The 331,993-nt window shown below is 68.5% G+C and carries 271 protein-coding genes and 1 pseudogene; 144 read left to right on the top strand and 128 right to left on the bottom strand.

The window, feature by feature from the left end; all coding sequences use genetic code 11:
• Positions 1–2,630 (bottom strand): TonB-dependent receptor (locus OXU32_11740; protein ID MDE0074623.1); only part of this gene is annotated, 2,630 nt, incomplete at its 3' end.
• Between the two features lie 64 nt (positions 2,631–2,694).
• Positions 2,695–5,733, bottom strand: a complete 3,039-nt coding sequence (locus tag OXU32_11735) for a hypothetical protein (GenBank protein MDE0074622.1) — start codon at positions 5,731–5,733, stop codon at positions 2,695–2,697.
• Positions 5,734–6,121: 388 nt separating this feature from the next.
• Here OXU32_11735 and OXU32_11730 point away from each other — a divergent pair, with 388 nt between their 5' ends.
• The 9 genes from OXU32_11730 to OXU32_11690 all read left to right on the top strand — a co-directional run bounded on the left by OXU32_11730 (position 6,122) and on the right by OXU32_11690 (position 19,667).
• A complete protein-coding gene (locus OXU32_11730) occupies positions 6,122–9,091 on the top strand; it encodes a glycosyl hydrolase (GenBank protein ID MDE0074621.1) in 2,970 nt (989 codons plus the stop codon).
• A gap of 27 nt (positions 9,092–9,118) precedes the next feature.
• The gene (locus OXU32_11725; protein ID MDE0074620.1) at positions 9,119–9,619 is read left to right on the top strand and encodes a hypothetical protein; all 501 of its coding nucleotides are present in this window, start codon (positions 9,119–9,121) and stop codon (positions 9,617–9,619) included.
• Positions 9,620–9,779: 160 nt separating this feature from the next.
• The gene (locus OXU32_11720; protein ID MDE0074619.1) at positions 9,780–10,613 is read left to right on the top strand and encodes a 3'-5' exonuclease; all 834 of its coding nucleotides are present in this window, start codon (positions 9,780–9,782) and stop codon (positions 10,611–10,613) included.
• Between the two features lie 128 nt (positions 10,614–10,741).
• Positions 10,742–13,714, top strand: a complete 2,973-nt coding sequence (locus OXU32_11715; GenBank protein MDE0074618.1) for a hypothetical protein — start codon at positions 10,742–10,744, stop codon at positions 13,712–13,714.
• Between the two features lie 44 nt (positions 13,715–13,758).
• On the top strand, positions 13,759–14,154 hold the full coding sequence (locus OXU32_11710) for a hypothetical protein (protein ID MDE0074617.1): 396 nt from the start codon (positions 13,759–13,761) through the stop codon (positions 14,152–14,154).
• A 19-nt stretch (positions 14,155–14,173) separates the two neighbouring features.
• Entirely contained in the window at positions 14,174–16,126 is a 1,953-nt protein-coding gene (locus tag OXU32_11705; GenBank protein ID MDE0074616.1) for an acyl-CoA dehydrogenase family protein, read from the top strand.
• Positions 16,127–16,138: 12 nt separating this feature from the next.
• Complete coding sequence (locus OXU32_11700) at positions 16,139–17,068, top strand: COX15/CtaA family protein (GenBank protein ID MDE0074615.1); 930 nt, start codon at positions 16,139–16,141, stop codon at positions 17,066–17,068.
• Positions 17,040–17,498 (top strand): DUF420 domain-containing protein, encoded by a 459-nt coding sequence (locus tag OXU32_11695; protein MDE0074614.1) that lies wholly within the window; start codon positions 17,040–17,042, stop codon positions 17,496–17,498. The genes OXU32_11700 and OXU32_11695 overlap by 29 nt, the downstream gene beginning before the upstream one ends.
• A gap of 12 nt (positions 17,499–17,510) precedes the next feature.
• Positions 17,511–19,667, top strand: coding sequence for an amino acid permease (locus OXU32_11690; GenBank protein ID MDE0074613.1), 2,157 nt, complete (start codon positions 17,511–17,513; stop codon positions 19,665–19,667).
• Between the two features lie 49 nt (positions 19,668–19,716).
• Here the strand turns inward: OXU32_11690 and OXU32_11685 are convergent, their stop codons facing one another.
• Complete coding sequence (locus tag OXU32_11685; protein ID MDE0074612.1) at positions 19,717–20,541, bottom strand: HAMP domain-containing sensor histidine kinase; 825 nt, start codon at positions 20,539–20,541, stop codon at positions 19,717–19,719.
• A gap of 219 nt (positions 20,542–20,760) precedes the next feature.
• Between OXU32_11685 and OXU32_11680 the strand changes: the two genes are divergently transcribed.
• From OXU32_11680 to OXU32_11655, 6 genes are all read left to right on the top strand, one after another.
• On the top strand, positions 20,761–21,228 hold the full coding sequence (locus OXU32_11680) for a CoA-binding protein (protein MDE0074611.1): 468 nt from the start codon (positions 20,761–20,763) through the stop codon (positions 21,226–21,228).
• 67 nt (positions 21,229–21,295) lie between these two features.
• Positions 21,296–22,411 carry a thiamine pyrophosphate-dependent dehydrogenase E1 component subunit alpha gene (locus tag OXU32_11675; GenBank protein ID MDE0074610.1) on the top strand — a complete coding sequence of 372 codons (1,116 nt, stop codon included), beginning with the start codon at positions 21,296–21,298 and terminating at the stop codon, positions 22,409–22,411.
• Between the two features lie 235 nt (positions 22,412–22,646).
• A complete protein-coding gene (locus OXU32_11670; protein ID MDE0074609.1) occupies positions 22,647–23,273 on the top strand; it encodes a sigma-70 family RNA polymerase sigma factor in 627 nt (208 codons plus the stop codon).
• 50 nt (positions 23,274–23,323) lie between these two features.
• The gene (locus OXU32_11665) at positions 23,324–23,956 is read left to right on the top strand and encodes a hypothetical protein (GenBank protein MDE0074608.1); all 633 of its coding nucleotides are present in this window, start codon (positions 23,324–23,326) and stop codon (positions 23,954–23,956) included.
• A gap of 82 nt (positions 23,957–24,038) precedes the next feature.
• The gene (locus tag OXU32_11660; GenBank protein MDE0074607.1) at positions 24,039–24,317 is read left to right on the top strand and encodes a hypothetical protein; all 279 of its coding nucleotides are present in this window, start codon (positions 24,039–24,041) and stop codon (positions 24,315–24,317) included.
• Positions 24,314–25,693: a dipeptidase gene (locus tag OXU32_11655; GenBank protein ID MDE0074606.1), complete on the top strand. Its 1,380-nt coding sequence runs from the start codon at positions 24,314–24,316 to the stop codon at positions 25,691–25,693. Before OXU32_11660 ends, OXU32_11655 begins: the two co-directional genes overlap by 4 nt.
• Positions 25,694–25,768: 75 nt before the next feature.
• On the opposite strand, the gene trpE is transcribed toward OXU32_11655, so the two are convergent.
• Positions 25,769–27,277: an anthranilate synthase component I gene (gene trpE, locus OXU32_11650; protein ID MDE0074605.1), complete on the bottom strand. Its 1,509-nt coding sequence runs from the start codon at positions 27,275–27,277 to the stop codon at positions 25,769–25,771.
• Here trpE and OXU32_11645 point away from each other — a divergent pair.
• The gene (locus tag OXU32_11645) at positions 27,276–29,345 is read left to right on the top strand and encodes a hydantoinase/oxoprolinase family protein (GenBank protein MDE0074604.1); all 2,070 of its coding nucleotides are present in this window, start codon (positions 27,276–27,278) and stop codon (positions 29,343–29,345) included. The two genes, trpE and OXU32_11645, sit on opposite strands and share 2 nt — an antisense overlap.
• Before the next feature lie 103 nt (positions 29,346–29,448).
• Here OXU32_11645 and OXU32_11640 read toward each other — a convergent pair whose 3' ends face one another.
• The 8 genes from OXU32_11640 to pckA all read right to left on the bottom strand — a co-directional run bounded on the left by OXU32_11640 (position 29,449) and on the right by pckA (position 37,147).
• Positions 29,449–30,192, bottom strand: a complete 744-nt coding sequence (locus OXU32_11640; protein MDE0074603.1) for a hypothetical protein — start codon at positions 30,190–30,192, stop codon at positions 29,449–29,451.
• Positions 30,189–30,896, bottom strand: coding sequence for a hypothetical protein (locus OXU32_11635; GenBank protein MDE0074602.1), 708 nt, complete (start codon positions 30,894–30,896; stop codon positions 30,189–30,191). The genes OXU32_11640 and OXU32_11635 overlap by 4 nt, the downstream gene beginning before the upstream one ends.
• A 5-nt stretch (positions 30,897–30,901) precedes the next feature.
• Positions 30,902–31,453, bottom strand: coding sequence for a flavin reductase family protein (locus tag OXU32_11630; protein MDE0074601.1), 552 nt, complete (start codon positions 31,451–31,453; stop codon positions 30,902–30,904).
• Entirely contained in the window at positions 31,450–32,349 is a 900-nt protein-coding gene (rsgA, locus tag OXU32_11625; protein MDE0074600.1) for a ribosome small subunit-dependent GTPase A, read from the bottom strand. The genes OXU32_11630 and rsgA overlap by 4 nt, the downstream gene beginning before the upstream one ends.
• Positions 32,350–32,446: 97 nt before the next feature.
• Positions 32,447–33,394, bottom strand: a complete 948-nt coding sequence (locus OXU32_11620; GenBank protein ID MDE0074599.1) for an RNA polymerase sigma factor RpoD/SigA — start codon at positions 33,392–33,394, stop codon at positions 32,447–32,449.
• Between the two features lie 237 nt (positions 33,395–33,631).
• Positions 33,632–34,918, bottom strand: coding sequence for an HD domain-containing protein (locus tag OXU32_11615; GenBank protein ID MDE0074598.1), 1,287 nt, complete (start codon positions 34,916–34,918; stop codon positions 33,632–33,634).
• A gap of 71 nt (positions 34,919–34,989) precedes the next feature.
• Positions 34,990–35,454, bottom strand: coding sequence for an EVE domain-containing protein (locus tag OXU32_11610; protein MDE0074597.1), 465 nt, complete (start codon positions 35,452–35,454; stop codon positions 34,990–34,992).
• Positions 35,455–35,530: 76 nt separating this feature from the next.
• Positions 35,531–37,147 (bottom strand): phosphoenolpyruvate carboxykinase (ATP), encoded by a 1,617-nt coding sequence (pckA, locus tag OXU32_11605; protein MDE0074596.1) that lies wholly within the window; start codon positions 37,145–37,147, stop codon positions 35,531–35,533.
• A gap of 276 nt (positions 37,148–37,423) precedes the next feature.
• Between pckA and OXU32_11600 the strand changes: the two genes are divergently transcribed.
• The 4 genes from OXU32_11600 to OXU32_11585 all read left to right on the top strand — a co-directional run bounded on the left by OXU32_11600 (position 37,424) and on the right by OXU32_11585 (position 44,431).
• Positions 37,424–39,280, top strand: coding sequence for a BamA/TamA family outer membrane protein (locus OXU32_11600; protein MDE0074595.1), 1,857 nt, complete (start codon positions 37,424–37,426; stop codon positions 39,278–39,280).
• Between the two features lie 8 nt (positions 39,281–39,288).
• Complete coding sequence (locus tag OXU32_11595; protein MDE0074594.1) at positions 39,289–39,534, top strand: hypothetical protein; 246 nt, start codon at positions 39,289–39,291, stop codon at positions 39,532–39,534.
• 42 nt (positions 39,535–39,576) lie between these two features.
• Positions 39,577–39,873 (top strand): peroxidase, encoded by a 297-nt coding sequence (locus OXU32_11590; GenBank protein ID MDE0074593.1) that lies wholly within the window; start codon positions 39,577–39,579, stop codon positions 39,871–39,873.
• Positions 39,874–40,093: 220 nt separating this feature from the next.
• Complete coding sequence (locus OXU32_11585; protein MDE0074592.1) at positions 40,094–44,431, top strand: Ig-like domain-containing protein; 4,338 nt, start codon at positions 40,094–40,096, stop codon at positions 44,429–44,431.
• 152 nt (positions 44,432–44,583) lie between these two features.
• On the opposite strand, the gene OXU32_11580 is transcribed toward OXU32_11585, so the two are convergent.
• The 5 genes from OXU32_11580 to OXU32_11560 are packed head-to-tail and all read right to left on the bottom strand — an operon-like array spanning position 44,584 to position 51,383.
• Positions 44,584–46,119, bottom strand: coding sequence for an amidase (locus OXU32_11580; protein ID MDE0074591.1), 1,536 nt, complete (start codon positions 46,117–46,119; stop codon positions 44,584–44,586).
• The gene (locus OXU32_11575; GenBank protein MDE0074590.1) at positions 46,116–46,322 is read right to left on the bottom strand and encodes a hypothetical protein; all 207 of its coding nucleotides are present in this window, start codon (positions 46,320–46,322) and stop codon (positions 46,116–46,118) included. The genes OXU32_11580 and OXU32_11575 overlap by 4 nt, the downstream gene beginning before the upstream one ends.
• 21 nt (positions 46,323–46,343) lie before the next feature.
• Positions 46,344–48,596, bottom strand: coding sequence for a DUF5916 domain-containing protein (locus tag OXU32_11570; GenBank protein ID MDE0074589.1), 2,253 nt, complete (start codon positions 48,594–48,596; stop codon positions 46,344–46,346).
• Positions 48,593–50,197: a D-aminoacylase gene (locus tag OXU32_11565; GenBank protein ID MDE0074588.1), complete on the bottom strand. Its 1,605-nt coding sequence runs from the start codon at positions 50,195–50,197 to the stop codon at positions 48,593–48,595. The genes OXU32_11570 and OXU32_11565 overlap by 4 nt, the downstream gene beginning before the upstream one ends.
• The gene (locus tag OXU32_11560) at positions 50,190–51,383 is read right to left on the bottom strand and encodes a hypothetical protein (GenBank protein ID MDE0074587.1); all 1,194 of its coding nucleotides are present in this window, start codon (positions 51,381–51,383) and stop codon (positions 50,190–50,192) included. Before OXU32_11560 ends, OXU32_11565 begins: the two co-directional genes overlap by 8 nt.
• A 164-nt stretch (positions 51,384–51,547) precedes the next feature.
• Here OXU32_11560 and OXU32_11555 point away from each other — a divergent pair, with 164 nt between their 5' ends.
• From OXU32_11555 to OXU32_11540, 4 genes are all read left to right on the top strand, one after another.
• Entirely contained in the window at positions 51,548–52,303 is a 756-nt protein-coding gene (locus OXU32_11555) for a hypothetical protein (GenBank protein MDE0074586.1), read from the top strand.
• A gap of 47 nt (positions 52,304–52,350) precedes the next feature.
• Positions 52,351–53,601, top strand: a complete 1,251-nt coding sequence (locus OXU32_11550) for a hypothetical protein (GenBank protein MDE0074585.1) — start codon at positions 52,351–52,353, stop codon at positions 53,599–53,601.
• 92 nt (positions 53,602–53,693) lie between these two features.
• Positions 53,694–54,368 carry a carbohydrate binding family 9 domain-containing protein gene (locus OXU32_11545; GenBank protein ID MDE0074584.1) on the top strand — a complete coding sequence of 225 codons (675 nt, stop codon included), beginning with the start codon at positions 53,694–53,696 and terminating at the stop codon, positions 54,366–54,368.
• Between the two features lie 27 nt (positions 54,369–54,395).
• On the top strand, positions 54,396–56,009 hold the full coding sequence (locus OXU32_11540; GenBank protein ID MDE0074583.1) for a DUF5916 domain-containing protein: 1,614 nt from the start codon (positions 54,396–54,398) through the stop codon (positions 56,007–56,009).
• Between the two features lie 1,046 nt (positions 56,010–57,055).
• On the opposite strand, the gene OXU32_11535 is transcribed toward OXU32_11540, so the two are convergent.
• From OXU32_11535 to OXU32_11515, 5 genes are all read right to left on the bottom strand, one after another.
• On the bottom strand, positions 57,056–57,457 hold the full coding sequence (locus tag OXU32_11535; GenBank protein MDE0074582.1) for a MotA/TolQ/ExbB proton channel family protein: 402 nt from the start codon (positions 57,455–57,457) through the stop codon (positions 57,056–57,058).
• A complete protein-coding gene (locus OXU32_11530; GenBank protein MDE0074581.1) occupies positions 57,454–58,221 on the bottom strand; it encodes a hypothetical protein in 768 nt (255 codons plus the stop codon). The genes OXU32_11535 and OXU32_11530 overlap by 4 nt, the downstream gene beginning before the upstream one ends.
• 134 nt (positions 58,222–58,355) lie before the next feature.
• Positions 58,356–58,727 (bottom strand): PadR family transcriptional regulator, encoded by a 372-nt coding sequence (locus OXU32_11525; protein MDE0074580.1) that lies wholly within the window; start codon positions 58,725–58,727, stop codon positions 58,356–58,358.
• Positions 58,724–59,788: a 6-bladed beta-propeller gene (locus OXU32_11520; protein MDE0074579.1), complete on the bottom strand. Its 1,065-nt coding sequence runs from the start codon at positions 59,786–59,788 to the stop codon at positions 58,724–58,726. Before OXU32_11520 ends, OXU32_11525 begins: the two co-directional genes overlap by 4 nt.
• A 284-nt stretch (positions 59,789–60,072) precedes the next feature.
• The gene (locus OXU32_11515) at positions 60,073–60,750 is read right to left on the bottom strand and encodes a hypothetical protein (protein ID MDE0074578.1); all 678 of its coding nucleotides are present in this window, start codon (positions 60,748–60,750) and stop codon (positions 60,073–60,075) included.
• 184 nt (positions 60,751–60,934) lie between these two features.
• Between OXU32_11515 and OXU32_11510 the strand changes: the two genes are divergently transcribed.
• The 5 genes from OXU32_11510 (at position 60,935) to OXU32_11490 (ending at position 69,684) form a co-directional block, all read left to right on the top strand.
• Positions 60,935–61,651 (top strand): hypothetical protein, encoded by a 717-nt coding sequence (locus OXU32_11510; protein MDE0074577.1) that lies wholly within the window; start codon positions 60,935–60,937, stop codon positions 61,649–61,651.
• 15 nt (positions 61,652–61,666) lie between these two features.
• A complete protein-coding gene (locus tag OXU32_11505) occupies positions 61,667–63,265 on the top strand; it encodes a DNA polymerase Y family protein (protein MDE0074576.1) in 1,599 nt (532 codons plus the stop codon).
• 44 nt (positions 63,266–63,309) lie between these two features.
• Entirely contained in the window at positions 63,310–66,543 is a 3,234-nt protein-coding gene (locus OXU32_11500) for an error-prone DNA polymerase (GenBank protein MDE0074575.1), read from the top strand.
• A 223-nt stretch (positions 66,544–66,766) separates the two neighbouring features.
• Positions 66,767–67,627 carry an RNA polymerase sigma factor RpoD/SigA gene (locus OXU32_11495; protein MDE0074574.1) on the top strand — a complete coding sequence of 287 codons (861 nt, stop codon included), beginning with the start codon at positions 66,767–66,769 and terminating at the stop codon, positions 67,625–67,627.
• Positions 67,628–67,656: 29 nt separating this feature from the next.
• Positions 67,657–69,684 (top strand): hypothetical protein, encoded by a 2,028-nt coding sequence (locus tag OXU32_11490; GenBank protein ID MDE0074573.1) that lies wholly within the window; start codon positions 67,657–67,659, stop codon positions 69,682–69,684.
• A 71-nt stretch (positions 69,685–69,755) separates the two neighbouring features.
• Here the strand turns inward: OXU32_11490 and ssb are convergent, their stop codons facing one another.
• From ssb to gcvH, 9 genes are all read right to left on the bottom strand, one after another.
• Positions 69,756–70,097 carry a single-stranded DNA-binding protein gene (gene ssb, locus OXU32_11485; GenBank protein ID MDE0074572.1) on the bottom strand — a complete coding sequence of 114 codons (342 nt, stop codon included), beginning with the start codon at positions 70,095–70,097 and terminating at the stop codon, positions 69,756–69,758.
• Positions 70,098–70,216: 119 nt separating this feature from the next.
• The gene (gene polA, locus OXU32_11480) at positions 70,217–72,982 is read right to left on the bottom strand and encodes a DNA polymerase I (protein MDE0074571.1); all 2,766 of its coding nucleotides are present in this window, start codon (positions 72,980–72,982) and stop codon (positions 70,217–70,219) included.
• Between the two features lie 16 nt (positions 72,983–72,998).
• Complete coding sequence (locus OXU32_11475) at positions 72,999–75,320, bottom strand: transglycosylase SLT domain-containing protein (GenBank protein MDE0074570.1); 2,322 nt, start codon at positions 75,318–75,320, stop codon at positions 72,999–73,001.
• A 77-nt stretch (positions 75,321–75,397) separates the two neighbouring features.
• On the bottom strand, positions 75,398–76,102 hold the full coding sequence (locus OXU32_11470) for a MotA/TolQ/ExbB proton channel family protein (protein MDE0074569.1): 705 nt from the start codon (positions 76,100–76,102) through the stop codon (positions 75,398–75,400).
• A gap of 289 nt (positions 76,103–76,391) precedes the next feature.
• Positions 76,392–77,645, bottom strand: a complete 1,254-nt coding sequence (locus OXU32_11465; protein ID MDE0074568.1) for a DUF4325 domain-containing protein — start codon at positions 77,643–77,645, stop codon at positions 76,392–76,394.
• 136 nt (positions 77,646–77,781) lie between these two features.
• Complete coding sequence (locus tag OXU32_11460; protein ID MDE0074567.1) at positions 77,782–78,561, bottom strand: lipoate--protein ligase family protein; 780 nt, start codon at positions 78,559–78,561, stop codon at positions 77,782–77,784.
• Positions 78,562–78,646: 85 nt separating this feature from the next.
• Positions 78,647–79,333 carry a metal-dependent hydrolase gene (locus OXU32_11455; GenBank protein MDE0074566.1) on the bottom strand — a complete coding sequence of 229 codons (687 nt, stop codon included), beginning with the start codon at positions 79,331–79,333 and terminating at the stop codon, positions 78,647–78,649.
• A 2-nt stretch (positions 79,334–79,335) separates the two neighbouring features.
• Entirely contained in the window at positions 79,336–82,209 is a 2,874-nt protein-coding gene (gene gcvP / locus OXU32_11450; GenBank protein MDE0074565.1) for an aminomethyl-transferring glycine dehydrogenase, read from the bottom strand.
• 37 nt (positions 82,210–82,246) lie between these two features.
• Positions 82,247–82,636, bottom strand: a complete 390-nt coding sequence (gene gcvH / locus OXU32_11445; GenBank protein ID MDE0074564.1) for a glycine cleavage system protein GcvH — start codon at positions 82,634–82,636, stop codon at positions 82,247–82,249.
• Between the two features lie 269 nt (positions 82,637–82,905).
• Between gcvH and OXU32_11440 the strand changes: the two genes are divergently transcribed.
• The 5 genes from OXU32_11440 to hisN all read left to right on the top strand — a co-directional run bounded on the left by OXU32_11440 (position 82,906) and on the right by hisN (position 86,982).
• A complete protein-coding gene (locus tag OXU32_11440) occupies positions 82,906–84,087 on the top strand; it encodes an acyl-CoA dehydrogenase (GenBank protein MDE0074563.1) in 1,182 nt (393 codons plus the stop codon).
• 66 nt (positions 84,088–84,153) lie between these two features.
• Positions 84,154–84,387: a twin-arginine translocase TatA/TatE family subunit gene (locus tag OXU32_11435; GenBank protein MDE0074562.1), complete on the top strand. Its 234-nt coding sequence runs from the start codon at positions 84,154–84,156 to the stop codon at positions 84,385–84,387.
• 48 nt (positions 84,388–84,435) lie between these two features.
• On the top strand, positions 84,436–85,293 hold the full coding sequence (locus OXU32_11430) for a TrmJ/YjtD family RNA methyltransferase (protein ID MDE0074561.1): 858 nt from the start codon (positions 84,436–84,438) through the stop codon (positions 85,291–85,293).
• Positions 85,294–85,505: 212 nt separating this feature from the next.
• Positions 85,506–86,225 (top strand): GGDEF domain-containing protein, encoded by a 720-nt coding sequence (locus OXU32_11425; protein MDE0074560.1) that lies wholly within the window; start codon positions 85,506–85,508, stop codon positions 86,223–86,225.
• Entirely contained in the window at positions 86,188–86,982 is a 795-nt protein-coding gene (hisN, locus tag OXU32_11420) for a histidinol-phosphatase (GenBank protein MDE0074559.1), read from the top strand. Before OXU32_11425 ends, hisN begins: the two co-directional genes overlap by 38 nt.
• A 38-nt stretch (positions 86,983–87,020) precedes the next feature.
• On the opposite strand, the gene OXU32_11415 is transcribed toward hisN, so the two are convergent.
• The 7 genes from OXU32_11415 to OXU32_11385 all read right to left on the bottom strand — a co-directional run bounded on the left by OXU32_11415 (position 87,021) and on the right by OXU32_11385 (position 95,832).
• A complete protein-coding gene (locus tag OXU32_11415) occupies positions 87,021–88,142 on the bottom strand; it encodes a 6-bladed beta-propeller (protein MDE0074558.1) in 1,122 nt (373 codons plus the stop codon).
• A gap of 139 nt (positions 88,143–88,281) precedes the next feature.
• Positions 88,282–89,580: a hypothetical protein gene (locus tag OXU32_11410; protein ID MDE0074557.1), complete on the bottom strand. Its 1,299-nt coding sequence runs from the start codon at positions 89,578–89,580 to the stop codon at positions 88,282–88,284.
• A 4-nt stretch (positions 89,581–89,584) separates the two neighbouring features.
• Positions 89,585–90,220 (bottom strand): cytochrome c, encoded by a 636-nt coding sequence (locus OXU32_11405; protein ID MDE0074556.1) that lies wholly within the window; start codon positions 90,218–90,220, stop codon positions 89,585–89,587.
• Complete coding sequence (locus OXU32_11400; protein MDE0074555.1) at positions 90,213–90,737, bottom strand: DUF3341 domain-containing protein; 525 nt, start codon at positions 90,735–90,737, stop codon at positions 90,213–90,215. Before OXU32_11400 ends, OXU32_11405 begins: the two co-directional genes overlap by 8 nt.
• Entirely contained in the window at positions 90,734–92,110 is a 1,377-nt protein-coding gene (gene nrfD / locus OXU32_11395) for a polysulfide reductase NrfD (GenBank protein ID MDE0074554.1), read from the bottom strand. Before nrfD ends, OXU32_11400 begins: the two co-directional genes overlap by 4 nt.
• A gap of 52 nt (positions 92,111–92,162) precedes the next feature.
• The gene (locus OXU32_11390) at positions 92,163–95,171 is read right to left on the bottom strand and encodes a 4Fe-4S dicluster domain-containing protein (protein MDE0074553.1); all 3,009 of its coding nucleotides are present in this window, start codon (positions 95,169–95,171) and stop codon (positions 92,163–92,165) included.
• A gap of 88 nt (positions 95,172–95,259) precedes the next feature.
• The gene (locus OXU32_11385; GenBank protein ID MDE0074552.1) at positions 95,260–95,832 is read right to left on the bottom strand and encodes a cytochrome c3 family protein; all 573 of its coding nucleotides are present in this window, start codon (positions 95,830–95,832) and stop codon (positions 95,260–95,262) included.
• A 365-nt stretch (positions 95,833–96,197) separates the two neighbouring features.
• Here OXU32_11385 and OXU32_11380 point away from each other — a divergent pair, with 365 nt between their 5' ends.
• From OXU32_11380 to OXU32_11370, 3 genes are all read left to right on the top strand, one after another.
• Positions 96,198–96,491, top strand: a complete 294-nt coding sequence (locus OXU32_11380; GenBank protein MDE0074551.1) for a hypothetical protein — start codon at positions 96,198–96,200, stop codon at positions 96,489–96,491.
• Between the two features lie 134 nt (positions 96,492–96,625).
• On the top strand, positions 96,626–98,803 hold the full coding sequence (locus OXU32_11375; GenBank protein ID MDE0074550.1) for a GWxTD domain-containing protein: 2,178 nt from the start codon (positions 96,626–96,628) through the stop codon (positions 98,801–98,803).
• A gap of 240 nt (positions 98,804–99,043) precedes the next feature.
• On the top strand, positions 99,044–99,232 hold the full coding sequence (locus OXU32_11370) for an AbrB/MazE/SpoVT family DNA-binding domain-containing protein (protein MDE0074549.1): 189 nt from the start codon (positions 99,044–99,046) through the stop codon (positions 99,230–99,232).
• Here OXU32_11370 and OXU32_11365 read toward each other — a convergent pair.
• Genes OXU32_11365 through OXU32_11355 form a run of 3 tightly spaced genes read right to left on the bottom strand, consistent with a single transcriptional unit; the run spans position 99,229 to position 102,091 of the window.
• The gene (locus OXU32_11365) at positions 99,229–100,716 is read right to left on the bottom strand and encodes a hypothetical protein (GenBank protein MDE0074548.1); all 1,488 of its coding nucleotides are present in this window, start codon (positions 100,714–100,716) and stop codon (positions 99,229–99,231) included. The genes OXU32_11370 and OXU32_11365 overlap by 4 nt on opposite strands.
• Positions 100,713–101,819, bottom strand: coding sequence for a long-chain fatty acid--CoA ligase (locus tag OXU32_11360; protein MDE0074547.1), 1,107 nt, complete (start codon positions 101,817–101,819; stop codon positions 100,713–100,715). Before OXU32_11360 ends, OXU32_11365 begins: the two co-directional genes overlap by 4 nt.
• Complete coding sequence (locus OXU32_11355) at positions 101,816–102,091, bottom strand: hypothetical protein (GenBank protein ID MDE0074546.1); 276 nt, start codon at positions 102,089–102,091, stop codon at positions 101,816–101,818. The genes OXU32_11360 and OXU32_11355 overlap by 4 nt, the downstream gene beginning before the upstream one ends.
• Positions 102,092–102,250: 159 nt before the next feature.
• Between OXU32_11355 and OXU32_11350 the strand changes: the two genes are divergently transcribed.
• On the top strand, positions 102,251–103,288 hold the full coding sequence (locus OXU32_11350) for a YpdA family putative bacillithiol disulfide reductase (protein ID MDE0074545.1): 1,038 nt from the start codon (positions 102,251–102,253) through the stop codon (positions 103,286–103,288).
• 76 nt (positions 103,289–103,364) lie between these two features.
• On the opposite strand, the gene OXU32_11345 is transcribed toward OXU32_11350, so the two are convergent.
• The gene (locus OXU32_11345; protein ID MDE0074544.1) at positions 103,365–104,501 is read right to left on the bottom strand and encodes a hypothetical protein; all 1,137 of its coding nucleotides are present in this window, start codon (positions 104,499–104,501) and stop codon (positions 103,365–103,367) included.
• Positions 104,498–107,041, bottom strand: coding sequence for an endopeptidase La (lon, locus tag OXU32_11340; GenBank protein MDE0074543.1), 2,544 nt, complete (start codon positions 107,039–107,041; stop codon positions 104,498–104,500). The genes OXU32_11345 and lon overlap by 4 nt, the downstream gene beginning before the upstream one ends.
• Positions 107,042–107,404: 363 nt before the next feature.
• Between lon and OXU32_11335 the strand changes: the two genes are divergently transcribed.
• The gene (locus OXU32_11335) at positions 107,405–108,979 is read left to right on the top strand and encodes a gamma-glutamyltransferase family protein (GenBank protein MDE0074542.1); all 1,575 of its coding nucleotides are present in this window, start codon (positions 107,405–107,407) and stop codon (positions 108,977–108,979) included.
• The gene (locus OXU32_11330; protein MDE0074541.1) at positions 108,979–109,779 is read left to right on the top strand and encodes an NUDIX hydrolase; all 801 of its coding nucleotides are present in this window, start codon (positions 108,979–108,981) and stop codon (positions 109,777–109,779) included. Before OXU32_11335 ends, OXU32_11330 begins: the two co-directional genes overlap by 1 nt.
• On the opposite strand, the gene OXU32_11325 is transcribed toward OXU32_11330, so the two are convergent.
• Both OXU32_11325 and OXU32_11320 read right to left on the bottom strand, forming a co-directional pair.
• Positions 109,776–110,975 (bottom strand): hypothetical protein, encoded by a 1,200-nt coding sequence (locus OXU32_11325; protein ID MDE0074540.1) that lies wholly within the window; start codon positions 110,973–110,975, stop codon positions 109,776–109,778. The two genes, OXU32_11330 and OXU32_11325, sit on opposite strands and share 4 nt — an antisense overlap.
• A gap of 2 nt (positions 110,976–110,977) precedes the next feature.
• Complete coding sequence (locus tag OXU32_11320) at positions 110,978–112,639, bottom strand: electron-transfer flavoprotein:ubiquinone oxidoreductase (GenBank protein MDE0074539.1); 1,662 nt, start codon at positions 112,637–112,639, stop codon at positions 110,978–110,980.
• A gap of 223 nt (positions 112,640–112,862) precedes the next feature.
• Here OXU32_11320 and OXU32_11315 point away from each other — a divergent pair, with 223 nt between their 5' ends.
• A complete protein-coding gene (locus OXU32_11315) occupies positions 112,863–114,332 on the top strand; it encodes a magnesium chelatase (GenBank protein ID MDE0074538.1) in 1,470 nt (489 codons plus the stop codon).
• 19 nt (positions 114,333–114,351) lie between these two features.
• Entirely contained in the window at positions 114,352–114,948 is a 597-nt protein-coding gene (locus tag OXU32_11310) for a DinB family protein (GenBank protein ID MDE0074537.1), read from the top strand.
• Positions 114,949–114,998: 50 nt separating this feature from the next.
• Here the strand turns inward: OXU32_11310 and mutY are convergent, their stop codons facing one another.
• The gene (gene mutY, locus OXU32_11305; GenBank protein ID MDE0074536.1) at positions 114,999–116,018 is read right to left on the bottom strand and encodes an A/G-specific adenine glycosylase; all 1,020 of its coding nucleotides are present in this window, start codon (positions 116,016–116,018) and stop codon (positions 114,999–115,001) included.
• A gap of 89 nt (positions 116,019–116,107) precedes the next feature.
• On the opposite strand from mutY, the gene OXU32_11300 reads away from it, so the two are divergent.
• A complete protein-coding gene (locus OXU32_11300) occupies positions 116,108–117,394 on the top strand; it encodes a VWA domain-containing protein (protein MDE0074535.1) in 1,287 nt (428 codons plus the stop codon).
• Between the two features lie 61 nt (positions 117,395–117,455).
• Here the strand turns inward: OXU32_11300 and OXU32_11295 are convergent, their stop codons facing one another.
• From OXU32_11295 to hemA, 4 genes are read right to left on the bottom strand one after another with little or no spacing between them, the layout of a single operon-like run.
• Positions 117,456–117,842 (bottom strand): hypothetical protein, encoded by a 387-nt coding sequence (locus tag OXU32_11295; GenBank protein ID MDE0074534.1) that lies wholly within the window; start codon positions 117,840–117,842, stop codon positions 117,456–117,458.
• Positions 117,839–118,504 (bottom strand): HmuY family protein, encoded by a 666-nt coding sequence (locus tag OXU32_11290; protein ID MDE0074533.1) that lies wholly within the window; start codon positions 118,502–118,504, stop codon positions 117,839–117,841. The genes OXU32_11295 and OXU32_11290 overlap by 4 nt, the downstream gene beginning before the upstream one ends.
• 20 nt (positions 118,505–118,524) lie before the next feature.
• Positions 118,525–119,508 carry a porphobilinogen synthase gene (gene hemB, locus OXU32_11285; protein MDE0074532.1) on the bottom strand — a complete coding sequence of 328 codons (984 nt, stop codon included), beginning with the start codon at positions 119,506–119,508 and terminating at the stop codon, positions 118,525–118,527.
• Between the two features lie 46 nt (positions 119,509–119,554).
• Complete coding sequence (gene hemA / locus OXU32_11280; protein MDE0074531.1) at positions 119,555–120,874, bottom strand: glutamyl-tRNA reductase; 1,320 nt, start codon at positions 120,872–120,874, stop codon at positions 119,555–119,557.
• A gap of 200 nt (positions 120,875–121,074) precedes the next feature.
• On the opposite strand from hemA, the gene OXU32_11275 reads away from it, so the two are divergent.
• The 16 genes from OXU32_11275 (at position 121,075) to OXU32_11200 (ending at position 137,834) form a co-directional block, all read left to right on the top strand.
• A complete protein-coding gene (locus tag OXU32_11275; GenBank protein MDE0074530.1) occupies positions 121,075–121,320 on the top strand; it encodes a ferredoxin in 246 nt (81 codons plus the stop codon).
• Positions 121,321–121,342: 22 nt separating this feature from the next.
• A complete protein-coding gene (locus OXU32_11270) occupies positions 121,343–122,251 on the top strand; it encodes a P-loop NTPase (protein MDE0074529.1) in 909 nt (302 codons plus the stop codon).
• A complete protein-coding gene (locus OXU32_11265; protein ID MDE0074528.1) occupies positions 122,248–122,700 on the top strand; it encodes a PCP reductase family protein in 453 nt (150 codons plus the stop codon). Before OXU32_11270 ends, OXU32_11265 begins: the two co-directional genes overlap by 4 nt.
• A complete protein-coding gene (locus OXU32_11260) occupies positions 122,697–123,143 on the top strand; it encodes a hypothetical protein (protein ID MDE0074527.1) in 447 nt (148 codons plus the stop codon). The genes OXU32_11265 and OXU32_11260 overlap by 4 nt, the downstream gene beginning before the upstream one ends.
• A gap of 349 nt (positions 123,144–123,492) precedes the next feature.
• On the top strand, positions 123,493–125,613 hold the full coding sequence (locus OXU32_11255) for a universal stress protein (GenBank protein MDE0074526.1): 2,121 nt from the start codon (positions 123,493–123,495) through the stop codon (positions 125,611–125,613).
• Positions 125,613–127,061 (top strand): radical SAM protein, encoded by a 1,449-nt coding sequence (locus OXU32_11250; protein ID MDE0074525.1) that lies wholly within the window; start codon positions 125,613–125,615, stop codon positions 127,059–127,061. Before OXU32_11255 ends, OXU32_11250 begins: the two co-directional genes overlap by 1 nt.
• Positions 127,062–127,095: 34 nt before the next feature.
• Positions 127,096–128,886 carry a cytochrome ubiquinol oxidase subunit I gene (locus OXU32_11245; GenBank protein ID MDE0074524.1) on the top strand — a complete coding sequence of 597 codons (1,791 nt, stop codon included), beginning with the start codon at positions 127,096–127,098 and terminating at the stop codon, positions 128,884–128,886.
• Between the two features lie 9 nt (positions 128,887–128,895).
• Entirely contained in the window at positions 128,896–129,696 is an 801-nt protein-coding gene (locus OXU32_11240) for a cytochrome c (protein ID MDE0074523.1), read from the top strand.
• A 27-nt stretch (positions 129,697–129,723) separates the two neighbouring features.
• Complete coding sequence (locus tag OXU32_11235) at positions 129,724–130,527, top strand: cytochrome c (protein ID MDE0074522.1); 804 nt, start codon at positions 129,724–129,726, stop codon at positions 130,525–130,527.
• Positions 130,528–130,559: 32 nt separating this feature from the next.
• Positions 130,560–132,131 (top strand): c-type cytochrome, encoded by a 1,572-nt coding sequence (locus OXU32_11230; GenBank protein ID MDE0074521.1) that lies wholly within the window; start codon positions 130,560–130,562, stop codon positions 132,129–132,131.
• 34 nt (positions 132,132–132,165) lie between these two features.
• On the top strand, positions 132,166–133,044 hold the full coding sequence (locus OXU32_11225) for a hypothetical protein (GenBank protein ID MDE0074520.1): 879 nt from the start codon (positions 132,166–132,168) through the stop codon (positions 133,042–133,044).
• A 114-nt stretch (positions 133,045–133,158) separates the two neighbouring features.
• Positions 133,159–133,860, top strand: coding sequence for a cytochrome c oxidase subunit II (gene coxB / locus OXU32_11220; protein MDE0074519.1), 702 nt, complete (start codon positions 133,159–133,161; stop codon positions 133,858–133,860).
• Entirely contained in the window at positions 133,861–135,621 is a 1,761-nt protein-coding gene (locus tag OXU32_11215) for a cbb3-type cytochrome c oxidase subunit I (GenBank protein MDE0074518.1), read from the top strand.
• A 77-nt stretch (positions 135,622–135,698) separates the two neighbouring features.
• Positions 135,699–136,334, top strand: a complete 636-nt coding sequence (locus OXU32_11210) for a heme-copper oxidase subunit III (GenBank protein MDE0074517.1) — start codon at positions 135,699–135,701, stop codon at positions 136,332–136,334.
• A 43-nt stretch (positions 136,335–136,377) separates the two neighbouring features.
• Positions 136,378–136,644 (top strand): cytochrome C oxidase subunit IV family protein, encoded by a 267-nt coding sequence (locus OXU32_11205; GenBank protein ID MDE0074516.1) that lies wholly within the window; start codon positions 136,378–136,380, stop codon positions 136,642–136,644.
• A 233-nt stretch (positions 136,645–136,877) separates the two neighbouring features.
• Positions 136,878–137,834, top strand: a complete 957-nt coding sequence (locus OXU32_11200; protein MDE0074515.1) for a hypothetical protein — start codon at positions 136,878–136,880, stop codon at positions 137,832–137,834.
• A gap of 7 nt (positions 137,835–137,841) precedes the next feature.
• Here OXU32_11200 and OXU32_11195 read toward each other — a convergent pair whose 3' ends face one another.
• From OXU32_11195 to OXU32_11185, 3 genes are all read right to left on the bottom strand, one after another.
• Positions 137,842–139,596 (bottom strand): amidohydrolase family protein, encoded by a 1,755-nt coding sequence (locus tag OXU32_11195; protein ID MDE0074514.1) that lies wholly within the window; start codon positions 139,594–139,596, stop codon positions 137,842–137,844.
• Between the two features lie 142 nt (positions 139,597–139,738).
• Positions 139,739–139,942: a hypothetical protein gene (locus tag OXU32_11190; protein MDE0074513.1), complete on the bottom strand. Its 204-nt coding sequence runs from the start codon at positions 139,940–139,942 to the stop codon at positions 139,739–139,741.
• A 7-nt stretch (positions 139,943–139,949) separates the two neighbouring features.
• A complete protein-coding gene (locus OXU32_11185) occupies positions 139,950–140,204 on the bottom strand; it encodes a hypothetical protein (protein MDE0074512.1) in 255 nt (84 codons plus the stop codon).
• Here OXU32_11185 and OXU32_11180 point away from each other — a divergent pair.
• Entirely contained in the window at positions 140,203–140,928 is a 726-nt protein-coding gene (locus OXU32_11180) for a DUF192 domain-containing protein (GenBank protein ID MDE0074511.1), read from the top strand. The two genes, OXU32_11185 and OXU32_11180, sit on opposite strands and share 2 nt — an antisense overlap.
• Before the next feature lie 21 nt (positions 140,929–140,949).
• Here the strand turns inward: OXU32_11180 and OXU32_11175 are convergent, their stop codons facing one another.
• A complete protein-coding gene (locus OXU32_11175; GenBank protein ID MDE0074510.1) occupies positions 140,950–142,227 on the bottom strand; it encodes a serine hydrolase in 1,278 nt (425 codons plus the stop codon).
• On the opposite strand from OXU32_11175, the gene OXU32_11170 reads away from it, so the two are divergent.
• From OXU32_11170 to OXU32_11160, 3 genes are read left to right on the top strand one after another with little or no spacing between them, the layout of a single operon-like run.
• Positions 142,175–142,828, top strand: coding sequence for a hypothetical protein (locus OXU32_11170; GenBank protein MDE0074509.1), 654 nt, complete (start codon positions 142,175–142,177; stop codon positions 142,826–142,828). The two genes, OXU32_11175 and OXU32_11170, sit on opposite strands and share 53 nt — an antisense overlap.
• Before the next feature lie 13 nt (positions 142,829–142,841).
• Positions 142,842–143,408 carry a hypothetical protein gene (locus tag OXU32_11165; GenBank protein ID MDE0074508.1) on the top strand — a complete coding sequence of 189 codons (567 nt, stop codon included), beginning with the start codon at positions 142,842–142,844 and terminating at the stop codon, positions 143,406–143,408.
• A gap of 6 nt (positions 143,409–143,414) precedes the next feature.
• On the top strand, positions 143,415–143,885 hold the full coding sequence (locus OXU32_11160; GenBank protein MDE0074507.1) for a hypothetical protein: 471 nt from the start codon (positions 143,415–143,417) through the stop codon (positions 143,883–143,885).
• Positions 143,886–143,909: 24 nt separating this feature from the next.
• Here the strand turns inward: OXU32_11160 and OXU32_11155 are convergent, their stop codons facing one another.
• The 7 genes from OXU32_11155 to OXU32_11125 all read right to left on the bottom strand — a co-directional run bounded on the left by OXU32_11155 (position 143,910) and on the right by OXU32_11125 (position 150,355).
• The gene (locus OXU32_11155; GenBank protein MDE0074506.1) at positions 143,910–144,386 is read right to left on the bottom strand and encodes a DUF6152 family protein; all 477 of its coding nucleotides are present in this window, start codon (positions 144,384–144,386) and stop codon (positions 143,910–143,912) included.
• Position 144,387: 1 nt separating this feature from the next.
• Complete coding sequence (locus tag OXU32_11150; GenBank protein MDE0074505.1) at positions 144,388–145,485, bottom strand: hypothetical protein; 1,098 nt, start codon at positions 145,483–145,485, stop codon at positions 144,388–144,390.
• Positions 145,451–146,293, bottom strand: coding sequence for a hypothetical protein (locus tag OXU32_11145; GenBank protein ID MDE0074504.1), 843 nt, complete (start codon positions 146,291–146,293; stop codon positions 145,451–145,453). The genes OXU32_11150 and OXU32_11145 overlap by 35 nt, the downstream gene beginning before the upstream one ends.
• Positions 146,294–146,327: 34 nt before the next feature.
• Entirely contained in the window at positions 146,328–148,190 is a 1,863-nt protein-coding gene (locus tag OXU32_11140; protein ID MDE0074503.1) for a PQQ-binding-like beta-propeller repeat protein, read from the bottom strand.
• A gap of 1 nt (position 148,191) precedes the next feature.
• Entirely contained in the window at positions 148,192–149,334 is a 1,143-nt protein-coding gene (locus tag OXU32_11135) for a DUF418 domain-containing protein (protein ID MDE0074502.1), read from the bottom strand.
• Between the two features lie 68 nt (positions 149,335–149,402).
• Positions 149,403–149,822, bottom strand: coding sequence for a DoxX family membrane protein (locus OXU32_11130; protein MDE0074501.1), 420 nt, complete (start codon positions 149,820–149,822; stop codon positions 149,403–149,405).
• Positions 149,823–149,863: 41 nt separating this feature from the next.
• Complete coding sequence (locus tag OXU32_11125) at positions 149,864–150,355, bottom strand: DinB family protein (protein MDE0074500.1); 492 nt, start codon at positions 150,353–150,355, stop codon at positions 149,864–149,866.
• A gap of 191 nt (positions 150,356–150,546) precedes the next feature.
• On the opposite strand from OXU32_11125, the gene apaG reads away from it, so the two are divergent.
• Entirely contained in the window at positions 150,547–150,921 is a 375-nt protein-coding gene (gene apaG, locus OXU32_11120; protein MDE0074499.1) for a Co2+/Mg2+ efflux protein ApaG, read from the top strand.
• Here the strand turns inward: apaG and OXU32_11115 are convergent.
• The gene (locus tag OXU32_11115) at positions 150,918–152,081 is read right to left on the bottom strand and encodes an aminotransferase class V-fold PLP-dependent enzyme (GenBank protein MDE0074498.1); all 1,164 of its coding nucleotides are present in this window, start codon (positions 152,079–152,081) and stop codon (positions 150,918–150,920) included. The genes apaG and OXU32_11115 overlap by 4 nt on opposite strands.
• Before the next feature lie 167 nt (positions 152,082–152,248).
• Between OXU32_11115 and OXU32_11110 the strand changes: the two genes are divergently transcribed.
• The 3 genes from OXU32_11110 (at position 152,249) to OXU32_11100 (ending at position 156,344) form a co-directional block, all read left to right on the top strand.
• Entirely contained in the window at positions 152,249–153,922 is a 1,674-nt protein-coding gene (locus OXU32_11110) for a D-aminoacylase (protein ID MDE0074497.1), read from the top strand.
• A 41-nt stretch (positions 153,923–153,963) separates the two neighbouring features.
• Complete coding sequence (locus OXU32_11105) at positions 153,964–155,100, top strand: ATP-binding protein (GenBank protein ID MDE0074496.1); 1,137 nt, start codon at positions 153,964–153,966, stop codon at positions 155,098–155,100.
• A 98-nt stretch (positions 155,101–155,198) separates the two neighbouring features.
• Entirely contained in the window at positions 155,199–156,344 is a 1,146-nt protein-coding gene (locus tag OXU32_11100) for an AAA family ATPase (protein MDE0074495.1), read from the top strand.
• 7 nt (positions 156,345–156,351) lie between these two features.
• Here the strand turns inward: OXU32_11100 and OXU32_11095 are convergent, their stop codons facing one another.
• From OXU32_11095 to OXU32_11080, 4 genes are all read right to left on the bottom strand, one after another.
• Positions 156,352–158,040: an amidohydrolase gene (locus tag OXU32_11095; GenBank protein MDE0074494.1), complete on the bottom strand. Its 1,689-nt coding sequence runs from the start codon at positions 158,038–158,040 to the stop codon at positions 156,352–156,354.
• Complete coding sequence (locus OXU32_11090; GenBank protein ID MDE0074493.1) at positions 158,022–158,966, bottom strand: TAXI family TRAP transporter solute-binding subunit; 945 nt, start codon at positions 158,964–158,966, stop codon at positions 158,022–158,024. Before OXU32_11090 ends, OXU32_11095 begins: the two co-directional genes overlap by 19 nt.
• A gap of 156 nt (positions 158,967–159,122) precedes the next feature.
• Positions 159,123–161,003 carry a TRAP transporter fused permease subunit gene (locus OXU32_11085; protein MDE0074492.1) on the bottom strand — a complete coding sequence of 627 codons (1,881 nt, stop codon included), beginning with the start codon at positions 161,001–161,003 and terminating at the stop codon, positions 159,123–159,125.
• 103 nt (positions 161,004–161,106) lie between these two features.
• Positions 161,107–161,790 (bottom strand): YIP1 family protein, encoded by a 684-nt coding sequence (locus OXU32_11080; protein MDE0074491.1) that lies wholly within the window; start codon positions 161,788–161,790, stop codon positions 161,107–161,109.
• 123 nt (positions 161,791–161,913) lie between these two features.
• Here OXU32_11080 and OXU32_11075 point away from each other — a divergent pair, with 123 nt between their 5' ends.
• Positions 161,914–162,468 carry a hypothetical protein gene (locus OXU32_11075; GenBank protein MDE0074490.1) on the top strand — a complete coding sequence of 185 codons (555 nt, stop codon included), beginning with the start codon at positions 161,914–161,916 and terminating at the stop codon, positions 162,466–162,468.
• A gap of 110 nt (positions 162,469–162,578) precedes the next feature.
• Positions 162,579–164,387: an ATPase, T2SS/T4P/T4SS family gene (locus OXU32_11070; GenBank protein ID MDE0074489.1), complete on the top strand. Its 1,809-nt coding sequence runs from the start codon at positions 162,579–162,581 to the stop codon at positions 164,385–164,387.
• On the opposite strand, the gene menC is transcribed toward OXU32_11070, so the two are convergent.
• The 5 genes from menC to OXU32_11045 all read right to left on the bottom strand — a co-directional run bounded on the left by menC (position 164,347) and on the right by OXU32_11045 (position 169,068).
• The gene (gene menC, locus OXU32_11065) at positions 164,347–165,462 is read right to left on the bottom strand and encodes an o-succinylbenzoate synthase (GenBank protein ID MDE0074488.1); all 1,116 of its coding nucleotides are present in this window, start codon (positions 165,460–165,462) and stop codon (positions 164,347–164,349) included. The genes OXU32_11070 and menC overlap by 41 nt on opposite strands.
• Positions 165,459–166,694 carry an FAD-dependent oxidoreductase gene (locus OXU32_11060; GenBank protein MDE0074487.1) on the bottom strand — a complete coding sequence of 412 codons (1,236 nt, stop codon included), beginning with the start codon at positions 166,692–166,694 and terminating at the stop codon, positions 165,459–165,461. Before OXU32_11060 ends, menC begins: the two co-directional genes overlap by 4 nt.
• Positions 166,691–167,530, bottom strand: a complete 840-nt coding sequence (locus OXU32_11055) for a hypothetical protein (GenBank protein MDE0074486.1) — start codon at positions 167,528–167,530, stop codon at positions 166,691–166,693. The genes OXU32_11060 and OXU32_11055 overlap by 4 nt, the downstream gene beginning before the upstream one ends.
• 4 nt (positions 167,531–167,534) lie before the next feature.
• Positions 167,535–168,854, bottom strand: coding sequence for a heterodisulfide reductase-related iron-sulfur binding cluster (locus OXU32_11050; protein MDE0074485.1), 1,320 nt, complete (start codon positions 168,852–168,854; stop codon positions 167,535–167,537).
• Positions 168,855–168,918: 64 nt separating this feature from the next.
• Positions 168,919–169,068: a hypothetical protein gene (locus OXU32_11045; GenBank protein MDE0074484.1), complete on the bottom strand. Its 150-nt coding sequence runs from the start codon at positions 169,066–169,068 to the stop codon at positions 168,919–168,921.
• 83 nt (positions 169,069–169,151) lie between these two features.
• Here OXU32_11045 and OXU32_11040 point away from each other — a divergent pair, with 83 nt between their 5' ends.
• From OXU32_11040 to OXU32_11010, 7 genes are read left to right on the top strand one after another with little or no spacing between them, the layout of a single operon-like run.
• Positions 169,152–170,876, top strand: a complete 1,725-nt coding sequence (locus OXU32_11040) for an amidohydrolase (protein ID MDE0074483.1) — start codon at positions 169,152–169,154, stop codon at positions 170,874–170,876.
• Positions 170,876–171,877 carry a MoxR family ATPase gene (locus OXU32_11035; GenBank protein MDE0074482.1) on the top strand — a complete coding sequence of 334 codons (1,002 nt, stop codon included), beginning with the start codon at positions 170,876–170,878 and terminating at the stop codon, positions 171,875–171,877. Before OXU32_11040 ends, OXU32_11035 begins: the two co-directional genes overlap by 1 nt.
• 25 nt (positions 171,878–171,902) lie before the next feature.
• On the top strand, positions 171,903–172,844 hold the full coding sequence (locus OXU32_11030; protein MDE0074481.1) for a DUF58 domain-containing protein: 942 nt from the start codon (positions 171,903–171,905) through the stop codon (positions 172,842–172,844).
• Positions 172,845–172,869: 25 nt separating this feature from the next.
• The gene (locus tag OXU32_11025; GenBank protein MDE0074480.1) at positions 172,870–173,913 is read left to right on the top strand and encodes a hypothetical protein; all 1,044 of its coding nucleotides are present in this window, start codon (positions 172,870–172,872) and stop codon (positions 173,911–173,913) included.
• A complete protein-coding gene (locus tag OXU32_11020; GenBank protein ID MDE0074479.1) occupies positions 173,910–174,887 on the top strand; it encodes a VWA domain-containing protein in 978 nt (325 codons plus the stop codon). Before OXU32_11025 ends, OXU32_11020 begins: the two co-directional genes overlap by 4 nt.
• Positions 174,888–174,894: 7 nt before the next feature.
• Positions 174,895–175,974, top strand: a complete 1,080-nt coding sequence (locus tag OXU32_11015; protein ID MDE0074478.1) for a VWA domain-containing protein — start codon at positions 174,895–174,897, stop codon at positions 175,972–175,974.
• Positions 175,971–176,822: a hypothetical protein gene (locus tag OXU32_11010; GenBank protein ID MDE0074477.1), complete on the top strand. Its 852-nt coding sequence runs from the start codon at positions 175,971–175,973 to the stop codon at positions 176,820–176,822. The genes OXU32_11015 and OXU32_11010 overlap by 4 nt, the downstream gene beginning before the upstream one ends.
• 3 nt (positions 176,823–176,825) lie before the next feature.
• On the opposite strand, the gene OXU32_11005 is transcribed toward OXU32_11010, so the two are convergent.
• A complete protein-coding gene (locus tag OXU32_11005) occupies positions 176,826–178,457 on the bottom strand; it encodes an amidase (GenBank protein ID MDE0074476.1) in 1,632 nt (543 codons plus the stop codon).
• Positions 178,458–178,704: 247 nt separating this feature from the next.
• Between OXU32_11005 and OXU32_11000 the strand changes: the two genes are divergently transcribed.
• Both OXU32_11000 and OXU32_10995 read left to right on the top strand, forming a co-directional pair.
• Positions 178,705–178,977: a FeoA family protein gene (locus tag OXU32_11000; protein MDE0074475.1), complete on the top strand. Its 273-nt coding sequence runs from the start codon at positions 178,705–178,707 to the stop codon at positions 178,975–178,977.
• Positions 178,978–178,990: 13 nt separating this feature from the next.
• Positions 178,991–181,042, top strand: coding sequence for a ferrous iron transporter B (locus OXU32_10995; protein MDE0074474.1), 2,052 nt, complete (start codon positions 178,991–178,993; stop codon positions 181,040–181,042).
• Positions 181,043–181,070: 28 nt separating this feature from the next.
• On the opposite strand, the gene OXU32_10990 is transcribed toward OXU32_10995, so the two are convergent.
• Complete coding sequence (locus tag OXU32_10990; protein MDE0074473.1) at positions 181,071–181,712, bottom strand: DUF2182 domain-containing protein; 642 nt, start codon at positions 181,710–181,712, stop codon at positions 181,071–181,073.
• Positions 181,713–181,869: 157 nt separating this feature from the next.
• Between OXU32_10990 and OXU32_10985 the strand changes: the two genes are divergently transcribed.
• Both OXU32_10985 and OXU32_10980 read left to right on the top strand, forming a co-directional pair.
• Positions 181,870–182,124, top strand: a complete 255-nt coding sequence (locus OXU32_10985; protein MDE0074472.1) for a type II toxin-antitoxin system HicA family toxin — start codon at positions 181,870–181,872, stop codon at positions 182,122–182,124.
• Positions 182,121–182,456, top strand: coding sequence for a type II toxin-antitoxin system HicB family antitoxin (locus OXU32_10980; GenBank protein ID MDE0074471.1), 336 nt, complete (start codon positions 182,121–182,123; stop codon positions 182,454–182,456). Before OXU32_10985 ends, OXU32_10980 begins: the two co-directional genes overlap by 4 nt.
• 20 nt (positions 182,457–182,476) lie before the next feature.
• Here the strand turns inward: OXU32_10980 and OXU32_10975 are convergent, their stop codons facing one another.
• The 4 genes from OXU32_10975 to OXU32_10960 form a co-directional block, all read right to left on the bottom strand.
• The gene (locus tag OXU32_10975; GenBank protein MDE0074470.1) at positions 182,477–183,520 is read right to left on the bottom strand and encodes an alpha/beta hydrolase; all 1,044 of its coding nucleotides are present in this window, start codon (positions 183,518–183,520) and stop codon (positions 182,477–182,479) included.
• On the bottom strand, positions 183,520–184,191 hold the full coding sequence (locus OXU32_10970) for a DUF1326 domain-containing protein (protein ID MDE0074469.1): 672 nt from the start codon (positions 184,189–184,191) through the stop codon (positions 183,520–183,522). Before OXU32_10970 ends, OXU32_10975 begins: the two co-directional genes overlap by 1 nt.
• Before the next feature lie 91 nt (positions 184,192–184,282).
• Positions 184,283–185,371: a N(4)-(beta-N-acetylglucosaminyl)-L-asparaginase gene (locus OXU32_10965; GenBank protein ID MDE0074468.1), complete on the bottom strand. Its 1,089-nt coding sequence runs from the start codon at positions 185,369–185,371 to the stop codon at positions 184,283–184,285.
• Between the two features lie 185 nt (positions 185,372–185,556).
• On the bottom strand, positions 185,557–187,005 hold the full coding sequence (locus OXU32_10960; protein ID MDE0074467.1) for an amidase family protein: 1,449 nt from the start codon (positions 187,003–187,005) through the stop codon (positions 185,557–185,559).
• A 152-nt stretch (positions 187,006–187,157) separates the two neighbouring features.
• On the opposite strand from OXU32_10960, the gene OXU32_10955 reads away from it, so the two are divergent.
• The 3 genes from OXU32_10955 to OXU32_10945 all read left to right on the top strand — a co-directional run bounded on the left by OXU32_10955 (position 187,158) and on the right by OXU32_10945 (position 191,792).
• On the top strand, positions 187,158–188,135 hold the full coding sequence (locus OXU32_10955; GenBank protein ID MDE0074466.1) for a polysaccharide deacetylase: 978 nt from the start codon (positions 187,158–187,160) through the stop codon (positions 188,133–188,135).
• Positions 188,136–188,191: 56 nt separating this feature from the next.
• On the top strand, positions 188,192–189,574 hold the full coding sequence (locus tag OXU32_10950) for a hypothetical protein (protein ID MDE0074465.1): 1,383 nt from the start codon (positions 188,192–188,194) through the stop codon (positions 189,572–189,574).
• 163 nt (positions 189,575–189,737) lie between these two features.
• The gene (locus tag OXU32_10945; protein ID MDE0074464.1) at positions 189,738–191,792 is read left to right on the top strand and encodes an Ig-like domain-containing protein; all 2,055 of its coding nucleotides are present in this window, start codon (positions 189,738–189,740) and stop codon (positions 191,790–191,792) included.
• A gap of 171 nt (positions 191,793–191,963) precedes the next feature.
• Here the strand turns inward: OXU32_10945 and OXU32_10940 are convergent, their stop codons facing one another.
• On the bottom strand, positions 191,964–192,719 hold the full coding sequence (locus OXU32_10940; GenBank protein MDE0074463.1) for an NAD-dependent deacylase: 756 nt from the start codon (positions 192,717–192,719) through the stop codon (positions 191,964–191,966).
• The gene (locus OXU32_10935; GenBank protein ID MDE0074462.1) at positions 192,716–193,138 is read right to left on the bottom strand and encodes a VTT domain-containing protein; all 423 of its coding nucleotides are present in this window, start codon (positions 193,136–193,138) and stop codon (positions 192,716–192,718) included. Before OXU32_10935 ends, OXU32_10940 begins: the two co-directional genes overlap by 4 nt.
• Positions 193,139–193,289: 151 nt before the next feature.
• Between OXU32_10935 and OXU32_10930 the strand changes: the two genes are divergently transcribed.
• A complete protein-coding gene (locus OXU32_10930; GenBank protein MDE0074461.1) occupies positions 193,290–193,703 on the top strand; it encodes a cytochrome c in 414 nt (137 codons plus the stop codon).
• A gap of 183 nt (positions 193,704–193,886) precedes the next feature.
• A complete protein-coding gene (locus tag OXU32_10925; protein MDE0074460.1) occupies positions 193,887–197,090 on the top strand; it encodes a TonB-dependent receptor in 3,204 nt (1,067 codons plus the stop codon).
• 121 nt (positions 197,091–197,211) lie between these two features.
• On the opposite strand, the gene OXU32_10920 is transcribed toward OXU32_10925, so the two are convergent.
• From OXU32_10920 to OXU32_10900, 5 genes are all read right to left on the bottom strand, one after another.
• Complete coding sequence (locus OXU32_10920) at positions 197,212–200,319, bottom strand: hypothetical protein (protein MDE0074459.1); 3,108 nt, start codon at positions 200,317–200,319, stop codon at positions 197,212–197,214.
• 131 nt (positions 200,320–200,450) lie between these two features.
• Complete coding sequence (locus tag OXU32_10915) at positions 200,451–202,538, bottom strand: PQQ-binding-like beta-propeller repeat protein (protein ID MDE0074458.1); 2,088 nt, start codon at positions 202,536–202,538, stop codon at positions 200,451–200,453.
• A 195-nt stretch (positions 202,539–202,733) separates the two neighbouring features.
• Positions 202,734–203,615, bottom strand: coding sequence for a DUF4159 domain-containing protein (locus OXU32_10910; protein MDE0074457.1), 882 nt, complete (start codon positions 203,613–203,615; stop codon positions 202,734–202,736).
• 16 nt (positions 203,616–203,631) lie between these two features.
• A complete protein-coding gene (locus tag OXU32_10905; protein ID MDE0074456.1) occupies positions 203,632–205,269 on the bottom strand; it encodes a tetratricopeptide repeat protein in 1,638 nt (545 codons plus the stop codon).
• A gap of 110 nt (positions 205,270–205,379) precedes the next feature.
• Positions 205,380–205,904 (bottom strand): hypothetical protein, encoded by a 525-nt coding sequence (locus OXU32_10900; protein ID MDE0074455.1) that lies wholly within the window; start codon positions 205,902–205,904, stop codon positions 205,380–205,382.
• A 123-nt stretch (positions 205,905–206,027) separates the two neighbouring features.
• Here OXU32_10900 and OXU32_10895 point away from each other — a divergent pair, with 123 nt between their 5' ends.
• Both OXU32_10895 and OXU32_10890 read left to right on the top strand, forming a co-directional pair.
• Positions 206,028–206,510: an isoprenylcysteine carboxylmethyltransferase family protein gene (locus tag OXU32_10895; GenBank protein ID MDE0074454.1), complete on the top strand. Its 483-nt coding sequence runs from the start codon at positions 206,028–206,030 to the stop codon at positions 206,508–206,510.
• Between the two features lie 221 nt (positions 206,511–206,731).
• Positions 206,732–207,202, top strand: coding sequence for a hypothetical protein (locus OXU32_10890; protein ID MDE0074453.1), 471 nt, complete (start codon positions 206,732–206,734; stop codon positions 207,200–207,202).
• 410 nt (positions 207,203–207,612) lie between these two features.
• Here the strand turns inward: OXU32_10890 and OXU32_10885 are convergent, their stop codons facing one another.
• Both OXU32_10885 and OXU32_10880 read right to left on the bottom strand, forming a co-directional pair.
• The gene (locus OXU32_10885) at positions 207,613–207,939 is read right to left on the bottom strand and encodes a hypothetical protein (GenBank protein MDE0074452.1); all 327 of its coding nucleotides are present in this window, start codon (positions 207,937–207,939) and stop codon (positions 207,613–207,615) included.
• Positions 207,936–208,253: a hypothetical protein gene (locus tag OXU32_10880; protein ID MDE0074451.1), complete on the bottom strand. Its 318-nt coding sequence runs from the start codon at positions 208,251–208,253 to the stop codon at positions 207,936–207,938. Before OXU32_10880 ends, OXU32_10885 begins: the two co-directional genes overlap by 4 nt.
• Positions 208,254–208,905: 652 nt before the next feature.
• Between OXU32_10880 and OXU32_10875 the strand changes: the two genes are divergently transcribed.
• Positions 208,906–209,238 (top strand): ankyrin repeat domain-containing protein, encoded by a 333-nt coding sequence (locus OXU32_10875; protein MDE0074450.1) that lies wholly within the window; start codon positions 208,906–208,908, stop codon positions 209,236–209,238.
• Positions 209,239–209,758: 520 nt separating this feature from the next.
• Positions 209,759–210,913 (top strand): LuxR C-terminal-related transcriptional regulator, encoded by a 1,155-nt coding sequence (locus OXU32_10870; GenBank protein MDE0074449.1) that lies wholly within the window; start codon positions 209,759–209,761, stop codon positions 210,911–210,913.
• Between the two features lie 3 nt (positions 210,914–210,916).
• Here OXU32_10870 and OXU32_10865 read toward each other — a convergent pair whose 3' ends face one another.
• From OXU32_10865 to OXU32_10845, 5 genes are all read right to left on the bottom strand, one after another.
• Complete coding sequence (locus tag OXU32_10865) at positions 210,917–211,936, bottom strand: ankyrin repeat domain-containing protein (GenBank protein ID MDE0074448.1); 1,020 nt, start codon at positions 211,934–211,936, stop codon at positions 210,917–210,919.
• A 219-nt stretch (positions 211,937–212,155) separates the two neighbouring features.
• Positions 212,156–212,428, bottom strand: a complete 273-nt coding sequence (locus OXU32_10860; GenBank protein ID MDE0074447.1) for a type II toxin-antitoxin system YafQ family toxin — start codon at positions 212,426–212,428, stop codon at positions 212,156–212,158.
• Position 212,429: 1 nt separating this feature from the next.
• Positions 212,430–212,687, bottom strand: a complete 258-nt coding sequence (locus tag OXU32_10855; protein MDE0074446.1) for a type II toxin-antitoxin system RelB/DinJ family antitoxin — start codon at positions 212,685–212,687, stop codon at positions 212,430–212,432.
• Positions 212,688–212,757: 70 nt separating this feature from the next.
• Positions 212,758–214,026 (bottom strand): hypothetical protein, encoded by a 1,269-nt coding sequence (locus OXU32_10850; protein MDE0074445.1) that lies wholly within the window; start codon positions 214,024–214,026, stop codon positions 212,758–212,760.
• Positions 214,027–214,047: 21 nt separating this feature from the next.
• Positions 214,048–215,097, bottom strand: a complete 1,050-nt coding sequence (locus OXU32_10845) for a DUF1028 domain-containing protein (GenBank protein MDE0074444.1) — start codon at positions 215,095–215,097, stop codon at positions 214,048–214,050.
• A 263-nt stretch (positions 215,098–215,360) separates the two neighbouring features.
• On the opposite strand from OXU32_10845, the gene OXU32_10840 reads away from it, so the two are divergent.
• From OXU32_10840 to OXU32_10785, 12 genes are all read left to right on the top strand, one after another.
• Positions 215,361–215,834 carry a (2Fe-2S)-binding protein gene (locus tag OXU32_10840; protein MDE0074443.1) on the top strand — a complete coding sequence of 158 codons (474 nt, stop codon included), beginning with the start codon at positions 215,361–215,363 and terminating at the stop codon, positions 215,832–215,834.
• Positions 215,831–218,206 (top strand): xanthine dehydrogenase family protein molybdopterin-binding subunit, encoded by a 2,376-nt coding sequence (locus tag OXU32_10835; GenBank protein ID MDE0074442.1) that lies wholly within the window; start codon positions 215,831–215,833, stop codon positions 218,204–218,206. The genes OXU32_10840 and OXU32_10835 overlap by 4 nt, the downstream gene beginning before the upstream one ends.
• 12 nt (positions 218,207–218,218) lie before the next feature.
• Positions 218,219–219,013 carry a xanthine dehydrogenase family protein subunit M gene (locus tag OXU32_10830; GenBank protein MDE0074441.1) on the top strand — a complete coding sequence of 265 codons (795 nt, stop codon included), beginning with the start codon at positions 218,219–218,221 and terminating at the stop codon, positions 219,011–219,013.
• 57 nt (positions 219,014–219,070) lie between these two features.
• Positions 219,071–220,057, top strand: coding sequence for a MoxR family ATPase (locus tag OXU32_10825; GenBank protein ID MDE0074440.1), 987 nt, complete (start codon positions 219,071–219,073; stop codon positions 220,055–220,057).
• Complete coding sequence (locus OXU32_10820) at positions 220,054–220,491, top strand: hypothetical protein (protein ID MDE0074439.1); 438 nt, start codon at positions 220,054–220,056, stop codon at positions 220,489–220,491. Before OXU32_10825 ends, OXU32_10820 begins: the two co-directional genes overlap by 4 nt.
• Positions 220,492–220,605: 114 nt before the next feature.
• Positions 220,606–221,502: a hypothetical protein gene (locus tag OXU32_10815; GenBank protein ID MDE0074438.1), complete on the top strand. Its 897-nt coding sequence runs from the start codon at positions 220,606–220,608 to the stop codon at positions 221,500–221,502.
• Positions 221,503–221,647: 145 nt separating this feature from the next.
• Positions 221,648–223,135, top strand: a complete 1,488-nt coding sequence (locus tag OXU32_10810; GenBank protein MDE0074437.1) for a VCBS repeat-containing protein — start codon at positions 221,648–221,650, stop codon at positions 223,133–223,135.
• Positions 223,136–223,145: 10 nt separating this feature from the next.
• A complete protein-coding gene (locus OXU32_10805) occupies positions 223,146–224,342 on the top strand; it encodes a VWA domain-containing protein (protein MDE0074436.1) in 1,197 nt (398 codons plus the stop codon).
• Positions 224,343–224,384: 42 nt separating this feature from the next.
• The gene (locus tag OXU32_10800; protein ID MDE0074435.1) at positions 224,385–227,279 is read left to right on the top strand and encodes a TonB-dependent receptor; all 2,895 of its coding nucleotides are present in this window, start codon (positions 224,385–224,387) and stop codon (positions 227,277–227,279) included.
• Positions 227,276–228,487, top strand: a complete 1,212-nt coding sequence (locus OXU32_10795; protein ID MDE0074434.1) for a hypothetical protein — start codon at positions 227,276–227,278, stop codon at positions 228,485–228,487. The genes OXU32_10800 and OXU32_10795 overlap by 4 nt, the downstream gene beginning before the upstream one ends.
• Positions 228,484–229,689 (top strand): hypothetical protein, encoded by a 1,206-nt coding sequence (locus tag OXU32_10790; protein MDE0074433.1) that lies wholly within the window; start codon positions 228,484–228,486, stop codon positions 229,687–229,689. Before OXU32_10795 ends, OXU32_10790 begins: the two co-directional genes overlap by 4 nt.
• Before the next feature lie 58 nt (positions 229,690–229,747).
• On the top strand, positions 229,748–230,983 hold the full coding sequence (locus OXU32_10785) for a hypothetical protein (GenBank protein ID MDE0074432.1): 1,236 nt from the start codon (positions 229,748–229,750) through the stop codon (positions 230,981–230,983).
• Here the strand turns inward: OXU32_10785 and OXU32_10780 are convergent, their stop codons facing one another.
• From OXU32_10780 to OXU32_10765, 4 genes are all read right to left on the bottom strand, one after another.
• On the bottom strand, positions 230,984–231,370 hold the full coding sequence (locus OXU32_10780; GenBank protein MDE0074431.1) for a type II toxin-antitoxin system VapC family toxin: 387 nt from the start codon (positions 231,368–231,370) through the stop codon (positions 230,984–230,986).
• Complete coding sequence (locus tag OXU32_10775; GenBank protein ID MDE0074430.1) at positions 231,367–231,612, bottom strand: type II toxin-antitoxin system prevent-host-death family antitoxin; 246 nt, start codon at positions 231,610–231,612, stop codon at positions 231,367–231,369. Before OXU32_10775 ends, OXU32_10780 begins: the two co-directional genes overlap by 4 nt.
• A gap of 117 nt (positions 231,613–231,729) precedes the next feature.
• Positions 231,730–232,449: an XdhC family protein gene (locus OXU32_10770; GenBank protein MDE0074429.1), complete on the bottom strand. Its 720-nt coding sequence runs from the start codon at positions 232,447–232,449 to the stop codon at positions 231,730–231,732.
• Between the two features lie 3 nt (positions 232,450–232,452).
• Entirely contained in the window at positions 232,453–232,794 is a 342-nt protein-coding gene (locus OXU32_10765; protein MDE0074428.1) for an XdhC family protein, read from the bottom strand.
• A gap of 106 nt (positions 232,795–232,900) precedes the next feature.
• On the opposite strand from OXU32_10765, the gene OXU32_10760 reads away from it, so the two are divergent.
• The 14 genes from OXU32_10760 (at position 232,901) to OXU32_10695 (ending at position 247,083) form a co-directional block, all read left to right on the top strand.
• A complete protein-coding gene (locus OXU32_10760) occupies positions 232,901–233,902 on the top strand; it encodes an AAA family ATPase (GenBank protein ID MDE0074427.1) in 1,002 nt (333 codons plus the stop codon).
• 4 nt (positions 233,903–233,906) lie between these two features.
• Positions 233,907–234,782 (top strand): DUF58 domain-containing protein, encoded by an 876-nt coding sequence (locus OXU32_10755; protein MDE0074426.1) that lies wholly within the window; start codon positions 233,907–233,909, stop codon positions 234,780–234,782.
• A 38-nt stretch (positions 234,783–234,820) separates the two neighbouring features.
• A complete protein-coding gene (locus tag OXU32_10750) occupies positions 234,821–235,852 on the top strand; it encodes a BatD family protein (protein MDE0074425.1) in 1,032 nt (343 codons plus the stop codon).
• Positions 235,849–236,841, top strand: a complete 993-nt coding sequence (locus OXU32_10745; GenBank protein MDE0074424.1) for a VWA domain-containing protein — start codon at positions 235,849–235,851, stop codon at positions 236,839–236,841. Before OXU32_10750 ends, OXU32_10745 begins: the two co-directional genes overlap by 4 nt.
• Positions 236,842–236,847: 6 nt before the next feature.
• Positions 236,848–237,894: a VWA domain-containing protein gene (locus OXU32_10740; protein ID MDE0074423.1), complete on the top strand. Its 1,047-nt coding sequence runs from the start codon at positions 236,848–236,850 to the stop codon at positions 237,892–237,894.
• Positions 237,891–238,607: a tetratricopeptide repeat protein gene (locus OXU32_10735; GenBank protein ID MDE0074422.1), complete on the top strand. Its 717-nt coding sequence runs from the start codon at positions 237,891–237,893 to the stop codon at positions 238,605–238,607. The genes OXU32_10740 and OXU32_10735 overlap by 4 nt, the downstream gene beginning before the upstream one ends.
• Before the next feature lie 35 nt (positions 238,608–238,642).
• Entirely contained in the window at positions 238,643–240,490 is a 1,848-nt protein-coding gene (locus OXU32_10730) for a BatD family protein (protein MDE0074421.1), read from the top strand.
• 8 nt (positions 240,491–240,498) lie between these two features.
• The gene (locus OXU32_10725) at positions 240,499–241,245 is read left to right on the top strand and encodes a tetratricopeptide repeat protein (protein ID MDE0074420.1); all 747 of its coding nucleotides are present in this window, start codon (positions 240,499–240,501) and stop codon (positions 241,243–241,245) included.
• The gene (locus OXU32_10720; GenBank protein MDE0074419.1) at positions 241,242–242,234 is read left to right on the top strand and encodes a carboxypeptidase regulatory-like domain-containing protein; all 993 of its coding nucleotides are present in this window, start codon (positions 241,242–241,244) and stop codon (positions 242,232–242,234) included. The genes OXU32_10725 and OXU32_10720 overlap by 4 nt, the downstream gene beginning before the upstream one ends.
• 17 nt (positions 242,235–242,251) lie before the next feature.
• Positions 242,252–243,106 carry a carboxypeptidase-like regulatory domain-containing protein gene (locus tag OXU32_10715; GenBank protein MDE0074418.1) on the top strand — a complete coding sequence of 285 codons (855 nt, stop codon included), beginning with the start codon at positions 242,252–242,254 and terminating at the stop codon, positions 243,104–243,106.
• Positions 243,107–243,266: 160 nt separating this feature from the next.
• Positions 243,267–243,608 carry a hypothetical protein gene (locus tag OXU32_10710; GenBank protein MDE0074417.1) on the top strand — a complete coding sequence of 114 codons (342 nt, stop codon included), beginning with the start codon at positions 243,267–243,269 and terminating at the stop codon, positions 243,606–243,608.
• Between the two features lie 31 nt (positions 243,609–243,639).
• On the top strand, positions 243,640–244,626 hold the full coding sequence (locus OXU32_10705; GenBank protein MDE0074416.1) for a quinone oxidoreductase: 987 nt from the start codon (positions 243,640–243,642) through the stop codon (positions 244,624–244,626).
• Between the two features lie 32 nt (positions 244,627–244,658).
• Entirely contained in the window at positions 244,659–245,474 is an 816-nt protein-coding gene (locus OXU32_10700) for a creatininase family protein (protein ID MDE0074415.1), read from the top strand.
• A gap of 1 nt (position 245,475) precedes the next feature.
• Complete coding sequence (locus OXU32_10695) at positions 245,476–247,083, top strand: aldehyde dehydrogenase family protein (GenBank protein MDE0074414.1); 1,608 nt, start codon at positions 245,476–245,478, stop codon at positions 247,081–247,083.
• Positions 247,084–247,092: 9 nt separating this feature from the next.
• Here OXU32_10695 and OXU32_10690 read toward each other — a convergent pair whose 3' ends face one another.
• The 3 genes from OXU32_10690 to OXU32_10680 form a co-directional block, all read right to left on the bottom strand.
• On the bottom strand, positions 247,093–247,926 hold the full coding sequence (locus OXU32_10690) for a carbon-nitrogen hydrolase family protein (protein MDE0074413.1): 834 nt from the start codon (positions 247,924–247,926) through the stop codon (positions 247,093–247,095).
• 130 nt (positions 247,927–248,056) lie between these two features.
• Positions 248,057–249,145, bottom strand: a complete 1,089-nt coding sequence (locus OXU32_10685; GenBank protein ID MDE0074412.1) for a hypothetical protein — start codon at positions 249,143–249,145, stop codon at positions 248,057–248,059.
• Positions 249,142–252,183: a glycosyl hydrolase gene (locus OXU32_10680; protein ID MDE0074411.1), complete on the bottom strand. Its 3,042-nt coding sequence runs from the start codon at positions 252,181–252,183 to the stop codon at positions 249,142–249,144. Before OXU32_10680 ends, OXU32_10685 begins: the two co-directional genes overlap by 4 nt.
• A gap of 309 nt (positions 252,184–252,492) precedes the next feature.
• On the opposite strand from OXU32_10680, the gene OXU32_10675 reads away from it, so the two are divergent.
• From OXU32_10675 to OXU32_10665, 3 genes are read left to right on the top strand one after another with little or no spacing between them, the layout of a single operon-like run.
• Positions 252,493–252,969, top strand: a complete 477-nt coding sequence (locus OXU32_10675; protein MDE0074410.1) for a (2Fe-2S)-binding protein — start codon at positions 252,493–252,495, stop codon at positions 252,967–252,969.
• Positions 252,966–255,437 (top strand): molybdopterin-dependent oxidoreductase, encoded by a 2,472-nt coding sequence (locus tag OXU32_10670; GenBank protein MDE0074409.1) that lies wholly within the window; start codon positions 252,966–252,968, stop codon positions 255,435–255,437. Before OXU32_10675 ends, OXU32_10670 begins: the two co-directional genes overlap by 4 nt.
• A gap of 21 nt (positions 255,438–255,458) precedes the next feature.
• A complete protein-coding gene (locus OXU32_10665; protein ID MDE0074408.1) occupies positions 255,459–256,295 on the top strand; it encodes a hypothetical protein in 837 nt (278 codons plus the stop codon).
• A 63-nt stretch (positions 256,296–256,358) separates the two neighbouring features.
• Here the strand turns inward: OXU32_10665 and OXU32_10660 are convergent, their stop codons facing one another.
• The gene (locus OXU32_10660; protein MDE0074407.1) at positions 256,359–256,856 is read right to left on the bottom strand and encodes a macro domain-containing protein; all 498 of its coding nucleotides are present in this window, start codon (positions 256,854–256,856) and stop codon (positions 256,359–256,361) included.
• A gap of 54 nt (positions 256,857–256,910) precedes the next feature.
• Positions 256,911–257,543 carry a PEP-CTERM sorting domain-containing protein gene (locus OXU32_10655; protein ID MDE0074406.1) on the bottom strand — a complete coding sequence of 211 codons (633 nt, stop codon included), beginning with the start codon at positions 257,541–257,543 and terminating at the stop codon, positions 256,911–256,913.
• Between the two features lie 255 nt (positions 257,544–257,798).
• On the opposite strand from OXU32_10655, the gene OXU32_10650 reads away from it, so the two are divergent.
• The 5 genes from OXU32_10650 to OXU32_10630 all read left to right on the top strand — a co-directional run bounded on the left by OXU32_10650 (position 257,799) and on the right by OXU32_10630 (position 264,115).
• Positions 257,799–258,098 carry a HigA family addiction module antitoxin gene (locus OXU32_10650; protein ID MDE0074405.1) on the top strand — a complete coding sequence of 100 codons (300 nt, stop codon included), beginning with the start codon at positions 257,799–257,801 and terminating at the stop codon, positions 258,096–258,098.
• Between the two features lie 32 nt (positions 258,099–258,130).
• Positions 258,131–258,538 carry a DUF3224 domain-containing protein gene (locus OXU32_10645; protein MDE0074404.1) on the top strand — a complete coding sequence of 136 codons (408 nt, stop codon included), beginning with the start codon at positions 258,131–258,133 and terminating at the stop codon, positions 258,536–258,538.
• Positions 258,539–258,622: 84 nt separating this feature from the next.
• Complete coding sequence (locus OXU32_10640) at positions 258,623–261,832, top strand: glycosyl hydrolase (protein MDE0074403.1); 3,210 nt, start codon at positions 258,623–258,625, stop codon at positions 261,830–261,832.
• 490 nt (positions 261,833–262,322) lie between these two features.
• Complete coding sequence (locus OXU32_10635; protein ID MDE0074402.1) at positions 262,323–263,063, top strand: HIT family protein; 741 nt, start codon at positions 262,323–262,325, stop codon at positions 263,061–263,063.
• On the top strand, positions 263,060–264,115 hold the full coding sequence (locus OXU32_10630; GenBank protein MDE0074401.1) for an HNH endonuclease: 1,056 nt from the start codon (positions 263,060–263,062) through the stop codon (positions 264,113–264,115). The genes OXU32_10635 and OXU32_10630 overlap by 4 nt, the downstream gene beginning before the upstream one ends.
• A 149-nt stretch (positions 264,116–264,264) precedes the next feature.
• On the opposite strand, the gene OXU32_10625 is transcribed toward OXU32_10630, so the two are convergent.
• On the bottom strand, positions 264,265–265,857 hold the full coding sequence (locus OXU32_10625) for a BCCT family transporter (GenBank protein ID MDE0074400.1): 1,593 nt from the start codon (positions 265,855–265,857) through the stop codon (positions 264,265–264,267).
• Between the two features lie 144 nt (positions 265,858–266,001).
• On the opposite strand from OXU32_10625, the gene OXU32_10620 reads away from it, so the two are divergent.
• Positions 266,002–267,636: a M14 family metallopeptidase gene (locus tag OXU32_10620; protein ID MDE0074399.1), complete on the top strand. Its 1,635-nt coding sequence runs from the start codon at positions 266,002–266,004 to the stop codon at positions 267,634–267,636.
• 10 nt (positions 267,637–267,646) lie between these two features.
• Here OXU32_10620 and OXU32_10615 read toward each other — a convergent pair whose 3' ends face one another.
• The 4 genes from OXU32_10615 to OXU32_10600 all read right to left on the bottom strand — a co-directional run bounded on the left by OXU32_10615 (position 267,647) and on the right by OXU32_10600 (position 269,708).
• Positions 267,647–268,285 carry a thymidine kinase gene (locus OXU32_10615; protein MDE0074398.1) on the bottom strand — a complete coding sequence of 213 codons (639 nt, stop codon included), beginning with the start codon at positions 268,283–268,285 and terminating at the stop codon, positions 267,647–267,649.
• Positions 268,286–268,301: 16 nt separating this feature from the next.
• Positions 268,302–268,664: a type II toxin-antitoxin system VapC family toxin gene (locus tag OXU32_10610; GenBank protein MDE0074397.1), complete on the bottom strand. Its 363-nt coding sequence runs from the start codon at positions 268,662–268,664 to the stop codon at positions 268,302–268,304.
• Positions 268,658–268,915, bottom strand: a complete 258-nt coding sequence (locus OXU32_10605) for a type II toxin-antitoxin system prevent-host-death family antitoxin (GenBank protein ID MDE0074396.1) — start codon at positions 268,913–268,915, stop codon at positions 268,658–268,660. The genes OXU32_10610 and OXU32_10605 overlap by 7 nt, the downstream gene beginning before the upstream one ends.
• Before the next feature lie 61 nt (positions 268,916–268,976).
• Positions 268,977–269,708: a hypothetical protein gene (locus OXU32_10600; GenBank protein ID MDE0074395.1), complete on the bottom strand. Its 732-nt coding sequence runs from the start codon at positions 269,706–269,708 to the stop codon at positions 268,977–268,979.
• 71 nt (positions 269,709–269,779) lie between these two features.
• Here OXU32_10600 and OXU32_10595 point away from each other — a divergent pair, with 71 nt between their 5' ends.
• From OXU32_10595 to OXU32_10540, 12 genes and pseudogenes are all read left to right on the top strand, one after another.
• Positions 269,780–271,372 (top strand): Hsp70 family protein, encoded by a 1,593-nt coding sequence (locus OXU32_10595; GenBank protein MDE0074394.1) that lies wholly within the window; start codon positions 269,780–269,782, stop codon positions 271,370–271,372.
• A pseudogene (locus OXU32_10590) lies at positions 271,369–271,968 on the top strand (DUF3137 domain-containing protein). Before OXU32_10595 ends, OXU32_10590 begins: the two are co-directional and overlap by 4 nt.
• Positions 271,960–272,706: a HEAT repeat domain-containing protein gene (locus OXU32_10585; GenBank protein ID MDE0074393.1), complete on the top strand. Its 747-nt coding sequence runs from the start codon at positions 271,960–271,962 to the stop codon at positions 272,704–272,706. Before OXU32_10590 ends, OXU32_10585 begins: the two are co-directional and overlap by 9 nt.
• Positions 272,707–272,821: 115 nt before the next feature.
• The gene (locus OXU32_10580; protein MDE0074392.1) at positions 272,822–275,785 is read left to right on the top strand and encodes an amidohydrolase family protein; all 2,964 of its coding nucleotides are present in this window, start codon (positions 272,822–272,824) and stop codon (positions 275,783–275,785) included.
• Positions 275,785–277,155, top strand: coding sequence for an amidohydrolase family protein (locus OXU32_10575; GenBank protein ID MDE0074391.1), 1,371 nt, complete (start codon positions 275,785–275,787; stop codon positions 277,153–277,155). Before OXU32_10580 ends, OXU32_10575 begins: the two co-directional genes overlap by 1 nt.
• A gap of 49 nt (positions 277,156–277,204) precedes the next feature.
• Entirely contained in the window at positions 277,205–277,819 is a 615-nt protein-coding gene (locus OXU32_10570) for a hypothetical protein (GenBank protein MDE0074390.1), read from the top strand.
• On the top strand, positions 277,813–278,217 hold the full coding sequence (locus OXU32_10565; GenBank protein ID MDE0074389.1) for a hypothetical protein: 405 nt from the start codon (positions 277,813–277,815) through the stop codon (positions 278,215–278,217). Before OXU32_10570 ends, OXU32_10565 begins: the two co-directional genes overlap by 7 nt.
• A 199-nt stretch (positions 278,218–278,416) precedes the next feature.
• Complete coding sequence (locus tag OXU32_10560) at positions 278,417–279,760, top strand: TolC family protein (protein MDE0074388.1); 1,344 nt, start codon at positions 278,417–278,419, stop codon at positions 279,758–279,760.
• On the top strand, positions 279,757–281,193 hold the full coding sequence (locus OXU32_10555) for an efflux RND transporter periplasmic adaptor subunit (GenBank protein ID MDE0074387.1): 1,437 nt from the start codon (positions 279,757–279,759) through the stop codon (positions 281,191–281,193). The genes OXU32_10560 and OXU32_10555 overlap by 4 nt, the downstream gene beginning before the upstream one ends.
• A gap of 12 nt (positions 281,194–281,205) precedes the next feature.
• The gene (locus OXU32_10550) at positions 281,206–284,316 is read left to right on the top strand and encodes a CusA/CzcA family heavy metal efflux RND transporter (protein ID MDE0074386.1); all 3,111 of its coding nucleotides are present in this window, start codon (positions 281,206–281,208) and stop codon (positions 284,314–284,316) included.
• 63 nt (positions 284,317–284,379) lie between these two features.
• Entirely contained in the window at positions 284,380–285,648 is a 1,269-nt protein-coding gene (locus tag OXU32_10545; protein ID MDE0074385.1) for a mechanosensitive ion channel, read from the top strand.
• Positions 285,645–288,836 carry a hypothetical protein gene (locus tag OXU32_10540; GenBank protein ID MDE0074384.1) on the top strand — a complete coding sequence of 1,064 codons (3,192 nt, stop codon included), beginning with the start codon at positions 285,645–285,647 and terminating at the stop codon, positions 288,834–288,836. The genes OXU32_10545 and OXU32_10540 overlap by 4 nt, the downstream gene beginning before the upstream one ends.
• A gap of 51 nt (positions 288,837–288,887) precedes the next feature.
• Here OXU32_10540 and OXU32_10535 read toward each other — a convergent pair whose 3' ends face one another.
• The 6 genes from OXU32_10535 to OXU32_10510 form a co-directional block, all read right to left on the bottom strand.
• Complete coding sequence (locus OXU32_10535; protein MDE0074383.1) at positions 288,888–290,405, bottom strand: DUF222 domain-containing protein; 1,518 nt, start codon at positions 290,403–290,405, stop codon at positions 288,888–288,890.
• A 169-nt stretch (positions 290,406–290,574) separates the two neighbouring features.
• Positions 290,575–293,700, bottom strand: coding sequence for an efflux RND transporter permease subunit (locus tag OXU32_10530; GenBank protein ID MDE0074382.1), 3,126 nt, complete (start codon positions 293,698–293,700; stop codon positions 290,575–290,577).
• A 13-nt stretch (positions 293,701–293,713) separates the two neighbouring features.
• Positions 293,714–295,315, bottom strand: coding sequence for an efflux RND transporter periplasmic adaptor subunit (locus OXU32_10525; GenBank protein ID MDE0074381.1), 1,602 nt, complete (start codon positions 295,313–295,315; stop codon positions 293,714–293,716).
• Positions 295,312–296,562 (bottom strand): TolC family protein, encoded by a 1,251-nt coding sequence (locus tag OXU32_10520; protein ID MDE0074380.1) that lies wholly within the window; start codon positions 296,560–296,562, stop codon positions 295,312–295,314. Before OXU32_10520 ends, OXU32_10525 begins: the two co-directional genes overlap by 4 nt.
• Positions 296,563–296,651: 89 nt before the next feature.
• Positions 296,652–297,572 carry a fructosamine kinase family protein gene (locus OXU32_10515; GenBank protein MDE0074379.1) on the bottom strand — a complete coding sequence of 307 codons (921 nt, stop codon included), beginning with the start codon at positions 297,570–297,572 and terminating at the stop codon, positions 296,652–296,654.
• 34 nt (positions 297,573–297,606) lie between these two features.
• Complete coding sequence (locus OXU32_10510; protein MDE0074378.1) at positions 297,607–298,470, bottom strand: MerR family transcriptional regulator; 864 nt, start codon at positions 298,468–298,470, stop codon at positions 297,607–297,609.
• 149 nt (positions 298,471–298,619) lie between these two features.
• On the opposite strand from OXU32_10510, the gene OXU32_10505 reads away from it, so the two are divergent.
• The 4 genes from OXU32_10505 to OXU32_10490 all read left to right on the top strand — a co-directional run bounded on the left by OXU32_10505 (position 298,620) and on the right by OXU32_10490 (position 305,340).
• Positions 298,620–299,696, top strand: coding sequence for a hypothetical protein (locus OXU32_10505; protein MDE0074377.1), 1,077 nt, complete (start codon positions 298,620–298,622; stop codon positions 299,694–299,696).
• 131 nt (positions 299,697–299,827) lie between these two features.
• Positions 299,828–303,214: an amidohydrolase family protein gene (locus OXU32_10500; GenBank protein ID MDE0074376.1), complete on the top strand. Its 3,387-nt coding sequence runs from the start codon at positions 299,828–299,830 to the stop codon at positions 303,212–303,214.
• A complete protein-coding gene (locus tag OXU32_10495; GenBank protein MDE0074375.1) occupies positions 303,211–303,960 on the top strand; it encodes an alpha/beta hydrolase-fold protein in 750 nt (249 codons plus the stop codon). Before OXU32_10500 ends, OXU32_10495 begins: the two co-directional genes overlap by 4 nt.
• Before the next feature lie 3 nt (positions 303,961–303,963).
• A complete protein-coding gene (locus OXU32_10490; GenBank protein MDE0074374.1) occupies positions 303,964–305,340 on the top strand; it encodes a YfcC family protein in 1,377 nt (458 codons plus the stop codon).
• 57 nt (positions 305,341–305,397) lie between these two features.
• Here the strand turns inward: OXU32_10490 and mazF are convergent, their stop codons facing one another.
• From mazF to OXU32_10450, 8 genes are all read right to left on the bottom strand, one after another.
• The gene (gene mazF, locus OXU32_10485) at positions 305,398–305,745 is read right to left on the bottom strand and encodes an endoribonuclease MazF (protein ID MDE0074373.1); all 348 of its coding nucleotides are present in this window, start codon (positions 305,743–305,745) and stop codon (positions 305,398–305,400) included.
• A complete protein-coding gene (locus tag OXU32_10480; GenBank protein ID MDE0074372.1) occupies positions 305,739–305,978 on the bottom strand; it encodes an AbrB/MazE/SpoVT family DNA-binding domain-containing protein in 240 nt (79 codons plus the stop codon). The genes mazF and OXU32_10480 overlap by 7 nt, the downstream gene beginning before the upstream one ends.
• Before the next feature lie 107 nt (positions 305,979–306,085).
• Complete coding sequence (locus OXU32_10475; protein MDE0074371.1) at positions 306,086–307,069, bottom strand: acyl-CoA dehydrogenase; 984 nt, start codon at positions 307,067–307,069, stop codon at positions 306,086–306,088.
• Positions 307,066–307,986: a CoA ester lyase gene (locus OXU32_10470; GenBank protein MDE0074370.1), complete on the bottom strand. Its 921-nt coding sequence runs from the start codon at positions 307,984–307,986 to the stop codon at positions 307,066–307,068. Before OXU32_10470 ends, OXU32_10475 begins: the two co-directional genes overlap by 4 nt.
• A 12-nt stretch (positions 307,987–307,998) precedes the next feature.
• Positions 307,999–309,147 carry an acyl-CoA/acyl-ACP dehydrogenase gene (locus OXU32_10465; GenBank protein ID MDE0074369.1) on the bottom strand — a complete coding sequence of 383 codons (1,149 nt, stop codon included), beginning with the start codon at positions 309,145–309,147 and terminating at the stop codon, positions 307,999–308,001.
• 11 nt (positions 309,148–309,158) lie between these two features.
• Positions 309,159–310,556, bottom strand: a complete 1,398-nt coding sequence (locus OXU32_10460; GenBank protein ID MDE0074368.1) for an amidohydrolase family protein — start codon at positions 310,554–310,556, stop codon at positions 309,159–309,161.
• A 175-nt stretch (positions 310,557–310,731) separates the two neighbouring features.
• Positions 310,732–311,553, bottom strand: coding sequence for a hypothetical protein (locus OXU32_10455; GenBank protein MDE0074367.1), 822 nt, complete (start codon positions 311,551–311,553; stop codon positions 310,732–310,734).
• A gap of 98 nt (positions 311,554–311,651) precedes the next feature.
• Positions 311,652–312,743, bottom strand: a complete 1,092-nt coding sequence (locus tag OXU32_10450) for a hypothetical protein (protein MDE0074366.1) — start codon at positions 312,741–312,743, stop codon at positions 311,652–311,654.
• A gap of 41 nt (positions 312,744–312,784) precedes the next feature.
• On the opposite strand from OXU32_10450, the gene OXU32_10445 reads away from it, so the two are divergent.
• Positions 312,785–314,656, top strand: a complete 1,872-nt coding sequence (locus tag OXU32_10445; GenBank protein ID MDE0074365.1) for an SLC13 family permease — start codon at positions 312,785–312,787, stop codon at positions 314,654–314,656.
• A gap of 12 nt (positions 314,657–314,668) precedes the next feature.
• Here OXU32_10445 and OXU32_10440 read toward each other — a convergent pair whose 3' ends face one another.
• Entirely contained in the window at positions 314,669–316,030 is a 1,362-nt protein-coding gene (locus tag OXU32_10440) for an alginate export family protein (protein MDE0074364.1), read from the bottom strand.
• Positions 316,031–316,158: 128 nt separating this feature from the next.
• Between OXU32_10440 and OXU32_10435 the strand changes: the two genes are divergently transcribed.
• On the top strand, positions 316,159–318,504 hold the full coding sequence (locus OXU32_10435) for an SLC13 family permease (GenBank protein MDE0074363.1): 2,346 nt from the start codon (positions 316,159–316,161) through the stop codon (positions 318,502–318,504).
• Positions 318,505–318,571: 67 nt separating this feature from the next.
• Here the strand turns inward: OXU32_10435 and OXU32_10430 are convergent, their stop codons facing one another.
• Positions 318,572–320,875 (bottom strand): amino acid permease, encoded by a 2,304-nt coding sequence (locus OXU32_10430; protein ID MDE0074362.1) that lies wholly within the window; start codon positions 320,873–320,875, stop codon positions 318,572–318,574.
• A 259-nt stretch (positions 320,876–321,134) separates the two neighbouring features.
• Here OXU32_10430 and OXU32_10425 point away from each other — a divergent pair, with 259 nt between their 5' ends.
• Positions 321,135–321,815 carry a hypothetical protein gene (locus tag OXU32_10425; protein MDE0074361.1) on the top strand — a complete coding sequence of 227 codons (681 nt, stop codon included), beginning with the start codon at positions 321,135–321,137 and terminating at the stop codon, positions 321,813–321,815.
• A gap of 32 nt (positions 321,816–321,847) precedes the next feature.
• Here OXU32_10425 and OXU32_10420 read toward each other — a convergent pair whose 3' ends face one another.
• From OXU32_10420 to OXU32_10390, 7 genes are read right to left on the bottom strand one after another with little or no spacing between them, the layout of a single operon-like run.
• Positions 321,848–323,128, bottom strand: coding sequence for an AMP-binding protein (locus tag OXU32_10420; GenBank protein ID MDE0074360.1), 1,281 nt, complete (start codon positions 323,126–323,128; stop codon positions 321,848–321,850).
• Between the two features lie 43 nt (positions 323,129–323,171).
• Positions 323,172–324,029, bottom strand: coding sequence for an ABC transporter ATP-binding protein (locus OXU32_10415; GenBank protein ID MDE0074359.1), 858 nt, complete (start codon positions 324,027–324,029; stop codon positions 323,172–323,174).
• A gap of 10 nt (positions 324,030–324,039) precedes the next feature.
• On the bottom strand, positions 324,040–325,290 hold the full coding sequence (locus OXU32_10410) for an ABC transporter substrate-binding protein (protein MDE0074358.1): 1,251 nt from the start codon (positions 325,288–325,290) through the stop codon (positions 324,040–324,042).
• 12 nt (positions 325,291–325,302) lie between these two features.
• Positions 325,303–326,370, bottom strand: a complete 1,068-nt coding sequence (locus OXU32_10405; GenBank protein ID MDE0074357.1) for a branched-chain amino acid ABC transporter permease — start codon at positions 326,368–326,370, stop codon at positions 325,303–325,305.
• Positions 326,371–326,386: 16 nt separating this feature from the next.
• Positions 326,387–327,259 (bottom strand): branched-chain amino acid ABC transporter permease, encoded by an 873-nt coding sequence (locus OXU32_10400; protein ID MDE0074356.1) that lies wholly within the window; start codon positions 327,257–327,259, stop codon positions 326,387–326,389.
• A 4-nt stretch (positions 327,260–327,263) separates the two neighbouring features.
• Entirely contained in the window at positions 327,264–329,174 is a 1,911-nt protein-coding gene (locus tag OXU32_10395) for an AMP-binding protein (protein MDE0074355.1), read from the bottom strand.
• Between the two features lie 2 nt (positions 329,175–329,176).
• Positions 329,177–330,016, bottom strand: a complete 840-nt coding sequence (locus OXU32_10390) for an ABC transporter ATP-binding protein (protein ID MDE0074354.1) — start codon at positions 330,014–330,016, stop codon at positions 329,177–329,179.
• Between the two features lie 173 nt (positions 330,017–330,189).
• On the opposite strand from OXU32_10390, the gene OXU32_10385 reads away from it, so the two are divergent.
• Positions 330,190–331,842 (top strand): DUF262 domain-containing protein, encoded by a 1,653-nt coding sequence (locus OXU32_10385; GenBank protein ID MDE0074353.1) that lies wholly within the window; start codon positions 330,190–330,192, stop codon positions 331,840–331,842.
• Positions 331,843–331,993: the final 151 nt, after the last annotated feature.

Here is a 331,993-nt window from a genome sequence, read left to right as displayed (position 1 = left end):
GAAACGCAGATCGTGCAGCCCTGTAAGTAGTTAGCCGATTTCCTGCCGGGATTTGACCCTCCGGCGATGCGCCTGAACATGACCTGCCCACCCTTGAACTCGCCTCGGGCGGAGATCTGGAGGTTGTTTCCGATCCGGACCGCGCTGGAGACGGTCCAGTTGAGTTCCGGGAACACCGGCCCGATGAAGACTCTGCGGCCGAAGCGCGGATCCGGATCCTCGGCGTATACGGGCTCGGCGATCTCGTCCGGGTTGGTCACCTGGAAGTCGAAGTAGGATGCCAGCGGGTAGCCCTCGCGGGCCCAGATCCGGCCCCCGATCTGAACCGCGTCGTCATCGCCCAGATCGATGACCTCGGACTTGTTCGTGGCGAGGCCCAGACCCAGCTGCCACGAGAGATTGCGGGTGCGCACGGGCTCGGTATCGAGCCCCACTTCGATCCCCTTGTTGTCGATCGTGCCGATGTTCAGGAGCTGTGACCCCTGGAAACCCAGGGTCGGATCCAGCGCAACGGGCACCAGGGCGTCCAGAGTCCGCTGGTAGTAGTAGCTGAAGTCCAGGCCCACGCGTCCGTCCCACGCGCTCATCTCGAAGCCGGCCTCGATCTCGCGGGTGCGCTCCGGTCCCAGGGCGGCATTCCCCAGGTTCTGCGGGCTCACGCCGGGCTGGCCGGTCTTGGTCTGGATCGGCGACCACACCCTCTCGGCGTCGAAGAAGCCGGGCGCCTTGCCGGACTCTCCGAAGGCCACCCGGAGCTTCGTCACCTCAAGCGCCGCGGGCCAGAAGGCTTCATCGGAGATGACATAGGAGCCCGAGAGCTTGGGATATGTCTGGAGGCCGAAGTCGCTGCCGAATGCACTGTTGCCGTCCACGCGCAGACCCCCGGTCAGATAAACCCTGTCCGCAAAGCCGAGCACTTCCTGGACGAAGAAGCCCGCGTTGACCTCCCGGAGCCGGTTTTCGACCACCTGCCGAACCGCTCCGGAGGTGAGGGTGGGCTCCTGCGGACCGGCAAACGTCGTCGAGAGGCCGTGCGTATGCCTGACGAGGTTGTCGAAGACCGCGAATCCGGCCGACGTGTTCGTCGCAATCCCGCCCACATCGGCGCGGTACGTGGTACGGAAGTCGATGGTCTTCGTCTCGGTTCGGAAGCCGGCGAGCCCCCGCTCGCCCCTCGGGACGAACCAGGAGCCGAATGGCGTGTCCGCGATGTGCTCCTGTTCGACGTAGTCGAAGCCCAGGGCCGCTCTCATCTCCAGGGCCGTCGTCGGCTGATAGCCGAAGTCGATGCCGGAAATCCAGTGAGTCTGGTGGTCGTCGAAGTCGAGTTCGAGGACCAGTTCGTCCTGGTCCTCGGTGTAGTCCCTGCTGCCCCGCAGGACGTTCAGCATGAAGCCCTCCGCCTCGCCCCCGTTGGCGATCCAGTCGACCCGCCGCCGGCTGAGGTGGTTGTTGAAGCCGATGGTGATGGCGGAGCTGGGGGCGAAGGAAGTGTTCGCCCGCACCGTCCACTCCCTGGACTGCTGGTCAGAGGGGAAAACGCCCTCGTCACCGAGCCAGCGGCCCGACAGGAAATAGGTCAGCTCGTCGCGCCGCCCCCGGGCCGACAGGTTGTACTCCTGGAAGTAGCCGTAGTCCAGCCACTGGTCGAGGAAGATGCCCTCGGACTCGGGGCCGTAGGTGTTGAACCATGCCTCCGAGGGCCGTCCATGCGGCCCCCATTGGGCCGGCAGGTGGGAGACGCCCTGCGTGATCTTCGCATCCCAGACCGTAACGCCCTGCTGGAGACCCGTCCCGGACTTGGTGAAGATCTGGATGACGCCTCCCGCAGCCTCCGTGCCGTAGAGCGTGGTCGCAGCGGCCCCCTTGATCACCTCGACCCGGGCGACGTCCTCCGGGTTGATGTCGTTCAGGGGCGAGCTTCTCTGACCGGGGGTGCTCGCGGTCGTGAGGCCTGGCAGGGGTCCCGACTTCGGGGGTATGTAGTGCCCGCTGTAGACGCGGATGCCGTCCACGTAGATGAGGGGTTCGTTCTCCTGGGTTATGGAGTTCACCCCGCGGATGCGGATGGTGGCCCCGGAGCCGGCATCTCCTCCGGTATAGAGGATGTCCAGGCCGGTGGCACTGGCCGCCAGGACGTCGTCCATCGTCTTGATGGCGCGCCCCCGGACATCCTCGGCGTTGATGGCCGAGATGCTGTTGCCGACCTCCCGGCGGCCGACGGCACCGGCCGTCCCGGTCACGACGATCTCGTCGAGATCGATGGCCCGCGGCGTCAGGGCGAAATCGGCCACCGCGGCCTGGTCGACCTGGACGGTGACCTCCTGGGTCTCGGTCGGGTAGCCGAGCAACATCACCTGAACCTGGTGGGTGCCGGCGGGCACTCCGAGGATCAGGTAGCGGCCCTCGCCACCGGCAAGGCTTCCGATCTGGGTGCCCACCAGGAAGACCTGGGCCCCGACCAGGCCCCGTCCGGTGGTGGCATCGGTCACCTGCCCCGTCACGGTCCCGGTTTGAGCGGCGCCGTGCGCGGGCACCGCCAGAAGGACCAGTACCGCGGCGCACACCTTGAGCAACGTTCTCAAGGCCTGCGCAGAGAATACTCTGCGATAAACGTCTGTCCAACTCATGAGTCCCTCCTTTCGTGGGTCCTTCCGGGCGCCATGAACCGGTCACGGCCCCGTCACGGGCCGGCTAACCTGCAGCTCCGGTCCGCGCCTCCTCCTCTGACAACTCTTCCACCGCGTCGGCCAGCGAGCTCTCAAATGCCGCGTAGCGCTGCCGGTGGGTTGGGGTGGGTGGGTAGAGGCTTCCCGGCCTCACGCCGTTTCCATTGAATTCAGCCGCGAGCCCGTAGATGTCGCGGAGCAGCGTCTCGAGACGGTCGCGCCCGCTTCCGTCGGCCAGCTCGTCGAGCGCTTCGGCGCGTCCGAGCGCGTCGAAGGCGCGCCCCTGCAGCGCCAGGAGCTCCACGAGGAAGCGCTCCCGTTCCTCATGATCTCCTTGCGCGATCATGGGCATGAGCGGATCGGGTCTCACGACGACATCGCCGGTAATCGGGGCGTCTCCGGCCTCGAGCGTCACGCGGTAGGTGCCGGGTGCGACGAAGGGTCCCCTCGGGGTCACCGGGTGGGGAAGCACGCCCGGCGGTCCGGGCAGCGGCGGATCTCCCACTTCGACCAGCCCGAGAGCGGCATCGTACGGCGGCGGTTCGTGACGCAGATCCCAGACGACCCGGTGAATGCCGGGGGATGCGGGCCCCTCCAGCGTGCGCACCGTCTCACCCTGGCCGTTCGCGACCGTGACGCGCACGGCAGGCGCGGTGTCGCCCAGGTAGTAGCTGATGACCGCGCCGAAGGGCGGGTTTTCGCCCACGAACTCGTGGTTGCCGCGGTACATGTCGTCCTTGCGGAACTGGAATATCGTCGCTGGCTGGATGGTGAAGAGGTGTGCGTCGGCGTCCGCGACGGCGGCCGACCACTGCACGAGCGGGGTCAGGTCGTCCAGAATCCAGATGCCGCGCCCGTGGGTGGCCACGACCAGGTCGTCGTCCCGGGGGTGGATTACCAGGTCGTCGTAGAGCGTGGTGGGAAGATTCGAGCCGAAACTCACCCAGTTCGCGCCCGCATCGCCGGAGGCGAACAGGGCATGCTCCGTGCCCAGGAACAGCAGATTCGGGTTGCCCGGATGCTCGCGGATGACGTTGACCGACCCCGAGGGCAGCCCTTCCATGAGGGGCTCCCAGGTCCCGCCGAAATCCCCGGTGCGGAAGACGTAGGGAGCGAAATCGCCTTCGCGGTGCGCGTCGAACGTGGCATAGGCGACGCCGGCCCCCGTGACCGATGCGACGACCCGGCTGACGTAGGTTCCGTCCGGGACGCCTTCCACGTTCCGCCCCACCTCGGTCCACGTCGCGCCACCGTCCCGCGAGACCTGAAGGTTGCCGTCGTCGGTACCGGCCCAGAGCACGTCCCGGTCGAGCGGAGACTCGGCGATCGCGACGATCTCCCCGAACGAACCGGTGCCGTCGTTCCTCGCGAGCGTGATGTCCTCCCCGCGGACATCCATGATGCGCAACGTATCACGGTCGACCTGCCGGCTGAGATCCTCCGTGCGTTCCCAGGAAATGCCCCTGTCCCGGGAGACGAAGAGGCGGTTGCCTCCGAGGTAGATGACATCGGGGTCGTGCCGGGAGAGCAGGGTCGGCGTCACCCAGTCGAACCGATACTCCTCCTCGCCCGCGGGTGGGTGCGGCTTGAGGGCCAGGATGTCGCCCGTCTCGGCATCCACGCGGGTGAGCCTGCCGCCGTTCGCGTTGGAGTAGATGAAGCGGTGGTTCGTGGGATCGGGCTGGTGGTACATCCCGTCTCCGAACTCGATCTGCGCCCAGTCGTCACGCAGGATCCCGGACCAGTGGCGCGTGGCGCTGGGGACCATCCAGGAGTGGTTGTCCTGGAGGCCTCCGTAGATGTAATACGGGTCGCGCATGTCGACGCCGACGGCGTAGTACTGGGCGATCGGCAGGTTGTCGATCTTCATGTACAGTTCGCCTCGGTCCCAGCTCTCGAAGAGGCCGCCGTCGGTGCCCACGTACAGGTGTCGGGTATCGGTGGGATCGATCCACAGCGCGTGCTGATCAGGCTTGACGCCCACGTCGTAGGTGGGCGGCCTCCCGATCTGGGTCCAGGTATGGCCGCCGTCCTCGCTCCGCCACGAGTACCTGGCCAGGGTATAGACGCGCTGGTCGTTTTCGGGGTCGATGAAGATCTTGCTGTAGTACATGGGCCGCTCGTTGCGGCTGTGCACCCGCGTCCAGGTCTCGCCGCCGTCCTCGCTGCGATAGACGCCCTGGCCGGCGCTGTCCGCCTGGATAATGGCGTTCAGGACCCGGGGGTTGGAGCGGGAGATGGCCAGGCCGATGCGCCCTTTGTCGCCTGCAGGCAGACCGTTGGTGAGCAGGCGCCAGGTGCGGCCGCCGTCGGTGGTCTTGTGGATTTCGCTCCCCGGTCCGCCGCCGTTGAAGCCCCAGACGCGGCGTTGCCGTTGGTAGGCGGCGGCGAACAGCGTGTTCGGGTTCGCAGGATCCATGACGAGGTCCACGACACCGGTCACCGTATCGATGAACAACACCTGCTCCCACGTCCGCCCGCCATCCGTGGTCTTGAAGACACCGCGCTCGGCACTCGCCGCCCAGAGGTTGCCGAGGGCCGCGACATAGGCGATGTCCGGATTCTCCGGGTGGACCTCGATCTCCCCGATATGTCGCGTGTTCTCGAGCCCGAGGTGCGACCAGGTGCTCCCGGCATCGGTCGAGCGGTAGACGCCGTTCCCCCACGAGGAACTCTGGCGGTTGTTCTGCTCGCCGGTCCCCGCCCAGACGACGTCCGGATTCGAAGGGGCGATGGCAACGTCGCCGAACGTGCTGACCGGCTGGTCGTCGAAGACCGGGGTCCAGGTCGTCCCCTTGTTCACCGTCTTCCACAGCCCGCCGGACGCGCTGGCTACGTACAGGGTCGAGGGATCGCCGGGCACCCCTTCGATGTCGTGGATGCGGCCACCCGTGACGGCAGGGCCGATGGAGCGGAAGCGCAGGCCTTCCAGGAGTTCGGGCGTAAGCGTGGCGGGTGCCACGGTGCCGGGCACCGCGGCGTCAGGCTCTCCCCCGCAGGCCAGTCCGGCGAGCAAAAGGATGATCGAAGATACGACTACGGGACGGACCACGGTGAGGCGCATCTTCAACCTCCAAACTGCGATGCACCGCAAAGCGGATACCGGGACACGCGGTCGATCCCGGCAGCCGGGCTACCAGGGAGGGCGGGGAGGGGATGTCCAACAGGGCACTACAGCGAGGGAGATGAAGACCAAGCCGGGGTGTCGCCCGCCTTCCGACACCCGGGTTGGCATCTCCCCTTCCATCCGTTCCTGCATCGAGACGACCAATATTCAAGCTAGGTGTCGAACCTCGACGGCGCGAATCCACGACCTGTGTCGGCGGCGCCGGCCTCCTTCCTTGCGCCTCCGGAGCATCCGTGGGAATCTTGGATGTGGGGGAGCTTCCGCCGTTGTGAAGATCAGCCGGGCGGTCCTGCCCTCCCCCTCCCGCTGGACAAGGAGTGCCCCGATGTCGACCTGCCGAATCTCCCCTTCCTGGTACGCAGTTTCCTTTCTCGGTTTCGTGCTGCTGGCCCTTGCGCCATCGGTCTTGGCGCGGCCCCTTCTCGGCCAGTCTCCGGCCCCCGTCAGCACGGCGGACCTGCAGGCCTTCCAGCCCCGTGCCATCGGGCCCACGGCCGCGGGCGGCCGCATACACGTGGTGCAGGCCCTGCCGGACAATCCATCCACGATCTTCGCGGCCACGGCGTCGGGTGGTCTCTGGAAGACCACGAACCGCGGCCACACCTGGACGAACGTCTTCGAGGCCATGCCCGTGAGCACCTTCGGCGACGTGGCCATTGCTCCGTCGGATCCCCGGATCGTGTACGCCGGAACGGGAGAGCAGAACAACCGGCAGAGCACGTCCTGGGGCAACGGGGTCTACCGCTCCGACGACGGGGGCGACAGCTGGCGGCACCTGGGACTGGAGGAAACCCGCCACATCGGACGGGTCACGGTGCACCCCGATGACCCGGACGTCGCCTGGGTGGCCGCGCAGGGCAACCTCTGGAGCGGGTCCGACGAGCGCGGTGTCTACAAGACAACCGACGGCGGCAACAGCTGGCGCAAGGTGCTCGCCGGAGCGAACCAGTGGACGGGCGCGACGGACCTGGCTCTCGACCCGTCGAACGCCGACGTCGTCTACGCCGCCATGTACCAGCGCCTGCGCCGGGCCTGGGGCTTCAACGGCGGAGGGCCCGGAAGCGGGATCTTCAGGAGCTCCGACGGAGGCGAGAGCTGGACCGAGATCACCGAAGGGATCCCGGCGGGCGACAAGGGGCGGATCGGCCTGGCGGTAACCGCGAGCGATCCATCAGTGGTGATGGCAACCATCCAGCACGGTACGGACGAAGGGACCGGGACGTACCGCTCGGAGGACGGCGGGGACAGCTGGAGCAAGGTGAACGACCTGAATCCCCGGCCCATGTACTACTCGAAGATCTTTATCGACCCCAACGAAGCGGACCGGGTCTACATCCTGGGCGGCAGTGCCTTCAAGAGCGAGGACGCCGGCCGGAGCTTCGAGCTGATCGCGGAGACGTTCACCTACGACGTGGGCGTCCACGGGGACCACCACGCGCTCTGGATCGATCCGAGCGACCCGGATCACCTGTACCTGGCGGGGGACGGCGGCTTCTACGAGACCTACGATCGCGGGCAGACTTTTCGGGCATCCTACAACCTGCCGATCGCCCAGTTCTACGACATCGGCGTGGACATGCAGGATCCCTACCAGGTCTACGGGGGATCGCAGGACAACCACTCGTGGATGGGTCCTTCCCGCACCCGTCACTGGATCGGGATCATCGACGACGACTGGAGACAGATCGGCTTCAGCGACGGGATGTACTGGCAGCCGGATCCCACCAGCCCCCGTTACGCCTATGGCAACTCCCAGAACGGCGCCTATACCCGGGTCGATACCGAAACCGGCGACATCCTCGACATTCGTCCCCGCCCGCCCGAGGGTGAGCAATACCGCTTCGATTGGGTCTCGCCGAGCCTGGTGTCGCAGCACGATCCGCAGCGCGTGTACGTAGCCGGGAACCGCCTCTTCATCTCCCCGAACCGGGGCGAGAGCTGGCAGCGGACCGAGGACCTGACCCGAGCCATCGACCCTGACGCCCTGGAACTCATGGGCGTGCGCGGGACGGACATAGGGATTTCGAGGAACGATGGGGTGTCGAACTACGGTTCGATCGTCACCATCGCCGAGTCCCCCCTGGACCCCGACATCCTCTGGGTGGGCACCGACGACGGCAACGTCCAGGTCTCCCGCGACGGCGGCGATACCTGGACGGAGGTGGGCCGCAACGTTGAGGGCGTCCCGGACGGCACCTATGTGAGCCGGGTGGTGGGTTCGGCCGCCGCGCCCGGCACAGCCTACGCCACCTTCGACGCGCACCGAGACGGGGACTTCGAGGCCTACGTGGCCCGGACCACGGACTTCGGCCGCACCTGGCAGTCGCTGGCCGCCGGTCTGCCGTCGGGCTCCGTGAACGTATTGGCGGAGCACTCCGACAACCCGGATGTGCTTTTCGTCGGCACCGAGCACGCCGTTTTCGCCAGCGCCGACGCGGGCGCCAACTGGGCGAAGGTGCCCAATCTCCCGACGACCCTCTACGACGACCTGCTGATCCACCCCCGGGAGAAGGACCTGGTGCTCGGGACCCACGGACTGAGCGTCCTGATCCTGGACGACACGCGATACCTGGCGGAATGGACCGCGGACATAGTCTCCGCACCGCTCCACCTCTTCTCCATCCGGGACGGGACCGTTTTCAGCTACCGGAAGGATACCTCGTACAGGGGCAACGCGGAGTTCCACGGGAGGAACCCTGACGACGGGGTTGCCGTCACCTACCGGATCGGATCCGGTAGCGGCGGAGACGCCACACTGACCGTCAGGGGCCCCGGTGGCGGAGTGGTCCGGGAGATGCGGGTCCCCGGAGAAGCGGGCGTACACAGGGTAAACTGGGATCTTCGCCACGGCGTGCCGTCCGACCCGATGGAGACTTGGGAACGCCAGGGCTCCCCCGAGCTTCCGCGGACCATCGAGCGGCGAGGGCCGTTCGTCTCCGCGGGCACCTACGCGGTCACCATCGCGGCCGGGGGCGAGGAGCGGACCCGTGAAGTCAGCGTCGAGCTGGATCCGATGATGGCCGACCTGATCACCCCGACCCAGCAGCGGGGTCGGGAGACCTTCCTGTTGGGCCTGCTCTCGACCCTAAACCGCATCGAGCAGGCTCGGGAGGGGGCTTCGGGCCAAGCGAACCAGGAACTGGCCGGTCTTCAGCAGCAGGCGCAGAGCCTCTACGTCGCGCTGAACGGGGAGGCCGTTCGACCCGGCTCCCTCTATCCGCCCACCGAGGGACACCGGGCCCTGAAACGGCGGCTCGAGGGACGGCTCGACGAGATCCTGCCGCCGGGTCAGTAGCCGAAGAGCATCTCGAGGAAGGACCTGATGAGGGCACTGATGACCGCAGGAAGGACGGCGGTTTTCCTGCTGGCCGGCTGCATCGCCTGGGCGATGGCGGGCTGTTACTCGTATCGCGCCGTGGAGGGAGTACAGGGCATTGCTCCCGGATCCCGGGCGCGGGCCCTGCTCACCCGCTCGGGTCAGGAGAGCTTCGAGATGCGGACGGGCCGGCAGAGTCCGAACCCCGAAGGTGAGGTCGTGGGGTCGGACTCCGACAGCCTGTACGTGGTGGTGGGTTCCGCGGTGCTGGCCCGCGCGGGCCAGGCCTTCGGAACGGGTATCGACACGGTGGGCATCCCGTTGGGCCACATCGCCGAACTGCAGCAGAAGGAGCTGAATTCGCGCATGACCGCGGTCCTCGCAGCGGCTGGAGGAATCGCGATAGGCGCCATCGTCGTCTGGCGCTTCAGAGTCGCGGGCGGGTCGACTCCCACGCGTACCGTAGCGCCCCCCGGAGATGCGTTCGTGCCCCGCCCGGTGCCGTGAATCGGGATCAGCCGACAATCTTCCGGACGAGCCGATCCGCCGCCAATCTGGCATTGCGGCTTTGCCGCTGCCAGACTCAACGCTCCCGGAATCGCACCCGGGCGGGGCGGCCGCCGGATGTGCGCGCCCGCGCCGCCGAAGCCCCCTTGACCCATCGCCCATGGATCCTGCGCTCCCCATCAGCCTGGCCCGTCCCGTCGCCTTCCTCGACCTCGAAACCACCGGTCTGAACCGCAGCGAAGACCGCATCGTCGAGCTGGCGCTGCTCATCCTGTATCCGGATGGCCGGGTCGTGGACAGGGTTCGCCGCTTCAACCCGGAAATCCCCATCCCCGCCGAAGCCTCCGCGGTCCACGGCATCAGCGACGCCGACGTTGCCGGTGAAGAGCCCTTCCACCGCCGGGCGCGCAGCCTGGCCGGCCTGCTCGAGGAGTGCGACCTGGCCGGGTTCAACATCCGCGGCTTCGACCTGCACATCCTGCTCGAGGAGTTCCGGCGCGCGGACATTCCCTTCGACGTGAAGGGCCGCCGGCTCATCGACGCCCAACTGATCTTTCACCGGGAGGAACCGCGCGACCTGGCCGCCGCCGCCCGCTTCTACCTCGAGGAGGATCACGGTGAGGATGCGCACACGGCCCGGGGCGATGTCCTCATGACCGCCCGCGTCCTCGCCGCGCAGCTCGCCCGCTACCCGAATCTTCCCGACGACATCGACGGGCTCCATGCCTACTGCGACGAGTTCAGGCCTTTTCTGACGGAGTTTCAGAAGTGGTTCTCGGGCGGCGACCTCGAGAGCTACGTCTTCGCCCGCGGCAAGCATCGGGGGACGCGCCTCTCGGAAGTGGCGGCGAACGCGCCCGACTACCTGGACTGGATGCTGACGGCCAGCGACATGCCGGACGACGTGCTCGAAGCGGTGAGCCAGGCCCTCGAGCGCTTCAGCGGGCGTGCACCGTCCGGGGGCGGCGCGGAACCTCCCGAGTGGGGATTCTGACGGTCGTCGGCTTGCACCGAACCGGCGCGGATACGATTCTTTTTCGGGCCGTAATCAGTGCCGGAAAAGGCGTCTCCCGTCTCATCCCTCGCCGTCCGGCCGGGTCTCTTCGTGTCAGGAGAATCAGCATGTTCGTCCATTTGCGGAGAGTCGGCGCAGGCGCTCTCGGAAGCCTGCTGCTGGCGTTCTCGCTCCCGTTTGCGGTTGCCGCGCAATCCGCGCCCATCTCCGAAGCCCAGCTGGAGGCCTTCCGTCCCCGGTCCATAGGCCCCGCAGTTACGGGTGGGCGGGTCCACGACGTGGAGGCGCTCGCGGACGATCCGTCCGTGCTCTGGGTCGCGACCGCCTCGGGCGGCCTCTGGCGCAGCCTCAACCGCGGGCACACCTGGGTGAACGTCTTCGAGGACATGGAGGTCAACACCTTCGGCGACGTGGCTCTCGCACCCTCCGATCCACGGGTCGTGTACGCGGGCACAGGGGAGCAGAACAACCGGCAGAGCACCTCGTGGGGCAACGGCATCTACCGCAGCGACGACGGCGGGGAGAGCTGGGAGCACCTGGGACTGGAGGCCACCCGGCACATCGCCGAGGTGCAGGTCCATCCGCGCAACCCCGACGTCGTCTACGTGGCGGCCAGCGGAGATCTCTGGAACGCAAGCGAGGAGCGGGGCGTCTTCCGCAGCTTCGACGGCGGCCGCAACTGGCGCAAGGTCCTGTACGTGGATGAGGACACCGGGGCCATCGACCTCGTCCTCAACCATGAAAACCCCGACGTCGTCTACGCGGCGATGTACCAGCGGCGCCGCACCGCCTGGGGCTTCAACGGGGGCGGTCCCGGCAGCGGCATCTACCGTTCGACGGACGGTGGCGACACCTGGGAGGAGCTGACCGAAGGCGTTCCCGCGGGAGACAAGGGGCGCATCGGCCTGGCCATCTCCCGTTCCAATCCCATGGTGCTCAACGCGCTGATCGAGCACACCGAAGACACCGGGACGTACCGCTCGACGGACGGCGGCGACACCTGGGAGAAGATGAGCGACCTGAACGGCCGCCCGATGTACTACTCCCACATCTACATCGACCCCAACGACGAAAACGTGGTGTACACCCTGGCGACGTCCTCCTACCGCAGCCGCGACGGGGGACGCACTTGGGAGGACATCTCGGCGCGCCCCACCTACGACGTGGGCGTACACGCCGACAAGCACACCATGTGGATCAACCCGGCCGATCCCGAGCACTTCTACCTGGCCGGCGACGCCGGGCTGCACGAGACCTACGACGGCGGCGTCAACTACCGCCGCATCAACAACATCCCCATCGCGCAGTTCTACGCCATCGGGGTGGACATGCGCGATCCGTACTGGGTGCACGGGGGGCTCCAGGACAACCACTCCTTCGCGGGGCCGTCGCGCACCCGGCGCTGGGCCGGCATCCTCAACGACGACTGGCGCCAGACCGGCTTCGGCGACGGCATGTACCAGCAGGCGGATCCGCGCGATCCCCGCTACGTCTACGTGAACTCCAACGGCGGCGGCTACGTGCGCGTGGACACCGAGACCGGAGACCAGCTCGACATCCGTCCCCAGCCTCCCGAGGGAGAGGACCGCTATCGCTTCGACTGGGTGTCGCCCTCGCTCGTGTCCCGGCACACCGAGGGCCTGGTCTACACGGCCGGCAACCGGCTCTTCATCAGCCGCGACCACGGCAACAGCTGGACGCGCACCGAGGACCTGACCCGCCAGATCGACCGGGACGCCCTGGAGATCATGGGCGTGCGCGGCACCGACATCGGCCTGTCGCGCAACGACGGCACGAGCGGCTTCAGCGAGATCACCATCATCACGGAGTCGCCCCTGGACGGCGACGTCCTCTGGGTGGGCACGGACGACGGCAACGTGCAGCTGTCGCGCGACGGGGGGTCCACCTGGACCGAGCTTTCCGGAAACATCGACGGGGTGGCGGACGGCACCTACGTGAGCCGCATCCTTCCCTCGGTGCGGGGAGAGGATGTCGCCTACGTCGCCTTCGACGCCCACCGCAGCGGCGATTTCGCCCCCTACGTGTTCCGCACCGAGGATGCGGGGGCCACCTGGCTCGACCTGAGCGTCGGGCTCGAGGCGGGCGGTTCGGTCAATTCGCTCGCCGAGCATCCCGACAACCCCGAGCTGGTCTTCGCGGGCAGCGAGCACGGGCTGTTCGCCTCCACCGACGCGGGCGCCACCTGGGCGAGGATGCCCGCGCCCACCACCGCCTACGACGACCTCGTCATCCATCCGCGCGACAGGGACCTGGTGATGGGTACCCACGGGCGGGGCATCCTGATTCTGGACGACCTCGGGGCGCTCGCCGCGTGGAACGACCGGGTGGCCTCGGCTGCCGCGCACCTCTTCCCGATCCGGTCAGCGGCCATCTTCCAGTACTGGAAGGACACTTCGTACCGGGCCCAGGAGCCCTATGCGGGTGAGAATCCCGTGGACGGGGCCATCATCACCTACAGCCTCGGCGAGGGAAGCGGCCCGGCGCGCATCGTCATCGAGGACGAGCGCGGGAACTTCGTGCGCGAGCTCTCGGTACCCGGTTCTTCGGGTGTGCACAGGATCAACTGGGATCTCCGGCATCCGCTTCCCGGCAGCTCGACGCAGTGGCGGGCCCACAATGTGGAGGGACTGGCGCGCACCATCGAGGACCGCGGCCATTTCGTGTCCCCCGGCACCTTCCGGGTGATGCTCGAGGCTCGCGGCGCGACCTCGGAACAAAGCCTGGTGGTCACGGGTGATCCGGAGTTGCCGGTCACCCTGGCCCAGTACCGGGAGCGCGAGCAGTTCCTGTCGGAGGTGCTGGCGCTGAGGCAGGAGGTGGAGCGGGTGCGGGACGAGCTGAGCGGCAGGGGCGGGGGCGGCGCCGGAGGCGACCGGATCGAGGCCCTCAACCAGGGCGGGGCGGCGCTGGCCGGCATCTACCAGTCGATGAACGGCGGGGGCGTCCGCCAAGGTTCGCTCTATCCGCCCACGGCGACCCACCGCGAGCAGAAGGAGCGCGTCGAGGCCCTCCTCGCAAGCGCCCGCGAGGAGCTGGAGGACGCAGGCGGCCTCCGCTGATGGCGAATCCCCGTTTCCAATAACCGACAAGGAGTCCTGCCCCCATGTTCATGGCCCATTCGGGAGTTCGCTACCTGGTCCTGCTGTTTGGCGTGGCGTGCATACTCTACGCCCTCGTGGGAATGGCGACCGGCCGGCGCTACGATCGCCCCATGCGCGTGCTGGCATCCATGTTCGCGGGATCGCTGCACCTGCAGATCCTGCTCGGGGTGGCAGTCATCCTCACCATACCGGGCAGTTTCAGCACGGCGCTCATGGGGCACATCCTGCCCATGGCGATCGCGGCCGCCGTGGCGCAGCTGCCGGTTTCGGTGATGCGGCGCCGTCCCGAGGAGGCGCGCACCTATGCACCGCACGCCGTATCCGCCGCGATCGCGCTGGCGCTGATCTGGGCGGGCGTCGCCGCGATCGGCCGCTCGCTGCTCGAGACCACGGGCTAGCCGTTCAACGGAGCCGCGAATGACGCCACACCCGGCCCGGGGCCACGCCAGCGAGCGCGAAGCACGCGAGGTCGCGGAGAGCGCGCGCGAAAAGCGCTGGAAGCAGCGGAGCTTCGTCAGGTCGCTGTTCTCGGGCCGCTTCCGTGTGGACTGGGTCCATCCCCATCCGCTGCCCGACCCCGGTGAGCAGTTTCGGGGGAATCATTTCCTCAGAGAGCTCGAGGAGTTTGCGCGCCACCATATCGACGGCGACGCCGTCGACCGCGACGCCTGGGTTCCCGAGGAGGTGCTGGACGGACTGCGCGCCCTGGGCGCCTTCGGCATCAAGATCCCGCGCGAATACGGCGGCCTCGGACTCTCGCAGATCACCTACAACCGCGCGCTCGAGATCGTGGCAAGCCGCTGCATCTCCACCGCCGCGTTCCTCTCCGCGCACCAGTCCATCGGCGTGCCCCAGCCTCTCTCCTACTTCGGCACCGAGGCGCAGAAGCGGGCCTACCTCCCCAGGCTGGCCGCGGGAGCGCTCTCCGCCTTCGCGCTCACCGAACCGGAAGCCGGCTCCGATCCCGCCAACATGTCGACCACCGCCACGCCCACGGCGGACGGCGGCGCGTACATCCTGAACGGCGAGAAGCTCTGGTGTACGAACGGACCGCGGGCGGAGCTCCTGGTGGTCATGGCGTGCACACCGGCGCGCGCGGGCGTCAAGGGCAAGCGGCCCATCTCCGCCTTCATCGTGGACAAGGCCTGGCCCGGGGTGGAGGTGGTGCACACCAGCCGCTTCATGGGGCTCAAGGGGCTTTCCAACGGAGTCCTGCGCTTCACCAACGTGCGGGTGCCGCGCGAGAACCTGCTCTGGGGAGAGGGGCTCGGCCTCAAGCTCGCGCTCATCACGCTGAACACGGGCAGGCTGTCGCTTCCGGCCCTGTGCGCCGCGGCCGGCAAGTCCGCCCTGCACATGTGCCGCCGCTGGTGCGGCGACCGGGTTCAGTGGGGCGCCCCGGTGGGCAGGCACGACGCCGTCGCGCAGATGCTGGGCCGGATGGCCGCGAACGCCTTCGCCATGGAAGCGGTCATGGAGCTGTCGTCGGTGATGGCCGACGCCGGGACCTTCGACATCCGCATCGAAGCCGCCATGGCCAAGCTCTGGAACAGCGAAACCGCCTGGGCGCTGGCCGACGACGCGGTCCAGATGCGCAGCGGCCGCGGGTACGAGACCGCCGATTCCCTGCGTGCCCGGGGCGAGGAAATGCCTGCTCCCGTGGAGCGCCTGCTCCGCGACGTGCGCATCAATCGCATCTTCGAGGGTTCGAGCGAGATCATGCGCCTGTTCATCGCGCGCGAGGCGGTGGATCAGCACCTCAAGCTGGCCGGGGCCCTGGTGGATCCGCGGGCGCCGCTGGGCGAGCGGATGGCCGCGCTGGTGCGCGCCGGGCTGCACTATGCCTGGTGGTACCCCACGCGCTGGGTGGGCTGGAGCCGCTGGCCCAGATTCTCGGAATTCGGGCGCCTGGCGGGGCACATGCGATTCATCGAGCGCAGTTCGCGCAAGCTCGCGCGTTCCCTGTTCCACTGCATGCTCCGGTTCGGGGCGGGGCTCGAGAAGCGCCAGGCCGTGCTGGGCCGCATCGTCGACATCGGATCCGAGCTCTTCGCGATGACCGCCGTCAGCGTTCGCGTCGACATGCTGGCCGCCAAGAACCCCGGCGACTCCTCTCCGGAGGATCTTGCGGACCTGTTCTGCAGGCAGTCGCGGCGGCGCATCAAGGCCCACTTCGCCGCCCTCTTCTCCAACGACGATGTCGCGGCGTACGACGTGGCCGCCAGGGCCATGGAGGGAACCTACGGGTGGCTGGAGGAGGGCGTGGTCACGATGGCCGACCTGGAGGCGATGGAAGAGGCCGAGGCCAGCGCCTCCTCCGGTCCCACGGCGGCGAAACGGGCCTGGGAAGCCGCGGTGGCGGCGCGTTAGCGCAGGGTGCCCGTGAGCGCGCGCCTTCACCACATCGCCCTGGCCGCCGTCCTGGGATGGACCCTTGGGCTTCTCCTCCTGGGGAGCATCGTGCACGCGACCGGGTCGAGCCTCGCCTGCCCGGACTGGCCGACCTGCTTCGGCACCATGATGCCGGAGATGACCGGCGGCGTCTTCTGGGAGCACCTGCACCGGCTGGTGGCGGGCGGGCTGGTTCTGCTGTTCGCGGCGGCCGCCTGGCTGACCTGGCGCCGACAGCCGGAGCGCCGGTGGCTGCACCGGGCCGGGCTGGCCGGGATCGTGCTGCTGATCGTCCAGTCGGTGCTCGGCGGCCTCACCGTGCTGATGCGCCTGCCGGACGCCATCTCGTCCTCCCACCTGGCGCTCGCGTTCCTCTTCCTGGGCCTGGCCACCGTCATGACGGTCGTGACGGCACGGGGATGGGGCGGAGGAGCGCGCCTGGCGGGTGCGGCGCGGGCGACGCTGGGGAGGATGGCGGGAGGGGTGGCCGCACTGGTGCTGGCGCAGTCGGTGCTGGGCGCGGTGGTGCGCCACACCGACGCGGGCATGGCCTGTCCGGACGTGCCGCTCTGTATGGGCCAGGTGGTGCCTCCCCTCGAGCACCCGCTGGTGATTCTGCACTTCGGCCACCGCCTGCTGGGCATTCTGGTGGCGCTTGCGACCCTCGCGCTGGCCGTCTTCGTGCTGCGCCGGAGGGCCGCCGCCCCGCTCCCGGCCCTCGCCGCGGGAGCGCTGGTCACGGTGCTTGCCCAGGTCACCGTGGGCTTCCTCTCGGTGAGCAGCGGGCTCGCGGTTGCGCCCGTTTCGCTGCACACGCTGCTGGCCGCGCTGCTCCTCTCGCTGACCGTGGGGCTCGCAACCTACGGGCATGAACCCGAGCTGCGGCTTGCCGATGGCGCCGCTGCATTCCATGGACGCTGAGGCGCTCGGCAACTTTCTGGCACCGGTCAACGCCTCGCTGAACCTGCTCAGCACCAGCTTCCTGGTGGCCGGATTCGCCTTCATCCGGGCGCGCAACATCCCCCGCCATCGCCTGTGCATGATCTCGGCGGCGAGCGCGTCGGGCCTCTTCCTGGTCTTCTACGTCATCCGCTTCTCGCTCACCGGCACCCACACGTTCGCCGGAGAGGGAACCGCCCGGGTGGTCTACCTGGCCATCCTGTTCTCGCACATGGTGCTCGCGGTGGTGGTGGCGCCCCTCATCATCCGCCTGCTGTTCCTCGCGGGCCGAGAGCGCTTCACCGAGCACGCCCGCCTGGCGCGCTGGACCTTTCCGATCTGGCTGTACGTGTCGGTGACCGGGCTGGTCGTGTACGCCATGCTCTACCACGTGTACGGGTACGTGGAGTAGAGAGACCATCTGATGGCGAAACTCAAGCGGGAACTCGGGCTCTTCGACGTCTACGCCATCGCGACCGGCGCCACCCTGAGTTCGGGATTCTTCCTGCTGCCGGGTCTTGCGGCCGCGCAGGCCGGGGGGTCGATCCCCCTCGCCTACCTGCTGGCGGGCCTGCTTCTCCTGCCGGGCATCCTCAGCATGGCCGAGCTGTCGACCGCCATGCCCCGCGCCGGCGGCATCTACTACTTCCTGGACCGCAGCATGGGCCAGCGGGTCGGGGCGATCGGCGGATTCGGCACCTGGACCACGCTCACCCTCAAGTCCGCTTTCGCGCTGGTGGGACTCGGCGCCTACCTGCAGGTCTACTATCCCGACGCGCCCGCCGGCCCCATCGCCCTCGCCTTCGCGGCGGGATTCGGCGCGGTCAACCTCTTCGGCGCGAAGAAGACCAGCTCCATCCAGCTGGTCCTGACCGTGCTGCTGCTGGCCATGCTGGGATGGCTGATCGGGACCGGCGTCACCGCCGTCGACCCCGGCGTCTTCGAAGGCGCGTTCGAGCTGGGCGCCTCTCCCTTCTTCGCCACCGTCGGGCTGGTGATCGTGTCGTACATGGGGCTCACCCACGTCGCCTCGGTCTCCGAGGAGGTCAGGAACCCGGACCGCAACCTGGCGCTGGGCATGCTGCTGGCCTTCGTGACGGTGCTGCTCGTCTACGTCCTCGGCACCTGGGCGATGGTCGGGGCGATCGGGGTCGAGGCGCTCTCCGCCGATGGCGGCAACCTGGCGCCCGCGGCAGCGATGGCCAGGGCGGTGTCCGGGAGCACGGGAGAAGCCGTCATGACCGTGGCCGCCATCCTCGCCTTCACATCGGTGGGCAACGCCGGAGTGCTGTCCGCGAGCCGCTACCCGCTGGCCATGAGCCGCGACCACGTCCTGCCGGCCGCGCTCCGCCGCATCAGCCGGTGGGGCACGCCCTGGGTCGCCGTCCTCGCCACCGTGGGGCTGATCGTCCTCTGGCTCCTGCTCTTCGACCCGTCCAGCATCGCGAAGCTGGCGAGCGCCTTCCAGCTCATCATGTTCGCCCTCGCCTGCCTTGCCGTGATCGTCATGCGCGAGAGCGGGCTCGCCCCCTACGACCCCGGCTTCCGCGCGCCCCTGTACCCCTGGGTCCAGATCATCGGCATCGTCATCCCTTTTCCGCTGATCGTCGAGATGGGCTGGCTCGCCACCCTCCTGAGCGTCGCCTTCGTCGCCTTCGGGCTCCTCTGGTACAGCCTCTACACCCGCGATCACGTGCGCCGGGAGGGCGCCATCTACCACGTCTTCGAGCGGCTGGGCCAGCAGCGCAACCAGGGGCTGGAAGGGGAGCTGCTCCAGATCCTCAAGGAGAAGGGGGTGCGCGACGCGGATCCCTTCGAGGAACTCATGGCGTCTTCGGCGGTGCTGGACTACCAGGACGCCGTCCGCTTCTCCGAATTGGTGGACCGTGCATCACAGGTGCTGTCGGAACAGCTTGATGTGGATGCCGACAGGCTCGCTCAGGGCTTCTTTGAGGACAGCGGCAGCGGCCTGACGCCGGTATCCCAGGGCGTCGTCCTGGAACATCTGCGCCTCGACTCGATTCCGGGTCACCGCATGGTCCTCGCCCGCGTCCATGGGGGGATCGAAATCGATGTCGGCGAACCCGACGTCCCGCCGGCGGACGACGAGCTCATCCAGGCGGCGTTCTTCCTGGCGAGCCCGGAGCCCGATTCCGGCCGCCATCTGCGCATCCTGGCCCAGATCGCGGGCCGCGTGGACGACGAGAGCTTCCTAACCGAGTGGCTCGAGGCGGAAGACAACCTGGAGCTGCGCGAGGTCATGCTGCGGGACGAACGCATGCTCGTGGTCGAGGTGCTGCGTGAAGGGGCGAGCAGCTCGCTGGCGGGAATGACCATCCACGACATGGGGCTGCCCGAGAGCACCCTGGCGGCCATGATCCGGCGGCGCGGACAGCTCGTCGTCCCGCATGACGACACAGTCATCGAGCAGGGCGACCGCCTGACCATCCTCGGTTCCCCCCGCGACATCATCGACCTGCGGCACCGCTACGACGTGCACGCCACAACCGTCCCGCGCTGGTGGCGGGGCAGGCGCCGGACCGTCGAAGCCGGTGAGGTTCGCCCCCGCAACTCCCGATGAGCGGACCGGGCGCCTGACCGCGCGGGTTTCCGTGCCTGAAGGGGGACGTTCAGCCCTCCCCCGGCGGCAACTCCACCACCACCTCCCCGCCTCCCCCGCGATTGCGCACCTCCAGGGTCCCGCCGTGGGCCTGGACGACGTAGCGGGCGTGGGTCAGCCCCAGTCCCAGTGCCCCCGGGACCGTGCTGAAGAAGGGTTCCGCCGCGCGCCCCAGCGCCTCGTCCGAGAAACCCTCGCCCGCATCGCGCACCACAATCCGCGCCGAGCCGGCGGCGTTCCGAAGCGAGATCCCGATCGGTTTTCCGTCCCCGTGACGCCCGGCGTTCGCCAGAATCATGTAGACGGCATCCTGCAGCGCAGCGAGGTCCGCGCGGCACGGCACCGGCTCCCCGGGCAGATCCAGCTTCACCTCCACCTTGAAGGCCTTCTGGAACTCACGGGCGACACCTTGCACCGCCTCGGCCAGGTCGATGGAAGCGCGTGCCAGCTCCGGCGTTTCCGCGTAGAACTCGATGTCCTCGATGGCGTCGAGGGCCTGTTGAATGCGGGGACGAACGCCGCGGCCGCGGGCGTGCAGGGCCTGTACGAGCGGCTTGACGACGGCTGTCTGGAGGAACTGCGCGAGGCGCGCGAGCACCTCCGGCGATGCGCCCCGAACCGGCATCCACCCGCTCGAGAGGCGCTGGCGGACCGCTCTGACCCCGGCAGGCAGCGACGAGTCGTCTCCCTCGATCTTCCCGGAGCGCGCCTCCGCGCCGAGGCGCTCGAGCGCGCGCCGGTACCGCGCGGCTGTCCGCTGGCCCGACACGCGCCAGACCACGGGCAGGGCCGCGACCGCGACGAAAAACAGGATGTATCCAAGCGCACCAGGCATACCCAGATGGCCTCCTTCCGAAACCACGCACGCCGAAGATGATCGGAATGCAGACGCCCGGGATGATGGCGATGCGGCGAACTGCGAGCAACCGTTGCCCGGCCCGGCGCGCCATTGCTCCCCCGGTCCCCATCCAGTATCCTGACGCCCTGCCCGCCGCCGGTGCGCGCCCGCCGGCCGATGCCGAACGGGCGCGCGATCCACCCCCATGCCCCATCCATGACCAACCTGACCGCGCTCGATGTCCTGCTCCAGGAGTCCTCGGATCCGGACAATCCGGATGCCGCGGAGCTGCTGGACATCATGCGCTCCGTGAGGACGATCGCGGTCGTGGGCATTTCCCGGGATCCCGCCAAGGCGGCGCGGCGGGTGCCGTCGTACCTGGCGACCAAGGGGTACGACATCCTGCCCGTCAACCCGTTCGCGGCGCGCATCCTGGGAAGGCCCGCACGGAAGTCGCTCGCGGAGGTCGCGGAGCCCCTGGACATGGTCGTGGTCTTCCGGCCCTCCGAGGAGGCGGGAACCCACCTGGCGGAGGCTGCCGCCCGCCCGGAGCGCCCGGTCGTCTGGCTGCAACAGAACATCCGTGCCGACGAGGCAGCGGCCGAAGCGCGCGCCCGGGGGATCCGGGTCGTGCAGGACATGTGCACGTATCGGGTTCATCGCGCAGCCACGGCAGATCGATGATCGGACGTCCCGCAGTCGCATCAGTGCGCCCGAGCCGGGCCGCCGCTCCGGTCGGGGCCGGCGTCCCATGAAGCGCTACCCCGCCTTCGACCCGCCCGAGTACCAGGACTGGAAAGCCGACGCGGAGCTGGTGCGCGCGTTCGAGCAGACGCTGGCCGAACCCTCGCGCGCCGCGCTCGTCGCCGAGCTCTCCGAGGACGACCTGCTCGCCTTCTACCGCGACCTGTTGACGACGCGCCTTCACGACATCGGACTCAAGCGGTGGGTGCGCCAGGGCGTCATCTCCAAGGCGTGGCTCGCCACCGGCGAGGAGGCGGTCACGGTCGGCAGCGTGCGCGCGCTCGACCCCACCCGCGACATCGTCAGCCCGATGATCCGCAACGCCGGGGCCTGCCACATGATGGGGATGCCGGTGGCCGACATCTTCCGCGGCTACCTCGCGACCGAGGACGGGCCCAACGGGGGGCGCGATCTCCACATCGGCGCGCTGGCCAAGGGCGTCATCCAGCCCATCAGCCACATGGGCACCAACGTGCCCGTGATGGCGGGCGTGGCGCTGGCCTTCCGCAACCTGGGTCAGAAGCGCGTCGCGCTCACCTGGATCGGCGACGGCGCCACCAAGACCGGCGAGTGCCACGAAGGGCTGAACCTCGCCGCCGTCCAGCGTCTTCCGGCCATCTTCATCATCCAGAACAACCAGGTGGCGCTCGGCACTCCGCTCGAGCAGCACGGCGCCGGAGACCTGGAGGCCTGGCCCGCGATGTACGGGGTTCGGGGCTGGAACTGCGACGGCAACAACATCCTGGACGTCTATGCGGTGACGCGCATGGCCGCGGACGCCTGCCGGGCCGGCGATGGTCCCGCCATCATCGTCGCTTCCACCTTCCGCATGGGCGGACACGCCACCCACGACGAGCGCGAGGCCCGCGAGACCTTCCCTCCGGAACTGTTCGAGCGGTGGGGACGCAGGGATCCGGTGGGCCTCTTCGAAGCGTATCTCGAGGCCCGGGGCGTCGATCCCGACGAGCTGCGGGCGATCGAGGAACTGGTCGCCGACGAGGTCGCGGCGGGCGCGGAGGAGGCGCTCGCCTCCCGCGACCGGCAGCCCGCGCCCGAAAAGGCTCTCTACGAAGGCATCTCCGAGGGCGGCACGCTGCTGTCGCTGGAGCGGCGTCCCGTCTGACTGTCCACGGGGACCGCGAAGGACCGTGGCCCGCGGGCACGATTCTCGTCCCGTTGAGCGATTGCTTCAGGTGCCGTGTCATACTTGAGCAACGCGTGCTGAGCGGGCATATTCCGAGGCAGGGAACCCGCGCTCCCGCAGGCCGGCGCATCGGTCTGACGTGCATTGCTTCCGCACGGCTCACGGGGATGGCGGGGGGTACGGGGTGTATGGTGGAGGTGTGAAGGAGAAGCCGATGGCGGAGTCGAAACTGCGCGAACCGGACCTGCTCTCCAGACTCCCGCTCGACTGCATGAGCGACGAGGAGCTGGTGGTGTCGCACCTGAACGACCGCCGCGGGGCCTTCACCAGGCTCTTCAACCGGTACCGCGAGCGCCTCGTCCATTTCATCGTCCGCAAGACGGGCGACGCCGACCGCGCGCAGGACCTCACCCAGGAGGCCTTCATCCGGGTGGCCCGGCACCTCGAGCGCTTCGATACCAGCAAGAAGTTCTCCACCTGGATCTACACCATCGCGAGCAATCTCTCCAAGAACGAGCTGCGCAACCGGTCCCGCAGCCCCGTGGTGCTCTTTCAGGTGCTGCGCAGCCGCTGGGAAGACGATCCCCGGCCCCTCCAGTTCGAGGATTCCTCCATGTCCCCGGACGGGCTCTACCGCAAGCGCTTCCTGAAGAGGCTTGTCGAGGACACGGTGGCCCAGTTGCCCGAGCATCACCGGATGGTGTTCCGCCTGCGCGAGCTCGACGGCAAGAGCTACGACGAGATCGCGGAGATCACCGGCGTGAACCTGGGCACCGTGAAGAGCCGCCTGCACCGGGCCCGCAACTCCTTCGCCCAGCGCATCGAACCCTACCTGAACTGAGCGGCGCCAGCCGGGCCCGAGGGCCATCCCGGGAAGGACATCCACGTCACATGTTCGCGAAGCTCCGAGCTGCGTTCCGGGAAGCCGTCGAAAACTTCAAGACCGAACTCAATCGCGACCAGATCCCCGAGGCGGTGGATGGCCTGCTCGCGGGCATGTACCGCGAAGCCACCGACGCCAAGGCGTACGTCTCCAAGCTGGAGAAGGACCTCGCCGCGGCCCGGGTCCGCGCGCAGCGCGAGTCGGAGCAGGCCGACGTCTGCCGCCGCCGCCAGCAGCAGGCCGAGCGCATCGGCGATGAGGAAACGGTGCGCGTGGCGGAGGAATTCGCCCGGAAGCACGAGGAGCGAGCGCAGGTGCTCGAGGACAAGGCGGAGGCGATTCTGCGCGAACTCACCGTCTGCCGCAGCGACGTGGACGAGATGCTGGAGCAGATCAAGGTCGCGCGTCAGAAGAGCGAAGCCCTCGGCGCCACCGCGGGGCGGACGGAGGCGCGCGAGACCCTGGGCAGGGCCGACGACCTCTTCCGCGACTTCGACCGCATGGGAGACAAGGTCTCGGGCACCGAGTCCGAGGCCGAAGCCGCCGCCGCCTTCGACCGGGAATTCGAATCCGGGCCCACGAGGGAGGAGAACCTGGAGGATCGCCTCGCGGAGCTGAAGCGCCGGATGGGCAACAGGTAGGTCCCGGGGTGGCTTCCCGCTCCGCGCGCGGGTAGATTTTCGCCGCTCGACGAACTCCCTCAACGAGGTTCGGGATAACGCCATGGAAAACTGGATCGGCGTCGGCGTGTGGATCGTCATCGGCGCCTTCATCGGGCTGATGATGAAGGTGGTGGTGAAGCGGCCCGAGGAAAGCGCGGGCCACACCTGGCTGCTGGCGGTCTTCGGAGCCTTCGGCGCGGTCATCGGCGGCATGCTGGGCGTGGGCATCCTCGAATTCGACGATCCCGTGGCGCTCAGCGCGGGAGGGATGATCGGCGCGGTCGTGCTCGCCGCGGTCATGTCCTGGACCTACCGCTGGGGCATCCGGGGGTGGATGTGACGCCTGCGGAGCAGTTCACCGCCGCCAACCTGGACCGGTTTCTGGCGGAGCTCTTCGACTTCCTGCGCATCCCCTCCATCAGCGCCAAGTCGGAACACAACGGAGACACGCGGCACGCTGCCGGCTGGCTGCGCGACCGCATGCGGGACATCGGCCTTGAGGCCGAGATTCTGGAGACGCCGCGCCACCCGGTGGTGCTCGGCGAGTGGCGCGGGGCGGGGGAGGACGCGCCCACCGTGCTGGTGTACGGCCACTACGATGTCCAGCCGGCGGAGCCCCTTGAACTGTGGACGGCTCCGGCCTTCGAGCCCGACGTGCGCGACGGGCGCATCTACGCGCGCGGCTCCGCCGACGACAAGGGGCAGCTCTTCCTGCACGTGAAAGCCGCGGAGTCGCTGCTGGCCGCGGACGGCCGGCTGCCGGTCAACCTGATCGTGCTGGCCGAGGGGGAGGAGGAGATCGGCTCGCCCAACCTCATCCCGTTCGTGGAGGCGCACGCCGAGCGGCTGGCGTGCGACGTGGTGGTGATCTCCGATTCCGCGATGTTCGCGCCCGGCCTGCCCTCGGTGCTCTTCTCGCTTCGCGGCCTGGCCTACTTCGAGATCACCGTGCACGGACCCACCAGCGATCTGCACTCGGGCAGCTACGGGGGCGGGGTGGTCAACCCGGCGATGGCGCTCGCCCGCATCCTGGGAACGCTACACGACGACAGCGGGCGCATCGCGATCCCCGGGTTCTACGACGACGTCGTGGACTGGGGCGACGAGACCCGCGCCGAGATTCGCGCGCTGCCGTTCGACGACGAGGAGTTTCGCGAGGGCGTGGGCGTTGCCGCGCTGTCGGGCGAGGCGGGGTACTCGACCCTGGAGCGCCTCTGGATCCGGCCCACCTGCGAGGTGAACGGCCTCCTCTCCGGCTACACCGGCGAGGGCGCCAAGACGGTGCTGCCGGCGCATTCGATGGCCAAGGTCAGCTTCCGGCTGGTTCCCGATCAGGATCCGGCGCGGGTGGCGGAGCTCCTGCGGGCCCACATCGCGCGCGTGGTGCCCCCGGAAGTCCGGGTCGAGATCGAGGAGCTGCACGGCGGGATGCCCTGGCGCGGACAGGTGTCCGGTGGATTGATCGACGCCGCCAGCCGGGCGCTGGCGCGCTCGTTCGGCCGGCGGCCGGTGCTCACCGGGGAGGGGGGCTCGATCCCCATCGTGGGCGAGTTCGAGCGCATCCTGGAGGCGCCGGTGCTCCTTCTCGGGTTCGCGCTCCCGGGGGCCAACATGCACGCCCCGGACGAGTGGTTCCCGCTGGAGAACTTCGACAAGGGCATCGTCGCCCTCGCCGCGCTGCTGGAGGAGCTGGGGAGCGGCGCCTTCGCAGCCTGAGCGCGCCAGGTGCGCGCCCTGATGCGGCCGGGCTCCTACGCGATGGGGGCGTGCCGGACAGGTGCGGGAAGCGGCTCAGTCGTCCGAATCCGCCCCCGATATCATCGTTCCCGCCCTGAGCAGCGCCCGCGCCTTGTTGAGGGTCTCCTCGTACTCGGCGGCGGGATCGGAGTCCGCCACCACCCCGGCCCCCGCCTGTACGTAGGCCTTCCCCCGCGCCGCCAGCAGCGTGCGGATGGCGATGGCGGTGTCCATCGTCCTGCCCCCGTAGGCGAGATAGCCGACGGCGCCGCCGTAGGGACCCCGGCGCACGGGCTCCAGCTCGTCGATGATCTCCATGGCGCGTACCTTGGGCGCTCCCGAGAGCGTTCCCGCGGGAAAGCCGGCCAGGAGCGCATCCAGCGCCGTGAGCCCTTCCCGGAGGTCTCCCTCCACCCTGCTGACGATGTGCATCACGTGCGAGTAGCGCTCGACCGCCATCAGCTCCGAGACCCGCACGGTGCCGGAGCGCGCCACCCGGCCCACGTCGTTGCGTCCCAGGTCGACGAGCATGCGGTGCTCAGCCAGCTCCTTCTCGTCCGCCGCCAGTTCGGCGGCCAGGCGGGCGTCCTCCTCGGGGGTGGCGCCGCGCGGGCGCGTCCCGGCGATGGGGCGCACGGTCACGACGCCGTCCTCCACCCGCACCAGCAGCTCCGGGGAGCTGCCCACCAGGGTCACGCCGTCCAGCTCGACGAAATACAGGTAGGGCGAGGGGTTGAGGGTGCGGAGCACCCGGTAGAGCTCGAAGGGCGACCCCGCGAGCGACATCTCGAGCCGCTGGCTGAGCACCACCTGGAAGGCGTCGCCGGCGAAGATGTAGTCGCGGATCGTCTGAACGGCGCCCTCGAACTCCTCCCGGCTCATGCTGCTCTCGAACCGGGGGTCGGAGGCGGGTTCGGGGAGCAGTTCCATGGGAGGAGGCGCGGGGGCCGTGCGCAGGGAGTGGATGATGGCGGCGACCTTCCGGAGCCCGCGCTCGTAGCGGGCGCGCAGCTCCTCCTCCCCGATCCCGGGCGCGACCGGCACCGCGGCGATGACGTTCGCCCGCCCCAGCAGGTTGTCGATGGCGAGCACGACGTCGGTGAACATGAACACCGCGTCCGGGATGTCGAGGCCGTCCGGAGGCGCGTTCGGCAGCCGCTCCAGCTGGCGCACCACGTCGTATCCCAGATAGCCGACGGCGCCTCCCCAGAAGCGGGGGAGTTCCGGGACGTCGGCGGGCTGGTACGCCGCAAGCCTCCGGGAAAGGTCCGCGAGGGGGTCGTCGGTATCAATCGGCTGCCATCCGCCGCTGCGCGTCCACCAGGTAGCCCTGCCGCCGTGGAGGCGCCAGGCCGCCGCCGGATCCGTCCCCAGGAAGCTGTAGCGCGCCCAGCGCTCGCCTCCCACCACCGACTCCAGCAGAAAACCCCAGGGCGGCCGCGCCAGCCGCGCGTAGGCGGTGACCGCCGTATCCACATCGAAGAGCAGCTCCGCCCACACCGGCACCAGACGGCTGGACCGGGCGAGGTCGCGGAAGCGCTCGAAGGAGAGGCCAGGATTCATGCGACCGAAGCTGATGCGCCCGCCCATGCCTAGCAACACCCTGGAGGGACCATCGGTGTCGGTTGGCGAGATCTCCGGCCACGAGGGGGCGCCGGACGGGCTGTCCGGCCTCCCGGTGCTGGCGGTGGACACGGGCGGGACCTTCACCGACTTCGTGCTCTACCGCGGCGGGCAGGTTTCCACCCTGAAGGTGCCCTCCACCCCGGCGGACCCCTCGGAGGCGGTGCTGGAGGGGGTGCGGCGGCTGATGGACGAGGACGGACCCTTCCTGATGGTGCACGGCTCGACCGTCGGGACCAACGCCCTGCTCGAGCGAAAGGGCGCGCGCGTCGTGTTGGTGACCAACCGGGGCTTCGAGGACGTGATCGAGATCGGGCGCCAGAACCGCCCGCAGCTCTACGCCCTGGCCGGACACCGGCCGCCGCCGCTGGTGGCGCGCGCCGACCGGGTGGGCATCCGCGGGCGGCTGGGGCCCCAAGGGGAGGAGATCGAGGCGCTCGATCCGGGGGAGGTGGAGGCGCTCACGGCGCGTGATGCGAAGGCGTGGGCGGTGGCGCTGCTGCACGCCTACGCCGATCCCGCGCACGAGGCCGCGGTGGCGGATCGACTGCGGGCGGCGGGCCACCTGGTGTCGGTGTCCTCGGAGATCCTGCCCGAGTACCGCGAGTACGAACGCACCTCGACCACGGTCGTGAACGCCTACATCGCGCCGGTCGTGTCGGGCTACCTCGGGCGGCTGGAGGAGGAGGCGGGCGCGCGCGCGATCCGCATCATGGGGTCGAACGGGGGGGCGCTGCCGGTCGCGCGGGCGCGCGAGGAGCCGGTCCACACCGTCCTGTCGGGGCCGGCGGGCGGGGTGGTGGGGGCGCTCGCCTGGGCGCGGCGAGCGGGTTTCCGAGACATCGTCACCTTCGACATGGGGGGCACCTCCACCGACGTGTCGCTCTGTCCGGGGCGGCCGCTGCGGACCCGGGAATTCACGATCGGGGGGCAGCCGGCCGCCATCCCCGTGATCGACATCCACACGGTGGGGGCCGGCGGCGGCTCCCTCGCCCGGGTGGACCCCGGCGGCGCCCTTCGGGTGGGTCCCCAGAGCGCGGGCGCGGCGCCGGGGCCGATCTGCTACGGCCGCGGGGGCGAGGGGCTGACCGTCACCGACGCCCACGTGTGGCTGGGCCGCCTGCCCGCCGACGGCTTCCTCGGCGGGAGCGCGACCCTCGACCGGGGCGCCGTCGAGAAGCCCCTGGCGGAGCTGGCCGGCCGTCTGGGATCCACCATGGAGGACGCGGCGGCCGGCATCCTGGCCGTGGTCAACAGCTCGATGGAGCGGGCGCTGCGCGTCATCTCGGTGGAGCGCGGCCACGACCCGGCCGCCTTCGTGGTGGTCGCGTTCGGGGGGGCGGGGGGCCTCCACGTGGCGGAGCTGAGCGAGCGCCTGGGCGCCGCCGGCGCGATGATCCCGCCCGACCCGGGACTTCTGTCCGCCTACGGCATGCTGGCCGCGCCGGTCACCAAGGAGGTCTCGCGCACGGTGCTCGTCGCCCACGATGACGCCGCCTGCGACGCCCAGCTCGGCGAGGTGTTCGCCGAGCTGGAGGAGACCGCGACCACCCGCATGGCCGAAGAAGGCCATGGCCGCGCGTCGCTGGCCGTGGAGCGCTGGGTGGACGCCCGCTACCTGGGCCAGAGCTACGAGCTCCCGGTAGTCGCGGATGGCTGGGTGGAGCGATTCCACCAGGCCCACGCGCAGCGGTACGGCTACCGCCAGGACGACGCCCGGGTGGAGGCGGTGACGCTGCGGGTCGTGGCGCGGGCCCCCGGCCTGTCCCTGGACCCGCCCGCGCTCGAATCCGCCGCCGAGGCGAGCCCGCCCGCCCGCACCGCCCGGGTGCACGCCGGCGGCCGCGTCCGGGACGCTGCCTGCTGGTGGCGGCGCGACCTGCGCGCCGGACACGCGCTAGCGGGTCCGGGCCTCGTCCTCGAGTACAGCTCGACCACCTGGATTCCGTCCGGGTGGCGCGCGGAGGTCGACGAAACGGGGAGTCTGCTGCTGCGACGAATGGATTAGTCCAACTAATCGGACTTAGTCCGGACTCCGAAACTCACCGACTCCCCGGAACTCACTGGCCTCCGGAACCCACCGACTCCTGGAGCTCACTGACCCCCGGAACTCATTGCGGCTCCAACGTCGCGCTCACCCCGCCCATCATCCGTGCCACGCCCTCGGCCGACACTTCCGTGATCTCGACGCGCTCGGTCAGCTCGACCGTGTATTCGCCGGCGGTGGCCACGGAGAGAGTGCCCTCGGCGCGCAGGACGGCCTGCTGTCCGCCCGCGGCATCGCGCACATCCTCGTAGTCTCCTTCCAGAGCGAGCCGGAGGGTGTCCGCAGGCAGGACCCGGCTGTCGATCCACACCATGCGGTCCGTGAAGTTCGCCGTGCCGCGCCACGCCATGTCCTCGCCCCGGCTGTAGTTGGTGACCACGATCGCCCTGAAGTTGATTCCCTGCTGCAGGGCGATCTCCAGGAGTCCGTTGGCGGTTTCCTGCGTGCTCTGCATGTCGCCCGGGAGCTCGCCCGGCGGGAGAAACTGGTAGCCCGTGACCAGCGCGCGCAGGGCGACATCCACCAGGGGGTTCGGGGTATCCGACCCGTCGCCCGGCTCCAGCACCAGCGAACGGGTCAGTTCCCGGACATCGTCCCCGGGGATGGTCCACGTGGAATCGATGGCGGCGCCCTCGAACACCATGCTGTCCGCGCTGATTGCCCGCACCTCCAGCGTGCGCACGTTCAGGCGTCCGCCGCCGCCCTGGGGAGCGCATGCCGCCATGGCGACCGTCGCAAGAAGGGCATAGGCCGCCGGGCGCGTGTTGCCGGTCCATCTTCCGTGTCTGTTGTCCCTGGTCTCTGTCATGACTCCGCGTTTCCCGCTGGTTCGAGTGGTGAAGGTCGGTCCTCGAATAGGGCCGCGCCCGCCGCATCTTCTTCCCCGGCCGCCGCGTCAGGATCCACTCCGTCTCTCTCCCGGTAGGCCCGGTCCGCCGCGCGCGTCACGGCGGAACCGACCAGCAGGGCCGCGCCCGACACCGCGGCCATGCAAAGCAGCACCAGTACCGGGGGCGCAAGGCGGGGAACGAGAAGGAGTCCGTAGATCAGGAATCCGGTCGCGGCGCCCAGCAGCGCGGGCCCTCCCCCGGCCACGGTTCCCCCCTCCGCATCGCGGCTGCCCGCCCGGCACACCAGCCCGAGCACCGATCCCGCCATGTACAGCGGAAGCGCCGCCAGCAGGGCGAGCGCGGCCGCCTGTCCGCCCGGCACGTCCGACAGGCCGCCGAGGTAGCCCCACAGCGAGGTGAGGATGCCGGCGAGCCCCAGCGACACCAGCGTGAGGTGCAGGTGTCGTCGCAGGTGCCGGGAGATCTCATCGGCAGGCACGCGGGTGGCGAAGAGCAGCCCCGCCCCGGCCGCGGCGGCCTCGGTGGTGAGGACGACGGTGGTCGCCCGCAGCAGTCCGGCTCCCTCGTAGAGGATCAGCCCGGCGGCCATCTCGGCCATGACGCCCATCACGCCGCCGATCAGAAACGCCGCCAGATGCGTCCGGCGGACCGTCGTGCCCATGCCCATCATCGCCCGTACTCGCTTCGGAAGAACACCAGCGGATCGCCTTCTCCGGCCCCGCACCCCAGCACTTCACCCACCACGATGGAGTGGTCGCCCGCGGGATGCACGGCCCGGACCCGGCAGTCCAGCCAAGCGAGCGCGTCCGGCAGCACCGGGCTCCCCGACGAGCTGTCGCGAAACTCGACTCCGGCGAACCGCTCGCGGTGCGTTCCGCGCGCGAAGCGATGCGCCATCTCCTCTTGGTGGCTCGCCAGCACGCTGACCGCGAACGCTCCCGAGGCGATGACGGGGTCGTGCGAGTTGCCGCGCCGGTCGAGACACACGAGGACCAGGGGCGGGTTCAGTGAAACCGAACTGACTGCGTTGACCGTCAGCCCGTGCACGGAACCGTCGAGCCGGCAGGTGACCAGCGCCACGCCGGTCACCAGGCGGCTCATCACGTCCCGAAACCGGTTCTCGTCTACCATCGCGTCCACCCCGCAGGCGGTCGCCGCCGTCCGCGGCGCCACTCGTCCGGCTGCCCATGCCAACGCTCCCCGCTCCGGCGCATTCAATCGGCCTCCTCAAGGAGTGCCTGGTAGTGCGCGTAGCGGCTCTGTGCGATCTCGCCCGAACGGACGCTCTCGTGAACGGCGCAGTCGGGCTCGTGCACATGGCTGCATCCGCGGAATCGGCAGCCGTCCCCGAGCGCCCCGATCTCCGGGAAACATCGGTCAAGTCGTGTCGCCGGAACACCCCACAGGCCGACGTCCCCGAACCCCGGGGTGTCCGCGACCAGGGTGCCGTCCGAGAGCCGCAGCAGGCGGCTGGTCACCGTGGTGTGCCGGCCGGTACCGGTCTTGCGGCTGAGTTCGCCGATGCGCAGGCCCAGCGTGGGGTCGAGCCGGTTCAGGAGGCTGGACTTGCCCGTCCCCGAGGGACCCACCAGAGCGCAGATGCCGCGCACGGCAACCGAGCGCAGCCGATCGAGACCGAGGTCCGATTCGGCGCTGGTGAGGACGACTTCGTAGCCGATCCGGCGATAGAGGTCGCGCACCGGCTCCGAGGCGGCGCGAGCTCCCGGCAGATCCTGCTTGTTGATCACCAGCGTGCAGGAAAGCGCGTTGGCCTCGCATACGGCGAGGATGCGGTCCAGGTAGCCCAGGCTGATATCCGGGTCGCGGGCGGACATCACCACGACGACCCGCTCGAGGTTGGCGGCCATCACCTTCGCGGTCCGCCCGTACGACCCCCGGCGCAGGAAGGCGGTCGTGCGCGGGAGCACCTCCTCGACGGTGGCGTCGCCGCCGTCCAGGGCCACCCTGACGCGATCGCCGATGACCACGCGGCCCCCCTTCCAGGGCTTGGCCTTGAGGCGTCCGCGGAGATGGGAGTCGACCGAGGTGCCGTCGTCGAGCTCGACGCGATAGACGCCGCCCACCGCCTCGTGAACCTGTCCGATGGGGGTCACCGGCGCGCCATGCGCTGAACCCGGACGGGTGGGGCGGAGGACCGGGACCCCCGGCGGTGGGGGGGGATGGGTGCGAGGCAGCGCCTCACCCCGGACGTCACGCGGCGAAGGATTCCAGCGCGGATCCCTTCTCGCCGTCCCGCAGGCGGCGCAGCGCCCGATCGCGCAACTGGCGGATGCGCTCGCGCGTGACCCCCAGCATGTTGCCGATCTCCTCCAGCGTGTGCTCCCGCTCGCCCTGCAGCCCGAAATAGAGGCGCAGCACCTTGGCGTCGCGGGCCTCGAGCGTGGTGAGCGCCACGTTGACCGACTCGGCCAGCAACCGGGCTTCCACCCCCAGTTCGGGCTCGGTGGCCTCTTCCGTCAGAAACCGCTCCACGAGCTGCGAATCCTCGCTGTCGCCGATGGGCGCATCGAGACGGATTTCGGCCGCGTTCAGAGTCTGGAGCGACTCGATGAGTTCGGGCGTGAGCCGGGTGGCCTTGGAAAGCTCCTCGGGGGAGGGCTCGCGGCCGCGCTCCTGCCGCAGACGCTCCTTCTCGCGGAAGATGCGCGCGAGGTCGGAGGCGCGATTCAGGGGAACGCGCACCGAGCGGCCCTGGTTGGCCAGGGAGGCCAGGATGGCCTGACGAATCCACCACACCGCGTAGCTGATGAACTTGACGCCCTGCTCGGGATCGAACTTCCGGGCCGCCGTCACCAGGCCGACGTTGCCCTCCTGGATCAGGTCCGTAAGCGATACCCCCCGATTCTGGTACTTCTTGGCCACGCTGATGACGAACCGCAGGTTGGCGCGCGCCAGTTCCTGCACCGCCTCCTCGTCGCCGAGCTGAGCCCGGGCTCCCAGTTCCTTCTCCTGGTCCGGGGTGATCAGCTCGTGCCGGCTGACGTCGCGCAGGTACTGGTCGAGCGCACTCTGCTCCTCTACTCCGGTGTCGAAACCGACGAGCAGGCTGGTCGAGCGCTTCTTGGGCCGACGAACCGCCTTCTTTCGACGAACCACTTTCTTTCGACGAACCACCTTCTTTCGCAGCGTGGCGGGCATTCTGAAAAGATCTCCTTATCGGCTCCGGCGGCCGTTGGCGCGCTGGAATCGCGTTTTGTATCGGCCCCGCATACCCGCGCGCGAGGCGTAGGATCCGCAGCCCTGAATGATAATAAGATTCCCGGAATTGTCCAGAACTCCGAATTGACGTGCCACGCATCCTAAACCCCACCGTCAACCGGGTTCCTTACGCCTGGAAGGCCGGGGCGGTTACATGAGCCCCACCGGTTGGTCTGCTCACGCTTCGGTTATCAGACCGATGACCTCGTCGGGCGCGAGAGACCTCTTCTCGAAGGTGAAGACGCGCAGCACCCGGGAGGTGCGGTAGAGCTCGCGGGCCACCCTGGGAAGGTCGATGACGCCGGGGATGCCGGCCTTGCCGAGCCGCTCGGCGCGCCCGCTGCGCCGGCGCACCAAGAGGTCGAGCTGGAACATGGCGGGCTTGCAGGGGAAGTCGATCACGACCTCGCCGGGCTCCAGGGAGAGCCCCTCCGCGAGCTGGTCCTCGAGTCGGCGGCGTTCGGGGCCCGGGGCCTCGATCCAGGGCGGCAGGCTCCGGTCGCCCAGGTCGGCCGCGGTGAGCTCGGCGGCGCGCTTGGGGAGACGCCGCCCCCTCAGGGCCGGGAGCCAGCGGCGGCGGATGCGGTCGGCGACGGGTCCGCCGCGGGTCTCTGCGCGGCGGCCGATCAGGTGCAGGAGTTCGTCGTCCGTCGGGCCGGCCAGCTCGCGCCCCTCGACCAGCCCCGCGGCCACCGCGTCGTTGACGATGCGCGCGCAGAGCACCGTGCCCGCGCGCACCGCGTGGTGCCAGTACACGTTGCGGAACATCTGGTACTTGGCGAACAGCAGGGATTCCAGCGCGCTGACCGCCTTCTCGCCCACCCCCACCTCGTACGCGCCGCTCTCCGGATCCTGGAGAATGACCAGTCCCTGCAGGAGGCGCTCGACGTCGACCTCGCCGTAGGGAACCCCGCAGGAGCGTGCGTCGCGCTTGAGGTAGTCCAGCTTGTCCATGTCGAGGCTGCCGTGCACCAGGCCTCTCAGCGGAGCGGTGCTCTCTCCGCGGATGAGTGCGCCGATCTCGGCGCCGGCCCCGGGTCCCAGGCCGGCCAGCGCCTCCCGCACATCGGGCGACTCCAGAAACTGCCCCGCTACCGCCTCGTGGTCGCCCGGATGATCGTCACCGCGCAGGTCGTCGAGCGCGTGCGAGAAGGGGTAGTGACCGATGTCGTGCAGGAGTCCCGCGTACGGCACCAGCCCGGCGCCTCTCCACACGCGGTCGGGGAGGGATTCCCGCTTCCTCAGGCTCCGCAGGGCGGTGCTCACCAGGTGGTACACGCCGAGCGCGTGGGCGAAGCGGGTGTGCGTGGCGCCCGGGTAGACCAAGTGGGCGAGACCGAGCTGGCGAATATAGCGCAGCCGCTGGAAGGCGGGGGCGTCCGTGATGCGGGTGGCGGTCGCGTCCAGCCGGATGGAACCCCAGATCGGGTCGCGAATCAGGGTGGGCGCGTTCCGGGGAGACATGCGGGGAGTTTACCGTCGCGCGCGCGGGCGGAGCAATGGCGCAATGGGACGCCGGGGCCGGCGGATGGCGGTCAGCCTCCGCCGCGGCCCATCGCCCGGATGATCTCGAACTCCTCCTCGCGCACCGGCTGGACCGAAAGGCGCGAGTTCTTCACCAGCACCATCTCGCTCAGGGCCGACACCTGGCGGATGTCCTTCAGCGACACGACCTCGGGGAACTTCTCCACGAACTCCACGTCGACCATGTACCAGCGGGGTTTGGCCGGGTCAGACTTGGGGTCGTAGTAATGCTCATTGGGGTCGAAGGCGAAGTGATCCGGATAGGCTTCCTTGCACACGCGCGCCAGCCCCGCGACGCCCGGCGGCTTGGCCATGCTGTGGTAGAAGAGCACCTCGTCGCCCACGCTCATCGCCTGCATGTTGTTGCGGGCCCCGTAGTTGCGGACGCCTTCCCACCAGGTGTAGCCGTCCCGCTCCAGGTCGTCGATGGAGTAGACGCCCGGTTCGGTCTTCATCAGCCAGTGTTTCTTCGCCATTTCGGCTCCCTGTCCCGACGGAGGGCCGGGCCGGTTTCTCGGATTCGGGCGCGAACTCGGCCCGCGGTGCTCGACGTTACTTCGGTCCCGCCACCCGCACCTCTTCCGGAGCGGCGTCGGCGAAGCGCGAGAAGTTCTCCCGGAACATGGACGCCAGACGGCCGGCGGCGCGGTCGTAGGCCTCCGGGTCGGCCCAGGTGGAGCGCGGGGTCAGAACCCGCGCGGGCACGCCCTCGACCTCTCGCGGCACCGCGAGTCCGAAGACCGGATCGGTGCGCGTCGGCACCCCGTCCAGCGACCCGTCGAGCGCCGCGCGGATCATCGCGCGCGTGTGCGGAAGATCCATGCGCCTGCCGGTGCCGAACCCGCCGCCCGTCCAGCCGGTGTTCACTAGCCACACCCGCGAGCCGTGGCGGCGCAGCTTCTCGCCCAGGATGCGGGCGTAGACGCTCGGGTGCATCGGCAGGAAGGGCGCGCCGAAGCAGGCGCTGAAGGTCGCGCGCGGGTCGGTCACGCCCCGCTCCGTCCCCGCCACCTTCGCCGTGTACCCCGACAGGAAGTGGTACATCGCCTGCTCGGGAGTCAGGCGCGCGATCGGCGGAAGCACGCCGAAAGCGTCGGCCGTGAGGAAGAAGATGTTGTTCGGGTGGCCGCCCCGGCCATCCGGCACCGCCCCGGGGATGTAGTGGATGGGATAGGAGGCGCGCGTGTTCTCGGTGAGGGTGTCGTCGTCGAGGTCCAGCTCGCGCGTGTCCTGGTCGAAGATCACGTTCTCGAGGATGGTCCCGAACATGCGCGTGGTGCGGTAGATCTCGGGCTCGTTCTCCGGGGAGAGCCGGATCACCTTCGCGTAGCATCCGCCCTCGAAGTTGAAGATGCCGTCGTCGCTCCAGCCGTGCTCGTCGTCGCCGATCAGGCGGCGCGCATGGTCCGCGGAAAGCGTGGTCTTGCCGGTTCCGGAGAGCCCGAAGAAGAGCGCGGTGTCGCCGTCCTCGCCGATGTTGGCCGAGCAGTGCATGGGAAGCGCGCCCTTCCCGGGCAGGAAGAAGTTCATCGACGAGAAAATGGACTTCTTGATCTCGCCCGCGTAGCGCGTGCCGGCCACGAGCACGGTCCGCTCGGCCAGATTCACGACCACCGCGGTGCCGCTGCGGGTGCCGTGGCGCGCCGGATCGGCCTGGAGCAGGGGCGCGTGCAGCACGACGAAGTCGGGACGGATGGCGGCCAGTTCGGCGGCGGACGGCCGCAGGAACATGTTGTACACGAAGAGCGTGTGCCAGGCGCTCGGGCTGACCACGCGAACCGAGATGCGATGCGCCGGATCGGCTCCGCAGTGGGCATCGCGCACGAAGAGTTCGCGCGGGTCCAGGTATTCGATGATGTCGGCCCTGAGCGCCCGGTAGTGCGCTTCGCTCATGGGGCGGTTGATCGATCCCCAGTCGATCTGGTCGGCCGTGGAGGGCTCCTCGACGGTGAAGCGGTCGTCGGGGGAGCGGCCCGTGTGCGGGACGGTGACCGCGGCGAAGGGACCCATGTTCACGAGATGCCCTTCGCCCCTGGCGAGGGCGGCCTCGTAGAGCTGCGCGGGCGAGAGGTTCCAGTGGATGTTCCCCGCGGGGGTGAGACCGTGGGCGTCGAGTTCGACGGCGGTGCGCGAGGGGGCTGGAGACATGTCGAGGGCTGGCAGGGTCATGAGATCCGGGGAACTCCGGGCTGGATGAAAGAGTCAGCGGCCCAAAACACGAGCCTCCGCGGGCCTCTCGAATCACGACGGCGCGCGGAGGAGTCAACGGTTCCAATCTTATTCGCGAGAACGGGCGAGGGTCAACGGGGGTGCCGCCGGCCGGGAACATCGCGCTCGCGCGGGCGTTAGCACTTGAGGCTGGTGTTCGGACGGATGAGCTTTCGGGTCCGTCTCCGACTGGTCCCGGATCAAACTTCCCTCCGAGCGCATTCTCTGCACGGTCCCTTGCCTGATCTCTCTGTTGCCAGCCTCCGCTGCCTGGCGTCCGCGGGTGTCCTTCTAACGGGAGTTCTCGGGGCGGCAAGTCCGGCGCGCGCCCAGCTGCCCGGTGAAGATGTCGCCTGCGAGGCGGGACCGGTCTCGCGCATCATCATCGAAAGCCGGCCCATCTTCGACCCTGGGCCTCCGTCGCAGCCGCGCATCCTGCGCTGGACGCGCGGGCTCGCGAACTTCATGCACGTCGACACGCGGGAAGGGTTCATCGCCGGCGAGCTGCTGTTCGGCGAAGGGGACTGCCCGGACCCGTTTCTCTTCGAGGAGTCCGAGAGGATCCTGCGCGAACTCGGCTTCATCGCTACCGCGGACATCGTCGCCGAGCCCCAGCCCGACGGCACCCGCCACGTGCGGGTGACGACGCGCGACGAGTGGACCACCAAGATCCAGATCGACGTGACCGTCGACGACGGGTTGCAGTTCGAGGGCGCGAGCGTGGTGGAGGAGAACTTCCTGGGCTCGGGCAACCTGATCGGCGCCTTCTATCAGGAGCGCAAGGAGCGGCGCGACTTAGGGCTTACCCTGCACTCCACGCGCCTCGCCGGCACGCGGCTGGACGGGCGCCTCAACGTGGGCCGCACGCGCTCGGGCGGCTTCACGGACGCGATGCTGGTGTACCCCTTCGTTGGAGAAGTGGGGCGATTCGCGGGACGTCTGCGCTTCCATCGTCGTGAGTCGCTCTTTCCGTACGTGCTCGACCCCTCGCTGGACTACAGCTATGCCCTCCTGCCGGTGTTCGGGGAGCGCATCGAAGCCACCCAGGCGTATCGGTTCGGAGAGCCGGGCGATCTGACGCTGCTCGGTTTCGGCGTCACGCACGAGACCTTGCGCTTCGACGAGTATCCCGACTCCGTGTCGCTCGTCCGGGGCCTGGACTTCGGCAACCTGCTCGACGACGAACCGGGCATCGGCTCGCGTCTGGCGGGCCAGACCCGAGGGCACGATCTCACCCGCTTCAACCTGCTACTCGCCAGGCGAAAGGTGCGTTTCGAGACCCGGACCGGACTGGACGCGGTGAGCGGGGAGCAGAGCGTTCCGCAGGGCTTCGACCTGTCCCTGACGCTGGGGCCGCGACTGCCGCTGGGACGGGGGCTGTCGACGGAGGAGGCGTCGTCGCCCGCGTCGCAGGCCGATCTCGCGAGCGACTTCATGGGCCGCGTCTCTTTCTTCGGGGGTGTAGGATCGGCATCGGCGCTGCTGCTGGTGAATGCCGAGACGGAAGCCCGCCGCGTGAGGTTCGAGGACGAGGCGGAGGGACGCTGGAGGGACATCCTCTCGGAGGCCGACCTGCTTGCCTACTGGCAGCCCGGCGTGGGCTTCGCCCGGACGCTGGTCGCGCGGGTCTCCGCCGCCGGCGGCTGGAACACCATCTCCCCGTTCCAGCTCACCCTCGGAGGCCGGGAGGTGGTGCGGGGATACAAGGAAGAGGACTTTCCCGCGGGCCGGCGGGTGGTGGCTTCGCTGGAGAACCGCGTCGATCTGGGTTGGCCCGCCCCCTCGTCCATGGACCTGGGGCTCACCTTCTTCGCGGATACCGGCCGGGCCTGGGCGGGCGATGTGCCGTTCGGCATGGACACCGGCTGGAAGTCCTCGGTCGGCGCCGGGCTGCGCCTGGGATTTCCAGCGGGGAGCGTCCGGGCGACGCGCATCGATCTGGCCTGGCCGGTTGGCGCGGACTCGGGGCGCGGGCCCATGTTCCGCGCGAGCACCGGCGACTTCATCGGCCTGGTGCGCGGATTCGCCGATACGCAGATGGTGCGAAGCCGGCGCTCGGGCGTGAATCCCAACTTCGAAGGGGTTTCGAGGTAGTCCTGTCCATGTCCAACATCAGAGAGATATCCGAATCCGAGGCTACCGGCCTCCTGCGCAAGCTCTACGGCGAAGCGCGGGACCGGGCGGGCCGGATCTGGAACATCGTGCGGGTGATGAGCCTGAACCCCAGGGTCATGCAGACCACCATGCAGTTCTACCGCACGCTCATGTTCGGGTCTTCGCCCCTGAACCGATGGCGCCGCGAGATGCTCGCGGTGATCACCTCGAAGGTGAACGGCTGCTTCTACTGAGAGCAGGCGCACGCGCATGATCTCCGGGAAGAGATCGAGGAGTTGTTCGAGAGCGATGAAGAGCGGGACGCCTTCGTGCACGCGATCGTGCGCGACTGGCGCGAGGCGGGGTTGTCCGAGGCGGACGAGGCGCTGTGCGACTATGCCGAGAAGCTGACGTTGCGGCAGGCGGAAGTGGGAGCGGGCGATCTGGAGGTGTTGCGCGGCCATGGCTTCGACGACCGGGCGATCCACGATGCCACCCAGGTGATCGGGTACTTCAACTACATCACCCGGGTGGCGGACGGGCTGGGGGTGGAGCCGGAGACGTTCGTGCGGCCGTGGGGGCGACGCAGCTGAAGCAGCGGCACCGAGCCGTCGCGGAGGCGGCCGGCTAAACCCTCGTGCTCGCTCGCTCTGGTCGCTCCGCTCTCTCCGCGGGGCGGTCCTCACAGTGTGACATTTTCGATGTCCATTGACACCTGTATTTTCATCTGGCTTCCCTGGCTCGACTGCCGCATCCTGAAGACGCACACCGCAGACAAGCTGGAATACGAAACCAGGGACGCTTGCCTTGTCCATGTCAGAGACCGCTTGCCACCTTGCCAAGCGCCGGGGTCAGAGCAAGCCGGACTCCGCCCTCACGTCACGCAGCCTCCTCTCTTCCCTGGCGGCGTTGCTGCTCGCCTGCGGGGACGACGGACCGACGGCAACGCCCGTTCCGGCCTCAGTCGAGATCACACCCTCGCCGGTGACCCTGGCTGCGCTGGGCGAGACAGTTCAGCTGACGGCTACCGTGCTCGACCAGAGCGAGCAGCCCATGCATGGCCTTGCCCTTGTGTGGTCGACTGTCGCCGAGTCGGTGGTGACGGTGAGTGCTGCCGGCCTGGTGACGGCGATCAGCAACGGATACGCGACGGTCAAGGCGACCGTCCAGGATGGTGGTCCCTCGGGAAACGCAGCGGTCACCGTCGCCCAGCAGGCGCAGGACATCCAGTTGTCCCGCATCGAAGGGGCGTTCCGGGCGCTGGGGGACACCCTGCGGTTGTCTGCCACTGCCAGGGATTCCAACGGGAACCCGATCCCCGCCGTCCACCCTATCTGGTCTTCGTCCGACACCTCCGTGGTGACCGTGGATGGCAGTGGACTGGTGACAGCCGCCGGGAATGGACGTGCCAGCGTGCGGGCGACGTCCGGTGCGGGCCACGCCAGCGCTGGGTTTGCCGTGGAGCAGGAAGTCGTGGCTGTGCAGGTCACGCCGGCTGCCGATACGCTGCGGGCGCTCGGGGATACACTTCAACTGTCGGCGGAACTGGTGGACGCGAACGGCCATCCCGTCGTGGACTCCATGGGAGACTTAACGTGGTCCTCCGACGACCCGAACGTAGCGACGGTGGACGAGACCGGGCTCGTTACGGCGATCTCCTCGGGATCGGTGGAGGTAAGGGCGGAACTCGCAGGTGGCACCCTTGCGGGGGCCGCCAGGATGGTGGTCATCGCTGTAGACGACCGAGCCGTTCTGGCTGCGCTCTACCATGCGGCCGGCGGGCCGAACTGGAACACAAGCCGGAACTGGCTCACCGATGCGCCGCTGGGATCCTGGCATGGTGTTACCACCAACGCGCAGGGACAAGTCACGCGATTGCGCCTGCAGTACAACAATCTGAGAGGCTCGATCCCGGTCGAATTGGGATATCTCCCCAAGCTGACAATACTGGAACTCCAGTGGAACGAACTGGCGGGATCCATTCCCCCCGAACTCGGTCGGCTCACGAACCTCACGCATGTGGACGTGAACACGAACCGTCTCGAGGGTTCCATTCCAACTGAGCTTGCCAACCTTACAAGCCTGACCTACCTGCGGTTGTCCTCGAACTACCTGGAGGGCTCGATTCCGCCGGAATTGGGAAACCTGACGAACCTCACGGGTCTGTTCCTTCACCGCAACGGCAACCTGACCGGCTCGATTCCGGGCGAACTCGGAGCCCTGGTTAACCTCTCGAATCTTTGGCTTGGCGGGAACAAGCTGACCGGTCACATCCCCTCCGAACTGGGGCGCCTCTCCCAACTGGATACACTGTACCTCAGTGAGAACCAGCTTACCGGTGAGATACCTCCCGAACTTGGCGGTCTCGATGATCTGAAGTTGCTTCTTCTCAGCGAGAATCAATTGACGGGTCCAATTCCACCTGAACTTGGCAAGCTCACCGGTCTCACTCGACTGATCCTGTTCAACAACGAACTGACCGGCTCAATCCCTGCCGAACTTGGCGACCTCGAGAGTCTCTTGGAACTCAACTTCTTCGGGAACCAACTGACCGGTTCCATCCCTGCCGAACTCGGCAAGCTGGCAACCCTCGAAAAGCTGGTGCTCAACCTTAACAGCCTCACCGGCCCCATTCCCTCGGAGCTTGCACGCCTGGGCCGTCTGAGACGGCTGCTCCTGGGAAGAAACGAACTGACGGGTCCAATTCCCCCTGAACTCGGAAACATGGCCAACCTCGATCGGCTGTTCCTCAACGGCAACCAGCTGACCGGTTCCATCCCGCCGAAACTGGGAAATCTCGTCCGGCTATCAACACTGAGCCTGGGTCACAACAGCCTGTCGGGATCGGTCCCTGCCGAGCTCGGCAACCTGCGAAACCTCACGTCCTTGTATCTGCAAGCGAACGAACTCGTGGGACCGCTGCCCCGCGAACTTGCCAATCTCTCACAGCTCAGGACCTTTCGATGGTATGACACGGCGCTTTGCGCTCCGACCTATCCGGCTTTCCAGACCTGGCTCGGCAATATCCCCTACTATCATCATGGGCCGGACTGCTTCACGGATCCACGTGACGCGCTGATCGCGCTCTACAACGCGACCGGTGGCGAGGACTGGACCAACAACACCAACTGGGCAACAGACCTGCCCGTATCCAACTGGTACGGGACGACCGTGGACGGCGAAGGCCGCCTCACCGCGCTCGAGCTTGGCAATAATGGACTATCAGGGTCCCTGCCCGCCGAGGTGGCGGAGTTGGTAGATCTGCAACGGCTTGAACTTCAGGCCAACCAGTTGACCGGGAGCATTCCCGCCGACCTCGGTCACTTGGCCTCGCTGCGGTCGCTCGATGTTTCCCGCAACAGGTTCCGGAATTCGATACCAGCGGGAATCGGTGACCTCACCGAGTTGCGGCGGCTCGACCTTCGCCAGAATCAGTTCGTCGGCAGGGTGCCGGACGAGTTAGGCCGGTTGATCCATCTGCAAGAGCTCTCTCTCGGCAATAACCAGAAGACGGGCTCGCTCCCGATGTCGCTCGTGGCTCTGAATGGGCTCGCCGACTTCCAGTGGGATGACAGTGGTCTGTGTGCGCCGGAAGGAGAGAGATTCCAGGCATGGCTACGGTCGATCACACACCATGTGGGAGGAGAGAATTGCTCGTCGCCCCTGCTGGTTACGTTGGCCGCCACACATCTGACCCAAGCCGCTCAGAATCTCGACGGCGATGTGCCCCTGATCGCTGGCCGTCCCGCCTTGCTCCGGGTCTTCGTCACTGCGCACCGCGAGAGCGGGCTCCGGCCTGATGCCCGTGCGACTTTCTTCGCCAACGGACAAGAAGTGCATCGGGTTGAGATGAGCATGGTATCGGGGCTGGGGATTCCCGAAGCTGCGGACCCCGGCAATCTGGATCGATCCTACCACGCGACTGTACCCGCAGCCGTGCTGGCACCGGAAGTGGAGATGGTGGTTGAAATCGATCCGGACAGCAGCCTGTCACGGGCAGCCGGGAGCCGGATGCGCCTACCGGAACAGGGACGAATGGGACTCGACGTGAGGCGGGTGCCTCGTATGAAGCTGACGGTGGTGCCCATCGTCGTGAGAGATAAGCCAGACAACACCGCTAGAGCCTGGGCTTCGTCGTTGGGACGCAACCACGACGCGATTCGGCTCCTGACCAATGTTCTTCCGGTCACCGAAGTGGATGTCGCGGTACGCGAGACCTATGTCACGGATGTCGACCCGACCTCGCTCAGAGCCTGGACCGATTTGTTGCAGGACATCACGCTGTTGAGGCTCACGGACGAGGCGGACGGGTACTACTACGGGGCTGTAACTCGTCCCGGGGGCGCTGGCATCACCGGGCTCGCCTACGTTTCGAGCCCTGCCGCCGTCGGTGTGCCGGAGGCCGATCCCATGGTGCACGAATTGGGTCACAGCATGAGCCTGCGTCACGCTCCGTGCGGTCTGTTGTTCGACCCCGACCCCAACTATCCGTATCCCAGTGGCGAGATCGGTGTGTGGGGATACGATTTCCGGTCGAACCGCTTGGTGCCTCCCAACACTGCCGACCTGATGGGCTACTGCGACCCGGCCTGGATCAGTGACTATCATTTTGCGAAGGCGCTTGACCACCGACTGTCGGCGGAAGAGGAGACCACATCAAGTGCAGCGAACGACGGCAGCACGGTTCTCCTGCTTTGGGGCAGTGTAAGTTCGGAGGGCGAACTGCGTCTCGATCCGGCGTTTGTGCTTGACGCGGCGGCGAGACTGCCAACCAGCCGCGGCCCCTATCGACTTGAGGGTATCGCCGCCAATGGTGCCCCCGAATTCGCACTGGACTTTGCACTCGATAAAACGGGCGAGGGCGGAGGGGGGTTCGTCTTCACAATTCCGTTCGAAGATGAATGGCTGGCGTCGCTCGAACGCATCGTGCTGTCCGGGCCGGAGGGGAGGACGGAATTGACGGCAGCCGGCAACCGCGCCATGGCACTCGTGCTGGACCGAGAAACCGGTCAGCTGCGTTCGGTGCTTCGGGGAGAAGACGCAAGTGCCGCCGCAGCTTCCGCATCCATTCAGGCCGTGGGTCCGCGCCGCGTCGAACGCGGCACCCGGACGCTGGTAAGCTATGGCTTGCCAGGGAGGATGCCAGATTGAAGGTGTGGCACGGCCCCATTTCGGCCTAGTGCGACAGGCTGGCAACTGACCCGCAGGGAACCAACCTGACATAATGGCAGACCGATGGCCCTGAAGGGGCGCGAGGCCGCCGCGGGAGATCCGGCGCCGCCTGCCTGCCCGCACGGACCTTCCTACAACGCCGGCCGCGCCCTGTGGTGCCCGGTCGCCTGCTGAAACGCGTCCGCGACGATGAGGGCAATCTCATCTCGCCCGGGAGCGGCCGCCACCTGCATCGACAGCGGCATTCCCTCCACCTCGGAGAAGCCGGTGGGGATGGCGACGGCCGGGGCCCCCGACAGGTTCCACATATTGGTCTTGCTCCCGGTCGACTCCCGGGGACGCGGGGGATCCTCACCCTCGACCAGTCCGGCGATGTCGTCCGCCGGGTGAATGAGCACGTCGCATTCATCGAAGACGGTGAGGAACCGGTCGCGCCAGTGCCGGCGCACCCGCTGAGCCTGTACGTAGGCGTGCCCCGGCATCAGCACGCCCGAAGCGACCCGCGAACGGTAGGCCTCGGACATGTTGTCGGGCTGGGTCAGCAGGTTGTGCCGCTGATACGCTCCCACCTCCGCGCTTCGGATGATCAGGTAGAACGAACTCAGGCTGGTGAGTCCGGGGAAGAGCACGTTGGTGCGCACGGTTCGGACCGTGGCCCCCAATGATCTCATGACCTCAACCGCCTCCCCGAAGGCACCCAGTTGCTCGTCGTTGGGCACGCCCATGAGGAAGTCGTCTTCGGCGGGGACGCCCACCACCACCCGCTCGAGAGGGTTGGGCCGGGGCTCCCAATAGAGCGCCTCGGCGGTCCGGTAGCGGGCCACCTTGCGGGTGTGCGGGTCCAGCGGGTCTTCGCCACCCACCGCGTCCAGCACCAGCGCCGCGTCCCGGGCGCTGTGCACCATCGGGCCGGGGTGGTCCATGGACCACGCGAGAGGGAGGACCCCGTGCAGGCTGATGGCTCCATAGGTGGGCTTGAGCCCTGTGATGCCGCAGTTGGCGGCCGGACCGCGGATTGAACCGCCGGTGCAGGTGCCCATTCCCACCATGAACTGGGACGCCGCGACACCCGTCGCGGAGCCCGTGCTGGATCCGCCGGCAACTCGATCGAAGTCCCAGGGGTTTTTCGCGGGCCATTGGTTCGCAGTGGCCAGTTCGGCGGTGCCCACCTTGCCCACGATGACGGCTCCCGCCGCCTTGAGCCTTGCCACGGAGGTCGCGTCGAAGGAGGGGGTGAAGCCCCTGTAGAGACCGGAGTTCCCTTCGGTGACCTTGCCCTCCGTCAGGTAGATGTCCTTCAGCCCCACGGTGATTCCGTGCAGAGGTCCGAGGTAGCGCCCCGCGGCGATCTCGTCCTCGGCGGCTGCCGCCTGTGCCATGATCTCGTCGGCCGCGTACTGGTTCACGAAGGTCTCGATCCGCGGCTCGGTTGCCGCGATGCGTTCGAGGGTCACCTCGGCCAACTCGACGGGAGATACGATTCGCCGGCGGATCAGATCGGCCGCCTGCCACACCTCCAGGTCGTAGAGCGGGACGTCCTGCGGTTCGACCGGCGGGATGGTCCAGCGCGGCTGCCGCGACATGGGCACCCACGGCGCGGCGGCGGCCGCGGCCGCGCCCTTCACGAAGCTTCGGCGCGTGAGTGCCGTCCCACCGCCAGCGCTCATGGCAGCCACTCCGGCACGTGCTTCGTGACCGGAGGAGGCGTCTCCTGCTGCGGCATCCCAGCTAGGATCGCCTCGCACTCGGCGAGCCCGTTCAGCACGTCGGCAAAGACGGTGGTGGGCAGTTGGTTCTCGGCGAGCCCGACGACTTCGGCGAGTCGGCGTGCGTGTTCGAGCGCGGTTTCGTTCGTGTACGGAGTCTGCATGGGTCCTCCCTGGTGACGGCTTCAGAAGGCCATCAGATACGTCAGCTTCACCACGCCCGTGCGACGCTGCCAGCGGGGCGCGCGTGGGTCGAGCAGGTCGCCCGTCAGGTAGCCGGTGTCGATGACCACGAAGAGGTCGCTGCCGGGGGTGTGGATCCAGTCGATGCGGATGTTGGCCTGCAGTTCGCGGGAGTGATTGTCCCACTGCACCAGCGCGTTGGCGAAGAGCTTGCGGCTCACCGCGCCCTGGATGTTTGCGCTCACCAGGTGGGTCGAGAAATCCCCGTCGTCGACCGGTAGCGAGACGCCGTTCCACGCATACCTCCCGCCGATGGTCAGGTGCGGGCCGGTGATCCACGTGGCGCCGCCCCCGATCTCGGTGCGCGTGCCGGACCAGAAGTCGCCGATCGATCCCGCCAGCGCCCCGGAGAAGGTGCGGCTGTCGTTGGTGCGCATGTGCATGGTCAGACGGCGGAAACTGTAGTCGCCCGCAGCCAGAACCCGTCGGCTGATGCGCGCCGGCAACTCCAGCCTCTCGAAGCGCTCGCTGAAGGAGATGTTGGCGACTTCGCCGGTCTGGAAGTTGAGCCCCGCGCTGGCGCGGAGTTGATGCGTCTGCTTGGCGCCGTCGCGGCCCTGGATGCGGTGCCCGCTCACCTCCAGCGTCAGCTGGCGCGCCCAGGCACTGGACTCGAAGCGGGGGGTGACCCCGGCGCGGCCCTGCCACCGGTCCTGGTCGGTGCGGGGCACGAAGCCCAGCGCCGGCTGGAAGCCATCGTCGATGATCAGCCGGGAAACACCCGCCACGTACAGGTCGTTCTGGAGGACCAGTTCGGCGGAGGCGGCGGTTGCGCTGCCCGCCTCCCGGGGATCCGGTGATCCTGCCGACACCGCGCCTCCGGTTGATCCGGAGGCTCTCGTCACGGATGGAGCAAAGTCCGGATTCCAGACCCGCGCCGCCCACACGTTGAAGGCGCTGCTGCTCCAGAAGCGACTGGAGAAGTCGAGCCCGGCCGACCGGTCCCAGCCGTTCTCGTGGTCCAGGCTGCTGATGATCCCGCCCAGCGTCGTGCGCGGCCGCAGATCCGTCCGCAGCCGCACCACCGAGTTCCACGCAGCCGGCAGATTGAGCGCATCATCCGAGTATCCGCGCGTGCGCAGCGCCAGCGCGCCGATGGACAACGGTCCCGCCTGGCCCGTAAGCCTCCCCCCTCCCGCGATGTCGCCCCGGAGCCCGACCCGCCGGCTGAAGAAGACCTCGGTCTGCCGCGGCGTCCCGAACTGGAAGAGTCCGGCCCGCTCCAGGAAGAACTCGCGCTTCTCGGGATAGAAAAGGTCGAAGCGGGTGAGGTTGATCTGGACGTTGTCCGACTCCACCTGCGCGAAATCGGTGTTCCAGGTGAGGTCGAAGGTGAGGTTCGAGGTCAGCGCGTACTTGACGTCGACGCCCACGTCGGTCTGCCCCTCGAAGCTCGCATCCCCCGCCATGCGCTGCGTCCCGGCGGTCGCGAACGGCTTCACCTCGGCGTAGCGCCCGCGCCTGAGGCCGCTGAGCCCGTCGAGGGTGGCGTAGCGCGACACCTGCGAGATGCCCGAGCGGTACTCCTGGCCGATGTGCGGCCAGAACACGCTCTCGTTCTTGCGACGGATGGAGCGCATGAAGGCGATGCCCATGGTGGGCTCGTCCACGTCCGGGAAACGGATGGTGGTGAAGGGGATCTCGAGTTCGAGCACCCAGCCGTCCTCGGTCACGCGCGTCTCGCTGGTGAAGACCCCGTCCCAGTTCCAGTCGTCCAGGGTCATGCTCTCGTCGGAGATGAGGGCGTCGTCCTGCGTCCCCAGCGCGCCGACCTCGAAGATGTAGGCGTTGCGGCGGTCGTGATACGTGTCCAGCGCGACGATGACGCGGTCGTCCTTGTCGATGCGGCCGCCCCGGTGGAGGATGCTGCGCCGGATGAGCGAGGGCTCGGAGTCGTGGAAGACGAAGCCGAAGTAGAGGGCGTTGGCGTCGTAGCCGATGCGCACCTCGGTGGGCTCGCTGCCGGGTGCGCCGTCGACCGGGTCACGCTGGCGGAAGTCGGTAACCGGCTCGATGGTGGCCCAGAACGGTTCGTCGAGCACCCCGTCGATGGTGGGTGGACGGGGCACGGGGGTCGCGGTCGCGCGCATCTCCGGCACCGGGGTCTGGCCGGCGGCGGGTACGGAGGCCGGCAGGGCGGCCAGCACCGGGAGGCAAACGGCCCGGGAGAGGCCCCCGAGCCTGCGCCAATTCATCGTGCGGAACCCTCGCGCGGCTCATGCACCGGCCCGCGGATCCAGTGTCCCGGCTTCGCGCCCGTGATCTCTCCGTCCAGGACGACCGGCACGCCGTTCACGAGCAGATCGTCGATGCCCTCGCTGTACTGGTGGGGGTCGGTGTAGGTGGCCCGGTCTGTCACCGTTGCCGGGTCGAACACGGCGATGTCCGCGCGCATTCCCTCGGCGATCACGCCCATGTCGTTCCGGTTCAGCCACTGCGCCGGCATCGACGTCATCTTCTTCACCGCTTCCTCGAGCGAAATCACGGCCAGCTCGCGCACGTAGCGCGCCAGCACCCGCGGAAAGGCCCCGTAGCTGCGTGGATGCGGATAGCCGACCCCGAACTCCACGGCGTCTCCATCCGTCTCGATCATCGCCAGGGGATGCTGCAGGATGCGGATGACGTCGCCTTCGTCCATCGCGTGATAGATGGCGCTGAACCCGCCCCCAAGCTGCAGGTCGATGGCCAGGTCGATGCCGGTCTCGAGGTCGTTGGGGAGGCCCCGGTCCGCCGCGTAGTCGGCCAGCGTCCGTCCGTTGTAGCTCTCGTCCGCGGGCAGTACCCGGAACTGGATGCGGGAGATATCGTTCCCCACGCGGTCGGTTGTGAAGATGGCGCGCATCTCCTCTTCCATGCGCGCGCGAGTCCCGGAATCGGCCACGCGCTCGGCGAAGGCGTCGGGCCCTCCCGCGAGCGCCCACTGCGGGAAGAGGATGACGGACCCGGTGCTCGAGGCCGCATACGGATAGAGATCGTGGGTGACCGTGAGCCCGGCGGCGTTGGCCGAGTCGATCATCGCCAGGCTGTGCTCGCTCCACCCCCACTGCGCCGCACCGGCCGCCTTGTGGTGGTTGATCTGCGCCGGGATGTCCGCCTCGTCGGCGATTCGAATGACCTCCGCGACCGATTCCAGCAGCCCGCTGGCCTCGTTGCGCATGTGGCTCACGTAGATGCCGCCGTGCCGGGAGGCCACCTTTGCGAGCTCGATCACCTCCTCGGTCTCGGCGAAGTTGGCCGGCACGTAGAGAAGCCCGGTCGAGAGCCCGAGTGCGCCCTGCCGCATGCTCTGGTCGACGAGCGCCTTCATCTGCTCGAGTTCGTCCGCGGTCGGGGCCCGGTTCTCGAGCCCGAGCACCTGCTTGCGGGTCCAGGTGTGCCCGGCGAAGAAGCCCACGTTGGGCGCCATCTCCAGGTTCGATGCGAACTCGTCCAGCGGCCACGGCTGATCGCCCGAGTGCAGGGAGGCCATGATGGTCGTGATTCCCTGGCGCACGAAGTTCTCCACCAGGGGATACTCGGCGATGGTCTGCTGGATGTGCGCGTGGTTGTCGATGAAGCCCGGCGTCACGGTCCGGCCCGAGGCGTCGATGACCAGGTCCGCGGCCCCGGGATCGAGGGGCTCGCTCGAGACCGCGGCGATGAGCCCGTCGCGCACCCCCACGTCGGCCGCAAACCCCGGGCTCCCGGTCCCGTCGACGACGATACCCCCGGTGATGAGGACGTCGAAGTTCGCGCCCGCGTCCGGAGCGCACGCCGCGACGAAAAGCGCGGCCAGCGCGAGGAAGTGCCTATTCACCCCCGCTCCGCGGCCACAGAGCCCCCTGGTGCTCCGCGGTCACCGGCCCGGTACCCATGAAGACGAACTTCTGCAGCCGCTTCCCCTCGTAGGTCTCGGTGGTGTAGAGGTTGCCCTGCGAGTCGGTGGCGACGCTGTGCACGCCGTAGAACTGTCCGGGCTGGCGGCCGCCGCCGCCGAAGCTGGTGAGCACGTCGAGGCTCTCCCGGTCCAGCACGTGGACCACCTTGTTCATCCCGTCGGCCACGTACAGGAACCGCTGCCCGGGATCGCGCGAGAAGGTGATGTCCCACACCGATCCCCCACCGAGAGTTGCGTTGGCGATGAAGGCTTCGCGCACGAAGGTGCCGTCGCTCTGGAAGACCTGGATGCGGTTGCCGGCGCGGTCGCAGACGTAGACCAGCCCGTCCGCTGAGGGGTCGGCGCAGTGCACCGGCGTGCGGAACTGCTGCTGTGGCGGGCCGTCGGGCGTATGCGAGGGTACCAGCTCGTCGCTGGGCTCGTTGCCGTAGGCGCCCCAGTAGCGCTTGAACTCGCCGGTGTTGGAGTCGAGGACCACCACCCGGCGGTTGCCGTAGCCGTCGGCGACGAAGGCCTCGTCGGTCATCCCGTCGAAGGAAATCTTCGCCACCTTCGAGAAGTGCTCCGTGGAGTTGCTGTTGGGCTGAGCCTCAGCCACCCCCACCTGCATCAGGAACTCGCCGTCGCGGGAGAACTTGAGCAACTGGGCGTCGAACTCGCCGTTGCCTCCGATCCAGATGTTGTCGTGGTGGTCCACGCTGAGGCCGTGGTTCGAGGTGGGCCAGTCGTAGCCCTCGCCGGGGCCGCCCCAGGAGTTGACCAGGTTTCCTTCGGGATCGAACTCGAGCACGTTGGGCGCGGGCACGCAGCATTCACTGGTGGGCGGGTCCAGGGTGGCTCCGATCTCGTTGACCTCGCTGAAGGTGGTCTGGCGGTGGATGATGAAGACGTGGTCGCGCGAATCGACCCCCACGCCGATGGTCGAGCCCAGGATCCAGTGGTTGGGCAGCGGCTTGGGCCAGAGCGGATCCACCTCGAAGATGGGCGCCTCGCCCGACATGTCGGGTGCCTGGCTGGCCGACTCGATGGTACAGGCGGAGAGTGCCACGGTGCCAGCGGCGACGACGCAGATGAGCGCGTAGGAAAGGGTGTGTGGGTGGTTCATGGCGTGACTCCTTCGGTACGATGCTTGCAGCGTGGTCCCCCATCCAGCGGCGGACCATGATGAGCCTGAGCGGCGAACGCGTGACCGGGAATCGTGTAGGAGAACGTTCCGGAGGCGCAAGTGGCAGCGCTCGGGCCCGGCTTCCAACTTACCGGGAGACCTCCATGAATCGACAGACCGCGTCGCCGTTTCTTGCAGTAGTCCTTGCGGCCGGAACGTTCCTGCCCGCGACACTGCATGCGCAGGAAGGAAGAGGTTTCCTCTTCAGCCGTCCCGGCGCCACCTTCAACTTCCGCACCGGATACGACATCCCCCGCGCGAACAGCGACATCTTCAGCTACACGAGCGAATTGCTCACGCTGGAGAAGAGCAGCTTTGCGGCTCCGGTCATCTCGGTGGACATCGGCGTGCGGCTCACCGAGAGGCTCGAGCTGGTGGGGGGCGTGGGATACGCGAAGAGCGTGACCCCCTCCGAGTTCCGCGACTGGGAAGACAACAGGGGCCAGCCGATCGAACAGGTCACCACCCACTCCAGGCTCCCCTTCACCGTGAGCGCCCGCTACTACCTGCGTGATCGCGGCCGCAGCCTGAGCCGCTTCGCCTGGGTGCCGTCGCAGTTGGTGCCCTACGTGGGAGCGGGGGCGGGCGGCAACGTGTACAAGTTCGAGCAGGACGGCGACTTCGTCGACATCGAGACGCTCGACGTCTTCAACGACCTGCTGGTGTCGGACGGCACCGCCCCCTTCGTGCATGTCTTCAGCGGCATCGAATACGCGCTGGGCCCGCGATTCGTGCTGACGGCGGAAGGGCGTTATTCTTGGTCCAGCAGCCCCATGGATCGTTCGTTCGAGGGGTTTGAGAACATCGATCTGTCCGGCTTCCAGATTCTCGCGGGAGTTGGATTCCGCATGAGCGGGTGACCGCGGTGCCCTCGGGTGGAAGCAAGGTGTCAGTGGAGGGAAGGAAGATGAAAGCACATGAGGAAGCTCTGACGGCTGTCGCCCGGCGATGTTCGGTCGCTGCGTTGCTGTTTGTGGTCGCCGCCGTCCCCGTTGAGGGACAGACCGAGGTTGGCAGCTGGCTGGCCTTTACAGGCTGCTGGACGCCCCTCGAGCAGGATCCCGAGGAGAGGCCGACCCTGTGTGTGGTGCCCGGGGAAGACCGCTTCTCGGCCGAGTTCGTGACCGTGCGCGACGGCGAGGTGGTGTCGCGCGAGGTGGCGCGCGCCGATGCACGGCCCGTGGATGCCTCGCAGGAGGGCTGCGAGGGAACCACCACCTGGCGCTTCTCGCAGGACGGCCACCGTGTGTATCACCGCTCCGAGCACGTCTGCGACGGCACGGTGACCCGGAAGGGCTCGGGCATGATGGTCATGTTGAACCCCACCGAGTGGATGGACGTCAGCGCGGTGGAGGTCGAAGGCGAGGTGACGCCCTGGGTGCAGCGCTATCGCATGGCGGGCATCATGGCGACGCAGGAGGCCGGATACGCCGGCCTCGGGGACGACCAGGAGATGGCGATCAGGGCCGCGCGCATGTACTCCACCACGTCGCCGACCATCGCCGCGATCATCGAGGCCGGCCAGACGCTGCACGCCGAGACGGTGCAGGCCTGGCTGGTCGAGAGCGAGCCCGACCTGAACGTGAACGCGGAACACCTCATCCGGATCGCGGATGCAGGCGTGGATCCGGACGTGATCGATGTGGTGGTCGCGGTCGCGAATCCCCAACGCTTCCGGCTCCGCGAGGAGGACAACAGAGGCCGGCCGATCGCCCAGCAGGATCGTGACCGCCGCAGGGTGCGCACGGATCCCTGGTACTATTCCCCGTTCGGCTTCGGCTACTACGACGGGTATGGGCTTTACGGGTACGGGTATTCCCCGTACCGGTATGGTTACTACCCGTACTCCTACGGGCGTGGCTACGGGATGGGGTACGGGTACGGCGGCTACTACGGGATCGGCTACCGGCCGGTAGTGGTTCAGGTGAGCGAGCGCCCGGCCGAGCAGCGCGGCAGGCTGGTTAGGGGCCTCGGGTACGTTCGCGGCGGCGACCGCGGCAGGTCCACCGTGGTGGGAAGCGACGGCGGAGGCTTCTGGTCCTCCGGCGGGTCCCGCAGCGGCGGTTCGTCGGTCGGCGCCTCCTCCGGCGGCTACCGGGGCGGGTCCGGCAGCTCGACCGGACGCACCGCGCGCCCGCGGGGAGGAAGCGGCAGCTAGCGTACCCGGGAAACGGTTCGGGCTGGCGCCGGGAGAGCGCCGGGAGATACGTTTCTCCCGGCGCTTTTCCTTTCATCCCGACAGGATTCCTCGTGCGAGCAACCACTGTGTTTCTGGTAGCGATCCGCCGAATGGCCCGGGGTCATTCCCGCATTCGGCGAACGGGCTACGGCGTGCAAGCCGTGGCGACCGCGGCCCTTGTAGCCATCGCGGCGGCCGCGCCCCTCAGCGCGCAGAACGGCCAGAACGGGCACAGTGTTGCCGCCTCCCGCGTGGACGTGGCGCCGGTCCTGGACGGCGTCCTCGACGAGCCCGTCTGGAGGGCGGCCGAAGCCATCGACGCGTTCGTGCAGCAGGAACCCGACGAGGGGGCGCCGGCGTCGGAGCGCACGGAGGCGCGGATCCTCTACGACGGGGAGAACCTCTACATCGGGGTGCGGGCCTTCGACTCGGAGCCGGACGGCGTCATCGCCACCGAGATGCGCCGCGATTCCGACCGAATTCTGGAGGAGGACAACTTCCAGATCATCCTCGACACCTTCAAGGACTTCCGCTCCGCCTACATGTTCGTCACCACGCCGCTGGGGGCGAAGCTGGAGCAGCAGGTCTTCGAGGAGGGAGAGGGAGGAAGCCGGCGCGGCTTCGGGGTGGCGACCAACATCAACAAGGACTGGGACGGGGTCTGGCACGTGAGCGCGCGCCGAACCGACGACGGCTGGGCCGCGGAGATCGCGATTCCGATGGTCACCCTGCGCTTCCCCGACTAGGAGCGCCAGGAGTGGGGCGTCAACTTCATGCGCAACATCCGCCGCAAGAACGAGCAGGCGTTCTGGGCCGGCATCCCGAAGCCCTACACACTCACGCGCGTGAGCCTGGCCGGCAGCCTCACCGGCCTGGAGTCGCTAAACCGGGGCATGGACCTGCGCGTCAAGCCGTTCGTCTCCGGGGGCGCGGCGCGCGTATCCGATGCCGGCATCGTGGAGAACGACGGGCAGCGCGACGTGGGGTTCGACATCAAGTACGGGGTGTCGGCCGGACTGAACCTGGATCTCACGTACAACACCGATTTCGCCCAGGCGGAGGTCGACGACGAGCAGGTCAACCTGACCCGCTTCGCCCTATTTTATCCCGAGAAACGCGAGTTTTTCCTGGAGAACGCCGGACAGTTCAACGTCGGCACGAACAGCGCCTTCCAGCGCGTGGCCGACCTGTTCTTCAGCCGGCGCATCGGCCTGTCCAAGACGGGCGATCCCATTCCCATCCTGGGTGGCGCGCGGCTGACCGGGAAGGTGGGTCGCAACAACATCGCCATCATGGACATCCAGACCGACGGCCTGCCCGGCGACGTTGGGCAGGGCATCGGGGGCCGCGACGGCGAGAACTTCTTCGTGGCCCGCTACAGCCGCGACATCATGGCGCGCTCCAAGGTGGGCGCGCTGGTCATCAACAAGCACGTGGGCGACGGCCACTACATCAACCGCACCTTCGCCGCGGACATGACGCTGGCCCCGCACCCGGCCTTCCTGGTCAACAGCTTCATCGCCAAGACCTCGACGACCGGGGTCACCGACGGCCAGCTCGCCGGCTACATCCGCCTCGGCTGGCTGGACGAGGACTGGAACGTCTACGGCGAATACGCGGATTTCCAGGACAACTTCAACCCGGAGGTCGGCTTCCTGCCGCGCAACGGGATCCGCATCAGCAAGATCCACCTGGAGCGCAATCCCCGGCCGGGCCGCTTCGGGGTGCGCGTCTTCGACCCGATGGTCAACATCACGTACACCACCGACCAGAACAATCGGCTGGTGACGCGCCGCATCCACCACATGCTGGGAACGAGGCTCCAGAACGGGGCCTACATCAACATCTGGTACAACGCCAACCTGGAGGTGCTCGACCAGCCCTTCCGGGTGCGGCCGGACGTCGTCGTGGAACCGGGCACGCACCGGTTCGGCGACTGGCGCTTCTCGTTCACCAGCGACCCGTCGCGCCGGCTCTACGGGACCGTCTACTACTCTCCGCAGACCTTCTTCGACGGCGACCGCACCGACTACAGCGCGAGCGCGGGCTTCAGGCTGACCAGCCAGCTGGCCGCCGAGGGGGGGTTCACCCGCAACGACGTGAGACTGCCGGGGGGCGATTTCAGCGCCGACATCGCCTCGTTCCGCGTCGACTACGCGCTCTCGCCGACGATGACGCTGCGCACCGTGACGCAGTACAACTCGCTCACCGACCTGTGGAGCACCGCGGCCCGCTTCAACTACATCTACCGGCCGGGGAGCGACATCTACATCGTCTACGACGAACTGCGCCGGAACGACTACGACGAGTTCGGCCGGTACAACGAGTTCGCGTCCTTCCGCGAGCGGCAGCTGATCGTCAAGGTGACCTACCTGTTTTCGCGGTAGGGCGTTCTTCTCACGACGACCTGTCGTCCGCGGGGAGGAGAGGTCCGGGTTGGTTCAGCCCGCCGGTATGGATCGAGCCACGCGAAAACCCCTGCTGTCGCTATCCCGATTGGTCCATGGCCCAGGCCAGTAGTAGCTACGGTGCGCTGCCCTTACGGTCCAAGGGTAGTAATCAAACGAGCCACCCCTGACGACGGGTCGTTCGCACACGTTGCCTCTCCACCAGGGAGAGTCCTCCTCACGCGCCGATCCATCACCCGGATTGCCTGCGTGCGTATCGTTCCAGCAGTCTGCCACCCATTCGGCGACGTTCCCAAGCATGTCATGCAATCCGAACGGATTCGCAGGGAACGTCCCTACCGGCACCGTGGAAAGTTCGTCCCATTCGCTGCCACAGCCCATGCACACAGCCCTTCCCGAATCCAACTCCTCTCCCCACCACCGTGCCGTGGGTGTTCCGCCGCGGGCCGCATACTCCCATTCCGCTTCGCTGGGGAGCCGATACGCTTCCCCGGTGACTACTCGAAGCCACTCGACGTATTCTGCGGCGTCCGGGCGCCCCAAATGGATCACAGGACGGTCTCCCCGGCCCCAGCCGCCGTCGGGGGGCTCGTACACACACCCTCCGGCCTCCACGCACTGGTCCCACTCCGCGAACGTCACTTCGTACTTGCCGATTGCAAACGCCTGCGAAATCGTCACCCCGGTTGCTGGTGTTTCTGCCGCAGCCATCCAGTCAGGTTGGGTCGGCGCCAATTCGAACCCTTCGTCCTCGTTGCGGCCCATCACGAAGGAGCCCGGCGGAAGCTCCACCATCAGCGGACACGCGGGGCAGTCGCGGAACTCCCGGAGTCTGGAGGAAGGGGGATGCCCGGGGTGGTCACCGGCCGCGACCGCCTCAGCGGCTTCCCGCGACGTTGGTGTGTCAGCGCTCTCAGGTCCGCACGCGGCGACAATCGCCGCCAGCAACCACCCCGGTATCCGCAGCATCAGCGAGTTTACGTGCAGCAGCACTCGTCGATCTGAGTGAACTCCCAAAACGGACGTCATGCGGGATCGCCGGTGTGTTCCGCGATGAGGAAGCGCCAGCGCAGCTGCAGCCCGAACCAAAGAAGGGAAGCAATGGCCAGAACCAGGGTGCCGAACGCCGAACTGAGGAGCGCGACCTTTATGCCGCCCCAGACCAAAGTGCCTGAGAATCCCTCAATGGTCTCGATAGCCTGAGCGGCGGTGATAATGCCGACCAGCGTGCCCAGCACGCCGCTGATGGCGGCAAATCCTCCCCAGAACAGGATGGAATCGATCCAGGTCTTGGCGTGCCGATCCGGCATGGCGCTTGGCCGTACAAGCTGGAGCGACCACTGCGCCAGTGCGACGATGGCCAGCAGCGAGAAGGTGATGGGCCAGCGGATGATGCCGAGGGCTTCGAAGGCTTCCATCGCGGTCATGTTGGCTCTCCGGGGGATGGAGAATGGTGTGGGTGCGTAGCGTGGAGCGACTGCGGTGCCCCAAGGCGAGTTTCCGGTAAAGAGTTGCCTAACAGCTTGGCGTGTGCACCGAAGACGAGTGCGAGCCAGTGTGCCGGGATAAACCAAGCCAGCCCTCCCGCGAGGGCTAGCAGCAGCGAAACCGAGAGCAGGACCGAGCTCGCGCCCAACCAATCCAGAAGGAGCAACCGGGCCAGCTCGGGCTCGATTTCCAGAACCCCGGCGAGCCGAAAGAAGTCGGCGAGAGTGCCGAAAACGCCGGTGGCGAGCGTCAGGCCGGACAGGAACAGGATGATACGGAAGCTCGCTGCCGGATCCTGGTGGTCGTGCTTGACCCACAGCCTGAACAACTGAGCGAAGATGGCCGCGAACAGGAGTGCGCCCAGCCCGAGAACCGGCCACAGAAAGAGCGACGCATGACGGAGCCAGTCGGCTCGCAGGAGCAGGAAAGTCTCCACGAGAAGCACGACTACGGTGGCCAGGACCAGCGCCGAGCGCTCGATGGTTCGCAGGCGGCCAGGGCTGAAGTAGCGGGTGAGCCGGCGGTAGTGAGAGGCGTGCAGCCGGTCGAGTTCACGGAGGGTCGCCCCGTCGGGCACGAGCGCGACCAGTGCACGGGCATGAGCCTTCTCCGAGGGCATGCCCCGGGCTTCGAATTCGCCCGAGAGCGCTTCGAGGTCGAACTCGAGTTCGCGCAGGATCCTCAGGCGATCCGAAATGGGCACTGTCAGATCCCGGTCCAGCCTGCGCAGCGTTGGCAGGAATGCTCGCAGGCGGACAGGCCTCTCATCGGCGCCTGGCTTCGCGTACGCCAATTCCCGTGGCGACGACGACAACTCTCGCGGCGAAGCTTCGGCACTCACGCCGAGGCCTCCCGCGCACGGCGAAGCATCCGCGTGAGTCCAGACAAGATCTCCTGAACCCGGTCCGTTTCTCCGCTGAGGTGCCTGCGACCGATGTCGGTGAGCGAGTATACCTTCCTCCTCCGGCCAGTCCCGCTCGACCAACGGCCCAGGATGAGCCCATTCGCCTCCATCCGGTGCAGGATCGGGTACAGGGTACCGTGTCGGAACCGGAAGATCCCATTGCTGTGCGCTTCCACATCCAAGGCGATCTGGTAGCCGTGCCTTGGGCCCTCCCGCAGAGCAGCGAAGACCAACAGCTCGTGGATTTCCCGGGCAAAGCCCTGCGCGTCGAATTCCTGGTCGCCGGGAGGAGCTTGCTCGTTCATGACTGGCTTTGCCTCCTTTGGGAATCCACGTCGACCAAGCGGTATAGCGAAATGATCGTCTCTCCGGTGTCCTCCAACCGAAGACCCGCGAAGACCGAGTCGGACGGAAACGCAACCGGAACCGCGGGTGCCTCGAAAGAGCCCGTGTACTCTCCCGAGGAGTCGAAGATGTCGATGAAGCGAGGCGTCATTCCGTCGGTGGTGCGGGTCACCCAGAGCTGGCCTCCGGGAGCTGCGACCGTTGCCAGAACGGGCGAAACTCGTTCCTCGTATCCGACCGCGTTCACGATATCCTCCGCCTCCAGCCCGAAGCGCCGCATGAAACTTCCGTAGGGACCGGCACCGAACTCCGCACCCCTCACGGCCATCTGCGTCGTAACCTCGATCGGATCCACAGACCGCCGGATGCTCGCCACCACCGAACCACCGGCATGCTTGTCGATACGGTAGCCTGGCCCGTTCAGGAAGAGGATGGAGTCTCCCCTGTGCGTCCAGATAACCGATGGAGCCAGCACTTTGGGTCCCGGAAAGGATCCGCCGCCGAACTCCATGACCGCCAGTTCCATCGGGACTTCGTGCAGCGTCGTCGTGGTCTGTCCTCTCCCAACAACGAGTCGCTGCTCGGTGACCGTCCCGGAAGTGGAACTCGTCACCGTGGCGAGCCAATCGCTTCCCATCGCGAATCCCGGGCCCCAATAGGTCAGTTCCGGGCGCTGCTCGTTCAGAAGTTCTCCCTCGTTCGACCAGCTGCTCAGCATCTGCCGGCCGGCATCCCAGACAGTCAGAACTCCGCGCGGGTCCATGTGGACCGCAGATGGGTTCTGAAACTCTCCGGGTCCGTCCCCCTCGCGTCCGTAGCTGTCCGCGTAGGCTCCCGAAGCGTCGAATGCCACGACTCTCTGCCCTGTCCAGTCCGCCACGTAGATCCGGCTTGTCATCGGATCCGCGGCCACACCCCACGGAACCGCCGTGAGTGCGCTGTCCGGGGGGATGAGATCGACTGTTTGCATGGCTCGGATGCCAAGCATTTCATCGGGGCCGTCGTTGTCGATGATGGTCACGCCTGCAGAATCGCGCGCAGGCGCGGCTTGGGTGTCACGGCGTGCCGGGTCGCACGAACTGGTTGTCAGCATCAGCAAGGCGACGACCCATTGAATGCCGGTTCGAGACGGATGGTGACGCATGGCGTCGCCTGGCTGCTTGGAACGCGTTCGCTTGTGCATTATCTCGGGGCCTCCTCCCTGGCAGGGCAAGCTATCGACGACTGTAATATCGCATCACGATATTTCGATCTTCGATATATTGCAAGCGGAGGCCTCCCCTTGACGGGGTTGGCTTTCGCGGCTCAGGAGGTCACGGCGGTCAGTTCGATGTCACGGTTGACGCTGAGGCCGCATACGGAGCCAGTGATGGTCGCGGTCGGGATGGCGCCGCTGAGGGCGCTGTCGACCATCGAGATCTCGGAGGTGATGGTGTTGTCGAGATCGCAGCTGCCCGACCTGGTGCCGCTCGTCCAGCTGAACGAGCCGGAAGACGTGATGCTGATGGAAAAGCTGAAGTCTTCCAGCACAAGGATGACCGAGCCCGTCTGAGCCAGACCCGGATTGCTGTCCAGGACGAAGGTGGTGCCGCCGCCGGTGAACGTGCAGCCGCTGGGGGTCAGGGTGCCCGACAGCTCCACCTCCAGGGAACCCCGGGCCTCGTCGATGGAGATCGTCGCACTTCCCGAGAACGCGGCTTCACCGCCTTCGGCGCAGGGAGTGGAGGCGTCCAGGGGAAGTGGCGCTCCAGGTGGAACGACCGTGAGCATGGCCGGATCCGCCTGGAGGAGTATTCCCCCGTACGCCAGGAGGCTTCCACCGTACAGCCCCTGCACGAGGGCGTTGGCTTCGTCCTGGGTCATCTGGTCCCCGTCCGGCTCCGTAGAGCTTTCGCAGGCTGTGAGCGCGAAGGTGGTCGGGACGAGCAGCAGAACGAGGAGGAGTTTGAGGGATATCGGCTGACGATTTTTCCTTGAGGACATTGTCCGAAGCTCCTGAGAATGGGATTGGCGGCGTTCCCCCTGCGGTAGTGCGATACGCGAAGAAGAGAACCCTGCCGCACGTCATTCTACCCTTTCCGGGATGGGATGGTTCGGACGCGCGGAGAAGGGATCGCCGTTTGACACTTACGGGTTTTGTTCGGTATCTTGTCGGCCCATGTCTCATGTGCCGAAGACGAAGCGGCGGGCGCTGGAGGCGCTGCGCCGGGAGATCCGCCGGATCGAGATTCCGGGCGAAGCGGGGGTGGCCCTGTCGCTGGGCATCCCGGAAATCGATGGCGTCCTGCCCGGAGGCGGACTGCGCGCGGGGTGCGTTCACGAGATCGGCGGGGACCAGGCCGCGACCGGCTTCTGCGCCGTCCTCCTGGCCCGTGCCGACAGGGCACCGGGGCCGCTCATGTGGCTGGCGCGCGGGGATGACCTCTATCTGCCGGGGCTGGTCCGGTACGGGATCGAGCCGGGACGGCTGCTGGTCGCTTCGGGGCTGCGGCGGCGGGCCGACATGCTGTGGGCCATGGAGGAGGCGCTGCGCTGCCGGGCCCTGAGAGGGGTCGTGGCGGAGGTGGACACTCTCGACCGGGCAGCCTCCCGGCGCCTGATGCTGGCGGCCGAAGGCTCGGGGGTGCCCGGGCTGGTGCTGTGGCCCAGGGCGAAAAGGGAGCGGAGGGGACGGGTGAGGGTTCCCACGGCCGACAGCCGGTGGCGGGTCACCACCGTTCCGGGTGCCGGGATGGCCCGGTGGCGCGTGGAGGTGCTGCACTGTCGGGGAGGGAGACCGTGGTGCTGGGTGGTGGGGTGGGACGACGATGGGTGGCGCGTCCTGCCATTTGCGGCTCCGGTGCCTTCCGCGGCCGCCCGTGATCTTTCGCGCCGCGCCGGCTGACCCGACCCCAGGCCAATGGGCGTTTTTTCCACCCCCCGCCGCATTGTCGCCGCCTGGTTCCCCTGGTGGCCGGCGGAGAGGCTGGCCTGGCGCTGTCCCGAGGCACGCACCCGACCCTTCGCGACCATCGGCGAGCAGCGGGGGCGGCTGGTGATCGAGGCGGTCAACCCGCGCGCGGCGGAGGCGGGGCTGGCGCCGGGCATGCCCCTGGCCGACGGGCGGGCCATCGTGCCCGATGTGATCGCCCACCCGGCCGATCCGGCCGCCGACGCCCATGCGCTGAAGCGGCTGGCCCGGTGGGCGGACGGCTTCACCCCCCGGGTCATGCCGGCCGGCGCGGACGGGCTCTTCCTCGATGTCGGGGGGTGCACGCATCTCCATGGCGGCGAAGTGGCGCTGATGACGGCACTGGGGGCGGGGCTGGGGGGGCTGGGGCTCACCTCTCGGCTGGCGCTCGCCGGCACGCCCGGGGCGGCCTGGGCGCTGGCCCGCCACGGCGAGGAGTCCGGGGCCATCGTGTCCCGGTCCACGGGTCCGGACGAGGTGAAGGAGGCGCTGGCCGGGCTCCCCGTCGCCGCACTGCGGCTCGAAGCCGATGTCGTGGAAGCGCTGGCCTCCTTCGGCCTGGACAGGATCGGAGCCCTCTACCCCTTCGACCCCGGGGCGCTGGCGAAGAGGTTCGGCCCCGCCCCGCGCCGCCGCCTGGAACAGGCCCTCGGCTTCGTCGAAGAGCCGGTCATCTCTCTTCCGCCTCCGCCTCCGCGCGAGGCACGCCGTGCCTTTGCGGAGCCGATCTCGACAGTGGACGCCATCCACGCGGCGGTGGAAGCCCTGCTGGAGGAGCTGTGCCGGAACCTGAGCCGGGCAGGCGAGGGCGTGCGGCGCATGCGGCTCGTCTGCCACCGGGGAGATGGAGCGCGTTCCGTTCTGGTGGCGGGTACCAGCCGGCCTCTGCGCCGCTCAAGGCTCCTGATGAACCTGTTCGCGGGGAAGCTGGAGCGGATCAACCCGGGTTTCGGCATCGAGGAGATGGTGTTGTCCGCCGAGGTGGTCGAGGTCGTCGAGGAGGAGCAGGAGGACTGGTTCGCGCAGGCCGAAGCGGCAGCGGCGGGACGTGGCGGATGGACCGGAGGAAAGAACGGAGCGGGCGGTCGCGAGGAGCTGGCCGCCCTCCTCGACCGGCTGGGGAACCGCTTCGGGTTCGGAAGCGTCGCCTGTCCGGTCCCGCGCCAGAGCTGGCTGCCCGAGCGCGCGGTCGAACTCCGCGAACCCCTGGCCGCACCCCGGAGGCAAGGCCCGGACTGGCCGGGGGGGCGCTGCCGGCCGCTCCGGCTGCTGTCTCCCCCGGAACGGGTGGAGGCCGTAGCCCGCGAATCCGGCGGAGTGGAGCCCGTGGGTGCGCCGGCCTTCTTCCGCTGGCGCGGACGGAGGCACAGGCTGTGCGCGGCCGAGGGGCCCGAGCGGCTGGAGTGCGAATGGTGGCTGGAGGACGCCCCTTCCCGCGACTACTACCTGGCCGAAGACGAGGAAGGGCGGCGCTACTGGCTCTTCTGCGAGCGGTCCCGCGACCCCGCCGCCCTGCCCCGCTGGTTCCTGCACGGGTTCTTCGCGTGAGCGCGGGCGGGCGCGACCCCGCGCCGCGCCTCCCCGGCGGTCGAGTGGAGGGAGGTTCGACGACCTGGAAGGGCGGCTACGTGGAACTGCAGGTCACCAGCAACTTCTCGTTCCTGCGCGGCGCCTCCCAGCCCGAGGAGCTGGTGGAGCGGGCGCATGCGCTGGGATACCGCGCCCTGGCGCTCACCGACCGCAACACCCTGGCGGGGGTCGTGCGCGCCCACCACGCCGCCCGCGAGATGGAACTGCGCTTCATCCCCGGAGCCCGCCTCGACCTCGAGGACGGGCCGTCCCTGCTCTGCCTGCCCGTCTCCAGGAAGGGCTACGGCCGTCTGGCCCGCCTGATCACCCGAGGGCGCAGGCGCGCCCCCAAGGGGGAGTGTCGGCTCGTGCGCGAGGATGTCGTGGAAGCGGCCGGGGAGCAGATCTTCGTTGCCCTGCCGCCGGAAGTTCCCGGTCCCGGGTTCGCCGACCGGCTGGCGTGGTACCGGGAGCGGCTGGACGCACCTCTCTTCCTGGCCGCCACCTGCAGCCATCGGGGCAACGACATCCGCCGCCTGACCGCTCTCGCATCCCTCTCAGAGACGGAGCGCGTGCCCTTGGTCGCGACCGGCGACGTGCACCAGCACATCCCCGAGCGGCGCCGGCTCCACGACCTGCTCACCTGCATCCGCGAGCGCTGCACCATCGACAGCGCCGGCTGGCGCCTCGCGGCCAACGCGGAACGCCATCTCAAGTCCCCCGCGCAGATGGCCGCCCTCTTCCGCGGTCATCCCCGTGCCCTGGCCAATGCGGTGGAGATCGCCGAACGCTGCCGCTTCTCTCTCGGAGAGCTGCGCTACGAATACCCCGAGGAGGTGGTCGGCGAAGGCCGCACGCCCCAGCGGGAACTGGAGATTCTGACCTGGGAGGGCGCGGCCCGGCGCTATCCCGGGGGCATCCCCTCCAGGGTGCGGGCGACCCTCGAACACGAACTGGCGCTCATCGACGAACTGGAGTTCGCCCCGTACTTCCTCACCGTCGCCGACATCGTCCGGACCGCCCGCGGCCTGGGCATCCTGTGCCAGGGGCGCGGCTCGGCCGCCAACTCGGCGGTGTGCTACTGCCTGGAGATCACCTCGGTCGATCCGGACCGCATCGACCTGTTGTTCGAGCGCTTCATCTCCGCCGAGCGCGGCGAGGTGCCCGACATCGACGTGGATTTCGAGCACGAGCGCCGCGAGGAGGTCATCCAGTACATTTATCGCAAGTACGGCCGGGAGCGGGCCGGGCTGGCCGCGACGGTGGTGACCTACCGCGTGCGCAGCGCGTTGCGCGACACCGGCAGGGCCATGGGGCTGAGCAAGGACACGGTCGACCGGCTGCTCTCCATGGCTTCGGTGTGGTCGAAGCCGGTGGACGAGGAGCGCGCCCGCGAGGAAGGGTTCGATCCGACGGACCGGCGCCTGCGCCTGACCCTTCAGTTGGCCCGGGAACTGTACGGCTTCCCCCGCCATCTGTCCCAGCACACGGGCGGGTTCGTCATTTCCCGCGGGCCGCTGTGCGAGATCGTTCCCATCGAGAACGCCGCCATGGACGACCGCACGGTGATCGAGTGGAACAAGGACGATCTCGAGGCGCTGGGGCTCATCAAGGTGGACGTGCTGGGCCTCGGCATGCTCTCCTGCATCCGGCGCTCCTTCGAATTGCTGGAAGCGCACTACGGCGTCCGCCACACCCTGGGGGACGTGCCCTCGGAGGATCCGGAGGTGTACGGGATGATCCAGCGGGCGGACACGATCGGCGTGTTCCAGATCGAGAGCCGGGCGCAGATGGCGATGCTCCCCCGGCTGAAGCCGGCCACCTTCTACGACCTGGTCATCGAAGTGGCGATCGTGCGGCCGGGGCCCATCCAGGGGGACATGGTCCACCCCTACCTGCGCCGGCGGAGGGGCGTCGAGCCGGTGGAGTATCCCTCCATGGAGTTGCGTGAGGTGCTGGGGAAGACTTTGGGCGTGCCCCTTTTCCAGGAGCAGGCGATGAAGATCGCCATCGTCGGGGCCGGATTCAGCCCGGCCGAAGCCGACCAGCTGCGCCGGGCCATGGCCAGCTTTCGCAACTACGGCACCATCCATCGCTTCCGCGACAAGTTCGTGGATGGGATGGTGGAGAGGGGGTATGACCGGGAGTTCGCCGAGCGCTGCTTCAGGCAGATCGAGGGGTTCGGCGACTACGGCTTTCCGGAGAGCCATGCGGCCAGCTTCGCGCTCCTGGTCTACATCTCCTCGTGGCTGAAGCACCATTACCCGGAGGTCTTCGCCTGCGCCCTCCTCAACAGCCAGCCCATGGGCTTCTACGCGCCCGCACAGATCGTGGGCGATGCGCGCAGGCACGGGGTGGAGGTGCGCCCCGTGGATGTCAACCACTCGGAGTGGGACTGCACTCTGGAGCCGGTGCGTTCGCCACCGGGCTCGCATCCGGCGGGGCGGAATGGATCGCGCCCACGGCCGCGCATGGCGTTGCGGCTGGGACTGCGCCAGATCCGCGGTCTGAGGGAAGAGGATGCCACCCGCATCGTGACGGCCCGGGAGGAGGGGTATCGTTCCCCGGCCGACCTGCGGCGGCGGGCAGGGACCCGTCCGGCCGTCCTGACGCGCCTGGCCAGGGCCGATGCCTTCACCTCCACCGGGCTGGACTGCCGCCAGGCCGCCTGGGCGATCGCCTCCCTGGACCAGGCGGAGCCGCTGCCGCTCTTCGATCCGCCCGGCGAGGCGGAGCTGCCCCGCCCGGAACCGGCCCTGCCCGCCATGACCGCCGGCGAGCAGGTGGTGGCCGACTACCGCACCACCGGGCTGTCCCTCAAACAGCACCCCACCGCCCTGCTGAGGGAGCGCCTGGCCGACCGGGGGGTGCGCCCGGCCAGCCACCTGGAAGAACTCCCCGCCGGGACGCGCGTCACCGTCGCCGGCATCGTGCTGGTCCGCCAGCGGCCGGGCACGGCGGGCAGGATCGTGTTCGTGACCCTGGAGGACGAGACCGGATCCTCCAACCTGGTGGTGTTTCCCTCGGTCCAGGAACGTTGCCGCCGCGCCCTGCTCACCGCGCGCCTGATGGTCTGCCGCGGCCGGCTCCAGAAGGAACAAGGAGTGATCCATGTGATCGCCGACCACATCGATTCCCTCAACGACTGGCTGGACGGCCTGGCCGGAAGGCCGCCGCAACGCTCGTCGGCTGGCCCGGTTGCGCCGGGAGCGATTACAGGGGGTGCGTTCGTGGGCAGGGGGCGGTTCTTCCACTGACGACCCGCAGGTGAATCCGTGCGAGCCCCGGGATCCGGAAGGCGCTCCATCATCTCGTATCCGGACTCCGGGCAGCCCGGAGATACAACAAAACCGGGGTCTGACCTGTCAGAAGAATCAGTGGTAGACCGGTCGGCATCGGCAGTGTTAGATTTCCCGACTTGCTGTTCCTGGGCCCGGCCTTCGCCGTTTTGTATACCCACCCCCGGTAGGCGCGCACTGGATGTTCTCATCCTCCCGTGGTCTGGATTCCTTCGATCAATACCTTCAGGACGTAGAGAAGTACCCGCTCATCCGGGATCCCGAAGAAGAGCGCGAGCTGGCGCGGCGCGCCCGGACCGGGGACATGGAGGCGGCCGAGCGGCTGGTGACCGCGAACCTCCGCTTCGTCATTTCCTACGTCAAGAAGTACCAGGGCCGTGGCCTCGGCCTCGCCGAACTGGTGTGCATCGGCAACGAGGGCCTGCTGAAGGCGGTCAAGAAGTTCGATCCCGACAAGGGGGTCAAGTTCATCAGCTACGCGGTCTGGTGGATCCGGCAGACCGTCCTGCAGGCGCTGGCCGAACAGACCCGTTCGGTGCGCATCCCGCTCAACCAGAACTCCAACCTCGCCAAGCTGGCGCGCACCGACACCGCGCTGACCCAGGAGCTGGGCCGCTCTCCCACCGATCAGGAGATCGCCAAGGAGATGCAGGAGCCCGTCGAAACCATCCGCGCGCTGCGCCGGGTGGCCGCGACCGAACTCAGCCTGGACGCCCCCATCGACCGTCGCGACCGGGACAGCTCGAGCTTCGGCGAACGCTTCGCCGGCGTGGAAGCCGCGGACATCGAACTGGATGTGGAGGCGCTGGCGCGCCGGGCCTTCATGGAGGACATGTTCGAGAGGTACCTGACGGAACGCGAACGAAAGATCCTCTACCTCTATTACGGCCTGGACGACGGCGAGGAGCGCACGCTCGAGGAGATCGGCGTGCTGCTGGGGGTCACGCGCGAACGGATTCGCCAGATTCGCAACCGCGCCTTCGAAAAGTTGCGCGACAGCCCGCACGGGGATTCGCTGTCCGGTTTCTGGAGCGCGAACTGACCCGGTTTTCGGTTCAGGACATTCCTCACTTGCTGGCGGTCGCCCTCGCCACCGGCGTTTCCCTCGCCCTCGCCACCGGCGCGTCTCCCGCCTCGGCACAACAGGCTTCCTCCTGGGACGATCTCCGGGTGCTGGAGTTCGTTGAGCGCGGGACCGCGACCCGACAGGCCGCCGTCATGGACGGCCTGCGCGCGTATACGGCCGACGCACGCGGCTACGTCTACTTCTTCCTCGACCGTCAGGCCGGCGAGGAACGCAACCTGGTCAAGACCGACCAGCTCGCGGTACGGGTGTACTGGAAGGCGCCCGGCCTGACCCGGCAGCACATTCTCGGTCGCCGCGACGACCGGCGGATGCCCACCAACATCCGCTACCACCTCGACCACCTGGTCATCATCCAGGAGAACTTCGGCGACGTGATCCGGATCGGGGACGGGGACGAGGTGTCGTCCGTTATCCATCCCCTCGCTCCGGGCGCGGCCGCCCGCTACGAGTACCTGCTGGCCGACTCGATCACGGTCGCCTTCGCGGACGGCCTCGACCCCGTCCGGGTGTACGAGGTGCAGGTGCGGCCGCGCGATCCGGACCAGCCCGGCTTCGTGGGCACCCTCTTTCTCGATCGGGAGACGGCGGCGGTCGTGCGCATGAACTTCACGTTCACGCCCGCGTCCTACGTCGACCCGCAGCTCGACTACATCCGTGTATCGCTGGAAAGCTCCCTCTGGGATCGCCGGTACTGGCTCCCCTACCGGCAGAGCCTCGAGATCCGGCGAAAACTCCCGTTCCTCGATCTTCCCGTGGGCAGCGTCATTCGGGGCCGCTGGGAAATCGACGGCTACGACTTCGAGGACGATCTCCCCGACCTGTTCTTCCTGGGGCCGCAGATCGTGCGCAACCCGGACCCGATGCTGGCCTTCCCCTTCGAGCGCGATCTCTACGCCCAGGTCGACGAGGAGGGGCTCGCCCCCACCCCCGAACTGATCGACATCGAGGCCGAGGCGACCCGGCTGGTGCGCGGCCGATACCTGAGCGGGCTCCGCCGCCTGCGTCTCGCGATGCCGCCCCTCTCCGAAACGGTACGCTACAACCGCGCCGAAGGCTGGGTTACCCAGGGCGGCTTCAATCTCCGCGCGACCAACCGCCTGCATATCGGGACGCTCCTGGGCTACGCCCACGCCGCGGGCCGTCCCCTGGGTCGCGTGAGCGCCGTGTTCGAGGCCCCGGACCGCGAGCGGCCGAGCACCGTCGGCCTGGATCTCTTTCTGCGCGAGCCGCGCGACATCGGACCGGTGCCCGGGTCGAGCCGGATCATGAACACCCTCTCCTCGCTGCTCCACCAGACCGACTGGACGGACCCCTACTTCGCGACGGGCGCCCGCGCCCGCGCAGGCCGCTCGTTCGGCCCGGTTTCGACGCGCGCCGAGGTGCGCTACGAACGCCATCACGGCGCGCGCGTCGTCGCCGGCGGAGAGCCGGGCGGCTGGCGTCCGGTGCGCACCATCGACGAAGGCGACCTGACCGCCGTTCGGCTGTCCGCGTCGCTCGGTTCTCCCGACCGCCTGTTCGGGGAAGCGGGCGCCACCTTGGCGAACTTCGACGGCGCCCCCTACCAGGAAGCGTCCCTGCGTCTCGCGGCCGGCCGCCGGTGGCTCGAACACGGCGTGGAACTCCGCTCGTCCCTGGACGCCGCTGTCGTCTCCGAGGGCGCGCCGCCGCAGTCGCTCTACCTCCTGGGAGGCCGCGAGACCCTTCCCGGATACGGCTACCGCTCCCTGGCCGGCGATGCCTTCTGGCTGCTCCGGGTTGAAGGCTCCCGCCAACTCTTCGGCCCATGGGTGCGGCTCCGCGGCCTGGGCGCGGCCGGTCGCACCCGGCTCGCCTCCGCGGAGGTTCCGGCGTCGTGGGACGCCCGCCCCCCCCGGATCACCCGCTTCTCCGCCGGGCTGGGGGTCGCCCTCGGCTGGGATCTCGTCCTGGTCGACGTGGTGCGCGGCCTCAACGGCGGCTCATGGGAGGTCGTTCTCGACCTCAACCGGCGCTTCCGCGACCTCTTCTAGGATTCCGAGGACGCATCCGCGCAAGCACCCGAGCGGGGTAGCCCGGGGCTCACAGCGTGCCTTGAGGACTGCTAGTCCTCGCTCCGCTGCGTGAGCAGCACCAGCTCCCGCGCGGTCACATCGGCCGTGGGAATGGTGATGCCGTCCCGCTCATAGGAGTCGTACTCGAGCCGGCCCTCCACATACACCCGGTCTCCCTTCCGCACGAAGTCCTCGACGAACTGGGCGGTTCTGTTCCACACGGTGATCCGGTGCCAGTCCGTCCGCTCCTCCACGTCGTTCGGACCGCGGCGGATCCGCTGGTTGGTGGCGAGCGAAAAGTGCGCCACCTTCTTGCGTCCCTGGGTCTCGTGGACGTCCGGATCCCGCCCGACATTCCCGATCAGGATTACCTTGTTGACCGACCGGCTCATCGGCGTCTCTCCTTCTCTTGCGCGTGAAACTGGATTCCTCCCGGCGACTCTCACGTTCGCGGGGAAACCCGGGCGAAGGAATGACAGGATGAGCCGATCGAAGCCCCGGTCAGGCAGGGTCAGCCCTTGCACTGGAACCAGCTTTCGCCGGTGCCGGTATCTACCACCAGCGGCACCTCGAGCGCGCTCGCGTTTTCCATGTGCGACACCACCATGTCGCGCACCGCCTCCAGCTCCGCGGCGGGTGCCTCGAGCACCAGCTCGTCGTGCACCTGAAGGAGCATCATCGCCGCCGAGCCGGCTTCGTCCAGGGCCTGCTGAACCTCGATCATCGCCTTCTTGATGACATCCGCGGCCGTACCCTGGATGGGTGTGTTGCGCGCGATCCGCTCCCCGTGCGCACGGATGTTCCAGTTGCGCGAGGCCAGCTCGGGCACGTAGCGGCGCCGCCCCGCGAGCGTCTCGACGTAGCCCCGTTCCTTCGCCAGCGAGACCTGCTCGTCAAGGAAGGTGCTCACGCCGCTGAAACGCTCGAAGTACTGGTCGATGAAGCGCTTCGCCTCGCCTTGCGGAATGCCCAGCTGGCGTCCCAGGGAGAAGGCTCCCTGTCCGTACAGGGTGGCGAAGTTGATCGTTTTCGCCTGGTCGCGCATTCGCGCGCTCACCTCGTCCACGGGCACGTCGAAGATCACGGCGGCGGTCTGGCGGTGGATGTCGCTGGCTTCGCGGAACGCGGTCACGAACGCGGGATCGCCCGAGAAGTGCGCCAGGATGCGCAACTCGATCTGGGAGTAGTCCGCGGTCAGCAGAACGTGTCCCGGGGCGGCCACGAAGCCCTTGCGGATCTCCCGTCCGATCCGGGTGCGAATGGGGATGTTCTGGAGGTTGGGGTTGCTGGAAGACAGCCGGCCGGTCGCCGCCACCGTCTGGTTGAAGTGCGTATGAATGCGCCCGGTGCGCGGATGGACGAGCCCCGGGAGGGCATCGATGTAGGTGCTGCGCAGCTTCTCCATGCGGCGATACTTCATCAGCAGCCGCGGGACCGGGTGGCCGAGCGCCTCGAGCTCCTCCAGCACCGAGGCGGCTGTCGACGGCCCCGTCTTGGTCTTGCGGATGACCGGGAGCCCCAGATCCTCGAAGAGCACGGTTCGCAGCTGGGGCGTCGAATTGAGATTGAATTCGGATCCGGCTTCCCGGAAGATCTCCTCCTGCACCAGCCCCAGCTCATGCTCAAGCTGCCGGCTCATCTCGCTGAAGAAGAACGGATCGATGCGGACTCCGTTTCGCTCCATGCGCGCCAGCACCGGCACCAAGCGCATCTCCACATTCCGAAACAGGCCGTCCAGGGCGTGTCCCTCGAGTCTGGGCCGGAAATGTTCGCGCAGGCGTCCTGCGCAGTCGGCGCGCTCGCAGGCGTAGCGGAGCACTTTCTCGGGCGCGACCCGGGTCAGGGGAACCTCCTTCTTCCCCGTGCCGACCAGTTCCTTGAGCCGGGCGGTCTCGAGGCCGAGGCGGTTCGCCGCCAGCGTTTCCAGTTCGTGGCCCCGGAGCTCGGGCTCGAGAAGATAGGACGCCACCATGGTGTCGAACGAAGCCCCGCCGAGTGCGATGCCGGCCTCCGCCAGCGCGACCATCCCGTGTTTCAGGTCGTGACCGGTCTTGCGCACTCCGGGATCCTCGAGCAGATCGCGGAGCGGGGCCATGCCAATCGAGTCGAGCGCCGGAAGATTGCTCGCCGACGCCGCGGACTCCGCCAGCGCCCCCATCTCGAGATCGAGGGCAGGCTCGTGGGCCAGAGGGAGGTAGCGAGCCTTCCCCGGCAGGCTCGAGAGGGCGATCCCCGCGATGGATCCGCGCCGCGGATCGGGGGACGCGGTGAGCACGGCGACCGCCACGTCGCCCTGCGCCCGCGCTTCCCTGACCACTTCGTCGACTCCCACCTCGTCGAGCACCATCCGGTAGTCGACGTCCTCGTCCCTGGACGACACATCATCTGCCGGCGCGCCGGCAAAGCGCTCCAGGAGGGTGTGAAACTCGAGTTCCAGCAGCAGCTCGCGCATCCGCTCGCGGTCCGGAGCACGCACGGCCAGGCCGTCGAGGTCGAGGTTCACGTCCACGTCGGTGAGCATCGTCACAAGCTGCCTGGACAGCCGGATCTGGTCTGCGTTGTCGAGCAGGGACTCGCGCGGGCGCTTGGCCCGCACTTCCTCCGCGTGCGCGAGAATCTGATCCAGGTCTCCATACTGGTCGATGAGCTTGACCGCCGTCTTGGGCCCGATGCCCGGCGCTCCGGGCACGTTGTCCGAGGTGTCTCCGATCAGTGCCAGGTAGTCGATGATGCGATCGGGAGGGACCCCGAAGCGCTTGCTCGCGTTCGACTCGTCGACCCACTCCGCCGAGGTGCCGGCGCGTCCCCCGCGCGCGGGCCGGAACAGCCTCAGGCCCGGGCGCAGTAGCTGGTAGAAGTCCTTGTCCCCCGAAACGATGACGGCCTCGATATCCTCCTTGAGCGCGAGGGTGCGCTGCGCCAGGGATGCGATCACGTCGTCCGCCTCGAATCCCTCGACTTCGACCACGGGATGATGGAGGGCATCCAGCAGCGACCGGATGCGGCCCAGGCTCTCGCGCAGGTCCTCGGGCATCTTTTCGCGCGTTGCCTTGTACTCGGGATAGAGTTCCTTGCGCTGACTCGAACCGGCGTCGAAGACCACAGCGAGATAATCGGGCGCGAACTCTTCCCGGATCCGGATCAGGTAGTTGAGGAAGCCCCACTCCGCGGACGTGTTCTCGCCCCTGGAGTTGGTGAGGGGCCGGTTGGCGAAGGCGAAGAACGACTGGTAGATGAGCGCGTAGGCGTCGATCAGGAAGAGGGTGGGCGGGTTCATGCCCCGATGTCGCGGTTCATGAGTCGTCGCCGTAGAGCCAGCGATAGACCCTCAGGTTGCGCTCGACGCTCTTCACGTAGTTGCGCGTCTCAAAGAAGGGAATCCGCTCGGTGAAGCGCTGGAGGTCCGAGGCCTCGGGCAGGCGGCGCCAGCGGTTGGCGCGGGAAGGACCTGCGTTATAGGCCGACAGCACCAGGGGCAGCTGGCCGTCGTAGCGGGCGAGCATCTGTGCGAGATAGCGTGAGCCAAGGTGGAGGTTCACGTCGGCCACCCTCAGCGCCGCGGCCGAGAAGGGGCGCGGTCCCTCCCGGAGCGCCAGTTCGCGTCCGGTCGCGGGCATTACCTGCATGAGCCCGACCGCTCCCGCGCTGGAGACGATTTCGGCGTCGAAGGCGGATTCCTGGCGCATCAGGGCGGCCATCAGGAACGGGTCCAGTTCGCGCTTGGCCGCCTCGTCGAAGATGATGTCCCGGTAGGGCAGCGGATAGGCCGCGTGCACGAGGCGCGGCGAACGGGGGTATCCGGAGCTCTGGGCCCGTCCCGCGACGCGAATGCCCTCGATGTGCATGCCCTCCGCGATCAGCCCCTCGGCCAGCCGCAGCAGCGCTCCCGGGGAGCCTTCGGCCCGTTCGACCAATCGTGCCGCGGCGTCCGCGGCGGCCGGGTTCATCCCCGCGCGCTTGAGCAGCCCGGCTTCGCGCAGGGGCTCGTACATCCAGAAGACCCCGGACTCGTCGAAGGGGGGATCGGGGTCCAGTTCGGGCTCGTAGTCCTGGCCGAGCAGTTCCGCTCCCAGGAAGGCGTAGTAGGAAAGGGGATCACCGCGGGTAACGAGCGCCACATGCGCGGCCGCGCGCTCGTGATCGCCCAGCTGGAGGCGGGCCCAGGCCGCCCAGTATGCGGCCTCCTGCCAGCGCCGCCCCTCGGGAAAGTCGGCGAGGTAGTTTTCGAAGACCGCCGCGGCGTGCTGGTGGTCACCGGCGCCGATGTGGAGTTGGCCGAGGCGCATTCGCGCCAGACCTGCGCGATCCATGGTGGGCGCCATCGACGCGGTTTGGCCGTATCCCTCCATCGCCCGGGAGAGCCGGCCCGCGTCGTGGTCGCCGTCGGCGCGGAAGAAGATGAAGTCGACCGCCCGGCGGCTTCCCGGGAAGCGCTCCACCAACTGCTCCTGCGCCGTCTCCGCCGCGCCCCCCGCACCGAGCCGCCGCTGCACCCGGGCCAGGTTGTCGAGGGCGGGCGCGCCCACCTCGGGGTCCTCGCTGCCGGCGAGGCTGCTGAACTCGTCCCTGGCTTCCGAGAGCCGTCCCGCGCTCGCCATGAGACGCGCTCGCGCCAGGCGAAGGGTGAGCGGGGGAGAGGTGGACGCTTCCTCCACGTACCGGTCGTAGACATCCAGCGCGAGTCCCGTTTCGCCTCCGCGCTGAAGGACGCGTCCCAGAGCCGGGAGGTCGTCGGTGGAGGCTGTGCCCGACTCGGCCACGGCGGTGGCGGCAAGGGTGGCGGCGCTGCCCCGGTCGACGGCGTCGAGCACGGCCCGGAAGGCGGCGAGCGCGCCTTCCGGGTCGCCGCGCGCCAGCCGCAGTTCGCCCAGTATCGCCCATCCCCGCGCCCGGCGTCCGTCGTCCGAAATCGACGCGACGATGCGGTCGAGGAAGGTCTCGGCGGCGGTGCTGTCGGCGACGGTCAGATAGGCGTCGGAGCGTAGCAGCCAGGTTCGTTCCCGGATCTCGTCGTCGGTGATGCCCGCGCTCGCCAGACGCACGCCGGCAGTGTCGCCCAGCGGAGCGAGAATCTCCGCGACCTCCAACCGCATGCGGCTATCGAAGAAGTCCGTGCGGCCCGTAGCGATGGCGTTCAGCGTCCCGAGCGCGTCTCCCGAACGGTTCAGGCGGGCGCGAATCCGGACCAGGCGCAAGACGGCTTCCTCGTCGCGGCTTCCGCCGGCGAGCCAGGCTCCCAGGGCCTGCTCTGCGGCTGCCCAGTCTTCCTCGGCTTCGGCCGCCAGGCCGAGGAGGAGCCATCCTTCCCCCGCATTCACCTCGTCCAGCCACTCGGCGTCTGCCAGCAGCTCGCTCACCTGTGTCCAGTTCCGCCAGCCGGCCTCAGCCCGGGCCAGCTCCAGGATGGCGGCTGGTTCGGGGGAATCGGTTGCTGCGAGCGCTTCCCGCAGCCGGATCGCGGTGTGCCAGGGCCGTTCGACGGGGACACGGCTCTCCGTTCCCGTGGCCTGGGGAGTCGGCCCCGGGTGAGACAGGGAAGACGCCGGGGACGGCACGGCGATGATCAGGGACACCGCCGTGAGGAGGGCAGGGGCTTGTGCGGAGAGCGTCTTCATCGTCAGACCCATGGTCCAAAAATGACGAAAGGCCACCCCACGGGGTGACCTTTCGACTGCGGAATTGCGGCTTCCGGCTATATGGACGCCCTCCCGGTTTCCATCGCGTGGAGCGCGTCGATCATCTTCTGGGCCGACTCTTCCATGTCGATTACCAGGGAGTCGATGCGCGACACGAAGAAGTTGTGGGCGATGCTCACGGGGATCGCGATCGTGAGGCCCGCGGCGGTCGTCAGGAGCGCCACCTTGATCCCGCCCGCAACCAGCGTCGCCTCGACCTCACCGGCCAGCTCGATGGACTGGAACGCGATGATCATCCCGATCACCGTGCCCAGGAAGCCCAGCAGCGGAGCGATGTTGGTGAGGGTCGCCAGCACGACAAGGCCACGCTCCAGGCGGCTCAACTCGATGAGCCCCTGGTTCTCGATGGCCTTCATGACCCGGTCGGTGCCTTCCTCGTGCCGCTCGAGGCCGGCGTACAGGATGTTGGCTGCGGGCGAGTTTGACTCGCGGGTGACCTCGATCGCCTCCTGCAGTTGCGCGTCGGCCAGCAGCGTGTCGACGTCGGAGAGGATCTTCTTGGTGCGGCGGCTCTTGGCCATCAGGTCGAAGAACTTCCAGATAATCACCAAGATGCCTACGAAGAGGCAGATTCCGAGTGGCCACCGCATGAACGACATTTGGATCCAGACGAATTCGATCTGCTCGCCGAGGGTCTGATCGGGAGCTTCCATCCCGGGGATCTGCAGGAGCGCAACGTAGAGGTTGTTGAGTGCGACCAAGGGAGTGCCCTCCATTGAGCTGGTTTCAGGCAAACGAAATGACTGCCCACAGCGGACAGCCCACCGAGTCTACCGAAGCTTATCCTAGCACCGGAGCAGGTAAGGTGAACGTCCCTCCGGGGTGTGTCAAGGGTTGGTTGGCGCTCGTCTCAAGCAGCAGGCGGGATCGTAACTTTGGAAACGCCTGACACATCCGGGGCGGCAGCTGAGCCGGTGCCATCGATGGCGATGGCGTCCATCGCGATCCTGTCTCCGGGAGGCCGGAAAGACTGGCTCGCCGAGATCGGGATCAGTGCCCGGCGCCCTCCTGCCCGGCCCGTTGCAGGATTGCGCGGTCCAGCACGGCCCGCACCTCCGGCGACATCCGTCGCAAACGGATGGCGCTCATGAAGCGGAGTGCCCCGAGCCGAACGAACAGCTTGCCGAGAAACTCGTCCGCGAAGCTGCTTGAGACAACTGATATCTCGCCGAAATCGACGTTCACGGGATGGCTCGGATACATCGCCATCAGATTCTCGAGCTTGGTCCGGGCCAGCTTGCCGGATGATCTGGATCCGACGGAACCGGCTTCCTTCCGTACCACGAAGCGCAGAACGTCTTCGGTCACGGCTTCGTACCGGTTCTCGACGTAGTCGCCCGCCGGATCGGCTCCGGTATCCTGAATGTCGAGCGCACGCCACAACGCTTCAGGATCAGAGTAGTCCAGGCTGACCACGACCAGCGTTCCGGTGACGGGGGAGGTTTGCTCGCGCGCTTCGAGGTCGCGCTGGACGCTTGCGTATCCGGAATGAATCACGAAGTCACCTGAGCCCACTGTGGATGCCCGGTGCGTTCCGAAGAGGCCATTGCCTTGCCCGACCTCTTTGTCGCGGGTGATCCCGCGTCGGACTGCGAGCTCCAGGGCGACGGGGTCCGAAAGCTCGGGTCGCGTAGTCCTCATGGTGGTTGGGATTCCCTGGCCGGCGTCGGCCACCGCGAATTCCAACCGTTGCCTGTTGGAATAGTGGCTCAGTTGCACCAACCCGCCCTGCTCCGAATCGGCGTGTTGCAGCACGTTGTCGGTTATCTCGTTTACCGCCCACTCGAAGACCGCGAGATTGGAACGCGCGAGCTTGGCGGGAGAAGAGAGGACCGCGTCGAGAATGCGGTCCACGATTTCGCGCTGCCCGTCCGGCGACCTGAAGCGGCTGGCGGGCAGAACCGAGGCGGGGTGCCAGGCCGACTCGGCGAACCGTTGGGGTGCCATCAGGTGAGCCCAGTTCGCGTTCGCGAAGAGGCGCCGCAGGCTCGCGTCAGCAGGGCGAACCAGGGACACGGCCACGTCGGACTCGTCGTGGAGCCGGATGCATGCCGCGAGCACCGCCAGCATTGGGCCCGGAAAGGCCGAGGTTGTCGCGGCGAAGTCGAGCGTCACCTCGGTAAAGCCCCTTTGGGTGGCATGATGGATGGCCGCCAGCACGCGCCGGAAGGAGTCAAGGAGCAGGTCTCCGGAGACCCGAACGTGACCCCCTTCCCGGCTGACGTGCAGGTTGCTCGGATTCATGGCGCCGGCGCGAAAAGGGGGGGTATGACCTGTCCCGGAGAGACCATCCGGTTGCGAAATCTGATGGTTCCGGGGCGGCGGTCAACCGATCCTGAGTGTGATTGCCGGCCAGCCCCACTACGAGCCGGCCCCACTCCTACCGCCGCAGCGTCCACTCGCGCGACCGGTAGTGCCGCTCAAGCGAGCCCATCCGCCGCATCGCCGGTTGCGGCAGCTCTCCCTCCGCCATCCCGGTGCCGAGTTCGGCTGCGAGCCCTTCCGCAACCGCCGTCGCGACCTCCTCCCACGAGGGCGCGCGGCCCAGCTGTTCGCGCAAGGTGGTGGACGCGGGCGGCGTGCCCGCGACGGCCGGCTGCCGGCACAGTTCGCCTACCACGTCCTGGGTGCCGTCGATCAGCACGGACCCGTGCTGCAGGAGGGCGCGGCCGATGCGGGCCTGGGCGCTGCCGGTGAGCTTCCGCCCCCCCGCCAACACCTCCCCGCCGGCGGTCGCGTCGAAGCATGCACCCGCCCGCGGCGGGCCGGCTGCCGCGCCCGCGGCCAACCGGGCGTCCGCCCCGAGGGAGCGGAGCCCGGCGGCCAGTCCGGCGTGCACTACCGCATAGGCCGCGCGCAACCGCCCCGCCGCGGCGACCGGGGCGACCACCGCGTAGGTCAGCTCGGCGTCGTGGAGCACGCCCCGGCCGCCTGTGGGACGGCGCACCACGTCGATGCCCAGCCTCTCCACGCGCGCGAAGTCATAGATGTTCGCGGCCGGCTCGTTGCGGCCCAGCGAAAGGGTGGGTCGGACCCAGCGGTAGAGGCGCAGCCACCCCGCGTCCGGCCCGACGGTCTCGGCGAGGGCGTGGTCCACGGCCATGTTGGCCGCGCCGTCACGGGGCGGGTCGAACACCACCGTCCACCGGAGGCGAGCCATGCGGCGGACCGTCTCGCGCCACCCGGCCGCGCCTGTCCCCTCTCGGGCGGCGGGAGAAAGCGCCCCCGCAGGATGCACGACCGTGCTACAGCTCCAGCACGTCCCCGCTGGCCATCACCTCCACCTGCGCGGCATCCCCCACCAGCGCCCGGAACGCCTCCGGATCCTGCACGATGGGCGGAAAGGTGTTGTAGTGGATCGGCACCACCACCGAAGGCCGGATGAAGTCGACCGCGATGGCCGCGTCCTCCGGGCCCATGGTGAAGTTGTCGCCGATCGGCAGCAGGGCCACGTCCACCTGGCCGCGCAGCAGCTTCATGTCCGTCAGCAGCGCGGTGTCGCCCGCGTGATAGACGCGGGTGCCGTCGGCGTCGATGAGCAGCCCGCCCGGGACCGTCGTGTACGCCCCCGTGTTGTCGCCGTGCACCTGTCCGCCGTGCAGCGCCGGCGTCATCTTCACGCGCCCGAAGGGGAAGTTGAATCCGCCGCCGATGTGCATGGGATGCGCGTTCTCGACTCCCTGGGTCTGGGCGAACGCCACGATCTCGAAGGTCGACACCAGCGTGGCTCCGGTGGCGTTCGCCAGCGGGATGGCATCCGCGAAGTGATCGAAATGCCCGTGCGAGCAAAGCACGTAGTCGACATCCCCCAGATCCGCGAGCGACAGGTCGTTGGCGGGGCTCTCCTCGTACCAGGGATCGATGGAGATACGTGTGCCGTCGCTCAGTTGAAGCAGGAACGTCGCGTGTCCGTGATACGTCAGCGCGGCCATGGTCAAACCTCCGAGTAGCTTTCCACCGGGGGACAGACGCAGACCAGATTGCGGTCCCCGAATGCGTTGTTGACCCGGCCCACGGAGGGCCAGAATTTCGCCTCTCTCGTCCAGGGAGCCGGAAACGCGGCCTGTTCCCGGCTGTAGGCGTGGTTCCAATCGCTGCTCACCACCACCGCCGCCGTGTGCGGGGCGTTCTTGAGCGCGTTGTCCTTGCGGTCGGCAAGCCCCAGCTCGATCTGCTGGATCTCCGCCCGGATCGAGACCAGCGCGTCGCAGAAGCGGTCCAGCTCTTCCCGGGACTCGCTCTCGGTGGGCTCGACCATGATCGTGCCCAGCACCGGGAAGGACATGGTCGGCGCGTGGAAGCCGTAGTCCATGAGGCGCTTGGCCACGTCCTCGTCGGTGACCCCGGTGGCCCGTTTGAGCGGTCGCAGGTCGAGGATGAACTCGTGCGCCACCCGGCCGCGCGCGCCCTTGTAGAGCACGGGGAAGTGCTGCTCCAGCCGGTTCGCCATGTAGTTGGCGTTCAGGATGGCCACCTCGGTCGCCTTCTTCGTCCCCTCGCGTCCCAGGAGCGCAATGTAGGCCCACGAGATGAGCAGGATGCTCGCGCTGCCCCACGGGGCCGCGGAGATGGAGCCGATCGCCTTCTCGCCCCCCGTCCCTATCAGCGGATGGCCGGGGAGGAAGGGCGCCAGGTGTTCGGCCGCGCAGATGGGGCCCATGCCGGGACCGCCTCCGCCGTGCGGGATGGCGAAGGTCTTGTGCAGGTTGATGTGGCACACGTCGGCGCCGTAGTCGCCGGGTCGCGCCAGCCCCACCTGGGCATTCAGGTTGGCGCCGTCCAGGTAGACCTGTCCCCCGCGCTCGTGCACGATGCCGCAGGCTTCGCGGATGCGCTCCTCGAAGACTCCGTGGGTGGACGGATAGGTGACCATGAGCGCGCTCAGCCGGTCGGCGTGCTGGTCGGCCCTGACGCGCAGGTCACCCGTGTCGATGTTGCCGTCCGCGTCGCACTTGACCACCACCACCTTCATGCCCGCCATGACCGCGCTGGCCGGGTTGGTGCCGTGCGCGGAGGAGGGGATGAGGCACACGTCCCGCCCGGTGTCGCCGCGGTCGTGGTGGTATGCGCGGATCACCAGCAGGCCGGCGTACTCGCCCTGGGCTCCCGAGTTGGGCTGCAGCGAAGTGGCGGCGAATCCCGTGATCTCGGCCAGCCACCGCTCCATGTCCGTGATGATGTGCCGGTACCCCTCAGCCTGCTCCGGCGGCGCGAAGGGATGTATAGCGCCAAACTCCGGCCACGACACCGCCGTCATCTGCGCCGTGGCGTTCAGCTTCATGGTGCACGAGCCGAGCGGAATCATGCTGGTGGTCAGCGACAGGTCGCGGCTCTCGAGGCGGCGGATGTAGCGCAGCATCTCCGTCTCGGAGTGGTAGCTGTTGAAGACGGGATGATCGAGCATCGTGGTCTGCCTCGCGAGCTTCGGAGGCAGTGGAGGCGCCTCCGTCTCCCGGGCGAGAGCGGCGGCGTCGAACCCGGGCCCGTCCTCGCCCGCGAAGGCCGCGAAGAGATCGTCCAGATCCTGCGGCCCCACGGTTTCGTCCAGTGCCACGCCGACGTGACCGGCGCTCTCGCGCAGGTTGATCCCGCGCTCCCGCGCCCGCTCCACGATCCCGCGCGCGCTCATGCCCGCGGGTTCGATGGTCAGGGTGTCGAAGAAGACCTCGTTGACCACCCGATGGCCCAGCCTGCGCACGCCCTCCGCCAGCACGCCCGTGAGGTTGCGCACCCGGGTGGCGATGCGCCGCAGTCCCTCCGGGCCGTGGTAGACCGCGTACATGCCCGCCATGACGGCCAGCAGCACCTGGGCGGTGCAGATGTTGGAGGTGGCGCGCTCGCGGCGGATGTGCTGCTCCCGGGTCTGCAGCGCCATGCGCAGGGCGGGGTTGCCGTGGGCGTCGATGGAGACGCCGATGATCCGGCCCGGCATCTGGCGGCGCATGTTGTCGCGCGCGGCGATGAAGGCGGCATGCGGTCCGCCGTAGCCGAGGGGGACGCCGAAGCGCTGGCTGTTGCCCACCGCGATGTCGGCGCCCATCTCCCAGGGAGAGGTGAGCAGGGTGAGCGCGAGCAGGTCGGTGGCCATGACCACCAGTCCCCCGGCCGCGTGTACGGCGTCCGAGAGCGCCCGGTAGTTGCGCACGCTCCCGTCGGTGCCCGGGTATTGGACCAGCGTGCCGAACACGTTGTCGTCGAGCGCCCAGTCGCGCGGGTGCTCGACCACCACCTCGATGCCGAGCGGCTCCGCCCGGGCGCGCACCACCTCGATGGTCTGCGGGTGGCAGTCGGAGGCGACCAGGAAGCGGTTGCGGCCGCGGTCGCGCGTGGACGCCAGGCAGAGCGTCATGGCCTCGGCGGCCGCGGTGGCCTCGTCCAGCAGCGACGCGTTGGCGACCGCGCAGCCCGTGAGATCCCCCACCATGGTCTGGAAGTTCAGCAGCGCCTGCAGCCGGCCCTGCGCGATTTCCGCCTGGTACGGGGTGTACTGCGTGTACCAGCCGGGGTTCTCCAGGATGTTGCGGAGAATCACGGGCGGGGTGATGGTGCCCGCGTAGCCCATCCCCAGGTAGGAGCGGAAGACCTGGTTGCGCGAGGCGATCTCCCGCAGCCGACCGATCAGCTCGTGTTCGGAGATCCCCTCGGGAAGATCCAGTTCGCACCCCAGGCGGATCGATTCGGGCACGGTGTCCGCGACGAGCCCGTCGAGGGAATCGTAGCCCAGCTCCTCGAGCATTGCGCGCACATCCCGGGGCCCGGGACCGAGATGTCGTCGGGGAAATCTGTTCTCGTGCGCGATGTCGGGCATTACTCGGGGGATCCGCCAGGCGCGGATGCGTTGCTCCTCACCCGTCGATGTGGGACTCGTAGTCCTCGGGGCTCATCAGGCCCTCGAGCGCGTCGTCGTCCTCCGCGCGCAGCTTGATCATCCAGCCGTCCCCGTAGGGATCGCCGTTGACCAGGGCCGGATCGAGGTCGATGGCCTCGTTGATCTCAACGACCTCGCCCGCGATCGGGCAGTAGAGGTCGCTGACCGCCTTCACCGCCTCGATGACGCCGAACACCTCCATGCGGTCGAAGTGCGTGCCGACCCTGGGCAGTTCCACGTACACGATGTCGCCCAGCTCCCCCTGCGCGTAGTCGGTGATACCGACGACGTACACGCTCTCCGCGTCGGTTTCCCCCACATACTCGTGCTCCTCGGTGTAGTAGAGATGCTCGGGGATGTCGGACATGGCTGCTCCGGGCACGGGAGGGATCGAGGGCGGATTTCGGTTCGGGACTATAGAAAGTGCGTTCCTTGCGCGTCAACCCCGATACCCGCGTCCCGGCGGAGAAGCCGGATCGAGCCTCGGGCTCAGGGTTCCGCGCGGGAACGCCGGGCGCCTCCGGGGGGTTGTACGGCGCGCCGCGCGCGCGATGTTCGCGGCGCCGCCCGGGGATCGGGACGCGGTCCATGGGTCGGTCCATTCTTCGGCTTCCAGCGCAGGAGACGGAGTCTCTCATGCAGGCAGGCTTCCCGGACGGAATGCGCAGCCCGCTGACATCCCTAGGCGAGGAGGAGCGTTTCTTTCAGCAGGCTGTGCGGGACTTCGCGCGGAGCGAGATCGCACCCAGGGTATCCGCCATGGATGCGAAGGAGGCCATGGATCCGACGCTGATCCGCAAGCTGTTCGAGCTTGGCCTCATGGGCGTGGAGATTCCCGAACGCTTCGGGGGAGCGGGCAGCTCGTTCTTCGCGGCGGTGCTCGTCGTGGAGGAGCTCTCCGCCGTGGACCCAGCAGTGGCCGTGCTGGTGGACGTGCAGAACACCCTCGTCATCAACGCGCTCCTCCGCTACGGAACCGTGGAGCAGCAGGCCCGCCATCTGCCGCGCCTGGCCTCCGACACGGTCGGCGCCTATGCGCTCTCGGAGGCGGGGAGCGGGTCCGATGCCTTCGCCCTTCGATGCACCGCCATGCGCGCGGGCGGCGACTGGATTCTGAACGGCCAGAAGCTCTGGATCACCAACGGCGCCGAAGCCGGGCTCTACATCGTCTTCGCCAACGTCGATCCGGATTCGGGCTACCGCGGCATCACCGCGTTTCTGGTGGACAGGAACACCCCGGGTCTGTCCGTCGGCAGGAGGGAGCAGAAGCTGGGCATTCGGGCGTCGTCGACGACCGAGGTGGTGCTGGACGGTTGCCGGGTTCCCGGCGGGAATCTGCTGGGCGAGGTCGGCCTCGGGTACAGGATCGCGATCGCCACCCTCAACGAGGGGCGCATCGGCATCGGAGCCCAGATGGTGGGTCTGGCGCAGGGCGCCCTCGACCACACGCTCCGCTACACCCGGCAGCGGGAGCAGTTCGGCCGCTCCGTCTCCGAGTTTCAGGGGGTTCAGTTTCAACTCGCGCAGATGGCCACCGACGTGGAAGCGGCGCGCCTGCTGGTGTACAATGCGGCCCGCCTGCGCGACGGCGGTTTCCCCTACATCCGCCAGGCGGCGATGGCCAAGCTGTTCGCATCGCAGGCGGCCCAGAGGGTGGCGTCGGAGTGCGTGGATCTGCACGGTGGGTACGGCTTCACCAGCGACTACCCGGTGGCGAAGTTCTATCGCGACGCCAAGATCGGAACCATTTACGAAGGGACGACCAACATGCAGCTTCAGACCATCGCGAAGCTGCTGCTGCGAGAGGCGGGGGTCTGACAGCGGGCGGATTCTTCAAGGGGCTGCTACCTTCCACCAGTCGAACCACGACATCGAGGCGAGAACATGTTCGGTCCAGACCTGGTCTTTGTGGCGCTGCCCCTGATCCTGGGATTCAACGAGATTCTTCTGTTGCTGGGCCTGCTGGTCCTCTTCTTCGGAGGCCGCAAGATTCCCGAGTTCGCCCGCGGCGTGGGCACGGGCATCAAGAACTTCAAGCGCGGCCTGAAGGAGGGCCAGGCGGATGAGCTGCCTCAGCTTCCCGAGGCGCCCGAGGAAGAAGTAGCTCCCGAGTCCTGACAGCCCGCGGACTCCCGCGGATTCATCCACGTAACGCTGACCCGCCCCATGCAGGGAGATGTGCCGGCGGAGGCCTCTCCGCTCTCCAACGTGGTGGTCGTGCTGCACGAGCCGCAGAACCTGGTCAACATCGCGGGCACGGTGCGGGCGATGATGAACATGGGGCTCGACCGGCTGCGCCTGGTTCGTCCCGCCGAGTTCGACGCCTGGCGCATCACCGGGATCGCCCACCGCAGCGACCACCTGGTCGAGCGCGCCGAGATCCACGACACCCTGGCCGACGCGCTGGCCGACACCACCTTCGTGCTCGGCACCACGGCGCGCGCCCGCACCGCCCACCGCAACTACGGGCGGCCGCGCGACCTGGCGGCCCAGGTGGTCGAGCGGGCCTCCCGGGGCACCGTGGCGGTGCTCTTCGGGCGCGAGGACCGCGGGCTCTCCAACCAGGCGCTCGACCTGTGCAACCGGGTTGCCATCGTCCCCACCCTCCCCGAGTACAAGAGCCTCAACCTGGCCCAGGCCGTGCTGATCCTGGCCTACGAGATCTTCCTGGCGGCGCACGACGCGGCGGAGCTGCCCCGGGGGCGGCGCGCGACCGATCCCGCCAACAGCGCCGAACTGGAGGAGACCTACGCGGTCCTCGAGCGCGGCCTCGACCGCATCGCCTTCTTCACGCGGCGCGCACCCGAGGGGGTGATGCGCACGCTGCGCACGATCATCGCGCGCGCCGAGCCGGACACCCAGGAAGCGGGGATCCTGCGGGCCGTCGGGTATGAGATCAGGCGCTACGCCGAGCGCGCGGAAGGGTTGGCGGCCGGGCGCGACGGGGCCGAATCCGCCGCCGAGGCCGAGTCCACTGGAGCGGCCGAGGCGCCCACCGCGGAACCGTCGGAGCAGACCGGCTGACGCGCCCTTCCCGCGAGCCGGGACCGCATCGGTCCCGATCTTCCATTCCTGCCCGGGAGGTGCGGCGCTAGCCTCACTGGGTCGCCCGTCCGCCCACACCCGGTGCGGGATCACGCCCCCGGGACATCGCCCGGAGTCCGACGCATGAAGACGGACGCTTGACGAAGAGGCCAGCCCGGGTTCGCCGCCGGCCCCGGGGAACGAGCGGTGGCATGCGCTGCCTTCTCGACGCAGGCTACGTGCGCGAGTTGGAGTTGAGGCTGCGCCGGATCCAACGGAGTGCAGCCGCGAATCGACGTCTGGCTCTAACCGACCGGCTGACCGGGCTTCCCAATCGCCGCCATCTGGAACTCCATCTGGATCGCGTCCTGGTCCCCGGTGCCCTGCGTCCCCTCTCTCTGGTTCTCTTCGACGTGGACGACTTCAAGCGCTTCAACGACCGGCATGGCTACCTGGAGGGCGACCGGGTGCTCACCGCCGTGGCCACCGTGCTTTCGAAGGCCTCGGCGAACGGCTCGAGGCAATCGGAATCGCGCGAGTCCATGTGTGGTTCGCCATTTGCGGCGCGGCTGGGCGGCGACGAGTTCGTCGTAATCTTCGGGCACATGAGCGCCGGCCGGGTTCGCTCGGCCGCTGACCGCCTGGCCCGGGCGGTCGCGCGGCATCCGTTGCTCTCGCCACATGGCGTCACGGTGAGCTTCGGTCTCGCCGCCCTGTATCACTGGCAGGACGCCCTGGCGGTCGCGGACCGGGATCTCCGCCGCCGTCGCGCGGCCACCCGACCGCTCCCCGCGGACCGGGGCTTTCGGTACCTTTGGGCGCAAGTGCTCGGCGTGCACGGGCTTCCCCGCCCGCCGCGGAGCGCCGACTCCCCGCCGCGCCCCGCTCTCCGCCATGAACGCTGCCCATCCAACCCCGATCGAACTCGCTGACCTGGCGCGCACGGCCGAAGAGCTCGCGCGCGCCGCCGGGAAGGTCGCCCTGGGGTATTTCGGCGCCCGGATCGAGGTTGAAACCAAGGCGGACGACACCCCGGTGACCATCGCGGACCGGGAAGCCGAGAGCCTGCTGCGCGCGGAGATCCGGCGACGCTACCCGGATCACGGCATCGTCGGCGAAGAGCATGGCGAAGTGCTTCCCGGAGCTGCCGTGCGCTGGATCCTGGACCCGATCGACGGGACCAAGTCGTTCGTCCATGGAGTGCCGCTGTGGGGCGTGCTGATCGGCGTCGAGGTGGAGGGCGAGCCCGTGGCAGGGGTTGTCCACCTGCCTGCGCTCGGGGAGACGGTCACGGCCGCCAAGGGCCTTGGGTGCCGCTGGAACGGCGAGCCGTGCTCGGTTTCAAGCGAGAATCGGCTGGACCGGAGCCTGGTGCTCACCACAGACGAGAGCGTCTTTCACGGCCATGCCGGCGAAGCCGGCTGGAGAGCCCTCGCCGCCGCCGCCCGCATCACGCGCAGCTGGGGCGACTGCTACGGCCACGTCCTGGTGGCCACCGGCCGCGCTCAGGTCATGGTCGATCCGGTGCTCGCCGCCTGGGACGCCGCACCCCTGCTGACGATCCTCACCGAAGCGGGCGGGTGTTTCACGGACGTTTCGGGCGAGCCCACGATCCACGGTGGTTCGGGGGTCTCCAGCAATCCCGCGCTCCACCCGCAGGTGCTACACATCCTGGCTGGGGACCCGTAGGGCACCAGGCCGGCGCCTACTGCCGCTTCAACCGCCCTTCAGAAGCTCCCTTCGCTCCTGCGTGCCCGCTGGAGTGACAGGATCGTCTCTCCGAACTCCTCCACCCGAATCGCCACGAAGGTGGAATCGGACACGAACGCAACCGGCATCCCGGGCGCGTCGAACGTGCCCTCGTAGCTTCCGGAAGCGTCGAAGGCGTCGACGGCGTGGGGAGTGAACCCGTCAAGCGTGCGGGTGACCCAAAGTCGTCCTCCTGGGGCAGCGGTCACGCTCAGGACGGGCGAGATCCGTTCCTCGTATCCGATTGCGGCTACGATGTCCTCCGCCTCCAGGCCATTCCGGCGCATCAGGTCGCCATACGCCCCAGGACCTTCCTCGATGTTCGTGACGGCCATCTCCCGTGTCACCTCAATGGGATTCAGGGGCCGCCTGATACTCAGCTCCAGCGAGCCGCCGACGCTCATGTCGAGACGATAGTACGGCCCGTTGAGGAAGAAGATGGAGTCTCCCCGGTTCGACCAGACGTGCATGGGAGCGAACAGCTCTTCGGCCGGAAAGGACCCGCCGCGCATCTCCATCATGGCCATGTCCGCCGTTGTTTCGTGCAACGTCGTGGTGTTGCCTTCCGTGTGGAGGACCAATTGGCGCCTGGTCGCCATTCCCGCCCCCGTGGCCGTCACGGTCGCGAGCCAGTCGGTTCCCACCGCGAACTCCGGACCCCGGAAGTCCAGATCCGGACGCAGCTCCTCCAGGAGCTCCCCTCCGCTCGACCAGCGACTGAGGAGGCGACGACCGTTGTCCCACACAACGAGCGGTCCCGAGGGATCCATGGACACTGCCCAGGGATTGCGAAACTCCCCGGGCCCCTCCCCCGACCGTCCCAGGGTGCCCGCATACATTCCTGAGGCGTCGAACACGACGACCCGGTCATTCGGTCGATCCGCGACGTAGATCCGCCCGGTCGCCTCATCGGTCGTGACACCCCAGGGCACCACCGTGAGCGCGCTGTCGGGAGGTATGAGATCGGCTATCGGCGTGACTTGGACATCCAGCGGTCGGTCGGGCTCCGGATTCTCGATGATGGTCACGCCGGCGGAGTCGTAGACGACCGATGTGCCGACGTCACGCTCCCCGGTTGCGCACGACGCTGCGGCCACCACCGCCAACGCAACCGCAATCTTCGCTCCTGCGGCAGAGCTGGAGCTTTCCTGCGGCCTTGAGCAGAAGGGTGCCCCAACGGCCACCGGAACCAAACGAAATGCACTTCATCGCCTCGAAACGCCTCCGGAGGCGGACCGGCTAACGGACGCCCGCTTCCTCCCGGGTTACCTCCAGATCCACCATCTCCAGCTGCTCCGGCGGCTGCCATACCTGTACAACCGGAAACGTGCTCAGGAACCAGCGCACGCTCCAAAGCACCGGCCCCAGGAAGACCAGCGTCACCAGTCCCTCCCAGAGCCCGATGGTCGGCCCTTCGAGCCGCAGGGAAGGCGCGATCAGCAGGTGGTGCTCCAGCCAGAGCCCCGCCAGGATGACGCAGACGAAGCTGGCGAGGATCACCGGGTTCATCTTGGGCCGGCGCCCGATGAGTCCCGCGAAGGGGATCACGAAGCACATCAGCACCAGCGCGAGCGCGAACGGTCCCCAGGTCTCGTTGGTCCGGTGTATGACCCACGCCTGTTCCCACGGCAGCTTTCCGTACCAGATGACGATGTACTGGGCGAAGAAGATGTAGGTCCAGAACACGCAGAAGGCGAAGGTCAGCTTGCCCAGGTCGTGCATCTGCTGGAGGCCCATCAGCCGATTCAGATCCGCGTGGCGGCGCTTCAGCAGCACGACGATGAGGGCGGTGGAGGCGATCCCCCCCCAGAAGCCGCCCATGAAGTACCAGGCTCCGAAGATGGTGGAGAACCAGTGGGGCTCGAGCGACATGGCAAAGTCGTAGACCACCATGCTCATCACGGCGGCGTAGACCAGGATGAAGGCGGGGGCCACCCGGCCCATGCGGCGGGCGCTCGCGGTTTCCTCGGCTTCCTGCCCCATCCAGTCCGACGTAAGGCTCGCACGCCAGCGTTCCCGGCCCGCATCACCGCCGCGCTCGACCAGCCCCATGTCCGGACGCACGGCCTGATACGCCAGGTAGAGGCTCAGCCCGATCAGCAGCAGCAGCCCGGCCACGTTGCGCGCGACCAGGAACGGGATGTTCAGGTACGCGGCCTTCGCCTGCACGATGGGATCCGACTCCATCGCTTCGATCCACGGGAAGTACGATTCCCGGAGACCCAGCATGGGCAGGAAAAGGATGAACGCGATCGGCAGGTAGGCGGCGAAGGCGAGGCTCACGCGGCGCACCGACCAGTTCCACTTGGCCTTCACGATGGTGGTCACCGCGCACAGGAGCATCGCGCCCTCGGCGACGGCGAAGAAGAAGAGCCAATTGGCCGAGTAGGCCTGCTCGGCGCGCGCGGGATCGGCGGCGCGGAGCACGAAGAGCGAGATCACGCCGACCAGGAAGAGGGCCCCGCAGAACATCGAGAAGCCCCGGGAGCGCTCCAGATGGCGAACCGGGATGTCGGCCGGGACGTGGATGTGGGCCATGCCGCTACTCCCCCGGGGGCGGGTTGCCCGCCTGCGCCTGCAGCTGGCGAATGTGATTGACGATGTGCCAGCGGTCGTAGTGCGGAATCTGGTGTCCGTAGGCGGGCATCAGTCCCCGCCCGACGCGAATGACGCCGTACATGTACCCATCGGGACGGATCGCGGTGGCCGCGCTCGACAGGTTGAACAGGGGAACCATGGGATGCAGCGGGGCGATGGCGGCGTTCGCGCCCACCCCGTCCACGCTGTGGCACGGAGCGCAGAAGCGGTTGTAGAGCCTCTCGCCGCGCGCGAGCGATTCAGCCGTGGCCTCCACCGGGTTCGCCATCTCCATCACCACCGGAGCCTGCGTAAGGACTTCCGTCGCCGTGAAGAACGGCGGCATCTCGGCCGCCGGATCCGGCTGCCCCAGTGATACCTGGCCCGGACCGGCGGAGAAGTTGCCGGCCGAGAAGGGAACCGAGCCCTCCGGCGGCAGCAGCGTGTTCTCGTAGGGGTCGAACGAGCGCTGGTCGCGCATGCTGCGCCCGAAGATCTGCACCATGAGGTCGTCGAAGGGCGAGCACGCGCTCACGAGCCCGGCCAGCAGGGCGGCCGCGACGAAGCGGACGGGGGTGCGCGAGCGAGGTCGGTCAGCCATGGGACGGGGCGGGTTCTTCGGTGAGTTCGGCCGGGCCGCTGCCAGTGAGGATCCGGCGGGCTTCCTCGATGCGGTCGGCGGGCGCGCTCACGTGGATTCCGAAGCGTCCGCCGCTGAACCCGGGATCGTAGACCACGGGCGGGCGCAGCCGGGGGAGCTTCGCGTTGATGAAGACGCCGATGACCGTGGCGAGCGCACCGAACAGCACCGCCAGCTCGAATGCGATGATGAAGTACGCCGGGATCGACACGATGGGCTTGCCGCCCGTTACCAGCGGCCAGTCCATCGACGTCCAGGTGGTGAACGCGAACCCGGTCGCGGCGCCGGTCAGCCCTCCCACCAGCGCGAACACGCGCACCGGACTCTGGTCGTACCCCAGCGCTTCCTCCAGATGATGCTCGGGAAGCGGGGAATAGGCGATGATCTTGCTGAATCCCGACTTGCGCAGCGCCTTGACGGCGTCCACCGCCCCGTCGAGGTAGTCGAACGAAGCCAGAAGACCGGCTTGCGCGCTCATCGGGCGGCCTCCTTGCGGGCGCGGGAACGGAGCGGGGCCGGGAGCACTTCCTTCAGTTCCGCGATGGCCACCGGCGGCAACAGCCGGGTGAAGAGCAGGAACCAGAAGCAGAACCACCCGAAGCTGCCCAGCACGATGCCCATTTCGGTGATCGAGGGGCGGTACATTCCCCAGGCGAACGGCTCGTACTCGTGCGACAGCGAAGTCACGATGATCACGAAGCGCTCGAACCACATGCCGATGTTGACGAAGATCGAGATCACGAACAAGGCCGCGATGGAGCGCCGCACCCTTTTGAACCACAGCAGAATGGGCACCATGCCGTTACAGACCAGCATGGTCCACGTCGCCCACCAGTAGGGGCCGAACAAACGGTTCCAGAACACGCCGCGCTCGGGAGGCTCGCCGGAGTACCAGGCCATGAAGAACTCGGTCAGGTAGGCGTACAGCACGATCAGCGAGGTCAGCAGGCACAGCTTGGCCAGCGCGTCGAAGTGCTTGTTGGTGAGGTAGGCCTCCAGCCCGAAAAACTTCCTCATCGGCACGGCCAGGGTAATCACCATGGCGACGCCCGAGAAGATGGCGCCCGCGACGAAGTAGGGCGCGAAGATGGTGGCGTGCCAGCCGGGCACGATGCCCATGGCGAAGTCCCACGACACCACCGAGTGCACCGACAGCACCAGCGGGGTGGCCAGCGCGGCGAGGAAGATGTAGGCCTTGCCGAAGTGGTGCCACTCGCTGTCGGTTCCGCGCCATCCCAGCGACACGACGCTGTAGAACTTCTTGCGCAGCCCGCGGGCCTGGTCGCGCGCCGCGGCCAGATCCGGGATGGTCCCCAGGTAGAAGAAGACGGCGGACACGGTGAAGTAGGTCGTGACCGCGAAGACGTCCCACACCAGGGGCGACTTGAAGTTGGGCCAGAGGAAGCGCGAGTTGGGATAGGGGATGAGCCAGTACGCGTGCCATACGCGGCCTACGTGAATCAGCGGGAACAGGCCGGCGGTCATGACCGCGAACACCGTCATCGCCTCGGCGAGCCGGTAGACGGACTGCCGCCAGGGCGCGCGGAAGAGGAAGAGGATGGCGGAGATGAGGGTGCCCGAGTGGGCGATGCCGACCCAGAAGACGAACGTGGTGATGTAGGCGCCCCACCCGATCGGCGAGTTCAGCCCCGAGAGGCCGATCCCGTTGATGATCTGGTTCGCCCACGAGCCCGCGAACACGGCCAGCCCCAGCGAAGCCAGCCCGAACAGGATCCACCAGCCGCGCCCGGGACGCCCCAGAATCTTGAGGACGTCTTCGTTGACCTGCTGGTAGGACCCGACATCCGGGTGGGCTACCGCGCCGCGGGGTGCTTCCGTCGCTGTCGCCATCCTTCTCCTGGACGCGTGTTCGCCGGCCAGCGGGCCGGAGGGCGCCCTGCTTCTAGTGTCCCGCCGCCGCCGGTTCGTGGAATGTCACCTTCCGCTGGTAGGTGACCGCCGGCTGCGTGTTGATCAGGTCGTCGAGCACCCGGTACGAGCGCTCGCTCGCGGTGACCTGGGCCACGCGCGAGTTGGGATCCCGGATGTTGCCGAAAACGATGGCCTCGGCCGGACAGCTCTGCTGGCACGCCGTCACGACTTCCCCGTCGGGGACGGCGCGTCCCTCCAGCACCGCCCGGTTCTCCACGTCGCGGATCCGCTGGACGCAGAAGGTGCATTTCTCCATGACCCCCTCGCCCCGCACGGTGACGTCCGGGTTGTACTGCCAGTTCAGGGGCTCGGGCACGTCCGAATACTCGTACCAGTTGAAGACGCGGACCTTGTAGGGGCAGTTGTTGGCGCAGTAGCGGGTACCGACGCAGCGGTTGTAGACCTGCGCGTTCAGTCCGTCGGGCGTGTGGTAGGCCGCGAACACCGGGCACACCGGCTCACAGGGAGCGTTGCCGCAGTGCTGGCAGAGCATGGGCGTGAAGCGCACGTCCACCGGGCCCGCGTGCGACGCGTCAACCGTCTCGAAGTAGTTCTCGATGCGCATCCACTGGATGTCGCGGCCCATGAGAAGCTCCTGCTCACCGACCACGGGGACGTTGTTCTCGGCCTGGCAGGCAGTGACGCAGGCGCTGCATCCGGTGCACTTGTCCAGGTCGATGGCCATCGCCCAGCGCGGGGTGGTCTCCGGGTCGTATTCGCCGTGACGGGCTCCCGGGAGCGGGAAATCGCCGGGCTCCCCATCCGCGGGAACGGGGACGAATCCCCCGACTTCCTGCAGCTCGTAGAGCGCGTGCTCGTCGTGCTCCTCCTCGGCTTGGCCGACGTCGGCGAGCGCGACCGCGGGCGCGATGTTGCGGTCTTCCTGGGTATGTCCCGAACCGTGGATGCTCGCGAGCTTGCGCCACTCCCCGGTCGCTTCGACCGCAACCCGGGTGGCGAGATGGACCATCCCCCCGGAGGGCTCCTCGGACTCGGCCGGGAGCAGTGCCATCGGGTTCACGCCGTTGCCATCGGCGAAGCGCCCGTAGCCAGTGTGTCCGCCGCCCATGGCGATCGCGGCGACGTCCTCGCGCACCCCCGCGTAGGGCCATACTGGCAGTTCCACCTGGCCGTGCGGCGAACTCACGCGCACGACATCGCCTTCGCGGAGCTCGTGTCGCTCGGCCGTGGCGGGGTGCAGCTCCAGCCACGAATGCCAGGTGATCTTGCTCACCGGGTCGGGGAGCTCCTGCATCCACGAGCGGTTGGCCTGGCGTCCGTCCCCGAAGCGGGACGACGGGTACACGACCAGCGCCAGTCCGTCGTCGTCGCCGTCCAGGGAGGGCACGTCGAACCCGACCGCGGGATCCGGTGCGAGCAGCTCAGCGGCGGCCTCTTCCCCGTCGGTCTCCGACAAGACCACGCCCCTGCGCAGGGCCTCGCGCCAGAAGCCGTCGAAGTCGTCGTCTCCCGCGAGCCCCATCTCCTGCCAGCGGGCGCGCACATACTCCTGGAAGTCGCCGGCGCCCAGGTCCTGGCCGAGGGCGGTCGCCGCCGAGAGCAGCACGTCTCCGGTGGCGCGGGCATCGAACAGCGGAACCGGCCTCATGACCGGTTGCCGCAGCGCGTGCACGCCCGGGCGGGGGTGCGAGTCTCCCCACGACTCGAGCGGATGGGTGTCGGGCAGCACCAGATCGGCGAGGTGTGCCGTCTCGTCGAGTGCCGACGCGAAGGACACCTTGAACGGCACGGCCCCGAACGCCTCCGCGAAGCCTGCGGCGGGCGGCAGCGAATAGGCCGGGTTGGCGCTGTGAACCAGCGCGACCGCGACCTGCCCCGCCCGCATCGAGCTCATGGCCGACTCGAGCGACGCGTACGACGGGGACGCGGCCGCCTGGTCCGGACTGGCCAGGTGCACGGAGCGGCCGATGTTGCCCGCGACGTGGTTGAGCACCAGCACCGCCAGGTTGGCGCCGGTGGCGCCCCGGTGCTGTCCGCTCACGCCGGGACCCAGCGCCAGCCCGGGCCCTTCGGCCACGAAGCGCCGAGCGAGATCGGCGATCTCCTCGGTCGAGAGCCCCGCGGCATTCGCCGCCGCGTCCAGGTCGAAACCGGCCAGCAGATCCGCGTACGGGCCCGCGTCGGCCCCGTCGCCCGCGATCACCGCGGCCATGGCGAGCGCGACGGAAGCCTCCGATCCCGCACGGATGGGGAACCACTCATCGGCGTTCTGGCCCGTGAGCGAGAGCCGGGGCGCCACGAAGACGAAGCGTCCCTTGGAGCCCATCGGGTCGATGGCGCTGGTGCGGGCGAAGCCCCGCCCGTAAGCCGTCGGCGACAGCCAGGTCTCGAGAAAATCGGCGCCGAAGGAAAGCAGGAAGCGGGCCGCTTCGAAGTCGTAGGCGGGAACCACATCGCGTCCGAAGGCGATGCGCGCAGCCGCGCGCAGCGGGGCTTCCGACAGCGCCTCGTACTCCACGCGCGTACCGCCGGTCACCTCCGCGAAGCGATCGAAGAGGTGGCCGAGCGCTCCTCCGTCGCTCCCGGTGACGAGCAGCGCGTTCCCGCCCGCCGCGCCCAGCCGCTCGACGAGCTGCGCCTCGGCGTCCTCCCAACTGACGGGCGCGAAGCCGTCCCCGTCGCGCACCATCGGGCCCGTGAGACGATCGGGGTTGTAAAGGCCCTGCAGGGCCGAATGCCCGCGCGCGCACAACGCGCCTCCCGACACGGGATGCTCGGGGTTGCCCTCGATCTTCACCGCGCGCCCCTCGCGCGTGCGCACCCAGATGCCGCACCCGGCGGGGCATTCTCCACACACGGATGCGTACCAGGTCGCGACCCCCGGCGTGATCTCCTCGGGTGGGACCACGTACGGGATGAGCTTCTCCACGTTCTCGGTGGAGCAGCCGAACATGGTGGCCCCGGCCCCCGATGCGCCCACCACCCGCAGGAAGTCCCGGCGCTGGATGCCGCCGCTCATGTGTTCTCGCTTCTCACTTGTTTCCCGCTTGTGGTCATGGGCTTCGCGTTCTCGCTTCCGGCCGTGGCTGCTCATGACTCGCGCTCGCTCAGTAGTGACATACCGCGCAGTCGCGGGAGACGTCCCGCTCCACATGGCACTGCACGCACCATCCCATGGAGAGCGGCTGGTTCACCGCCTCGATGACCGCCATCTCCTGCACCGGGCCGTGGCACTCCTGGCACTGGACCAGGGGTTCGCCGGACTCGTCGGGCGCGACGTGCCGCATGTGCGGGAAGCGCACGTGGTCGGAGACCTTGTAGATGCGCACCCACGGAATCGCTTCCTGGCGCTGGGCATAGTCGCGCACCTTGGCCACTTCCTCCGGATTGTTGCGGCCCTGGACCACCAGGTGGCAGCCCTGGCAGGTGGCAACCGGGGGGATGCCCGCGTCGACCGAACGCTCGGCGGAGAAGTGGCAATACTGACAGTCGATGCCGAACTCGCCGGCGTGAATGTCGTGCGGGAAGGCGATGGGCTGCGCCCGCGGATCCGGTTCCACAGCCGCCGTCTCGGCGGCGGCATCGGGGCTCTCCTGGGGGGTGTCGCCCTCCTGAACGAAGGCGAGGGCGCCGAGCGTCGCGACGACTCCGGCCAGAGCGGCAGTCCGCTGTCCCTTCATGAAGCGCGCGGTTCCTTGGCGTGTGGAGGTTCGAGGGAATGGCTCGCGCCGTTCGCATCCGGCGGCGACGGAGACACGCGGCCCATGTGGTTCGGGCCGCAAGTTAGGGGCACCGGTGGCGAGCGTCAACGGAACCGGGTCGAGTGGATCGGTTGGAACCCGGAGACCGCCGTTCGCGAAAGAACAGTCACGGAACGGATGCACGAGCCCCGCCCGAGGAGGCTGCTGCAGGATGACCGCTTCACCATGGCGGAACACGCGACGGAGCACGCGACGAGACACGCGCGGGAGAGCGCCCGCAGTGACTGACTCGCCGGGGTCGGGGCGCTGGATTTCCGGGTCCACGGATGATAATGTAAGCCACCATGATCGACCCTGCGGTACCCTCCGACCTGAGGCCCATGCCGGGCCAGCACCTCGCCACCATCACGTACCAGAATCGAATCTGGGACGTCTATCTCGAGTTCGAAACCAAGCGCTCCGCGAGCGGGGAGCCGTGCCGGGCGAAGCTCGTCTATTCGCCGGCCGATGGCGAATCCGGGGACGCCGCGCAGACCGCGGCCATTTTTGTCGAGGAATCGTACGAGCTCGCGGTGGAGAAGGCCCAGAGCTTCAGGCGCCATCAACTGGAAGCGCTGCTCCGGTCCATTCTTCCCTGACAGCCTTGAGCCGGTCGCTTCGGGGGCCCCGCGGTATCCTGGCGTGGCTGGCGTGGGTTCTGGCAGTGCCCGTACCCGCCTCTGCTTCCGCGAGTCCCGTCCCGCCCGCGGCACCTGCGCCTCAGGAGCCGTCCGTGCAGGCCGCTCCGGTACCGCGCGCCGTGGCCCGGGCCACGAGCCTGCTCGAAGCAGGCGACACGACCGCCGCGCTCGGGCTGCTGCGCACCGCTCGCGAGGAAGACGACCGGGATCCCCACATCGCCTTCGCCCTGGGCACGTTGCTGGCGCGCACCGCGCCCCTGGGAGAGACCGACTTCAGGCAGCGGATGGAGGCGGAAGCGCTGCTTGAGGAGGCGTACGAGGGACTGCACGAGGACGCAGGCGTGCTGCTGGAGATGGCGCTGCTCAAGCGGCGCCAGTTCATGCGCGTGGACTCGCGCAGGATTCTGGAGCGCACGGTCGCGTCCGAAGGCAGCCGCGCCGTGGAACCGGAGGTCCTGGCCCAGTCGCACTTTGTACTGGCGCGCATCCTCACCGAGGAGATGGAGGACTTCGAGCATATGGTCTTCCTGCCCGCCGGATGGCGGCGGGACGGGTCGCTGGGGACGGACGAGTACGCGGGATCGACACGCTGTCCCGCCGGGGTCCAGGCCTTCTGCCTCAACTACACGGAACCAGGCACCTTCAACGGTCAGCTGGCCCGCGCGGGGCGGGCCAGCGACCGGGACGTGGACTACCCGCCGCGCATCGAAGCCCACTATCGAGCTGCTCTGTCGTACGTGCCGGACCACCCGCAGGCCGCCCGCGGACTGCTCGCGCTGCTCCATCGCCAGGGCCGTTTCGAGGACATGGCGACCGAGGCACGGCGCCTCGCCGAGGTGAACCCCGACGACCCCTACGCGCACATCTTCCTCGGGCTGGCGTTCTACGAGTCGCTGGACTGGACCGCCGCCCGCAATGCCTTCGACACCGGCCTCGCCCTCATGCCTCCGGCCGAGCGAGCCCCCTACGACAACGTTTCCTACCTCCTGAACGAAGAGGACGCGGCCGAGTATCAGCGGCTCGAGCCGGGCAACGCACGGGAATACGAGCGCATCCTGTGGGCCAAGTCCGATCCGCTCTTCCTGATTCCGGAAAACGAGCGGGCGATGGAGCACATCGCGCGCGTCACCCACGCGGAGTTGGCCTTCGGAGATCCCGAGCGGCGTCTGCCGGGCTGGAGCAGCGACCGGGGCCAGGTTCTCATACGCTACGGCCTCCCCGCGAACATCTGGATGCTGCGGCAGGACGGCGGCGGCACCGGGCTCGGAGGCGCGGCTCAGCGAGCCGGTGCCAGCGCCACCGGGCGGTGGATCTTCTGGAACTACCGGCTGGAGGTGCCCAGCTTCGTGTTCCACCGGGAGCTGGGGTACAGCCGGGTCGGCTTCGACTTCGACGCGAACACGGGACAGTACCTGCGCCAGGTCAGCGAGACCGAGGCCACCACCACCTTCGAGAGCCGTGCCGTCAACCGCTGGACGGAGATCCCCGCGCAGATCGCCCGCTTCCGGGGTGCCGCTCCCGGGCAGGTGGAGGTGCTGGCCTTCCTGCGCGCCGATCCGGACTCCTTCAATCTGTTCGAGGGCGACTCCGTCCGCGTCGGCATGTTCCTGTTCAACCGGAGCTACGAGGACTCGGCCAGCGTGGCGCACGCGGTAAAGGCCGAAGACACCGGCAACGTTCTGTTCACGTTCGAGTTGCCGCGCGGAACCTTCGAATACTCGCTCGAGGGGCTGGCGGCGGAATCCCGCGTGGCCGCGCGCAACCGGGGGACGATCACCGCCATTCCGGTACGGCGCGTGGGGCTGTCCACGTCCGACCTGGTCCTGGCCGGGGGCGTGATTCCGCGTGTCGAGCAGCCCGGAGGATGGCGCGACTTCGCCATCGGCGCCTCGCGCGACCTGGTCTTCGACGCGGACGACGACATCCATGTCTACATGGAAATCTACGGGCTGACCACCGACTTCATGGGCTCGTCGGAGTACACCGTGGAGGTGACGCTGCAGGATGCTGAGCGGCGCAGCGTGGGCGCGCGCCTCCTGCGCTCGCTGGGCAACCTGATAGGCGGCGCGGAAGGCGACCTGGCCGTCCGCTTCGTGCGCAACGTCGAGCCCGTCGACGGAGTCGTGCCCGAGTACTTCTCCGTCTCGGCCGATGAAGCCGGGGAGGGGGCGCACCGCCTCATCATTGCCATCACCGACCGGACCACCGGCGCCTCCGTGAGCGTCGAGCGCGAGCTTGCCATCCGCAGGCCGGACGACGACCCGCGATAAGGCCCCCCTTCAGGGTTGCCGCACTCATCGCCCGGCTTCAGGCAGGGGGGCCGGCGGGATACAGAATCCGGGGAATGCCGGCTGAAGCCCTGTGCAAAGGTCTTGCGTTCTTTCTAAGTTGGAGGATGGGCTTGCGCCAACGTTCCGGCCCGGGACGGCCGCCCTTCGGGCCCTGCTCCGTCAGGCCACACCAGGGAAACCATTTCCGGTTTTAATTCGATTCCAACTACAGGGAAAGCCATGGCCATCTATCGCTCGCTGTACTACGACGACGTCGTCGTGGGAGTCGGGGGCAGGATCACCATCCCCCAGAAAATGCGCGACGACCTCGGCATCGTGGAGGGCGACATGCTGAGGGCGAGGGTGGAGGCTTCCAACGGATCGCGTCAGATGGTTGTCTGGCGCTCGGAGGACCAGCCGGAAGGCTAGCCCGAGGCGCGGGGCTCCTGCTCCACTTCCCAGTCGACCCAGCGGACGAGTGCCCGCAGGGGATCGCCGCCGTCGTGGTGCCACCAGGCGGGCGGCCATGCCATCCGCCGTAGCGAGGCCACCCGGGTAACGCCCGCGGCGCCGAGCTGTTCGACCAGCGAGGCGGCGCGCGCTCCGGCCCCGCACAGCCCGGCGGTCTGCAGAAACGGGCGCAGTCCCGCGAGCAGCCCCGCGACCCGCTCCAGTTCGGGGACGGGCTTCACCCAGGCGAAACGGCCCAGGCAGGACGGCGAGAAGGCCGGGTCGGGGTCGTAGGCCACTGTCCACTCCGCGCCCGCCGGGCGGAAGACGCGCGTACCCGCGCCGGCCGCCTGCTTCAGCTCCCAGGTGCCGCGCAACTGCTGCACCCTTGACGCGACCTCCGGAGGAGTGGGGCCGGCGGGGAGATCCTGCTCGAGCGCGGCCATGGCGGCGGCCAGGCGGGCGGCCCACTCGGCGGGGGTGAGCGCGCCCCCCTCCTCCACCCAGAAGAGATGGGGGGAAACGCAACCCCGCTGGTCGAATGCGGCTACGGCGCGCGCGGCGTCCATGGCGGTTCGGTCCGCCCGCCCCGTGGCGAGCGCCTCCCGGCCGACCAGGGCGACCCCGACCCGGTGGGAGTACGCCACCAGGGGAGTGGTGGCGGGGAGGCGGGCGCGCACGGCTGCCACAGTGTCGGCGCCGCCGTACACCACCACCAGGCCGGCACGGGGGAGCACCTCGGCTTCCATCGTGTCGGCGCCTCCCGGCCAATAGAGCACGGCCAGGCTGGCCGCCAGCCCCGGGTCGCAGTCGGCCAGGGCGCGGGCGTAGAGCACCGGCAGCACGGCGTCGTGGAGGCCGGGCTTGAGAAGCACCGGCGAGCGCGCCAGGAGTGCCCGCGCCATCCCTCCGACCGACACGCCGGCCACGTTGCCCGCGCCCACCTGAACGATCAAGCCGTGGCCGAACGCCCGCACCCGCGACCCGCCGGGCCCCGGCCGGAAGCCGTCCAGCACCGCCGGGTCGGGGAACTGCGCGCGCACCAGTTGCGCCAGGCGGTCGGCGGTCCAGTCGCGCGCCATCCCGTCCAGGACCTCCCGGGCCATGGCGGTGGAAAGCCCGGCGGCGGCGGGCAGCAGGTCGAGCGCCGCTTGGCGGATCGGGTCGGCGGGATCCAGAAAGCGCGCCCCGGCGCGGCCCAGCGACGCCACCAGCGAGTCGGTGCGGCGCTCGTGCAGGCGGGCGCCCGCTTCGACCAGGTGGTCGCACAGGCGGCTTGCGAACGCGGGGTCGGGGGTGGGGAAGCGGAGCCGCAGGTCGTCGCTGACGGGGGCGGTGGAGAAGGCGGGAGACGCCGCGCCCGGGGGCTCCGCTCCGCGCGTGTGCGGCGGGAGTTCCGCTGCCGCCGGGGATACCCGCCCCGGCACCCCGGGAGGCAACCACCAGGCCGGGAGCGTCCTCATCGTGTCGGGCCGCGGCGGGCGGTCATCAGCTCGTCCATCGCCAGGGAGCAGCCGCGCGGCTCCGCGCCGGGGTTTCGTCCCAGCACGCGGAAGCCGTGTCCCTCCGCCTCCGGGGGCTCTACGCCCAGGTCCTCGGTAAGCACGCAGCACACGGAGCCCAGGTTGGCGAGGTCGAAGTGGCACAACAGCCCTTCGCGGCCGGGAGGAAGCGGCTCAAGCTTCGCCGGATCGAGCACGCGCGTGCGCACCCACGGCGGGGGACGGTGCAGACGCGCTCCCCCCCCGAGCACGGGCTCGTAGAACTGGGAGAGCAACTCCGTCATGCCGTACTCGTTCACGATCCGGTGCGGCGGGATGCCGAATCGTCCGTGGATGGCCGCGTAGAGCTCCTCCCTCGGAACGGTGCGGCTGCGTCCCTTGAACCCTCCCGTCTCCATCACCCGCGAGCCGTCCGGCAGCCGAAAGCGGGTGCCCTCCGCCGCCAGGGAGTCCAGCAGGTGGACGAACGCGAAGGCGGTTCCAACCACCAGTACCGGATCTCCAGCGTCCTCCGCGTCGCGAAGCGCCGACCGCAGCCCCTGCTCGTCCAGTCTCCCGTCCCTGTCCACGAAATACCGGGTCTCGGCCGCCAGTTCGGCTTCCACGACGCCGATCATGTGGCTGAGCGAAGAATCCGGAACCTCCAGCGGAGACTGGATGAGCGAGATCATGGGCAGGCGCGCGCCATCGGGAAGCAGGTGCGCCTCGAAGTTGGGGAGCAGCGAAGCGTGGTAGAGCGACAGGTCGGGGACGCGGTGTTCCCCGCGCTCCGCTGCGCTGCCCGTGGTGCCGCTGGTCCGAAATACTGCCTGTGCGGGCCCCCGGCAGACGAGGTCTGGCTCCCGGAAGGCGCGCGCGGGCACCGGCGAAAGATCGCGCCACGAAGACCATGAGCTCCGCTGAACTCCGCGCGCCGCGCAGAAGCGCGCGAACACCGGGTTGCGTTCCCACTGGTGCTCCGAGATCCGGCGCGCGAGATCGTCGAAGTCCGCGTCGGACAGGGGCGTGCCGACCCCTGCTCCCATGACGCCGATCAGATCGTCACGGAGCCGGGTGCCGTTCATCCATCCCGCGCGGAGGCGCGTCGAACCCGCCCCGGCGGCTCCAGGCCTCCCGCCACGAGGATCTTGTGTTGCAGCCGGCGGGACTCCTCGTCCACGAATTCCACCACCTGGTCGAGCCGCCCCCGGGCTTCCTCGTAGGCGTGCCCCGGGAAGTCATCGCCCTCGGCTCTGGCGAGCGCCCCTTCCAGCGCATCGATTTCCCGATGCGCCTTCTCCAGCGCCCGCCGCAGTCGATTCGCGGCCCTGCGGGCCTCCGCTTCGGCCTGTGCCATCTTCGACGCTCCCTGAGAGGATGTGGAAGGTGCTCCAACGGTACGCTCCAGCCGCAGCGGCGTTCCCGCGCACAACCCGACCCCCGCTTCTGGAGTTATATCTTCAGAGCCTGGATGTTTCCCGGGTCGGCGCCGTGAAAACCGACGATGTGTGAGAAGATGTCCGAACTCGAAACGCTCTCCGCCGGAGGCAGGATGGCCACTGAAGGCAAGCCCGTCGACCTGGCGATCGTGGGCGCAGGACCCTGCGGCCTGGCAACGGCGAGTGCGGCCAGGGTCGGAGGGGTATCGGCCACCGCCTTCGACCGCGGGTTCATCACCGACTCCCTCATCCACTATCCGCCCTACATGACCTTCTTCTCCACGGCGGAGAAGCTGGAGATCGAGGATGTGCCCTTCATTCTGGCTTCCGGCAAGCCGACGCGCCGGGATGCCCTCGTCTACTACCGGCGCGTCGTGCGGCATTTCGCGCTGGATGTGCGCCAGCACGAGGAGGTGACGGCGATCGAGGGCCAGAGGGGGGACTTCGTGTTGCGCACGCGCCGCCGTGACGGCACCCGCGCCGGACACCGCGCACGCGCCGTGGTGATCGCCACCGGCGGCTTCCACGAGCCCAACTACCTGGACGTTCCCGGAGAGGACCTGCCCAAGGTGCACCACTACTACAGGGAGCCCGATCCCTACTACGACCAGGACGTTCTCGTGGTGGGCGGGCGCAACTCGGCGGTGGAGGCCGCGCTGGAGCTGTTCCGGGCCCATGCGCGGGTCACTCTGGTCCACATCTTCGACGGCATCGACGATGGCGTGAAGCCGTGGGTGGTTCCCGACATCACCAACCGGATCAAGTTCGGGGAGATCGCCACCCATTTCACGACGCGGGTCACGGAGATCGGGCAACGCAGCGTCGTCCTGGAGCATCTGGAGACGGGCGAGATCACCGAACTCGCCAACGACTGGGTCTTCGCCATGACCGGATGGCGGGCTTCGCCGCTGCTTCTGGAAAGCGTGGGCGTCAGAATCGATGAGCAGACCGGCATTCCCAGCCACGACCGCGCCACCATGGAGACCAACACCCCCGGCATCTACATCGCGGGCGTGCTGGCCGCGGGCCACGACGCCAACAAGATCTTCATCGAGAACGGGCGCTTCCACGGCGGCCTGATCGTGGACCACTTCAAGGCCTCCCGGGACGGCTGACCGCAATACGCGGAAGGGGCTCGCCGGATGTGGTCGGGCGCCTTCGGGCCGGCGCGATCGCCGGCCGCGCCGCGCCTCAGCTCAGGTCGCCCCGCTGAAGCTCCCAGCCATCGTCCCCGAGTGCCCGCACGGCCACAGCTACCCCGTCCAGGCTCCCCAGCCGAAGCTCGGCGGGCGGGACCACTTCCCGGCGCACGAAACCCAGCGCGATGGTCTGCCCGAAGGCGGGCGACAGGGCCGCGCTGGTGACGTGCCCGACCGGTTTGGCCTTCGTGCCCGAGTACAAGGGGGTCGCCGGCGCGGGGGTGGGCGCATCGCCGAGCAGGAGGCCGCGCAGATGCCGGTTGACGTGGCCGCGGTCGCGGATGCGCACGATCACTTCCTGTCCCGTATAGCAACCCTTGCCGTGGTCAATGGCGCGCGCGTCGATCCCGGCTTCCGTGGGGATGGTGCGGTCGTCCATGTCGAGGCCGAATTCGGGCCGGCCCGCCTCGATGCGCAGCGTTTCGAAGACGCCCATGCCCGTCGGCGCCGCGCCCAGGCGAACCAGCTCGGCTCCCAGCCGTGCGAGCGCGGCCCGGTCGCCCAGAATGTCGAAGGCGGGCAGCCGCACCTCGGCGAGGCGCGCGACCAGGACGCCGTCCGGCGGCGGGCCGGTGAGGAGGCAGCCGTCTGCGTCCAGCGCCGCGAGTTCGCCGGAGGCGATGTCGAGGGCGGCTCCCACCATGCCGGCCGCGTCCGGGCCGGCGACGGTGAGGGTGCCGGTTGCGTCGGTGACGTCGTCGACGAAGGCGAACCGGGGCGGCAGGAACTTGCGCAGGTGGGCCACCAGGGGTGCGTGTCCGGCGGCCGGAACATGCAGCCAGAGCCCGTGGCGGTCCTCGCGGGTGCCCCTCCAGGCGACCACCAGGTCGGTGACCATGCGTCCTTTGGGGATGAGCACGGCGCTGTAGGCCGTGCGCCCCGCGAGCAGCCCGGAGGCGGCCGGCGTGGGGGGTGGCGGGACGCTGTTGGTGAGCACGCCGGCCAGCATGCGCACCGGCGCCCGGCCCGAGACCGCCAGCCGGCTGCGGTGCGAACGATCGAGGACGGCCGCCGAGCCCACGGCGGCCTGGTACTCCAGGTCGGGCCGGCCGAAGTGACGCGCCGTCTGCCGCCCGTGGTGCCGCCCCATCACGGCGCCGGGCGCAACCTCGAGGGTCGGCTCGGTCAGTGCGTCGCGACCTCGGGCGCGGAGGACGAGCCGTCGGGGGCGAGCAGCGCCATCGGGTCGGCGGCCTCGACCGGGTCTTCCCCGGCGCCCTGCCCGCCCGCGAACGCCACCCGCGTGACGTCGTCGAGACCGTCGACCAGGTGCAGCACCAGGTCGGCGCGCACCTCGTCGGAAAGGTCTTCCAGATCGGCGTGGTTTTCGGCGGGGAGCACGATCTCGCTGATGCCGGCGCGCACCGCGCCCAGGATCTTCTCCTTCAGGCCGCCGATGGGGAGCACCCTGCCCGTCAGCGTCAGCTCGCCGGTCATGGCCACGTCGCGTCTCACCGGCCGCCCTGAAAGCGCCGAGATGAGCGCGGTCGCCATCGTGATCCCCGCGGAAGGGCCGTCCTTCGGCACCGCGCCCGCGGGCACGTGGATGTGCACTTCCTTGTCCAGCACATCCTCGACGGACATCCCCAGACTCTGGTGATGGCTGCGGGCATAGGTCAGCGCCGCACGCCCCGATTCCTTCATCACGTCGCCCAGCTGCCCGGTGAGCACCAGCTTGCCGTCCCCCGGCATGACGCTCGCCTCGACGAACATGATGTCCCCGCCGGTGGGCGTGTAGAACATGCCGGTGGCCACACCCACCCGGTCCTCCTCGGCCATCACCTCGGGGTGCACCCGCGGGCGGCCCAGCAACTCGCGCACGACGGCCTGGTCCACGACGACCTGTTCGCATCCGCCGCCGGCGATCCTGCGCGCGACCTTGCGCGCCAGCTTTCCGATCTCGCGCTCCAGCTGGCGGACGCCTGCCTCGCGCGTGTGTTCGCTGATCACGTTCAGGATCGCCTCGTCGCCCAGCTCCATCTCCTCCTCCCGCAGCCCGTTTTCCTCCAGCTGCCTGGGCAGCAGGTAGCGCTTGGCGATCTCCAGCTTTTCCTGCTCGGTGTATCCGCTGAAGTCGACCCGCTCCATGCGGTCGAGCAACGGGGGCGGAATGCGGTCCCAGTAGTTCGCGGTGGCGACGAACAGCACCTCCGACAGGTCGAAGGGGATGCCCAGGTAGTGGTCGGTGAAGGTCCAGTTCTGGGCCCGGTCCAGCACTTCGAGCAAAGCCGCGCTGGGATCCCCCTGGAACGAGACGCCCAGCTTGTCGACTTCGTCGAGCAGGAACACGGGATTCTTCGATTTCACCTGGCGCATTCCCTGAATGATGCGTCCCGGCATGGCGCCCACGTAGGTCCGCCGATGCCCCCGGATATCCGCTTCGTCGCGCGCGCCGCCCAGCGAGATGCGCACATACTTGCGGCCGATCGCCCGGCCGATGGACTGCGCGATGCTCGTCTTGCCGACACCTGGCGGGCCCACGAAGAGCAGAATGGGTCCCTGGCCGCTCGAGGGCGGTGATGCAGTGGCCGGCTCGTCCTCCGCCGGAGATCCATTCCGGGCGGCCCCGGCCTGGGCCTGCTGCCGGGCTTCCTCCTCTTCCGCGTCCTCGCCTTCCTCTTCTACGGCGTCCGGCGCCCGCTCCGCCTGAAGCTTGCGCACGGCGAGGAATTCGAGGATGCGGTCCTTGACGTCCTCCAGCCCGTAGTGGTCTTCGGTGAGCACGTCCGCAGCCGTCTCCAGGTCGATCTTGTCCTCGGTGCGATCGTCCCAGGGCAGTTCCGTGATCCACTCGAGGTAGGTGCGGATGACCTGGTATTCGGCCGACTGGGGGTTGGTCCGTCCCAGGCGCTTGAGCTCCCGCTGAACTTCGGCGCGGGCGTCCTCGTTGAGCCGCAACGCCTCGATCCGCTCGCGCAGATCGTCGAGTTCGGCCTTCTCGTCCTCGTCGCCCAGCTCGCGCCGGATCTGCTTCATCTGTTCGCGAAGGAGCATCTCCCGCTGGCGCTCCCCCAGCTCCTCCTGCACCCGGGCCTGGATCTCCTCCTGCGCGCTGAGCCGCACCAGTTCGCGCTCCACCGCCACGAGCGCCTGGCGCATGCGGTCCTCGTCGTCGAGCACTTCCAGGAGCCGCTGCTTCTCGGCGGTCTGCAGGTCGAGGTAGAACGCGACCAGGTCCGCGAACGCGCCCGGTTCGTCCACCCCCTGGATGAGCTGGTTCAACGACTCGGCAGGGACGCCGCGCCGGGTGCCCAGCCCGGCGGCCCGGTCGCGCAGTTCCCGGTCCAGGGCCTGGAAGGCGGGATCCTGCTCGCTGCGAGGCGGGATTCTCTCGAGGTCCAGAACCATGGCCGCGAGCATGGCCTTGCCGCGCTTCTCGTAGGAGAGGACCTGCGCCCGCCTGTCCCCCTGCACCAGGAGCTGGATTCCGGCCCGTACGCGGTGGGTCTGAATGACGCGCACCACCGTGCCGACCTCGTACAGCCCCTCGGGGGTCGGCTTGTCCACGTTCTCCCGCTGGGCCACCGCGAGGAGCTTGCGATCTCCTTCGAGGGCAGCCTGGACGGCCTCAATGGTACCGGGTCGACCGGCCGAGATGGGCACCGCCACCCCCGGGTACACCACCGTGTCCCGCAACGGAAGCACGGGTAGCCTGTATCGTTCGCCCACGGATCCGACTCCTTGTCGTTAGCTCTGGCGAGACGGGTTGGTCTGCCCCGCGAAGCCGGCCCTGCCTCGGGCCGCGCCGCGGTTGACCTGTCAGAAAGGCAGATACCCCGGCTTCCAGGCGGTTCGCTCGCCTTCCATGTCAGACGAAATGCATGGTGTCGGGCCCACATGCACGAATCGGGCCTGACATAATGGCCGACCCCGCGTGCCGGGACTGCCATTCTGGCAGACCGGGTTTCGCACGCAGGGAGGCTGGCAGGCTCCGCTCGCTCCCTCTAGCTTGGCGCGGCACGCGCGTTTGCGCCAGCCGAACCGAGCCCCGGGAGTGACGATGCGTCCACGCTCAAACCGGAATGGGAGGCCGTGACCGGACGATCCACCGTCTACGCGCCGCGGAGCGCCGCCGCCACCAGCCAGCCGCTCGCCAGCTGGGCCGCGCTCTCGGCTATGGAGCGGGGCGGGAACGCGGTCGACGCGGCCGTCGCCGCCGCGGCCATGCTGAACGTGGTCGAGCCGCACATGACCGGGATGGGCGGCGACATGTTCGCGCTGCTGTGGTCGGCGGAGGAGGGCCGGCTGGTGGGGCTCGACTCGAGCGGACGGTCGGGGTCGGGCATGTCGCGCGAGGCGCTCGCGGCTGCGGGGTTGGAGGAAGTGCCCGCGAGCGGGCCCGGATCGGTGACGGTGCCGGGTGCGGTCGCGGGGTGGGCGGCCCTGCTGGACCGGTTCGGGGCGATGACCTTCGCGGAAGTGCTCGCGCCGGCCATCCGGGTGGCGGAGGAGGGCTTTCCGGTCACTCCCATCATCGCGGGCCAGTGGGCCGCCGCGGCCGACAAGCTGCGCGCCGATCCAGGGGCCGCCGCCACCTGCCTGGTCGGGGGTAGGCGCGCCCCGCGCGCGGGTGAGTGGTTCCGGTCGCCGGAGCTGGCCGCCTGCCTCCGCGTGGTCGTGGGCGGGGGGACGGAGGCGTTCTACACCGGTGAACTGGGCGCCCTGTTGGTCGACGGGCTGGAGGAGCTGGGCGGCTTCCTGACCCGCGAGGACCTCGCCGGCCACGAGGCGCGCTGGGTGACGCCGCTTTCCACCGATTTCGCAGACCACACGTTGTGGGAGCTTCCACCGGCCGGGCAGGGGATCGCCGCGCTCGAGATGCTCCGCATCCTCGAGGGGTTCGATCTCCGCATCATGGGTCACAACAGCCCGGCGTATCTGCATCATCTGATCGAGGCCAAGAAGCTGGCCTTCGCCGACCTCGCGGGCCATGTGGGCGACCCGGACCACATGAGGATCCCGGCTCGGGCATTGCTCGCCGACGACCATGTGAACTCCCGCCGGGCGCTCCTGAACCGGCGCGAGGCCGCCGACCGGGTGGTCCCTGGAGCCGCGGTCCCGGAGAGCGAGACCATCTACCTATGCACGGCGGACGAGCACGGCAACATGGTGTCGTTCATCAACAGCCTCTACGAGGGCTTCGGCTCCGGCGTGGTGATTCCGGGGACCGGATTTGCCCTTCAGAACCGGGGCGCCTGCTTCACCTTCGAGGAAGGGCATCCCAACGAGGTCGCGCCCCGCAAGAAGCCGCTGCACACCATCATCCCGGCATTCGTCACGCGGGACGAAGAACCGTGGCTGGCGTTCGGTGTCATGGGCGGCTCCATGCAACCCCAGGGACACGTCCAGGTGCTGCTCAACCTCCTGGTCTTCGGCATGGATCTGCAGGCCGCCATCGAGGCCCCCCGGTTTCGCCACACGGCCGGACGGGATGTGGCGGTCGAGGGGATGGGCCGCACAACGGAGGTCGCGCTTGCCCTCATGGGGCATCACGTAATCGATCCGTCGCTCACGTCCTTCGGCGGAGGACAGGCGGTGATGCGTCTGGAGCGGGGTTGGGCGGCAGGGTCGGACCCGCGCAAGGACGGGATGGCGGTCGGGCGCTGATGGGCCGGTTTGAACGCCTTCCGCCCTCCGGCGTGACGCCTCGTCCCGCCGCGACCGTCGTGCTGCTGCGCGAGCGCGCCCCGGGCTTCCAGCTCCTGCTGATGCGGCGCAACCGCTCCGCAGGATTCGTGCCGGGCGCCTACGTCTTTCCCGGGGGGCGGGTGGATGCGCAGGACGCCGATCGCGCGCTCGTCTCCCGCCTGGAGCGGCTCACGCCGGAGGCCGCGGCGGTCCGGCTCGCGCTGCCGGACGGGGATCCGCCCGCCATCGCGTATTACCTGGCCGCCGCGCGCGAGGCCTTCGAGGAGGCGGCGGTGCTGGTCGCCCGGCCCGGGGAACGCTTTCTACCCGGCACGGCGGTCGGCGGCGCGCGCCTGGTCCGCCTGCGCGAGCACCTGCTGGCCGGCACTCTGGGATTCGCCGAGGTACTGGACGACCTGGGGGTGGACATCGACGGATCCGCCCTCCAGTACATCGCCCACTGGATCACCCCCGAGGCCGAGACGCGCCGCTACGACACCCGCTTTTTCGCGGCGTTGGCGCCCGCGGGGTCGCGCTCGGCCCCCGACCCGCGCGAGATGACCGATTCGCTCTGGCTTTCCCCCGGCCAGGCCCTCGACCGGCACGGCGCAGGGCGGCTTCCGATGATCTTCCCGACGATCCGCACGCTGGAGCAACTGAGCGCCTTCTCGACGGCGAACGCAGTGCTGGCGCACTACCAGACGCGCGACATCCCCGTCGTCATGCCCTCCCTGGTCCGGACCGAGGCCGGAGTGATGGTGAGTATCCTGGACGACTAGAGAGCTTCCAGGCGATGTACGCTGACGTACTCGACGCCCAGCTCATCCCGGTATACCCCCGCCACGAGACCGTCGCGAATGGAGGTGACGACCATGCCGCCCGGCGTCGCAACCACGCCCAGCCAGGTGCCCGCTGGGCTGAATACGTCCCATGATGGCGGCTCGCGCGACAGCAGATCGGCCGTGAATCGCTGTGCCCACAGGTTGGCGTCCCCGTCGGCCAGCAGCAGGTCGAACGCCGGCTCGTACGCCGGGACCTCCATCTCGTCACGCCATTGCCGCCACACCGCGGCGGTACCCTGCCCCAGTTCGACCAGGCTTTCGATCACCTGTCCGACATCCGATTCCGTCACCGGCACGCGGTCGCGTGCGATCCGGTAGCGGGTCACCAGCGAGCCGTCAGGATCGTGGATCGATACATCCGGTACGGATCCGCTGGCCACGGCGACCCGATTGCCCACGATTGCCCGCAGCGGCCTTGGACTGAACGGCACCGGCAGCATCGATTGGCCGGTCCACAACCATCGTTGGCCGAGAACCGTCGGCAGCTGAACTTCCTCCTCCAGCACCGGATCGTAGCGCCCCAACCGGACGCTGTCGGTCCATGCGGTGCCGGGCTCAGTCACCCGCCTCACGGCCGGAAGTGCGACCAGCCAGTAACCGTCTTCGAAGAGGCCGAAAGCCACCACCGGCGATCCGTCCGAACTGGACCGGCGTTCGGTGCCGAGCCGGTCGCCGTTCTGTCCGATGGTTGACACGCGAGAGAGCGCCCGGTCCCAGATCAGGAACGCACCGTCGTCACGCCGCCCCAGGTAGCGCGGGAAGCGGAATTCTCCCGGCCCCTCTCCCCGTCCTCCGGTGCTCCACAGGTGGCGGCCCGCCGCGTCGTAGCGACGCACCTCGGCGGTCCCGCCGTCCACGACGATGACCTCACCGCCGGCGAGCAGCGCGACATCGAGGATCCGGAAGAAGCTGGAGGAGGGGTCGTCCCCGGCGTCTCCCAGCCGGAATACGGGTTCCGGGTCCACGCGCCACTCCGTCCCGGGCGGCCATGCCGCGGCCCGGCTCTCCACGATCCGGACCCCGGCGCTGTCGACCTCGATGACGGCGTCCGGTTCCCGTTCCGCGCATGCCGTCGCGGCACCGAGCGCGAACACCGGCAAGAGCGCGAGGTGGGATGGCACAAGCCTGTCCATGACTACATCCTTCGGTATGCCGGCCCGCTGCCCCCTTCCCTCGGTGTCCAGCGCGGCCCCAGCACGTCGGTTGCCTTGCAGTCTACGCAGTTGGGAGCATTCACGACCAGTTCGCCGTCTTCACCCTCCTCGTACACCCCGGCCGGGCACATGCGGGCGTAAAACGCGGCTCCCTCCGGGGGGACGTCGTCGCCCGCAAGCACATGGCTCGGGATGTCGTCGCGGGTCTGGTTCCCCGACTTGTACACCGCGTCGACCTTGGAGAAGGTGAGTTCTCCATCGGGCTTGAAGGCCGGGGCCGAGCCCCTGCGACGCTCCTCATCGACGTCTTCCGTTACCGGGATGCGGGCCCCGGGGAAGGCGCCGCCCGTCACCGTCATGATCCCCGCCCGGATCCCGCCCGCCCAAGAGCCCTTCTTGAAGGCCAGGCGAAGGTTCCGGGTGCGGCGCAGGTCCTTCATCACGTACGAGTCGTCCAGGGCGCGGCTGAATCCCGCCAGGCCGTCGCCCTCGCCCTTGAGCTGGGCGAAGATGGCGCGGGCCGCATGAATGCCCGACTGCATCGCGTAGTGGATGCCCTTGAGAGAGGGAACGTCCACAAGACCTGCCGCGTCGCCGCAGACCAGCAACCCCTCCCCGTGGCGGCGCTGCGGAACCGAGTAGTAGCCCCCTTCGGGGATGGTCTTCGCGCCCCATTCCAGCATCTCGCCGCCCTCGAGGGTGGAGCGAAAAAGCGAATGCAGCTTCATCCGCTGGAGCAGCTCGTGGACATCGAGGGAGGCATCGCGGTAATCCAGCCCCACGACCAGTCCGAGCGCGACCAGGTCGTCGGCGAGCGGATACATGAAGCTGCCCCCGAAGGCATCGCGCGGGAGCGGCCATCCCAGGGTGTGCACGACGCGGTCCAGGGGCCGGCGGGTGCGCCAGAGCTCCTTCACCCCGAGGGCGTAGATCTGGGGGTTGGGCGAACCGATGCCCTCCCGCTCAAGCCAGGCCTGGGTGAGCGGGCCGCGGGTGCCTTCGGCGAGCACGGTGATCCGGGCCGCGATATCCATGGGCGGCTGGTATCCCGCGCCCGGCGCGCCCTTCCGGTCGAGGCCGGCTGGCGTCGTGCGCACACCCGCGACGCGCGTTCCCTCAACCAGGAGCGAATCGACGGGAAAGCCCGGAAAGACGTTCACGCCCAGTTCCTCCGCGCGCTCGCCCAGCCACCGCACCATCTCGCAGATCGAGCCCACGAAGTTGCCGTGATTCCTCATCGTGGGCGGTGTCGGCAGTCGGAACGCCCGTGCGCCCGTCAGCAGGTACACCGCTTCACGGGACACCGGGCGCGCGAAGGGGAAGTCGCCGTCGGTGAGTTCGGGGAAGAGTTCCCGGAAGGCGCGCGGGTTGACCACGGCGCCGGACAGGCAGTGCTCGCCCAACTCCCCGGCCTTCTCGAGCACGCCGATCTGGAGTTCGCCCAGATCGCCCCCAGCCTCGCCGTCCGCCTGCGCCAGCTTTGCGAGCTGTATCGCGCCGGCGAGCCCGGCCGGGCCTCCGCCCACGAACACCACGTCGAGGGGGAGCGCTTCGGCGTCCGGAGGTTCCTCCACGATGAAGCGATCGACGGGGAGCGCAGGCTGCCAGGCAGCCGGTCGAACGGACGCCGGAGGTTGTGGCATAAGGACTCCTGAGCGGGCTGCCGGTCTCCGCGCGGGCGGTGGGCGCCGCCGATCGAGCCGGCGCCCGGCCCGCAGGATCCGGGCCCGGAGAGCGGGGTAGTCTGTCGAGGCCGAAGCGCCGCCCGACCCCGGGCAGCCGGCCTCCCGAAGTGCTACATCCTAGCCAATCCCGCGCCGGTCGTCACGGCGTCGATCCGACCCCCCGCTACCCCACACGACAGACATGACCCATCGCCGACCCGCCACGGTTCGGGAGTTGCGCGAATCGGGCTATCGCCCCCGCAGCGTGAAGGACGAGATGAGGGCCAACCTGGTCCGCAAGCTCCGCGACAGGGAGGAGTTGTTCCCGGGCATCCTGGGCTTCGACGACAGCGTGGTTCCCCAGATCGTGAACGGGATTCTCGCGCGGCACGACTTCATCCTGCTCGGCCTCCGGGGCCAGGCCAAGAGCCGGATCCTGCGTCAGCTGGTGGAGTTTCTGGACGAGGAGATCCCGATTCTCGCGGGCAGCGAGATCAACGACGAGCCGTTCCACCCGGTGTCGCGCTACGGCCGGCTGCTCATCGAGGAGCACGGGGAGGATGCGCCGGTGGCGTGGGTGCCGCGCGAGAGCCGGTATGTCGAGAAGCTCGCCACCCCGGACGTGAGCATCGCGGACATGATCGGGGACGTGGACCCCATCAAGGCCGCCCGCGGGGGACACATCCTGGCCGACGAGCTGACGGTCCACTACGGGCTTCTGCCCCGGGCCAACCGCGGCATCTTCGCCATCAACGAGCTTCCGGATCTGGCCGGAAAGATCCAGGTGGGGCTCTTCAACATCCTCCAGGAGGGGGATGTGCAGATCAAGGGATACCCCATCCGCCTTCAGCTCGACATCATGCTGGCCTTCACCGCCAACCCGGAGGACTACACCGCGCGGGGCAAGATCATCACGCCGCTGAAGGACCGCATCGGGACCGAAGTGCGCACCCACTACCCGGAAACGCTCGGTGTCGGACGCGCGATCACGGCACAGGAGTCGTGGGTCGAGCGGGGGGATCTTCCGGTGGAGATTCCCGACTTCATCGGCGAGATCGTGGAGTCGATCGCGTTTCTGGCCCGGGTCGACAAGCGCGTGGACCAGCGCTCGGGCGTGAGCCAGCGCATGCCCATCTCGGTGCTGGAGATCGCCGTGGCCAGCGCGGAACGCCGCGCGCTCCGCCTGAAGGAGAAGACCGTCGTGCCGCGCGTGAGCGACATCTACGCAGCCCGGCCCGCGATCACCGGCAAGATGGAGCTGGAATACGAGGGCGAGCTGCACGGACCCGACCGCATCGCCCGCGAGCTGATCGCACGGGCGGCGGGGCAGGTCTTCGAGACGTATGCCGGCGGCGCCGACGTGGAACCGATCGTCGAGTACTTCGAAGAGGGGGGCGCGCTGCAGGTCTCCAACGACGCCGGGGCGAAGGCGTGCGTCAAGGGATTCGAGAACGTGCCCGGCCTGCTGGAGCTGCTCTCGCATGTCGGGCTGGCGACAAAGGGTGCCGGCGACGGCCACACGGCATCCGCCTGCGAACTCGTGCTGGAGGCGCTGGTCGACGGCAAGCGCATCAGCCGCACCGATGGGGGAGGGTACGGGCGCGCGCGCCACGACACTCCCGCGCCGGGGCAGGGATTCAAGGAATCGGGGCCGTTCCCGGCCCAGAGCTGAGTCGAACAGGAGGAGAACCATGCGTCGTTTCACTCGTGCTTCAGTCTACGCGAAGGCCCCGGTCACGAGTCGTCGAGGGCGGTTGCTTCTCGCCCGCGGCGTGCTGACGCTCGCCGCGGCGGCGGTGTTGGCGATGCCCGTGCACGCACAAGGGATTTCCGGATTCGGCGGAGAGTTGCGGGGCCAGTTCGAGGCGTCGGCAGAGAAGCTCGTGGCGCTGGCCGAGGCGATGCCGGCAGAGTCGTACTCGTGGCAGCCCATGGAGGGGGTGTACACCGTGGCCGCCGCGTACATGCACGTCGCCCGCTACAACTACATGTATCCGGACATGTACCTCGGGGTCGACGCACCTGCGGGCGTGGATTACGCCTCGCTGGAAGAGCGGGTGACCACCAAGGGCGAGGCGGTGCGCATTCTTGCCGCGTCGATGGATCATGTGCGCGGCATCATGGACGCGATGTCCGAGGCGGACCTGGCGAAGCCCACCGAGCTGTACGGCCGCGAAGTGGAGAACTGGGCGGTGTTGCTGCAGCTGCTGACCCACATGAACGAGCACCTGGGGCAGGCGATCGCCTATGCCCGCATGAACCGGGTCGTGCCGCCCTGGTCGCGGTGACCGCCGCCACCCCGGTGTAGCCGTCGCCGGCGTCCGGGGCGCCGTGCTCGTCAGAAGCCTGCCGCCCGGGCGATGCGCTGCTGGGCGACCGGCAGGGCCAGGTCGGCCAACTCTGCAGGTGTGACCCAGCGGCCCGCCGCCTCCCCCCACTCCGCGGCCACCTCGACCCGCCGCGGCCGGTACACCGCCGTGAAGTGCGAGAACCGGTGGGTGACCGCGGGCAGTTCCACGGCCGCCCCGGCCGCGGGCTCCGCGACCTTCATCGGTCGTCCACCCCGGTCAGCGCCATCGTCCACCTCCACCGCCGGGAACTCCCACATCCCCCCCAGCAGCCCCTCGCGCGGGCGCCGCACCACCAGCGTCCTGCCCTGCGGCGAGACCGCGACCTGCACGTCCCAGGTGCGGGTGGACACCGGGCGCCGCCTTCGCCTCAGCGGCCGCTCCGCCGCCGTGCCGGCTGCGCGCGCCCGGCAGTCCGCCGCCAGCGGACACGCTCCGCACTTCGGCGACCGGGGCGTGCACACGGTGGCCCCCAGCTCCATCATCGCCTCGTTGAAGTCGCCCGGACGTGTTCTGTCCAACAGTCCGGCCGCGAGATCGCGCGCCCGCGCGAGCGAGGGATCGGGGAGGTCGAACAGCCGCGCCACCACCCGGCGCACGTTGCCGTCCACGGCTGGCACCGCCTCCCCGAAGGCAATGCTGGCCACCGCGGCCGCGGTGTACGGTCCGATCCCCGGCAGGGCCCGCAGGCCCGCGGCCGACGAGGGCAGTACACCGCCATGCCCATCCCGCACCTTCCGCGCGCACCGGTGGGCGTTGCGCGCCCGGGCGTAGTATCCGAGCCCCCGCCACAGCCGCAGCACCTCTTCCAGGTCGGCGTCGGCGAGCGCGCCTACATCCGGGAACCGCTCCATCCAGCGCCGGTAGAAGGGGGCCACGAAGGCGGCTCGCGTCTGCTGCAGCATGACCTCCGAGATCCACACCGCGTAGGGGTCGCCGACCCCCCGCCACGGCAGGTTCCGCTTGTGCGCGTCGAACCACGCGAGCAGTCTTTCGTGGATGGCTTCCATTCTCCTGTGGATGGCCGGCCGCGCCGGCGGCCGTTCAGGTTGATGGACCGGCGGGTGCGAGCGGACGCTCACTCCGGGAGGGCAGGGCAGTGCGCTTCACGACCTACACAAAGTATCGGCCGGGCCTGCTCGACGCCCTGAACCTCGAGGCCCTGCTCGAGCACCTCACCGACTTCCTGATGGACGGGGGCTTCGCCGGCGGCCCGCACTTTCATCCCTACTGGGGATGGTCCGGGACCGAGGACACGAGCTCCTACGACGCCCTGCAGAGGGCGATCCTGGACGCCCTCATCGAGAGCGGGCAGTTCACCCCGGAGATGCTCGAGGAACTCCGCGGCGAGGGGGAGGGCGACGAGGAGGTCCAGCGCCGCATCGCCCAGCTCATCGACGAAATCGTGCAGAAGCTGGTGGAGGAAGGCTACCTGACCCTCGAGGGCGGCAAGGCCATGCCGCCTGCGCAGGAAATGACCGGCCAGGGGCACATCGACGAAGCTAGGGACGCGGCCCGCAGCGTGAACTTCGGCCTCACGCGCAAGGGGATGGATTTTCTGGGATATCGCGCTCTGCGCAATCTGCTTTCGGCCAGCGGGACGTCCAGCTTCGGATCCCACGAAACCCCGCAGCTTGCCACCGGCGTCGAGGCCGACGCGGCGAGCCGCCCCTACGAGTACGGCGACGTGCTGAACCTGGACATTCCCGCCACCCTCCGGAGCGCGATCGAGCGTGAGGGGCTGTCGATTCCCATCGAGCTCGACTACCAGGACCTCATGGTGCGCCAGACCGAGTACCGGTCCTCGTGCGCCACGGTGCTCATGCTCGACGTGTCGCACTCGATGATCCTGTACGGCGAGGACCGCTTCGGGCCCGCCAAGCGGGTGGCGCTGGCGCTGACCCACCTCATCCGCACCCAGTTTCCGGGCGACGTGCTCAGGGTGGTGACCTTCGGCGACCGCGCGACGGAAATCCCGCTTTCGCAGCTCGCGCGTGCGCAGGTGGGACCGTTCCACACCAATACCGCGGAAGGTCTCCTGATCGCGCGCCGCCTGCTCAAGGCGCAGAAGAAGGACATGATGCAGATCATCATGATCACCGACGGCAAGCCCTCCGCGGTGACTCTTCCCAACGGCCGCATCTACAAGAACTCGGGCGCGCCCGACGGCCTCATTCTGCGGCGGACGTTCCGCGAGGTGGCTGCATGCCGGAATGCGGGCATCCACATCAACACCTTCATGCTGGCCCGCGACCCCTACCTGGTGCGCTTCGTGCGCGAGGTGACCGAGATCTCGCGCGGAAAGGCCTACTTCACGAGTTCGCTCACCCTGGGGCAGTACATCATGATGGACTTCCTCAGGCGCAAGCAGCGGCGGATCGCCTGAGAAGGAGCTGGAAGCCCGGCGTTCGAATGTCGAACTAACTGGACTTAGTCCGATTAGGTTATCACGAGCCCCGGCTGCGTCCCAGCCCGGCCGCCGGCCTCGGCACCAATGCGGCGAGCACTTCGGCCAGTTCCTGCGTCCCGGCGGCGGCGATCTCGCGATCCCGGCCCCCCTGCGCAAGTGCCGCGCCCGCGCAGGCCTCCAGGCCTTCGACCGTCGTCCAGTCCACGCCCAGGGCTCCGGCGAGGGTGGTGAGCAGCTCGTCGGCATAGTTCAGCCGCGTCGCGCGGCGGCCGGCGTTCAGGTCCTCCCACGAAGACTGGCGCCTGCTCCGGGTCGGGTCGCGGGCCTTCTCGCGCTCGTAGATCCCGCGCGCCAGTCGTTCGCGCAGTGCGCGGCGCAGCTCCCGCCTCCGGTCCCCTGCTTCCGTCGGTGCGGTGGGTGTCATCGTTCGCCGCTGGCGCGGGATGGGTCCCCGGTGTCCGGCTCACGATTCACGGCTTCGCCGGCCTCCGCAGGCGTCGCCACCGAGCGGCCGCCCGCCCCCTGGTAGACGTAGCGGAAGGTCAGGCATCCGGGCTGGGCGCCCGGGCAGTAGTATCCCAAAAGCTGCAGCTTGGCATAGCGGCCGTCGGCCGTCCGGACCGCGTAGACGGCGGGGTGCGGCGTCAGGAGGTGGCTTGTCCAGCCGTAGGCATACCAGCGCTCGATGGCGGCGTTGACCGAATCGCGCCGCACCCGGGTCTCCACGTAAGGTGCGTCGGGCAGCTCCGAAACCGCGTCGAGGTCGGTCTCCTCCAGGCGGATGATCCCGCCTTCCCCGGAAAAGCCGGGGCCGCCGTTGGCGATGATGTGGAAGCGCCTAAAAGCCAGATCCCACTCACCAGGCCCCGGGTTCACCACCACCGAGCCGCGCGAGAAGTCGAAGAATTGCCACGCGCCGGTGGAAGTGGCATCCACGGTGTAGTCGATGGGACCTACGAGCGTCTCACCGGCCTCGGAGGGGTCCGGGGGTGTCGGGACGTGAGCCTCGACCACGGGCCTGCCGAAGGACATGGTCACCAGCACAACGGCCAGGACCACGATGATGCCGACCAGCACGGCCGGCACCCGGTTCTCCGGGCGGATCCTCAGGTGTCTTCGCGCAGCCAGCGTGCGGCCTCCACGGCGTAGTAGGTGACGATGATGTCCGCGCCCGCCCGCTTGATCGCGCCCAGGCTCTCCAGCGCCACCGCCCTCTCGTCGATCCAGCCGCGTTCGCCCGCGGCGCGCATCATGCTGAACTCGCCGGACACCTGGTACGCGGCGGTGGGCGCGCGGAAGGTGTCCCTGACCCGCCGGATCACGTCGAGGCAGGGGCCCGCTGGCTTGACCATTACGATGTCCGCGCCCTCCTCCAGGTCGGCCTGCACCTCGCGCAGCGCCTCGTCGCTGTTGGCGGGGTCCATCTGGTGGGTGCGGCGGTCGCCGTGCGAAGGCGCCGAGTGGGCCGCGTCGCGGAAGGGGCCGTAGAAGGCCGAGGCGTACTTGGCCGCGTACGACACGATGGGGGTCGAGCCGTGGCCCGCCTCGTCCAGGGCCGCGCGGATCGCGCCCACGCGCCCGTCCAGCATGTCGCTCGGGGCCACCGCGTCCGCTCCCGCGCGGGCGTGAGAGACAGCGGCCCGGGCGAGCAGGGGCAGGGTGGCTTCCTCGTCCGGAGAGCCGTCCGCCGCAAGGATGGCGCAGTGGCCGTGGTCGGTGTACTGGCAGAGGCACACGTCGGTCCAAACCAGCAGGTCGGGATAGCGCGCCTTGAGTTCACGCACCGTCCGCGGCACCAGGCCGCCCTCCGCGTAGGCTTCGGAGCCCAGCGCGTCCTTGTGGTCGGGCACGCCGAAGAGGAGAACGGCGCCCACCCCCGCGTCCACGGCCGTTCCGGCTTCCTCCACGAGCAGCCCAGGGGAGAAGCGGTGTATGCCGGGCATGCTGGGCACGGGCTGGCGCCGTCCTTCGCCCGGCACCACGAAGAGCGGATACACGAGATCTTCCACCCGGAGCGCGCTCTCGCGCACCAGGCGGCGCCAGGCAGGCGACTGCCGGAGGCGGCGGAGGCGGTGCTGCGGATAGGCCATGCGTCGCGATGCCGCCGTTCTGCGGGTGGGCCGTCCGCCGCGGCGTTCAGCCGGCGCCGTTGGGCGCGTGTTCGCCGTTGGACTCCACAGGCTCGTCCGGCGTGAGCTGGAAGATCTCCTTGACCGCCGCCAGACTGGAAACCCCCTCGGAAGTCTCCAGGTCGAGCTCGCGCAGGTGGCAGGTGGGCTGGTGCAGAAGCCGGGCCACCAGCGAGCGGGTGTAGCGCTCCAGGCGGTCGCGGCTCGACTCGTCGAAACCGGGCAGGTGCCGGCGCACTTCCTCGTCCGCGATCCTGTAGAAGCTCTCGCGCAGCGACCGGAGCACCGGAACCACCTGCAGCGTGTCGAACCAGTCGACGAAGTTCTGGAGTTCCTCCTCGACAATGCGCTCGACGTGGGGAATCTGCTTGCTGCGGCGGATCAGGTTCTCCTGCACGATGTCGCCCAGGCTGTCCAGGTCGCGCAGGAAGACGTTGGGAATGCGGCCAGCGCTGGATTCGACATCCCTGGGGTTGGCGATGTCGATGATCACCAGCGGCCTTCGACCGCGCTCGCGCATGATGGCGCAGAGCGTTGCGGCGGTGATGACCGGATTCGGGGCCGAGGTCGCGGTCACCACGACGCTGGCCCGCTTCAGCGCGGCGTGGAGTTCGTCGAAGGGCCGCGCGGTCGCGCCGAACTCGTCCGCGACCGCCTGCGCGCGTGCGGCGGAACGATTCACGATGGTCAGGCTGCGGGGTCGTTTCGCGGCGAAGTTGCGCGCGGCCTGGGCGCCGGTGCGTCCCGCGCCCACCACCAGCACCGCCTGCTCGGACAGGTCGGGGAGAATGTTGGTTGCCAGCCGCACCGCGGCGAACGCCACCGACGCCGATCCCTTGCCGATATCCGTTTCCGCGCGCGCCCGCTTCCCCGTGCGCACGGCGGACTGGAACAGCCGGGTCAGATACGGCCCGCAGGTTCCCTCCTCCTCAGCCAGGGCGTAGGCCTGCCGCACCTGTCCCAGCACCTGCGGCTCGCCGATCATGAGCGAATCGAGTCCGGCGGCCACGCGGAAGAGGTGATGAACTCCCTCGCGCCCGCTGAGGGAGAACGTGTGACGCGAGGTGGATACGGCGTCGTTGTCCTTTACGTCGCGCAGCCTGTGACGCATCAGTTCGATGGCCCGAGCCGGCTCGCGCGTCCAGGCGAAGATCTCGGTGCGCGTGCAGGTGGACAGGACCACGCTCTCGCGAACCACGCGGTCGCCGTCCGCGCCGTCGACGAGCGTTCCGAGCAACTCGCGCGTTTCTTCGCCGGAAAGCGCCAACTGGTCCCGGGCCGCGGCCGGGGCGACCCTGTGGTTGGTCCCGAATACCAGGAGTTCCACTGTCTCCCTGGGGTTGAAGCGTCGTGCCGGGCCGATACGTCCCGGGCGGGTTCCGAGCCTGCCGTGGCAACGGGCGGGCAGAAGATGATAATAGTTATCGATACGGCACGCCTTCAACCTTGCCCGGTTTCGCGGCCCTGGAGATGTTCAGCCGTCCCGGCCGACACCGGCGAGGACTCTACTTCAGCGACGGGATCCCGGTGAGCGACATTGACGAGCGACGGACAGGAGACCTTCTGATCCGGATCGACCGGGATCTCTGCGTGGGCTTCGGCGACTGCATCGAGGCCGCCGAAGCCGCCTTCGAGTTGGATGACGAGGGGATTGCGACGTTCAGGGCGGGGATCGACGAAGTGGACCGCGAGACTCTGTTGGCCGCCTGCGACGAGTGCCCGGTTGACGCGATTTCCGTACTCGATGCCGACGGAACCCAGCTCGTGCCCTGATCGGCTGCGCAGTCCCGGTACCATGAGAAAGATCCGCACCTACCACGAGGTGGAATCGCAGACGGGCGACCTGCTCGTGGATCAGATCAGGGGCCAGCGGCGGCGGCTCGACAGCCGGCTGGCCGGGATTCGCAATCTGGTCGCCGTCGGCAGCGGCAAGGGAGGGGTGGGCAAGAGCCTGGTGACCGCGAACCTGGCTGCCGCCCTGGCCGCGGAAGGCTGCACGGTCGGCGCGCTGGACGCGGACCTGAACGGCCCGTCGCTGGCCCGCATGCTGGGTGCGTCCGGGAAGCGGCTGGTGGATGGGGCGGAGGGTGTGGTTCCGGCGCCGGCCGCAGGGGGTGTCCGGGTGATGTCGATGGAGCTGCTGCAGAGCGAGGCCGACGCTCCGCTGCGCTGGCGGGCGCCCTCCGGTGACGGCTTCCTGTGGCAGAGTTCCATCGAAACCGGTGCCGTGCGCGAGTTTCTGTCCGACGTGGCGTGGGGTGACCTCGACTTCCTGCTGATGGATCTGCCTCCGGGTACCGACAAGATGGAGCGCGTCTTCCAGCTCCTGCCGGGACTCGAGACGCTGCTTCTGGTGACGACTCCGTCCGAGATGTCCCGCCGGGTGGTGGCCCGGGCGGCGCGTCTGGCGCGCGAGCAGGGAATCCCGACGGTAGGCCTGGTGGCGAACATGACCGAATACGTCTGCCCGTGCTGCGGTTACTCGGATCCGCTCTTTCCCGGAGACGGCGTCGCCCGCCTGGCCGCAGCCACCGGTCTGGAGATCTGGGGCCGGATCCCCTTCGATCCCCGTCTGGGCGAAGCGTCCGACCGCGGGGTTCCCGCCGTGGTCGCCAGCGAAGATTCGCCGAGCGCGCGCGCCTTCCGGGCGCTGGCGCGGAGGATCGCCGAACCCCGAGAGGCGGGGGAGGAGCAAGCCCGATGAAGTTCCTCTGCATCCAGTGCGATCACATCATGGCCTTCGCGGAGCGCCAACTGCCCGGAGACGGCACCCTGGCGGCGGTGTTCGAATGTTCCGCTTGCGGCCGCGAGATCGCCATGCTCACCAACCCCATGGAAACGCAGCTGGTGAGCAGCATGGGCATCGAGATCGGGGGCCGGACGGTGCCCGAACAGCCGATGGAGCTGGTGCGCGGCAACCTGGACGGAGGACGCGACGACGCCTTCGTGGAGGAGGAGCGCCCCGCTCCCGCCCGTCCCGGCCGGGTCGAGTGGACCCCGGCGGCGGTGGATCGGCTCGGCCGGGTGCCGTCCTTCGTGCGCGGCATGGTGAAGCGCATCTACACCGACTACGCCCGCGAACGGGGCATCGAGCGCATGACCCCGGAGGTCATGGACACGGCGCGTTCGGACCTGGGGCTGGAGGGAATGTGACCGATTCGAGCCAGGACCTTGCTCAGGGGCGAGCGGCCGGGCAGGAGCAGAGCCAGGGCCCCGATGCGCGAAGCGGGGATGCGCGGACCCGCAAGTTCCGGCAGGCCGCCTTCTGGTACCTGCACGTCGGGCTGCTCTACGAGGGCGCCGTGGTGGCCATGTGGCGCAACGGGCTGGTCAACCCGATCCGGGGCCCCATCGTGCTATGGCTGCTGCTCGGCGCCGCGATCGTGGCGCTCGTCTTCTGGGGGCTCTGGTTTCGGCGCAGCGTGTGGCTGGCCCGGGGGATCTGGGCGCTGCACGCCCTGCGGCTCCCGAGCATGATCGAGGGAGCGTTCATGCCCGGACCCGACGCCGCGCTTCCCGAAGCGTTCTACCTCACCGCCATCGTCGTCATCGTCATCAACCTGTGGATGCTGGCCCGCGCCGGATGGGATCTCTGACGCGGCAGCGGGGCGATTCCCCGGAGTGGATTCTTCCGCTTCATGCGCCGTTGCCGGACCCCTCCGCAGTGTTTGACATCGACAAGCGATTTCCGGTATAATTTGCCCGGCTCCGCGGGGGCCGACACATGAGATCAGATGAGCGGGCCCGGGTGCCCGCTTATGTTATGTACGCCGACCTTTCGGCGACCGCCTTCGGGGACTTGGCCCTGCCTGACTTGCCCAACCAAGTGGACCGCTTCCAGCCCGCAGGGCCCCCTCGGATGGGCCTCCCTGTACCCGCCGCTCCGGCGTCGCATGGCTGAACCACAAGCGCCTCGTCCCTCGATAACCTTGAATCGAGGCAGCCATGTACCGTGAGATCTTCGTGCCGGTGGACAACTCACCCTGGTCGGACTGGGCGGTGGATCGCGCCATCGAACTCGCAAACCGTTCCGAGGGCCGCATCACCGGAAACCACGTTTACGCCGCACGCCTGCACGACATCCGCTTCCGCCAGCTGGAGACCGGCCTCCCCGCCCAGTTTCAGACCGAGGCCGAGATCAAGCGCCAGCGCAAGATCCACGACAAGCTGATCGAGAAGGGGCTGCAGCTCATCTCCGACTCCTTCCTTGACCAGGTGGACAAGCGGTGCCAGAAAGCCGGCGTTCCTCTCACGCGGCAGCTTCTGGAGGGCATCAACTACGAGGAGCTGGTGAGCGAGGTGAATTCGGGGGAGGGCCACCTGCCGAGCCTCATCGGCTTCGACCCCAACATCGCCTCGAGCTACGACGGGGGCGACAAGGTGCGCAGCGACGTGCGCCTGGGCGATGACGGCCGCATCGTCGCGGAGGACGAGGATCACGACGAGAAGCTGGCGGGATCGAGTGGCCGCGCCTACGACCTGATGGTGATCGGGGCGCACGGGATCGGCTATCAGCCCTACTCGCAGCTCGGCGGCGTGGTGGCGCGCGTGCTGCAGAAAGTGGAAAAGGATGCCTTCGTGGTGCGGAACGAACGGCCGCTCGCCGGGGGCAGCTTCATGGTGTGCGTGGACGGCTCCGCGTACAGCTACAAGGCCATGCGCCTCGCCCTGGAGATGGCGTCGGAGTACGGCGCGAAGCTCTACGTGGGCTCATCCTTCGATGTCGAATACCATCACGCGGTCTTCGGCAACATCAAGGACGTGCTCTCGGTGCAGGCCTCGAAGATCTTCAAGTTCGAGGAGCAGGAGGAGCTTCACAACAACATCATCGACAAGGGCCTGCTCAAGCTCGCCCAGGCGAACGTGAAGCGGGCGCGCATCATGGCGGAGGAGTACCCGGAGGTCGAAGTCGAGACCCAGGTGCTCATCGGCAAGCCCTTCCAGGTCATCCTGCAGTGGGCCGAGGAAGTCGATCCCAGCGTGCTGATCCTCGCGCGCCACGGGGCGCACCGCATCGAGGGCACGGACCTGGGGTCCCAGGCGCACAACCTGCTCAGGCAGTCGAACGCGAACATCCTTCTCATCGGCACCACCGACGTTCGTCCCGAGGAGATTCCCTGGATCGAGGAAGATGGCGAGATGGGGCTCGAGTGGGCTCCGGAGGCGGAGGTCCGCATCCTGCGCGTCCCGCCCTTCGCGCTCGGCATCGCCCGCAAGGCGGTGGAGGAGTACGTGCTGGAGAACTGGCGCCCGGGCGAAGACCCGTCCCGGCCCTCCGCCAACGGATCCAGTGCCGCCGATGGAGCAGGGGCGAACGGTGCCCCGGGCGCGCGGGCCAACGGATCCAACGGGGCCGAACCCCCGGTCCTGGAGCCCGGGCGCGACACCGGCGCCACCCTGCCCATGGTGACCAGCAAGTGGCTGGACGAGGCGATCGCAAAGCTGCTGCCCACCCACATGCAGCTCATCATGGGGATCGGCACGGCCGAGGAGCTCGCCCTGGCCGAAGTGAAGGCGGCGGAGGCCATGAAGCGCACGGTGGTGGAGGGCAGCGACGCCGATTCGGTGTCCGCCAACCCGACCATCGAGGTGACGTGCCCCTACACCGGGCACGTGCATGAGCGAACGCGCACCGCCGCCGACCCGGTGGTATGGACCGAGGAGGCCTTCGACCGGCTGGGCGCGGTGCCTCTCATCGCCCGCCCCCTGGCCCGCAACACGGTGGAGCGCTTCGCCCGCGACCACGACTTCTGGCGCATCACCACGCGGGTCATGGACGAGAACAAGCAGGCCATGATGGAGGCCGACACCTTCGACACCGACACCATGCTGGTCATGTTCCGGGAGCTGCAGACGAAGCAGCTCAAGGCCGCCGCCGAGGGCGTCGACGGCCTGACCCCGGAGATGCGCAAGTTCATCGACGAGGCAAAGGCGTCCGGGGTGACTCGTTGCCCGATCCGGGACGTGGCCGAGCAGGCGGACGACTGCCCCGTCGACTTCAAGACCGTAAGCCCCGCCGACGCGAAGGCGGCCGTCGAGCAGTTCATGCGGCGAGAAGGAGCTTGATGGCCGGTCCGCCCACCGCCGTTCTGCCCACCCTGGGCCGGGACGGCTTCTCCGAACCCTCCACCACTCCCTCCCTGCGCTGGGTCGCGGAAGGCGTATCGGCGGATTCGGGGGCGGCGCCGGGTCTCCCGCACATCGTCGCGTGGAATCTCACCCGGCGCTGCAACCTGGAGTGCGCGCACTGCTACATCTCCGCGGGGGCGTGGCACCTGGCCGAAACGGAGCTGTCCACCGCGGAATGTCATCGGGTGCTCGACCAGGTTCTGGAGGTCAACCCGAATCCGGTGCTCATTCTCTCGGGTGGGGAGCCCCTCCTGCGCGACGACCTGGAAGAGATCGCCGCCCGGGCGAGCGCCGGCGGGGCCACCGTGGTGGTGGGCACCAACGGCACCCGCCTCACCGACCACCGCATCGAGTCGCTCATGGAGGCGGGGGTGAAGGGGGTCGCGGTCAGCGTGGACTCGCTGGTCGACACCTACCACGACCGCTTCCGCCACGGGTCGGGGGCGCTCTCCGACACCCTGGCCGCGGTGGACCGGCTGGCCGCCCACCGCCTGGACTTCATCGTCCAGACCAGCGTGACCCGGGGCAACCGGGCGGAGGTGGCCGGGATCGCCGCCTGGGCGGAGAGCCGGGGCGCGGTCTCGTTCAACCTGTACTTCCTGGTTCCGACCGGGCGCGGGGAGCGCATGCAGGGCCTCTCTCCGGAAGAGAACGAGGCGGTGCTGGCCGAGCTGGTGGAACTCGAGCGCAAGTACCGGGGCCGCATGATGGTGCGCTCCAAGTGCCAGCCGCAGATCATGCGCCACGTGATCGAGGGCGGAGAGGAGTCGCCGCTGCTCAACTACGGCACCCGCTGCCCGTGCGGCGTCCACTACTGCCGCATCACCCCCGAAGGGAAGGTCACCCCCTGTCCCTACACGCCGGTGGTCGCGGGCGACCTCACCACCACCCCCTTCCGCCAGGTGTGGGAGTCGTCTCCCGTCTTCGCCCGGCTGCGGGGCGGCGAACTGGGCGGGCGGTGCGGGCGCTGCGAGTACCGTTCGGTGTGCGGGGGCTGCCGGGCGCGCGCCCACGCCCTGACCGGCGACCTGCTCGGCCCCGACGATTCCTGCGCCTACGAACCGGCCGGCGACCGGGCGGTGATCGAGCCGCGGCGAGCGGTCGTGTACGGCGACGACACCTCCCCGGGGCTTCCCTGGACCGAAGAGGCGCGCGCGCGCCTGTCCGTGGTGCCCAGTTTCGTGCGCGGCGTGGTGTCCGAGCGCGTCGAGTCGTTCGCGCGCAAGCGCGGGTACACGAGTGTGACCGCCGACGTGATGGCGGAGGTGCGCCGCGGCATGCCGGTTGATTTCTCCAGGCGACTGCCTTTCTTCCTACGCAACCAGATGTCCGCGGCCGCATCGCGTGACGGGACTCCGGAGGAAGACGATGTTCCCCGGAGTTGACAAGACCTCGGAGAGAAACGTGCCGAAACCTGGTATGACGTGGCGCTCCGGCGCCGGACCCATCCTTCTGCTGGGTGCGCTCGCCCTCCTGGTGATGGCGGAGCCCGCGTTCGCCCAGGTGCCCGCCGGGCGCGACTACGGCGACTTCCCGGTCATCGGCGGGCGGGCGGCCGTGTGGATCGCGGCCCAGGTGCACCTGCTCTTCGCCGCGTTCGTGCTGGGCGTGCCCATGTTCGCGGTGGTCACCGAGGCCATCGGCATGTTCGGCGGCGACGAGCGCTACGACAAGCTGTCCAAGGAGTTCACCCGGCTTCTGCTGGTCGCGTACTCGGCCACCGCCATCTGGGGCGGCATCCTGCTCTTCCTGCTGGTCACCATCTACCCGACCCTGTTCAGCTATCTCGCGCAGATCTTCAACCTGTCGATGTGGATCTACGTGGGGCTCTTCTTCTTCGAGTCCTTCACGCTGTACCTGTACTACTACGGCTGGGACCGCTGGAAGCAGGGGCGCGCGAAGTGGTTCCACTGGGGGCTGGGCATCGCCCTGAACGTGTGGGGCACGATCGTCATGTTCATCGCCAACGGCTGGCTGACCTACATGATGAGCCCGCCGGCCGACGTCACCGTCGACACGGCTCCGCAGATGGTCCAGTTGTGGGCGGCGCTCACCAACGCGACCTGGATGCCGATCAACATCCACCGGCTGATCGCCAACGTCGTGTTCGGCGGGGCGGTGGTCGGCGCCTACGCGGCGTACCGCTTCCTGGCCGCAAAGAGCGACGAGGAGCGGGCGCACTACGACTGGATGGGCTACGTGGGCAACATGATCGCAATCGGCGCGCTCATCGTTCTGCCCTTCGCGGGCTACTGGCTGGGCCGCGAGATCTACGAGTTCAACCAGCAGATGGGCATCACCATGATGGGCGGCTTCATGAGCTGGCTGTGGATCATCCAGGCCTTCCTGATCGGGATTCTGTTCCTCGCCGGCAACTATTACCTGTGGGTGGGGATGGGCCGAATACCCGGGGCGGAGCGCTTCATGCCCTACACGAAGTACATGCTCGCCGTGCTCATCGTGGGCGTGATCGTATGGGCGACGCCCAACACCATGATCGCCAGCCGCGAGGAGTTCGCGGCGATGGGCGGCACGCACCACCCCTTCCTGAGCGTCCTCGGGCTGATGAGCGGCAAGAACACAGCGGTCAACTTCATGATCCTGACCACCTTCCTGTCGTTCCTGCTCTACCGGCGCGCCAACAAGGAACCGGTGGTGCCGTGGGCGCGCACGGGAACGATCGTGCAAGGCGCCATTTTCGTGGTGGCCTCGGCGATCGTGCTGTTCTACGGGATCTACGGCTACATGGTGCCGACCCTCGTGCGCATCGGCTTCTCGGTCTACCAGGTGCTCACGGTGCTCGCGTGCATCATCGGCGTGATCACCATCGACCTGCTGATGCTGCGGGGCGCCACCTCGAGAGGCGAGATCCAGTGGGGCCGCATGCCGCAGCGCTCGCAGTACGCCCTCTTCATCCTGGCGGTGACCTTCACCTGGCTGATGGGCCTCATGGGCTTCGCGCGCAGCGGCATCCGCCAGCACTGGCACGTCTTCGAGGTCATTCGCGACACCAGCCCCTGGGCGGCCACTCCGGCGCTGGGCTATTCGTCGGTGGTCATCTCGGCCTGCGTGCTCATCTTCTTCGGGCTGGTGGCCTTCATCTTCTGGCTGGGCTCGCTGGCCGAGAAACCCGTGATATCGTCGGCGGGCCGGACCTCGGCCGCGGGCGGGATCCAGAGCGACCTTCAGCCGGCACCCAGCGAGGGATAGGGGAGGCAGATGCTAAAGACCAACCTGAGTATCCTGGCCGTTGTGATAGGCTGCCTGGGCGTGTTCACCTGGGTCGCCAACGCCATCCCGCAGCTCCAGTCGGATGTGCCCGAGGACCTGGTGTTGTCGGACGACGTCACCCCCGAGGAGCTGATCGCGGCGGGCGAGGAGCTGTACAATGGCGGCGGTGGTTGCACGGCCTGCCACGGCTTGGGCGAGCGCGCCCCTAACCTGCTCACCGATCATGCGGGGACCGGGCTCATCGGCGAGCGCTGCGCGAACCGCGTGCCGGGCGAGGACTGCAAGCAGTACCTGCATACGTCCATGGTGGACCCCAACGCCTACCTGGTGGAAGGGTTCGCGCCGATCATGCTGGACGCGAGCCGCACCCTCTCGTCCGTGCAGATCTGGGCGCTGGTGGCCTACCTGCAGTCCCTGGGAGGGGAGGTCACGGTTACGGGGGCGGATTTCGCGGACGACGGTGGCGCGGTATCCGCCGGCGGCCTGGCGGCGGCTGCGCCTGCCGCTCCCGTGCTGGGTCCGACCGGGCCTCTCGACCCGGAAGAGCTTCTGACCCGGTACACCTGCGCCACCTGCCACGCGATCAGCGGGCCCTCGCCGCTGGGGCCGTCCTACGAGGGCATGGGATCTCGCCTGACCGCCGATGAAATCCGGACCTCCATCCTCGATCCCACCGCGTCGGCGGCCGAGGGATTCGAGCAGATGCTCGGGATAATGCCCCCGATGTTCGGGAACATCCCGGCGGCCGAACTCGAGGCGATCGTGCAGTTCATCGCATCGCAGAGATAGGAGACGCGCCTTGAGGGAGAAGAATCGATGAACACCAAGCCCTGGAAGCATCCGCTGGGCCAGGCGGCGATCGTCGTGGTGCTGGCGTACGTTCTCTTCGAATGGGGCATCTGGCTCCTGCCGCCCCTCTTCGGCGTCGCCAGCGCGCCGGTGCCCGCCACCGTGGTCCTGCAGTACATGGGGACCGTGGTTGTGGGCGTGCTGATCTGGGTCAGCGACTCCGAGGAGCGCTGGAAGCAGTTCAAGGCCCCCATCCACCGGGTCATGGTCGATCCGCGCCAGAAGGTCCTGCGCACGGCGCTCATGGTCACCATTCCCCTTCTGGTCGCCTTCATGACCTTCGACCGGGTGCGGCCCACGGTCTCGGCGCCGGCGGCGCTGCGTTCGGTGCACCCGGCGCCCCCCGGACAGATCGATTTCCGCGGCGAGACCATGGTCCTGAACGGGCTCGAGAACCCGCTCCGGCACGAGGGCGACCTGGAGGAGCACTACGAGGAGGGCAAGAGGATCTACGTCCAGAACTGCATGCCCTGCCACGGCGACGCGCTCGACGGGCAGGGGCACTTCGCGAGCGCCTTCAACCCCGCGCCCCTCAGCTTCCAGGACCCGGGCACCATCGTACAGCTCACCGAGAGCTTCGTCTTCTGGCGCATCGCCAAGGGCGGGCCCGGACTGCCGCGCGAGGCCACGCCCTGGGACTCGGCGATGCCCGCCTGGGAGGACCTGCTTACCGCCGAAGAGATCTGGCAGGTGACCATCTACCTCTACGAACAGACCGGCTGGGAGCCGCGCACCTGGGAGGAAGAGGGCGCCGAAGGGGAGGAGCACTGATGCGGGCGCGAGCGAGCAGTCGACGGGCTGCGATGGTACCCGGTTTCGTATTCGCCGCGGTGATGACGTGCGCCGTTTCGGCCCCTCTCGCCGCCCAGGAAGAGAACGCGCTCGGGCGCGACGTCTACGACCGCTGGTGCGCCTCCTGCCACGGCTACGAAGGCCTCGGCGACGGCTACGCGGCGACCTACATGCTGCCGCGCCCGCGCGACTTCACCCAGGCGCTCTACCAGATCCGCACCACCGCGAGCGGGCAGCTTCCCACCGACGACGACATCATGCGCGTCATCAACGAGGGCATGCCGGGCACGACCATGCCCGGATGGGAGGAAGAGCTCAGTCTCGAAGAGCGACTCGCGCTCGTCGACTACCTCAAGAGCTTCTCCCGGTTCTTCGCCACCGGCGAGGCCCCCGAGCCCCTGACCTTCAGCAGCCCGACCCGGGCCACCGAGGAAGCGCTCGCCGACGGGCGGGAGGTCTACGAGCTCATCGAATGCAACCGCTGCCACGGCATCGACGGGAGGGGCGACGGCACCTCCTCGCCGACGCTCGTCGACGACGCGGGGATGCCCACCTACTCGGCGGACCTGACCGAGAACTGGTACTTCAACGGCGGCGGCAGGGTGGAGGACATCTACCAGCGGCTGCGCACCGGTCTGGACGGGACGCCGATGCCGTCGTTCACCGACCTGATCGACGCCGGGGTCATCACCGACGAACAGCTGTGGAACCTCGCGCACTACGTGCGCAGCTTCGCTCCCGAAGACCCGCCGGGCATCACCGAGGTGATCCGGGCCGGCCTGGTGGAGGACGCGCCCCTTCCGGACGGCGTCGACGACCCGCTGTGGGAGTCGGCGGAGGCGTTCTACATCCCGATGGGTGGGCAGATCATCGAGAGCCCGCGCTGGTTCGTGCCGCAGGTGGCGGGGCTGTGGGTGCGCGCCCTGCACGATGGCGGCGAACTCGCGGTGCACGTCTCCTGGAGCGACCACTCCGAGAGTCCCGACACCGCGTGGGCCGCCTTCCAGGCCCAGGTCCTGTCGGCGGTGGGACCCGACGAGGGCGACATGGAACCAGGTCCCAGACCCGACGGCCTGTACCTTCAGTTCCCCATGGAAATCCCGGAGGGGATGGACAAGCCCTATTTCCTCATGGGAGATCCGCTGGACCCCGTGTACCTGTGGCATTGGGAAAGCACGGCCGGCGCAGCGCAGGAGGCCGACGCCCGCGGGCTGGGCACCATGGCCGCCCAGGGCGACGCCAGCCAGTCGCTCGTGTCGGAGGCGGCGTTTTCGGCGGGCCGCTGGGCTGTTATGTTCCGCCGCGCTCTTGAGAACGAGGATCCGGGCGATCTGCAGTTCCGCGTCGGTGAGCCGGTACCCGTCGGCTTCGCCGCCTGGGACGGCGACAACGGAGAATCGAGATCCCGGGGCTCGATCAGCTCATGGCACTACATTTTCCTGCAGGAACCGACGCCGGCCACCGTGGTGGTTGCGCCGCTGATTGCGACGCTGCTCACCGCCGGACTGGGCGTGCTGGTTGTGGCCCGGGCCCAGAGGCGCGAGCGGGAAGGCGCCGAGGGCCCGGATGAAGGCGACGCGTAGACATCGAAGTTCAAATAGCACCACGGAGGAAGGAATGAGAGACCTGTTCGGATGCGGCCGGGCCATGGTGATGGCGACGGCTGCGGTGTTCGCGATCGCGTGTGGCGGTGGCGGTGGCGGCGAGGCGGGCGGCGGCATGGAGGAAGCGGCCGCTGGCGAAGAGATGGCCTCCCCCGTCGACATGGCCACCGCGGGCGGCATCAACGCGATGGTGATGTTCGAGGGCATGGCGCCCGAAATGGATGCGATCGACATGGCGTCCGAGCCGAATTGCGCGGCCCGGTACACCGACACACCGACGGCCGAGGAGGTCGTGGTGGGTGACGGCGGCGGTCTGGCCAACGTCTTCGTCCATGTCAGGGAAGGCCTCGACGCCGGCATGAGCTTCCCCACCCCGGGCGGCGCGGTGGTCATGGACCAGGTCGGCTGCCGCTACGTGCCCCGCGTCGTGGGCGTGCAGGCGGGCCAGGACCTGACCTTCCGCAACTCGGACGGGCTGCCCCACAACATCAACGCCTCGCCCAGCGAGAACCGCGGCTTCAACATCAGTCAGCCGGTGAACATGGACACCAACCGCAGCTTCCCGCTGGCGGAGGTGATGGTTCCGGTGCGCTGCGACGTGCACGGCTGGATGAGCGCGTATGTGGGCGTGCTGGACCACCCCTTCCACGGGGTCACGGCCATGGACGGGAGCGCCGATCTGGGCATGCTCCCGCCCGGCGATTACGTGGTGGAGGCCTGGCACGAGCGCTACGGCACGCAGACCGCCAGCGTCACCGTCACCACCGGCGAGACCGCGATGGTGAGCTTCTCCTTCTCGGAAGCCATGGCGGCCAACGCCGTGGTGCCGCTGGGCGAGCCGATCGATCCGCACGGCCACGGAGCCCACGCTCTCGCTCCCGAGACACATTAGACACGAGCCGCCGAGGACGGGCCGGCGCCTCCCCGCAGGGGCGCCGGTCCGGCACGCGGCCGGGCACCCGGCCCGGCCGGCATCACCCCCGGCAGCGAGCAGGAGAACACCAACATGAGCTGGATGCTCCCCGAAAGTTTTTCCACCTTTGGGCCTGACGTCGACTTCCTGTACTACGCGATCCTCGTGGTGACGGGCATCGTCTTCGTGATCACCGAGGCGCTCCTGGTCTATTTCGTCATCCGCTACCGGCGGCGCGACGGGCAGAAGGCCACCTACATCCACGGGTCGACGAAGGCGGAGATCATCTGGACCACCGTCCCCTTCATCGCCGTGCTGGGCCTGGCCTTCATCAGCATTCCTTCGTGGAACATGATGAAGAACCCGGACAGCGTGCCCGCCGACGCCCTCGACTACATCATCAACGCGAAGCAGTTCGAGTGGGAGATCACCTACGCGGGCACGGACGGGGTCACCGGCACCGCCGACGACATCTCGACGATCAACATCATGCATGTCCCGGTGAACCAGGCGGTCAACATCACCCTCCGGTCCGAGGACGTGCTGCATTCGTTCTTCCTGCCCGAGATGCGGGTGAAGCAGGACGCCGTGCCCGGGATGGACATCACCGTCTGGTTCGAGGCGACCGCCGCGGGCGCGTACCCCATCGGTTGCGCCGAACTCTGCGGTAATCTGCATACGACCATGGGCGGGACCCTCAACGTATACGAGGCGGCCGAGTTCGAAGCCTGGGTCGCCTCCCAGAGCGCGGACGCCGACGACGCCGACGACGCCGACGATCAGGAGGACCAGTAGATGGACGCGCACGCGCACGCCCACGAGATGCCGTGGATTCGGCGTTACATCTTCTCGACCGACCACAAGATCATCGCCATCCAGTTCCTCCTGATGAGCCTGTTCTTCCTGGTCGTGGGAGGATTGCTGGCAGCGATGATCCGGTGGCAGCTGGGTTTCCCGAGCGAGCCCATGCCCGGTGGCATGCTCCTGCCCGACGAGATGATGGCCCCCACGCCCGCCGGCGCCATCATGCTGCCCGAGTTCTACAACTCGCTGGTCACCATGCACGGCACCATCATGATCTTCTTCGCGATCATGCCGCTGCTGGTGGGGGTCTTCGGCAACCTGCTGATCCCGCTCCAGATCGGCGCCGACGACATGGCCTTCCCGCGCCTCAACATGGCGTCGTTCTGGATGGCCTTCCCGGCCGGGCTGCTGATGCTGGTGAGCTTCGCGGTGGAAGGGGGGGCGGCCGGCGCCGGATGGACGTCGTATGCCCCGCTCAGCGCGAGCGGTGAGTACACCGGCGTTTACCTGGGGCAGCAGCTATGGCTGATCAGCCTCACCATCCTGGGCTTCGCGTCGCTCGCGGGCGCCGTCAACTACATCACGACCATCATCAACATGCGCGCGCCCGGGATGACGTGGTTCCGGATGCCGCTGGCCACCTGGGCGCTCTTCATCACCGCGATCCTGATCCTGCTGGCGATTCCGATCCTGGCGGGCGCGCTGATCATGCTGCTCTTCGACCAGACCATCGGAACCGGGTTCTTCCTGCCGGCCAGCGACGGCGAGCCGCTGCTCTGGCAGCACCTGTTCTGGTTCTTCGGGCACCCGGAGGTCTACATCCTCATCCTGCCCGCGATGGGCATTACCTCCGACGTGCTGGCCAACGGCGCGCGCAAGCCCGTCTTCGGCTACCACGCCATGGTGCTGGCGATCGTCTCCATCGCCTTCCTGTCATGGATCGTGTGGGGTCACCACATGTTCCAGAGCGGGATGAACCCGATGCTCGGCACCACCTTCATGATCACGACCATGGTCATCGCGGTGCCGTCGGCCATCAAGGTGTTCAACTGGCTGGGGACCATCTACAAGGGGAACATCCACCTGCACACCCCCATGCTGCACGCCCTGGGCTTCGTGTCGATGTTCATCATCGGCGGGCTCTCCGGCGTGTTCATGGCTTCGACCCCGGTCGACGTCTACATCCACGACACCTACTTCATCGTGGCGCACATCCACTACGTGCTCTTCGGCGGCAGCCTGTTCGCGATCTTCGCCGGCATCACCTTCTGGTATCCGAAGATGTTCGGCCGGCTCATGAGCGAGAAGTGGGGCAAGATCCACTTCTGGCTGACGCTGATCCTCTACAACCTGGTGTTCTGGCCCATGCACTCGATCGGGATCCAGGGGCACATGCGGCGCATCTACGACCCCACCCAGTACGAGTTCCTGCAGCCCCTGCAGCCCATCAACCAGTTCATCACGGTGTGCGTCTTCGCGCTGGTGGCGGTTCAGGCGATCTACGCCCTCAACTTCATCATCAGCATCTGGAAGGGGAAAAAGGCCGGCAACAACCCCTGGCACGCCAACTCGCTGGAGTGGACGGTGCCCTCGCCGCCGCCGCACGGGAACTTCGAGCTGGTGCCCATCGTCTACCGGGGGCCCTACGAGTACTCGGCGCCCGATGTGGACGAGGACTACTGGCTGCAGGACGCGCCTCCGCCCCGCGAGACCGCCGCGCCCGCGCTCGAACCCCAGCCGGTAGCGGACTAGACCCGATGTCCGTCTTCGTTTCGCCGGCGTAACCGCATTCCCTCCAGTGATCTGGAACTTCAGGAGATAGCTGACGCATGAGCCAACCAGCCGCATCGACAGCCGACCGGCATCCCATGCCCGGGATGATGGTCTACAACGTAAAGCTGGGAATGTGGATCTTCCTGCTGTCGGAAGTGATGTTCTTCACGGCCCTGATCGGGTCCTACATCATCCTGCGATTCGCCCACCCGGATCATTTCGCCGAGCCCGGGGCGGTGCTGAACGTGCCGCTGACGGCCTTCAACACGTTCGTTCTGATTTGCTCGAGCGTGTCGATGGTCAAGGCCTACGCCGCGATCACGCAGGGCGACCAGAAGGGGCTCAGGTTCTGGCTCCTGGTGACGATCCTGCTCGGCACCTTCTTCGTCGGCGTCCAGGTGTACGAGTACATCATCCTGGCCCGGGAGGGATTCGTTCCCATGGTGGAGCTGTACGGAGTGGCCCACGAGATCGAGGGAGCCGCCCTGTACGGAGCCACGTTCTACACGATGACCGGATTCCACGGCACGCACGTCACCATCGGGATCCTGTGCATGTGGTTCGTGCTGTACCGGGCGTGGCAGGGCAAATACTCTGCGGACAACTACGGAGCGGTGGAGATCATGGGTCTCTACTGGCACTTCGTAGACCTGGTGTGGATCATTCTGTTCACGATCGTATACCTCATCTGATCATCGGGCGGCGTCGGCCGCCTGGAACCAAGGAGACATCGGGATGGCAGGCAACGGCGAAGAGCCCAGATACTTCCTGATCTGGTTCATACTGTTCGTTCTGACGATGGCCGAGGTGGGGTACGCGTTCCTCGCCCTTCCGCAGTGGCTGCTGGCCACGGGGCTGATCCTCATGGCGCTCTGGAAGGCCCTGCTGGTGGCGATCTACTACATGCACCTGAAGTGGGAGCCCAAACGGCTGTGGATCCTGGCCGCGAGCCCGCTGCCGCTGGCGGTGATTCTGGTGATCGCCGTGCTGACGGAGTTCTGATCGGCTGACGGAGAAGGCGCGGGCGGCCGAGCGAGTCGCGCCGCCTGTCTCGCGACGTTCCGACAAGCCCTGACCGTGCCCGATGCGGCGCGGTCAGGGCTTTCTCGTGGATGGAGGGCTCTGGCTACTCTTGCGGCAACCGGCAAGGCGGGCCCAACGTCACGGATAGCCATGGGCTATGTCGAGCGTTCGGGGACGCCGGTTCCCTCCGGCCCAACTGAAGGAGGCGGTCCATGTTCGTGAAGCGGTTCTTCTATCCCGGGGCCCTGTCGGGCATGCTCGGCGCCGTTGCGATGGCGCTGTGGTTTCTGGCCATCGACGCGTCACAGGGCCAGCCCTTCCGCACCCCGGCGTTCCTGGAAGCCGCCCTTCTGGGTCGTGACACGGTCGCCGTGACTCCGGGCAGTATCCTGCTGTACTCCGTGATTCACCTGGCGCTCTTCGCGCTGGCCGGAGTGGCGGTAGCGTGGCTGCTGGGCAGGATCAGGGCGGTGCCCGGCGTCCTCGCGGGGCTGATCGTCGGATTCATCCTGTACGAGTTGGTGTTCTTTGCGAGCGTGGCGGTTACCGGGGTGGATATCGTCGAGAGCCTGGGCTGGCTGGAGTATCTGACCGGCAATCTGATCGCGGGGGTTACGCTGGTCGGCTACCTGCACATGATGGGGGCGGCGCCGGAGGTCAGCTGGTGGTCGATCATGCGCCGCCAGCACATCCTGACCGAGGGCATCGTCGCGGGCCTGATCGGCGCGGCCGTGGTGGCGGTCTGGTTCCTGATCTTCGACACGGTTTCGGGCCAGCCCTTCTTCACGCCCAGCGCGCTGGGGTCGGCCCTGTTCCTCGGGGTCACCGACCTCGACGCCGTCTCGATCCACATGGGGGCGGTGGTGGGTTATTCCGCCGTGCACCTCGGCGCGTTCGCGGTGATGGGGGTGGTCGCGTCGGCCGTCCTTACGCAGGCGGAGGAAGTGCCGCCGCTCCTGCTCGGGGCCGTGCTCCTGTTCGTCGCCTTCGAGGCCGCCTTCATGGGCTTCATCGCGCTCGGGGCAGAGTTCCTCCTCGGGCCCCTGGCCTGGACGTCGATCGCGTTCGCGAACGTGCTGGCGGCGGGCGGGATGGGGTACTACCTGTGGCGCAAGCACCCGAAGCTGCGCGCCGCCTTCGCCGCGAACCCGATGGACAGGACGGCCTGAGGGGGGCTTACCGCCCGCGCACCTCGTGCCGCCGCAGTACCCGCCCGGGGAGGGCCCCGGTCAGCTCGCCTCCGTCGACCACCGCCTCGCCGTTCACGAAGACGTACTCGATGCCCTCGTTTCCGCCACCCGGATCGAGGATCGTGGCGTGGTCCTGCACCCCCGGATAGTCGAAGGCGACCAGGTCGGCCTTCTGTCCCGGACGGATGTACCCGCGGTCGGGGAGTCCGATGATCTGCGCGGGCAGGCCGGTCGAGGAGCGCACGAAGAACGGCAGCGTGATGGTGCCCTTGTCGCGGACGTAGGTGGCGATCTTGTGCGGATACGTCCCGTAGTAGCGGGGATGTTGCCCGGGTGCCGGGTTGGGGACGATGCCCCCGTCCGTGCCGGTCGCCGTGAAGTCCTGGCGCATGTACCGCTCGACGTCCTCCGGGCTTCCCGCCAGGGGACGGAAGCGGACGCCTGAGCGAAGCGTTGGCTCGCTGTCGAGCGCGAACCGGATGAGCTGCTCCACCGGCGTCCGCCCGTTGGCCTTGGCCACCTCCGCGAGGGTGCGCCCGACGAGTGACTCGTCCTGGGGCGAGATGACGATAACGTGCCGGTCGGCCCCGCCCTGGAGGTCGAGCATGTACTCGATGTCCGCGACCATCTCGCGGTGCAGTTGGGGGTCATCCAGATAGCGGCGAAGGTTGTCCTTGTAGTTCGCGAAGAGCTCGCTGTGGATGACCCGCCACTTCGGGTCGTCCAGCCCGCCGGCGCGGCTCTCGCCCAGCGGCGCATAGTACCACGCCGGAATCACCTCCGCTGAACCACCGCCGAAGGTCTCGTAGGGGTACTGGTCGAGGTAGACCTGGACGCCCTCGGCGCGGGCACGATTGATCGCGGCCACGTCGGTCGCCGACTGGCCCCAGGTGGTCGGACCTTTCGCCTTGATGTGGGTGCCCACCACGCGGATGCCGGTTTCGCGCCCGATGCGAATGGTCTCGCCCATGCCGTCGGTGGCCGTGAGCCTCCAGCCCCGCGGCCAGGTCGGAGGCGGCGTGTACTCGCCCACGATGCTCGGAGTGAGCCACAGCGGAAGCGGGGACTGGCTGCGCTGGTGGGAGTAGTAGAAGCCGTCGTAGTCGGCGACGACGTGCGCCAGGGCGATGATCTCCTCGGTCGTGGAGAAGCGCCCGGGCCGGTACTCGGGTCCGGCGCCCAGCCCCCAGGCTCCGGCCTCCATCCCCTGGCGGACCTCGGCGACCATCACCGCGATCTCCTCCGGAGTCGCGTGGCGCTCGTAGTCGTCGCCCATCGCGACGGTGCGAACCGTGGCGTGGCCGACCATCGGAACCACGTTCAGCGCCGTGCCTCCGTTCTCGTACCCCGCGATCTCGGCTTCCAGGGGCCAAACGGGATTTCGTCCGTCCGGCCCGAACACGACGGTCGTGATCCCCTGGGCAACGAGGTTCGATGCCCTGCGGATCTCGATGCCGCCGGTGAACAGGCTGCGGTCCGCATGCGAGTGCATGTCGATGAAGCCGGGCGTGACGTGGAGCCCGGTGGCGTCGATCTCGCGGGCCGCGCTCGCACCGGCCAGATCCCCCACCGCGACGATCTCGCCTCCGGAGACGCCCACATCCGCGACGAACGCGGGATTGCCGGTGCCGTCCAGCACATGTCCTCCTCGAATCAGGAGGTCGAAGGACTGAGCCCGGGCGGTGAGGGGATGGACGGCGATGGCGAACAGGATGGCGAGCGGAATAGTGAAGCCGCGCATGGGTTGTTCCTCCCCTGAATTCCATGAGTTGCCGGACAGCAGCGGCCTGACCGGCTTCCCTGAAGAGTACGACGGCCGCCGGACCTCCGCGAGACGGCTGCGTTGGGCGTGAGGCTCCGGTCAGGAGAGCTGGATGACGGCGTTACCGTCCCTTGCCCGCGAGAAAGTCAGCCAGCCGCGACAGGTAATAGGCGAGAAGGATGCCCAGCGTCAGGAAGACGATCCCGAGCAGGAGATCGCCGAGGGAGGACGAGCGGGAGTACTGGACGAACTCGTAGCCCGAGAAGGCCAGGCAGAAGATGATGCCCGAATAGATGAGAAAGCGGTGGAAACCGATCAGGGACATGGGGTGGTCAGAGGTTGTCGACGGCGATGGCCTCGTCGATGAGCATGATGGGGATGCCGTCCCGTATCGGGTACAGGACGGTCCCGTCCTCGCGGACCAGCCCCGCCGTGACAGGATCGGTCAGGAGGTCGCCGCGCCGGTTGCGGACCGCGCCCCCTGCGACGGCTCGGTTGAGCGCCCTCAGCAGATCGTCGCCGGCCATGCGCAGTGGGGTGCGCGTTTCGGGGCAGACGAGAATGTCGAGGAGTTCCGGGTCGAGCATGCGCTTCCTGAGTTCCGTCGCGTTTTCGGGAGATCGGGACCCTTCCCCGGAGACGCCCGTAAGTTATCATGGCAGGCGAATCGATGGAAACGCCCGCCCACCGTCGCTCGCCCGGGAGGGCGAGACGCCCGCGCGCTCCGGATACGACGATCCTCCCATCTTCAGCAGGCAATCGATGCTTTTTTCCGTTCATGCTCCAGTTCGCGAAGGGCGCAGGAGCCGGCCGGCGCGTCCCGGCCACCTGCTTCTCCTCTCCCTCTTCCTGGCGCTGCCGCTCCTGGGCTGTCGCTCGAACGGGTCCGAGGGCGATGCGCAGTCCGGGCCCGAGGCGTCCGAGGCGGTCATGCCGGCAGGGCCCGGCCGCGACCTTGCCTGGGTGATCTTCGGCGCGGACACGGTGGTGGCCGAGGTCGCACGCACGCCGGATGAGCGCAGCCAGGGGCTAAAGGACCGCGACTTTCTCGCCCCCGGCGCCGGAATGATCTTCGTGTTCAGCACCGAAGAGGTTCGATCCTTCTGGATGCAGGACACCTTCATCCCGCTCGACATCGCCTATCTGGATGCGAATGCCCGCATCATCGACATCCAGCAGATGGAGCCCGAGACCACCCGTCTGCACACGTCCTCCGGGCCGGCCATGTTTGCGCTGGAGGTGCCCCAGGGCTGGTTTGCGGAGATGGAGATCGCAGTCGGGGCCCAGGCGGAGATTGTGTTCGGGACCTAGCGGGGCCCCCGTTCGCCTTCGTCATTTCCGCGCGATGATGGCCTCGTACACGAGCGGTCTCAGAAGGCGATCCAGGGGGGCTGCGCCGTAGGGCTGAAGCTGCGTCCACGCCATCGCGACGATCTCCTCGCGGGGGTCCACCCAGAAGTACGTGTTGGCGATGCCCGACCACCAGTAGCTTCCCGCGTTTGCTCCGACCGAGACGGCGAAGCCCAGGCCGAACCCCTGGTCGTCCAGTCCGGGCAGGATGGGAATCATCTCGTCAGGCAGGTGGTTGTCGGTCACGAGGCGGACCGTCTCGGGCTGCAGGAGCCTCACGCCGTCGAGTTCACCCCCGCCCAACAGCATTCGGCAGAAGCGGAGGTAATCGCCGGCCGTCGAAACCAGGCCGCCGCCGCCGGAGAGCCAGGTCGGGGGACGGGTGAAGGGGCCTTCGCCGGGAGTCCCCGCCGGGCTGAGGCCGTCGCCGCTGCGGAGGTACATCGCGGCGAAGCGATCGACCTTGCCGGCCGGCACGCGAAACCCTGTGTCGTTCATGCCCAGCGGCTCGAAGATGCGCTCGCGGAAGAAGTCGCTCAGCGACAGGCCCGATGCCACCTCCACGACGCGGCCGAGCACGTCCGTGGACACGCTGTAGTTCCAGCGCGCGCCGGGATCGTCGATCAGGGGCAGCGACGCGATGGTGGCGGTCCTCGCTGCCAGGTCGCCGCCCGCGCCTTCGGGGAGCGCGTTCAGCTCGCGGTTGTACATCGAGTCGACGGGGCTGTCGCCGAAGAATCCGTAGGTGAGCCCCGACGTGTGCAGGAGCAGGTCGCGGATGAGGATGGGCCGGCTGGGCGGCCGGGCTCCTCCGTTCTCGTAGACCCGGACGCCGGCGAAGCCCGGGAGGACGCTCCCGAGTTCGTCGTCCAGCGCCAGAAGCCCGTCCTCGACGAGGATCATCGCCGCGACGCTGGTGACGGGCTTGGTCATGGAGTAGATGCGGAAGATGTCGTCGGGCTCGAGGGGGTCCTGGTCGCGGATGCGCCAACCCTGTGCGTTCCAGTGCACGATCTCGCCCCTGCGGGACACCAGGGTCATGATTCCCGCCGTTCCGTCGCCGTCGATTAACCGCTGCATGGTTGGTGCGATGCGGGCTAGGACCTCGCTGGACATGCCGACTTCTTCGGGCTCGGCTGTGGTCCACTGTTGGCCGGATCCGGCCGAAGGGGCCAAGACGGTCCCGGCCAGCGCGAGGAGGAGAGCGATGGAGAGGGGACGCGGCGCGGCGCGCGGCGCATCGTTCGGCGTGAGCTTCATGCGGGTTTCCGGTTCGGCGTGGGTAAGGGTCGCGGGCGGGCGGGATGCCATGCGGGACAACATGGACGTGTCGATCCCCTTTCGCGACCGTGCCGCCCGGGCAAGTTTGCGGGCCATGAAGACGCCCGGCCCCATCTACGCCCTGACGCTGCTCGCCCTGCCCGGTTGTACCGACGCGCCCGAGCCACCTCCGTTCGCCGCGGTGGCCGATTCGCGCGAGCTCATGCTGTCGGTCATCGAGCCGGCGGCGGAGGTGTACTGGGATGCCGTGGGCGTGATCATGGACGAGCAGGGCACGCGCCACATCGAGCCCGTCGGCGCCGCGGAGTGGGAGGCTGTGGAAAACGCGGCCTTCGTGCTGGCGGAGTCCGGCAACCTTCTGTTGCTCGAGGATCGCGCCCAGGGCCGGGACGACTGGAAGACGATGTCCCGCGCGATGATCGAGATCGGAAGGCGCGCGGTGGAAGCGGCCCGGGCCCGGGATCCCGACGCCGTCTTCGAGGCGGGCGGCGAGGTGTACCTGGTCTGCACCGGATGCCATGCCGTCTACGCCGCCGAGACCCTGCGCCCGTCCTACAACGCGGACCCGGAAGTCCCGTGATCCGGCGCGCCCCGTGATCGAACGCTTCCTGGGCTGGCTCGGCGAGACGTCCTGGAGCGTGGCTCTGCTCGAGTCGCTGTACGTGTGGCCCCTGGTGGAATCGACGCACGTCCTCACGCTCGGCCTCTTCGTAGGCACCACGGTGATGATGGACCTGCGCCTCACCGGCATCGCCTTCCGCAACGTGCCCGTTACGGCGTTCACCGGCCGGCTGCTTCCGTGGACGCGGATCGGCTTCGCCATCATGACGATGACGGGCCTCCTCCTCTTCTACTCGCAGCCGCTCCGCTACTACCACAACATCTTCTTCCGAGCGAAGGTCGTCGTGCTGATGCTGGCCGGCGCCAACGCGGCGATCTTCCACACCGGCGTGCACCGTAGCGCGGGCGACTGGGATGAGGACGAAACGCCCCCGCGTTCAGCGCGCATCGCCGGCGCGGTGTCGCTCACGGCTTGGGCGGTCGTCGTGATCGCGGGTCGCCTGATCGCCTACAACTGGTTCGACTGCGATCTCCAGCCGCAGCCTGGGTGGGTGAACCGGCTGGCGGGGTGTGGCGTGGGCGGCGCCGGGGCGGAGTAGACGACCGTGCTCGAACCGTTCTTCCGCTGGTGCGAGTCGACCGCGCTCGGCCGGGCGGTCGCCGAATCGGTGTGGGCCTTCCCGATCCTCGAGGCGGTGCACCTCATCGGGCTCTGCGTGCTCGGGGGCGCCCTGCTGGTCGTGGACCTCCGGCTGCTCGGCCTGGGCCTCACCTCCCAGCCGGTGGCCCGCCTCGCGCGCAACGCGCGTCCGTGGCTGGTCGGCAGCTTGGTGCTCATGGCCGCCACCGGCGTGCCGCTCTTCCTCTCCGAGGCGATCAGGGCCTACTACAACACTTCGTTCTGGGTGAAGATGTGCACGTTGCCGGTGGCGCTGACCTTCACCTTCGTGGTGCGGGAGCGGGTGGCGCGTCGGGAGGCGGACGCCCCGGGCGCGACCGGCCGCATCGTCGGCGCGGTCTCGCTGGCCCTGTGGTTCACCGTGGCGGCGGCGGGGAGGTGGATCGGGTTTTCGTAGATGGGGATCCAGCGCGGATCGGCGCTAACACCGTCCCCGTTCCCGCCGAGCCCTGATCAGGTCCTCATCGTACGGCGCGCCCGTCCCCGACGAACCCAGGAAGATCTTGCTGCCGTCGGTGAAGGTCACGTCGCGTCCGTTGGCGCGCCTGAGGGAGTGGTCCTTGGCCTGGTAGCCGTCCACGATGATCTCGGTGCCGGGCTGCAGGCAGTCCCTGCGCAGCCCCCGTCTGAGCAGCACGTTGGGGGTTCCTCCCTCCACCGCCCAGACTTCGGAGGCTCCGTCCTCGTTCTCGATCTCCAGGTGAATCCAGGTGTGCGGGTTCACCCATTCCAGCCTCACGATCCGCCCCTGCAGCCTGATCGGCGCGTTGCGGTCGAATTCGGCGCCGAAGGCATGGTGGGCCACCAGCGGTGCCGCGACCACCGCCGCCAGCGTGACGACCACCGCTCCCAGTGCGACGACCACTGCCCCGAGCAGCGCTCCATTCATCCCGCGCATCTCACTGCCTCCGTTCCTGCGCCCGCGCGCCGCGAAGCACGTTCTCGAGCGAGTAGTTGCCCTCGTGGCAGGCGTATTCGTAGACGAGCCCGTCGAGCCGCGTGAACGGCACTTCGCCGCTCCAGGTCCGGGAGAACATGCGCGGATCCTCGACGGTGAATTCGTAGTTGATCGTGTTCTCGTCCGCCAGCGTGAAGCGCTCGACCACCCTCATCTCCGCGGAGGGCGGGATGCCCTGCAGGGTCTGGTTGGGGTGGAGGTTCGTGGTCTCCACGACAAGAGTGTCTCCCTCCCAACGGCCCCAGGAGTCGCCCATCCACGGGCGGATATGCGCGGGCAGCCGGCGCGGCTCCCCGAGCCGTATGACGCGGACATCGTGGACCATCTCGGTCATGATCATCACGTGGTCCGGCGTCTGCACGATCGTGTAGTTGTTGTTGTAGAAGTAGTTCGGGAGCATCGGCGGCCCGGCGTTCGAGCCGAACGACATGATGCAGCGCTCGCCGAGCGGCCGATTCTCCGGGTTGTCGTAGGCGCCGAACCGTTGAGCCAGCCGCCGGCGCTCCGTGACGCGCTCGCGGCCCTCTTCGCTCAGCTCGGGGACTCGTCCGTCGGGCGGATCGACGATGAGGGAAGTCCTTGGTTCGCCGTTGAAGATCGCGACGCGCTCGCCGGCGTCGATATAGAAGGCGTTGTATCCGCCGGTACCTCCCGTCGCGGCGTCGAAGCGGGCGTTGCCCGTGAAGACGCCGCCGACGGGCGGGGCTTCCCGGTTGGGGTCGCTGTCGGCGTAGCCTTCCGCCCGCGACTCGACGACGCGCCCTTCGATCCGCGCCACTTCCTCCCACGTGAAGACCGGATCCTGTCCCTCGGGGCGCTGGATCGGCGTGACCGTGGCGTTGGTCCAGTTGCCCTGCAGGTCGGGGTGTCCGGCGGGCGTGCGCGGCATCGTCCAGTTCGTCGATGGGCGCTCCGGCTGCTGGGCGCGCAGGGAAGAGGCGAACAGAGACGGACCGAATGACAGGGCCAGCGTCGCGGCCAGCACCGTCAGGCCGGGTCTCGTTCTAGCGCGGGAGCGGGTTCCTGCGCAGATGTCCATATATCAGCTCCTCTACGAACTCGACGCACTTGAACTGTCCCAGGCGCGCGTTCGGGTCGATGTTGCGATACAGCGGCATGCGAATGGTCCAGAGGCGGGAGAACGTTTCCGGGTCCTCGAGGTCCGCCTCGTACAGGATGTGGTCCGGGCCGGTCATCGTGTAGCGTTCGGTGACCCTGAGGCCGGGTCCATGGTGGTTCCCCGCCCGATCAAGCCATGTGCGGCCGTTGAAGCCGGTCACCTCGACCACGAAGGTGTCGCCCTCCCAGCGGCCGTGGGACTGGCCCATCCACGAATCCACCTGCGGCGGTCCCGGGTCGTCAAGATAGATGTCGCGCATTGCGCCCGCGTACTCGTAGGCGATAAAAAACCTGCTCTCGCTCTGGAAGATGCGGAAGGGGAAGGGCATGTAGGTGGCGCGCGGCACGCCCGGCAGGTAGCACCTGATCTCGGGATCGCGCTCGAGCCATCGCTCCCGATTCTCGTTGCGCAGCGCCAGCGCCTCGGGCAGGTAGGGGATCTCGCCTCCTTCGACGACGCCGTAGCCGGAGGGGACGGATCCGACGGCGCCCAGGGCGAGGACCTCGTTCGCCGGGACCGGGACCACCGGGCCGGGCTGCATGGCGAGTGCCGGACGGGCCGCGTGCGGCTCGATGTCCCAGTGGGCGTTCCCGAGGGCCTGCCACAGGCCGTTCATGTCGGGCGTGCCGGACGCCGTCCGGGGGATGCCGTCGCTCCCGGCGCAGGCCGATATCAGCAAGACCATGGCCGCCGGCAACGGCAGGGCCAACCTTCCGCATGCAGTCATTCCCGTCTCCCGGTCGCGGGCGTGGCGGGGCCGGTCACCGGACTGCGAACGCCAGCAGCAGGTTGCCCGGCATCTGGCCGAACGGAGCGTAGCCGCTGTTGGTGAACAGCATGCCGCCCGCGATCACCGGACCCGGGCCGTCGATGGCCCCGCCTCTGCCTTGCACGCCGTTGGAGGTCTCCGTGACTTCGGTCGTGTCGAAGTCCCACAGGACCCGTCCGTCCTCCGCCGCGTAGGCCCGCATGTGTCCGTCCAATCCCCCCGAGAAGACCACGCCCGGAATCGCCGCGGGCGCCGCGGAGAAGGCGCGGAGGCACCTTCGCTTGCCTTCGCACGCGTCCTCCGGGGCCGGAACGCTCCAGACGACCTCGCCGGTGATGAGGTCCAGGGCGTACATCCCCGGCGCCGGGGCCAGTTCGGGATTCAGGTCCGCGACTACCAGGTCCCGGTCCGCGTTGGGCGCGTAGGCGTATCGGCCGTCGGTCGCCATGCCCCAGTGGATTCCTCCGAGCACGCTTCCCTTGCCTACCCTCGTCGACCAGAGCACCGCCCCCTCGTCATCCGGATCGAGTGCCCAGACCACCCCGGACTTCTGGCCGGCCACGAGGATCTCCCTGCCGTCGGTCCGCTTGACGAGCATCGGCGACATGCCGAAATCGAAGTCCGGCCCCGGGGGATCGGGACAGTTCTGGCGGGCCGTGGCCGATGTGCAGGCCATGGTGAAGGCGTCGTCCGGGGTCGCCTGGAACGACCACGCCAGCTCTCCGGTGTCGATGTCGATCGCGATGATCGCGTCGCTGCTTGCCGTGGTGGGCCGGGTATAGTTTTCCCCGGTCCCCGCGTAGACGAGTCCGCGTGCCGTATCGATGGTGGGGCTGGACCAGACCGGCGCGCCCGAAGGAGCCCACAGCGGCGTGCCGATGTCATTTGCTCCCGCTTCCTCCGGGTAGTCGGGAATGACGCGATGATACCACAGGACATCGCCCGTCATCGCGTCGAGAGCGGCCACCGCTCCGGAGGCGGTGCAGCACTCGTAGCTGGGGTCGCCCGCGACGGCGACTTCCAGTGAGGAGACGGGGACGAAGAGCCGGCCGTCGTGAAGGGCGGGGCTCCCCGTGGTGTTCGAGGTGGAATGCCAGCCGACCTTGTACCTCCACACGACGGTTCCGGTGGCCACGTCGAGTGCGTAGGCGTTGGTGCGATAGTCGACGAACCAGGCGGTCTCCCGGCCCCCGGGGCCCTCCCCCGCCAGCACCGCTCCGCGCACGGCGGCGTCCGCCTCGAAGCTCCAGCGCACGCACCCGCTGGCCGCGTCGAGCGCCAGCACCTCGCCGAACGGCCCGCCCACGAGGACGGCGTCCCCGATGACGGTGGGCCTGGTGCGCACTTCTCCCGCGTCCGGGAAGGCGAAGGCCCAGCGCAGCTCCAGATCGGGCACGTCATCGGCGCTCAGGCCGGCCAGTTCAGCGGGCTGGAATCCCGTCGCCTCCAGGTTCCCGCCCCATCCCATCGAGACGATCGCGTCCAGGCCCAGCTCCTGCCAACCGTGGTCGGCGCACAAGGCCGACTCTGGCAGGAGGTCGCTCGCGTAGGCGCGTCCGGTCAGGTACTCGGCCAGCCCGATGCGTTGCTCCCGTGTCAGGTCGGCGCCCTCCACCCGCATCACGCCGTCCTCGAGCGAGGCGACGATCGCGCGCGGCGAAAGCCCCCTGAGGAGCATCGTACCGGGTGTGCGGCTCTCGCCCGCGGCGGTGTGGCAGCCGGCGCAGGCCTCCTCGAACAGTTCCGCCTCGGCCTCGAGACCCGGACGGCCCGCATCCTGGGCGCAGGCGGAGATCAAGGCAGCCCAGGCGACCAGGCCGGTCGCGCCGAATCTCGTGAATCCAGGCTGCATCATGCTACCGCCCCGAAATCCTCCCGTAGGTCAGCGTACGCCAGCCCCACTCGAGCGGGCCATAGCGGTAGCGCCGCAGCACCGGCGGTGACCACCATAGCTCGAGGGCCCACACCCCGAACACGACTAGCAGCATCTGCCAGCGCTCGACGCTCCCGAACAGCCCGAACCCGTGCCCGTAGAAGATAGTCGTGCACAGGACGGTCTGCGCGAGGTAGTTGGTGAACGCCATGCGCCCGGCGGCGGCCAGGCGAGCCTGCAGAGCGGGAAACCAACGGCGGCGGATCGCCAGCATCACGAGACCGACGTAACCCAGGGCCATCGCCAGGCTTCCCCAGTAGTTGAACTGGAAGCCGAGGAAGAAGGAGCGCTCCCAGCTCCATCCGCCGGCGAAGTTCCACCAGATTCCCGCCGCGACCACGGGCGTCCCGACTCCGAATCCCAGCAACGCCAGGCGGGTGTAGAAGCTGTCGCGGCGAGTGGCGTCGAGGATTCGCCAGCGGTAGAGCGCCATGCCCAGGAGCATGACGCCCGCGGCTTTCCACAGCGTGAGGAAAGGGAGGACGGTGGTTTGCATCATCAGGGTATCGGGTACCCGTTGTCCCTGCTGCGCCAGCCAGTCGCCACGGTACGCGCGCAGGGTGGCCTCGATTTCGGCGGCGGCCGGCGCCCAGGCGGCGGCGATGTCCGCCGTCTCCGCTTCGGGAAGCGCAGGCGCGAGCAGGCCGACGCTGACGGACAGGAAGCTCGCCACCGACATGACCGCCAGGCCCGTGACCAGCAGGGTCGCGGGTGCGCGGTTCCGCAGCAGGAATACCAGGCAGCCACACACCGCGTAGGTCACCAGGAAATCTCCCGCCCAGAGCAGGTATCCGTGCGCGAGGCCGATGAGCAGCAGCCAGAACATGCGCCGGTAGTGCAGCCCGGCGGAACGGCCGCCGCGGGCTTCCGCGCGCTCGGCGAACAGACAGACACCGGCACCGAACAGGAGCGAGAACAGCGTCATGAACTTCTCGTCGACGAGAAGGTGACTCGCCGCCCAGGCGAACAGGTTGGCGCCCGTGAGGTCGCCGTAGGCCGTGGGGTTTGTGTACGCCGCCGACGGCATCGCGAACGACTGGATGTTCATCACCAGAATGCCGAGCACGGCAAAGCCGCGCAGGACATCCAGGCTGATGATGCGGTCGCTGGCTGCGACCGGATCGAAACGCTCGGTCAGCTCCCGGCCCCGCCCATGCGATGATCGAGCGTCATGTGGTCCTCATCCATCGTGCCCCAGAGCACCGCCGCGCCTGCCGCGATGATGATCGACGGGTAGAAGAGCACGTTCGCGCCCTCGATGAACCAGCCCCACGGGTCGAGTATCGACCGCCACACGGCCACCGCGGTGACGCCCAGGATGAGGAACATCAACGGGTAGGTGCGCCTGCGCCAAAGCCCGAGCACGACCAGCACGCCGAGCAGCGTCTGCAGCACGCCGAACACGTTGAGGAAGAGAGCGCTGTTGCCGATCCCGAAGTAGAACGAGTCGGCGACCGCCACTCCGTGGTCGACGTTGACGAGCTTGTCCAGCCCCCACATCACCAGCAGCCATCCCGTGCTGATTCTCAGTATGCACAGTCCCCAACGTTTCATGCCGGCCTCCTCCAGGTGTGGTTTGGTGCGCGGGTCCCGCCTCAGAAGCCCTCGTCGGCCGAAGGACCGTACATCCCCGGCACGGGAGCGTCACACCCGCGCAGGTAGACGGCGAGCTGGGCCCGGTGGTGCACGATGTGGTTCATGACGAAGAAGCGGAACACCATCCCCTTCGGCATGGTGAAGTGGACGGTGTCGCCGGAACGGAGCGTCCACATTTCCTGAAAAGTCTCCGCCGAGGCGGCCTCGAGGGCCTCGCGCGCGTCGGCGATGGTCGCGTCGTATGCCGCCACGATCTCGGCGGTGCTTGCGAACTGCTGCGCCTCCCAGGGCTGGGACAGGTCGATCTCGTCCTGCTCGAAGGTGGGCCGGGTCCAGCCGCCCACCGTGGCAACGTGGGTCGCGAGTTCGCGCATCGTCCAGGACTTCTCATGGGGGCGGTACTCGAGATGCTCGTCGGGTATGGCCTCGAGCATCCGGCGCGTGTTCTGGCTCTCGTGATCGAATTCCGGGAGAAGCATGGCTCCTTGCATGTCGGCGTGTCCTGTGCGAGGGTCTGGGAGGAACGCGAAAAGGCAGGAACCAATCTAGCGAGCGCGGATCGACCGTGGGAAGCCATCGACCCACCGAACCTCCCGGGCGGGAACAGGGGAGCGACGGGAACGGCGTATCCTCGAATCCGGCAGGGGGCCGCGGCGCCCGCCCGCCGCTGGAGGCGGACGCGATGACGATCTCGGTTCGTCCCGAGTACGCGACCCGCTACTCCGATCCCCGCGTCCACCAGTACGTCTTCACCTACGACGTCACGATCAGGAACGTGGGCGGCGAGGCGGCGCAGCTGCTCTGGCGCCACTGGCTGATTCACGATCCCGTGGCGGGCGACCACGAAGTCGAAGGGGAGGGCGTGGTGGGCGAGTTCCCAGTGCTGCGGCCGGGCGAGGCGCACCGCTACCAGAGCTTCTGCGTACTCCGCGGTCCGAATGGCCACATGGAGGGATTCTACCACTTCCGGCGGGGGGACGGCTCCCTGTTCCGCGCTCCGATCCCGCGCTTCCACTTCCGTGCCCCGCCCGAGGTGGCGGGCACCGTGTTCAACTAGGAAGGCAGCACCGATCGCAGCGCATCCCAGAGCGCCGCCACGTCCGCTTCGTCGTTGTAGACGTGGGGCGAGATGCGGAGCGCCGTCCCGCGCAGCGAGACGTGCACGTTGCGCGCTGCCAGCGCCTCGCTCACCGCTCGCGGGTCGAGGCCGGCGGGAGCATGCAGCCCGAAGAGGTGGGGGGCGCGCCAGGGTCCATCCTCGACCCCGAATCCGGCTTCTCCCGCGCGCTCGACCAGCTCGGCCGTGAGATTCCCGCAGTACTCGGCGATGCGGGCGGGCGTCCACTCGAGCACGAGCTCGAGCGCGGCATTCATCATCGGCACCAGGATGAAGTTGCTGCGCTCGCCGACGTCGTAGCGGGTCGCACCGGGCTCGTAGCTGTCGGGGTAGTTGCCCGCCAGGCCGGCGAAGTCGCGGCTGCCTTCGCGGCCGATCCACGTCTCTTCCAGGGGGACGCCGTCCAGAAGGCGCGGGCCGAAGTAGGCCAGGCCGATGGAATAGGGCCCCATCAGCCACTTGTAGCCGGAGCAGATGAGTGCGTCGGGCCGGATGCGGGCCACGTCGAACTCCATTGCGCCCACCGACTGCGTGCCGTCGATGATGAGGTACGCTCCGACTTCCCGGGCGCGCGCGGCAATGGCGTCGATGTCGAAGAGGGTTCCGTCGGTCCAGTGGACGGCGCCCATGGTGACGACCGCGGTATCGGTATCGATGGCCTCGAGGATGCGGGTGCTCCAGCGCTCGCCGCAGCCGGGGCCGGGGCGCGCATCCGTCACCCGCAACTCGGCCCCGCGCTCGCGGGCGAGCCGTCGCCAACTGTGCACGTTGCCGGGAAACTGGCGCGCGGTGAGCACGATGTTGGAGCCACGCGCCACGTCGATGTTGCGGGCGCAGGTCGCTACTCCATAGGAAGCCGCCGGGATGATGGCGATGTTGTCGGCGGGAGCGTTGACGAGGCGGCCGAAACGGCGGCGGAGTTCGTCGCAGGGGTCGAAGAAGTCGGCGGGCCCGATCCCGCTGGGTGCGCACTTGGCGCGGATGCCCTCGATACCGGCTTCCTCCACAATGCGCGCGAGCGGGCTCAGGTATGCGCAGTTGATGTAGTGGATGTCCGGATCGAGGGAGAAGGCGGACTTCTGGCAGGTGAGTGGGATCATGGGGCGTGCGCGTGTGTCACCGGGTGTTCCGGGGGCTGTCGGCCGGCGGACATTGCCGGTCCTGGTTGGGGGCCACCAATTGTAAGGCACGCCGGGCGGTCGGCATACGCCCGGCCCGGAATGCCCCCAGGGCCCTGACACCTCGCCCACAGGCCAAGGCTCGACCCATGAACATCGCGCGCGCTTCGCTGGTCCTCACCTTCATCCTTCTGCTGACCACTCCACCAAGGGCATCGGCGCAAACCGACCCGGGCCCCTACGACATCCTGATCACCGGCGGACGCATTGTGGATGGCACCGGCAACCCGTGGTTCTCCGGAGACGTGGCCATCCGCGACGACCGCATCGTGGCGGTGGGACACCTTGGCGATGCTGACGCAGCCAGGGTTATCGACGCCACCGGACTCGTCGTAGCGCCCGGGTTTATCGACCTGCACACCCACTCGGACGGGCGCCTGCTGAACGACGGCACGGCGCAGAGCAAGGTGCGGCAGGGCGTGACGCTGGACGTTGCCGGCGAGTCGAGCAGCCAGGCGCCGCGCGACGGCATGGACACCTCCGGCGGCGGAGGCTGGACCACCTTCACCGGGTATTTCCAGCGACTCGAGGAAGGCGGCATCTCGATGAACCTCATTTCCCACGTCTCCTACCATCAGATACGCCGCGTGGTGAAGGGCTTCGACGAGAGCCCGGCGAACCCCGCCGAGCTGGAGCGCATGAAGGAGCTTACCGCCCGGTCGATGGAGGAAGGCGCCTGGGGCCTCGTCACCCGCTTCGGCAGCGGCGGCCCCCGCCATCCCGAGGAGGTGCTGGAGCTGGCCCGGATCGTGGCGTCGTACGGGGGCAACTATACCTCGCATCACGGCAGCGAGGGCTACCAGCAGGAGCGGGAGATCGACTTCGCCATCCGCGTGGCCGAGGAAATCGGCATCCCGGTGCACCTGTTCCACTTCAAGATCCGGGCGCGGAACAACTGGGGCACCATCGATCGCAACATCGGTCAGATCGCCCAGGCTCGCGCCCGGGGTCTCGACATCACGGCGAACCAGTACCCGTACACGGCGATGTTCCACGGGTGGAGCTCCTTCTTTCCGCTGTGGGTCCGGGAGGACGGACCCGACGCGTTCGCCCGCCGGCTGCGCGACGACTCTCTCAGGGAGAGGATCAAGAGCGACCCCGACTTCATCGCCTGGGCGGAAGAGCACGGCTGGTGGGAGGGCATCGTGCTCGCACGGGCCAGCCTGCCCGAGGTTCGCCGCTACGAGGGCATGCGCGTGGCCGAAATCGCGGAGGAGCTGGGCGTGGACGACCCCGCCGACGTGGTGATCGACCTGATGGCGGCCGAAGGCGGCAGCATCAGCGGCATCTTCCACACCATGTCGGAGGAGGATGTGCGCCGCATCATGCGCCAGCCCTGGGTGGCGCACGCCAGCGACGGATCCGCCATCAACCTGGATGCCCCCGGCGTCCCCCATCCACGCAACTACGGAACCGTTCCACGGGTGCTCGGGCACTACGTTCGCGACGAGGGCGTGCTCGAACTGGAGGATGCCGTCCGCAAGATGACGTCGCTGCCGGCGCAGATCCTGGGGATTTCCGACCGCGGGCAGGTGCGGGCGGGCTTCGTCGCCGACGTCGCCCTGTTCGACCCGGACGGCATCGCCGAGACGAACTCGTTCGAGAACCCGAAGTCCTATCCCGTGGGGATTCCCTACGTGATCGTCAACGGGACCCTGGTGATCGACGGGGGCGAGCACACCGGCGCCCGGCCGGGAAGGGCTGTTCGCGGGCCTGGCTTCCGGCCGGCGGGGCCGGTGAGCGACGGGGCGGTCGGGTACTAAGCGTAGTTGTCATTTGGTGTGATCAGATGTAAACTACGCCTATGATTGGGCGTCGCCTGTGGCTTACGCGAATCCGAGACGCATGGTCGGAGAGACCTGTCGTCTGGTTGTCGGGTGTGAGGCGGGTCGGCAAGACCTCGCTTGTCCGGATGGTGCCGGACGTGGTCTACCTGAACTGCGATCTGCCTTCCACCAGGCGTGCTCTGGATGACCCGGAGCTCTTCCTCGGAGGCCAGAAACCGGGTACGTCGCTTGCGTTCGATGAAGTGCATCGCATCGCCGATCCCAGCCTGCTGCTCAAGATCGCCGCGGACGAGTACCCGGAGCTTCGAATCCTGGCGACCGGTTCGTCGACGCTCGCCGCGACCGGGAAGTTCCGGGACTCGCTGACCGGGCGCAAACGGGCCATCTACCTGTGTCCGGTGCTCTGGGAAGAGTGCGAAGAGCCGTTTGGAATCGCGGACCTCGACCGACGGCTGCTGCACGGTGGACTGCCGGAGTCGTTGCTGAGCCGGAGGAAATCGCCGCACGCGTTCGCCGAATGGATCGACAGCTTCTACGCCAGGGACATTCTCGAACTCTTCAACGTCCGCAATCGCCAGGGGTTTCTGTCGCTGTTCCGCCTGCTGCTCAGGTGGAGCGCCGGTCAGGTCGACTACAGCCGGCTTTCACGGCTGACGGAACTGAGCCGACCGACGGTCAAGTCCTACATCGAGGCCCTGGAGATCGCCCATGCCGTCCATCTTCTGCGACCGTTCCGGGGTGGGGGTGGAGGCGAGATCGTGAGCAGGCCGAAGTGTTACGCGTTCGATACCGGATTCGTCACCTTCGAGAAGGGCTGGACCCGCATCCGCGAAGACGACCGCGGGCTGCTCTGGGAGCATCTGGTGCTGGATACCCTCCGGTTCCGTCACCTCGACGAGAACATCTTCTACTGGCGCGACAAGGCGGGACGCGAGGTCGACTTCGTGGTGCGTGGGCAGGAGGGGCGGCTGGATACGTTCGATTGCAAGATCGATCCGGACGAGGTCGACGTTCGAGCGGCGAGAGCGTTCCGGAGTCGGTACCCCCGGGGGCGGGATTACGTCGTGGTTCCGGTCGTGAAGCGGCCGTACCGGATCCGGCGGGGCGGGCGGGAGTTCGTGGTGTGCGGGACGAGGGGATTGCCGATTGAGTAGCTCGCTTCAAGGGTCTGGCCACGCGCTTCTCCATCTTGCGTGGCAACCAATTCGTAGTACGATACTGTTTGGTATCACCAAACAGGAACGCGTTTCCGATGAGTTATCACAGGACGCTCGATATTGACCTTCCGCCGGGGCAGTCCGCATTCCTTTGGGGTGCGCGCCAGACGGGCAAGTCCACGTACCTCCGTGAGCGATTCCGGGACAGCGTCTACGTCGACTTGCTGGACTTCGACGTCGTGCTGCGCCTGAGCGCTCGGCCATCGCGCCTGGGCGAAGAGTTGTCGTCGGTGCCGGAAGCTCTCTCGAAACCGGTGATCGTCGACGAAATCCAGAAGGTGCCCGGCTTGCTGGACGAGGTGCACCGGCTTATCGAGTCCCGCCGCATGGCGTTCGTGCTCTGTGGTTCGAGCGCCCGCAAGGTGCGGCACGCGGGCGTCAATCTGCTTGGAGGGAGGGCCTGGCGGTTCGAGATGTTCCCGCTGACGTGGCCCGAGATTCCGGACTTCGATCTTCTGCGGGCGATGAACGACGGGCTGCTGCCGGGGATCTACGGCAAACCGCACGCGCATCGCTCGCTTGCCGCGTACGTGCGCGACTACCTCACCCAGGAGATCATCCAGGAAGCTCTCACCCGCAACGCGGCGGCTTTCCTTCGGTTCTTCGAGGCGCTGCGGTATTGCCACGGCGCACTGCTGAACTATTCGGCCATCGCCGCCGATTGCGGGGTCAGCGCGAAGACCGTGCGCACGTACTTCGAGATTTTCCAGGACACCCTGGTTGGCTACCTGATCTACCCGTTCCATCGCCGCGCCGGACGCCAGAGCATCTCAGCGACACCGAGGTTCTACCTCTTCGACGTCGGGATAGCGGGACATGTATGCGGAAGAAGACTCACCGCGCCGGGAGGAGCGGAGTTCGGCCGCGCGTTCGAACACTTCATCCTGCTGGAGATCATCGCGTCACGCAGCTACCAGGAAAAGGACTTCCCCATCCAGTTCTGGCGCACGAAGACCAAGCTGGAGGTGGACTTCGTGCTCGGTCGCGGCGAGGTGGCCGTGGAGGTGAAGAGCCGCGTTCGGCGGGGAGACCTGCGGTCGATGAGGGCGTTCATGGAGGAGTTCGCGCCGCGCCGGGCGATCGTCGTCAGCGCCGCGAACGACCGCCGCCGGATCGATGGCATCGAGATCATGCCCTACGCCCACTTTCTGCGGCTGCTACATGCCGGCGAGATTCTGTGAGGAACCCCTACCGCTCGTACACCACCCTTCCCCCCACGACCGTCATGTCGACCTGCATGGTCTCCAGGCAGGGATCGGCGCAGTCGAGGTAGTGCTCCGAGGTGACCACCAGGTCGGCGAGCCTGCCCACCTCCAGCGTGCCCTTGTCGGCTTCCTCGAAGGTGAGGTGGGCGTACCCCTGCGTCATCGCGCGCAGGGCCTCCTGGCGGGTGATGCGCTGGGAGGGGCCGTGGACGCCGGCGCTGATGGTTCCCCGCGTGGTGAAGTGGTGGAGCACGGACCAGGGGTCCCACGGGACGACGGGCGAGTCGCTGCCCAGGGAGACCGGGATGCCGGCGTCGAGGTAGGCGCGCACGGGCGTGGTCCAGGCGGCGCGGTCGGCGCCCCAGTATTCCACCAGGCTGGGGGCGGCGACGTACAGGTGGTGCTGGGCGGTGACGGCGAGGCCGAGGTCGCGCATGCGCGGGAGCTGGTCGTCGCGCGGGATGAAACCGTGCTCGATTACCCAGCGCCGGCCGGCGATGGGTGCGTCGGTGTTGGCGGCCTCGTAGCCGTCGAGGACGAGGTCGATGGCGGCGTCTCCCACGGCGTGGGTGGCGACGCGCCAGCCTTGGCGATGGAGTTCGCGGACGGTGGCGATGTAGTCGTCGGTGGGGACGGTCTGCAGGCCGTGGAAGGTGCCGCCCTCCCCCCACGGCTCCTCGTACGGGTCGCGCATCAGGCCGCCCTCGAAGCCCCCGTCCACGCCGAGCTTGACTCCGCCGACGCGGAGCCACTCGTCGCCCTCACTCATGGCCGGCCAGGTTGCCAGGGCTTCGGTGAGTGCGTCGACGCTGCCGGCGCGCGGCCCACGCAGCAGGTAGTTGACGCGCAGGTTCAGGCGGCCCTGCTCCCGCAGGCGCTCGAGGGCGCGGTACTGGCCGGCCGACCCGCCCGGATAGCGGATGGCGGTCAGGCCGCGCGCGTTCAGCCGGGTGTGCTCGTCGGCCAGGCCGTCGAGGAGGGTGGCGGGGTCGGGAATAGGTCTGGGCGGCAGAGTGACCAGATCCTTGGCGCGGTCGACCAGCTCGCCGTTGAGGCGGCCGTCCGGGTCGCGGCCGATGCGGCCACCCGGGACCTCCGGGGTCGACTCGTCGATCCGCCAGTGCGCCAGCGCGGCGCTGTTCAGCACGTACTGGTGGCCGCCGCGCACCACCACGACCGGGTGCTCGGGCGCGGCCAGGTCGAGGTCGTCGCGGTACGGGAGCCGCTGTTCGGTCAGCTGGCCTTCATGCCAGTCCGAGTTGGTGACGATCACCTCGCCGGGTGGCGTCTCGCGCGCGGCGGCCGCGACTGCGTCGATGATGTCCCCGAGCGACCGCGCCCCGGACAGGTCGACCCCGGGACCACCGCCGATGCCGTGGTAGTGGTTGTCGGCCAGACCGGGCAGGACCGTGCGCCCTGCCAACTCCACCACCCGCGTAGCGGGTCCGGCCAGCCGGCCCACCTCCTGCGAGGTCGCGGCGGCCACCACGCGGTCGCCCCGGACCGCGAGCGCCTCGACCACCCCGGGGGACCCCAGGGTCAGGACATCGCCGCCCGTGAGGATCAGGTCGGCCGGCGCCTCCGCGGAGCGGCCGCACGCCGCCGCCAGGAGGATCGCCAGCGCGAGCGCCCCGACGGCGAGGCGCCCGCCCGCTACCGATCGGCCAGCCACGCCTCGGTCGCCGAGTGCAGCGGAACGGGAGCGTCATCCAGAAAAGCGAAGTCCACCTGCTCGACCATGCGGCTGACCCGGACCAGGATCTCCCTTTCGTTCTCGAGAATCCCGAGCACGTGGTTCACCACCGGCGCCTCCAGATAATCCATGGAGATGATCCAGTTCATCATCGCGATGGTCTGAAGCGGCTCCTCCGCGCCCGGATAGATCCCGCCCGGAAGCTCTCCGCGCGCGTAATACGGATAGGAGGAGGTCATCGTCTCGATGGCCTCGTCGGAGAGTGCGAGCAGGCGCGCCCCGCCGGTGGTGGTCGCCTCGAGGACCGCCGCGGCCGGGTATCCCACCGAAATGATGGACCCGTCGATGGCGCCGTCCCGCAACGCGTTCGCCGATTCGGTGAAGGTGAGGTACTGGACGTTGATGTCGTCGTATGTGATGCCGTGCGCGAGCAGCAGCTGACGCGACGACTGTTCGGTGCCGCTTCCCGCTGATCCCACGCTCACCCGCCCTCCGCGCAGCTCGGAGATGTCGGTTACCGTGGATCCCTCCGGCACCATCACGTGGGTGATGTTGGGGTAGAGCGGCGCAACCACGCGCAGCCCCGGGATCGGCTCGTCGTAGTCCCCCATGCCGCGGTAGGCCTCGTACATGGTGACCGAAAGCGCGATGGCGAGGTCCATCTGCCGCGCGTTGAGGCGGGCGATGTTCTCGACCGAGCCGCCGGTCACTTCTGCGGTGTACTGGCTGGTGCTGTCGAGCACCGAGAGCCGGCTGGCGATGGTGCCGCCCAGCGGATAGTAGATGCCGCCGGTGCCCGCGGTGCCGACGCTCCGGAACTGTCTGCCGCCGCCGGCTCCGTCGCCGCATCCGGCCGCAGTCAGGGCCGCCATCAGGGCGCACGCGATGAAATTGCTTCTGGTCACTGGGTCTCCTGCGAAGCTGGGTGGCCCGCCGCAAGTGCACAAACTCGCGACAAGGTATCAGCCTGCAGCCCGACTCGCGACGACGAGAACGCGCACGCAGCGGTGCGGTCGGGCAGGCTCACGGCCAGGGCCCCGGCGGCCCGTCATGAGGTGACCTCAGTTCTGGCCCTGCGGCGCGGAAGTCTCCGCCCTGCTTCCCAGCCAGAGCCAGAGCCCGATTCCAAGCAACGCGCCGACGACGTCAAGCATCTGCGAGGGCCCGAAGAGAGCCGCGCCCGCGACCACCACCGCGGCGCGCTCCCACACCGCCAGCGGCCTTCGGATGTAGCCGATCGCAGCTCCGGCCATGGCGCTGATTCCCAGGGCGCCCGTACCCGAGGTGAGCAGAATCTCAAAAAGAGATCCTTCCAGCAGGAGCGGCGGTGCATAGACGAATAGGAACGGCACCAGGAATCCCGCCATGGCGAGGAGCATGGCGGTGAGCGCCGTGCGCATGGGCGGAGAGGATGCCACTCCGGCCGCCGCGTACGCCGCCAGCGACACCGGTGGGGTCACATTGGAGATGCAGCCGAAGTAGAAGATGAACAGGTGCGCGGCCAGCAGGGGCACGCCCAGTTCCACCAGCGCCGGGGCCCCGAGCGCGGCCAGCACCACGTACGCGGCCGTCGTCGGCAGCCCCATTCCCAGGATGATCGAGCCCGCCGCCGTCAGCAGCAAAGCAGGGAAGAGCTGACCCTGCGAGATGACCACGATGAACTCCGACATGCGCAGCCCGATCCCGGTCAGCGACGCCACCCCCACCACGATCCCCGCCGCCGCGCACGCCGCCGCCACCTGCACGGCGCCGGTAGCACCGGCGAGGGTTGCCTTCAGGTAATCGCTGCGCTTCATTCGGGTCGAGGGCACCGCCAGCGAGAGCAGGAGCGCCGTGCTTACACCCCAGAACGCGGCACGCATGGGTGAGCGGCCCTGCGCAAGCAGCGTGACGATGATCAGGAGCGGGATGAGGAGGTGCAGCTTGCTGATGACCGAAGGGCGGTCCTTGTCGATCACGGGGTCGAGCCCCTGCTGCTCCGCCCGGAAGTGGATGGCGGCGAACAGGGCCAGGTAGTACAGAATGGCCGGGATGGCCGCCGCCAGCGCGACCGTGCGGTACGGGATGTTGGTCCAGGTCGCCAGGATGAACGCGCCTGCCCCCATCACCGGGGGCATGAGCTGCCCGCCCGTGCTCGCCGCCGCCTCGATGGCGCCCGCGAAGAAGGGCCGGAACCCCGCCCGGCGCATGAGCGGGATGGTGAAGGTGCCGGTGGTCACCACGTTGGCCACCGCGCTGCCCGACAGCGAGCCCATGAACGCGCTCGCGACCGCCGCGGTCTTGGCCGGTCCGCCCCTCGTCCGTCCCGCGACCCGGTCGGCGAGCGCGATCAGGAGTGCCCCGCCCCCCGCCATGTCCAGCACTGCTCCGAAGAAGACGAACAGGTAGACGAAGTCCGCCGAGACCCCCAGCGGAATGCCCCAGATTCCCTCGGTGGAGAGGTAGAGCTGTTCCAGCAGCCGCTGGGGACCGTAGCCGCGGTGTGCCAGAATCCCGGGCAGCCAGGGTCCGGCGAGGGCGTAGGTGATGGACAGGATCGCCACCGCCACGATGCCCCACCCCGTGGCCCTGCGCGCCAGCTCGAGCACCGCCACCAGCGTGATCGCGGCGGCGATCAGGTCGAGGGTGGTGGGATTGGCCGACCGGCTCACCAGAGCCTCGTTCTCCGAGACCAGGTAGGCGCAGCTGAGAACCGTGCCTACCAGCAGCAGCAGGGAAACCGCGTGCCGCAGCGCGAAGCCGCCGCCGGGTTCTTGCACCGTGCCGGGCTTCCGGTACAGCCCGCGCGCGCCTCGAACCCCCAGGCCCAGGAACCCCAGCGACGCCATGAGCGCGAGGTGGACCGGACGCTGGATGAGCGCGGTAAAGGGCGCCACCCCCGCCACATAGAGGTGGTAGCAGGCCGCAATCAGGGCTATGGCGAGGACGATGCGTCGGATCATCGCGACGGGTTCCAGGGTGAACGCGGTGAAGCCGATATAAGATGGGCTCCCAGGCCAGCCACGCCAGTAGCAGGGGCGGTGGGGTTCGGGCCGCGCTAGTCCGTCACGACACCATCGAAGCGATACCCGCTGCCCCCAGCGCGAAGACGCCGTAGAGCACCATCACGATCGAGAACGCGCCGCCCCAGCTGCGGGTGGGCTGGATGCGCGTGATCCCGATCGCCATCAGCATCGCACACCAGATGCCGAAGAGTCCGATGGCGCTGAGGAAGCTCAGGAGGAACCCCTCGTCCAGGAATGGAGCGAAGGTCCCCAGGCTGAGGACGAGCTCCATGTCGCCCGCGCTCTGCTTCAGGGGAACCTGGGCCAGCGCGCCGACCGACGAGACCACCAGGGCATGCACGACGACGGAAAGATACTGGCGGAAGCGCCCCTTGTCGCCGAGCATCGTGGCGAAGACGAAGAACAGGACCGTTCCGACGACGAAGCTGCCCACGGCCCCCATCACGCCAGCCATCGCAATGCCCGCGTAGCGGCCGACGGTGACCGCCACGGCGATCTCGTCCTCCCCCATGCCGGCATCCGCAACGCTCTGCCGGATCTGCGCCTCGAAGAGTTCCGCGGGGAGGAGAAACATCATGATGACGTTCAGCACCACCAGGAGGACCATGGTGGCCCCCCACACCGGCTTGTCGCGCAGTTGCGCGAACAGCCTGCCCGGGGAGACGAATACCGCGACAATTCTTCCGGGCAGCGAGGGCAGGGACGGGGACGATGAATCGGACATGGCATCCTCCTGCGGTCTTGTGGGTGGGCGTGTCACGGATGTGCGGGCCCGAACCATTATAGCCTGTAGCCGCAGGGCTGGTTATCCTCAGGAGCCCAACAAGCAAACGCATGAGGGAGAAGCATGAGCTTCAGAACCAATCCGGACCGCATCCTGGACAACATCGATCGCCAGAGGAATCGCGATCTGAACCTGGAGCACTACGCGCGTGCGGCCACCGGACGCGAACTCGACAGTGAAACGCCTGAAGCCGACGCGACCCCGACCGAGCGGTTGCGGCGAATCTTCAGTCTGACCAATCGCGGCTACATGTCCGCGGCTCAGAGCACGGACATCAAGCGGTTGGCATCGCGGTTCCGCGCGATCGGCGACATCAGCCACTGCCATGCGCGAGGGGATGTTTCGGTCTCCATCCAGTACCTGGACTCGGAGCGCTACGACGACATCGGCATCGTGCCCTTCGAGATCGTGCCCGCCGATCTCGTGGAGGCCCGCAAGCAGACCCGGACGACCAGACCGGACGCGAACGCGCTCACCCTGCTGCGAACCCACCTGCGAAACGGGGTGATGGCGGCCTACGGCAAGCTGGAGCCGCGGATTCGCGAAGCCGTCCGCTCGCGTGCGGATCTGGGTCACCTGGCCGTGCAGATCACCATCGACGTGAGACCGGCCGAGTAGCCTTCGCCGGGGCGGGCCGGCGGCACAGGGTCGGAGCCCGAGCCGACCGCATCGCCGGCGGGGCTCATTCTCCCATTCCAGCGCCCGCCCCGGGCCGCGAGCTTTCGGGCGTGAATCCGCAAAGCACGCCCGGAAATCCCCGCAGCACGCCCAAGCTCCTGGGTCGGATCCTGCTCGACACCGGCGCGATTGGCCGGGAAGCGCTTACGCGCGCACTGCAGGAGCAGCGGCAGACCGGCGAGCGCCTGGGGACGACGCTGGTTCGCATGAAGGCCTGTGGCGAAGAGGAGGTGGCGCAGGCGCTCGCGCAGCAGTTGAACCTCCCCTACCTTCCGCCTCCGCTGGAGGCTGGCGAGGATGCGCTGCCGCGCGTGGGGGAGAGCCTGGCGCGGTCGAAGACCGTGCTTCCGCTGCTCGTGGAGGAGCGGGTTCTGCGGCTGGCCATGGCCGATCCGCTGGATCTCGCCACGGCGGACGACGTGCAGTTCCGCACCGGGATGCAGGTCGAGCCCGTAGTGGCCTCCCGTTCGGCGATCTCGGAGGCGCTGGACCGGGCTCTCGGCGGCGGCCTGCAGGTCTTTGTCGCGGCGCTGCCCGGGGAGGAGGCCCGCGAAAGCCGCGGCTACGTCCGGGGAGAGGCCCAGGCGCCGGCTGTGCAGCTGGTCGACCGCGTCCTGAGCGAAGCGGTCGCCGTGGGGGCCAGCGACGTGCACCTGGAGCGGCACGGCGAGCAGTTGCGGGTGCGGCTGCGCGTGGACGGGGTTCTGCGGCACGCGGTGAAACTGCCCAAATGGTCTCGGGAAGCGGTGCTCTCGCGGGTCAAGATCCTGGGCGGCATGGACATTTCGGTGAAGCAGCGTCCCCAGGACGGAGGCTTCACCTACGACCGCGAAGGCCGTCACTTCCGCGTCCGCGTTTCCACGATTCCGGTCGACCAGGGGGAGAAGGCGGTCCTGCGCATCCTGGACCCGGGGCGGGCGCCCACCGACCTGGAAGAGGTGGGGCTCGGGGAGGAGGATCTCGCCGCGGTGCGGGCCATGCTCGCCCGGCGGCAAGGGGTGATTCTGGCGGCGGGCCCCACCGGCAGCGGGAAGAGCACGACGCTGTTCGGCGCGCTGGGCGAACTGGACCGGAAGCGGCAGAACGTCGTCACCCTCGAGGATCCGATCGAGTACCGGCTGGACGGCGTCAACCAGGTGCAGGTGCGTCCGAAGGCGGGGCTCACCTTTCCGGTGGCGCTGCGGGCGGTGCTGCGTCAGGACCCGGATGTGGTCATGGTGGGCGAGATCCGCGACCGCGAGACCGCCGAGATCGCGATGGCCGCCGCGGTGACCGGGCACCTGGTGCTGTCGAGCATCCACACCATCGACGCGCCCGGCGCCATCGCCCGGCTCCTCAACATGGGGGTGCCCGCATATCTGGTGGCGGGGGGCCTGAGCGGCGTGATCGCGCAACGTCTTGTACGCCGCGCCTGCCCCGCATGCCGGGGGACAGGCCGCGCCTGCGACCAGTGCGGGGACGGGTTCCGCGGCCGCATCGGCATCTTCCAGGTGCTGGTCATGACCGACCGTCTCCGCGACGAGGTGGGTGCCGGCGCCTCCACCTCCGCGCTGCGGGAGCTCGCGCTCGCGGCCGGGATGGGGTCCATGGCCGGGGATGCCCGCAGGAAGCTGGCGGAGGGCCTCACCACCCCCCACGAAGTGGGCAGGGTCATCGGGGGCGCGGCCACCACCCCGCTTGTCTGCGCGGAGTGCGGGGAGGAGTTGCCGCCGGCCTGCCTGGGATGCCCCGGGTGCGGGGCGCCTCGGGTGCCGACGTGCGCCTGTGGGCGGGAACTCAAGGGCGCGTGGCGCTTCTGTCCGGACTGTTTGCGCCCGGCTACGCCCGCCTCCGCGGCCAGCGCTCCACCCGCACCGTGAGCCGGTCGATGCGCCGCTGGTCGGGAGTCACCCCGATCCCGGGTCCGGCGGGGGGCGTCATCATCCCGTCGAACACCTCGAACTCGGGGTCGACGATGTCGCGCTCCCAGTAGCGCCGGCTGGCCGAGATGTCGCCGGGGATCGTGAAGCCGGGCAGCGTGGCGAGCGCGATGTTGAAGGCCCTCCCGACCCCCGACTCGAGCATCCCGCCGCACCACACCGGGACGCCGCGCGCACGGCACAGGTCGTGAATGCGGCGCGACGAGCCGAAACCGCCCACCCGGCCCGGCTTGATGTTGATGATGCGGCAGCTTCCCAGCTCAAGCGCCAACTCCGCGTCTCCGGCCGAGCGGATCGACTCGTCGAGGCAGATCGGGGTCTGGAGCGCCTCCTGGAGGCGCGCGTGCCGGTGCAGGTCGTCGTGGGCGAGGGGCTGCTCGATCATCAGCAGATCGAGATCGTCCATTTCTGCAAGGCGTTCCCGGTCGGCCAGCGTGTACGCGGAGTTGGCATCCACCATGAGCGGTGCTTCGGGGAACGCCCCGCGCACCGCGCGCACCATCTCAACGTCCCTTCCCGGCTTGATCTTGAGCTTGATCTTGCGATAGCCCGCCGCCAGGAACTCCCCGACTTTCTCGACCAGGAGGTCGTCGCTCTTCTGCAGCCCGACGCTTACCCCCACAGGCACGGGTTCACCGGAGCCTCCAAGGGCTTCCGCGAGAGAGAGGCCTCTTTTCCGCCCTTCCAGGTCCCACGACGCCATCTCGAGACACGCCTTGGCCATGGGATGGCCGCGAACGTGCGCGAGCAGCCGCTCGACGTCCGCAGGCTCCGTCACCTCCGCGCCCAGGAGCGCGGGGATGAGAAACTCCGCGAGGATGTGCCAGGCGGTGTCCGTGGTCTCGTACGAGTAGCCCGGATCCTCGCCCGCCACGCACTCGGCCCACCCGGTCACCCCGTTGGCGTGCAACCTGACCAGCAGGATGCGCCGCTCCTCGGAGTATCCGCTCGAGATCTCGAACCGCTCTCGCAGAGGGAGCCGGATCTCCCGGACTTCGATCGCGTCGATTCTCACCGGGCGGAGGCCGGCGTCGTCCGTGCTCCCAGCGGCCCGAAGACCTCGTCCACCTGCTCCCACCCCACGCGCATGAGGAAGGTGCTGTTCCTGCCGTACGACTTGGATCCCAGAATCAGGAAGCCGGGCTCCGGGTTGCCGAGCGTGCTGGCGCCGAAGCTCGTCTGGTCCATGCAGTCGTCGCCCGCGGAGCCGGCCAGCAGCGCCGCGGACAGCTTCATCGGCGCCGCCGTCGCGTAGCACTCGTGCACCTGAAGCTGCCGGTAGAGGCCGTGGTCGCCGACGTAGCCGCACATGGAGACGATCCGGTTGACCCGGCGCACGGCAGTGGAGCCGTCCCGCCGCCTCAGGGTCACGTTGAGACCATCGCCGTTGCGCTCCATTCCGTTGACCGTGAAACCCGGAAGGACTTCGAGGCCGGACACATCGCTTGTGGCCAACTGGCGGGCGGCGCGGGTGAGACGGCTGCGCGCGGGCAGCCGGTCGCCGGCGATCGGCTGGAGGCGCAGCTCGGGATGCCTGAGCGCCCAGGTCACGCGGGTCGCCGGATTGCCCTCGGCGAGGGCCGCGAGCGATCGCGCGACCGTCTGTGCCGAATGACCTCCCCCGACGAGCAGGATGCGCTTCCCGGCCCATTCGCCCGGATTGGCTTCGAAGTCCGGAATGTGCCGGACGATCCGGTCTTCTGCAGCCGCCTCTCCCGGAGCCGGAATGCCGCCTTCGCCAAGCGCGTTGGGAACGTCCCAGGTGCCCGTGCAGTCGACCACCATGTCCGCGCGGTCGATGCGCTCTCCGTCGGAGGTGCGCACCAGTAGGCGGAACGGCAGATTGGCGCGCTCGGCGCTGGCGATCTCTTCGTGCTTCAGGAGTCCTTCGCGGGCCACGGACAGCACCCGCGTGCCGAGGCGCAGGCGGTCGCCGACGGCGGGCAGGGCCGCGATCGGCCGAAGCACTCTCCTGACCAGGTCACGTCCGGTCGGGGGCTCGCCTCCGGAAGGTATCTCGCGCCCCGCGCGCCGCAGCCAGCGCCGCATCCGCGGCGACACGTTCAGGTCCCAGCCCGTGAACAGGGCGACGTGTCCCCACGAGAGCACGTTGTTGCCGACATGCGCACCGGCTTCGTACAGGATGAACGACACGCCGGCTTCGGCAGCGGCCAGCGCCGCCTCGATCCCCACGGGACCGGCGCCGACGATGGCCACGTGGAGCGAGTCGAGCTTCTTCCCGGTCATGGATTCATCTCCCCGATTCTTCTCAGGAGATAGTGAGAGACGCGCGCTCCCCGAATGAGTTCGCAGACTTCGTACCCGTTCGAAAGATAGCTTTGAAGGACCGAACGCGTGGCCTCCCGCCAGCGCGCCGCGAGTTGCGGAGACGCCGACTTCAGGGCCTGGATGCTGGAGGGGATGGCGGCCAGGACCTGGTCTGCGCGCGATGCTTCGCGGGTTTCCGGTTCGGGCCAGCCCGAAGGTGATATGGGCACACAGTCGAGCACGCGCGGCACATCCGCGAGCTTCTCGATCGCGGGGGGCGACTCATCTCCCGCCAGACGGCGCTCGACCCGGGACGCGTCCAGTTGCCAGAGGCCGACGAAACGGTCGGTGGTCATTCCGCGGTGGAGGGGGGAGTCGGTTTGACCGTACATGTTCTCGACGTATTCGCGTACGACGATTCCCAGTCTGGCCAGGTTGATGTACGCGTTCTGCGACTCCAGGGGATCGAAGCTCCAGTACATGCGCCTGATGCCCAGCGCCATCACCGCGTCCCGCTGGTAACTTTTGAGACGGATCGCGAGTCCGCTTCCCCGTTGGTCGGGCCGGACCGCCAGCATGTCCGACCAGTGCACGGGGATGCCGTTCTCCAGCCCGGTCATCCCGATGACGAGTCCCGCTAGGGATCCGTCTTCTTCGAACGCTCCGGCGGCCACGCCGCCCAGGCGCTGGCTGACGATCATGAGCGCCATGGGGACCCGTTCGGAAAACCCGGTTCCCCAGGTGGCTTCCTGCAGCGCGATGCAGGCCTCGTAGTCCTGATGGGTCCGGAATGGACGGATCGTCCACCGGGACATTGGATCAGCCGCCATCCCGCAGGCCGGGCAGCCCGCGCGCGGGCGTGTCGTAGAATCCGGCCGCCCTGTAGCTCTCGTCGAGGAGTGTGACCGGATGGCAGGCTTCGACCCGCGCCCCCTTCATGCGCAGTCCTCCGCCGATCTGCATCATGCACCCCGGGTTCGAGGTTGCCACGACGCTCGCCCCGGTTCCCAGCACGGCCTCTACCTTGTCCGCCCCGATCCTGCCCCCGAGGCGCGGATGCGTGATGCCGTAGATGCCCGCGCCCCCGCAGCATTCGTCGGCCCGGGGCAGGGGAATGAGTTCCAGCTCGGGAATCGCCCGCAGCACCTGGAAAGGGGGCTCCGAGACCCCTTGGGCGTGGAGAAGATGGCAGGGCGCGTCCCAGGTCACCGACAGCGGAAGCGGCGCCCCCCGGCGAGGTCCGGTCTCGGCCAGGATTTCAGAAATGTCGCGCGTCTCGTCCGTCAGCCGGGCCGCCCGCCGGGCGTAGCGCGCGTCGTCGGCCAGCAACTCGCCGTAGTGCTTGAGCTGCGCGCCGCATCCGGCGGCGTTGACCGCGATGATCTCGGCCCCGGCCCCCAGCATGGCGTCGATGTTGACTCGCGCCAGGTGACGGGCTCCCTCGAGGTCTCCGCCGTGGGCGTGGAGCGCGCCGCAGCACCGCTGCCCCGAGGCGTCCACGACGTTCAGGCCGTTGGCGCGCAGCACCCGGCGGGTGGCGTCGTTGACATGTCCCAGCAGCCCGGCCTGCACGCAGCCGTTCAGCACCGCGACGCGCTTGCCGGCGAGCGGGTGCGGTTTGGGCCGACCCGGTGCGGGATCCGGGGCCTCCGTGTCCGGGGAGGAAGCGGACGCCGTGGCTTTGCGGGCAGCGCGCCCCCGTCGCGTCGAAGCCAGCATGCCGAGGCCCAGGCGGACCCGGGCGAGACCCGCGGGCAGGAAGCGCGCGCCCAGCGCGGGGATGCCGGTGGCGCGCAGCAGGCGGCCCAGCGCCATCAGCGCAAAGAGCAGCTTGCGGCGGCGGAAGAGCCACAGGATGGCCTGCGCCGCGCCGCCCGCGGGCCTGGCCTCGTTCGCGGCCTCGCGGGCGTGTTCGAGGAGGGAGCCGTACTCAACGCCCGCCGGGCACACGGGTTCGCAGGCGCGACATCCCAGGCAGCGGTCGATGTGGGTCTGGAACGCGTCCGACGCCGGATCGAGCCTTCCCTCGACGACGGCGCGCATCAGGTAGAGGCGTCCGCGCGGCGAGTCGGCCTCGTCGCCCAGGCGGACGTAGGTGGGGCAGGCGGGCAGGCAGAAGCCGCAATGCACGCAGCTCATCAGCCGCTCCTCGTGCTCCGCCAGCGAGCGCGCCAGGGTCGTGGCCGCGCTCCCCGCGCCCGTCTCAGCGGCGGCCAGGCGCCACCGGGAGCGTCATCCGCTCCCCCTCCCGCCGCACCACGATCTCGACCCGGTCTTCCGGGTCGTGGGCGCGCCACGCGCAGGTGTATTCGTACAGGTCGCCAATCGCGCGGCCCGCGAACCCGAAGCCCATTCGCTCTCCATTTCTCTGTACTTGCACGGGCGTGCCTCGGGTGGAAATTAGCAGATTATCAACGACTTGGCCCGGAGGAGTCCATGAACCGCTACTCGAGGGGAGAGTTTCTCGGCATCGGCGCCGCCCTCGCCACCGGCTTCGGCATCGGCGACTTCGAGTTGCGGGGATCGGACGCGAGGCTCGCGCGTGCCCGCGGCCGGGCCCGCCTTCAGGAAGCGGGCGACGTCACCCCGGACCTGATTCTGGTCGGGGGACGTGTCTACACCGTGGACGACGATCTGCCCCAGGCGGAAGCCTTCGCGGTGAAGAACTCGCGCTTCATCGCGGTCGGGTCAAGCGACGACATCAGGAATCTCGCCGGTCCCGGCACCGAGATCATCGATGCGGAGGGCATGACCGTCACCCCGGGCTTCATCGACGCCCACCTCCACCCCGCGTCGGGCGGCGTGCGCGAGCTCACCGAGGTCAACCTGGACGTGCGCTCCATGGCCGAGATCGGCGAGCGCCTGCGCGAAGGCGCCGCCGGCAAGCCCCCGGGCGAGTGGGTGCTCGCCTTCAAGTACGACGACACGAAGGTGCGCGAAGGCCGCCGCATCACGCGCCGCGACCTGGACGGCTGGGTCCCGGACCACCCGGTCCGGGTTTCCCACCGGGGCGGCCATCTCTACTGGTACAACAGCCGCGCCTTCGAGCTAGCCGGCATCACCGCCGAAACCGAGTCGCCTCCCGGCGGCCAGATCTACCTCGACGACGGCGAGCTGAACGGGCTCCTGGCCGAAAACGCCAACAACCTCTTCCAGGGGCTCCTTCCCTCCGGCTCCACCCGCGAGCAGCGCCAGGCGGGGGTGAAACTCATCTCCGAACTCACCACCGCGGCCGGCCTCACGTCGCTCCACGACACGGGCTGCAGCACCGACTACGCCGTCGCCTACCAGGACGCCTACAAGGCGGGCGAGCTGCGCTGCCGCATCGCCATGTACTGCCTGGGCCTGATGACGCCCGGGCTGAAGTCGGCCGGCATCCACAGCGGGTTCGGCGACGAGTGGGTGCGCGTGGGCGGCGTCAAGTACAACGCCGACGGCTCCGCCTCCGGCCGCACCATGGCCATGAGCACGCCCTACATCGGTCGCCCGGACGACTTCGGCATCCTCACCATGACCCAGGAGGAGATCCACGAGGTCGCGGAGGACGCACACCGCCACGACCTTCAGATCGGCATACACTGCAACGGCGACGTCGCCATCGACATGGTGCTCAACGCCTACGAGCGCGTGCAGCGCATGTGGCCGCGCCCGGATCCGCGCCATCGCCTCGAGCACTGCACGCTGGTGAACCCCTCGCTGCTTGCCCGCATCCGCGACACCGGCTCGGTGCCGACCCCCTTCTGGACCTACGTCTACTATCACGGCAACAAGTGGATCGAGTACGGCGAGGAGAAGATGCGCTTCATGTTCGCGCACCGCTCCTTCCTCGACTACGACATCCCCGTGGCGGGCGCCTCCGACTACGTGCCGGGCCCCTACGAGCCGATGATGGCGCTGCAGTCGATGGTGACCCGCACCGACTCCGAGGGCCGGGTGTGGGGGCCCAACCAGCGCGTGACCGTGAGCGAAGCCCTGCGCATCGCCACCATCAACGGGGCGCGCGCCTCCCACGAGGAGCACCTCAAGGGATCCATCACCCCGGGCAAGCTGGCCGACTTCGTGATCCTGTCGGAAGATCCTCACGAGACCGATCCCGAGGCGTTTCAGGAGATCGGCATCGTCCGCACCGTAGTCGGCGGGCGCACGATGCACCTGGCCTGATGCCCGGCGACGCAGCGGGGGTGCTGGCGCGGGAAGCCGGCGCCGGGGAAGCCGGGCTCGGGCTCTCGGGTCGGGTCACGGCCGCCGTGCGGGAACGCGTGGTGGGCCAGGATGCGGCCGTCGAAGCCCTCCTGATCGCACTGCTCACGGGCGGTCACGTGCTGCTCGAGGGCCTTCCGGGGCTCGCCAAGACGCTCATGGTGCGCACGCTGGCCAACGCCATCGACACCGGCTTCAGCCGCATCCAGTTCACGCCCGACCTGCTCCCGAGCGACATCGCCGGGACGCCGATCCTGGACGCGCGCTCGGGCGAGTTCCGGGTCCACAAGGGGCCTGTCTTCTCCAACATCGTGCTCGCCGACGAGATCAACCGGGCGCCCCCCAAGGTTCAGGCGGCGCTGCTCGAGGCGATGGAGGAGCGCCAGGTGTCGATTGCGGGCGACACCTTTCGGCTGGCCGATCCCTTCATGGTGCTGGCCACCCAGAACCCGGTGGAGCTGCACGGCACCTACCCGCTTGCCGAGGCGCAACTGGACCGCTTCGCCATGAAGCTGGACATCGGATATCCGTCCCGAGACGAGGAGAAGGAGATCGTGCGCTGGGCCGGAGACCGGGCCGGAACCCCGCTGGACCCGGTGGCGGGCGTGGAGGAGGTGTTCCGTGCCCGCGAGCGGGTGGCGGCGGTGCACGTGGAGGAAGCCGTGCTCGACTACATCGTGGAGCTGGCCTTCGCCACCCGTGAGCCGGCCCGGTACGGGCTCGAGGAGCTGGAGACCCTGATCGACTTCGGCACTTCGCCGCGCGCATCCATCTTCCTGGCGCGGACGGCGCGGGCGCGGGCATGGCTTCGCGGGCGGAGCTTCGTCCTTCCCGACGACGTCAAGGCGATGGCGCCCATGGTTCTGCCGCACCGGCTGCGCACTACCTACGAGGCGGACGCGCGCGGCATCGGCACCGACGAGGTCGTCCGGCGGGTGCTGGAGGCGGTGTCTTCGCCATGAAGAAGAGGTAGCCGCGGAAGGCGCCGTGGCCGGACGGGAGTCCATCGCACACGAGCATCCCCGGGTCTTCTCTGCGCGGGTGAAGCAGATCGAGTTGCGCACCCGCGGGCTGGTGGAGTCGCTCTTCAGCGGCGAGTACCGCTCGGTGTTCAAGGGCCGCGGGCTCGAGTTCTCGGAGGTGCGCGAGTACCAGCCCGGCGACGACATCCGCTCCATCGACTGGAACGTCACCGCTCGCCGGGGCCGTCTCTTCATCAAGCAGCACGAGGAGGAGCGCGAGCTCACGGCGATGCTCATGGTGGATCTCTCGGGGTCGCAGGACTTCGGCACCGGCCTTGCCTCCAACGCCCGCATCGCGAGCGAGATCGCCTGCATCCTGGCGCTCTCGGCCGCGCGCAACAACGACCACGTCGGGTTGCTGGTGGTCACCGATCGAACGGAGCTCTTCATCCCCCCCGACACCGGCCGGCGGCACGCCCTGCGGCTGATCTTCGAGCTGCTTTCGCTCGAGCCCACGGGCCGGCGCACGAGGCTTTCCCCCGGCCTCGAGTTTCTGGCGAAGGTGCTGCGGCGACGGGCGGCGGTCTTCCTCATCAGCGACTTTCTCGTGGACTTCGGGGCCGACCCGCGCCTGCCGCGCATCGCAAGCCGCTTCAGCTTCCAGCACGACCTGGTGCCCATCCGCCTGAACGATCCCAGGCAGATGGGGCTCCCGGATGTGGGTCTGGTGCGGGTGGTGGACCCGGAGTCGGGGGAACGCCGCATCGTGGATACCGGGCAAGAGGGCGCGCGCGCCGCCTATGCGAAACGGACCGGCGATGCGCGGGAACGACTGACCCGGCTTTTTCGCGAGTTGGGGCTGGAGGTCGTGGAGGTTGGGTCGGAAGACGACTACGTGCCCGTGCTGGCGGAGTTCTTCCGGGCGCGCGAGCGGACGCCGGCTCGAAGGCGGGGGCGGGCGGTCTGATGGCTGCCGGGGCTGAGGCGGTGCGATGAGGATTGGAGTCGGGGTCAGATGGCTGACGGTGGCCGCGTCAACGGCGACGTTGGCGCCGGGCGCGCACGCGATGCAGGATCGGGCGGCGGTTCAGGTGGTGCGCGTATCCCCCGACACGGTTGAGCTGGGAGATCCCTTCACCCTCCATGCGACCGTCTACGTACCTCCGGGACGGGGGCTGCGGGTGCCCGCAGCGCTTCTTCCCGAGTGGGGCGTGGAGAGCCTGCGGCGTGTGCGGACCGATGTGGCCGAGACGGGGGACGGATCCCTCCGGGTCGCGCTCGAATACGACCTGATTCCCTTCGAGATCGGGCTCGCGGCGACCCCGCAGTTGGAGATGACAAGCGGGGAGGCGGAGGCGGGTGGGGGTCGGGTTCGCGTGGAGGACGGGCCGGGCGGGAATGCGGACCCGGTTGACCGTCTCGTGATCGCCGGGCGGCGGGTGTTCGTGACCTCGCCGATCCTGCTCGACGACATCGCGCAGGGCCTGCAGCCGAGGCCGCCGGCAGACGTGGTCGGGTTCAACTGGAACGTCCCGGCCGTGTTGGGGGCGTCGTTGCTGTCCCTGCTGTTGCTCGGCGTGGTGACGGTGCAGGCGCGGGAGTGGCTGGCGGTGCGCGCGGCTGCCGGGCTTTCGGTTGAAGCCCCGCCGCAGACGCCGGAGGAGTGGAGGGCACGGGCGCTCGCCGAACTCGACCGATCGCTCGCGCGCGGCCATCACCGGGCGGGTCGGCTGCGCGACTTCTACGAGGGTGCGGGAGATGTAATACGCGCGTACATGGCGCACTTCGACCCCGAGTGGGGCTGCAGCCGGACGGCCACGGAGCTGATGCGCGACCTGGCCGGCGCGCCCGGTTGGCCCGACGTGGACGCCCTGGCAGGTGCGATGGGGCGGGGCGAGGTGGCCAAGTTCGCCGCCGCGGCGGTTGTGCAGGAGAGCGGGGCGCGCACGGCCGAACGCGACTGGGAGACGATGCGGGCCTGGGTCGACGCCTCGGGAACGGCGCCGGCATTCGCGAGAATGCGGGAGGCGGAATGAGCGTCCAACTGGCCCGCCCGGAATGGCTGGTTCTGCTCGCGCTCGTTCCCCTCTGGTTGTGGTGGCTCCGGCCCCGGCGCACCTCCGGCATGCTCTTCGCGTCGGCGGGATCGGTGCGGCTGCGGGGGAGCCGCCTCTGGGCGGTGGTGGATGCGATTCCGCGGGGCCTGCGCGCCGCCGCGCTCGCCTGCCTCATCGTCGCGCTCGCCCACCCCCGCCTGATCACGGCCCACGAAGAACCCGTGGAGGGCGGCAGGGGGATCGTGGTGGCGGTGGATCTGTCCACGTCGATGTGGGCCGACGACATGGAGGGATCGGCCACCCGCCTGGAGGCCGCCAAGGCCGCTGCCAGGCGCTTTGTGGCGGGCCGCGACGACGCCATCGGCCTGGTCACCTTCGCCGGCGAAGCGCTCACCCGTCTGCCCCTCACCCGCGATCACTACCTGGTGGACCACGCGATCGACGGGATGGAGGTGGGGCTGCTCATCGACGGCACCGACATCGCGGGCGCGATCGCCGCGGGCTCGGCGCTGCTGGACGCTGCCCCGCACGACTCGAAGGTGCTGGTCCTGGTCACCGATGGCGCGCACAACCGCGACGGCCTTGTGCCCGCCATGGCGGCGCGTGCGGCCGCGGCCGTGGGCGTGCGCATCTACCCGGTGGCGATCGGGCGGCCCGATCCCCCCGAGCCGGGGGACGGCACGGCGGGAGCCAGCGCCCCGACCCGGCGCCAGCGAATGGAGACGGTGCTCACCCAGGCGGCGCGCATCACCGGAGGGCGCTACTTCTCGGCGGCGGACGTGGTCGCGCTGGACTCGATCTACGCGGAGATCGACCGCCTCGAGACGACCTCACAGGAAACGCGGCTCACCACCGCGCTGGTGCCCTTCCGGTTCCTCCTGGTGACCGGGGCGCTGGCGCTGGTGCTGGCGGCGGTCGGGTTGCGGGCCTCGCGCTGGGCGGTGCTGCCGTGAGGATGCCATGACGTTTGCGCGCCCGATGCTGCTGCTTCTGCTCCCGGTCGTGATCGGCCTGGCCGCCTTCGCACTGGCCTGCACCACCCGGCGGTTGCGCGCGCTCGCGGAGGGGTTCGGGGGAGAAGAGGCGGCCGGCCGGCTGACCACCCGCGAGCTGGTGGACTTTCCCCGGCGGCGGCTCCGGGTCCTCGGCCTGGCCGTGGCCGTGATGCTCCTCGCCGCCGCCGGCATGCGCTTGGGACCCGGGATCAGCCTGAACGCCTCGCGTCCGGTCGACGTGGTGGTGGCGCTGGACATCTCCGCATCGATGGGGGCGCGGGACCTGCCGGGCGGGCGCATGGGACGCGCCAAGGAAGTGGTCGGCGCGCTCCTGGAGGCGCTCCCGGGCGAGCGCGTCGGACTGGTGGTGTTCGCCGACTGGCCGCATACGCTCGCTCCGATTACCGCCGACCAGCAGGTGGTGCGCTTCTTCGCCGACTCGCTGGCGGAGAACTTCCTGGGCGAGCGGGACCAGGGCACCCGCGTGAGCGCGGCCGTCGGCGAAGCGCGCCGCCAACTGGACGCGCGCCGGGAGGAAGGAAGGGAGCGCGTGATCGTGCTGGTGACCGACGGCGAGGCGCACGAGGACGAGTTCGCGGTGGCGGACAGCGCGGCCCTCGCGGCGGCGGGTGACGTCCGCATCTGGGTCGCGGGGATCGGCACGGCGGAGGGGGCGGGGCTGGGGGAAGGCGCGGGCGCTCCGGTCGCGGACGCAGGCGGCGCACCGGTGGTCTCGCGGCTGAATGAACGGCTGCTGCGGGGTGTCGCCCGCGCCGGCGGGGGCAGCTATCTGGACGCGTCCGACGACCGCGGCCTGGCCGAACTCGCCGCCCGCTTCCGCCGAGTTCCCGAAGACGGTGAAGGCGGCGGCGGCCCCGGCGACCCGGTAACGTGGCTGATCCTGCTGGCGCTTCTTCTGGTGGCCACCGACGGCCTGATGGACCGCCCGGGCCGCGCCCGCCTGCGACCTGTCCCGACCGCTCCCGGCGGGCCCCGCGGCCCATGGCGATTCCCGTGGACGACCCCTCCGGAGCTCCGCCCATGACCACCCGCACCCGTCTGGTTGTCGTGGCCGTCCTGGCCACCGCCCTCACTGCCGTGGTCATCGCCGAACGCGCCAGCGAGGAGCGCGCGAACCGGCTGCACCGCCGCGGTGACTGGAGTTCCGCCGCGCGCATCTACCGCGCGCGTCTCCAGGAGGAAGTCCCGGTGGCCCCGGGCGCGGTCGCCACCGAGTCTCCCGCCGCGCCGGAAGACGCGGCTCGCGACACCGGGCCCACACCCGCCTTGGAGCCTCGGGCCCCGTATCTCCACTACAACCTGGGCACCACCCTGCTCGAACTGGCCGAAGCGCCGGATGCCCGCGCCCGCCTCTCCCGTGGCGCGGCCGGTCCCGACGACGACCTGCGCTCCCTCGCCTGGTACAACCTGGGCGTCGCCAGCCTGCGCGCCGCCATCGCTGCGCCCGGCTCCGACTCCGCCCTGGTCCATGTCGTGGCGGCCATAGAGGAAAACCGTAAGGCCCTCCGCCTGAGCCCCGGCCGCGAGGTGGCGGCGTGGAACCTCGCATTCGCCCGCCGCATGCTCGATTCGCTCGACACCGGGGGCCGCCGGGGCGTCCAGGCGGGCGAAGCCTTCTCGGACGCCGAACTCACCGGAGACAACACCCGGGCCGAAGGCGAGTCCGGCGACATCATGGCGCCTCCGGGCATGCTCGGCGAAGAGGAAACCGTCGTCGACCCGGAAGCCGAGCAACCGCTCTCCCTTGCCGAGGCAGCCGCGATCCTGAACGACATCCGCCTCGACGGCGAACTCATCACCCGCAAGCTGCTCGGGCTCGCCAGCCGGTCGGTCTGGGGAACCCGTTCCCGAACGCTCGGCCGTCGCTGGTAGCCCCTACGCCAGATCCGGATGCATCCGATGCCAGTCGGTCACCGACTGGTAGGCGTGCGCCACGCTCAGAATCCTGTCGTCCGCGAACAGGTCGCCGATGACCGTCGTGCAGATCGGCTGCTCGTGGTCGAAGTCGTCCTCGGTGTTGCCGTCGCCGAAGTCGTAGGGCAAAACCACCGCCGGATGCCCGGTCTGGTTCGTGAGCCGCGTCTCCCCGGATCCGGTCACGAACATGTCGAAGCCCTCCATCGCCTCGGCCATCTCCTTCATCAGGATGTGGCGCCGCCTGAGTGACTGGACGTAGTCGAGCGCCAGGGTTTCCCGTCCGCGATGGAACCGGGGCGGGCGCGCTTCCTCTCCCTCGGGGGGCTCGGGGACCTGTTCCAGCACGCCTCCGGGCGCGACGTGGAAGTCGAAGGCGGCCGATGACTCGACGCCGAGCGAGTTGGAACCGCCTTCGGGCAGTTCGGCCATGGGCTGCGGGTCGGCTCCGAGTTCCGCCAGCGTTGCTACAAAGGCTTCGGGCGCATCTTCCGTAAAGCCGATGCGCATTTGCGAGAGGTCCGGGTTGCGCTCGAAGCGGAAGGGGGCGGTCAGCGTCGCGGGATCCTTGGGGTCCGCTCCGTGGATGGCGTTGAACACCAGCGCGCAGTCCTCGACGCTCCGGCACATTGGGCCCGGCTTGTCCATGGTCCACGAAAGCACCATGCCGCCGTGGCGCGAGATGCGCCCGAAGGTAGGCCGCAGGCCGCTCAGGCCGTTGCGCCGCGACGGGCTCACGATCGAGCCCTGGGTCTCGGTGCCGATGGAGAAACCGACCAGGCCCGCCGCGGTGGCCGAACCCGGGCCCGCCGACGACCCGCTCGATCCCTGCTCGGGATTCCAGGGGTTCCTGGTGCGACCACGGTACCAGTTGTCGCCCGCCGCGAATTGCCCGGTGGAGAGCTTGGCGATCAGGACGGCGCCCGCCTCGCGCAGACGCAGCACGAGTTCGGAGTCCTCGTCGATCACCTGATCCTGGAAGTCGTCGGATCCCCATGTCGTGCGGGTTCCGCGCACGGTGAAGAGATCCTTCACGCCCCAGGGGACCCCGTGTAGCGGTCCGCGCCATCGCCCTGCGCGCAGATCGGCGTCGGCGCGCTTCGCCTCCTCACGGGCGCGGTCTTCCAGGATGCTCACCGCACACAGGAGCGTCGGGTCGTGGCGCTTCATCCGGTCCAGGTAGATCTCGGTTAGCTCCTCGGACGTGATCTTGCGCTCCCGAATGAGTGCGCCCAGCCGATGCGCCGGGAGAAAGGCGATCTCCTGGGGATCGGTCGGGGCTGGTCCCGGCCAGGGCCCGATCTCGATCTCGTGGCGTTCGAAGGGAGACCCTCCGGTGTCCCTCCACAGCTTCTCCAGCAGCGATCCCGTGCCTCCGGGCCACGCCTGGAACTGGGTCGCCGGCGGTTCGCCGTTCCCGAGCGGCACCAGCTCCTGCTCCTGGGCCTCCTGGAGCGTCCGCATCCCGGCTGCGGGAGAGCGACGCTCCTCGCCGAGCACGATTTCCGGGCGCAAGCCCCCGGCGGCGACCCCGGCTGCTGCCATCCCGAGAAAACGCCTTCGCTCGATCCCGCCTTTTCGATCCTCTGACATCTCGATTCTCCCCCTCGCAGGGCCCAAAGATGGCGCCCACGCTCGTTGGCTCAGGCACTCCAGCCTCAAACAAGGCAACATACGGCGCCCCGCTGTTGCGTGCGACACTGGTTCACATGGTGGCAACGCTCCCCTTGCTTCTCCAGCGCTTGCGAATGAGAATGATTCTCATACCGAACCCGCTTCCACGACGAGGACACCCGTGCCGTCAGTCCACGCCCCTCTCCAGCCGGTCGAGCCGGAGCAGATGTCCGAATCCGATCAAGGGGTTCCCGCGGACCGGCTCGACGCCGGCGAGTGCGGGCTGATCTGTCACATCGACGGGGATCATGAAGACATCGAGCGCCTCAAGACCATGGGCGTGTGCCTGGGGCGCCGGCTCCACATGGTGAAGTCGGGCGATCCGATGATCGTGAGCGTCATGGGAACGCGCCTCGGAATCGCCGCGAGGCTCTCGCGCCATGTCTTCCTGCGCCTCGACGACGGCCGTCCGTGCCACGAGCGGCACCTGGACGCGTGATCCCGGGCGACCCATGAGCCCCGTCTCCCTGCCCGTCCTTCCCGCCCGTGCCGCGGTTCCGGTCACGGTGGCGCTGGCGGGCAATCCCAACGCGGGCAAGACCACGCTCTTCAACCAGCTCACCGGCATGCGCGGCAAGACCGCCAACTTCGCCGGCACCACCACATCCGTGCGGCTGGGCAGCTTCGAGTTGGGCGGGAAGTCCATCCAGCTCCTCGACCTGCCCGGCCTCTACGCGATGTCCGAGCACAAGACCGAGGAGCGGACGGCCCGCGACGCCCTCCTCGGGAAGCTCTCCGGCCGACCCAGGCCCCAGGCGGCCATCGTCGTGGTCGACGCCACCAACCTCGCCCGCAATCTCTATCTCGCGGGACAGGTGCGGGAGCTGGGCGTACCCATGGTCATCGCCCTCAACATGATCGACCTGGCCGAGGCGGACGGGCTGGAGATCGACACCGATTCGCTGGCGGTCGAACTCGGCTCGCCCGTCGTTGCCGTCAACTCGCGTTCGGGGCAGGGCTTCGATCTGCTCAAGCGGGAACTCGCCTACGTGCTGGATTCGGGGCCGGATGCGATGCCGGCGCTCCCGGAAGGCATCGCGGCGTGCGGCACGTGCACGACCTGCCCGCACGAGGCGCGCTACGACTGGGCGGAAGAGGTGGGCGCGCGGGCGGTTCGCGCGGCAAAGGGCGCCCGCCTGATGTCCCTGCGCCTCACCGAGGCCATCGACCGCTGGCTTACCCATCCCATCCACGGCGTGGCCGGGTTCGTGCTCATCATGGCCGCCGTCTTCATCTCGATCTTCACGGTGGCGCAGTATCCGATGGCGTGGATCGAGGCCGGCTTCGGCTTCGCCGGGGATGTGTTCGGCGCCATTCTGCCCCCGGGAGACCTGAACAGCTTCGTCGTGAACGGGCTGATCGGCGGGATCGGCGGGGTGCTCGTGTTCCTGCCGCAGATCTGCTTCCTCTTCTTCCTGATCACGCTTCTGGAGGACAGCGGGTACCTGGCCCGGGCGGCGTTCGTGGCCGACCGGCCCATGAGCCGGGTCGGGCTGCCGGGCCGCGCGTTCGTGCCCATGCTGTCCGCGCACGCGTGCGCGATCCCGGCGATCATGTCCACGCGAGTGATCGAGAACTGGCGCGACCGGCTGGTGTCGATCCTTGTGATCCCGCTTCTCACCTGCACCGCGCGCCTGCCGGTCTATGTGATGATCACGGCGCTGCTCTTCGCAGATCGTCCCGTGGTCGGGGGCCTGGTGTTCACAGGCGCCTACCTGCTGGGCATGACCGCGGCCATCGGGATGGCCTTCGTGTTCAAGAGCACCATTCTCCCCGGCGCCTCCAGCCCGCTGGTGATCGAGCTGCCCCGCTACCGGCTGCCGTCGCTGCGCAACGCCCTCCTGACCGCATATGATCGCGGGCGAGCGTTCGTCACGCGCGCCGGCACCGTCATCCTCGGGATTTCGGTCGTGCTGTGGGTGCTCGCCACCTATCCGAAGCTGGACGAGTCGGAGTGGAGCACGGTCGTTCCGGCCGAAACGATCGCCCGGGTGGCGGATCTCCGCACCGCCGCTGCCATCGCGGGTGACGAGGCGGAGGCCGAGGCGCTGGAGGCGGAGGCGGGGGCGCTGCTTTCTTCCTACGAGCTCGAATACTCGGTTGCCGGGCGCGTGGGCAAGGCGGTGGAGCCCGTCTTTGCACCCCTGGGGTTCGACTGGAAGATCAACGTGGGGGTGATCTCGTCATTCGCCGCCCGCGAGGTGATCGTCGCGACCCTGGCCATCGTCTACGGGATCGGCGAGGATGCCGCAGAGGACGAGGAGACCCTGAGCGCGACCCTGCGCGCGCAGCGCCACGCCGACGGCAGCCCGGTGTTCACCACCGCGACCGCGCTGGCTCTGCTGGTCTTCTTCGTGCTGGCGATGCAATGCCTCCCCACCAACGTCGTGACCCGGCGCGAGACCGGCAGCTGGAAGTGGCCCGCCCTCCAGTTCGGCTACATGACCGTGCTGGCGTGGACGGCGGCCTTCGTGGTGTACCAGGTGGTGTCGGTGTTTGCGTAGGCCGCAAGTCGGCGGCCTGAGCGATCACTCACCCCGCAACCCACACCACCACCCCCCACACCACCAACCCCACCCCCGCAACCCGCCCGGCTACCGTCCCGCCCGGCGCAACGTTCTCGATGAACACCGCCGCCGCCAGCACGGCCATCCAGAGCAGGTTCATCACGCCCAGCACGAGCGCCAGCGCCATCAGCGCCCAGCAGCACCCCAGGCACCAGAGGCCGTGTCCCCACCCCATCCCCAGTGCCCCGCGCGGCCCGTCCCGCCAGCGGGTGAGGAAGTACGTCAGCGGGTTGCGGCAGTGGCGCAGGCACGCGGCCTTCACCGGTGAGAGCTGGTACAGGCCGGCACCGACCAGAACGGTGCCCGCGAGCGAACTTCCCCCCGCGAGTGCGATGCGCTCCCCCAGCCAGAACTGCACCGCCGCCGCGGCCAGGCTGAACAGCATCCACACCGACAGGTAGCCAGCGAGAAACAGCGCTCCCGACCGGATGTGGGTCCACAGCCCCGGTGCCGGCGCTAGCCGCCTCCCCGACCGGACCCGACTGCCCCTGTCGCTCAACGAAACCAACACTCGCACCCAAGGGATCGATACCGGGAGCATCATCACAGCCATCATCCCGAACCACATGAGCGCGGCGAGGGGGAACGCGGTATTCAGGGCCGGCATGGATCTACGGGTGTCGCCTCAGTTCATGGGCGGATGACCGGCCAGGACCGTGGCACAACACGGGCTTCCGGGGGCGCTCGGCGGCGAGGGCCGTATCGGACCCGCTCAAGCGGCGGCGGTGACTTGATGCAGGTATCACATTACGATATCATAGCCAATGAAGCGCAGGCACCGCAGAACCCTTGAGTCAATCTTCCGCCACCCGGTCAGCGGCAATATACCATGGCGGAGAGTCGAGGCGTTGCTGGTGGACCTGGGAGCGGAAGTCAGCGAGCGGGAAGGCTCTCGCATCGGCGTGAGGCTGTTCGGCGACCGCCGGGTGTTCCACCGGCCACACCCTTCGCCGAACACCGACGTCGGGGCGGTCGCCAGCATCCGGGACTGGCTGCGGAGGAATGGAGTGGAGCCGTGAAGAACACCATGGAGATCGACGGCTACAAGGCCGTCATTCAGTTCGATCCCGAAATCGACATGTTCCGGGGCGAGTTCATCGGCCTGAACGGCGGAGCGGATTTCTACGCCCCCGACGTCGTAGGCCTCAGGAAGGAGGGAGCCACTTCGCTCAAGGTGTTTCTCGAGATGTGCGAGGAGGACGGCGTCGAGCCCCGGAGATCGTACTCGGGGAAGTTCCATCTGCGCATGTCGCCGGATCTGCACGCGAGCGCGGCGGCGGCCGCCGCCGCCGAAGGGAAGAGCCTGAACCAGTGGATCGCCAGCGCGATTGGCGGGGTGCTGCTGCGCTAGCCGGATCTCTCCCAGCCCCCCTACCTCCACCCCTGATCCGCCGGCTCATCCGGATCCGACAGCAGGAACCGGATGACCTCCGCGTGATACGGCTCCGGGTACTCGAACGCCGGCACGTGCCCGATCCCCGGGAAGAGCACCAGTTCCGCGTTCGGCAACGTCTCGGCCACGTTGCGCGCGGCGGCCGAGAAGTCACGGCTCAGGCGGTCGTCGGCCCCGCCGATCACGAGCGCCTTCGTCTGGATGTACTGCCATTCGTGGACGACCGGGTCCTCGAACGTGATCTGCCGCTGAGCCGCCCGCACCCGGGCCATGCGGGGCCAGTGACCGCTCAGCGTGAGCCCGTACTGGACCTTCACCCAGGGCAGGTATTCGTTCTTCCACCCGTTCGGGTAGTAGCGCCGGTGCCCGGCCAGGGTCGACTCGTAGGTGGTGCCGTTTAGCGTCGACTCGTACACGTCCTGCGGGTCGCTCCACGCGCGCCCGTGGCGGCTGTCGGTAAGCCCGATCTGGTTGGACATGATCACGTGCGTGACCACGTCGGGGTAGGTGGAGGTGAAGCGCGTCGCCACCATGCCGCCCATCGAGTGCCCCAGGACCGCAACCTGCTCAATTCCGAGTTCATCCAGGAGCGCCTTCGTGTGGCGGGCCGGCATGTGCAGGTTGTAGTGGATGACCGGCTTGGACGAACGCCCGTAGCCGAGCCGGTCCACGGCGATCGCCCGGAATCCGGCTTCCGTGAGCGCGGCGATGGTGGGCCCGAAGGCCGCGGCGAAGAAGTTCATGCCGTGGAACAGGACGACGGTGCGCCCGTTGGGCTCTCCCGTCGGGGCCACGTCCATGTACGCCATGCGATAGTCCTCGCCCATCAGCCGGATATCCAGGTATTCCACCGGATACGGATAGGGCACGTTGGAATAGTCGATGGCCGTCGCTTCCCACTCCGGGGGCGGGCTCGCGGGGGGCTCCTCCTGGGCGGAGGCCACAACTGCGGGGCTGAATGCCAGCAGAAGCACTGCTCCGGCGAGTGCAATCCGGCGGGCTCTTTCTCCATTCGTCGGCATCAATCTCTCTCCTGTAGCGACTTCTTCCCCACCCGCCACTCGAAGCGCGAGTGCAGCCCGTGCGTCGCTTCGTTGCGCAGGCGGATGCCGCCGATGTCGCCATGGGTCTGGCCGCGAGCGATGGTCTGGGTGGGGGCGTGGATCTGGTTGAACATGTTCTGGAAGGTGACGGGCAGATCCCGGTCCCACCCGCGGATATCCTCGACGGACGCGTCGAGCAGCCGCCCCACCCGCACCCGCTTCACCTTGCCCTCATCGTCGATCTCGATGGGGACGAAGCGCGTGGGCAGCCACTCTGACACAAACCGCGCAAGTACCTGCCACGGGCCGCCGGCCTCGCCGCGCAGGATGGCTTCCACCGCCGCGCGCTGATCCGGCGAAGCCTCCTCGTCAATGAGCAGCACCTCGGTCCAGTCGCCCGCGATCATCAGTTGCGGGCATTCGAAGGCGACCACCGCGCGCACCCCGTCGAGGCGGGTGTCGCCGAATCGGCCTTCGTCGAAGCGGAGCGCCCAATAGCCGATGCAGCGCTCGTGGGTGCAGTTCTGGCTGAAGTGGACGTGGCCCGGACACACCACCTGGCAGTTGCAGCTCTCGAACAGGAGGCCGCGAGCCCACCAGGCGCGGGTGTCCGCCGCGTGTGAGCCGGCCGTTACGGGCGAGCCGGACATGGCGGGTGACTGGACGAACCAAGCGGGCCGGACGCGCCTGGTTCGGCGCTTCCGGCCCGCCCGCGAGACACCGCGTCTCGCCCGTCCGTCCTCAGCTCGTCGGGTAGAGCTGGGTGCCTTCGAAGGTGCCGAGGCCGGAGGAGTTGCGGTACGTCAGCGTGCCGATGCGGCCGGAGCTTCCCGCCATGCGGGCGCAGCCGATCTCCCCGTCGCGGTTGATCGCCACGAACTTCTCGCTGGGCACGAAGTCGAGGTCGACCGCTCGGTAACGGCCGACGATCATCTCGACCGCATCCTCGCAGGCCTCCTGCGGCGAACGTCCCTCGCGCATGCGCCCGACGATGAAGTACGACGCGCACGACTTGATCACGTCCTCGCCGCGGCCGGTGACCGCCGCCGCGCCCACGTCGTTGTCGACGTAGAGTCCCGCGCCGATGATGGGCGAGTCACCGATGCGGCCGGGGATCTTCCAGGAGAGGCCGCTGGTGGTGGTGATGCCCGCCACGTCTCCGTTGGCGTCCACGGCCAGCACGTTGGTGGTGCCGTAGTTGAAGTCGTCCTCGCCGGGGAGCCCGCCGGTCTGCCTGCCGGGCCTGTCGCGGATGTGGTCGGGCGGACCCCAGTCGTCCCGCCGCTCGCTGTGGGTCTCGCGCCAGCGCACCCACGCCATGCGCGCGTTCTCGGTCAGCAGATTCTCGGCCTTGAAGCCGAAGGAGAGGGCGAACTCGCGCGCGCCCGGCCCCACCAGCATGACATGGTCGGTGCGCTCCATCACCAGCCGCGCGACCGAAGACGGGGTCTTGATGTCCTCGATCGACGCCACCGCGCCGGCGCTGTAGGTCTTTCCGTCCATGCAGGAGGCGTCGAGCTGCACCACGCCGTCCTCGTTGGGAAGCCCGCCGTAGCCGACCCCGGCATCATCGGGATCCACCTCGATCACGTTGGCGCCGCGCTCGACCGCGTCCAGCGCGCTTCCGCCCTGGGATAGGATGTCCCACGCCTGCGCCATGGCGTTGCGTCCGGTCTCGTTGGTGTGGCTGGTGATGATGAGGGGGGCGCCCGCCTGCTGCCGCCTCAACAGCCCTCGGGGCCAGCGGCCGAGGGCCAGCGCTCCCGCGCCGACGCCGAAGCCCTGCTTGAAGAATCGCCGGCGGGATGAACCGGAAGCTGCTCTGGCCATGACTTGCTCCTTTCCGTCGATGGAGGGTGGGAATGCTCTATGCGGATTCGCTTCCCTGAGATTCCGTAGGATGATTGCAGGATCGTAGATGCCGCGCGGAAGGCGGGCAAGGCGGGGAAGCGGCGCCCGGCGTGGAAGGCGAGCCCCGCGTCGCCGGCCCCGGCGGCATCCGGCGCTCGACGAGATCATTCCGCGAGCGATGGCCGGTCCGGGGGACGCAGGCGCTCGAGGGTCGCGGCCAGGGCCAGCACCGCCTCCTCGCCTGCGGGAGGACCCACCACCTGGAGGCCCACCGGGAGCCCGCGGGAGTCCAGCCCGACTGGCACCGAGGCGACGGGCAGACCGGTGAGCGAGAGCACGAACGTGGGGGCGAACCAGTCCACGTAGGTCTCGAGCCGGCGCCCCGCGATCTCCGTGGGATGGCTCTGGTTGACGGGGAAGGGAGGGACGGCCGTGGTCGGCGTGAGCAGGTAGTCGAAGTTGCGCCGCAGCCGGGCGAAGCGATGCCAGAGGTCGCTGCGCACCCGGTCGGCGCGGCCGAGCTGCCCGGCCGTGGTGGCGAGGCCCGCGCGGATGTTGCCGGCCAGGTTGGGACCCAGCTCGTCGATGCGGTGCAAGCGGTCCTGGTGGTGGGCGACCATCCAGCGGCCCCGCAGGTGGAGGAAGGCCCGGCGGGCGTGCGAGAGGTCCAGGTCGATCTCCTCCACCACGGCGCCCGCCCGACCCAGTGCGAACGCCGCCTCACGGCACACCGCCTCCACCCCCGCATCCACCCCCATCCCCGCGAGGTCCGCGCAGTATGCGACGCGGGCGCCTTGTGCCATCCCCGCCCGGGCGGCGGCCGGGAAGTCCCGCCCCGCGACCGGCTGCCGAAGCGGCGACCCCGCCGACGGCCCCGCGATCGCCGCGAGCCCGAGCGCCAGGTCCTCCGCCGAGCGCGCCATCAGCCCGGTGACCATGATGGTGTCCCACACCCAGTCGGTGGGCTCGGTGGGGACCAGGCCGGGGGAGGGGCGGAGCCCGGTCACCCCGCAGAAGGCCGCCGGGATGCGGAGCGATCCGCCCAGGTCGGTCCCCTCCGCCAGCGCGAACATGCCGGTCGCGAGCCCCGCTGCCCCCCCGCCGGTCGACCCTCCCGCCGAGAGCGCCGGGTCCCACGGGTTGCGGGTTGCGCCGAACACGTCGTTGAAGGTGTTGGCTCCCGCGGCGAACTCCGGCGTGTTGGTCTTGCCCACTACCACCGCCCCGGCGGCCCGCAGGTGGCGCACCACCAGCGCATCCTCCGCGGGCACGTGGTCCGCGTACAGCGGCGAGCCGAACGTGGTGCGCAGCCCCGCCACCGCCGTCATGTCCTTGATCCCGACCGGCACCCCCGCGAGCGGCCCGGCGTTCTCTCCCCGCGCCAGCCGCCGGTCGATCGCGCGCGCGTCGTCGAGGGCGCGCGGGGAGAGGGTCACCACGGCGTTGACCACCCGGTTGTGCCGACCGATGCGGTCGAGCGCGGCCGACACCACCTCCTCCGCCGACACCTCCCGCGCCGCCACCAGCCGGGCGAGCTCGACGGCCGGGAGAAAGGCCAGGTCGCGCCCCCCTCTTCCCGGTTCCGGGACTCCCCGGTCGCGGCCGGCGCTCACGGGGTCGCCTTCATGGCCGGCATCCCTCGCCGCAGGGCCCCCACGGTTCTCGCCTGCATCCCCACCCCTCGCTCGTATACTGTTACGCTCCATATCGAATCTGTATTGTTGCGACTGCGCCCCCCGACCGGAACCCGAAACCGGGAGCATCCATGAACGCGCGCCCGACCTTCCTCGGCACCGCAACATTGGCCATCATCCTCTCCTCCTGCGCGCCCGGCGCCGGGACCGCTGACGCCGCCCAGTCGCCCCAGGCCGACGACGAGCCCGGCTGGCGATGGAGCGACGAGCGCGTCTTCGCGACCGTCAACGCAGTGCGGGCCGGACGCGACCTGACGCCCGCCAGCTGGCCGGGCGGAGCGCGCGCGGCGGTGCTGCTCTCCTTCGACGTGGACAACGAAACCATCCCCATCCGCAACGGGCAACCCACCATCGGCGCCCTCTCGCAGGGCCAGTACGGCGCCCGCCGCGCGCTTCCGCGGATACTCGAAGTCCTCGACGAGCACGATATCCCGGCATCCTTCTTCATCCCTGCGATGAGCCTCCAGTTCAACCCGGAGATGCTGGACGCGATTCAGGCCGCGGGCCACCACGAAATCGGCATTCACGGCTGGATCCATGAGACCAACTCGCTGCTCGAGGCCGACGAGGAACGGGCTCTGCTGGAACGCGCCGTGGCGTATCTCACGGAGGTCACCGGCGAGCGGCCGGTCGGCTACCGGGCTCCGTCGTGGAACTTCAGCCCCAACACCCTCGACATCATCCTCGACATGGACTTTCTCTACGACAGCTCGCTGATGGCCGACGACCGGCCCTACGAGATCCTCGCCAACGGCGAGCCCACCGGCCTGATCGAGCTGCCCGTGGAGTGGATCCTGGACGACGCCCCCCTCCTCAACCCGCGCGGCAACAGCTACAGCGCTCCCCGCGACGTCCTCCAGGTCTTTATCGATGAGTTCGACCGAGCCTGGGACGAGGGCACCATGTTCGTGCTCACCATGCACCCGCACTACATCGGCCACCGCTCCCGCATCCTGATCCTGGAAGGCCTCATCGAGCACATCAACGCCCGAGGCGACGTGTGGTACGCGACGCATCGCGCGGTGGCGGAGTATGTGCAGGGAGGGTGAGCGAGATCCCTGAGGCCGAGAGCTTCCCGGGCGAGCTCGGAACCCGGAGCCATGACGTGACGAGAGCCGGTGTCGTTGGGCTTCTCCTGCTCGTCCTGGGATCCGCGGCCTGCCGCCCGGGCACGACCGGACCCACCCTCGCCGACCGGAACCGGGCACCGGTCGCGGCGGCCTCCATTCCCGCCCTGACCCTGATCGAGGGACAGGTGGTGCTGGTGGAGGCGTCCCCGTACTTCGCCGATCCGGATGGCGACAGCCTGAGCTACGAGGCGAGGACGGACGCGGCGGCTGCGCGGGTAGCGGTCTCCGGCACCCTGGTCACGGTCACCGCGGTGTCTTCGGGGAGGGCGATCCTGACTCTGACGGCCCGCGATCCGGGCGGGCTCGCGGCCAGCCAGAGCACCGGTGTCACGGTGCGGCCGAACCGGGCGCCCGTGGCGACGGGCTCGATTCCGGCGGTGAGCCTGGCCTCCGGCGAGACGGTCCCCGTGGAGGTGTCCTCGTATTTCGACGACCCGGACGGGGGCGCGCTGAGCTACCAGGCCTCGTCTGCGAACCCGCGCGTGGCTCTGGCCTCGGTGTCCGGCCTGACGATGTCGATCGCCGGCGTGGCGGCAGGAACGACAACGCTGATGTTGATGGCCAGGGATCCCGGCGGCCTCACGGCGGCGCATGAAGTCGCGGTGACGGTGGTGCCGGGTCCGACCCTCGGCTTCCGGGAGGATTTCGACTCGGGCCTGGAGGCGTGGGGCGTTGAACAGGCGGACACGGTGCTGTCCGAGGGCGTCCTGGCGCTCACCAATCTCGAACGCGGCATCGCGGGCCGCGCGAACCGCAACCTCGAGGCCCCGATCAACTTCTGGGAGGTGCGCGCCCGCCTGGGACGCACGCAGACCGACAGCGTGGTCGTCTCGGTGATCTTCGCGACCGGACACGAGCGGTACGCGTGGTACGCGCTCGACGTCGGGTCCGGCGTCTCCGTCGGCGGGAGCGACACCAATTACAGATTCTACGCCCTCGACCGGACACGATGGCCCCCGGAGAACCGCTGGGTCGTCATCGAGGGCACCTACGGGGTGTCGGATGCCATCCGGGACGGTGCCGGCGAGTTCACGGAGATCGCCGCATCGCTGGATGACGGCGAGCTGCGTGCGTGGGCCGGCGAAACGGAGCTGTTCGCGGTCACGCTGGGCGACGACCATCCGACTCGCCTGATCGCGATCGGCCTGTGGGTCTTCCCCCTGGACGGGGCCGAGGCGAGAACTGCCCTCTTCGACTGGGTGGAGGTGAGCGGGACGCACACGGCCGGGGCCGCAATCGCAAGCGCCGTCACGGACGCACCGGCGGCCGCGACCGAGAGGACAGCGACACCCAGCGCCGCAATGGCAGCACGGGCGCGGATGTTGCGGCGGTCCGGAGCCAGGCCGGCTGCGTACTGACGCCAAGCGGCAGTCACTTCGCTTTTTCGGGGCCCTGCCTCATGTTTCAGGCGGACCGACCTTGCGGCCGCGGGTCGGAAGCTCCAGCCACTTCACGCAAACAGGTATGTCTGTAATGACAGGTTCAGGTATGCTATTTGATTCCGGTGTCCATCCGTCGGGCGTGCTCCGGAGACGCCTCGTTCGTCCGCTAGCGCTGCTGGCCGTGACCTGGGCCGCCGCCTGCGGCGGAGATGGAGGCACCACCGAGCCCGAACCGACGCCGCAGCCCAACCGGCCGCCGGTGGCGTCGGGGTCGATTCCAGCCCAGAACATGACGGCGGGTGAGTCGGTTACGGTGAGCGTGGGCGGCGTCTTCAGCGACCCCGACGGAGACGCCCTGACCTTGACTGCGATCTCGTCGAACGCGGGCGTGGCGAGCGTCGCCCTGTCGGGCACCAACCTCAACATCACGGCCGTGTCCGCCGGCAGCGCCACGGTCACCGTTACCGCTCGCGACCCCGCGGGGCTTTCCAGCGCGGCCAGCGGCAACGTGACCGTCATGGAGCCCAACCGGGCGCCGGTGCCGGCCGTGCCGGTCGCGCCCGCGCAGTCGGCCATCGTGGGCGACACCCTGAACATCGACATGTCGCCGTTCTTCAGCGACCCCGACGGGGACGCGCTGACCTACTCCGCGACCAGCGCCAACGCCTCGGTGGCAACCGTGACGGTGACGGGCAGCGTGGTGTCCGCCGCCGCGGTGGGCGCCGGTTCCACCACGCTCACGGTGACCGCGACCGACCCGGACGGCCTGTCCGGCTCCCTGAGCGTACCCGTGACCGTCGAGCCCAACCGGCCGCCGGAGACGACGCAGGACTCGCTTCGCTCGCTGAGCATCCAGGAGCGCAATACCGAGGCCGTGAACGTCGCCCAGTACTTCACCGACCCGAACGGACAGGCACTTACCTACACGGCCGAGTCGGACGATCCGGCGGTGGCGACCGTCTCCGTGTCGGGCTCGACGATGACGGTGACCGCGGTGGCCATCGGGACCGCGACGGTGACGGTCACCGCGACGGACCCGTACGGTCTGACGGCCTCGCTGAGCGGTACCGTCACGGTGATCGAGCGAGTGAACCAGGCTCCCGAGGCGCAAGGAACGATTAACGATATCTCGCGGTCGGCAGGGTGGTCGGGAACGCTGGATCTGGAGGGAGACGATGCGCTCTTCGTCGATCCCGATGGCGACGAGCTGACCTACTCGGCGGAGTCGTCGGATCCCGGCGTGGCCGCCCTGGAGGTGACGGGCAGTCTGCTGCGCGTCAGCACCCTTGCCGAGGGGACGGCGACGGGGACCGTAACGGCGACCGATCCGGGAGGCCTGTCGGCGTCTGTGTCCTTCGGGATTACCGTCCTCCCCGCCGCGGGCCTCATCTTCCGCGACGACTTCGACGACGAGAGCAGTCTGGACGACTGGGGGTTCGCAAATGCCGAGGGTGAGATCTCCGAGGGCATCCTGCGAGTGACGAATGTCTCGGACACTCTGTGGGGAATCGTCGGTCGCGAGTTCGAGTCGCCGCTCACCTCCTGGCATATCGCGGCCCGTGTGGGGCGTCAGGCGGACTCGGTGCGAACTGCATTGCTCGTCGAGCCAGCCAATCCCGGCGAGTTGGGCACGGAGGCGATAAGGCTCGAAATCGGTGAGCGAGTGCTCAACTTCGGGGAAGGCAACACGGAAACCGTGAACTATGCCTTGGTCGTCTTCTTTGAGCCGGAAGGCCGGGAAGAAGGCTGGTACTACATTTCCGGTCGCGACGGAGTCGCCTTCCGTGGTGTGTCGAGTGCCATCAACGACGGCCCCGGGGAGCTCACAGACGTCGCGATCAGCGTACAGGACGGTATCTTCGCGGCTGTTGCGGGAACGGACACACTGTTCCTGGTTCCGACGAGCGCACTGAGCTTCGGCGAGGCATTGTCGGAAATCACGCAAGTCCACCTGTGGACCTATGATCCGGCCATCACCGCCCCAAGCCTTCTCGACTGGATGGAGGTCAACGGTGTCGCGGTCGAGGGCGACTCCGCCACGGCCGGTGCGGCAAGATACCGGGCGGTAGTCCCGCTGGACGCCATGAACGATGCCGGCGCGGTCCGTGAGGTGTCACCGCAGATCGTGGGCGAGTCACCGCCCGGGGTCGTAGGGGAACCACCGCGACGCTCTCTGACCCCGGGTCGCCGTTGAGGGTCAACGGCCCCTCCGCAGCGCGTTTCAAAACCGAAAATGCAACAATATGTTGCCTTTTCGAAAATGCAACACTGTGCAGAGGGGTGCGGGAAGGGGTAGAACCGCGAGGGGAATGCTACCCGTGCCTCACCCGTAGAACCCTCCCGGCCCAGCGCCGCGGAGGTGCTCTCAGTCCAGCAGGGCCGGGAGCACCTCCCCCGCCGCCCCCCGCAGCGGCACCGTGGCGGATCGGGTGAGCGGCGTGTCCTCCAGGTTCACCTCGATGAGGCTGCCACCGGCCTCCAGGGTGGCCAGCGGGACCGCCGCGGCCGGGTAGACCACCGCGCTGGTGCCCACCACCAGGCAGAGGTCGGCGCGCTCGGCCAGCGAGTAGGCGCGGGCCAGCACGTCCCCGTCGAGCGACTCGCCGAACAGCACCACGTCCGGGCGGCGCAGGCCGCCGCACGAGTCGCACCGCGGCAGAGCGTCGCCCAGGGGTTCGGCGGGAAAGCGCGCCTCGCAGCGGTTGCAGCGGTCCCGCCCGACCGCCCCGTGCAGCTCGACCGGAAGCGCCGCCTCCGGCGGTCCGTCGCCCGCCTCCTCCAGCGCCGCGCGGGTGTGCAGGCCGTCCACGTTCTGGGTCACCACCCCGGCCGCGCCCCGTGCAAGGAAAAACCGTGCCAGCGCGCGGTGCCCCGGGTTGGGAGCGCACCCCGCCAGCACCGATCGCCGCCAGTCGTACCACTCCCACGCAGTGCGCGGATCGCGCGCGAACGCCTGCGGGGTGGCGAGGTCCTCCGGGCGGTAGTTGCGCCACAGCCCGCCCGCGTCCCGGAAGGTGGGAACACCCGATTCCGCCGAAATGCCCGCGCCCGTGAGCGCGACCACCCGCCGGGCCTCGCGCACGAGCCGCCGCGCCCGCTCGATGTCCGCCGAAGCGCTCACAGCCCCCCCTGGATGGCCCCGCCCGCGGCGGCCGCCCCATACGCGAGGATCGCGAATCGTGCCCAGCGGCCGGCGAAGCCCAGCGTCAGGAACGCGGCGAAATTGGTGCGCACGATGCCTGCTGCCAGCGAGATCACGTAGAAGGGCGGCAGCCCCACGAACGCGCTGACCAGAATCAGCGTCCATCCGGCCTGCTCGAGTCGCCTGGTCTTTTCGGACGCGCGCTCAAGGTGGCGCGTCGCCCGGGCCGGCAGCTTCTGGGGCAGCCAGCGGGCCAGCGCGTAGAGGGCGGCCTTGGCGATCATCTGGCCCAGCGAACACACCGTAACTACCAGCCACACCTGGGATCCGGGCACCGCGACGGCGGTCGCCGCCACCACGACCTCCGCGTTCACGAACGGCACCAGACCGCTGGCCACGGAGGCTGCAAACGCCGATGACAGGAGCGCGATTTCCAAAGGAGAGAGCCTCTGCGTGCGATGATGGCCTGACTCAGCTTGACCGCCATGAGCCGGACGTACGATCTTTAACAGCTATGGGTTCAAATGTAATGGCATCTTGGAGCGTGGGATGAAACGGACCGGAGCACTCGTTGCGGCCATGGCGCTGCTGTCGCTGGGGGCGGCCCTGCCCGCCAATGCGCAGACCGAGGAGCGGGTGACCACCCTCGACGGCGTCTACACCGAAGAGCAGGCGCTGCGCGGCGCCGAGGTCACCGAGAGCGTCTGCCGCGAGTGCCACGACGACGAGGAGTTCGTCGGAGCCTTCATCCGCTCGTGGTCCGGCGCGAGCGTAGCGGCGCTCTTCGACGACATCTACTCGCTCATGCCCGAAGACCAGCCCGGCTCCCTCCCCGTCCAGCAGTACGCCGACGTCATCGCCTACATCCTGCAGCTGAACGGCCTTCCCCCCGGCGATGTCGAACTCGGCGCCGCCCGCGAGTCCCTGGAGCGGGTGCTGATCGAGGCCAATCGCCCGCGCTAGCCTGGCCGTCCCCCGGGGGTAGTGCCCTGCCCGGCGGTGGGCGCTATCTTGGGCTCGGAATAGCGACGAAACCGCGATTTTCTTGCGACAATTCTCCGACACGCCAGGATGCCCCGCGGTCAATGACCAGGGCGTCGCTCCGAGGAGAAGGGTTGCGTCGAGCTGAGAAGGAGGATGCCGGCAATGGGTACATGGCTCTCAGGATCACCGCGCGTATTCTTTCTGCTGGCGCTCTTTGGCGCTCTTCCCACAGCTCCGGCTGCGGCACAATCCACCGGATCCATCGAGGGCGCCGTAGCCGACATCGCCGATGGCCGGCCGATCGCGGGCGCACAGGTCTTCATCGAAGCGCTCGGCATCGGGGCGGTCACGGACGCCGACGGCCGCTACTCGATCCAGGACGTGCCCGCGGGCGCGCACCAGCTCTCCACCAACATCCTCGGGTACCTGGCGGCGACCGAAGACGTCACGGTAGCGCCGGGAGAGGCCACCACGGTCGACCTGCAGTTGAGCTTCACCGCGCTCGAGCTCGACGAAGTGGTCGTGACCGGCACCAGCGCTGAGACGGCGGCCACGGAGCTGCCCTACTCGGTTGCGGTGGCCGCGCGCCGCAAGCTGGAGGAACAGGGCTTCCCGCTCGTGACCGAGTTCTTCAAGGCCCTCGGCGTGAGCCACGGGGTGGTCGGCGAACGGCAGAGCTGGTACAACGCCAACGAGATCGCCGCCGTGCCGGAGACCGTGGCCAACGTGAACCTGCGCGGCCTGGGGGCGTCCCGGACGCTGGTGCTGCTCAACGGCCGGCGCCAGGTGTATCTCCCGGCGCGCCTGATTGGGGGACGCTACGTCGACATCAACTCGTTCCCGTCGATCGCCATCGACCGCATCGAGGTGCTGAAGGAGGGCGCGTCCGCCATCTACGGGTCGGACGCCGTGGCCGGGGTCGCCAACTTCCTGACCCGCGGCGAATTCGAGGGAACGGAAGTGACTGCTTCGCACGAGTACTTCGCCGGCGCGGGCGACAGCAACGTGGCCGGCATCGTGGGACGGCGGCTGGGCGATCGGGCGCACGCGGTTCTGTCCGCCGAATACCTGACCCGCCAACAGCTCACCCCGGAAGACCGCGACTGGGCGCTGCGCCCGTACGAGGCGGGCGCCGGCGCATGGTCCTGGACCGGCAACCCGGGGGCGTTCCTCACGCCATACACGTCCGGTATGGAAAGTGCCGAGGATCTGGTCGCCACGCTGTCGGGCGCACACTTCTCGGACGATGACATCTTCATCGATCCGGCCTGCCTCGACTTCGGCGGCTACCTCGAGAGCTACACCTGCCGGTTCCGCTATCAGCCCTGGGACAACCTGCTCGAGCAGTCCGACCACTTCCGCGCCTTCGCGGAAATCAACGGCGAGGTGGGTGACAACTCCAGCTACCACATAGAGGGCCTCTGGGCCGAAGCGACGACGCCGGCCTGGGTGACAACGCCGTCGTTCCCGCCCATCAGCCCCTACGACGGGCTTCAGATCGTGCCGTCGGAGAACCCCGGGCGTCAGGCCTTCTGCCAGCAGCACGCGTCCAGCGTGGGGTTCATGGGCAGCGGCGATTGTCTGGAGAACGACTGGTACTTCTTCGGGCGGCTGGTGGGACACTCGGGGCCCGGCCGGACGCTTGAGCGGAATTCCCGCACCCAACGGGTGTCCGCGTCCCTGGACACGGGCCTCGACGCCCTGGAGGGGCACGACAACCGGCTGAACCTCGCCCTCAGCTACTCCCGTTCCGCTGGTAACGTGAACCAGCCCGCCGAATACGCCTACCGCAAGTTTCTCGCCTTCCGCGGCTACGGCGGACCCGACTGCGGGGTCGATGTGGTCGCAGATCCCAGCTCACCCTCGGGCATGGCGCTGGGTCCGACGGGCGGGCGACTGCCGGGCCAGGGCAACTGCCAGTTCTACAATCCGTTCAGCAACGCTCTCCAGCATTCCCAGCAGCCGGGCGCGCGATTCGTCAGCGAGCCCAACCCCGACTTTTCACCGGGGCTGGCGAACGCCGCCGAACTGATTGCGTGGATCAACGAAGAGGTCGATGTCGAGAGTTCCGCGGACATGCTGGTCGCCGACGCCACCCTGACGGGAAGCAGCGGCCCGGTGGAGAACTACGCCCTGGGCTACCAGTTCCGCTGGTTCGACGTCTGGTCACAGCCGAACGATCCCGGCAACCTGAACATGAACCCGTGCTCCGTGCTGGGCAGCCGCGCCTGTCTCGAGCAGGCCGGCCCGTTCACCTTTACGACCGGGACCTATCCCTACGCCGCCACGCAGACGGTGCATCGCTTCTTTGCGGAACTCCCCGTCCACGGAATGGATGAGCGTCTCCACATGCAGCTCGCCGCGAACTACGAGTTTCACAGCGTCGCGAGCAGCTTCAATCCGAAGGCCGCGTTCCGGCTGGACCTGTCGGACCAGTTCGCGTTGCGCGGCTCGCTGCAGACGACCTTCCGCGCCCCGTCGGTCGACGACGTGAACGAGAGCCGTACGACCGCGCTCGCATACGTGAACGAGGCGGGTGTCTACAAGGCCGTCGACACCCACGGCGACCAGAATCTGAAGTCGGAGCAGGCGCTTACCTTCAACGCCGGCTTCATCGTGACGCTTGCGGATGAATCGGGCTTCGTCCCGGTCCAGTTCACAGCGGACTACTGGAGCTACGATTTCAAGGACGTGATCGCTGTGGTGCCCTACAATGCGATTACCCGGCTCTATAACGAGGGCGGGAGCTCCCGCCAGGCCGTCAAGAGCTACGTGACCTGCTCGGATGGACGGGGCACGGGCACCTGCGACGTCACCGGCATCGAGCGAATCGACGTCGATCTCATCAACTGGCCCGGCGTCAAGACCTCCGGCTTCGATTTCCAGTTGACCGCCCGTTCCCAGGCCGGCACCGGGATTCTCAATGCCGGGCTGGAGGCCACCTACACGAACAAGTATTCCATCGAGGCATTGCACGTCGAGGGTGTCGAGATCTCACCCGATTCGGAAGGCGCCGGACGCCTGAACAAGTACAACCCCATCGCCCCTCCCCTCCCGAGCCTGAAGGGGAGACTGTTCGGAAGCTACGGCTGGTCCGACTACAGCGTCGTCGGGTACATCAACTACATCTCGTCCTACAAGGACCGCGACGAAGAGGGAAGCGAGGCCGAGAACATCGACGGCTTCCTGACGCTGGACGCAACCGCGCTCTGGCGCCCCTCGAGAGGCTTCGGCGTCTCGCTCTCGCTGCTGAACCTGTTCGATACCCCTCCGCCCTACGTGAAGTGGGAGCAGTCCTTCGACGGCTTCACCCACAGCGCCAAGGGCCGGCGCATCAAGCTGTCGGCGACGTATCGGGTGTTCTGAGGGGACATCAGCCGCCAATCACCCGGGCGCTGTAGAGGCCCGCCCGCTCGCGGCGAGAGGCCCGGCCGCGGCTGCCGCCCGTGACAGCCGCGGCCTTCCCCTCGCCCCGGGGTCCTCGGGTTCAGCGCCCCGCGCCGCCGTCCGAAATCGTCACCCGCAGCAGCTGCTCCAGCCGCGTCACGTGCTCTTCCAGCGCCGTGTGGAGCTGGTCGTAGCGGACGATCGCGTCCTGGCCGGGCTCCTGGTCGGCGCGCGTCAGGTTGCTGTACAGGTACTGCAACTGATCGACGAGCATCGGCCGCGAGTAGCGGATCGGCGCCGTAACCAGCTCGCGCTCGATCGCCTCGATCTCGTCGGCGAGGCTGCCGCCCCCGCGCTCCCGCGCCTCGTTGATGCGGTGCACCGCCAGCCGGCCCTCGCTCAGCGCGTCACGCGCCTGCAGGGCCAGCTCAATCTGCCGCTCCACCATCTGCACGCCGATTCCCTCGGCCGCGACGCGCGGATCCAGCGTCACCTCGAAGCTGCGGCTCGCGCTCCAGTCGCCGGCCGCAAGGCGCGCCGTGTACATCCCCGGCGGCACCATCGGGCCACCCCGCCCCGACCGCGCCGGATTGGCATCCCACGGCCCCGGATATGTCAGGTCCCACGTAAACCGGTGGGTTCCCGCGTCCGACGGCAGCCGCGGCGTGCCGAAGCGTTCCAGCCGCCACTCCCGCATCCCGGGCTCGGCGGGGACCGTGTATTCGCCGGGGCTCTCGCTCGAGAAGGAGCGCACGACCTCGCCGCTCGAATCCACGATATCGAGCGTCACCGGACCCTGCGCGGGCGAGGCCAGCATGTAGTCGATGTTGGCGCCCGCCTGCGGGAACTCGGGCTCGTGGGGGAGCCCCCCGCCGAAGCCGGCGCGGTAGCGCAACCGGTAGGCGTCCCGGATCCCGAACAGATGTGCGTCAGCGCTGGCAACCCGTTCGCCGAGCTCGTGCAGTGGCGTGAGGTTGTCCATGATCCAGAAGCCGCGACCCATTGTCGACAGCACCAGGTCGCCCTGCACCACCTTGATGTCCGTGATGGGGGTTCCCGGAAGGTTCAGTTGGAAGGGCTGCCAGGAGCCGCCGTCGTCGAACGAGATGAACATCCCGAACTCGGTGCCCAGGTAGAGCAGCCCCTCGCGGTCGGGATCCTCGCGCACGACGCGCACGGGATGGTGGTTCGGCACGCCGTTGCCGCCGGTAGTGATCCGCGTCCAGGTCGCGCCGTAGTCGTCGGTGCGGTAGGTGTGCGGGGTGAAGTCGCCCAGCATGTAGCGGAGGATCGCCACGTAGGCCTTGGCGGGGTCGTGATGCGACACCGCGATGGTCTGGACGCGCCCGTAGGGGCCGATGCCGGGGGGCGTCACGTCGTCCCAGGTGCGGCCGTTGTCGCGGGTGACGTGCACGGGGCCGTCGTTGGCCCCCGCCCAGATCACACCCGGCTCCAGCACCGACTCCTGGATGTCGTAGAGGACGGAGAAGTGCTCCTCGCCGGTGACGTCGAGGGTGATCGGCGCACCCGAGACGACCTGCGTCTCGGGGGTGAAGGCGGTGAGGTCGGGAGAGATGGTCTCCCAGAGCTGGCCGCCGTTGGTGGAGACGTGAACGAACTGCGAGCCGTGGTAGACCTTGTTGGGGTCGTGAGGCGAGACGTGGATGGGGACGACGCGCTGGAAGCGGTACTCCAGGTCGCGCGGGTTGTGCCCGTAAAGGTTTCCGAAACCGACGTAGTACTGCGCCTCCTGTCCCGTGCGCCGGTTATAGAGCCCGAAACGGCCCTTGCAGTTGGCGTAGACGATGTCCGGATCACCGGGCTTGGGCACCACCGGACCGGTCTCGCATCCCCCGTGGGCCTCCCAGGTCGACTGTGAGCCGCCCGGCTCCGAGCGCTCGGGCAGGCCGGGCACCGAGATGGTCGAGTTGTCCTGCTGGCCCGCGTAGAGCCGGTAGGGGAAGTCGTCGGACACGTCCACCTGGTAGAGTTCGGCGGTCGGCTGGTTGAGCTGCGTGGACCAGGTCCTGCCGCCGTCGAGCGAGACGTTGGCGCCACCGTCGTTCGACTGGATCAGGATGTCCGGGTTCTCCGGGTTGATCCACATGTCGTGGTTGTCGCCGTGGGGGGTCCGCTCGGACTGCCAGCTCACGCCCCCGTCGACGGATTTCCAGTGGCCCTCGGCCATGCCCCAGAGGATGTCGGGGTCGGTGGGATGCCCCTCGAGGTTGTTGTAGTAGAACGGCCGGTTGCGGATCGGCTGGAAGTCGGTGACCTGCCGCCAGGTGGCGCCGCGGTCGTCGGAGCGGTAGACGCCGCCGGCGTCGGCGGGCGCCTCGATGAGCACGTACACGCGGTCGGGATCGGCCGCGCTGACCGCGAGGTCGGACTTGCCGCGCAGGCCGGTGGGGAGCCCGTCGGTCGCGCGGTCCCAGCTGTCGCCGCCGTCGCGCGAAATGAAGACGCCGCCCTGCATGCCGCCCGAGATGATCGTCCAGGGCTTGCGCTCGGTCTGCCACATGCTCGCGTAGATGGTGTTCGGGTCGTCGGGCGCAAACTCCAGGTCCACCGCGCCGGTGCTGTCCGAGACGAAGAGCACGTTCTCCCAGCTCGCGCCGCCGTCGCTGCTGCGGTAGACGCCCCGCTCGTCATTCGGCGTGAAGGGGTTGCCGATTGCCGCGACGTACACGAGGTCGGAGTCGTCGGGGTGGATGAGGATCGCCCCGGAATTCCCGGTGGCGTCCAGACCGATGTGCTCCCATGTGGCCCCGGCGTCGTTGGATTTGTAGACCCCGTCGCCGATGATGACGTTGCTGCGGAGGCCGTCCGAGCCGGTCGACACGTAGACGATGTTCGGGTCCGAGTCGGCGACGCGGATCGCGCCGATCGAGCCGGTGCCGAAGTAGCCGTCCGAGATGTTGTGCCAACTGTGGCCGTAGTCGGTGGTCTTCCACACGCCGCCGCCCGTGGCGCCCATGTAGAAGGTGGAGGCCTGGTCGACGTGGCCGGCGACGGCGGTGACGCGGCCGCCGCGGGAGGGGCCGACGTAACGGTAGCGCAAGCTTCCGAAGAGGTCGTCGCTGAAGGCCGTGGCGCCGTTCGATGCGGTGGCGCCGCCGTCCTGGCCGGCGACGGAAGCGGGTCGGAGGAGGGCCGCGCCGGTGGCTGCGGCGGCGATCAGGGTCGTGATGGTCAGGAGCCTTCTCATCAGGGTCTCTCTCTCGGGTTGGGGCGAGGGTCGCAATCTGCCGGTTGTGGAACGGCCGGGCGTGCGGCCCGGACATGCATCAGAATGCGTAACTAACGCGTGCGGGGCGAGCCCTGCCGGTTCGCCGCGTGCTAGCGCGCGTCGCGCAGCTTGAAGACGTAGAGGGCGTTTCCGGATGTGGGATGGCGGATCTCCGGAGCCAGCAGGCGCGGGACGATGCGGGGGCTGCCGCCGCCGAGGCCGGTGCTCACGGCCAGGTACTGTTCGCCCCTGACGGAGAAGGTCACGGGGAAGCCCTGGACCGATGTTCCCAGCCGGGTCTCCCACAGCACGTCGCCGGTCGCGACGTCGTAGGCGCGGAAGTAGCGGTCGACGTCGCCCGCGAAGGCGAGGCCGCCACCGGTGGTGAGGGCCGCGGTGAGGAAGGAGGCGCGCTGTTCGACGCTCCAGACCTCCTCGAGGGTGCGCACGTCGTAGGCCGCCAGCTTGCCCAGCCGGCCGTCGGTGCCGGGCATCTCGGCCCAGTCGCGGTCGGCGCCGGTACCGCCCGAACCCTCCTCCATGACGATCTCGCGGCCGGATATTTCGAGACAGCTCTGCGAGAGCGGGGTAACGAGGAGGTTCGTCTCCGGGCTGAACGCCATCGCGTGCCAGTTGTGGCCGCCCGCCGTGCTGGGGCAGACCGAGATCCACTCGCCCACTTCGGCCTTCATGATGTCGGCGCGGTAGGTGACCTCCCCGGTCTCGGGGTCGATGTGGTCGAAGACGTTCTGGTACACGGTCTCGCGGTGCGCGAGGAACTCGCCCGTCTCGCGATCCAGTTTCCAGAAGATGCCGTGCTTGCCGATGGCGAAGAGGAGCCTGCGGCCGTCGACGTCCACGAGCATCTGCTCAAAGGACTCGTCCAGGTCGAGCGCCTCGGCGGGTACGTGCTGGCGATACCAGGCCAGTGAGCCGTCGGCCGCGTTCATGGCCAGCGTGGAACTGGTGTAGAGCGCCGGGTCGAGGGTGGTGAGGCCGCGGCTGGCAGGCACCCAGGGCTTGGCCTGCGCCGTGCCCCAGTAGATGAGCCCGAGCGCCGGGTCGTAGCTGCCGGTGGTCCACGCGTCCCCGCCGCCCCGCAGGTGGAGGGGAAGATCGCCCCAGGTGTCGCCCCCGGGCTCCCCCGGGCGCGCGATGGTGTAGGTGCGCCACACCTCCTCTCCGGTGTCGGCGTCGTGCGCGGTGATGAAGCAGCTGTCGTCGTAGAAGCGCCCGCACCCGTTGATGCCGTTCACCACCAGCCCCTCCACCACGAGGGGGCCCGCGACGTTGGTGTAGCCCTTGCGCGGGTCGGCGACCTGGGTGTCCCACACGGTCTTGCCGGTGCGCGCGTCGAGGGCGACCACGCTCGCATCCTTCGTGGACAGGAACACCTTGTCCTGATAGAGGGCCAGGTTGCGCATCTGGTTGAATCCGCCCGGGCGGATGTGGTCGGGGAACTGGCGGCGGTACTCCCAGAGGAGGTCGCCGGTGGCGGCGTCGAGCGCCTGGATGATGTTGCCCGGATTGGCGAGGAACATGATCCCGTCGAGCACCAGCGGGGTCGGCTGGCTGGTCCCGTCGGCCATGGCCCACACCCAGGCCAGCTCCAGGTCGGCGACGTTTTCGCCCCGGATCTGGTCGAGCGGGCTGTACCCCCAGGCGTCGTAGGTGCGCCGGTACATGAGCCAGTCGGCGGGGTCGGGGTCGCGCAGCATGGCGTCGGTCACGGGGGTGAGTGGGCCGATGCCGCCCTCCACGGTGGTGAGACCGGTGGCGCGTACCAGTTCCCCGGTGGGGATTGCGGGCCGGTTGGGGGCGGCGGGGTCAGCGGTGGGGGTCGGCTCAGCCGCGGGAGCGGGCTCAGCGGCGGCAGACATCTGCCCCGCCAGCACATCCTCGATCGCCTGCCCGGACGCCAGCACGCCCTGGTCGGCCGCGGCCCCGTTGGCCGAGAGCAGGAAGGCGGTCACCGCCAGGTACTGCGCCTCGCTGAGGGTGCCGGGCTCCTCCGGGGGCATGTCGCGCACCACCGCCAGCAGCTCGTCGAGCGGTGCCGTCCGCCAGGCGGCGAGGAAGTTGCGGCCCGCCAGCTCGGGCGCCTCGAAGTCGCCGCTCAGGTCGGCGCGGTGGCATTCCGCGCATGAGCGATCGTATACGCCGCGCCCGGCCTCCACCTGCTGCGGGACAAGGCGCACCGTCTCCTGCCCGGCGAGTGGGGCAGCCAAGGCGAGCGGAGTGGCCAGGGCGAGCGCCGCGAGCGGTGAGCTGACCGGGGCCAAAGTCGCCGCGCGACACGTCCCGCCCCGTCTAATACGCCCGAAACGCTCCATCATATCATCAGTAGATATCAGTAATAATCACCAGTAATCATCAGTACACCGCCAGGTCGGTCAGTGCGTCAGCGCGTACAGCACGATGTTGATGCCGAGCGCATACGACTCCGGCGAGAACCGGAAGAAGAACGCCTCGTCCTCTCCCTCGCGCTCCCAGCCGTCGGCGATGTCGGTGTTGTGGGTCATCACCACCATCGCCCGCCCTTCCTCGTCGAAGATGGCGCGGAAGTGTACTTCGGCGCTCTCGAAGCCTCGCTCGGAGGTCGCCTGCCGCCCGGTCCGGTACCAGTACTGGATCGAGGGCACCTGTGGTACGTCGCGTACCTGGTACAGCCCGTTCAGCAGCAGGTGGTCGCTCGGCACGTCCTGGATGAAGTGATCGGGGAGCACCTCGCGCATGGTCTGTTCCCAGTGCTGCCAGGCGCGGTCGCCCCAGAAATCGTCCACGTAGAGAAAGCCGCCCTTGAGGAGATAGGTGCGCAGGCGCTCGATCTCCTCGGGATCGAAGCCGACCGTCCCCACATCCGACATGAAGACGAAGGGACACTTGAAGATCTCGTCGTCCTCCAGCGTCACCACCGCGTAGAAGGGCTCGCCGTTCTCGGAGCGGCTGACCGCGCTGGTGGTGAGCTGGGAGAAGCGCAGGGAGAAGTTGGCGTCGGAGTTGGGATAGTCCGTGCGCCATCCCTGGCCAAGCGCCTCGTTGCGCACGCTGCGGTAGGCGATGCGGCAGAAGGTGAAGCCGAACTCGGCCGCCTCCCCGGGGTTGGCCATGGGCGCGCGCCGGGACCAGCCGCGCCCCCAGCGTTGCGCGCTCGCCGGGCTGGGAAGGACCGCCAGGGCAACCGTCCATGCCGCGGCCAGGACGAGCGCCCACATTCCCGCCCTGGTCGACGGAACGGCCGCCCTGGCGGCCCGAAGCGCGTCCCGGCCGCGCATCAGAAGGGAGCCCGCATCAGAAGCGTGCCGACATCAGCCAGACATCCGCGTTGGCCCAGTATTCCATGCGCTCGGCCAGCGTCTCGTCAGCTTCCGCGTCCCGGCCCTGGGCCCGGAGCGCCCGCTCCAGCCCGAAGAGCGACCAGCCGTTGTGCGGATGGTCCTCGAGCGCGGCGCGGAACACCTCTTCGGCGTCCGCATGGCGCCCGGCGTCGTTGAGGATGGCGCCCAGCCAGTGGCGAGCCGCGAAGTTGAGGGGCTCGGGCTCGTCGTAGCGGAGCCCGTCCTCGACCTCGATGCCCTCCTCGAGCACGCGCGCGGCCCCGTCGACATCGCCTTCGGCGGCGAGCATCTCGCCCTCGAGGATCGCGCCCACGATGGTGATCAGGTCAACCGCCGAGTGCCCGCGGAAGGGCGCCTCGTCCTCGAGCTCGGCGCGCGCCTCCTTCAGCCGCTCCATGTAGAACGCGGCGCTGTCGGGCCGTTCCATGCGCAGATGGGCGAATCCGCGCCCGAAGTCCCAGAAGCCGGCGAAGAGCGGCTGCTCGGGACGTTCATCGATCGCCAGCACGTCTTCCCAGAAGCCGAAGCGGACGCCGGTAAGCGACTCGTAGAAGTTGCCGCCCGACACCAGTTTCCCGTAGTTGCGCGAGGCCTGCATGGCGACCGCGCCCTCGCCGGCCATGGAGGCCGCGAAGAGCAGCATGTGCAGGTTGTGCGACGGGTAGATGGCGTAGCCCAGGTCGTGGTTGGCCTTCTGGTCGGAGTGCCAGGCATGCGTGTTGGCGATCACCGCGTCATGCCAGCGCCCGATCCGGTTGTAGGTGTGCGAGGGCATGTGCTGGATGTGGCTCGCGCCGGGGATCGACTGGCCGAGGTGGTCCGCGCACGCTTCCGCCTTGCCGGGGCTGGCGGTGGGTTCGGTGGCGTGAACGTAGAGGTGGCAGGCGCCCGGGTGGGCGATGTTCAGCGCGAGGGTCTGCTCAAGCACCCGGTGGATCTTCTGCACCTCGGGGTTCTCGATGTCCCAGTAGCCGCGCCGGGGCTGGAGCAGCATGAGCGACTCGCCGAAGAAGGTGCCGACCTCGATGTCGCCGGGATGCGCCTCCCACACCTTCTCCAGGGCGGCCGCGTAGGCCTTGTCCAGCTCCAGGCGCTGGTCGTCTCCCTCGTGCTCGGGCGCGTAGCGGACGATCATCGCGTCGATGAGGGCCCGCTCGACGTCGGTCCCGGACTCCGCCGCCAGTTCCTTCGCCTTGTGGATGGCGGCGTAGGCGGTGGGGGCGTCTTCGGGGAGCATCGCGCCGTTCAGATAGCGGCCCAGCGACCACGCTTCGCCGAAGTAGCACATGGCGCACTCGGGATCGTGGCGCTGCGCCTCCTTGAAGGAGCGGTTCGCGTCCGAAGGCGTGAAGGCGTACATGAGCTGCATGCCCTGCGTGAAGTACGCCTGCGCAGCTTCGGAGTCGGTGGTGATGGTGCGCGTGTAGGGCCCGAGGGCCGAGGAAATGAGCAGAACCTCTTCGCCGTCCGGAGCCGGACCAGGCCCGTGCTCGTCGTGCTGGGCGGAAAGGGGCGCCGGTGCCAGAGCGAGCAGGACCGGCGCGGTGCTACAGATGCAGGCGAGAACGAAGCGAAGGTGTTTCCGGGTCATGGCGCAGCCTCCTGAGGATGAGTCCGATTCTCCTCGCAAACTGCCCCGATGGAGGGACGTGCGCCAGAGATGTCGACATGGGACCCGTGCTGGTGCCGTGCCTTGTCGTCTCAGCGCCCGCGCGATCTGAGGTCGCGGTCGAAGTCCTCAAGATCGCGGTCGTAGTCCGTCGTCTCCCGGCCCGGGGCCTCGCGCATGCGCCCTCCGGCCCGGCGCTGGCGCTCGATCATATCGTCGAGCCAGCGCTCCGCGGACTTGCTCTCGCGCCGCGCAAGGTCCTCGACCCGCTCGATGAGGGTGTCGGCGTCGGATCCCAGCATGCGCCGCTCGCCGATTCCGGCGCCGGTCCCTGGCTGGTCCGGCCAGAGCAGCTCCCCCGTCTCGGCGAACCCCTTCGTGCTGTGCAGCCTGAGCCACCGGTCGAAGCGCGAGCACAGCCGGATGACGGCGTAGAAGCGGCGGGGACGCCTGCCTCCCCCGGCGATCATGTCGATCACGATCGCGATGACCGACAGGCTCATCAGGACCGCATCCTTGACCCCGTCCAGCGCGAGCTTGACCTGAAAGACCACGAAGTCGCGGAACGCGACCGAGCGGGTGACGACGGGGAGGGAAGGGTTGCCGGGGTGGTTCATGGGGCATTCATGTTGGAGTCAGAAGGAGGCGTGCCGAGGACGACCCCTGCCAATGTCGTTGGGCCGCGGTCTCTACGCGAGCGATGCCGGCAGGTGTCGCCGGAACCCCAGGGGAGGCACGACATGAGTCCGTTGCTGAAGACGGCCCTGTTCACGCTGGTGGTGCCCGGCAGCGTTGCGGTGCTCGTTCCGCTGCTCATCGCGGGGGACCGGGCGACCGCAGACGGCGCCGCTCGTGCTCTCGCCCTGCTTCTCCTGGCGGTCGGTGCGGTCCTCTACCTGCGATCCGCGTGGGACTTCGCGTCCTTCGGCCGAGGCACGCCCGCGATCACGGATGCGCCGAAGCGGCTGGTGACCCGCGGGTTCTACCGGTACACGCGCAACCCCATGTACGTGGCGGTGCTGAGCGCGGTCACGGGGTGGGCCGTTCTCTACGGGATGCCGGTCCTTTGGGCCTACGGCGCAGCGATCTTCGTCTTCTTCTCGCTGTTCATCCGGCTCTACGAGGAGCCACGGCTCACGCGGGAGTTCGGGGACGAGTATGTGGCGTACATGAAGCGGGTCGGGCGATGGCTGCCGCGTCCCGGTCGCGGGGACTCTCGCTGAAGGACCCGTTTGCGGGATAATGTCGTATACTCATCCGTGATTTGTCGGTATATTAGCTTCCCATATGGGGGGTATTTCAGCAACTTCCACTTGCCGGAACGCAGTCCCCCGATTTGGGAGGCGCGACAAAATCGGGATCATGCCATACTGGTATTGTCGAGATCACATTAGAGCAACGAGTTGACCGCGACGGTTGGTTGAGCGTGTTGCCGCGGGACGGTATGGCACGGACGCAATCGGGACCACTGGTCTACCTGCTGTATTGCGAGAACGGCGAGCTGGGCGACCGACTGGAGCGAACGCTCGCCGGCCTGCCGATCGGGCGGTTGACTTCACGAGAGGCGCTCTTGGAGCCGTCCGTGGGCGCCTGCGCAGTCGTCTTCGGGACCACGACCTGCTCTGGCGAGGATTTCGAGTGGCTGCGATCGGCCTTCGGGCCTGTGAGCCCGCCGTGCGTCGTGGTGGCGCCCCTTTCGGTGGACTGCCTGCGACGACTGTATCCGCTCCGTTCCGGCAGGCTGCAGGTGGTGTGGACGGACGAGGCCACGAGCCGCCTGGCCGAAGTGCTCGAGGACTTCAGGAGGGTCAGCCGGGGTCCGATGTGGCAACTCGGCTTGAAGCTGCTCTCGGACTATTCCTTCAGACCCCCCCCTCAGGGAGACGATCAGCCGGGTCTGCGGTCTGCACAATGATGACGGCGGCGTCCCGTTCATTCCCGTGCACTCCGTCAGTCACCTGGCGCGTCATGTCGGCCTGGCTGCTTCTACCCTGAGTCGCTACTGGCGCAGGGAGGTACCTCTTCGGTGCAGCCTGAAGGAATTCCTGAGCTGGGCTGTTCTTCTCTGGGCCGTGCGCGCCCGCTCGCGGGACGCCTGGAACGCCATCGCCGATCAGGTGGGCCTCCAACGCCGCACCCTGGAGAGGAACTTCATGCGGATGGCCGAATGTACGCTCGCGGCGGCGGCGGACGATCCAGAGCGGATCGCTCGGCGATTCGGTGAGTGGGTCGGTTCGGTGTGGGAGCCCCATCTCGCCGAGGAGGCTTGGAGGCACGATACCGTTGCCCCGTGCGCGTTGCCTCGGCTTGGTCGAAGATGACTGTCTATCCGCCGGGCCGTGGCGGACAGCCCACATCGTAGTCGGGCGGCAGACATGTCGTGCGATGCTTCGCTCCATGACGTCTCAGCAGATCCGCTACTTCCTGCGTTCCCCGCTCAACCGCCAGATCGAGGGGTGTGTAGTTGACTTCGCCGCCAACCGCATTCAGGTCTGCTCCGGCCAGAATCAACGTCTCGGTGATATCCGGGTTGGCATTGGTCGCCGCCGATATGTGCAGTGGGCTGATGGGCGGCACCCACTTGGCCAGAAACCAGGGCAGCGGGCACCAGTCGTGGACGCTCGCACCGCCATCGAGCAATGCGCTGATCACGGGTGGATGATCGCCATGCTGCGCGCCCAGGCAGATGGGCGCCGGATGTCGTTTCTGGCGCTCATGTCCGCGTTCGCGTCGACCAGCACCCGCACGACTCCGGGATCGCTGCCCACCCAGGCCACGAAATGGAGCGGCGTCTGACCGTCCGATGTCGTGGCATTCGGGTTGGAGCCGCTTCCGATGCAGGCCGTGATCTCTGCGGCGCTCGCGGTCGTGAAGAAGTTGGTCGTGTTCCAGTCCTCGCACAGCGGCGACTCCGGCTCGGTCGCTGCCGATTCCCCACAGGACAGCGGCGCGAAGCAAGCCAGCAACGCCAGCCTCCAGGATCCTGAGCATCGTAGTCCAGTGCAATCCATCGTCCCGAGACCTCTCCGGCTGCTGGCACGGGCCCGACGGTGGACACCGGCTCCGTTTCGCAATGGGGAACTATCAGTTGTCGCCAATGCGACGAATTCGCGCAAAACAGGTCAGACGGCGACCCATGTCCCGGCATACCCAGGGATATGCCGCCGCTCCATGATCATGGTGAGCATGTGACGACGGGCCAGCGTTTGTCCAGCATGCTTCCGCGGGTCTAGTGCACGATGAGGATTATCCCCCTGTTTGGGGGGCGCGTCCGGACGAAAGATCCCCCATTATTGAGGATCCTACTTACTAGACGGGTTTGGGGGACGGTTTTCCGCCTCGGCCTCTCTCTTGGAGTGGGTCCCATGAGCCGCGACCAAAGGCGCGAGAACCCTAGCCGAAGAAAGAGAGGTCATGAGGGGAAGCTGCTTCCTGCCGCTGATCTTCGTGATGGCCTGTGCCACCACCACCGATCCAGAGCCTACGGCACCCGATCCTTGTGACTCCTGGAACACGGAAGGCTTCTTCAAGCGGGCGAGCGCGGCTGAGATCGCGACTTGCCTCGGAGCGGGCGCAAGCACGACGGACCGCAACGACGGCCGGGACTCCCCGATATGCATGGCCGCGCGGTTCACCAGCGACCCTGAGGTCATCAACGTGCTGATCCGGCACGGCGCCTCGGCGAACGACTGGTGCGCCTTTAACAATTGGGAACTGAGTGAATGCTATGCGAACGCGAGCGTGCTGCACGTCGCGGCTCGCGACAACCCGAACCCGGCCGTGCTTCAGGCGCTGATCGACGCGGGCGCGCAAGTGAACGCGGTGGCGGGGCCGGTCTGGACGCCCCTGAGCGTCGCTTGGCTGTGGCACAACACCGAGGAAGTGGTCGAACTACTCATGCGGAACGGCGCGACTGGCTCGATCGAGATCGGGCCGAGCCTGTGTGATTGAGAACCCCAACAAAGGGGAGCAGATCGGCACAGTGGCTGGAGATGTTCACACGGGGTGCAGATGCACGGACAGGGACGACCTTTGCACATGCAGGGGACACAGCCACAGCCGACGGCGGACACCGGCTCCGTTTCGCAATGGGGAACTATCAGCTGTCGCCAATGCGACGAATTTGCGTAAAATGGCGACAATACAGGTCAGACGGCGACCCATGTCCCGGCATACCCAGGGATATGCCGCCGCCTCACGATTCATGGTGAGCATGTGACGACGGCCAGCGTTTGTCCAGCGTGCTTCCGCGGGTCTGTTGCACGATGACGTATTTCCCCCTATTTGGGGGGCGCGTCCGGGCGAAAGATCCCCCATTATTGAGGGGGTATCGTCGGCACGGCGAGGGCCGGGCCCGCCATCACAAGGGGAGCGCCATGAGCCACCAGGAGCGTTTCGAGGGCATCCCGCCCATGATACGCAAGGCCCCGCTCGGCGATGTGCCGTGGACGACGTCGGCCTCCATGATGCCATGACAAGTCAGGACCAGTTGGAACGCATCGTGGGAATGCTGCACGACGCCGCGCTCGGCGATGTTCCATGGACCGTGCCGGCCTGCACGATCAATGAGATCGTAAGGACGAGGGGCAACTCGCTGGTGATCGGCCGGGGGAGTTCGGCGGCCGACGCGCAGATCTTCTTCTCGGAGAGCTGTTACGGCAACGAGCGCCGCACGGACCACGACAAGCAGTACTTCTCGGAGTTCTACCACCGCGACGAGAGGGTCCCGCGCGCCCTGAGGCTGCCCGACGCTCAATTGATTCCGTCCGGCCGCCTGTACACTGAGCAGGAGAAGAAGACCTCGCCCGCATGCAACCGCACATGGTGGAGGACGAAGAAGAGCGGCCTCCATGTGCGCCTGGACGGATCAAGCGGCTCGCATGTCCTCTGGATCCTCGCTGACTCGTCGGAACCTGACCGGGGCTGGAATACGGCCCAGGTGGAGACGATCGAGCACCTTCTGCCGCACATCCGCCAGTTCGCTCGAGTGCGGGGGGTGCTGGATGACGCGAGGGCGCTGGGCAGTTCGCTCGCGGAGTTGCTCGACAACGACCGCTTCGGCGTCATCCAGCTCGATTCGCGCGCGCGCATTGTGGCCGCGAACGACCGGGCGCGCCGCCTCCTGAGTCAAGGTAGAGCACTCTCCGACAGGGGTCGTGTCCTGAGCGCGGCCGGCTTTGTGGAGAACGACGCGCTGCAGCGGCTGCTGGCCCGTGCGTTGCCTCCGCACGGCCTCCCGGCGTCGGCCGGTTCGATGACGATCGCACCGCCCAACGCCCGCACGCGGTTGACCGTTCACGTCACTCCTGTGACCAGGCGCGAATGGGACCTTCGCGCACAGCGAGTAGCCGCGCTTGTGCTGATCGCCGATCCGGCAAGCCGGCCCCGGATCGATCCCGGCCTCGTGGCGGAGGCACTGGACCTGAGTCCGGCTGAGAGCCGGCTCGCGACCATGTTGGCAGCCGGCCGAACCGTGCGAGAGATCGCCGCGGCCACGGGGCGCACGGAGGGTACCGTCCGCTGGCACCTGAAGCGGATCTTCCGCAAGCAAGGCATCTCGCGGCAGGCGGATCTGGTGCGGCGGGTGCTGTCGCTGGAGGGCTTTCCCCGGTCTCGCGGCCCCTAGCAGCTAGACCTCAGCGGCCTCGGCGCCGGGCTTCCCGCCGTATTCCCGCAAGAGTGCCGCCAGTGCCGTCCGCCCCCCTGTCTCCGCCCAGTCCAGCGGAGTTCGTCCGGTACTGTCCCGGAGATTCGGATCGGCTCCGGCCATGAGCAACAACTCAACGGCCTCCAAGTTGATTCCAGTGGTCCTGGCTGCGAGGTGCAAGGGCGTGGATCCCTCCGTCGTCCCTTCTCTCAACTCCAGCGTTATCGGCTCGTTCAGATCGGCTCCCGCTCCGATCACGATCTCCGTCACCAGCGTTGTTCGATTGAAGATGGAGACGTGCAGGACCCGAGAGAGGCTGGCGCCCGCCTCGATCATGATCCGAATCGCTGCGGGGTCTTCGTTGCTGGCCGCGCATTGGGCGGACCAACCCACTCCCGCGCCGTGCCGCAAGAGAAGGCGAATCATCTCCGTGTTCACGCTCTGCCTGGCCGCCAGGCAGAGCGGCGTGCCGCGCCGAAGCGGATTGGCGTCGATGTCCGCGCCCGCCAGGATGAGCACCTCCGCCACGTCGGGATTCGGGTTGTCCCGCACTGCCAGGTGGAGCGGCGTGATGCCATGCTGGGCGTCCGAAACATGTCCGCACAGGTCGGTCACCTGCGCCCCCCCGTCGATCAGAGCCTGAATCACCGCCGGGTTCTCGTTCTCGGCCGCCGCCACGCACAGCACGGTTTGGTCCTCGTCGTTGCGAGTGCTGGGGCGCGCGCCGGCGTCGATCAACGCCCGGATCACCGCCGGGTCATCCGTATTCGACGCCGCGAAGTGGAGGGGGGTCCTTCCATCCGGAGCCCGAGAGTTCACATTCTCGCCCGCGCTGACGCACGCACGGATGGTCTCTGCGGTTGCGGACTGGAAGAACGCGCTCGTATTCCAACCGAGGGGGCAGGTATCGGTGGCAGCGGGAGTCACGGGATCGGCGTCGCCGCCTCCGCAGGCCGCGAGACCGATCGCGAGCAGGCTCCGCGTAATGGTCCTCGTGTTCATCTGCGGTGCCTCATTCTGAATCCTGCGTCGTTGCCCACGATGGTGCATCGCTGGACAGTCTGAGAATGAATCTACGGGGGATGCCGACCGTAGCGTACCTCCCATATTGGGGGATATAGCGCCTGAAAGCTCACAATGCCTGGGAGTTCAAGCGTCACTGATACGCGTGAGGGGACTATCGAAGGTTGTCGGGGTGAGGATCGGCCCGCGGCGACCCGCCTATTCCTTGAACAGGTCGGAGTGGGTACCGGTACGGACCAAGTGCAACTCGCTACCCTTGATATGGTAGATCACGAGCCAATCCGGTTCGATATGCGCCTCCCGGTATCCCTTCCAGATTCCTCGCAGCGGATGATCGCGATGACGCGCGGTCAAGGGCTCCCGCTGGACCAGCGATGCCAGCAGCGCCCGCAGCTTGTCCATATCCTTACCCCGCGCTCTTGCTTTCCTGACGTCACGCCTGAACCGCGAGGAGCGGACGGGGATCAGCATGTCAGATGTCGAGATCGCGGAACAACTCCTCAACGCTGTCGAACCGTCGGCCTTTGCCGGCGGCCAGTTCCTTCATGGCTTCGACGGTGGTCCGATTGGGCACCTGGATGGTGAAGGGCAGCCGCTTTTCCTCTGCTACCCGCAGCATCAGGAGGCGGATCGCGTCGGACACGGTCAGACCCATGGCCTGGAGTGCCTCGGTGGCCCGTGCCTTGGTATCGCTGTCGATGCGGGCGCGCACAACGGTGTCTGTACTCATTCTGGATCTCCCTTTTGCAATTTAGCTACAGTGTAGCTACACCGAGTATCGCTCGCAAGTAGATCTCACGCTAGAAGAACCAGTTGGCCGACAGGAAGAGCACTCTGGGGAGGGCCCCGTATTCGGACCTGAGGGTTGGAGTCAGGTCTTGCCCCGGTGGGTCGTCGCCAACACCGAAGAACGCCCCGAGCCGCAGCGCAAGGCTCTCCGTCGCCGAGTAGCTCAGGCCCGGCGACACGAGGAATGAGCCGTCACGCAGGCTGCCAAGCCATAGCGCGCTCACCGACACCAGAGGGTGCAGCGCGTACGAGAGCTGCAGCACCCCCGTGTCGCGGCCGAGCACCTGCATCTCGCTCTGGGCGAAGGCGCGGCTGGTTGCGGTGGCGACGAGTTCGTCCGGGGAGGTCGCGCCCAGGCCGTCGTGCTGGTATTCGATGACGACGTAGAGGTCGCGCGCGCCGATGAGGAAGGTGCGGTCGAGCCCGATCGCCCCGCGCAGGGCCGTGCGGCCGTCCAGGTCACGCGCCGCCGCTTCGGCCCTGAGCGCCCACGACCCCACCGCTCCGCTCAGGAAGGCCGCACCGCCGAAGGTGTCGTGGACGACGCCCGCCCATCCCCCCACATCCCAGCCCGCCGCGTTGGTGCTCGCGCGTCCGAGCAGGGTGAGCGTCTCGCGTTCGCCGACGCGGGCGGGGCGGGCCACCACCTCGAACTGCGTGAACGCCCCCCGATAGTAGCGCAGGCGCGCGGCGTCCACCCCGATGCGGTACTCGCGGAAGGGGTCGGAGGGATCGAACGGGGCGAAGGGGTCGGCGGGGGTGAGGACCAGGGTGGTCGCCCACGACACCGGCTGTCGGCCGACGGTGAGGTCCGCGTTGGCGCCGAGGTCGACCCGCGCGCTCAGCCGGTCGAAGCGATGCCGCCACTCGGCGCGCTTGCCGGAGTGGATCTCGCCGTCCAGCGAGAGCCAGTCGCCTCCGGAGACCGTGCCCGCAGCGGTGAAGAGCTGTGCGCCGGGTGCGCCGGCCTGACGTAACGTCAGGGTTTGCTCGTACGCGGCGTCCAGACGCAGCGGGCCGGGCGCCGCGTTCCACATGAGGCGCAGGCGCTGCACGTCCGACGCGCCCGCCGGCCCGAGCACGCTCTCCTGCACATGAGTGCCGACGTTCAGGTAGTAGCCGGAGAGCCCGGGTTGCTGGGCGGCGCCAGGCAAGGGGAAGAGCGAGAGGGCCACGACGAGGCAGGGAAGCGCGGGGAGCGGGCGAGATCCGCGCGACGGTCCGACCGACGCCTCTGCCGTCGTGCGCGCGGGCTCACACCGGGTGATCGCGGCCATCATCGGCTCCCATTGCAGCCCCGCCTATCTGCGGATCCGCTGTACCTCCAGAAGCCGCTGGCGCACCTCCTCGGCTGTCCCCGCCTCCTCCAGGTCGCTCCACAGCTGCTCGATCGTGGCCGCATCCACGTACCCCGGAACGGTCGTGCGCCATCCCTGCTCGGCCCGGTAGCGGTCCACGGCATCGACGGCATCCTGCGTGTAGACGTTCCAGTCGTCATCCTGGGGCGAGACGTCGTCGGCCTCCGGACGGTAGTAACCCAGCTCGTGCAGCATGAGCTTGAGCTGATAGATGTCGCGCCCAACCTCCTGCTGCAGGATGCGGAAGCCCAGCGTCTCGGAGATGGCGTTGTAGATGCGGCGCATCTCGGCGAGCGGGTCCTCGTGCTCGCACACGTTGATCTGCACGGTGAGGCCGTCCTCGCGGCGTGCCATGCCGGGGCGCGGATCGGCGACGATGACCGCGGCGGACTGGGCCTCGCCGTGGCGCGCATCCCCGCCCACCAGGTGCCCGGCCTGCAGGGCCTCGATGAGCCTGTCGGCCAGGTGGCGCGGCGTGCCCTCGGTGGACTCGAAGCTCTCGCCCACGGCATCGACGACTTCCGGCCCGACCAGGGTATTGCCCTGCGCCACGTAGTTGAGGCCCGCGCGATGACCCGCCCACTGGCTGCGCGTCCCGGTGTGCTGGGCGGAGCGGCCGTCCAGGCCGATCACCCCGATCTGGCGGCTTGCGGCGTTGTCGTCGGCCGCCAGGCGCTGGGCCAGCGCATCCTCCGGGGACACGCCCTGCTCGATCAGGTCGAGGAGTTCGTAGCCGTACTCGGTACGGGTCGCCGCCTGGGTGGCCACCGCGCCCACGCCCTTGCGCACCCATGGCACCCCATTGCCCACGCACGCGTTGCGGGTGGTGACCGCCACCCCCGATTCCCCGGTGGCGGGGTCGATGGCCGCGATCGAGAAGGTGTGGAAGACGAGCTCTTCGCCCGTCCGCCACCCTGCCGGTTCCTGTGCGCGGGCGTCCGCCGCAAGCGCGAGCGCCACGAGCGTCAGGGTCATCATTCGTCGAGCGATCATCGGTCCTCCTCGGAGTGGTGTTCCACGGCCTGCTGCCGGCCGGGGGACGGCCTGCCGCCCAGCTTGGGAAGCGCGCGTCCCCGGGGAAGGAGCAGACTGCCGCCAACGTAGGGCGGCGCGGCGCGGCAACAAAGATTGCGTCAGCGGCGACACCCTAGATAAACTCGGCGGGACCGGTTGCGTCGATACGGCGGAACGACGCCCGTGAATCTGATTAATCGATGCTTTTGTTGATGCATCCTCATCTTGCGAAAGGAGGATCGATGCCCGCGGTAACGATGACGGTGAACGGGGTCTCGCGCTCGGCGGATGTCGAGGGCCGCACCCTCCTGGTCGACTTCCTGCGCGAGCAACTGGCGCTGACCGGGACTCACGTGGGGTGCGACACCAGCCAGTGCGGGGCCTGTGTCGTTCACATGAACGGCCAGTCCGTGAAGAGTTGTACCTGCCTCGCGGTGGACGCCGACGGGGCGGAGGTGACCACCATCGAAGGACTTGCGAACGGGGCGGACCTGCATCCGATGCAGGAGGCCTTCCGGGAGCACCACGGGCTGCAGTGCGGGTTCTGCACGCCCGGAATGGTGATGAGCGCCATCGACTTGGTGAACCGGAATCCGAGCCCGAGCGAGGGTGACGTCCGGCACTGGCTCGACGGCAACTTCTGCCGGTGCACCGGCTACCACAACATCGTGAAGGCCGTGATGGCCGGCGCGGACGCGATGGGAGGTGGGTCATGAGCGACAACGGCAGCAACGGAACCGGCTTCATCGGCGCGTCGCTGAAGCGCAAGGAGGACGCGCGCTTCCTCACCGGGCGCGGCCGCTACACCGACGACATCAACCTGCCCGGGCAGTTGTACGCCCACCTGCTGCGCTCGACCGTGGCGCACGCGAACCTGGCGAGCGTCGACACCAGCGCAGCGGAGGCGGCGCCGGGGGTTCACGCGGTGTTCACCGGGCCCGACATGGAGGGCGTGGGCGGCGTTCCCACCGGCTGGCTGATCCACTCGAAGGACGGGTCGCCGATGGTGGAGCCCGCGCACCCGCCGATGGCCATCGGCAAAGTGCGCCACGTGGGCGAGGTCGTGGCCATCGTGGTCGCCGAGACCCGCGACCAGGCGCGCGAGGCGGCCGCCCTGATCGACATCGACTACCAGGAGCTGCCCGCGGTCGCTTCGCTGGCCGCCGCGCGCGCGGACGGCGCGCCAAAGGTGTGGGACGAGGCCGACGGCAACCTGTGCTACGACTGGGAGGTGGGCGACCGTGCCGCTGCGGAGGAGGCCATCGCCGGCGCCGCCCATACGGTCTCCATCGACGTGGTGAACCAGCGGCTGGTCCCCAACGCGATCGAGCCGCGCGCCGCCATCGGGAGTTTCGACCCGACCACGGACGTGTACACCCTGTACACCACCAGCCAGAACCCGCACCTGATCCGGCTGCTGCTGGGCGCCTTCGTGCTCGGGCTGCCCGAGCACAAGCTGCGCATCGTGGCGCCCGACGTCGGGGGCGGCTTCGGCTCCAAGATCCCCCATTACGCGGAAGAGGCCATAATCACCTGGACCGCGGGCCGTCTGGGCCGGCCGGTGAAGTGGACGTCCGACCGCTCGGAGGCCTTCGTCTCCGACACCCAGGGCCGCGACCACACCAGCACGGCCACCTTGGGGCTCGATGAGGACGGCAAGTTCGTCGGCCTGAAGGTCTCCACCCAGGCCAACCTGGGCGCCTACCTTTCCACCTTTGCGACCTGCGTGCCCACCTACCTGTACGGCATCCTGTTCGCGGGGCCGTACACGACCCCCGCCATCTACTGCGAGGTCGAGGGGGTGTTCACCAACACCGTCCCGGTGGACGCGCTGCGGGGAGCGGGGCGGCCGGAGGCCACCTACCTGCTCGAGCGCCTGGTCGACAAGGCCGCGGCCGCGACCGGCATCGACCGGGTCGACATCCGGCGCCGCAACTTCATCCGCGAATTCCCCTACCAGACGCCGGTCGCGCTCCAGTACGACCAGGGCGACTACGACGCCACCCTGGATCTCGCCCTCGAGGCGTCGGACTGGGACGGCTTCGAGGCGCGGCGGTCGGAGGCGGCCGGCCGGGGCAAGCTGCGCGGCATCGGCATCTCCACCTTCATCGAGGCGTGCGGCATCGCGCCCTCGGCGGTGGTGGGATCGCTGGGCGCGCGCGCGGGCCTGTACGAGGTAGGCAGCGTGCGCGTGCATCCCACGGGCTCGGTATCGGTCTTCACCGGCACGCACAGCCACGGCCAAGGGCACGAAACCACCTTCGCCCAGATCGTCGCCGAGACGCTGGGCGTGGGCTTCGATGCCGTCGACGTGGTGCACGGCGACACCAACTCCATCCCCTTCGGCATGGGCACCTACGGGTCGCGCTCGCTGGCGGTGGGGGGCACGGCCATCTACAACGCGGTGCAGAAGGTCATCGCCAAGGGCAAGAAGATCGCCGCGCATCTCCTTGAGGCTTCAGAGGAGGACATCGAGTTCGCCGACGGCAACTTCACCGTGGCCGGGACCGACCGCTCCAAGAGCATCGGCGAGGTCGCGCTGACCGCCTACGTCCCGCACAACTATCCCGAGGGGCTCGAGCCCGGACTCGAGGAGACCGCATTCTACGATCCGCTCAACTTCACCTTCCCGGCGGGGACCCACGTCGCCGAGGTGGAGGTGGACCCGGAGACGGGCGTCGTGGAGCTGGTGGCGGTGACGGGCGCCGACGACGTAGGGCGCATCATCAACCCCATGATCGTGAACGGGCAGCTGCACGGCGGCCTGGCGCACGGCATCGGACAGGCGCTGCTCGAGCACTGCGAGTACGACGCGGAGGGCCAGTTGGTGACCGGTTCGTACATGAACTACACCATGCCGCGCGCGGGTGACCTGCCCAACTTCAACATCAACCACAACACCACCCACTGCACGCATAACCCGCTGGGTGTGAAGGGAGTCGGCGAGGTCGGCTCCATCGGCGTTCCGCCCGCGGTGATCAACGCGGTGGTCGACGCGCTGAGCCCGCTGGGGGTGACCCACATCGAGATGCCCGCGACATCGGAGCGGGTCTGGCAAGCGATTCAGGCCGCACAGGCCCAGGACTGACCGGAGGCGACAGTGGACGATTTCCAATATCACGCACCGTCTTCGGTTGACGGTGTCCTGAGCGCCCTCAGGGGCGCGGACGACGGCAAGGTGCTGGCGGGAGGGATGAGCCTCGTGCCCGTCCTGAAGCTGGGCATGGCGGCGCCGAGCGATCTGGTGTCGCTGCGCAACGTGCCGGGGCTGAGCGACATCGAGGATCACGGGCACTGCCTCAAGATCGGGGCCTGCTGCACGCACGCGCAGGTTGCGGCGTCGAGCGTGGTGCAGGAGCGCATCCCGGCGCTGGCGGCGATGGCCGGCCGCATCGGCGATCCGCAGGTGCGCAACTGCGGCACCATCGGTGGCTCGGTGGCGCACAACGATCCGGCGGCCGACTATCCGGCGGCGTGCGTCGGGCTGGGAGCGACCATCATCACCGACCGGCGCAAGATCTCGTCGGACGACTTCTTCGGGTCGATGTTCGAGACCGCGCTCGAGGAGGATGAGCTGGTCACCGCCGTGTGCTTCCCCATCGTGGCGCGGGCCGCCTACGCGAAGTTCGAGAACCCGGCGTCGAAGTATGCGGTCGCGGGGGTCATGGTGGCCCGGGGTGACGACGGAGTGCGGGTCGCGGTGACCGGTGCGGGCGCGGGCGTCTTCCGGGTGGCGGAGATGGAGGCCGCGCTGGCGGACGACTTCTCGGCCGATGCGGTGTCGGGGATCGGCGTGTCCGCGGACGGACTCCTGTCCGACAACGTGGCGGGCGCCGAGTACCGGGCCCATCTGGTCACGGTGATGGCGAAGCGGGCCGTGGAGGCCTGCGGCTAGCGGAGTCCGGCGAAGCGTCAGATGGACGAAAAAGAGAGGGCGCGGGGCCGCGCTGAGATGAGCGGTCCTGCGCCCTTGCCGCGTTCAGTCGACGGGGAGAGCGGTTCTGCTTCCTTTCCGCGATCCGTCGACGAGGCAGTGGCGCTTCTCGGCAGCCAGGGCTACGTCGCGGACGCGAGTCTGGGGACCGCGCTCTTTCTGGCGCTCGAGCTTGGCCGTCCCCTGTTCCTGGAGGGCGAGGCGGGGGTAGGCAAGACGGAGCTGGCTCGGGCCGTGGCCGGCGCGCTGGGCAAGCCCCTGGTGCGGCTCCAGTGCTACGAGGGACTGGACATGGCCGCGGCCGCGTACGAGTGGAACTTCGCGAAACAGATGATCCACATCAGGGCCGCGGAGCTGGGACGGGACGGGCGTACGGGCGACGGCGCCTCCGGCCCTGGCGGTTCGCTGCCCGCCGCCGAGCGCGACGTCTTCGGAGAGGAGTTCCTCATCCGGCGGCCCCTTCTACAGGCGCTGGATCCTCCCGGCAAGGTCGCGCCCGTGCTGCTGATCGACGAACTCGACCGCAGCGACGAGCCCTTCGAGGCGTATCTCCTCGAAGTACTCTCGGACTTCCAGATCACCATCCCCGAGCTGGGCACCATCCGCGCGGAAACCCCGCCGGTGGTCGTCATCACCTCCAACCGCACCCGCGAGATCCACGACGCCCTCAAGCGCCGCTGCATCTACCACTGGATCGACTATCCCACGGCGGATCGGGAGATGGCGATTCTCGCGTCGCGGGTTCCGGAGGCCCCGGCGCAGCTCAGCGGCCAGGTCGTGGGGTTCGTGCGCAGGGTGCGCGAGATGGAGCTCTTCAAGCGGCCCGGCGTCGCCGAGACCCTGGACTGGGCGCGCGCCCTGATGGCGCTGGACCGCCGGATCCTGGACCGCGAGACCGTGAATCGCACGCTGGGCGTGCTGCTCAAGTACCAGGACGACCTGGAGCAGTTGCGGCGCGACGGGGGTGTGGAGGAGGCGATGGCGGGGGCGGAGGATCAGTCATGAAACGTCTGATGGTCGTGTGCCTGCTGCTGGCTGCGCCGATACAGGCCCAGGATGCGCCGGAATCGCTGATGCTTGAAGCAGGCATCGACGGCGGCAACAGCATCGCCTGTCCCGGGCACTACGTCGGCGTCCAGGCCCGTGTCGCCGACCCGGTGTCGGTGTACGCCAACGTCGACAACTGGCGCTGCATCGATGCCGCGGGCACGACCAGCCGCGGAGGCCTGTCCGTCCGGCTCGGACGCGCCGATTGGCTCGCGCGGCCAGCGGCGCGCGCGGGACTCGCCTACGACGGTGACGATATCCTCACTACCCTCGGCGCCAGCCTGACGCTCGGCCGGCGGTACGGCGGACGCGTGATCCTGGACCGGCAGTCGCTGGCAGACAGCGACGATGCGCTCGTTCTGTTCCAGATCGGGGGCTACATCTCGTTCTGAGTGCGGCAGCGCGCCGCCAGTTGTTTGGTACTGGCCAGGTTGGCCCTTCAGCGCTGCGGTAGTGTATCCGGACAAGGTGTTCCGGAATCCACATCGCGATTGCACGGAGGACATATGCGCAGCTTGCGCCGAGTTCCAGCTGTTTCCCCGGTGCCGGTGCTTGTCATCGCCGTTTCCGCTCTCGCGGGGGCATTCGTCTCCCCGGCCGCAGTCCAGGCTCAGGCGCCCCCCGACATCCCCGCTCCCAGCGACACCATCTACGAGGTTCGGCTCGGCGACGGCTCGGTGATCTTTGCGCAGGTCGTGGAGCTGGATGGGGCACGTGTGGTCTTCGAAACCGTGGGCGGGGCCCGCCTCGATGTGGAACGTTCCGGGATCGAAGCCGTCCGTCCGGCCAGCGGGCAGGTGGTGGAGGGCGAGTTCTGGGCCGAGGATCCCGGCGGTACGAGGCTGTTCTTCACATCGACCGGGCGCTCGCTCAGGGGTGGTGAGTCGTACATCGGCACCTACGTGGTCGTCCTGCCGTTCGCCGCGGTCGGGATCACCGACCGCTTCACCATCGTAGGCGGGGCGCCCATTCTCTTCGGGGAACTCGAGCCGTTCTACCTTGGTCCGAAGCTGCAGATTATCCGGCAGGCCGAGGTCCAGGCATCCGTCGGAACGCTCGCTTTCTTCTTCGATGACGAGGTGGTTGGGGTCGCGTACGGCGTGGCGACGTTCGGTGACACGGAAAGGGCCCTTTCCGCGGGCATCGGCTATTTCTATTCGGGAGACGAGGTCCTGAACGAGCCGGCGTTCATGCTGGGCGGCGAGACCCGGGTCAGCCGCAGGATCAAGCTCATCACCGAGAACTATGTCCTTCCCGACGCAGTGGGCGTCGTCCTGTCGGCAGGGGTCCGCATCATCGGCGACCGCTTCAACACCGAAGTCGGAGCCATGGGCGCCATCGCCGACGGCGACGGGGGCTGCTGCGTGCCGCTCATAAACTTCTCGTACTCGTTCGGGAGATAGACGGCTGGATTCGAGAGATGGACTGCTGAATTCGGGAGATGGTTTGCCGTATTCCGCAGATGCACCGCTGCATTCGGGACATCGACTACGCGTACTCCTCCTGTTGCTGGCCTTTGCGACGGCCTGCGACACGGGAGAGGCCGGGATGACCCCCGTTGCGTTCGACCGGGTGCAGCCGGACCTCTTCGAGACTCCAGGGGCCCAAACCAACTCCTGGGCCGACTACGACGGCGACGGAGATCTGGACCTGTTCGTGGGGATGCGCTACACGCCGAATCGCCTCTACCGCAACGACGGTGGGGGCTTCGTGGACGTGGCCGTGGAGGTGGGGCTCGCGGACCTCGAGGACACGCGGGCCGGAGCGTGGGGTGACTACGACGGCGACGGCGATCCTGATCTCTACGTCGGATATCCGGTCGCGGAGGGCACGCCGAACCGGCTCTATCGCAACGACGGGGGTCGTTTCACAGACGTAGCGCCCGGTCTGGGGGTGGATCTGGTGGGCACCAGCCGGCAGCCGAGCTGGATCGACTACGACGGGGACGGCGACCTCGACCTCTTCGTCGCGCTGCGCGATCAGCCCAACCGGATGTTTCGGAACGACGGGGCACCGGGCGAAGACGGGGCTCCGCGGGAAAGCGTCAGCAATTCACCGGCCGGAGACGCCCCGGCGTGGACCTTCACCGACGTGACCGCCGAGTCAGGCCTGGGCGACCCCCGCCGCACCGTCGGCGTCGCCTGGTTCGACTACGACCGGGACGGCGATCTGGATGTGCACGTGTCCAACCAGAACGGCGACGAGGACGCCTTCTACCGCAACGAGGGCGACGGCACGTTTGTGGATGTCGCTCCCGCGCTGGGCATGAACCACCCGGGCAGGGGAGCGGAATACGGCAGCGTGGCCGCGGCGGTGACCGATTTCGACAACGACGGCGACCTGGATCTGTTCGTTGCCACCTACGGGCCGGACATCCTCTGGAGCAACAACGGCGACGGCACGTTCACGGACGTCACCGATCCGGCCACGCTGGGCGTCGACTACCATTCGACGTCGGCCGTCTGGGGGGACGTGGACCACAACGGCCTGCCCGACCTGGTGGTGACCTCCTATCTGTCCGGCATCGCCGCGGTCGAGGACCACCTGTTCATGAACGCCGGAGGCGGCCGCTTCCGGAACGCGCTCCCGGCGAACCTCCTCGAGCACGGCCCCAGCCACGGCGTGGCCTGGGCGGACTTCGACCGCGACGGCGATCTGGACCTGTCGATCGCCAACAACGACGAGGCCGGCGGCACCCACCACCTGTACCGCAACCTGCTCGCCCCGGAAACGGCGGCCCGCTCACTGCAGGTTGCGGCCGCCGACGCCACGGGGCGGTCGATGGTCCCCGGCGCGGAGGTCCAACTCCTCGACCACGAGACCGGTGCGCTGCTGGGCACCCGCCTGATCGACACGGGGGGCGGCTACTGCTCGCAGGGCACCGCGCCGGCCCACTTCGGCCTTCCGCCGGACGTGGTGCGCGTGGATGTCCGCGTGACCTTCATCGCCGGGGGAGAGCGGTCGACCGTGGTGCGGGAGGGCGTCCTTCCGGCGGACTACGACGGTCGCTGGCTGATCGTGCCCCAGGGCGGCTGAACCGCGCGGCATGGCCCCCAAGCCCATCAGCCCGCCCGGCAAGCTCGCCGAAAACGTCGCCCATTTCGTGCGCATGCTGCGCGCGGCCGGCATGCCGGTGGGTCCGGGTCACACGCTCTCCGCGGCGCGTGCACTGGGAGTCGTCGACACCACCCAACGGAGCCAGTTCTACTGGGCGCTGCACGGTACTCTGGTATCGGCTCCCGAACAGCGCGCCATCTTCGACAGCGCGTTCCGCCTCTTCTGGCGTGATCCGCTGGGGCGGGATGAGGCCCTGCAGGCGCTGCTCTCGACGTCGCGCATGGGTGAGGGCGAGCCGGGCGAGCGGGCTCCGGCCCGACTCTCGGCGGGAACGGCCCCGGGGTACACCGAGTCGACGCAGGCGCGGGAAGGCGAGGAGATATCCATGCGCATGGCCTTCTCACCCTCGGAGGTGCTGCGCACCAAGGATTTCGAGCAGATGACCGCGGAGGAGGTCCGGCAGGCCAGGGAGGCGCTCCGCCACCTGAAGCTGGATCTGCGGCCGATCCTGACACGCCGCTTCCGCCCCGATCCTCATGGGCCGGGGATCGACGCGCGCCGCACCCTGCGGGCCAGCCTTCGTACGGGCGGATATCCCATGTCTCTGCGGCGCCGCTCACACGCCACGCGCCGCCCGACGCTTGTGGCCATCTGCGACATCTCGGGGTCGATGGAGACCTATTCGCGCATCCTGCTGCACTTCTTCCACACCCTGACCAACGCCGGCGAGCGCATCCACACCTTCCTGTTCGGCACCCGGCTCACCAACGTCACGCGCCTTCTGCGCGACCAGGATGTGGACCGGGCGATGGAGCGCGTGGGGCAGACGGTGCTCGACTGGTACGGCGGCACACGCATCGGCGCGGCGCTGCGGGCCTTCAACCTGCACTGGTCCCGGCGCCTGTTGGCCGAGGGGGCAGTGGTGCTGCTCGTGACCGACGGGCTCGACCGCGAGGGCGCCAGCGGGATCGCCTTCGAGGCGCGGAGGCTGCGCAAGTCGTGCCGGCGGCTGATCTGGCTGAACCCGCTGCTGCGCTACGAGAAGTTCGCGCCCCGGGCGGCGGGAATCCGGGCGCTCCTGCCGGAGGTGGACGAGCACCGGCCCGTGCACAATCTCGCGAGCGTGGAGGCGCTGGCGAGGGCGTTGGGGCGGACGGCGCCGGGCACGCGGGCGCGGGCATCCTGACGAGTGGAGCGGCCGCCTCCCGACGCGTCGCGGCGCGGTGTCGTGAACCAGCGCTTCCTCCCGGGCCGCCGGATCGCGCGACTGCTGGTCCTGTCGGTCCTCGCCGGCGCCCTGGCCGTGCCGGGGCGGGCGGCGGCGCAGAACGCGGGCAGCATTCTGGGCCGCGTCGTCGATGCATCCACCGGCGTGGTGCTCCAGGATGCCCTCCTGGTCGTCGAGGGGACGGAGCTTCGGACCTCCTCCGCGCCCGACGGCCGCTTCATCCTGGTGGCGGTGCCTTTCGGGGACCGGGCCGTGACGGTCTCCGTGCTCGGCTACACCACCACGACGGTCGAGGGCGTTCGCGTGCGTCCCGGTCAGCCTGCCCGCATTCTCGTCGAGCTGGAGCCGGAGGCGCTGGAACTCGACGAAATCCGGGTCGAAGTGGAACGCGTCCGCCTGGTGGAGCCCGAGGTAAGCGCAACCCACGAGCTGATCCAGGCCCGGGAGTTGCGCGAGCTGCCGATCGACGAGGTCTCGCAGGCCATCGAGCTGGCACCGGGGGTCAGCGACGGCCACTTCCGCGGGGGGCGCATCGGACAGGAGGCCTACGTGGTCGACGGTCTGGAGTTCAAGAACCAGTTCGAAGCGTCGTCCCGGGGTCCCGCGCTGGAGCACCCCTCCGACGCCCTCGAGGAGATCGAAGTGGTGACCGGCGGGCTCGGGGCGCGCTTCGGATCGGCGCTTTCGGGGGTGGTGCACTACACGACAAGGCGTGGTGATGCGGAGCGATGGCGGGGAGCGGCGGCCGTGCGCACCGACCACTGGGCGCCGGAACAAACGTTTCGGGGCTTCACGGCGCTTACGGCATCCGCAGGGGGACCGGCGCCCGTGCTCGGGCGGGGCTCGGTGGTGTTCGCGAGCGTGCTTGCCCAGGGCATGCTGGATGCGGAGCCGCGCGCCCGCGGCCTGACCTGCCTCCGGCCCGGCGACGGCGATGGCGAACTGGACGCGCTCATCGAGCGGGTGACGGGGAATCCGGCCACTGCGGGGCTGACCTGCCCCTACACTGCGGCCGCCTTCCCCCACCAGGCGGGCGACAAGCTTCTGGCCTTCGCGCGCGTCGACCGGCCGATCGCGGACGGGCTGGCCCTGACGACCACGCTCCTGCACAACCGGGTGCAGTCCGGGCTGTACACCTCCGAGTTCAAGTACAACCCCGAATACCAGCTCGGACAGCGGGCGGACGGCACGCTCGCCACCGCGTCGCTGGACTGGTCGCGGCAGGGGCTGGGCGGGGGCGCCCACGTCACGCTGCGGGGATCCGCCATGCGGCTGGACCGCTACCTGGGCGTGGTCGATCCGGACTCCCGGGCACGCCGGCGCACCGTCGCGGGGTTCGGACCGGCCCGGCTGGCCTTCCTGGGCGAGGAGTTCGTGCGCAGTCCGGTGCAGGATCAGTTGAGGTCCGCGGCTCCGGTGCCCGGATACCTTCCTCCCGGCGGCTCCGTCGGATCTCCCTTCGGGCCCGCCGCCGAGGGCATCTTCCACACCGAGGGGACCCCCGGCATCGCCAACTGGACGCGCACCGGGTTCGTCGGCGCCGACCTTTTCGCCGAGCTGCTGTCGTCCGCCGGTCACGTCCTCAGCGCCGGAGGCGGGACCAAGCTCTATCGCGTCGAGTCCTACGAGCGGGCGAGGAGCTTTCTGGCCGGATCGTCGCCCAACTACGCGCTCTTCTATCCGGGGTCGGTGAGCGCTTTCGTGGATGCGCGACTCGCGGCGGAGGACGAAATCGCCGTCACGCTCGGCGCGCGAATCGATGCCTTCCGCGCCGGTCTCGACTATCGTCACGACCGGGTGGATTTTCTCGCCCCGGGGACGCGCGTGGGATGGAAGATGGGCGTCACGCCGCGCATAGGCGTCTCGGGCCCCGTGCCGGGCACGGACGGACAGCTCGCCTTCCGCTTCAACTACAGCCAGGTCGCGCAGCCTCCGGACTTCCGTTTCTTCCTCGACACCACGCTTGGCGATTCGCTCAGAACAGACATCCGGCGGCAGGGGAATCCGGATCTGGCATTCGAGAAGGGGACGAATCTCGAGTTCGGGCTCACGCGACAGATCGGCGAGAGCGCGGGCGTGGCCCTGGTCGGATTTCGCAAGGAGCTGAACAATCTCGTGACCGGCAGCCTGCGTTTCGCCGGGTTCGGGAAAGGCCAGTTCACGGGAGGAGATTTCGGGACGGTGCGGGGCGCGGAGATGTCGGTACGGGCCCGGTGGCCGTTCCTGCGGCTCCGTCTGGGCTACGCGCTGAAGAAGACGGTGGGCGTGGTTTCGACGGCGCTCGACCCGGAGTTGGAGGATCCCGACGCGACCCGCGAGGAGTTCCCTCTGGCGTTCGATCGGCGCCACTCCGCGAACCTGGCCGTTTTCGCGGGTCGCGCCGCAGGGGAAGCCGATCGGCGCTGGGGCGTCGCCCTCGCCACGGCGGCGAAGAGCGGGTACCCCCTGGACCGTCAGCTGCTCGCCGGGGAGCGCGAATCGGACGCCGGGCGCACCGATCCCGCCCGCCTCCTGCCCTGGATCGTACAGCTCGACCTGCGCGCCACCCTCGAAGTCGGCGACCTGCCGGGTTGTTCGGACTGCCGCTGGCGCATCGTGTTCGACGGCCGCAACCTCCTCGACCGCGCAAACGTGCTGGCGCTCCGCCGCGATACGGGCACGATTGCGCCCCCTGCGGCGCAGGTCCTCGATTTGGCGCGGGGCGGGGCGGGCGGCGCCATCCCGCGGGAATCACCGCGCTACAGCGCGCTTGCGGATCTGGACGGCAACGGGCGCATCACGGATGTGGAATACCGGACGGTGCGGTTGGCGGCCGCTCTGGACCGTATGGATCCGTCGCTGTTCTTCAACGAGCCGCTGCAGCTGAGGCTGGGCGTCGAGGTCGGGTTCCGGTGATGCGCCGGGGCTGGACCTGGATGGTGCGCCGGGGCTCGGTTTCGATGCTGCGCCCAGGCGCCTGGATGGCACTGGGGGCGCTCTGGGCTTTCGGCTGCCGGGAAGCCACCTCGCCGTTCGTCTCCCTGGACCGTCCGTCCATCGAAGTGACGGGGCCGCTCCAGCTCACCTTCTCCGGGCTCGACGAGCGTGCGCCGGTCTGGCTCGGGCCCGACTCGCTGGCCTACGCGGCCGAGGGCGTCGCGCCATTCGCGCAGAGCCCGGGCGTTCTGATGAAGATCGCCGCCACCGGCGGGGCCGCTGAGCCGCTGCTCCCGGCGCTCCAGTTTCCCGGCGGTGCAGCCCACTGGCTCGCCAGCCCGGCGCCCTCCCCCGACGGAGTCCGGGCGGCTTACGTGGAGATGCGGGCAGTGGCCGACGAAGACCTCTGTCCGGCGGCCGTGGTCGTTTGCGATCCGTCCGGTGCTCCGCGGGTCTCCGCTCGCCTGGCCGAGATCCGGCTTCACCTCATGGACCGGGAGGGAGGAGGCTCGCCGGCGCTTGGCCGCTCGCTCGCCGTATCGCTCGAGGGGCGGGAGTTCGTGCCGCTGCGGGGCGACCCGTTCCTGCCCGGCTACTTCCGCATCCGCTACTACCCCTTCCAACGCCTGTTCCACGAGGAGAATCCGCCCCTCTTCCGTCCCAGTTGGGATCCGGGCGGGACTCGTGTCGCGTTCAGCGACGGGCTTCGGGTGCTGCTCTGGGACCTTGCCTCTTCCCACGCGGAAGCGGTGCCCGGCACCGATGGCGGCGTGGCTCCGGCCTGGTCGCCGAATGGTGAGTGGATCGCGTTCACAAGGCTGGTACAGGGCGACTCGGTTGCCGCGAGCTGCACCCATTCCGGGTTTCTGGGGCCGGTCTGCCGGCAGGAGCGCGTGGACTATGAGGTGGCGGACCGGAGGATCGCGCTGGTGCGGCCGGATGGATCGGAAACCCGCGAACTGGGCCGGGGAGAGGAGCCCGCGTGGACGCCTGACTCGGGCCGCCTCGTCTTCCGGCGGGACGGACGCCTGTGGACTGTGCCTGTGGAAGGGGCGGCGGCGACTCCGATTCCGGACACCGAACGAGGCCGAGAGCCTGCCGTTTCGCCCGATGGAAGCCGGCTGGCGTATGTCCGGTTGCTGAGCGGCGGAAAGCACGATCTTTGGGTCGTCCCGTTCGAGGAATGAGGATCGTGAAGGCCGGCTGGGGAAGGAGGATGGTGCACGCCGGTTGGCGGGGGATCGTGATCGACGGCCTGAGCGCGGATGTCGGGAGGCTCGTAAGGCCCGGACGCGGAGCCGCGGCGGGTGGCGGGTTCGCGCTGATGCTGACGATCGCGCTCGCAGGCTGCGGCGACCCGGTCGTGATTCTCGGAGATGCGCCAGGCGTCATGCGGGTCGTGGCCGGGAAGCCGGACGACCTCGAACCCGCGGAACGCGTGCCCGCCACCGACTTCGAACTATCCTCGCCGCGCGGGCTGGCGCTGGGGGCGGACGGCACGCTCTACATCGCCGACCGCCGGGCGGCCCGCATCCTGGCAGTGCGTGCTAACGGCGATGTCGCCGTGGTGGCGGACCATAGCGGGTGCTCGGGTCCCGCCTGCATGCGCCGTCCCGAAGCCCTCGCACTCGCCCCGGACGGCACGCTGCTGGTGGCGGACGGCCGGGCCGGAAGGGTCTTCCAGGTGGCTCCGGGGGCGGCTGGCGATGGGGCGGTCGCCGTTCTGGCCGGCGACCCGGGGGGCGAGCCTCCGGCAAGCGGCCTCCCGGCCGCCGAAGCCCGCTTCGGCGAACCCACCGGCGTGGCCGTATCCGGGACCGGTGACGTGTTCGTGAGCGACTGGCCCGAACACCGCGTGTGGCGCATCGCCCTGGACGGCACCCTTGTCCCCGCCGCGGGCAACGGACGAGCCGGCAGCTCGGGTGACGGCGGACCCGCCACCGAGGCGCGTCTGCGCGCCCCTCGCGGGCTGGCGGTTGCGGATGGGCGCCTCTACATCGCCGACGCGGCCGACCAGCGCGTCCGCGTGGTCGACCTGGACACCGGCATCATCGAGCCGGTCGCCGGCTCCGGGACACAGGGGTTCTCGGGCGACGGCGGACCGGCCCACCGCGCAAGGCTCGCCTTCCCCGAGGCCGTGGTGGCAGTCGACGGGGGGACGACGCTCTTCATCGCCGACCGCGGAAATCGCCGGGTGCGCGCCGTTGATACCGCCACCGGAGTCATCCGCACGTTCGCCGGCAACGGCGCGTCCGACTACAATGGCTCCGGCTTGGAAGCGGGCGAGACCGCCCTGCCCGCTCCGGCGGGCCTTGCCTCCGACCTCGGCTTCCTCTTCATTGCCGACGACCAGCTCAACCTGGTGTGGCGGACCCCGATCCGGTTCTGAGCCTCGCCGCGGCTCGCCGGGGAGGAATCATCCTCGACATGCACCGATGGATCGATACGTGAACCTTCCACCATCGCACGCGCGCCTACCCGCCGGGGGATGCATCGCCCTCGCCTCGATGTTCGTCGGATTCGCGACGGGATGCGGCCCGGAAGATGTCGGCCCCACCCCCATCGTCCAGGACAGCGCCGGCGTGGAGCTCGTGCGCCACGGGCCGCTGGCCGACTATGGCCGCGCAGTCTACCCGGCAGAGTACATCCTGACCATTGGGGACATGGAAGGGCCTCCCGAGACGCTCTTCGCGGAAGTGGCCGGGGTCGAACTGCTGGACGACGGGACGGTCGCCGTCCTCGACCGGGACGCCGCCGAGATACGGCAGTTTTCACCGGACGGCTCCTTCCTGCGCCGCATCAGCCGGAGAGGCTCCGGACCGGGCGAAATCAGCGGCGACGCCACGATCGCGATGGTCGGCATCGGCGATGGACGCCTCCTGGTGCCCGACGCCATCAACCAAACCGTGAGCGTCTTCGACCGCGACGGCGGCCTGGTCGAATCGCACCGGTGGGATATCCTGCAGTCGTATATGCCGGAATGGAGAGCTGCGAGCGACGCGACGCTAGCGGTGCACCTCTGGTCCGCAACCGCCCCGTGGCACGTCCTAGCGCACAGGTCCATCGCAGGGGCGTTGCTCGACACGCTGGCGGTGTACGCGGTCCGCCCGCCCTTCAACCCCGTGGACCAGCGCTGGCCGGTCTGGGCGGACATGCTCGTCTGGTCCACGCGCGAGCCGGACGAAGCCGTAGCCGGCTGGATGTCCGAGCCGTGGGTCACCCTCTTCCGGGGGGGCACACCCGTGCGCAGGATATCATGGGATCGCGACGAGGAACTGCTGAGTGAGGAACAGCATGAGATCCTCCTCGACATCATCGCCCGGAACATGGATCCGAGCGAAACCCCTCCGGACCTCCGCACCCTGTTTCGCCTGCCCGAACGCCTGCCCGCGATGGCGGACATCGAAATCGGCGCGGAACTCATCCTTGTCCAGCGCGTCCGGTCGGTGGAGAGGCTGGACCAGCGCATCACCTACGCCAACCGGGGACCGTCGGGCTTCGGCGGACCGCTGTGGGACGTGTTCAGCTTCGAGGGCGACTACCTGGGGGTGCTGGATCTGGGTGCCCCGGCCGATGTCTTCGACATCCGGGGCGATACCATTCTGGGCGTGCGCGAGGACAGCCTCGGGGTTCAGCAGCCGTTCCTGGCCCGGATACCGGCCGAACTGCGGGAAGGGCGCTGATCAGAGCAGCCGAATCGGTCCCGGATAGCGCCCGATGACCGGATCCAGCGTAAGCAGCGTCAGCCCTTCGATCTGAGCCTGCGCCACCAGCATCCGGTCGAAGGGGTCACTGTTGATCGGGGGCAGCAGGTCCGCCGCCACGGCGTGGGAGCCGGAGACGGACAGCTCCGTGTACCCGTTCTCAAGCAGACCCCGTCGCAGCAGGCGCGGCTCGACGCGGTAGTCCTCGCGTCCCAGCCCGTTCTTGATCGCGACCTCCCAGAGGGATGCGGCGCTGAACGCGAGTTCCGCATCGGGATCCTCCAGAATCGTGCGGGCGACGCTCGGAAGCCGTTCCGGCATGCCCGCGGCATAGAGCAGAAGATGGGTGTCGAGAAGAAACGTCATGATCTGCCCTCGAACGATGCCTCGATCTTCTTCCTGCCCATGCGGTCGAAATCGGGTGGCAGGGAGACGTGTCCGGCGAGGAAGCCCAGACGCCGGGCGGTCCCGCGCTCTTCGCCGTCCACCGCGGTGACCTTGACCAGCGGCTTGCCCGCGCGGGCGATGATGAACGGCTCTCCCTCGACGGCCTCCCGCACCAGGCGCGAGAGGTGCGTCTTGGCCTCATGCATGTTGTAGGTGCGCATGACGATGGCTCCCTGAAGGGGATGAACTTAGGTCACTAAACTAAGTCCGATCGCCCCGGCGCCGCAAGGAACTCGCGGATCTCGCAAGTCCTGTTCTCCTCGCCATCCCCAAGCCCTCTATCGCCCCAGCGGCGATGCCCCCGGATTGCGGATGACGTCGATGATCTGCGCCAGGATGGAGAAGGCGATTTCCGCGGGGGTGCGCGCGCCGATTGCTAGCCCCACGGGGCTGTGGATGCGCGCGACGGCTTCAGGGGCGAAGCCGGCCTCGAGGAGGCGCTCCCGCCGCTGCCGCCGGGTGCGGCGTCCTCCCAGCGCGCCGATGTAGAAGGCGTCGCTTTCGAGGGCCGCGCTGAGGGCCGGGTCGTCGATCTTCGGGTCGTGGGCGAGCACGACCAGCGCGCTGCGCGCATCCAGCCCGATCCGCTCGAGCGCCTGGTCCGGCCACGCCCGCACGAGCTCCGCGCCGGGGAAGCGTTCGCGGGTGGCGAACCCCTCGCGCGGGTCGATGATGGTGGCCGGTAGGCCGACCTCGGGGGAGGTGCGCGCCAGCACCTGGGCGATGTGCACGGCGCCCACCACCAGCAGCCTGCGGGGCACCGTGTAGGGGCGGAGGAGGACCGGGCCGTCGGCGGTCTCGGCCACCTGGGCTTCCTCGGCGCGCAGGGCCGCGTAGACCTGATCGGCCGAAACCCCCGCGATGGTTCGCGGTTCGCGCGCTCCGGCGGGCCCGATTTCCACCAGTTCCTGGGCGCCGTCGCTCAGCCGGGTCGCGAGGACTACGCTTCGCCCCGACCGCTGCGCTTCGAGAAGAGTGTCGAGGAGGGCGGGTCGCACGGATCAGCGCACCGCTTCGACGTAGATCTCCACCTCTCCCCCGCAGGCGAGCCCGACTTCCCACGCCATCTCGTTGGTGACGCCGAACTTGAGCCGCTGCGGATCGCCCGACTCCATGACTTCCATGGCGGCATGGATGACCGCCGATTCCACGCATCCGCCGGAGACGGACCCCGTGAAGTCCCCGCCCTCGGCCACCGCCATGTGGCTGCCCGCGCGCCGCGGGGCCGAACCCCAGGTGCGCGTGACCGTCGCCAGCGCAACCCGGCGCCCCTCGCCAAGCCAGTTGGCGGCCTGCTCGAGGACCGGATCCGCGCTCGTGTGCCCTGCTGCCGATGGTGTCATGGCCCCAAGTTGCCCCGACCGCCCGCGCGCGCGCAACGTTTTCCTGCTCTGTGCTATCATATTTTCGGGCTACCTCGATTTCACATCCACAAGACCCAAGAAACACATGACCACCTCAACCAGACACGACATCGCCGCCATCCAGGACAAGATCCGGGAGGAGAGCGCCTTCGTGGATCGCCTGCTGGACGAAGTCGGACGCGTGATCGTCGGCCAGCGCTACATGGTGGAGCGCCTGCTGATCGGCCTGCTCTCCGACGGGCACGTGCTGCTGGAGGGCGTTCCCGGGCTCGCCAAGACGCTGACCGTGCGCACGCTGGCGGCAGCCATCCGAACCTCCTTCCAGCGCATTCAGTTCACGCCCGACCTGCTGCCCGCGGACCTCATCGGGACGCTGATCTTCGATCCCAAGGAATCGGAGTTCAAGACCCGCAAGGGCCCCATATTCGCCAACGTCATCCTCGCCGACGAGATCAACCGCTCTCCGGCCAAGGTGCAGGCCGCGCTGCTCGAAGCGATGCAGGAGCACACCGTCACCATCGGCCAGAACACGTTCGCGCTCGAAGATCCCTTCCTGGTGCTCGCCACCCAGAATCCCATCGAGCAGGAGGGCACCTATCCTCTTCCCGAGGCCCAGGTGGACCGATTCATGCTGAAGCTGGCCGTGGGCTATCCCGACAAGGATGAAGAGCTCGCGATCATGCGGCGCATGGCGACGGGTCCGGCGCGCGGCGTGACCCCGGTGGTGAGTCCGGACGAGATCCTGCGGGCGCGCGACGCGGTGGAGATGGTGTACATGGATCCCCAGATCGAGCGCTACATCGTCGACCTGGTGTTCGCAACCCGCGATCCGGCCGCGTACGGGCTGGACGACCTGGTTCAACTCATCGCCTACGGGGGTTCGCCCCGCGCGAGCATCTGCCTGGCGAAGACGGCGCGGGCGCACGCATTCCTGCGCCGGCGCGGCTACGTGACCCCGGAGGACGTGCGTTCGGTGGGGATGGACGTGCTCCGTCACCGGGTGCTGGTCACCTACGAGGCGGAGGCCGAGGAGGTCACCCCGGAGGACGTGGTGACCCGCGTTCTGGACAACATCGAGGTGCCGTGACGGAATGATCGCGAGCGAAATCCTTCGCAAGGTCCGGCGCATCGAGATCACCACGCGGGGTCTCGTGAACGAGGTCTTCTCCGGCGAGTATCACTCCGTCTTCCAGGGACGGGGGATGAATTTCGCGGAGGTGCGCGAGTATCAGTACGGGGACGACATTCGCAGCATCGACTGGAATGTGACGGCGCGCACCGGCACCCCGTTCGTGAAGGTGTTCGAGGAGGAGCGCGAACTCACCGTGATGCTGGTGGTGGACGTGAGCGCGTCGGGCAACTTCGGGACGCGGATGCGCATGAAGGGCGATGTGGCGGTGGAGATCTGCGCTCTGCTGGCCTTCAGCGCGATCAAGAACAACGACAAGGTCGGGCTGATCCTCTTCAGCGACCGGATCGAGAAGTTCGTGCCCCCGCGCAAGGGGCGCCGGCATGTGCTGCGGGTCCTGCGCGAGCTCCTGTACCACCGGCCGGACCGGAGCGGCACCGACATCCGCATGGCTCTCGAGTACCTCACGCGCGTGACCCGGCGGCGGGCGGTGGTGTTCCTGGTGTCGGACTTCCTGGCGGGCGGGTTCGGGCGCGCCCTCAACATCGCGGGACGGCGCCACGACACCATCGCGGTGCGGGTGCGCGACCGGCGCGAGACGGAACTGCCTCCCATCGGGCTGGTGGAGTTCGAGGACGCCGAGACAGGTGAGCGGTTCGTGGTGAACACCTCCGACCGGAGCTTCCGGGAGGCCTTCGGGCGCGACCGGGCCGCGGTCGAGGAGGAGCTCGAGCGGACGCTCCGCCACGGCAAGGTGGACCTGATCGACGTGCGCGTGGACCGGCCCTACGTGCGCCCGCTGATGCGCTTCTTCAAGGAGCGGGAGCGGCGGCGATGAGGCGGGGATGGGCGAGGGTAGCCTGTCGCGCCGCGTTGATGGCGCTCCTTGCTGCGGGCGCCCCCGGCCTCGCGGTCGCCCAGGAACTTCCCGCACCCCCCTCCCTCCGCGTCGCGGTCGACACCACCACGACCACGGTGGGCGGGCGCCTCCACCTGTCCGTAGCCGTCGAGCACGCTCCCGACGCGGCCGTCCAGTGGCCCGACTCGCTCGACCTGGCGCCCTTCGAGGTGCTCGGAGCGGTGGTGAGCCCCACCACCGTGGCCGACGGGCGCGCCACGACCACCGCCGTACTCACCCTGGCCGCCTTCGAGCTGGGCGAGCTGGAGATCCCGAGCTTCACGGTGGGCGTCACCTCCCCCGCCGGCGTGACCGAACTCGTCACCGACCCGTTCGGCATCGCGGTGGTGAGCGTCGGCCTCGACGAGGGGCAGGACATCCGCGACATCCGTGGTCCGCTGTCCATCCCGCGCAGCATGCTGGTGATCGGGCTCTGGGTCCTCGCGCTCGCGCTGGCCGCCGCCGGCGGCTGGTGGCTGGCGCGCCGCGCCCGGCAGCGCACCACCGACGAGGGACCCGTCTCCGAGGATCCGCCGCGTCCCGCGCACGAACTCGCGTATGAACAACTGGACTGGCTGGAGACGTCGGGGCTCCTGGGGCAGGGACGCATCAAGGAGTACTACATCGAGGTGTCGGACATCATCCGGCGCTACCTCGAAGGGCGCTACGCCATCCGGGCGCTGGAGATGACCAGCCGGGAGGTGCTCGAGCAACTGGACAACGCGGGCGTGAGCTGGGACATCCACGATCGTTTCACGGCGTTCCTGGCGCACTGCGACCTGGTCAAGTTCGCAAAACACCGCCCGAGCCCGACCGCGTGCGCCCTGATCGTGCCGGACGCGCGGGCGCTCGTGGACGCGACCCTGCCGCCCCCGGAGCCCGAGCCGGAGGAGGAAGGGAAGGGGGGCGATGAACCGGAGGCGGATGGCTTGCCGGGCACCGGCGAACCTGCCGGGGCTGTTGCCGCGCAGCCGCAAGTCGTCCCGCTTGCCGGCGGGGACGGACGATGAACTTCGAATTCGCGGATCCCGCTTTCCTCTGGCTGCTGCTCGCGGTGCCCGCACTCGCGTGGTGGTACTTCGCGCGCCGGACGCGCAGGGGCGGTTCGCTCGTCTACTCGGACCTCGCGGCGGTGCGGCGAGCGGATGTCCGCCGGGGCGGACGCTGGCGTCACGTCCTGCCGGTGCTGCGCCTGCTGGCGGTCGTTGCGCTGGTGGCGGCCTTCGCCCGGCCCCGGGCCGGCGTCACCAGCGAGAACGTCCTCACCGAGGGCATCGACATCGTGCTGGTGCTGGACATCTCGAGCTCCATGCTGGCGGAGGATCTCGAGCCCAACCGCATCGACGCGGCCAAGCAGGTCGCGGCCGACTTCGTCTCCGGGCGTCGGAATGACCGAATCGGCCTGGTGGTCTTCGCGGGTCAGGCCTTCACCCAGGTGCCGCTCACCCTCGACTACGGCGTCGTGCGCGAGCTGATGGACGAGCTGGACGTGGGCATGGTAGAGGACGGCACCGCGGTCGGGATGGGGCTCGCCACCGCGATCAAGCGGCTGAACGAGAGCGTCGCCGAGTCGAAGGTCGTGGTGCTGCTCACCGACGGCCGCAACAACCGCGGCGAGATCGACCCGCTCACCGCCGCACAGATGGCACAGGCCCTGGGCGTGCGGGTGTATACCATCGGGGCCGGATCGCGCGGCACCGCCCGCGTGCCGGTCGACGACCCGCTGCTGGGCCGGCGCTACGCGACCGTGCGCGTGGACGTGGACGAGGAGACCCTGGCCGAGGTCGCGAGCACCACCGGCGGACAGTATTTCCGGGCCACCGACACCGAGAGCCTGGCAAGCATCTACCAGGAAATCGACGAGCTGGAAACCACGGAAATCGAGGTGCAGAACTTCACGCGCTATACCGAACTCTTCCACTTCCCCCTCGCGGCCGGGCTCCTGCTTCTGCTGATGGAAGCCGGTCTCGCGAACACGCTCCTGCGCAAGCTCCCGTAGCAGCCAATGTTCAGATTCGGATCCGTGGAACTGCTCTTCGGGCTGCTGCTGGTGCCCCTGCTGGCGCTGTTGCTCTGGCATGGCGCGCGCACGCGCCGGCAGGCGCTGGACCGATTCGGCGACAGCGAGCTCGTGCGCCGGCTGGCGGCGTCGGTGCACCGGCGCAACCGGACGCTGCGCACCCTGCTCTTCCTCGGGAGCGTCGGCTTGCTGCTCACCGCGCTGGCACGCCCCCAGTTCGGCACCCGGTTGGAGACCGTGCGGCGCGAAGGCAAGGACGTGGTGGTGGCGCTCGATCTGTCCCGTTCCATGCTCGCCGAGGACATTGCGCCAAATCGGCTGCAGCGCGCCAAGCTGGAGATCCTGCGCCTGGTGGACCGGCTCGAGGGCGACCGCGTGGGGCTGGTGGCCTTCGCCGGCCAGGCCTTCGTGCAGAGTCCGCTGACCACCGACTACGCCGCCACCCAGCTCTTCCTGAACGCCATGGACGTCGACCTGGTGCCGGTGCAGGGGACAAATCTCGGGGAGGCGATGAACGTCGGGCTCGACCTCTTCGACGAGGAGGTGCGCGAGTTCCGGGTGCTCCTCATCGTGACCGACGGGGAGGACCACGAGGGTGAGGTCGACGAAGCCATCCGGCGCGCCAACGATGCCGCCGTGCGCGTCTTCACGGTGGGCATCGGATCTCCCGACGGGGTCCCGATCCCCGAGTTCGACGACGCGGGCAACAGGCAGGGGTTCCAGCGGGACGCCGACGGCAACGTCGTGACCACGCGCCTGGACGAGGCTACCTTGCGGCGAGTCGCCGACGCGACCGGGGGAGGCTTCTACCTCAGCACCCCGCAGAGCGTCGAACTCGACGCCCTCATCGACGAGATGAGCGCGGTGGGGACGCGCGAGATCGATGCCCGTGAGATCGCGCAGTTCGAGGAGCAGTTCCAGCTTTTCCTGGGAGCGGCGCTCCTCCTGCTGCTGATCGAACCGCTGCTGCCGGCTCGGAGAAGGGGCGAGGCCCGGAGGCAGGCCACCCGGTGGACGGGAGGTGCCGAATGAGAAACCGGATGGCGTTGCTGATGACGACCGGCACGCTGTTGATGGCTGGCGCGTTTCTCCTGCCGGGTGCGCTGAGCGCCCAGCGCTCGTTGGTCGAGGAGGCCAACCGCCTCTACGCGGAGGGGCGGTACGCCGAGGCGCACGAGATGTACCTGGAGGCGTTGCGCGAGAATCCGGGTTCCCCGCTCATCCGCTTCAACGAGGGCAACGCCCTCTATCAGAATCAGGAATTCGAGCGCGCCCTCGAGGCGTACCGGGACGCCATCCAGAGCGGAGACACGGCGCTGGCCGAGGGCGCCTGGTACAATCTGGGCAACTCGCTCTTCCGTCAGCAGCAGCTCGACGCGAGCCTCGAGGCGTACAAGCAGGCGCTGCGCATCAACCCCGGGGATCTCGACGCCAAGCACAATCTCGAGCGTGTGCTCGAGCAGATGGAGGAGCAGGAGAATCAGCAGGATCAGAATCAGGAGAATCAGGATCAGCAGCAGCCTCCCCCGGAGGGAGATCCGGAGCAGGATGAGCAGGAGCAGGACCAGCCGCCGCCCGAGAACGACGACCAGGAGCAGGAGCAGCCGGCCCAGCCGCCGCCCGGGCAGATGACGCCCGAGGAAGCCGAGCGCCTGCTCCAGGCCATTCAGGAAGACCCTGACGAGGTCGACCGCCCGCCACGGGCCGACTCGCTCGGGCGGAGACCGCGCAAGAACTGGCGATGAGGGGAGTGCGGGTACTGCAGGATGTCGCGGACTTGGTGTCTGCGCGCGTGGCGACCAGAGCGGTCGCGACCAGGCTTGCCGCGCTGTTGCCGCTGGCCCTGGCGCTGGCCGCAGGCCCGACAGACGCGGCCGCCCAGGAAGTCTCCGCGCGCGCCTACCTGAGCAGCAACCAGGTCGGCGTCGGACAGCAGTTCGTGCTGAACGTGGAGGTGTCCGGAACCCAGGGTGTGGACCAGGACCCCGAACTGCCGGACCTGAGCTCCTTCTCGGTGTACCTGGGGAGCGGCTCCTCGAGTTCGATGCAGATGTCGGGCGGGCGCACCACCATCAGCCTCACCATCCAGTACCGGTTCCAGGCCACCCGGACGGGTACCTTCACCATCGATCCCATCGAGGTGCGCGCGGCGGGAAGCGCCTTCGCCACCGAACCCCTCACCCTGACCGTTGCCGACGCGCCCGTCCCCCAGGGATCCTCGGCGGGACCGGGCACCGCAGACCGCGGCATTGCGCCCGAGGACCTCTTCGTGGAGGCGGTGCCGAGCCGGCGGCAGGTGTACGAGAATCAGCCGGTGGTGGTCGACTACCGCATCTTCACGCGCGTGAACGTGAGCTCGTACAGCATCACCCAACTGCCTCCCGCGACGGGGTTCTGGGTGGAGGAGTATCCGCCGGCGGGCAATCCGGTGATCGGGCAGACGGTCCGCGACGGGATGCAGTACACCACCGCGACCATCCGCAAGGTGGCGCTCTTCCCGACCGGGTCGGGCACGCGCACCCTCGAGCCGCTGGGCATCGAGGCGCAGGTGCGGGTGCGGCGCCGCTCGGCCTTCGACCCGTTCGAGGACTTCTTCGGGCGCGGGTCTTTGCTGAACTCGAGCATCTCGACGGCGGCGGCCTCGCGGCCGGTGGAGATCGAGGTGCTGCCGCTGCCCGGCGGGCGCCCGGAGAACTTCACCGGCTTCGTAGGCGACCTGGAAGTTGCCGCGACCCTCGACCGCGACAGCGTACAGGTCAGCGACGCGGTCACCCTGACCGTAGAGGTTGCGGGGAGCGGCAACCTGCGCATGCTGGCCGAGCCCGAGGTGGAAGTCCCGCCCGGCTTCGAGGCCTTCCCGCCCGAGGTGACCGAGCGCGTCGACCGCACCGACGCGGGGGTGAGCGGGACGCGCACCTACGAGTACGTGCTGGTGCCCCGGGTGCCGGGAGTGGGGGCGATCCCGCCCGTCGAGCTGGCCTACTTCGATCCCGGGCGGGAGACCTACGAGGTGGCAGCCAGCGGGGCGCTCGCGGTCGAGGTCACCGGGGTGGCGGCGGACGGGCCACTGGGGACGGGCAGGGTGCGGGCGGGGGTGGAGGAACTGCGCACCGACATCCGCTTCATCCAACTCGGCAGCCCGGCCCTGGTGCTGGCGAACCGGACGCTGTTCGCGCACCCGCTCTTCTGGATCACCCTGCTCGTGCCGCTGGCGGCGTTGGGCGGGGCGGCGGGGTTGCGCCGGCACCGCGACAGGTTGCACGGCGATGTCGCGTACGCCCGCTCGCGGCGCGCGGCGAAGGTGGCGCGGAAGCGCCTCGCGGAAGCGCGCAAGCTGGTGGACGGGGAGGACGTGCGCGCCTTCTACGCCGAAGCCGGACACGCGCTCGAGGGCTTCCTGGCCGACAAGCTCAACATTGCCGCCGCCGGCATGATCCGGGACGAGGTGCGCGACCGCCTGGCCGTCCCGGGCGTCGACACCGAGGCGGCCGAGCCCTACCTGGAGTGCCTGGAGGAGTGCGACCGGCAGCGCTTCGCCCCGCCGACCGCGTCGGCGGAGGAGCGCGCGCGCTTCCTCGGTCGGGTGGAGGCGGCGATGGCGGCCATGGCGGAGCACCTCGCCCGATGAGCGCGCGGATGATTCTAACGGCAGCCCTCCTGGCGCTGGCGCTCCCCCCCGCCCCGCTCCACGCCCAGGACGAACTCTTCGAGGAGGGCAACCGCCTCTACCAGCAGGAAGACTACCAGGGCGCGCTCGACAACTACCTGCGCATCCGCGAGGCAGGATTCGAGAGCCCGGGCCTCTACTACAACATCGGCAACGCCTACTTCAAGGCGAACGAGCTGGGCCGGGCCATCCTCTACTACGAGCGGGCCCGCCGCCTCGCCCCCAGCGACGCCGACATCCTCGCCAACCTGGAGCTGGCCCGCTCGCTGGGCGTGGACGAGATCGTGCCGCTGCCGCGCTTCTGGCTCTTCCGGGTCGGGTCGTGGTGGATGAACCTGTTCCCGCGCTCACTCCTCATCGGACTGACGGCGGCGGGCTACCTCATGGCGGCCGGGGCCGTGCTGGTGCTGGTGCTGCGGCCGGGAGCGGCATCGTGGCCGCGGCGCACCGCGGTCGCGGGGGGCATCCTGGTTCTGCTGCTGGGCGCCACCCTGGCCGTCCGCGAAACCGGGTTGGGGCAGGCCCGCCATGGCGTCGTGCTCGCCGCCGAGGTGGGCGTGCAGAGCGCCCCCTCCGACGATCCCGCCCTGCAGCTCTTCGTCATCCACGAAGGCACCCGGGTGCGCGTGGACCGCAGCTCCGAGGAGTGGCTGGAGGTGGTGCTCGACGACGGCAAGGTGGGCTGGGTGCGCGCGGAGGTGCTGGAAGAGGTGTGAGAGAATCAGTGGGTGGCGGGAACGAAGATGGTGGACGCGTCGTAACCAACGGACACCCGGAACGCGCGGCCCGCGCGATGGAGTTGCAGGACGAGATGGATCCAAACCGTTGCCGACGAAGGCGGAATCGCTGGCCGGGGGGCCTGCGGGACGCCTTTGCGCGCCCCATTCTGCTGGCGACGCTCGGCCTCTTGTCGGCATCGGGATTGCATGCGCAAGAGGAAGATCCGGCCCCGGTACTGGTCACCCTCCGGGGTGTTGTCCTGGACGAAGTCATGGGAACCCCGGTCGCGGGAGCCGCGGTGTACTTGGAGGACGAGAACTACGGCGCGCTCACCGACGCGCATGGCGCGTTCCGCATCGAGGGCGTCCCCGCCGGCCCGCGGACCGTCGTCGCAACCCAGTTCGGGTACTGGGAGATCGCGGCAGATGTCGAGGTGCCGGAAGCCGGGGCCGTTATCGAGATCGACCTCAAGCCCAGGCCGATCCTGCTCGACGGCGTCACAGCGGTGGCCGACAACATCGACACCATGGTGAGACGGCTTCGGACGCGCCGGCAGTCCCTTCCGTACCAGGCCCGGGCGTACGACCAGGAACGGCTGCTGCGCAGCCCGGAGCCCGATGTCTTCGAGTTCCTGTGGCGGGAGACCGGCCTGGAGCGGCGTCCCTGTCCGATCATGGGCGGCGTGACGCTGCCGGGATGGCAGCCGGCCCGAGGTCTCGGGGGATGGAACCTTCCCTCCCAGGCGCCCGGCGCGCTGTCGAGTCATTGCATCTGGCGACGGGGCCAAGTGGTCAGCCCGAGAGTGTACATCGACGAAATGCCGGCCGCCCGCGGTCTGGACGCGCTCAGGAACTATCCGACGACGCAGATCTACGCGCTGGAGGTCTATTCCCAGGGCGCCGAGATCCGGGCCTATACCTACAACTTCATGCAGCGCATGGCTGCAAATCCCGAGGCGCTGATCGCCCTCGGCCCGTGGCCGTGACGGGAGGGCTGGACGAGATGCACCGAAGCATACCGGAGGGACGACGGCACCGAACGTGCGCAGGCGTCGCGACCAGACCGACCCATTGCCTCCTCCTGGCGATGGCCTGCCTCTTCCTGCCCGCCGCAATCGATGCGCAGGAGCCGGAGTCCGTGCCCGTGCGCGCGCCGCTGCACGGCGTGGTCTACGATGCGCTTACGGGCACCGCCGTGCCGGGAGCCGCGGTCTACCTGGAGCACGAGAGCTACGGCGTGCTCGCCGACTCGCTCGGCACCTTCCGTTTCGAGGATGTCGGCGTGGGCTTCCAGGTCGTCGCCGCGATCCAGTTCGGGTACGAGGAGGCGGGGGCGAGGATCGAGGTGCCCGAGGCAGGTGCCTTCATCGAGATCGAGTTGATACCCCAGCCCGTCCTGCTCGACGGCGTCACGGCGGTGGTGGAGAATATCACCACCATGGAGCGGCGCCTTCGCTCGCGGCGGCGGTCCGCGGCGTATCAGACCCGCGCTTTCGACCAGGAGCGATTGCTGCGCAGCGCGTCGTCCACCGCCCTCGAGTTCCTGGAGCGCGAGACCCGCTACTATCCCGTCCCGTGTCCGGCGGGCGCGGGCGTCTTTGGAGTCGGGGCGCAGATGTCCCCCAACATTTCGAGCCGGTGCATCATCCGGCGTGGCAGGGTGATCAGCCCGAGGGTGTTCATCGACGAGATCCCCGCCTTTGGAGGGCTCGACGAGCTCGACACCTATCCGACGGCTCAGATCTACACGTTGGAGGTCTACTCGTCGGGTGCCGAGGTCCGCGCCTACACCTACAACTTCATGCAGCGCATGGCCGAGAGACCCATGGCGCTGATTCCCATCAACCTCTGGCCCTGAGGCGGCAGCCGGTCTCCTGACGCCCGCTCTTGATCCCAGGGGCGGCAAGCGCCAACGTTTGCGCGCAAACGATCCCCCCGCGGAGACCCGCTGACGGCACTCGCTGCATGCGATTGGAGCCGTTTCCCTCCGCTCTTCCTCGACCGCAGCTACCACATCGATGCCCGCCCAGCCTCCCCGGTCCCAGCAGCAGCGACGGGCCGACGTTCGCCAGCGCAACCGCAAACTCGGTCGCGTGCTGCTCGCCATCGGGCTGATCGTGCTCTCGCTGCCGCTGGTGACGAACCTGGTGCGCGACCCCAACGCCGAGCGGCCGGAGGATCCGCCCTCGGAGATGGTGCGCAGGGCGGGGCTGGCCGAGGGGCGAGGCGACATCGAACTCGCCACCCGGCTCTATGAGCGCGTTCTGGAGCTGGAGATGGGCGAGTCGCCGCGGGATACGCTGAAAGCCCTTGTGCGTGCGGCGCGGGCCGGGCTGGCAAGGATCGCGGAATCGCCGTGAGACATCCATTCCAACCTTCCACAAGACCGATATGACCACCACCATGGCCATCCGCATCCACGAGCTCGGGGGCCCGGAGATGATGCGGTGGGAACAAGTGCCCCTGCCGGAACCCGGCCCGGGCGAGGTGCTCGTCCGCCACGAGGCGGTCGGGCTGAACTTCATCGACACCTACCACAGGAGCGGACTCTACCCGGTGCCGTCGCTGCCGGCCGTGCTCGGGATGGAGGCGGCCGGGGTGGTGGAGACGGCGGGTCCGCCGGCGACGGACGGGCCGACCTTCCAGCCCGGCGACCGGGTCGCCTACGGGAGCGTGCTGGGCGGCTACTGCGAGCGGCGGGTGATGCCCGCCGCCCAACTGGTTGCCATCCCTGACGGCGTGGGGTACGAGGCCGCCGCCGCGGCCATGCTCAAGGGCATGACGTCGTGGTATCTCTGCCGCCGCACCTACCGGGTGCGCGCGGGCGAGACCGTGCTGATCCATGCGGTCGGGGGCGGTGTGGGCACCATCCTCTGCCAGTGGTGCAAGGCGCTGGGCGCCACCGTCATCGGCACCGCGGGCAGTGCGGAAAAGGGCCGCCTCGCCCGCGACCACGGATGCGATCACGTCATCCTCTACAAGGAGGAAGACTTCGTCGAGCGGGTGCGCGAGATTACCGGCGGCGAGGGTGTCCCGGTAGTCTTCGACGGGGTCGGCAAGGCCACTTTCGACGGCTCCATGGAGTGCCTTGCCCTCTTCGGCATGATGATCACCTTCGGCAACGCCTCCGGCCCGGTCTCTCCCCTGAACCTGCTGCGCCTGAGCGCCAGGGGGATCACCGTGGCCCGTCCCTCGCTCAAGCCCTACATCGAGCGGCGCGAGGACCTGGAAGAAGCTTCAGGCGAACTGCTGGGGCACATTCAGGCGGGCCGCATCGGGCTCACCATAGGCCAGCGCTTCCCGCTTTCCGCAGCCGCCGAGGCTCATCGCGCGCTGGAGTCGCGGCAGACGCAGGGATGCACCATTCTAGTGCCGTGACGACATCACCTACGCGCATTCCGGAGGACCCCATGATCCGCACGCTGACTTCCGCTGCCCTCGCCGTGTTCGTGACCGCGAGCGCCGCCGCCGCACAGCGGCCCAACACCGTCTTCCTCGACGAACTCACCTGGACCGAAGTCCGGGCCGCCATCGGCGAGGGGGTCACCACCATCATCGTGCCCACCGCGGGGACCGAGCAGAACGGACCCCACATGGTGCTCGGCAAACACAAGTTCATCATCAACCACGCGTCCGACATGATCGCGCGCGAACTGGGCAACGCGCTGGTGGCGCCGGTCATCGCCTATGTTCCCGAAGGCGCCATCGACGGGCCCGACGGACCCACCGGACACATGCGCTACGCGGGGGCGATCACGCTTCCCAACGAGCACTTTATGAAGCTGCTCGAATACGCGGCCCGCAGCCTCGAGGTGCACGGCTTCACCGACATCGTCTTCATCGGCGACAGCGGCGGAAACCAGAACGGCATGCGCACCGTGTCGGAGATGCTGAACGAGGAATGGGCGGCCGCGGGGAGGCAGGGCCGGGTCCACTTCGTGGGCGACTACTACTCCGGCAACGGGTTCCGCGACTGGCTCATGGAGGAGCACGGCTACGACGCGGCGACCATCGGCGGGCACGCCGGCATCAGCGACACGTCCCAGCTTCTCTACATCGCGCCCGAGCACATCCGCCAGGGCGAACTCGCCCCCGGAGGCGGGTTCGAGGGCAGCGGCGTCTCCGGCGACCCCACCAAGGCTTCCGTCGAATACGGCAGGATGGGCGTCCAGCTCAAGGTGGAGGCGGCGGTGCGGCAGATCCGCGAGCTGACGCAGGGACGGTAGAATGAACCCTTCGACCATGACCACTCCGGCGCCTTCGGCTGCCACCTCCTCCCGCAGCGCACGTTTGCTGGCGGCGCTGGGACTCGAAGATGTGAATCCGGGCGGTTTCGCGGGCGAGTGGATGGGCTCCGGGCCCGAACTCGAGGTCCATACCCCCGTCGACGGCACGCGTATTGCGACCGTGCGCCAAGTCACCGAGGGTGAGTACGACCGCATCGTCGAGCGGGCGCACGAGGCGTTCCTGCAGTGGCGGACGGTGCCCGCTCCCAAGCGCGGCGAGGTGGTGCGCCAGATCGGCGACCGGCTGCGCCGGCACAAGTCGGAGCTGGGCGCGCTGGTCACGCTCGAGATGGGGAAGATCCTCACCGAGGGCGAGGGCGAAGTGCAGGAGATGATCGACATCTGCGACTTCGCGACCGGTCTCTCGCGCCAGCTCTACGGGCTCTCCATGCACTCCGAGCGCCCGGACCACCGCATGTTCGAGCAGTGGCACCCGCTGGGCGTGGTCGGGGTGATCTCGGCGTTCAACTTCCCGGTCGCGGTGTGGAGCTGGAACGCCGCCATCGCGGCGGTGTGCGGGGACGCCACCCTGTGGAAGCCTTCCAGCCAGACCCCGCTCACGGCGATCGCATGCACCCGTATCGCGGGGGAGGTTGCGCGCGAGAACGGCTACGATCCGGCGATCTTCTCGCTGGTGGTGGGGCGGGGATCCACGGTGGGCGACCGGCTCCTGCACGACCGGCGCATCCCGCTGGTATCCGCCACCGGCAGCTGCCGGATGGGCTACCGGGTGGCTCAGGTGGTGGGCAAGCGGCTGGGCCGCACCATCCTCGAGCTGGGCGGCAACAACGCCATCATCGTCACCCCGCACGCCAACATGGATCTGGTGCTGCCCGCGATCCTGTTCGGATCGGTGGGCACGGCCGGGCAGCGCTGCACCAGCACGCGCCGCATCATCGCGCACGAGTCCATCCGCGAGGAGCTGGAGCGGCGGCTGGTGTCTGCCTACGGCGACGTGCGCATCGGCGACCCGCGCGCCGCGTCGACGCTGATGGGTCCCGTGGTGAATCACCAAGCGGTCGTCGACCTGGAGAGCGCGGCGCGCCGGGTCACTGAGGAGGGGGGCGAGATCCTCTGCGGAGGCGAGCGCCTGGACGGCCCGGACTGCCCCGGCGGCCACTACGTCACGCCCTGCATCGCCCGCGCGCGCAACGAGTTCGACATCGTGCAGGAGGAGACCTTCGCGCCCATCCTCTACATCCTGGGGTACGGGAGCGCGGATGCGTCTCCGGCGCAGGCAGTGGAGGAGGTGGCTGAGGCCATCGCCCAGCACAACGACGTGCCTCAGGGCCTCTCGTCCGCGATCTTCACCGAACACATGCGCGAGGCGGAGCTCTTCCTCTCCCACCGCGGCAGCGACTGCGGCATCGCCAACGTCAACATCGGCACCAGCGGCGCGGAGATCGGGGGCGCGTTCGGGGGCGAGAAGGAGACCGGAGGCGGCCGCGAGTCAGGCTCCGATTCGTGGAAGGCCTACATGCGGCGCCAGACCAACACGGTCAACTGGAGCCCCGAGCTGCCGCTCGCGCAGGGGGTGCGGTTCGGGTAGGACGGGACCTCAGTCCCTGCCTTTCCGGGCAACTTGCCAAGCGCGCGCGTAGACGTCCGCGCGCACATCCAGGTAGCCGGGATACTCCTTGCGGGCTCGCGCGAGGACCGACTTCTCCAGCGTGATCGTCGCTACCGGATCACGCGTCTCGAGCAGCACTTCGCCTGACGGGCCCGCGACCATCGACGGCCCTCCGATGACTCCCTGCGACCGGGTGCCGGGCCGGTTCACCGAAATCACGTAGGCGCAGCTGGTGACCGCGTTGGCACGCAGCACCAGCCGCCAGCGCGGGTAGGTTTCCGCCGGCGTGGCTCGTGGCAGGAGGATGGCGTCCGCGCCCATGGCGGCGAGCGCGTTGCACCCCTGAGGACGGTTGGCGTCCGAGCACACCTGCACCCCGATGCCGAATCCGCCCACGTCGGCCGGCGCCTGCAACTCCCCGCCGGGATCGTAGTGATGCGCCTCCCAGTACCCCTCTTCGTCGGGCAAGTGGATCTTGCGGTAACGCAGCAGCTCTTCGCCGTCGGCGCCGAAGAGCACCGCAGTGTTGTGTCGGCGGTCGGTGGCCGGGTTGTGCACGATCGCACCGCCCAGCACCGCCAGCCCGGTCGCCCGCGCGGCCACGGCCATCGCGCTCTCCCGGGGCCCGTACGGAGGCTCGGCGTCGGCTTCAGACGGAATCTGGCTCAGGGGCGCCCAGCGATTCAGCGGCAGCTCCGGCAGCACCGCCAGCTTCGCGCCGCGCGCTTTCGCCTCCCGCAGATGATCGAGCAGCCGCTCTTCGTCTGCCCGGGTCGGAAAGACGTCGGTGATGAGGGCGACCGTGAGGGATTCGGTGTTCAATGCGGGGTGCTTCCGGCAGCTGGCGGGGAGAGGAGGCAGTCTCTCTAGAGAGTACGGCGGTACGCCGGAGAGGATCCCGTGACGGGGTGGGGCCGGGCCGGATTGCAGCGTGGGCGGTGGGTTGGCTCCCCTACCGGCCGATCTCCAGTTTGCCGATGTCGTACCAGTCGATGGCCCGGTCAGGGTAGCCGTCGGGATCTTCGGGGTCGACGGGCCTGTCTGTCAGGATGACAAGCGTCGAACCCCGCAGATCGAAACCGACCGCTCGATCCCGCACTTGCACCACGCCGATGAGCCGGGTACCCGCGTAGATGTCCAGATGCGAGAACCCCTCGTGAAATCGACGCGTGAGGACCCAGAGTCGGTCGCGGTCGTCGAAGATCGGGCGTCCGACGTTATAGCGGAGGGGCGTCGTCCGGTATCTCTCAACGGCGGCCTCGGAACCGAACATGCTCGTCCGCTGCTGCGCCGCGAATGCGTCCACCTCCGCCTCGGTTCGAAACTCCTCGACGTACAGGGGAGCCTCCACCAGCGAGGCGGCATCGCCGTCGCGGTCCTCCAGAAGGATCATCAATCCGCCGCACGCGGGGAAGACGATTCCACCCGTTGGCGTGGGCACACCCAGGCTGAGCTCGCTCGACGGCCCCCAGTTGCATCCGGTTTCCAAGAGATCGACGGGATAGCCTCTCTCCCAAAGAATGTCGCCGGACGCAAGGTCCAATCCCGTGTGTAGCGTCTGGAGCCCCGTCGCGAGGTCGCCGGAGCGACTCGCCATTCCATAACCGAACAAGACGGAATCGAAGGACGCTGTTGCCCGGTAGGGCCCGAAGAAGGGCAGATTCACTTCGGAGACCCGCGTGCCTGTCGTTTCAAAGACGGTCATTCGCGCCAACCCCCAGTCGATGGCACCTATGGTGCCGTTCGGCCCGCCGACGACCTCCATCAGACTACGGAATTCGCCTGGACCCTCGCCGGGTCGTCCGAAGGCGCCCACTTCCTCCCCATCCCGGCCCAGGCAGTGGATGCGCTCTTCGTAGGACTCGATCACGCACGCCGTGGTCTCGTCGGCCAGGGCGATTGAGTTGATGCCGGTGAGAGGAGCTTCCGAGGTGGCCACCGGGTCCATGAGCATCACAGGCGCCGCCTCCGGAGCGGATTCGCACGCCGTGCAGAAGACCATGATTGAAGCCAGCGGGGCAATGACGCGCCTCATTCTCATCGGGTCGGTGCCTCCCTTACGACGATCTGCGGTAGTCCCGCTTCCTCCAGCCGCCGGTTCAGGCGCGGTAGACGGTCGCTGAGCATCCGCTCGAGGTCTTGCAGGTGCGCCTCCAGCTCCGCCGACAGCTCCTCGAAGACGGCTTGGTATGCGTCGATGGGCGTGCCGTCGCCCCGTTCCAGGTGGCTGCGCAGGCCGGTCAGGCGATCATTCAGCCTGATGGGGAAGGCGATCTTGTCCTTCGGGCTCTGGTTCCGGAGCTGGTAGAGCTCTCCCGCGACCGCCTCGATCCCTGCCGTGAAGCGGGACACCAGGTCCCTCAGGTCGGCGTCGCTCCGGGCGACGATCGCGTCGGCCTGGGCGCGGAGGTCGCGCGCCAGCAGCACGCTCGTGTTCGCCCGGCTTTCGGCGTCTCGGATCGCCATGGCCAGGCGGAACTGGTCGGTGAAGGCGGTGGCGGGGACGTCTCCGAGCCTTGGATCCGGCTGCACGTCAAAGGTGGCTTCGCGTGTCATGCCGGCGACGGTGAGCCGGGCCCGGTAGCGGCCCGGCGGGGCCCATGGGCCCACGGCCGGGTTGCCGCCCTCGAGGACGATGCCGTCGAACGTCACCGCGCCCGGATAGCGGAGGTTCCAGCGGGCCCGCTGCGTGCCCGAATCCACGATTGCGTCGACCAGGGTGCGCACGTGCTCCCCATCGTCGGTGAGGATGTCGAGCCGCGCCCTCCGCCCCTCCGCCCCCGGCTGGCCTGCCCGGAAGTCGATTACCGCGGGGACCGATCGCCGGATCGCGTTGGCCGGCTGGAAGAGGTGCACGTCCGCGGCAGCGACATCCGCGCTCAACTGCCGGAGCGTCTCGATGTCGTCGAGCACCCAGAAGGAGCGGCCATGGGTGCTGATCACCAGATCGCGCTCCTCGACCGAAAGCCCCGTGACCGGCGTGTCCGGAAGCCCGAACGACAGGTCGCTCCAGCTCGAGCCGCCATCGAAGGACACGAACACGCCGTGCTCGGTGCCGGCGTACAGGAGTCCCGCGCGCTTCGGATCCTCCCGTACCACGCGCACGAAGGCGCCATCCGGAATGCCATCGCTGATGCGGGTCCAGCTCGCGCCGTAGTCGTCGGTGCGCCACGCGTACGGCGAACGGTCGTCCATCTCGTACCGGATCCCGGCCACCAGCGCGGTTGCGGGAGCGTGCAGAGCCACCTCCACGGTCATGACGCGCGTGTGCGGCGGCATGTCGGGAGGGGTCACGTCGCGCCAGGTCCCACCATCGTCGCGCGAGACGTGCACGAGCCCATCGTCGGATCCCGTCCAGATCGTGCCCGCTTCATGCGGCGAAGGCGTGATCGCGTACAGCGTGCCGTAGATCTCGGGCCCGTCCTGGTCCTTCACGATGGGGCCGCCGGAATCGTCGAGCGTCTCCGGTTCGGCGCGCGTCAGATCCGGGCTGATCTTCGCCCATGACTTGCCGTCGTCGAGGGATCGCCACAGGTGCTGCGACCCGACGTAGAGCGCATGCGGCGGCTGCGGCGCCACGGCGATGGGATAGGTCCAGTTCCATCGCTCGGGCATGTCGCGAGCGGGCTCGCCCATGACGATCCGGGGCCAGGGCTGGATGTCGGTGACCAGGCCGGTCCCCCGGTCGTAGCGGGTCAGCGTATTGGTCGCGCCCGCGTAGAAGATGTCCGGATCGCCGGGATGCTGCGCGATGTAGCCCATCTCGCCTCCGCCCACTGCGTACATCCACTCCGTGCTCGGGGCGCGGGGATTGCGCAGATGTCCCGGCTCGGAGGACACGCACGCCGTCGAGTTGTCCTGCTGCGCGCCGCACACGTGGTAGGGAAAGTCCGAGGTCGTCGTCAGGCGATAGATCTGCGCCGTCGGATACCGCATCGAGGTCCAGGTGCGGCCCCCGTTCACCGTCACCACGCCGCCCCCGTCGTTGCCGTTGATCATGCGCAACGGGTTGGTGGGATCTATCCACAGGTCATGATGGTCCGCGTGGGTCTCGGGAACGCTCTCGAGCGTCTTTCCGCCGTCGGTCGAGCGCATGAGCCTGAAGTTGAGGATGTAGAGCGTGTTGCGGTCGACCGGGTCCGCCTCCAGGCGCTGGAAGTAGAAGGCGCGCTGCCAGATGTCGCGGTGGCCGTTGATGAACTCCCAGGTCCGGCCGCCGTCGTCGGACCGGTAGAGCCCGCCCCGCTCGGCTTCCAGGTTTGCCCATACCCGGTCCGGATCCGCGCCGGACACGGTGATCGTGACCTTGCCGAGCACGCCGTCCGGGAGGCCCGGATTGCGCGTGATCTCGCTCCAGGTGTCGCCGCCGTCGGTGGTCTTGAAGATCCCTGACCCCTCGCCGCCGCTCCACAGGCGCCACGGCTTGCGGTACACCTGCCAGAGCGTGGCGTACAAGACGTCCGGATCGCTCGGATCCATGACCAGGTCGACGGCCCCGGTGCGCTCGTCGCGGAAGAGGATCTTCTCCCAGGTCCTGCCCCCGTCCGTGGTGCGGAAGACGCCGCGCTCGGAGTTGGGCCCGAAGGGATGTCCGAGCGCCGCCACGTAGGCGCGGTCGGGATCGGTGGGATGAATGCGGATGCGCCCGATCGCGTGGGTGTCGGCGAGGCCGAGGTGCCGCCAGCTCTTTCCGGCGTCGTCGGAGCGGTAGACGCCGTCTCCCTGAAGGACGTTGGCGCGCAACTGCACCTCGCCCATGCCGATGTAGACGATGTCGGGGTCGGAGGGCGCCATCGCGACCGCGCCCACCGAGGCGCTGCCGACCTGGCCGTCGGTCACGGGGGTCCAGGTGGACCCTCCGTCTGTGGTCTTGAAGAGCCCTCCGCCGGTCGCGCCGAAGTAGTACTCGAAGGGGCGGTCGGCGTGGCCCGCCACCGCGATGGAGCGGCCGCCCCGGTCCGGGCCGATCGAGCGCCACTCCATGGGAGGGAGGAGGGAGATGGGGTCCTGGGCAGTGAGGGAAGCTGGCGCCGCGGCAAGGGAGATCGCGGCGAGCAGTGGGAGGGTCGTTCGCCCCAATGCTCGTCGCGAGACTTGGCCTCGACGCTTCACGCGTGAGATAAACGACGAGGAAACTTGGTCTAACATGATTCCTCCAAATCAGCGGTCCCCGATATCACCTCATCGAGGGTCCTCGAAGCAGCGGGGATCGTTCCAGGAGCAGTGCTCATTTCAGACGCAATATGGGGCACTAGCGCGAACATGGCAGGTCACGGTCATCAGGTACGCAGAGCATCCGCTTGCCGCCAGCGAGCTCGGATCGCACACTTGCCCGTGGAGAGAGACCTGCGGGCCCGCGAGGCCCTCCGTTCGAAGGGGGATGCATCGATGAGCGAAATCACGCTCAGGGTAAACGGGGAGACGCATACGCTCGATGTCGATCCGTCCACGCCGCTGTTGTATGTCCTTCGCAACGATCTCGGATTGCGGGGACCGCGCTTCGGCTGTGGGCTGGCCCAGTGCGGGACGTGCACGGTGCTGATGGATGGGCGCGCGATCCGGTCCTGCAACCGGCCGGTGTCGCGCTCGACGGGCGAGATCACGACGCTGGAGGGACTGCCCGAGAACGGGGAGTTGCATCCCGTGCAGCAGGCGTGGATCGACGAGCAGGTGCCGCAGTGCGGGTACTGCCAGAACGGGCAGATCCTAACCGCCGCGGCGCTGCTGAGCTACAGTCCCAACCCGAGCGATGACGAGATCCGGGAGGGCATGAATCGCGTGCTCTGCCGCTGCATGACCTACTACCGGATCCAGTCGGCGGTGAAGCGCGCGGCGGAAGCGATGGCCGAAGGGGAGGACCGATGAGCGGCGGGCGACGCGATGCGCGAAACGGACGGACGCAGGGAGAGGGCGAGCCCGATGAGCGCGCAGGCCGGGCAAGGGTGAACGGTCAGGTCCCCACGGCGCTCGACGACGCGCTCGCGCGCTGGGGCGGAACCACATCCCGCCGCGACTTTCTCAAGACTTCGGGACTGTTCGTCTTCGGGGTGAGCGGCGTGAGCGCAGCCGGGGCGGGCCGATGGGGCTTTGGGACAGAGCCTGCCGGGGACGAGTCCTCCGAGCCGGCTTCCTATCCCGATCCGGACTTCCTTCAGCTCGACTCGTGGCTGGTCGTGCACGAGGACGGCACCGCGACCTTCTACGTCGGCAAGACCGATGGCGGGCAGGGGACCGGGACTGCCACCCAGCAGATGATGTGCGACGAGCTCGACCTCGCCTTCGATCAGGCGACGGTGGTCATGGGCCGGACCGACATGACCGTGGACCAGGGCGGCTCGGGGGGTTCGGATGCGATCGAGCGCGACGCCATGGTTGGACGCCGGATCGCGGCGGAGGCCCGGCGCGTGCTGCTGGAGATGGCGTCGGAACGCTTCGGCGTGCCCGTGGAGGGACTCAGCGTGAGCGAGGGCGTGATTTCGCTGCGCGACGATCCCGCGCGGACGGTCACCTACGGCGAGCTGATCGGCGGCGGGCGCTTCGATGTCGCGCTGACCGGGGGCAACATCAACGCGACCACCGGTGTCGCGAGCATCAAGCCGGTGCAGGACCTGAAGCTGGTCGGCCAGTCGATCCCGCGCTACGACATCCCGGGGAAGGTCGATGCGTCGCTCGAGTGGGCCGTCGACGTGAGGCTTCCGGGCATGGTGCACGCCCGGAATGTGCGCCCGCCCTTCGCGGGGGCGACGCTCGCGGCCATCGACGAGTCGTCGGTGCGCGACCTGCCGGGCTTCATCCGCGTGGTGAGCGAGGGCAACTACGTCGCGGTGGTGTGCGAGCGCGAGGAGCAGGCGATCGAGGCCGCGGAACGCCTCGTGGTCGAGTGGGAGAAGCCCGCCACGGCGCCCTTCCCGGCATCCGACGATCTCTTCGACTACATGCGGAGCGCGGAGCGCGTGCCGGGCTCGGGTGGACGCGGCGCGGCGCAGGCGCAGGGGGACCCCGACGGAGCGCTGGCGAGCGCCGCGACCGTTGTCGAAGCCGCGTACGACATCCCCTTCCACGGGCACACCGCCATCGGTCCCGCCCACGCTCTGGCCGACCCCTCGGATGGCCAGATGACCATCTACACCAACGACATGAAGCCGTACAGCCACCGGACCGGGATCGCCGAGTTCCTGGGGATGGATCCGGAGCAGGTGCGGGTGATCTGGATGGACGGGCCCCAGCTCTACGGGCGCACGGCGGCGGACGACGCGGGTTTCGAAGCCGCGTACCTGGCCAGGGAGTTGGGCCGCCCGGTGCGGGTGCAGTGGATGCGGCACGAGGAGACGGCGTGGGACACGAAGGGCCCCGCGTTCGCCATCGACCTGCGCGGGGGGCTGGACGCGGACAGCAACGTGGTCGCGCTGGACTATCGCGGCCGGATCGCCAACTACGCGCACGTGGGATACAACCAGGCCCGCACCGTGCTGATCGCGCAACTGATGGGCTTCCGGCCCGAGCGGCCGTCTCCGGGCGGCGGGCGCGGCCCCGACGAGATGTACCACATCCCGAACCGGCGCCAGGAGACGCGGGCGGTCCGCTTCCCGCTGGCGTTCGAGACGCCGCTCCGCACCGGCAACCTGCGCGACCCCAACGGCCCGCAGACGACCTTCGCCGGGGAGTCGTTCATCGACGAGCTGGCCGCGGCCGCCGGTGCCGATCCGATCGAGTTCCGGCTGCGCCTGCTGCGCGGGACGACCGATGACGACGAGGCCTTCCGCCGAGCACGCTCGATCGCGGTGGTCGAGGCCGCGGCGGAGGCGTACGGGTGGGACGCGCGCCCGTCACCCGGGACGGTGGGGAGCGGGCGCGTGCTGACGGGGCGGGGCATCGCGTACGCGTATCGCGCCCGCACCACGATCGCCGTGGTCGCCGAGGTCGAGGTCGACCGTGAGACCGGCCGGGTGTGGGTCCGGCGCATGGTGTGCGCCCACGACTGCGGCCTGGTGATCAACCCGAACAGCCTCGAGAGCACCATCCAGGGCAACTTGCTGCACGGGATCAGCCGGACGCTTTACGAGGAGGTCCGCTTCGACGGCGAGAAGGTCACCAGCGTCGATTGGCGCACCCATCCGACCCTCACGCACATGGACACGCCCGAGCAGATCGACGTCGTGATGGTGAACGGCGACCCGAACCCGGACCGGCCGGATCTGCGGCCTTACGGGGCGGGGGAGCCGTCGCATCGGCCGGTGCCGGCGGCGATTGCGAACGCGATCTTCGACGCGACGGGGGTGCGGATGCGGAGGCTGCCGTTGCGGCCGGAAAGGGTGTTGGAGGAGTTGGGGTAGCGGGGGTAGGTGAGACCTACGATGTCTAAATCCCTGAAGGACAAACTAGGTTTATCACCACTGGAAGTTGAGGTTGCCGCTGTCAAGGCGTCGCTAGATCTCATCGACGATATGGTCAACAACGAAACAATGACGTTCTCCATCGCTCCTTACGGATCTGAAATACGGTTCAACACGCCCACGCATCACGCATACTTCAGTATCCTTCTGGCCGATTTCTTTTCAATACCAAGAGAGTTCTTCGGCGGCTCCGACAATTACCTTGGCCTACTTCGTTTGGTATGCCATCAGCCACTCTTGAGCGACAGCATAGAACCGCTTTCATCGGCCGTGGCCAATTTCGATCAGTGGCTTGGTGAGGAAGTTACCATAGAGCAGAGATGGTTTCCTTCGTTAGATCTCACAATAGACCTAAAGATCAAGAGACGCGACTTCATCACTAGTTGTGGTAATATCTGTAAACACAACTACACACAATTGACACGCCAAGGGAAGAAGTTTGGCGAAATCCTAGAAAAAAACGGAGTACAAGTAGACATAGAAAAGTGCATGATCGCATTACCTGAATTTTACGACCATTTTTTCGATGATATCCTAGTGTACCATGCGAGCACTATCGCGCAACATCTGAATGACGTGAGATGGGGAATCTACGAGTACGCGAGTGCAAGACGACGAGAATACGTGGAGACGTGGTGGGACGAAAACCCAAGGATCGCACGATATCGTTATCGATTTCCCAGTGGAATCAAATCACAGCTTGGGAAACACCTTTTCTGGGATCTGATGGATGACGTTAGGCGCGAGCCTTACATCCCCAGATTCGTGGTAACGAAGTACCTCCAAAGACGGTATTGATTGAGCACAAGGCGTGTACAAGTATGGTAATCACCTGACACCCGGCCTCACCGAGGTCAGGTTCTACGCTGCCTTCTTCACCTCCTTCCCGGCTGAGGGCTTGCGGGTTCGCTTTCGGGGGATCCCGGCCTTGAAGACGTCGTAGGGCGTCCGCCCTTCCATGCCGCGGCCGCGGTGGGGCCGGCGCCGGTTGTAGGTCTCAAGATACACGTCCAGATCCTTCTGCATCTCCTCGACGGTCTCGTACCAGGTCGTCCGTCCCTTGATCCGGAGATGTTCTTCGAGGAGCGTGCGGTGGAACCGCTCGATGAAGCCGTTGGACTGGGGCCTGCCGACCCCCACGGTGTGGATCACATGAGCCGCCGGCAAGCCGTACCCACGTGTGATCTTGGCGTCACCGGTCTCGCATCCCCCGAGATTACGGTATTCATCGAGCAAGCCCGGCCCGGCGGCCCTGTGGATGGCGCCGTCCACCCCGCCACCACCCAATAGCGACCGGTTCGCCTCGTTGACGATTGCGTCCACCGTAAGCTTCGTGATATCGCCAACGACAACCACCATCCTTGCCGACGATCCCGCCGCCATTCCTCCCAATGGAGCAGGAGCCATCTCCGATCATCCCCCCGGACTCGGCGTCAGCGTAACCGACGCGCGCGTGAAGTACACGTCCGTCCGGCTCTCGAATCCCGAATCGGCGCCGATCAGGAGCCACGCGCGGCCATCGGCGGGCACGGAGAGACTTGCCGGTATCGATTGCCTCTCCAGGGCCTTGAGTTCCCATTCGGGGGACTGCTCGCACTGCCGCGAGTTGGCCACGTCGCCGAGCACCACCGCCTGCGTGCCGCTGTTGGACTGACTTCCGACGTCGACGTTCATGCGCAGGTAGGAATCATCCATGACCGCGAGCGGTTCTTCGGCGGTCACGCCAGCCTTGATCCAGACGCTCTCGCCCGGCGCACCCCCGACGCCGACGCAACCGGACGGCGTGCTCGTCGCGATTTCCACGCTGACCTCGACGGCGTAGCTCGCGTCGGGGGTCAGGCCGGCGATTAGTCCCTTGAAGAACATGAACAGATCGTCACTTCTGTTGACACCGGAAATAAACAGCCCGGACCGCGACTCGAGAGGCGGTGGGAGCGCACGGTGCCCGGATGTCAACTCGTAGATCTCCTCATGAGCAGGAGGATAGTCGGCGAAGCCAGCGACGAACCCCAGCGGTCCCTCATCGAAATCGAAGTGGAAGGCCACGGCCTCGCCGGTGTCGGTCGGAAGGCTCCGGCAACCAGCGGACAGCGCAACGATCGCAACCGCGATGAACCGCGGGATCGTCTTCGTCAGCCGGCTCTCACCCCTGATCCACAACGTGACCGGACCAACCTGGCATTTTGGGATCAGCCTCCGAGCCGTCCCTTGATCTCCGTAAACCGTCACGCAACACTTCGCGGTAAGAATCCGAGAACATCGCCCATCCAGGTCTGCGCCGCCACTAGCCGGGAGTCGCACATGCGCATGCTGAATCCCCCACACCCCGGTGCTTTCGTGAAGACCGAGGTGATCGAACCCCACCGGCTGACCGTCGCTGCCGCCGCGAAGGTGCTCGGAGTGTCCCGACCGGCGCTTTCCACATTTCTGAATGGTCGGTCGAGCCTGTCCGGCATCATGGCCCTACGGATCGAGAAGGCGTTCGGGGTGAAGATGGACACGCTCATGCGGATGCAGGCCTCCTACGACATCGCCCGCACCCGGCAGCGGGAAGGCGAGGTCAACGTCGAACCCTATCGTCCGTCCGCACCCACGCTCTAATTCAATCATCCTCTGCCCAAGGACTCCAGCTCATGAAGACCGTCTCCAGTTTCGAAATCACCGGCTGGGATCCTGTGCCCGACGCTGATGAAGGCGAAGGCCCCTTCCTCTCTGAAGCGCGCGTCTCAAAGCGCTACCAGGGTGATCTGGATGGAGAGGGCCGCGTGCGGCTGCTCATGTGCCGTGCCAGCACCGAAGGCCCGCTGGAGAACGCGGGCTACATCGCGTCCGAACAGGTCTCGGGCACGCTCGGGGGCCGCGAAGGCACGTTCGTGCTCCATCACTGGGGCATAGCCGAGGCCGGCGCTCCGCCGCGCACCGACGGCCACGTGGTGCCGGGGTCCGGAACGGGTGAGCTGGCGGGCCTGTCGGGCACAATGGAGATCCACGTGGATGCGGACGGCAAGCATGCGCTGGCCCTGGACTACCAAATCGGTTAGCGGCCGTTTGCTTGTAGCATCCTCCGTCGCTCCGGTAGCTTGACCCGGCCGATCCCCGCTCCCGAATCCACAGGAAATGCCACCGTGAAGCGCCTCCGCCTCAAGCCGTTTCTGCTCGTCACGACGCTCTCTGCCGTCGCTCCCGCTCTGACCCCCCTCGCCTCCACTCTCCACGCCCAGACACCCGTCGTCCTCGACTCGGCCTTCCTGGCCGGCTACTCGTGGCGCAACCTCGGTCCCGACCGCGGCGGCCGTTCCATCGCGGTCAGCGGCGTCAAGGGGCGCCCGCAGGAGGCCTATTTCGGCGCGACCGGGGGCGGCCTCTGGAAGACCGTCGACGGCGGCGAGGAATGGTTCCCGGTGACGGACTTCAAGATCACGTCGGCTTCGGTCGGCGCGGTTGCCGTCGCCGAAACCGACCCCGATCTCGTCTTCATCGGCACGGGCGAGACCTGCATTCGCGGCAACATCCTGCCCGGGGACGGCGTCTACCGGAGCCGCGACGGGGGCGAGACCTGGGAGCACATCGGCTTCCACGAATCGGACGGGATTTCCAAGATCCGCATCCATCCCACCGATCCGGACATCGTCTATGTGGCGTCGTTCGGAAAGTACGGCGTGCCAAGCGAGGAGCGGGGCGTCTTCCGGAGCACCGACGGCGGCGACAGCTGGGAGCGGGTGCTCTTCCGCGACGAGCGCACCGGCGCCATCGACCTCGCGATCGACCGCAACAACCCCGACGTGCTCTACGCGTCGCTCTGGGAGGCCTTCCGCAAGGAGTACACGATGTCCTCCGGCGGGCCGGGCAGCGGCATGTTCAAAAGCGTCGACGGCGGGAGCACGTGGACCGAGATGACCCGCAATCCGGGGATGCCGCCCGAGGGCGTCGTGGGCCGGATCGGGGTGGCGGTCTCGAGCGCCAATTCGAACCGGGTCTACGCCCTCTTCGAGCACGACGACGGGGGCCTCTTCCGCTCGGACGACGCGGGCGCGACCTGGGAGCTCGTCAACGACGAGCGGCGAATCCGGCAGCGGGCGTTCTATTACACGCACGTCTTCACGGACCATCACGACGAGGACGTGGTGTACGTGCAGAACACCTCGCTCTTCCGCTCCACCGACGGCGGCGCCACCTACGAAGTCATCAACAACGGCACCCACGTCGACTTCCACGACTTCTGGATCGACCCCGACGATCCCGCGCACGTCGTGGTGGCCAACGACGGCGGCGGCGCGGTGAGCTTCACCACCGGGAGCGACTGGACCGACCAGGAGTTTTCCACCGCGCAGTTCTACCACGGCGTTACCACGGCGCACGTCCCGTGGCACATCTGCGGGTCGCAGCACGACAACAGCACGCTCTGCCTGCCGTCAGACTGGAACGCGGGTAGCTTCGAGCAAGCCCTCGCGGCAGCCGCGAATGCGGACGACGCCGACACCGCCGCAGCCGCAGCCGCGGACGCGCGGGCCCCCGCGATCACCGAGGGCTCGATGGGCGTGCACTACGTGGCCGGGGGCGGAGAACCGGGCTATATCGCGCCCGACCCGAAGGACCTCGACGTCTTCTTCTCGGGCACCAACAACGGCCGCTACATCGACCGGTTCAACCGGCGCCTGGGCACCTCGCGCGAGGTCAATCCCTACCCCTGGTTCTACTCCGGGGAGCCGGCCCTGGACATGGTCGAGCGTTGGCAGTGGACCTTTCCCATCATCTTTTCGCCCATCGATCCCGACGTCTTGTACGCGTCGTCGAACCGGCTATGGCGGACCACCGACGGCGGCACCAACTGGGACGTGCTGAGCCCCGACCTCACCCGCGCCGACCCCATGACGCTGGGACGTTCCGGCGGGCCCATCACCGGCGACATGAACGGCCCCGAGGTCTATGCGACGATCTTCGCCGTGGGTCCCGGCAAGGTCGACATCGACGTGATCTGGACGGGTTCCGATGACGGGCTCGTGCACGTGACGCGCGACGGGGGCGAGAACTGGACCGACGTGACGCCCCCCGACATGCCGGACTTCGGGCGCGTGAGCCTCATCGACGCCTCGGCGTTCGACGCAGGGCGGGCTTACGTTTCGGCCCGTCGCGCTCTACTCGATGATTTTCGGCCCCACGTATGGAAAACCGATGATTTTGGGGCGACCTGGACCCGAATCGTTGACGGAATCCGGGACGACGCCTACGTGAACTCGATCCGCGAGGACCCGAACCGGGCGGGGCTGCTGTACGCCGGCACCAACCACGGCGTCTACATCTCATTTGACGACGGCGGTTCCTGGCAGGAGCTGAACCCGGGCCTCCCCGACATCCCAATCACCGACGTGATCCCCGAGCACGACGAGTTGGCGATGGCGAGCCACGGGCGCGGCTTCTGGGTCCTCGACCACATCGCGCCGCTGCGGCAGATCCAGCCGGGGACGACGGGGCGCGACTTGGTGCTGTTCGAGCCCGCGGCCGCGTATCGTTCCGCGAACGGGGTGGTGCTCTCGTGGTGGCTCGCCGATGAACCGGGGGATGCGACGCTCGAGATCGTGGACGCGTCGGGCGATGTGGTGCGCACGTTCGAGCCCGCCGTGGAAGGCGAGGAGCGGGATCGCTGGGCGGGTCCGGCGCTGCCTTTGGAGGCGGGGCTGAACCGGCTGCGCTGGGACCTGCGCACGGATCCGCCGGCGACCTTCCCGGGGATGATCCTCTGGGGCGTGCGTACGATGGCGCCCGCGGTCCTGCCGGGCATGTACACGGCGCGGCTCACCGTTGGCAACCGCAGCGAGACCACCGAGGTGGAGGTCCGCCCCCACCCGTGGATCACCGACGTGACCGAGGAGGATCTGGTCGCCCAGTACGAGTTCGGCGTCGAGATCCGGGACCGGGTGCACCAGGCCAACTCGGCCGTGATCGCGATCCGGAACGTGAAGGCGCAATTGGACGAGCGGCTGGAGGCGTCGGACGATGAGCGGCTGGCCGGCGCGGGCGAGCGGCTGCGGGAGAGCGCGTCGGCGGTGGAAGCGGACATCTACCAGGTGCGCAACCAGTCCAACCAGGATCCCCTCAACTTCCCCATCAGGGTGAACAACCGCCTGGCCAACCTGCTGTCGATGTCCGAGCAGGGCGACGGGCGCCCCGGAAGCGGCATGTACGCGGTCTACGAGATCATGGTGGAGCGGCTCGACGGTCACCTGACCCGGCTCCAGGCCGTCTGGGCGGACGAGTTGGCCGAGGTCAACGCCGAGTTGAGGCGGCTGGGGATGGAGGAGATCGAGGTGGAGACGGCGGCGGGGCTGGTGTCGTGAGGCGTGAGGAACTGTGCAGGCGCCCTATGCCGTGAAACGCGTCATAGCAGTCGATTGGTCCGGAGCGAAGGCCGGGGCGCGATCCAAGATCTGGCTTGCCGAGGTTCGAGGCGGACGCCTCACGCGGCTGGAGTCGGGACGTGATCGTCAGGAAGTAGTCACGCATCTGATCGAGGATGCCAATGCGCACCCCGATGTTGTCATTGGCCTTGACTTCGCGTTTTCGTTTCCCAGCTGGTTTGCTGAGCGAGAGGGCGCGAAGTCGAGCGAGGACGTTTGGAAGCTCGTTGCCAGGCACGGCGAGGAATGGCTGCGCGATTGCCCGCCCCCGTTCTGGGGGAGACCTGGAAGAAAGAAACCGACCGGGCTTGAGCTCCTTCGGAAGACGGAGAAGCAAGCGTCTGACCTGGAGAGTTCGTTTCCGAAGAGCGTCTTCCAGATTGGCGGCGCGGGCGCGGTCGGCACGGGCTCGATCCGAGGGATACCTCACGTGGCGGCACTCCGGCGGGAAGGCTTCTCGATTTGGCCCTTTCACGAGGTCAAGTCGCCCCTGGTGATCGAGATCTATCCGCGGCTGCTCACGGGGCCGGTGAACAAGTCCGACTATTCCGCGCGCAAGGAGTCGCTGGCGCGCCGCTTTTTCGAGATCGATGACGTGCTCGCAGGCAAGGCGGCTTCGTCGGAGGATGCCTTCGACGCGGCGATTTCCGCCGTGGTCATGGCCCGCCACCTGGACGAGCTCTCCGCGCTCACCGCATCCCGGGATCCGGCCGAACTTCTCGAGGGAAAAATGTGGTGGCCGCGCGAAGTCCGAGAGACTCCCACAAGTGCGCCGGCCAAAGCCGCCCCTCCGGCCGATTGTCCCTTCTGCCACCTCGCCGCGGACTCCGTCGTCGCCGAGTCGCGGCATGCCATCGCCATCCGGGACCGGTATCCCGTCAGCAGCGGGCATACGCTCGTAATCCCCAAGGCTCACGCTGAGGCCTTCTTCGACCAGAGCGCCGAAGCCCAGGCGGACATCTGGCGCCTCGTGGCCAGGGTGCGGCATGAGTTGCAGTCAGAGTCCGAACCCGACGGCTTCACAGTAGGCCTCAACGAAGGGACGGCGGCGGGCCAGACTGTGGACCACGCGCATGTACACGTCATTCCCCGCTTCGAAGGCGATGTGGAAGACCCGAGAGGCGGCATTCGCTGGGTCGTGCCCGAGCGCGCCGCGTACTGGGACGAATGAACGAGCCGCGACCGCCAACGGCCGAAGGGCAACTCGCATTCCTGCGTTCGCTCCAGCGGCTTCTGGACGAGGGCAGCTTCGTCTCCAGCTACAAGTTTGCGCTGCTGCACGCCATCGCGGACCTGTGCCTGGTCAGGGGCGACGATAGTGGCCATGAGCTGGAACTATCCACTGCCGAGATCGCCGGACAGTTTGTCCGACTCTACTGGCCCCAGGTCGCTCCGTTCGTCGCCGGTAGCGACTCGGGGATCCTCAGTCAGAACACGGGCCGACAGGCGGCAATCGTGCGCGAATTGGCGGAGCGCCACAACCGATACCAAGGCTCTCTGGCCGATCTGGAGAGAAGTCCCTCGGACTGGGGCGCCCTGCGGCGCAAGGTTGAGCAGACGGTAAGGAAGATGCCGCTCTGGAAGCTGCAGACGGTCGGGTCCGAACGCCTGGAGTTCCTCTACAGGAATCTGGACGCCGGTGGAACCGTTCGGCTCGAACCCGGAGTCGCATACTGCTTTCGGGCCTTCTATCCGATGATCACCGACATGATCGAGGGAGCATGGTCCCACTTCGTCCAGCGGCGCAACCCTCGCCTTCTGGGCCAGGTCGTGGACCTGCGGTCGTTCCTGTTCGGATCGCAACGCAGCTCACTCGCCGTGTACCGTCCCCTGCTCCGGGAAGTGCAGCGGGGCCGACGCTTCTACTGCGAACGCGACATCAGGTCGCGGGCCGATGTCGACCACTTCATCCCATGGAGGCTGTACTCGCTGGACCTTGGCCACAACTTCGTACTGGCCCACCAGGGGTGTAACTCGAGCAAGTCGGACCTGCTCGCCGCGGAAGAGCACCTCGAACGATGGACCGAGCGGAATCGTATCTGCCGGGACGAACTGCGTGATGGCTTCGACGAGCTGAAGGTGCTGCATGATTGGCCCGCGACTCGTCGGATCGCACGCTGGGCCTACGGTCAGGCCCACCATGCGGGGCGGCAGGTATGGGTTCAGGCGAAAGAACTGAGGCCGCTGTCGGACGGCTGGCGAAGGATTCTGTCCGCGGCGTGATGGCGCCGCCGTAAGAAAGATTCAAGGCGTTTACTTTCGTTAGCGTCTTCGTTGGAAAGGACTAACGAAAAGTTCCGGCCCTTCGCTTTTCTTGGAATCCCGCCAAGGAAGAAAGTTTTCCTAAGCGGACCCCTCCGCTCCCGACCCCATCACGGATCCCGTGCCAGCGACCTGAGCAGCCCGGCCATCATGAACAGCAGCACGACGCTCACGGGCAGGGCGGCGGCTATGGCTGCGGTCTGCAGGGCCTGGAGGCCGTCGGCAAGCAGGAGTACGGCGGCCACCGCCCCCACGCCGAGTCCCCAGACGATGCGGAAGCGCCGCGGGGGATGAGCGTCGCCCATGCTCAGGAAGGTGGTGATGACAAGGGTGCCGGAGTCGGACGACGTGACGAACCAGGTCGCCAGCAGGAGGGTGGCCATGGCGGACATGGCCCAGGCGAGCCAGCCGGCGTCGGTCATCTGGCCGATGGTCGCGTAAAGCGCGGCTTCGTAGTTTGCCGCCCGAACCAGTTCCATGATCCCGGCGGTCCCCACGCCGCCCGCGGCGTTGAGTTCCAGATGCAGGGCGTTGCCGCCGAAAACCCCGAACCACAGGAGCCCCAGGCCGGTCGGGACGAACAGCACCCCCAGGATGAACTCGCGCAACGTGCGCCCGCGGGAGATGCGGGCGATGAACGTGCCGACGAAGGGCGCCCAGGAGATCCACCATCCCCAATAGAAGATCGTCCAGGCGTTCTGCCAGGCGGCCTCGTCCGGAGTGTCGGCGATCCAGAATCCCATGGGCACCACGTGCCACAGGTACGCGCCGACGGAGGTGGCGACGAATTCGACGAGCCACGTGAAGGGGCCCAGGAACAGGAAGCACCCGAGCAGGAGGATGCTCAGGACGATGTTCCATTCGGACAGCATGCGGATCCCGCGCCTCACGCCGGATACCGCCGACAATGTTGCCGCCAGCGAGATGGCGGCGATGAGGCCGACCTGCGTGACGACACCCGGATCCACGTCGAACAGCACGTTGAGTCCGGTGGCCATCTGGCTCGCCCCGAGGCCCAGGGAGGTCGCGATGCCGAAGACCCCGCCGAACACCGCCAGCAGGTCCACCAGGTCACCGATCGGGCCGTAGATTCGGTCGCCGATAAGCGGGTAGAGAGCCGAGCGCAGGGTCAGCGGCAGCTTCTTGCGGAATCCGAAGTAGGCCAGGCACAGCCCGACTACGACGTACGCGGCCCATCCGTGTATGCCCCAATGGAAGTAGGTGACCCGCATCGCGTGCACGGCGCGCTGCTCGTCCGGCAACGCGGCGCCCGCCATGTCGGCGAATGGGTTGTTCGGGTAGCCCGCAGTCTGGCTGGTGTCGAAATAGAAGAGCGGTTCGGAAACCGAGAAGAAGAGCACCCCGATGCCGATTCCCGCCGAGAACAACATCGCGATCCAGGAGGACGTTCTGAACTCGGGTTCGGAGGCGTCGTCGCCGAGCCGGATCCTGCCGAACCGGCTGCACACCAGGAACAGGCAGGTGAAGGCGGCGGCGCAGACGGTCAGGATGTAGAACCAGTCGAGCGTGCCCTCGATCCAGTCGCGGATGCGGCCGAAGACGGCGCCGGCGGCTTCCACGTCCCGAACCGTGGCGAGGACGAAGACCAGAACGACGCCCTTGGCGGCCAGCGCCATCGCGGGATTGAGCCCCTTCCACAGCCCGCCGCGCGCCGTGGCTCGTCGGTGCCGCTCGCTCTCCATGGGTCGATGGCCGACTCGCTCACCTCGGGAAGATCGGCGCGCTGCGCGATATCGGCATGAGGCTGCTGCCGGTCGCCGGACAGCAATATAGGTTGGGGCTGGTGGCGCAAACCAACCCGACCCTCGGAAAGGCGCGGTGAACACATGGCGACTTCAGCAACAGGACATGCAACGCATTCGCATACGGCACAAGCGGCTCGCCGGCGGGCGCTCCTCGGCGGACTCGCGGCGGTCACGGCCGTGCTCGCGGCGTGCGAGAGCGCCCCGGCCCCCGACGACCCGTTTCTCACACGCGCTGAACGCTCGGACTATCGCGAGACCAGCTCCCACGCCGATGTCGTGCACTTCCTGCAGCGCGCGGCCGCTAGTTCGCCGTCGGTCCACTACACCACGTTCGGCTATACCAACGAGGGGCGGGCGCTTCCCCTGGCGGTAGTGGGCGACGTCGCGGATGCAAGCCCTGCCTCGATCCGGGCTTCCGGCAGGACGGTGGTCTATCTCCAGGGCAACATCCACGCCGGCGAGGTGTGCGGGAAGGAGGCGCTCCAGATGCTGCTCCGGGACATCATGGCCGGCCGCCACAGCGCATGGCGCGAGTCGATGGTCCTGCTCATCGGGCCCATCTATAACGCGGACGGCAATGAGCGGGTGACCCTCACCAACCGCGGCCGCCAGTACGGGCCCTTCGGGGGGATGGGGCAGCGGCCAAACGCCCAGGGCTATGACCTGAACCGCGATCACATGAAGCTCGACTCGCCCGAGGCGCGGTCGGTGGCGCGGCTCTTCAGCGAATACGATCCGCATGTGGCCGTCGATCTGCATACGACGAACGGGACGCAGCACGCCTACCATCTCACGTACTCGCCGCCGCTCCACCCCAACACGCCGGCCGGAATCGACGACTTCCTGCGGGAGGGACTCCTTCCGCACGTGACCGGGGAGATCCGGGACAAGCACGGCTGGGAGTACTACTACTACGGCAACGCGTTCGCGCCCGGCGGGGGCGAGCCCGGCTGGTACACCTTCGACCACCGCCCGCGCTTCAACAACAACTACATCGGCCTGCGCAACCGGATCGCGATCCTGAGCGAGGCCTACTCCTACGCGTCCTTCGAGGAGCGGGTGCTCGCGACGCTGTATTTCGTCGAAGAGATCCTTGACTACGTCCACGGGCACGCGGACGAGGTCCGGAGCATCGTCGCGGAGGCCGATGCCGCCGCGCTGGTGGGCGAAACGCTGGCGCTCCGCGCCGTGCCCGAGCGGTCGGCCGCGCCGGTCGACATCCTCATGGGCGCAACGATCGAGGAGACGCACCCGCTCACCGGACGCCCGCTGCTCCTGCGCGCCGATACCCAGTACGTCGCGCCGATGTACGAGTACGGGACGTTTGCGCCGACGGTGCGGGAGCGCGTACCGGAGGCCTACCTGGTTCCCGCGGATCTGGAGGACGTCCTGACGCGGCTCGCAGCGCACGGCGTCGCCCTGGAGCCGGCCGGGACGACACCGCTGGATGTGGAGCAGTTCCGCATCGATTCGGTGCAGACGGCCGCACAGCCGTTCCAGGGCCGCAACGAGCAGACCATCTTCGGGGGCTACGAGCAGGCCCGGGTCACCCCGGCCGCAGGCGACATGCTGGCGCGGGTCGACCAGCCGCTGGGTCGCCTGCTGTTCACCCTGCTGGAGCCGCAGTCCGACGACGGCTTCGCGAACTGGGGATTCCTCGCGGACCGGCTGAGCGCCGGGGAAGTGTATCCGATTCTGCGGGTGCCGGGGGGGTAACGCAGGCGCGCTACACCCCCTCCCACCCCTCCTTCGCGCGCCTCAGCAGCAACTCTCCCTGTGCCCGATCGCGCTTCGGGACCACGTGGCAGCCGCGGCAGCGCGCCTCGTAGGACTCGGCGCCGCCTACCTTGATTGTCGGGCCCTCCGCGGGCGCCGGCTTGCCGTCAATGAGGCGCTGATTCCGGGTCGCCGGATCGCCGCACACGACGCAGATGGCATTCAGCTTGTCGATCCGTTCCGCGCGCGCCAGCAGCAGGCCCATGGGACCGAAGGGCTCGCCGCGGAAGTCCATGTCGGTTCCGGCCACGATCACGCGCATCCCCGCGTCCGCCAGCGCATCGACAACCCCGCAGATGCCGTCATCCAGGAACTGGGCCTCGTCGATGGCGAGGACCTGCGTCTCCGGACGGACCTTCTCGGCGAGTTGCACGGAGTTGGAGACGGGCTCGGCGTCGATCTGGCGGCCGTCGTGCGACGAGATGCGGAACTGGCCGCCGTAGCGGTCGTCCAGGTGCGACTTGAAGAGCTGCACCCGCCTTCCGGCGATGAGCGCGCGCCGCACGCGCCGGATCAGCTCCTCGGACTTGCCGCTGAACATGACGCCGGCGACGACCTCTACCCATCCGTGTCTCGCCCCGTGGAGCATGGCTCTTCCCTGCGGGCTAAAGAGCCAGTGGGACGAGCGTTGACCTGCGAATCACGGCGTCCCGCGTGACGAGCGGGATTCCGTGGACGACGCTGGTCGCCGCGATGATCTCGTCGGCCGGATCGCCCCTGAAATCCAGACGGGCCGAGGCGCGGGCCACTGCCAGATCGATCGGCCACGAGCGGATGCGACTCAGGGCCCGGACCACGTCCCGGTCGTCGAGGTCCACCCCGACCCGGCCCAGTTGGTTGAGCTTCGCGATCTCCCAGAAGACGATGGAGGAGACCGACCACTGCGTTTCGGCGAGCAATTGCCGCTCGCTTTCGGCCAGTTCTCCGCGCAGGGCGTAGATGAGGATATGCGTGTCGAGGTTCAGCACTCCGCGTCCCAGCGAATCCCCGTGGACATGATATCCCCCCGGATCTCGAGCTTGTCCCGCAGACTGCCGATCAGGCTGGCCGAGTCCCGATCGTAGGGCAACACCCGCGCGACCGGTCTGCCTCGCTTGGTGATCACCAGGCCGTCAGGACCGAGCCGATCCAGCAACGCGAGGCACTGCTCCTTGAATCGCGCCGCGCCGATCCTCCGGGGCGGCGCCGTGCTCTCCTGCGCCTTCGGGTGTGTCTTCATGGCTTCATCCTCCTAGCATGATATGGACATATTATATGACCAGTCACCAGTGATGTCCAGTTCATCCCAGAACGCCGTAGGCGCCGTCGAGAATCAGACGAACGGACACGTACAGGCCGAACATCGGAATCAACACCCAGACGGCGTTGAGCCCGAGCACGTAGACGAAGAGTTCACGCCTGGTGAGGCGGGTGTGCTTCCGGGCCATGAAGAAGCTGACCCAGTAGAGCGACGACGCGTAGACCCACTGCCAGAAGAGCATCGCCCCGATGATCCCGGCCACGATGGCGGACAGAGATTCGAGGGTATACGCCGCGTACAGGAGCAATGTCGGAATGGGCGTCACGAACCCGTTGCCGACGTCTGCAGCGAAGCCGAAGCTGCCGCGCTCCTCGTACGCCGAATCGATCATCGAGTACGTCGCCCAGACGTCGGCCCAGACCGTCGGCGACAGGATCCGGCGCAGCGGAACCCTGGCGGTCAGGAATTCGACCGCCGGGGTGCGGCCGGTTTCACGCCGCCATTGGCGCCAATGCTGCGCGCGCGCCGCGACATGGTCCCTGCGGAAGAACAGGCACATCTCCCAGTAGCAGATCAGGAGATTGGTCGAGAAGAACACACTGAACAGGCAATGGATGGCGTTCACGTCCCCGTGGACGTAGTAGCGGGTACCGATGCCGAGCAGCGCCAGCAGGCCGATCACCACCGCGATGAGCAGTCCCACGGGGATCCCCGAACCGCTCATCCGTGTGCCCTGGTCCGCAGCTTCCCGATCGGAGTTGTGTCCGGCCATCGCCTGTGATCCTGGTTGGCCCGCAATCCTCGGCGAACTCGACACCATACGTCATGACAGTAGATTCATCCATGCCAACCCACTGGGCCATCGACCTCGGCACCTCCAACACGACCATCTGCGAGGACCGCTCGGGCCGGCCGCACATCCTCAACCTGCCGGACCTCGCGAAGCTCGAACCCGTCACTCAGACGCCCGTCATGCCGTCCTGCGTATGCGTCATGGACGGGGAGGGCGACAAGGTCCTGATCGGCCAGGAAGCCGTCACCTACAACTGGGACGGGCAGGCGGCGGGCTTCGCGCGCGGCTTCAAGCGCCATCTCGGGATGGAGAGCGGCCGCGCCATGGCGCGCGTGGGCGGGAGGAGCTTCACCGCCCAGGATATCGCTTCGCTCTTCCTCCGCCAGGTCATCCACACGCTCGAGGCGCGCTTCGACGAAGAGGTCGCCGATATCACCATCGCCACGCCCAGCGGCTTCTACGAGACGTACCGGGCCGAACTGCAGGCGATCGTCCGGGGCCTGAAGCGGCGCGGCTGGTGGGAGCGCGTCTGGGCGCGCCTGCGGGGCCGGCCGACCGGGGTCGTGTTCCGGACGCTCGACGAACCCGTCGCGGCCGCGCTCGGCTACGGGGTGGACGTCGGACGCCCCACCACCCTGGTGGCCTTCGACTTCGGGGGCGGATCGATGGAGGCCGCCGTGGTCCGCACTCACGGCGCGCGGACGATGGAGACCGGGCGGGCGGAGGTCCTGGCGAAGCAGGCCGTGGAACTCGGCGGCGACGATGTCGACGGCTGGATTCTGGAGCGGTTCGTGCCCTCGGCGCTGCACGACTGGCCCGAGTGGGAGGTGGCGCTCCGGTGGGAGGCCGAGCGCGTGAAGCTGCTCGCGAGCGCCGGGAGCGAGGGCGACTTCACCTTCCGCAACGAGTCGTTCGGCACGCTTGACTATGACGTGCTGCACGACATTCTCGCCGAGAACGGGCTGTACGCGCGCATGCGGGAACTCCTGGACGCCCTGCTCACCGAACTCCGCACCCGGCACGGCGTCCCGCGGGACGAGATCGACGACGTGATCCTTGAGGGCGGATCCACCCTGCTTCCCGAAGTACGCAATGTCGTGGGCGACGTGCTCGGGCGGGAGAAGGTGCGGGAGTGGCTCCCCTTCGCGAGCGTCGCGCGGGGTGCGTGCATCTACGCGGGAGGCGCGCACGTCCAGGACTTCATCTACCACGACTACGCGCTTCGCCTGCTGCCCGACGATGGCGGAGAGGCCGAGTACGAGCTGCTGATCCCCGGCGGCACCTGCTTTCCGACGGCCGACAACTTCGTGACGCGCTATTACGCCCCCGGATTCGATGGTCAGCAGCACATCAACCTGTTCGTTTGCGAGGTGGGGCGGGTCGCCGGGCGTCCGGTCGAGTGGACCGAACGCCCGAACGGCTCGCGGTACTTCACGCCCCGGATCGCGGGCGAGCGGGCCTTCTGCCTGTGCCTCAACGAGGCCGATCCGGCGCTGCCGCTGAACCCGCCCGGCAGGGGCACGGCGCCCCGGCTGCGCGTCACCTACTCGGTTGACGAGAACCGCTGGCTGTGCGTTACCGTGCACGATCTGCTGCGCAAGACCGACCTCAAGGTCAAACACCCGGTGGTGCGATTGCGATGAGCTTCCTCAAGTCCCTCTTCGGGCCGAGCCGGAAGGAGATCTGGCAGCAGCTCTCGGGTGAGGTGGGCGGCCGTTTCCATGAAGGAGACCTCTTCACGCCTACCGCCGTCCAGGCTCGCGCCGACGACTGGATCATCACGCTCGATACCTTCACGGTGAGCACCGGCCAGTCGAGCCAGACCTACACCCGCCTCCGGGCTCCCTACTTCAATCCGGAAGGTTTCAGGTTCGAGATCTACCGCGCGAGCCTCTTCAGCGACCTGGGGAAGGGGCTGGGCATGCAGGACATCGAGGTTGGCCATCCCCGCTTCGACGAGGACTTCGTGATCAAGGGCAATGCGCCCGGACGCGTGCGGCGCTTCTTCGACAATGAAAAGATCCGCCGCCTCATCTCCGCCCAGCCGAAGATTCGACTCTCGGTCAAGGCCCACGAAGGATGGCGGAGCAAGTTCCCCGCGGGTGTGGACGAACTCCACTTCCAGTCGACCGGCGTCATCAAGGACCTGGCACGGCTGCGGACTCTCTTCGACCTCTTCGCCGAAGTCCTGCAGGAACTGTGTCACGAAGGCGAGGCCTATGAGGATGATGTGGAGATCCACATCCGGCGCCTGTCCGCGCCCGGGGGCGAGATCAAGGACAAGTACCTCCTGTGGGAGGGCGATGGACCCCGCCGCGATGCGGCAGCCGCGCTCGGACGGCTGGGGAATCCGGCAGCCGTTCCGGCCCTCTCGTCGGTCCTCCGGGACGAGGATGCGCTGCTCAGGGCCCGGGCGATCGAAGCACTCGCGGCGATTGGGCACACGGATGCGATCGGTCGCCTGATCCCCCTGCTGGGTGACACCCGGGACGCGGACGGCGAACCCGTTCAGCAGAGGGTTGCGGGGGCGTTGAGGCAGTTGGGCGCAGGGGATCGGGTCGACGTCGTCCTCGCGGCGCTCCGCGGCGATCTCGGGCCTCTCAAGGCCGACGACGGAGCGTACAGGGCGCAGATGGTCGCTGCCCTGGGGGGTGCGCTCGAGGGGCCCTCGGGGACGCACGCGGCCAACGCGCTCGCCGGGATCCACGCCGTGGAAGCGCTCCCCCGGCTCCGCGAAGTGCTGAGGAGGACCGGCTCACAGGAGGCTGCGGGGCCGGCGGTCGCGGCCGCGGTCAGGAGGCTCGAAGCCCGCGCTGCGCTCCCTCGTGCGGCCTCCGCAGCCGAGATGGGGCGCGACACGCTGCCCAGGTCCGCGCGGGCCCCGGGGCCCGATTCCAGGACTCTGCCCCGTGGTTCTCGCGCGCCGTCCGATCAGGATCCGCGAAACCGAATTGACCGGACGCCACGGGAAGACTAGTCATCAGTATTGCTCGGTCCCGACGGGCTCAGGTGGGCCGGTCGGGCTTTGGACACGAGGCGATTCACGCAGGGGTGACAAAATGGGGGGTTCTGTGAAGGCGATACTCTGCACGATGGGGCTCGCGGCCGTCCTGGCCACGGGTATCGGGGCCCAGCAGGCGACCCGGACCCAGCCGATCGAGGGCATGCGCGACAACGGCACCGGATTCCACGCGCTGGTGGGGGCGCGGGTGGTGACCGGGCCGGGACAGGTCATGGACGACGCGACGATCGTGATCCGCGACGGCCTCATTCAGGAAGTCGGGGGCGGCGACGCGCCGGCGGGCGCGCGCGTCTGGGATCTCGAGGGGCTTACGGTATACCCGGGATTCATCGACGCGCACGCGGACCTGGGAATGGACGAGGTGCCGGAGGGCGGCGACGTCGGTCCCACGCACTGGAATCCGCAGGTGCGCGCGTGGTTCTCCACGACGCGGAACCTGCAGGATGACGCCGGCCGGCGCGCGGCGCTCCGCTCGCAGGGGTTCGGCGCGGCGCTGGCAGTCCCCAGCCAGGGCATCTTCCGGGGCACCGCCTCGCTGGTCACCCTCGGGGACGAGGGCGTGCGCGACCGGGTGCTGCGCCCCGACATCGCCCAGGCCATCGGCTTCCAGCGCTCCTTCGAGCTGGGCGGATCGTATCCCAACTCCGCCATGGGCACGATCTCGCTCATGAAGCAGACGTTCATGGACGCCGACTGGTACGAGCGCGCCTGGGACGCCTACGAGGCGAGCGGCCGTGCCTTCCTGCCCCCGGAGACGAGCGAGGCGCTGGCGGCGCTCGAAGACGCGACGGACGGCGATCAGCCGGTCATCTTCGAGACCGGCAGCGAGGAGGAATACCTGCGCGCGCATAATCTCGCGTCGGAGTTCGGGCTCGATGCGTGGTACCGGGGGAACGGCCTGGAATACAGGCTCATCGACGTGCTTCGGGGGCGCACCGAGCCCCTCATCGTTCCGCTCGATTTCCCGGACGCCCCGGACGTGGGCCATCCGGGGGCGGCGCTCGATGCCTCGCTCGCCGATCTGCGCCACTGGTATCTGGCGCCCACCAGCCCGGCGCAGCTGTCCGATGCCGGGGTCAGCTTCGCCATCACAACCGACGGCCTCTCGTCGCTGAACGAGTTCCTGCCCAATCTGCGGGTCGCGGTGGCGCGGGGGCTCGAGGCGGACGATGCGCTGGCGGCGCTCACCACCACGCCGGCCTCCTGGCTCGGCATCGATCGGACCCACGGGACCATCGCCGAGGGCAAGGTGGCCAACCTGATCGTGAGCGAGGGCGACCTCTTCGCCGAGGAGGCGACGGTCCGCGACGTATGGGTGCAGGGAAGGGTCTACGGCGTGACCCGCCCGGCCCAGATCGATCCGCGCGGAAGCTGGGAGATCGCCTCGGACGACGAGTGGGGCTTCCAAGCCGTTCTCGTCCTCGAGGGTCCGTTGAACCGGCTGCGCGGCTACCTCGATATCGCCAGCACCGGGCCCGACCTTCCGGGCGGCGCGCGGATCGACCTCGAATCGGCCACCGCGGTCGCGGAAACCGGCCGAATCGACGTCCGCTTCAACGGCGAGGTGCTCGGCTATCAGGGCATGGCGCTCCTGTCCGGTTCGGTGCGCGGCGACGATTTCTTCGGATGGACCTCGCTTCCCAATGGGGCGGACCCGTCCTTCCGCGGCATCCGCAGCGAACCCTTCGAGGGCCCGGCGCGCGGCACCGTCGCTATGGACGTGCCTGAAATCGACCTGCCCTTCATCCGGCCCATGATGGACTATGGGCGCACCTCGATCCCTGAACAGCCCGCCGCAGTCGTGGTGCGCAACGCGACGGTCTGGACCCAGGGGCCGCAGGGAATCATCGAAGGCGCCGACCTCCTGGTGCGCGCCGGAACGGTCGAGGCGGTCGGCATGGATCTCGACGCCCCGGGCGGCGCTGTGGAGATCGACGCGAGCGGCAAGCACGTCACGCCGGGGATGATCGATCCGCACATCCACTCGGGCGTGAGCGCCGTCAACGAGAGCGGCTTCGCGATCGTCCCCGAAGTGCGCATGGGCGACGTCGTGACCCACAACAACATCTGGATGTACCGGCAGGCGGCCGGCGGGCTCACCACCGCGCACATCAAGCACGGGTCCGCGAACCCGATCGGGGGCGAGAACGTCTTCGTGAAGATGCGCTGGGGCTTGCTGCCCGAGGATCTCAAGCTAGAGAACGCGCCCCGCACCGTGAAGTTCGCGCTGGGCGAGAACCCGAAGCGGCGTCAGGGCCGCTATCCCGACACCCGCATGGGGGTGCAGGAGATCATCCGCGACCACTTCATGGCCGCGCGCGACTACGAGCGCGAGTGGCAGCAGTGGGAGGAGAACCAGGAGGGATTGCCCCCGCGGCGCGACCTGCGCATGGAGGCCATCCTCGACATCCTGAACCAGGAACTGCTTATCTCGTCGCACGGCTATCGCGCTGACGAGTTCCTCGCGCTGGTTCGGCTGGCGGAGGAGTTCGGGTTCCGGGTCCAGACGCTGCAGCACGGGGTCGAGGCCTACAAGATCGCGCCCGAGCTCGCCGCGTCCGGGGTCGCAGCGGTCGTCTGGAGCGACTGGGGCGCCTTCAAGATGGAGGCCTACGACGCGACGGTGTACAACGCCCGCATCCTGATCGAGGCGGGAGTCGTGACCTCGCTGCACTCGGACAACAGCCAGATCGCCAGCCGCATGAACTGGGAGGCCGGCAAGCTCCTCCGCACCGGGCTCACCCCCGAGCAGGCGCTCTCGACCGTGACCAACCAGGCGGCGGAGGCCGTGGCGATCCACGACCAGGTCGGCTCGCTGGAAGCCGGCAAGGACGGCGACTTCGTGATCTGGAGCGGCAACCCGCTCTCACAGTTCTCGCGCGCCGAGCAGACATGGATCGATGGCCGCCGGTACTTCTCGCTCGAGGAGGACGCGGCGATGCGGGACCGGATCGAACAGGAACGCACGCAGCTCATCCAGGCCATCCTGTCCGTGGAGAACGGCGGCCAGAACGCTCAGATGGAGAGAAACTGATGACGACGACGGAGCGACGGGCGAGGAAGGGAACCTGGGCACGGGCGGGCAGAACCGCCTGCACGGCCTTGGCCCTATGGCTGTTAGCGCCGGCGGCCATCGAGGCCCAGGTGCGGATGACGGTGCCCCCGCAGGCCGAGCCGATGGCCTTGCAGGGGGCGACAATTCACACGGTGACCAGCGGTGTCATCGAGAACGGGACGATCCTCTTCGAGAACGGGGTGATCACCGCGGTCGGCGCCGATCTGGAGATTCCGGAAGGCACCCGAGTGGTGGACGCGACCGGAAAACACATCTATCCCGGGCTCATCGACGCCTACAGCACGGTGGGGATCGCAGAAATCGGGGCGGTCGGGGTGTCCAACGACATCAATGAACTGGGTGACTTCAACCCGAACGTGCGCGCGGACGTCGCCGTGAACGCCGAGAGCCGGCACATCGGCACGACCCGTTCGGCCGGCGTGCTCACCACGCTCACCACCCCCGACGGCGGCCTCGTCTCCGGCATGTCCTCGGCGATGGCCCTCGAGGGCTGGAGCTGGGAAGAGATGTCGATGCAGTCGGCCGCGGCGCTCAACGTGAACTGGCCCAACCCGAACCCCCGCCGCTTCGGTGGCTTCGGCGGGTTCGGCTTTGGTCAGCAGGAGGACCCTCCGAGCTACGAGGAGCAGGTCCAGCAGCTCAAGAGCTTCTTCGCCGAGGCGCGGGCCTATCGGGACGCGGTCGCTGCCGGCGAGGAGGTACGGAGCGACTCGCGCTATCTGGCGATGATGCCGGTCTTCGACGAGGAGCTTCCGGTTGTAGTCGCGGCCGACGGCGCGGCGCAGATCAACGACGCCGTCACCTGGGCGCAGGAGGAGAACCTCAGGATCGTCATCCGCGGCGGCAGTGACGCCATCCACGTGGCGGACCGCCTGGTCGCCGAGGACATCCCCGTCATCCTGACGTCGACAATGGCCGCCCCTGGGCGGGACTACGAGGGCTACGACGGCGCGTACTCGATGCCGGCGCGCCTGCACGCGGCGGGGGTGCGCTTCGCGATCTCGGGAGGGTCGGGATCGCTCTACTCGAACCGGCTGCCCTTCGAGGCGGGGGTGGCGGTTGCGTTCGGGCTGCCGGAGGACGAGGCGCTGAGGGCGGTGACCATCAACCCGGCGCAGTTCCTGGGGCTCGACGACCGGGTCGGCTCCCTGGAGCCGGGCAAGCAGGCGACCTTCCTCATCACGACGGGCACGCCGCTCGACATGACCAGCGACATCGAGCAGGCCTACATCCAGGGCCGCGAGCTCGACATGAACGACATCCAGAAGCACTTCTTCGAGAAGTACATGGAGAAGGTCCGGCAGTACATGCGGCGGGTGATCATGTAGCCTCGAACTGCCGGACTTGCCCGGCGTTCCCAATCACGGATCCGCACCCATGACCGTTACGCGCCCACGTCCTCCAGGCCGCCCCGTCTCCGTGGCATGGCTAACCACCCTGGTCCTTGTGACCGGGGTGGTGGCTGCCCTGGCGCCAACCCCCGCCACCGCTCAGCAGCCCGCCGCCGACCCGGCCGACGTCGCGTCGATCGACGCCATCATCACGGCCGTCTACGACGTCATCTCCGGCGACGCGGGCGTGGCCCGCGACTGGGACCGCTTCCGGTCGCTGTTCGTGCCGGGCGCGACCCTCAGCCCGATGGGACGTCCCGGCGGCGGGTCCACCTGGGCGCGCAGGGTGATCACCCCCGACGAGTACGCGGAGGTGGCCGGCGAGTCGCTCGAGGCCAACGGCTTCCACGAGGTGGAGATACACCGGTTGACCGAGGAGTACGGCGTCATCGCGCACGTGTTCAGCACCTACGAGTCGCGCAGGAGCGCGAGCGACCCGGAGCCGTTCACGCGCGGCATCAACTCCATTCAGTTGATGAACGACGGGTCGCGCTGGTGGGTGGTGTCGATCTTCTGGCTCGGCGAGGGACCCGACCACCCGATTCCGGCGAAGTACCTTCCGGGGGGTGGGGGGCGGCTGACCCGAGCATCGCCTTGTTGACGCTCCGCCGGTTCCCGGCGCACATTGCGTTCATGCGCCGCACCGTAGCCGTATTCGCCCTCGCGGCCCTGTGTTGGTCCCAGCTGGTCGCGCTCCGTTGTGACATGGGTGCGCCCGTGCCCATGCTCGAGGGCCACCAGCCCGCCCCGACCCACGCCGGCCACGACCACTTCTCCACCGAGGAGACGCCGGCGACCTCGCACGGGGAGCACGACGGTGACGGCGGCGGGTGCCTGATGATCCTGGCGGCCTGCAGCGCCGCCTCCGCGCGACCTGCGCAGACGGCCAACCTGGTTCGTCTGCCGGCCGTTTCCCTTCAGGCGAATCTCTACATCGCGCCCATCCCGGTCGCGGTGGCAATGGGCGTCGAAACGCCCCCACCTCGCCCCCTCGCCTGACCGTCCGCGCTCCGTTCGGGGCGCAACCCGTGAAGGCTCCCTGACTCGCGCACGCGTCTCCGCACCCGGAGGCGGCACTTCCCGCAGTCGGACGACGGCCCGTCAGGCGTGAAGCCTGTCCCGGATCGCATCGGGACGGCCGCCGCGCACCCGGGCATCCCCTCACGGGACGTATCGACATCCTGATGGCGAGGTCTACATGTCTATCAAGCGGATCCTGGCGGTCGCGCTGGCGATCGCACTCTCGGATCCCCTGGGACCGGCGGGCGTCACGGCGCAGACGCCGGCCTATGCGAACAACGGCGATCCCACGCTGGCCGCGCTCATCGCGGAAGCGCTGGAGGGCAATCCGCGTGTACGCGGAGCACTCTCGGACGTGCAGGCCGCGCGCGCCCGCGTCCCGCAGGCGGGGACCCTCCCGAATCCGATGGTCGCCTTCACCCAGCACCTGCGGGGGCCCCAGACCCGGGTCGGGCCGCAGACCTCCGGCGTGTCGCTCAGCCAGGCATTCCCCTGGTTCGGGACGCTGTCGGACCGAAGGGACATCGCCGAGGCCGAGGCCGAGAGTCGCGGGGAGACCTACAGGCGGCAGGCGGCCGAAGTGGTGCGGCAGGTAAAGCTGGCCTACTACGACCTCGCCTACCTGGATGAAGCGCTCCGCATCACCGGAGAGGAAGAGCAGCTCCTCCTCCACTACGAGGCCCTCGCCCAGGCGCGTTACTCGCAGGGCTTCGGGCAGCAGCAGGCCGTTCTCAAACTTCAGGCGGAAGTCACGCGTGTCCTGAGCCGCCGGCAGGAACTCCTGCAGCAGCGGACCGATTTCGAGGCCACGCTCAACATCCTCGCCAATCGGCCCGTGGACGCCCCCATCCCTATGATCGAGGTGGGGGAACGTCCGCCTGCCAACATTGACGATGAGCGGTTGCGGGCAGCCGGGCTCGGCGCCAGGCCGGAGGTGAGGTCGGCCCGGCTGCGGATCGAGAGCAACGAACGGGCCGTCCGCCTCGCAGGTCGACGCTACCGGCCCGACTTCTCCGTCGGCCTCGCCTGGGGCAGCGTTCTCGACCGGCGCGACGACGCGGGCCGCAACGACCCGCCCCCGGACAACGGGCGCGACACCTACAGTCTCACCCTCGGCGCGAGCATTCCGGTTTTCAGGTCCAGCTACGACGCGGGCATGCGCGAGGCTGCCGCGCGCCTCACCGCGGCCGAGGAAGCGTACCGGGACGCGGTAAACGGGGTGGCGCTCGCTGTCCGTTCGACCGCGTTCCGCCTGACCACCATCGAAGGGCAGCTGGCCCTCTTCGAGCGCGCGCTGGTCCCGCAGGCGGAGCAGGCCCTGCGCGCCACCGAGGAGGCGTATTCGGCCGGAGTCACGGGCGTGCTCGAGTTGCTGGACAGCGAGGCGGTCCTGCTGGACGTCCGTCTGGGCCTCGCGCGCATACGCGCCGACTACATGAAGGCGCTGGCCGACATGGAACGAGCCATCGGCTCGGCCTTTCCGGAGGAGGAACCGTCATCTCCGGGCGAGGAGGGATCATGAGGAACACGAAGAGACTTCAGCTGACCGCAGTCGTGGCGCTGGGCGTCGCGATTGGCGCCGGCGGTGCGTTGCTGCTGATGCGCATCTTGCCCGGGGAGCCGATGAACGAGGCGCAGGCCGGAGCCGGCGAAAGCGGAGCCCTCGCGCCCGGAGGACAGGCCGCGCCCGCGGGCGAACGCAGGATCCTGTACTGGCGAGCACCGATGGATCCGAACTACACCTCCGACCGCCCGGGCAGGTCCCCGATGGGGATGGAGCTGGTTCCGGTCTATGCGGACGAGGGTCTCGCGGACGGTCAGGTCCGGGTGAGTCCGAGCTTCCTGCAGAACTTTGCCGTTCGCACGGCCGAGGTTCATCGCGGCTCGCTCCCCGTCCTCATCCGCACGGTCGGCATCCTGGCGCACAACGAGGAGCGGGTGGTCTCGGTCCAGACCAAGTACGAGGGCTGGATCGAGCAGGCCAGCGTGAACAACGTGGGCGAGACGGTCGCGAGGGGCGACGTGCTCTTCGAGATCTACAGCCCGGAACTGGTCTCGACACAGCGCGAGTTCGTCGGGGCGATGGAGTACGTCGGGCGCCTGCGGGACGGCGGAGCCTATCCGGAAGCCATCGAGCGCGCGCAGTCCCTCCTGGAGGCGACCCGGGAGCGCCTGCTGTACTGGGACATGACCGAGGCGCAGATCGACGCGCTCGCCGAGTCGGGGGCGGTCGCGCGCACGGTCCGGGTCTTCTCGCCCGCCACCGGCTTCATCGTCGAGAAGATGGGCGACTCGATGGAAGGGTTGCGGATCTCGCCCGGAATGACGGTCCTGAAGATCGCAGACCACTCCACGCTCTGGGCCGAGACCGAGTTCTACGAGGACGATCTCAGGCATGTGGGCGAAGGCGAGGCCGTGGAGATCGAGGCGGACGCGTTTCCCGACCGCCGCTGGGACGGGCGCATCCTCTTCTTTCGTCCCGCGGTGAATACGCAGACTCGGACGCTCACGGCGTTCGTGGAGGTGGCCAACGCCGACCTGCGGCTCCGGCCCGGGATGTACGTCGACGTGACGGCGCGGGCCAGCGGCGCTTCCGACGCGGTGATGGTGGCGGCCGAGGCGGTGCTGCACAGCGGAACCCGCGCGGTGGTGATCGTGGCCAGGGGCGAGGGCGTGTTCGAGCCCCGCGAGGTCTTGCTCGGAACCGAGAGCGAGGGCATGCAGGAGGTGACGTCCGGGCTGACCCCGGGTGAGCAGGTCCTCGTCTCGTCCCAGTTCCTCATCGACGCCGACGCCAACCTCAAGGCCGCCATCTCGCAGCTCTTGAGCGGCGCGGAAACCGGGCAGCCTGCTGCGGACGGCGAGATGCAGCACGGCGAGATGGAGCACGGCGAGATGCCCGGGCCGCCTGGGGCGATGCCCGGCGCGGCCTCCGGCATGCCGCCCGGCCGCTGACGGAGGTCCCTCATGCTCGCGCGCATCATCAACGGCTCCATCAGGAACCGGCCCCTGATCCTCGTCGGCGCCCTCGCCGTCGTGCTGGCGGGCGTCTTCTCGCTGTCCCGCACCCCCATCGACGCCATTCCGGATCTCTCGGACGTGCAGGTCATCATCCAGACCGAGTATCCCGGCCAGGCCCCGCGCATCGTCGAGGATCAGGTCACCTACCCCGTCGCCACCCAGATGCTGGCGGCGCCGTTCGCCCAGGTGGTGCGCGGCTATTCGTTCTTCGGGGTGTCGTTCGTGTACGTGATCTTCGAGGAGGGAACCGACCTCTACTGGGCCAGAAGCCGGGTTCTGGAGTACCTGAACTCCCTCTCCGAGCAGCTCCCGCCGGGTATCACGCCCAGGCTCGGACCCGATGCCACCGGAGTCGGCTGGGCCTTCGTGTACGCGCTCCGGTCCGACCGCCACGACCTTGGGGAGCTGCGCTCGATCCAGGACTGGTTCCTCAGGTATGAGCTGACCGCGGTGCCCGGGGTCTCGGAAGTGGCGAGCGTGGGCGGGTTCGTGCGCCAGTACCAGATCACGGTCGATCCGAACCGGCTGCGCGCCTACGACCTGTCCATCTCGGCCATCCGCTCCGCCATCCAGGAGAGCAACAGCGATGTCGGGGGCGGCCTCATCGAGGTCGCCGAGCGGGAGTTCATGATTCGCGGCCTCGGCTACATCCGGTCGGTGGACGACATTCGCCGGATCGGTCTCGGCGTGAGCGCCGACGGGACGCCGATCCTGCTCGAGGACGTGGCGCGCGTGAGCCTGGGACCGGAGGGCCGCCGCGGCCTCGCGGAGTGGAACGGGGAAGGGGAGACGGTCGGCGGCATCGTCGTGGTGCGGTCCGGCGCGGACACGCGGCGGGTGATCCGGGACGTGAAGGACAAGCTTGCGGAGATCACGCCGGGACTGCCGGAGGGCGTCGAGATCGAAGTGGCCTACGACCGGAGCGCACTGATCGACCGGGCGGTCGGGAGCATCCGCATGAGCCTCGCGCAGCAGCTCGCGATCGTGGGCCTGGTGTGCCTCGTCTTCCTGTTCCACCTGCGCAGCGGCCTCGTGGCCGTCATCGCGCTGCCGGTGGGGATCCTGATGGCGCTGATCGTGGTGCGGATGCAGGGGCTGACGCTCAACATCATGTCCCTGGGCGGGATCGCGGTCGCGATCGGAACGATGGTGGACGCAGGGATCGTGATGGTCGAGAACGCCCACAAGCACCTCGCCCGCGACGGGGGCCGGAGGCCGCACTGGGAGATCGTCGCCTCGGCGGCGCGCGAGGTGGGCCCGTCGCTGTTCGTGGCGCTCCTGGTGATCACCGTGTCGTTCATGCCGGTCTTCACCCTCGAGGCGCAGGAGGGGCGGCTGTTCAAGCCGCTCGCCTTCACCAAGACCTACGCGATGGCGTCCGCTGCGCTCCTGTCGGTGACGCTCGTTCCGGTGCTGGTGGGCTACTGGGTGCGCGGGAGGATCCGCCGGCCATCGAGCACCCCGCTCGGACGGCAGCTGGCACGAACGTACTGGCCGGTTCTCGGGTTCGTGCTGCGTTTCCGGACCTGGGTCCTCGCCGCCGCCGTGCTCGGACTGACTGCGACCATCGTGCCGCTGTCGCGTCTGGGGTCGGAGTTCATGCCGCCGCTGTGGGAAGGCGACCTGCTCTACATGCCCACCACTCTCCCCGGAGTCTCCATCACCGAGGCGCGCGAGATCCTGCAGCAGACGGACCGCATCATCTACACCTTTCCCGAAGTCCAGCACGTCTTCGGCAAGGTCGGGCGGGCGGAAACGGCAACAGATCCCGCGCCCCTGTCCATGCTCGAGACCACCATCGCGCTGAAGCCCCGCGACCAGTGGCGGCAGGGGATGACGCCCGAGAGGCTCATCGAGGAGCTCGACGCGGCCCTCCGCATTCCGGGGCTCACCAACGCCTGGACCATGCCCATCCGGAGCCGGATCGACATGCTCTCGACCGGAATCCGCACGCCCGTGGGCATCAAGATCGCGGGTCCCGATCTGACCGAGCTGGAGAGGCTGGGGCGGGAGATCGAGGATGTGCTGCGCGGCGTTCCCGGGACCGCCAGCGTGTACGCGGACCGGGTGATGGGCGGCAACTACCTCGACTTCTCCATCGACCGCGAGGCGATCGCCCGCCACGGACTCACCGTGAGGGACGTGCAGGAGGTGATCCGGACGGCGATCGGCGGGATGAACGTGACGACGACGGTCGAAGGTCTCACGCGCTATCCGGTCAACCTGCGCTACAGCCGGGAACTGCGGGACGATCTGCCCGCGCTGCGCGCCGTCCTGGTGACGACGCCCCAGGGTCACCAGGTGCCGCTGGGACAGCTGGCCGGCATGGAATACGTGGTCGGTCCCCCGAGCATCAAGAGCGAGGGCGCCAAGCCCAACGCCTGGGTGTACGTCGACCTGCGCGACGTCGATATCGGCGGCTACGTGGAGACGGCGCGCGAGGCGGTTGCGGCCGGGGTCGTTCCGCCGCCCGGATACACCATCGCGTGGAGCGGGCAATACGAGTATCTGGAGCGCGCCGAACGGCGTCTCATGTACGTGATTCCGCTGACCCTCCTGCTGATCTTCGTCCTGATCTACCTGGCGAACAGGTCCGCGGCGGAGACCTGCCTCGTGCTGCTGGGCGTTCCGTTTGCGGTCGCCGGCTCGTTCTGGCTGCTCTACATCCTCGGCTACGACCTCAGCATCGCGGTCTGGATCGGGATCATCGCGCTGGCCGGCCTCTATGCCGAGACCGCGATCGTGTTTCTGCTCTACCTGAACATCTCGCTGCGCGACTACCGCGACCGCGGACTGCTGAAGGACCGCGCCGCGCTGGCGCATGCGATTCGAAGCGGCTCCATCAAGCGGGTCCGGCCGATCATGATGACCATCGCCACCGATGTGCTCGGGCTGATGCCGATCATGTGGAGCGCGGGCGCGGGCGCCGACGTCATGAAGCGGATCGCGGCGCCCCTGGTCGGAGGGGTCGTGACCTCGGGCGCCGTGGTGCTGCTGCTCTTCCCGGTTGTTTTCTACCTGTGGAAGGCGCGCGGGCTGCCGGAGGGGCGGGGGTAGGCGCGCAACGCGGGCGCGGGTAATGTAGTGGTCCGCAGTTTCCCGGAGAGCCGTCGCCGACAAATGCCCGAACGAGACGCGAAAAGCGACGCCGCGCGCCTTCTCTTGCGTGCCGCCGGCTGGATCATGGTCCCGCTGGTCGTGGCGGCGTGCGCGGATCCTTCGCCGATGGACTCGGAGTCCGGCACGGTCGTGATCACAGGGACGGAGCAGCCTGCCGTTCCTGGCGCCGAAGCGGGTGCACCGGAGCAACAGACGGAGCCGGGCGCGGCGCTCGCCGAGGATCCGGAGGCTGACGCGGTGGCTGGTGCTCAGCCGCAGGCGGGTGCCGAGCAGGAGACTCCGCCATCCCAGGCGACGCTCGACTCCCTCGCCGCCCAACTGAGTGATATCACTGTGGCGCAGGAGTTGATACTATCCCGGCTGGACGCGATGGAGCAGGGCGGCGCAGTGGCTGCGGCTCCGGCCGACACCGCCGTCGGCGCCCTCGATCTGGAGGAGGCGACCGAGGAAGTCCGGAGTCTCGGGGTGGGCATCTTCTGGTCGCTGGTCATCATCGTCGTATTTCACTTCCTGATCCGGGCGCTGGCATGGGTCCTCGAGACGCTGGCCGAACGGAGCGTCAGGCGCCGCCTGACATTTAAGTGGCTCATCCCCATTACGCGCATGGCGCTGTGGGGGATCGCGGCCTACCTCATCCTGCGCACCGTCTTCCGGGTCGACGCCCAGGGGCTTCTCGCGGCGAGCGCCGCCCTGGGCCTGGCGCTCGGCATCGCCGCGCAGGACCTGCTCAAGAACGTGTTCGGGGGCCTGATCGTCGTCTTCGACCAGCCCTTCCAGGTGGGCGACAAGATCTCCGTCGGGGGAACCTACGGAGAGGTCGTGTCGATCGGGCTAAGGTCGACGCGCATCGTGACCGCCGACGACAACCTGGTGACGGTGCCCAACTCCCAGGTCGTGGAGGAGCAGGTCGCCAACGCCAACGCCGGGCAGTTGAACTGCCAGGTCGTGACCGATCTCTACCTGCCGGGACGGGTGGACGAGCGCAAGGCCAGGGAGATCGCCTTCGAGGCGGCGGTGACTTCCCGGTACGTCTTCCTGAACAAGCCCATCGTGGTGCTCGTCGGAGACGAGTTCCGCACCACCTTCGTCACCCGCGTGAGGGTGAGGGCCTACGTGCTGGATCCCCGCTTCGAGTTCCTGATGCAGAGCGACATCACCGAGCGCGCCCGCGACGGCTTCCGCGCCGCGGGGCTCACGCCGGAGCGCGACTGGTATCCGATGGTCGAACCGCCGGAAGCGACTGCCTCCCGTAGGCCCGACGCGCGATGAGCGACCCTGCGGCCAACACACCCGGGACCGCGCAAGGCGTGTCCGCGGACTCCGCCATCGCCGCCCGTATCTCCGCTGCCGTACACGAGCCCTTCGCGGAGGTCTGGGGGCGCTACGAAGCGGACGTGTGGCTGCCCATCCGCCGCGTGCTGGAGGAGGCGGCTGCTGCGCACGGGCGGGCACTCGCCGCGGTGAACGGCAAGGGGCGGGAGGATGCGAATGCCGGACGTGTAGAGCGGGAGGTGTTGGCGGGTGACGGGAGCCGGGACGCGAGTGCCGGCGAGGGAAAGCAGGATGTGCCCGGGGCGCTCGCGGAATACCGGGATGCGGTCGCCGATGAGGTCATCGAGCCCCTGCGCGCCGCCCTCGCCGCCGGCGCCACTGCCACCGAGCTGGAAGAATCGCTGGCCTCGGCCCGGGATAATGCGCGCGCGGCGGCGGCCGAGCTGCCTGCCATGCTGCAGGCGCCGGCTGCCCGTCCGCCCGTCGCGAGATTTCCGGGGGTTGGGCCCGTACGCTGGATCAAGCGAGCCGCCGCGCGCGTGCTGGGCCCGGTGGTCTGGCGCGGCCGGTTGCGCCGCGTCCCGGTGGCCCGGCTGGCCCGCCAGCACCTCGAGCAGGTGGTGCTTCGCGACCAGGCGAACGCCTTCCGCCGGAGCCAGCACGACCGGGCCGAATGGCTCGGGCGCCTCGAGCGCGCGTGGGCCGACTGGGCGGCCGCCGTGTTGCAGCCGGCTCTCCCGGCCGATGAATCCACACCCTCCGCCGACTCCGTCGCGGAGGAGCCGCCGGCTGCCGAGACGCCCACCCGGCACGCCGCCGGAGCGCGGCTGCAGAGCGAACTGCAGGCGCTCGTAGACGAGGTCGAACGGGCTTCCGGGAGCGCTCGGAGCGCCGACTTCGGGCAACTGGAGGCATCCCTGGCCGCCTCGGTTGCGGTGGCCGGCACCTTCGCAGCCGATCCGCCATCCAGTCGGCCGGGCCCCGGACGCCAGCGGGAGCTGGCCATGCGATGGGATGCCTGGGCGGAGGGCGCAGCGGCCCGGCTGGAGCTGTACCGGAGTCTGGCCGCGATGCGCGGTGACATCGAGGGGATTCTCGGCGAGTTGCGCGGCGACTGGTCGCATGCCATCCGCGACGCGGATGCGGTTCTTGCTGAAGTCGCGGCCGAGCTGAGCCGGGGCAGGGAGCGGGCGGCAAGCCTTTCGGCCGGCGGAGAAGATCTGGTCGCGATGCTGGAGGCCGAGCGACAGCACACCGATGCGGCGCTCGCGCACATCCAGGGCGGCCTGCCGGAGCCCGGTGCCGTGTTCGAGACGCTGACTGCCTCCGTCGAGGAGACGATCCACGGTCTGGGCGAGGTTCGCGAGCGAATGCCCGGGGCCCTGGCCCTTCACGACATTCCGGCGCCCGGAGATCCCCCGAGAAAACCGGGGTCGGACCCCCGCACCGTGCGCCTGCGCGAGACCTTCCTGCACGCGTTCGATCTCCTGCGCCGGGAACGGATGCAGGCCGCGCCTTCGGCGATCCGTGAAGCCATGTACCGGATTCGCTCGGAGGTCGTCGAGCTCCGGGAGGTGTCGGGATACGGCTACGAGGCCGCGGTCGCGGAGGCGAAGGAGCGGGGCGGTCCCGATGCCCCGGATCCCGCCGCGCTGGTCGTCAACGGTCTCGCCCGCGCCGGCAACAAGGCTGCCGCGGCGCGCGAAGTCCTGCGCGAGGCGCTGGCAGCGGCGGAGCACAGGGTCGCTGCCGAGATCGCCAGCGGATCGCGCCAGCTGTTCGAGCAGGCGACCGCGGACCGTATGACGGCGGGCTATCTCGAGGCTCGCACAGTTCTGTCGGCCGGGCTCGCACGCGCATGGAAGCAGACGCGCCGGCTGTCGGGCCAGGCCGCGGCTCGCGGCGCCGCGGCCGTGTCGTGGGCCCTGGGGTTCCTTCGGCCGCTCAGCGCAACGATGGGCCTCGGTCCATCCGCCCGGACCGTCGTCGACCGCCGCGAGCACGCCCTCGCGTACGCAGACGAGTACCCGGCTGCGCTTCCGGTCGTCTACAGGCGCCTCTTCTCGCTGGAACCGCTGACGGATGCACGGTTGCTCGCGGGGCGCGAGGACGCCCTGGCCGCGGTGGCGTCGGCGTGGGCGCGGCGAGCCACCGGCGAGGCCAGGTCCCTCGTCGTCATCGCATCGCCCGGCGCTGGCGTGACCAGCTTCCTGAATGTCGTCACAAGCCACCTTGCCGAAGAGGCTCCGGGCGGAGTACGGCAGAGGTTCACCACCCGCGTGCGAACGGAAGCGCACCTTGCGGGGCGCGTGGCCGGATGGCTGGGGCTTGGGGATGCGCCTGACCTCGACTCGCTCGCGGACCGGGTGCTGGAGGCGCCGTCGGGGTCGGTTCCCTCCTTCGCCGTCCTGGAGGCGACGGAACATCTTCACATGCGTGCGCCCGGAGGAGGCAGGCTGTTCGAGCTGCTCCTGACCTTCATGTCGCGCACCGAATCGAGGGTGTTCTGGCTCACAGTCGTCACCTCGACTGCCTGGCAGCTGGTCGAGAAGCGCGCCCCCGCGTTCGTCCACGACGTCGAGCGGGTCACTATGGGGGAACTTTCCCCCGAAGCGTTGCGCCAGGCGGTTCTGGCCCGGCACCGGCTGAGCGGGCTTCCTCTGCGCTTCGCCGAACCACACGACCGTGGAGCGACACTGCGGCGCCGGGCGCGACGGCTGCGGGGCTCGGGCAAGCAGGAAGGGCTCATCGAATCCGACTTTTTCCAGCGTCTTCACCGCGTTTCCCGGGGATCTCCCCGTCTGGCGCTGTTCTACTGGTTGCGCTCGGCGGACTTCGCTTCGACTGCGGGAAGCCTCCTCGTGCAGCCGCTGAGCACGCTGGAGTCGGGCATCGAGAACCTGGACCGGGAGCAGAGCTTCGCCCTCAAGGCCATCCTCGAGCACGGAACCGTGACCGTCGGTGAATACTCTGACGTGGCCCGAAGCTCGAGTGCCGAGAGCCTGCACATCCTCCGGTCACTGGAAGAGTGCCGGGTGATCGAGAAGGTCCCAACCGCGGCCCGCGAGAAGCCTTCGGTGGAGGAAGCGGTGGGAGGCAACGCAGCCTGGCGCAGCTATCGCATCCGCCCCCTGATGATTGGCGCCGTAGCCGCCCATCTCAAGTCACGCAACATCCTGCATTAAGTCCGAACTTCCGCCGGTGTAGACGAAGGGTCAGGGGTGGCCAGTGTCTCCCTACGTCCCTCGCGCGACCTCATCTCCATCCGTCCAGAGGCACAACATCGCATAGCCCCAGTCGATGCGTTCGCCCGTCCACAGCGAGTCCCCGGTCCAGGCGTCGATGCCGTCCTGTCCGTGCCAGCGGGTCAGACCGAAGTCCTGCGCCGACGACACCGGGAAAGTCCGCGAAGACATCGGACGTGCCGTCGCGGCGCCGCGGGGCACCAGGCCGCCGATGTCCGGGGAGGCGGGCACCATCGGCAGCGGAACGCGCTGGGGTTTGAGGAAGCGCGGGGCTCCCCACTCGTCCATCTCCACCCGCCATCCCCCTTCGTGGACCGCGCGGTGGTGGAACGGACACAGGAGCACCAGGTTGTCCATCGCGGTCTCTCCACCCTCGGCCCATGGCGTGATGTGATGGGCGTGGATGCGCGCGCGCGAGTCGCATCCCGGGAAGCGGCACCCGCCGTCGCGGGCCTCGAGGGCCTTGCGCAGCCTCCAGCCCACCGTCCTCCGGCGACGCCCGACATCCAGCACGGAACCGTCTGCCCCACGCGCGATGGGCACGACTTCGGCATCGCATGCGAGCCGCGAAGACGTTTCAGCTGAAACGCTCGAGCCGTCCTCGGTGACCAGCGGGGCCGACACTTCCTGCTCCTGCTCCTCCTGCTTCTGATGCTCCTCCCGCTTCTCCTGCTCCTCCCCTTGGAACGAGTGCATCACGAGCTGTACCTGAGGCTGCACGCGCTCCTCGAGCCACAGCCCCAGGGCGTCGGCTCGACGCTGTAGCGGCGTGGTCCGGTGCTCGGTCCCGGCGCTGCGCTCGGCGCGGTAGAGCCGGCCTTCCGCGACCTCGAGCGCCTTGAGGAGCAGGGCGCCCACCTCCGGGTTGAGGCGGCCCCGCACTTCATAGCTGCCGTCGTCGGTGAGCCACACCGAGAGGCCGCGGCGCTCCGCACGGGCGGCCTCCGAGGCGTCGCCCCGGTCCAGGCAGCGCCAATGCCGGACCATGCGCTCCACGTGCGCGGTGGTGCCGTGGCGTGCGAAGTCGAGGATTTTCTCTTCGTTTTCCGGGTTGGCGATGCGCGTCAGGGCCCGCACCTTCGAGTACGAGAGCTCTCCCCTGGCGAAGGCTTCGGGGATCAGGGACAGGGAGGGGAGGCAGCGGGCCACGCGCATCTTCTCGCGGGCGGGACCGAGCGAGATGCCGGTGCGCCAGGAGAGCCAGTGGGCGCAGGAGCGGAATCCCTGCCAGCGTTCCTCTTCGTCGTAGACCTTCAGCAGGCAGAGGAGCCGGTAGGTGGCGGCGGTGATGTGGGCGCAGAGAAGGGCGATCTCGTCGCCGAGCGGATCGAGATCGGGGCTGAACCCTTTGGAGATGGGCGCAACAGGGGCGACTGCGGCGGGAATGGGCGTAATAGAAGCGGGCGCGGTTGGGACGAGCGGACTCGCGGCGGGCTGGCCTGAGGTGGAAGGAGTGGGCGAAGGAGGAACTGGGGCGAGTGCGACTGGTGTGGCGGAGGCAGAGGACATGGTGGTCTGATTCCGGGGGCTCTGGGAAGATCGGTTACTGGCTCACCTCCTCCTACCCCGTAATTCGGTATTTGTTCGGGTCACACGGACACCGCAAATCGGGAGTTGGCGCCTGCCAAGGCGCTCACAGCGTGCCAGCCGCAGCGAGTCGGGCGCCGTCCGGCTGTTTTCAGCGCGCTTCCTTCCCGAATCGGCCATACCGCAGGAAGAGCGCGGGAATGACGAACATGTTGAGGAAGGTCGAGGTGGTCAGGCCCCCGAGCACGACGACCGCGAGCGGAGCCTGAATCTCCTTGCCGGGCTCGCCGATGCCGAGCGCCAGCGGTATCAGCGCCAGCCCGGTGGTGAGCGCGGTCATCACGATCGGGCTGAGCCGCTCCGCGGATCCGCGCCGGATGGCGTTCGGGAGGGGAAGGCCGTGCCCGCACAGGTGCTGGTAGCGGCTCACCAGCAGGATCCCGTTGCGCACCGCGATGCCGAACAGGGTGATGAAACCGACCAGGGTGGCGACGTTGATGGCGCCTCCGATGAGCATCACCGCGGCGACGCCGCCCGCGAGCGCCAGCGGCAGGTTGGCCATGAGCAGCACCGCCGTGCGGATGTTGCCGAAGGCCCGCAGCAGCACCAGAAAGATCGCCGCGATGGAGAAGAACGAGAGGATGGTGATGCTTCGGGTGGCCGCCTGTCCGCTCTCGAACTGGCCGCCGTACTGAAGCGAGTACCCCTGCGGCAGCGCCACTTCCGCCGCGACTTTCTCCTGCAGCTCCGTCACCGCGCTTACCACGTCGCGGTCGGCCACGTTGGCGCTGATCGCGATCTTTCGCTGGACGTTTTCACGGCTGATGGTGTTGGGACCGCGCGCCGGCACGACGGAGGCGAGCTGCGAAAGCGGGACGGTGGCCCCCGCCGGCGTCGACACCAGCGTGCTTCCGATGGCATCGGCGTCCGCGCGGTGTTCCTCGGCGTAGCGCACCACCAGGTCGAAGGCGCGCTGACCCTCGCGGATCAGCGAGACCTCCTCGCCCTGGAACGCCACGTCCACAGCGGCCGTCAGCGAGCCCGGGGTGACGCCGTAGCGGGCCATGGCGCGGCGGTCGGCTCGAACCTGGAGTTGCGGCACGTCCGCCTGCCGTTCGACGGCGATGTCCACGAGGCCGGGAACCTGTCCGGCGACGGCCTCGATCTCCCCCGCGATGTCGCGCAGGGGCTGCAGCTCGGGCCCGAACAGGTTCACCGCGATGGCGGCACGCGTCCCGGAGAGCATGTGGTCGATGCGGTGTCCGATGGGCTGACCCACCGTGATGCTGGTGCCCGGAAACCCGGTGAGGTCGGCGCGCAGCTCGGCCAGGACATCGTCCAGGTCGTAGTCGTCCAGGTCCAGGCGCGCGTCGATCTCGGAGGCGTTGGGGCCCTGCGCGTGCTCGTCCAGGTCCGCCCGCCCGGTCCGGCGCGAGGTGGAGACCACGGCCTGATGGGCCAGCAGGCGCCGCTCCACCCGCGCCCCGATCGCGTCCGACTCGGCGAGCGCAGTGCCCGGCAGGCTCACCACCGAGATGGTCAGCGAACCTTCCCGGAACGGCGGCAGGAACTCGCCCCCCAGCGAGGGAATCACGGCCAGGGTGCCCAGCAGCAGCACGCCTGCCCCCGCCACCACCACACCGGAGCGGCGCAGGGTCCATTCCAGCAGGTTGCCGTAGACGCGCTGCACCCCGCGCAGCAGCCAGGGCTCCTGCTTCCTGGCCAGCGAGCGATCGCCCGACAGGAGCAGGGAACAGAGCACCGGAGTCACGGTCACCGCCACCAGCAGCGAGGCCAGAATGGCCACGATGTAGGCCTGGCCGAGCGGGCGCAGCATGCGGCCCTCCACCCCGGACAGGAAGAAGAGCGGCACGAACACCACGGTGATGATGATGGTCGCATTGACGATCGGGTCGCGCATCTCGCGCGCCGCGTACCGGATCAGCGGCAGCGTCGGCTGCCGCCTGTCCTCCGGCTGTTGCCGGTTGCCGCGCAGCCGCCGGTAGGCGTTCTCCACGAAGATGATGGCGTCGTCGACCAGGGCGCCGATGGCGATGGCCATCCCCCCCAGGGTCATCGTGTTGATGGTGCCCCCGAGCAGCAGCAGGGCGATCACGGCCAGCGCGAGCGACAGGGGAATCGCCAGCACCGAGATGACCGTCGTGCGCAGGTTCCAGAGGAAAAGGAACAGGATGACGACGACGAGCACCGCCCCGTCGCGGAGCGCCTCGACCACGTTTTCCACGGCCAGCGAGATGAAGTCCGCCTGGCGGAAGATGGCCCGCGCGAATGAGACCCCCGCCGGAAGCTCGGCCTCGATGGCGTCCAGCTCGGCGTCGACCCGCTCCGTCAGCTCAAGCGTGTTGGCGCCGGGCTGCTTCTGGATCGAGAGGATGACGGCGGGCTCGGCATTCACCGCGGCGGTTCCGAAGCGGATCTTCGGGCCGATGCGCACGTCGGCGACATCCTCGATCAGCACGGGCACGCCGTCGCGCACCGCGACCACGGTGAGGCCGATCTCCTCCAGGCCGCGTGCGCGCCCGAGGCCCCGGATGAGGACTTCCCGGCCTCCGGAGCGATAGACGCCGCCCGACACGTTGCGGTTCGAGGCTTCGGCGGCGGCGAGAATCTCGTCGAGCGCGATGCCGTATGCCCGCATCCGGCCGGGATCTACCAGGATTTGGTACTGGCGTACTTCGCCCCCGATCGGGACCACCTGCGACACGCCCGGCACGGCCAGCAGACGACGCCGCACCGTCCAGTCCGCCGCGGTGCGGGCTTCCATGAGCTGCCCTTCCGGCGCGGTCATGCCGACCAGCAGAATCTCGCCCATGATCGAGCTGACCGGGGCCAGGACGGGAGCCGTCACGTCGTCGGGGAGCTGCGCAACCGCGAGCTGGAGCCGCTCGTTCACGATCTGGCGCGCGCGGAACAGGTCCGTGCCCCAGTCGAAGTCCACCCACACGATGCTGATGCCCTGCGCCGAGCTGGACCGCACCCGGCGCACGCCCGGGGCTCCGTTGACCGCGGTTTCGAGCGGGAAGGTCACCAGGCTCTCGACCTCCTCGGGCGCCAGGCCGTGGGCGTCGGTGAGCACCGTGACGGTCGGGGCGGTGAGGTCCGGAAAGACGTCGACGGGAAGCGTCGCCGCGACCCATCCCCCACCGGCGAGTGCAATCGCCGCGGCGCCGACGGTGAGCAGCCGGTGCCGGAGCGAGGCGCCGACCACCGCGTCGAGGAGGCCGGTCCGCTCCCGTTCGGCGGGCGTCGGGGTCATCAGCCGGTACTCGTCAGTGCGTGTGGCCGTGGTCGGCGAGGTCTGCTTCGCCCAGCGACGCGAGGAACACCTGGTAGGCGCCCTCGGTGACCACCCGCTCGCCGCTCGCCACGCCGGTGACGAGGGTCCAGGCCCCGTCGGATGGCCCCGCCTCGACCACCCGGCGCTGGAAGCTCTCTCCGCCGACTTCGACGTAGACGACCCCGAGCCCGTCTTCGTCCTGGATCGCGGCGGACGGGACGGCGACGCCGGTGACCGGCTCTCCCGTGAGCAGCCGCCCCTCGGCGAGCATGCCCACCTTGAGCGTGCCGCTCGGGTTGTCGACGGCGAAGCGCAGCGGCAGGGTGCGGGTTTCGGGGTCGATGACCGTCCCGGTGGAGACCACCCTGTCGGTGGTGTGGATCGCGTCCGCACCCTCGACCGTGAACCACGCCTGCCGCACCCCGCCCGCCGCCGCGGCCTCCCGTGCCGGCAGCCGGGCGATAAACCAGAGGGTCGCCGGATTGACCACCGTGAACGCATGCGCGCCCGCTTCCACCTGCTCGCCGGGGGCGACATGGCGCTCCGCGATGACCCCGCCGATGGGGCTCCGCAGCGCATACAGGTGCGCGGCCTCATCGCCCTCCGGCGACTCCATCCCGCCTACGGCCGCGAATGCCGCGCGCGCTACTTCCAGTTCGTGCCGCGCCTCCAGCAGGCGGCGTTCCGGGACGGCCTCCGCGGCGAACAGCCGCTCTGCGCGCGCCGCCTCCCGCTCGGCGTGCGCCACCCGCACCTGCATGCGCGCGAAGGAGTCGTCCAGGCTGGTGGGCGCGATCAGCGCGAGCGTCTGCCCCGCGGCGACCCGATCCCCCGGAGCGGGCGTGGGACCCTGCACGACCACCAGGCCGGTGACCGGCACGGAGACGTGCGCGAGGCCGTCGGCGGGCGCGACGATTTCTCCCGCGGCAGGAATCGAACGGGGGATACTCTTCTCTTCCGCGGCCGCCACCGCGAAGGGCATCACCCACTGCTGCTCCTTGAGCAGCGTGATCAGGCCCGGAGGCGACACCTCCTCGTCCGGCAGCAGGGCGTCCACGCTCTCGAAGACCTCGAGTTCGCCCACCGGGACCGGGTACTCCCGGCCGTCGACCGAGAGGGTGAGGTCGGCGCGCCAGATGCCCGCGGCCGGCAGCACCGGAGCTGTCGTAAAGACGCCTGCCCGGGCGGGCGCGGGCATGACGATTTCCTCACGCGCCCCTCCCGGTCCTTGCAGCGCCAGCGTCAGGCTGCCGCCCTCGACGGGCGACCAGTCCGCGAGCCAGGTGAGGTGGATGGCCCACACGTCGCCCGCCAGCCCGCGAACGTGAGGGGGGTATTCGACGAAGAGTTCGAGCGCGTCGGTCCAGTGGGTCACCACCGCGCCCCCGGCAAAGGCCTGATCGGGCTCCGGCGGAAGTTCGTCCACGCCCGGACCGCAGCCGATGAGCCAGAGCGCGGCGGTCCCGAACACCAGCACGACGGCGAGCCCGGGCCTCAGCGCAGTCTTGACCCTCGACACCAGGGCCGACGCGACCCCGGACACCAGCGCAATCAAGACCGCCGACACCGGCGCCACCCCATCCGCCCTCATCATGATTCCTCCCCGGGGCCGCCAGCCATGGCGCGCACCAGGTTGTAGTAGGCGATCCAGGCTTCCGCCCGCAGGGTGAGCGCGCTGAGCCGGGCATCCCTGAAGGCCCCCGTTGCGTCCAGGAACTCCACCAGCGTCATCTCGCCTTCATCATACGCTACCCGCGCCGATGAGAGCACAACCTCGGATTCCGCCAACAGCCCCTCGCCCGTGACCTCCAGGCGCTCACGCGCGACCGAGTACAGATCGGACGCATCGACGAGGTCGAGTTCGGCCTGGCGGCGGAGGAGGTCCAGGCCAGACGTGGCCGCCGATTCGCGCGCGGCGGCCTCTTCGCGGGCACCCCCGGCCCGGTTGAAGATCGGCAGGGGCAGGTCCACGCCGACCGTCGCGCCCCTGAAGCCGTCCGCGTGCTCCTTGTACGCCAGGCTCACGGTGGGATCGGGCACCCACTCCAGGTTCGCGACCCGGTGTTGGGCTCGGGCCGCGTCCAGCTCCCGCGCGGCCGCCTCCAGATCAGGACGCCGGGAAAGGGCATCGAGGGCGCTCCCGGAGGCGATGGCGGGCGGAACGCCGATTATCGCATCCGCGGGTCCCAGCTCGTGCAGGGAAACTTCCGGAAGGACAAGGGACGCCAGCAGCCTGCGGGCGGCGCGGGCGCGCAGCTCCGCATCCGCTTCATCCTTCTCGGCTTGAATGCGGCCAAGGCGCAGACGACGGGTTTCGTACCCCGAGATGTCGCCCGCCTCGAGGCGCTGCTCCGCCGCGCGCGTGACCCCCTGGATCATCTCCGCGGCCTGCCCGATGGTGCGCTCCGCCTCCTCCGCGAGCCAAGCGCGCACATAGGCCTCGCGGACGGCGAAGACCAGCTGCAGCGAGTCCGCTCGAAACCGGGCTTCGGCCCCGGTGACGGTGTGGCGGGCAGCCACTCCGCGGGCCACGGTGCGACCCGGCCATTCGATCCGCTGCATCAGCCCTGCGGTCGCTTCCCAGTAATCTTCGCCCGAACGACTCAGATCCTCGCGCAGGAGCGAGAAGGCGGGGTTGGCGTAGCCGCGCGACTGGCGCGCCCGCCCCGCGATCCCGGCCGCCTCGGCCCGGGCGATGCGCAGCGCGGGACTGTTCTCGCCGAAGGCTTCCAGCGCTTCCGCGAGCGTGACCCGCGGCACGCCGTCCTGTCCCGACAGGGCGAGAGGCCCCGACGCAAGAGCACCCGTCAAGAAGACCACACCGACCCGCGTCAATCGCATCTTGCCTCCCGGGGGAGTTTGCCGCTCGTACCTCAGCAAGGATGATATGCCGTTGGAGCGGACCGGGCGAAACGACGGGGCACGTGTCCCTATCCCCCCAGCGCCGCCCTGGCCGCGGCTGCCGCGGACGCCGCATAGCCGCCTCCGAAGAGCCGTGCGTGCACCAGCAGCGGGTAGAGCTGGTACGCGGGCCGCCGTCGCCGATGGGCCGGCTGGAGCGGCCAGGCATCCTCGTAGGCCTCGCGGAAGGCCCCCGAGAAGCCGCCGAAAAGATCGGCCATGGCCAGGTCCACCTCGCGGTGCCCGACGTACACCGCCGGATCGATGAGCACGGGCGCGCCGTCGCGGGCGAAGAGGACGTTGCCGGACCAGAGGTCGCCGTGGAGGAGGGAAGGGCCGTCGGCCGCCGCCGCGGGACTGACGAGCTCGCCTGCGCGCCTGGCTACCGCTTCCACGATGTTCGCCTGGGCGGCAGAGAGGGCGCCTCGCTCACGCAACTCCCGCGCCAGCGGACGGATGCGCCGCTCCGCCCAGAAGCCGGCCCAGTCGTCGCTCCACCCGTTGGGCTGCGGCAGCGATCCGATCAGGTTGTCGCCGCTCCACCCGAAGCGGGCATCCGGCCCGCCCGGGTCCGCACCCCGGTGCAGCGCGGCCAGCTCCCGGCCCAGCCGGATCCAGCTCCTTCTGTCGGGCCGGCCCTCCTCGATCCACTCCAGGAGCAGCCAGGCGACCTCGTCCCCGGGCCCGCTCGCGGCGATGACGGACGGCACCCGCACCGAGCCCGAGGCGGCCAGCGTCTCCAGGCCTTCGGACTCCACGCCGAAGAAGCGATGATCCGCCTGCCGGTTCCACTTGAGAAAGAAGTCGCCCCGGGTGGTGCGAAGGGCGGTGCCCTGGTTGATGCATCCGCCTCCGACGGGGCGCGCGCTCAGGACGTCGGCGAAATCCAGGCCGATCGCGCGGCAGGCGCTCTCCACCGCGATCGCGGTCAGACCGCGGCTCGGCTCCACGGCCTTGAGGCCCCGCTCCCCGCCGGTCCGGCGGCTACTCGCCGGGTTCGCCCGGGGTTCGCTCCACAAGCGAACTGCGGCTCTCCAGCACCTGCCGCAGCAGGCGGCCGGCGACGCGCAGGAGGAACGCGTCCTCATCCGCCATCCCCCGGATCGAGAGCCGGATGTCGGAACTGACTTCGACCTGCGACCAGGTGTCGATGGAGTCCGGAGCGAGTTCGCGGCGCCGCCGGGCCTGGGACCGCAGCTCATTCAGCACCCAGGACAGCTGATTCGCGAGGGTATCGGCTTCCTCGTCCGGATCGCCCGTGCTCGGATGCCGGTCAGCGGCGTCGGCCGCCACGTCGTCCTCGAACAGGGATGCCGGAGGCCGAGGGGCGGCCAGGTACATCGCGCCGGGCTCCTCGATGTCCCGCGGCGTAGCCACCGCGAGGTCGTCTATGTCTCCCTGGGGTTCGAGCTCTTCCATGGTCCGCAGGTCGGGCGTCCGGTCCTCGGTGAACGGGGGCGCGGGCATTGGCGCGGGCCCCTGGGCCAGGAGCCGCTTCCTGAGCGCGGCCACCCGGTCGACCATGGAGCGTTGCTCGAGGGACGCGAGCGAGACGATGTCGGAGGTCATCGGGGTATCGCCGGCGGCGACGCTCGCGACCAGCCCGGGGGGCAGGGCCTCGAACAGCTCGCGCAGCTCGCGGAGGGGCACCGGCCGGATCTCGCTCTCCGCCTCGGCCTCGCGCACGCGGCGAATGAAGAGGAGCCGATCCCGCACCAGCTCGGGATAGCGGGTGCGCGGCCCTCGCCGGCCCACCCGCGGAAGCAGGCCCTCCTGCACGTAGTACGCGATCGTCCTCCGGCCGAACCCGGTGTCGCGCTCCAGCTCGCTCGTGGTGTAGCTGCCCATTCTCTGCCTCTCAGGACCGCCGGCGTCTGCTCGCCCGCTTCAAGTGTCGTTTACTGGTGTAATCTGACAACTACTGTTGACATGGGCCAACCGAGTCTGTATACTGATGACAACTGGTGATTACTGACAATATACAAGGAGACACGATCATGCGCCATCGATCCCCCGCCGAACCCACCGCCCGCACCACTGAACCCACCGCCCGCACCAGCGAAACCCCCATCTCCAGCGCCAGGACCGCGCTGTCCAGCCTCTCGATCGGAAAGCCCACGCATTTCGCGGGGTTGACCGTTTTCCCGTTGTCCTCGGATCTCCGGAGCACCGTCCGCTATGTGCTTTTAGAGGAGGGACTTAGCTCCGGGCTGGTTTCCGTGCGCGAAGTGCAGAACGAGGGCAGCGTCCCCAATCTCGCGGTCGAGAACCGGTCCGACTCCGACGTGCTCATCGTCGACGGCGAGGAGCTGGTGGGCGCCAAGCAGAACCGCATCGCGAACCTCACGCTGCTGGTGCCGGCCAAGCGCACCACAACCATTCCGGTGTCGTGCGTGGAGGCCGGGCGCTGGAGCTACAGCCGGCCCGACTTCGCGGTGACCGAGCGGGTGCAGTACAGCCGCGGGCGCGCGGCGAGACTCCGCGGCGTGCAGGAATCGATGCGCACCAGCGGGACGCGGCGCTCCGACCAGGGCGCGGTGTGGGACGACCTCAGCGAGAAGGCCGCCCGCATGGAGGCGCACTCGCCCACCGAGGCGATGAGCGCGATCTACGAGCGCCATGAGGGCACGCTGGACGAATACGTCGAGAAGCTGTCCCTGGAGTCCGGTCAGGTCGGGGCCATCTTCGTCACCGGTCCGCGCCAGTTCGGCATGGATCTCTTCGACAGGCACGAGACATTCGCGGCCTTCTTCCCCAAGCTGGTGCGCAGCTACGCCATCGACGCGATGGAGCGGCCGCCGGCTCGAGACGGGGCTGCAAAGCCGGAGGACGCGCGCGCCTTCGTGGACCGTCTGCGGGAAGGGGCGTTCGACATTCACCCGGCCGTCGCGCTGGGGCATGACGTCGGGATCGTGGCGAGGGGCGCGATCGCGGGGGCGCTGGTCCATCAGGAGACGGCACTGCACCTGACCGCCTTCTCCGAGCCCGCGCGCGCCACCGAGGACCATCCCGGGGCGTACGCGAGCTACCGGCAGCGGCGGGCGTCGCTTCGGCGCCGGCGCGGGAGGGAGTAGGCACACGGATCCACCTTGCTCGGGAAGCTGCCCGCGCTCTATCTCCAGAGGTGCCACCCCCCACGCGGGGTGGAGAGCCTCAGGCTCGCCGCTGGTGAAGAACGCGACTCCTCGACCCCGGGAGAACATCCATGCGCCCCATCCGTCCTTTTCCCACGATCCGATCGTCGTTCACCGGCGTGGCCGCTTCGCGGGCAGCCCGGCGTGGTCCTGCCGGGCTCGCGGTCATCCTCGTCGCGGTCCTGGTGCCCGGCGTTTCTCTCGCTGCCCAGGAAGCCGGGGGCGGGGATGACGATGAATGGGACGTGACCCTGGCCCGGGGCGAGACCCGCGACATCGACTTCACCACGGAAGAAGGGACGTGGATGTCGATGGACATCTCGCCCGATGGCCGCTGGATCGCCTTCGATCTGCTGGGCCATGTCTACCGCGTTCCGGCGGATGGCGGGGGCGAGGCCGAGCTGCTCACCGGGGGCACGGGGGTGGCCACCCACTACCACCCCCGGTATTCGCCCGACGGGTCGACGATCGCCTTCATAAGCGACCGGGAGGGGCAGAACAACCTGTGGGTCATGGACGCGGACGGGTCGAACCCGCGCCCGGTATTCGTCGATGGCGCCATACGGGCGGTGGAGCCGGCGTGGTCGGCGGACGGCAACTACATTTTCGTGCGCCGCCAGAACACCACGCCGGGCGGCGGCGGCGGGGGCATCTGGATGTACCACCGGGACGGCGGCGGCGGGCTTGAGGTCGTGGGCGACCAGCCCCAGGCCGCCTGGCCCTCGCCCTCGAGCGACGGCCGCTACCTCTACTTCCATGTCTACACCGGGCCGTCCGGGCTCCAGGGCCGCGACGCCCTCGCGGGCCACTGGCAGGTGCGGCGCAAGGATCTGGCGAGCGGCGAGATCGTCAACATCACCAGCGGCACTGCGGCCCAGCAGGTGCGCGCCTCGAGCGGGAGCGCGTACGCCGCCGAGATCTCCCCCGACGGCCGCCACCTGGCCTTCGCGCGGCGTATCGCGGGGGGCACCATCTCCTACCGGGGCCACACCTTCGGGCCGCGCACCGCGCTCTGGATCCGGGATCTGGACACGGGACGCGAGCACGTGGCGATGGACCCGATCACGGTCGACAACGCGGAGGGCATCAAGACGCTCCGCATCCTGCCCGGCTACGGCTGGACGGCGGACGGCTCCGGCATCGTCATCACCCAGGGAGGGAAGATCCACAGGCTGGAGGTGGCCAGCGGGGACGTGACCACCGTGCCCTTCTCGGCCCGCGTACAACGCACCGTCTCGGAGATGACGCGCGCGAACTTCCGCATCGACGACGGGCCCTTCGATGCGAAGATGCTCCGCTGGTACGCCCTCTCGCCGGATGGCTCGCGCGTCGCCTTCCAAGCCGTGGGGAGGATCTGGCTCGCGCCGGCCGGAGGGGGCGCCCCCACCCGGCTCACGTCCGGGGACGGCCCCTTCGAGTACTCGCCAGCCTGGTCGCCGGATGGCCGGTGGGTGGCCTACACCACCTGGGAGGGGGGAGAGGGCGGCCATGTCTGGAAGATACCGTCCGGCGGCGGCGCCCCCGAGCAGCTGACCACCTCACCCTCGGAGTACGTGCATCCGGTGTGGGCGCCCGACGGCTCCGAGATCGTGGTGACCCGGGGGAGCGGTGCGGCCTCCCGGGCCCGGTCCGCGACCCAGAACCCGTATTGGGAGCTCTGGCGCGTCGCCACGGCGGGAGGTGCGCAGGAGCGCATCACCACCATCCCCAGCGGCGCCGGCGGGCTGCTCGGCAACAGGCGCCAGATCACGCGCGCTTCCTTCGGGCCCGAGGGGCGCATCCATTTCCCCGCGGGACACGAGGCGGAAGACGGCGACAACGTCACCGCCCTAATGTCGATCGCGCCGGACGGCTCCGGCCCGCGCGTGCACGCCACCATCCCCTACGGCGACGAGTTCGTCGTGTCGCCCGGCGGCGACCGGGTGGCCTTTCAGGAGGGCGACAACGTCTTCTGGGCCCCGCTGCCACCGGGTGGCGCGGGAGGAGGGCCGGTGGCGCTCGAAAAGACCGGCGCCCCCGTCCCGGTCACGCGGCTGACCACCGAAGGAGGCCTCTTTCCGCGTTGGCTCGACAACGACCGGCTGGAATTCGGGAGCGGCCAGTCCTTCTTCGTGCACGACGTAGCGACAGCGGCCACCGACACCATGGCCATCCGCCTCAGCGTCGATCGGCGCATCCCCTCCGGCACCCTCGCCCTGACGAACGCGCGCGTCGTCACCCTCGACGAGCGCGCCGTGCACGAGAGCGGCACGGTGCTCATCGAGGGCAGCCGCATCGCCTGCGTCGGCGATTGCGACGTCTCCGGGGCCGACCGGACCATGGACATGACCGGGAAGACCATCGTCCCCGGCTTCATCGACATGCACGCACACCACTACCGCGAGCACAAGGGGCTCATCCCCAGGCGCGACTTCGAGTCGGCCATCTATCTCGCCTACGGGGTCACGACCAACCTCGACAACTCGATGTGGTCGCAGAACGTCTTCGCCAGCGCGGAGCTGATCCGGGCTGGCGAAGTGGTGGGACCGCGGACCTACTCCACCGGCGATCCCCTCTACCGCGGCGACGCCGCCCGCCAGAACGACCTGACCAGCTACGAGGTCGCCGAGCAGAACATCAACCGCCTGGCATCGTGGGGCGCCACCGCACTCAAGCAGTACCTGCAGCCCCGCCGCGACCAGCGCCAGTGGGTGTCGGACATCGCCCGCCGGAAGGGGCTGATGGTCACCTCCGAGAACAACGACACCCCGTACACCATCGGCATGATCATGGATGGCCAGACGGCGTTCGAGCATCCCATGACCTACCTGCCCATGTACCGCGATCTCAGCCGTTTCCTGGGCGAGACGGGCGCCATCTACTCGCCCACCTTCATCGTGGGCGGGATCGGGCCCTGGAACGAGGAGTTCTTCTTCGCGGAGAGCGAGGTCTGGCTTGACCCGAAGCAGCGCGAATGGCTGCCCTGGCGCCAGGTCATCCCCCACATGCGCCGGCGCTGGGAGCGTCCCGACACTGACTACAGCTTCCCGCTCATCGCCCTGGGGATGATGGACGTGATCGAGGCGGGCGGCTGGGGCGCGATCGGATCGCACGGGCAGGCCCATGGCATCGGTTCCCACTGGGAGATCTGGATGGTCGAGTCGGCCACGGACCCGATGACCGCGCTCGAGGTCGCGAGCCTGCACGGCGCGGTGTTCCTGGGCGCCGAGGCGGACATCGGCTCGATCGAGGAAGGCAAGCTCGCGGATCTGCTGGTGCTCAACTCGAACCCGCTGGACGACATCCGCAACACCACCGACATCATGTACGTGGTGCAGGGGGGCATCGTGCGGGACGCGCTCACGCTCGACGAAGTGTGGCCCGGCCGGGAGCCGTACGGGGAGCACTGGTGGGTCGACCCGGACGCCTGGCGGATGGACAACCGGCCTGTGGGCTACTGGGACCGGGGGAGCCGATGACCGGGCCGGGCCGGGCCCGCACGGGCCAGCTTCAGCCGGTCCAGCCCCGCACGGTTCCGCGTGCCGGGGCTCTCGCGGCGTCCCTCGTCACGCTTGCCCTCGCCTGCGGAGCCGACAACGGCATCGCGCCCGAGCTACCGCAGTTTCCGGAGTGGATCCGGCTGCCGATGGAGTCGGGGTCCGACGTGAGCATCGCCGTCGTGCGCCCGGAGGTGGCTCCAATGGGCGTCGTGGTGGCGTTCCCGTGGGGCGCGGGCGATGCGAGCCTCTTGCTGGGACTGATCGATTCGTACTGGGACCAGGCGGCGCCGGCGGTGGGATACGCGGTCGTCGGCGTGGAGACCTACGGCCCGGATCTGGATGAGGACGCAACGGCCGTCATGTCCGCCGTGATGGGCTGGATCGACGAGAACTTCGCGGGTGCGTCCGCCGACATCGTCATGACGGGCGCGTCCGCGGGCGGGATCGGGGTCTTCCACGCGGCGCTTGCGGTACCGGACCGTGTCGGAGGCATCATCGCGATGCCGGGGCGCTACGCGGGCGAGGAATCGCTGGAATCGCTGGCCGGGGTGCCCGTCTGGATGATGGTGGGCGAGGGCGACGCCCGCTGGGTCGAGGGATCGGAGACCACGGCGGAGCGCCTGCAGGACGCGGGAGCGGAGGTCACGCTCGACATCCTTCCGGGACAGGGCCATGTGCTGATCGTCGCGCAGGATGCGCTGGTGCAGTGGATGGAAGGGAGATAGGCGATGAAGCTTCGCGTCCCCCATCCCCTGGTGCTGCTGACGGCCGGCGTGATTCTTGCCGCCGCCGCGAGCTATCTGCTGCCCGCCGGCGAGTACGAGCGCCGAGACGACGAGGCGACCGGGCGCGTCGTGGTCGTCGCGGGAACATACGAGGAGGTCGAGCCCAATCCGGTGAACCTCTTCGAGGCCATGGTCGCGCTGCCGCGCGGAATGATCGACGCGGCCGACATCATCTTCCTCGTTTTCCTGATCGGCGGCGCCTTCACGGTCGTGGACGCGACCGGCGCGCTCCGGCGGGGCGTGACGTCGCTGACCCGGGCGCTGCAGGGACGGGATCTGCTCATCATCCCGGTGGTGGCCGTTCCCTTCGCCATAGGCGGCGTCGTCCAGAACCTGCAGGAGGAGATCATTCCGCTGATTCCGGTGCTGCTGATCCTCACGCGCCGGCTCGGCTTCAACGCGATGGTGGCGGTGGCGATGAGCGCGGGGGCCGCGTTCGTGGGTTCCGCTTTCAGCCCCATCAACCCCTTCCAGGTGGCGATCGCGCAACAGCTTGCGGAGCTGCCGCTGGCCTCGGGCGCGCTGTTCCGGATCGTGTTTCTGCTGATCGCGCTCGGGTTCTGGATTGCGATGACCATGCGCTATGCGCACCGGACGCGGGATCGAGGTCAGGCCGGGGATGGGGCCGGGGCCGGGATGGAGGAGCCGGCGGAGGGCGGCGATGAAGGCGAAGGCGTACGCGCCTCGGACTGGGGGATCTTCGCGTTGGTGGGATCTGCCTTCGGGCTGGCGGTCATCGGCATGCTGTTGTGGGGCTGGGGGTTCAACGAGCTCTCGGCGGCCTTCTTCATCATGGGCGTGATCGTGGGCGTTCTGGCGGGGCTCGGCGTGGCCGGTACCACCGAGGCCTACCTGCGCGGCTTCCGCGAGATGACCTTCGCCGCCCTGCTGATCGGTTTCGCGCGCGCCATCTACGTGGTGCTGCAGGACGGCCGTGTCGTGGACACCATCGTGCACGGGCTGTTCACGCCCCTGGAGGGGCTGCCGGTACTGGCGTCCGCCTTCGGGATGGTGGCGGCCCAGGCGGCGATCCATGTGCCGGTCCCCAGCGTGAGCGGGCAGGCCGTGCTGACCATGCCGGTGCTGGTGCCCCTCTCCGACCTGCTCGGCATGTCGCGCCAGGTGACCGTGCTCGCATACCAGTACGGCGCCGGGCTGTGCGAGCTGCTCACCCCCACCAACGGGGCGCTGATGGCGATCCTGGCGTCCGCGAAGATTCGCTACGAGGACTGGATCCGCTACGTGGGGCCCCTCTACCTGGGGCTGGTCGCCATCGGCATGGTGGCGATCTGGGTCGCGCTGGGGATCGGGCTGCAGTAAGGAGGGGCGACGGTCATTTGGAGACCATCAACGCGTCGGACGCAATCCGGCGACTGCTCACGGCGGGCTCAGAAGAACCGAGAGCTTGGCCAGTACCTCGCTCAGGGCCGTGGATGAGGCTCTGCATGCGAATCGGGCTCGCCTGGCTCGCCAGTCCAGGCTCTTGATCTGGTCCGCCAAGACCACACCGGTGACCTTGCCCGTCGCCGGCAGCACGACTTCGAAGGGATAACCCTTCCGGCTGGATGTGATCGGACAGAAGAGCGCCAAACCACTCCTGCCGTTGTAGTCCCTGGGGCTGAGCACCAGCGCCGGACGGCGCCCGGCCTGCTCGTGACCCACCTGGGGGGTGAAGGCGAGCCAGACGATGTCCCCGGTGTCCGGCGGGTGTGGACCGTCTACCACTCCTCTCTACCCTGCGCAGGTCCGGTATCGATTTCCCCGTGGAGCGTCTCCGGCGACATTCGGGCTAGCAGCTCGGTCAGATCGTAGGCTCTCTTGCTCATTACGAGCTGGTCGCCGTGCGGCACCATATCGATCCTCGAACCCTCGCGGACGCCCCATTGCTCCGCGACGGGCTTGGGAATGCGGATGGCGAGGCTGCTCCCCCACTTGGCGATGTGTGATCGGGCACCCATGATGATCTCCTTTGCGGTAGGAATATACAATAGATATCCCGATGGTGTCGCAGCGCAAGCGCTGGCGTTCGATAATCCAAGAGTAGCATATGGATATCAGCGGATGCTCATTCTGCTGGCCTCGAAGCACTAGTCCTGGTCACCCACCCGCGCATCGCGACCGCGCCGGACGGGGCGAGCGCCTCCACGATGCGCTCCTGCTGTGGACCGGATCCGTCCGCGCCGGCGGGTGGCCCGTGGCCCGCAAGCGCGATCGGCTGGTCCACGAAGAGCGGCGCCAGCGCCCGGTAGCGGAACTGTCTCACCCGGCGCGGGCTGTGTCGCTGGGCGGCATCCAGGAGGAGAAGCGCGGTCAGCGGTCCATGCACCAGGAGCCCGGGATAGCCTTCCTGCTGCGTGACGTAGGGATGGTCGTAGTGGATGCGGTGGCCGTTGTAGGTCAGGGCCGAGAACTGGAAGAGGGTGACCGTGGTGGGGAGGAAGGTCCCGGTCCATTCGGGGGCCAGATCGACACGCCCCCCGCTGCCGCTCGCCATATCGTCGGCGCCCGCCGCAACGGCTGTACCGCCTCCTCTGCCGGGTGCGACCGCCTTCTGCCGGGCGGCCTGAGGCCGGGCGGTCGCAGCAGCCGGGCGAGGCGCGGCCTCCCGGTAGACGATCACCTGCTCCTCCTCCACGCACCGGCGATTCCCCTGCAGGACCGTGTGGCCCACGGTCACGAACACGAGCCGGCCGCTCCGCCCCCGCTTCTCGGTGATGCTCACGATCTCCGATCTGAGTTCGGCCCGCTCACCGAGGGCAACCGGCCGCAGCGACCGGAGCGTTCCGCCCGCCCACATGCGCCGGGGCAGGTCGATGTCGGGCATGAAGTCCCCCCGCACCTCGTGTCCGTCGCGCGCCAGACGGGAAGCACGGCAGGGCTGTCTGAAATAGAGCCAGTGCCATCCCAGCGGGAGGCGACCGCCCTCCGAGATGGCGCGCGGATCGCGGTCGAGCAGACCGAGCATGGCCTGGGCCGGCCCGGGCGCGAGAATGTCGGTGTGCACCCGCGTGCGCCTCTCACCTTCGGTCGGCACCGCTGATTCCTTCACTTGCGTGCCTCTCGGCTGGCGGCCGCGCGCGCACGGGCCAGCACGCGCCGCGCCACCTCGGCGACCGGCCGGTCCACCATGCGGCCCTCGAGCGCGACCGCGCCTCCGCCCGCCTCCCTGTCCGCGTCCAGAATGCGGAGAGCTCGCTCGACCTCGAGTTCCGAAGGGGTGAACACCTCGTGAATGACCGGAAGCTGCACCGGATGGATGGCCATCTTTCCCGCGAATCCCAGGAGACGAACCCTGCCGGCCTCCTCACGCAGGCGCCTCATCTCACCGAAATCGACCGACGGCATGTCGATGGCGTCCAGTCCGCTCAACGCGGCGGCGTGCACTATGCGCGAGCGCGCGTAGAGAAGCGGCTCCCAGCTGGGGTCGGCGCGCAGTTCGAGGGCCAGGTCGAAGCCGCCGAAAACCAGCCCGGCGACGGCCGGCGACGCCTGCCCGATGTCCGCCGCCTTCTCGAGTCCGAGCGCCGTTTCGATGAGGGCAAACAGCGGCGCACCATCGTGGAGAAGCCGAGCTGCGCGGCGTACTCCTGCTGCGGTTCTGACTTTGGGGATCATGAACGCGTCGGGTTGACGAACGCCGCGGAGCGCTTCCGCGTCCGCTTGCCCCAGGTTCGTTTCGGGGTCGTTGATGCGAATGATGAGGTGGGGCGGGCCGCCAGCGCTCCGGGCCCTTCCGGCCGCCCGCTCTGCCAGGAAGCGCACGGCCGCTTCACGCGCCACCACCTTCCGCTGCGGAGGCACCGCGTCCTCCAGATCGATGCACACGGCGTCCGCCCCGGCCGCCAGCGCCTTGCCGAAGCGGTCCGGACGGTATCCCGGAACGAACAGGATCGAGCGGCAGCCAAGCCGCGCATGGGAATGCCCGGCCATCCCTGGCCCTTCCGTTGCGCCTGCTCCGTCGTTCATCGTTCGCATCCTCTAGAACGATCTCGGCATGCCCAGCAGGTGGGTCGCCACATGGCTGAGCACGAGGTTGTTCGCGACCGGGGCGATCAGGTAGAGGCGGGCCTCGCGGAACTTGCGCTCGATTCCGTATTCGGCCGCCATCCCCCAGCCGCCGAAGGCGTCCATGGCTGCGTTGGCCGCCTTCCAGGCCGCGCGCGAGGCGAGGTATTTGGCCATGTTGGGGCCGTCGCCACGGGTCTCGCCCTCGTCGAAGTCCCGGGCCGCCTGGTCCCGGACCGCGGCTGCCGCGCGCACGTCCATGTACGCGTCGGCGATCGGGAACTGCACGCCCTGATTCGCTCCGATGGGCCGGTCGAAGACGTGCCGGGAGCGGGCGTACTCCGATGCCCGGTCCACGAAGTAGAGCCCGTCCCCCACCGACTCTGATGCCAGCAGGATGCGCTCCGCGTTCATCCCCGACATGATGTATCGGAAGCCCCGGCCCTCCTCTCCGATCCGATTCCCGGCCGGCACCTCGACGCCATCGAAGAAGACCTCGCAGCTCTCGTGGTTGATCATGGTGTCGATGGGTTTCACCCGGAGCGCGTCCCCGGCGTCGCGCAGGTCCACGATGAACGCCGAGAGGCCACCGGTGCGCTTCTCCACTTCGTCCAGCGGCGTGGTGCGCGCCAGCAGGATCATGAGATCGGACTGGCGCACCCGCGAGATGAAGACCTTCTGTCCCGTGACGACATACTTGGGCCCTCGCCTCTCGGCGAAGGTGCGGATGCGGGTGGTGTCGGAGCCGGCATCCGGCTCGGTCACGGCGAAGGCCTGCAGCCGAAGTTCGCCGGAAGCGATCCCCGGCAGAAAACGCCGCTTCTGCTCCTCCGAGCCGTGCCGCAGCACGGTGCCCATCGTGTACATCTGCGCGTGGCAGGCGGCGGAGTTGGCGCCGGAGCGGTTGATTTCCTCCAGGATGACGCTCGCCTCCCGGATGCCGAGCCCCATCCCCCCGTACTCCTCGGGGATGAGGCACGCCAGGTATCCGGCCTCGGTCAGCGCGTCGACGAACTCGTGCGGGTACGCGCGGGCTTCGTCCGAGGCCCGCCAGTAATCGTTGTCGAAGCGCGCGCAGAGCGACCGGACGCCGGCGCGAAGCTCATCGTGGAGGGAGACCATCACTCACCGGCTCATCGTCCCATCGAGTGCATGTCGCGCCCGCCGACGACATGCTTGATCACCCGCCCGCCGAGCATCACGAACCGAACATCCTTCGTCACATCGATGTCGTCGAGCGGATTGCCGGGCACGGCGATGATGTCCGCGAGCATGCCCGCGGCCAAGCGGCCCCGGTCGGGGGTGTCGAGCAGATCGGCGGCATGGATGGTCGCGGTGCGGAGGGCGTCCAGTTCGCTCATCCCCATCCCGACATAGATGCCGAACTCGCCGGCGTTCTCGCCGTGCGGGAAGACCGCCGCGTCCGTACCGAAGGCGATCGGGACGCCGCGGTCGATGGCCCGCTGCAGGCTCTGGCGCGCGAGCGGGGTGATCTCCTCTGCCTTGGCACGCACCAGGGGCGGCAACTGGTCGAGAGCGATCCGGTCGACCAGGTAGGTCGTCGGTACCAGGTAGGTCCCCTTCTCGATCATCAGGTCCATGATCTCGTCGGTGAGGATCGACCCGTGCTCGATGGACGCCACGCCAGCCTGGACCGCGGCCAGGATGCCCTCCGGGCCGTGCGCGTGCGCGGCGACCTTGATCCCGTGACGGGCCGCCTCCTCGACCATGGCGGTCAGCTCCTCCAGCGTGTACTGCTGGGCGCCCACCGGGCCTTCCATCGACAGGACGCCGGCGGTGGCGCAGGTCTTGATCACCTGGGCGCCGTGCTTGATCTGGTAGCGGACCGCCTCGACCACCTCCCAGGGTCCGTCCGCGATGCCCTCCTCCGGGCCGCCCTCGCGGATGCCGGGCGCGAAGCCCGTGACGTCGCAGTGGCCCCCGGTGATGCCCAGGGGGTTGCGCGACGGGATCACGCGGGGCGCGATGATGTCGCCACGTTCCACCGCCCGCCCGAGTTCGACGGTCACGTCGCCGCCATAGTCGCGTACCGTGGTGAACCCCGCGCGCAGGGTGATGTCCCCGTACTTGACCGCGTTGTAGGCTGCGTGCGCCTCCGTCCGGGTCACGGCGTCCGTGAAGGAGGTCGCGCTGATCTGCATGGCGAGATGGGTGTGGGTGTCGATCAGGCCCGGCAGCAGCGTGACGTCGCCCAGGTCCATGTCGTGCATGACGTCGGGGACGGACGCCGGATTCACGGCGGTGATGAGCCCGTCCTCGACGACCACCACGGCGTCCCGGTGCATCTCGCCCGTTTCCACATCCAGCAGGCGCGCGGCGCGCAGGACCGTGGGGCCCGAGTACATGCCCATGGGCTGCTGGGCGGCCAGGTGCTCGGGCGCAGCGATGTTCGTGAGGACCGGAATCGCCAAGGCGAGGATCGCGACTGCCGGGACGAGGGTCGCGTGGCCGCGAACGGGACTGTCAGCGTTCGCCGAAATCGAGCGGAAGCTACCGATGCAGCGCTTCATGGAGGCACCCTGGCTCGGGGTAAGGTTGGCGCGGGGTGGTGCGGAACCGGAATTGATCCGATCCCGGTACCGGACGCAAGCGATCCCGCACACAACAGTTACATGTCCTTATCTGCAACGTAAACAGGGCGGACCTTGCAACCCTGCCGTTACGTAAGGGTTTGCCTTGGGCGCGTCAGCGATCGCCCTCGCCGACCACGCACGCGGGCGTTTCGCCGCGCACCCAGGCGGCCAGCATCTGCCACTCGGGATCTTCCGTCGATGCCCAGCGGCGGGGGCCGCCGTGGAAGTAGTCTCCTCCCGCGGAGGGCGCCAGCGGATGCGTCAAGAGCCGGCTCATCATCGGCTCGCCGGGCTCCACGTAACGGCGCGCGAGCGCGTAGTTGCGCCGCGTCTCCTCCTCGTTCCAGAAGTCGCGGCCCTCGGGGACGGGCGGGGCGAAGCCGCGCACGCCGGAAGCGTGGCAGTGGACGCACTCCACGTCGCCCGGGCGCTTGTCGAGGAAGACGCGTTGCACGCAGTCACGGAAAAAGTCGGCGTCCAGACGCGGTCCGAAGGTGGCTTCGACCCGATCCGCCGCCGCGACCCAGTCGGCCATCGCGCGCCACTCCGGGTCATCCTTCGATTCGAAGAATTTCCCGCCCACATGGATTGGCGAACCGCCCGCCGACTCCGCGAGGGGCTGCCTGAGGAGCCGGCTGCGGTCCGGGTCCCCGGGGGTGACCAGGCGGGAGACGACCTCGAAGTTCCTGCGGGAATCCTCTTCCGACCAGTAGACCTCTCCCTCGGCGGTCTCGCGCAGCTGCTGCAGGCGCAGGGGCGTGCCCTGCTCGACGTGGCAGGTGGCGCACGGCGCGCGTCCCGGCCCCCATCCGCCGCGGTCGGCCAGGAAGATCGGCTCGACCGTTGCGCGGTAGTCCTCGAAGCTCAGCGGCGTCTGGCCCGCGACCTCGCCGGCGCCGGCAACCGACGCGACGAGTGCGATGGCAAGCGCCAAGCCGGACCGCCCGAGGATCTTGCCCGCCAGCAGTGCGCGGATCCGACCCCGGCCGCAATCGGGCGACGATACATCCGCACTGGACCGCCCGCCGCCGCTCACGGGAACACCACCGTCTTGTTGCGTTTCGGCACCTGGCCCACCGGAATGCGCGCGATCTCCTTCATCTCCTGCGTATCGACGACCGAAACGTCGTTCGATCCGGCGTTGGCCACGTACAGGTAGCGGCTGTCGGGCGTCATCGTCAGCCAGTCGGGGATGTGGCCGACCTCGACGCCCCCAAGGTACTCGAGATCAGGGAGCGACCACGCGTAGACGTACCCGTTGGGCTTGCTCGTCGACCAGAGCTGGCGCCCGTCCGGCGAGACCGCGAGGCCGTGGCCCGGCGATCCCTGCAGCGCGTCGTTGGTCACGCGCGAAATCGGGAGGCTCGGCATGTCCAGCTTCTGCACCACCTTCCGCTGCGCGAAATCCACCACGTAAACGCCGTGATAGTTGGAGATCTGGATGAACAGACGCCAGGTCGAACCGTCCGGATGCGTCTCGAACGCCATGGGCCGCACTCCTCCGTCCGCGTAGCCGCCCGTGGTGCGCCCGCTGAAATGGAGCGACCAGATCGCCTCGTCGATCGAGGTGTCTATGATGGTCAGGGTGCGGGCGCCGATCATCCCCGCCGCGACGTGCCGCCCGTCGGGCGACATGAACACGTTGTGCACCGTCCCCAGCGTCGCGATCGACTTCACCACTTCGCCCTTCTCGAGGTCCACCACTTCCACGCAACTGCAGTCCTGAATGATCGCGGCGTACACCGTGCGACCGTCGTTGCTGATGGCGATGTTGTGCGGCCGTCCGGAGAGTGGGATCTGCTCCGTGACCTTCATGACGTCCGTCGGCACGATGTCCAGCGTGCGGTGGATCTCGTTGCTGAAATAGAGGACGCTCCCGTCCGCCTGCGCCGCAACGCCGTGCGCCTTCGGGACCCCCTCGATGATCTGCACGACCTCGTTCGTGACCGGGTCGATGATGTGCACGTTGTCGCCGGCCGAATTCGTCTGGACGATGCGCACATCGCCCGATTGGGCTGCTGCCGGGGAGACTGTCACCAACGGTAGTGACAGAGCCAGAGCGAGCAGGCCCGGGACGACCAGCCTGCGAGCGGGATGAACATGGGGTGGGAAAAGGTGTTTCATCGCAACCTCCGGGGTTCGCGCCAATCCGGGTTCAAGGTACGGTGTGGTGCCCGCGGCGGGCCATACTCGGCCGTGAAGAAGCGCCGGCACAGCTGCGAACTGGCGCCGCGACAGGTGAGAGGCAGCTACGCGACATGACGCTCGACATCGCATTCGTGCTCGCGCTCACCCTGGCGGCGCTCGTCCTGTTCGCCCTCGACCGGATCCGGGTGGACCAGGTGGCCATCGCGGTCCCGGTCGTTCTCCTGCTGAGCGGCATCGTCACGCCGGCCGAAGCGGTATCGGGTTTGTCCAGCCGCGCGACCGTGACGGTCGGCTCGATGCTCGTGCTCGGCCTGGGGCTCCGCAAGACCGGCCTGGTGTCGGCCATCGGGGCCTGGGCGCGCACCGCTCCCCTTGGCGGCAAGTACGCGCGCATGCTCGTCCTCTGCCTCATCTGCGCGTTCCTCTCCCCCTTTCTCATGACCACCGCAGTTGTGCTGGTGTTCATGCCCGTGTTCCTCGCGCTCGCCGAACAGGCCAAGGAGCCGGCCTCGCGGTATCTGATGCCGCTCTCCTTCGTCTCGATTCTCGGGGGGACGGTCACCTTGATGGGCACCACCACCAACCTGGTCGTGCACGGCGAGGCGATGAGGCGCGGGTACGACGCCCTCGGCATGTTTTCGATCACCCCGCTGGGGCTGATCAGTCTGGCTGTGGGTCTGCTGTATCTGTTCACCGCCGGCCGGGTGCTGCTGCCGCGGCGCTTTCGGCCGCCGGACCTGTCTGCCAAGTACGACGTCCGCCGCTTCGTCACGGAACTGCACGTCCCGGAGGATTCGCCCGCGAACGGCCGCTCGCTGGCCCAGTTGAGGTGGGGCGAACGCTATGGCGTCACGGTGCTGGACATCGAAAGGGGCGACCAGGAGATCACCGCGCCGCACGGAGACCGCCACATACGGCCGGGCGACATCCTGTACGTGCAGGGGCCCGCCGAGCGCCTCCTCGATCTCGCGCGCCGGCAGCGGCTCGATACCCCGAGGGAGCAGAAGGAGCATGAACTCGAACAGGCGGGCGGGCGCGGCCGGCTGGTCGAGATCCTCGTGGCGCCGGGCTCGAGTCTTGTGGGCCGGACCCTCCGCGATCTGAACTTCGCCCAGCGCTTCGATGCGGCGGTGATCGCCATCCAGCAGCACGGTGTCACCGTCCAGGAAAGGCTGGCGGGGATCTCGTTCCGCGTCGGCGATCTGCTTCTGGTGCGGGGAACGGCGACCGCGCTCCAGCGCCTCGCCGACGATCCCGGGTTCGTCCCGCTGGCGGAAGTGAAGGCGGACGCGGGGAACAGGCCACGGGCCGGCGTAGCCGCGGCGATCATGGCCGGCGTCGTGCTCAGCGCCAGCTTCGGCGTGCTCGACATCATGACGGCCGCGCTCACCGGCATGGTCCTGATGGTGTTCACGCGCTGCGTGCACATCGAGGAGATCTACGGGGAGGTGGAGTGGCTGGTCATCTTCGTGCTGGCCGGGCTCATTCCGCTCGGCGTGGCGCTCGAAACCACCGGGGCGGCGGAGCTGATCGCGGGATGGGTGGTGACCCTCTCGTCGCCGCTGGGAGAGATCGGACTGATCGCGGCCTTCTATCTGTTGACCGCCGTGATGACCGCCGTGGTCTCTAACGCGGCGACGGCCGTGATGCTCACCCCGGTCGCGATCTTGGCCGCCACGCAGGGCGGCGTGAACCCGTACGCGCTGCTCATCGCGGTCATGTTCGGGGCGTCGGCCTCCTTCGTGACGCCATTCGGGTACCAGACGAACGTCATGATCTACGGGCCGGGCGGATATCGCTTCATGGACTTCGTGAAGGTGGGCGGCCTGCTCAACCTCATCCTGCTCGTTACGGCCACGCTCTTCATTCCGCTCTTCTGGCCCAGTTAGGATCCCTGGTGCTCAGAATGACAGCATGGTCTGTGCGAAGGTGTAGGTCGCGTTCCCCTTGCCCGCGTTCTTCATCAGCGCGCCCGCGGTGAGTCGCACCAGACCCGCCTCCAGACGTAAGCGGGCCGCATCCAGCTCCCACCCGCCGATGAACTCCCACAGGGTGCCGACGTGCCGGACGGACGCTCCCCCGGTGTTGCCAATGCCCGTCGTCGTCCACTCGTCTGCGGCGGACGCCAGCCAGTAGCCGCGCGCGGCGCCCATCACGTTGAGGTCCGACCGGGGCGCCAGCGTCAGTCGGATGCCGGGGGTTGTCACGTTGGCGCGGGCGAAGGCGCCGTGAATGCCGCTGGGTCCGTGTTCGAACGAGCGCGACCCGTAGAGGCTGCTGAAGCGGTTGTTTCGGCCGTCCGCCGGATCGCGGTCGCCGCTGGCATGGTCGAACTGAAGCTGCAACCGGGGCGTGCCGGGCACTGCGAATGTATATCCTGCGCCGATGTGCTGAAGATGGGCGACGTGAGTCAGATCCGCGGCCGCGGCCCTCGAGGCGCGGGATCGGCCGAACTGTAACGCGGACTCGATTTCGTAGTCGAAGCCGGCGATGGTTGCGGGACGATGGAAGCGGACCCCGATGGTGTGAAGATGCCGGTCGGCGGTGGACAGCCCGGGAGCATCCGCCTCGTCCAGGCCATAGTAGTAGACCTCCCCCGGGTCGCCCCAGGGAAGGCGCGGGCGCGAGAAATGAACGCCCCAGAGTCGTACGTTGCTCCATTCCTTGTCGAGACGCGGACCGTTGTCGAGGATGTTGCCGGAAACCCTTCGCTCTACCGGCAGGGTGTAGAACGTGCGCACCTGGCCGTCGTTCGGACCTGTCCAGTGCCACTCGACCCCGGTGAAGCCGTCGGACGTGTTGCGGAAGCGGTTGCGCGAGATCAGGCGTCGGCTGCCGATGTCCATGGTGATCCGTCCCGCGCGCAGGACGCTCCGGCTCCCACGCCCGGAACGGTCACCGAGCGGGATCTCGATGTGGGCCTGCAGCAACTCCAGCGGGTTCACCATGGAGGTCGTGACGGCCGCTACGGAGTCCGCCAGATATGACCGCGAGTCCTGCAGCTCGGCCCGCAGCCTGAAGTGTCCCGCATCCAGCCCCGCAGAGACCCGAGTGCGGAGCATCAGCGCGCGGGCGACGCCGTCGAGACCGGCACGGAACTGGTTGCTCAGGCGCTCGTAGCGGGTGCGGTGGTCTCCCGACAGCGAGAACACCGGAGACCCGCTCGCCGGAGCCTCTTGCGGAGAAGGCGCGGCTGCCGGCATCGTCCCGCCGCCACCAAAGGCGGCGACCAGGATGGGAACTGTTTGCAGCAGGGGCGCCATGGTTGTCATCCTGTGGAAACGGTACCGTCTACACGGCTGCTATCGACATCGGTCCGGAACGAAGGAATGCCGATCACGACTTTACGGTTCCGCTTGAGCCTGGATTCGCCGTCCGGGAGGTCCGGTTGGTGACGGTGGACCTCGTTCTCGTTCTGGCGGTTCTGGTGGTGGATGTCGTCCTCTTCATGCACGGGCGACTCCGAATGGACCTGGTCGCGCTCCTCACGCTCGTGTTCCTCGCCGTGACCGGGCTCATCGAACCGGCCGCGGCGCTCGCCGGGTTCTCCAATCCGGCCGTCGTGACCGTCTGGGCCGTCTTCGTGCTGAGCGGGGGACTCGCCCACACCGGCATAGCCAACCTGGTCGGGCGCCAGGTCATACGCTTTGCGGGCGGAAGCGAGACCCGCATCATCCTGGTCATCATGGCGACCGCCGGCGTGGCATCCGCCTTCATGAACAACGTGGGCGTGGCCGCGATTCTCCTCCCCGTCATCATGGATCTCTCGAAAGAGACCCGGATCCCGCCCTCGAGGCTTCTTCTGCCCCTCGCGTACGCGTGCCTGCTGGGTGGCTTGACCACCCTCATCGGCACGCCGCCCAACATTCTGGTGGCGGAGGCGCTCAGCAACGAGGGTCTCGAGCCGTTCGGGCTCTTCGACTACTCGCCGGTGGGACTGCTCGTCATGGCGGCGGGCTTCGTCTTCATTCTTCTGGCCGTCCCCAGGCTGCTGCCGAAGCGCCGCATCCGGGTCGACGGTCCCGAAGGAGACGATGAACGGGTGCTGCCGGACATCTACGGGCTGAACGAGCGGTTCATGGTCCTTAGGCTGCCCGAGGCCTCGCCGCTTGCGGGAAAGAGCCTTGGTGAAATCCGGCTCGGGTCCGTGGCCGGACTTCAGGCCATCACCGTCATCCGTGACGGGCGGCCCCGACCCTCGCCCGGCCCTGACTTCCGTCTCCGGGCGGGAGACCGGATCGTCGTTCAGGGGCCAATGGATCGGCTGGACCGGCTGCGCGAGAGTTCCGCGCTCGATATCGAGGAAGAGGGGCTGGGCGTGAAGGTGCTGGAAGCTCCCGAATTCGAAATCGCGGAGGTCGGTGTACCCAGCGGCTCCGAGCTGACGGGACGGACGCTCCGCGACGTGGACTTCGCCGTCCGTTTCGGGGTTCGCGTGATGGCGATCCGGCGAGACGGGAGGTCCCTGCCGAGTCCCTTGCAGGATGTGCCGCTTCAGCCCGCCGACACGCTGCTGGTCCAGGGTCCGCCGGACAAGGTCGAAGACCTGGGCACACACGAGGCACTGACTGTCGCTCCCGCCGACCACATCGACCTCTACAGCCTTCAGGACGAACTGTTTGCGGTTCGGGTGCCCCGCGACTCCTTCCTGGCGGGCCAGACGCTGAAGGAATGCGGGTTGGGCGCCGCTCTGGGGCTGTGGGTGATCAGCGTGGGCCGCGAAGGCCGCACCATCGAGATGCCGGAGCCCGGCGAGCGCCTGCAGGCGGGGGATCTGCTGGTCGTCAGAGGCCGGCCCGAAGGGTTGTCCGCACTGGAGGGACTCCGGGAGCTCGAGGTCGAGACCGAAGGGACGGAGGAGAGCTCCGTTCTGGAGACCGAGGAGATAGGGATCGCCGAGGTCGTCCTCTCACCCCATACCAGGCTCGTAGGGCAAACTCTCCGCCAGCTCAGCTTCCGCAGGAAGTACGGCCTGATGGTGCTCGCGATCTGGCGCGAGGGGCGGTCCCATCGAACCGGACTGCGCGACATGCCGCTGCGCTCCGGCGACGCGCTGCTCGTTCACGGACCCCGCGAGAACCTCCGTGTCCTCGCCTCGGATCCGAACTTCCTCGTGCTGACCGAGGGTGTGCAGACGCCGCCCCGGCGTCGCAAGGCGCCGATTGCGGCCCTGATCCTGGCCGTTACGCTGGGGCCCGTCCTGTTGGGATGGCTGCCGATCTCCATCGCGGCGGTGGGAGGCGCCGCCCTCATGGTTCTCCTCGGCTGCCTGACGATGGAGGAGGCCTACCGGTCCATCGAGTGGCAGGCCGTCTTCCTGATCGCCGGGATGCTTCCCCTGGGGGTGGCGCTGCAGGAGGCGGGCGCTTCGGCGCTGCTGGCGGAAGCGGTTGTACGTACGGTCGGGGACTTCGGGCCCCTCGCCGCCATGGGCGCCCTGTTCCTCGTTACCTCCGTAGCGACGCAAGTCATCCCGACGGCGGCCCTGGTGGTCCTCATGTCGCCCATCGTGCTGGGCACGGCGGAGAGCCTGGGCATCTCCCCCTACCCTCTGATGATGGCTACGGCGATGGCCGCGTCGGCCAGCTTCGCCAGCCCCGTCTCCCATCCGGCGAACGTTCTCGTCATGGGACCCGGCGGCTACCGGTTCACCGACTACCTGCGCGTGGGCTTGCCGCTGACCGCCGTCGTATTCGCGGTGGTCATGCTCGTGATCCCGGTGTTCTGGCCGTTCTGAGGCATCGCGGATCAATCCCGCATTCAGACCGTGCGGATCGGGAACGGGAGTTCGATGCCCTCGGGCGTCAGTCGATGACGATCTCTTCCACGGCATGCACGAACACGATGTCGTTCGCGGCCCTGTGGCTTTGGAGAACGTCGGTCAGGCTGCCCCCCTTCATCTGCTCCGCCGAAATCCCCGCGATCACCAGATCCGCGTCGGATGACCGGTACTCCACCTCGGACTCGATCCTGGCCTGCGATTCGACGGGCAGCGTTTCGATGTTCTTTCGCCCGATGGGCAGGCGTCCCTGGTCGACGAGCGCGGACAACCGGTCGGCTTCATGCGCATCCCCGTCCGTGCCGATGCACGCGAACACGCGGATCTCGGCGGTTCTCCATTCGGGATGACCGACGATGATGTAGGCCAGCATCAGCATCATCGCCGCGTTGGGCAGGGTCTCCGGGGTGAGCCAGACATGGATCGACGAGCGGTAGCCGAAGCGGAACGTGCTGGAGCGCAGGACTACCACGTTGAACCGGGATGAGGCCGCCAGGAGCATGGCCCGCTCCAGCCTCGGAATCTCCTCCGGGTGCTGCTGGTCGAATTCCAGCAGAATGCTGTTGTTGGGCAGGCCCGAGATGCCGGGGTACTGGAGCGCCTGCGTGACCGCGTTCTCGAAGGAGGGCGCGATCAGTGTGTCGACGAAGGTCCCCGCCCGGCTGAGGTCGGAACGCTTCACCAGCTTCGTGAGCTGGGCGCGGGCCGCCAGCTCCGTGTCCAGTGCATACTCACCCTTCATGTGCTGCACGAAGTGGCCGAAGCCGTGGCGATGGGAGATCCACCGAAGCAGGTCGAACTGGGCCACGCGGCGGTCGCCGAACTGCGTGAGCGCCACGAACGACGGGCGCCACCCGCCATCCTGCTGCGCGCTCTGGTTCTTCTGGAGCATGATCTGGAGCCTGCGGACGAGCTGGAACATCGCCCCCTGCAGGATCGCGGCCAGATCCCGTTCCCCGCGCCGCGACCGCTTCAGCCCCAGGTAGATGACGAGCATGATCGCCATGGCGAGGAGCGCGTACACGGCGCTCATCTGGATCATCATGAGCACGCACATCACCGCGCCGATCAGCGATATGTACCAGCGGGAGCGGAAGGTCGGGCGGTACGACGGATTCCCCGCGAAGTACTCCAGGAACGCCACGGAACAGAGGGTGCCGTACGTCACCATGAAGAACATGCTCAGGATCTGGGCGATGAAGTCGATGTCGCCAAGCGCCACGAACACGGCTGCCAACGCCACGGAGACGTAGGTGGCGTTGATGGGTTCGCCCGCCTCGCCCCGCCCGGTAGCGAGGAGTTCGTTGACCTTCCCACCCGGGAAGACGCGGTCACGGGCCAGCGCCTGCAGCGTGCGCGGGGCAACCATGACGGAGCCGAGCGCGGAGGAGAAGGCCGCGGCGGCCAGCCCGATGTATATGGAAGGGCCCCAGAGCGCGATGCGGGCCATGATGAACTGGTCCTCCGCCAGGGCGTCCGGCGTGGCGCTTTGCGCGAGCTTGATCGCCACCAGCGCGTAGACGGCCATGCCGGCAAAGGTCGCCCCGATGGTTCCCAGCGGGATCGAGCGCATCGGGTTCTTGAGATCACCCGACAGCCCGAGGCCTGCGATCATGCCTGTGAAGGCGGGGAAGCAGGTGGCGAACACGACGCCGAACCCGTCGGGGTTTGCAATGGTTGATGTCAGGTTGAGTCCGTCGGGCCGGATCTCCTCGGGTCCCGATCCGAGCAGGAAGGCCCCGATGACCGCTGCCAGGATGCCGCACACGACCCACAGCACGCGCACCCCCTGGTCGGCACCCTTGGTCAGCATGAGAGCGACCAGGACGGCGAGACCGGGAACGCTGACCCACTGGAGACCGAGTGCGACCTCGAATCTGCCCCCGATCCACTGGAGGATCGGCTGAAACGCCTCGGCGAAGGCCACCAGGTAGAAGGCGACTGAGATCGCCTGCGACAGGTAGAGGGCGATCCCGATCGAGCCGCCGATCGTTGTGCCGAAGGAGCGGCTTATGATGAAGTATGCGCCACCCCCGGCGACGCGCCGGTTCGTGGCGATTTCGGAGACGGCCAGCACCGTGGGGATCGTGACCATGTGCCCGATGACGATGATCATCATCGTGCCCCACAGGCCGACGTGGCCCACGGCGTAACCGAACCGCAGGAAGAGGATGGCGCCCAGGATCGTGCTGATCGACGCCAGGAAGACGGGGGCTGTGCCGAAGCCGTGACCGGACTCGGAGGGCTCGCCCGAGGGGGCGGACGCGCGAGTCGTCGCCGCTCCGCGAGGCGGACTTCCGTCGGTGTTTGCTACCGTTGGCGCGACCATTGAGGGCTCCGGGAAGCGGGTGTCCCGCCCGCCGCAGGTCCTGACCGAAAGGCCGACCCCCATCGCGGGCATCACCCTCGCAACCCTACACCGGAGGGCGAATCCAATCTAGAGCCCGAGGAACAACGTGGCTATCGAGGGTGCAGCGCTCGTCCGGAGGCGGGGTTCCGGCTTCATGGGGCGCTGGCGGCAGGGGCCTGTTCCCCGCGATAATGACTCCATCCGGAGGGGCACCACCTGGACTATGGAGGCAGGCGAAATGGAAATGGATTGGAATGCGATCCTGTTGGATCCGGTCCGTACCTTCATCGGGCAGTTGGTCGGCTTCGTACCAAACCTGTTGGCCGTGGTTGCGATTCTCGTCGGTGGCTGGATCATCGCGAAAGTAATCCAGGGCGTGCTCGTCCGACTTCTCGAGGCGGTGAAGGCCGACAGTCTGGCGGAAAGGGTCCAGCTCGCGGATATGCTGTCCAGAGGAGGCATTCAGCGAACCTTCTCCGGGCTGCTGGGAGCCATCGCATATTGGCTTGTCATGCTCGTCGTGCTGGTCGCGGCCCTCAACGCGCTCCAGCTCACCGCCACCGCGCAGTTGCTGCAGGGGTTTGTCGGTTTCCTACCCACCATTGTGACGGCGATCGTCGTCTTGATCGTGGGGATCCTGGCCGCCGGTTTCCTGGCCGCTACGGTCCGCACCGTAGCCAGCAACGCCGGCATCGCTCAGGCGGAGGTGCTGGGGCAGTTCGTCCAGTACATGGTTATCGTCTTTGCCGTCGTGGTGGCACTGCAACAGCTCCAGGTCCAGTTCGTGGGGGATGCCTTCCTGATCATCCTCGGAGCCATCAGCTTTGCGCTGGCTCTGGCTTTCGGGCTGGGCTGCAAGGACCTGGCAGGACGCTGGGTGAGCGACCTGGTCGACCGCCTCTCCTCGCCGGCGGAGTAGGCCGGGGACGCGAACTGGGGGAACGTCAGGGTTTAGCCTGAACCCGCTGCCAACTCCTCCCGCGTGTCCACCAGCGCGCGCGCATCGTCGGGGATGGCCCTGGCCCCCACCACCTCCACGACCGGGCGGATCTTCACGGCCTCGCGGATGCGGGCGATGAGGGCGGTCTTGTCGACCACGGCCCCGGGGGCCGCCTCGACTCGCACGGTGAACACGTCCCGCGCGCCGTCGGCGGTCACCACCGCCTGGTAGCGCGCCACGGCCGGGTCGGACCCCAGCGCCGCCGCCAGCTCGCGGGGGTGGACGAACATGCCCTTCACCTTGACGCCTTCCCCCACCCGGCCCAGGAAGCCCGCCAGGCGGGGGCCGGGGCGGCCGCACGGGCAGGGCGCGCGCTTCCAGGCAGACAGGTCGCCGGTGCCGAAGCGAACCAGAGGGTAGACCTCGTTGGGGCTGGTGACCACCACCTGCCCCGCCTCTCCTTCCCCGGCCGAGCGGTCGTCGGCGGGCACCAGGACCTCGATCACCACCTCGGGCGCCACGTGCCACCCGTCCTTCTCGGCGCACTCGTAGCCGAGCAGGCCGGTGTCCGCGGTCCCGTAGGCCTGGTAGACGTCCACGCCGAAGCCGTCCTGCAGGCGGGCGCGCAACGAGGGTGGCAGCGGCGCGCCGGTCACCAGCGCGCGCTCGAACCCGAGCGGCTCGCCCGACTCCTCCGCCCGCTCGAGCAGGGTCAGCAGGAACTGGGGCGTGCCGGTGTAGCCAGTGGCGCCCGCCGCGCGCGCGGCCTCGATCTGGGCGGTGGTGGCGGCCACGCCCCCGGGGATCACGGTGCACCCCGCCGCGCGCAGTCCCCCGTCGAGCATCAGGCCGCCCGGCGTGAGGTGGTACGAAAAGCTGTTCAGCACCACATCGCCGGAGCGAAAGCCGGCGGTGCGCAGGGCCGCCGCGAAGCGCCAGAAGTCGTCTCCGGTCCCCTGCGGGTCGCTGATCGGCCCCGGCGAACGGTAGATACGCGCGAGCGACCCGGCCGCCACCGCGAGCATCCCTCCGAAGGGCGGGTCGGCGGCCTGCAGGGCGGGCAGGTCGTCCTTGGCCAGGACCGGGATCGCCTGTAAGTCGGCCACCCCGGCGACGTCCCCGGGCGACATCCCCGCGCCCGCCAACCTGTGACCAATCTCGGTGCTGTGCTCGGCCCCGTACGCGACCGCCCGCGCCGCCAGCCGGTCCTGCAGCGCGTCCCAGTCCGCCGCCGCGTCCTGTTCTCGCCCGGACGGCACGGAGCCGCGACTCTCGGCATCGCGACGCGTCACGACGACCTCGGCCTCAATCCCGGTGCGATGTCGGGCGTGCCCTTCACGACAACCACCGCTTCCGCCGCCGATAGTGCTTCACGTCCCGGTACGACCGCCGTCCGCCATCGCCCAGCCCCAGGTAGAATTCCTTCACGTCCTCGTTGGTGCGCAATTCCTCTGCGGCGCCCTCCAGCACGACCCGGCCTCCCTCCATGATGTAGCCGTAGTCGGCCACCGACAGGGCGATGCGTGCATTCTGCTCGACCAGCAGAATCGTGGTCCCTTCCTCGCGATTGATGCGCCGCACGATCTCGAAGATGTTCTCAACCAGCATCGGAGCCAGCCCGAGGGAGGGCTCGTCGAGCAGCATCATGCGCGGAGATGCCATCAGCGCCCGTCCCAGCGCCAGCATCTGCTGCTCGCCGCCCGAGAGATGACCCGCGAGCTGCCCGCGCCGCTCGGCCAGCGCCGGAAAGTAGTGGTAGACCCTGTCCGTCTCCGCGTTCAGGCCGCGCCGCGTCCCGCGTGTGTACGCCCCCGCCTGCAGGTTCTCGCGCACGGTCAGGTGCTCGAAGACCCGCCGTCCCTCCAGCACCTGGAAGACTCCCTTCTCCACGATGCGGTGGGCGTCCATCCCCTGGATCTCCTCGCCGTCGAAGACGATGGTCCCGTCGCTGACCTCGCCGTCTTCGACGTACAGCAGCCCCGAAATGGCCTTGAGGGTCGTCGTCTTTCCCGCGCCGTTGGAGCCCAGGAGAGCCGCGATCTTGCCTTCCGCCACCTCGAGCGACAATCCCCGCAGCACGAGGATCACGTCGTCGTAGAGGACTTCGATGTTGTTGAGGCTGAGGAGCGGCGTTGCATCCGGGCGCCCATTCGACTCCGCCGCGCCGCGCCGGCCGAAGGCCGAATCCGTCATCCCATCGCCCTCAGGACGCCGGCGCCTGGATGAAGTCCGTGAGCGGAACCCAGACCCCGCCCTCCACCCGGAAGATGCGCAGCCCCTTGGAGCCGCGGTGGTCCGTGGAAGTGAGGGTCACGGGAGCGGTCACCCCGCCCATGTCGTAGTCGGACAGCGTCTCGAGCGCCGCCTTGATACTCGCCCCGGTGAGTTCCTGGCCCGCCGCCAGCACCCGGCGCATCCCCTCGGCGAATGCCGCGAAGGTCCACCAGCCCTGGGTGTAGGCATTGGTCCTGCCCTCGGCGGTCTCGCCCCTGGAGGCGAGATAGTCGTGAATCACGCGCGTCCCGGGCACGTCCACCGTCAGGGGCGCGTACGGCATCGTCCCCATGAGCCCCTCGGCCGCCTCTCCGGCCAGTTGAACGACCTGCGCGTTGGAGCACCAGTTGAGGCAGAAGAAGGTGGCGTCGAGCCCCAGGCTGCGTGCGTTCTGGAGCGCCACCGCTGCCGGCCCGGAGGTGTTCTGGAAGACGACGTAATGGGCGCCGCTCTGACGGATGCGCGAGAGCTCGGCCGTGAAGTCCACCGCCCCGCGCGGCATCTCGTAGAGCGTGAGGTCGATTCCCCGCGTCTCGGCGAACTCGATCCCGCCCTGGTTCGCCGGCGACAGCCCGAAGGGGCTCGCGTTGTGCATCAGCGCGACGATCGGGGTTCCCTCGCCGTGGCTCGTGGCGATCCAGTCGAGGGCGATGCGGAACTGGTCGCTGTAGGTCGTGGCCAGCAGGAAGTTGTAGGGGGCCTCGGCCGGATTCCCCAGCCGATGGGACAGGGACGCGGAACTGAAAGGGATCTCGTCCTCGGCGATGCGCATGCGCAGAGCCTCCGTGTCGCCCGTGCCCCATCCCATGAAGATCACCGCGCCCTCGCTCACGAACTGGCTGTAGAGCTGCTCGGCGCGGTCGACCTGGTATCCGTAGTCCTGGAAGATGAGGTCGATCGGCCGTCCCTCGATGCCCCCCTGCCCGTTGATCCAGTCGGCGAAGCCGCGCACGCCGTCACCGTAGTCGGTGCCGACGTCGGCCGTGGGTCCGGTCAGGTCGAAGATGGCGCCCACGGTAATGCTGTTGTCGTCCACTTCGGCGCCGTCGCCCCCGCAGGCGGCGCAAAGGAGCATCGCCACGCCCGCGGCCCACCTCTTCGCTCGAGCCTCCGTCAGCGCCTTCCTCCATCCCACCGCCCGTCGTCCGTTCCCGGCGTGCACGCAGTCCATCTCGCTCATCTTCTCATTCCTTCAATTAGCCCGGCTCTCGCCGCGCCGGTACGCAAACGGCCACACATGAAAGTAGTCTTTCACATTGTCCCACAGTTTGGACAGTCCCCGGGGCTCGAAGATGAGGAAGAGGATGATCACGATCCCGAACACCGCCTGCTGCGCGTAGGGGAGAAGGGAAGCCGCCTCGGGAGCCGTATCCTGGATGGCGCGCCCCAGGTTGGTGATCAGCGCCGGGAGCAACGTGATCAGTGCCGCTCCCAGGAACGATCCGCGGATCGAGCCCAGGCCGCCGACGATGATCATCGCCAGGTAGACGATGCTTGTGTTCAGCGTGAAGCGCTCCCAGGTGACGATGTTGCGGTAGAAGGCGATCATCGCCCCCGCGAGCCCTACGAAGAACGACGAGGTCGCGAAAGCCAGCAGCTTGGTGCGGAAGACGTCCACCCCGATGACGCTCGCCGCGACGTCCTGGTCCCGCACCGCCTCGAAGGCGCGGCCGATGCGGCTGCGGAAGAGGTTGGCCGCGAAGAGCGCGGTTCCGGCCGCCGTGAGTACCGCCAGCCAGTAAAAGTTGAAGGTGCTGTTCAGGCGGAGGCCGAACAGGCGCGGGGCGGGCACGACAATGGCCTCGGTCCCGCCCGTGACTGCCGTCCAGTGGGTCATCGCCCACTCCACGATCTCCTGCGCGGCCAGGGTTGCAATGGCGAGGTACAGGCCCTTGAGACGCAGGGAAGGGAGCCCGAAGAAGGTGCCCGCCACGGCGGTGAGAATGCAGGCGCAGAACACGCTCGCGCCCCAGGGGACCCCGAAGTTGAGGGTCAGGAGTCCGGCGGTGTAGGCCCCGATCGCCATGAAGGCGCCCTGGCCCAGCGAGATCTGGCCCGTGTAGCCCACTAGGATGTTGAGTCCGATGGCGCCCACGGTGGCGATGGCCACCTGGTTGGCCAGATCCAGCCAGTAGGTGCTGGCCAGGAAGGGGAAGACGAGCACGAAGAGGGCGAGAGCCGCGAGCCGGATCCGCTGTGCGGGCCGCGGCCGAAGTCCCATGTCGGACTCGTAGCGGGTGTGGAAGACCCCGCACTCCATGCTCATGGGGAGAGTCTCATACGCGCTCGATGATCTCCTTCCCGAAGAGGCCGTAGGGCCGGACCATCAGCACCATGATGAGCACCAGGTAGGGGACCACCAGGTTGAGCCCGTGCCCCACGTAAAAGCCGACGTATACCTCCAGCAGCCCGATGATGGCGCCGCCGACAACGGCCCCCTTGATCGAGTCCAGCCCGCCCAGGATCACCACCGGAAAGACGCGCAGACCGATGGCCGCCACGTTCGGGCTCACCCCCACGATGTTGCCGAGCATGATGCCCCCGATCGCTGCCGAGGCGGCCGCCAGCCCCCAGGCAACCCCGAACACGCGCGGAATGCTGATCCCCATGCTGAGCGCGGCCTGCTGGTCGTCGGCGATGGCGCGCATAGCGATGCCGTCGCGGGTGTAGCGGAAGAAGAGCCCGAGCGCCGCCAGCACCGCGAGCGCGATGGGGATGGAGAGCACCCGTGCCGTCGAGAGCACCGCCGGCCCGATGACGAGGTCGCCGGCGGGCAGGAACGACTCGAACGCGCGCGGATTCGGGCCCCAGATGGCGTTGATCGCGCCCCGGAGCACCGACGACAGCCCGATGGTCACCATGATCATCGAGATGATGGGCTCGCCCACCAGGGGCCGCAGCACCAGGCGTTCGACCGCCAGGGCCACCGCAACGGCAAGCAGCACGGTCACGAGGACCCCCACGCTCCAGGGCAGCCCGGTCTGCGCCACCGCGAAGAAGATCAGGTAGGTCCCGAGGAGGAGCAGGTCGCCCTGGGCGAAGTTGATGACGTCGCTGGCCTTGTAGATGACCACGAAGCCCGCCGCCGCCAAGGCGTAGATCATCCCCGTGCTGAGTCCGGAGACCGTCAGTTGCAGGAAGATGTCCACAGAGTCAGGTATCCATCGTCTCGATGCGCAGATCGTGCTCCACCGCGGCAGTCCGCCCGTCCTGATACGTGATCTCGGTCGCTACCGTGACCGACTCGGCCTCCCTCTGCAGCGCGCCGATGATGTCCGCGAAGCGGTTCGCGATATGGCGTCGCCGGACCTTGCGCGTGCGGGTCAGCTCGGCGTCGTCGGCGTGCAGTTCCTTGTGCAGAAGCAGGAAGCGATGGATGCGGGCGGCCTCGGGCAGCTCCTCGTTCACTTCAGCGACGTGCTCCCGGACCAGCGCGTACACCTCGCTCCGCCGCGCCAGGTCCGTGAAGGTGGTGTAGGGAATGCGGTGTCGCTCAGCCCACTGCCCGGCGTTCTCCATGTCGATGGCGATCATCGCGGTGACGAACGGAGCCCCGGCGCCCCCGAAGACGACCGCTTCGGCGACGTAGGGACTGAACTTGAGCTTGTTCTCGACGAACTGCGGCGAGAAGTGGGTCCCGTCCGCCAGCTTCATAACGTCGGCCAGGCGATCGATCACGACGAGGTGGCCATTCTCGTCGAAGTAGCCGGCGTCGCCCGAATGCAGCCAGCCGTCTTCAAGCGTCTCCGCGGTGGCCGCGGGGTTGCGGAAGTAGCCCTGGAACACCGCGGGACTCCGGCAGAGGATCTCGCCCTCGTCCGAAATCCGGATCTCGGTGCGGGGCAGCGGCACCCCCACGGTCTGGAAGCGGATGTCGTCGTCCCGGTGCACCACCGAGATTCCCGACACCTCGGTCTGGCCGTAGAGCTGCTTCAGGTTGACCCCGATGGCGTGATAGAAACGGAAGACGTCGGGACCCAGCGCGGCGCCTCCCGTATAGGCGCGCCGGACGCGGTTGAGCCCAAGCTGGTCGCGGATGGGGTGAAACACCGTCCAGTCCGCGAGGCGATGGGCCAGGCGCCGGACCGGACCGATGCGCCGTCCTCGAAACCGCGCTTCGGCGGTCGCCGCGCCCTGCTTCATGGCCCAGCCGTAGAACCACCGCTTGAGCCGGGTGGTGTCCTCGGCCATCACCTGCACGTCCGAGACCATGTTCTCCCAGATGCGCGGGGGCGACATGAGAAAAGCGGGCCCGATCTCACGCATGTCCTTGCGCGCGGTCGCCGTCTCCTCGGGGAAGTTGACCGTGAACCCCGCCAGAAGCCCGCTCGCCACGGCCACCATCTGTTCACCGATCCAGGCGAGCGGAAGGAACGACACGAATTCGTCGCCCGGGTTCATCGCATCCACAGTGCGCAACTGGGACGCCATCACGATCAGGTTCTCATGCGAGAGCATCGCCAGCTTGGGGATGCTGGTCGTGCCGGAAGTCGTGCACAGCAGCGCGATGTCGGCGGGCTGAACTGCGGAGAGTCGCCGGCTGAACTCGTGCGGCGATCGCTCGTGCCGCCGCTCCCCCAGCGCCTCGATCTCCCCGAACGACATCAGCCCCGGCGCCTCGTACCCGTACATCCCGCGCGCATCGTAATACACGACGTATTCCAGGCCGGGCAGCCGGTCGCGCACCTCCAGCACCTTGTCGACCTGCTCCTGGTCCTCCGCGACCACGACGCGGGCCTCGGCGGCTTCCAGCATGCGGGCGAGTTCGTCCGCGATGGCGTCCTGGTAGAGCCCGAGAGGGAGGATGCCCGCCGCCTGGGCCGCGAGCTCGGCGATCATCCACTCGGGCCGGTTGTCGCCGATGATCGCGATGCGGTCCCCTTCTTCCGCGCCCAACTCCGCCAGCCCCAGCGAGAAGGCCCGTACCCGGCCGAGGTACTCCGTCCAGGTGATCTCCTGCCAGATCCCGAACTCCTTTTCGCGCAGCGCGACCTCGTCGGGGCGGCTCGCGGCTCGTCGGGCGAGCAGGCCGGGGAGCGTATCGCGAGAGTGTTGTGGGGGCACGCTCAACCCTGACGTAACGTTGGTCTTTCCGCTCGCACGGGTTCGTTCTCTCCCCGCGCGTGCCCCAGGTAGGCGTCGATCACCGCAGGGTCGCTCCTGACCTCCTCCGGGCTCCCCTGCGCGATCCGCCGCCCGAAGTCCAGCACCACCACCCGGTCCGAGATGTCCATGATCACGTCGATGTCATGGTCGATGACCACCACGGTGATGCCGCGCTCCTCGTGCACGTCGAGGATGAAGCGCGCCATCGACTCCTTCTCCTCGACGTTCATGCCCGCCGTGGGCTCGTCCAGCAGCAGGAGGTGCGGGTCGAGCGCCAGCGCGCGCGCCATCTCCACCAGGCGCTGGTTCCCGTAGGCTAGGTTGCCCACCACCGCGCTCCGCAACGGCTCCAGGTTCATGAAGTCGATAACCTCCTCCACGTAGCACCGATGCTCGATCTCCCGGCGGCGCTGGCGGCCCAGGTAGATCCCGCCGCTGAGCACACCGCCCTTCATGTGCACGTGGCGGCCCAGCATGAGGTTGTCGAGCACCGTCATGTGCTTGAAGAGTTCGATGTTCTGGAAGGTGCGCGCGACGCCCAGCGCGGCGATGCGGTGCGGCGGCAGGCGGTTGAGCGCGTGCAAGGTCCCGTCGCGGCCGGTCAGGGTGATGCTCCCCTCCTGCGCGCGGTAGAGTCCGGAAATGCAGTTCAGGACGCTGGTCTTGCCCGCCCCGTTGGGCCCGATCAGCGCGAGCAGTTCGGCCTCGCGCACCTCCATGCTGAGCCCCGAGAGCGCGGTCACGCCCCCGAAGCGGAGGGTGAGGCCGCTGAGTTGGAGGAGAGGTGTTGGTTGGTGCACGGCCGGGCTTGAGAACGATTGGCGAAGGGCGACGGTTCGAAAAGGATAGACCGAACAACACGACTCCGAAACAGGGTGTGCCCATGGGCTGATTCGACTCTTGACCGAGCCACCCACCCGCGTGACAATCGGAACATGGCAGGCGTTCTGTTGACCAAAGCGGGAGTAACTGAGTGAAGATCGCCGGCATCCTCGCCAAGGTCGCAACGGGCAACATTACCCTCCCCGCGTTTCAGCGAGGGTACGTGTGGAAGCGGAGCCAGGTACGCGAGCTCTTCGACTCGCTCTACCGAAGACACCCGGTGGGGAGCCTGTTGACCTGGATCACCTCGCTTGAGCGTGGAGGGCCTACCGAACTTCTGCTGGACGGCCAACAGCGCGTGACTTCGCTGTACGGGGTAATCAAGGGCGAGGTGCCGGACTTCTTCAACGGAGATGAAAAGCCATTCTCCGACCTGTATTTCCACGCCGGAGAGGAGCGGTTCGAGTTCTTCCAGCCCAGCAAGATGAAGGAAGATCCACTCTGGTTCGACGTGACCAGAGTAATGAAGGCTGGGGTTAGCGGACTCGCCGACTTGCTGGCCGAGAGGCTCGGTGCCCCGGGCGAGACGCTTGATCCCATCGATTTCATCACGATCAACAACCGCCTGCTTCATCTACTCGGCGTAACCGGCATAGACCTGCACATCGAGCAGATAACCGATGAGGGCCACAGCGTTGGCACGATCTTGGACATATTCAACCGCCTAAACAGCGCGGGCACCAAGTTGTCGAGCGGTGATCTTGCGCTGGCGCGGATCGCCGCCAAGTGGCCCGATGTAAAGGGGGAGATGCAGAGCTTGCTGAAGGGATTGCGAATCCACTATGGATTCAGCTTTACCGAGGGCTGGCTGCTTCGGTGTGTGAACGCGGTCGCAAACGGAGAGGCTGGTTTTCGACAACTCCATGATGCTCCGCGCGAAGAGATACGAGCCGGCCTGGAGCGCACTTTCCATCATGTGCGCCACTGCTTGGACCACGTCTACCACAGGCTGCGGCTGGACCATGACCGAGTCCTGTTCGGACGCTTTGCGCTTCCGGTCATGGTTCGCCACTTGGAATTGCGCAGGCCGGAACCCGTCGACGAGTGGGAGTGGGATTCGCTCCTCTACTGGTTTCTGCAGGCCGGGATGCGGGGCCGCTTCTCCGCTTCGACCGAGACCGCCATCAAACAAGATCTGGCGTCGGTGGACGGCACCATGGATGGGATTGAGCGGTTGATCGGAGACATAGGGACCAAGTGGGGTCGGCGGCAGGTGGAGCCCGCCGACTTCGACTCCTGGTCGATCGGGGCCCGTCTCTATCCAACTCTCTACTGGCTGGCGCGCGCGGGCGGCGCAAGGGATTTCTGTAGTGGAATCGACCTTCGAGCGGTCATGCCGGACGGCGATGCCCAACTGAAGGTCCACCCCATCTTTCCGAAGAGGGCACTCTATGCTGTCGGGTACTCCCGACCGCAAGTCAACGCTCTGGGGAACCTCGGCTTCGTAGCGCCTGGGTGCGACAAGTGGATTGGTGCGGCTTGTCCGGCAGAACCATCCCCCTATGTCAAGGACACTAGTGACCCCGTGCGTCGCCGCATCGGCCGCCACGGCTATTTCCGGTTCGTGCTCGAGCGACATCCGAGGGTTCTGGAGTCCCAGTGGATCCCAATGGACGAGAAGCTATGGAAGGTGGACAACTTCCTCGCGTTCCTTAGAGCCCGCCGGACTCTACTCGCCCGGGCCGCGAACCGACACTTGAGTAGCCTCTACCCAAGACACGCGAAGAGCGTGGTTGAGCCGTGAACCGAGAGATCCCCGGGGAGGCTGACGTTGCCAAGAGCCAGGTCGTCAGGCTACGGTCGGGACCATTCCCGTGGACGTCTTCCTCGCTCTGGCTGAACAAGTACGATGGAGTGGTCGCCCCCTCCCGACGGCATCGCGATGTGCCAAGATG

This window comes from Gammaproteobacteria bacterium (assembly GCA_028819075.1).
In the GTDB taxonomy this organism is placed as follows: Bacteria; Gemmatimonadota; Gemmatimonadetes; order Longimicrobiales; family Gaopeijiaceae; genus BD2-11.
This window is presented reverse-complemented; position numbering and strand designations above follow the sequence as displayed.

What these genes read in the sequence shown, in the direction of transcription:
- OXU32_11735 (MDE0074622.1), bottom strand. Translation starts at nt 5,733, where the DNA reads ATGCGCCTCACCGTGGTCCGTCCCGTAGTCGTATCTTCGATCATCCTT.
- OXU32_11730 (MDE0074621.1), top strand. Translation starts at nt 6,122, where the DNA reads ATGTCGACCTGCCGAATCTCCCCTTCCTGGTACGCAGTTTCCTTTCTC.
- OXU32_11725 (MDE0074620.1), top strand. Translation starts at nt 9,119, where the DNA reads ATGAGGGCACTGATGACCGCAGGAAGGACGGCGGTTTTCCTGCTGGCC.
- OXU32_11720 (MDE0074619.1), top strand. Translation starts at nt 9,780, where the DNA reads ATGGATCCTGCGCTCCCCATCAGCCTGGCCCGTCCCGTCGCCTTCCTC.
- OXU32_11715 (MDE0074618.1), top strand. Translation starts at nt 10,742, where the DNA reads ATGTTCGTCCATTTGCGGAGAGTCGGCGCAGGCGCTCTCGGAAGCCTG.
- OXU32_11710 (MDE0074617.1), top strand. Translation starts at nt 13,759, where the DNA reads ATGTTCATGGCCCATTCGGGAGTTCGCTACCTGGTCCTGCTGTTTGGC.
- OXU32_11705 (MDE0074616.1), top strand. Translation starts at nt 14,174, where the DNA reads ATGACGCCACACCCGGCCCGGGGCCACGCCAGCGAGCGCGAAGCACGC.
- OXU32_11695 (MDE0074614.1), top strand. Translation starts at nt 17,040, where the DNA reads ATGGCGCCGCTGCATTCCATGGACGCTGAGGCGCTCGGCAACTTTCTG.
- OXU32_11690 (MDE0074613.1), top strand. Translation starts at nt 17,511, where the DNA reads ATGGCGAAACTCAAGCGGGAACTCGGGCTCTTCGACGTCTACGCCATC.
- OXU32_11685 (MDE0074612.1), bottom strand. Translation starts at nt 20,541, where the DNA reads ATGCCTGGTGCGCTTGGATACATCCTGTTTTTCGTCGCGGTCGCGGCC.
- OXU32_11680 (MDE0074611.1), top strand. Translation starts at nt 20,761, where the DNA reads ATGACCAACCTGACCGCGCTCGATGTCCTGCTCCAGGAGTCCTCGGAT.
- OXU32_11675 (MDE0074610.1), top strand. Translation starts at nt 21,296, where the DNA reads ATGAAGCGCTACCCCGCCTTCGACCCGCCCGAGTACCAGGACTGGAAA.
- OXU32_11670 (MDE0074609.1), top strand. Translation starts at nt 22,647, where the DNA reads ATGGCGGAGTCGAAACTGCGCGAACCGGACCTGCTCTCCAGACTCCCG.
- OXU32_11665 (MDE0074608.1), top strand. Translation starts at nt 23,324, where the DNA reads ATGTTCGCGAAGCTCCGAGCTGCGTTCCGGGAAGCCGTCGAAAACTTC.
- OXU32_11660 (MDE0074607.1), top strand. Translation starts at nt 24,039, where the DNA reads ATGGAAAACTGGATCGGCGTCGGCGTGTGGATCGTCATCGGCGCCTTC.
- OXU32_11645 (MDE0074604.1), top strand. Translation starts at nt 27,276, where the DNA reads ATGCGACCGAAGCTGATGCGCCCGCCCATGCCTAGCAACACCCTGGAG.
- trpE (MDE0074605.1), bottom strand. Translation starts at nt 27,277, where the DNA reads ATGAATCCTGGCCTCTCCTTCGAGCGCTTCCGCGACCTCGCCCGGTCC.
- OXU32_11640 (MDE0074603.1), bottom strand. Translation starts at nt 30,192, where the DNA reads ATGACAGAGACCAGGGACAACAGACACGGAAGATGGACCGGCAACACG.
- OXU32_11635 (MDE0074602.1), bottom strand. Translation starts at nt 30,896, where the DNA reads ATGGGCACGACGGTCCGCCGGACGCATCTGGCGGCGTTTCTGATCGGC.
- OXU32_11620 (MDE0074599.1), bottom strand. Translation starts at nt 33,394, where the DNA reads ATGCCCGCCACGCTGCGAAAGAAGGTGGTTCGTCGAAAGAAAGTGGTT.
- OXU32_11615 (MDE0074598.1), bottom strand. Translation starts at nt 34,918, where the DNA reads ATGTCTCCCCGGAACGCGCCCACCCTGATTCGCGACCCGATCTGGGGT.
- OXU32_11610 (MDE0074597.1), bottom strand. Translation starts at nt 35,454, where the DNA reads ATGGCGAAGAAACACTGGCTGATGAAGACCGAACCGGGCGTCTACTCC.
- pckA (MDE0074596.1), bottom strand. Translation starts at nt 37,147, where the DNA reads ATGACCCTGCCAGCCCTCGACATGTCTCCAGCCCCCTCGCGCACCGCC.
- OXU32_11595 (MDE0074594.1), top strand. Translation starts at nt 39,289, where the DNA reads ATGTCCAACATCAGAGAGATATCCGAATCCGAGGCTACCGGCCTCCTG.
- OXU32_11585 (MDE0074592.1), top strand. Translation starts at nt 40,094, where the DNA reads ATGTCAGAGACCGCTTGCCACCTTGCCAAGCGCCGGGGTCAGAGCAAG.
- OXU32_11580 (MDE0074591.1), bottom strand. Translation starts at nt 46,119, where the DNA reads ATGAGCGCTGGCGGTGGGACGGCACTCACGCGCCGAAGCTTCGTGAAG.
- OXU32_11575 (MDE0074590.1), bottom strand. Translation starts at nt 46,322, where the DNA reads ATGCAGACTCCGTACACGAACGAAACCGCGCTCGAACACGCACGCCGA.
- OXU32_11570 (MDE0074589.1), bottom strand. Translation starts at nt 48,596, where the DNA reads ATGAATTGGCGCAGGCTCGGGGGCCTCTCCCGGGCCGTTTGCCTCCCG.
- OXU32_11560 (MDE0074587.1), bottom strand. Translation starts at nt 51,383, where the DNA reads ATGAACCACCCACACACCCTTTCCTACGCGCTCATCTGCGTCGTCGCC.
- OXU32_11555 (MDE0074586.1), top strand. Translation starts at nt 51,548, where the DNA reads ATGAATCGACAGACCGCGTCGCCGTTTCTTGCAGTAGTCCTTGCGGCC.
- OXU32_11550 (MDE0074585.1), top strand. Translation starts at nt 52,351, where the DNA reads ATGAAAGCACATGAGGAAGCTCTGACGGCTGTCGCCCGGCGATGTTCG.
- OXU32_11540 (MDE0074583.1), top strand. Translation starts at nt 54,396, where the DNA reads ATGCGCAACATCCGCCGCAAGAACGAGCAGGCGTTCTGGGCCGGCATC.
- OXU32_11535 (MDE0074582.1), bottom strand. Translation starts at nt 57,457, where the DNA reads ATGACCGCGATGGAAGCCTTCGAAGCCCTCGGCATCATCCGCTGGCCC.
- OXU32_11525 (MDE0074580.1), bottom strand. Translation starts at nt 58,727, where the DNA reads ATGAACGAGCAAGCTCCTCCCGGCGACCAGGAATTCGACGCGCAGGGC.
- OXU32_11515 (MDE0074578.1), bottom strand. Translation starts at nt 60,750, where the DNA reads ATGTCCTCAAGGAAAAATCGTCAGCCGATATCCCTCAAACTCCTCCTC.
- OXU32_11505 (MDE0074576.1), top strand. Translation starts at nt 61,667, where the DNA reads ATGGGCGTTTTTTCCACCCCCCGCCGCATTGTCGCCGCCTGGTTCCCC.
- OXU32_11495 (MDE0074574.1), top strand. Translation starts at nt 66,767, where the DNA reads ATGTTCTCATCCTCCCGTGGTCTGGATTCCTTCGATCAATACCTTCAG.
- ssb (MDE0074572.1), bottom strand. Translation starts at nt 70,097, where the DNA reads ATGAGCCGGTCGGTCAACAAGGTAATCCTGATCGGGAATGTCGGGCGG.
- polA (MDE0074571.1), bottom strand. Translation starts at nt 72,982, where the DNA reads ATGAACCCGCCCACCCTCTTCCTGATCGACGCCTACGCGCTCATCTAC.
- OXU32_11475 (MDE0074570.1), bottom strand. Translation starts at nt 75,320, where the DNA reads ATGAAGACGCTCTCCGCACAAGCCCCTGCCCTCCTCACGGCGGTGTCC.
- OXU32_11465 (MDE0074568.1), bottom strand. Translation starts at nt 77,645, where the DNA reads ATGAATCCGAGCAACCTGCACGTCAGCCGGGAAGGGGGTCACGTTCGG.
- OXU32_11460 (MDE0074567.1), bottom strand. Translation starts at nt 78,561, where the DNA reads ATGGCTCGCCTCCGGTGGACGGTGGTGTTCGACCCGCCCCGTGACGGC.
- OXU32_11455 (MDE0074566.1), bottom strand. Translation starts at nt 79,333, where the DNA reads ATGGCCGCGCTGACGTATCACGGACACGCGACGTTCCTGCTTCAACTG.
- gcvP (MDE0074565.1), bottom strand. Translation starts at nt 82,209, where the DNA reads ATGCCCGACATCGCGCACGAGAACAGATTTCCCCGACGACATCTCGGT.
- gcvH (MDE0074564.1), bottom strand. Translation starts at nt 82,636, where the DNA reads ATGTCCGACATCCCCGAGCATCTCTACTACACCGAGGAGCACGAGTAT.
- OXU32_11440 (MDE0074563.1), top strand. Translation starts at nt 82,906, where the DNA reads ATGCAGGCAGGCTTCCCGGACGGAATGCGCAGCCCGCTGACATCCCTA.
- OXU32_11435 (MDE0074562.1), top strand. Translation starts at nt 84,154, where the DNA reads ATGTTCGGTCCAGACCTGGTCTTTGTGGCGCTGCCCCTGATCCTGGGA.
- OXU32_11430 (MDE0074561.1), top strand. Translation starts at nt 84,436, where the DNA reads ATGCAGGGAGATGTGCCGGCGGAGGCCTCTCCGCTCTCCAACGTGGTG.
- OXU32_11425 (MDE0074560.1), top strand. Translation starts at nt 85,506, where the DNA reads ATGCGCTGCCTTCTCGACGCAGGCTACGTGCGCGAGTTGGAGTTGAGG.
- hisN (MDE0074559.1), top strand. Translation starts at nt 86,188, where the DNA reads ATGAACGCTGCCCATCCAACCCCGATCGAACTCGCTGACCTGGCGCGC.
- OXU32_11410 (MDE0074557.1), bottom strand. Translation starts at nt 89,580, where the DNA reads ATGGCCCACATCCACGTCCCGGCCGACATCCCGGTTCGCCATCTGGAG.
- OXU32_11405 (MDE0074556.1), bottom strand. Translation starts at nt 90,220, where the DNA reads ATGGCTGACCGACCTCGCTCGCGCACCCCCGTCCGCTTCGTCGCGGCC.
- OXU32_11400 (MDE0074555.1), bottom strand. Translation starts at nt 90,737, where the DNA reads ATGAGCGCGCAAGCCGGTCTTCTGGCTTCGTTCGACTACCTCGACGGG.
- nrfD (MDE0074554.1), bottom strand. Translation starts at nt 92,110, where the DNA reads ATGGCGACAGCGACGGAAGCACCCCGCGGCGCGGTAGCCCACCCGGAT.
- OXU32_11390 (MDE0074553.1), bottom strand. Translation starts at nt 95,171, where the DNA reads ATGAGCGGCGGCATCCAGCGCCGGGACTTCCTGCGGGTGGTGGGCGCA.
- OXU32_11385 (MDE0074552.1), bottom strand. Translation starts at nt 95,832, where the DNA reads ATGAAGGGACAGCGGACTGCCGCTCTGGCCGGAGTCGTCGCGACGCTC.
- OXU32_11380 (MDE0074551.1), top strand. Translation starts at nt 96,198, where the DNA reads ATGATCGACCCTGCGGTACCCTCCGACCTGAGGCCCATGCCGGGCCAG.
- OXU32_11370 (MDE0074549.1), top strand. Translation starts at nt 99,044, where the DNA reads ATGGCCATCTATCGCTCGCTGTACTACGACGACGTCGTCGTGGGAGTC.
- OXU32_11365 (MDE0074548.1), bottom strand. Translation starts at nt 100,716, where the DNA reads ATGAGGACGCTCCCGGCCTGGTGGTTGCCTCCCGGGGTGCCGGGGCGG.
- OXU32_11360 (MDE0074547.1), bottom strand. Translation starts at nt 101,819, where the DNA reads ATGAACGGCACCCGGCTCCGTGACGATCTGATCGGCGTCATGGGAGCA.
- OXU32_11355 (MDE0074546.1), bottom strand. Translation starts at nt 102,091, where the DNA reads ATGGCACAGGCCGAAGCGGAGGCCCGCAGGGCCGCGAATCGACTGCGG.
- OXU32_11350 (MDE0074545.1), top strand. Translation starts at nt 102,251, where the DNA reads ATGTCCGAACTCGAAACGCTCTCCGCCGGAGGCAGGATGGCCACTGAA.
- OXU32_11330 (MDE0074541.1), top strand. Translation starts at nt 108,979, where the DNA reads ATGGGCCGGTTTGAACGCCTTCCGCCCTCCGGCGTGACGCCTCGTCCC.
- OXU32_11325 (MDE0074540.1), bottom strand. Translation starts at nt 110,975, where the DNA reads ATGGACAGGCTTGTGCCATCCCACCTCGCGCTCTTGCCGGTGTTCGCG.
- OXU32_11320 (MDE0074539.1), bottom strand. Translation starts at nt 112,639, where the DNA reads ATGCCACAACCTCCGGCGTCCGTTCGACCGGCTGCCTGGCAGCCTGCG.
- OXU32_11315 (MDE0074538.1), top strand. Translation starts at nt 112,863, where the DNA reads ATGACCCATCGCCGACCCGCCACGGTTCGGGAGTTGCGCGAATCGGGC.
- OXU32_11310 (MDE0074537.1), top strand. Translation starts at nt 114,352, where the DNA reads ATGCGTCGTTTCACTCGTGCTTCAGTCTACGCGAAGGCCCCGGTCACG.
- mutY (MDE0074536.1), bottom strand. Translation starts at nt 116,018, where the DNA reads ATGGAAGCCATCCACGAAAGACTGCTCGCGTGGTTCGACGCGCACAAG.
- OXU32_11295 (MDE0074534.1), bottom strand. Translation starts at nt 117,842, where the DNA reads ATGACACCCACCGCACCGACGGAAGCAGGGGACCGGAGGCGGGAGCTG.
- hemB (MDE0074532.1), bottom strand. Translation starts at nt 119,508, where the DNA reads ATGGCCTATCCGCAGCACCGCCTCCGCCGCCTCCGGCAGTCGCCTGCC.
- OXU32_11270 (MDE0074529.1), top strand. Translation starts at nt 121,343, where the DNA reads ATGAGAAAGATCCGCACCTACCACGAGGTGGAATCGCAGACGGGCGAC.
- OXU32_11265 (MDE0074528.1), top strand. Translation starts at nt 122,248, where the DNA reads ATGAAGTTCCTCTGCATCCAGTGCGATCACATCATGGCCTTCGCGGAG.
- OXU32_11255 (MDE0074526.1), top strand. Translation starts at nt 123,493, where the DNA reads ATGTACCGTGAGATCTTCGTGCCGGTGGACAACTCACCCTGGTCGGAC.
- OXU32_11250 (MDE0074525.1), top strand. Translation starts at nt 125,613, where the DNA reads ATGGCCGGTCCGCCCACCGCCGTTCTGCCCACCCTGGGCCGGGACGGC.
- OXU32_11245 (MDE0074524.1), top strand. Translation starts at nt 127,096, where the DNA reads ATGACGTGGCGCTCCGGCGCCGGACCCATCCTTCTGCTGGGTGCGCTC.
- OXU32_11240 (MDE0074523.1), top strand. Translation starts at nt 128,896, where the DNA reads ATGCTAAAGACCAACCTGAGTATCCTGGCCGTTGTGATAGGCTGCCTG.
- OXU32_11235 (MDE0074522.1), top strand. Translation starts at nt 129,724, where the DNA reads ATGAACACCAAGCCCTGGAAGCATCCGCTGGGCCAGGCGGCGATCGTC.
- OXU32_11230 (MDE0074521.1), top strand. Translation starts at nt 130,560, where the DNA reads ATGGTACCCGGTTTCGTATTCGCCGCGGTGATGACGTGCGCCGTTTCG.
- OXU32_11225 (MDE0074520.1), top strand. Translation starts at nt 132,166, where the DNA reads ATGAGAGACCTGTTCGGATGCGGCCGGGCCATGGTGATGGCGACGGCT.
- coxB (MDE0074519.1), top strand. Translation starts at nt 133,159, where the DNA reads ATGAGCTGGATGCTCCCCGAAAGTTTTTCCACCTTTGGGCCTGACGTC.
- OXU32_11215 (MDE0074518.1), top strand. Translation starts at nt 133,861, where the DNA reads ATGGACGCGCACGCGCACGCCCACGAGATGCCGTGGATTCGGCGTTAC.
- OXU32_11210 (MDE0074517.1), top strand. Translation starts at nt 135,699, where the DNA reads ATGAGCCAACCAGCCGCATCGACAGCCGACCGGCATCCCATGCCCGGG.
- OXU32_11205 (MDE0074516.1), top strand. Translation starts at nt 136,378, where the DNA reads ATGGCAGGCAACGGCGAAGAGCCCAGATACTTCCTGATCTGGTTCATA.
- OXU32_11200 (MDE0074515.1), top strand. Translation starts at nt 136,878, where the DNA reads ATGTTCGTGAAGCGGTTCTTCTATCCCGGGGCCCTGTCGGGCATGCTC.
- OXU32_11195 (MDE0074514.1), bottom strand. Translation starts at nt 139,596, where the DNA reads ATGCGCGGCTTCACTATTCCGCTCGCCATCCTGTTCGCCATCGCCGTC.
- OXU32_11190 (MDE0074513.1), bottom strand. Translation starts at nt 139,942, where the DNA reads ATGTCCCTGATCGGTTTCCACCGCTTTCTCATCTATTCGGGCATCATC.
- OXU32_11180 (MDE0074511.1), top strand. Translation starts at nt 140,203, where the DNA reads ATGCGCTTCCTGAGTTCCGTCGCGTTTTCGGGAGATCGGGACCCTTCC.
- OXU32_11185 (MDE0074512.1), bottom strand. Translation starts at nt 140,204, where the DNA reads ATGCTCGACCCGGAACTCCTCGACATTCTCGTCTGCCCCGAAACGCGC.
- OXU32_11170 (MDE0074509.1), top strand. Translation starts at nt 142,175, where the DNA reads ATGGAGAGGGGACGCGGCGCGGCGCGCGGCGCATCGTTCGGCGTGAGC.
- OXU32_11175 (MDE0074510.1), bottom strand. Translation starts at nt 142,227, where the DNA reads ATGAAGCTCACGCCGAACGATGCGCCGCGCGCCGCGCCGCGTCCCCTC.
- OXU32_11155 (MDE0074506.1), bottom strand. Translation starts at nt 144,386, where the DNA reads ATGCGCGGGATGAATGGAGCGCTGCTCGGGGCAGTGGTCGTCGCACTG.
- OXU32_11150 (MDE0074505.1), bottom strand. Translation starts at nt 145,485, where the DNA reads ATGGACATCTGCGCAGGAACCCGCTCCCGCGCTAGAACGAGACCCGGC.
- OXU32_11145 (MDE0074504.1), bottom strand. Translation starts at nt 146,293, where the DNA reads ATGACTGCATGCGGAAGGTTGGCCCTGCCGTTGCCGGCGGCCATGGTC.
- OXU32_11140 (MDE0074503.1), bottom strand. Translation starts at nt 148,190, where the DNA reads ATGATGCAGCCTGGATTCACGAGATTCGGCGCGACCGGCCTGGTCGCC.
- OXU32_11130 (MDE0074501.1), bottom strand. Translation starts at nt 149,822, where the DNA reads ATGAAACGTTGGGGACTGTGCATACTGAGAATCAGCACGGGATGGCTG.
- OXU32_11125 (MDE0074500.1), bottom strand. Translation starts at nt 150,355, where the DNA reads ATGCAAGGAGCCATGCTTCTCCCGGAATTCGATCACGAGAGCCAGAAC.
- apaG (MDE0074499.1), top strand. Translation starts at nt 150,547, where the DNA reads ATGACGATCTCGGTTCGTCCCGAGTACGCGACCCGCTACTCCGATCCC.
- OXU32_11115 (MDE0074498.1), bottom strand. Translation starts at nt 152,081, where the DNA reads ATGATCCCACTCACCTGCCAGAAGTCCGCCTTCTCCCTCGATCCGGAC.
- OXU32_11110 (MDE0074497.1), top strand. Translation starts at nt 152,249, where the DNA reads ATGAACATCGCGCGCGCTTCGCTGGTCCTCACCTTCATCCTTCTGCTG.
- OXU32_11105 (MDE0074496.1), top strand. Translation starts at nt 153,964, where the DNA reads ATGATTGGGCGTCGCCTGTGGCTTACGCGAATCCGAGACGCATGGTCG.
- OXU32_11100 (MDE0074495.1), top strand. Translation starts at nt 155,199, where the DNA reads ATGAGTTATCACAGGACGCTCGATATTGACCTTCCGCCGGGGCAGTCC.
- OXU32_11085 (MDE0074492.1), bottom strand. Translation starts at nt 161,003, where the DNA reads ATGATCCGACGCATCGTCCTCGCCATAGCCCTGATTGCGGCCTGCTAC.
- OXU32_11080 (MDE0074491.1), bottom strand. Translation starts at nt 161,790, where the DNA reads ATGTCCGATTCATCGTCCCCGTCCCTGCCCTCGCTGCCCGGAAGAATT.
- OXU32_11075 (MDE0074490.1), top strand. Translation starts at nt 161,914, where the DNA reads ATGAGCTTCAGAACCAATCCGGACCGCATCCTGGACAACATCGATCGC.
- OXU32_11060 (MDE0074487.1), bottom strand. Translation starts at nt 166,694, where the DNA reads ATGACCGGGAAGAAGCTCGACTCGCTCCACGTGGCCATCGTCGGCGCC.
- OXU32_11055 (MDE0074486.1), bottom strand. Translation starts at nt 167,530, where the DNA reads ATGTCCCGGTGGACGATCCGTCCATTCCGGACCCATCAGGACTACGAG.
- OXU32_11050 (MDE0074485.1), bottom strand. Translation starts at nt 168,854, where the DNA reads ATGAGCTGCGTGCATTGCGGCTTCTGCCTGCCCGCCTGCCCCACCTAC.
- OXU32_11045 (MDE0074484.1), bottom strand. Translation starts at nt 169,068, where the DNA reads ATGGGCTTCGGGTTCGCGGGCCGCGCGATTGGCGACCTGTACGAATAC.
- OXU32_11040 (MDE0074483.1), top strand. Translation starts at nt 169,152, where the DNA reads ATGAACCGCTACTCGAGGGGAGAGTTTCTCGGCATCGGCGCCGCCCTC.
- OXU32_11035 (MDE0074482.1), top strand. Translation starts at nt 170,876, where the DNA reads ATGCCCGGCGACGCAGCGGGGGTGCTGGCGCGGGAAGCCGGCGCCGGG.
- OXU32_11025 (MDE0074480.1), top strand. Translation starts at nt 172,870, where the DNA reads ATGAGGATTGGAGTCGGGGTCAGATGGCTGACGGTGGCCGCGTCAACG.
- OXU32_11020 (MDE0074479.1), top strand. Translation starts at nt 173,910, where the DNA reads ATGAGCGTCCAACTGGCCCGCCCGGAATGGCTGGTTCTGCTCGCGCTC.
- OXU32_11015 (MDE0074478.1), top strand. Translation starts at nt 174,895, where the DNA reads ATGACGTTTGCGCGCCCGATGCTGCTGCTTCTGCTCCCGGTCGTGATC.
- OXU32_11010 (MDE0074477.1), top strand. Translation starts at nt 175,971, where the DNA reads ATGACCACCCGCACCCGTCTGGTTGTCGTGGCCGTCCTGGCCACCGCC.
- OXU32_11005 (MDE0074476.1), bottom strand. Translation starts at nt 178,457, where the DNA reads ATGTCAGAGGATCGAAAAGGCGGGATCGAGCGAAGGCGTTTTCTCGGG.
- OXU32_11000 (MDE0074475.1), top strand. Translation starts at nt 178,705, where the DNA reads ATGTCCGAATCCGATCAAGGGGTTCCCGCGGACCGGCTCGACGCCGGC.
- OXU32_10995 (MDE0074474.1), top strand. Translation starts at nt 178,991, where the DNA reads ATGAGCCCCGTCTCCCTGCCCGTCCTTCCCGCCCGTGCCGCGGTTCCG.
- OXU32_10990 (MDE0074473.1), bottom strand. Translation starts at nt 181,712, where the DNA reads ATGCCGGCCCTGAATACCGCGTTCCCCCTCGCCGCGCTCATGTGGTTC.
- OXU32_10985 (MDE0074472.1), top strand. Translation starts at nt 181,870, where the DNA reads ATGAAGCGCAGGCACCGCAGAACCCTTGAGTCAATCTTCCGCCACCCG.
- OXU32_10975 (MDE0074470.1), bottom strand. Translation starts at nt 183,520, where the DNA reads ATGCCGACGAATGGAGAAAGAGCCCGCCGGATTGCACTCGCCGGAGCA.
- OXU32_10970 (MDE0074469.1), bottom strand. Translation starts at nt 184,191, where the DNA reads ATGTCCGGCTCGCCCGTAACGGCCGGCTCACACGCGGCGGACACCCGC.
- OXU32_10965 (MDE0074468.1), bottom strand. Translation starts at nt 185,371, where the DNA reads ATGGCCAGAGCAGCTTCCGGTTCATCCCGCCGGCGATTCTTCAAGCAG.
- OXU32_10955 (MDE0074466.1), top strand. Translation starts at nt 187,158, where the DNA reads ATGAACGCGCGCCCGACCTTCCTCGGCACCGCAACATTGGCCATCATC.
- OXU32_10930 (MDE0074461.1), top strand. Translation starts at nt 193,290, where the DNA reads ATGAAACGGACCGGAGCACTCGTTGCGGCCATGGCGCTGCTGTCGCTG.
- OXU32_10925 (MDE0074460.1), top strand. Translation starts at nt 193,887, where the DNA reads ATGGGTACATGGCTCTCAGGATCACCGCGCGTATTCTTTCTGCTGGCG.
- OXU32_10920 (MDE0074459.1), bottom strand. Translation starts at nt 200,319, where the DNA reads ATGAGAAGGCTCCTGACCATCACGACCCTGATCGCCGCCGCAGCCACC.
- OXU32_10910 (MDE0074457.1), bottom strand. Translation starts at nt 203,615, where the DNA reads ATGCGCGGCCGGGACGCGCTTCGGGCCGCCAGGGCGGCCGTTCCGTCG.
- OXU32_10905 (MDE0074456.1), bottom strand. Translation starts at nt 205,269, where the DNA reads ATGACCCGGAAACACCTTCGCTTCGTTCTCGCCTGCATCTGTAGCACC.
- OXU32_10900 (MDE0074455.1), bottom strand. Translation starts at nt 205,904, where the DNA reads ATGAACCACCCCGGCAACCCTTCCCTCCCCGTCGTCACCCGCTCGGTC.
- OXU32_10895 (MDE0074454.1), top strand. Translation starts at nt 206,028, where the DNA reads ATGAGTCCGTTGCTGAAGACGGCCCTGTTCACGCTGGTGGTGCCCGGC.
- OXU32_10890 (MDE0074453.1), top strand. Translation starts at nt 206,732, where the DNA reads ATGGCACGGACGCAATCGGGACCACTGGTCTACCTGCTGTATTGCGAG.
- OXU32_10875 (MDE0074450.1), top strand. Translation starts at nt 208,906, where the DNA reads ATGGCCGCGCGGTTCACCAGCGACCCTGAGGTCATCAACGTGCTGATC.
- OXU32_10870 (MDE0074449.1), top strand. Translation starts at nt 209,759, where the DNA reads ATGACAAGTCAGGACCAGTTGGAACGCATCGTGGGAATGCTGCACGAC.
- OXU32_10865 (MDE0074448.1), bottom strand. Translation starts at nt 211,936, where the DNA reads ATGAACACGAGGACCATTACGCGGAGCCTGCTCGCGATCGGTCTCGCG.
- OXU32_10860 (MDE0074447.1), bottom strand. Translation starts at nt 212,428, where the DNA reads ATGCTGATCCCCGTCCGCTCCTCGCGGTTCAGGCGTGACGTCAGGAAA.
- OXU32_10855 (MDE0074446.1), bottom strand. Translation starts at nt 212,687, where the DNA reads ATGAGTACAGACACCGTTGTGCGCGCCCGCATCGACAGCGATACCAAG.
- OXU32_10850 (MDE0074445.1), bottom strand. Translation starts at nt 214,026, where the DNA reads ATGATGGCCGCGATCACCCGGTGTGAGCCCGCGCGCACGACGGCAGAG.
- OXU32_10845 (MDE0074444.1), bottom strand. Translation starts at nt 215,097, where the DNA reads ATGATCGCTCGACGAATGATGACCCTGACGCTCGTGGCGCTCGCGCTT.
- OXU32_10840 (MDE0074443.1), top strand. Translation starts at nt 215,361, where the DNA reads ATGCCCGCGGTAACGATGACGGTGAACGGGGTCTCGCGCTCGGCGGAT.
- OXU32_10835 (MDE0074442.1), top strand. Translation starts at nt 215,831, where the DNA reads ATGAGCGACAACGGCAGCAACGGAACCGGCTTCATCGGCGCGTCGCTG.
- OXU32_10825 (MDE0074440.1), top strand. Translation starts at nt 219,071, where the DNA reads ATGAGCGGTCCTGCGCCCTTGCCGCGTTCAGTCGACGGGGAGAGCGGT.
- OXU32_10820 (MDE0074439.1), top strand. Translation starts at nt 220,054, where the DNA reads ATGAAACGTCTGATGGTCGTGTGCCTGCTGCTGGCTGCGCCGATACAG.
- OXU32_10815 (MDE0074438.1), top strand. Translation starts at nt 220,606, where the DNA reads ATGCGCAGCTTGCGCCGAGTTCCAGCTGTTTCCCCGGTGCCGGTGCTT.
- OXU32_10810 (MDE0074437.1), top strand. Translation starts at nt 221,648, where the DNA reads ATGACCCCCGTTGCGTTCGACCGGGTGCAGCCGGACCTCTTCGAGACT.
- OXU32_10805 (MDE0074436.1), top strand. Translation starts at nt 223,146, where the DNA reads ATGGCCCCCAAGCCCATCAGCCCGCCCGGCAAGCTCGCCGAAAACGTC.
- OXU32_10790 (MDE0074433.1), top strand. Translation starts at nt 228,484, where the DNA reads ATGAGGATCGTGAAGGCCGGCTGGGGAAGGAGGATGGTGCACGCCGGT.
- OXU32_10780 (MDE0074431.1), bottom strand. Translation starts at nt 231,370, where the DNA reads ATGACGTTTCTTCTCGACACCCATCTTCTGCTCTATGCCGCGGGCATG.
- OXU32_10775 (MDE0074430.1), bottom strand. Translation starts at nt 231,612, where the DNA reads ATGCGCACCTACAACATGCATGAGGCCAAGACGCACCTCTCGCGCCTG.
- OXU32_10765 (MDE0074428.1), bottom strand. Translation starts at nt 232,794, where the DNA reads ATGACACCATCGGCAGCAGGGCACACGAGCGCGGATCCGGTCCTCGAG.
- OXU32_10760 (MDE0074427.1), top strand. Translation starts at nt 232,901, where the DNA reads ATGACCACCTCAACCAGACACGACATCGCCGCCATCCAGGACAAGATC.
- OXU32_10755 (MDE0074426.1), top strand. Translation starts at nt 233,907, where the DNA reads ATGATCGCGAGCGAAATCCTTCGCAAGGTCCGGCGCATCGAGATCACC.
- OXU32_10750 (MDE0074425.1), top strand. Translation starts at nt 234,821, where the DNA reads ATGGCGCTCCTTGCTGCGGGCGCCCCCGGCCTCGCGGTCGCCCAGGAA.
- OXU32_10745 (MDE0074424.1), top strand. Translation starts at nt 235,849, where the DNA reads ATGAACTTCGAATTCGCGGATCCCGCTTTCCTCTGGCTGCTGCTCGCG.
- OXU32_10740 (MDE0074423.1), top strand. Translation starts at nt 236,848, where the DNA reads ATGTTCAGATTCGGATCCGTGGAACTGCTCTTCGGGCTGCTGCTGGTG.
- OXU32_10735 (MDE0074422.1), top strand. Translation starts at nt 237,891, where the DNA reads ATGAGAAACCGGATGGCGTTGCTGATGACGACCGGCACGCTGTTGATG.
- OXU32_10725 (MDE0074420.1), top strand. Translation starts at nt 240,499, where the DNA reads ATGATTCTAACGGCAGCCCTCCTGGCGCTGGCGCTCCCCCCCGCCCCG.
- OXU32_10715 (MDE0074418.1), top strand. Translation starts at nt 242,252, where the DNA reads ATGCACCGAAGCATACCGGAGGGACGACGGCACCGAACGTGCGCAGGC.
- OXU32_10710 (MDE0074417.1), top strand. Translation starts at nt 243,267, where the DNA reads ATGCCCGCCCAGCCTCCCCGGTCCCAGCAGCAGCGACGGGCCGACGTT.
- OXU32_10705 (MDE0074416.1), top strand. Translation starts at nt 243,640, where the DNA reads ATGACCACCACCATGGCCATCCGCATCCACGAGCTCGGGGGCCCGGAG.
- OXU32_10700 (MDE0074415.1), top strand. Translation starts at nt 244,659, where the DNA reads ATGATCCGCACGCTGACTTCCGCTGCCCTCGCCGTGTTCGTGACCGCG.
- OXU32_10695 (MDE0074414.1), top strand. Translation starts at nt 245,476, where the DNA reads ATGAACCCTTCGACCATGACCACTCCGGCGCCTTCGGCTGCCACCTCC.
- OXU32_10685 (MDE0074412.1), bottom strand. Translation starts at nt 249,145, where the DNA reads ATGAGAATGAGGCGCGTCATTGCCCCGCTGGCTTCAATCATGGTCTTC.
- OXU32_10675 (MDE0074410.1), top strand. Translation starts at nt 252,493, where the DNA reads ATGAGCGAAATCACGCTCAGGGTAAACGGGGAGACGCATACGCTCGAT.
- OXU32_10670 (MDE0074409.1), top strand. Translation starts at nt 252,966, where the DNA reads ATGAGCGGCGGGCGACGCGATGCGCGAAACGGACGGACGCAGGGAGAG.
- OXU32_10665 (MDE0074408.1), top strand. Translation starts at nt 255,459, where the DNA reads ATGTCTAAATCCCTGAAGGACAAACTAGGTTTATCACCACTGGAAGTT.
- OXU32_10660 (MDE0074407.1), bottom strand. Translation starts at nt 256,856, where the DNA reads ATGGTGGTTGTCGTTGGCGATATCACGAAGCTTACGGTGGACGCAATC.
- OXU32_10650 (MDE0074405.1), top strand. Translation starts at nt 257,799, where the DNA reads ATGCGCATGCTGAATCCCCCACACCCCGGTGCTTTCGTGAAGACCGAG.
- OXU32_10645 (MDE0074404.1), top strand. Translation starts at nt 258,131, where the DNA reads ATGAAGACCGTCTCCAGTTTCGAAATCACCGGCTGGGATCCTGTGCCC.
- OXU32_10630 (MDE0074401.1), top strand. Translation starts at nt 263,060, where the DNA reads ATGAACGAGCCGCGACCGCCAACGGCCGAAGGGCAACTCGCATTCCTG.
- OXU32_10625 (MDE0074400.1), bottom strand. Translation starts at nt 265,857, where the DNA reads ATGGAGAGCGAGCGGCACCGACGAGCCACGGCGCGCGGCGGGCTGTGG.
- OXU32_10620 (MDE0074399.1), top strand. Translation starts at nt 266,002, where the DNA reads ATGGCGACTTCAGCAACAGGACATGCAACGCATTCGCATACGGCACAA.
- OXU32_10615 (MDE0074398.1), bottom strand. Translation starts at nt 268,285, where the DNA reads ATGCTCCACGGGGCGAGACACGGATGGGTAGAGGTCGTCGCCGGCGTC.
- OXU32_10605 (MDE0074396.1), bottom strand. Translation starts at nt 268,915, where the DNA reads ATGAAGACACACCCGAAGGCGCAGGAGAGCACGGCGCCGCCCCGGAGG.
- OXU32_10600 (MDE0074395.1), bottom strand. Translation starts at nt 269,708, where the DNA reads ATGGCCGGACACAACTCCGATCGGGAAGCTGCGGACCAGGGCACACGG.
- OXU32_10595 (MDE0074394.1), top strand. Translation starts at nt 269,780, where the DNA reads ATGCCAACCCACTGGGCCATCGACCTCGGCACCTCCAACACGACCATC.
- OXU32_10580 (MDE0074392.1), top strand. Translation starts at nt 272,822, where the DNA reads ATGGGGCTCGCGGCCGTCCTGGCCACGGGTATCGGGGCCCAGCAGGCG.
- OXU32_10575 (MDE0074391.1), top strand. Translation starts at nt 275,785, where the DNA reads ATGACGACGACGGAGCGACGGGCGAGGAAGGGAACCTGGGCACGGGCG.
- OXU32_10570 (MDE0074390.1), top strand. Translation starts at nt 277,205, where the DNA reads ATGACCGTTACGCGCCCACGTCCTCCAGGCCGCCCCGTCTCCGTGGCA.
- OXU32_10560 (MDE0074388.1), top strand. Translation starts at nt 278,417, where the DNA reads ATGTCTATCAAGCGGATCCTGGCGGTCGCGCTGGCGATCGCACTCTCG.
- OXU32_10555 (MDE0074387.1), top strand. Translation starts at nt 279,757, where the DNA reads ATGAGGAACACGAAGAGACTTCAGCTGACCGCAGTCGTGGCGCTGGGC.
- OXU32_10550 (MDE0074386.1), top strand. Translation starts at nt 281,206, where the DNA reads ATGCTCGCGCGCATCATCAACGGCTCCATCAGGAACCGGCCCCTGATC.
- OXU32_10545 (MDE0074385.1), top strand. Translation starts at nt 284,380, where the DNA reads ATGCCCGAACGAGACGCGAAAAGCGACGCCGCGCGCCTTCTCTTGCGT.
- OXU32_10540 (MDE0074384.1), top strand. Translation starts at nt 285,645, where the DNA reads ATGAGCGACCCTGCGGCCAACACACCCGGGACCGCGCAAGGCGTGTCC.
- OXU32_10535 (MDE0074383.1), bottom strand. Translation starts at nt 290,405, where the DNA reads ATGTCCTCTGCCTCCGCCACACCAGTCGCACTCGCCCCAGTTCCTCCT.
- OXU32_10530 (MDE0074382.1), bottom strand. Translation starts at nt 293,700, where the DNA reads ATGACCCCGACGCCCGCCGAACGGGAGCGGACCGGCCTCCTCGACGCG.
- OXU32_10525 (MDE0074381.1), bottom strand. Translation starts at nt 295,315, where the DNA reads ATGATGAGGGCGGATGGGGTGGCGCCGGTGTCGGCGGTCTTGATTGCG.
- OXU32_10520 (MDE0074380.1), bottom strand. Translation starts at nt 296,562, where the DNA reads ATGCGATTGACGCGGGTCGGTGTGGTCTTCTTGACGGGTGCTCTTGCG.
- OXU32_10510 (MDE0074378.1), bottom strand. Translation starts at nt 298,470, where the DNA reads ATGGGCAGCTACACCACGAGCGAGCTGGAGCGCGACACCGGGTTCGGC.
- OXU32_10505 (MDE0074377.1), top strand. Translation starts at nt 298,620, where the DNA reads ATGCGCCATCGATCCCCCGCCGAACCCACCGCCCGCACCACTGAACCC.
- OXU32_10500 (MDE0074376.1), top strand. Translation starts at nt 299,828, where the DNA reads ATGCGCCCCATCCGTCCTTTTCCCACGATCCGATCGTCGTTCACCGGC.
- OXU32_10495 (MDE0074375.1), top strand. Translation starts at nt 303,211, where the DNA reads ATGACCGGGCCGGGCCGGGCCCGCACGGGCCAGCTTCAGCCGGTCCAG.
- OXU32_10490 (MDE0074374.1), top strand. Translation starts at nt 303,964, where the DNA reads ATGAAGCTTCGCGTCCCCCATCCCCTGGTGCTGCTGACGGCCGGCGTG.
- OXU32_10480 (MDE0074372.1), bottom strand. Translation starts at nt 305,978, where the DNA reads ATGGGTGCCCGATCACACATCGCCAAGTGGGGGAGCAGCCTCGCCATC.
- OXU32_10470 (MDE0074370.1), bottom strand. Translation starts at nt 307,986, where the DNA reads ATGAACGACGGAGCAGGCGCAACGGAAGGGCCAGGGATGGCCGGGCAT.
- OXU32_10465 (MDE0074369.1), bottom strand. Translation starts at nt 309,147, where the DNA reads ATGGTCTCCCTCCACGATGAGCTTCGCGCCGGCGTCCGGTCGCTCTGC.
- OXU32_10460 (MDE0074368.1), bottom strand. Translation starts at nt 310,556, where the DNA reads ATGAAGCGCTGCATCGGTAGCTTCCGCTCGATTTCGGCGAACGCTGAC.
- OXU32_10450 (MDE0074366.1), bottom strand. Translation starts at nt 312,743, where the DNA reads ATGAAACACCTTTTCCCACCCCATGTTCATCCCGCTCGCAGGCTGGTC.
- OXU32_10440 (MDE0074364.1), bottom strand. Translation starts at nt 316,030, where the DNA reads ATGGCGCCCCTGCTGCAAACAGTTCCCATCCTGGTCGCCGCCTTTGGT.
- OXU32_10430 (MDE0074362.1), bottom strand. Translation starts at nt 320,875, where the DNA reads ATGGTCGCGCCAACGGTAGCAAACACCGACGGAAGTCCGCCTCGCGGA.
- OXU32_10425 (MDE0074361.1), top strand. Translation starts at nt 321,135, where the DNA reads ATGGAAATGGATTGGAATGCGATCCTGTTGGATCCGGTCCGTACCTTC.
- OXU32_10415 (MDE0074359.1), bottom strand. Translation starts at nt 324,029, where the DNA reads ATGACGGATTCGGCCTTCGGCCGGCGCGGCGCGGCGGAGTCGAATGGG.
- OXU32_10410 (MDE0074358.1), bottom strand. Translation starts at nt 325,290, where the DNA reads ATGAGCGAGATGGACTGCGTGCACGCCGGGAACGGACGACGGGCGGTG.
- OXU32_10405 (MDE0074357.1), bottom strand. Translation starts at nt 326,370, where the DNA reads ATGGAGTGCGGGGTCTTCCACACCCGCTACGAGTCCGACATGGGACTT.